Annotated in this window: 397 protein-coding genes, 7 tRNA genes, 3 rRNA genes, 1 other RNA gene, 1 pseudogene and 2 riboswitches (2 of these 411 only partly in view); of the genes and pseudogenes, 181 read left to right on the top strand and 228 right to left on the bottom strand. The window is 70.8% G+C overall.

Going from position 1 to position 457620, the window contains the following annotated elements:
- Positions 1–919, top strand: partial view of a LacI family DNA-binding transcriptional regulator gene (locus O1G22_RS26900; protein ID WP_270083662.1) — the 3' portion only. Its footprint begins 119 nt before the window's first position; the window shows 919 of its 1038 coding nt (coding positions 120–1038); its start codon lies off the left edge, out of view; the stop codon is at positions 917–919.
- A 121-nt stretch (positions 920–1040) separates the two neighbouring features.
- Here the strand turns inward: O1G22_RS26900 and O1G22_RS26895 are convergent, their stop codons facing one another.
- From O1G22_RS26895 to O1G22_RS26880, 4 genes are read right to left on the bottom strand one after another with little or no spacing between them, the layout of a single operon-like run.
- Positions 1041–1898 carry a phosphotransferase enzyme family protein gene (locus tag O1G22_RS26895; protein WP_270086556.1) on the bottom strand — a complete coding sequence of 286 codons (858 nt, stop codon included), beginning with the start codon at positions 1896–1898 and terminating at the stop codon, positions 1041–1043.
- A gap of 43 nt (positions 1899–1941) precedes the next feature.
- Positions 1942–3627 (bottom strand): thiamine pyrophosphate-binding protein, encoded by a 1686-nt coding sequence (locus O1G22_RS26890; protein ID WP_270083661.1) that lies wholly within the window; start codon positions 3625–3627, stop codon positions 1942–1944.
- Complete coding sequence (gene speB / locus O1G22_RS26885; RefSeq protein WP_270083660.1) at positions 3624–4604, bottom strand: agmatinase; 981 nt, start codon at positions 4602–4604, stop codon at positions 3624–3626. The genes O1G22_RS26890 and speB overlap by 4 nt, the downstream gene beginning before the upstream one ends.
- 56 nt (positions 4605–4660) lie before the next feature.
- Complete coding sequence (locus O1G22_RS26880; RefSeq protein WP_270083659.1) at positions 4661–6124, bottom strand: sodium:solute symporter family protein; 1464 nt, start codon at positions 6122–6124, stop codon at positions 4661–4663.
- A 138-nt stretch (positions 6125–6262) separates the two neighbouring features.
- Here O1G22_RS26880 and O1G22_RS26875 point away from each other — a divergent pair, with 138 nt between their 5' ends.
- The gene (locus O1G22_RS26875; RefSeq protein WP_270083658.1) at positions 6263–7741 is read left to right on the top strand and encodes a PucR family transcriptional regulator; all 1479 of its coding nucleotides are present in this window, start codon (positions 6263–6265) and stop codon (positions 7739–7741) included.
- A 68-nt stretch (positions 7742–7809) separates the two neighbouring features.
- On the opposite strand, the gene O1G22_RS26870 is transcribed toward O1G22_RS26875, so the two are convergent.
- Positions 7810–8574, bottom strand: a complete 765-nt coding sequence (locus tag O1G22_RS26870; protein ID WP_270083657.1) for an alpha/beta fold hydrolase — start codon at positions 8572–8574, stop codon at positions 7810–7812.
- A gap of 85 nt (positions 8575–8659) precedes the next feature.
- Between O1G22_RS26870 and O1G22_RS26865 the strand changes: the two genes are divergently transcribed.
- Positions 8660–9454, top strand: coding sequence for a phosphatase (locus O1G22_RS26865; RefSeq protein ID WP_270083656.1), 795 nt, complete (start codon positions 8660–8662; stop codon positions 9452–9454).
- A 61-nt stretch (positions 9455–9515) separates the two neighbouring features.
- Here the strand turns inward: O1G22_RS26865 and O1G22_RS26860 are convergent, their stop codons facing one another.
- The 4 genes from O1G22_RS26860 to O1G22_RS26845 form a co-directional block, all read right to left on the bottom strand.
- The gene (locus tag O1G22_RS26860) at positions 9516–9821 is read right to left on the bottom strand and encodes a hypothetical protein (protein ID WP_270083655.1); all 306 of its coding nucleotides are present in this window, start codon (positions 9819–9821) and stop codon (positions 9516–9518) included.
- A gap of 217 nt (positions 9822–10038) precedes the next feature.
- Positions 10039–10908, bottom strand: a complete 870-nt coding sequence (gene tesB, locus O1G22_RS26855; RefSeq protein ID WP_270083654.1) for an acyl-CoA thioesterase II — start codon at positions 10906–10908, stop codon at positions 10039–10041.
- A 45-nt stretch (positions 10909–10953) separates the two neighbouring features.
- Entirely contained in the window at positions 10954–12111 is a 1158-nt protein-coding gene (locus tag O1G22_RS26850) for an acyl-CoA dehydrogenase family protein (RefSeq protein ID WP_270086555.1), read from the bottom strand.
- A 125-nt stretch (positions 12112–12236) separates the two neighbouring features.
- Positions 12237–12833: an SACE_7040 family transcriptional regulator gene (locus tag O1G22_RS26845; RefSeq protein ID WP_270083653.1), complete on the bottom strand. Its 597-nt coding sequence runs from the start codon at positions 12831–12833 to the stop codon at positions 12237–12239.
- A gap of 120 nt (positions 12834–12953) precedes the next feature.
- Here O1G22_RS26845 and O1G22_RS26840 point away from each other — a divergent pair, with 120 nt between their 5' ends.
- From O1G22_RS26840 to O1G22_RS26795, 10 genes are all read left to right on the top strand, one after another.
- On the top strand, positions 12954–14570 hold the full coding sequence (locus O1G22_RS26840) for a carboxyl transferase domain-containing protein (RefSeq protein WP_270083652.1): 1617 nt from the start codon (positions 12954–12956) through the stop codon (positions 14568–14570).
- Positions 14571–14581: 11 nt separating this feature from the next.
- Complete coding sequence (locus O1G22_RS26835) at positions 14582–16507, top strand: acetyl/propionyl/methylcrotonyl-CoA carboxylase subunit alpha (RefSeq protein WP_270083651.1); 1926 nt, start codon at positions 14582–14584, stop codon at positions 16505–16507.
- Positions 16504–17445, top strand: coding sequence for a hydroxymethylglutaryl-CoA lyase (locus O1G22_RS26830; RefSeq protein WP_270083650.1), 942 nt, complete (start codon positions 16504–16506; stop codon positions 17443–17445). Before O1G22_RS26835 ends, O1G22_RS26830 begins: the two co-directional genes overlap by 4 nt.
- A 5-nt stretch (positions 17446–17450) precedes the next feature.
- The gene (locus O1G22_RS26825) at positions 17451–18611 is read left to right on the top strand and encodes an acyl-CoA dehydrogenase family protein (protein WP_270083649.1); all 1161 of its coding nucleotides are present in this window, start codon (positions 17451–17453) and stop codon (positions 18609–18611) included.
- Between the two features lie 140 nt (positions 18612–18751).
- Positions 18752–19795, top strand: a complete 1044-nt coding sequence (locus tag O1G22_RS26820; RefSeq protein ID WP_270083648.1) for an ABC transporter substrate-binding protein — start codon at positions 18752–18754, stop codon at positions 19793–19795.
- Between the two features lie 10 nt (positions 19796–19805).
- Positions 19806–20660 carry a siderophore-interacting protein gene (locus O1G22_RS26815; RefSeq protein ID WP_270083647.1) on the top strand — a complete coding sequence of 285 codons (855 nt, stop codon included), beginning with the start codon at positions 19806–19808 and terminating at the stop codon, positions 20658–20660.
- 119 nt (positions 20661–20779) lie between these two features.
- Positions 20780–22246, top strand: a complete 1467-nt coding sequence (gene desA, locus O1G22_RS26810) for a lysine decarboxylase DesA (protein ID WP_270083646.1) — start codon at positions 20780–20782, stop codon at positions 22244–22246.
- Positions 22230–23510 carry a lysine N(6)-hydroxylase/L-ornithine N(5)-oxygenase family protein gene (locus tag O1G22_RS26805; RefSeq protein ID WP_270083645.1) on the top strand — a complete coding sequence of 427 codons (1281 nt, stop codon included), beginning with the start codon at positions 22230–22232 and terminating at the stop codon, positions 23508–23510. Before desA ends, O1G22_RS26805 begins: the two co-directional genes overlap by 17 nt.
- A complete protein-coding gene (locus O1G22_RS26800; protein WP_270083644.1) occupies positions 23507–24031 on the top strand; it encodes a GNAT family N-acetyltransferase in 525 nt (174 codons plus the stop codon). The genes O1G22_RS26805 and O1G22_RS26800 overlap by 4 nt, the downstream gene beginning before the upstream one ends.
- Complete coding sequence (locus O1G22_RS26795; protein ID WP_270083643.1) at positions 24028–25824, top strand: IucA/IucC family protein; 1797 nt, start codon at positions 24028–24030, stop codon at positions 25822–25824. Before O1G22_RS26800 ends, O1G22_RS26795 begins: the two co-directional genes overlap by 4 nt.
- On the opposite strand, the gene O1G22_RS26790 is transcribed toward O1G22_RS26795, so the two are convergent.
- Positions 25788–27395, bottom strand: a complete 1608-nt coding sequence (locus tag O1G22_RS26790) for a beta-N-acetylhexosaminidase (protein WP_270083642.1) — start codon at positions 27393–27395, stop codon at positions 25788–25790. The genes O1G22_RS26795 and O1G22_RS26790 overlap by 37 nt on opposite strands.
- Before the next feature lie 79 nt (positions 27396–27474).
- Here O1G22_RS26790 and O1G22_RS26785 point away from each other — a divergent pair, with 79 nt between their 5' ends.
- Positions 27475–28347 (top strand): DUF4429 domain-containing protein, encoded by an 873-nt coding sequence (locus O1G22_RS26785; protein ID WP_270083641.1) that lies wholly within the window; start codon positions 27475–27477, stop codon positions 28345–28347.
- A 25-nt stretch (positions 28348–28372) separates the two neighbouring features.
- Here the strand turns inward: O1G22_RS26785 and O1G22_RS26780 are convergent, their stop codons facing one another.
- The gene (locus O1G22_RS26780; protein ID WP_270083640.1) at positions 28373–29938 is read right to left on the bottom strand and encodes a purple acid phosphatase family protein; all 1566 of its coding nucleotides are present in this window, start codon (positions 29936–29938) and stop codon (positions 28373–28375) included.
- Between the two features lie 165 nt (positions 29939–30103).
- On the opposite strand from O1G22_RS26780, the gene O1G22_RS26775 reads away from it, so the two are divergent.
- Both O1G22_RS26775 and glmS read left to right on the top strand, forming a co-directional pair.
- Entirely contained in the window at positions 30104–30361 is a 258-nt protein-coding gene (locus O1G22_RS26775; RefSeq protein WP_225096336.1) for a hypothetical protein, read from the top strand.
- A 26-nt stretch (positions 30362–30387) separates the two neighbouring features.
- Positions 30388–32205, top strand: coding sequence for a glutamine--fructose-6-phosphate transaminase (isomerizing) (glmS, locus tag O1G22_RS26770; RefSeq protein WP_225096335.1), 1818 nt, complete (start codon positions 30388–30390; stop codon positions 32203–32205).
- A 146-nt stretch (positions 32206–32351) separates the two neighbouring features.
- Here glmS and O1G22_RS26765 read toward each other — a convergent pair whose 3' ends face one another.
- Both O1G22_RS26765 and O1G22_RS26760 read right to left on the bottom strand, forming a co-directional pair.
- On the bottom strand, positions 32352–32894 hold the full coding sequence (locus tag O1G22_RS26765; protein WP_270083639.1) for a GPR1/FUN34/YaaH family transporter: 543 nt from the start codon (positions 32892–32894) through the stop codon (positions 32352–32354).
- A gap of 130 nt (positions 32895–33024) precedes the next feature.
- Positions 33025–33552: a universal stress protein gene (locus O1G22_RS26760; protein ID WP_270083638.1), complete on the bottom strand. Its 528-nt coding sequence runs from the start codon at positions 33550–33552 to the stop codon at positions 33025–33027.
- Between the two features lie 818 nt (positions 33553–34370).
- Between O1G22_RS26760 and O1G22_RS26755 the strand changes: the two genes are divergently transcribed.
- The 3 genes from O1G22_RS26755 to O1G22_RS26745 all read left to right on the top strand — a co-directional run bounded on the left by O1G22_RS26755 (position 34371) and on the right by O1G22_RS26745 (position 36470).
- Positions 34371–35576 (top strand): helix-turn-helix domain-containing protein, encoded by a 1206-nt coding sequence (locus tag O1G22_RS26755; protein WP_270083637.1) that lies wholly within the window; start codon positions 34371–34373, stop codon positions 35574–35576.
- Positions 35577–35688: 112 nt separating this feature from the next.
- Positions 35689–36291, top strand: coding sequence for an oligoribonuclease (orn, locus tag O1G22_RS26750; protein ID WP_270083636.1), 603 nt, complete (start codon positions 35689–35691; stop codon positions 36289–36291).
- Between the two features lie 106 nt (positions 36292–36397).
- Positions 36398–36470: transfer RNA gene (locus tag O1G22_RS26745), tRNA-His, on the top strand.
- Here the strand turns inward: O1G22_RS26745 and O1G22_RS26740 are convergent.
- Positions 36462–36818 carry an SAM-dependent methyltransferase gene (locus O1G22_RS26740; protein ID WP_428986408.1) on the bottom strand — a complete coding sequence of 119 codons (357 nt, stop codon included), beginning with the start codon at positions 36816–36818 and terminating at the stop codon, positions 36462–36464. The two genes, O1G22_RS26745 and O1G22_RS26740, sit on opposite strands and share 9 nt — an antisense overlap.
- A gap of 52 nt (positions 36819–36870) precedes the next feature.
- The gene (gene sigJ, locus O1G22_RS26735; RefSeq protein WP_270083635.1) at positions 36871–37830 is read right to left on the bottom strand and encodes an RNA polymerase sigma factor SigJ; all 960 of its coding nucleotides are present in this window, start codon (positions 37828–37830) and stop codon (positions 36871–36873) included.
- 87 nt (positions 37831–37917) lie between these two features.
- Between sigJ and O1G22_RS26730 the strand changes: the two genes are divergently transcribed.
- Positions 37918–38283 carry a DoxX family protein gene (locus O1G22_RS26730; RefSeq protein WP_270083634.1) on the top strand — a complete coding sequence of 122 codons (366 nt, stop codon included), beginning with the start codon at positions 37918–37920 and terminating at the stop codon, positions 38281–38283.
- A gap of 107 nt (positions 38284–38390) precedes the next feature.
- Here O1G22_RS26730 and O1G22_RS26725 read toward each other — a convergent pair whose 3' ends face one another.
- A complete protein-coding gene (locus O1G22_RS26725) occupies positions 38391–39446 on the bottom strand; it encodes a LacI family DNA-binding transcriptional regulator (protein ID WP_270083633.1) in 1056 nt (351 codons plus the stop codon).
- Between the two features lie 318 nt (positions 39447–39764).
- On the opposite strand from O1G22_RS26725, the gene O1G22_RS26720 reads away from it, so the two are divergent.
- The 4 genes from O1G22_RS26720 to O1G22_RS26705 all read left to right on the top strand — a co-directional run bounded on the left by O1G22_RS26720 (position 39765) and on the right by O1G22_RS26705 (position 44552).
- Positions 39765–41090, top strand: coding sequence for an ABC transporter substrate-binding protein (locus O1G22_RS26720; protein WP_270083632.1), 1326 nt, complete (start codon positions 39765–39767; stop codon positions 41088–41090).
- Positions 41091–41095: 5 nt separating this feature from the next.
- On the top strand, positions 41096–42103 hold the full coding sequence (locus tag O1G22_RS26715; protein WP_270086554.1) for a carbohydrate ABC transporter permease: 1008 nt from the start codon (positions 41096–41098) through the stop codon (positions 42101–42103).
- Positions 42104–42113: 10 nt separating this feature from the next.
- Positions 42114–43019: a carbohydrate ABC transporter permease gene (locus tag O1G22_RS26710; RefSeq protein WP_270083631.1), complete on the top strand. Its 906-nt coding sequence runs from the start codon at positions 42114–42116 to the stop codon at positions 43017–43019.
- A gap of 102 nt (positions 43020–43121) precedes the next feature.
- Entirely contained in the window at positions 43122–44552 is a 1431-nt protein-coding gene (locus O1G22_RS26705) for a GH1 family beta-glucosidase (protein WP_270083630.1), read from the top strand.
- A gap of 94 nt (positions 44553–44646) precedes the next feature.
- Here O1G22_RS26705 and O1G22_RS26700 read toward each other — a convergent pair whose 3' ends face one another.
- The 3 genes from O1G22_RS26700 to O1G22_RS26690 form a co-directional block, all read right to left on the bottom strand.
- The gene (locus O1G22_RS26700) at positions 44647–46101 is read right to left on the bottom strand and encodes a glycoside hydrolase family 18 protein (protein ID WP_270083629.1); all 1455 of its coding nucleotides are present in this window, start codon (positions 46099–46101) and stop codon (positions 44647–44649) included.
- 132 nt (positions 46102–46233) lie between these two features.
- Positions 46234–47625, bottom strand: a complete 1392-nt coding sequence (locus O1G22_RS26695) for a sensor histidine kinase (protein WP_270083628.1) — start codon at positions 47623–47625, stop codon at positions 46234–46236.
- Positions 47622–48341: a response regulator transcription factor gene (locus O1G22_RS26690; RefSeq protein WP_270083627.1), complete on the bottom strand. Its 720-nt coding sequence runs from the start codon at positions 48339–48341 to the stop codon at positions 47622–47624. Before O1G22_RS26690 ends, O1G22_RS26695 begins: the two co-directional genes overlap by 4 nt.
- A 100-nt stretch (positions 48342–48441) precedes the next feature.
- Between O1G22_RS26690 and O1G22_RS26685 the strand changes: the two genes are divergently transcribed.
- Positions 48442–48957: a hypothetical protein gene (locus O1G22_RS26685; protein ID WP_270083626.1), complete on the top strand. Its 516-nt coding sequence runs from the start codon at positions 48442–48444 to the stop codon at positions 48955–48957.
- A 9-nt stretch (positions 48958–48966) separates the two neighbouring features.
- Here the strand turns inward: O1G22_RS26685 and O1G22_RS26680 are convergent, their stop codons facing one another.
- Positions 48967–49863, bottom strand: a complete 897-nt coding sequence (locus O1G22_RS26680; protein ID WP_270083625.1) for a spermidine synthase — start codon at positions 49861–49863, stop codon at positions 48967–48969.
- 34 nt (positions 49864–49897) lie between these two features.
- Positions 49898–50311 carry a hypothetical protein gene (locus O1G22_RS26675; RefSeq protein ID WP_270083624.1) on the bottom strand — a complete coding sequence of 138 codons (414 nt, stop codon included), beginning with the start codon at positions 50309–50311 and terminating at the stop codon, positions 49898–49900.
- Positions 50312–50520: 209 nt separating this feature from the next.
- Between O1G22_RS26675 and O1G22_RS26670 the strand changes: the two genes are divergently transcribed.
- Positions 50521–52023, top strand: a complete 1503-nt coding sequence (locus tag O1G22_RS26670) for an NsdA family TPR-like regulatory protein (RefSeq protein ID WP_270083623.1) — start codon at positions 50521–50523, stop codon at positions 52021–52023.
- A gap of 25 nt (positions 52024–52048) precedes the next feature.
- On the opposite strand, the gene O1G22_RS26665 is transcribed toward O1G22_RS26670, so the two are convergent.
- Complete coding sequence (locus O1G22_RS26665; RefSeq protein ID WP_270083622.1) at positions 52049–52645, bottom strand: histidine phosphatase family protein; 597 nt, start codon at positions 52643–52645, stop codon at positions 52049–52051.
- Between the two features lie 249 nt (positions 52646–52894).
- On the opposite strand from O1G22_RS26665, the gene O1G22_RS26660 reads away from it, so the two are divergent.
- From O1G22_RS26660 to O1G22_RS26625, 8 genes are all read left to right on the top strand, one after another.
- On the top strand, positions 52895–53839 hold the full coding sequence (locus tag O1G22_RS26660) for a phosphatase PAP2 family protein (RefSeq protein WP_270086553.1): 945 nt from the start codon (positions 52895–52897) through the stop codon (positions 53837–53839).
- Positions 53736–55010, top strand: a complete 1275-nt coding sequence (locus O1G22_RS26655; protein ID WP_428986407.1) for a hypothetical protein — start codon at positions 53736–53738, stop codon at positions 55008–55010. The genes O1G22_RS26660 and O1G22_RS26655 overlap by 104 nt, the downstream gene beginning before the upstream one ends.
- Positions 55001–56590, top strand: a complete 1590-nt coding sequence (locus O1G22_RS26650) for a hypothetical protein (protein ID WP_270083621.1) — start codon at positions 55001–55003, stop codon at positions 56588–56590. The genes O1G22_RS26655 and O1G22_RS26650 overlap by 10 nt, the downstream gene beginning before the upstream one ends.
- Before the next feature lie 5 nt (positions 56591–56595).
- Positions 56596–57942 carry an AAA domain-containing protein gene (locus tag O1G22_RS26645; protein ID WP_270083620.1) on the top strand — a complete coding sequence of 449 codons (1347 nt, stop codon included), beginning with the start codon at positions 56596–56598 and terminating at the stop codon, positions 57940–57942.
- The gene (locus tag O1G22_RS26640) at positions 57939–58136 is read left to right on the top strand and encodes a hypothetical protein (protein WP_270083619.1); all 198 of its coding nucleotides are present in this window, start codon (positions 57939–57941) and stop codon (positions 58134–58136) included. Before O1G22_RS26645 ends, O1G22_RS26640 begins: the two co-directional genes overlap by 4 nt.
- A gap of 95 nt (positions 58137–58231) precedes the next feature.
- Positions 58232–58600: a hypothetical protein gene (locus tag O1G22_RS26635; RefSeq protein WP_270083618.1), complete on the top strand. Its 369-nt coding sequence runs from the start codon at positions 58232–58234 to the stop codon at positions 58598–58600.
- Positions 58601–58721: 121 nt separating this feature from the next.
- Positions 58722–59294, top strand: a complete 573-nt coding sequence (locus tag O1G22_RS26630) for a bifunctional DNA primase/polymerase (RefSeq protein ID WP_270083617.1) — start codon at positions 58722–58724, stop codon at positions 59292–59294.
- A tRNA-Lys gene (locus tag O1G22_RS26625) sits at positions 59285–59358 on the top strand. The genes O1G22_RS26630 and O1G22_RS26625 overlap by 10 nt, the downstream gene beginning before the upstream one ends.
- 74 nt (positions 59359–59432) lie before the next feature.
- Here O1G22_RS26625 and O1G22_RS26620 read toward each other — a convergent pair.
- Complete coding sequence (locus O1G22_RS26620; protein ID WP_270083616.1) at positions 59433–60686, bottom strand: M6 family metalloprotease domain-containing protein; 1254 nt, start codon at positions 60684–60686, stop codon at positions 59433–59435.
- A 338-nt stretch (positions 60687–61024) separates the two neighbouring features.
- Here O1G22_RS26620 and O1G22_RS26615 point away from each other — a divergent pair, with 338 nt between their 5' ends.
- Positions 61025–62827: a putative bifunctional diguanylate cyclase/phosphodiesterase gene (locus tag O1G22_RS26615; protein ID WP_270083615.1), complete on the top strand. Its 1803-nt coding sequence runs from the start codon at positions 61025–61027 to the stop codon at positions 62825–62827.
- Here O1G22_RS26615 and O1G22_RS26610 read toward each other — a convergent pair.
- From O1G22_RS26610 to O1G22_RS26600, 3 genes are all read right to left on the bottom strand, one after another.
- A complete protein-coding gene (locus O1G22_RS26610; RefSeq protein WP_270083614.1) occupies positions 62806–63903 on the bottom strand; it encodes an LLM class flavin-dependent oxidoreductase in 1098 nt (365 codons plus the stop codon). The genes O1G22_RS26615 and O1G22_RS26610 overlap by 22 nt on opposite strands.
- 95 nt (positions 63904–63998) lie before the next feature.
- On the bottom strand, positions 63999–64730 hold the full coding sequence (locus O1G22_RS26605; protein WP_270083613.1) for a maleate cis-trans isomerase family protein: 732 nt from the start codon (positions 64728–64730) through the stop codon (positions 63999–64001).
- Positions 64727–65524 carry a maleate cis-trans isomerase family protein gene (locus tag O1G22_RS26600; RefSeq protein WP_270083612.1) on the bottom strand — a complete coding sequence of 266 codons (798 nt, stop codon included), beginning with the start codon at positions 65522–65524 and terminating at the stop codon, positions 64727–64729. Before O1G22_RS26600 ends, O1G22_RS26605 begins: the two co-directional genes overlap by 4 nt.
- A gap of 235 nt (positions 65525–65759) precedes the next feature.
- Here O1G22_RS26600 and O1G22_RS26595 point away from each other — a divergent pair, with 235 nt between their 5' ends.
- The 4 genes from O1G22_RS26595 (at position 65760) to O1G22_RS26580 (ending at position 70000) form a co-directional block, all read left to right on the top strand.
- Entirely contained in the window at positions 65760–66710 is a 951-nt protein-coding gene (locus tag O1G22_RS26595; protein ID WP_270083611.1) for a D-2-hydroxyacid dehydrogenase, read from the top strand.
- Between the two features lie 17 nt (positions 66711–66727).
- Positions 66728–68137 carry an amidase gene (locus tag O1G22_RS26590; protein ID WP_270083610.1) on the top strand — a complete coding sequence of 470 codons (1410 nt, stop codon included), beginning with the start codon at positions 66728–66730 and terminating at the stop codon, positions 68135–68137.
- 197 nt (positions 68138–68334) lie between these two features.
- Complete coding sequence (locus tag O1G22_RS26585) at positions 68335–69267, top strand: alpha/beta hydrolase (RefSeq protein WP_270083609.1); 933 nt, start codon at positions 68335–68337, stop codon at positions 69265–69267.
- Between the two features lie 16 nt (positions 69268–69283).
- Positions 69284–70000: a helix-turn-helix transcriptional regulator gene (locus tag O1G22_RS26580; protein WP_270083608.1), complete on the top strand. Its 717-nt coding sequence runs from the start codon at positions 69284–69286 to the stop codon at positions 69998–70000.
- Between the two features lie 132 nt (positions 70001–70132).
- Here O1G22_RS26580 and O1G22_RS26575 read toward each other — a convergent pair whose 3' ends face one another.
- Positions 70133–70627, bottom strand: a complete 495-nt coding sequence (locus O1G22_RS26575) for a DUF3830 family protein (RefSeq protein WP_270083607.1) — start codon at positions 70625–70627, stop codon at positions 70133–70135.
- A 47-nt stretch (positions 70628–70674) separates the two neighbouring features.
- Here O1G22_RS26575 and ehuB point away from each other — a divergent pair, with 47 nt between their 5' ends.
- From ehuB to O1G22_RS26545, 6 genes are all read left to right on the top strand, one after another.
- Complete coding sequence (gene ehuB, locus O1G22_RS26570) at positions 70675–71592, top strand: ectoine/hydroxyectoine ABC transporter substrate-binding protein EhuB (protein WP_270083606.1); 918 nt, start codon at positions 70675–70677, stop codon at positions 71590–71592.
- Positions 71589–72308 carry an ectoine/hydroxyectoine ABC transporter permease subunit EhuC gene (ehuC, locus tag O1G22_RS26565; protein WP_270083605.1) on the top strand — a complete coding sequence of 240 codons (720 nt, stop codon included), beginning with the start codon at positions 71589–71591 and terminating at the stop codon, positions 72306–72308. The genes ehuB and ehuC overlap by 4 nt, the downstream gene beginning before the upstream one ends.
- Positions 72305–72955 carry an ectoine/hydroxyectoine ABC transporter permease subunit EhuD gene (gene ehuD, locus O1G22_RS26560; protein ID WP_270083604.1) on the top strand — a complete coding sequence of 217 codons (651 nt, stop codon included), beginning with the start codon at positions 72305–72307 and terminating at the stop codon, positions 72953–72955. The genes ehuC and ehuD overlap by 4 nt, the downstream gene beginning before the upstream one ends.
- Complete coding sequence (gene ehuA, locus O1G22_RS26555) at positions 72945–73727, top strand: ectoine/hydroxyectoine ABC transporter ATP-binding protein EhuA (RefSeq protein WP_270083603.1); 783 nt, start codon at positions 72945–72947, stop codon at positions 73725–73727. Before ehuD ends, ehuA begins: the two co-directional genes overlap by 11 nt.
- Before the next feature lie 153 nt (positions 73728–73880).
- Positions 73881–74639 (top strand): IclR family transcriptional regulator, encoded by a 759-nt coding sequence (locus O1G22_RS26550; protein WP_225096296.1) that lies wholly within the window; start codon positions 73881–73883, stop codon positions 74637–74639.
- An 87-nt stretch (positions 74640–74726) separates the two neighbouring features.
- Positions 74727–74800 (top strand) — tRNA-Lys (locus tag O1G22_RS26545).
- Between the two features lie 210 nt (positions 74801–75010).
- Here the strand turns inward: O1G22_RS26545 and O1G22_RS26540 are convergent.
- Both O1G22_RS26540 and O1G22_RS26535 read right to left on the bottom strand, forming a co-directional pair.
- Positions 75011–76213 carry an SPFH domain-containing protein gene (locus tag O1G22_RS26540; RefSeq protein ID WP_270083602.1) on the bottom strand — a complete coding sequence of 401 codons (1203 nt, stop codon included), beginning with the start codon at positions 76211–76213 and terminating at the stop codon, positions 75011–75013.
- 47 nt (positions 76214–76260) lie between these two features.
- The gene (locus O1G22_RS26535) at positions 76261–77040 is read right to left on the bottom strand and encodes a hypothetical protein (RefSeq protein WP_333492360.1); all 780 of its coding nucleotides are present in this window, start codon (positions 77038–77040) and stop codon (positions 76261–76263) included.
- Positions 77041–77225: 185 nt separating this feature from the next.
- On the opposite strand from O1G22_RS26535, the gene O1G22_RS26530 reads away from it, so the two are divergent.
- From O1G22_RS26530 to glxA, 3 genes are all read left to right on the top strand, one after another.
- Positions 77226–77299, top strand: a tRNA-Lys gene (locus O1G22_RS26530).
- 396 nt (positions 77300–77695) lie between these two features.
- Positions 77696–79633, top strand: a complete 1938-nt coding sequence (locus O1G22_RS26525) for a glycosyltransferase family 2 protein (protein WP_270083601.1) — start codon at positions 77696–77698, stop codon at positions 79631–79633.
- Positions 79630–81564, top strand: a complete 1935-nt coding sequence (glxA, locus tag O1G22_RS26520) for a radical copper oxidase GlxA (protein WP_270083600.1) — start codon at positions 79630–79632, stop codon at positions 81562–81564. The genes O1G22_RS26525 and glxA overlap by 4 nt, the downstream gene beginning before the upstream one ends.
- Before the next feature lies 1 nt (position 81565).
- On the opposite strand, the gene O1G22_RS26515 is transcribed toward glxA, so the two are convergent.
- From O1G22_RS26515 to O1G22_RS26445, 15 genes are all read right to left on the bottom strand, one after another.
- A complete protein-coding gene (locus O1G22_RS26515; protein WP_270083599.1) occupies positions 81566–82606 on the bottom strand; it encodes a glycoside hydrolase family 6 protein in 1041 nt (346 codons plus the stop codon).
- A gap of 146 nt (positions 82607–82752) precedes the next feature.
- Positions 82753–83427, bottom strand: coding sequence for a class F sortase (locus tag O1G22_RS26510; protein ID WP_270083598.1), 675 nt, complete (start codon positions 83425–83427; stop codon positions 82753–82755).
- An 8-nt stretch (positions 83428–83435) separates the two neighbouring features.
- On the bottom strand, positions 83436–84227 hold the full coding sequence (locus O1G22_RS44565; protein WP_333492359.1) for a hypothetical protein: 792 nt from the start codon (positions 84225–84227) through the stop codon (positions 83436–83438).
- Between the two features lie 106 nt (positions 84228–84333).
- On the bottom strand, positions 84334–85113 hold the full coding sequence (locus O1G22_RS26500; RefSeq protein WP_225096290.1) for an HAD-IIA family hydrolase: 780 nt from the start codon (positions 85111–85113) through the stop codon (positions 84334–84336).
- 145 nt (positions 85114–85258) lie between these two features.
- Positions 85259–86311, bottom strand: coding sequence for a 2-aminoethylphosphonate ABC transporter substrate-binding protein (locus tag O1G22_RS26495; RefSeq protein ID WP_270083597.1), 1053 nt, complete (start codon positions 86309–86311; stop codon positions 85259–85261).
- A 44-nt stretch (positions 86312–86355) separates the two neighbouring features.
- The gene (locus O1G22_RS26490) at positions 86356–87153 is read right to left on the bottom strand and encodes an ABC transporter permease (RefSeq protein WP_270083596.1); all 798 of its coding nucleotides are present in this window, start codon (positions 87151–87153) and stop codon (positions 86356–86358) included.
- Positions 87140–87922 (bottom strand): 2-aminoethylphosphonate ABC transporter permease subunit, encoded by a 783-nt coding sequence (locus tag O1G22_RS26485; RefSeq protein WP_270083595.1) that lies wholly within the window; start codon positions 87920–87922, stop codon positions 87140–87142. The genes O1G22_RS26490 and O1G22_RS26485 overlap by 14 nt, the downstream gene beginning before the upstream one ends.
- On the bottom strand, positions 87915–88988 hold the full coding sequence (locus O1G22_RS26480) for an ABC transporter ATP-binding protein (protein WP_270083594.1): 1074 nt from the start codon (positions 88986–88988) through the stop codon (positions 87915–87917). The genes O1G22_RS26485 and O1G22_RS26480 overlap by 8 nt, the downstream gene beginning before the upstream one ends.
- Before the next feature lies 1 nt (position 88989).
- A complete protein-coding gene (locus O1G22_RS26475) occupies positions 88990–89682 on the bottom strand; it encodes a phosphonatase-like hydrolase (protein ID WP_270083593.1) in 693 nt (230 codons plus the stop codon).
- A gap of 8 nt (positions 89683–89690) precedes the next feature.
- Positions 89691–90815, bottom strand: a complete 1125-nt coding sequence (locus O1G22_RS26470; protein ID WP_270083592.1) for a TIGR03364 family FAD-dependent oxidoreductase — start codon at positions 90813–90815, stop codon at positions 89691–89693.
- Positions 90816–90947: 132 nt separating this feature from the next.
- Entirely contained in the window at positions 90948–91703 is a 756-nt protein-coding gene (locus tag O1G22_RS26465; RefSeq protein ID WP_270083591.1) for a GntR family transcriptional regulator, read from the bottom strand.
- Positions 91704–91751: 48 nt separating this feature from the next.
- Positions 91752–92591 (bottom strand): hypothetical protein, encoded by an 840-nt coding sequence (locus O1G22_RS26460; RefSeq protein WP_270083590.1) that lies wholly within the window; start codon positions 92589–92591, stop codon positions 91752–91754.
- Positions 92592–92722: 131 nt separating this feature from the next.
- Complete coding sequence (locus O1G22_RS26455; protein ID WP_270083589.1) at positions 92723–94615, bottom strand: beta propeller repeat protein; 1893 nt, start codon at positions 94613–94615, stop codon at positions 92723–92725.
- Positions 94616–94725: 110 nt separating this feature from the next.
- Positions 94726–95103 carry a hypothetical protein gene (locus O1G22_RS26450; protein ID WP_270083588.1) on the bottom strand — a complete coding sequence of 126 codons (378 nt, stop codon included), beginning with the start codon at positions 95101–95103 and terminating at the stop codon, positions 94726–94728.
- Positions 95104–95526: 423 nt separating this feature from the next.
- The gene (locus O1G22_RS26445) at positions 95527–96693 is read right to left on the bottom strand and encodes an ROK family transcriptional regulator (RefSeq protein ID WP_270083587.1); all 1167 of its coding nucleotides are present in this window, start codon (positions 96691–96693) and stop codon (positions 95527–95529) included.
- Between the two features lie 60 nt (positions 96694–96753).
- Between O1G22_RS26445 and O1G22_RS26440 the strand changes: the two genes are divergently transcribed.
- From O1G22_RS26440 to O1G22_RS26430, 3 genes are all read left to right on the top strand, one after another.
- Positions 96754–97824: a Gfo/Idh/MocA family protein gene (locus tag O1G22_RS26440; RefSeq protein ID WP_270083586.1), complete on the top strand. Its 1071-nt coding sequence runs from the start codon at positions 96754–96756 to the stop codon at positions 97822–97824.
- Complete coding sequence (locus tag O1G22_RS26435; RefSeq protein WP_270083585.1) at positions 97824–98318, top strand: heme-degrading domain-containing protein; 495 nt, start codon at positions 97824–97826, stop codon at positions 98316–98318. The genes O1G22_RS26440 and O1G22_RS26435 overlap by 1 nt, the downstream gene beginning before the upstream one ends.
- Before the next feature lie 87 nt (positions 98319–98405).
- Positions 98406–99278: an LLM class F420-dependent oxidoreductase gene (locus tag O1G22_RS26430; RefSeq protein WP_270083584.1), complete on the top strand. Its 873-nt coding sequence runs from the start codon at positions 98406–98408 to the stop codon at positions 99276–99278.
- A gap of 3 nt (positions 99279–99281) precedes the next feature.
- Here the strand turns inward: O1G22_RS26430 and O1G22_RS26425 are convergent, their stop codons facing one another.
- The 4 genes from O1G22_RS26425 to O1G22_RS26410 form a co-directional block, all read right to left on the bottom strand.
- Entirely contained in the window at positions 99282–100139 is an 858-nt protein-coding gene (locus O1G22_RS26425; protein WP_270083583.1) for a fumarylacetoacetate hydrolase family protein, read from the bottom strand.
- A 128-nt stretch (positions 100140–100267) separates the two neighbouring features.
- Positions 100268–100993, bottom strand: a complete 726-nt coding sequence (locus O1G22_RS26420) for a YidC/Oxa1 family membrane protein insertase (protein WP_270083582.1) — start codon at positions 100991–100993, stop codon at positions 100268–100270.
- A 114-nt stretch (positions 100994–101107) separates the two neighbouring features.
- A complete protein-coding gene (locus tag O1G22_RS26415) occupies positions 101108–101404 on the bottom strand; it encodes a DUF6412 domain-containing protein (RefSeq protein ID WP_428986406.1) in 297 nt (98 codons plus the stop codon).
- A gap of 68 nt (positions 101405–101472) precedes the next feature.
- Positions 101473–102039, bottom strand: a complete 567-nt coding sequence (locus O1G22_RS26410) for a winged helix-turn-helix transcriptional regulator (protein ID WP_270086551.1) — start codon at positions 102037–102039, stop codon at positions 101473–101475.
- A gap of 117 nt (positions 102040–102156) precedes the next feature.
- Here O1G22_RS26410 and O1G22_RS26405 point away from each other — a divergent pair, with 117 nt between their 5' ends.
- Positions 102157–103560, top strand: a complete 1404-nt coding sequence (locus O1G22_RS26405; RefSeq protein WP_270083581.1) for an MFS transporter — start codon at positions 102157–102159, stop codon at positions 103558–103560.
- Positions 103561–103573: 13 nt separating this feature from the next.
- Here O1G22_RS26405 and O1G22_RS26400 read toward each other — a convergent pair whose 3' ends face one another.
- Positions 103574–104392, bottom strand: a complete 819-nt coding sequence (locus tag O1G22_RS26400) for a class E sortase (RefSeq protein ID WP_270083580.1) — start codon at positions 104390–104392, stop codon at positions 103574–103576.
- A 245-nt stretch (positions 104393–104637) separates the two neighbouring features.
- On the opposite strand from O1G22_RS26400, the gene O1G22_RS26395 reads away from it, so the two are divergent.
- A complete protein-coding gene (locus tag O1G22_RS26395) occupies positions 104638–106113 on the top strand; it encodes a glycoside hydrolase (RefSeq protein WP_270083579.1) in 1476 nt (491 codons plus the stop codon).
- On the opposite strand, the gene O1G22_RS26390 is transcribed toward O1G22_RS26395, so the two are convergent.
- Positions 106103–106861: a TIGR03943 family putative permease subunit gene (locus tag O1G22_RS26390; RefSeq protein ID WP_270083578.1), complete on the bottom strand. Its 759-nt coding sequence runs from the start codon at positions 106859–106861 to the stop codon at positions 106103–106105. The two genes, O1G22_RS26395 and O1G22_RS26390, sit on opposite strands and share 11 nt — an antisense overlap.
- Complete coding sequence (locus O1G22_RS26385; protein ID WP_270086550.1) at positions 106858–107796, bottom strand: permease; 939 nt, start codon at positions 107794–107796, stop codon at positions 106858–106860. Before O1G22_RS26385 ends, O1G22_RS26390 begins: the two co-directional genes overlap by 4 nt.
- Before the next feature lie 207 nt (positions 107797–108003).
- On the opposite strand from O1G22_RS26385, the gene O1G22_RS26380 reads away from it, so the two are divergent.
- From O1G22_RS26380 to O1G22_RS26365, 4 genes are all read left to right on the top strand, one after another.
- Entirely contained in the window at positions 108004–109014 is a 1011-nt protein-coding gene (locus O1G22_RS26380) for a tetratricopeptide repeat protein (protein ID WP_270083577.1), read from the top strand.
- 538 nt (positions 109015–109552) lie between these two features.
- Positions 109553–109954, top strand: coding sequence for a very short patch repair endonuclease (locus O1G22_RS26375; RefSeq protein WP_270083576.1), 402 nt, complete (start codon positions 109553–109555; stop codon positions 109952–109954).
- Positions 109951–110946 carry a DNA cytosine methyltransferase gene (locus O1G22_RS26370; protein WP_270083575.1) on the top strand — a complete coding sequence of 332 codons (996 nt, stop codon included), beginning with the start codon at positions 109951–109953 and terminating at the stop codon, positions 110944–110946. Before O1G22_RS26375 ends, O1G22_RS26370 begins: the two co-directional genes overlap by 4 nt.
- 11 nt (positions 110947–110957) lie before the next feature.
- On the top strand, positions 110958–112331 hold the full coding sequence (locus tag O1G22_RS26365) for a DNA cytosine methyltransferase (RefSeq protein WP_270083574.1): 1374 nt from the start codon (positions 110958–110960) through the stop codon (positions 112329–112331).
- A gap of 51 nt (positions 112332–112382) precedes the next feature.
- On the opposite strand, the gene O1G22_RS26360 is transcribed toward O1G22_RS26365, so the two are convergent.
- Genes O1G22_RS26360 through O1G22_RS26350 form a run of 3 tightly spaced genes read right to left on the bottom strand, consistent with a single transcriptional unit; the run spans position 112383 to position 116409 of the window.
- Positions 112383–113261: a DUF6339 family protein gene (locus O1G22_RS26360; RefSeq protein ID WP_270083573.1), complete on the bottom strand. Its 879-nt coding sequence runs from the start codon at positions 113259–113261 to the stop codon at positions 112383–112385.
- Positions 113262–113265: 4 nt separating this feature from the next.
- On the bottom strand, positions 113266–114261 hold the full coding sequence (locus O1G22_RS26355) for a hypothetical protein (protein WP_270083572.1): 996 nt from the start codon (positions 114259–114261) through the stop codon (positions 113266–113268).
- A gap of 3 nt (positions 114262–114264) precedes the next feature.
- Positions 114265–116409 (bottom strand): helix-turn-helix transcriptional regulator, encoded by a 2145-nt coding sequence (locus O1G22_RS26350; protein WP_270083571.1) that lies wholly within the window; start codon positions 116407–116409, stop codon positions 114265–114267.
- 538 nt (positions 116410–116947) lie between these two features.
- Between O1G22_RS26350 and O1G22_RS26345 the strand changes: the two genes are divergently transcribed.
- The 5 genes from O1G22_RS26345 (at position 116948) to drmB (ending at position 129133) form a co-directional block, all read left to right on the top strand.
- Complete coding sequence (locus tag O1G22_RS26345) at positions 116948–117151, top strand: hypothetical protein (protein WP_270083570.1); 204 nt, start codon at positions 116948–116950, stop codon at positions 117149–117151.
- Positions 117152–117313: 162 nt separating this feature from the next.
- Positions 117314–122125 (top strand): sacsin N-terminal ATP-binding-like domain-containing protein, encoded by a 4812-nt coding sequence (locus O1G22_RS26335; protein WP_428986508.1) that lies wholly within the window; start codon positions 117314–117316, stop codon positions 122123–122125.
- The gene (locus O1G22_RS26330; protein WP_270083568.1) at positions 122122–124023 is read left to right on the top strand and encodes a UvrD-helicase domain-containing protein; all 1902 of its coding nucleotides are present in this window, start codon (positions 122122–122124) and stop codon (positions 124021–124023) included. Before O1G22_RS26335 ends, O1G22_RS26330 begins: the two co-directional genes overlap by 4 nt.
- Positions 124020–127271, top strand: coding sequence for a helicase-related protein (locus O1G22_RS26325; RefSeq protein ID WP_270083567.1), 3252 nt, complete (start codon positions 124020–124022; stop codon positions 127269–127271). The genes O1G22_RS26330 and O1G22_RS26325 overlap by 4 nt, the downstream gene beginning before the upstream one ends.
- Positions 127268–129133: a DUF1998 domain-containing protein gene (drmB, locus tag O1G22_RS26320; RefSeq protein WP_270083566.1), complete on the top strand. Its 1866-nt coding sequence runs from the start codon at positions 127268–127270 to the stop codon at positions 129131–129133. Before O1G22_RS26325 ends, drmB begins: the two co-directional genes overlap by 4 nt.
- A gap of 86 nt (positions 129134–129219) precedes the next feature.
- Here drmB and O1G22_RS26315 read toward each other — a convergent pair whose 3' ends face one another.
- Positions 129220–130026 (bottom strand): ATP-binding protein, encoded by an 807-nt coding sequence (locus O1G22_RS26315; RefSeq protein WP_333492358.1) that lies wholly within the window; start codon positions 130024–130026, stop codon positions 129220–129222.
- A gap of 110 nt (positions 130027–130136) precedes the next feature.
- On the opposite strand from O1G22_RS26315, the gene O1G22_RS26310 reads away from it, so the two are divergent.
- From O1G22_RS26310 to O1G22_RS26285, 6 genes are all read left to right on the top strand, one after another.
- Entirely contained in the window at positions 130137–131000 is an 864-nt protein-coding gene (locus O1G22_RS26310) for a helix-turn-helix domain-containing protein (protein WP_270083565.1), read from the top strand.
- Positions 130997–131191: a hypothetical protein gene (locus O1G22_RS26305; protein WP_270083564.1), complete on the top strand. Its 195-nt coding sequence runs from the start codon at positions 130997–130999 to the stop codon at positions 131189–131191. The genes O1G22_RS26310 and O1G22_RS26305 overlap by 4 nt, the downstream gene beginning before the upstream one ends.
- A 299-nt stretch (positions 131192–131490) precedes the next feature.
- Positions 131491–131901, top strand: a complete 411-nt coding sequence (locus tag O1G22_RS26300) for a hypothetical protein (RefSeq protein ID WP_270083563.1) — start codon at positions 131491–131493, stop codon at positions 131899–131901.
- On the top strand, positions 131898–134030 hold the full coding sequence (locus O1G22_RS26295; protein WP_270083562.1) for a tetratricopeptide repeat protein: 2133 nt from the start codon (positions 131898–131900) through the stop codon (positions 134028–134030). The genes O1G22_RS26300 and O1G22_RS26295 overlap by 4 nt, the downstream gene beginning before the upstream one ends.
- A 196-nt stretch (positions 134031–134226) precedes the next feature.
- Complete coding sequence (locus O1G22_RS26290) at positions 134227–134739, top strand: DUF6879 family protein (protein ID WP_270083561.1); 513 nt, start codon at positions 134227–134229, stop codon at positions 134737–134739.
- Positions 134740–135027: 288 nt separating this feature from the next.
- Complete coding sequence (locus tag O1G22_RS26285) at positions 135028–135687, top strand: hypothetical protein (protein ID WP_270083560.1); 660 nt, start codon at positions 135028–135030, stop codon at positions 135685–135687.
- Positions 135688–135850: 163 nt separating this feature from the next.
- Here the strand turns inward: O1G22_RS26285 and O1G22_RS26280 are convergent, their stop codons facing one another.
- On the bottom strand, positions 135851–136552 hold the full coding sequence (locus tag O1G22_RS26280) for a metal-dependent hydrolase (RefSeq protein WP_270083559.1): 702 nt from the start codon (positions 136550–136552) through the stop codon (positions 135851–135853).
- 129 nt (positions 136553–136681) lie between these two features.
- The gene (locus tag O1G22_RS26275) at positions 136682–137185 is read right to left on the bottom strand and encodes an LURP-one-related/scramblase family protein (protein WP_270083558.1); all 504 of its coding nucleotides are present in this window, start codon (positions 137183–137185) and stop codon (positions 136682–136684) included.
- Positions 137186–137292: 107 nt separating this feature from the next.
- Here O1G22_RS26275 and O1G22_RS26270 point away from each other — a divergent pair, with 107 nt between their 5' ends.
- Positions 137293–137706 carry a hypothetical protein gene (locus O1G22_RS26270; protein WP_270083557.1) on the top strand — a complete coding sequence of 138 codons (414 nt, stop codon included), beginning with the start codon at positions 137293–137295 and terminating at the stop codon, positions 137704–137706.
- Between the two features lie 238 nt (positions 137707–137944).
- Here O1G22_RS26270 and O1G22_RS26265 read toward each other — a convergent pair whose 3' ends face one another.
- Together O1G22_RS26265 and O1G22_RS26260 are read right to left on the bottom strand one after the other, a co-directional pair.
- On the bottom strand, positions 137945–138295 hold the full coding sequence (locus tag O1G22_RS26265; protein WP_270083556.1) for an antibiotic biosynthesis monooxygenase family protein: 351 nt from the start codon (positions 138293–138295) through the stop codon (positions 137945–137947).
- Positions 138296–138505: 210 nt separating this feature from the next.
- The gene (locus O1G22_RS26260; RefSeq protein ID WP_270083555.1) at positions 138506–138952 is read right to left on the bottom strand and encodes a DUF1772 domain-containing protein; all 447 of its coding nucleotides are present in this window, start codon (positions 138950–138952) and stop codon (positions 138506–138508) included.
- A gap of 89 nt (positions 138953–139041) precedes the next feature.
- On the opposite strand from O1G22_RS26260, the gene O1G22_RS26255 reads away from it, so the two are divergent.
- Positions 139042–139620: a TetR/AcrR family transcriptional regulator gene (locus O1G22_RS26255; protein WP_270083554.1), complete on the top strand. Its 579-nt coding sequence runs from the start codon at positions 139042–139044 to the stop codon at positions 139618–139620.
- Positions 139621–139795: 175 nt separating this feature from the next.
- Here O1G22_RS26255 and O1G22_RS26250 read toward each other — a convergent pair whose 3' ends face one another.
- Entirely contained in the window at positions 139796–140599 is an 804-nt protein-coding gene (locus tag O1G22_RS26250) for an inositol monophosphatase family protein (RefSeq protein WP_270083553.1), read from the bottom strand.
- Positions 140600–140762: 163 nt separating this feature from the next.
- Here O1G22_RS26250 and O1G22_RS26245 point away from each other — a divergent pair, with 163 nt between their 5' ends.
- Together O1G22_RS26245 and O1G22_RS26240 are read left to right on the top strand one after the other, a co-directional pair.
- Positions 140763–141065, top strand: a complete 303-nt coding sequence (locus O1G22_RS26245; RefSeq protein WP_270083552.1) for a hypothetical protein — start codon at positions 140763–140765, stop codon at positions 141063–141065.
- Positions 141066–141173: 108 nt separating this feature from the next.
- Entirely contained in the window at positions 141174–141470 is a 297-nt protein-coding gene (locus tag O1G22_RS26240) for a ribosomal protein L7/L12 (RefSeq protein WP_270083551.1), read from the top strand.
- A 198-nt stretch (positions 141471–141668) separates the two neighbouring features.
- On the opposite strand, the gene O1G22_RS26235 is transcribed toward O1G22_RS26240, so the two are convergent.
- Entirely contained in the window at positions 141669–142931 is a 1263-nt protein-coding gene (locus tag O1G22_RS26235; RefSeq protein ID WP_428986507.1) for a DUF445 domain-containing protein, read from the bottom strand.
- 238 nt (positions 142932–143169) lie between these two features.
- Here O1G22_RS26235 and O1G22_RS26230 point away from each other — a divergent pair, with 238 nt between their 5' ends.
- Both O1G22_RS26230 and rdgB read left to right on the top strand, forming a co-directional pair.
- Complete coding sequence (locus O1G22_RS26230) at positions 143170–144543, top strand: SGNH/GDSL hydrolase family protein (protein ID WP_270083549.1); 1374 nt, start codon at positions 143170–143172, stop codon at positions 144541–144543.
- Between the two features lie 27 nt (positions 144544–144570).
- Positions 144571–145173 carry an RdgB/HAM1 family non-canonical purine NTP pyrophosphatase gene (gene rdgB / locus O1G22_RS26225; RefSeq protein WP_270083548.1) on the top strand — a complete coding sequence of 201 codons (603 nt, stop codon included), beginning with the start codon at positions 144571–144573 and terminating at the stop codon, positions 145171–145173.
- A 41-nt stretch (positions 145174–145214) separates the two neighbouring features.
- On the opposite strand, the gene O1G22_RS26220 is transcribed toward rdgB, so the two are convergent.
- Positions 145215–145299 (bottom strand) — tRNA-Leu (locus tag O1G22_RS26220).
- 184 nt (positions 145300–145483) lie between these two features.
- Positions 145484–145951, bottom strand: a complete 468-nt coding sequence (gene bcp / locus O1G22_RS26215) for a thioredoxin-dependent thiol peroxidase (protein WP_270083547.1) — start codon at positions 145949–145951, stop codon at positions 145484–145486.
- 92 nt (positions 145952–146043) lie between these two features.
- Between bcp and O1G22_RS26210 the strand changes: the two genes are divergently transcribed.
- The 3 genes from O1G22_RS26210 (at position 146044) to O1G22_RS26200 (ending at position 147264) form a co-directional block, all read left to right on the top strand.
- The gene (locus tag O1G22_RS26210) at positions 146044–146373 is read left to right on the top strand and encodes a DUF3618 domain-containing protein (protein WP_225096243.1); all 330 of its coding nucleotides are present in this window, start codon (positions 146044–146046) and stop codon (positions 146371–146373) included.
- A 100-nt stretch (positions 146374–146473) separates the two neighbouring features.
- Entirely contained in the window at positions 146474–146776 is a 303-nt protein-coding gene (locus tag O1G22_RS26205; protein ID WP_428986506.1) for a GroES family chaperonin, read from the top strand.
- 72 nt (positions 146777–146848) lie between these two features.
- Positions 146849–146911: riboswitch (guanidine-III (ykkC-III) riboswitch) on the top strand.
- Positions 146912–146943: 32 nt separating this feature from the next.
- A complete protein-coding gene (locus O1G22_RS26200) occupies positions 146944–147264 on the top strand; it encodes a DMT family transporter (protein WP_270083545.1) in 321 nt (106 codons plus the stop codon).
- Between the two features lie 44 nt (positions 147265–147308).
- On the opposite strand, the gene O1G22_RS26195 is transcribed toward O1G22_RS26200, so the two are convergent.
- Positions 147309–149729, bottom strand: a complete 2421-nt coding sequence (locus O1G22_RS26195; protein WP_428986505.1) for a transglycosylase domain-containing protein — start codon at positions 149727–149729, stop codon at positions 147309–147311.
- Between the two features lie 1566 nt (positions 149730–151295).
- Here O1G22_RS26195 and O1G22_RS26190 point away from each other — a divergent pair.
- Genes O1G22_RS26190 through O1G22_RS26175 form a run of 4 tightly spaced genes read left to right on the top strand, consistent with a single transcriptional unit; the run spans position 151296 to position 154632 of the window.
- A complete protein-coding gene (locus O1G22_RS26190) occupies positions 151296–152096 on the top strand; it encodes an ABC transporter permease (protein WP_270083544.1) in 801 nt (266 codons plus the stop codon).
- Positions 152097–152142: 46 nt separating this feature from the next.
- The gene (locus tag O1G22_RS26185; protein WP_270086546.1) at positions 152143–152919 is read left to right on the top strand and encodes an ABC transporter permease; all 777 of its coding nucleotides are present in this window, start codon (positions 152143–152145) and stop codon (positions 152917–152919) included.
- Between the two features lie 9 nt (positions 152920–152928).
- Positions 152929–153891: an ABC transporter ATP-binding protein gene (locus tag O1G22_RS26180; RefSeq protein WP_270083543.1), complete on the top strand. Its 963-nt coding sequence runs from the start codon at positions 152929–152931 to the stop codon at positions 153889–153891.
- 9 nt (positions 153892–153900) lie between these two features.
- Positions 153901–154632 carry a DUF1707 SHOCT-like domain-containing protein gene (locus tag O1G22_RS26175; RefSeq protein ID WP_270083542.1) on the top strand — a complete coding sequence of 244 codons (732 nt, stop codon included), beginning with the start codon at positions 153901–153903 and terminating at the stop codon, positions 154630–154632.
- Positions 154633–154653: 21 nt separating this feature from the next.
- On the opposite strand, the gene O1G22_RS26170 is transcribed toward O1G22_RS26175, so the two are convergent.
- The 3 genes from O1G22_RS26170 to O1G22_RS26160 form a co-directional block, all read right to left on the bottom strand.
- The gene (locus O1G22_RS26170) at positions 154654–155040 is read right to left on the bottom strand and encodes a hypothetical protein (protein WP_270083541.1); all 387 of its coding nucleotides are present in this window, start codon (positions 155038–155040) and stop codon (positions 154654–154656) included.
- Positions 155041–155158: 118 nt separating this feature from the next.
- Positions 155159–155896: a ribonuclease PH gene (rph, locus tag O1G22_RS26165; RefSeq protein ID WP_270083540.1), complete on the bottom strand. Its 738-nt coding sequence runs from the start codon at positions 155894–155896 to the stop codon at positions 155159–155161.
- Positions 155897–155998: 102 nt separating this feature from the next.
- Positions 155999–156232 (bottom strand): PTS sugar transporter subunit IIB, encoded by a 234-nt coding sequence (locus O1G22_RS26160; protein WP_046730543.1) that lies wholly within the window; start codon positions 156230–156232, stop codon positions 155999–156001.
- Between the two features lie 127 nt (positions 156233–156359).
- On the opposite strand from O1G22_RS26160, the gene O1G22_RS26155 reads away from it, so the two are divergent.
- Together O1G22_RS26155 and O1G22_RS26150 are read left to right on the top strand one after the other, a co-directional pair.
- Positions 156360–157661 carry a PTS transporter subunit EIIC gene (locus tag O1G22_RS26155; protein ID WP_270083539.1) on the top strand — a complete coding sequence of 434 codons (1302 nt, stop codon included), beginning with the start codon at positions 156360–156362 and terminating at the stop codon, positions 157659–157661.
- A 141-nt stretch (positions 157662–157802) separates the two neighbouring features.
- Positions 157803–159050 carry a PTS transporter subunit EIIC gene (locus tag O1G22_RS26150; RefSeq protein WP_270083538.1) on the top strand — a complete coding sequence of 416 codons (1248 nt, stop codon included), beginning with the start codon at positions 157803–157805 and terminating at the stop codon, positions 159048–159050.
- A gap of 69 nt (positions 159051–159119) precedes the next feature.
- Here the strand turns inward: O1G22_RS26150 and O1G22_RS26145 are convergent, their stop codons facing one another.
- Positions 159120–159872, bottom strand: a complete 753-nt coding sequence (locus O1G22_RS26145; RefSeq protein WP_270083537.1) for an MBL fold metallo-hydrolase — start codon at positions 159870–159872, stop codon at positions 159120–159122.
- A 229-nt stretch (positions 159873–160101) separates the two neighbouring features.
- Between O1G22_RS26145 and O1G22_RS26140 the strand changes: the two genes are divergently transcribed.
- A complete protein-coding gene (locus O1G22_RS26140) occupies positions 160102–160557 on the top strand; it encodes a type II toxin-antitoxin system PemK/MazF family toxin (RefSeq protein ID WP_270083536.1) in 456 nt (151 codons plus the stop codon).
- Between the two features lie 35 nt (positions 160558–160592).
- Here O1G22_RS26140 and O1G22_RS26135 read toward each other — a convergent pair whose 3' ends face one another.
- From O1G22_RS26135 to clpS, 8 genes are all read right to left on the bottom strand, one after another.
- Positions 160593–161069, bottom strand: a complete 477-nt coding sequence (locus tag O1G22_RS26135; protein WP_270083535.1) for a hypothetical protein — start codon at positions 161067–161069, stop codon at positions 160593–160595.
- 134 nt (positions 161070–161203) lie between these two features.
- Positions 161204–163282 carry a putative Ig domain-containing protein gene (locus O1G22_RS26130; RefSeq protein ID WP_270083534.1) on the bottom strand — a complete coding sequence of 693 codons (2079 nt, stop codon included), beginning with the start codon at positions 163280–163282 and terminating at the stop codon, positions 161204–161206.
- A gap of 296 nt (positions 163283–163578) precedes the next feature.
- Positions 163579–164529 (bottom strand): PLP-dependent cysteine synthase family protein, encoded by a 951-nt coding sequence (locus tag O1G22_RS26125; RefSeq protein WP_270083533.1) that lies wholly within the window; start codon positions 164527–164529, stop codon positions 163579–163581.
- A 17-nt stretch (positions 164530–164546) separates the two neighbouring features.
- Positions 164547–164825, bottom strand: coding sequence for a MoaD/ThiS family protein (locus O1G22_RS26120; RefSeq protein ID WP_225096226.1), 279 nt, complete (start codon positions 164823–164825; stop codon positions 164547–164549).
- 162 nt (positions 164826–164987) lie between these two features.
- Entirely contained in the window at positions 164988–165410 is a 423-nt protein-coding gene (locus O1G22_RS26115; protein ID WP_270083532.1) for a M67 family metallopeptidase, read from the bottom strand.
- Between the two features lie 133 nt (positions 165411–165543).
- Entirely contained in the window at positions 165544–166974 is a 1431-nt protein-coding gene (locus O1G22_RS26110) for an amino acid permease (protein ID WP_270083531.1), read from the bottom strand.
- 320 nt (positions 166975–167294) lie between these two features.
- Entirely contained in the window at positions 167295–167900 is a 606-nt protein-coding gene (locus O1G22_RS26105) for a DUF2017 domain-containing protein (RefSeq protein ID WP_270083530.1), read from the bottom strand.
- Between the two features lie 29 nt (positions 167901–167929).
- Entirely contained in the window at positions 167930–168238 is a 309-nt protein-coding gene (gene clpS, locus O1G22_RS26100; protein WP_225096222.1) for an ATP-dependent Clp protease adapter ClpS, read from the bottom strand.
- Positions 168239–168304: 66 nt separating this feature from the next.
- Here clpS and O1G22_RS26095 point away from each other — a divergent pair, with 66 nt between their 5' ends.
- Positions 168305–169651 carry a nicotinate phosphoribosyltransferase gene (locus O1G22_RS26095; protein ID WP_270083529.1) on the top strand — a complete coding sequence of 449 codons (1347 nt, stop codon included), beginning with the start codon at positions 168305–168307 and terminating at the stop codon, positions 169649–169651.
- 80 nt (positions 169652–169731) lie between these two features.
- On the top strand, positions 169732–170325 hold the full coding sequence (locus tag O1G22_RS26090; protein ID WP_270083528.1) for a nicotinamidase: 594 nt from the start codon (positions 169732–169734) through the stop codon (positions 170323–170325).
- 4 nt (positions 170326–170329) lie between these two features.
- Here the strand turns inward: O1G22_RS26090 and O1G22_RS26085 are convergent, their stop codons facing one another.
- Positions 170330–170656 carry a hypothetical protein gene (locus tag O1G22_RS26085; RefSeq protein ID WP_270083527.1) on the bottom strand — a complete coding sequence of 109 codons (327 nt, stop codon included), beginning with the start codon at positions 170654–170656 and terminating at the stop codon, positions 170330–170332.
- 121 nt (positions 170657–170777) lie between these two features.
- Positions 170778–173141: an immune inhibitor A domain-containing protein gene (locus O1G22_RS26080; RefSeq protein ID WP_270083526.1), complete on the bottom strand. Its 2364-nt coding sequence runs from the start codon at positions 173139–173141 to the stop codon at positions 170778–170780.
- A 301-nt stretch (positions 173142–173442) separates the two neighbouring features.
- On the opposite strand from O1G22_RS26080, the gene O1G22_RS26075 reads away from it, so the two are divergent.
- Positions 173443–173691, top strand: coding sequence for a hypothetical protein (locus O1G22_RS26075; protein WP_270083525.1), 249 nt, complete (start codon positions 173443–173445; stop codon positions 173689–173691).
- An 83-nt stretch (positions 173692–173774) separates the two neighbouring features.
- On the opposite strand, the gene O1G22_RS26070 is transcribed toward O1G22_RS26075, so the two are convergent.
- Complete coding sequence (locus O1G22_RS26070) at positions 173775–174548, bottom strand: RDD family protein (RefSeq protein WP_270083524.1); 774 nt, start codon at positions 174546–174548, stop codon at positions 173775–173777.
- A gap of 71 nt (positions 174549–174619) precedes the next feature.
- Positions 174620–176716, bottom strand: a complete 2097-nt coding sequence (locus tag O1G22_RS26065; RefSeq protein ID WP_428986405.1) for an RDD family protein — start codon at positions 176714–176716, stop codon at positions 174620–174622.
- Positions 176717–176949: 233 nt separating this feature from the next.
- Here O1G22_RS26065 and O1G22_RS26055 point away from each other — a divergent pair, with 233 nt between their 5' ends.
- Positions 176950–177363, top strand: coding sequence for an SsgA family sporulation/cell division regulator (locus O1G22_RS26055; RefSeq protein ID WP_270083523.1), 414 nt, complete (start codon positions 176950–176952; stop codon positions 177361–177363).
- A gap of 26 nt (positions 177364–177389) precedes the next feature.
- Here the strand turns inward: O1G22_RS26055 and O1G22_RS26050 are convergent, their stop codons facing one another.
- Positions 177390–178805 (bottom strand): FAD-binding oxidoreductase, encoded by a 1416-nt coding sequence (locus O1G22_RS26050; RefSeq protein ID WP_428986404.1) that lies wholly within the window; start codon positions 178803–178805, stop codon positions 177390–177392.
- A 103-nt stretch (positions 178806–178908) separates the two neighbouring features.
- Positions 178909–180054, bottom strand: a complete 1146-nt coding sequence (gene hppD / locus O1G22_RS26045; protein ID WP_270083521.1) for a 4-hydroxyphenylpyruvate dioxygenase — start codon at positions 180052–180054, stop codon at positions 178909–178911.
- A 101-nt stretch (positions 180055–180155) separates the two neighbouring features.
- On the opposite strand from hppD, the gene O1G22_RS26040 reads away from it, so the two are divergent.
- From O1G22_RS26040 to O1G22_RS26030, 3 genes are all read left to right on the top strand, one after another.
- Positions 180156–180656, top strand: coding sequence for an Lrp/AsnC family transcriptional regulator (locus O1G22_RS26040; protein WP_270083520.1), 501 nt, complete (start codon positions 180156–180158; stop codon positions 180654–180656).
- Positions 180657–180771: 115 nt separating this feature from the next.
- Complete coding sequence (locus O1G22_RS26035; protein WP_270083519.1) at positions 180772–181356, top strand: ArsR/SmtB family transcription factor; 585 nt, start codon at positions 180772–180774, stop codon at positions 181354–181356.
- 10 nt (positions 181357–181366) lie between these two features.
- Positions 181367–181549, top strand: a complete 183-nt coding sequence (locus tag O1G22_RS26030; RefSeq protein WP_270083518.1) for a hypothetical protein — start codon at positions 181367–181369, stop codon at positions 181547–181549.
- 122 nt (positions 181550–181671) lie between these two features.
- On the opposite strand, the gene O1G22_RS26025 is transcribed toward O1G22_RS26030, so the two are convergent.
- Genes O1G22_RS26025 through O1G22_RS26015 form a run of 3 tightly spaced genes read right to left on the bottom strand, consistent with a single transcriptional unit; the run spans position 181672 to position 184351 of the window.
- Positions 181672–182463: a S16 family serine protease gene (locus O1G22_RS26025; RefSeq protein ID WP_270083517.1), complete on the bottom strand. Its 792-nt coding sequence runs from the start codon at positions 182461–182463 to the stop codon at positions 181672–181674.
- Between the two features lie 32 nt (positions 182464–182495).
- Complete coding sequence (gene menC, locus O1G22_RS26020; RefSeq protein ID WP_270083516.1) at positions 182496–183605, bottom strand: o-succinylbenzoate synthase; 1110 nt, start codon at positions 183603–183605, stop codon at positions 182496–182498.
- Positions 183602–184351, bottom strand: a complete 750-nt coding sequence (locus O1G22_RS26015) for a chorismate synthase (RefSeq protein WP_270083515.1) — start codon at positions 184349–184351, stop codon at positions 183602–183604. The genes menC and O1G22_RS26015 overlap by 4 nt, the downstream gene beginning before the upstream one ends.
- Positions 184352–184452: 101 nt before the next feature.
- Here O1G22_RS26015 and O1G22_RS26010 point away from each other — a divergent pair, with 101 nt between their 5' ends.
- Complete coding sequence (locus O1G22_RS26010; RefSeq protein WP_270083514.1) at positions 184453–186006, top strand: PucR family transcriptional regulator; 1554 nt, start codon at positions 184453–184455, stop codon at positions 186004–186006.
- Here the strand turns inward: O1G22_RS26010 and dapE are convergent.
- From dapE to O1G22_RS25985, 5 genes are all read right to left on the bottom strand, one after another.
- The gene (gene dapE / locus O1G22_RS26005) at positions 185987–187042 is read right to left on the bottom strand and encodes a succinyl-diaminopimelate desuccinylase (protein WP_270083513.1); all 1056 of its coding nucleotides are present in this window, start codon (positions 187040–187042) and stop codon (positions 185987–185989) included. The genes O1G22_RS26010 and dapE overlap by 20 nt on opposite strands.
- Positions 187039–188496, bottom strand: coding sequence for an amino acid permease (locus O1G22_RS26000; protein ID WP_270083512.1), 1458 nt, complete (start codon positions 188494–188496; stop codon positions 187039–187041). Before O1G22_RS26000 ends, dapE begins: the two co-directional genes overlap by 4 nt.
- Before the next feature lie 212 nt (positions 188497–188708).
- Positions 188709–189350 (bottom strand): IclR family transcriptional regulator, encoded by a 642-nt coding sequence (locus tag O1G22_RS25995; RefSeq protein WP_225096202.1) that lies wholly within the window; start codon positions 189348–189350, stop codon positions 188709–188711.
- A 351-nt stretch (positions 189351–189701) separates the two neighbouring features.
- A complete protein-coding gene (locus tag O1G22_RS25990; RefSeq protein ID WP_270083511.1) occupies positions 189702–191501 on the bottom strand; it encodes a DEAD/DEAH box helicase in 1800 nt (599 codons plus the stop codon).
- 148 nt (positions 191502–191649) lie between these two features.
- Positions 191650–193092, bottom strand: coding sequence for an MFS transporter (locus O1G22_RS25985; RefSeq protein ID WP_270083510.1), 1443 nt, complete (start codon positions 193090–193092; stop codon positions 191650–191652).
- 292 nt (positions 193093–193384) lie between these two features.
- Here O1G22_RS25985 and O1G22_RS25980 point away from each other — a divergent pair.
- Positions 193385–193456 (top strand) — tRNA-Cys (locus O1G22_RS25980).
- A 956-nt stretch (positions 193457–194412) separates the two neighbouring features.
- On the opposite strand, the gene O1G22_RS25975 is transcribed toward O1G22_RS25980, so the two are convergent.
- The 15 genes from O1G22_RS25975 to O1G22_RS25905 form a co-directional block, all read right to left on the bottom strand.
- Positions 194413–195690 carry a tyrosine-type recombinase/integrase gene (locus O1G22_RS25975; RefSeq protein ID WP_270083509.1) on the bottom strand — a complete coding sequence of 426 codons (1278 nt, stop codon included), beginning with the start codon at positions 195688–195690 and terminating at the stop codon, positions 194413–194415.
- Positions 195691–195775: 85 nt separating this feature from the next.
- Positions 195776–196003 (bottom strand): excisionase family DNA-binding protein, encoded by a 228-nt coding sequence (locus tag O1G22_RS25970; protein WP_270083508.1) that lies wholly within the window; start codon positions 196001–196003, stop codon positions 195776–195778.
- Between the two features lie 339 nt (positions 196004–196342).
- Positions 196343–197899 (bottom strand): YfjI family protein, encoded by a 1557-nt coding sequence (locus O1G22_RS25965; protein ID WP_428986403.1) that lies wholly within the window; start codon positions 197897–197899, stop codon positions 196343–196345.
- 322 nt (positions 197900–198221) lie between these two features.
- The gene (locus tag O1G22_RS25960; protein WP_270083507.1) at positions 198222–199100 is read right to left on the bottom strand and encodes a bifunctional DNA primase/polymerase; all 879 of its coding nucleotides are present in this window, start codon (positions 199098–199100) and stop codon (positions 198222–198224) included.
- On the bottom strand, positions 199097–199858 hold the full coding sequence (locus O1G22_RS25955; protein ID WP_270083506.1) for a DNA cytosine methyltransferase: 762 nt from the start codon (positions 199856–199858) through the stop codon (positions 199097–199099). Before O1G22_RS25955 ends, O1G22_RS25960 begins: the two co-directional genes overlap by 4 nt.
- A 90-nt stretch (positions 199859–199948) precedes the next feature.
- A complete protein-coding gene (locus O1G22_RS25950; protein WP_270083505.1) occupies positions 199949–200440 on the bottom strand; it encodes a hypothetical protein in 492 nt (163 codons plus the stop codon).
- Positions 200441–200455: 15 nt separating this feature from the next.
- Positions 200456–200650: a hypothetical protein gene (locus O1G22_RS25945; RefSeq protein WP_270083504.1), complete on the bottom strand. Its 195-nt coding sequence runs from the start codon at positions 200648–200650 to the stop codon at positions 200456–200458.
- Positions 200651–200666: 16 nt separating this feature from the next.
- Complete coding sequence (locus O1G22_RS25940; protein WP_270083503.1) at positions 200667–200918, bottom strand: hypothetical protein; 252 nt, start codon at positions 200916–200918, stop codon at positions 200667–200669.
- Positions 200919–201059: 141 nt separating this feature from the next.
- Positions 201060–203288: a cell division protein FtsK gene (locus O1G22_RS25935; protein WP_270083502.1), complete on the bottom strand. Its 2229-nt coding sequence runs from the start codon at positions 203286–203288 to the stop codon at positions 201060–201062.
- 84 nt (positions 203289–203372) lie between these two features.
- Positions 203373–203714 (bottom strand): RRQRL motif-containing zinc-binding protein, encoded by a 342-nt coding sequence (locus tag O1G22_RS25930; RefSeq protein ID WP_270083501.1) that lies wholly within the window; start codon positions 203712–203714, stop codon positions 203373–203375.
- Positions 203711–204325, bottom strand: coding sequence for a GGDEF domain-containing protein (locus O1G22_RS25925; RefSeq protein ID WP_270083500.1), 615 nt, complete (start codon positions 204323–204325; stop codon positions 203711–203713). The genes O1G22_RS25930 and O1G22_RS25925 overlap by 4 nt, the downstream gene beginning before the upstream one ends.
- Positions 204322–205440, bottom strand: a complete 1119-nt coding sequence (locus tag O1G22_RS25920) for a conjugal transfer protein (protein ID WP_270083499.1) — start codon at positions 205438–205440, stop codon at positions 204322–204324. Before O1G22_RS25920 ends, O1G22_RS25925 begins: the two co-directional genes overlap by 4 nt.
- Positions 205437–205727 carry a hypothetical protein gene (locus O1G22_RS25915; protein WP_270086543.1) on the bottom strand — a complete coding sequence of 97 codons (291 nt, stop codon included), beginning with the start codon at positions 205725–205727 and terminating at the stop codon, positions 205437–205439. The genes O1G22_RS25920 and O1G22_RS25915 overlap by 4 nt, the downstream gene beginning before the upstream one ends.
- Before the next feature lie 94 nt (positions 205728–205821).
- A complete protein-coding gene (locus O1G22_RS25910) occupies positions 205822–206271 on the bottom strand; it encodes a DUF3307 domain-containing protein (protein ID WP_270083498.1) in 450 nt (149 codons plus the stop codon).
- A gap of 174 nt (positions 206272–206445) precedes the next feature.
- Complete coding sequence (locus O1G22_RS25905; RefSeq protein ID WP_270083497.1) at positions 206446–206592, bottom strand: hypothetical protein; 147 nt, start codon at positions 206590–206592, stop codon at positions 206446–206448.
- A 435-nt stretch (positions 206593–207027) separates the two neighbouring features.
- On the opposite strand from O1G22_RS25905, the gene O1G22_RS25900 reads away from it, so the two are divergent.
- From O1G22_RS25900 to O1G22_RS25885, 4 genes are all read left to right on the top strand, one after another.
- The gene (locus tag O1G22_RS25900) at positions 207028–207378 is read left to right on the top strand and encodes a winged helix-turn-helix domain-containing protein (protein WP_270083496.1); all 351 of its coding nucleotides are present in this window, start codon (positions 207028–207030) and stop codon (positions 207376–207378) included.
- 267 nt (positions 207379–207645) lie between these two features.
- Entirely contained in the window at positions 207646–208617 is a 972-nt protein-coding gene (locus O1G22_RS25895) for a P-loop nucleotide/nucleoside kinase family protein (RefSeq protein WP_270083495.1), read from the top strand.
- Positions 208618–208628: 11 nt separating this feature from the next.
- Positions 208629–209201 (top strand): guanylate kinase, encoded by a 573-nt coding sequence (locus O1G22_RS25890; RefSeq protein ID WP_270083494.1) that lies wholly within the window; start codon positions 208629–208631, stop codon positions 209199–209201.
- Positions 209198–210049, top strand: coding sequence for an NAD(P)-dependent oxidoreductase (locus tag O1G22_RS25885; RefSeq protein ID WP_270083493.1), 852 nt, complete (start codon positions 209198–209200; stop codon positions 210047–210049). The genes O1G22_RS25890 and O1G22_RS25885 overlap by 4 nt, the downstream gene beginning before the upstream one ends.
- Here the strand turns inward: O1G22_RS25885 and O1G22_RS25880 are convergent.
- Positions 210046–210690 (bottom strand): HAD family hydrolase, encoded by a 645-nt coding sequence (locus tag O1G22_RS25880; protein ID WP_270083492.1) that lies wholly within the window; start codon positions 210688–210690, stop codon positions 210046–210048. The two genes, O1G22_RS25885 and O1G22_RS25880, sit on opposite strands and share 4 nt — an antisense overlap.
- A gap of 2902 nt (positions 210691–213592) precedes the next feature.
- On the opposite strand from O1G22_RS25880, the gene O1G22_RS25875 reads away from it, so the two are divergent.
- Positions 213593–214444: a hypothetical protein gene (locus O1G22_RS25875; RefSeq protein WP_270083491.1), complete on the top strand. Its 852-nt coding sequence runs from the start codon at positions 213593–213595 to the stop codon at positions 214442–214444.
- 15 nt (positions 214445–214459) lie between these two features.
- Here the strand turns inward: O1G22_RS25875 and O1G22_RS25870 are convergent, their stop codons facing one another.
- The 8 genes from O1G22_RS25870 to O1G22_RS25835 form a co-directional block, all read right to left on the bottom strand.
- Positions 214460–215620 (bottom strand): SUKH-4 family immunity protein, encoded by a 1161-nt coding sequence (locus O1G22_RS25870; RefSeq protein WP_270083490.1) that lies wholly within the window; start codon positions 215618–215620, stop codon positions 214460–214462.
- A 70-nt stretch (positions 215621–215690) separates the two neighbouring features.
- Positions 215691–216290: an AAA family ATPase gene (locus O1G22_RS25865; RefSeq protein ID WP_428986504.1), complete on the bottom strand. Its 600-nt coding sequence runs from the start codon at positions 216288–216290 to the stop codon at positions 215691–215693.
- Between the two features lie 46 nt (positions 216291–216336).
- The gene (locus O1G22_RS25860) at positions 216337–218646 is read right to left on the bottom strand and encodes a xanthine dehydrogenase family protein molybdopterin-binding subunit (protein ID WP_270083488.1); all 2310 of its coding nucleotides are present in this window, start codon (positions 218644–218646) and stop codon (positions 216337–216339) included.
- Positions 218643–220646 carry a 2Fe-2S iron-sulfur cluster-binding protein gene (locus O1G22_RS25855; RefSeq protein WP_270083487.1) on the bottom strand — a complete coding sequence of 668 codons (2004 nt, stop codon included), beginning with the start codon at positions 220644–220646 and terminating at the stop codon, positions 218643–218645. The genes O1G22_RS25860 and O1G22_RS25855 overlap by 4 nt, the downstream gene beginning before the upstream one ends.
- Positions 220643–221536, bottom strand: a complete 894-nt coding sequence (locus O1G22_RS25850) for an FAD binding domain-containing protein (protein ID WP_270083486.1) — start codon at positions 221534–221536, stop codon at positions 220643–220645. The genes O1G22_RS25855 and O1G22_RS25850 overlap by 4 nt, the downstream gene beginning before the upstream one ends.
- A 313-nt stretch (positions 221537–221849) precedes the next feature.
- Positions 221850–223466 carry a beta-N-acetylhexosaminidase gene (locus tag O1G22_RS25845; protein WP_270083485.1) on the bottom strand — a complete coding sequence of 539 codons (1617 nt, stop codon included), beginning with the start codon at positions 223464–223466 and terminating at the stop codon, positions 221850–221852.
- 186 nt (positions 223467–223652) lie between these two features.
- Positions 223653–223934: a DUF3039 domain-containing protein gene (locus O1G22_RS25840; protein ID WP_031159440.1), complete on the bottom strand. Its 282-nt coding sequence runs from the start codon at positions 223932–223934 to the stop codon at positions 223653–223655.
- A 29-nt stretch (positions 223935–223963) separates the two neighbouring features.
- The gene (locus O1G22_RS25835; protein WP_186581645.1) at positions 223964–224536 is read right to left on the bottom strand and encodes a YqgE/AlgH family protein; all 573 of its coding nucleotides are present in this window, start codon (positions 224534–224536) and stop codon (positions 223964–223966) included.
- Between the two features lie 282 nt (positions 224537–224818).
- Between O1G22_RS25835 and murA the strand changes: the two genes are divergently transcribed.
- Positions 224819–226159, top strand: coding sequence for a UDP-N-acetylglucosamine 1-carboxyvinyltransferase (murA, locus tag O1G22_RS25830; RefSeq protein ID WP_270083484.1), 1341 nt, complete (start codon positions 224819–224821; stop codon positions 226157–226159).
- A gap of 289 nt (positions 226160–226448) precedes the next feature.
- Here murA and O1G22_RS25825 read toward each other — a convergent pair whose 3' ends face one another.
- The 7 genes from O1G22_RS25825 to O1G22_RS25795 all read right to left on the bottom strand — a co-directional run bounded on the left by O1G22_RS25825 (position 226449) and on the right by O1G22_RS25795 (position 234507).
- Positions 226449–226730, bottom strand: a complete 282-nt coding sequence (locus O1G22_RS25825; protein ID WP_225096192.1) for an HU family DNA-binding protein — start codon at positions 226728–226730, stop codon at positions 226449–226451.
- 289 nt (positions 226731–227019) lie between these two features.
- The gene (locus tag O1G22_RS25820) at positions 227020–228435 is read right to left on the bottom strand and encodes an NAD-dependent malic enzyme (RefSeq protein ID WP_270083483.1); all 1416 of its coding nucleotides are present in this window, start codon (positions 228433–228435) and stop codon (positions 227020–227022) included.
- Positions 228436–228817: 382 nt separating this feature from the next.
- On the bottom strand, positions 228818–231166 hold the full coding sequence (locus O1G22_RS25815) for a HelD family protein (RefSeq protein WP_270083482.1): 2349 nt from the start codon (positions 231164–231166) through the stop codon (positions 228818–228820).
- A gap of 299 nt (positions 231167–231465) precedes the next feature.
- Positions 231466–232248 (bottom strand): anti-sigma factor family protein, encoded by a 783-nt coding sequence (locus tag O1G22_RS25810; RefSeq protein WP_428986402.1) that lies wholly within the window; start codon positions 232246–232248, stop codon positions 231466–231468.
- A 50-nt stretch (positions 232249–232298) separates the two neighbouring features.
- Positions 232299–232886, bottom strand: coding sequence for a sigma-70 family RNA polymerase sigma factor (locus O1G22_RS25805; RefSeq protein WP_079173430.1), 588 nt, complete (start codon positions 232884–232886; stop codon positions 232299–232301).
- A 228-nt stretch (positions 232887–233114) separates the two neighbouring features.
- The gene (locus O1G22_RS25800; RefSeq protein ID WP_270083480.1) at positions 233115–233678 is read right to left on the bottom strand and encodes a CGNR zinc finger domain-containing protein; all 564 of its coding nucleotides are present in this window, start codon (positions 233676–233678) and stop codon (positions 233115–233117) included.
- 85 nt (positions 233679–233763) lie between these two features.
- Complete coding sequence (locus O1G22_RS25795) at positions 233764–234507, bottom strand: SAM-dependent methyltransferase (protein WP_270083479.1); 744 nt, start codon at positions 234505–234507, stop codon at positions 233764–233766.
- Positions 234508–234596: 89 nt separating this feature from the next.
- Between O1G22_RS25795 and O1G22_RS25790 the strand changes: the two genes are divergently transcribed.
- The 3 genes from O1G22_RS25790 (at position 234597) to O1G22_RS25780 (ending at position 237419) form a co-directional block, all read left to right on the top strand.
- The gene (locus O1G22_RS25790; RefSeq protein WP_270083478.1) at positions 234597–236003 is read left to right on the top strand and encodes a S1 family peptidase; all 1407 of its coding nucleotides are present in this window, start codon (positions 234597–234599) and stop codon (positions 236001–236003) included.
- Between the two features lie 71 nt (positions 236004–236074).
- On the top strand, positions 236075–236815 hold the full coding sequence (locus tag O1G22_RS25785; protein ID WP_270083477.1) for a hypothetical protein: 741 nt from the start codon (positions 236075–236077) through the stop codon (positions 236813–236815).
- A gap of 94 nt (positions 236816–236909) precedes the next feature.
- Positions 236910–237419: a hypothetical protein gene (locus O1G22_RS25780; RefSeq protein ID WP_270083476.1), complete on the top strand. Its 510-nt coding sequence runs from the start codon at positions 236910–236912 to the stop codon at positions 237417–237419.
- A gap of 214 nt (positions 237420–237633) precedes the next feature.
- On the opposite strand, the gene O1G22_RS25775 is transcribed toward O1G22_RS25780, so the two are convergent.
- On the bottom strand, positions 237634–238071 hold the full coding sequence (locus O1G22_RS25775) for a hypothetical protein (protein ID WP_270083475.1): 438 nt from the start codon (positions 238069–238071) through the stop codon (positions 237634–237636).
- Positions 238072–238127: 56 nt separating this feature from the next.
- Positions 238128–238586: a hypothetical protein gene (locus tag O1G22_RS25770; protein WP_270083474.1), complete on the bottom strand. Its 459-nt coding sequence runs from the start codon at positions 238584–238586 to the stop codon at positions 238128–238130.
- Between the two features lie 179 nt (positions 238587–238765).
- Between O1G22_RS25770 and O1G22_RS25765 the strand changes: the two genes are divergently transcribed.
- Genes O1G22_RS25765 through O1G22_RS25750 form a run of 4 tightly spaced genes read left to right on the top strand, consistent with a single transcriptional unit; the run spans position 238766 to position 241052 of the window.
- Positions 238766–239200 carry an SRPBCC domain-containing protein gene (locus O1G22_RS25765; protein WP_270083473.1) on the top strand — a complete coding sequence of 145 codons (435 nt, stop codon included), beginning with the start codon at positions 238766–238768 and terminating at the stop codon, positions 239198–239200.
- Positions 239187–239537, top strand: coding sequence for an ArsR/SmtB family transcription factor (locus tag O1G22_RS25760; protein ID WP_067048114.1), 351 nt, complete (start codon positions 239187–239189; stop codon positions 239535–239537). The genes O1G22_RS25765 and O1G22_RS25760 overlap by 14 nt, the downstream gene beginning before the upstream one ends.
- A 44-nt stretch (positions 239538–239581) precedes the next feature.
- Positions 239582–240247 (top strand): DUF2182 domain-containing protein, encoded by a 666-nt coding sequence (locus O1G22_RS25755; protein WP_270083472.1) that lies wholly within the window; start codon positions 239582–239584, stop codon positions 240245–240247.
- Between the two features lie 37 nt (positions 240248–240284).
- A complete protein-coding gene (locus O1G22_RS25750; RefSeq protein WP_270083471.1) occupies positions 240285–241052 on the top strand; it encodes a DUF899 domain-containing protein in 768 nt (255 codons plus the stop codon).
- A gap of 51 nt (positions 241053–241103) precedes the next feature.
- Here O1G22_RS25750 and O1G22_RS25745 read toward each other — a convergent pair whose 3' ends face one another.
- Entirely contained in the window at positions 241104–241295 is a 192-nt protein-coding gene (locus O1G22_RS25745; protein WP_270083470.1) for a DUF397 domain-containing protein, read from the bottom strand.
- Between the two features lie 7 nt (positions 241296–241302).
- The gene (locus tag O1G22_RS25740; protein WP_270083469.1) at positions 241303–242154 is read right to left on the bottom strand and encodes a helix-turn-helix domain-containing protein; all 852 of its coding nucleotides are present in this window, start codon (positions 242152–242154) and stop codon (positions 241303–241305) included.
- A gap of 228 nt (positions 242155–242382) precedes the next feature.
- On the opposite strand from O1G22_RS25740, the gene O1G22_RS25735 reads away from it, so the two are divergent.
- Positions 242383–242859 carry an ATP-binding protein gene (locus tag O1G22_RS25735; RefSeq protein ID WP_270083468.1) on the top strand — a complete coding sequence of 159 codons (477 nt, stop codon included), beginning with the start codon at positions 242383–242385 and terminating at the stop codon, positions 242857–242859.
- A 188-nt stretch (positions 242860–243047) separates the two neighbouring features.
- Here the strand turns inward: O1G22_RS25735 and O1G22_RS25730 are convergent, their stop codons facing one another.
- The 4 genes from O1G22_RS25730 to O1G22_RS25715 all read right to left on the bottom strand — a co-directional run bounded on the left by O1G22_RS25730 (position 243048) and on the right by O1G22_RS25715 (position 248197).
- A complete protein-coding gene (locus O1G22_RS25730) occupies positions 243048–244199 on the bottom strand; it encodes a uroporphyrinogen-III synthase (protein WP_270083467.1) in 1152 nt (383 codons plus the stop codon).
- 104 nt (positions 244200–244303) lie between these two features.
- A complete protein-coding gene (locus O1G22_RS25725) occupies positions 244304–245674 on the bottom strand; it encodes a nitrate/nitrite transporter (RefSeq protein ID WP_270083466.1) in 1371 nt (456 codons plus the stop codon).
- 178 nt (positions 245675–245852) lie between these two features.
- Positions 245853–246542 carry a response regulator gene (locus tag O1G22_RS25720; RefSeq protein ID WP_225096174.1) on the bottom strand — a complete coding sequence of 230 codons (690 nt, stop codon included), beginning with the start codon at positions 246540–246542 and terminating at the stop codon, positions 245853–245855.
- Positions 246542–248197, bottom strand: a complete 1656-nt coding sequence (locus tag O1G22_RS25715) for an ATP-binding protein (RefSeq protein WP_270083465.1) — start codon at positions 248195–248197, stop codon at positions 246542–246544. Before O1G22_RS25715 ends, O1G22_RS25720 begins: the two co-directional genes overlap by 1 nt.
- A 394-nt stretch (positions 248198–248591) precedes the next feature.
- Between O1G22_RS25715 and O1G22_RS25710 the strand changes: the two genes are divergently transcribed.
- From O1G22_RS25710 to O1G22_RS25700, 3 genes are all read left to right on the top strand, one after another.
- Positions 248592–249356 (top strand): ABC transporter ATP-binding protein, encoded by a 765-nt coding sequence (locus tag O1G22_RS25710; RefSeq protein WP_225096442.1) that lies wholly within the window; start codon positions 248592–248594, stop codon positions 249354–249356.
- Positions 249353–250228 (top strand): ABC transporter permease, encoded by an 876-nt coding sequence (locus tag O1G22_RS25705; protein ID WP_270083464.1) that lies wholly within the window; start codon positions 249353–249355, stop codon positions 250226–250228. The genes O1G22_RS25710 and O1G22_RS25705 overlap by 4 nt, the downstream gene beginning before the upstream one ends.
- Before the next feature lie 87 nt (positions 250229–250315).
- Positions 250316–251401: an ABC transporter substrate-binding protein gene (locus O1G22_RS25700; protein ID WP_270083463.1), complete on the top strand. Its 1086-nt coding sequence runs from the start codon at positions 250316–250318 to the stop codon at positions 251399–251401.
- A gap of 116 nt (positions 251402–251517) precedes the next feature.
- On the opposite strand, the gene O1G22_RS25695 is transcribed toward O1G22_RS25700, so the two are convergent.
- Together O1G22_RS25695 and O1G22_RS25690 are read right to left on the bottom strand one after the other, a co-directional pair.
- Positions 251518–251949 (bottom strand): hypothetical protein, encoded by a 432-nt coding sequence (locus tag O1G22_RS25695; protein ID WP_270083462.1) that lies wholly within the window; start codon positions 251947–251949, stop codon positions 251518–251520.
- Between the two features lie 149 nt (positions 251950–252098).
- On the bottom strand, positions 252099–253079 hold the full coding sequence (locus O1G22_RS25690; RefSeq protein WP_270083461.1) for a LysR family transcriptional regulator: 981 nt from the start codon (positions 253077–253079) through the stop codon (positions 252099–252101).
- A gap of 84 nt (positions 253080–253163) precedes the next feature.
- Between O1G22_RS25690 and O1G22_RS25685 the strand changes: the two genes are divergently transcribed.
- The 4 genes from O1G22_RS25685 (at position 253164) to O1G22_RS25670 (ending at position 257476) form a co-directional block, all read left to right on the top strand.
- Positions 253164–254381 carry an MFS transporter gene (locus O1G22_RS25685; protein WP_270083460.1) on the top strand — a complete coding sequence of 406 codons (1218 nt, stop codon included), beginning with the start codon at positions 253164–253166 and terminating at the stop codon, positions 254379–254381.
- Between the two features lie 97 nt (positions 254382–254478).
- Entirely contained in the window at positions 254479–255774 is a 1296-nt protein-coding gene (locus O1G22_RS25680) for an ABC transporter substrate-binding protein (RefSeq protein WP_270083459.1), read from the top strand.
- Positions 255771–256658 (top strand): carbohydrate ABC transporter permease, encoded by an 888-nt coding sequence (locus tag O1G22_RS25675; protein WP_270083458.1) that lies wholly within the window; start codon positions 255771–255773, stop codon positions 256656–256658. The genes O1G22_RS25680 and O1G22_RS25675 overlap by 4 nt, the downstream gene beginning before the upstream one ends.
- Positions 256655–257476, top strand: a complete 822-nt coding sequence (locus O1G22_RS25670) for a carbohydrate ABC transporter permease (protein ID WP_270083457.1) — start codon at positions 256655–256657, stop codon at positions 257474–257476. Before O1G22_RS25675 ends, O1G22_RS25670 begins: the two co-directional genes overlap by 4 nt.
- Positions 257477–257544: 68 nt before the next feature.
- Here the strand turns inward: O1G22_RS25670 and ssrA are convergent.
- The 5 genes from ssrA to ftsE all read right to left on the bottom strand — a co-directional run bounded on the left by ssrA (position 257545) and on the right by ftsE (position 261483).
- Positions 257545–257913: a transfer-messenger RNA gene (gene ssrA / locus O1G22_RS25665) on the bottom strand.
- Positions 257914–258024: 111 nt separating this feature from the next.
- Positions 258025–258504, bottom strand: coding sequence for an SsrA-binding protein SmpB (smpB, locus tag O1G22_RS25660; protein ID WP_270083456.1), 480 nt, complete (start codon positions 258502–258504; stop codon positions 258025–258027).
- 69 nt (positions 258505–258573) lie between these two features.
- Positions 258574–259773 (bottom strand): S41 family peptidase, encoded by a 1200-nt coding sequence (locus O1G22_RS25655; protein ID WP_270083455.1) that lies wholly within the window; start codon positions 259771–259773, stop codon positions 258574–258576.
- Between the two features lie 68 nt (positions 259774–259841).
- Positions 259842–260759, bottom strand: coding sequence for a permease-like cell division protein FtsX (gene ftsX / locus O1G22_RS25650; RefSeq protein WP_225096164.1), 918 nt, complete (start codon positions 260757–260759; stop codon positions 259842–259844).
- A gap of 34 nt (positions 260760–260793) precedes the next feature.
- Positions 260794–261483 carry a cell division ATP-binding protein FtsE gene (gene ftsE, locus O1G22_RS25645; protein WP_225096163.1) on the bottom strand — a complete coding sequence of 230 codons (690 nt, stop codon included), beginning with the start codon at positions 261481–261483 and terminating at the stop codon, positions 260794–260796.
- A 273-nt stretch (positions 261484–261756) separates the two neighbouring features.
- On the opposite strand from ftsE, the gene O1G22_RS25640 reads away from it, so the two are divergent.
- Positions 261757–261948, top strand: coding sequence for a hypothetical protein (locus tag O1G22_RS25640; protein WP_053665259.1), 192 nt, complete (start codon positions 261757–261759; stop codon positions 261946–261948).
- Between the two features lie 121 nt (positions 261949–262069).
- Here the strand turns inward: O1G22_RS25640 and O1G22_RS25635 are convergent, their stop codons facing one another.
- The 4 genes from O1G22_RS25635 to O1G22_RS25620 all read right to left on the bottom strand — a co-directional run bounded on the left by O1G22_RS25635 (position 262070) and on the right by O1G22_RS25620 (position 267673).
- Positions 262070–263026, bottom strand: coding sequence for a hypothetical protein (locus O1G22_RS25635; protein WP_270083454.1), 957 nt, complete (start codon positions 263024–263026; stop codon positions 262070–262072).
- A 299-nt stretch (positions 263027–263325) separates the two neighbouring features.
- Positions 263326–264432 (bottom strand): peptide chain release factor 2, encoded by a 1107-nt coding sequence (gene prfB / locus O1G22_RS25630; protein ID WP_225096161.1) that lies wholly within the window; start codon positions 264430–264432, stop codon positions 263326–263328.
- Positions 264433–264638: 206 nt separating this feature from the next.
- Complete coding sequence (locus O1G22_RS25625) at positions 264639–265856, bottom strand: serine/threonine-protein kinase (protein WP_270083453.1); 1218 nt, start codon at positions 265854–265856, stop codon at positions 264639–264641.
- 143 nt (positions 265857–265999) lie between these two features.
- Positions 266000–267673 (bottom strand): serine/threonine-protein kinase, encoded by a 1674-nt coding sequence (locus O1G22_RS25620; protein WP_270083452.1) that lies wholly within the window; start codon positions 267671–267673, stop codon positions 266000–266002.
- Between the two features lie 311 nt (positions 267674–267984).
- Between O1G22_RS25620 and O1G22_RS25615 the strand changes: the two genes are divergently transcribed.
- The 5 genes from O1G22_RS25615 (at position 267985) to O1G22_RS25595 (ending at position 278461) form a co-directional block, all read left to right on the top strand.
- Positions 267985–272238, top strand: coding sequence for an FHA domain-containing protein (locus O1G22_RS25615; protein ID WP_270086542.1), 4254 nt, complete (start codon positions 267985–267987; stop codon positions 272236–272238).
- Positions 272239–272414: 176 nt separating this feature from the next.
- A complete protein-coding gene (locus O1G22_RS25610) occupies positions 272415–273809 on the top strand; it encodes an ABC transporter substrate-binding protein (RefSeq protein ID WP_270083451.1) in 1395 nt (464 codons plus the stop codon).
- 7 nt (positions 273810–273816) lie between these two features.
- A complete protein-coding gene (locus O1G22_RS25605) occupies positions 273817–275175 on the top strand; it encodes a carbohydrate ABC transporter permease (RefSeq protein WP_428986401.1) in 1359 nt (452 codons plus the stop codon).
- Positions 275172–276080 carry a carbohydrate ABC transporter permease gene (locus O1G22_RS25600; protein WP_270083450.1) on the top strand — a complete coding sequence of 303 codons (909 nt, stop codon included), beginning with the start codon at positions 275172–275174 and terminating at the stop codon, positions 276078–276080. The genes O1G22_RS25605 and O1G22_RS25600 overlap by 4 nt, the downstream gene beginning before the upstream one ends.
- 149 nt (positions 276081–276229) lie before the next feature.
- Complete coding sequence (locus O1G22_RS25595) at positions 276230–278461, top strand: bifunctional glycosyltransferase/CDP-glycerol:glycerophosphate glycerophosphotransferase (RefSeq protein ID WP_270083449.1); 2232 nt, start codon at positions 276230–276232, stop codon at positions 278459–278461.
- Between the two features lie 18 nt (positions 278462–278479).
- Here the strand turns inward: O1G22_RS25595 and O1G22_RS25590 are convergent, their stop codons facing one another.
- On the bottom strand, positions 278480–278893 hold the full coding sequence (locus O1G22_RS25590; protein WP_071383914.1) for an organic hydroperoxide resistance protein: 414 nt from the start codon (positions 278891–278893) through the stop codon (positions 278480–278482).
- A 123-nt stretch (positions 278894–279016) separates the two neighbouring features.
- Here O1G22_RS25590 and O1G22_RS25585 point away from each other — a divergent pair, with 123 nt between their 5' ends.
- The 5 genes from O1G22_RS25585 (at position 279017) to O1G22_RS25565 (ending at position 284947) form a co-directional block, all read left to right on the top strand.
- A complete protein-coding gene (locus O1G22_RS25585) occupies positions 279017–279505 on the top strand; it encodes a MarR family winged helix-turn-helix transcriptional regulator (RefSeq protein WP_270083448.1) in 489 nt (162 codons plus the stop codon).
- A 285-nt stretch (positions 279506–279790) separates the two neighbouring features.
- Entirely contained in the window at positions 279791–281068 is a 1278-nt protein-coding gene (locus O1G22_RS25580; protein WP_270083447.1) for a glycosyltransferase 87 family protein, read from the top strand.
- A 46-nt stretch (positions 281069–281114) separates the two neighbouring features.
- Positions 281115–282827, top strand: a complete 1713-nt coding sequence (locus O1G22_RS25575; RefSeq protein ID WP_270083446.1) for a glycosyltransferase family 2 protein — start codon at positions 281115–281117, stop codon at positions 282825–282827.
- Between the two features lie 157 nt (positions 282828–282984).
- Positions 282985–283965 carry a UDP-glucose 4-epimerase GalE gene (gene galE / locus O1G22_RS25570; RefSeq protein ID WP_270083445.1) on the top strand — a complete coding sequence of 327 codons (981 nt, stop codon included), beginning with the start codon at positions 282985–282987 and terminating at the stop codon, positions 283963–283965.
- 10 nt (positions 283966–283975) lie between these two features.
- Positions 283976–284947 carry an ADP-ribosylglycohydrolase family protein gene (locus tag O1G22_RS25565; RefSeq protein WP_270083444.1) on the top strand — a complete coding sequence of 324 codons (972 nt, stop codon included), beginning with the start codon at positions 283976–283978 and terminating at the stop codon, positions 284945–284947.
- Here O1G22_RS25565 and O1G22_RS25560 read toward each other — a convergent pair.
- Positions 284919–285545: a TetR/AcrR family transcriptional regulator gene (locus O1G22_RS25560; protein WP_270083443.1), complete on the bottom strand. Its 627-nt coding sequence runs from the start codon at positions 285543–285545 to the stop codon at positions 284919–284921. The two genes, O1G22_RS25565 and O1G22_RS25560, sit on opposite strands and share 29 nt — an antisense overlap.
- 206 nt (positions 285546–285751) lie before the next feature.
- On the opposite strand from O1G22_RS25560, the gene O1G22_RS25555 reads away from it, so the two are divergent.
- The 4 genes from O1G22_RS25555 to O1G22_RS25540 all read left to right on the top strand — a co-directional run bounded on the left by O1G22_RS25555 (position 285752) and on the right by O1G22_RS25540 (position 291638).
- Positions 285752–286663 (top strand): ABC transporter permease, encoded by a 912-nt coding sequence (locus tag O1G22_RS25555; RefSeq protein WP_270083442.1) that lies wholly within the window; start codon positions 285752–285754, stop codon positions 286661–286663.
- 61 nt (positions 286664–286724) lie between these two features.
- On the top strand, positions 286725–287540 hold the full coding sequence (locus O1G22_RS25550; protein WP_270086540.1) for an ABC transporter ATP-binding protein: 816 nt from the start codon (positions 286725–286727) through the stop codon (positions 287538–287540).
- 217 nt (positions 287541–287757) lie between these two features.
- On the top strand, positions 287758–289962 hold the full coding sequence (locus O1G22_RS25545; protein WP_270083441.1) for a CDP-glycerol glycerophosphotransferase family protein: 2205 nt from the start codon (positions 287758–287760) through the stop codon (positions 289960–289962).
- Complete coding sequence (locus O1G22_RS25540) at positions 289959–291638, top strand: glycosyltransferase family 2 protein (RefSeq protein WP_270083440.1); 1680 nt, start codon at positions 289959–289961, stop codon at positions 291636–291638. The genes O1G22_RS25545 and O1G22_RS25540 overlap by 4 nt, the downstream gene beginning before the upstream one ends.
- A gap of 76 nt (positions 291639–291714) precedes the next feature.
- On the opposite strand, the gene O1G22_RS25535 is transcribed toward O1G22_RS25540, so the two are convergent.
- Positions 291715–293208, bottom strand: coding sequence for a hypothetical protein (locus O1G22_RS25535; protein ID WP_270083439.1), 1494 nt, complete (start codon positions 293206–293208; stop codon positions 291715–291717).
- A gap of 132 nt (positions 293209–293340) precedes the next feature.
- Positions 293341–298278 carry an NAD-glutamate dehydrogenase gene (locus O1G22_RS25530; protein WP_270083438.1) on the bottom strand — a complete coding sequence of 1646 codons (4938 nt, stop codon included), beginning with the start codon at positions 298276–298278 and terminating at the stop codon, positions 293341–293343.
- A gap of 523 nt (positions 298279–298801) precedes the next feature.
- On the opposite strand from O1G22_RS25530, the gene O1G22_RS25525 reads away from it, so the two are divergent.
- A complete protein-coding gene (locus O1G22_RS25525; RefSeq protein WP_270083437.1) occupies positions 298802–299368 on the top strand; it encodes a DJ-1/PfpI family protein in 567 nt (188 codons plus the stop codon).
- A 188-nt stretch (positions 299369–299556) separates the two neighbouring features.
- Here the strand turns inward: O1G22_RS25525 and O1G22_RS25520 are convergent, their stop codons facing one another.
- Together O1G22_RS25520 and O1G22_RS25515 are read right to left on the bottom strand one after the other, a co-directional pair.
- The gene (locus tag O1G22_RS25520) at positions 299557–300225 is read right to left on the bottom strand and encodes an HAD family hydrolase (RefSeq protein ID WP_270083436.1); all 669 of its coding nucleotides are present in this window, start codon (positions 300223–300225) and stop codon (positions 299557–299559) included.
- Positions 300226–300282: 57 nt separating this feature from the next.
- On the bottom strand, positions 300283–300798 hold the full coding sequence (locus tag O1G22_RS25515; RefSeq protein WP_270083435.1) for a DUF6912 family protein: 516 nt from the start codon (positions 300796–300798) through the stop codon (positions 300283–300285).
- Between the two features lie 297 nt (positions 300799–301095).
- Here O1G22_RS25515 and O1G22_RS25510 point away from each other — a divergent pair, with 297 nt between their 5' ends.
- Positions 301096–301614, top strand: a complete 519-nt coding sequence (locus O1G22_RS25510) for an Rv3235 family protein (protein WP_270083434.1) — start codon at positions 301096–301098, stop codon at positions 301612–301614.
- Positions 301615–301680: 66 nt separating this feature from the next.
- Here O1G22_RS25510 and secA read toward each other — a convergent pair whose 3' ends face one another.
- On the bottom strand, positions 301681–304488 hold the full coding sequence (gene secA / locus O1G22_RS25505; RefSeq protein ID WP_270083433.1) for a preprotein translocase subunit SecA: 2808 nt from the start codon (positions 304486–304488) through the stop codon (positions 301681–301683).
- A gap of 252 nt (positions 304489–304740) precedes the next feature.
- Here secA and O1G22_RS25500 point away from each other — a divergent pair, with 252 nt between their 5' ends.
- Both O1G22_RS25500 and O1G22_RS25495 read left to right on the top strand, forming a co-directional pair.
- Positions 304741–305310, top strand: a complete 570-nt coding sequence (locus O1G22_RS25500; protein ID WP_270083432.1) for a GNAT family N-acetyltransferase — start codon at positions 304741–304743, stop codon at positions 305308–305310.
- 63 nt (positions 305311–305373) lie between these two features.
- Entirely contained in the window at positions 305374–306549 is a 1176-nt protein-coding gene (locus tag O1G22_RS25495; protein WP_270083431.1) for a winged helix-turn-helix domain-containing protein, read from the top strand.
- A gap of 9 nt (positions 306550–306558) precedes the next feature.
- Here O1G22_RS25495 and O1G22_RS25490 read toward each other — a convergent pair whose 3' ends face one another.
- The 6 genes from O1G22_RS25490 to mtrA all read right to left on the bottom strand — a co-directional run bounded on the left by O1G22_RS25490 (position 306559) and on the right by mtrA (position 314210).
- Positions 306559–307305, bottom strand: a complete 747-nt coding sequence (locus O1G22_RS25490; protein ID WP_225096135.1) for a response regulator — start codon at positions 307303–307305, stop codon at positions 306559–306561.
- Positions 307306–307509: 204 nt separating this feature from the next.
- Complete coding sequence (gene hpf / locus O1G22_RS25485) at positions 307510–308199, bottom strand: ribosome hibernation-promoting factor, HPF/YfiA family (protein ID WP_225096134.1); 690 nt, start codon at positions 308197–308199, stop codon at positions 307510–307512.
- A gap of 312 nt (positions 308200–308511) precedes the next feature.
- Positions 308512–309429 carry a ComF family protein gene (locus tag O1G22_RS25480; protein ID WP_270083430.1) on the bottom strand — a complete coding sequence of 306 codons (918 nt, stop codon included), beginning with the start codon at positions 309427–309429 and terminating at the stop codon, positions 308512–308514.
- Positions 309430–309576: 147 nt separating this feature from the next.
- Complete coding sequence (locus tag O1G22_RS25475) at positions 309577–311415, bottom strand: LpqB family beta-propeller domain-containing protein (protein ID WP_270083429.1); 1839 nt, start codon at positions 311413–311415, stop codon at positions 309577–309579.
- The gene (gene mtrB / locus O1G22_RS25470; RefSeq protein ID WP_270083428.1) at positions 311405–313519 is read right to left on the bottom strand and encodes an MtrAB system histidine kinase MtrB; all 2115 of its coding nucleotides are present in this window, start codon (positions 313517–313519) and stop codon (positions 311405–311407) included. Before mtrB ends, O1G22_RS25475 begins: the two co-directional genes overlap by 11 nt.
- Before the next feature lies 1 nt (position 313520).
- Positions 313521–314210, bottom strand: a complete 690-nt coding sequence (gene mtrA / locus O1G22_RS25465; RefSeq protein WP_220784158.1) for a two-component system response regulator MtrA — start codon at positions 314208–314210, stop codon at positions 313521–313523.
- A 678-nt stretch (positions 314211–314888) separates the two neighbouring features.
- Here mtrA and O1G22_RS25460 point away from each other — a divergent pair.
- Positions 314889–315458 carry a nuclease-related domain-containing protein gene (locus O1G22_RS25460; RefSeq protein WP_270083427.1) on the top strand — a complete coding sequence of 190 codons (570 nt, stop codon included), beginning with the start codon at positions 314889–314891 and terminating at the stop codon, positions 315456–315458.
- Here O1G22_RS25460 and O1G22_RS25455 read toward each other — a convergent pair.
- Both O1G22_RS25455 and O1G22_RS25450 read right to left on the bottom strand, forming a co-directional pair.
- Complete coding sequence (locus tag O1G22_RS25455) at positions 315455–315754, bottom strand: putative quinol monooxygenase (protein WP_270083426.1); 300 nt, start codon at positions 315752–315754, stop codon at positions 315455–315457. The genes O1G22_RS25460 and O1G22_RS25455 overlap by 4 nt on opposite strands.
- A 72-nt stretch (positions 315755–315826) precedes the next feature.
- On the bottom strand, positions 315827–316462 hold the full coding sequence (locus tag O1G22_RS25450; RefSeq protein WP_270083425.1) for a YdcF family protein: 636 nt from the start codon (positions 316460–316462) through the stop codon (positions 315827–315829).
- Between O1G22_RS25450 and O1G22_RS25445 the strand changes: the two genes are divergently transcribed.
- Positions 316461–316886 (top strand): tyrosine-type recombinase/integrase, encoded by a 426-nt coding sequence (locus tag O1G22_RS25445; RefSeq protein WP_270083424.1) that lies wholly within the window; start codon positions 316461–316463, stop codon positions 316884–316886. The two genes, O1G22_RS25450 and O1G22_RS25445, sit on opposite strands and share 2 nt — an antisense overlap.
- 87 nt (positions 316887–316973) lie before the next feature.
- On the opposite strand, the gene mtnA is transcribed toward O1G22_RS25445, so the two are convergent.
- Positions 316974–318116: an S-methyl-5-thioribose-1-phosphate isomerase gene (mtnA, locus tag O1G22_RS25440; RefSeq protein ID WP_270086539.1), complete on the bottom strand. Its 1143-nt coding sequence runs from the start codon at positions 318114–318116 to the stop codon at positions 316974–316976.
- A 140-nt stretch (positions 318117–318256) separates the two neighbouring features.
- On the opposite strand from mtnA, the gene O1G22_RS25435 reads away from it, so the two are divergent.
- From O1G22_RS25435 to O1G22_RS25415, 5 genes are read left to right on the top strand one after another with little or no spacing between them, the layout of a single operon-like run.
- Entirely contained in the window at positions 318257–319666 is a 1410-nt protein-coding gene (locus tag O1G22_RS25435) for a DUF7847 domain-containing protein (protein ID WP_270083423.1), read from the top strand.
- Between the two features lie 4 nt (positions 319667–319670).
- Positions 319671–320444 (top strand): DUF4129 domain-containing protein, encoded by a 774-nt coding sequence (locus O1G22_RS25430; RefSeq protein ID WP_428986400.1) that lies wholly within the window; start codon positions 319671–319673, stop codon positions 320442–320444.
- Positions 320441–321634 carry a DUF4350 domain-containing protein gene (locus tag O1G22_RS25425; RefSeq protein WP_270083422.1) on the top strand — a complete coding sequence of 398 codons (1194 nt, stop codon included), beginning with the start codon at positions 320441–320443 and terminating at the stop codon, positions 321632–321634. The genes O1G22_RS25430 and O1G22_RS25425 overlap by 4 nt, the downstream gene beginning before the upstream one ends.
- Positions 321634–322623: an AAA family ATPase gene (locus O1G22_RS25420; RefSeq protein WP_270086537.1), complete on the top strand. Its 990-nt coding sequence runs from the start codon at positions 321634–321636 to the stop codon at positions 322621–322623. The genes O1G22_RS25425 and O1G22_RS25420 overlap by 1 nt, the downstream gene beginning before the upstream one ends.
- Positions 322623–323933, top strand: a complete 1311-nt coding sequence (locus O1G22_RS25415; protein ID WP_270083421.1) for a DUF58 domain-containing protein — start codon at positions 322623–322625, stop codon at positions 323931–323933. The genes O1G22_RS25420 and O1G22_RS25415 overlap by 1 nt, the downstream gene beginning before the upstream one ends.
- Positions 323934–324031: 98 nt before the next feature.
- On the opposite strand, the gene rrf is transcribed toward O1G22_RS25415, so the two are convergent.
- From rrf to O1G22_RS25395, 4 genes are all read right to left on the bottom strand, one after another.
- Positions 324032–324148 (bottom strand): 5S ribosomal RNA (rrf, locus tag O1G22_RS25410).
- A gap of 84 nt (positions 324149–324232) precedes the next feature.
- Positions 324233–327355 (bottom strand): 23S ribosomal RNA (locus tag O1G22_RS25405).
- A 306-nt stretch (positions 327356–327661) separates the two neighbouring features.
- Positions 327662–329187, bottom strand: a 16S ribosomal RNA gene (locus O1G22_RS25400).
- The 16S, 23S and 5S rRNA genes sit together here, the layout of an rRNA operon.
- Before the next feature lie 560 nt (positions 329188–329747).
- Entirely contained in the window at positions 329748–330755 is a 1008-nt protein-coding gene (locus tag O1G22_RS25395) for a stage II sporulation protein M (RefSeq protein ID WP_270083420.1), read from the bottom strand.
- A gap of 150 nt (positions 330756–330905) precedes the next feature.
- Here O1G22_RS25395 and O1G22_RS25390 point away from each other — a divergent pair, with 150 nt between their 5' ends.
- Positions 330906–331895 (top strand): RDD family protein, encoded by a 990-nt coding sequence (locus tag O1G22_RS25390; RefSeq protein WP_270083419.1) that lies wholly within the window; start codon positions 330906–330908, stop codon positions 331893–331895.
- 50 nt (positions 331896–331945) lie between these two features.
- Here the strand turns inward: O1G22_RS25390 and O1G22_RS25385 are convergent, their stop codons facing one another.
- The 8 genes from O1G22_RS25385 to O1G22_RS25350 all read right to left on the bottom strand — a co-directional run bounded on the left by O1G22_RS25385 (position 331946) and on the right by O1G22_RS25350 (position 340648).
- Positions 331946–332560 carry a hypothetical protein gene (locus O1G22_RS25385; protein ID WP_270083418.1) on the bottom strand — a complete coding sequence of 205 codons (615 nt, stop codon included), beginning with the start codon at positions 332558–332560 and terminating at the stop codon, positions 331946–331948.
- Positions 332561–332768: 208 nt separating this feature from the next.
- Positions 332769–334226, bottom strand: a complete 1458-nt coding sequence (gene ahcY, locus O1G22_RS25380; RefSeq protein WP_225099035.1) for an adenosylhomocysteinase — start codon at positions 334224–334226, stop codon at positions 332769–332771.
- Between the two features lie 515 nt (positions 334227–334741).
- Complete coding sequence (locus O1G22_RS25375) at positions 334742–335722, bottom strand: cation diffusion facilitator family transporter (RefSeq protein ID WP_270083417.1); 981 nt, start codon at positions 335720–335722, stop codon at positions 334742–334744.
- Between the two features lie 131 nt (positions 335723–335853).
- Positions 335854–337005 carry a mannose-6-phosphate isomerase, class I gene (gene manA / locus O1G22_RS25370; RefSeq protein ID WP_270083416.1) on the bottom strand — a complete coding sequence of 384 codons (1152 nt, stop codon included), beginning with the start codon at positions 337003–337005 and terminating at the stop codon, positions 335854–335856.
- A gap of 88 nt (positions 337006–337093) precedes the next feature.
- Positions 337094–338221, bottom strand: coding sequence for an SIS domain-containing protein (locus O1G22_RS25365; RefSeq protein WP_270083415.1), 1128 nt, complete (start codon positions 338219–338221; stop codon positions 337094–337096).
- A gap of 151 nt (positions 338222–338372) precedes the next feature.
- Complete coding sequence (locus tag O1G22_RS25360; RefSeq protein ID WP_073901335.1) at positions 338373–338543, bottom strand: Trm112 family protein; 171 nt, start codon at positions 338541–338543, stop codon at positions 338373–338375.
- Positions 338544–338737: 194 nt separating this feature from the next.
- Positions 338738–340102, bottom strand: coding sequence for a phosphomannomutase/phosphoglucomutase (locus O1G22_RS25355; RefSeq protein WP_225099039.1), 1365 nt, complete (start codon positions 340100–340102; stop codon positions 338738–338740).
- Between the two features lie 123 nt (positions 340103–340225).
- Positions 340226–340648, bottom strand: coding sequence for a DUF3499 domain-containing protein (locus O1G22_RS25350; RefSeq protein ID WP_079661865.1), 423 nt, complete (start codon positions 340646–340648; stop codon positions 340226–340228).
- Between the two features lie 326 nt (positions 340649–340974).
- Here O1G22_RS25350 and O1G22_RS25345 point away from each other — a divergent pair, with 326 nt between their 5' ends.
- On the top strand, positions 340975–341427 hold the full coding sequence (locus O1G22_RS25345; RefSeq protein ID WP_270086536.1) for a metallopeptidase family protein: 453 nt from the start codon (positions 340975–340977) through the stop codon (positions 341425–341427).
- A gap of 117 nt (positions 341428–341544) precedes the next feature.
- On the opposite strand, the gene O1G22_RS25340 is transcribed toward O1G22_RS25345, so the two are convergent.
- From O1G22_RS25340 to O1G22_RS25330, 3 genes are all read right to left on the bottom strand, one after another.
- Entirely contained in the window at positions 341545–343122 is a 1578-nt protein-coding gene (locus tag O1G22_RS25340) for a DUF5719 family protein (RefSeq protein WP_270083414.1), read from the bottom strand.
- Positions 343119–346778: a glycosyltransferase family 2 protein gene (locus O1G22_RS25335; protein ID WP_270083413.1), complete on the bottom strand. Its 3660-nt coding sequence runs from the start codon at positions 346776–346778 to the stop codon at positions 343119–343121. Before O1G22_RS25335 ends, O1G22_RS25340 begins: the two co-directional genes overlap by 4 nt.
- 257 nt (positions 346779–347035) lie before the next feature.
- Positions 347036–347299: a WhiB family transcriptional regulator gene (locus O1G22_RS25330; RefSeq protein WP_003975777.1), complete on the bottom strand. Its 264-nt coding sequence runs from the start codon at positions 347297–347299 to the stop codon at positions 347036–347038.
- A 622-nt stretch (positions 347300–347921) separates the two neighbouring features.
- On the opposite strand from O1G22_RS25330, the gene O1G22_RS25325 reads away from it, so the two are divergent.
- From O1G22_RS25325 to O1G22_RS25310, 4 genes are all read left to right on the top strand, one after another.
- Complete coding sequence (locus O1G22_RS25325) at positions 347922–348416, top strand: cysteine dioxygenase (protein ID WP_225099042.1); 495 nt, start codon at positions 347922–347924, stop codon at positions 348414–348416.
- 34 nt (positions 348417–348450) lie between these two features.
- The gene (gene cofD / locus O1G22_RS25320; protein WP_270083412.1) at positions 348451–349410 is read left to right on the top strand and encodes a 2-phospho-L-lactate transferase; all 960 of its coding nucleotides are present in this window, start codon (positions 348451–348453) and stop codon (positions 349408–349410) included.
- Positions 349407–350732, top strand: a complete 1326-nt coding sequence (locus O1G22_RS25315; RefSeq protein WP_270083411.1) for a coenzyme F420-0:L-glutamate ligase — start codon at positions 349407–349409, stop codon at positions 350730–350732. Before cofD ends, O1G22_RS25315 begins: the two co-directional genes overlap by 4 nt.
- A gap of 92 nt (positions 350733–350824) precedes the next feature.
- Positions 350825–351847, top strand: a complete 1023-nt coding sequence (locus O1G22_RS25310; protein WP_270083410.1) for a DNA-3-methyladenine glycosylase family protein — start codon at positions 350825–350827, stop codon at positions 351845–351847.
- A 464-nt stretch (positions 351848–352311) separates the two neighbouring features.
- Here the strand turns inward: O1G22_RS25310 and manB are convergent, their stop codons facing one another.
- Both manB and O1G22_RS25300 read right to left on the bottom strand, forming a co-directional pair.
- Positions 352312–353394 (bottom strand): mannose-1-phosphate guanylyltransferase, encoded by a 1083-nt coding sequence (manB, locus tag O1G22_RS25305; protein WP_270083409.1) that lies wholly within the window; start codon positions 353392–353394, stop codon positions 352312–352314.
- A gap of 187 nt (positions 353395–353581) precedes the next feature.
- Positions 353582–353984: pseudogene (locus O1G22_RS25300) on the bottom strand (N-acetylmuramoyl-L-alanine amidase); the annotation flags it as partial.
- On the opposite strand from O1G22_RS25300, the gene O1G22_RS25295 reads away from it, so the two are divergent.
- The 4 genes from O1G22_RS25295 (at position 353947) to O1G22_RS25280 (ending at position 359723) form a co-directional block, all read left to right on the top strand.
- On the top strand, positions 353947–354702 hold the full coding sequence (locus O1G22_RS25295; RefSeq protein ID WP_270083408.1) for a TIGR03089 family protein: 756 nt from the start codon (positions 353947–353949) through the stop codon (positions 354700–354702). The pseudogene O1G22_RS25300 and the gene O1G22_RS25295 sit on opposite strands and share 38 nt — an antisense overlap.
- A 111-nt stretch (positions 354703–354813) precedes the next feature.
- A complete protein-coding gene (locus tag O1G22_RS25290) occupies positions 354814–355956 on the top strand; it encodes an LCP family protein (protein ID WP_270083407.1) in 1143 nt (380 codons plus the stop codon).
- 231 nt (positions 355957–356187) lie between these two features.
- Positions 356188–357951, top strand: coding sequence for an LCP family protein (locus O1G22_RS25285; protein WP_270083406.1), 1764 nt, complete (start codon positions 356188–356190; stop codon positions 357949–357951).
- A 167-nt stretch (positions 357952–358118) separates the two neighbouring features.
- The gene (locus tag O1G22_RS25280; RefSeq protein WP_270083405.1) at positions 358119–359723 is read left to right on the top strand and encodes an LCP family protein; all 1605 of its coding nucleotides are present in this window, start codon (positions 358119–358121) and stop codon (positions 359721–359723) included.
- 65 nt (positions 359724–359788) lie between these two features.
- On the opposite strand, the gene O1G22_RS25275 is transcribed toward O1G22_RS25280, so the two are convergent.
- Complete coding sequence (locus O1G22_RS25275; protein WP_270083404.1) at positions 359789–360832, bottom strand: glycosyltransferase family 2 protein; 1044 nt, start codon at positions 360830–360832, stop codon at positions 359789–359791.
- 128 nt (positions 360833–360960) lie between these two features.
- On the opposite strand from O1G22_RS25275, the gene O1G22_RS25270 reads away from it, so the two are divergent.
- Positions 360961–362475, top strand: coding sequence for an LCP family protein (locus tag O1G22_RS25270; protein WP_487416681.1), 1515 nt, complete (start codon positions 360961–360963; stop codon positions 362473–362475).
- Positions 362476–362527: 52 nt separating this feature from the next.
- Here the strand turns inward: O1G22_RS25270 and O1G22_RS25265 are convergent, their stop codons facing one another.
- Positions 362528–363088, bottom strand: coding sequence for an acyl-CoA thioesterase (locus O1G22_RS25265; RefSeq protein WP_225099053.1), 561 nt, complete (start codon positions 363086–363088; stop codon positions 362528–362530).
- Between the two features lie 119 nt (positions 363089–363207).
- Between O1G22_RS25265 and O1G22_RS25260 the strand changes: the two genes are divergently transcribed.
- Positions 363208–364536: an LCP family protein gene (locus O1G22_RS25260; RefSeq protein WP_270083403.1), complete on the top strand. Its 1329-nt coding sequence runs from the start codon at positions 363208–363210 to the stop codon at positions 364534–364536.
- Positions 364537–364613: 77 nt separating this feature from the next.
- On the opposite strand, the gene O1G22_RS25255 is transcribed toward O1G22_RS25260, so the two are convergent.
- Positions 364614–364973 (bottom strand): four-helix bundle copper-binding protein, encoded by a 360-nt coding sequence (locus O1G22_RS25255; protein WP_225099055.1) that lies wholly within the window; start codon positions 364971–364973, stop codon positions 364614–364616.
- 165 nt (positions 364974–365138) lie between these two features.
- Here O1G22_RS25255 and O1G22_RS25250 point away from each other — a divergent pair, with 165 nt between their 5' ends.
- Positions 365139–365951 (top strand): class I SAM-dependent methyltransferase, encoded by an 813-nt coding sequence (locus tag O1G22_RS25250; RefSeq protein ID WP_270083402.1) that lies wholly within the window; start codon positions 365139–365141, stop codon positions 365949–365951.
- Positions 365952–366030: 79 nt separating this feature from the next.
- Here O1G22_RS25250 and O1G22_RS25245 read toward each other — a convergent pair whose 3' ends face one another.
- Positions 366031–367188: an acyl-CoA dehydrogenase family protein gene (locus O1G22_RS25245; RefSeq protein ID WP_270083401.1), complete on the bottom strand. Its 1158-nt coding sequence runs from the start codon at positions 367186–367188 to the stop codon at positions 366031–366033.
- Positions 367189–367376: 188 nt separating this feature from the next.
- Between O1G22_RS25245 and O1G22_RS25240 the strand changes: the two genes are divergently transcribed.
- A complete protein-coding gene (locus tag O1G22_RS25240; RefSeq protein ID WP_270083400.1) occupies positions 367377–368720 on the top strand; it encodes a UDP-glucose dehydrogenase family protein in 1344 nt (447 codons plus the stop codon).
- Between the two features lie 123 nt (positions 368721–368843).
- Here the strand turns inward: O1G22_RS25240 and O1G22_RS25235 are convergent, their stop codons facing one another.
- Entirely contained in the window at positions 368844–369953 is a 1110-nt protein-coding gene (locus tag O1G22_RS25235; protein WP_270083399.1) for a dipeptidase, read from the bottom strand.
- A 151-nt stretch (positions 369954–370104) separates the two neighbouring features.
- On the bottom strand, positions 370105–370464 hold the full coding sequence (locus O1G22_RS25230) for a MerR family transcriptional regulator (protein WP_270083398.1): 360 nt from the start codon (positions 370462–370464) through the stop codon (positions 370105–370107).
- Between the two features lie 61 nt (positions 370465–370525).
- Between O1G22_RS25230 and O1G22_RS25225 the strand changes: the two genes are divergently transcribed.
- Positions 370526–371671 carry an alkene reductase gene (locus O1G22_RS25225; protein WP_270083397.1) on the top strand — a complete coding sequence of 382 codons (1146 nt, stop codon included), beginning with the start codon at positions 370526–370528 and terminating at the stop codon, positions 371669–371671.
- Here O1G22_RS25225 and O1G22_RS25220 read toward each other — a convergent pair.
- Genes O1G22_RS25220 through O1G22_RS25210 form a run of 3 tightly spaced genes read right to left on the bottom strand, consistent with a single transcriptional unit; the run spans position 371614 to position 374474 of the window.
- A complete protein-coding gene (locus O1G22_RS25220; protein ID WP_270083396.1) occupies positions 371614–372798 on the bottom strand; it encodes a dipeptidase in 1185 nt (394 codons plus the stop codon). The genes O1G22_RS25225 and O1G22_RS25220 overlap by 58 nt on opposite strands.
- 6 nt (positions 372799–372804) lie before the next feature.
- Positions 372805–373338 carry a 5-(carboxyamino)imidazole ribonucleotide mutase gene (purE, locus tag O1G22_RS25215; protein ID WP_270083395.1) on the bottom strand — a complete coding sequence of 178 codons (534 nt, stop codon included), beginning with the start codon at positions 373336–373338 and terminating at the stop codon, positions 372805–372807.
- Positions 373335–374474 (bottom strand): 5-(carboxyamino)imidazole ribonucleotide synthase, encoded by a 1140-nt coding sequence (locus O1G22_RS25210; RefSeq protein WP_270083394.1) that lies wholly within the window; start codon positions 374472–374474, stop codon positions 373335–373337. The genes purE and O1G22_RS25210 overlap by 4 nt, the downstream gene beginning before the upstream one ends.
- 182 nt (positions 374475–374656) lie before the next feature.
- On the opposite strand from O1G22_RS25210, the gene O1G22_RS25205 reads away from it, so the two are divergent.
- The gene (locus tag O1G22_RS25205) at positions 374657–375166 is read left to right on the top strand and encodes a GtrA family protein (RefSeq protein WP_270083393.1); all 510 of its coding nucleotides are present in this window, start codon (positions 374657–374659) and stop codon (positions 375164–375166) included.
- A gap of 32 nt (positions 375167–375198) precedes the next feature.
- Here O1G22_RS25205 and O1G22_RS25200 read toward each other — a convergent pair whose 3' ends face one another.
- Positions 375199–376470 carry an ATP-binding protein gene (locus tag O1G22_RS25200; RefSeq protein WP_270083392.1) on the bottom strand — a complete coding sequence of 424 codons (1272 nt, stop codon included), beginning with the start codon at positions 376468–376470 and terminating at the stop codon, positions 375199–375201.
- Between the two features lie 40 nt (positions 376471–376510).
- Complete coding sequence (locus O1G22_RS25195) at positions 376511–377188, bottom strand: response regulator transcription factor (protein ID WP_020940464.1); 678 nt, start codon at positions 377186–377188, stop codon at positions 376511–376513.
- Between the two features lie 490 nt (positions 377189–377678).
- On the opposite strand from O1G22_RS25195, the gene O1G22_RS25190 reads away from it, so the two are divergent.
- Complete coding sequence (locus tag O1G22_RS25190; protein WP_270083391.1) at positions 377679–379184, top strand: oligopeptide:H+ symporter; 1506 nt, start codon at positions 377679–377681, stop codon at positions 379182–379184.
- 72 nt (positions 379185–379256) lie between these two features.
- On the opposite strand, the gene O1G22_RS25185 is transcribed toward O1G22_RS25190, so the two are convergent.
- From O1G22_RS25185 to O1G22_RS25160, 6 genes are all read right to left on the bottom strand, one after another.
- Positions 379257–380525, bottom strand: a complete 1269-nt coding sequence (locus O1G22_RS25185) for a hypothetical protein (protein WP_270083390.1) — start codon at positions 380523–380525, stop codon at positions 379257–379259.
- Positions 380522–381604: a hypothetical protein gene (locus O1G22_RS25180; protein WP_270083389.1), complete on the bottom strand. Its 1083-nt coding sequence runs from the start codon at positions 381602–381604 to the stop codon at positions 380522–380524. The genes O1G22_RS25185 and O1G22_RS25180 overlap by 4 nt, the downstream gene beginning before the upstream one ends.
- Positions 381601–382473 carry a hypothetical protein gene (locus O1G22_RS25175; RefSeq protein ID WP_270083388.1) on the bottom strand — a complete coding sequence of 291 codons (873 nt, stop codon included), beginning with the start codon at positions 382471–382473 and terminating at the stop codon, positions 381601–381603. Before O1G22_RS25175 ends, O1G22_RS25180 begins: the two co-directional genes overlap by 4 nt.
- A gap of 65 nt (positions 382474–382538) precedes the next feature.
- Complete coding sequence (locus O1G22_RS25170) at positions 382539–383240, bottom strand: LPXTG cell wall anchor domain-containing protein (protein WP_270086534.1); 702 nt, start codon at positions 383238–383240, stop codon at positions 382539–382541.
- A 258-nt stretch (positions 383241–383498) separates the two neighbouring features.
- A complete protein-coding gene (locus O1G22_RS25165; RefSeq protein WP_270083387.1) occupies positions 383499–383957 on the bottom strand; it encodes an ATP-binding protein in 459 nt (152 codons plus the stop codon).
- Between the two features lie 706 nt (positions 383958–384663).
- Positions 384664–385041 carry an STAS domain-containing protein gene (locus tag O1G22_RS25160; RefSeq protein ID WP_225099234.1) on the bottom strand — a complete coding sequence of 126 codons (378 nt, stop codon included), beginning with the start codon at positions 385039–385041 and terminating at the stop codon, positions 384664–384666.
- A 263-nt stretch (positions 385042–385304) separates the two neighbouring features.
- Between O1G22_RS25160 and O1G22_RS25155 the strand changes: the two genes are divergently transcribed.
- The 3 genes from O1G22_RS25155 to O1G22_RS25145 all read left to right on the top strand — a co-directional run bounded on the left by O1G22_RS25155 (position 385305) and on the right by O1G22_RS25145 (position 388447).
- Positions 385305–386201 (top strand): RNA polymerase sigma factor SigF, encoded by an 897-nt coding sequence (locus O1G22_RS25155; RefSeq protein WP_428986503.1) that lies wholly within the window; start codon positions 385305–385307, stop codon positions 386199–386201.
- A 192-nt stretch (positions 386202–386393) separates the two neighbouring features.
- The gene (locus O1G22_RS25150; protein WP_270083385.1) at positions 386394–387929 is read left to right on the top strand and encodes an RICIN domain-containing protein; all 1536 of its coding nucleotides are present in this window, start codon (positions 386394–386396) and stop codon (positions 387927–387929) included.
- A gap of 110 nt (positions 387930–388039) precedes the next feature.
- Complete coding sequence (locus O1G22_RS25145; RefSeq protein ID WP_270083384.1) at positions 388040–388447, top strand: hypothetical protein; 408 nt, start codon at positions 388040–388042, stop codon at positions 388445–388447.
- Positions 388448–388465: 18 nt separating this feature from the next.
- Here the strand turns inward: O1G22_RS25145 and hutI are convergent, their stop codons facing one another.
- The 4 genes from hutI to hutU all read right to left on the bottom strand — a co-directional run bounded on the left by hutI (position 388466) and on the right by hutU (position 393967).
- Positions 388466–389641: an imidazolonepropionase gene (gene hutI, locus O1G22_RS25140; RefSeq protein ID WP_270083383.1), complete on the bottom strand. Its 1176-nt coding sequence runs from the start codon at positions 389639–389641 to the stop codon at positions 388466–388468.
- A gap of 20 nt (positions 389642–389661) precedes the next feature.
- Positions 389662–391005, bottom strand: coding sequence for a formimidoylglutamate deiminase (locus O1G22_RS25135; protein ID WP_270086533.1), 1344 nt, complete (start codon positions 391003–391005; stop codon positions 389662–389664).
- On the bottom strand, positions 390996–392210 hold the full coding sequence (locus O1G22_RS25130) for an allantoate amidohydrolase (protein WP_270086532.1): 1215 nt from the start codon (positions 392208–392210) through the stop codon (positions 390996–390998). The genes O1G22_RS25135 and O1G22_RS25130 overlap by 10 nt, the downstream gene beginning before the upstream one ends.
- Positions 392211–392302: 92 nt before the next feature.
- The gene (gene hutU, locus O1G22_RS25125) at positions 392303–393967 is read right to left on the bottom strand and encodes a urocanate hydratase (RefSeq protein WP_270083382.1); all 1665 of its coding nucleotides are present in this window, start codon (positions 393965–393967) and stop codon (positions 392303–392305) included.
- Between the two features lie 140 nt (positions 393968–394107).
- On the opposite strand from hutU, the gene O1G22_RS25120 reads away from it, so the two are divergent.
- The 5 genes from O1G22_RS25120 to O1G22_RS25100 all read left to right on the top strand — a co-directional run bounded on the left by O1G22_RS25120 (position 394108) and on the right by O1G22_RS25100 (position 397765).
- Positions 394108–395481, top strand: a complete 1374-nt coding sequence (locus tag O1G22_RS25120) for a type III PLP-dependent enzyme domain-containing protein (RefSeq protein ID WP_270083381.1) — start codon at positions 394108–394110, stop codon at positions 395479–395481.
- Between the two features lie 179 nt (positions 395482–395660).
- Positions 395661–396047, top strand: coding sequence for a hypothetical protein (locus tag O1G22_RS25115; protein ID WP_270083380.1), 387 nt, complete (start codon positions 395661–395663; stop codon positions 396045–396047).
- On the top strand, positions 396044–396835 hold the full coding sequence (locus O1G22_RS25110; protein ID WP_270083379.1) for a transcriptional regulator: 792 nt from the start codon (positions 396044–396046) through the stop codon (positions 396833–396835). The genes O1G22_RS25115 and O1G22_RS25110 overlap by 4 nt, the downstream gene beginning before the upstream one ends.
- 31 nt (positions 396836–396866) lie before the next feature.
- Positions 396867–397370, top strand: coding sequence for a roadblock/LC7 domain-containing protein (locus O1G22_RS25105; RefSeq protein ID WP_270086531.1), 504 nt, complete (start codon positions 396867–396869; stop codon positions 397368–397370).
- Positions 397371–397390: 20 nt separating this feature from the next.
- Positions 397391–397765 (top strand): roadblock/LC7 domain-containing protein, encoded by a 375-nt coding sequence (locus O1G22_RS25100; RefSeq protein ID WP_225099079.1) that lies wholly within the window; start codon positions 397391–397393, stop codon positions 397763–397765.
- Positions 397766–397800: 35 nt separating this feature from the next.
- Here O1G22_RS25100 and O1G22_RS25095 read toward each other — a convergent pair whose 3' ends face one another.
- From O1G22_RS25095 to O1G22_RS25085, 3 genes are all read right to left on the bottom strand, one after another.
- Positions 397801–398385, bottom strand: a complete 585-nt coding sequence (locus O1G22_RS25095) for a hypothetical protein (protein ID WP_225099080.1) — start codon at positions 398383–398385, stop codon at positions 397801–397803.
- A 114-nt stretch (positions 398386–398499) separates the two neighbouring features.
- Positions 398500–399393: a MurR/RpiR family transcriptional regulator gene (locus O1G22_RS25090; RefSeq protein ID WP_270083378.1), complete on the bottom strand. Its 894-nt coding sequence runs from the start codon at positions 399391–399393 to the stop codon at positions 398500–398502.
- The gene (locus O1G22_RS25085; protein WP_270083377.1) at positions 399390–400988 is read right to left on the bottom strand and encodes an aromatic amino acid ammonia-lyase; all 1599 of its coding nucleotides are present in this window, start codon (positions 400986–400988) and stop codon (positions 399390–399392) included. Before O1G22_RS25085 ends, O1G22_RS25090 begins: the two co-directional genes overlap by 4 nt.
- Positions 400989–401195: 207 nt before the next feature.
- Between O1G22_RS25085 and O1G22_RS25080 the strand changes: the two genes are divergently transcribed.
- Together O1G22_RS25080 and O1G22_RS25075 are read left to right on the top strand one after the other, a co-directional pair.
- Positions 401196–401774, top strand: a complete 579-nt coding sequence (locus O1G22_RS25080; protein WP_270083376.1) for a carbonic anhydrase — start codon at positions 401196–401198, stop codon at positions 401772–401774.
- Positions 401775–401834: 60 nt separating this feature from the next.
- On the top strand, positions 401835–402260 hold the full coding sequence (locus tag O1G22_RS25075) for a hypothetical protein (RefSeq protein WP_270083375.1): 426 nt from the start codon (positions 401835–401837) through the stop codon (positions 402258–402260).
- A gap of 39 nt (positions 402261–402299) precedes the next feature.
- Here the strand turns inward: O1G22_RS25075 and O1G22_RS25070 are convergent, their stop codons facing one another.
- Complete coding sequence (locus O1G22_RS25070) at positions 402300–403061, bottom strand: SDR family oxidoreductase (protein WP_270083374.1); 762 nt, start codon at positions 403059–403061, stop codon at positions 402300–402302.
- Between the two features lie 148 nt (positions 403062–403209).
- On the opposite strand from O1G22_RS25070, the gene O1G22_RS25065 reads away from it, so the two are divergent.
- A complete protein-coding gene (locus tag O1G22_RS25065) occupies positions 403210–404058 on the top strand; it encodes a helix-turn-helix transcriptional regulator (RefSeq protein WP_270083373.1) in 849 nt (282 codons plus the stop codon).
- 385 nt (positions 404059–404443) lie between these two features.
- Here O1G22_RS25065 and O1G22_RS25060 read toward each other — a convergent pair whose 3' ends face one another.
- Positions 404444–405835 carry a cystathionine beta-synthase gene (locus O1G22_RS25060; RefSeq protein WP_225099090.1) on the bottom strand — a complete coding sequence of 464 codons (1392 nt, stop codon included), beginning with the start codon at positions 405833–405835 and terminating at the stop codon, positions 404444–404446.
- A 164-nt stretch (positions 405836–405999) separates the two neighbouring features.
- Between O1G22_RS25060 and O1G22_RS25055 the strand changes: the two genes are divergently transcribed.
- The 3 genes from O1G22_RS25055 (at position 406000) to O1G22_RS25045 (ending at position 409447) form a co-directional block, all read left to right on the top strand.
- Positions 406000–407019 carry an SGNH/GDSL hydrolase family protein gene (locus O1G22_RS25055; protein WP_270083372.1) on the top strand — a complete coding sequence of 340 codons (1020 nt, stop codon included), beginning with the start codon at positions 406000–406002 and terminating at the stop codon, positions 407017–407019.
- Between the two features lie 144 nt (positions 407020–407163).
- Positions 407164–408381 (top strand): acetyl-CoA C-acetyltransferase, encoded by a 1218-nt coding sequence (locus tag O1G22_RS25050; protein WP_270083371.1) that lies wholly within the window; start codon positions 407164–407166, stop codon positions 408379–408381.
- Positions 408382–408664: 283 nt separating this feature from the next.
- Entirely contained in the window at positions 408665–409447 is a 783-nt protein-coding gene (locus tag O1G22_RS25045) for a hypothetical protein (protein ID WP_270083370.1), read from the top strand.
- An 8-nt stretch (positions 409448–409455) separates the two neighbouring features.
- Here O1G22_RS25045 and O1G22_RS25040 read toward each other — a convergent pair whose 3' ends face one another.
- Positions 409456–409767: a hypothetical protein gene (locus tag O1G22_RS25040; protein WP_270083369.1), complete on the bottom strand. Its 312-nt coding sequence runs from the start codon at positions 409765–409767 to the stop codon at positions 409456–409458.
- Positions 409768–409866: 99 nt separating this feature from the next.
- Here O1G22_RS25040 and O1G22_RS25035 point away from each other — a divergent pair, with 99 nt between their 5' ends.
- Positions 409867–410097, top strand: a complete 231-nt coding sequence (locus tag O1G22_RS25035; protein WP_020940491.1) for a DUF4287 domain-containing protein — start codon at positions 409867–409869, stop codon at positions 410095–410097.
- 85 nt (positions 410098–410182) lie between these two features.
- On the opposite strand, the gene O1G22_RS25030 is transcribed toward O1G22_RS25035, so the two are convergent.
- The 3 genes from O1G22_RS25030 to O1G22_RS25020 form a co-directional block, all read right to left on the bottom strand.
- Positions 410183–411043, bottom strand: a complete 861-nt coding sequence (locus O1G22_RS25030) for a Bax inhibitor-1/YccA family protein (protein ID WP_270083368.1) — start codon at positions 411041–411043, stop codon at positions 410183–410185.
- Between the two features lie 202 nt (positions 411044–411245).
- Positions 411246–412421, bottom strand: a complete 1176-nt coding sequence (locus O1G22_RS25025; RefSeq protein WP_270083367.1) for a 4-hydroxybenzoate 3-monooxygenase — start codon at positions 412419–412421, stop codon at positions 411246–411248.
- A gap of 122 nt (positions 412422–412543) precedes the next feature.
- Positions 412544–412630 (bottom strand) — tRNA-Leu (locus tag O1G22_RS25020).
- Positions 412631–413055: 425 nt separating this feature from the next.
- Here O1G22_RS25020 and O1G22_RS25015 point away from each other — a divergent pair.
- Positions 413056–413826, top strand: a complete 771-nt coding sequence (locus tag O1G22_RS25015; RefSeq protein WP_270083366.1) for an ABC transporter ATP-binding protein — start codon at positions 413056–413058, stop codon at positions 413824–413826.
- On the top strand, positions 413826–416354 hold the full coding sequence (locus O1G22_RS25010) for an ABC transporter permease (RefSeq protein WP_270083365.1): 2529 nt from the start codon (positions 413826–413828) through the stop codon (positions 416352–416354). Before O1G22_RS25015 ends, O1G22_RS25010 begins: the two co-directional genes overlap by 1 nt.
- 56 nt (positions 416355–416410) lie before the next feature.
- Here O1G22_RS25010 and O1G22_RS25005 read toward each other — a convergent pair whose 3' ends face one another.
- From O1G22_RS25005 to O1G22_RS24970, 8 genes are all read right to left on the bottom strand, one after another.
- The gene (locus tag O1G22_RS25005) at positions 416411–417703 is read right to left on the bottom strand and encodes an SAM-dependent methyltransferase (protein ID WP_270083364.1); all 1293 of its coding nucleotides are present in this window, start codon (positions 417701–417703) and stop codon (positions 416411–416413) included.
- 176 nt (positions 417704–417879) lie between these two features.
- Positions 417880–419259, bottom strand: coding sequence for an NAD(P)/FAD-dependent oxidoreductase (locus O1G22_RS25000; protein ID WP_270083363.1), 1380 nt, complete (start codon positions 419257–419259; stop codon positions 417880–417882).
- A gap of 463 nt (positions 419260–419722) precedes the next feature.
- Entirely contained in the window at positions 419723–420664 is a 942-nt protein-coding gene (locus O1G22_RS24995; RefSeq protein ID WP_270083362.1) for a Ppx/GppA phosphatase family protein, read from the bottom strand.
- Complete coding sequence (locus O1G22_RS24990) at positions 420661–421215, bottom strand: DUF501 domain-containing protein (RefSeq protein ID WP_225099102.1); 555 nt, start codon at positions 421213–421215, stop codon at positions 420661–420663. Before O1G22_RS24990 ends, O1G22_RS24995 begins: the two co-directional genes overlap by 4 nt.
- Before the next feature lie 29 nt (positions 421216–421244).
- On the bottom strand, positions 421245–421721 hold the full coding sequence (locus O1G22_RS24985) for an FtsB family cell division protein (RefSeq protein ID WP_225099103.1): 477 nt from the start codon (positions 421719–421721) through the stop codon (positions 421245–421247).
- A 119-nt stretch (positions 421722–421840) separates the two neighbouring features.
- A complete protein-coding gene (gene eno, locus O1G22_RS24980; protein ID WP_225099104.1) occupies positions 421841–423127 on the bottom strand; it encodes a phosphopyruvate hydratase in 1287 nt (428 codons plus the stop codon).
- Positions 423128–423475: 348 nt separating this feature from the next.
- A complete protein-coding gene (locus O1G22_RS24975) occupies positions 423476–424177 on the bottom strand; it encodes a transglycosylase family protein (protein ID WP_270083361.1) in 702 nt (233 codons plus the stop codon).
- A 4-nt stretch (positions 424178–424181) separates the two neighbouring features.
- A riboswitch (cyclic di-AMP (ydaO/yuaA leader) is annotated at positions 424182–424359 on the bottom strand.
- Positions 424360–424545: 186 nt separating this feature from the next.
- Positions 424546–425664: a LysM peptidoglycan-binding domain-containing protein gene (locus tag O1G22_RS24970; RefSeq protein WP_270083360.1), complete on the bottom strand. Its 1119-nt coding sequence runs from the start codon at positions 425662–425664 to the stop codon at positions 424546–424548.
- Between the two features lie 314 nt (positions 425665–425978).
- Between O1G22_RS24970 and O1G22_RS24965 the strand changes: the two genes are divergently transcribed.
- Positions 425979–426662 carry a DUF899 family protein gene (locus O1G22_RS24965; protein WP_225099107.1) on the top strand — a complete coding sequence of 228 codons (684 nt, stop codon included), beginning with the start codon at positions 425979–425981 and terminating at the stop codon, positions 426660–426662.
- Between the two features lie 27 nt (positions 426663–426689).
- On the opposite strand, the gene O1G22_RS24960 is transcribed toward O1G22_RS24965, so the two are convergent.
- The 7 genes from O1G22_RS24960 to O1G22_RS24930 all read right to left on the bottom strand — a co-directional run bounded on the left by O1G22_RS24960 (position 426690) and on the right by O1G22_RS24930 (position 435929).
- Positions 426690–427925 carry a cytochrome P450 family protein gene (locus O1G22_RS24960; RefSeq protein ID WP_270086530.1) on the bottom strand — a complete coding sequence of 412 codons (1236 nt, stop codon included), beginning with the start codon at positions 427923–427925 and terminating at the stop codon, positions 426690–426692.
- Between the two features lie 290 nt (positions 427926–428215).
- Positions 428216–429277, bottom strand: a complete 1062-nt coding sequence (locus tag O1G22_RS24955) for a nucleoside triphosphate pyrophosphohydrolase (RefSeq protein ID WP_270083359.1) — start codon at positions 429275–429277, stop codon at positions 428216–428218.
- Between the two features lie 186 nt (positions 429278–429463).
- Positions 429464–430120, bottom strand: coding sequence for a SurA N-terminal domain-containing protein (locus O1G22_RS24950; protein ID WP_270086529.1), 657 nt, complete (start codon positions 430118–430120; stop codon positions 429464–429466).
- A gap of 150 nt (positions 430121–430270) precedes the next feature.
- Positions 430271–431098 carry a glycoside hydrolase domain-containing protein gene (locus O1G22_RS24945; protein ID WP_270083358.1) on the bottom strand — a complete coding sequence of 276 codons (828 nt, stop codon included), beginning with the start codon at positions 431096–431098 and terminating at the stop codon, positions 430271–430273.
- Positions 431099–431169: 71 nt separating this feature from the next.
- Positions 431170–432663: a serine/threonine-protein kinase gene (locus O1G22_RS24940; protein ID WP_270086528.1), complete on the bottom strand. Its 1494-nt coding sequence runs from the start codon at positions 432661–432663 to the stop codon at positions 431170–431172.
- Between the two features lie 38 nt (positions 432664–432701).
- Positions 432702–433340: a hypothetical protein gene (locus O1G22_RS24935; protein WP_270083357.1), complete on the bottom strand. Its 639-nt coding sequence runs from the start codon at positions 433338–433340 to the stop codon at positions 432702–432704.
- A 111-nt stretch (positions 433341–433451) separates the two neighbouring features.
- Positions 433452–435929, bottom strand: coding sequence for an N-6 DNA methylase (locus O1G22_RS24930; RefSeq protein WP_270083356.1), 2478 nt, complete (start codon positions 435927–435929; stop codon positions 433452–433454).
- A gap of 188 nt (positions 435930–436117) precedes the next feature.
- On the opposite strand from O1G22_RS24930, the gene O1G22_RS24925 reads away from it, so the two are divergent.
- Together O1G22_RS24925 and O1G22_RS24920 are read left to right on the top strand one after the other, a co-directional pair.
- Positions 436118–436819, top strand: a complete 702-nt coding sequence (locus O1G22_RS24925; protein WP_270083355.1) for an Rv1352/Rv1906c domain-containing protein — start codon at positions 436118–436120, stop codon at positions 436817–436819.
- 84 nt (positions 436820–436903) lie between these two features.
- The gene (locus tag O1G22_RS24920) at positions 436904–437629 is read left to right on the top strand and encodes a hypothetical protein (protein WP_270083354.1); all 726 of its coding nucleotides are present in this window, start codon (positions 436904–436906) and stop codon (positions 437627–437629) included.
- Between the two features lie 78 nt (positions 437630–437707).
- Here O1G22_RS24920 and O1G22_RS24915 read toward each other — a convergent pair whose 3' ends face one another.
- A complete protein-coding gene (locus O1G22_RS24915; protein WP_270083353.1) occupies positions 437708–438451 on the bottom strand; it encodes a GNAT family N-acetyltransferase in 744 nt (247 codons plus the stop codon).
- A gap of 76 nt (positions 438452–438527) precedes the next feature.
- A complete protein-coding gene (locus tag O1G22_RS24910) occupies positions 438528–439244 on the bottom strand; it encodes an HNH endonuclease family protein (protein WP_270083352.1) in 717 nt (238 codons plus the stop codon).
- 245 nt (positions 439245–439489) lie between these two features.
- Here O1G22_RS24910 and O1G22_RS24905 point away from each other — a divergent pair, with 245 nt between their 5' ends.
- On the top strand, positions 439490–440248 hold the full coding sequence (locus O1G22_RS24905) for an SDR family NAD(P)-dependent oxidoreductase (RefSeq protein ID WP_270083351.1): 759 nt from the start codon (positions 439490–439492) through the stop codon (positions 440246–440248).
- 69 nt (positions 440249–440317) lie between these two features.
- Here the strand turns inward: O1G22_RS24905 and O1G22_RS24900 are convergent, their stop codons facing one another.
- The 4 genes from O1G22_RS24900 to O1G22_RS24885 all read right to left on the bottom strand — a co-directional run bounded on the left by O1G22_RS24900 (position 440318) and on the right by O1G22_RS24885 (position 447975).
- Entirely contained in the window at positions 440318–440677 is a 360-nt protein-coding gene (locus O1G22_RS24900) for a MerR family transcriptional regulator (protein WP_270083350.1), read from the bottom strand.
- Positions 440678–440692: 15 nt separating this feature from the next.
- Positions 440693–444226, bottom strand: coding sequence for a transcription-repair coupling factor (mfd, locus tag O1G22_RS24895; RefSeq protein ID WP_270083349.1), 3534 nt, complete (start codon positions 444224–444226; stop codon positions 440693–440695).
- Between the two features lie 381 nt (positions 444227–444607).
- Complete coding sequence (locus O1G22_RS24890; protein ID WP_270083348.1) at positions 444608–447190, bottom strand: ABC transporter permease; 2583 nt, start codon at positions 447188–447190, stop codon at positions 444608–444610.
- Positions 447187–447975 carry an ABC transporter ATP-binding protein gene (locus tag O1G22_RS24885; RefSeq protein ID WP_225099119.1) on the bottom strand — a complete coding sequence of 263 codons (789 nt, stop codon included), beginning with the start codon at positions 447973–447975 and terminating at the stop codon, positions 447187–447189. The genes O1G22_RS24890 and O1G22_RS24885 overlap by 4 nt, the downstream gene beginning before the upstream one ends.
- A gap of 540 nt (positions 447976–448515) precedes the next feature.
- Between O1G22_RS24885 and O1G22_RS24880 the strand changes: the two genes are divergently transcribed.
- The 3 genes from O1G22_RS24880 to O1G22_RS24870 all read left to right on the top strand — a co-directional run bounded on the left by O1G22_RS24880 (position 448516) and on the right by O1G22_RS24870 (position 452311).
- Entirely contained in the window at positions 448516–450033 is a 1518-nt protein-coding gene (locus tag O1G22_RS24880) for an MFS transporter (protein WP_270083347.1), read from the top strand.
- 233 nt (positions 450034–450266) lie between these two features.
- Positions 450267–450671 (top strand): DUF485 domain-containing protein, encoded by a 405-nt coding sequence (locus O1G22_RS24875; RefSeq protein ID WP_270083346.1) that lies wholly within the window; start codon positions 450267–450269, stop codon positions 450669–450671.
- Positions 450668–452311, top strand: a complete 1644-nt coding sequence (locus O1G22_RS24870) for a sodium/solute symporter (RefSeq protein ID WP_270083345.1) — start codon at positions 450668–450670, stop codon at positions 452309–452311. Before O1G22_RS24875 ends, O1G22_RS24870 begins: the two co-directional genes overlap by 4 nt.
- Before the next feature lie 24 nt (positions 452312–452335).
- Here O1G22_RS24870 and O1G22_RS24865 read toward each other — a convergent pair whose 3' ends face one another.
- The 4 genes from O1G22_RS24865 to O1G22_RS24850 all read right to left on the bottom strand — a co-directional run.
- Entirely contained in the window at positions 452336–453208 is an 873-nt protein-coding gene (locus O1G22_RS24865; RefSeq protein WP_270086527.1) for a cellulose-binding protein, read from the bottom strand.
- A 173-nt stretch (positions 453209–453381) separates the two neighbouring features.
- Positions 453382–453699, bottom strand: a complete 318-nt coding sequence (locus O1G22_RS24860; RefSeq protein WP_270083344.1) for an EthD family reductase — start codon at positions 453697–453699, stop codon at positions 453382–453384.
- A 220-nt stretch (positions 453700–453919) separates the two neighbouring features.
- On the bottom strand, positions 453920–454843 hold the full coding sequence (locus O1G22_RS24855) for an RNA polymerase subunit sigma-70 (RefSeq protein ID WP_270083343.1): 924 nt from the start codon (positions 454841–454843) through the stop codon (positions 453920–453922).
- A 66-nt stretch (positions 454844–454909) separates the two neighbouring features.
- Positions 454910–457620, bottom strand: the 3' portion of a protein-coding gene (locus O1G22_RS24850) for an SUKH-4 family immunity protein (RefSeq protein ID WP_270083342.1). Its footprint extends 580 nt past the window's final position; the window shows 2711 of its 3291 coding nt (coding positions 581–3291); its start codon lies beyond the right edge, outside the window; the stop codon is at positions 454910–454912.

Genomic DNA, 457620 nt, shown 5'->3' with positions numbered 1-457620 from the left:
GAAGGCGGTCGACGAACTCGGCTACCAGCCGAACGTCCTGGCCCGCAACCTCGCCTCGGGCCGGTCCGGCCAGATCGCGGTGGTGGTTCCGTACCTGGACACGCCGTACTTCGCCGAGCTGCTGCAGGGCATCATCCGCGCGGCCCGTGTGCGGGGGTACAACGTCCTGATCGACCAGACCGACGGCGACGCGGAACACGAGAAGCTGTTCCTCAGCCGCGGCTCGCAGCAACTGCTCTTCGACGGCGTCATCTTCAGCCCGCTGGGCATGGCCCAGTCCGAACTGTCCGAGCGCGACCCGAAGCTCCCGCTGGTCGTGCTCGGCGAGCGGGTCAGCGACGGCGGCTTCGACCACATCGGCATCGACGACGTCGCGGCCTCTCGTGAGGCCACCGAGCACCTGCTCGGCCTCGGCCGGCGCCGCGTCGCCGCGATCGGCGACCAGCCGTACCGCACCGGCGAGGCGGCCCAGCTGCGCACCCGCGGCTACCGCCTGGCCCATGAGCGGGCCGGCGTGCCCGTTCGCGGGGAGTACGTCATCTCCACCCCCCGCTTCAACCGCTCCGACGGCGCCACCGCCATGGCCCACCTGCTCGACCTTGAGGAACCGCCCGACGCGGTCTTCTGCTACAGCGACCTGGTCGCCCTGGGCGCGCTGCACACACTGGCCTCACGTGGCCTGCGCGTCCCGGAGGACGTCGCGATCGTCGGCTACGACGACATCGAGGACGCCCGCTACTCCAACCCGCCCGTCACGACGATCTCGCCGGACAAACAGATGATCGCCGAGACGGCGGTGGAGCGACTGCTCAAACGGATCGGCAGCCCCACCCCCGTCCCCGGTATGGAGATCCGCGCGCCGCACCGGCTCATCCCGCGAGCGAGCACGGTGGGGCGGGGCGCGACGGACGCGTCCTGAACACCCGGGCGCCGCGGGGTGGGCCGCCGGGACAGGTCGCGACGCGTTCTGTACGCGGCGGCGGCCCGGTGTTCATCGAGCCGAAGCCCAGCTCAGTGCCTCCGCGTACCGGGACGACGCGTTACCCGCTCCCCTCGTCCTGGACGAATCCACGATCGAGTGCTGCTCGGATCCGGCCGAGCCACTCCGTGCGCAGCCGGCGCCCGTTCGGGAGTTGGTCGCCTCGATCCCAGCGCCACGTCGTGATCATCGCCAGCACGAGGATCCGGCACGCACGCAGCACGTCCTGATCGACACCCGGACAGTGCTCGCTGACTTCTTCGGGCGCATGGGCGAGGTCGAATGCGACGGGCCCACGGCAACACGTCTCAAGGTCGATGAACAGCAGCCCGTTCTTCGTGGTGAGCACGTTGCCCGGGTGCGGCTCACCGTGCAGCAGCTGCTCGGCGCCGCCGCGCTCGCCGATCACTCGCCTCAGGCTTCGTAACGTGTCGCCGAGCAGTTCCCGGTCCGCGTCGGCGAGGGCGGGAGTGCGGTCGCGGTTCGCCAGCAGTTGCTGAGCCTGCTCGACTCGATCCGTGAAACGCGGTGCCGGGACATCGAGCGTGCGCATGCCGGCATGCAGCCGCGCGAGCGCGTCGGCGTAGTCGGCCGGTGAGACCTCTCGGGGGGTCACGGGTTCGTAGTAGGTCCATAGCGTGACCACGAAGCCATCGCGCTCATGGACGCGTGGCTCCACTCGCGGATCGAGAGCAGCCACAGGGCACCCGGATTCGGCGAGCCGCTGAGCGAGCTCGACCTCGAACTGTGCGACCTGCTGCGCCACAGGTGCCACCCGGGCCAGGACGTCACAGGGCAGCAGACGCAGCGTGAGCTTGTTCGAGTCATGGAGAACGAGCGCGTCGTCGGTTGTCAGGCCACATGATGAGGCGATCGACATGGCTGCGGCCACCGCACGCGGGACCTCTGACGCCTCCATCGTCGCCTCGTTCCCCACCGAGTTGTCGATACCGGTCGCGACACTAGCCCACGTGCGTCGGCGCGAACATCCGCAGGACCGCCGGGAGCACCACCACCGACGGCCCCGGAGCCGACAGCGCCTTCCTCAGGTCCTCCTCCAGGGTCTCCGGAGTCGTCCGTACCCCCGGCACGCCGAAGGACTCCGCCAGGGCCACGTAGTCCGGCCGCGTCAGTTCCGTGGCCGTGGCCTGGCCGAAGGCGTCCGTCATGTACTCGCGGAGGATGCCGTAGCCGCCGTCGTCGACGATCAGCCAGGTGACCGGGAGGTCGTACTGGCGTGCCGTGGCCAGTTCCGCGATCGAGTAGAGGGCGCCGCCGTCGCCCGACACCGCCAGGACCGGGCGGGTGGGGTCCGCCGCCGCCGCGCCCAGCGCCGCCGGGAAGCCGTAGCCGAGGCCGCCGGCACCCTGGGCCGAGTGCATCAGGTTCGTGCCCCGGGGGTCGAACGCCGACCAGGCCCAGTACGCCAGGATCGTCATGTCCCAGAAGGAGGGTGCCGCTGCGGGCAGCGCGCGCCGGACGGCGGCCAACACCTCCTGTTCCAGGGTGAGTTCCTGCGAGGCGATACGGGCACCGACCTTCGCCAGCAGCTCTCGCACCCGCTCCGGCGCCGTCGCGTCCGTCCGCTCCTCCACCGTCTCCAGCAGGGCCTGCAACGCCAGGCGGGCGTCCGCGTGGATGCCCAGTGCCGGGTGGTTGGACTCCAGTTTGCCGAGGTCCGCCTCGATCTGGATCACTCGGCCCCGGGGCTTGAACGTGTGGTAGTTGGAGGACAGTTCACCCAGGCCCGAGCCGACGACCAGCAGGACGTCCGCGTCCTCCAGGAAGTCCGTCGTGTGCCGGTCCTCCAGCCAGGACTGGAGGGACAGGGGGTGGTTCCACGGGAACGCACCCTTGCCGCCGAACGTCGTCACGACCGGAGCGTCCAGCTTCTCGGCCAGCCGGCACAGCTTGCCCGACGCGTCCGATCGCACGACCCCGCCGCCCGCGATGATCGCCGGGCGGGACGCGTGCGACAGCAAGTCGGCGGCCACCGCCGTCAGTTCGACACGCGGGACCAACTCCTCCGGCGTCGCGTCCACCGCCGTCACCACCGGCAGCGCGGTCGGCGCCAGCAGTACGTCCTGCGGGATCTCCACCCACACCGGGCCGTGCGGGGCCGTCAGGGCCGACTTCCAGGCCGCCGCGATCGCGGACGGGATCTGGGACTGCGTACGGACCGTGTGGACGGACTTGACCACACCCCGGAACGAGGCCGACTGGTCCGGGAGTTCGTGGAGGTAGCCGTGGCGGCCGCCGCCCAGGCCCGCCGTCGGGATCTGGCTGCTGATCGCCAGCACGGGAGCCGAGGCCGCCGCCGCCTCCTGCAAGGCCGCGAGCGAGGTCAGCGCTCCCGGACCCGTCGAGAGCAGCAAGGGTGCCGCCTCGCCCGTGATCCGGCCGTACGCGTCCGCCGCGAAGCCCGCGTTGTTCTCCACCCGCAGGCCCACATAGCGCAGCGACGAGCGGCGCAGGGCGTCGAACATGCCGAGGGCGTGCTGGCCGGGCAGGCCGAAGACCGTCGTCGCGCCGAGCCCGGCCAGCGTTTCCACGACCAGGTCTCCGCCGCTGCGGCCGGGAGGGGGATTCAGCGCGGCCGCCGTCTGCCGAGCGGTCGGGCGGAGCACCAGGTCGTGGTCGTGAGTCACTTCGCTGCCGAGTCCTTCCGGGCCGCCGCGATCTGGCGGCTCATGATGGTGGTCAGTTCGTAGGCCGTGTGGGAGGCCGCGACCGAGGTGATCTCCGCGTGGTCGTACGCCGGGGCGACCTCGACCACGTCCGCCGACACCAGGTTGCAGGATGCCAGGCCGCGCAGGATCTCCAGCAGCTCCCGCGAGGTCATGCCGCCCGCCTCCGGCGTGCCCGTGCCGGGCGCGTGGGCCGGGTCGAGGCAGTCGATGTCGATGGAGATGTACAGCGGGCGGTCGCCGATGCGCTGGCGCAGCTGGTCGGCCACCTCGTCGGCGCCCCGGCGGTAGATGTCGGCCGAGGTGACGATGCCGAAGCCCATCTTCTCGTCGTCGGTGAGGTCCTGCTTGCCGTACAGGGGTCCGCGCGTACCCACGTGGGAGAGGGCCGAGGTGTCGAGGATGCCCTCCTCCACCGCGCGGCGGAACGGGGTGCCGTGGGTGTACTCGGCGCCGAAGTACGTGTCCCACGTGTCCAGGTGGGCGTCGAAGTGCAGCAGCGCCACCGGGCCGTGCTTCTTGGCCACGCTCCGCAGCAGGGGCAGCGCGATGGTGTGGTCGCCACCGAGGGTCATCAGCCGGGCGCCCGTGCCGAGCAGCTCGTCCGCCGCCGCCTCGACGGTCTCGACGGCCTCGTTGATGTTGAACGGGTTCACGGCGATGTCGCCGCCGTCCGCGACCTGGGCGAGGGCGAACGGCGACGCGTCCTGCGCCGGGTTGTACGGGCGCAGCAGCCGGGACGCCTCGCGGATGGCGTTGCCGCCGAAGCGGGCGCCCGGCCGGTACGAGACGCCGGAGTCGAACGGCACGCCCACGACGGCGACGTCGGCGGTGCCGACCTCGTCCAGGCGGGGCAGCCGGGCGAAGGTCGCGGGGCCGGCGTACCGCGGGATGCGGGAGGAGTCGACGGGGCCGCGGGGCGTCTCGTTGCTGCTCATGATGAAATGCCTTCTTTCTTGCGCTTCGTCGCGCATGTACTGCTTCTGGTACGACTCTACTGGTGAGCCGGTACCGGTTCGGACGAGAGTTCGGAGGGGGACCGTCCGGCGAGGCGCTCGCGCCAGGCGGTGAGGACGGTCTCGTCGGTGGGCCTGGTGGCCAGGGACACGGTGACGTAGGCGGCCAGGGAGGCGAGCAGGCCGTAGTAGACCGGCTCGTTGGCGAGGATGCCGTAGCCCGCCATCAGGCCGATCACCGCCAGGCCGCCGACGATCACCGACGCCAGCGCGCCCTGCACCGTGCCGCGCTTCCACAGCAGGCCGCCGAGGATGGGCACGAGCAGGCCGCCGACGAGCAGGTTGTACGCCACCGTGAGCGCCTCGACCACGTTGTTCAGCGCGATCGCCGTACCGATCACCGCCACGCCCATGATCAGGATGAAGGCGCGGTTGCCGCCGACCTCGTCATGGTCCGCACCGTCGCGCCGTACGGCACCGCGCAGCCGCGACCAGATGTCGTTGTTGGCGACCGTCGCGCAGGCGATCAGGGCGCCGGAGGACGTCGACATCACGGCGGCGAGGGCGGCGGCCAGCACCAACCCGCGTACGCCGACGGGGAGTTCGTCCTTGACGATGGTGGCGAAGGCGTCGTCGGGGCTGCCCAGCTTCGGGTAGAGCACCTTGGCGGCCGTACCGATCACCGCGCCGGCGAGGGCGTAGGCCAGACAGTAGGTTCCGGCCACCGTGCCGCCCCACTTGGCGGTCCTGTCACCGCGGGCGGTGAACACGCGCTGCCAGATGTCCTGGCCGATCAGCATGCCGAACGTGTAGATCAGGACGTACGTGAAGATCGTCTGGCCGCCGATGCCCAGCGGGTCGAAGTACGAGGTGGGCAGCTTGGCCTTCATCTCGCTGAAGCCGCCCGCCTTGACCACGGCGATCGGCAGGAGCAGGAGCAGCACGCCGATCGTCTTCACGACGAACTGGACCATGTCCGTCAGGGTGATCGACCACATGCCGCCGAGGGTGGAGTAGGCGACGACGATCGAGCCGCCGAGGACGATCGCGAGGGTCCGGTTCATGTCGAACAGGACGTCGAAGATCGTGGCGTAGGCGATCGTCGAGGTGACCGCCAGCATCAGGGTGTACGCCCACATGACCACGCCGGAGATCAGGCCGGCCCGGCCGCCGTAGCGCAGGTCCAGCATCTCGGAGACCGTGTAGACCTTCAGCCGGGCGATGCGGGCGGAGAAGAAGACCGACAGGGCGAGGAGCCCGAGCCCGATGGTGAAGACCATCCACGCGCCGGACAGGCCGTACTGGTAGCCCAGTCCCACCCCGCCGATGGTGGACGCGCCGCCGAGGACGATCGCCGCCATGGTGCCGGAGTACATGGCCGGTCCCAGGCGGCGGCCGGCCACCAGGAACTCGCTCTTCGACCTGGCGCGGCGCATGCCCCACCAGCCCATGGCCAGCATGCCGGCGAGATAGACGACGATCACTGTGTAGTCGACGGCCATGAAGCCCTCCTCCACTCGAAGTCGTACGGGGATCGGATCGCCGGCGGGTGACGTCCCTCGACAGTAGGTGGCCGGAAAGCGACTGCGAAGTGTACGTTTCATCCATATGAACGGGGTGGAGTGGAGGGAATGCACACCATGCCGGAGTCGATCACCCCAGCGGTCCCACCGACCCCACCCGTCCCGCTCTCGGCCCTGCTGGCCCGCGAGGACCTGGCCCTGCGGCAGATCGCGGGCCCGACGGACCAGGGGACCGTGATCCACTGGGCGCACACCTCGGAGATGGCGGACCCGTACCCGTACCTCCTGGGCGGGGAGCTGCTGCTGACGGCCGGGGTGCACATCCCGGAGGCGGCGGGTTCGGGCACCTACTTCGACGACTACGTCTCCCGGATCGTCGCGGCGGGCGGCGCGGCCCTCGGCTTCGGATTGGCACCGGTGCACGACACGGTCCCGCGCGCGCTGGTCGCCGCGTGCGAGCGGTACGGCCTGCCCCTCCTGGAGGTCCCGCCCCAGACCACCTTCTCCGGCGTGGCCCGTGCGGTGTGGCAGCTGATGGCGCAGGCCCGGCTGGCCGAGCTGCGCCGCGTCACCGAGGCCCAGCAGAGGCTCGCGGCGGCGGCCTCCCGCCCGGATCCGGTGCCGTCGGTGCTGCGCCAGCTCGCCCAGCGTCTGTCCGGGCACGCGGTGCTGTACGGCGCCGACGGCACCGAGATCGCGGCGGCGGGCCGGGAGCCGGGGGCGGGCGTACGGGAGGCGCTGGCGGACCTGGCGGGGGTGGTACGACCGGGAGGGACCGGTGTCCCCGGCCCCACGTCGGCCACGGACACCCTGGGCGACGCGCACCTGGCCGCCTACGCGCTGGGGGCGGGCGAGGGTTTCGTCCTCGCGGTGGCGAGCGCACGGCGCGAACCCGGCGACCACACCATCACCTCCGTGGCCTCCGTGCTGCTGTCGCTGCTGACCGGCGAGCATCACAGCGGGGCCGGAGCCGCCCGCTCCTCGGCGCTGGTACGGCTCCTGCTCGGCTCGGCGCCGGAGGCGGTCGCGCCGCTGCTGGGGAAGGAGAGCTGGCTGGTGGTCCACGCCCGCCCCGAGACGCAGCTCCCGGACGCCGTCGCCGCCTCGGCCCTCGGCGCGGCCCTGGGTTCACCGCTGGTCGACCTCGCGCGGGACGTCGTACGGGTGCTGGTGCCGGGCGGGCGGGAGCCGGAGCCGCAACCGGGCTGGACGCTCGGGGTGAGTGCCGCCGTGGAGCCGCGCGAGTGGCCGGCCGCCGACACCCAGGCGGCCCGCGCCCTGGCCCGCGCCCGCGCCACCCGCACCCCGCTGGTCCGGCACGGCGCCCGGCCCGGACTGGCGGACCTGGTGCCGCCCACGGACGCCGAGGCCCACGCCCGCACTCTGCTCGCCCCCCTCACCGGCCGCCCAGAGCTCACCGAGACCCTGCGCAACTGGCTCTCGCTGCACGGCAGTTGGGACCGTACGGCGGTGGCCCTGGACGTGCACCGCAACACCGTGCGGCAACGCATCGCCCGCTGCGCGGCCCTGCTGGACACCGACCTGGACGACCCGGACGTCCGCATGGAGCTGTGGTTCGCGCTGCGGCACGGCTGACGAGCCGGCTGCCGGGGGCGGGCAACGGACAGTGGGCGACCGGCAGTTGGCCGGTCGGCCCGGGGCGGTCAGGCCAGACCGGCCGCCGCGGCCCGCGCGAACCCCTCCGGGTTGTCCAGCATGATGTTGTGGCCGCAGTCCGGGACCCGCGTCACGGTGACGCCGGCCGCCTCCAGGGACTCGATGCCGGTCAGCGAGTCGTCGGCGGCGGGGAGGAGGAAGGTGCGCGGGACGCTCAGGTCGACCAGCAGTTCGCGCATGGTGGGGCGAGTGCCCCGGACGAGATGCGCGGCGCTGCGGTACAGCCCCTCCCGGCCGGCCAGGCGCATGGTGGACCACCAGTGCGGGCCGACCCGGTCGCGGACCTCCGCCCAGCCCCCCGACAGGAACTCCTCCTCCGAGTAGTGGGCGATGCCGCTGCTGCCGCCCAGGTCGGCCCGGGGCTGGAGCGGGTCGAGGTTGGCGTCGATCAGCACCAGCCGCGACACCAGCTTCGGATGCCGGGCGGCCAGCACGATCGCCACGGAGCCGCCCATGCTGTGCGCGACGAACTCGGCCCCCGCCACACCGGCCGACTCCAGGGCGGCCGCCAGCGTGTCCGCGTGCGACTCCAGCGTGTAGTCGAAGTCCGTCGGGCGGTCGCTGATGCCGTGCCCGAGCAGGTCGATCAGCAGCGAACGGCGGCCGGCCAGCAGCGGATGGACGGCGGCCTCGGCGAAGTAGGCCGGCGAGGTGGCCCCGAGCCCGTGCACGTACACGCGGGCCGGTTCGGCTCCGGGCAGTTCCACCCAGCGCATCAGATCACCGGCGGACGTCACGGCGGCGGCACGCATATCTGCTGCTCCCATACTCAACGGCTCAACGGAAGGAAGGGGTGAGGCAATTCGGCCCGCAATGCTATCCCTCACAATGGAAGGCATGCCGATATCCGGGACACCCAGCCGTGCGCAGCTCGTCGACCATCTGGTGAGGACCCGTATCGCGGGGGACGTCGCCACGCCCCGCGAGAACAACCTCTCCCACTACCGCAAGCTGGCCAACGGCGACCGTCACTACTGGCTCGGTCTGGAGCTGGGCGACCGCTGGGCGGACGAGCAGGACGTGCTCGCCGTGATGGCGGAGAAGGCCGGCGTCAACGACGATCCCGAGTACCGGTACGGCCAGGACACCATCGACCCCGAGCTGACCGTGGACGCCCTGGAGCGGATGGCGGCGCGGCTGCGCAAGGCGGCGGAGGGGCGGCAGCGGGTGCTGTTCGCCACCGGCCACCCGGGCGGTCTGCTGGACGTGCACCGGGCCACGGCCGCCGCGCTGCGCGGCGCGGGCTGCGAGATCGTGGTCATCCCGGACGGGCTGCAGACGGACGAGGGGTACGTCATGCAGTTCGCGGACGTGGCCGTCCTGGAGCACGGGGCCACGCTGTGGCACACCCACTCCGGGGAGCCGATGCGGGCCGTTCTCACGGGACTTGAGCGGGCGGGGCGGCCGCTGCCGGACCTCGTCGTCGCCGATCACGGGTGGGCCGGGTACGCGGGGCAGCACGGCGTCGACTCCGTCGGGTACGCCGACTGCAACGACCCCGCACTGTTCCTCGCCGAGGCCGAGGGCACCCTCCAGGCCGTCGTACCGCTGGACGACCATGTGCCCAGCCCGCGTTACTACGACCCCATGACGGCCTATCTGCTCGCGGAGTCGGGCCTCCTGACGGTATGACAGCACTGTGCGGCTCCTCGCGCGCGGAGCCGCACAGTGGGGGCGCGATCAGCGCCGGAGATCAGTAGCCGCCGTTGCCGCCGCGACCGTTGCGACCGTTCTCGCCGCCACCGTTACGGCCGTTCTCGCCGCGGCCGTTCTCGCCGCGGCCATGTTCGCCTCGGCCGTTCTCGCCGCGGCCGTGGTGCCGGCCGCCGTGATGGTGACGACCATGGTGACGACCGCCGCGGTCGTCGTGGCGGCCGTGGTTGCCGCGGTGCTCGGGCGCCGCCGAAGCGGTGCCGGCCGCGCCGATCGAGGCTCCGCCGGCCAGCATCAGACCGGCGGTGGACAGCACGACATAACGCTTGATGCGCTGTGCTCGCATGGGATGTGCCCTTTCGTTTCCATCATCTGCCGCGTCTCCCAGGGGAGGGGAGGGGCGGATCGGATGGTCGGGCGCCGTGCTCACGGAAAGGGAACGCACGGCGCGCTTTTGAGGTGTCACCGCGGTGTACGAAACGTGATCAGTCAATCACGCTGCGTATTGCGGCTTCACTGAAAGAGCGTAGTAGCGCATCCGCCATCTGGCATCTCGGGACGAATCAGGCGCGCGGAACGCGGACCACGCCCTCCTGGATGACGGTGATCGCGAGCTGCCCGTCCTGCGTGTAGATACGGGCCTGACCGAGGCCCCGGCCGCCGTGCGCGGACGGTGACTCCTGGTCGTACAGCAGCCATTCGTCGGCGCGGAAGGGGCGGTGGAACCACATCGCGTGGTCCAGGGAGGCGCCCACGACATCACCGACCGCCCAGCCGCCGCGGCCGTGCGCGAGCAGCACGGAGTCGAGGAGGGTCATGTCGGAGACGTACGTGGCGAGGACGACGTGGAGCAGCGGGTCGTCGTCGAGCTTGCCGTTGGTGCGGAACCACACCTGGCTGTGCGGCTCGCGCGGTGCGCCGAACTGCCCGTACGGCGGCTCCTCGACGTAGCGCAGATCGACCGCTTCCCGTGCCTCCAGGAACTTCTCGACCACGGCCGGGTCGAGATGGCCGTAACCGCGCAGCCGCTCCTGGGAGGTGGGCAGGGTCGCCGGATCCGGGGCGGCCGGCATGGGGGTCTGGTGGTCCAGGCCCTCCTCGTCCACCTGGAAGGAGGCGGAGAGGTGGAAGATCGGCTTGCCGTGCTGGACGGCGACCACGCGGCGGGTGGTGAAGGAGCGGCCGTCGCGGATGCGGTCCACGGTGTAGACGATCGGCGCGCCGGGGTCGCCCGGGCGCAGGAAGTACGCGTGGAGCGAGTGGGCGGGGCGGTCGGCGGGGACCGTCCGGCCGGCGGCGACCAGCGCCTGCGCCGCGACCTGCCCGCCGAAGACACGGGGTACGACGGCGGAGCGGGACTGGCCGCGGAAGATGTCCTCCTCGATCTGCTCAAGGTCGAGCAGATCGAGGAGATCCTGGAGTGCCTGGCTCATGGGATCAGTTGTACCGGCCAGTTATTGCGTCGGGTTTCGTGGCCCTTACAGGCCCATGTCCTTGGCGATGATCGTCTTCATGATCTCGCTGGTGCCGCCGTAGATGCGGTTGACGCGGTTGTCCGCGTACAGGCGGGCGATCGGGTACTCGTTCATGAAGCCGTAGCCGCCGTGCAGCTGGAGGCAGCGGTCGATCACGCGGTGGGCGACCTCGGTGCAGAACAGCTTGGCGCTGGCGGCCTCGGCGGGGGTCAGCTCACCGGCGTCGAGGGCCTCCGTCGCGCGGTCGGCGACGGCCTCGGCCGCGTCCACCTCGGCCTGGCAGGCGGCCAGCTCGAACTTGGTGTTCTGGAAGGCCGCGACGGGCTGGCCGAAGACGGTGCGCTGCTGCACGTACTCCTTGGCGAACCGGACGGCTGCCTTGGCCTGCGCGTACGCGCCGAAGGCGATGCCCCAGCGCTCGGAGGCCAGGTTGTGGCCGAGGTAGTAGAAGCCCTTGTTCTCCTCGCCGAGGAGGTCCTCGACCGGGACCTTGACGTCGACGAAGGCCAGCTCGGCGGTGTCGGAGGTCTTCAGGCCGAGCTTGTCGAGCTTGCGGCCGACCGAGTAGCCCTCGGCCTTGGTGTCCACGACGAACAGGGAGATGCCGTGCCGGCGGTCCTCGGCGGTGGGCGCGGAGGTGCGGGCGCAGACGATCATGCGATCGGCGTGCACGCCACCGGTGATGAAGGTCTTGGCACCGTTGAGGACGTAGTGCGTGCCGTCCTCGGAGAGCTTGGCGGTGGTCTTCATGCCCGCGAGGTCGGAGCCGGTGCCCGGCTCGGTCATCGCGATCGCCCACATCTCCTCACCGGAGACGAACTTCGGCAGGTAGCGCTTCTTCTGCTCGTCGTTGGCGAGCAGCTTGATGTACGGCAGGCCGAGCAGGACGTGCACGCCGGAACCGCCGAAGGACACGCCCGCGCGGGCGGTCTCCTCGTACAGGACGGCCTCGAACTTGTAGGAGTCGATGCCCGCGCCGCCGTACTCCTCGTCGACACGGATACCGAAGACGCCCAGCTCGGCGAGCTTGTAGTAGAACTCGCGCGGCGCCTGGCCGGCGGCGAACCACTCGTCGTAGACCGGGACGACCTCGGCCTCGATGAAGGCGCGGAGGGTCTCCCGGAACGCCTCGTGATCCTCGTTGAACACCGTACGGCGCACGGCTACCTCCACGTACTTCGGCATGGCATCGGGCATGTCTAAGCGCTTGCTCAGACTCGAAGATACCGGCGAGTACGGAATGCGTCCAGAGACGCAGGTCACTCCCCCCGGGGTGCCCGGGGCCCTCACTCCTCCCCGGCCGCCTCGAACGCCCCGCAGGCCATCCGGTGCAGCAGGGCCGCCGTGGCGCCCCGGCCGGGCAGCGTGCCCGCGCGGCCGAGGTGGGGGGTGGAGTTCAGCAGGCCGAAGACGGAGTGGACGGCGGAGCGGGCGGCGGGCTCGGTCAGTGCCGGGTACACCTCGCGGACCACCTCCACCCACAGCTCGACGTACTGCCGCTGGAGCTGGCGCACCAGCTTGCGGTCGCTGTCGCGCAGCCGGTCCAGCTCGCGGTCGTGCAGGGTGATCAGCGGGCGGTCGTCCAGGGCGAAGTCGATGTGGCCCTCGATCAGGGAGTCCAGGATGCGGCGCGCGGGCACTCCGTCGGCCTCCGCCAGGCGCCGCTTGGCCCCCGTCAGCAGCTGGCCGCTGATGCCGACCAGCAGCTCGGCGAGCATCGCGTCCTTGCCCGGGAAGTGGCGGTACAGACCGGGGCCGCTGATGCCGACCGCGGCGCCTATCTCGTCCACGCCGACACCGTGGAAGCCGCGCTCCGCGAAGAGCCGGGCGGCTTCCTTCAGGATCTGCTCGCGCCGGGTGGGGGCGTCGGTTCTGGTGACCATGCGAGTAATTCTAGACAGCGAGGTTAGCGGTCGTTAACCTGAAGGAAATGGTTAACGCTCATTAACAGGCGATCTACAGGTTCGATCAACAGGTTCGATCACCGCTGAGGGGACCGCAGGATGCACGAGGCACCGGAGCTGACGAGCGCGGCAGATCCCGCGTCGGAGGCCTGGCGGGCCAATGAACAGGCCCACCTCGCACTCGTCGGGGAGCTGCGCGCCAAGCTGGCCACAGCCGCCCTGGGCGGCGGCGAGAAGGCGCGGGCCCGCCACACCGCGCGCGGCAAGCTGCTGCCCAGGGACCGGGTGGACACGCTGCTCGACGCGGGCTCGCCGTTCCTGGAGCTGGCCCCCCTCGCGGCCGACGGGATGTACGACGGACAGGCCCCCGCCGCCGGGGTGATCGCCGGGATCGGGCGGGTCAGCGGGCGCGAGTGCGTGATCGTCGCCAATGACGCCACGGTCAAGGGCGGTACGTACTACCCGATGACCGTGAAGAAGCACCTGCGCGCCCAGGAGGTAGCCCTCGACAACCGGCTGCCGTGCGTCTACCTGGTCGACTCGGGCGGCGCCTTCCTGCCGATGCAGGACGAGGTGTTCCCGGACCGCGAGCATTTCGGGCGGATCTTCTACAACCAGGCGCGGATGTCCGGCGCGGGCATCCCGCAGATCGCGGCCGTGCTCGGGTCCTGCACGGCGGGTGGCGCCTACGTCCCCGCCATGAGCGACGAGGCGGTGATCGTCCGCAATCAGGGCACGATCTTCCTCGGCGGGCCGCCGCTGGTGAAGGCGGCCACCGGTGAGGTCGTCACGGCCGAGGAGCTGGGCGGCGGCGAGGTCCACTCCCGCGTCTCCGGCGTCACCGACCACCTCGCCGAGGACGACGCGCACGCGCTCAGGATCGTCCGGAACATCGTCGCCACGCTGCCCGCCCGGCGCTCCCTCCCCTGGGAGGTCACACCGGTCACGGAACCCAAGGTCGACCCCTACGGGATCTACGGCGCCGTCCCGGTCGACTCCCGTACCCCCTACGACGTGCGCGAGATCATCGCCCGGATCACGGACGGATCCCGGTTCGCCGAGTTCAAGAGCGAGTTCGGGCAGACCCTCGTCACCGGCTTCGCCCGGATCCACGGCCACCCGGTCGGGATCGTCGCCAACAACGGCATCCTCTTCTCCGAGTCCGCCCAGAAGGGCGCCCACTTCATCGAGCTGTGCGACCAGCGCGGGATCCCGCTGGTGTTCCTGCAGAACATCTCGGGGTTCATGGTCGGCAGGGACTACGAGGCGGGCGGCATCGCCAAGCACGGCGCCAAGATGGTGACGGCGGTGGCCTGCACGCGCGTGCCGAAGCTGACGGTGGTGGTCGGCGGGTCGTACGGCGCGGGCAACTACTCGATGTGCGGCCGGGCCTACTCCCCCCGCTTCCTGTGGATGTGGCCGAACGCCAAGATCTCCGTCATGGGCGGCGAGCAGGCCGCGTCCGTCCTCGCGACCGTCAAGCGGGACCAGATGGAAGCGCGCGGCGAGGAGTGGCCCGCCGAGGACGAGGAGTCCTTCAAGACGCCGATCCGCGCGCAGTACGAGCGCCAGGGCAACGCCTACTACGCCACCGCCCGGCTCTGGGACGACGGCGTGATCGACCCGCTGGAGACCCGTCAGGTGCTGGGTCTGGCCCTGACCGCTTGTGCCAACGCGCCACTGGGCGAGCCCCAGTTCGGCGTCTTCCGGATGTGAGGAGGGGAACCGTGTTCGACACAGTGCTGGTCGCCAACCGGGGCGAGATCGCCGTACGCGTCATCCGTACGCTCCGCTCGCTGGGCGTGCGCTCGGTGGCGGTCTTCTCCGACGCCGACGCCGACGCGCGGCATGTCCGGGAGGCCGACACGGCGGTACGGATCGGCCCGGCGCCGGCCGCCGAGAGCTATCTGTCGGTGGAGCGGCTGCTTGAGGCCGCCGCCCGCACCGGCGCCCAGGCCGTCCACCCCGGGTACGGCTTCCTCGCCGAGAACGCGGCCTTCGCGCGCGCGTGCGAGGAGGCGGGGCTGGTCTTCATCGGCCCGTCGGCGGACGCGATCGCGCTCATGGGCGACAAGATCCGCGCCAAGGAGACGGTGAAGGCAGCCGGGGTGCCGGTCGTGCCCGGCGGACGCGACCCCGAACTGGCCGAGGCAGCCCGCGAGTTGGGGGCTCCGGTGCTGCTGAAGCCGTCGGCCGGCGGTGGCGGCAAGGGCATGCGGCTGGTGCGGGACATGACGGTCCTGGAGGAGGAGATCGCCGCCGCCCGCCGTGAGGCCCGCGCCTCCTTCGGCGACGACACCCTGCTGGTGGAGCGGTGGATCGACCGGCCCCGGCACATCGAGATCCAGGTGCTGGCCGACGGGCACGGCAACGTCGTGCACCTCGGCGAGCGCGAGTGCTCGCTCCAGCGGCGGCACCAGAAGATCATCGAGGAGGCGCCCAGCGTGCTCCTCGACGCGGCCACGCGCGCGTCGATGGGCGAGGCGGCCGTGCAGGCGGCCCGCTCCTGCGGGTACCGGGGCGCGGGCACGGTGGAGTTCATCGTGCCGGGCGGCGACCCCACCCAGTACTACTTCATGGAGATGAACACCCGCCTCCAGGTGGAACACCCGGTCACCGAACTCGTCACCGGCCTGGACCTGGTGGAGTGGCAGCTGCGCGTCGCGGCCGGCGAGAAGCTGGGCTTCACACAGGAAGACGTACGGCTGACCGGGCACGCGGTCGAGGCCCGGATCTGCGCCGAAGACCCGTCACGCGGCTTCCTCCCCTCCGGCGGCACGGTCTTGCTGCTCGACGAACCCCAGGGCGACGGCGTCCGCACGGACTCCGGGCTCAGCGAGGGCACCGAGGTGGGCAGCCTGTACGACCCGATGCTGTCCAAGGTCATCGCGTACGGACCCGACCGCGCGACGGCGCTGCGCAAGCTCCGGGCGGCCCTCGCGGAGACGGTCACGCTGGGCGTGCAGACCAACGCGGGCTTCCTGCGGCGGCTGCTCGCGCACCCGGCGGTCGTGGCGGGCGAGCTGGACACGGGCCTGGTCGAGCGGGTCGTGGACGAGCTGGTCCCGACGGACGTACCGGAGGCGGTCTACGAGGCCGCGGCCGCCGTACGGGCGAAGGCTCTGGAGCCACGGTCGGAGGGCTGGGTGGACCCCTTCTCGGTGCCGAACGGCTGGCGGCTCGGCGGCACCCCGAAGCCGCCGGCCTTCCACCTCCGGGTCCAGGACCCGGTGACCTACACCCCCCGGGGTACGGCCACCGTCACCGACACCACGGTCAGCGTCACCCTCGACGGCGTCCGCCACACCTTCCACCGGGCCGGTGACTGGCTGGGCCGGGACGCCGACGTCTGGCACGTGCGCGATCACGACCCGGTCGCCGCGTCCCTGACCGGGGCCGCGCACGCGGGCGCCGACTCGCTGACCGCGCCGATGCCGGGCACGGTGACCGTGGTGAAGGTCGCGGTCGGCGACGAGGTCACGGCGGGGCAGAGCCTGCTGGTGGTGGAGGCGATGAAGATGGAGCACGTCATCTCCGCCCCGCACGCCGGCACGGTCGCCGAGCTGGACGTCACGCCGGGCACGACGGTCGCCATGGACCAGGTGCTGGCCGTGATCGCGCCGCACGATGTCGAAGGGGAGGTGGCCCGGTGAGCGTCGAGGGACTGCCCATGGTCGTACCGGCCGGCGGCCTGCCCGCGCGGGTGCGGATCCACGAGGTCGGCGCGCGCGACGGGCTGCAGAACGAGAAGTCGTCCGTGCCGACCGAGGTGAAGGCGGAGTTCATCCGCCGGCTGGCCGACGCGGGGCTGACGACGATCGAGGCGACCAGCTTCGTGCACCCCAAGTGGGTGCCCCAACTGGCCGACGCCGAGCAGCTGTTCCCGATGCTCTCCGATGTGCGGGCCGACCTCCCGGTGCTGGTGCCGAACCAGCGCGGCCTGGACCGGGCGCTCGCGCTCGGCGCCGAGCGGGTCGCGGTCTTCGCCAGCGCCAGCGAGTCCTTCGCGCGGGCCAACCTCAACCGCTCGCTGGAGGAGGCGCTGGGCGTGTACGAGCCGGTGGTGCGCCGCGCGAAGGAGGCGGGCGCGCACGTGCGCGGTTACGTCTCGATGTGCTTCGGCGACCCGTGGGAGGGCGCGGTGCCGATCCACCAGGTGGCCGCCGTCTGCACGGCCCTGCGGGACATGGGCTGCGACGAACTGAGCCTCGGCGACACGATCGGCGTGGCCACCCCGGGCCACGTCCAGGAACTGCTGAACGTGCTCAACGAGGAGGGCGTGCCGACCGACGAGATCGGCGTGCACTTCCACGACACCTACGGCCAGGCGCTCGCAAACACCTACGCGGCCCTGGAGCACGGGGTCACGACGGTCGACGCCTCCGCCGGCGGGCTCGGCGGCTGTCCGTACGCCAAGTCGGCCACCGGCAATCTCGCGACCGAGGACCTCGTCTGGATGCTGCACGGACTCGGCATCGAGACCGGGGTCGACCTCGGCCGTCTGACCGCCACGAGCGTGTGGATGGCCGAGCAGCTGGGGCGGCCCAGCCCGTCCCGTACCGTCCGCGCTCTCTCCCACAAGGACCAGTGATCAGCATGGACCACCGTCTCAGCCCCGAGCTGGAAGAACTCCGCCGTACGGTGGAGGAGTTCGCGCACGATGTCGTGGCGCCGAAGATCGGCGAATTCTACGAGCATCACGAGTTCCCGTACGAGATCGTCCGCGAGATGGGCCGTATGGGCCTGTTCGGGCTGCCGTTCCCGGAGGAGTACGGCGGCATGGGCGGCGACTATCTCGCGCTCGGCCTCGCCCTGGAGGAGCTGGCGCGGGTGGACTCGTCCGTGGCCATCACCCTGGAGGCGGGCGTCTCGCTGGGCGCGATGCCGATCCACCTGTTCGGCACCGAGGAGCAGAAGCGCGCGTGGCTGCCCCGGCTGTGCTCGGGCGAGATCCTGGGCGCGTTCGGTCTGACGGAACCGGACGGCGGGAGCGACGCGGGCGCGACCCGTACGACGGCCCGGCTGGACCCGGACACGAACGAGTGGGTGATCAACGGCACGAAGTGCTTCATCACCAACTCGGGTACGGACATCACGGGCTTGGTGACGGTCACGGCGGTGACGGGCCGCAAGCCGGACGGCAAGCCGCTGATCTCCTCGATCATCGTCCCGTCGGGCACGCCGGGCTTCACGGTGGCGGCGCCGTACTCGAAGGTCGGCTGGAACGCCTCGGACACCCGCGAGCTCTCCTTCTCGGACGTCCGGGTCCCGGCGGCCAACCTGCTGGGCGAGGAGGGCCGGGGCTACGCCCAGTTCCTGCGCATCCTGGACGAGGGCCGCATCGCCATCGCGGCGCTCGCGACGGGCCTGGCCCAGGGCTGTGTGGACGAGTCGGTGAAGTACGCCAAGGAGCGCGAGGCGTTCGGCCGCCCCATCGGTGCCAACCAGGCCATCCAGTTCAAGATCGCCGACATGGAGATGAAGGCTCACACGGCCCGCCTGGCCTGGCGCGACGCGGCCTCCCGTCTGGTCGCCGGCGAGCCCTTCAAGAAGGAGGCGGCCCTGGCCAAGCTGTACTCCTCCACCATCGCGGTGGACAACGCCCGCGACGCCACCCAGATCCACGGCGGCTACGGCTTCATGAACGAGTATCCGGTGGCCCGGATGTGGCGCGACTCCAAGATCCTGGAGATCGGCGAGGGCACGAGCGAGGTCCAGCGCATGCTGATCGCACGGGAGTTGGGGCTGGCCGGCTGAGGTAGCCGCGGCGGCCCGAAGGCCGTACTCGGGTCCGGGTGCGAGGCGCCACCACCCGCTGGACATCTAGTGAGGTTAGGCTAACCTACCTTCGAAGTTGTCCGGCGGGCGCCTCGCCCCGTTCGAAAGCAGTCACACCCATGCCCTTTGCCCGTGCCACCCACCCCACCCGCCGCGGCATCCTCGCCGCGGGCGGCGCCCTCGGTCTCGGCGCCGCGCTCGCCGCCTGCGGGGACAAGGGCAAAGACGGCGGCACCGGCAGCGGGAAGGAGTCCGGCGCGTCCGGCCCCTGGTCCTTCAAGGACGACCGCGGCACGACCGTGAAGCTGGACAAGGCCCCCGCGAACATCGTCGCGTTCACCGGCGTCGGCGCCGCGCTCCACGACTACGGCGTCCAGGTCAAGGGCGTCTTCGGCCCGACAACCACCAAGGACGGCAAGGCCGATGTGCAGGCCGGTGACATGGACGTCAGCAAGGTGACGGTCCTCGGCAACACCTGGGGACAGTTCAACATCGAGAAGTACGCCTCGCTCGCCCCGGACCTGCTGATCACGACGATGTTCGACGACGCGGGCACCCTCTGGTACGTCCCGGAGGAGTCCAAGAAGAAGATCGCCCAGCTGGCCCCGAGCATCGGCATCTCCGTCTACGACCGTCAGCTCACCGAGCCGCTGCAGCGCATGTGGGACCTCGCCGAGTCGCTCGGCGCGGACATGAAGGCCGCCGAGGTGACCGACGCCAAGAAGCGGTTCGAGGCCGCCGCCGCCCGGCTGCGCGCCGCCGCCAAGGCCAAGCCCGGCATCAAGGTGATGGCCGGCAGCGCGAGCGACCCGCTCTTCTACGTCTCCGGCACCAACCTCTCCATCGACCTGGAGTACTTCAAGGCCCTCGGCGTGCACTTCGTCGAGCCGCCGGAGAGCGCGAAGAAGCAGGGCGGCGGCTGGTACGAGTCGCTGAGCTGGGAGAACGTCGACAAGTACCCGGCCGACATCATCATGATGGACGACCGGTCGTCCGCGCTGCAGCCCGCCGCCATCACCAAGCCGACCTGGAAGCAGCTGCCGGCGGTGAAGGCGGGCCAGGTCATCGCCCGGTCTCCGGAGCCGATTCTCTCGTACGACAAGTGCGTACCGCTGCTGACGAGTCTTGCCGAGGCCCTGGAGAAAGCCAAGAAGGTTAGCTGAGGAGCTCCCCATGACGACGGCCGTAGCCGCCCCGTTCCGATTCTTCTCCCTGCGGGTCGTACGGACGAGGCGGCTGGGGCCGTCTCTCGTCCGCGTCACCTTCGACGGGGCCGGTCTGCACGCGTTCCACTCCGACGGACGAGACCAGTCCCTCTCCCTGTTCCTGCCGCACCCCGGCCAGCCGGAGCCCGTCATTCCGCTGGATCTCGGGGACGGCTGGTGGCAGGCCTGGCGTGAACTGCCGGACGACGTACGGGCCGTGATGCGCTCGTACACGCTGCGGTCGCTGCGCCGAAACGCCGAAGGCAGCACGGTCGAGATCGACATCGACTTCGCGCTGCACGGCATCGAGCCCGGCGCCCCCACCCCCGCCGGCCCGGCCTCCCGCTGGGCCGCACACGCCGCCGCCGGTGACCGGGTCCTGGTGCTCGGGCCCGTCCTCGCCGACAACCGCGCGATCCGCTTCCGCCCGCCCGAGGACACCGATCTCGTCCTGCTGTGGGGCGACGAGACCGCCGTACCCGCGGCGACGGCCATCCTGGAGTCGCTGCCGGCCGGCACCCGCGTCCGCGCCTGGCTGGAGGTGCCGCACGCCGAAGACGTCCAGGACGTGCGCACCGAGGCGGACGCGGAGATCACGTGGCTCGTACGGCACGACGGGGCCCCCATGGCCGTCGATGCCGTACGAGCCGCCCGACTCCCCTCCGCCGAGCGGCCGTACGTGTGGATCGCGGGCGAGTCGGGGCAGGTGAAGGCGTTGCGGCGGCACTTCGTGGGCGAGCGCGGGGTGGACCGGCGGCGGGTGACGTTCGTCGGGTACTGGCGGCAGGGGATGACCGAGGAACAGCTGCGGGCGGCGGAGTAACCCGCCGTCCCGTGACGGCTGTCACGGGTGAGGCACGCCTTGATCCAAATAACTTAGGTTAGGCTAACCTAAGTTAGACCCAAGCCCCCCGCACGGACTGTCCCTCGGAGGACCCCCACATGCGCTCGCACCTGCTCAATGGCCTCACCGCGGAGCACTACCGCAGCTCCGTGACCGAAGGAGTCGAGCGGGTGGCGGCCAAACTCGCCACCACCGACCGTCCGTTCACCGGCGTCACCGTCGACGCCCTCGCCCCCCGCGTCGACGCCATCGACCTGGACCGGCCGCTCGGCGACACCGCCGCCGTCCTGGACGAGCTGGAGGACGTCTATCTGAAGGACGCGGTCTACTTCCACCACCCGCGCTACCTCGCCCACCTCAACTGCCCGGTCGTCATCCCGGCCGTGCTCGGCGAGGCCGTGCTCTCCGCCGTCAACTCCTCCCTCGACACCTGGGACCAGTCGGCCGGCGGCACCCTCATCGAGCGCAAGCTCATCGACTGGACGGCCCGGCGGATCGGCCTCGGCCCCGCCGCCGACGGCGTGTTCACCTCCGGCGGCACCCAGTCCAACCTCCAGGCACTGCTGCTCGCGAGAGAAGAGGCCAAGCCAGGGCGGGCAGGGTGGGAAAAGGGGGACAGCCTGGCGAAGCTGCGCATCTTCGCCTCCGAGGTCAGCCACTTCAGTGTGCAGAAGGCCGCGAAACTGCTGGGCCTGAGCGCCGACTCGGTGGTCTCCATCCCCGTCGACCACGACAAGCGCCTGCGGACCGTCGCCCTCGCCCGCGAGCTGGAGCGCTGCCGGTACGACGGCCTCGTCCCGATGGCCGTCGTCGCCACCGCCGGCACCACCGACTTCGGCTCCATCGACCCGCTCCCCGAGATCGCCGGACTGTGCGCGCAGTACGACACCTGGCTGCACGTCGACGCCGCCTACGGCTGCGGACTGCTCGCCTCCCTGAAGTACCGGGACCGCATCGCCGGCATCGACCGCGCCGACTCGGTCACCGTCGACTACCACAAGTCCTTCTTCCAGCCGGTGAGTTCGTCCGCCCTGCTGGTCCGGGACGCGGCCACGCTGCGCCACGCCACCTACCACGCGGAGTACCTCAACCCCCGCCGCATGGTGCGCGAACGGATCCCCAACCAGGTCGACAAGTCCCTCCAGACCACCCGCCGCTTCGACGCCCTCAAGCTGTGGCTGACCCTGCGCGTGATGGGCGCGGACGGCATCGGGCAGCTCTTCGACGAGGTCTGCGACCTGGCGCAGGAGGGCTTCAGGCTGCTGGCCGCCGACCCCCGTTACGACGTCGTCGTGGAGCCCTCGCTCTCCACCCTCGTCTTCCGCTACATCCCGGCGGCCGTCACCGACCCGGCCGAGATCGACCGCGCCAACCTCTACGCCCGCAAGGCCCTGTTCGCCTCCGGCGAGGCGGTGGTCGCGGGCACCAAGGCCGACGGCCGCCACTACCTGAAGTTCACCCTGCTCAACCCCGAGACGACCGCGGCCGACATCGCCGCCGTCCTCGACCTGATCGCCGGCCACGCCGAGCAGTACCTGGGAGAGTCCCTTGACCGCGCTTCCTGAAGCCAGCCGCACCTATGACTTCGTGGGGATCGGGCTCGGCCCCTTCAATCTCGGCCTCGCCTGTCTGACCGAGCCGATCACCGAACTGAACGGGGTCTTCCTGGAGTCCAAGCCGGACTTCGAGTGGCACGCCGGGATGTTCCTGGACGGCGCCCACCTCCAGACCCCGTTCATGTCGGACCTGGTCACCCTGGCCGACCCGACCTCGCCGTACTCCTTCCTCAACTATCTGAAGGAGAAGGGCCGGCTGTACTCGTTCTACATCCGCGAGAACTTCTATCCCCTGCGGGTCGAGTACGACGACTACTGCCGCTGGGCGGCGAACAAGCTGACCAGCGTCCGCTTCGGCACGACGGTCACCGAGGTGACGTACGGGGACGCGGACGAGGTCTACGTCGTCCGCACCGAGGCCGGCGAGACATTCCGCGCCCGGCATCTCGTCCTCGGCACGGGCACCTCCCCGCACTACCCGGAGGCGGTGCGCGGCCTGGACGGCGACTTCTTCCACAACTCCCGCTATGTACAGCACAAAGCGGAGCTGCAGCGGAAGGAGTCGATCACGATCGTCGGCTCGGGCCAGTCCGCCGCCGAGATCTACCACGACCTGCTCAGCGAGATCGACGTCCACGGCTACCGGCTGAACTGGGTGACCCGCTCCCCGCGCTTCTTCCCACTCGAATACACCAAGCTCACCCTGGAGATGACCTCCCCGGAGTACATCGACTACTACCGCGAGCTCCCGGAGGCCACCCGCTACCGGCTCACCGAGCAGCAGAAGGGCCTGTTCAAGGGCATCGACGGTGACCTGATCGACGAGATCTTCGACCTGCTCTACCAGAAGAACCTCGGCGGTCCCGTGCCCACGCGGCTGCTGACCAACTCCGCCCTGACCGGCGCGCGGCACGAGAACGGCACGTACACGCTGTCCTTCCGCCAGGAGGAGCAGGAGAAGGACTACGAGCTCCAGTCCCAGGGCCTGGTCCTGGCGACCGGCTACCGGTACACCGAGCCGGAGTTCCTGACCCCGGTCAGAGGCCGCCTGCGCTACGACGCGCACGGCAACTTCGACGTGGCCCGCAACTACACGATCGACGAGACCGGCCGGGGAGTCTTCCTCCAGAACGCCGGCGTGCACACCCACAGCATCACCAGCCCCGACCTCGGCATGGGCGCGTACCGGAACTCGTACATCATCCGTGAGCTGCTCGGCACCGAGTACTACCCGGTCGAGAAGACCATCGCATTCCAGGAGTTCGCCGTATGACCTTCACCTTCCGGCCGCTGGACCCGCTGAAGGACGCCGAGCTCCTCCACGCCTGGGTCACGCATCCCAAGGCGGCCTTCTGGATGATGCAGGACGCCACGCTGGTGGACGTCGAGCGGGCCTACATGGAGATCGCGGCCGACGAGCACCATCACGCGCTGCTCGGGCTCCAGGGCGGTGAACCGGCCTTCCTCATGGAGTACTACGACCCCGCCCACCGCGAACTGGTCGGCCTGTACGACCCGTTGCCGGGTGACGTCGGCATGCACTTCCTGACGCCGGCGACGGACACCCCTGTGCACGGATTCACCAGGGCCGTCATCACCGCCGTGCTGGCCCGGCTCTTCGCGGACCCGGCGAACGAGCGTGTCGTCGTCGAGCCGGACATCGCCAACACCGCCGTCCACGCCCTGAACGCGGCCGTCGGGTTCGTGACCGAGCGGGAGATCCAGAAGCCGGAGAAGAAGGCGCGCTTGAGCTTCTGCACACGCGAGCAGTTCGAGAAGGCGGTGACCGCATGACCCTCGCCGACGCCGTGGCCCACCTCTCCCCCGAGCGCTGGGGGACGGCCAACCGCCTGCTCATACGCAAGGCGCTCGCCGAGTTCGCGCATGAGCGCCTGATCCATCCCGAAAGCGAGGACGGGGGTTACGTCGTCCGCAGTGACGACGGGAACACCGCGTACCGGTTCTCGGCCGTCCGCCGCGCCCTCGACCACTGGCAGGTCGACGCCGCGTCCATCACCCGGCACCGGGACGGCACCGAACTCCCGCTCGCCGCACTCGACTTCTTCATCGAGCTGAAGGAGTCGCTCGGGCTGAGCGACGAGATCCTGCCGGTCTACCTGGAGGAGATCTCCTCCACCCTCTCCGGCACCTGCTACAAGCTGACCAAGCCCCGCATCAGCTCCGCGGAGCTGGCCGGCAGCGGCTTCCAGGCGATCGAGACCGGGATGACCGAGGGCCACCCGTGCTTCGTCGCGAACAACGGGCGGCTCGGGTTCGGCATCCACGAGTATCTGTCGTACGCCCCGGAGACCGCGAGCCCGGTCCGGCTGGTGTGGCTGGCCGCGCACCGCTCGCGGGCCGCGTTCACGGCGGGCGCCGGGATCGCGTACGAGGACTTCTTCCGGGAGGAACTGGGCGAGCCGACGCTGAACCGTTTCCGCTCGACCCTCACCGAGCAGGGCCTCGACCCCGCCGACTACCTCCTCATCCCGGTCCACCCCTGGCAGTGGTGGAACAAGCTCTCCGTCACCTTCGCCGCCGAGGTGGCCCGGCGGCACCTGGTCTGTCTCGGCGAGGGCGACGACGAGTATCTGGCCCAGCAGTCCATCCGGACCTTCTTCAACAGCTCCCATCCGGAGAAGCACTATGTGAAGACGGCCCTGTCCGTGCTCAACATGGGCTTCATGCGCGGTCTTTCGGCCGCCTACATGGAGGCGACCCCGGCGATCAACGACTGGCTGGCCCAGCTGATCGAGAACGACCCCGTGCTGAAAGCGACCGGCCTGAGCATCATCCGGGAGCGGGCCGCCGTCGGGTACCGGCATCTGGAGTACGAGCAGGCCACCGACCGCTACTCGCCGTACCGCAAGATGCTGGCCGCGCTGTGGCGGGAGAGCCCGGTCCCCTCGCTCCAGGACGGCGAGTCCCTCGCGACCATGGCCTCCCTGCTGCACGTGGACCACGCCGGCGCCTCCTTCGCGGGCGCGCTGATCGAGCGGTCGGGACTGCCCCCGACGGAGTGGCTGCGCCGCTACCTGCGGGCGTACTACACCCCGCTGCTGCACAGCTTCTACGCCTACGACCTGGTCTTCATGCCGCACGGCGAGAACGTCGTCCTGGTCCTGGAGAACGGGGTCGTACGGCGGGCGGTCTACAAGGACATCGCCGAGGAGATCGCGGTGATGGACCCGGACGCCGTACTGCCGCCCGAGGTACGGCGGATCCGCGTCGAGGTCCCGGACGACAAGAAGCTGCTGTCGGTCTTCACCGATGTCTTCGACTGCTTCTTCCGGTTCCTCGCCGCGCATCTCGCCACCGAGGGGGTCCTGTCAGAGGACGAGTTCTGGCGCACGGTCGCCGAGGTCACCCGCGCATATCAGGCTTCGGCGCCCGAACTGGCCGGGAAATTCCGGCGGTACGACATCTTCGCCCCGGAGTTCGCGCTGTCCTGCCTCAACCGGCTGCAACTGCGGGACAACCGGCAGATGGTGGACCTGGCCGATCCGTCCGGCGCACTCCAGCTCGTCGGCACCCTGCGGAACCCCCTCGCTCAGTTCGCCGGCCAGGGCACCTGGGGCGAGCGGTAGTACCCGATGCCGAGGGCGTCCCAGCGCGGGGCCTGTGCGGCGAGGCGCACCTTGTAGGTGTCCCAGTCGTGCGTGGCCGCCGGCGACCAGCCCAGCTCGGCCGCGCCGGGCAGGCGCGGGAACGCCATGTACTCGATGTCGGCGCTCGTCTTCAGGGTCTCGGACCACAGGGGCGCCTCCACACCCCGGATCGCCGAGGCCGGAACACCCGGCAGATAACCGCCCGGGTCCCAGTCGTACGACCGCCGCACCTCCACCAGGCCCGCCCAGGTGAGGCCCAGCTTGGTGTCCTTGGTGTACTTCATGTCGAGGTAGACCCGGTCGGCCGGGGACAGGATCAGCCCGGTGCCGTTCTGTGCGGCCTTGACGACCTGCTCCTTGTCGGCGGCGCTGGTGCTGTCCAGGCCCCAGTACTGGGCGAGGGCGCCCTGGGCCGGGTGGGCGCCGGTGAGCTGGTGCCAGCCGATGACCGTCTTGCCGTACGTGGCCACGATGGGCTGCACCCGGTCCATGAAGGTCACGTAGTCGGTGTGGCTGGTGGAGCGGGCCTCGTCGCCGCCGATGTGGAGGTAGCGGCCGGGGGTGAGGGCGGCCAGCTCGCGGATGACGTCGTCCGCGAAGTCGTACGTCACCTTCTTGGGCACGCACAGCGAGCTGAAGCCGACCTTGGTGCCGGTGTAGAGCGGGGGTGCCACGCCGTCGCAGTTGAGCTGGGCGTAGGAGGCGAGGGCCGCGTTGCTGTGGCCGGGCATGTCGATCTCGGGGACGACCTCCAGATAGCGGGAGGCCGCGTACCGGACGATCTCGCGGTACTGCTCCTGGGTGTAGGAGCCGCCCTGGCCGCCGCCGACCTCGGTGGAGCCGCCGTAGGCGGCGAGGCGCGGCCAGGAGTCCATGGCGATGCGCCAGCCCTGGTCGTCGCTGAGGTGCAGATGCAGCTCGTCGATCTTGTACAGGGCCAGTTGGTCGATGTACCGCTCGACCTGGGCGACGGTGAAGAAGTGCCGGGCGACGTCCAGCATCGCGCCGCGGTAGGCGTAGCGGGGGCGGTCCTCGATGGTGCCGCCGGCGATCCGCCAGGGGCCGGGCTGGACGGTCTGCTTCTCGACGCCGGCCGGGAGGAGCTGGCGCAGCGTCTGCACGCCGTGGAAGAGGCCGGCGGGGGTGCTGGCGGTGAGGGTGAGGCCGGCCGCGTCGCTGTGCAGCCGGTAGCCCTCGGCGCCGTAGTCGCCCTTGGCCAGGTGGAGCCGGATGCCGCCACCGGGGCCGTGGTCGGTGAGGGGCAGCGGGTAGCCGGTGGAGGGCCGCAGGATGCCGGTGAGGTAGGCGCCGATGCGGCGGACCTCGGGGGTGGCGTCGACACGGACGCCGGTGGCGCGGGTGATGCGGTACGGCGTGCCGCCCGGCTGCACGGAGGCGGGGGCCGGAATGACCCGGTCCAGCGGGGTGGGGGTGGCGGCCGCCCGCGCCGTGGGGGCGGCGCCGAGGGTGACGATCCCGGCCGCCGCCACCAGCAGCAGCGAGCCGAGCAGTCGGGGTGTTCGGGGAGTTGTGCTGTGGTTCCGTCTCACAAGCGCTCCCTTCGGATGTGATCGACCGTCAGATCTGGTCGAGACCACTGTCCCGCAGATCCGGTGAAACAATCCCCCCATGGCGGAAATCATCCAGAAGGACGGCACCTGGGCCTTCGACGGCGAGGCCCTGCGGCTCACCCCGGGCCGGGACAAGAACGTGAGCCTGTTCCGCCGGGAGCTGGGCGAACTCCTCGTCCCGTTGGGGGCGTTGGCCGGTGTCTCCTTCGAGCAGGGGCGCAGGTCCGGGCGGCTGAGGCTGCGGCTGCGCGACGGCGCCGACCCGCTGACCCAGGCCACCGCGGGGCGGCTCGCGGAGGGGGACGACCCGTATCAGCTTCCGGTGCAGTCCGACCGGTACGGCGTCGCCGAGTACGTCGCGGACGAGGTGCGCCAGGCGCTGCTGCTGGACGGGATCCCGCCAGACCCGGTCGACGCCTTCCTGCTGCCCGGTCCGGCGCTTCCGGTGGCCGCCTCCGCCGGGGACGGCACGGCGAGCTTCGACGGGGAGCGGGTCCGGCTGGAGTGGAACTGGAAGACGGAGGACGCCAAGGCCGCCGCCGGGCCCCGCGCCATACCGGTCACGGAGATCACCGGCGTGGAGTGGCAGCCGGCGGCCGGGCTGGAGAACGGGCACCTGCGCTTCCTGGTGCGCGGCGCCCCGGTCACGGCACCGCCCAAGTACGACCCGAACGCCGTCGAGTTGTGGGGCTTCAAGAAGGACCCGCTGATGGCCCTGGTCGCGGCGGCCGTCCAGGCCCGGCTGCCGCACCCCGCCGCGCCGGAGGCGGACGTGCCGCAGGACCCGCCGGTGCTCGACAAGGCGCCCGCCGGGGACGACCACGACACGCTGCTGCGCCGGCTGCGCGAGCTGGGCGAACTGCACCGGGACGGGGTGCTGACGGACGAGGAGTTCACGCTGGCCAAGCAGGCGGTCCTCAAGCGCCTGTGAGGACCGCCCACGTGGGCCGGGGGAGCTACTTCGCGGTGCGGGACACCGTGAAGTGGTCGATGCGGTCGCCGGTCTCGGCGATGCCCGACACCTTCAGCGTGGTCTGGCGGCCCTTCGGCGCGGGGCAGACGTCCACGCGCAGGAAGGAGTAGTTGAGGTAGCGCACCCGGGACCAGGTGACCGTCTCGTTGACCTTGCCGTCCTTGGTGTTGATGAAGGACGCGACCGAGTCGACCTCGTGCTCGTGGCCCTCGTAGGAGTCCGGGGCGCTGAACGCGTACAGGCTGCGGCCCGCGGCGCCGGCGGTGACGTAGACCACGCCCTCGGTCTCGGGGTAGGCGGTGCCGCCGATCGGGAGCTTCTTGGTGACCTTGTCGCCCTTGATGACGTCGGTGCGCTCGTACTGGTGGTTGTGGCCGTTGATGACCAGGTCCACCTGGTACTTCTCGAACAGCGGCACCCACTCCTGGCGCACGCCCCCCTCCGAGGCGTGCGCCGTGGACGTGCAGTACGCGCAGTGGTGGAAGAACACGACGACGAAGTCGATGTCGTCCCGGGCCCGGAACCGCTTCAGCTGGCTCTCGAACCACTTCGTCTGGGTTCCGCCGGAGATGCCCAGGTTCGCCGGGATCTCGAAGGAGACGTCGTTGGGGTCCAGCGAGATGATCGCCGTGTTGCCGTGGACGAAGGAGTAGACGCCGGGCAGGTTCTTCGCGTCCGGGCCGTTGTCCGGCAGGGTCCAGCGGGCCTCTTCGCCGCCGTAGCCGTTGGGCGAGTACCAGGCCTCCATGTCGTGGTTGCCGTACGAGACCATCCACGGGACCTGCTTGGCGACCGACTCGGTCTGGTACAGGAACTGGTCCCAGGTGCGCGAGTCGAAGCCGGTGTCGGTGGACTTGCCCTGGCCGGCCGGGTCGCCGTAGGCGATGTCGCCCGCGTGCAGGTGGAAGGCCGGGTTCTGGCCGAGGATCAGGGCGTTGTTGGCCAGGCCGTGGTAGCCCACGCCCTCGTCGCCGAAGGCCGTGAAGGTGAAGGGCTTCTTGTGGGCGGGGGCGGTGGTGAAGGTGCCCAGGGTGCCCAGCAGGTGCGGCTCGGCCGGGTCGAAGCCCTCGTGGCCGACGCCGTAGTAGTAGGTCTTGCCGGGGCGCAGGTGGGTGAGCTTGGCGTGCAGGTAGTACTGCGTGTGGTCGCCGCTCGCGCCGACACCGGCCGGGGTGTAGAGGGCGCGGACCTCGGCCTCGATCTTGCGGGAGAGGTCCCAGGGGTGGGCGCCGATGCGGATGAACGGCTTCTGCACGGCGACCGGCACCTGCCAGGAGACGGTCATCTCGGTGCGCGGGTCGTTGCCGTAGGCGAGGTGGCGGCCGAAGGGGGCGACGAGGGCGCCGTCGACCCGCTCGGTGGCCGGGGCGGTGCGCTGGGTGGGTACGGCGGCCTGGGCGGTGGCGCCCGTCACGAACGCGCCGCCCGTGACGGCGCCCAGCGTGACGGCGCCGCCTCTGATCAGATTGCGCCGCGAGAATCTCGCGCGCAGGTACTCGTGCTGTTCGGCCATGCTCATGCGCTCGGCGAGCTGGTCCGGTACTCCCATACGAGGAATGTCCATGGCGTCCGAAACTCGTGGGTCCGGGCAACGAGACGCAGGACACAGCATGGACGGCTTGCGAACAGAGATCCAACAGCGCCATTGACAGGGGCCTGCCCGAAATCGGGCACGTTTCTTGCGAAACCGGCGCCGGTGGCTCAGGATCTACGGGTGCACGACGAACTTGTTGATCATCTGACGCGATCCACGCCCCTGAACCGGGGCGAGGCGCTGCGGGTGATCCAGGACGTGCTCGCCTACTTCGACGAGACGACCCAGGACTTCGTCCGTCGCCGCCACCGCGAACTCCAGGTCCAGGGCCTGGTCAACGCGGAGATCTTCGAACGGATCGAGGCGGACCTGAGATACCGGGCGGTGGCGCCGCCGGAGCTGACGCTCAGGCAGCTGCGCCGCATGGTCTACGGCTGAGATGCCAGGCTGAGGGATACCTGTATATGTGCGGAATTGTCGGATACATCGGGAAGCGTGACGTAGCCCCGCTGCTGCTCGAAGGCCTGCAGCGGCTGGAGTACCGCGGCTACGACTCCGCGGGCATCGTCGTCAGCTCCCCGAAGACGCCCGGTCTGAAGATGGTCAAGGCCAAGGGCCGGGTGCGCGACCTGGAGGCCAAGGTCCCGGCGCGCTTCAAGGGCACCACCGGCATCGCCCACACCCGCTGGGCCACCCACGGCGCCCCCTCCGACGTCAACGCCCACCCGCACATGTCGGCCGACAACAAGGTCGCCGTCGTGCACAACGGCATCATCGACAACGCCGCCGACCTGCGCCGCAAGCTGGAGGCGGACGGCGTCGAGTTCCTCTCCGAGACCGACACCGAGGTCCTCACCCACCTGATCGCCCGCTCCACGGCCGAGAAGCTGGAGGACAAGGTCCGCCAGGCGGTCCGCGTGATCGAGGGCACCTACGGCATCGCCGTCGTGCACGCCGACTTCCCCGACCGCATCGTGGTGGCCCGCAACGGCTCCCCCGTCGTCCTCGGCATCGGCGAGAAGGAGATGTTCGTCGCCTCCGACATCGCCGCCCTGGTCATGCACACCCGCCAGATAGTGACCCTGGACGACGGCGAGATGGCCACGCTCAAGGCCGACGACTTCCGCACCTACACCACCGAGGGCACGCGCACCACCGCCGAGCCCACGACGGTGGAGTGGGAGGCCGAGTCGTACGACATGGGCGGCCACGACACCTACATGCACAAGGAGATCTTCGAGCAGGCCGACGCCGTGGACCGCGTGCTGCGCGGCCGCATCGACGACCGCTTCTCCACCGTGCACCTCGGCGGCCTCAACCTGGACGCCCGCGAGGCCCGGCAGATCCGCCGCGTGAAGATCCTCGGCTGCGGCACCTCGTACCACGCGGGCATGATCGGCGCCCAGATGATCGAGGAGCTGGCCCGCATCCCCGCGGACGCCGAGCCGGCCTCCGAGTTCCGCTACCGCAACGCGGTCGTCGACCCCGACACCCTGTACGTCGCCGTCTCCCAGTCCGGTGAGACGTACGACGTCCTCGCCGCCGTCCAGGAGCTGAAGCGCAAGGGCGCCCGGGTCTTCGGCGTCGTCAACGTGGTCGGCTCGGCGATCGCCCGCGAGGCGGACGCCGGGATCTACGTCCACGCGGGCCCGGAGGTCTGCGTGGTCTCCACCAAGTGCTTCACGAACATGACGGTGGCCTTCGCCCTCCTCGCCCTGCACCTGGGCCGCACCCGCGACCTCTCGGTCCGCGACGGCAAGCGGATCATCGAGGGCCTGCGCAAGCTGCCGGACCAGATCACCGAGATCCTCAAGCAGGAGGAGCAGATCAAGGAGCTGGCCGAGCTGTACGCCGACGCCCGCTCGATGCTCTTCATCGGCCGTGTCCGGGGCTACCCCGTGGCCCGCGAGGCCTCCCTGAAGCTCAAGGAGGTCTCCTACATCCACGCCGAGGCCTACCCCGCCTCCGAGCTGAAGCACGGCCCGCTGGCCCTCATCGAGCCGGCCCTGCCGACGGTCGCGATCGTCCCCGACGACGACCTGCTGGAGAAGAACCGCGCCGCCCTGGAGGAGATCAAGGCCCGCAGCGGCAAGATCCTCGCGGTGGCCCACCAGCACCAGGAGAAGGCGGACCAGACGATCGTCGTCCCGAAGAACGAGGACGAACTGGACCCGATCCTCATGGGCATCCCGCTCCAGCTCCTGGCGTACCACACGGCGAAGGCCCTGGGCCGGGACATCGACAAGCCGCGGAACCTCGCCAAGTCGGTGACGGTGGAGTAGGAAATCCACCGACCGCCGAAGCGATAATTGAGCAACCCCCACGGCGAGCGACCACGTCCGCGAGAGCGGCGCCGGTTTAGGCGCAAAAAGGGGACCCCCACGTGTGCCACCAAAGCACGTGGGGGTCCTTTCAGTGCCGCTGCATGTCAGCCGGTGGCCGTCACCCCCCGGCGGGCGGCACGGCCCGGAAGCGCCGTCGGCCAGTGCGCCAGCGCCGCCGTCGCCGCGTACCAGGCCACCGCACCGGACACAGCGGCGACCCAGCCGCCCACCTTGGCCAGAGACGAACTGTCGGCGAAGGCCGCGACGGCCAGCACCAGCATCGCCAGGAACAGCAGCCCGTGCATGACCTGACCGAGGCTGTCCCCGCCCGCGAGGGTCAGGGTGAGCGCCACCAGGGCGAAGAGGAGCAGGAAGAGTCCGGCCGCGTTGGCGGAGGAATGACCGCCGACCGCCCAGGTGAACCACAGCGCGCCGAGGGCCGCGAAGCCCGTGCCGGAAACGCCGTCACCGCCACGGAAGGCCAGCAGGCCGACCAGGAACAGAGCAACTCCGCCCACATAGTGGGCCACTGACACGGCGTCGGACGCGGCCACACCGTGGATCACGCCTGTCGTACCGAGGCCGAACGCCAACAGGGTGATTCCCAGGGCGAGTCGGCCGACCACCGTAGTACTCCCGTTGTCCACGGCGGGCTCCCTTCATGCTGTGCTGTTGTGCGGGTGACCGATATATGCCCTTCACAAGGGCACAAACCACCTCTACGCGCGAGTAGTTTCGCGCTGCACAAAGGGAGTTGAGGAGCTCAGGGGACGACCGTCACGGAATGACGATCACGGGCCGCTGCGCCCGCTTGGCGAGGCGGCCGGCGACGGAGCCGAAGATCCGGCCGACGAGGCCGTGCGTGGAGCCCACGACGATCGCGTCCGCCTCGTACTCCCGCCCCACCTCTTCGAGTTCGTGGCAGATGTCCCCGCCCCGCTCGACCAGGATCCAGGGCACCTCGGCCAGATAGTCCGCACAGGCCAGCTCCAGCCCGAGGACCTCCGTGCGGTGGTCCGGCACGTCGACGAAGACGGGCGGCTCGCAGCCGGCCCACACGGTGGACGGCAGCCGGTTGGCGACATGGACGATGATCAGGCCGGAGTGGGAGCGATGGGCCATCCCGATGGCGTAGGCGAGGGCGCGCTCACTGGAGGTGGAGCCGTCGAAGCCGACGACGACTCCGTGCCGGAACGCGGGGTCGCAGGATGGACGTGGCTCTGCCGCCGCCTGGGGATCGGCCGCCGTGGGGTCGGCGACCGGCCGCTTGCGGTCCGCTGGTTCGAAGAATTCGTGACCGGCCATGGCTGTCTCGGCGTTGTGATCCTTTATGGGTGGGGACGACAGTGTGCGACGGAAGTGTGTGGTGGAGCCGTTCCCAGAGCCGTGTCCGGGAAACATCTTCCCAACCCCATACCCCCAAGGGTACGGCGGCACGCCTCCTGAGCCCAGATCCCGCGCACGCTCCGTAAGCGGCCCCCCGACGTCCGTAGGGGTTCACCGGAGCATGCACGAGCCGCGCCCGTAACGCAATGGTTGCTGGCCCGTACAGGCGGTTTGCACAGGCTCCACATCCGTACGGACAGGATCCGCATCCATACGGATGGTGAGCGAACGGTGACCGTCCGGTCGAACGGGCGTTGAACCGGGCGAGCCATGGCCGGCACCTCGCCGGCCGGCAGGCAGAACGCTTCGGTGCGCAAAGCGGCAGACCTCACAACCGGGGACAGACACCGGTCGACTGACCTGTTTCCGCACCCCCGAACGTCTCTTTTCGGCCAACTTCTCAATGTCGCCCCAGGGGGGTCCAGGGCACCCCCCAACCCCCGTTTGACCTGCACGGAAAGGGTCCACGAGCGGCTGCGCACCCTACGCGGTTCGGCCACTGCCACAAGGCGCACTTCCCTACACCCCTCGCGAGTGCAACGCTTCGTGATCGAATGCTTCACGCCAAGTTGTCATGTCGACAATGTCCGGCGTGTCGAACCGGCCACCGTGAGACCGCGGTAGCCAGTAGATTCGATCTTGACTGTCTTACGGCGGGGGACTCGTGCAGGACCGAGGGGAAACGTGCAGGAGCGACACAACCGAGGAGCCGCGACCACCGAGGGGGGCTTAGCAGTATGAGCCACGACTCCACTGCCGCGCCGGAAGCCGCGGCCCGGAAACTCTCCGGGCGCCGCCGCAAGGAGATCGTCGCGGTGCTGCTGTTCAGCGGCGGCCCCATCTTCGAGAGTTCCATTCCGCTGTCGGTGTTCGGAATCGACCGCCAGGACGCCGGCGTACCGCGCTACCGACTGCTGGTGTGCGCCGGCGAGGAAGGCCCACTGCGGACCACAGGGGGCCTGGAACTCACCGCACCGCATGGGCTGGAGGCGATCTCCCGCGCCGGGACGGTCGTCGTACCGGCCTGGCGGTCGATCACCTCACCGCCACCGGAGGAGGCGCTCGACGCACTCCGCCGGGCGCACGAGGAGGGGGCCCGCATCGTAGGGCTGTGCACCGGCGCCTTCGTCCTCGCGGCGGCGGGCCTGCTGGACGGCCGCCCGGCGACCACCCACTGGATGTACGCACCGACACTGGCCAAGCGCTATCCGTCGGTGCACGTCGATCCACGGGAACTGTTCGTGGACGACGGTGACGTGCTCACCTCAGCGGGTACGGCGGCCGGAATCGATCTCTGTCTCCACATCGTGCGGACGGACCACGGCAACGAGGCGGCCGGCGCGCTCGCCCGGCGCCTGGTGGTCCCGCCGCGCCGGTCGGGCGGCCAGGAGCGCTACCTCGATCGGTCTTTACCGGAGGAGATCGGCGCCGACCCGCTCGCCGAGGTCGTCGCCTGGGCACTGGAACACCTCCACGAGCAGTTCGACGTGGAGACGCTGGCGGCACGCGCCTACATGAGCCGCCGTACGTTCGACCGCCGGTTCCGCTCGCTCACGGGCAGCGCACCCCTGCAGTGGCTGATCACCCAGCGCGTCCTGCAGGCACAGCGCCTCCTGGAGACGTCGGACTACAGCGTGGACGAGGTGGCGGGCCGCTGCGGCTTCCGCTCGCCGGTGGCCCTGCGCGGCCACTTCCGCCGCCAGCTCGGCTCGTCCCCCGCCGCCTACCGGGCCGCCTATCGCGCCCGCCGGCCGCAGGGCGACAAACCGGGTGAGCCGGAACCCTCGGTCCCCGTATCCGGCGCACCCACGGGCCTGCCCGCCCCGGGCCCGGTCGGCCACGTACCGGCCCTCCTGCACCCGGACAGCGGCGTACCGATCCAGAGCCGCCGCACTCCGGCGGGCGCGGTGAGCCTGCTGCCGGGGCCGAGGCACGGGAGCTGAGAGTGACCGAGGGGGCGGGCCCGTCCCGCCCCCTCGGTCAGCTCTCGCGCTTCCCCGCAGAGCACTCCGCACAGGGGGACCGAAAAACACCGGCCCGCTTTAGGGTGGTCGCATGAACGATCGCATGGTGTGGATCGACTGCGAGATGACCGGCCTCTCGCTGTCCGACGACGCTCTCATCGAGGTTGCCGCCCTCGTCACCGACTCCGAGCTGAACGTACTCGGCGAGGGGGTGGACATCGTCATCCGCCCGCCGGACCAGGCACTGGAGACGATGCCGGAGGTGGTGCGTCAGATGCACACCGCGTCCGGGCTGCTCGCCGAGCTCCCGAACGGCACGACCCTCAAGGACGCCGAGGAGCAGGTGCTGGCGTATGTGAAGGAGTACGTGAAGGAGCCCGGCAAGGCCCCCCTGTGCGGCAACTCCGTCGGCACCGACCGCGGCTTCCTGCTGCGCGACATGCCGACCCTGGAGGACTACCTCCACTACCGGATCGTGGACGTCTCCTCCATCAAGGAGCTGGCCCGCCGCTGGTACCCGAGGGCGTACTTCAACAGCCCGGAGAAGAACGGCAACCACCGGGCCCTCGCCGACATCCGCGAGTCGATCGCCGAGCTGCGCTACTACCGCGAGGCCGTCTTCGTGCCCCAGCCCGGCCCCGACTCCGACACGGCGAAGGCGATCGCCGCCAAGCACGTCCTGCCCGCGCAGTAGGGCCCGGGAAAGGTGCTCGCGAAAACGTGTGCGCGAGCACCCCTTCGGACCCTGTAGACTTCTTCTCGGCCGGTCGGGGAAACGACAAGTTCCACCACCGGTCGTGGTGGGTGTAGCTCAGCTGGTAGAGCACCTGGTTGTGGTCCAGGATGTCGCGGGTTCGAGTCCCGTCACTCACCCTGATCAGTCGGCCGGTGGCCCGCGCAAGCGGCCCACCGGCCGAACTGCTTCTCAGGGCTTACGGCCCACCCCGCGATGTCGTCGTTGACACAGAGGAAGCGGCCGGAGGGCAGACCGTCCGGCAGCCGGCGGACGAGCGAGCGAGCCTCGTCGTGGTCGGCGACATGGCCGAGGATGCCGCTGAGGATCAGCGCCGTGGGACGGGTCAGGTCGAGTGTCTGCGCGGCGGCCGCGTCGAGTGTCTCCGCGGCGGCCGCGAGGATGCGCTCCGGGTCGTACAGATCGACGTCCACGTACGCCGCCGCGCCCTCGGCCGATGGTCCGGTCAGGGGCGCGTGGTCGCTCACGCCTGGGGCTCTCCTCAGCGAAACCGGTCGCGTCTTGATCCAAACCCACGGCTCAACAGCCGCCGCCCCTACGCCGGTTCGCCTCCTCGCCCGCCAGCAGCCCGATGTCGGACACCGGACCGAGGTGTGCGAGCTTGTCGGGGTTGGTCAGGGCGTGGATCGCCCGGATCACGCCGTCGGCGATGTCGAGTTCGACCACGCTCGCCACGCGCCCCTCGGCGTCGTAGGCCACGGCACCCGGCCGGCCGTTGACCCAGGCCGGCCGGAAGGCGGCCCCGAGCGTCCGGACCCGGCGGAAGCCGCCCACGAGCATCCGGACGACGCGCCGCGGCTCCGCCGCCGACGTCCCGAACGCCTGTGCCTTGCCGCCGCCGTCGCCCTGGAACACCACGTCGGGGGCGAGCAGGCCGAGCAGCGCGTCCATGTCACCGCTGTCGGCGGCCTCGAAGAACCTGCGGGCGAGCTCCGCACCCTCGGCCCGCCGCACCGGCAGCGACACCGGCTCGGCCGGCCGCCCGTCGGGGGCAACCCGCTTCCTCGCACGGGCGAAGATCTGCCGGCAGTTCGCCTCGGACTTGCCGACGATCCCGGCCACGTCCGGGTAGCCGTACCCGAAGACCTCGCGCAGCACGAACACCGCGCGCTCCACGGGGGTCAGGATCTCCAGCAGCACCAGGAACGCCATCGACAGTGAGTCGGCCAGTTCGGCGTGCTCGGCCGGTCCGGGCCGGTCGGTGGTCGTGACGACCGGCTCCGGCAGCCAGTCGCCCACATAGGTCTCGCGCCGTACCCGCGCCGAGCCCAGGTGGTTGATGCCGAGCCGGGTGACCGCCGTGGTCAGGTACGCCTTCACGTTCCCGACCGTGGTCCCGGCCCGGTGCGCCCGGGTCAGGCCGAGGAAAGCGTCCTGCACGATGTCCTCGGCGTCGCCGACGGATCCGGTCATCCCGTAGGCGATGGAGAACAGCAGCGGCCGGTATCCGTAGGCGTCCGCTTCCGCGGTGACGCGCATCACATCTCTTCCTTTCACAGGACGCCGGGGTCTCTTGTCCTAGAGGGGCGACAGCGCACAGGCAACCACCCGGCAGGGAGAAACCTCATGAACGTCGCTCTGTGGATCGTCGCCGGACTGCTGGCCGCCGCCTACATCTTCGGCGGCAGCTACAAGCTGGCCACACCGAAGGAGAAGATCGCCGCCGCCGGAGCCGCCGGGGAATGGGTCAACGACTTCAGCTCCGGCGGTGTCAGGGCCATCGGCGCCCTGGAGATCCTGGGCGGGGCGGGCCTGATCCTGCCCGCCGTGTTCGGCATCGCTCCGGTCCTGGTCCCACTGGCCGCCGCCGGTCTGGTCCTGCTCATGATCGGCGCGGCACTCACCCGCCTCCACCGCCACGAACTCCACCTCGTCCTGGTGGACCTGATCTACATCGCCCTGGCCGCCTTCGTGGCCTGGGGTCGCCTGTGACCGTAGTCCAGCGCGAGCCTTGAGTCGGTACGTGATGCGATACCACTCCGAGGAGGCTCCTGCGTCGATGTCCGCCACCCCTGCGAGGACCAGCGGCAGCCCGAATGCTACGACGACGCCCGCACCACCAGCTCCGCCGGCAGCACCGCATGCCGACGCTCCAGCCCGCGCGAGGCGGCCGGGCGGCGGTCGGCGATCTCCGCGAGGAGGAGGTCGATCATCGCGCGGCCCATCTCCTCGATGGGCTGGCGGACGCTGGTCAGCGGCGGGTCCATGTGGTGGGCGATGGCGGAGTCGTCGTAGCCGATCAGGGCCACGTCCTCGGGGATACGGCGGCCCGCCTCGCGCAGCACCTGACGGGCGCCCGCCGCCATCACGTCCGAGCCGGCGAAGACCGCGTCCAGGTCGGGGTGGCGTGCCAGCAGTGCCGTCATCGCGCGCCGGCCGCCCTCCTCCGTGAAGTCGCCGGGTTCGATGAGGAGTTCGTCCACCCCGTGGCCCGCGTCGCGCAGGGCGTCGCGGTAGCCGTCGACGCGGCGCTGGGCGCCGTAGACGTCCAGGCGGCCGGTGATGTGGGCGACCCGGCGGCGGCCCCGGGCCAGGAGGTGCTCCACGGCCAGGCGGGCGCCGCCGTAGTTGTCCGAGTCCACCGAGGTGAGCGTCTCGCCGGCCGAGCGCGGGCCGCTGATCACGGCCGGGATCTCCAGCTGGGCCAGCAGGTCGGGCAGCGGGTCGTCGGCGTGGACGGAGACGAGCAGGACGCCGTCGACCCGGTGCGCGGCCAGGTACTGGGCCAGGCGCTGCCGTCCCCGGTCGTTGCCCGCGAAGGTCAACAGCAACTGCATCTCGGTGTCGGCGAGTTGGGCGCCGACACCGCGCAGCATGTCGGAGAAGTACGGCTCGGCGAAGAAGCGGGTCTCCGGTTCGGGGACGACCAGGGCGATCGCGTCCGTGCGGTTGGCGGCCAGTGCACGGGCCGCGGTGTTGGGGACGTAGCCGAGTTCGGCGACGGCCGCCTCGACCGCGGCGCGGGTGGCGTCGCTGACCCGGGGCGAGCCGTTGATCACCCGTGAGACCGTGCCCCGGCCGACCCCGGCCCGTGCGGCGACCTCTTCGAGCGTGGGCCGCCCACCGCTCCGGCCCCGCGCTCCGTGGCTTGCCATGGGCTCCGCCTTTCCGCCGCTCTCTGTGCTGGCCGAATGTAACAGCACCGCTCGTCCGGTTGCCGTCCATGGGGCTACCGCCCCCGGACCTCCGCCCCCGACTAACAGCCCGATAACTGAACGCACTCCTCCGCGCCCACTCCCTTGACACCCCGCCTCGAACCGACGACCCTTCAACACATCACTTGTGGGAGCGCTCCCACACTACCTGACACATACACGTCCCGCACGTTCCCCGCCCGAGCCGCAGCGAGTGACAGACGGGCCCAACAGTGCAGTTGGCCGGGGGGTCGGCACGTCAGGCAACAGGAGGACGCAATGCGCACGAGCATCCGCCGGTCTCGCAGGCTGGGGGCCCTCGCGGCCGTGGCCGCGATGACCACGGGTCTGCTGACCGGCTGCGCCAACGACAGCGGCAGCAAGTCCGACACCTCGGGCGACGGCGGCGGCAAGGGCAAGACCACGATCACCCTGGGTCTGTTCGGCACCATGGGCTTCAAGGAGGCCGGCCTCTACACCGAGTACGAGAAGCTGCACCCGAACATCTCGATCCAGGAGAACGTGATCGAGAAGAACGAGAACTACTACCCGGCCCTGGTCAACCACCTCACCACCAACAGCGGTCTGCAGGACGTCCAGGCCGTCGAAGTCGGCAACATCGCCGAGGTCGTGCAGACCCAGGCGAGCAAGCTGGAGGACCTGTCCAAGGTCGCGGGTGTCGACAAGAGCAACTGGCTGGACTGGAAGTGGCAGCAGGCCACCACCAAGGACGGCCAGACCATCGGCCTCGGCACCGACATCGGGCCGATGGCGATCTGCTACCGCAAGGACCTGTTCAAGGCGGCCGGCCTGCCCTCCGACCGCGACCAGGTGTCCAAGCTGTGGGCCGGTGACTGGAGCAAGCTCGTCTCCACCGGAGAGCAGTACAAGAAGAAGGCGCCCAGCGGCACCACCTTCATGGACTCCCCCGGCGGTCTGCTCAACGCGATCCTCAGCAGTGCCAGCCAGAAGTTCTACGACGCCTCCGGCAAGGTCATCTACAAGTCGAACCCGGCCGTGCGGAGCGCCTTCAACCTGACCGCGCAGGCCGCCAAGGACGGGCTGGTCCAGTCGCAGCCGCAGTTCCAGCCGGGCTGGGACCAGCTGATCTCCAACAGCAAGTTCGCCTCGGTGGCCTGCCCGCCGTGGATGCTCGGCTACATCAAGGGCAAGTCGAAGGCGGACGCCGCCGGTCAGTGGGACGTGGCCCAGGCGCCGCAGGCCGGCAACTGGGGCGGCACGTTCCTGACCGTGCCCAAGTCCGGCAAGAACGTCACCGAGGCCGAGAAGTTCGTGACCTGGCTGACCGCGCCCGCCCAGCAGGCCAAGCTCTTCGCCGTCCAGGGCAGCTTCCCGAGCGCACCGTCCGCGTACGCGATGTCCCAGGTCACCGGCGCGAAGAACCAGATGACCGGGGACGCCCCGATCGGCACGATCTTCGCCCAGGCCGCCAAGTCCATCCCGACCCAGCCGATCGGCCCGAAGGACCAGATCATCCAGCAGGGCCTGACGGACAACGGCGTCATCCTGGTGACCAAGGGCAAGTCGGCCGACGACGCCTGGAACACGGCCACCAAGACCATCGACAACAACCTGGAGCAGTGACCGGCATGGCCACCCGGCACGACACCGCCGCGCCCCTCGCGAAGGAGGGGGGCGCGGCCCCGGCCCGCCCCGAGGTGGTACGGACGACGGACGAGCGCCGGCGGGCGCGCATGTCCCGCCGCTGGCAGCGGGACATGCGCTGGAGTCCGTACGCCTTCGTCTCCCCGTTCTTCCTCCTCTTCGTCGCCTTCGGCCTGTTCCCGCTGATCTACACGGGCTGGGCCTCGCTGCACACGGTGGAGCTGACGGCGCCCACCGACATGAAGTGGGCGGGGCTGCACAACTACACCCGGATCTTCGACGACGACTTCTTCTGGAACGCGGCGAAGAACACCCTGACCATGGGCATCATCTCGACCGTCCCGCAGCTGGCGATGGCGATGGGGCTCGCCCACATCCTCAACTACAAGCTGCGTGCCTCGACCTTCTTCCGGGTCGTGATGCTGGCGCCGTACGCGACGTCGATCGCCGCGGCCTCGCTGGTCTTCGTGCTGCTCTTCGGCCGTGACTACGGCATGATCAACTGGGCGCTGCACTTCGTCGGCGGCGGCCACATCGACTGGCAGAACGACAAGTGGCCCTCGCAGATCGCGGTCTCCTCGATCGTGGTCTGGCGCTGGACCGGCTACAACGCGCTGATCTACCTGGCGGCGATGCAGGCCGTCCCGCAGGACCTGTACGAGTCGGCGGCGCTGGACGGGGCCAACCGCTGGCAGCAGTTCTTCCATGTGACACTGCCGCAGCTGCGCCCGACGATCCTGTTCACCTGTGTCGTGTCGACGATCGGCGCCTCGCAGCTGTTCGGCGAGCCATTGATGTTCGACGCCAACAAGGGTGCCTCCGGCGGCGCCGAGCACCAGTTCCAGACGCTCGGCCTGTACCTGTACGAGCAGGGCTGGGTCAACCAGCACCTGGGCCGCGCCTCCGCGATCGCCTGGACGATGTTCCTGATCCTCATCGTGATCGGGATCGTCAACTACGTCATCTCGCGCCGCCTGCGCGAGAGTAGTTAGGAGTACGGCCGTGACGACGACCCTGACCCCGACCACCGGGGCGACGGACAAGGAGCCCGGGCGGCTTCGGCGGCCGAAGGCGGCGCGGGCCGGCGGGACGCTGCACGCGGGTCCCCTCGCCTACGCGGTCCTGGTCCTGTTCTCGATCGGCTCGCTGTTCCCGCTGGTGTGGACGGCGATCGCCGCGTCCCGCGACAACAACCGGCTGGCCGAGACCCCGCCGCCGTTCTGGTTCGGGTCCAATCTCGCGCACAATCTGAACGTCGCCTGGAACGACGCCAATCTGGGCAAGGCGTTCGTCAACACCACGTTCGTGGCGGGCGTTTCGGCGGGGACCATCGTCTTCCTGTCCACGATCGCCGGGTTCGCCTTCGCCAAGCTGCGGTTCAAGGGCCGTAACGCCATGATGCTGATCGTGATCGGCACGATGATGGTGCCGCCGCAGCTCAGCATCATCCCGCTGTACATGATGGTGGCCAAGCTGGACTGGACCGACCAGTTGCAGGCGGTGATCCTGCCGTCGCTGGTGAGCGCGTTCGGGGTGTTCTTCATGCGGCAGTACCTGATGCAGGCGCTGCCGGACGAGATCATCGAGGCGGCCCGGGTGGACGGCGCGAGCAGCTGGCGCGTGGTGTGGCACGTGGTGTTCCCGGCGGCGCGGCCGGCGATGGCGGTCCTCGGGATGCTGATGTTCGTGCAGACCTGGAACGACTTCCTGTGGCCGTTCCTGGTGCTCACCCAGAACGGCAATCCGACCGTGCAGGTCGCGGTCTCCGCGCTGGGCCGCGGCTACACGCCCGACCAGTCGCTGATCATGGCGGGCGCGCTGCTCGGCACGCTGCCGCTGCTGCTGGTGTTCGCGATCTTCGGCAAGCAGATCGTAGGCGGGATCATGCAGGGCGCGGTCAAGGGCTGAGCACCCGATCGCGCTGACGGGGGCCGGGCCACCGCCGTCCCGGCTCCCTCATTCTTCTCCTCACTCGGCCGGTCTTCCACGACCTCTTTTGGGAGCGCTTCCATGCCTGACTCTGTCTCCTCCGTCACCTTCCCGCCCGCCTTCCTGTGGGGTGCGGCGACCTCGGCGTACCAGATCGAGGGGGCGGTGCGGGAGGACGGCCGTACCCCCTCCATCTGGGACACCTTCAGCCATACGCCGGGCAGGACGGCCGGCGGCGAGACCGGTGACATCGCCGTCGACCACTACCACCGCTTCCGCGACGACGTGGCGCTGATGGCGGAGCTGGGCCTGACCGCGTACCGCTTCTCGGTGTCCTGGCCCCGGGTGCAGCCGACGGGCCGGGGCCCGGCGGTGCAGCGGGGCCTGGACTTCTACCGCCGGCTGGTGGACGAGCTGCTGGCCCACGGCATCAAGCCGGCGCTCACCCTCTACCACTGGGATCTGCCGCAGGAGCTGGAGGACGCGGGCGGCTGGCCGGAGCGGGACACCGCGCTGCGGTTCGCCGAGTACGCGCAGATCGTCGGCGAGGCACTGGGCGACCGGGTGGAGCAGTGGATCACCCTCAACGAGCCCTGGTGCAGCGCCTTCCTGGGCTACGGCTCGGGCGTCCACGCCCCCGGCCGCACCGACCAGGTGGCCTCGCTGCGCGCCGCCCACCACCTCAACCTGGCGCACGGGCTGGGGGCGTCGGCGCTGCGCTCGGTGATGCCGGCCCGCAACCAGATCGCCGTCAGCCTCAACTCCTCGGTGGTACGGCCGCGTTCGCAGGACCCGGCCGATCTGGCCGCGGCCCGCCGGATCGACGACCTGGCCAACGGGGTCTTCCACGGCCCGATGCTGCACGGCGCCTACCCGGAGTCGCTGCTCACGGCGACGGCCTCGGTCACCGACTGGTCGTACGTCCTGGACGGCGACCTGCGCACGGCGAACGCGGAGCTGGACGCGATGGGCCTGAACTACTACACCCCGACGCTGGTCTCGGCCGCGTCCGGCGACGTCACCGGCCCGCGGGCGGACGGCCACGGCGCCAGCGACCACTCCCCCTGGCCGGGCGCCGACGACGTGCTGTTCCACCAGACGCCGGGCGAGCGCACGGAGATGGGCTGGACGATCGACCCGAGCGGCCTGTACGACCTGATCATGCGCTACACGCGCGAGGCCCCGGGCCTGCCGCTGTACGTCACCGAGAACGGCGCGGCCTACGACGACAAGCCCGACCCCGACGGCCGCGTCCACGACCCCGAGCGCATCGCCTATCTGCACAGCCACCTCGCGGCGGTCCGCCGGGCCATCACCGACGGCGCCGATGTGCGCGGCTACTACCTGTGGTCCCTGATGGACAACTTCGAGTGGGCGTGGGGCTACGGCAAGCGGTTCGGCGCGGTGTACGTGGACTACGCGACGCTGGAGCGCACCCCGAAGTCGAGTGCCCGGTGGTACGGGGAGGTGGCCCGGACGGGGACGCTGTCGCCTGCGGACTCGGCCACCTGACAGACGGGGGCGCGGCCCGTCGTGGGGGCGGGCCACGCCTCGCCGTTCCAAGGGAGCAGGGAAAGGGCCCGCCGTCGATCACTCACGCGTCGGGTCAGTTGAAGGCGCCGAAGGCCTTCGAGAAGGCGAACGGGGCCTGGACGATCGAGCTGCAGGTGGGGTCGGCGGAGTTCTTCGCGCCGCCGGCGCACTGCTTGTCGCGGGCCGCGGACCACATGGAGAGCCCGCCGAGGCCCTTGGACCTGGCGAAGTTCACCAGCTGGGTGGCGTCGTCGACCTTGAAGATCTCGGCGGAGACGTCGTTGACCCCGATCATCGGAGTGATCGCGACGGCCTTCCACGCGGCCGAGTCGGACAGCCCGAGCACGCCCTTGATCTGGGCCTGGGTGGCGGTGGCGGCCTGCTGGGCGTAGTCGCCCATGTCGCCGTTGTACGAGGCGCCGTAGTCCATCGCCATGATGTTGACGGTGGAGATCTTCACGCCGTTGGACGTGGCGTTCGACACCAGGTTCACGCCGTCCTGGGTGAGGCCCTCGGGCATCACCGGCAGGGTGAAGGAGACGTCCAGGCCCGGGTGCTGCGCCTGGAGCTTCGCTATCGCCTTCGCCCGCAGGGTGTTGGCCGCCGTGTTCGGCAGCGCGCCGCCCTCGACGTCGAAGTCGACCTTGGTCAGCTTGAACGCGTCGATCGCCTTGCCGTACGCCGCCGCCAGCGCGTCCGCCGAGGAGCAGGTGGTGGCCAGCTCGGAGCCGGAGGCGCCGCCGAAGGAGACCCGGACGTCACCGCCCTTGGCCCGCAGGGCGCCGATCTGCGCCGCCACGGCATCGCTGGTCAGGTCGGTCACGCCGCCCCACTTGGGGGTGCAGCCGCCGCCGTCGGTGATGAAGGCGAGGTTGTAGTTCTTCACCCCGGTCGCGTCCGCCGCGCCGACCAGATCGAAGGCCGGGTAGAGCGAGGTGTCGACGTAGGGGGCGAAGCCGGCGGAGGCGGTGGTGCCGGTGCCGGTGCCGGTCGTGGGGCCGGCGGTGGGGGTGGGAGTGGTGGTCTTCGTGGCCGTCGGGGTGGGGGCCGGGGACGGTGACCGGGTCTCGGTGGGGCGGCCGCTCGGCTCGGGGGTGGGGCCGCCGTCCGCCGAGCACGGGGAGTTGTCGATACGACAGCCGGTCGGGGCGCCGCTGCCGTCGACCACGAAGCCGACGGTCACGGACTGGCCCGGGGCAAGGCCCTCGGTGTCCCACTTCGCGGGCTGCACGGTGACGTGCGAACCGCTCACGCTCGACTCGCCGTTCCACAGCGAGCTGAGCCTGGCGCCCGCCGGGAGGTCGAACTCCAGCGTCCAGCTCTTCTCCTGCGAGCCGCTGTTGTTGGTGACGACGTACTGGGCGGTGTAGCCGGTCGACCAGTCGCTGGTCCTCGTGTACGCGGCGTTCACCCCGGCCGCGTTCGCGGTGCCGGTGAGCAGGACCGCGCCGCCGCCGACGACGGCCGCGGCCACGAGGCCGCCGATCGCCTTGTTCCTGCCACTGATCCTGCGCCGGTGCGTGCTCATGCGCCTGCCTGCCTTCGATGCTCACGGGGGTGGGGTGCGGCAGCACGCTAGCGAGCCGGAATCGGACAAACGGCCTGATCGGGACGGTCGTTGCAGACCTTAGGGTGCGCTTAAGGAAGGGATCGGGGACGGTTAATGGTCGAGACCAGTCGGGACCGGTCTGCCCGGTCGGCGCCGGCGCACACCGCCGCGGTGTCCCCGCCCGACCGGCCGGCGTCCGTCCAGCTGGAACCAGATCCGCACCTCGGTACCGCCCAGCACCGAGGAGCCGATGCGCACGTCCCCGCCGGTGGACTCGGCGAGCCGGCGCACGATGTCGAGGCCCAGTCCGGTCGAGCCGGCGCTGCCCGAGCCGCGGCCCCGGGCCATCGCGGCGTCCGGGTCGGATATGCCGGGGCCCGCGTCGGAGACCAGCACGATCACCGCGTCCTCGCCGTTGTGCACGTCGACCGCGAAGGCGGTGCCCTCGGCGGTGTGCCGGAAGACGTTGCCGAGCAGGGCGTCGAGCGCGGCGGCCAGATCGGCGCGGGCCACGGGTGTCCGCACCGGTCTCTCGACGCCGGCCACCCGCCATTTCCGGCCCTCGTCCTCGGCGAGCGCGGACCAGAACTCCATGCGTTCGCGCACCACTTCGGCCGCGTCGCACCCGGCGCCGGGCCCGGCCGCGGCCGTCTGCGGCTTGGCCTCCCGGGCCGTACGGATGATGGTGTCGACCTCGCGCTCCAGCTGGGCGACGGCGGCCCGGGTCTGCTCGGCGGCCGGACCGGCGCCGAGGGAGGCCGCGTTCAGCCGGAGGACGGTGAGGGGAGTACGCAGACGGTGGGAGAGGTCTGCCGCCAACTCCCTTTCGTTGGCGAGCAGTTGCACGACCTGGTCGGCCATGGAGTTGAACGCGGCGGCGGCGAGCCGGAGTTCGGTGGGGCCGTCCTCCGGCACCCGGGAGCCCAGCTTGCCCTCGCCCAGTTCGTGCGCGCCCCGCACCAGCCGCTGCGCGGGCCGCACCATGCGCACCCCGAGCCGGTCGGCGACCGCGACCGAGCCGACGATCAGCGCGAGACCGACGGCCGCGAGCACCGCCCAGGCCGTGCCGACGCCATGGGTGACCTCGGACTCGGGGACGTAGACCTCGACGACCGCGATGGTGCCGGAGCCGAGCGCGACCGGCTGGAGCAGGGCGGAGCCGCCCGGGACGGAGGTCGTCGAGGCCCGGCCCATGCTCCGTACGGCCGCGATGTCACGACCGGCGGCGCGCTGTCTGCCGAGGTCGAGCGCGGGGCGGCCATCGGCGGCGGGCAGGTGCACGGCCATCCCGGAGTCGGCGCCGGCCGAGGCCACCACGCGCTCCAGCTTGTCCCGGTCGGTGGTGATGGACAGCGCGGGCGCGACGGCGGCGGCCTCCCGCTCGGCGCCTGCGAACGCCCGGTCGCGGGCCATCTCCTTGACGACCAGTCCGAGCGGCACGGCGAAGGCGACCACGACCATCGTGGTGACCGCCAGGCACACCTTGACCAGGGCCCACCTCATCGCACCGGCACCCCGTCCGCAGGAGGAGCCGCCGGGGGTTCGAGCTTCACGCCGACACCCCGGAGGGTGTGCAGATAACGCGGCTGAGCGGCCGTCTCCCCCAATTTGCGGCGCAACCAGGACAGATGCACATCGATGGTCTGGTCGTCGCCGTAGGACTGCTGCCAGACCTCGGCGAGGAGTTCCTTGCGCGGGACGACGACCCCGGGCCGGCCGGCCAGGAAGGCGAGCAGGTCGAACTCCCGGCGGGTGAGGTCGAGGCGGACCCCGTCCAGCTCGGCCTGGCGGCGCAGCGGATCGACGCTCAGGCCGCCGACCCGGAGCACCGGGGAGGCCGGGGGCTCGGCACCGGCGGACCGGGCGCGGCGCAGCACGGCGGCGATCCGGGCGGACAGGTGCTCGACCGAGAACGGCTTGGTCAGATAGTCGTCCGCCCCCGCGTTCAGCAGCCGGACGATCTCCGTCTCGTCGTCCCGGGCGGTGGCGATGATGACCGGCACGTCGGTGATGCCGCGCAGCATCTTCAGGGCCTCGGAGCCGTCCAGGTCCGGCAGTCCGAGGTCCAGGACGACCACGTCGAAGCGGAGATGGGCGACCTCGCGCAGCGCCTCCAGCGCCGTACCGACACTGCGCACGGTGTGTGCGGCGTCGGTCAGATGCCGGATGAGCGCCGAGCGTACGAACTGGTCGTCCTCGACCACGAGCACACTTGCCATGCGCCGCACCGTACGCCATGCCGGCGGACCCCGTTCGGGCCTGTGGACAACTCGGGGCTTGTGGACAACCCGTGTGGGTGGTGAGGCAGTATGGCCCGCGATGCGCAGAGGACTCGTACCGGTGATGGCGTGGCTGCTCGCGACGGGAGCGGCGGTCACCCTGTCGTGGTGGGGTGTGCACACGGTCATGGCCGGGACGGCGTACGACCCGCCGCGCGCCCTGCCCGTCACGGCGGCCGACGCGAAGGACCAGGCGTCGACGCCCGCGCCCCCACCGCCTTCGTCCGCCTCCCCCACCCCCTCGCGCCCGCGCTCACCGCGCCCGGCCCCCACGCCGTCGCACACCCCGGCCCGCACCCCGAGCCCGTCCGCCACGGCCTCCTCCGCCGCCTCCGGCCAGGTCAAGGCGTACGACACCGACGGCGGCCGGGCGGTGTTCGACCTGGGCGCGGCCGGCGCCACGTTCGTCTCGGCGACACCGGGGGCCGGCTGGTCCATGCAGGTGTGGAAGACGGACACCTGGATCCGGGTGGAGTTCAGCCGGGGCACGGACCGGGTGTCGGTGTTCTGCACCTGGCACGACGGGCCGCCGCATGTGGAGGTCGGTAACTACTGAGGGACCGGCCTACCGGAACACCGACGGCGGCGGCGCCGGCGACGCCACGGCCGCCGCGTCCGTCACGGGTACGGCCCCGCCGGTGAAGTCCAGGAGCGGCTTGCCGTGTTCGAGGCGGGCCGGGTGGGGGTCGGAGGCGGCGCGGCGGGTGAGTTCGGCGAGCGGGAGCGGGGCGTCCGAGGCCACGAGGATCGCGTTGCCGAAGCGCTTGCCGCGCAGCACGGCCGCGTCGGCGATCAGCGCGAGCTCCGCGAACCGGGCGGCGGCGGTGGCGATCTGGCCGCGCAGATGCGCGAGCGGCGGGCCGTCGGCGAGGTTCGCGGCGTAGACCCCGGAGGGCTGCAGCGCGCGGCGGACCTCGTCCAGGAACTCGGTGGACGTGAGGTGGGCCGGGGTGCGGGCGCCGCTGAAGACGTCGGCGATGATCAGGTCCGCCCAGCCGTCGGGGACTTTGCCGAGCCCCGCGCGCGCGTCCACCGACCGCACCCTGATCCGGGCGTTCGGATCCAACGGCAGCTCCCGGCGCACCAGTTGGACCAGGCTCGCGTCCCGCTCGACGACCTGCTGGGTGGAGCGGGGCCGGGTGGCGGCGACGTACCGGGCGAGGGTGAGCGCGCCGCCGCCGAGGTGCACGGCGTGCACGGGCTTGCCGGGCGGGGCGACGAGGTCGATGACATGGCCGAGGCGGCGCTGGTACTCGAAGGAGAGATACGCCGGGTCGTCCAGGTCGACGTGCGACTGCGGGGCGCCGTCGATCAGCAGGGTCCAGGCCCGGCTGCGGTCGGGATCGGGGACGAGCTGGGCGAGACCGCCGTCGACGGCCTCCACGACGGGTTCCACGGCGGCCGGTCCGCGCCGGGTGCGCCCGGTGTCCTTCGTGCTCCGCGTACTCCTCGACCTGCCCATCGGCCCATTTTCGCAGGTGCCGGGGCCGGGTGCCTCACCGGCGGCTGTCGGCCGCCTCGATCAGCCGGGCCGCCTCGCCGAGCGCCCTGCGCAGCACCACGGGGTCGGTGGCGAGGTCGGCCTCGCCGGGGGGCAGCAGCCAGTCCGAGCCCTCCACCGGCGGCTCGGGGGTCAGTCGCATGCCGCGCCCGTCGGTCTCCGTGCAGGTGCTGCCCGGGACGTCCCAGCAGGCCGCGGTGCCGGCCGGGACCAGGAAGCCGAGGGTGCCGCAGCCGTCGTCGTGCAGCACGGGTCCCATCGTGTCGCCGGAGCCGCGCCGCAGGATGTCGACCGCCTCCAGTCCCTGCCGGGCGGGCACCGTCACGAGGTCGCACGCCGCCGCGTCCGCGCCGCCCCCCGCGTCCGACGACGGCGACGTACAGCGTTCGTTGCTCTGGCTGGTCTCCATCCCGGCCTCCACCACACAGCACTGTTGCGGTCCAACCTCTCCAACGCGCGAGCGCGTCAACGGCTACGGCACAAGTGCGCCGCAAAGGATGGCACTTCATGGCAGATCGTGGATGAGATATCCGGTTTGTAGCCAAACACCGCGTGGCGGGTCCGTCACAGCAGGTACGTTCATGCCCGGTTCGACGGTTCGCACGAGAGGACCCGGCCATGGCGTCGTCAACCGTGACCTCGTCACAGCCCGACCGGCCACTGCGGCCCAACCTCGCCTTCCGGCAGTTGCGCGGCAGGCGCTCACCGGCCGAGTTCGCGGCGCTCGTACGGCGCGCCGCGCGCGAGATCGGTGAGCGGGTGAGCTGTGACGCGCGTTACGTCGGCAGGGTCGAGGCGGGCGAGATCCGCTGCCCGAACTACGCGTACGAGCGGGTGTTCCTGCACATGTTCCCCGGCCGCACGCTCACCGACCTCGGCTTCGCGCCCCGCTCGTCCGTCCGCGGCCGGGCGGCACGCCCGGCCGCGGACCCGTCCGGTGAGTCACGGGGGGCGTGCGATCCGTATGACCCGCGGGACGACACGGACCACGCGTACGACCCGCACCACCCGCACGACCAGCACCACCTGTACGTCCCGCACGAGCCGTATGACCCGCACGAGCCGTACGAGAACCACCACCTGAACCACGAGGAGAGCGACGTGCTGCGTCGCGCATTCATGACCGGCGGAGGCGCCACGGTGGCCGCCGTCACGCTGGCCCCGCTGGGGCCCACCATGGACGCCGCGGCCGCGGTCGGGCGGCCCGGGCGGCCCGGCACGGCCGAGGCGAGCGCCCTGGAGGAGGCCGTCCGCCGCATCCGGCTGCTCGACGACCGGCACGGCGCGGACGGGCTCTACCGGCGCGCGGCGGCTCCGCTGCGCGCGGCCTACGCGCTCCTGGACGCCGGCGCGACCCGGCAGACCACCGCGGACCGTTTGCACTCCGGCGCCGGTGAACTCGCCATCTCCGTGGGCTGGCTGGCCCATGACTCCGGCCGCTTCGACGATGCCCGCTCGCACTACGCGGAGGCGCTGGCAACGGCCCGGATGACCGGGGATCCGGGCCTGGAGGCGCACGCCTTCTGCAACACCGCGTTCCTGGCGCGGGACGCCGGCCGGCCCCGGGAGGCGGTCCGCGCCGCGCAGGCCGCCCAGCGCGCGGCCGCGCCCCTGGGTTCCGCACGCCTGATGTCGCTGCTCGCGCTGCGCGAGGCGGGCGGCTGGGCGGGGCTCGCCGACCGCACCGGCTGCGAGCAGGCCCTCGCCCGGGCCCAGGCCTTCTTCGCACGCGGCCACTCGGACGCCGACCCCGAGTGGATGAGCTTCTACGGCGAGGCCGAGCTGGAGGGGCTGGAGGCGCAGTGCTGGTCCACGCTGGGCGACTGGCGGCGGGCGTCACGGCACGCGTATCGCGCGACCGAGCTGCAGGATCCTCACTTCACGCGCAACATCGCGCTCTATGCGGCCGAGTTGGCCGACGACCTCGCGCGCGAAGGCCGTCCCGACGAGGCGGCGCAGGCGGGGTTGCGCGTACTCACCTTGCTGGACCAGGTCCAGTCCTCGCGCATCCAGGGCATGTTGGCCGGTACGGCGCGTGTTCTGCTGCCGCACCGGCGGGCGTCCGGGGTTTCCGAGTTTCTGGACCGGCATGCTTCCGTGCCGAGAACGGGCCGGGTCTGACGGCCCCTCGGCAGTCGCGCCGCGGCTAGGCGACCAGGTGACCCAAGTCGTTCCAGCTCTCGATCGCCGGTTCCCCGTAGGCCCAGCCCAGCACGGACAGCGAGGTCGGGTTCAGGCGGATCCGGGCCGCGAAGTCCAGCGGCAGGCCCAGCCAGCGGGCGCCGATGGAGCGCAGGATGTGGCCGTGGGCGAAGATCAGGACGTCCCGGTCGGCCGAGCGCGCCCAGGAGACCACCTCGTCCGCGCGCGCGGTGACCTCAGCGATGGTCTCGCCCTCGGGCACCCCGTCGCGCCAGATCAGCCAGCCCGGCCGCCGGGCGTGGATCTCGGCCGGGGTGAGGCCCTCGTAGGCGCCGTAGTCCCACTCCATGAGCGTGTCCCAGGTGGTGGCACGGTCGCCGAAGCCGGCCAGTTCGCACGTCTCACGCGCGCGTACCAGCGGGCTGGTGCGTATCTCCACGTCCGGCAGGCCGTCCAGCGGGGCCCGGTGCAGGCGCTCGCCAAGCAGCTTGGCCCCGCGCCGGCCCTCCTCCAGCAGCGGTATGTCCGTCCGGCCGGTGTGCTTGCCGGACAGTGACCATTCGGTCTGTCCGTGCCGGGCCAGCAGGATGCGCGGTGCCATGGGAGACCTTTCCGGATGCGAAGGGGACCCCTCCATCATCGCTCACCGCGTACCCGGGCAACCCGGTGGGCGATCTCGGCGTCTTCGAGGGCTGAGCGCCCGCGCGGGCGCGTGCCTGGGCGAACGCTCGGGTCGCCCTCAAGCGACGAGGGAGCGCCCGCGTGGGCGATGTACGGACACCGTAAAGTGGCACGGTCGCCCGTCGGGGCGTACCGCACCGCACAGTACGACAAGGGGGAGGGCGATCGGATGCCGCAGACCGAGACACCGGGCACCGAGGCGGTCCCGCGTACCCGGCTGCGCTGGTGGACCGAGCTGCCCCTGATCCTCCTGGTCTACGGCTGCTACTCGGCCGGCCGCCTGCTCGCGCGCGGTGACGTCGCCTCAGCCGTCGACCACGGTCTGGCGATCCTGCGCATCGAGAAGGCGCTGCACCTGAACGCCGAGCACCCGCTCAACCGCCTGTTCACGCGCGAGGCCTGGCTCGGTGTGCCGGCGGACTTCTGGTACGCCTCGCTGCACTACCTGATCACGCCCGCCATCCTGATCTGGCTGTTCCGGGCCCGCGCCGAGCACTACCGGCGGGCCCGCACCTGGCTGATGACGTCCACGTTCATCGGCCTGATCGGCTTCACGCTGCTGCCGACCTGCCCGCCCCGGCTGCTGTCCGCCGGGCACGGCTTCGTGGACACCATGGCGTACTACAGCTCCTACGGCTGGTGGGGCGGCGAGGCCAGCGCGCCGCGCGGCCTGGGCGGGATGACCAACCAGTACGCGGCGATGCCGAGCCTGCACGTCGGCTGGGCGCTGTGGTGCGGGGTGATGCTGTGGCGGCACGGGGGCACGCGCGTCGCGAAGATCCTCGGGGTCGCCTATCCGCTGGGCACCGCGCTGGTGGTCATGGGAACCGCCAACCACTACCTGCTGGACGCGGTCGCGGGCGTCGCCGTGATGGGCGTCGGTCACCTGCTGGCGCCGCGTGTGATGCGGGGCCTGGACCGGCTGCGGGCCCGCCTGTTCCCGCGCTCCACGGCCGTCGCGGGCGCCACGGTTCCCCCGATTGTCAGTGGCGGATGCCAGACTTCCGCGGGTGAGCGAATTCCACGCCAGCGCGCCTCCCAGCCCGACGCCGGGTCCGCAGCGGACGCCTCCCCCAGCGACGAGGGCGAAGACGCTGCGGCACCGGCTCGCTGAGCTGCGCGGTCCCGACGTACCGGCCAAGGCCCTGGACGCGCGCGCCCTCGCGGCGCTCGCCGCGAACCCCGGGTGCCGCCGGCGGGCGATCCTGGACGGCGCCGGGGTGGACAAGGTGCGGCTGGCGGGCGCGCTGGGCGCGCCGTCCGGTTTCGGGCAGTCGCAGTTCGCGCTGACCCGGGGCAACGCGTTCGAGGCACGGGTGAAGGCGGACGGCGGCGCGGAGCTGCTGCGCCTGGCGCACGCCCGCCTCGACCCGGGCGCCGAGCCGCCCGAGGCGGCCGCCGTACCCGACCTGACCGCGCACGGCCCCGAGGGGCGTACGGCCCGTACGGCGCTGGCATTGCGCGAGGCCACGCGCGCGGGCGGCTGGACGCTGCTCGACCATCCGATGCTGGCGCTGGACGTGGCGGGTTCGCTCGCGTTCCTGGAGCCGGACGCGGTCGTGGTGCACCCCGACGGCAGCTGGTCGGTGGTGGAGATCAAGTCGTTCCCGATGCTGGACGGCGCGGCGGACCCGGCGAAGGTCGGCGCGGCGGCCCGCCAGGCGGCGGTGTACGTGCTGGCCCTGGAGGAGGTGGCCGAGCGCATCGGTGCGGAGCCGGAGGGGCACGCCGGTGCCGAGGGGGACGGGGGTCCCCGGAGGCAAAGCGCCCATGGCGGCACCCGCGCTGCGGTCGTACGGCACCGGGTGCTGCTGGTGTGCCCGAAGGACTTCTCCAACCTGGCCGCCGCCTCCGCCGTGGACGTGCGCAAGCAGCGCGCGGTCACCGCCCGCCAGCTGGCCCGGCTCACCCGGATCGAGGAGATCGCCGAGGCCCTGCCCGAGGGCACGTGCTTCGCGCCCGACCGCAGTGCCGAGGAGCTGACGGCGGCGGTGGCGGCGGTGCCGGCGACGTACGCGCCGGAGTGTCTGTCGGCGTGCGAACTGGCCTTCCACTGCCGGGAACTCGCGCGTGAGGCGGGCGCCGTCACCCGCCTCGGCCGGCCGCTGCGCGCCGAACTGGGCGGTCTGGCCACGGTCGAGGAGGTCCTCGCGGCGGCCCGGGGCTTCAGCGGCGACCCGGACGACCCGGCGGTGGCGGCCCTGCGCCGGGCGGCGGCCCTGCGCGCCGAGGCGCTGGAGAGCGCGAAGGCACGGGCGGGGGCGGAGGTGGCCGCGTGTCGCTGATCACCACCCTGGCCCGGCTGGAGGCCGTCGACAGCGGCCGGGCCCAGCCCCTCGCGACCGTCCGGCACCGTCATCTGTCCGAGCGCCCGCTGGTGTTCGTGCCGCTCACCACGGCCGGCGAGACCGGCGCCCCGCTCGGCGCGCTGGTCGGCACCGACCGGGACGAGCCGCGCCTGCTGGTCGTACCGCAGCCCCGCGACCGCGAACTGCGGTTCGGCTTCCTCGCCGACCTGGCCGAGGTGATCCTGCCGTACATCGACGCGCACGCGCAGGCGGTGGAGGCGGCCGAGCGCACCGAGACCGACCCGGAGACCGGCAAGCGGGTCAAGGTCGAGGTGGAGCTGTGCGCGGACGCGCCCCAGCTGATCGTGCCGAGCCGCACGGGCCTGGACTTCGTACGGCTGCTGGGCCGCTCGATGCGGTTTCGCCGTACGGCCGAGCAGGACCCTCAGGCGCCGCATCCGGCGCCGCCGCACATCCCGTTGCTGGGCCGCTGGCTGACCCACTACGGCGAGCGGGCCCGGGTGCCCGGCTCCTCGCTCCTGCTGGCCCTCACCGACGTGCTGTCCCGGCACTGGGCGACCGGCCAGTCCAGCCTGGAGGACCAGCACCTGGGCGCGCTGCTCGCCTGGATCGACCCTCCCCAAGGGATGACCGGCGCCGAGGCCGCGCGCGTGGCGGAGCTGGCGCGGGACGCCGACGGCCAGTTGCTGTGCCCGCCGGCCGGCCCCGCCACCGACCCGGCGTTCGACAACGGGCTGCTGGCCCCGGCGATCGAGCGCTACGACCGCGCGCGTGCCGCCCTCGCCGCCGCCGAGGACCCCGTGGCCGCCGACGACCGGCTGGCCGCGCTCACCGCGGCCGAGCGGGAGATCCGCGACCTGGTGGAGAGCCGTACCCGGCCCACCTGGGACGCGGTGTGGCGGGGCCTGGACCTGCTGCGGGCGCTGCCGGAGGGCGCGCATGCCGAGGAGCGCTGGATCCGGGACCGCTGGTCGTTCACCGCTCACCGGGACCGGGTGCTGGCCGGCGAGCCTCCGCAGCCGCGCCGGGACGACGCGGTGACGGCGGCGAACAAGCTGGCCACGCGCGAGCGCGAGCAGGCCCGGCTGGAGGCGCAGGAGGCGCTGGACGACCCGCTGGTGATGGCGGGGCGTCGGCTGGCCGGGGAGGCGTTCGCGGGCGAGGTGCTGGACGTCGTCATGGCGTACAGCGAGGGCAAGCGGCCGAGCCCGCGCCCGCTGGTGACGGTCCGCACGGACGATCTGCCGCAGCTGGCGGAGCGGGTGAAGGTGTACCGCTCGCTGGCCGGCAAGCCGCAGTCGGCGGAGTTCGTCGGGCAGGAGGCCGAGGGCGTCCTGGTCCTGCGCGTGCTGGACAAGATGGGCCGCGGCAAGGAGCCGGAGCCCGGGTCGGTGCCGGAGAAGGGCGACCGGATCTGCTTCACGCTCTTCGAGCACGAACAGCGCGGCGGCCCGAAGCTGCCCGACCCCGAGCAGACCCCGTGGACGCACGGCGGCCCGCCGGGCGAGTCCGCACCGGAGGCGCCCGACGCCGTGACCGAGGAGGACGTCCTGTGAGCCCCGTGAGCGCTGTGCCGGCCTCCGGCTTCGACCCCGGTGCCGCGGCCGCCCGTGCCACCGACGCGATCCTCCACGACACCCTGCACGGCACCGAGCGGGGCGTGGTCGTGGACTCCCCGCCGGGTGCCGGCAAGTCGACGCTGGTGGTCCGCGCGGCACTCGAACTGGCCGACGCGGAGCGCCCGTTGATGGTGGTGGCGCAGACGAACGCCCAGGTGGACGACCTGGTCCTGCGGCTCGCCGAGAAGAACTCGGAGCTGCCGGTCGGCCGGCTGCACAGCAGCGACGCGGACGCGTACGACTCGGCGCTGGACGCGCTGCCGCAGGTCCGTACGTCGGCGAAGGCGGCCGACCTGAAGGGCCTCCCGGTGGTCCTCTCCACGGCCGCGAAGTGGGCGCACGTCACGGTGGACGAGCCGTGGCGGCACGCGATCGTGGACGAGGCGTACCAGATGCGCTCGGACGCGCTGCTGGCCGTGGCCGGGCTGTTCGAGCGGGCGCTGTTCGTGGGTGACCCGGGGCAGCTGGACCCGTTCGCGATCGTCGGCAGCGAGCAGTGGGCGGGCCTGTCGTACGACCCTTCGGCCTCAGCCGTCACCACGCTCCTGGCGCACAACCCGGCTCTCCCCCAGCACCGCCTCCCGGTCTCCTGGCGGCTCCCGGCCTCGGCGGCTCCGCTGGTCTCGGACGCGTTCTATCCCTACACTCCCTTCCGTAGCGGCACGGACCACGCCGACCGCGCACTGTCCTTCGCCGTCCCGTCGGACGGCTCCGGCCCGGACCGGGTGATCGACGAGGCGGCGCGCTCCGGCTGGGGCCTGCTGGAGCTGCCCGCCCGGCACACCCCGCGCACGGACCCGGAGGCGGTCCGCGCGGTGGCCACGGTGGTCCGCCGCCTGCTGGACCGAGGCGGCGCGGCCACCTCGGAGCGCTCACCGGCCCCCTCCCCCCTCACTCCCGACCGCATCGCCGTCGGCACGGCCCACCGCGACCAGGCGGCGGCGGTCCGCGCGGCCCTCGCCGGCCTGGGCGTGGCGGACGTCACGGTCGACACGGCGAACCGCCTCCAGGGCCGCGAGTACGACGTGACGGTCGTCCTGCACCCGCTCTCCGGCCGCCCCGACGCCACCGCCTTCCACCTGGAGACCGGCCGCCTGTGCGTCCTGGCCTCCCGCCACCGCCACGCGTGCATCGTGGTCTGCCGCGCCGGCGTGAGCGACCTCCTGGACGACTACCCCTCCACGGAACCGGTCCAGCTGGGCACGCTGGTGAAGTTTCCCGACGGCTGGGAAGCGAACCACGCGGTCCTCGCCCACCTGGCGGAACACCGGGTGAGCTGGCGCCCATGACCAAACCCACCCCGCCCCCGACACCCCCCGGCCGGACGGAGGCCGGCACGCCGCCGGAGGCGGCCCATGAACACAGCCCCGACGGCTGGGAAGCCAACCACGCGGTCCTCGCCCACCTCGCGGAACACCGAGTCGCCCATGACCAAACCCACCCCGCCCACCTGGCGGAACACCGGGTGAGCTGGACGCCGTAGGTCGTCCGGGAGGGGCCCTTGCGGGGGCGCGGGACAATGGACGGTGGCCCACCTGAAGGCGGTGCCCTGCGAACCGTACGAGGAGGAGACAAGACATGGCGGAGCCCACGCCGCGTCGTACCGAACCGCGGCTACGCCCCGCGCCCCTGATCTTCGAGCCCGCGGAGGCGGCCGGCGATCCCGAGCACTTCTTCGACCTGGAGTCGATCGAGGATCCGCGGGCGCTGCTGAGCCGGGCGACGGAGCTGGCCCAGGCTTTCCGCGCGGCCGCCGACCGGGCCGTGGAGTTCCAGGCCGTCGCGGCGGCCCAGCTCGCCGACCCGCGCCGCTTCGACCGGCTGACCCCGGCGGACATCGCCGAGCGCGCGGAGTGGACCGAGGACTACGCGAAGAGGATGGTCGAGTTCGGGCGGGACCTGATGCGGGGCAACGGCGAGGGGCGCACGTCCCCCGACCCCGTGTGAGCGATGAGGCAACCCGTCTGGCATATGCCGGGCGGGCAAGATACTCCTCTCCCACCGCTGTTGTCCGGGTTTTCGGCAACTCAGAAGAATGGTGCGCTCACACCCGGTACATCTAGGTGGCATGAGCAGCGCACCGAACGTCACCCGAGTCACCCCCGAGGGCGTCGCCTGGCTCGCCTCGGCAGGAACGTACCCCTGGCGCACGCTCGCCCGCTGGGAGCGGCACCCGGACGCCCCGCTCGTCCTGCCCTGCGGCACCGCCTTCGACGTGGTGAGCGCCCCCGCGATCTTCGGCCGCCGGATGCTGGACCAGCTGTGGGACGAGGGGCCGGGCTCGGGCCCGGTCGCGGTGTTCCGGGGCCGCATGCTGCTGTTCGCCGCCCCGGGCACGGCCCACCGGCTGCCCTCGCTGCTGGCCTGGGAGGAGTGGGGCTCGCACCGTACGGACGCGGTGCCGCCGCTGCTGTGCCACGGCACCGGCGACGAGGTGACCGTCCCGGCCCCGGGCGGCGAGGGCATCGGCGCGGGCGACTGCCGCTGGCTGGTGGCCCCGGACCAGCGTCGCCCCTGGCTGCCGGGCCCGGAGGTGGTCCTCTGGGCGGCGGTGCGGGCGGCCAGGGCGGCGGTGCGGATATCGATTTTTCCTCCCGCCGACCAGGATGCTAATGTCTACGACGTCAGCAGGCGCCGCTAGCTCAGTTGGTTAGAGCAGCTGACTCTTAATCAGCGGGTCCGGGGTTCGAGTCCCTGGCGGCGCACGCGAAAGAGGACGGCGGGTCCGATTCGAAAGAATCGGACCCGCCGTTTTCGTGCACACGCCACCCCTCGACCGTCAGTCTCTGACCCCCGGCGTGATCTTCACCGTCCACTCCCCCGCGACCGTCCGGCCCTCCACCTCCACCTTCACGCCCTCCCCGGGCACGGTGAAGCTCTCCCCCAGGGCGACCGGGGCGTCGGCGAGCGGCGGGTAGACCGAGTTCTCCCAGCAGGCCGCGGTGTGCGGGTGGGCGTCCACGACCTCCACCGGGCCAGCACCGGACTCCGCGCCGCTTCCGATCCGGTACACCAGCACCCCCTCCCGGCAGCCGGCCCGGTCGTTGCCGGCCGCGACACGCACCTCGAAGGCCAGGGCGCTGTCCGGGCCGGTGCGCACGACCGCCAGTTTCACCCCGTGCCCGAGGCCGAAGGCCGGGGCGCCCGCCGTGCCCCGCACCGGCACGCCCGGGCCGGCCTCCAGCGGCTCCAGGGACAGCCGGGTCGGCCCCGCGCCGCGCACGCACACCACCTGGCGCGGGTCCAGCCAGCCGAGTTTCCACTTGTGCCAGGCGAAGAAGTCGGGCGAGAGGCCGAACTGGCTGCCCATCAGGTCCCAGTCGCCGACGTAGGTGTCCCAGTCGCCCTTGCCGTCGACCGGGCGGTGGTAGAGGTCCGGCAGGTCGAAGACATGGCCGGTCTCGTGGGCGAGGACCAGGCGGTCCGGCGGGTGTTTCTCGAAGACCGTGACGACACGGCGGACGTCCGTGCCGTCCACGTGCACCGGCGTGTCGAGGTTCACGACCTTCGTGGCGTCCGAGTCGACGCCGGGCGCGTCGGGGTCGGCGACGAAGTACACGACCTGGTAGCGGGAGAAGTCCACCTGGGGGTCGGCGGTGGCGAAGGCGTCCTGCAGATAGGTGGCGCGGCTCTCGGCGCTCCAGTCGCGCTTCATGGCGTACGCCGTGGAGGGCTTCGGCATGCGCAGCCAGTGGTTCAGCGCGTGCGGGCGCAGGGTGAAGCGACCGTAGGAGGCCTGCGCGTAGTAGCGGCTGGTGGCCGGGAAGTGGTCGGCGGTCAGCTGGGCGGGGGTGGTGCGCGGGGTGGCGTCCGGGAAGGACAGGTAGATCAGGACGGCGTCGAAGGTGCCGGTCGGGCGGGCGTAGTCCGGGTTCCAGGTGTCGGCGCCCTCCGAGTGGTGGGCGTCGGTGCGGTGCAGGGCGCAGGGGGCGGTGGAGAAGGACTCGGCGACCGAGGGGCCGGAGAGGATCGAGGTGGCGGCGAGCGCCGACAACGTGGTGCACACGGCGGCGGCGCTGCGCAGCTTGGGCACGGACTTGACCTCCGGACGCGGTTCACGGGACCCGCATTCCACCTTGAGGGGGTTAAGTACGCTTTGCCCTGTTTTCCGGCACCAGAAGGGTGAGCGCGCTCCGCGGCGCTCACGGCGCGCTCCGGCGCTCGACACCCCGAAGCACTCACGGAACGTCACAACTGGTCGGGGGCCTGAAGAACCCGTCCAGGTGCGGGCAGAAACGATCTGTCAGAACCCTTGCTCGATCCGGGACACTGGAGAGTGGCTGGAAGGGCTCGGGGCCAGCCTCTATGATCGGCACACTTTCCGGCACGGACAGGCACGGACACAGATCGAGTGCACTGCGGGAGCGAGCGGTGAGCGGAACGTCCGAAGGGCCGACGCCCGCGGCAGACCTCGACCGGTCAGCCGTCACAGACAGTGACCACACCACCTATCACCGTGTCTTCGCGGCCGCCCCCCTCGCCATGGCCGTCGTGGACCGCGCGGGACTCGTCGTCCGTGCCAACGCGGCCTTCGGGGAGCTGCTCGGCACCGCCACGGACACCCTCACCGGCCGGGTCGCCGCCGATCTGGTGGACCTGGCCTCCGACACCCGCAGCTGGCACGCCTACCGCGAGGTCCTGCGCGGCCGGCAGGCCCGGCTGCGCTGCACCCGCCGGCTGAAGCACCCCGAGGGGCACTCGGTGTGGGTGCAGGTCACCGTGGCCCCGCTGAGCGGCGAACCCGGGGTCCTGCTGTCGGTCGCCGATGTCAGCGCCCGCCGGGAACTCCAGGCGCGGCTACGGCACTTGCAGATGCACGACCCGGTGACCCGGCTGCCCAACCGCACCCTGTTCTTCGAGCGCCTGTCGGCCGCGCTGGAGGCGGAGTCGTACGAGGAGAGCGGCACCGGCCGGATCGGCCTGTGCTATCTGGACCTCGACGGGTTCAAGGCCGTCAACGACACCCTCGGCCACCGGGTCGGCGACCGGCTGCTCGCGGCCGTCGCCGAGCGGCTGACCCGGGTCGCCGACGAGGCCGGGTACGCCCGCGCCGCGACTCCCCTGGTGGCCCGGCTCGGCGGTGACGAGTTCGCGCTGCTCGTGGAGGACTCCACCGGCACCGAACAGCTCGCGGATCTCGCCGAGTCGGCGCTCAAGGCCCTGGAGGACCCCTTCGACCTGTCGGGCCAGCGGCTGTCCCTGACCGCCTCCATCGGCGTCGTGGAGCGCCACGCGGCCGGTACGACGGCCACCGGTCTGATGCAGGCCGCGGACACGACCCTGTACTGGGCGAAGGCCGACGGCAAGGGCCGCTGGACCCTGTTCGACCCCGAGCGCAACGCGCACCGGATGACCCGTCAGGCCCTGTCCTCCACCTTGCGCCCCGCCATCGAGCGTGGCGAATTCGCCCTCGAATACCAGCCGTTGGTCGGCATGGAGGACGGCCGACTGTCCGGGGTCGAGGCGCTGGTGCGCTGGCATCACCCGCAGTTCGGCACGCTGACGCCGAATCGGTTCATCGGGCTGGCCGAGGAGGACGGCTCGATCGTGCAGCTCGGCCGCTGGGCGCTGCGCACCGCCTGCCGGCAGGCCCGCCGCTGGCAGCTGGCCCACCCCGGCGAGCCGCCCATCTTCGTCAGCGTCAACGTGGCCGTACGGCAGGTGTGGGACTCGGACCTGGTGGCCGACGTGGCCGAGGTGCTCGCCGAGACCGGCCTGGCCCCGCACCTGCTCCAGCTGGAGCTGACCGAGTCGGCGGTGATGGGCTCGGCCGGCCGCCCGCTCCAGGCCCTGCAGGCCCTCAGCGACATGGGTGTGCGCATCGCCATCGACGACTTCGGCACCGGCTACTCCAACCTCGCCTACCTCAGCCGCCTGCCCGTCTCCACACTGAAGCTGGACGGTTCCTTCGTGCGCGGCTTCCAGTACGAGGGCGAGCAGAAGGCGATCGCGCCGAACCCGGCGGACGAGGTCATCGTCGAGGCGATGATCCAGCTGGCCCACCGCCTGGGCATCACCGTCACCGCCGAGTGCGTGGAGACCTCCGCCCAGGCCACCCGGCTGCGCCGCATCGGCTGCGACACCGGCCAGGGCTGGCTGTACTCCCGCCCGGTGCCGCCGGATCGTATCTCCGAGCTGCTCGGCGAGCAGACCTACGCGGTCGGCAAGCCGTAGGCGTCCGCGATCAACTCGTAGGAACGCAGCCGCAGTTCACCGCGGTGGGCGTGGCTGACCAGCATCAGCTCGTCGGCGCCGGTGCGCTTTTGCAGATCATCCAGGCCGGAGCGGACCTCGTCGGCGGTGCCGTGCACGATGTTGGCCGTCCAGGAGGTGATGAACTCCTCCTCCATCGGGCTGAACTCGTGCTGCTCGGCCTCGGCCGGGTCGGGGAAGAGGCCGGGGCGGCCGGTGCGCAGCCGGAGCATGTTCAGGGCCATCGCCCGGGTCTGGCGGCCGGCCTCGCGCGGGTCGTCCGTGGCGAGGGCGGAGACGCCGATGAGAGCGTACGGCTCGTCGAGGACCGCGGAGGGGCGGAACGTCTGCCGGTACAGGTCGAGGGCCGGGATGGTGTTCTGCGCGGAGAAGTGGTGCGCGAAAGCGAACGGCAGGCCCAGCATCCCGGCGAGGCGGGCGCTGAAGCCGGAAGAGCCGAGCAGCCAGACCGGCGGGCGGTGCGGGGACTGGACGCCACCCGGGCTGGTCGCCTGCACCGGCCCGGGGATGGCATGAATACGGCGGTACGGATGCCCGTCGGGGAAGTCGTCGTCCAGGAAGCGGATGAGCTCGGCGAGCTGCTGCGGGAAGTCGTCGGCGCCCTCGTTGAGCGTCTCGCTACGGCGCAGGGCCGCGGCCGTGGCCCCGTCCGTGCCCGGCGCCCGCCCGAGCCCCAGGTCCACCCGGCCCGGCGCCATCGCCTCCAGCGTCCCGAACTGCTCGGCGATCACCAGCGGGGCGTGATTGGGCAGCATCACACCACCCGAGCCGAGCCGGATGCGGTCGGTGTGGGCGGCGAGGTGGGCGAGGATCACGGCGGGCGAGGAGGAGGCGACCCCCGGCATGGAGTGGTGCTCGGCCACCCAGTACCGGTGGAACCCGCGGGCCTCCGTGAACTTGGCCAGCGCCACACTGGTGCGCAGGGCGTCACCGGCGGTACTGCCCGCGCCGACGGTCACCAGGTCCAGTACGGAGAGGGGGACGGGGGCGGTGCCGAGCGTCGCACCCCGGATCTCGTCTGCCTCGTCTGCCGACACGGTGTGGCCTCCTGATTGTGGCGTGGGCTGTCCTCGCCTTCGGCTAACAGGAGGCTGTCTCCGCTTATTCCTCGCCGAGCCGTCGGAGCCGAGCGTCAGACCTGCACGATCGGCTCCCGCGTGAACAGTGCCCCCAGCCTCGGCGCGTTCACCCGCCGGTCGGCCAGCCGCAGGCCCTCCCACACCGTCACCTGGTTGGCCGTGAGCACCCGCTTGCCCAGCTCCTTCTCCAGCAGCGGAAGGTGTGCGGCCGTGTGCAGGGCCGTGTCCGGGAGCAGTACCGCCTCCGCGTCCGGAGTGTCGGCGGCCCGCGCCAGCGCCAGCACCTCCGCCTCCCCCCACGTGCCGACCTCCGCCGCCGTGACGATCCCCGACGAGCGCACCCCGGTCACCTCCAGGCCGCCAGCCCGCAGGAAGTCGGCGAACAGTGCGGCCACGTCGTCCGGGTAGGTCGCGCCGACGGCGACCCGGCGTACCCCGATCTCCTGGGCCGCGTGCACGAAGGCGAACGACGTCGAGGAGGCGGGCATGCCGGCCAGCCGGGCCAGGGTGCGCACCTGGTCCCGGGCGCCCTCCCAGCCGTGCACGAAGCTGCCGCTGGTGCACGCCCACACCACCGTCTCCGCGCCCGTGAGCCGCAGCTCGGCCACCCCGGCCGCGAGCCGCCGCTCGGAGCCCATCTCGCGCAGCGCGTCCACCCGGTGCGCGTCCTCGCCGATGTCGGTGTGGACCAGGTCCAGCCGGATGTCGCTGCCGAGGAGCTGCTCGATGCGCGGGTAGTCGTCCTCGCCGGAGTGGCCCGGGTAGAGGAATCCGAGTGCGGTCATGACGCCCCTTCTTGGTGCTCCTGCTGTTCTTCCGGCAGTACGGGGGGCCAGACGCGCGCCGACTCGTCGAGCAGCGCCTGATAGGGCCCCACGGCTCGGGTACCCAGCCTGCGCAGCGCCGCCCACATCGTGACCTGGTTGGCGGACAGCACCGGGATGCGCAGCTCGGCCTCCAGCTGGGGGATCACGTCGTACGTCGGCAGATTGGTGCAGGAGATGAACAGCGCGTCGGCGGCGCCGGGCCGGACCGCCTGCCGGGCCATGGCGACGACGTCCCGGTACGGCACCCGCCAGATCTCCCGGGTCAGCCCCATGAAGGCGCACCCGGTCACCTGCACGCCGGCCTCGGCGACGTACTCCTCCAGCACCCGGGTCACGGACACGGTGTACGGCGTGACCAGCGCGACCCGGCGTACGCCCAGCTCGGTCAGCGCCTCCAGCAGCGCGCCGGAGGTCGTCACCGCGGCCGGTGCGCCCGCGAGGCTCATCGCCGCGCACATCGCCCGCTCCCCGGCGATCCCGCCGACGAAGCTGCCGGAGGTGCAGGCGTAGCCGATGACCTCGGGGGCGACGGCGGTCAGGGCGCGGACCGCGTCGCCGAGGGTCTCGTGCTCGCTGACCAGCCGGGCCAGGTCCAGGCTCACCTCGACCGGCACGAACGGGGTGCGGGTCAGATGCAGCGACACCTCGTCCGGGACCCAGCGCCACAGCTCTCGGTCGAGGGCGAAGTCAAAAGGGGCTACGACCCCCACACCGCGCTGCGGGCGGGGTCCGCCGAGAAAGGAGACGTCCATGACAGGCACCGCCTCACGCGGAGAAGGAGAGGAGAACGAGGGGCAAGGGATGGCGTGTACGCCCGTGTTGACGAAGGTAGGTTCGGGTGCGAGCGTGGTCAATCCACGGATAATCCACGCATGTCAGACGCTTGAGCCACGCATGCCAGACGCTTGATCACGCATGTCGGACGCTTGAGCCGCGCATGCCGGTCGCTTGATCACGCATGTCGGACGACGCCCGGAGCCGCCCCGTATGACGACCCTTCCCACGCTCCTCGTCCTGGATGCCGAACCGCCGCCCCGGCTCGGCCGCCTCACCGGCCGGGCCCGGATCGTCCGCACGGACGCGGCGCGCCTGGCCGAGCGGCTGCCCGCGGCGGACGTCCTGCTGGTCTGGGACTTCACCTCGCACGCGGTGCGCGAGGCCTGGCCGGGCGACGGGCCCAGGCCGCGCTGGGTGCACACGGCGAGCGCGGGCGTGGACCATCTGATGTGCCCGGAGCTGGCCGCGTCCGACACGGTGGTGACCAACGCGCGCGGGATCTTCGACGCGGCGATCGCCGAGTACGTGGCGGCCCTGGTGCTGGCGGTCGCCAAGGATCTGCCGCGCACGCTGGAGCACCAGCGGCAGCGGGCCTGGCGGCACCGCGAGAGCCGGCGGGTGGCGGGCACGCGCGCGTGCGTGGTCGGCTCGGGTCCGATCGGCCGGGCGATCGTACGGACCCTGCGGGCGCTCGGCGTGACGACGGCCCTGGTGGGACGGGAAGCGCGGACCGGCGTCCACGGCCCGGCCGACCTGGACCGGCTGCTCTCCCGCGCGGACTGGGTGATCGCGGCGGCACCGCTCACCGAGCAGACGTACCGCATGTTCGACAGCCACCGGTTCGACGTGATGCAGCCGTCCGCGTTCTTCGTGAACGTCGGCCGCGGTCAGCTCGTCGACGAGGACGCCCTCGCCCACGCCCTGACCCGGCGCTGGATAGCGGGCGCCGCGCTGGACGTCTTCACCACCGAGCCCCTCCCCGAGGACAGCCCCCTGTGGAATCTGCCCGGTCTGATCGTCTCCCCGCACATGAGCGGCGACACGGTCGGCTGGCGGGACGAACTGGGTGAGCAGTTCGTGGAGTTGTACGAGCGGTGGGCGGCGGGCAGACCTCTGGTGAACGTGGTCGACAAGAAACGCGGCTACGTCCCCGGTCACTGACACCTCTGGGAGGGTGCATGCAGCTCACCGACCTGACCGCCGTTCAGCTCATCGAGGGGTACCGCAAGGGCGAGTTCAGTCCGGTGGAGGCGACCGAACAGACGCTGGAACGGGCCCGGCGGATCCAGCCGGAGGTGAACGCGTTCGTGCGGCTCACCGAGGAGGACGCGCGGGCGCGGGCGCGGGAGTCGGCGGAACGCTGGCGGCGCGGTGAGCCGGCGGGCCTGCTGGACGGGGTGCCGGTGACGGTGAAGGACATCCTTCTGCTGGCCGGCCACCCGACCTTGCGCGGCTCCTGGACCGTGTCCGAATCCGGGAGTTGGGCGGAGGACGCCCCGTCGGTGGCGCGGCTGCGCGAGCACGGCGCGGTGTTCCTGGGCAAGACCACGACCCCCGAGTTCGGCTGGAAGGGCGTCACGGACTCCCCGCTGTCCGGGATCACCCGCAACCCGCACGACCCCTCCCGCACCGCCGGCGGCTCCAGCGGGGGCAGCGCGGCGGCCGTCGCGCTCGGCGCGGGCCCGCTGTCGCTGGGCACGGACGGCGGCGGCAGCATCCGGATCCCGGCCGCGTTCTGCGGGATCTTCGGACTGAAACCGACGTACGGCAGGGTGCCGCTGTACCCGGCGAGCGCGTTCGGCACCCTCTCCCACGCGGGCCCGATGACCCGGGACGCGGCCGACGCGGCCCTGCTGCTCGACGTGATCGGCGCCCCGGACGCCCGCGACTGGTCAGCCCTGCCACCCGCGCCGGGCTCCTTCACGGAGGCTCTGCGGGGAGGCGTGCGGGGCCTGCGGGTGGCGTACTCCCCGTCCCTGGGCGGCCAGGTGGCGGTCCAGCCCGCGGTCGCGGCGGCGGTACGGCGGACCGTGGCGTCCCTCGCCGACCTCGGCGCGTACGTCGAGGAGGCCGACCCCGACTTCAGTGAACCGGTGGAGGCGTTCCACACCCTGTGGTTCAGCGGCGCGGCCCGGCTCACCCAGCGCTTCTCCCCACGCAAACGGCAGCTGCTGGACCCGGGTTTGCGGGAGATCTGCGTGCAGGGCGCCCGGTACAGCGCGCTGGACTATCTGGCCGCGGTGGACGTCCGCATGGACCTCGGGCGCCGGATGGGCCGCTTCCACGAGACGTACGACGTGCTGGTGACGCCGACCCTGCCGGTGACGGCGTTCGAGGCGGGCCTGGAGGTGCCCAGGGGCTCGGCCCACCACCGCTGGACCGGCTGGACCCCGTTCACCTACCCCTTCAACCTGACCCAGCAGCCCGCAGCCACCGTCCCGGTGGGGACGGACGAGGACGGGCTGCCGGTGGGGATGCAGCTCGTCGCGGCCCGGCACCGGGACGACCTGGTGCTGCGAGCGGCGCATGCGCTGTACGAGGCGGGGGTGGTGGCTGCGCCGGCGGTCACCACGGTCGCAAGGTCGTAGCGTCTCACCTCTCGCCGGAGCGGACATCCCTGTGACTGCGGAAATCTGCGCATCTTCGAGTGCGCCATCGGGGACGGATCCGAACTGTGCCCCGTCCTCCCTCATGGCGTTGGGCAGTCAGGACGTCGGGCACCGTGACGCAGTTCACAGGGAAAGGGTGACAGGGTGTTGTCGCGGGTAGCTGCGACGGTCGACGCATGACGATCACAGATGAGGACTGCCTCGCCGAGACCCTGACATTCAACGCCCAGTTCGAGGCTGCTGCCGCGAGCCGTCCACCTCGTGGGCAAGCGCCGAATGCGGACGTGCTGGCGCTTCTGCGGCGCAACCGGCTCGGTGGCGACACGCCACCCGTGCGACTGCCGCAGGGCCAGGACCGCGTCGTCGCGGGCGGGGTGAAGGTCCGGGCGTTCGTGCCGGATCACGTCGACGGCGTGTACCTGCACATACACGGCGGCGGCTGGGCGTTCGGCTCTGCGGACGGACAGGACGAGAAGCTGTGGCGGCTTGCCGTGGAAGCCCGGCTGGCCGTGATGAGCGTGGACTACCGCCTGGCGCCGGAGCACCCGTTCCCCGCCGGACCCGACGACTGCGAAGCGGCTGCACGGTGGCTGGTGGACCACACAGAGGCCGAGTTCGGTACTGGGCGGCTGCTGATCGGTGGCGAGTCGGCCGGTGCCCACCTGAGCGTCCTGACCCTGCTGCGGCTTCGCGACCGGCACGGCATCACCGGCACGTTCCGCGCGGCCCACCTGGCCTTCGGCCCGTACGACCTGTCGATGACACCGAGCCAGCGGCTGTTCGGCTCTCGGCGGTTGCTGAGCAACTCCGACTCGCTGCAAGGAAGTTACGAGCTCTTCACGCCGGGAATGGGTCCGGAGGAGCGCCGCGACCCGGAGGTCTCGCCCCTGTACGCCGATCTGACCGGCCTGCCGTCCGCCCGGATCGTCGTCGGCACTCAAGATCCGCTGCTGGACGACTCGCTCTTCCTGGCCCAGCGATGGCAGGCGGCCGGGGCGCCCGTGCACCTTGGCGTCGTCGCAGGCGCGATGCACGGCTTCACCCTGTTCCCGTCGACCATCACCGCACGCGAACAGCAGCGGGAGCGGGACTTCCTGGCCGGCGCGTGACGGTAGCGTCGGCCCCATGAACCGCACTCCTCGGCTCTACGCACTGGTGGAAGAGTTGCGCGCGGTGGCGCCGCGATCGTTGACGGTCGCTGTGCTCGCCGCGCGGTTCGAGGTGAGCACGCGCACGGTGCAGCGCGATCTCCAGGCGCTGATGGAGGCGGGTGTCCCGGTGCGCACCACAACCGGGCGGGGCGGCTGGTCGATCGACCCTGCGATGACCCTCCCGCCGATCCGCTTCACCGCCGAAGAGGCCGCGGCGCTGGTCGCCGCGCTCGCCGTGGCCGACGCCTCCGCCCCCTACGCCGGCGCGGTCCGTACGGCGTCCCAGAAGATCGCGGCTTCGATGACCGGCCCCGCCTCGACGGCGGCCCAGCAACTCGCCGCCCGGATCGTCGCGCTGCCGACGCGGACCGTGGAATCGGTCCGGACCGCGGTGGAGCAGGCTCTCACGGACAGCACGGTGCTGCGGCTGTCCTACGTCGACGCGGCCGGGCAGGAGAGCGACCGCGCCGTTGAACCGGCTGGGCTGCTCACCGCCGGCGGCAAGTGGTACCTCATCGCCTGGTGCCGCACGCGGCAGGCCGGTCGAGGCTTCCGGCTGGACCGAATCACCGCGGCGGCTCCGACCGGTGAGCAGGCGCGACCTCATGACCTGGCCGACCTGCTGCTCGGCTCGGCCGCCGCCGGCGCGGTGCAGCCGATCGCGCTGGCTTCACTGATACCCCCGCCATGACCATCGGAACTACTCGTCCAGAGCGTCCAGAGGTGGAGGTGTCCGTCCGGGGCCGTGTGCCTGACGAGCTGCTCGGTGGGGGTGGCCTCGATGGTGAACCATGCGCGGCGGGGGCTGCGCAGGGTAAGACCCTCACCCCCGCCGAAACCCCAGCCTCTCCCCCTCCGCCCCCCTCCGCCACAGGTCGTTGCACGCCTCCGCCATCCCCTCCAGCCCCTCCACCACCTGGCCCCAGACGATGCCGGGCACCCACCCCACATCCCCGTTCAGCAGCAGGTTGTTGCGTTCGTAGAACAGGGCCAGGTCGACCACCGTCGTACCCGGGCGGACCTCGCGGTCGTAGCCGTAGGCCCTGGTGCCCAGTTCGGCGCCCGTGAAGGAGAAGTAACAGAGGTCGCCGGGAATCGGGGTGACCGTCGGGTTCTCCAGTGGGGGTTCCGTGGAGGCGAACGGCGGGAAGAGGGCGTAGATCTCGTTGCGGGCGTATTTGGCGTGGTAGACGTCGCCCGACAGCGGCAGGGCTTCCCATACCGCTTCGCAGGTCAGGGGCGCTCGGTCGGTCAGGAGGCGGGCTGTGCAGTGCACGTTCCGCTGGTCGAGTGAGACGGTGACGAAGCGATCGGCCATGCAATCCAGGGTGCATAGGCCGGGTGCGCTTGGGTAGCCGCGCCGCCATGGCTCCACCACTTGGGAACGACGTACACACAATCCGGTCGGGACACAGACGCAGCCGACGGTCCGTGCTCGGCGGTCTCGCGGCGCTCGGGGCGCTGGGGGCGGCCGGGTGCACGCGGGTGGCCGCCGCGTCCGGCACAAAGGGCGGTGACCTGCTCGAACGGCTCCGGGCGCAGGGGGTCGTACGGCTCGGGATAGCCGGGGAGATCCCCTTCGGGTACATCGACAAGGACGGGCATCTCACCGGGGAGGCGCCCGAGCTGGCGAAGGTCGTCTTCAAGCGGCTCGGCGTCGACAAAGTGCAACCTGTGCCTACCGAGTTCGGGTCGCTGATTCCTGGGCTGAACTCGCAGCAGTTCGATGTCGTGGCCGCCGGGATGTACGTCAATCCCGAGCGCTGCCAGCAGGTGATCTTCGCGGATCCGGACTACCAGATGCTCGATTCGTTCATCGTGCGCAAGGGCAATCCGCTCGGCCTGCACAGTTACAAGGACGTCGTCGCGAAGAAGGCCAAGTTCGCCACCGGCACCGGATACGCCGAGATCGAGTACGCCGTCGAGGCCGGGTACAAGCAGGGCGACATCCTCATCGTCCCGGACCAGGTGGCCGGGCTGAACGCCGTGGAGGCCGGGCGCGTCGACGTCTTCGCCGGTACGGCGCTCACCACCCGCGAGGTCGTGAAGAAGTCCGGCAAGGCGGAGGCCACGCCGGCGTTCGCGCCGCTGGTCAAGGGCAAGCCGCATGTCGACGGCGGGGCGTTCGCGTTCCGGCCGGCCGAGACCCGGCTGCGGGACGCGTTCAACGTCGAGCTGCACAAGCTGAAGAAGAGCGGGGAGCTGTTCCGGATCCTTCGGCCCTTCGGTTTCACCCAGGCCGAGATGACCGACCTCACCGCGAAGGAGCTGTGCGGCGGATGACCACGGGACTGTGGGAACTCGTACTGAAGGGTGTCTGGACCACCGTCCAGCTGCTCGTGTTCAGCGCACTGCTCGCGACGGCCGTCTCGTTCGTCGTCGGCATCGCTCGGACGCACCGGCTCTGGATCGTGCGTTTCGTGGCCGGTTTCTACACCGAGGTGTTCCGCGGCACCTCGGCGCTGGTGATGATCTTCTGGGTGTTCTTCGTGCTGCCGATCGCCTTCGGCTGGCAGCTGGTGCCGCTGTGGGCGGGCACGCTGGCGCTCGGGCTGACGTACGGCGCGTACGGCTCGGAGATCGTGCGCGGGGCCTTGCAGGCCGTCGACCCGGCGCAGAAGGAGGGCGGGATCGCGCTCAGTTTCACGCCGGCGCAGCGGCTCCGGCTGATCGTGCTGCCGCAGGCCGTGCCGGAGATGATCCCCTCCTTCTGCAATCTGCTGATCGAGCTGCTCAAGGGCACCGCGCTGGTGTCGGTCATGGGCATGGGCGATCTGACGTTCAGCGCCAATCTGGTGCGGCTCGCGTTGCAGCGGAGCGCCGAGATCTACACGTACGTGCTGCTGATCTACTTCGCGATCGCCTTCGTGCTCACCCGGCTGATGCGCGCCCTGGAGAAGCGGCTGAAGGCCGGGGTCGGCAAGGGCCCCGCCACCGAGTCGGCGGCGCGTGAGCTCAAGCGCGCGCAGACGACCGGAGTGGGGGGTGGTGTCGCGTGAAGTGGGACTGGAACGCCGTGAGCGACTTCATGCCGCAGTTCTGGCAGGGGTTGCTCGTCACCCTGGAGGCGGTGGCCCTGGGCTCGCTGCTCTCCTTCACCCTCGGTCTGGTCTGGACCCTGCTGATGCGGACGCCGAGCCGGTGGGTGCGCTGGCCGGTCGGGGTGGTCACGGAGTTCGTGCGCAACACCCCGCTGCTGGTCCAGCTGTTCTTCCTGTTCTACGTGCTGCCCGAGTGGGGGCTGACCTTCTCGGCCCTCGCCACCGGCGTCTTCGCGATCGGCCTGCACTACTCGACGTACACGATGCAGGTCTACCGCGCCGGCATCGAGGCGGTGCCCGTCGGTCAGTGGGAGGCGGCGACGGCGCTGAATCTGCCCCTGCGGCGGACCTGGACCGCGGTGATCCTGCCGCAGGCGATCCGCCGGGTGATTCCCGCGCTCGGCAACTACGTGATCTCCATGCTCAAGGACACCCCGATGCTGATGGTGATCACCGTGCTGGACATGCTCGGCCGCGCCCGGCTCTTCTCCCAGCAGCACTTCCAGTTCACCGAGCCCCTGACCGTGATCGGAGTGGCCTTCATCGTCATCTCCTACCTGGCCTCCCTTCTGCTGCGAGCCCTGGAGCGTCGCCTTGTCCGTTGAGCCCCGTACGAAGTCCCCCGCCACCGGCACCGCGCCGGGTGAGCTGATCCGCCTGGACCAGGTCACCAAGCGCTTCGGCGCGAACACCGTCCTGGACCACCTCGACTTCTCCGTCCAGTCCGGCAAGCACGTGACCCTGATCGGGCCCTCCGGCTCCGGCAAGACCACGATCCTCCGGCTGCTGATGACCCTCACCGAGCCGGACGAGGGCACGATCACCGTCGACGGGGAGCCGCTGTTCCCGGCGCCGGAGAAGCAGGTCCGGGAGGTCCGCAAGAAGATCGGGATGGTGTTCCAGCAGTTCAACCTGTTCCCGAACATGAGCGTGCTGCGCAACATCACCGAAGCGCCGGTGCAGGTCCTCGGCATGTCCAAGGACGAGGCCGAGGCGCGCGCCCGGGAGCTGCTGGAGCTGGTGGGGCTCACCGACAAGTGCGACGCGAAGCCGACCCGGCTGTCCGGCGGGCAGCAGCAGCGGGTCGCGATCGCCCGCGCGCTGGCGATGCGCCCGAAGGTGCTGCTGCTGGACGAGGTGACCTCCGCGCTCGACCCGGAGCTGGTCGCGGGCGTGCTCGATCTGCTCAGGGACATCGCCCGCAGCACCGACATCACGATGCTCTGTGTGACCCACGAGATGGGTTTCGCCCGGGACATCTCCGACCAGGTACTGATGTTCGACGGCGGCCGGATCATCGAGTCGGGCCCGCCGGAGCAGATCTTCGGCGACCCTGAGCAGGACCGCACCCGGGAATTCCTCGGCGCAGTCCTCTGATGGTGCCCCTGGCATATGCCAGGGGGTTAGCACCCAGTTGGGAGAGGGATACGCGGACCACAATCTTGCCAACACCCTCTCCCCAACGGCTCCCTGCTCGATATCGTGGTAGGGATTCCGCGGCCACCGACAGGCGAGCGCAGGGGGAACACCGTGGCGCTGATGCACGAGCCGACCGCCCCGTACCACTCCGCCCAGGACGCGTTGCGCGTGCTGGAGACCGTGGCCCGCCACTCCGCCGGTGTCACCGACACCGAGCTGGCCCGCCTCACCGGTCTCGGCACCGAGCGGCTGACGGCACTGCTGCGCATGCTGCGCCGCGAGGGCTACGTCGAGCAGATCACCGACGGGGCGTACGTCACCGGAGACACCCTGCGCCGGCTCACCTCGGCGCACGACCGCGAGCGGGCCCTGCGCGAAAAGCTCCAGCACACCCTGGACCGGCTGCGCGACTCGGTCGGCGCGGCGGTCTACATCAGCCGGTACGTCGACGGCGAGGTCAGGGTCACCCAGTACGCCGCCGGACCGGGCACCCCGGCGGTGAACGAGTGGGTGGACTTCCGCTACTCCGCGCACGCCACGGCCGTGGGCAAGAGTCTGCTGACCCAGCTCGACCACAACGCCCGCCGGGACCACCTCTCCCGGCACAAGATGGCCCGCCTCACCTCGCGCACCATCACCAGCGACAAGCTGCTGCTCTCCCGCCTGGAGTCCCAGCCGCCGACGGTGCCGGTGCTCGACCTCCAGGAGTACGCGATCGGCACGGTCTGCGCGGCCGTCCCGATCACCGCGGGCTCCTCGGTCGGCTGCCTGGCGCTGTCGCTCCCGGTGGAGCACGCGCACCGGCTGAAGCAGGCCGCGGACGCGCTCAACCGCAGCGCGGCACCCGTCCTTCTCTCACTCACCCTCTAGGTGGTCACGAGCACCCCTCAGGACCAGGTAGTATTTTCTTCGTCGCCAGCCGCGGGAAACAAAAAACCGGCGGAGGGCGAGAGTCATGCGCCGCTAGCTCAGTTGGTTAGAGCAGCTGACTCTTAATCAGCGGGTCCGGGGTTCGAGTCCCTGGCGGCGCACGATGACGATGGCGACTCATGACCGCAAAAGGCGCGGTCCTGAGTCGTCATCGTCGTTTTTGCGCGGCTTCGCCGCGCGTTGTGGGGGCTCCGCCACCCACACCCCCTCTGCGGCACCCGAGGTCAGTCTCCGGTAGCCGGACTCCCCCGACGGCCGCCACCACACCGGATCGGCGCACACGTACCGTTCCCAGAGGCTGAGCGGGAGCTCTACGACGGCTCCCCCCGCCCCGAGCAGAAGGCGACCGTCAGGTCCCGCACCAGCGCCTTCCGCTCGTGGTCGTCGAGTTCGACCAGGCCCCGCACGGTCAGCCGGGTCACCGTGTCCTCCACCGAGTCGACGACCGAGTTCAGCACGTCGGCCCGCTGCCGGGCCTCCAGCTGGGCGATGCGGCGCCGGTGCATCGTGGCGGCGACCTCGGGGGCGTACTCCACCTGGACCGGCCGCACCGAGAACACCTCCAGGCCGACCGGGGCGGTCTCCGCCGCCACCAGCCGGGTCAGCGCGTCCCCGTCCCGCGTCCCGCCCGCGGGGTCCACCGGCACCCGGGCCAGTGCAGCCTCCACGCACTCGCGCAGGTACGTCTCGTGGTCGTCGATGCCGAGCAGCGCCCGTGCGGTGTCCCGCACCCGCCACACCACCAGTACGACCACCCGGAGCCCCAGCCCTTCCGGATCCACCGCCGGCATCGCCTCGCTGCGCCAGTGGCGCAGCCGGACGTCCACCCGGCTGCGCGGCACCAGCGGGTTCACCCAGAGCAGCCCGGTGCGCCGGACGGTCCCCCGGTAGCGGCCGAACAGGCCGAGCACCCAGGCTCGCCCCGTGCGCCCCCGGGTCAGCCCGCCGAAGCCGAGCGCCCCGAGCGCCCCGGCGCCGCCGTACGCTGCCCACTGCGCCGGGCCGAGGCCCTCGCCGGCCGACGCGGGCAGCCGCAGCGCCGCCAGCGCGAGCGGGGGCAGCAGCCCCGCCCACCACGAGGTGGCCGCACACCCGGCGACCGCGCACATCCCGGCGAGCACCCCGGCCGCCCCCGGCAGCACCCGCGCCGGGCGCTCGGCCAGCTCCGGGTCGACCTCCGGCAGCACCCGGCCGCACACGGGCGCCGAGCGCCGGCCGCGCGACTGCTCGCCGAGGCCGCCCTTCCGGAGGCCCACCACGGCGGGCTTGATCGGCACCTTCAAGGGGCTCACCGGGCCCATCGGGTCAACCGGGCTCACCGGGCCCATCGGGTCGACCGGGCTCAGCGGGTTCACCTGGTTCGCCGGGTCCGGGTCGCTGCGGAACAGCAGGTGGACGGGGATCTCGGTGGTCACCTCGTTCTGGATCAGCCGGGCCGACGGGCCGGCCGCGTCCACGGCGCCCTCCGGGGGCTCCTGGGATTCCTGTGGTGTGTGTGACGTGGTCGTACTCATGTGTGCCTCCAGCCTCCGCGCCGGTTGCGTCGTGAACGTGGGGGGACCTACAAGCCGGGCACGCCGTAGGCGGCCTTGGTCTTGCCGCCGGCCGCCGTGGCCGGGGTGACGCCCTTGTAGCGATAGGGGACGTACTTGTCGGTGTGGCTCCAGTAGGGGTAGGGCGTGGCCTGGCGGCGGGTGTGCGGGGGTGTCTGCTCGTAGACCGTGTAGTACGTGCGCGTGTAGTCGGTCCAGCCTCCGAAGATCACCACGTGGGAGCCCCGCTCGGGGTCGTCGGGGTTGTGGTAGAGCAGGATGTCGCCGGGTTCCAGCTCCTTCTTGGTGATCTTCACGCCGAACTGGCCGAGGCTGCCGGTCCACTCGTTGGTCCCGAGACCCCAGGCCATGGAGACATAGCCGGAGCAGTCCTGCCGGTAACCGTCGCTCCAGTAGGCGCTCATGCTGTACGGCACCTGCGCGGCCGCCCAGACCTTGGCCCGCTTGATGATCGCGGTGCGGGTGGTGGCGGGGAGCCGGACCGGACCGGACCCGGTCGGCCTGCCGCCCGGACCGTGCAGCGGGGTCTTGGTGCCCTGGGGGGTCGCGGGCTCGCCGTCCCCGGGGACGTGGGGACGCTGGACGGCGGGCCGGCCGGTGGTGAGGGCGGCGGCCGGGGTGGCCGCGCCGAGGACCGCGGACGCGGCGGCGACGACCACGAGACCGCGGACGGCCGGGCGGCGGGACAGCGCGCGGGTGCCCGGCTCGCCCAGCCGGCGCGCCTGGACGCAGCCCGGGCAGTCGCAGTCGCCCGCGGGGTCGAATTCCTCGAACACCGGAGCCGTCATGCGATCTGCCTCACATTCGGGGGAGATTTGTCCGCGAGTGTGCACGTTGATCATTTTTCCAACTGTCCAGCGGACCGCCACTTTGACGGTCCGAATGATGTACGCGGCCCCGATCGACCCTCCCGGCCACCCGGGGGTGGTCGGAAGCACCCCTCCAGGTCAGGTAGAGTTCTCTCTGTCAGCAGGCGCCGCTAGCTCAGTTGGTTAGAGCAGCTGACTCTTAATCAGCGGGTCCGGGGTTCGAGTCCCTGGCGGCGCACGATGACGATGGCGAGCCACGTCCGCAAAAAGCGCGGACCTGGCTCGCCATCTCTGTTATTGCGCGGCTCCGCCGCGCCTTGTGGGGGCTCCGCTACCCACACCCCCTACCGAAAGGCCCCTCGCGAAAGCGGGGGGCCTTTCGCATGCCCCGAATGGCCGACGCCCGCCTCTCCACCACCGGCGCACCCCGGCTCCCCGAGAGCACCGGCGCACCCCATTCTCCCGAGCCCCACACGCGCCCCAATGAAGGGGTTTGACCGGTAAACACCAGGTTTCCATGCTTGCGATCATGCGGAGCGGCGTAGAACCCTGGATGTCCAAGCTGCCGCCGATTGGCGGCAGTTGGGGGGAATTAGACAGACACGCGAGGACTCGCGTGTGGGGGGAATGACTCATGACGTCGACGCCGACGGGCGCCGGGCACAGCCACGACCAGTCACCGTACGCACACGACCGATCACAGACGTTGCACCTGAGGGTGCTGGGGCATCGGACCGCCAGGAAGAACCTGCCCAGATACGACTACGAGCACTACAGCCGGCTCGCGGGCCCGCTCACCCAGCCCGATCCGACGAAGCCGTACCGGGTGCGGTACCGGTCGCTGCTGTCGCAGGAACCGCATCGCCTGCGCGCCGCGCTCATGCTGGGCGCGGCCCCGGTCCTCTCCCTCGTGCTGCTGTTCTGGCTGCTGCGTCCGGAGCACTGGACCGCACGCGACCATCCGGCCTACGCCTTCCTGCCGGCCCTCGACACGGTCATGCTCGTCTCGATCGGTCTGATCGAGTTCTTCCGCTGCATGAACGTGCTGTCCAACGCGCACGCCACCCTGGTCGCCCGCGACCCGGTCCCGGTGGTCCCGCAGACCGGTACCCGCGTCGCCTTCATCACCACCTTCGTGCCCGGCAAGGAGCCGCTGGAGATGGTGACGAAGACCCTTCAGGCGGCGGTGAAGCTGCGGCACCGGGGGCTGCTGCACGTGTGGCTGCTGGACGAGGGCGACGACCCGGCCGTCAGGGCGGTCTGCGCCCGGCTCGGGGTCCACCACTTCTCCCGCAAGGGCGTCGAGAGGTGGAACCGGCCCACGGGACCGCACCGCGCCAAAACCAAGCACGGCAACTACAACGCCTGGCTGGAGGCGCACGGCGACGGCTACGACTACTTCGCCTCCGTCGACACCGACCACGTCCCGCTGCCCAACTACCTGGAACGGATGCTCGGTTACTTCCGCGACCCGGACGTCGGCTTCGTCATCGGCCCGCAGGTCTACGGCAACTACGACACGTTCGTCACCAAGGCCGCCGAGTCCCAGCAGTTCCTCTTCCACGCCCTGATCCAGCGCGCCGGCAACCGCTACGGCGCCCCGATGTTCGTCGGCACCTCCAACGCCGTACGGATCAGCGCCATCAAGCAGATCGGCGGGCTCTACGACTCGATCACCGAGGACATGGCGACCGGGTTCGAGATGCACCGCGCCAGAAACCCCGCCACGGGCCGGAAGTGGAGGTCCGTCTACACCCCGGACGTGCTCGCCGTCGGCGAGGGCCCGGCTGCCTGGACGGACTTCTTCACCCAGCAGCTGCGCTGGTCCCGGGGCACGTACGAGACGATCCTCAAGCAGTACTGGAAGGGCCTGTTCACCCTGGGACCGGGCAAGCTCTTCAACTACACCATGATGATCATCTTCTACCCGATGTCCGCCCTCAACTGGATCCTCGCCGCGCTGAGCTGCGCGCTGTTCCTGGGCCTGGGCGCGTCGGGGGTGAACATCGACCCGACGGTGTGGCTGATGCTGTACGGCAACGCCTCCGCGCTCCAGATCGGGCTGTACATCTGGAACCGGCGGCACAATGTCTCCCCGCACGAGCCGGAGGGGTCGGGCGGTGTGGCGGGCATGGTGATGTCCGCGCTGTCCGCGCCGGTCTACGCCCGCTCGCTCATGGACGCCGTACTGCGCCGCAAGAGCAGGTTCGTGGTGACGCCGAAGGGTGAATCGGCCAGCCCCGACACGCTGTTCGGGACCTTCCGCATCCACTGGTTCTTCATCCTGGTCTTCGGCGGCTCGCTCGGCGCCGGCTTCGCGCTCGGGCACTCCCACCCCGCGATGATCGTCTGGGGGAGCCTCGCGCTGCTGATCACCGCCTCGCCGATCCTCGCCTGGCGGTACACGCTGCGGCAGGAGAAACGGAAGGCGAAGCCGGGGGCGGTCGCCGAACCGCGCGACGCCGTGCCCGTGCCCATGCCCGTGCCCCAGCAGCGGCCCGCCTGGGCGGCCGGGGACAGCGAGCAGACCATGCGGATCGCCCTCGGCGGACTGGGGGGACGTGAGGAATGAAGGACCAGTCCGGCCGCCGTCGCGCCCGCCGGTTCGCGATCGGTACGGCGGTGGTACTCGCGCTGGCCGGGATGAACGGGCCGTGGGTCTACCGCTTCGGGACCGCCCAGTACCACCAGTACAAGATCAACAGACCCGAGTACAAGGCCGAGAACGGCCACTGGGACATCATCGAGTTCCCCAAGGAGTTCCGGCAGGACACCATCCACGCGAGCCTGCTGCGCACCGGGAAGATCCTGATGATCGCCGGCTCGGGCAACAACCAGGACAACTTCGACGCCAAGAAGTTCGACACCCGGATCTGGGACCCGGTCAAGGGCACGATCAAGAAAGTGCCCACCCCGGCCGACCTGTTCTGCACCGGGCACACCCAGCTCGGCAACGGCGACATCCTGATCGCCGGCGGCACCAAGCGGTACGAGAAGCTCAAGGGTGACGTCAAGAAGGCCGGCGGCGTCATGATCCTCTACAACGAGAACCCGGACAAGCCGATGACCCTGCCGGCGGGCACCCGGTTCACCGGCAGGCAGAACGGCAGGACGTTCGTCTCCCAGGACCCGGTGCTGATCCCCCGCGCGACGAAGGTCTTCGACAAGACCGGCAAGTGGCTGCGGAACAACCCCGGTTACGGCCGGGTCTACGTCGAGGCGCCGCGCGAGGGCAGCCAGTACGAGACCGGCACCCAGGACAACTACCGGATCCAGGGCCTGACCGGCGCCGACGAGCGCAACACCTACGGCATCGCGCAGAAACTCGCCCTCGACAAGAAGGACTTCGAGGGGATCAAGGACGCCTACGAGTTCGATCCGGTCGCCGAGCGGTACATCAAGGTCGACCCGATGAACGAGGCCCGCTGGTACCCGACGCTCACCACGCTGTCGGACGGGAAGATCCTCAGCGTCTCCGGGCTGGACGACATCGGTCAGCTGGTGCCGGGCAAGAACGAGATCTTCGACCCGGCGACGAAGAAGTGGACGTACACGAAGACGGTCCGGCAGTTCCCGACGTACCCGGCGCTGTTCCTGATGCAGAACGGGAAGATCTTCTACTCGGGGTCCAACGCGGGGTACGGGCCGGACGACGTGGGCCGGGATCCCGGTGTGTGGGACGTCGACACCAATGCCTTTGTGAAGCTGCCCGGGCTCAGTGATCCGAACATGATGGAGACCTCCGGGACGGTGTTGCTGCCTCCGGCGCAGGACGAGAAGTTCCTGGTGATCGGGGGTGGGGGTGTCGGTGAGTCGAAACTGTCGAGCAAGAAGACCCGGCTCATCGATCTGAAGGCCAAGAGCCCCCGGTTCGTGGACGGGCCCGAGCTGGCGAAGGGGACCCGGTATCCGCAGTCCTCGATCCTGCCCGACGACACCGTGCTGGTCTCGGGCGGCTCGCAGGACTACCGGGGGCGCGGCGACTCCAACATCCTCCAGGCGCGGCTCTACCACCCTGACAGCAACAGCTTCACCCGGGTCGCCGATCCGCTGGTGGGACGGAACTACCACTCCGGGTCGATCCTGCTGCCGGACGGGCGGGTGATGTTCTTCGGGTCCGACTCGCTGTACGGCGACAAGGCGAACACCAAGCCGGGGAAGTTCGAGCAGCGGATCGAGATCTACACCCCGCCGTATCTGTACCGGGGCTCACGGCCGTCGCTCGGCGGCGGTCCGCAGACCATCGCCCGGGGCGCGTCGGGGACCTTCACGTCGGAGCAGGCGGCCGGTATCAGGAAGGCGCGGCTGATCCGGCCGAGCGCTTCGACGCATGTGACGGATGTGGATCAGCGGTCGGTCGCGCTGGACTTCAAGGTGACCGGGGACAAGGTCACGGTGACGGTGCCGGGGAACCGGAATCTGGTGCCGTCCGGGTGGTACATGCTGTTCGTGGACGACGACCAGGGGACGCCGTCCATCGCTCAGTGGGTCAAGGTGCCGTGATTCACTTGCTGTTCCGGGCCAGGGCGAGTGCGTAACTCGCCCACCACGCCCCCGCCTTCGGCCCTCCCTTGCACGTCCCGTCGGACTCCCCCGGGCGCTTGACCCACAGGTAGGCGTCCACCAGGGGGTCCGACGTCCGCGTCGTCGGGGTTTCGCCCAGGGCGCGGCCCGGGGGGTTGCACCAGCGCTGGGAGGGGTCGCCGGAGGTGTCGGGGCCGTTGCCGTTTCTGCTGGTGTCGATGACGAAGTGCTTGCCGCCGACCTTCGCCGAGAGCTGTTTGCCGTAGGCGAGGGAGTCCTGGGTGGAGTAGAAGTTGGAGACGTTGACGGCGAAGCCGTCGGCCCGGTCGATGCCGGCCTGCTGGAGGGACTGGTAGATCTGGTCCGGCCGGCCCCAGCCGGCGTTGCCCGCGTCCAGGTAGACCTTGGTGTTCTGCAGGGACTTGAGCGTGGTGATCGCGCCCTTGAGGAGGTCGTAGCGCTCCTCGTGGAACGGGGCGGGCGTGCAGCCGTCCACGAGGTGCAGTACGGCGTCCGGTTCGAGGATCACGACGGCGCGGCGGTCCTGGATGCCCCGGGCCACGCCGTCGATCCAGGCGCGGTAGGTGTCGCCGTCGGCCGCGCCGCCCTGGGAGTACTGGCCGCAGTCGCGGTGCGGGATGTCGTAGAGGACGAGCAGGGCCGTGCGGTCGGCGTGCTGGGCGGCCTCGGTGAAGCCGCGGGCCTCCTGCTCCGGGTTCTCCGGGCCGATCCACTCCCCCACCGGCTGCTCGGCGATCTTCCGGATCTGTTCCGCGTCGGATGTCTTTCCGGCCTTGGTGTAGGCGGCGAGCTGACGGGCGGCGGTGCCGTCCGGGTTCACCCAGAACGGGTCGGCGGACTTGGGCTGTTGGGTGATCGGCGCACCCGGGTCGGCGTTCTTGCCGCCGCCCCCGCCCCCGCCGCCGCCTGCCGAGGAGCAGCCGGCGAGCAGCAGTGCCGCCCCCAGCACCGCCGCCGCGGACGCCCGCGCGGTCGGCCGGGCCCCCCTGTTGTCGTACATGCGATTCCCCCCTGGTCCCCCATGGGCGCACTGGTCATGGGCGCACTGGCCCGAATGCCGTCCCATGCTGGCATATCGGGACGGTTCGCCACGAGGTCGCGTGACGGGGCGCGCGGGGTCAGTACGCAGTGCGTGGTGCTCGTGGCTCAGGGCGTGGTTCGTGTGAGGTAGGCGGAGACGACCACGTTGGCGGTGTAGCTGTTGGTGGCGCGGTCGAAGCTGCCGCCGCAGGTGATCAGGCGGAGTTCGGCGCGGCCGGCCCGGTGGGGGCCGTAGGCCTGGCGGGCGTCGAAGTCGGTGCGGGGCAGCACGCGGACGTCGTCGACGGTGAACTCGGCGACCGTGCCGTCCGAGCGGACCACCCGGACCGTGGCGCCCGGGGTGAGCGTGCTGAGCTTGTAGAAGACGGCGGGCCGGGTCTCGGTGTCGACGTGCCCGACGAGGAGGGCGGCGCCCTGGGCGCCGGGTTTGGGGCCGGCGCCGTACCAGCCGACCACGCCCGGCTGGTCGAAGGGCGGCGGGTCGACGGCGCCCTGGGCGTCCAGGCCGCGGGTGACCACGGGTGCCTGGACGCCCAGCCGGGGGATGTCGAGGCGCTGGGGCACAGCGTCGGCGAGCGGCGCGGCCGGGCGGGGCAGCGGGGTGGGAGCGGTGCCGACGGCGAACACGTCACCGGTGCCCGGGCCGCCCGTGCGGTCCGGCAGGCCGGTGATCTCCCGCCCCCACAGCCACAGCCCGAACAGCAGCACCGCCCAGGCCAGGACGGTGAGCAGGCGCCCTGTGCCGGTGGTGGTGTGCGGGTGCTCGCGGTCGCCGGTCATACGGCCGGTCAGCGGGGGGTGCCGCTGTCGCGGCCGTTACGGCTCCGGTGGGCGCGGAGTCCGACGGCGAGCGCGGCGATCCCGGCCAGTCCGAGGCCGGTGAGCGTCTGGGCGGTGCCGGGTCCGGACTCGCTGGTGGCCACGGTGGCGAAATGCGTGGCCGTGCCACCGCCGCCCGCGTGGACGGGGGCAAAGGGCGAGGCCGCCGCGTCGGGCCGCGGGTCGGGCTGGTCCGCCGGACCGGTCCGCTGGTCCGTTCCCCGACCGCTTGCCGGGTCCGTGCCGTGGTCCGCGCCCCGGCCGGCTCCCTGGTCCGTTCCCCGACCGCTCGTCGAGTCCATCCCCCGGCCGGCTCCCTGGTCCGATCCGCGGCCGGTTGCCTGGTCCGTGCCCCGGCCACTCGCCGGGTCCATGCCGTGGTCCGCGCCCCGGCCGACTCCCTGGTCCATGCCCCGGCCGGCCCCGATGCCTCGGTCGGGGATCGTGAGCCTGCTGTTGAAGACGAAGTCGGCGCACGTGACCCGCACGTCGTAGGTGCCGGGTGCGAGGGAGGAGCGGACGCGGGTCTCGCCGGACAGGGTGCCCTGTCGGCCGGTGAGCCGGGCGTCGGCGACGAACGCGGTCGAGACGGCCGTGCCCTCGGGCCCGGAGCAGCCGTGGACCCGCAGGGACACATCGGTGCCGGGCGCCGGGGAGCCGGGGGTCACGTCGACCGAGCCGCCCTCGACGGCGTGGGCCGACGGTGTGAGCGCGGCGGCGGCCAGGATTCCGGTACAGAGAGTGAGGCGTAGTGAGCCCATCGTGAACCTCCAGTTATCTGGAGGCTCCCCCGCACCAGGCGCCCCCGCATCCTCGGAGGGCGCCCGATTGCTCCATTCGGGTGGGGAAAGGTTTGAAATTGCCTGGTCAGACGAGGTCGACCAGGTCCGCGATGGAGTCGACGACCTTCGACGGCCGGAAGGGGTGCTGGTCGACCTCGTCGGGCTGGGTGACCCCGCTGAGCACCAGGAACGTCCGCATGCCGGCCTCCAGGCCCGCGAGGACGTCGGTGTCCATGCGGTCGCCGATCATCGCGGAGGTCTCGGAGTGGGCGCCGATGGCGTTCAGGCCCGCCCGCATCATCAGCGGGTTGGGCTTGCCGACGAAGTACGGCTTCTTGCCGGTCGCGGCGGTGATCAGGGCGGCGACCGAGCCGGTGGCGGGCAGGTCGCCCTCGGTGGAGGGGCCGACGTTGTCCGGGTTGGTGGCGATGAACCGGGCGCCGTTGTTGATCAGCCGGACGGCCTTGGTCAGGGCCTCGAAGGAGTAGGTGCGGGTCTCGCCGAGGATCACGAAGTCGGGCTCGTGGTCGGTGAGGATGTAGCCGATGTCGTGCAGCGCGGTGGTCAGACCGGCCTCTCCGATGACGTAGGCGCTGCCGCCGGGCCGCTGGTCGTTCAGGAACTGGGCGGTGGCGAGAGCCGAGGTCCAGATGTTGTCCACCGGCACGTCCAGGCCCATCCGCCGCAGCCGGGCGTGCAGGTCGCGGGCGGTGTAGATGGAGTTGTTGGTGAGCACCAGGAAGGGCCGCCCGGACTCGCGCAGCTTCTTCAGAAAGGCGTCGGCGCCGGGGATCGGAACGCCCTCGTGGATCAGTACACCGTCCATGTCGGTGAGCCACGACTCGATCGGCTTGCGGTCTGCCATGTTGTGCGTCTCCTGGCGTACGTACGGTCACGGAAGCAGGGCGAGAAAGCTGGGGGGCGCCGGAACCACGGCGTACCGACGCCCCCAGCCTAATGTTCGATGGCCTGATCCTGACCCCGGTCTGCTCCAGGATTGTCCAGGTCAGTCAGCTGCCGGTGGCCGACTTCCAGTCCTCGACGTACGACGTCAGGTTCTTGTCGATGTCCGTCCAGTCGGGCTCGAAGAAGTCCACGCCGTCCATGAGCTTGGTGAGCGCGACGGCGTTGGCGTCGGTGGGCTTGACGTCCTGACGGGCGCTGAAGCCACCGCCGATCGCGCTGACCTCCTGCTGCTGCGTGCGCGCGAGCATGAAGTCGAGGAGTTTCCTGCCGTTCGCGCTGTGCGGGGCCTTGGTGACCAGGCCGGCCGCATAGGGCAGGGCGAAGGTGCTGGGCTTGCCGTCCTGGCCGGCCGGGAACCAGATGCCGAGGTCGGGCATTGTCTTGGACTGGGCGTAGTTCATCTGCACATCGCCGTTGGCGACGAGCAGCTCACCCTTGTCGACCTTGGGCGCGAGTTTGCCGGTGGAGGCGGACGGGCCGACGTTGTTGGCCTGGAGCTTCTTCAGATAGGCGAGGGCCTGCTCCTTGCCGCCGAAGTCGTGGACGGCCTTGATCAGTACGGCGGTGCCGTCGCCGGCGACGCCCGGTGTGGAGTACTGCAGCTTGTTCTTGTACGCCGGGTCGAGCAGCTCGGCCCAGGTCTTCGGGGCCTGCTTCAGCTTCTTCTTGTCGTAGACGAAGCAGAAGTAGTTGTCGACGACCGAGATCCAGGTGCCGTCAGCGGCCTTGTCGGCGCCGCTGACCTGGCCTGCGTCCTTCACCTCGTACTTCTGGAGCAGGCCTTTGGCGTCGGCCTGCTGGATGAACGGCGGCAGGGTGACCAGCACGTCGGCCTGCGGGTTGCTCTTCTCGCGGACGGCGCGCTGGACCATCTCGCCGGAGCCGCCCTCGACGTACTTGACCTTGATGCCGGTCTGCCGGGTGAAGTCGGCGAAGACCTTGTCGTACCAGCCGTCGCCGTTCTCCCCCTTCAGGCCGTCGGCGCTGTAGACGGTGACCTCCTTGGCGTCGGAGGCCGCGGAGGAGCCGCAGGCGGAGAGCGCGGGGGCGGCGAGCAGAGCGAGGGCTGTGGCGAGCGCGAGGCGGTTTCTGGGCATGGCGAGGCCAACTCCTGGCGTGATAAGGGGTGTTGGAGGAGGTGTCAGCGGTACGACGCCCGGGTGCGGACCCGGGAGACGGCGAACAGGACGAGCAGGGTCGCGGCCATCAGCACCACGGCCACGGCCGAGCCGGTGAACAGGGCGCCGCGGTCGGTGGCCGCGTAGATGAGGACGGGCAGCGGGGTCCAGTCGGGCGGGTACAGCATCATCGTGGCGCTCAGCTCGCCCATGGACAGGGCGAAGCAGAGGCCGGCGGCGGCGGTGAGGGAGGGCAGGAGCAGGGGGAGGCGCACCCGCCACAGGGCGTAGGCGGGGCGGGCGCCGAGGGAGGCGGCGGCCTGTTCGTAGGCCGGGTCGAGGCGGGTGATCGCGGCCGACACGGACTGATGGGCGAAGGCGGTGACCAGCACGGTGTGGGCGAGGATCACGATCCACCGGGTGCCGTTGAGCAGCATGGGCGGCTGGGAGAACGCCACCAGGACCGACAGGCCCACGACGACGGAGGGCACGGCGAGCGGCAGCACGAACAGGGCGTCCATGAGCCTGCGGTACCGCTTCGTCAGGGCCGCCCCGGCCAGCGCGGCCCAGGTGCCGAGGGTGAGAGCGAGCAGGCTGGCGGCGGTGGCGGTGAGCAGGCTGGTGGTGAGCGCCTGGAGGGCCTCGCCCCGGGTCGCCGCGCGGTAGTTGGCGGTGGTCAGCCCCGAGGGCAGGACGCCGGACCAGTGGGTGGCGAGGGAGGCGCCGAGGACGACGAGCAGGGGCAGGGCGAACAGCGGCAGGAAGAGGACGAGGAACACCGCCCATACGGCCCACCTGGCCCCGCGGCTATGCACCAGCACGACGGCTCACCACCCGGTAGAGGCCGTACAGGCCCACGGAGATCAGGACGTTGACGACGGCGACCACACACGCGCCCGGATAGTCGGACTCCAGGATCGCCTTGCTGTAGACGAGCATCGGCAGGGTGGTGACCCCCTTCGCGCCGGTGAACAGCACGATCCCGAACTCGTTGAGACAGAGCACCAGCACGAGGCTTCCGCCGGCCGCGAGCGCGGGCAGCGCCTCCGGCAGGATGATCCGGCGCACGATCCGGGGTGCCCGCGCGCCCAGCGAACTCGCCGCCTCCAGCTGGGCGGTGTCCAGCTGCGAGAACGCGGCGAGCAGGGGCCGCATCACGAACGGCGTGAAGTAGGTGACCTCCGCCAGCAGCACACCCCAGGAGGTGGTCAGGAACGGGAAGGAACCGATGATCCCCGTCGTGCCGTAGATGAACAGCAGCGCCAGCGTGATGAGGAAGGACGGGAAGGACAGGTACACGTCGATGAACCGCGCCACCGTCTTCGCGCCCGGGAACGGTACGAACGCGATGACCAGCGCCAGCAGAAAGCCGAGCACCAGACAGCCGGCGGTGGCGGCGAGGGCCAGCCATACGGTGGTCCACAGCGCGTTCCGGAACGCCTCGGAGGCGAAGACGTCGGCGTACGGCTGGAGCGAGGTGCCGCCTCTGTCGGGCCGGACGGACTGCTGGACGACGAGGGCGAGGGGATAGAGGAAGAAGAGGGCGAGGAGGGCCACCGGGGGCAGGGCCCACAGCAGACGCCTACGCATGGGTGACCCCGGCCGGCAGCAGCACCGCGTCGTCAGGGGCGAAGTACAGGCTCACGGACTCCCCGTGCGCGGGCGGGTCCTTCAGCTCGCGCACGTCCGCCATGACCGTGTGCCCGCCGACCTCGACGTACAGCCGGTGCGTGGCCCCGCGCCACTGGATCTCCCGTACGACACCGGTGAGCTGATTGGACCCGGGCCCCGGCCCCGGTCCCTGCCCGAGCCCGACGACATGCGGCCGTACGCACAGCGTGGCCCGCGCCCCCGCGACCGCGTGTGCCGTGTCGGTCGTCAGCTCGGTGCCCGCGAAGACGACTCCCCCGGACGCCACGGTCACCGGCAGCAGATTCGCACCGCCCACGAAAGACGCCGTGAACTCATCGGTGGGCGCCCGGTACAGCTCCCTCGGTGTGCCGCACGCGCGCAACCGCGCCTTGTCCATGACGGCGATCCGGTCGGCCAGGGTCAGCGCCTCGACCTGGTCGTGGGTGACGTACAGCATCGAGACGTCGGGCAACTCCCGGTGGATCCGGGTGAGTTCGGCCAGCATGTCCGACCGCAGCCGGGCGTCCAGTGCGGACAGGGGCTCGTCCAGGAGCAGGACGTCCGGCCGGATGGCGAGGGCGCGGGCGATGGCGACCCGCTGCTGCTGTCCGCCGGACAGCTCGCGCGGGTGGCGGCGGGCGTAGGCGGCCATGCCGGTCATCTCCAGCGCCTCGGCGACCCGTTGCCGTATCTCGCCCTTGGGCGTCTTGCGGGCCCGGAGCCCGAAGGCCACGTTCTCGTCCACCCGCATGTGCGGGAACAGCGCGTAGCTCTGCACCACCATGCCGATGCCGCGCCGGTACGGCGGCAGGTCCGTCACGTCCCGGCCGCCGAGGAGCACCCGCCCGGACACGGGCCGTACGAACCCGGCGACCGCCCGCAGCGCGGTGGTCTTGCCGGAGCCGGACGGCCCGAGCAGCGCCATGACCTCACCCGGCTCGACGGTCAGGTCGAGCGATTCGAGAGCGAGGGTGCCGGCGTTTCCGCCGTAGGCGACGGTGACGGAGTCGAAGCGGATGCCCATCTCACCGGTCTCCCGCCAGCAGTGCGGGCAGGTCGGCAACGGAGTCGAGGACGTGGGTGGCGCCGGCGGCGCGGAACTCCGTGTCCCCGTGCGCCCCGGTGCGTACGCCGGCGATCAGCCCGGCTCCGGCGCGCACCCCGCTGAGCACGTCGTACGAGGTGTCCCCGGCGACGGCGATCTGCCGGACGTCCTCGGCCGCCTTGGTGCGGACGAAAGCCTCCAGGACCATGTCGGGGTACGGCCGCCCGCGCCCGCCGGCGTCGGCCGGGCACAGGGTGAGCGGGACGAGGTCGCGCCAGCCGAGGGCGTCGAGGATCGCGTCCTGGGTGACGCGGGCGAAGCCGGTGGTCAGGACGACGGTACGGCCGCTGCCGGCGAGTTCCTCGATGGCCTCGCGGGCGCCGGGGACGGGGGCGATGAGGCCCGCGTCAACGAGGTCGCCGTACGCCTTCTCGAAGGCGGTGTTGGCCCGCTGGGCGCGTTCCTCGGTGCCGAACAGGTGCCGGAAGACGGAGATCTTGGACTCGCCCATGGTGGCCCGGACGTACGCGAGGTGCTCGGCGTGCTCGGCCGAGCCGGGCTCGACGCCGAGTTCGGCAGCGGCGGCGGCGAAGGCACGCTCGACGAGGCCGCCGTCGGCGACGGTCGTACCGGCCATGTCGAGCACGACGAGACGGATGTCCGCAGTGTTCATCGGGGTTCTCACCAGCCCAGTTCGTTCGCGGTCGTTTCGGCTATCGCGGGGGCGCAGGTCATGCCGCGCCCACCGGGCCCGGTGACCAACCACACCCCGTCGCCCACCCGCTGCCGGTGCACGACCCGGCCCGGGTCGGTGCACTGCGCGTACACACCGGCCCAGCGGCGGCGGATGCGCGGCAGCTGCCGGCCGAGCAGGGACTCCACGACTGCGACGAGGTGCTCGTAGGGCTCCTCGACGGTGTCGAAAGCGAAGGGGTGCTCGTACTCGTGGGTGTCGCCGATGGTCAGTCCGCCGTCGGCGCGCTGCACCATGAGCAGCTGCATCCGGTGTGCGGCGGCGGTCTCCGGCTGCGGCTGCTCGGCGTTGAGCGCATCCAGTGCCGGGGAGGCGTAGGCCGGGTAGTAGCGGAAGCTGTCGGCGTCGGCGACCGAGGTGGTGAGCGGCTCGCCCAGCGGGTCGGTCTGCATCATCTGCAGGCGGACCCGGCGCACGGGCAGCTCGGGCCCGGCCAGCTCGCGGACGAGTCCGCCGAGCCAGGCGCCGGTGCACAGGACGACGGCGTCGGCGTGGTGGACGTCGCCGTGGTCGTCCCGTACGGCTCCGGCGCCGACCACGTCACGTACCTCCCGCCCCGGCAGGAAGGTGTAGTTGGGGGACTTCAACAGCTCCTCGCGCAGGGCGAGTTGGGCGATGCGCGGCTCGACGGCCGCGTCCCGCTCGCAGTACAGGGCGGCGGTGAAGTCGCCGCGCAGGGCGGGGTTGAGGGCCCGCGCCTCGCCAGGCAGCAGCAGCTTGTAGCCGCGGGCGGCGGCGTCCGGGCGGGCGAGGGCGGCCTCGGCGACGGCGAGTTCGAGGGCGCCGCGCACCGGGGTCAGCGACCCGTTGGCCCGGAAGCCGAGCTTGGGCACGCGGGCGCCGATGCCCTCCCACAGCTCCCGCGCCCGCAGCGCGGCTTCCAGCTCTTCTCCGCCGGCGCGGCCACTGACCCAGATCTGCCCGAAGTTGCGCAGCGAGGCGCCGCGCGCCTCCGCCTCACGCTCGATCTGGACGACCTGGTGGCCGCGCTCCACTGCCTGCCAGGCGTGCATGGTGCCCACCACGCCTGCTCCGACGACTGTCACTCTCACGGCGGCAACGCTCCTCGGGATCGGGTAACCGGAGACATCCGGCTGACAACGAGAGCGTGAACGACCCATCACGTTTGGGCTAGACCCGTTATCTTTTCGTGATATTGGAGGAGGGGTCGATATCGGCGTTTTTCAGCCCTTGAGGTGGGCGGTGAAGGAGAACCGGTCTCCCCGGTACAGCGAGCGCACGCGCTCCAGGGGCCGGCCCTCCGTGTCCCGGGAGACGCGGTGGATCAGCAGCATGGGCAGGGCGGGCGGGGTGCCGATGAGCAGGGCCTCGCGGGGGGTGGCGAGCACGGTCTCGATGCGCTCGTCGGCGTCACCGAAGGCGATGCCCTGGGCGGTGAGGTAGCCGTAGAAGGAGGAGTCGGGGTCGAAGTCGTCGGCCAGCCGTGGCACCCGGGCGACGGCGACGTACGTGCTCTCCAGCCCGACCCGCTCCTCGTCGGCGAGCAGCACCCGCTCCAGGTGCCACACCGGCTCGCCCCGGGTGAGCCCGGTCTCGGCGGCGAGGGCGTCCGGGCACGGGAACCGGTCGAGGGTGACGAGGGTACGGCCGGGGGTACGGCCCTGGCGGCGCACGCCCTCGGTGTAGCTGGCGAGGGACAGCGGCTGTTCGAGCTTGGGCCCGGCGACGACGGTCCCGCGGCCCTGGCGCCGCAGCCGCCCCTCCAGCACCAGTTCCCGTACCGCCTGCCGCACGGTCTCGCGCGCGACGTCGTACCGCTCGGCCAGATCCCGCTCGGTGGGGATGGACCTGCCCTCCCCCAGCTCGTCGAGGAGCGCGGCGATCCGCGCCTTCACCGCGTAGTACTTGGGGATGCGCCCGTGCTCGGGGATGCCGGAGCGGACGGGGGCGCCGGGGGCCTGGTCGTTCGGGTAGTCCACGCAGGGATCGTCGCAGACAGGGTGGGATGGCCGGCACGGGACCCGACGTCAGCGCCGGCGGCGGACGAGGAGGTACGCGCTGCCGCCGACGGCCAGCAGGGCGAGGACGGCCGCGAACAGCCCGTGGGCGAGGCCGAGCCCGGTACGCGCCAGCTCGCGAGCCCGCTCACCAGCTTCCGCCGCCGCTTCGGCGAAGGGGAGGCTGGGGGCGGTGGTGTGGGGGGAAGCGGTGGAGGCGGCAGAGGCGGGGCGGGGCGGAAGACCTCCGCCGTCCTGGGCACGGCCGGGGTCGGACGTCGTGCGTTCCCCGCGCTTCTCCCCGTCCTGCGCGATGGCGAACCGGTACGCGTTGGACTGCCCGACCCAGTCCCCGTCCTCGCCCCGGCGCTGGACGACGGCGGCGCTGGCGGTGACCTGGTCGGCCGGGGCGTCGGAGGTGAGGGCGAGCCTGACCTTGACACTCACGGTCCCGCCGGCCGGCACGGCGAACCCGCCGAACCCCTGGCCGTCCAGCACCCCGACCAGCTCCTGCTCATCGGTGGTCTCGAACGACACCGGACGGGCCTTGGCGCCGTCGTAGAAGTCCAGCTGCGGCTGGCCCGGCTTCAGCGTGCGTTTGCTGTCGACGAGGACGACGACCGGATGGATGCCGGTGCAGGTGTGGCGGGTGGTGTTGCTGAGGTCGATGTACCAGGTGCCGTAACCACCGCCCGGTTCGTACGAGCCCGGTCCACCGCGGATCCGGGCGGTGAGCGGGAAGGCGTGCGCGTTCGCGCCGACGCAGGCGGGGGGTGGGGCGGCCGCGGCCGCCCGGGCGGTTTGCGGCGACACGAGAACGAGGGCGGTGGCGGCAACGGCGGCCACGGTGAGGCGTCGGGACAGGGACACGGACGGAGAGGCGAACCATCGCATGAACACATAACCATGCCGGTGTGGCGGCTGAGGCGGGGTGCCACTCCGGTACGGGCCGCCAAGTCCCCTCGATCAGCGCACGGCGCGCGTCGATCAGCGCTCGTCGATCAGCGCACGGCGCGCGTCCAGGAGATGCCGTCCCGGGAGGCGATGATCACGCCGTGGTCGCCCACGGCGATCCAGCGGCCGGGCCCGTGGGTGATCCCGCGGACCGAGCTGCGGGTCGGGACCGGCCGGGACGTCCAGGTCATGGCGTCCGGCGAGGTGGCGAGGAACGCCAGTCCCGCGGTGACCCACAGGCCGTCGCCGTACGCAACCGTGTCGAGGTTCCCGACGGTGTCGATCGGGGCGGGCGTCCAGGTCGAGCCGTCGGGGGAGGTGAGGACGGTACCGGCGTGGCCGACGATCACGAAGAGGCCCTGGCCTGCGGCGACGCCGGTCTGGAAGTGGTACGCACCGGCCGTGTTGAGCGTCCACCGGCCGCCGGGCGGGCGGGAGGCGATGACCCCCGCCCCGGCGGCGATCTGGATGCCGTTCGCCTGCGCGAGCCGACGGATCGAGAACGGAACCAGCGAGGTGTCCGGCCGCCAGACCCGGGTGTCGGTGGACGTGAGCAGGGCGCCGTCGTCGCCGGCCGCGTACCACGTGCCGTTGAGACAGGCGGCCGTTCTCAGGTTCTCGGATGTGGGAACGCGGCGCCGGTGCCAGTGCCGCCCGTCCGCCGAGGCGAGCAGAACACCCTTGGCGCCGACCGCGACGAACCCGCCCGGCCCGCTCGCCACGCCGTACAGGTGCCGGCGCGTCCCCGAGACCGCGGTGCTCCACCGCTCGCCGTCCGGCGAGCGCAGGATGCGCCCTTCCGCGCCCACGGCGACGAACTGGCGGTGGCCGTGGATCACGGCGCCGAGACTGCGGACGGCCCCGTCCAGCACCCGGGTCCAGTGGACGCCGTCGCCGGACCGGAGCACGGTGCCGAAGTCCCCGACCGCGATGAAGGAGTCACCGGTGAAGGTGACGCCGCGCAGATCCTCGTCGGTGGGTACGTCCGCCTCGACACTCCAGTGCCGGCTGTCCCGGGCGATCCCGATCTGGCCGTCCTCGCCGACCGTGACGTAGCGGCCGTGGCCGAACGCCACGCCCCGGAGGATCTGGCTCAGTGCGGAAGCCGGCGCCGACCAGCGCGCGCCGTCCCGCGAGAACGCGATCGCGCCCTGTCCGCCGACGGCCACGAAGCCGGCGTCGCCGTGGACGACCTGCCAGAGGAACTCGCGTCGGCCGGTGGTCGGCACCACCCGGACCGGGGCCTGTGTGAGCTGCCACGTCGTGCCGTCGGTCGTGGTCGCGATCTCGCCGTTGTCGCCGGTGAGCAGGGTCAGCCCACGGTACGACGTCCCGCCCCAGAGGGGGACCTGTGTGCCGACGGAGACCGGCGCCCAGGTGCGTGTGCCGTCGCTCGACACCAGTACGGTGCCGGACGATCCCCCGGCGACCCAGCTTCCGTCGGTGGAGGCGACCGCGCGGAACGCCTCGGTGGAGCCGAGGTCGACCGCGGACCAGTGCACCGCGTCCGTCGAGGTGGCGGCGGCGCCCTTGTCACCCACGGCGACCCAGCGCCCGCCCCCGTACGCGACCCCGCGCAGATTCACCCCCACGGGCGAGTGCACCGCTCCCCAGCTCTGTCCGTCGTCACGCGAGACGATCAGCCGCCCGTCAGACCCGGTCGCCACGACGGTACGCCCGTGCGCCCGGACGTTGGTGAGCGTCAGCCCCGACCCGAACGAGCCGGGTGTCACCGGCGCCGGCCCGTTGTCGCGACCGACACCGACACCGACAGCGACACCGACAGCGGCCGCCGAGCCGCACAGGCTGCCTGCCAGGGTGAGTACGACGGCGCCGAGCAATCCGGCGAGCCGGGAGGGCCGGAGGGGTCGTAGGGGCCAAACGGGTCGTAGGGGCCGTACGGGCCGTAGGGGCGTGAACGGTGACGTGCGCAGTCGCATGGACACATGACCATGCCGGGCCCCTGCGGGTACGCGGGATGCCACCCCGCAGGGGCTGCGAAGTCCGCTCGATCAGCGCAGGATCCAGGGTGCCGTGCCGGGTCGCCGGGTCAGCTGGTGATCGTGACGTCCACCGTGGCCACGTCGTCCGGGTCCGAGACGCAGGCCAGGTGGATCTGTGTCTCGCCCGTATGCGCGTCCGGGTCGATCCGGGCGGTCCCGACCAGGGTGCCGGTCACCTTGAGCGTGAGGTCGACCGTCTCGATGAGCGCTCCCTCGGCGCGACCACCCTCGCGGGGTTTGCTGCATCCGGCGAGCGTGAGATGGACGTCCTGACCGGCCTTCACCTTGGCGGGACTGACCGTGCCGACCGGCGAGGCGGCGAAGGCGGGCGAAGCGGCGAGGGCGGGCGACACGGCGACCGGCCCGGCGAGGGCCAGGAGGGCGGCGCCGATGAAGATCCTGGAGCGGGTACGGGAGCAGCGCATGCTCACTCCTCACTGCGGCGACTGGTGCGTCCTGAGGGACGGGGGTCGCCCGTCGAGTCGATTGATGCGGTTGATTCCATGGTGGGGCGAGGAGCCGACGCACGCAGCCGCGGGCAGCCGCAGCCGCGGGTGATCGCGCGCCGCCCCAGCTCCGGGCAATCGTGCCTCCCCCAAGCTCTTCGAGCAGGGGGTACCCCCAGGGCGGCACGGGTGGGCGATGGGGGTCCCCCCGCGATGGGGGCACCTCCCGCGCGAGCGAAGCCGAGCGTGGGGGAGAAGCCGAGCGTGGGGGAGGCACCCTGCACGCGCCGGCAAGCGACCCCACCCCCGCCCAGCCCCAGCCAACCCGCGCCCTCCACCCGACCCAGCCCCAGCCAACCCGCGCCCTCCGCCCGACCGAGCCCCAGCCCTCGCACAGGGCCCTCACCCATCCCCCCGCCCGAACAACGGCCCCAACAGCAACTGCGCAGCCCCCTCGGCGACGACCCGCTCTCCGCCCGCCGCCACGCGAACCGGTACCGATTCCCCACCGCTACCCTCCCGCCGGACCCGGTCCTCCAGCACCTCACCGACCCCCCGCACAAACACCTCCGGCGCCCCGGCCACCGTTCGCCCCCCGAGCAGCACCGCGTCGATGTCCAGCAGCCCCACCAGATTCGCCGCCCCCACCCCCAGCACCCGCGCCGCCTCCCCGGGCTCCCCGCGCTCCACGGCCCCGAGGCACAGCACCTCCACGCACCCCCGGTTCCCGCACGGGCACAACGGCCCGTCCAGCTGGATCACCTGGTGCCCGAACTCCCCCGCCCCGGTCCGCACCCCCCGGTGCACGCTTCCGCCGATCACCAACCCGGCCCCGAGCCCCGTACCGAGATGCAGATACGCGAAGGAGCCCGATCCGCCCTCACCGCCCACCGAGAGCCCCAGCGCGGCGGCGTTGGTGTCCTTGTCCACCACCACCGGCACCCCCAGCCGGGCCTCCAGCGCGTCCCGCAGCGGAAAGCCGTCCCACTCGGGGAAGCCGGTCATCCGGTGCAGCACGCCCCGCACATGGTCGAGCGGTCCGGGCAGCGCCACCCCCACCCCGAGCAGCGTCCCGGCAGCGTAAAGGCTCCCGGCACCGGAAAGACCCCCGTCACCCACACCCAGGCCATCCGCCACCAGCCCCTCCACCGCCCTGACGACCACCCCGAGCACCGCCTCCGCCCCGGCCCCCAGGTCCAGCCCCGCCCGCTGCTCCGCCACCACGGCCCCGTCCAGATCGACGAGCAGCGCCCGCAGCCCGTCCCGGTCCAGATGCACGCCCACCGCGTGCCCGGCCTCCGGCACCAGTCGCAGTACGGTCCGCGGCTTGCCCCCGGTCGAGGCCCGCCGTCCGGCCTCCGCGGCGAAGCCCTCCTCCCGCAGCCGCGCGGTGATCTTGCTGACGGCCTGCGGGGTCAGCCCGGTGCGCTCGGCGAGTTCGAGCCGGCTGATGCCCTGCGCGCCGGCGTCCCGCAGCAGCCCCAGCACCAGCGCGGCGTTGTGCGACCGCACCGCCCGCAGATTCGCCCCGGCCCCCGCCCTCGCCCTCGTCCTGTTCACGCCACCCATTGTCCCCGCCACTTGCACTTTGGCAACAGCGTTGCGAAAGTGGGACGCATGGCCCAACCCATGACTGCTGCCACCCCCCTCCGCGTCGGCCTGATCGGCTACGGCCTCGCCGGCTCCGTCTTCCACGCCCCGCTGATCGCCGCCGCCGAGGGCCTCGCCCTGGACACCGTGGTCACCTCGAACCCCGAGCGGCAGGAGCAGGCCCGGTCGGAGTTCGGGGACGTCCGCACGGCCGGCACCCCCGAGGAGCTGTTCGACCGCGCCGGTGAGCTGGACCTCGTCGTCATCGCGTCCCCGAACAAGACGCACGTGCCGCTGGCCGCCACCGTCCTCAAGGCGGGCCTGCCGGTGGTCGTGGACAAGCCGCTCGCCGGCACCGCCGCCGAGGCCCGCGACCTCGCGGCCCTCGCCGAGGAGCGCGGTCTGCTCCTGTCCGTCTTCCAGAACCGCCGCTGGGACAACGACTTCCTGACCCTGCGCAAGCTGATCTCCGAAGGAGAGCTGGGTGACGTACGGCGCTTCGAGTCCCGCTTCGAGCGCTGGCGGCCCCAGCCCAAGGGCGGCTGGCGCGAGTCCGGCGACCCGGCAGAGATCGGAGGTCTCCTCTACGACCTCGGCAGCCACGTCGTCGACCAGGCCCTGGTCCTGTTCGGCCCGGCCGCCGAGGTGTACGCCGAGGCGGACGTCCGCCGCCCCGGCGCCGAGACCGACGACGACACCTTCATCGCCCTCACGCACACGAACGGCGTCCGCTCCCACCTCTACGTCTCCGCGACCGCCCCTCAGCTCGGCCCGCGCTTCCGGGTGCTGGGCTCGGCGGCGGGCTATGTGAAGTACGGCCTGGATCCGCAGGAGGCGGCGCTGCGGGAAGGCCTGCGGCCCGGCCCGCGGTGGGGTGCCGAGCCCGAGTCCCTGTGGGGCCGTATCGGCGCCGGTGAGTCCCCGCTGACCGGCGGCGGCACCCCCGTACCGACCCTGCCGGGCGACTACCCCGCCTACTACGCGGCCGTGGCCGACGCCCTGCGCGGTACCGGCCCCAACCCGGTGACCGCCCTGGAGGCGGCCGCCGCCCTCGACGTGCTCGAAGCGGCCCGCCGCTCGGCCCAGGACAAGGTGACGGTGACCCTCTGATGCCCCAGATCACTCCCCGCTCGACCCCCGAACTGACCCCGTCCGTCGAGGAACTGGCGGCACAGGAACGCCGCCTGGTCTTCCGTCAGTTCACGTACGACGACGCCTGGGCCCTCGGCTCGCTCCTGGTCGAGCTGGCCCGTGAGCGCCAGGCGCCGGTCGCGATCGACATCCACCGCGCGGGCCAGCAGCTCTTCCACGCGGCCCTGCCCGGCTCCACCCCGGACAACGACGCCTGGATCGCCCGCAAGCGCCGCGTGGTGGAGCGCTACGGCGCCTCCTCCTACCTCGTCGGTGCCCGCTTCCGCGCCAAGGGCACCACCTTCGAGGACTCCTCCCGCCTGGACCCCGACGTCTACGCGGCCCACGGCGGCTCGTTCCCGATCAACGTCGAGAACGTGGGCGTCATCGGCGCCGTGACGGTCTCCGGCCTGACCCAGCTGGACGACCACAGGTTCGTCGTGGCGGCACTGGAAGAGTTCCTGAAGGTGTGACACCTGCCGGGAATTCGTGGCGGGATCCCTCCGGTTGGGAATGGCTGCAGACGTGACGATCAAGACCTCATCCGGAGGGACTACCCCATGAGCACCGCGAGCACCTTGAAGGACAGCATCGGCCGGTACGGCATCTGGAGTGGCGGCCTGCGCGACGAGGATCCCGCCCGACGTAGCGAACTGGGCGAAGCCGCGGTCGAGTTGGAGGAACTAGGCTACGGAGCCGTCTGGCTGGGCGGCAGCAGCGCCGCCCGGCACGCCGTACCGCTGCTGGAGGCCACCGGCACGCTCACCGTCGGCACCAGCATCCAGAGCATCTGGCAGTACGACGCGGAGACCAGCGCGGCGGCCTTCGCCGAGGTGGAGGCGGCCCACCCCGGCCGCTTCGTGCTCGGCCTCGGCGTGAGCCACGCCAAGCTCGCCGAGCAGTACCGCCGCCCGTACGCGGCGCTGGTCGACTACCTCGACGCGCTGGACGCGGCCGGGGTGCCCGCGGGGCGCCGGGTGCTGGCCGCCCTCGGCCCGAAGATCCTGGAGCTGTCCGGCGAGCGGGCGGCGGGCGCGGTGCCGTACCTGACCACCGCCGAGCACACCGCCCAGGCCCGCGAGATCCTGGGCGAGGGCCCGCTGCTGGCACCCGAGCTGAAGGTCGTCCTGGAGCCCGACCCGGACCGGGCCCGCACTCTGGCCCGCGAGACCCTCGCGATGTACCTCGCGCTGCCGAACTACACCAACAGCTTCCTGCGCCTCGGCTTCACCGAGGACGACCTGGCCGACGGCGGCAGCGACCGCCTGGTCGACGCGGTCTTCGCCTGGGGCGACGAGAACCGCGTCCGCGACCGCATCGACACCTTCCACCAGGCCGGCGCGGACCATGTGGCCCTCCAACTCGTCACCGACGCCCAGAGGTACAACCTGCCGAGGGAGGGCTGGCGCAGGCTGGCCGATCTGCTGAAGTGACGGCTACGCGTCCTTGAGTTCCTGGCGCTGACGGCCGAGCCCGGCGATCTCCAGCTCCACCACATCCCCGGCGCGGAGATACGGTTTGGGCTCGGGCCGTCCCATCGCCACCCCCGCCGGTGTCCCCGTGTTGATGACGTCGCCGGGGTAGAGGGTCATGAACTGGCTGACGTACCGCACGACTTCGCCCACCGGGAAGATCTGCTCGGCCGTCGTGCCGTCCTGCTTCAGCTCGCCGTTGACCCACAGCCTCAGCGACAGGTCCTGCGGGTCGGCGACCTCGTCGGCCGTCACCAGCCAGGGCCCGAGCGGATTGAACGTCTCGCAGTTCTTGCCCTTGTCCCAGGTCCCGCCCCGCTCGATCTGGAACTCCCTCTCGGAGACGTCGTGCGCGACGGCGTACCCCGCGACATGCCCCAAGGCCTCCTCGGCCGACTCGACGTAGCGGGCCGTACGCCCGATGACGACGGCCAGCTCCACCTCCCAGTCGGTCTTGCGCGAGCCGCGGGGGACGAGCACGGTGTCGTTCGGCCCGACGACCGTGTCCGGCGCCTTGAAGAAGACGACCGGCTCGGCGGGCGGCTCGGCGCCGGTCTCGCGGGCGTGGTCGTGGTAGTTGAGCCCGATGCACACGATCTTGCCGATGCGGCCGAGCGGCGGTCCGATCCGCAGCCCGGTCGCGTCGAGGACCGGCAGCTCGCCGGCCTCGGCGGCGGCCCGTACCCGGCCGAGCGCGGCCGCGTCGGCGAGGAGCCCGCCGTCGATGTCGGCCACGATTCCCGAGAGGTCTCTGAGGGTTCCCTCGGCGTCGAGCAGCGCGGGCCGCTCCGCTCCCGCCGTACCGACTCGCAGCAGCTTCATGGTCACCTTCTCCTTCGATCGCGGGCGCCCGGCCGACGTGTGCAGCCATCGGAGGACTTGGCTGATCCTCCAATCACCTGGTCCACTCCGCAAGACCTTGTTCACGTACTGGACCGTAACCAGGCCTCTTACGGGTAGAGGACGGCCCGTTCCACCGCGCTCCACGTCGTGCTGGTGACCACGTACAGCGCGGCGGCGAGCGGGACGACCGCCACGGTGACGAGCGTGAAGAACGACATGAACGGCATGACCTTGTTGACCGCGCCGAGGCCCGGCACCTGTGCGCCGTCCCCCGTGCTCGCGGCGACCGGGCCGGTGGCCATCATCCGCTTGGTGCGGCGGTAGTTGAAGGCGGCGACGGCCGCGACAAGCACGAAGAGGCCGAGGTAGACCAGCCCGGCGGGGCCGAACGGACCGCCGTCGGCGAGCGCGTCGGCCCAGCGCCCGCCGAGCGGCGCCGCGAACAGCCGGTGCGCGAGCAGGCCGTTGGCCCGGCCGCCGATCGTGGAGGTGGAGAAGAGGTGGTAGAGGAGGAAGAAGGCGGGCATCTGGAGCAGGCTCGGCAGGCAGCCGGACAGCGGTGAGACCTTCTCCTCGGCGTGCAGTTCCAGCACCGCCCGCTGCAGCCGCTGCGGATCCTTGGCGTGCTTCTGGCGTAGCTCGGCGATGCGCGGCTGGAGCGCGGCCCGCGCCCGTTGGCCACGGGCGGCGGCGCGGGACAGGGGGTGGACGAGGAGTCGTACGAGTGCGGTGAACAGGACGATCGCGGCGGCGGCCGCGGAGGCGTGGAACAGCGGGGTCAGCAGGTCGGCGAGATGCTCGACCAGGCGGGCGAAGACAGCGAAGACGGACATGGGTGAGCCCTCCGGGGGTCTCGTCGTGCCGAAGTCCGGACATGGCCGGAAAGGAGATGATCAGAACGGCATGACGACCCGCGCGGGGTCACGGATACAGGAGGGGTGCGTGCCCTACGCGGCGGTCGCCGGAAGGGCACGCCCTGGCGCCCTGGGCCGGCGGCGGCCGGGCGCGTCGGGATCACGCTGGGGCAGGAAGGCCGTACGTCTGGCCCGGTCCCGGATCGCCGTGCGCACGCGCGTGGGCGGAACGGCGGGCGCGCTGCGGGCGGCGAGGAGGGCGCAGGCGGAGAGCGCGGAACCGGCGGCGGCGGTCGCGGCCAGCGCCACGGTCGCGGAGAGGTTGCCGGTGTCGAGCAGCAGGACCGGCAGCAGTACGAGCAGCAGCGAGGCGACCGCACGCGACGACACGAACCCGCGCCTCATCCGGTCCCCCCTCCCTGTGCGCACCTACCGGTATCCGTCCGGCCTTCAGCCCTTTATACCCGAGCCTCCTGCCCCGGCACGTCCAGGGGCTCCAAGGGTTCCAAGGGCTCCAGCAGCCGCTTCGGCTTCAGCAGGGCCCGGCTGACCGGGTCGGCCGGCTCCCGGTCGAGGCCCGGACCGGGATGCATGACCACGTCCCCGACCGGTACGGCGGCCCGGCACACGGGGCATTCGCCGTACGGCCCGAGTTCGGTGCCGCAGTCCACGTGCCGGAAGACGCGCAGCTGGGCGTCCGTGAAGTGCTCGCGGCCCCATAGCCCGAGGGCGCGCAGGGTGGGCCACAGGGCGATGCCGCGCTCGGTGAGGACGTACTCGTCGCGGGGCGGCGACTGCTGGTACCGGCGCTTTTCGAGGATGCCCTCGGCGGTCAGCGTCTGCAGCCGGGCGGCCAGGACGGCGCGCGGGATGCCGAGGTGGGCCAGGAAGTCGTTGTAGCGCCGCACGCCGTACAGCGCGTCCCGGACGACGAGCAGCGTCCAGCGCTCGCCGACGATCTCCAGTGCGCGCGCGATCGAGCACTCCTGTGTCGCGTAGTCCTTGCCCAGTGCCATGCCCTCCACTGTAGCCACTTTCCGACTCCTTGGTTCGGTGACCGAACCCACCGTGTTACGGTGGCCGGGACAGCTAGGTTCAATGACCGAACTGAGACTTCACGCCCCGGAGGGACAGGACCTGCCATGACCGGGCTCGACTCCGCCACCACCCCCGCAGCCACCGGTACCGATACCGGCACCGGGACCACCCGGGACACCCCGGCACGCCCCCGGGCCACCCTTGCCCTGACCAGCGCGGCCACCGCCGTGGCGCTGATGACGTACACGGCCCCGATGGTCACGCTCCCGGACACCGCGAGGGCCCTGCACACCCCCCTGTCCGGCCAGGCCTGGCTGCTGAACGGCACCCCGCTCGGCCTCGCCGCCCTCCTGCTGGTGGCCGGCAGCCTCGCCGACGACTACGGCCGCCGCCGGCTCTTCCTCAGCGGCACCCTGGCCCTCGGCCTCACCACCGCCCTCGGCGCCTTCACGACGTCGACCTGGCAGTTCACCCTCGCCCGCATCGCCCAGGGCGCGGCCTGCGCGGCGCTCCTCGCGAGCAGCCTGGGCCTGCTGGTGGCGGCCTTCCCGTCCCCGCGCGGCCGCCTGCACGCGACCGGCGTCTGGGGCGCCTTCGTCAGCGGCGGCATCGCGGCCGGCCCGCTGGTCTCGGGCGCGATGCCGAGCTGGCGCATGGCGTACGGCGTCCTCGGCGCCGCCGCCCTCGTCGTGGCCGCCCTCGGCACCCGTACGCTCAGCGAGTCCCGCGCCCCGCGCGGCGGCCGCCCGGACGTGCTGGGCGCGCTCACCTTCGGCCTGGCGCTGGTGTCCCTGGTCGCGGCCCTGACCCTGGGCCGGGACGGCTGGCTGCGCACCCCGGTCGGCCTCCTCTTCGCCGCCGCCGTCCTCCTGATCGCACTCTTCGTGGCGGTGGAACGCCGGACCCGCACTCCGATGATCGACCTGGGCCTGCTGCGCCACACCCCCTTCCTGGCCTCGTCGGCCGGCGGCCTGTTCACCGGACTCGCGGTGATCAGCATCTTCAGCTTCCTGCCGGCCCTGCTCCAGCAGACGCTGCGCCTGTCCGCCATGGACACCGCCTGGCTGTTCCTGCTCTGGTCCGGGCTGAGCTTCGCGGTCGCCCTCCAGGTCAAACACCTGGCGGGCCGTATCGCCCCGCGCACCCAGCTGGCCGTCGGCTTCACGCTCCACGCCATCGCCGTACTGACCATGCTCGGCGCCCTCGGCTCCGGCTCCTGGACGCGGCTGCTGCCCGGCCTGATCATCGGCGGAGTGGGCAGCGGCCTGCTCAACGGCGCGCTGCCGCTGCTCGCCGTGGACTCGGTCCCGCGCGCACGCGCCGCGATGGGCTCCGGCGCCCAGCAGACCTTCCGCTACATCGGCTCCTGCGCCGGCGTCGCCCTGACCATCGCCCTCGCCACCTCCTCCGGCGATCTGGCCCACGGCGCGAATCTCGCCCTGGCGGTGTCGGCGGGGCTGGCGGCGGTGGGGGCGGTGAGTGTGGCGGTGCTGCGGGAGCACCGCTGAATCCGCGGATGGCTCACCTGGGCCGCATGGACACGAGCTTGCCCCAGACCACCATCCGGTAGCGCGAGGTGAACTCGGGGGTGCAGGTGGTCAGGGTGATGTAGTAGCCGGGGGTGTCGTACCCGTAGGACGGCCGCACGAGGGAGCGCGGGACGGGCCGGAGGACCCCCGAGTCCGACGCCGAGGTCTGCGGCAGGATCTGGTCGACGTCGTACGTGTACGTCGCCGTCCGCGTCTCCACCTCGATGTCGTCGCCGCGCCGCAGCCGGGGCAGATACCGGAAGGGCTCGCCGTGCGTGTTCCGGTGCCCGGCGAGCGCGAAGTTCCCGGCCTGGCCCGGCTGTCCGGTCCCCCGGTAATGGCCGACGTACCCCTTGTCGAGGACACCGGCCTTGCTCACCCCCTCGGCGACGGGGACCCGCAGCCCGAGCCGGGGGATGTCGAGGACGGCGTACGCCTGGGAGCTCTGGGGGACGGCGGCGACGGGGACGACGTACGACGACCGCGGTGCACGGGACGGGGCGGCCGTGGGAGCCGTGGGCGAGACGGAGGGGGTGGCCGAGGGTCCCCCTCCGGCGGTGCCGGCCCCCGGGGTGCCCGGGATGCCCGGGATGCCCGGGGCGCCCCACTCCCGCTCCAGATCCTCCACCTGCCGTTCGGCGCCGCGTCGCGCCTCCAGATTGGTCCACCACAGCTGGTGCACCACCAGCAGCATGAGCAGCACCCCGACGGTGACGAGCGCCTCGCCCCCACCCCACAGCACCCTCCGCCGCCGGGCACGCCGACGGCGGTCGCTGTGCCGTACGACGCGCACGCCGGACAAAGCCGCCATCCGTACCCACCTCCACGAAAGCCGCCGGAGCCTCCCGGAACTGCCCGGAACCGCCCGGAGGATAGGTGCAAGGCGCACAACTGGCCATAGCGACAAGGGGTTCGGGATGCCGAACAGACCCTCCCCGGCTTCCTCCACTGGTTTTAGAAAGGGCTGTCACAACCCTCGACAACCCCACCCGTCACCCCCGATGCTTCCTGCTGCCGGAGCCGCAACGGAACCGCGACGGAAGAGGCGGAGTAGCCATGATCCGACGGAGAACACTGCTGGCCGCTGCGGGAGGCGGCCTGCTGGGCAGCGCCCTGGCCACGGGCACCGCGCGAGCGGACGCGACGATCTCGCTCAACCCATCGGCCGCCTACGGCTCCTGGGAGGGCTGGGGCACGTCCCTGGCCTGGTGGGCGAACGTCTTCGGCACGCGGGACGACTTCGCCGACATCTTCTTCACGACCAAGTCGACGACGTACAACGGCACGTCACTGCCCGGCCTGGGCCTGAACATCGCCCGCTACAACCTGGGCGCGTGCAGCTGGAACAGCGTCAGCGGCACGACGATGGTCGCCTCCCCCAACATCCCGAAGTTCAAGCAGATCGAGGGGTACTGGCAGGACTGGACGAGCGAGGACCCCACCTCCTCGTCCTTCAAGTGGACGGCGGACGCGACCCAGCGCGCGATGCTGGTGAAGGCGACCCAGCGCGGCGCGATCAGCGAGCTGTTCGCCAACTCGCCCATGTGGTGGATGTGCTACAACCACAACCCCTCCGGCGCCTCGGACGGCGGCAACAACCTCCAGTCCTGGAACTACCGCCAGCACGCCTCCCACCTGGCCGCGGTGGCGCTGTACGCGAAGCAGAACTGGGGCGTGACCTTCTCCACGGTCGAGGCCTTCAACGAGCCGTCCTCGTCCTGGTGGACGGCGACGGGCACGCAGGAGGGCTGCCACATCGACTCAACCGTCCAGGCGGCCGTACTGCCGTACCTGCGCAGCGAGTTGAACACGCGCGGCCTGACCGGGACGAAGATCTCGGCGTCGGACGAGAACACCTACGACCTCGCCCGCACCACCTGGGACTCCTTCTCCTCGACGACGAAGGGCTACGTCGACCGGGTCAACGTCCACGGCTACCAGGGCTCCGGCGGCCGCCGTGACCTGCTCTACTCGGACGTGGTGACGACGTCCGGCAAGGGCCTGTGGAACTCGGAGTACGGAGACGGCGACTCCACGGGCCTGACCCTGGCGAGCAACCTCCTCTACGACTTCCGCTGGCTGCACCCCACGGCCTGGGTGTACTGGCAGGTCATGGACCCCAGCTCGGGCTGGGCGACGATCGTCTACGACGCCTCCACCCTCCAGCCGGGCGCGGTGCAGACGAAGTACTACACGCTGGCCCAGTTCACCCGCCACATCCGGCCGGGCATGACGATCCTGGACACGGGCGTGAGCTACGCGGTGGCGGCACTGGACAAGGCGGCGAAGCGCCTGGTGATCGTAGCCGCGAACACATCCTCCTCTGCCACGACCCTGACGTTCGACCTGTCGTCCTTCTCCTCGGTGACGGGCGGCTCGGGCGGCCTGGTCCCCCGCTGGAACACGGTCACGACCGGCGGCTCGGACCTCTATACGGCCCACTCGGACACGTACCTGTCCGGCAAGACGGTCTCGGTCCCCTTCGCGGCGAAGTCGGTGCAGACCCTCCAGGTGGACGGGGTCACCGTGTGATGGTCGAGGGCGGCGGCAGGGCGTCCTGGTAGCCGTTGAGGGGCCGGGGGATCTTCTCGACCGTGCGGGCGTCCAGCGCGACGGCCGCCGACCCGGTGCCGAGCGTGCCGCCCGGGTGCCAGGTCCCGGTGACCGACACCCAGGTGTTCGCGGACGGCACCGGACCGCCGCCGTAGATCCGCACCTTCACGGACTGGGCGTCCGCCGCGCAGCAGCTGATGATGATCCGCGTCAGATCCCAACTGCCGTCCCCACGGGGCGTGACGATCCCGGTCATCAGGATCGCGCGCCCCTTGATGGCCTGCCCGCGGTCCTGCTGCACCCGGCTGGTGAAGTCGGAGAGGGTCATGGGCAGCGGGGAGGTACTCGGCAGCGGATCGAAGGAGCTGCGCTGGCTGATGACCTTGGCCGGCTGCCGGGCGGCGGTGTAGGCGCCGAGGGCGGGCGGGGCGTAGAGGAGCAGGCTGAGGGCGGGGAGGAGGAGCAGCCAGGAGACGCGGGGGAGGGAGGAGTGATCGTGGTCGTGGTCGTGGCTTTCGTGCTCTTTGCGCTCCCTCTGACGGTCGAGGAGGGCACTGGCGATGCCCAGCACGACGAGGACGACCCCGGAGGCGATGAGCAGGGGCCGCATGCTCTCCTTGACGTACCGCAGGCAGATGTCGGTGACGAGGGAGACGTGGAGCAGCCCGAGCCCGCAGAGCAGGAGCAGCCCCGCCTGAAGCCACCTTTTTACAGCGGACCGTTTCACAGCAGGAACCCCCCGATCAGCGCGCTGCACGCGACGGCGACGACAACGGTGGCGGCGGAGAACCGCACGGCGAAGGCCCGCCCGAAGGTCCCCGCCTGAAGCGCGATGAGCTTCAGGTCGACCATCGGCCCGACGACCATGAACGCCAGCCGCGCCACCGCCGGGAACCCGGTGAGGGAGGCGGCGAGAAACGCATCGGCCTCGGAACACACGGCCAGCACCACGGCGAGCCCGGCCAGGAAGAGCACGGACAGCCAGGGCGACCCGGCGAAGGTGTCGAGCACGGACCGCGGAACCGCCACATTGAAAGTGGCCGCCGCCATGGCCCCGAGCACGAGAAACCCGCCGGCGTGCAGAAAGTCGTGCTGGAAGCCGCGCCGGAACTCGTCCCACCGGCTACGGCCGTCCTGATGCCCGGTGTGCTGCCGCACCGCGGGCCTGAGCCACTCCGCCCGCCCGAACCGCAGCCACAGCCAGCCCATGACGACGGCGGTGGCGAGCGAGGCGACCAGCCGGGCCAGCACCATGGCGGGCTGCCCGGGAAACGCGATCGCGGTGGCGGTCAGGACGACGGGATTGATGGCAGGCGCGGACAACAGGAAGGCGAACGCGGCGGCCGGGGTGACTCCTCGCCCGATGAGACTGCTGGCGACGGGCACGGACGCACACTCACACCCCGGCAGCACGACCCCGGCGACCCCGGCCACGGGAACAGCGAGCAGAGGCCTGCGCGGCAGGAACCGCTGGAACACCCGCTCGGGCACGAACGCGTTGATCGCCCCGGACAGAGCGGTCCCCAGCAGCAGAAAGGGAAGGGCCTGCACGGTCACGGCGAGACAGACGGTCCGCCAGGCCTGCACGGCAGGCGCATCCCCCCACCGCCCGGCGAGATACAGCAGAGCACCAGGCACGACGGCAGCACAGACGAGCAGCAAGGGCCAGTACGGAGGCGCCGCGGCACTCTGCTCCCCCCGCCCCCCGGCACCCTGCTGATCACTGTCGTCATGGACCAGCACATCAGCGTTCTGCACGCCACCCCCACCGGATGCACACATCTGAGTTCCCGCACGACGATAGCGGGCCTTCCTGTACGCCCCCTCCGCGCCTCACTTTTGTCAGCGCGCGGCAGTACGGTGTCCCCCATGCGCCCCGACACGCCTGCCGAGAACGTCGACCACACCGCCGAAGCGGCACGCCTGGAGCGAACCGCCGGCCTGTACCCGGAGGACGCCGAGGCCCTGCTCCTGCGCGCAGCGGCCCACCTGGAACTGTCCGGCGACCGCCCCGCCGCGACAGCCCTCTACGACCGCCTGCTGACCTCTGCGCAAGAGCTGGACAACCCCGCCCTGGTCCGCGCCCTGAAGGCCTCGAACCTCTGGGAGTACGGCCACGAGGCGGAGGCAAGGGCGATCATCGAGGGCCTCCGCACCGCATCCCCCCGCGACCCGGCCCCCTGGCTGATCATCGCGGAGTCCCTGGAGTCGCACGACGAGCTGGAGACGGCGGAGGAGACGTTCACGCAGGCAGCAAGCCTGCTCCTGCCGACCGATTCAGAACCCCCTTCTGCCGTCCACCCCCTCCTCTACGGCCGCCACCGCGTCCGCCGCATGCGCGGGCTCCCCCACGACACCTGGGACGACCTGGCGGACACCCTCCACTCCTCCCCGGTCTCCCTGGACGAACTCCACGACCCCAAACGCGTCTGGTCCCTCGGCTCCGACAACCCCGCCGAACTGGCCGCCGAAATCTCCCGCCTCCAAGCCGAACTGGGCGCCTACAGGGAGGCCCTCTCCCGCCCCTTCCCGGTAGCGGTCCTGCACTGGCCGGCCGCGGAACTGACAGAACTGACGTCGGCGTACCCGACCCTGTCCGCGGAGTACCCCTCCCACGAGGACCACCTGTCGACCATAGAGTCGTCCTTGCGCGAGCTGTCCGCCTCGGGCACGGGAAACCTGGGCATCGTCACGGGCACGGTCCCGTCGTACGAGGCGTTCGCGGCGTCGGAGGGGTCGTCGCCGGGGGACGTCACGCTGCTGCCGCAGTACGCGACGACGTTGGCGGCGCGGGGACGGGCGGTGGCTTGGCCTCCGGAGAGGGGGGCGGGGTGTTGGTGTGGGTCGGCTGAGGGGTATGAGGGGTGCCACGGGGCATAGCAATGCACCCCGAGCCCGCTATCTCACCCGGCGTGCCCGCACGGCAGTCGCGCCCTAACTCCGCCCGCCCTTCCACCGTCCCGTAGGGCTCCCCACCTCTCTGGGCCGCCCGCTCACTTCTTCCTCGTACTGGAGCGGCCCGGGGTCAAGGGTGGCCCGGAGGGCCATCGGCGCCAGCCGACGCGAGAGCGCAGCGCAGCGGAGCGGAAGCGCCCTTGAGGCCGGGCCGCGGAAGCACAACAATGCCGAGAAGCGGGCGACCACAGAGGGGTACGAGACCTGCCACCGCCAGCCCAGCGTTCTGAAAGGCGGGGCGACAGACCGATACGCGATGTCCCAGACTGCGCATATCGACTACACCGCCCGGCAGGCGAAGACCTGTGCGGCAGCGCTCGACCCTGTGATGGAATCGACACGGCAGCCAGGGTCCGACCGTTCGGCGGTCACAGACTCGGTTGTCGTCGGGACCGAGCCATGATCGTGAGGCACAGCCGCCTTGAGCACAATGAAGCCGTCGTCGCCCTCTGTCTCCGCGCGCATGAGCAAGCAAGCGAGCAAGGACACGGCCGCCGAGCTGATGATCCGACGCCTTCTCCACGCGGCAGGCCTGCGCTACCGCGTGGAGTACCCGGTGCCAGGCATGGCGCGGCGCCGAATCGACGTGGCATTCACCTCGGTCAAGGTAGCCGTCCTGATCGACGGATGTTTCTGGCACGGCTGCCCCCAACACGCGACGCAGCCGAAGTCGAACGCAGAGTGGTGGCGGCACAAGCTGGACCGCAACATGGCCCGGGACCTGGAGACCACGGAACACCTCGTAACGGCTGGCTGGGAAGTCCTGCGCTTTTGGGAACATGAGGCACCGGAGGACGTGGCGCTCCGTATCGCCGCGGCGGTAGAGCGACGGAGGGCCCTCCAGGGGCGGGGGAGGAATCGTTGAACGAGCTGACCTTTGTCGATGTATGCGCGGGAGCAGGTGGTCTCGCCCTGGGACTGGAGCGGGCCGGCTTCGAGCCGCGGCTGCTGCTCGACGAGGACGACGACGCCTGCCGGACCTTGCGGGCCAACCGTCCGCACTGGAACGTGTTGCAGGCGGACCTCCTCGACTTCGATCCGACGGACCACCCAGCGGTGTACGACGTCGATCTGTTGGCGGCCGGTCTTCCCCGGGTGAAGTCGAGCGCGACGGTGACGCGCCAGTCGTCCGACACGGAGATCCGTCTCATCCAGGCGACGGCCTATCTGGTGCACGCCGTACAGCCACGCGCGCTGATCATCGAGAACGTGCCCACCTTGATCGACGAAGACTCCTTCGCGCCGATTCGGGACTTCCTCCGTAAAGAGCTGGAGCACCTCGGCTACGAGTTGTCGTGGTTCGCCCTGAATGCTTCTCACTTCGGTGTCCCCCAGGATCGCGCGCTGGGCATCCTTGTGGCCGTCAAAGGGCAGTGGGCAAGCGCCTTCCGGCTGCCTCGCCCCACCGTCCACGAGTACGTGTCGGTCGGAGAGGCACTGGCGCCGTCGATGCGTTCCCGCGGCTGGCCGGACGCCGACCATTGGGCGGCCCAGGCTACGAGTGTGGCACCGACTTTGGTGGGCGGATCCAAGACGCACGGGGGCCCGGACTTCGGGCCGAGTGGCACGAAGGCCAAGTGGCGACGCATGGGGGTCTACACGAAGTCGTTCGGGAACGAGCCACCCGGCCGCGACTTCAAGTGGGATCCGTCACTCGGGGACGACGGACTGGTGCGGATCACAGTGGACCAGACGGCCCTCCTCCAGGGCTTCCCCGAATCATGGGAGATCACAGGGCTCAAGACCGCCCGGTACCGCCAGATCGGGCACGCCACGCCGCCACCCGTAGCAGAGGCGCTGGGACGGGCCGTCACCGAAGCGCTGAACGGGGATCCGTCAGCCCCCGCTGCCGGCTAGACTTCCGCCACATGACCAGCACGGCGCACCACCAGTCCATCCTCGACACGCCCTTTGTTCTGGACCTCTTCGCAGGGCCCGGAGGGCTGGACGTTGCCGGACACGTGCTCGACATCCCGAGTCTCGGCATCGAGTGGGACAAAAGTGCGTGTCTGACCCGGTACGCGGCCGGGCTGGACACCCTGCACGCCGATGTGAGCGCGGTGCGCAGAGACGCCTTCGAGTCGCTGCCGCCGGAGATCAACGTGCTCGCAGGAGGCCCACCGTGCCAGACGTACTCGGTGGCCGGGCACGGCGCCGGACGTCAAGCCCTGGACAGGGTGAAGAAGTACATCGAACGGCTGATGGCGGGCGACAGTGACGAGGAGATCGACGCGGAGCTGGCGACCCTCAGTGATCCACGTACCGCGCTGGTCCTCGAACCACTCCGTTACGCCATTCAGGCGACACGAAGCCCGAACCGAGAGCATCGCCCTTACGACGTCATCGTCCTGGAGCAGGTCCCGGCGGTGGCGCCGCTCTGGGTGCACTACGCCAAGGTGCTGACGGAGACCGGGCTCCCCGACGGAACCAAGTACAACGTGGTCGTCGATGTTCTCGACACCGAGACCTACGGAGTGCCGCAGACGCGATCCCGTGCGGTGCTGATCGCTCGGCGTGAAGGGCTCGGCGAGCCCTCGCTCCCTTCGCCGACCCACCGTTCCTACGAACCGAAGGAATGGAACCGAAGGAACGGAGAGAGCGGAACGAGCGACCCCGAGCAGGCCGCGGACCAGGTCCACCAGCCGCCCCTCTACGAGGACACTGCGCCGGAAAGCGACGAGGAGCCGTTGTCCTGGAGGTCGATGGGTGCTGCCCTCGCGGGCCCCGTGGGCTCGCATCGAGGACGTCCTAAACCCTTCCTGGTCCGCTCGAACTACGGCAGTTCCGGAAACCCGGGAAGGCGTGGAGTGCGGAGCGACCAGCAGCCCGCCGCCACTGTCACCGGCCGCATCTCCCGCTTCGTGGTCTTCGAACACCTCGGCAAGGACGTCTTCTACGAAGGCTCGCGGTTCAGCATGAACGAGGCGGGGATGCTGCAAAGTTTCCCGCCGGACTATCCGTGGTCCGGCACGGCACAGGCCCAGCAGGTGGGCAACGCCGTACCGCCCCTGTTCGGTGCGCACCTGCTGAGCGCCGCGCTCGGGTTCCCCAGGCCGGCTCCCACCGCGCTGAAGAAACTGAGGGAGCCGTGGCCGCCAGCCACGGAGGAACAGCGGGCCAAGCTGCGAAGCAACGGCTGCGGAGCCGCCGACGCCTGTACGGACAAGTGCCCGCGGCCCGAGGACCAAGTGCCGCCCCCCTCTTCGGTACGCCCGCGCAAGAACAAGGCGTCGGCGAAGTAGTTCGCGAGCAGGGCGTGGGAGAGCGCTGCGGCAGTCCACCGCAGCGCCAGGTCAATCCGCGGTTTTCCTGCCCCTGACCGGCGCGGTCTCGAACAGCTCCGCGAAGTAGCTGGTGAGCGCGGCCACAGACTCCTCTGGTACGGGATCCTCGTCCGGACCCTTCGGAAGCTCATGCCGCTCGACCGGTGGCGCCGATTCCGCTTCCGCGATCCAGTCCCGGAGATGGACGGGATCCCGGGGTGTGTCCGGTGCGAGGACGTCGTAGATCAGGGTCGCTCCGGCCGCATTGATCGCGGCGCTGAGGCCGTTGAAGCCTCGCCCGACAACGACCTGACCGTTCTTCAGTAGGCGGACCAGCGCCTGAGCAGTGGGACGGTGGTCGATCAGCTCCAGCTTGATGACGTTGTGGATGAGGTCCTGGTTTCCGCACGCGATCTCGACCGGCTCATAGTCCGGCCCGTTCCGGAAGAGCTCAGCCGCCCACCAGAGACGGGAGAAGCACTGCCGGTCCGCGGGGCCACGGAAGCGCTCTGGATTGATGCGCCTCTCCGGCCTTTTCGCTGTCGGCTCCGACAAGTGACGCCAGGCGACGTAGTCGGGGGCCACCGCCAGGGCGATGTGATTCCACAGGCGCTTGTCCGCCGCTTCTCGCCGGGTCAGGCGGAGAGAAGCGTGGAGCCGGGGCGCAAGCCACGCGTCGGCTCGGGTGCGGTCCTCCCCGAACTCGAACATGACGTCTTCCACCAGGCTTCGGATCGGCTCGACCCACCACCTGGCATCGTCCTCGGGAAGCGGCTCGACGACCTTGGCGAGGTCGATGCCGCCATGGACCTGTTCAGCTTTGAGCAGCTCCTCAGTCAGGAACGGATCGAGGGCCGAGGTAGGGAGCAGCGCCAGACGCTCCGGTACGTAGTTCGGTTGAGTGATCACGTGATCACATCTCACTCTCTCGGTTCATCTGCTCCAGACTGCGGATGGCATAGGCGAGCGCCCTAGTGGCATCGGCACGGCGGACCGCCGCGTAGTGGATGCGGGTCTGGAGCTCCACCCAGCCCGAGTCGCCGGTGCGCCGGCGGTGCACCTGTCGTAGGGCCTCCTCCACGTGCACGCCGGGAACCACGTCCGGGAGCATCTCCCGCAGCACCTCGCCCTGCCAGTCCGTCGGAAAGACCGGACCGCCGCCAGCTTCCACCTCCAGATCGCCGATGGCACCGTGGAACACGGCGGTCCAGACGTCGGTGGCCATCTGTGCCACCAGGAGGTCACGCACCTTACTGTCCACACCGGAGCCACTGCTGTCCAGCAGGCCGATGACCCCCTCGACATCCGTGTTCACGAACACGGTGGGGACCCGGGCCGAGGTGTCCACGATCCAGGGCGCATCGGCGTAGGCCTGCAGCCACTCCCGGGAACTCTTTCTGAACGAGGCTTTCTGGACCTCCAGTTGAAGCCCGCGGATCGGTTCGTCGGAGACTGTGTCGATGACCCAGCTCCGGTCGGTCTCGGCGATCGACCGTCCTCGCACCCCGTCCACCGTCCCGACGGCGTACACGGCGAGGGAGGCGCGCCCCAGGTGGTCGTCACGAAGGACCTCCACAGAGCCGGACCAGTCCCGTCCGCCCTCCGCGTCACGCGTGAGGTCCGTGGACGTGCGGACGTTGGTCTCACCGTCCGTCAGTACGGCGAGGACACGCAGATCGGACCATGCGGCGTCCGACGCGTTTGCCCCAGGCGGCAGCGTCGCGGAGAGGCCGATCGTGGCGCTCACCCAGTCGGTGTGGCCCGCGATGCCGAGTGCGACGGCCTGCTGCTGGGTCGAGTACGCGGTGGTCTCCAGCTGGTCACGGGTACCGTCGGAGAGCTTGAGGGATATCGAGGTCACTCTGAGCGTGACCGGCCGGTTGAGCCGCTTGTATGGATAGATCTTCATGCGTCACTCCCCCTTGCCGGCACGGAGTTCGAGGACGAGGCGGGTAAGCGCGGTCCTGACCGGGTGACTGGTGACGTCGGTGGCTCCTCGGAACGCCGCCCTGCGCGCGCCGGGCGTGAAGCGCAGGGTCCCGTCCTCCACCTCACAGCCCTCGACGGCCACGAGTTCCGCCCAGTCCAGCTTCGGTCGGCCCCCGGAGCGCACGTCCAGCTGGGCGACCGGCACCATCGGGACGATCTCGTCGCCACGCGGGATGCTCACCTCGGCAGTGATCTGCCACTCCCCACCGTCGCCGATCGTCGCGTCGAGCCTGTCCAGCACGGGAACCACTGGTCCGGCGGGTGTCTTGGCCTTGGGCCTCGTTCGCACGGTCAACGCCTTGCGCAAGGCCTCACCGCCTTCGCCGCTGCTGCGCTTCGGCCGTGCGACCAGTTCTCTGACCGCGTTGTTGACCTCGCTGGTCATGGCGCCGATCTTCCGGTATGCGGAGGGCGACCAACGCAGAGTCAGTTCCTCCGTCTGCCCCCAGCGGTCGTGCTCGGGCGGTTCCGCCGCACGCAGGAATTCCTCAGCCTCCTGCGCGAAGGGGGCCGTTTCACCCGCTGCCTCGCCCACCAGGAGAACGGCTTGGAAGGGATTGGTCCCGAGCGGCAGGTTCGGCACCCCGGCCGTCTTCACGGTCATGAGGTTGCCGCGCAGCGAATGAACCTGGTTGGGCTTCCCCTTGTTGTCCCCTTCCTCGGCGGTCACCAGCAGTACAGCTTGGTGTGTACCGAGCGTCCCCCGAGCTCCCCCGGAGAGCGGCAGCTTCAGCGGTACGCTCCGGGCCGCCACCTGTCCCGCCTCGGTGAGGCGATCCACCGTGGTGCCCTCGTAGTGCGCGCGCAGGGCGCGGGTCCGTGCGGGCTGCTCGACAGACGGGTCCACCTGTTGCTCCGGCACGACCACTTCGCCGTTTCGCAAGGCACGGACAGAGACCTCCAGGAGGGGACGCCTGCCGCCTCCACCGGTCATCGCGGCCCAGAAGTCACGCCCCAGTGCCTCGACCAGACGGCCGTGCATCTTGCTGATGTCACGCGTGTCTTCGTCGCCTTCACCTCCGCTGGTCTCGCCGTCGGCATCGGACGACATCTCCTCCAGGCTGGCTACGTCGTGCGCGCCGACGATAAGGAAGGACGTACCGGGTTCGTCGCTCTCCCGAGTCAGATGCAGGCGCTCCACCGTCTCCTCGTCCGCCCACCACGAGCGGGCGACCATGGCGCCGGGCGAATCGGGATCGGGTCGCCCGAACCAGGCAGGACCCGCGTATGGCTCGCCCTCGACCTCGCGCCAAGGCAGTTCGAGACGGCCGATGACCCGGCGCTCGGTACGGCCCTCGTGGGGCACGGACAGAGTGGAGTTGATCAGCACGAGTCCGAGGGCGCTGGTGGCCCACAGTGTCGCCTTGCCCAGGCCGTACGAACCCCCTGCGGCATGCCCGGACTTGAGGCTTTCCAGCTGACGCCTGACGACCGCGGCGAACTTGCCGTCCGCGTAGTCGTCGCCGATGAGCCCGGAGGCGTTGTAGTCGTCGACGCGCAGGAGGACCAAGCGGCCCTTCTCGTACATGTCCCGCACTCCGGCGTCCACGACCCGGCCGACCTTCTGGTTACCGGCGATCTCCGAGACGGCGGAGTAGTGCGGGAAGAGGTCGTTCCAGAGGATCGCCTCGCGGAAGGCCTCCAAAGCCTCCCCGGTCAGCTCGTGCAGGGTGTAGCGGACGCGCACCGGGCGGCCACTGTCCGTCAATCGCTCGTCGAGGCTGTTCTGGCAGGTCTCCCGTGCGAGGACCTGCACGTCGGCGTCGAAGGCGAACGCGGCGGCATTGCCCAGGTCACGGCCGCCGTCGGGGTAGCCAGGGCGGTGGTACCAGGTAACAGGGAGGCCGGCCTGGGTGTCGGTGGTACGGGTGTGCACCGTGCCGAGGTCCGTGCCGAGCGCCTTGGCGATGTCCGCCATGACAGTCGGGCGGGGAGTCGACCTTCCGGTGATCCACGCGGAGACAGCGGCGCGCGTCAAGCCGAGCTCGTCGGCCAGTTCAGCCTGCGTCTTCCTCGCGAGTTTAAGCTGACGGGCCAGCCAGGGCCCGAACTCCTCACCTGTCTCCACGCGCCACTCTTCCCCTCGTCCCCTCGGAGCCGCGTCCGGCTCGCATGTCGCAGACCCGGAGGCTAATTTGACGTTCCGGGCGCTGTCAACCAACAGTTGATCGGACCTCGGCACCCCGACCACTCGGACCGATAGGTCAAGTTGCCCCATTTTAGACCCATTTACAGAGAATTCCACAAGTGGAGCGGTCAACTCCCCATTATCCAAGGGGAGTTGGGATTGAATTGTGGGGCACGTTCGGGTAGTGTCTGAACTGGCGACATTGTCGCCTCGCTTGCGAACCCGAATACAAGTCGGGGGGGACCAGGCGACCGGGGTGGAAGTGTATCCACATTTAGCATCAAGAGCCAAAAGCCCGCAGCGCAACCCGGCCAAGGCACTCGTTCTTTCTTCAAAATCAAGGCACTAGTCACACCGGTCCCGCACCTGCTAGATTGCGGGGAAATGTTTCACCCAAGAGATCGGACATCCATTTTCCCGCAGGGGGACAATTGTGCCCTAATAAACCCCTTGCGACACGTCAACAACAGGGGGTTATATGGACGAGTACTACGGCTACGACTTGGATTCGAAGCGTGGTCTAAGCCAGCTCGAACTTGACATTGCAATAGGAAAGTTGGAAATGAAGGCGGCGGCGGATATTCTGAGAGGTCATCCATGTGCAGATGAATTTATCGACAGGTTTCCCGATCTCGCACAAGAGATCCAGGAGCCACCCGATGACACCTCCCCCTCGACCTGACCTCTTCCACGTTGCCCTCAAGAGGTTGGGAGACCCCTCAGAGTACGCTTGCCGCCCTCGCCAGCAGAAACGTTCAAACGTTCGAAGGCGGCCATAGTTTTGCGGCACGCCTCCGGCACCACTCCGCTCATGGGCCGGCTGCACGAAGGCGGCAGCCGGCCCATGACTCACGCTTTCGCCCAGACCTTTACACATAGGAGTGCAGGAGCAGTGCCGTCTTCATTCTCGCCGGTAATTCAAACCGTTATCGAGCAGTCTTCCCGCGTCCTGCAAACGTACGCCGTAGATCCCGGCCTTGTAGCCGAGCACGCCAATGGCGAGCGTCGAATCACTCAGGGCGGATATGGCGATCGCCAGCTTTTCGAGCTCGTCCAGAACGCGGCCGACGAAATCGCCGAGGAGCCGGGCGGACAGATACAGGTCGTTCTCACAGAAAAGCATTTGTACTGCGCCAACGAGGGAAACGAAGTGACCCCGGAAGGCGCGGAAACAATTCTTCGCATGAGTATGTCGAAGAAGCGTGGAGGTCAGATCGGTCGATTCGGAGTAGGTATCAAATCCGTCCTCGCAGTAACCGACACACCGCAATTCTTCAGTAGTAGCGGAAGTTTCGGATTCGACCGCGCCTGGTCATACGAGCAGATCAAGGCCGTGCCGGGTGTAACGGCGCGCTATGGCCCGGAGTTCGACGCCCCCGTCCTGCGGATGGCCCGAGCACTCGACGTGGAGGCCGAACGTGCTTCCGACCCCGTCCTGAACGAGCTACTGACCTGGGCGACCACCGTCGTTCGTCTGCCCCTGCTCCGGAAGGCCGACGACCGGCTCGGCCGGGACATGCACGGCGGCCGGGCCAAGGACCACGGAGAGCCCCGCGAGGAATTCCCGGTGGGCTTCCAGCTCTTCTCGCCGCACGTCGCGAAGGTCGTACTGGAGGACCGCCGGCCCCGGCCCGTGGCCCGTCGGACACTCACCGCCCAGCAGGCCGGCGACCTGCACACCGTGGTCGAGGAGCGAACCGGAAAGGCTGTCGCCACCGACCGGTGGCGCGTGTTCACCACCGCCCACGAGCCCGGTTCAGCGGCCCGCGCGGACGCCGGGGAGCTGCACGACCGACTCTCGCTCGACCTCGCATGGGGCGTTCCCGCCCTGGAGAAGGACCCGGAGACCGGCCTCTGGATCAGCCCGCGGTCGCGCGGTCGTGGCAAGTTCTGGTCCTTCTTCCCCACCAAGTACGAGATGTCGCTGAGCGGCATCCTCAACGGGGCCTGGAAGACCAACGAGGACCGGCAGAACCTGCTCGACTCCTCACCCTTCAACCAAGAGATGATCAGGGTGTCGGCGAAGCTGGTCGTCGACTCCCTCCCCGCCCTGGCGCCGCCCCAGGACCCGGCCGCCTACCTGCCGCTGCTGCCCGGCCGCGTCAAAGAGGCGATCAGTTGGGCCGACGAGTTCCTGACCCGGGAGATCTGGGCACGCGCCGCGGAACAACCGTCGCTTCCAGACCAGGACGGTGTCCTGCGGGTCCCGTCCGACCTGCGGATCCATCCGCGGCTCGACAAGGACCTGAAGAAACTGTCCCGTTGGCTGCGGATGTGGCATGACTGCCCCAGCCGTCCCTCGAACTGGCTGCACCACAGCGTCGAGGCGGACTCTTTGCGCTCGGGAAAGGTCGAGCACATCCTCGCCGCGGCCGGGCACGGGCGGACCGATGTTCGTGAATGGCTGGAGGCGCTGGTCGAGAGCGGCACCGTCGAGGCGTCGAAGGCGGCCATCGGAATCCTCTCGGACATGATCGAGGTCCGTTCTCCCTACTCCGAGGAGGCCCGCAAGGCCCGCATCGTACTCACCGAGGAGCACGGTCTCGTCGCGCCCGTACACGGCAAGGTGTTCCGCCGCGCCGACCAGGGTGGACTGCGCGAGTCCCTGGTGTACGTAGTCGACGAGATCGCCCAGGACCACTCGCTGGCGCACGCGCTCAACGTCCTCGGCATCCGGGAAGCCGACGTCGAGGGCCGGTTCGTCAGCATTCTCGACCAGGGCTTCGACCACTACAGCGAGTCGGACTGGCAGCGGTTCTGGGAGCTGTTCCGCCAGGCCGGGGTCGGTCGACTGGCCCACAAGGTCCTGGAGCGGGTGCCCGCGCCGCGCTCGACGCTGCGGGTGCGGACCGCCGACGGGCGGTTCCGACCGGTGGAGGACTGCATGCTGCCCGGCGTCGTGGTCGACGCGAAGCGTGACCCGCACGTCGCCGTCGACATGGCTTTCCACTCCGACGACACTCCCTTCTTCCCCCAGGTCGGCCTGAGGGAACGACCGTCCGGCGGGGTGCAGCCCCAGGCGGACGAGGCCTGGTTCGAGGAGTACCGCGAAGCCGTCCACGCCGCATACCTGCGCAGCCTGGACACCCGCGCTCCCCGCCCCGCGCTGAACCGGATGAAGGTCGAGGGCGCCGCGATCGGTGGGCCGCTACATCTCTTCCCAGTCCTCTCCGAGGAGTCCCGAGCCGCCTTCCTGAAGGTGCTGCCCGACGACGCCGTGGTGGACAACTGGACTCGTCAGATCGGTGCGCAGACCAGCACCCGGCAGGCGGTGGCCTCGCCGATCCGGTGGATGCTGCGGAAGTACGGCACGGTCGCCACCTCCCAGGGGATCAAGCCGCTGAAGGAGGCCGTCGGCCCCCAGCTCGCTGCCTACCGCGACGTGCTGCCGGTAGCCGACATCTCCCCCGAGAAGGCCCGCAAGCTGCGGCTCCCGACCACCGTCGACGAGGTGCCCACCGACCGCTGGGACGCGCTCCTCGACGAGGTGTCCCGCAGCGAAGACGACTCCTTCGTCGGCGCCACCTACGTGATGTTGACCCGGTTCGGCGCGGACTTCCCCGAGGACTCCCTGACTCGTTGCCGGATCGGCGACGCCTGGGGCACCCGCCCCGACGACGAGATCACCGTCGCCGTGGGGACCGCCGAGTATCGGGCGCTGCGCGCCGAGCAACTCCCGGCGCTGCTCGTGCCGACCCCCGAGGACGCCGAACTGATGGTCGAGAAGTGGGGCATGCTCCGCTACGCCGACGTGATCAGCCGGGAGACCCGGGAAGAGCCGGAAGGCGACCCCGTGCCACTGGTCGAGCTGTTCCCCGCCCTGCGACAGCGCCTGAACAGCGGGAACCGGAACAGCATGGTGCAACGCTGCACCGAGCTAGAGGCGGTCACCCGCACACCCAACGGCACGCGCACCTCCCCATTGGACGCCGTCCGCCAGGACGGCACTGTCAAGGTCCGCGTGCCCCTGGAGCCCGAGCCCATGTTGCGACTGATCGATCGCGAGCTCGGTCTCGGCCTCGGGGCTGCCGGTTGTCGCGCTGTGCTGGAACACCAGAACCGCATGGCGCGGGACAGCGAGCTGCAGGCGGCGCTGAAGGCGGTGCGCGAGGCCGAGGACGTCGTGGCCAAGATCGAATTGTTGATCGGTGCGGACGCGCTCCGAACCGGCCTCCCCGAGGGGCTGATGGAGGCCGAGCTGCTGGCGACCGACGGCGTGGAACCTTCCGGGCGCCGCATCGCGCAGATGGCGTTCAACGCGCACGGCGACGGGGTGCTCCAGCAGCACGCCCGGGACATCCAGGCACGCTTCCCCAACGCGCCTGTCGCCTACGGAGGTACGCCGGCAGCCATCGCATTCGTCTCGGATCTGAAACTGCCCGTCGCGTTCGCCGGTTCGAGGACTCCGTCCCCGCCGCCGTTCGAGACTGTCGAAGGCCCTCGGGACTTCCCGAGCCTGCACGACTACCAGGAAGACCTGGTCCGCAACATCTCGGCCATGCTCGACCGACTGGCTCCCCAGCGCGGCATGCTGTCCCTGCCCACCGGCGCCGGCAAGACCCGAGTCACCGCCGAGGCCGTGATCCGCTGGGTCAAGCGGGTTGGCGATCTCAAGGGGCCACTGCTGTGGATCGCGCAGACCGAGGAGTTGTGCGAACAGGCCGTACAGAGCTGGAAGTTCGTCTGGAACAAGGTCGGCGCGGAGCGTCCGCTAACTATCAGCAGGCTGTGGAGCACCAATGAGGTCGGGAACGTCGTCGATCACCCCCACCTGGTGGTCGCGACCGACGCGAAGCTGGAGCGGTGTCTGAACACCGACCAATACGCGTGGCTGCGGCAGGCGGCGCTGGTGATCGTGGACGAGGCGCACACCGCCATCTCCAAGCGGTACACCGAGATCCTGGCGCTGTTGGGGCTCACCCAGTACGAGACCGGCCGGCATCTGCTCGGTCTGACCGCCACCCCGTTCCGTAACACCAACGAGGAGGAGACCCGCCGCCTGATCAACCGCTTTGGCAACAGGCGACTCGACCAAGGAGTCTTCCCGTCGGGCGATCCGTACCGCGACCTCCAGGACTGGGGCATGCTCGCCCAGGTCGAACACCGCACCCTGGAAGGCGGCCGGATCGAACTGACCCGGGACGAGAAGACACACGCCGATCGCATGGCGATGCTCTCCCGCTCGGCCGAACAGCGGCTCGCCGACGACCACGCGCGCAGCCGGCGCATCGTCGACTCTGTGATCGAACTGCCAGACGACTGGCCGACGTTGCTGTTCGCGACCTCCGTCGACCATGCCAAGTACCTGGCGGCCATGCTCAACGACCAGGGCATCCCGTCCGCTGCCGTGGACTCCACGACCAGCGCGCAGGACCGTCGTACTCGCATCGAGAACTTCCGAAACGGACGCATCCGAGTGCTCACCAACTACGGTGTCCTCACTCAGGGGTTCGACGCCCCCGCCACCCGTGTCGTGGTCGTCGCCCGCCCCGTCTACAGCGCCAACGTCTACCAGCAGATGATCGGCCGTGGCCTGCGCGGCCCCAGGAACGGCGGCAAGGACACCTGCCTCATCCTCAACGTCAGCGACAACATCGCCAACTTCGACACCCAGCTCGCCTTCACCCAGTTCGAGCACCTCTGGAGCCGCACGTGACCGACGTCTACCTGGACAGTCCCCCGCTCACCGACGAGCAGCGGGCCGTCGTCGAGCAGCCCTGGGACGCACGTGTCCTGGTCACCGCCGGGGCCGGGGCCGGGAAGACGCACACACTGGTGCGTCGGCTCGACGCGCTGTGCGGTCACGAGGATCCGGAGGAGGCGCTGGAGGCCGCGGAGATCCTGGTGCTCACCTTCTCGCGGGCAGCCGCCCGCGAGCTGCGCGAACGGATCGCCCGGCACGGGGAGCGAGCCCACCGGGTACGCGCCAGGACCTTCGACGCGTGGGCCTACGAGGTGCTCCTCCAGGCGCATCCAGGCGGCGAGTGGGGGACGGTCGGCTTCGACGAGCGGATCGCCGCCGCGTCCCGCGCGATCGAGAAGGGCGCGTTGGAGATCGGCGACGCCGTCCCGCCCGCGCACGTCGTGATCGACGAGGTGCAGGATCTGCTGGGCGGTCGCCGCGAGATGGTGGAGACGCTTCTCGACCGGTATCAGGAAAGTTGTGGCTTCACCCTCGTCGGAGACGCTGCCCAGTCCGTCTACGGCTTCCAGATCGAGGACTTGGGCGAACGGGCCGACGAGACCGGCCGGTTCTTCGACTGGCTACGCTGCTCCTACCCCGAGGACCTGGTGGAGCTGCGTCTCACTCAGAACTTCCGCGCGACCACCGCCGAGGCTCGGGTCGCGCTGGCGCACGGTCCGCGCCTTCAGCAGCTCAGCGACCCGGACGAGGCGGGAACGCTGTACCACGAGCTGCGCGACCTCCTCCTGGACCCGGCGAACGGCTTGGACGGCCTCGACGACGAGTTCACCTTGGACGGCCTGCGGAACCTCTCCGACACGTGCGCCGTCCTCACCCGTGACAACCAGGAGGCCCTCGTGGTCTCCAGCCTGCTGCACGCGCACGGCGTGGACCATCGGCTGCGGCGTCCACTCGAAGACCGTCCGGTGCCGTACTGGGTGGCCGAGTTGCTGCGCCGCACAGAGGCGACCGGACTCACCGAGGACCGGTTCCGCAGTCTCCTCTCGGAGATCCCCCTGCTGTACGAGCCCAACGCCGACGCCCTGTGGACGGTGCTGCGTCGGGTCGCGCGTGGAGCCGGGCGCGGTCTGCTCGATCTGGACCGGCTGCGCGGCACGGTCGCCGACGGCAGGTTCCCCGACGAGGCGGCCGATCCGGAGACCGCCCGAGTCGTCGTCTCCACCGTGCACCGGGCCAAGGGCCTGGAGTTCGACCGGGTGATCGTCCTCACACCGCCGACCGTCGCCGAGCTGCGCACCCGGTTCGAGGACGAGCTGGATCTTCCCGCGGAGGCCCGCGCCCTGTACGTGGCGATGACGCGCGCCCGCCAGGACCTGTACCACGTACCCCCTCCCGAACTGCCGCACTTCAAGAGGGCGGGGCGACAGCGCCACGGCCGTCGTTACCTCGGATCGTGGCGGTCGTACGACAGGTACGGGATCGTCGCCGAGGCGGGCGATGTGTGCCGGGACAACCCGCCCGGCCACGAGACGGACGCCGTCGCCACCCAGGCCTATCTCCTCCGACAGGTCCGACCCGGCCAGGAAGTGCTGCTGCGCAGGCGTCACGACCTCCCCATGGGCGAGGCACAGAGCCCGCCGTACGCGCTGGTGCACAACGGGCTGGAGATCGGTGAGGCGTCGGAGCGATTCCGCGAGGAGCTGTTCCAGGTGCAGAAGGTCAACCGTACCTGGGAACCCTGGTGGCCCGACGAGATCCACGACCTGCGGATCGACACTTTGGAAACCGTCACTGGCAGCATCGCCGCCGGTGCCAACGCCGGACTCGGTGAGCGAGGCGTGTGGATCGCCCCGCGGATCACCGGCATCGGCCGGTACCGGAGGGCGGACAACGAGGAGCAGCGCGCATGACATACGTGGCAGGCCGACACTCCGAGCACTACCGGGTGCGGGACGAGGAGCTCTTGGCGGGGCTCCGACGCGAACTCCTCGGCCCCGCGGAGGACGCCGAGCCGGACGACCGGGACGAGGTCCTCACCCAGGACGCACCCATCGACCGCTATCTGACCGGCGTGTTGTACCCGCGTGCCGCGGACAAGGCGGCCAAGGAGAGGAAGAACGAGGACGCCGCCGAACAGGAAGGACTGGACGCCACCCCGCTGCTCACTCGTGACGACGTCGAGGAGTCCGGCACCGCACAGGAGGTCGGCCCGGCCGGGGACAGGCGTCCCTCGTCGATGGGCCTGACCTTCGCGGTCCGCCCGGAAACAAGCAAGATCGTGGTTTCGGCGCGAGCGGCCGTGTACGAGCCCACCAACGCCGACGGCAACCCGATCCCGGCCCGCCGTGCCGAGGCCCGTACCACTGCCGACCAGCGGGAACGATGGCGGCGCAAGGAGCTGGTCCTTCCGGACCAGCTCATCGACTTGACCCAGCTGGCCCCGAAAGAACCGATCGCGCTCTCTCCAGAAGCCGCGTTGCACGTCAACGTCCGCCGTCCCGACCCGGCCACCGGCACGGTCACGGTCACGGTCACGCTGATCAACACCCAGAAGGTCAGCGAACGGGATCTTCAGGACGCCCTCTCACTGTTCCAGTGCGGTCTGAAGGTCCGTGCCGCCGACGGCTCCACGGCGTTCGTCGAGCGTCCCGCTCCGGCCACCGCCCACGACCCGGAGATCGCCACCAGCCGGCTACTGCATCGTCACGCCCCGACCTTCGCGGTCGGTCACGGCTGCGCCGCCGAATGGGACTGGACTCCGCCGCCGATCGGCGTGACCGATGCCATCCCGGCTGCCGTCCCCGAAGTGCGCAGCCAGTTCGTGCCCACCGTGGATGTGCTGCTCACCGACTCCAACCCGGAGATCGACAGCTCAGCACTGTCCATGTTGGGTCTGGCAGAGAAGTCGGACGCCGAGGTCCTGACCGCCCTGGAGGAACTCGCCACGGGCTACGAGGGCTGGATCGCGCGCAAGGCGGCCGAGGCGGCGGCTCTGGCGGGCGAACCCCACGAGCAGCCCGCGCGGGACCAGGTGAGCGCCTGCCACGAGGCGCTCGACCGGATCCGCGAGGGGATCAGACTGCTTCGCACCAAGCCCGACCTGATGCGAGCCTTCCGACTCGCGAACCGCGCCATGGCCGACCAGCGCGCACGCAGCGCGTGGGTGAAGGGTGGCCGGACCGGCGTCCCGGACCCGGCCGCCGGCCGTTGGCGCCCCTTCCAGATCGCGTTCGTGCTGCTCTGCCTGGCGAGCATCGACGATCCGGACCACCCCGACCGGCGGGTCTCGGATCTGCTGTGGTTCCCCACCGGTGGCGGCAAGACGGAGGCCTACCTCGGTTTGATCGCCCTCACGTCGTTCCTGCGTCGCATCCGCAAGGGTGCGGACGGGGGCGGTGTCACTGTCCTCATGCGCTATACGTTGCGGCTGCTCACCCTTCAGCAGTTCGAGCGTGCCGCCATCCTGCTCTGCGCCATGGAGCACATGCGGCGCCACACGCCCGAGCTGGGACGTGAGGAGTTCTCCATCGGCATGTGGGTGGGGCGCTCGGCCACCCCCAACACGCTGGCCGAGGCTGGCCGGAAGCTTGATGAGCTGCGCGCGAACCTCGACAAACGCCTCGCCACCGAGAACCCCGTCCAGTTGCACGCCTGTCCGTGGTGCGGAACCCGCCTCGACGCACGGGACTACGAGGTCGACGAGGACGCCAAGCGGATGTACGTCCGTTGCCCCGGCGCGGGCTGCGACTTCACCGACGGTCTGCCCGTGCACCTGATCGACGAGGCAGTGTACGACGCCCGGCCGACACTGGTGATCGCCACCGTCGACAAGTTCGCCTCCATGCCGTGGCGCCCAGCGACCGCCGCGCTGTTCAATCTCGACGATCCGGACGGCGACACTCCTCCCCCGGAGCTGGTCGTGCAGGATGAACTCCACTTGATCTCCGGTCCGTTGGGGACCCTCACCGGGCTCTACGAGACCGCCGTGGACGCGCTCGCCCGACGTCCGAAGGTGATCGCCTCCACCGCGACCATCCGTCGCGCGGCCGATCAGGGCCGCCACCTCTTCGCTCGTAAGGTGCGGCAGTTCCCACCCGCCGGTCTGGACGCCCGCGACTCGTGGTTCGCCGTGGAGACGCCGCGCGAGGAGAAGGCGAGCCGCCGCTACGTCGGCCTACTGGCCCCCGGCACCAGCCAGTCCACCCTGCTGATCCGCACGTACGCGACGTTGCTGCATCGGGCCAAGCACGCGAAGACCGAGGACGAGGTGCGTGACGCGTACTGGAGTCTTGTCGGCTACTTCAACAGCCTTCGACTGCTCTCCGCGGCCGAACTCCAGGTCCACGACGACGTGGTGGCCTACCTGGAGCTGCTTGCCGAGCGCGAAGGGGTGGCGGTCCGCTCGGTCGCCAACTACTCGGAGCTGACGAGCCGCGTCGACGCGAGCGAGATCCCCACCCGCCTCAAGCGCATCGAGAAGAGGTTCCCCGACGAGGACACCGTGGACGTCCTCCTGGCCACCAACATGATCGCGGTGGGTGTGGACGTCGACCGCCTCGGTCTCATGGCCGTGATGGGTCAACCGCAGACCACCGCGGAGTACATCCAGGCCACCAGCCGCGTCGGGCGCGCCCACCCGGGCCTGGTCGCCGTCATGCTCAATGCGGCGCGATCCCGGGACCGTTCCCACTACGAGAGCTTCCAACATTTCCATTCGGCTCTCTACCGCGAGGTCGAGTCCACCTCCGTCACGCCGTTCTCGGCCCGCGCTCGCGAACGGGGCCTGCACGCGGTGATCGTCGCCCTCGCCCGCATCCTGATCCCGGCTGCCCGCCCCAACGAGGGCGCCGGCGAGGTCGAGTCCTACGAACACATCCTCCGGGGACGCATCAAGTCCGTGTTCCTCGAACGGGTCAGCGCGGTCACCCCGGCGGAGACCGACGCCGTGTCCCGGGCCTTCGACGAATTCGTCGAGTGGTGGTGCAAGGAAGCGAGCAACCACAGCGGCCTGCTCTTCGAACCTCGCCGGGGCAATCGTCACCCGTCGCTCCTGAAGTCGTACGACGACGAGTCCGAGGACGCCGAGGCGTGGTCCACGCTGTGGAGCCTGCGCGACGTCGACGCCGAGTCCGCCCTGTTCCTGGAGGGAACCCGATGACCCCGCCCCCCGCCCGTCGCCGCCGAGCGGGCACGAACGGCGCCGTTCCCGCGCACACCCTTCCGCGGCGCGGCGCGGTCCGCCGTGCCCAGGCGATCACCACTTATGGCGTCGGATCGCTCATCGCCGTCGACCATGAGTCCTTCGTGGTCTCGGGTCTGGACGAGGCCGACAAGAACTGGAGCACCGACGAGTCCCGGCGGATACACGAACGGCGCCTGGCCCGGCTGCTCGACGTCGACTACTTCCGGTTGCCGCCCGCGTCCGACGACACCAGCAGGGACGGCCTGCGTGTCCGACGCTTTCCCCTGATGCACTCCTGCCCCGAGTGCAACGAACTGCAGCGACACCGCGACTTCAACCCGCCCCCAGGTCAGAGCGTCTGCCGCACGTGTGGGGTCGATCTCGTCCCCTCCCGTTTCGTCGTCGCCTGTGAGGCCGGTCACCTCGGCGAGTTCCCGTACTGGCAGTGGGTGCACCGCTCCACCGACCGCGGCGCCTCGACGGCCGGTCGGTGCGGTGGGAAGCTCAGGCTGCGCTCTTCCGGGCGTACGTCCTCGCTCCGCTCGATCCTCGTCTCGTGCACCTGTGGTCAGGCCCCCGAGGTCTCGATGGAGGGTTCCTTCCGCAGGAACGCGCTCAAGGACCTCGGCCTCACATGCCGCGGCACCCGCCCGTGGCTCGGCACGTCCGCCCCCGCCCAGGAGTGCGGGCTCCCCCTGCGGACGCTCCAGCGCGGTTCTTCGGCGGTGTGGCAACCGGTGCTGAAATCGGCGCTCTCCATTCCGCCGTGGAGTGACGGCCGCGCGGATCCGCTGGCCGAGCACTGGGACAGACTTCGCAACCTCAACGGCCGCGCGGAGATCGAAGGCGTCCTGAAGTTCCTCTTCCCGGACGGAAGTCCGATCCCTGTCCACGAGGTGATGGCACTCCTCGACGCGGAACACGAGGAGGACCCTCATGACGAGGACGCCCCCACCTTCGACCACCGCTACCGCGCCCTGCGCAACAAGGAGTACGAGCGTCTCCGCTCGGGCAACGACGAGAGCGAGCACTCCCACGACGAGCAGTTCGTCTGCGAGACCCCGCCGGGCGACCAGAGCATGCTCGGTCCGCTCGGAGTGACCGGCCCCATGCTGGTCAAGAAGCTCCGCGAGGTGCGTGCCCTGAAGGCGTTCACCCGGCTCGCCGACCCGGAGTCGACGACCGAATCGAAGGAGATGCCGCTCTCCGAGTCCCCTCTGCGCTGGCTCCCGGCCATGGAGGTGCGCGGTGAGGGTGTCTTCCTCCGCCTGGACGAGGACCGACTCGGCACCTGGGAGAAGGCGACGGCGGTGGCGGCCCGGATCAAGCGGATGCGCGCCGCTCACCAGCGGGTGCTTGAGCAGCGAGCCAGTGACCCGAGCCGGCTCGTCCCCTCCCCGGCCACCCCTCGCATGGTCTTGCTGCACACCCTGGCCCACGTCCTCATCAACGAGTGGAGCCTGGAGGCGGGCTATCCCGCCGCGTCCCTGCGCGAGCGCCTGTACGCCGCTGACGATATGGCCGGGGTACTCATCTACACGGCGACGAGCGACTCGGCGGGCAGTCTCGGCGGTCTCGTCGCTCAGGGCGAGCCGGAGCTTCTCGATCGCACGGTCCGTTCGGCGGTTCGCCGTGCGGAATGGTGTTCCTCCGACCCGCTCTGCATGGAGACCGAGGTATCGGGCACCGGCGGGACGAACCTCGCCGCCTGCCACGCCTGCGTGATGCTCCCGGAGACGAGCTGCGAGCACAACAACATCCTGCTCGACCGTGCGCTGCTCGTCGGCACGCCGGACGATCCTCATCTGGGCTTCTTCGCGAGCGTGCTGAGCCGGTAACGCCGGGCCGCTCCCGACTCCGGAGCCGGAGCCTCTGTGGCAACGGCTCCGGAGCAGGGAGTACACAGTCCACATCATGCCGCTGTTCAACGTGCCGTGCGCTCCGCGTCTGCCTCGAACTGCGCCTGGGCCCGGTCCAGGGCCTCATCCGCGTCACGACCGTGTGCCCGGAGCCAGTGAAGGAGGTCGGCGATGGCCTCGATCGCCGTCTCCTCGGCAGCAGTGGCGCTCAGCCTGCTCGACCTTTCTGGGCCAACCGCCTGCTGCTTGTCGTAGCCGCGAAGCACACTCTCGGCCCTTGAGACATGCACGTTCCTGCTGTGGCCGTCCGGTGCGTTCAGGGCCGTGGCGAGTTCCACCCAGGTGACCTTGCGATCGGGCAGGAGCTGGACGCCCCAGTGGTCGGAGTGGGCGGCGACGAGCGCCATGCCGCGTCCCGTCTCGGCGTCCTCGGCAGCCTTGTCCAGCGCCGGTAAGGCCTTGGTGTCCGGGTCGTGGATCTCCATACGAAGGCGCGTGCCGCTCATGGAGACGGCGAGCGTTGTCGGAGTACCCCGGCCGACGTGAGTGATCACGTTGGACACGAGTTCGCTGAGGCAGAGTTGGGCCGCTTCGGTCAGCTCCGACAGTCCCCACAGGCCCAAGTGGATCCGCAACACGCGTCGTAGCGCGGCCACTTCCTCCGGCTCGGCGAGAAACGGCAGATCCCAGGGCTTTCTCGGCGTACAGGCACTGCAATCCATGTCCCGGCTCCTTCCTCTGCTGACTGACTGCGCTGCCCGGCGTGCAGTGGCCTGTCGCCCTGGCGCAGCCCACCCCTCCAGGGCAGGAGAGATCGGGCAGGCGTGCGCGATGCACTTCTGCTCGCCGCGCGTAAGCAGCGCGATGTTCAAGCTAGAAGACCGTCAGGTAAATTTGCCAGCCACTTCGACAAATTAGCTCGATCGTGGCCTCAGGTGCGTGAACACGGCAGACTGCGCCTGAGCGCACAGGAAGGAACGGCATGCCCCCGAAGCCAGTCCCCACTCAGCGACAGAGGCGTCTCGGTCACGAGCTGCGCAGAATGCGAGTAGCGGCCGGCATGTCCGCGGAGGAGGCTGCGAAGCTCCTGGGCGTCGATCGCGGCAAGATCTCGTACATGGAGTCCGGGATCCGGACCATCAGCGAGGAACGACTGCGCACCCTGGCCCACCACTGCGGGTGCAGCGACGAGAAATATGTGGCCGCCTTGATCGAGATGGCTTCGGCGGGCACCCAGGCCTGGTGGGAGCAGTATCGAGGCGCCCTGCCCCAGGGCCTTCTGGACATCGCGGAGTTGGAGGCTCGGGCCACGCGCATGCGTGCGGCCTGCACGGTGCACATCCCCGGCCTGTTGCAGACGACCGACTATGCCCTGGCCGTCTTCCGCGCCGTACTTCCGCCCCTCCCGGAGCACGAGGTGGCGATGCGTGTCGCCCATCGCAGCCATCGCCAGGAAGTACTCGCCGGCAACGCCGCGCCCCCGTTCATCGGCATCGTGCACGAGGCGGCCCTCCGAATGCAGTTCGGGGGCCCTCGGGTGACCCGCGAACAGCTTGAGTACCTGCTCGTTCAGTCGGAGACGGAGGGGGTGACCGTCTTGGTCGTCCCCTTCGCCAACGGAGGCTTCCCCGGCGCGGGTCAGACGGTTCTGTACGCAGAAGGACCGTCGGAGCAACTGGACACCGTGCAGATCGACAACTCCCACGGTCCGGACTTCCTCTACGGCGAGAAAGAGTTGAGCAAGTACCGTGCCCACTTGGACCGGATGGAGGACCTGGCACTGTCCCCCGACGACTCAAGGGACTTCATCCACACCATCGCACAGGGACTCCAGGAGGCGTCATGACCGAGATCCAGTGGGAAGAGCCCTTCTGCGGGGAAGGGAATTCGTGCTTCCGGATGGGCGTGGACGGCTCCGGCAACGCGTACATAGCCGTGAACGGCCAGGAGGACCGTTTCATCACGGACAGCCGGGAGGCCCTCCGGACCATGATCCGTGACATCAAGGCCGGCAAGGCAGACCACCTACTGAGGTGAGGTTCCCCGGGGACCGACGTCAGACCTCGTCGGATCGGAGTCAGGAACTGAGTTTCAACGAAGGTCGATCGACGGACGCGGTTTGGACAGGAAGGAATGTCTGACACGCATGCTGTTCAGCATGCAGGATGCTCGCCGTGATCCGCTCATCACACACATCGCAGACGACACCGTCCTCACACGCGTCACCGGGCAGGGGCCGCTCGCAGAGCGTGCAGCGAACGTATGGACCGTGCGATCGCCAGGCCCGCCGACTACTCTGTGACAACAGGCAGTGACGGGCTGGAGGGGGCAGGTTCGTGGATCCGGAGACGGCTGTGCTGGCGGGTACAGCAGGGACAACCTTGGTGACCTTGTTGACGACCGAAGTGTGGCAACGCGCCAGGGACGGTATCGCCTCGTTGTGGCGCCGTGCTGAGCCATGGCGGGCCGAGGCGATTTCCGTCGAGCTCGACGTGACCCGAGGAGACCTGCTGGCTGCACAGGCCGGCGGCGACCTCGAATCCCGCAGCGAACTAGGTACGGAGTGGCAGGGCCGCATACGGCGACTGCTCGCCGCACATCCTGAGGAAACCGAGGCGCTGCGGGCGCTGCTAGATGAACTGGCCCCGTACACGCCCGCAGACTCGTCAGTGACGCAGCACGCCACCGCCTCCGGTCACGCTCGGGTCTACCAGGCCGGCCGTGACCAGAACTTCGGCCACCGGTGAGCGGCCACAACGATGCCCGGGCCGATGGCCAGGGCCGCATCTACCAAGCCACCGGTGACCAGTACATCACTGAGCACCATCACCACGCCCCCGACTGGTCCGGACCGGACTCCGTGCGCCGCCCAGCGGTCGGCCACACCCCCTTGGTGCTCCGCGACCGAGTCGGAGAGATGGACCGTCTGCGCGCCGCCGTCGAACCCGGCGTCGGCAACCGTGCCTACGTTCTTCACGGTCTGGGCGGCTGTGGCAAAACAGCCGTCGCCTACACGCTCTTCCAGTACGCCACCAACCAGGCCGGCCGGCTTGGGTTATGGGTCAACGCTTCCGACCCGGCCTCTCTACGTGCCGGCATGCTCGCTGTTGCAGCCGATCGCGGAGCCACAGACGGTGAACTGGTGGGGGCACGCAGCGGTCTGCGTCCCGCCGCCGATCTCGTTTGGCACTACCTCGACCGCTCCGACCGCCCCTGGCTCCTGGTTTTCGACAACGCCGACAATCCCGCCATCCTCCGCGACGGCGGCTGGCTGCGTACCAGCCCCACTGGCACTGTGGTCGTCACGACCCGGCAAGCAGCGACCTACTGGTGGCCCGGTGCAGAACTGCTCCAATTCGGTGTGCTCCCACGTGAGGATGCCGCCCTCGTCCTGCGCGACCTCGCACCGCATGCCGGGTCGATCGAAGATGCCGCGGAGGTCGCTGACCGCCTCGGGCGTCTGCCTCTGGCACTGACCCTCGCCGGCGGATTCCTCGCCCACCAGGTGATCGAGCCATGGAGCCTTGCCGACTACGGCCGCCGACTCGACGGCAGCACAGGGCTCGACCCCATCGGCCTCATCGAGCAAGGCGCCACAGCCATCGGCGGCGATTCTCGACACCTGCCCAGCCGCACCTGGCAACTCTCCCTCGATGCCCTCGCCGCACAAGGCCTACCCGAAGCAGGCCACCTTCTGCGCCTACTCGCCTGCTGGTCCAGTGATCCATTGCCGCTGTCCGTCCTGCTCGGGGCCGAACTCGGCCCGACGCTCCCGGCATCTCACGTCGAATCGGCTCTGCGCGGGCTCATCGATCACTCCCTCACCGAGCTGGCGCCTGGGCAGATACGCTGCCTACGCACCCACGGCGTACTCCTCGACAGCGTGGCCCGAGCCACACCGGCTGACCAGCACGAACAGCTCTCCTCTGCTGCTGCCCGCCTATGTCTCGCTCTATTGCCAGAGGTGCCTGACCGAGGGACGCAGGACCCCCGGGTGAACCTGCTCGCACCGCATGTGATCGCGCTGTTGCGGAGAACGGCGAGTTGGGCGACCAGCCAATCGACAGTAGAAGCTGCCGCGGAGTGCGCTCTTCGGCTTGTTGTCGCGGTTCATAGGGCCGGCGACTACGCCTCAGCGCTCAGCTTCGGCAGCGACGCTGTGGAGCTACTGAAGCCCCGGCTCGGCGAAGACGGCATTTTGCTCATCAGGCTGCGTCAACGCGTTGGGCGGACCCTGTTTCGGCTTGGACGGTTCGAGGAGTCCGAGGCCCTGTTCCGGAAAGTCCTGGAAGACTGCGAACGGACACTTGGCCCAGAAGCACTGGACACGCTATCAGCTTGCAGAAGGCTGGCCAGTCCACTCGTCATCCTTGACCGAAGGCCGGAAGGCATCTCACTGTTTCGGCGAGCAGCAGAGGGATACGCTCAAGCACTCGGCCGCGCGGACCCCGTTGCACTTCTCGCGCGATCGGACATCCTAGAGGTATCCACGGAGCCGACAGACGTAGACGCAGGGCCGGGCTTGGTCATGGAATGCCGCCGCGAGGTCGGAGAAGACCACACCGTTACGCTCGGCGCAGAACTCAACTGCGCTTTTACACTTAATCGCGCTGGTCGACCGACAGAGGCCTTGCCGTACATTCGCTCCGCCTTCGCAAAGTTTGCGCGACGTTTTGGCTCCGATCACCCCATCGCATTGAACGCTCGACAAACTCTTGGTGCGACCCTTCGCGCACTTGGTCAAAATGCTGAAGCAATCGCGCATCTAGAAGAAGTTGCAGAAGGCCGAGCGATGGTACTCGGACCGAACCATCCATGGACACTCCACGCCGAGGAACTCCTGAACCAATACCGAGGCTCACAGAGGGCATCCTGAAACATCGAACTGTCCCGACACGCCCTCGAAGACGAGGGCAAGACGCCCTTCGGCGCCCTCATCGTCATCGACAGAGAAGTCTCTCCATCGGGGGCACCGACTGATTCAGACGCCCGAGTACTGGGCAGAGTCCTCCTCGGCGTCCGGGTAGTCACGTGATCGTGCAAGTTCTGGCAATTCTTCTTGGAGGTACAGCGTGACCACGGTTCCGACGTTTGAGGAACTGTTCCGCGGCTGCCGCGAATCGGCAGTCCATCTGGAGATGCGGGACTCCTACATGAAGTCGGACCCGGCGTACATCGACTGGAATGCTGGCGCCGCGATCGACCCCGCCGAGAGGTGGGCCGACTGGCTCGCTCTGGTGTCCGAGGCCACGAGCCGCGGAGTGAAGGTCCGCCGCGCCCGGATCGTGTCCGAGCCGGTGAGCACGTACATCCGGTTCGAGCACGAGGTGACCGAAGGCCTGAACATAGCCGCAGGCGAGGAAGTGCGCTGGCTGCCGCGCAGGAAAGCCACCGGTATTGCCCTGCCCGGCAACGACTTCTGGCTGTTCGACTCGTCCCTGTTGCTCGTGAACCACTTCGATGGCGAGGGTGAGTGGTTGGAGCCGTCTGTCAGCACCGACGCCCAGGAACTCAAACTGTGTGCCGAGGCCTTTGAGTCGGTGTGGGCACTGGGCATTCCGCATGCTGACTACCAACTCGCCTGACCGGGTAGGGAAGAGTCCAACGCAGCGCCATGTCGTCCCCTTCCTCCGGCGTTCACGAAGCGCGTAGGGCTCTCGGTCAACGTCTGCACGAGGTCCGGCTCGCCTGTACAGCCACATTCGGTGTGGAGTATGAACCCCGCCCTTTTCTGGCGCCGCGAGCCCGGCTGGAGTTCTTCGTAGGCCTGTTTCAGAGGAAGCAGCGTGAGATGATCCTGCCCGCGCGCTGGAAACCGGCGCCACGAGACCGGCGTCCGGCACGCCGATGGTGTCGAAGGGGGAGCAGATCCCATGCGCGTCGTGGGCGTGGACATCGGGTCGGTGAAGCAGTCCAACTTCGCCTGGGCAGCCGTCGACTCGCCGGAGCGCCCCGTGGTCTCCTGCGGGAGCGATCCCGAGGGTGCTGTTCAGGCTCTGGTCCGGTCTCTGAATGAGGATGGGCGGGCGGTCCTGGCCGTGGAAGCGCCCATGGCCATCCCCGTCCCGGCTCCGCATAGTGATGAGTGGCAGTGGCTGGGGCGCGCCCGCACGGGGGAAGGCAACCGGGCTTGGTCGGCCGGTGCCGGCGCCGGAGCGCTGGCCACCGGCATCGCGCAGACCGCATGGATGCTCTCCCGCCTGCATGCGCTCGCTCCGCAAACGGCCGTGACCACCCAGCCAGAGCGCTTCACCGCCGGGCAGGCCCGTCTCCTGCTGACCGAGGCCTTCGTCTCCGCCACCGGTAAGCCTGTGCCGGTGGCGGCCGGACAGCACGCTGCCGACGCCGAAGCCGCCGCCCGCGCGACACTCGCCTATCTCACCCGCGGACCAGAGGGCTTCCCCCAGGTCACCTGTGCACCCCGCCGCTCGTTCAACCTCCTTGCCGCGATCGCCACCTGGGCCGGATTGCCCGGGGCAGACGAGGAACTCCATCAGGACGTGCTCGTGATTCGCACCCAGCCGACCACCTAACCGGTACCGGTACTGCGCGGCATCGGCTCTGAGAAGCAACAGCCTTATCGGAGCAACGGACCCACCGGACCCACCAACCAGTAGTCAACGGCGACCTGGGGCCGACAGCCGGGCCGTCGGCCGGCCCGGCGGCGGTGACGTGGCTTGTGTTCGGCCGCCCGTCTCAGTTCAGGGTGTGCGGTGACAGTACGGTCAGCCAGAGCAGGGCGATGGTGCCGGCGCCCATCAGGGGCGTCAGTATCTCGGTCTCCAGCTTGTTGCCGCTGCTCTTGATCAGCACGAGCTCGTAGCGCGTCTTCAGCGGCCACAGCCAGGGCGCGCCCTGCTTGGTGAGGGAGTCGCCGAGAAGATGGGCCAGGCAGCCGAGGCCGACCAGGTAGGGCAGCCAGCCCGGCGTGGACGGGATGAACTTGTCGATGGCGGCGGTGCCGAGGGCGGCCAGCGCCACGATGGTGCCCCAGGCATGGAAGCCGTGCCCGGGCGGGCAGAGATTGAGTGCTCGCACGGCCAGCGCCAGCAGGAAGAAGCACATGCCGAGGGTGAACGGCCTGCCGAGATAGGCGATTCCGGCCCAGGTACCGGCCGTCATGAAGGCGACGAAGAACAGGGAGTGGGTGGCATGGCGATGGCCACCGGAGACGAACGCGACGAACCGGCACAGCCACCGGGAGACCGGACCGAGGAAGTTCGCGATCGTGCCGTCGTGGTGGTCCAGGTCCGGCAGCAGTGCGGCGCCCGCGCACAGCACCGTGCCCATGAGGATCTCCTGGGGCGACAGATGCGTGTGCAGCAGCACGGGTGGCAGATAGGGAGCGGTGCCGGCGAACAGCAGGGCGCCGCTCACGGCGTGCGAATGGCCCATCATGGCGAGGTGGTTCTCCCCCGGTCCGGCGCCGTGTCAACGGCGCGTCGTCGTACGAGCGTCAGAGATGTGCGTGGGTCACAGGATGTGCATGGATCACAGGATGTCCGTGCGGTCAGCGAGGTGCGCACGTCAGAGGTTGGTGAGCTGCTCCCCCTCGCGGTCCTCGATGATGTGGTCCACGCACACCGCGAGGATGATCAGGAGCAGCCAGTCCGGTTCGCTCATCACGTCGACCGCGTAGGCGTCGCGGATGGTGAACCAGCGGCGCGAGACGTGTGCCAGGGTGCCGCTGTCGTCCGCGATGTCGAACTCGCGGTCCCAGAGGTTGCCCGCGATCCGCAGTCGGCGCCCGCCGCGCAGGGTCACCTTGAAGCGGTCGCCGAAGATCCGGAACGTCCGCTTGCTGATGCGGCCCACGGTCTCGCCGTTCTGCTTGACGAGGATGGTGTGGTGGAAGGTGAGCGCCTTCTTGACGATGCTCGCCACCTGATTGCCGTCGGTGCCGACGAAGTCGAACGTGGTGCGCAGCCGCAGGAGTTTGCGGTTGACCTTGAACAACTTCTCCCGGTGTTCCGTCTCGACCCAGGCCTCCTCGTGGAAGGCCAGCATGCGGTCGCGCACCAGGTATCGCATCAGTACACCGTCCGGTTCCAGAGAGGGGAAGCACTGTCTCGCAGACAATAGTTGCGGCATTACGCAAGGCGGCAACCGCATCCGCACCTGACACGGGGAGGACATGAATGACCATCACACGCCGACCGGGCCGTAACGGTCGCTCGGCAACCGTATTTCTCACGCTGCTGCTGGGCCTCGGCCTGGCGGTGACACCGGCCGCCGCCGCATCGTCCGCCGCAGGGGCCGCCGCTCGGCAGGCCCCGGTGACCAGGACGGCAGCGGCGACCACCGGTACCGTACGCTCCGTCACCGCGGTTCCGGGCGCTGTCGCCGGCACCCGCTTCAGGCAGGCCGCTTCCGCACATCGCGCGTCGGCGGTCCATCTCCGCAAGACGAGGACCAAGAAGAAGAGCTTCCTCAAGAAGCTCGGCATCTTCCTTCTGGTCGTCGTGATCCTCGTGATCCTCTTCGTTGCCCTGGTCGTCTGGCTGATCATCCACCTCGTCCGCCGGGCCTTCCGGGGCAGGCGCCAGTACTGAGGACGATCAGAGCCGAAGAGCGCCCCTTTTGGACACGCCAGATGCCTCAACCTGCCTGCTGTGAGGGATGGTTGAGGCATCCAGGGGACAGCGTCGGCGCGCTCTTGGTCTGAATCGGCAGCGGCCTCCACTCCCTTTCGCGCTGCCTAGGGCGCGTATCGGGTCGTGATCGATGAGTCGCTCTGGTGAGGTCTTTGATCCAGGTCATCGAGGCGCGCACCCGGCTGCAACTGCCGTGTCATACGTCGATCTGCTCGAAGATGTGCGGGTACGACACGATGTCGTCGGGGGACTCGGCAGCCATGCGCTGGAACTCCGGGCTGCCGAACGCCGTGGCGAGCGCCTCGGTCGACTCCCAGACCGCGACGTTCATCAGAAGGTGGCTGTCCGCCGTTCCCTTGTGCATCTGCAGGGAGACGAATCCCGGCTGAGCCTTCATGAACTCCGCCTGCCTGTGAAAGAGGGCCAGGAACGCTTCGGCCCTCTCCTTCGGAACGACGAAGGTGTTGGCCAGGACGATGGGGCCTGTCTTCTCCTTGAACTGCGCGAACAACGGCGTATTCGGGTCCAGGGTCTGCAGCTTGGCCATCTTCGGTACTTCCTCTCGCTGTCGGTCAGCGGGTGTCGCCGGCGCCCGCGTCCTGGGAATACCGGCGCAGTTCGAGGGTGTTGGTGTCGGGTCCTGGAGGTAGAGGGAGGCGGCGGTGCCGCACTTCGGGCGCTCGGCCGAGCGGTTGCGGATGACGACCGGGCAGATGAGCCCGCGGGCTCAGGCGAGTGCGGCGATGAGCCCGCGGGCTCAGGTGAGGGCGGCGACGAGCAGGGTGAAGGCGGCGATGATGACGGCGACGCGGACGTAGTGGAAGCGGACCCAGCGGTTCAGCTGCTCCTTCCAGTCCTCGGGCCGGTTCTCGGGGGTCCACGTCTTGCCCCGGTTGTTGATCGGGACGAGCACCAGGAGCGACATGATCACGCTGAGGATCAGCAGCGCGGCGGCGGTGACGACGAGGCCGGTGCCGTGGTGGTGCCAGCCGGCGATGGCCCAGACCACGATGAGGACGAGCGAGCCGATGTACCAGACCGGCATCACGGCGCCGAGCATCCGGCCTCCGTGGGCGTGGCCGAGTTGGCCGCTGTCCTCGGGGAGGGCGTTGAGGATCGGGTTGAGGACGAAGAGGACGGAGAACTCCACCCCCACCATCAGACCGAGGACCACGGTGGTGACCACCTGGAGTGCGCTGAGCATGATGCCCCCCTGACATCTAGTGTTGCTAGCTGATGAAGCAACGCTAGTACTGCTGCCGCTCTCTTGTCTAGCGGTGCTAGGATCGAATCATGTCGGTACAGGAACGCAAGCAGCGCGAACGAGCGGAGCGCGAACGCCTCATCGTGGCGACAGCCCGCGAACTCGCCGAGCAGCAGGGCTGGGACGCGGTCACCACCCGCCGGCTCGCCGAGCGCATCGAATACAGCCAGCCCGTCCTCTACAGCCACTTCCGCGGCAAACGCGAGATCATCGGCGCCGTCGCCCTCCAGGGTGCGGCCGAGCTGGCCGTGGCGGTGCGGGCCGCGACCTGCGCCGCGGACGGCCCGCGCGCCCGGGTCGCCGCCCTGGCCCGCGCCTACCTCGACTTCGCCGAGCGCAACCCGGCGGTCTACGACGCCATCTTCCAGCTCGACGGCGGCCTGGCGTACGCGCAGGAGGACACCCCCGAGCCGCTGAAGGACGCCTTCGCCGCCCTGCTGGAGAGCCTGGGCGAGGTCGCCGGGAACGGCATCGATCCGGGGCTGTTCACCGAGGTGTTCTGGGCGTCCCTGCACGGGCTCGCGACCCTGACCCGGGCGGGACGGCTGCCGCCGGAGTACACCGATCAGAGGGTGGAACTGCTGGTGGACCGCCTCGCCGTGCTCTGACACACCATCCCGGCGGGCACGCAGCCGGGGCGCTCGGGCCCCGTTGCCTGCCAGCGGCAACGCTTCCGGTCACTCTCGTCCACTCGGCGCAGCCGCAGACCGCCGGGTCCCGTACCCCACACGGGCACTCGCCCCGGCAGCTGCGATGCCCATTGATCACGACCCGATAGGCGCCCTAATACGTCTCGCTCCCCCGGCTCGCCTCCCACAGCTCCCGCATCTCCGCCGCCACCCCCGGCGCCGCCAGCAGCAGCGGCTCGTTGTACACGGGGAGCCGTGGAAGTGCCACCGCTCCCGCCTCCATCGCGATCAGGTACGCCGGCAAGCCGTCCACCGCGTGGAACTCGCCGATCGCTGCCGCCGTGGCCCGGCCGGCCGCCACCTGGGACAGGGAGAGGGCCGTGGAGCCCATCACCCTGGTCGTGCAGTGGCGGTGGGAGAGGGCCGACAGGAGGGGGTCCAGGCCCGGCCAGTGGGAGTGGGCTGCCCATTCCGTCAGGAAGAGGTGGCCGGTGAGGGTGGTGTGGGGGGCTGCTTGGATGCACGTACCGTTCAGCTTCGCCCCTCTTCCCCGGATCGCCGTGAAGGTCTCGTCCCGCCAGGGGTCGGCCACCACGCCGAGTACGGGGGTGCCGTCGGGGGACACCAGGCCCAGGGAGAAGGAGCACCAGCCGATGCCGTGGGCGTAGTTCGTGGTGCCGTCCAGCGGGTCCACCACCCAGTACGGGGCGTTCGGGGAGGCCGGCTCGGTCACGCCGTACTCCTCGCCCTCGATGCCGTGCGTCGGGAATGCAGACCGCAGGACCGAGCGGACGTGTGCCTCGATCGTCTCGTCCGTCCGCGTGACGATGTCCGCCGGGCCCGCCTTCTCCCGGACACCGCCCACCCTCGGGCGGCGGATCGTCTCCGATGCCCACGCGGCCAGCTCCGTCGCGATCGTCAGCGCCCGGTCGAGGATCGGGTCCAAGTCGTTCGCCATCAGGTGCACCGCCCGGCGAGTCAGGAACAGAGACGGGACAGGGACAGACGGGAGGCAGGATGCCACAGCCCCGGCCTGCGCTTTCGGTGGGGCTGGTGCGCCCCGGCCCGCGGGCCCTCGTTAGCCTCGATGTCACATACAAAGACATACAGAGGAGGCAGTCATGGCCAAGGTTCCCAGCGCGGTGGTCGCCGGTGCCGGGCTTGTCGGAGGGTACGGCGTGGCCCGGTGGACCAAGAAGCGGCAGCTCGGGGGTGCCGTGCTGGCTGTTGCGGGGGTTGCCGCCGCTCAGCAGTGGCGCAAGCAGGCCGGGGTGAAGGCCGCGGGGGCGCTGAGCGCCGCGTATGTCGCTGCCTTCGCGGGCTCGCATCCGCTGGCCAAGAAGGTCGGCGCCTGGCCGTCCGTCTTCGGTGTCGCCGGCGCCGTCGCCCTCGCCTCCTGGGCCGTCGCCGACCGTAAGGCCTAGTCAGTCAGGCCCGTGTCCGCCTCTTGCGGGCGCCGGCCGGGCGCACACCCCGGAAGTCGTGCGTGTCCACGTCAAGTGGCACGCATGGGCGCTTCTAGGATTGCGGTCATGGACGTGGTGGGTGTTGTCGCACTGGCCTTGGCCGTTCTCGGGTGCATCGCCGGCATGCAGAGCCGGTTCATACGAGCCGACCAGCGTCTCGCGCGCGTCGAGCGCAAGCTCGATCTGATCATGGAGCACCTGGACCTGCACGAGGAGAACCCCCGGATGGACGAGGTGGCCGCGCTCGTGCGCGAGGGGAAGAAGATCCAAGCGATCAAGGTGTACCGGGAGAGCACCGGCGCCGGCCTGAAAGAGGCCAAGGAGGCCGTCGACCGCCTCGGCCAGCCCGTGACTGGCCCATGACGGGGACCAGGGCAGGCGGTCCAGCCGGGCGGGGATGTCCGTGGTGATCGTCCGGCCCGCGGTCCAGGGCGGCGGAGCCGGGCTCTCGGCTGCGGCCATGGGGACCCTCCTCGGGAAGGGGACGGCAGGACGCGTGCCCGTGTTCCGCGCGGTCAGGCGCCGAGCGTCCCCGCCGTCACGGGCCAAGCGTCCCCGCCGTCACGCGCCGAGCGTCCGCGTCACCGCATAGATCAGCAGTCCCGCCAGTGACCCCACCACCGTGCCGTTGATCCGGATGAACTGCAGGTCGCGGCCGATGTGCGCCTCGATCTTCCGGGTGGTGTGCTCCGCGTCCCAGCCGGCCACGGTGTCGGTGATCAGCGAGGTGATCTCCGCACGGTACGTCGTCACGACGTGCACCGCCGCGCCCTCCACCCAGCTGTCGACCTTCCCCTGCACCTTCGCCTCGGTCGCCATCCGCGCGCCCAGCGACAGCAGCGCGGCCCGCACCCGCAGCCGCAGCTCACTGCGCTCGTCCTCGGCCGCCGCGACGATCATGGACCGTACGGCCGTCCAAGCGGACGCAATCAGGTCCTGCACCTCGCCACGGCCCAGCACCTCACCCTTGAGCCGCTCCACCCGCGCCCGGGTCTCCGTGTCGGACTGCAGGTCGGAGGCGAAGTCGGTGAGAAAGCGGTCGAGGGCGCCGCGCGCCGGATGGCTGGGCATGTCCCGCATCTCGGTGACGAAGCGGAGCAGCTCCTTGTAGACACGCTCGCCGACCTTGCGGTCCACGAACCTCGGGGTCCAGCCGGGCGCGCCGCCCTCCACGGCCACCATCACGTCGTCCCGGTGCAGCACCAGCCAGTCGTGCGCACGGGCCACCACCAGGTCCACCACCCGCCGGTGCCCACCGTCGGCGACGACCTTCTCCAGCATCTTGCCGATGCCGGGCGCGATCTCCTGCGCCCCTGCCCGCCGGGTGATCGCCTCCCCGACGACCGCCTGCACATCGGAGTCCCGCAGCACGGTCAGCGCACCGCGCAGCGCCGTCGCCAACTCCGCCGTCACCCGGTCCGCATGCTCCGGCTCCGCCAGCCAAGCCCCGAGCCGACTGCCGATGCCGACCGTGCGCAGCCGCTGCCGTACGACGTCCTGGGAGAGGAAGTTCTCCCCGACGAACTCGCCCAGGGAGATACCCAGCTGATCCTTCTTGGTCGGGATGATCGCGGTGTGCGGGATGGGCAGGCCGAGAGGATGCCGGAACAGCGCCGTGACCGCGAACCAGTCGGCCAGGGCACCCACCATGCCCGCCTCCGCCGCCGCGGCGACATACGCCGCCCACGCTCCAGCGCCCTCGTGCGTGGCGAGCTTGGCGAGGACGTAGACCAGCGCCACGAACAGCAGCATGCCGGTCGCCGTCAGCTTCATCCGGCGCACCCCGCGCCGGCGCTCCTCGTCGGCCGGGGTGAAGGCCGTCATCGTCTTGTACGACACACCCCGCGCCGACGCCTGCCCTGTCTCCGTCTCGGTCTCGGTCGCTTCCATCAGCTCCACCCGTTCCGGTCCACCCGTGCGGTGAGCCCGCACACAATTGTCCCTTCCTGACCGACTCCCGGAACGGAACAAGAGTTCCCGGCGTCTGCCCACAGCGAATGCCGCATCATGGGCACACCAAGACCGGAGCCCACGCTCCCCTCCCGAGGAGACCAGCGCACACGTGACCAAGCGTCGTGGTTACGGGATCCTGACCGCGCTGATCGCGCTGGTCGTGGCCCTGTCCGCCGTCATCTACGTCACCGTCGCCGCCGACCCCGGCACCCCCCGCGACACCCTCACCGACAACCGCCCCGGCCGCCACGACTCCTCCGCCGCCCCCGCCTCCACCGGCACCTGGGCGGGCGCCTGGGCCACCGCCCCCGTCGGCGGCGAACCCGGCACCGAGACCGAAGGCCTCGCCGGCCACTCCCTGCGCAACGTCGTCCACGCGAACACCGGCGGCACGAGCGCCCGGATCACCCTGTCCAACCTCTACGGCCAGGCACCACTCACCCTCACCCACGCCTCCATCGCCCTGTCCACGGGCGACGGCACCGCCGCGGCCGACCCGGGCTCCATGCGACGCCTCACCTTCGGCGGCTCCACCGGCGTGGTCATCCCGGCCGGCCAGGAGATCGTCAGCGACGCCGTACGCCTCACCGTCCCGCACGACAGCGACGTCCTGGTCACCACCTACTCCCCCACCCCTTCGGGCCCGGTCACCTACCACCCGCACGCCCGGCAGCTCTCCTACGTCGCCAACGGCGACCGCACCGAGGACGCGACCGGCACGCCGTACACCCGACAGACGCCGTACTGGCGGTACGTGACAGCCCTGGACGTGCTCGGCGACGAGGCCGACGGCACCGTCGTCGCCTTCGGCGACTCCATCACCGACGGCATCACCTCCACCACCGGCGCCAACCACCGCTGGCCGGACCTCCTCGCCGACCGGCTGCGCACCGCACTGGAGAGCGGAAGCCGGCTGCCGCGCTACAGCGTCGTGAACGAGGGCATCAGCGGCAACCAGGTCCTCACGGACGGCCTCGGTCTCCCCCACGCTCGAATGCGCTCGCGCGGGGCGACCCCCATCGCCGAGAACCAGAGCGGCCTCGACCGCTTCGCCCGCGACGCCCTCTCCCGCACGAACGCCAAGGTCGTCGTCATCGACCTCGGCATCAACGACATCCTGCGCAACCCAGGCCTCGCCGACCCGGACCGCATCGTCGCCGGCCTGCGCACCCTGGTCGACGAGGCCCACGCCCGCGGCCTGAAGACCATCGGCGCCACCCTGCTGCCCTTCCAGGGCCGCCGCGGCTACACCCCGGCGCGGGAGGCCGTACGGCGGCGGGTGAACGCGCAGATCCGCTCCGGCACCGTGTACGACGCGGTCGTCGACTTCGACAAGGCCCTCCGCGACCCGTACGACCCCCGCCACCTGCGCCCCGACTACGACTCCGGCGACCACCTCCACCCCAGCGACCGGGGCTACGCGAGGATGGCCGAGGTCTTCGACCTCAACGCGCTCAAGGACGCGGGGCAGGCGGAACTGTAGGCCCGGCGGGAAGGAATACTGGCGGGCATGACCCGCTTGATCCTCGCCACCCGCAACACCGGAAAGATCACCGAGCTGAGGGCGATCCTCGCCGACGCAGGCCTGTCTCATGAACTGGTCGGCGCGGACGCCTACCCCGACGTCCCCGACGTCAAGGAGACGGGCATCACCTTCGCCGAGAACGCCCTCCTCAAGGCCCACGCCCTCGCCCAGGCCACCGGCCTGCCCGCCGTCGCCGACGACTCCGGCCTCTGCGTCGACGTCCTGAACGGCGCCCCCGGCATCTTCTCCGCCCGCTGGGCCGGCAAGCACGGCGACGACCGGGCCAACCTGGAACTGCTGCTGGCCCAGCTCGCCGACATCGCGGAGGAACACCGGGGCGCCCACTTCGCCTGCGCGGCGGCTCTGGCGTTGCCGGACGGCAGGGAGCGCGTGGTCGAGGGGCAACTGCGAGGCGTCCTGCGGCACGCGCCCGCCGGCACGAACGGCTTCGGCTACGACCCGATCCTCCAGCCGGAGGGCGAGACCCGGACGTGCGCCGAGCTGAGCCCCGAGGAGAAGAACGCGATCAGCCATCGGGGGAAGGCGTTTCGGGCGCTGGTGCCGGTGGTTCGGGAGTTGTTGGGCTGAGAGCGGAAGAGGGGCCGCCCAGACGGACGGCCCCTCACCTGTGCGGCCGGTGGGACTCGAACCCACACGGGATTTCTCCCACGGGCACCTAAAACCCGCGCGTATCGCCTATTTCGCCACGACCGCCCCAAAACGGACAATTAACCTGTAGGCCGTTTTGCCTCGCCCAGTGTACGGGGCTGAGTCTTTCGCCGTCCGCCCCCTCGGCTCCAGGTGCTCATAGTCGCGCGGCAGTTGGGGCACAGGAAATGCGAAAGCGGCTCGCACCAGGTCTCCCCGGTGCGAGCCGCCAGCAGCGGATACGGACCCCTCAGATGCCGAGATCCTTGATGATCTTGGCCACGTGGCCGGTGGCCTTCACGTTGTACAGGGCTCGTTCGACCTTGCCCTGTTCGTCCACGATCACCGTGGAGCGGATCACGCCGACGACCGTCTTGCCGTAGAGCTTCTTCTCGCCGAAGGCGCCGTAGGCCTCCAGGGCCTTCTTGTCCGGGTCGGCCAGCAGCGTGACCTTCAGGGATTCCTTCTCGCGGAACTTGGCCAGCTTCTCCGGCTTGTCGGGGCTGATGCCGATGACGTCGTAGCCGGCGTCGGCCAGGAGCGACAGGTTGTCGGTGAAGTCGCAGGCCTGCTTGGTGCAGCCGGGGGTCAGGGCGGCGGGGTAGAAGTAGACGATGACCTTGCGGCCGTTGTAGGAGGACAGGGAGACCTCGGTGCCGTCGGCGTCCGGGAGGGTGAAGGCGGGGGCCACGTCCCCCGGCTGGAGTCGCTCGCTCATCGGGCCAGCGTAACCGGGGGGCCTTGCGGTGCGGTGAGAGCAAGAGCTGACAGACTGTCCGGGACAGCATCAGAGACTTCGGAGGCCGTACGGTGGCGGACACGTCGGACACCAGAACCCCGGCGCAGATCGAGGCGGACATCAAGCGCCGCCGTGAAGTGCTGGCCGAGACGCTTGACGAGATCGGGGTGCGGGTGCATCCGCAGACGATCATCGGGGACGCGAAGGCCAAGGTCGTCGCCAATCTCGACCACACGGTCGGGCGGGCGTATGTGCAGGTCAACCGGGTGGTCAGTGAGGTGCGGGCGAAGTTCGTCGATGACGAGGGGGCGCCTCGGCTGGAGCGGGTCGTGCCCGTCGCGCTGCTCGCCGTCGGGGTGGTCGGGCTGCTCGCCGTGGGCCGTAAGCGGCGCAAGCGCTGACCCGGGCGCGGACGTACGGGGCGAAGACAGGTAGGTTCGAGGCGTGAGCGCCAACAGAAACGAGCAGGGCACCCCGCATCACGACAAGCTGCCCATCCGGATGCTGCACGACCGGGTTCTGGTCAAGCAGGACGCCGGTGAGGGTGAGCGGCGGTCGGGAGGCGGCATTCTGATTCCCGCCACGGCGGCGGTGGGCCGACGCCTGGCCTGGGCCGAGGTCGTCGCGGTCGGGCAGAACGTGCGGACCGTGGAGGCCGGTGACCGGGTGCTGTACGACCCGGAGGACCGGGCCGAGGTCGAGGTGCGAGGCGTGGCGTACGTGCTCATGCGTGAGCGTGATCTGCATGCCGTGGCCGCGGACCGGTTCGAGGGGTCGGAGGACTCCACCGGCTTGTATCTCTGAGTCCGTTATCGCTGAGTCCGTCTCGGCAAAGGGGCTGGTGACCGTGGCCACCAGCCCCTTTGCCGTTCCTTTGCTATGTTCGAGGGGAGCCCGACGAGACGCGCCGTACCGGGTCGAAGGCAAAGACGACGCACCCCCGTTCGTACGAAGTCTCGGAGGTGCTCGTCATGGCCTGGGTTCTGCTTGTCGTCGCCGGTCTGCTGGAAGTCGGCTGGTCGATCGGGATGAAGTACAGCGAGGGCTTCACGCGGCTGGTCCCGAGCGTGCTGACGGGCGCCGGGATCGTCGCGAGCATGGTCCTGCTGTCGTACGCCGCGAAGTCGCTGCCCATCGGTACCGCCTACGGCGTGTGGGTGGGCATCGGGGCGGCCGGGGCGGCGGTGCTCGGCATGGTGGTGCTGGGTGAGCCGGTCACCGCCGCCCGGGTCTTCTTCGTCTGTCTGCTGCTGGTCGCCGTCGTCGGACTGAAGGCGACCAGCGGTCACTGAGACCGGTCCATGAGGTCTCCCCACTGAGACCGGTCCATGAGGTCTCAGGCGCCGGGGCCTCCGCCGCCCGCGCCCGCCGGTGTGCCGGTCGTACCGCCGCCGGTCGTGTCGCCGCCTCCGGTGGTGGTGCCGGTGGTCGTGCCGCCGGTCGTGCCGCCGCCGGTGGTGGTCCCGCCTCCGGTCGTCGTGCCCCCGCCGGTCGTCGTGCCTCCGCCGGTGGTGGTCGGACCGCCGTTGGTGGTCGTGCCGCCGGTGGTGGTGCCGCCGTTGGTCGTCGTACCGCCGGTGGTCGGGGTGCCGTTGGTGCCGCCGGTGGTCGGGGTGGTGGTCGTGCCGCCGGTGGTGGGGGTCGCGGTGGTGGCGCCGGTGGTCTGGTCACCGGTCGTGCCCGGCTGGGCCGAGGAGCTGGCACTGGGGGGCTGCGGCTGGTCGGCGCCCTGCTGGAGCTGGAGGTCGAAGTCGGAGGCCGGGGTGCCGGTCAGCGCGTCGTGCGTGTACTGGGCCCAGATCTGGGTGGGCGCGCCGCCGCCGTTGATGCGGGGCAGGCCGAGGGCGCCGTAGAGCGGCATGTGCTTGGCCGTGACCGGGTCCTGGCCCATGACCGAGACCACGGTGGCCAGGTCGGGGGTGTAGCCGGCGAACCAGGCGGCGGTGTCGTTCTCGGCGGTACCGGTCTTGCCGGCCGCCGGGCGGCCCGCGGCCTGGGCGGCGGTGGCGGTGCCGTTGTCGACCACGCTCTGCAGCATGGAGGTGGTGGTGTCGGCGGCCTCGCGGCTGACGGCCTGCTTGACCTGCTGGTCGGGCAGCTTGACGTCCTCGGTGCCGTCCTTGGTGATCTTCTCGATCAGGGTGTACGTGCCGTGCTTGCCGTGGTTGGCGAGCGTGGCGTAGGCCTCCGCCATGTTCAGAACGCTGGCGTTGGCGGTGCCGAGGGCGATGGACGGGTACGGCTGCATGTCCGGGGTGTCGGGCTTGAGGCCGAGGTCGACCGCGGTCTGCTTGACCTTGGACGGGCCGACGTCGACGGCCATCTGCGCGTAGACGGCGTTCACGGACAGGTCCGTCGCCTTGGTGACGGTGATCTGGCCGTACGACTTCTGGTCCTCGTTCTGCGGGGCGTAGGCGCCGCCGCTCCAGCCCTGTACGGGGCGCTCGTTGGTGCCGTCGTACATGGTGTTCGGGGTGATGGTGCGGCCGTCCTGGGTGGTCGAGCCGTTCTGCACCGCCGAGGTGAAGACGAAGGGCTTGAAGGTGGAGCCGACCTGGAAGTCACCGCGGGTCGCGCCGTTGGTGTACTGCTTCACGTAGTCGATGCCGCCGTAGATGGCGACGACCTTGCCGGTCTTCGGGTCGACGGAGGCACCGCCGGCGCGGACGTAGCTGTCGACCTTGTTGTTCTTCTTGTCCAGCTTGGAGATCAGCTGGTCGTCGACGGCCTTGACGAAGGCGTCCTGCCTGTTCTTCTGGATGGTGGTGGTGATGCGGTAGCCGCCGGCCGCGAGCTGGTCGTCGGTGAGGATGTTGTTGGTGGTCAGGTAGTGCTTGACCGCCTCGACGAGGTAGCCGCGCTGGCCGGACATGCCCGTGGAGACCGTCTGCTCCTTCGGCATCGGGAACTTCATCCCGGCGCGCGTGGACTCGCTGAGCCAGCCCTTCTTGACCATGCCGTCCAGGACATAGTTCCAGCGGGCGACGGCCGCGGTCTTGTTCTCGGGGTGGGCCACGACGTCGTACTCGCTGGGCGCGTTGACGAGCGCGGCGAGGTAGGCGGCGCGGGCCGGGTCGAGGTTCTGGGCGTCCATGCCGTAGTAGGCCTGGGCGGCGGACTGGATGCCGTAGGCGTTGCGGCCGAAGTAGCTGGTGTTGAGGTAGCCCTCCAGGATCTCGTCCTTGGACTTCTGCTGGTCCAGCTTGATCGCGATGAAGAACTCCTTGGCCTTGCGGGTGACCGTCTGTTCCTGGGCCAGGTAGTAGTTCTTCACGTACTGCTGGGTGATCGTCGAGCCGGACTGGGTGCCCTTGCCGGTCGCGGTGTTCCAGGCGGCGCGGAGCATGGCCTTGGGGTCGACGGCGGACTCGGTGTAGAAGTCGCGGTCCTCGGCGGCCAGTACGGCGTGCTGGGCGTCCTTGGAGACCTGGGCGAGGGTGACGTTCTCGCGGTTGATCTGTCCGTCGCGGGCGATCTGGGAGCCGTCGGCGTAGAGGTAGACGTTGGCCTGCTTGGTGGCGAGGGCGTTGGCGGGCGGGATGTTGACCATCGAGTAGCCGAGGAAGAACAGGCCGATGATCAGCAGCACGCCGAAGAGGAAGGTGCCGAGCACCATGCGCCAGGTGGGGAAGATCCGCCGCCATCCGGTCCGCTTGGGCCGCTTCGGCTTCTTGCCCTTGCCACCGCCGGTGCCGTCGCCTCCGGCGAGGAGGGGTGTGGCTTCTTCGGAGGAGGGGGCGGGTGCCTGGCCGGGGATCTGGCGGGAGGCGGTGGGGGCGGTGCGGGGGCCGGTGCCGGTGGCGTTACGGGTGCCGGTGCCGGTGCCGTTTCCGTCGCCGGGGCGGGGGCCGGGGGTGTTTGCGGTGCCGTTTCCGGAGCGGGGGCCGTTTGCGGCGCCGTTTCCGGGGCGGGGGCCGTTTGCGGTGCCGGGGAGTCGGGGGCGTGCGGCTGCCGCGCCTGCCGCGCCCGCTGCCGCCGCGCCCGCTGCGCCCGCCTGGGATGCCTGGCCGGCGGCGTTCGCGGCACCGGCGCCGGCGGCTGCGGCCGTGCCGGCGGCGCCGAGCGCTGCGGCCGTGCGGGCAGCCCGGTTCGCACCGCCGGGCCGTCCGGCTCGGGGTGCGGTGTCCGGGGTGTTCGTACGAGGGGTACGGCCGTCGGCGTCCGGCTCGGTGGCCGCGTTCCTGGCGGGGTCGTCGGGCTCGGCCGCGCGGGGTGCGCCGATCCGCCGAAGGACCTGGGTGGTCTCGGGCGCCCGCGTCTCATCGGGGGCCTGACCTGCCCGGGCCGACGTACCCGACGTACCCGGCTCCTCCTGGCCGCGTCGGGGCGCGTTGACCCGCCGCAGCACCTGCGTGCTCTCGGGCGACTGGGGCTTCTCGGCACCGGACGCGGCGGGCCCGGAAGCACCACGAGCCGCGTCAGCACCGGAGCCCTCGCGGGCCCCGGCCTGCCCGGAGGCCGAAGCACTGCCAGAGCCGGAGTCGCCGGAGGCCGACGCCCTGCCGGGCTCCGAAACAGCGCGGGAACCGCTGTCGCCGCGCGCCGGGGCCGGGCCGGAAGCGGAGGTCGAGGCGTCATCAGCGCCGGAAGCCTCGCGGACCGCCGTAGCGTCGGTGCCACCAGCCGCCGCAGCCCCACCACCCCCGGAAGCCCCACCGGACGCGAAAGCCCCACGGGACCCAGAAGCCGTACCGGCCCCAGCAACCCCATCGGACCCCGAAGCTCCGCCAGACCCCACAGCCCCGCCGGACCCGAGAGCCGTACCGGCCCCAACCCCACCGGACCCGGAAGCCCCGCCAGACCCGGAAGCCGTACCAGCCCCCGCAACCCCGCCGGACCCGGACCTGTTCGTCCCCTCCTGTTCCGCGCGGCCTCCGCGGGCCGCCTGGCGGGCTCGGGCGATCGAGGTGGTTCGGTCCTGGGGGGCCGTCGGGTCAGCCGTTCGGCCTACTCCTGGCTGCCCAGGCCGGCCGGCCTCGGCAGGGCTTCCCGCCTGTGCGGGACCCTCGGCCTTCGCTCCCTCGCCCGGTCGGGGTCCCGGGGTGCCAGGCCCTTCAGCCGGCAGCGGCTTTTCCGGCGCCACGCCGTCGTTCGGCTGCTGCGGCTGCGGCTCGTCGCTCATGTCGTGCACGGACTCCTGTTTCGCGTCGTACGTTGCCGTACGCCTCGTACGCCTTCTGCCCCCAGTCTGAAGACTCTCGCACCTGGCGTTCCGTTCCCGGATTCCGGCACGGTTCGGGCACGAAAATGCGTGGCCGGTCGCCGGGCCTCCGGACTAGGCTCCTGCGCTTCGGTGTCGAGCGGTCCCTGGAGGTGGACTGACGTGGGCGCGGGACGGTTGTACGTGGCCGTCGCGGCGGGGGGATTCAGACGGTACGCGACGTATCGGGCCGCCACTGCGGCAGGGGTGTTCACGAACACGGTCTTCGGACTCATCCTCGTCTATACCTACCGGGCGCTGTGGGACGCGAAGCCGCACCTCGGAGGCTATGACGAGGCGCAGGTCGTGACCTATGTCTGGCTGGGCCAGGCGTTCCTGTCGACGCTCGCGATCGGGGGCGGCGGCGTCGAGGACGAGCTGATGGATCGCATCCGTACGGGGGACGTGGCGATCGATCTGTACCGGCCCGCCGATCTCCAGCTGTGGTGGCTCGCCGCCGATCTCGGGCGGGCCTGTTTCCAGCTGCTCGGGCGGGGGGTCGTGCCGTTCGTCTTCGGTGCGCTGTGTTTTCCGGTCTGTCTGCCCACCGACGCCGGCACCTGGCTGGCCTTCCTGGTCGCGGTGCTGCTGGCGATGGTGGTCGGCTTCGGGATCCGGTACCTGGTGGCGCTGAGCGCGTTCTGGCTGCTGGACGGCACCGGTGTGGGGCAGATGATGTGGCTGGCCGGGTACTTCTGCAGCGGGATGCTGCTGCCGCTGAACGTCTTTCCGGGCGCGCTCGGCGAGGTCGTACGGGCCCTGCCGTGGTCCTCGCTGCTCCAGCGGCCGGCCGATGTGCTGCTGGGGCACGCGGATCCGGTGCGGACGTATCTCTTCCAGGGGGCGTGGGCGGTGGTGCTGCTGGGTCTGGGCCGGGTGATGCAGTCGGCGGCGACGCGGCGGGTGGTGGTCCAGGGTGGGTGACAGTCCCACGGAGGCTCGCCTGGTGACCGGGGTGCGGGCCTACGGGATGATCGCCGGGATGTGGATGCGGTCCACGATGGCCTACCGGGCGTCGTTCGTCATGACCACGTTCGGGAACTTCGCGGCGACCTCCTTCGACTTCGTCGCGATCATGCTGATGTTCTCGCGGGTGCGCGCGCTGGGCGGCTACTCGCTGCCGGAGGTGGCGTTCCTGTACGGGCTGTCGGCGATGGCCTTCGGGCTGGCCGATCTGGCGATCGGCTCGATGGACCGGCTGGGGCGGCGGGTGCGGGACGGCACGCTGGACACGCTGCTGGTGCGGCCGGTGCCGGTGCTGGCGCAGGTGGCCGCCGACCGGTTCGCGCTGCGGCGGCTCGGCCGGGTGGTGCAGGGCTCGCTGGTGCTGGGCTGGTCGCTGACCGGGGTCGACATCGCCTGGACACCGCTGAAGCTGCTGCTGATGCCGGTGATGGTGCTGAGCGGCTTCGCGATCTTCAGCGCGGTGTTCGTGGCGGGGGCGGCGTTCCAGTTCGTGGCGCAGGACGCCTCCGAGGTGCAGAACGCCTTCACCTACGGCGGGACGACGCTGCTGCAGTATCCGCCGACGGTGTTCGCGAAGGAGTTGGTGCGCGGGGTGACGTTCGTGCTGCCGCTGGCTTTCGTGAACTGGCTGCCCGCGACCTATGTGCTCGGGCGGCCGTATCCGCTGGACCTGCCGGAGTGGGTGGCGTTCACGCCTCCGCTGGTCGCGGCGGGCTGCTGTGCGCTGGCCGGGCTGGCCTGGCGGGCGGGACTTCGTTCGTATCGGAGCACAGGGAGTTAGGGAGCCAGGGTGAGTGACTTCATCGTGCTCGAAAACGTCGAGAAGGTCTTCGAGGTGCGTAAGAAGACCGGGTTCCTCAAGCGGGAGCGGCGTGCGGTGCGGGCGGTGGACTCGCTGTCGTTCACCGTGGCGCGTGGCGAGATGGTGGGCTACATCGGGCCGAACGGCGCGGGGAAGTCGACCACGATCAAGATGCTGACCGGCATCCTGACGCCGAGCGCCGGGCGGCTGCGGGTGGCGGGGATCGATCCGTCGCGGGAGCGGACGCGGCTCGCGCACCGGATCGGGGTGGTGTTCGGGCAGCGTACGACGCTGTGGTGGGACCTGCCGCTGATCGACTCGTACCGGCTGGCGCACCGCATGTACCGCATCCCCGACGCCCGGTACCGGGAGAATCTGGACCGCTGCGTGGAACTCCTGGAGCTGGGCGCCCTGTTGGACGTGCCGGTGCGGCAGCTGTCGCTGGGTCAGCGGATGCGCGGGGACATCGCGGCGGCGCTGCTGCACGATCCGGAGGTGCTGTACCTGGACGAGCCGACGATCGGCCTGGATGTCGTGTCGAAGGCCAAGGTACGGGGGTTCCTGCGGGAGTTGAACACCGAGCGCGGCACGACGGTGCTGCTGACCACGCACGATCTGCAGGACATCGAGCAGTTGTGCTCGCGGGTGATGGTGATCGACCATGGCCGGCTGATGTACGACGGTCCGCTCGCGGGGCTGCACGAGGCCGGGGAGAGCGAGCGGACGCTGGTGGTGGACCTGGAGCGGGAGCTGCCGCCGGTCGAGGTGCCGTCGGCGCGGGTGGTGAGGGTCGAGGGGCCGCGGCAGTGGCTGGCGTTCCCGGCGGGGCAGTCGGCGGCGCCGGTCGTGGCACATCTCGCGGCGGAGTATCCGCTGGTCGACCTGTCGGTGCGGGAACCGGACATCGAGGCTGTCATCGCCAAGATGTACGCGGAGAAGGCCGTCTCGTAGGCTTCTGTCATGACTGACGACGCAGTCCCGGCAGTTCCGGACCACCACCGGGCCGCCGCTCCTGCCCCGGACCTTCGCGCCTCCGACGCCGACCGTGAGCGGGTGGCCGAGGTGCTGCGGGACGCGCTGGCCGAGGGCCGGCTCGACATGGCGGAGTTCGAGGAGCGGCTGGAAGCGGCCTACAAGGCGCGCACGTACGGCGAGTTGACCCCGATCACCCGCGATCTGCCCACGGCCACCGCCCCTACGCCGGTTTCGTTCACCAAGGAGCCGGTGGAGAAGGGGAGTTGGGCGGCCCGGATCGTCGGCGGTGAGGGGTCCTCGACGGGCGGGGTCGCGATCATGTCGGGGTTTCAGCGCAAGGGCCGCTGGACGGTGCCGAAGCGGTTCACCTGCTTCGCGTTCATGGGCGGCGGCGAGATCGACCTGCGCGAGGCGAACTTCGCGGACCGCGAGGTCGAGATCGACTGCGTGGCGATCATGGGCGGGGTGCAGGTGATCGTGCCGCCGGGGGTCGAGGTCGTCGTCCGCGGGATCGGTGTCATGGGCGGCTTCGACCATCCCCACGACGACGAGCCGCCAGAGCCCGGCGCTCCGCGGGTGGTCATCGGGGGGTTCGCCTTCTGGGGCGGGGTCGCGGTGGAACGCAAGGTCACTCGGGCCGAGCAGAAACGGCTCAAGGAGGAGCGCAAGATGCTGCGCGAGCAGCGGCGGGAGGAGCGCCGGAACCGGGAGGACTGAGCAGCGGTTACGTCACAGCGGTTACTTCGTGCAGACCTTGGTGAGTTCGCCGGCGGCGTCCGTCACCGGGCTCACGTCCGGCGTGCGGTCCCCGTTCTTGATGGCCGTACGGACGTTCCCCACGGCCTTCTTCAGGTCGTCCACCGCCTTGTTCACGTCCGCGTGGCCGGTCTTGTCGCCGATCTTGTCCAGGTTCTTCTCGATGGAGTCGAGGGACTCGTCGGCCTGCGTCGGATCGTTCGCGGCGCTCTCCACGGCCTGTTGGAGGCCGGTGACGCTGTCGGCGATGGAGTCGGCGGTGTGCACGCAGTCCAGGGCCTTGCTGACGCTGTCGCACCCGGCGGTGAGCGCGGCGGTGGCCACGACGGCGGCGACGGCGATGAGATGGCGGCGTCGGCTGACGGCCATGATGGTGGTCCCTCCCCTGATAAGGCCTGGTTAGGCTGCCGTACCCCTAGGACGCGGGTGCGGGCGCACGGGTTGCCCGCGTGCGCCCGCCCTGTTGGTCTGCCCTTTACGTTCCGCGCTACGTGCCCAGGGTGGCGTCCAGAGCCGCCCGCTGGATCGCGGCCAGCTCGGTGCAGCCGGTGACGGCGAGGTCGAGCAGGGCGTTCAGTTCGTCGCGGGCGAAGGGCTCGGCCTCGGCGGTGCCCTGGACCTCGACGAAGCGGCCGTCGCCGGTGCAGACGACGTTCATGTCGGTCTCGGCGCGCACGTCCTCCTCGTAGCAGAGGTCGAGCAGCGGGACGCCGCCGACGATGCCGACCGAGACGGCGCTGACGGTGCCGGTGAGCGGCTGGCGGCCGTGCTTGATCAGCTTCTTGCCCTGGGCCCAGGAGACGGCGTCGGCGAGCGCCACGTACGCGCCGGTGATGGCGGCCGTACGCGTGCCGCCGTCGGCCTGGAGGACGTCGCAGTCGAGGACGATGGTGTTCTCGCCGAGCGCCTTGTAGTCGATGACGGCGCGCAGGGAGCGGCCGATGAGGCGGGAGATCTCATGGGTACGGCCGCCGATCTTGCCCTTGACGGACTCGCGGTCGCCGCGGGTGTTGGTGGCGCGGGGCAGCATGGCGTACTCCGCGGTGACCCAGCCCTCGCCGCTGCCCTTGCGCCAGCGCGGGACTCCTTCGGTCACGGAGGCGGTGCAGAACACCTTGGTGTCGCCGAAGGAGACGAGGACGGAGCCCTCGGCGTGCTTGCTCCAGCCGCGCTGGATGGTGACCGGGCGGAGCTGTTCGGGGGTACGGCCGTCGATGCGAGACATGGCGACGAGCCTAGCCGCACATGGGGAAGGGGCTCCTCCCGCCTCGGGAAGAGCCCCTTACAGGTGAACCGGCACGCCGTATAGGTGAACCGGCACGGCGGCTCACATCATGTCTTCGATCTCCGCGGCGATCGGGTCGGCGTCGGTGCCGATGACGACCTGGATCGCGGTGCCCATCTTGACGACACCGTGGGCGCCGGCGGCCTTCAGGGCGGCGTCGTCGACCAGGGAGGCGTCGTGCACCTCGGTGCGCAGCCGGGTGATGCAGCCCTCGATCTCGTCGATGTTGTCGATACCGCCGAGGCCGGCGACGATCTTCTCAGCCTTGCTGGCCATTTCGGTCTCCTCACGCACAGTTGGCCCAGTTTCGCGAGCGATGGCGCCGTACGTACCGAAAGATGACGTCACAGCATCCCAATCGTCCGTAACTGGTCTACACCACCTGACAGGCGGTCGCCAACTCATGAGTGCCGACACCGAGACCTCTGCCGCACGTCGACGGTGGCAGACGGCCTTCCAGGGCCTGCAGAAGATGGGCCGCAGCCTCCAGCTGCCGATCGCGGTGCTGCCGGCGGCGGGCATCCTGAACCGGCTGGGCCAGCCGGACGTGTTCGGCAAGGACGGGCTGGGCTGGACCGACGTCTCCAAGGTGATGACGGGCGCGGGCGGCGCCCTGCTCGACGGCTCCCTCGGCCTGCCGCTGCTGTTCTGCGTGGGCGTGGCGATCGGCATGGCGAAGAAGGCGGACGGCTCGACGGCGCTCGCGGCGGTGGCCGGTTTCCTCGTCTACTACGGCGTACTCCACCAGTTCCCCGAGACGTGCCCCGGCGGCTCCAAGGCGATCCCGCAGGTCGGCTGCCAGGTCAGCACCGGCGCGGGGGTGGGCTCGGTGACGCCGTACACCTTCCAGAACCCGGGTGTCTTCGGCGGCATCGTCATGGGTCTGCTGGCCGCGTTCTTCTGGGCGCGGTTCCATCGCACCAGGCTGGTGGACTGGCTGGGCTTCTTCAACGGGCGGCGGCTGGTGCCGATCATCATGGCGTTCGTCGCCATCGTCTTCGCCGCTCTGTGCCTGTGGATCTGGCCGCCGGTCGGGCACGCGCTGGAGAGCTTCAGCCACTGGCTGCGGTCCATCGGGTCCTGGGGTGCGGGTGTCTTCGGGGTGGCGAACCGCGCGCTGCTGGTGGTCGGCCTGCACCAGTTCCTGAACGTGCCCATGTGGTTCCAGTTCGGCAGCTATACCAAGCCGGACGGCACGGTGGTGCACGGCGACATCAACATGTTCCTGGCGGGCGATCCGCACGCGGGCCAGTTCACCTCGGGCTTCTTCCCGATCATGATGTTCGCGCTGCCGGCCGCCGCGCTGGCCATCACGCACTGCGCGAAGCCGGGCCGCCGCAAGGAGGTCGGCGGTCTGATGCTCTCGGTGGCGCTGACGTCGTTCGTGACGGGCATCACCGAGCCGATCGAGTACTCCTTCCTCTTCATCGCACCGGTCCTGTACGCCGTGCACGCCGTGCTCACCGGTGTCTCGATGGCGGTGACCTGGGCGCTCGGGGTGCACGACGGGTTCAGCTTCTCGGCCGGCCTGATCGACTACGTGATCAACTGGGACCTGGCGACCCGACCGTGGGCGATCATCCCGATCGGCCTGTGCTTCGCACTGGTCTATTACGCCGTCTTCCGGTTCGCGATCACGAGGTTCGACCTGAAGACGCCGGGCCGGGAGCCGGAGGACGAGGTCGAGGACATCACCAAGGCGTGAGCCCTGTGGCCCCCGTAGCACACCGGCACGGCGCGTAGCGTTTCGGTAGCGGATTTCGTGGTTCCTTATCCCGCCTTCATCGTGCTACAACAGGTCTACACCACTGAGTGGTGTAGACCACCACCGATGGAGGAACCAACCATGAGCACCGCCACCGCCACGGCGGCTCCCGCAAAGAAGCGGGGATCCGGCCTGTTCCAGGGCCTGCAGAAGGTCGGCCGCAGCCTGCAGCTCCCCATCGCCGTACTGCCGGCGGCGGGCATCCTCCTGCGCCTGGGCCAGCAGGACGTCCACGACAAGCTGCACCTGCCCGACAAGGTCACGGCAGTGTTCGCCACGGCCGGTGGCGCCATCTTCGACAACCTGCCGATGCTGTTCTGCATCGGCGTCGCGATCGGCTTCGCCAAGAAGGCCGACGGCTCGACGGCGCTCGCCGCCCTGGTCGGCTTCCTGGTCTACAGCAACGTGCTGAAGGCGTTCCCGGTCACCGAGGCCCAGATAACCAAGGGCGCGGACATAGCCGCGACCTACAACAACCCCGGTGTCCTCGGCGGCATTCTCATGGGTCTGCTGGCCGCGGTGCTGTGGCAGCGCTACCACCGCAAGAAGCTGGTGGACTGGCTCGGCTTCTTCAACGGCCGCCGGCTGGTGCCGATCATCATGGCCTTCGTCGGCACCCTCATGGGCGTCTTCTTCGGTCTGGTCTGGAAGCCCATCGGTGAGGGCATCTCCCACGCCGGTGAGTGGATCACCGGCCTCGGCGCGGTGGGCGCGGGTCTGTTCGGTCTGGTCAACCGTGCGCTGATCCCGGTCGGCATGCACCAGTTCGTGAACACCGTCTCCTGGTTCCAGATCGGCGACTACAAGAACTCCGCCGGCCAGATCGTCCACGGTGACCTCAACCGCTTCTTCGCCGGTGACCCGCACGCCGGTATGTTCATGTCCGGCTTCTTCCCGATCATGATGTTCGGTCTGCCGGCCGCCGCGCTCGCCATCGCGCACTCCGCCCGCCCCGAGCGCCGCAAGGCCGTCCTCGGCATGATGATCTCCCTCGCGCTGACCTCGTTCGTCACCGGTGTCACCGAGCCCATCGAGTTCTCCTTCATGTTCATCGCGCCGGTGCTGTACGCCATCCACGCGGTGCTGACGGCCCTGTCCATGGCGGTCACCTGGGCGCTCGGTGTGCACGCGGGCTTCACCTTCTCCGCGGGCTTCATCGACTACGCGCTCAACTGGAACCTCGCGACCAAGCCCTGGCTGATCATTCCGATCGGCCTGGTGTTCGCGGCGATCTACTACGCGGTCTTCCGCTTCGCGATCACCAGGTTCAACCTCCCCACCCCGGGCCGCGAGCCCGAGGAGGAGATCGAGGACCTCACGAAGGCGTGACGGCCGCGACGGCATGACGAAGGCCCCGGAGCCATTCAGGCTCCGGGGCCTTTCCCGTACGTGGCGGCCTCAGATCTCGTACGTCACCCGCGGTGCGGCCAGGTCCACCGGGCCCGTGAACACCTCGCGCGCGTCACGGAGGTTGGCCTCGGGGTCTGTCCACGGGGGGATGTGGGTGAGGACCAGGCGCCGGGCCCTGGCCCGGGCCGCCGTCTCGCCCGCCTCACGGCCGTTGAGGTGCAGGTCCGGGATGTTCTCCTTGCCGTGCGTGAACGCGGCCTCGCACAGGAACAGGTCGGTGTCCCGGGCCAGCCCGTCCAGGGTCTCGGTGACGCCCGTGTCCCCGGAGTACGTCAGGGACTTCCCGGCGTGCTCGATCCGGATGCCGTACGCCTCCACGGGGTGGCGGACCCGCTCGGTGTGCACCGTGAACGGGCCGATCTCGAACGTGGAGGGCTTGACCGTGTGGAAGTCGAAGACCTCGCTCATCGAGGAGGCGGACGGGACGTCGTCGTAGGCCGTGGTCAGGCGCTGCTCGGTGCCCTCGGGGCCGTAGACGGGGATGGGGTCGCAGCGGCCGCCGTCGTGGCGGTAGTACCGCGCGACGAAGTACGCGAGCATGTCGATGCAGTGATCGGCGTGCAGATGGCTGAGGAAGATCGCGTCAAGGTCGTAGAGACCGCAGTGGCGCTGCAACTCGCCCAGGGCGCCGTTGCCCATGTCAAGGAGCAGCCGGAAGCCGTCGGCCTCGACGAGGTAGCTCGAACAGGCCGATTCCGCGGACGGGAACGACCCCGAGCAGCCGACGACGGTGAGCTTCATGAAGCAGAAACCTCCGTTGGCGGTGAAGATCAAAGCGGAAAGATCAAAAGGGCAGGAAACGGGGGTCGTGCGGTTTGTCGAGCGTAAGGCGCGAAAGGGCGGGTCGCTCCTCTGCAAAGGGCCGTTGTGGGCGAACTCACCTGTGCTGTCACCGGTTCGGCTGGACCGGGGGCGTACGAGTCTTCGCAGAGGGCGCGCGTTGAGCGGCGCGCGCCGGTAACGTCGTCGTATGGACACGTCATGGTGGCTGGCGCTCGCGGCCGTGGTCCTGCTCGCGCTCGTCGCCACGCTCATCGACGGCTGGGGGCGCGGTCGCCGGCCCGGTGGGCGACGTCTGCGGCCGCCGGGCCGGGCGGGTACGCGCGCGCGTGCCGAACGGCCGGCCCCCGGGGACATCTGGTGGGCCGACGTGCCCTACGAGGACCGCGCCGATGTGAAAGACCGGCCGTGTCTGGTGCTGGCCGTGCGCGGGAACCGGGCCACGGTCGCGAAGATCACCAGCAAGTACCACGACGAGCGGGCCGGGGTGATCCCCCTGCCCCCGGGCGCGGTCGGCGACGCCCGGGGGAGGCCCAGCTTCCTGGAGACGGACGAGCTGCGCGAGGTGCCGTTCGGCGACTTCCGGCGCCGGGTGGGTGTGGTGGACCCGGTTCTGTGGGACCAGGTACGGCACCTGGCGGGCTGAAAAACCTACTTCGCGGTCACCTACTTGGCGGTCACCTACTTCACGGTCACCGTCACCGTCCACTCCTGGATGCCCATGCACGACACCCCGCCCGGTTTCGTCGGCTTCGCGCACAGGGGGCGTGAGGACGTCAGCTTCTCGGTGCCGGTGGCCACCGCCTGGTAGGCGGCCGTCGCGTTGCCGGGCTGGACGACGAAGCCCGCGTTGATGCCCTTCAGAGCGGTGCCGCTGGCCATGACCGGCTTCCAGGGGCGGGACTTGGTGCCGTCCAGGGTCAGCCGGACCTCGCCGCCCTTGGCCACACAGACCGTGCGGCCGGTGTCGGCGGCCTTCAGCTCCACCGTGGCGGGACAGCCTCCCGGGGCCGAAGCCGAAGCCGAGGCCGAGGGTGCCGGCGGTGAGACCTGGCCGGCGCTTCCGGGGTGTGTGCCCGAGCCGCTCTTGGAGCCGCAACCGGCGAGCAGCAGCACCGCGCCCGCGAGGGCCGCGAGGGACGTCGTGCTACGACGCATGGGGGTTCGCCTTTCTGCCGTGGCCGTGGGGAGTCGGCCGCCTGGTGCAGATGAGACGTACCAGCACGACGAACGGATCCCGCACGCGGAGTGTTTCCTTCCGCGTGCGGGATCACAGGGTTCACTGCAAGGGATCAGCTGGTCGTCACGGCCGTGTCGTCCACGACGAAGCTGGTCTGCTGGGAGGAGTCCTCCACCCCGCTGAACTTCAGGGTGACCGTCTGCCCCGCGAACGAGGACAGGTCGAAGGTCTTCTGCACGTAGCCCGAGGCCGCGTTGACGTTCGAGTACGTCGCCAGGGTCGTGGAGCCCGCGCTGACCGTCAGCTTGTCGTAGGCGGTGCTGCCGGTCTCGGCGGTGTCGATGTGCAGGTAGAAGGTGAAGCTCGCCTTGCAGCCGGCCGGGATGGTCACCGACTGGGACAGCGTGTCGGTGTGGCTGGAGCCGTAGCCGTCGAGCCAGGCGTAGTACGAGCCGCTGTGGGCCGCCTCACCGGTGTCGTTGGTGATGACCCCGCTGGACGCGGTCCAGGCCGTGTTGCCGGACTCGAAGCCCGGGTTCGACAGCAGCTGGGCGGAGGTGCAGGTGCCGCCGCCGGAGGAGGAGACGGTCCAGGTGAAGGAGGTCGAGCCGGTCGCGCCGGTGGAGTCGGTCGCGGTGACGGTGACCTGGTAGGTGCCCGCGGTGGACGCGGTGCCGGAGATCAGGCCTGTGGAGCTGTTGATCGACAGGCCGGTGGGCAGGCCGGAGGCGCTGTAGGTGAGCGAGGCGCTGCCGCTGTCGGAGGCCTTGATCTGGAGGCTGGCCGAGCCGCCCGTGGTGGTGGACTGGCTGCCGGGGTTGGTGACGGTCACCGTGTTGCCACCGGTGCTGCCACCGGAGGTGAAGGCGGCGGTGCCGTTCGGGGTGCCCCAGCCGGTCGGGCCGTCGTAGCCGGTGCGGGCGGTGCAGAAGTACGAGGGGGAGCAGGAGCCGTTGGAGCCGCTGGTCACGTCGTACAGGTTGCTCGTGTGGGCGTACGGGTACTTCGCCGGGTAGTCGCTGGAGCCCGGGGTGCCCGCGAGGGCGTAGACGCTCGCGATGATCGGCGAGGAGGCGCTGGTGCCGCCGACGACGCCCCAGCCGGAGCCGCCGTAGGTGTCGTAGACCGCCACGCCGGTGGCCGGGTCGGCGACCGCGGAGACGTCGGCCTCCATACGGTTCGAGCAGCCGGTGTCGGTCTGCCAGCTCGGCTTCGGGTCGTACGCCGAGCAGCCGGAGCCGGTGCCCTCGGTGGAGCTGGTGTTCCACACCGACTCGCTCCAGCCGCGGGAGTTGGAGGCGGTGGTGAGCGCGGTGCCGCCGACGGCGGTCACGTACTGGGAGGTCGCCGGGTACTCGGCGCCGTAGGCGGAGTCACCCGCGGAGACGGTGATCGCGACGCCCGGGTGCTTGAAGTACTGGGTGTCCTCGCTGGTCTGGGTGGAGGACTCCGAGCCGCCCCAGCTGTTGGAGATGAACTTGGCGCCGAGCGCGACGGCCTCGTTCTCGGCGATGCCGAGGTCGGTGTCGTTCGCGGAGTTGGCCTCGACCAGGTCGATGTTGCAGTTCGGGCAGACCGCGCTGACCATGTCGATGTCGAGCATCTCTTCACCGGCCCAGCCGGTGTCGTTGGTCGGCAGCGAGGTGGTGGAGCCGGTCTGGCTGACCTGCTTGAAGCAGCCGTTGGCCTTGGTGCAGGCGGACAGGCCGTAGGTGGAGCGGTAAGTGGCCAGGTCCGACTCGGCGTTGGGGTCGTTGTAGGCGTCGACGATGGCGACGGTCAGGCCGCTGCCGCCCGTGGTGGGCAGGTTGTAGGCGCTGTGCAGGTTGGCCGGGGAGAGGCCGGAGGGGGTGGCGGCGGCGAGGGCCGCGGCCAGCCGCTGCTTGATGTCGGTGCGGCGCTGGGCGAAGCAGGACGCCTGGCCGGGCTTGGCGGTGGCGCACAGGTGCTGGGTCGGCACCTTCTGGCCGGCCTTGCCGGTGGTGTGGAACGTCTGCCGCTTCGGGTCGGTCAGGGCCTTGCTGTTCTGCGTCACCTTGGAGGTGTGGGGCGCGGGAGCGGTGGCCGCCTGGGCCGCCCCGGCCGTCGGTGCGGCGGTGAAGCCGGCGACGGTGAGGGCGAGGGCGGGGAAGGCGACGGCGACGAGTCTTCGCAGACTGCGTCTCCGGCTGCTCGGGCGTGACTCACGCATGGGGTACTGCCTCCGGTTAGAAGTGGGGATTCGCACTGGATTGGCAGGCCCGTGACGCGCGTAGCGGCGGCAGAACCGCGCAGTCATGAGCATGACACTCTCAGGCACCTGTCATGACGCCTGGTGAGCGTGACATGACAGGGTGCGGGAGGACGGTAGCTCTGGCCTCGACACCACGGGCAGTGGTGAAAGAATTTCTTTGCCTTGCCATAGGAATGGCTTAGCCCCCTCATAGGAGGGGGCTGGTGACCGCTTGATGCGTGTTAATGCGGTGTTACGCGTGACGTGCTATTGAGTCACGCCCAGAGCTGGCCCTGCAGTGTCTCGATGGCCTCCTCGGTGGTGGCCGCCGTGTAGACACCGGTGGACAGGTACTTCCAGCCGCCGTCGGCCACGATGAAGACGATGTCGGCGGACTCCCCCGCCTTGACCGCCTTCTTTCCGACCCCGATCGCCGCGTGCAGGGCGGCGCCGGTGGAGACGCCCGCGAAGATGCCCTCCTGCTGCAGGAGCTCCCGGGTGCGGGTGACCGCGTCGGCCGAGCCGACCGAGAAGCGGGTGGTGAGGACCGAGGCGTCGTACAGCTCCGGTACGAAGCCCTCGTCGAGGTTGCGCAGGCCGTAGACCAGGTCGTCGTACCGCGGTTCGGCGGCGACGATCTTCACGTCCGGCTTGTGCTCGCGCAGGTAGCGGCCGACGCCCATCAGGGTGCCGGTGGTGCCGAGGCCCGCGACGAAGTGGGTGATCGAGGGGAGGTCGGCGAGGATCTCCGGGCCGGTCGTGGCGTAGTGGGCACCGGCGTTGTCCGGGTTGCCGTACTGGTAGAGCATCACCCAGTCGGGGTGCTCGGCGGCCAGTTCCTTGGCCACGCGTACGGCGGTGTTGGAGCCACCCGCGGCCGGCGAGGAGATGATCTCGGCACCCCACATGCCGAGCAGGTCCCGGCGCTCCTGCGAGGTGTTCTCGGGCATCACGCAGACCATGCGGTAGCCCTTGAGCTTGGCCGCCATGGCGAGGGAGATGCCGGTGTTGCCGGAGGTCGGCTCCAGGATCGTGCAGCCCGGGGTGAGCCGGCCGTCCTTCTCCGCCTGCTCGATCATGTGCAGGGCCGGGCGATCCTTGACCGAGCCGGTGGGGTTGCGGTCCTCCAGCTTGGCCCAGATCCGGACGTCGGCGGACGGCGACAGCCGCGGCAGGCGCACCAGAGGGGTGTTGCCCACCGCGGCCAGCGGGGAGTCGTAGCGCATGACTGCTCAGCGGCCTGTCAGGCCATACCGCCGGCGACCGCCGGCAGGATCGTCACGGTGTCGCCGTCGGACAGCTCGGTGTCGATGCCCTTGACGAAGCGGACGTCCTCGTCGTTCAGGTACACGTTGACGAAGCGGCGCAGCTGGCCGTTGTCCACAATGCGGGCCTGGATGCCCGCATGCCGGGTCTCCAGGTCGGCGAACAGCTCGGCGAGGGTGTTCCCCTTGCCCTCCACCGCCTTCTCACCGTCGGTGTACGTGCGGAGGATGGTCGGGATGCGGACCTCGATGGCCATGGTTGCGGGCTCCTGTCGGAAGGTGTCGTCGGGGCAGCGGGCGCGGTACGTCAGCTGTCAGCGCGCACCACAGTCAGAACCATGGGCTCATCGTATCGATTCCCGGTCCGGGGACCGGAATGTGATCCCACATGCCGGATGGATTTCGACCACGAAGTGAGATCAGTACGTCTCCACGACCTTGACCTCCTCTTCCGTGACCGCTCCGTCCAGGATCCGGAACGAACGGAACTGGAACTCGCCGAGGCCGTCGGTGTCGGCGGTGGAGACAAGGACGTAGTGAGCGCCGGGCTCGTTGGCGTAGGAGATGTCGGTGCGCGAGGGATAGGCCTCGGTCGCGGTGTGGGAGTGGTAGATGATCACCGGCTCCTCGTCGCGGTCGTCCAGCTCACGGTAGAGCTTGAGCAGGTCCTGCGAGTCGAACTCGTAGAAGGTGGGCGAGCGGGCCGCGTTGAGCATCGGGATGAACCGCTCGGGGCGGCCGGCACCCACCGGGCCGGCGACCATGCCGCACGCCTCGTCGGGGTGGTCCTTGCGCGCGTGGGCGACGATCTGGTCGTAGAGGGCCTGGGTGATGGTCAGCATGCCCGCCAGGATAAGCAGAGGGGCCGTCCCGTACCGAGGGTTGGTACGGGACGGCCCACATGCTGGACGTCCTGAGCGGCTGCCGGCGGGGGCGCCACGAGAGCTCCCGCCGGCCGGACGTCCCTTCCGGTGGTCAGCGCCTGGCGAAGGCCGCGGCGTCCGGGTTGCGGCGCTTGAGCGCCCAGTAGGAGACACCGAGGATCGCGGCCCACAGCGGAGCACAGTAAAGCGACACCCGGGCGTCCTTGTCGATGCCCATGAGCACGATCACCATGAAGATGAACGCCAGTGCGACGATGCTCGTGTACGGGGCGCCCGGCGCGCGGAACTCGCTCTGCGGCAGCTCGCCCCGGTCGGCCTTCATCCGGTAGCGGATCTGGCAGACCAGGATGACGATCCAGGCCCACATGCCGGAGATGGTCGCGAAGGAGACGACGTAGTCGAACGCCTTGCCCGGCCACTGGTAGTTGATCCAGACGCCGACGAGCATCAGCGCGGCGGAGAACGTCGTGCCGACGAGCGGGGTGCCGCTCGGCGTCAGCTTGGTGAAGACCTTCGGGCCCTGGCTGTTGAGGGCCAGGTCGCGCAGCATGCGGCCGGTGGAGTACATGCCGGAGTTGCAGGAGGACAGCGCGGCCGTGAGGACGACGAAGTTCACGATGCCGGCGCCGACGGACAGGCCCATCTTCTGGAAGGCGGCCACGAAGGGGCTCACGCCCGGGTGGAACTCGGTCCACGGGACGACCGACAGGATCATGATCAGCGCGCCGACGTAGAAGACGGCGATGCGCCACGGCACGGTGTTGATCGCCTTCGGCAGGACCTTCTTCGGGTCCTTGGACTCGCCGGCGGTCACGCCGACCAGCTCGACGGCGAGGAAGGCGAACATGACCATCTGCAGGGTCATCAGGGTGTTGCCGACGCCGTGCGGGAAGAAGCCGCCGTCGCTCCACAGGTGGCTCACGGAGGCGGTCTTGCCCGCGTCGGAGAAGCCGACGGTGAGGATGCCGGCGCAGATCAGGATCATGCCGATGATCGCGGTGACCTTGACCATGGAGAACCAGAACTCCAGCTCGCCGAAGAGCTTCACGGAGATCAGGTTGGCGCCGTACAGCACGATGGTGAAGATCAGAGCCGAGACCCACTGCGGGATGTCGAACCAGTACGTCATGTAGGCGGCCGCGGCCGTGACCTCGGTGATGCCGGTGACCACCCAGAACAGCCAGTACGTCCAGCCGGTGACGAAGCCCGCGAAGGGGCCGATGAACTCGCGCGCGTACTCCGAGAACGAACCCGACACCGGGCGGTACATCAGCAGCTCGCCGAGCGCCCGCATGATCAGGAAGATGACGAGACCCGCGACGGCGTAGGCCAGGATCAGGCTGGGGCCGGCCTTGGAAATGCCCTTGCCCGCGCCGAGGAAGAGGCCGGTGCCGATGGCACCGCCGATGGCGATCATCTGGATCTGCCGGGCGCCGAGCCCGCGCTGATACCCCTCGCCGCTCTCGCCGTCGCCCACGGCCTCGTTGCCGTCGCGATGCTGGTCGACCTGCGCTGAGGTCATGTGATTGGTGCGCCTTTCTCCATGCCGACCCGGGCCTTATCTCGGCCTCGGATCGGGTTTCGATCCCCCCGGATTGATGGAGCTGTTGCCTGGCCGACGGTCGTCGGCTCGGTGGCGCACCCGGCCGGACATGGGTGGTCTCAGCCGGGCGGTCGTGAAGATTTATCACGGCCGCAATATTGATCACAGGGGCGCGTTGTGGCGCATCGCACAGGAAAAAGGGGACAAAGAACGCTCGAATGCGGCAAAACCGGCCGTAATGGTGACGGGATCGTTATCCGGATTTGAGCGTCCGCTGAGCGAACACTCGTCTACCCGAATCAGGGCATAAGGGTGGTCACCAGGGTCTCCTGGAGCCCGCCCAGCCACAGATAGGCCATCACCATCGGCTTGCGCGGATCCTCGTCCGGGAGCCGGTAGAGCAGATCGGTGTCGTCCTCGTCGGTGATCTCCAGCCGGGCGCCGATCGCGAGCCGCAGGTCGTTCAGGGCGCCGAGCCACCGCCTGGACTCCTCCGGCACCAGCTTCAGCACCGCCCCGCCCTCGTCCACCGGGGCGAGCGCGTCGAGGGTGCGGATCACGGCGAGCGCGTTCTCCCGCTTGCCGGCCCTGAGGTCGTTCTCGGTGTAGCGGCGGAACTCGGCGGAGTGGGCCCGGCGCTCCTCGGCGTCGGCGGGCGAGTCGGGGGCCTGCTCCGGGTCGCTGTAGGCGTCCGGGAAGAGCCTTCTGAGCACCGGGTCGGCGGGCGGCTCGCTCGGGCCCTCGGCGAACAGCTCGGCGAGCGGGTCCCCGGGGGCGTCCGCGCCGGGTCCGGGCCCGATGAGCTCCAGGAGCTGGACGGCCAGCGACCGGATGATGGAGATCTCGACGTCGTCGAGCGCGACGGCCGCGCCGCCGCCGGGAAGCGGTTCGAAGGTTCCGGGCATGGTCTTTTCGCTGCGTGGCGGTCGGCTGGCTACTTGCGGTCCTGCTGGAGGGTCGCCCACAGGCCGTAGCCGTGCATCGCCTGCACGTCACGCTCCATCTCCTCGCGGGTGCCGCTGGAGACGACCGCCCGGCCCTTGTGGTGGACGTCGAGCATGAGCTTGGTGGCCTTGTCCTTGGTGTAGCCGAAGTACGACTGGAAGACGTACGTCACATAGCTCATGAGGTTGACCGGGTCGTTGTGCACGATGGTGACCCAGGGGACGTCGGGTTCGGGTACGGCGAAGACCTCCTCCGCCGACTCGGTGCGTTCGATCTCTACGGGCGCGGGTGACGTCACATGGCCATGCTGCCACGCACCCCACAAATCGTCACACTGACGCGAAGGGGTGTAGCATCTCCTGCCATGAACACAGCGGACCTTGGGCTGCCGGTGGATGTTCCCTCGACGGCGCTCTTCACGGACCAGTACGAGCTGACCATGCTCCAGGCGGCACTGAAGGCCGGTACGGCCGAACGGCGGAGCGTGTTCGAGGTCTTCACCCGGCGGCTGCCGGAAGGGCGCCGCTACGGCGTGGTGGCGGGGACCGGACGCGTCCTGGACGCGGTGGAGAACTTCCGCTTCGACGCGGACGTCCTCGCCTTCCTGCGCGAGCGGAACATCGTCGACGAGGAGACCCTGGCCTGGCTCGCCGACTACCGCTTCGGCGGGGACGTCTGGGGCTACCCCGAGGGCGAGGTCTACTTCCCCGGCTCGCCGGTCATGCGCGTCGAGGGCACCTTCGCCGAGTGCGTGCTGCTGGAGACGGTGATCCTCTCCATCCTCAACCACGACTCCGCGATCGCCGCGGCCGCCTCCCGGATGGCCTCGGCGGCCGGTGAGCGCCCGCTGATCGAGATGGGCGCCCGCCGCACCCACGAGCTGGCGGCGGTGGCCGCGTCCCGCGCGGCGTACGTCGGCGGCTTCGCGACCACCTCCGACCTGGCGGCCGGCTTCCGCTACGGCATCCCGACGGTCGGCACCTCGGCCCACGCCTTCACGCTGCTGCACGACCACGAGCGGGACGCCTTCCGCGCCCAGGTCGAGACCCTCGGCCGGGGCACCACGCTGCTCGTGGACACCTACGACGTCGCCGAGGCCGTGCGTACGGCGGTGGAGGTGGCCGGCCCGGAGCTGGGCGCGGTCCGCATCGACTCCGGCGACCTGCTGCTCGTCGCGCACCGGGTGCGCCAGCAGCTGGACGAGCTGGGCGCGACGAACACCAGGATCGTGGTCACCTCCGACCTCGACGAGTACGCGATCGCCTCCCTGGCCGCCGCCCCCGTGGACGCCTACGGTGTCGGCACCCAGCTGGTCACCGGCTCCGGGCACCCGACCTGCTCCATGGTCTACAAGCTGGTCGCCCGCGCCGAGTCCGGCGACCCGAAGGCGCCGCTGGTGCCGGTCGCGAAGAAGTCCAGCGGGGGCAAGGCCTCCGTCGGGGGCCGCAAGTGGGCGGCGCGCCGGCTGGACGAGGACGGGGTCGCCGAGGCCGAGGTCGTCGGCACCGGGCCGGTACCGACGGAGCTCGCGGACCGGCAGCTGCTGGTCGAGCTGATCAAGGGCGGGGACGTGGTCGCCCGCGAGCCGCTGGACGTGCCCCGGGACCGGCACATCGCCGCCCGCGCGAACCTCCCCCTGTCCGCCACCCAGCTGTCCCGCGGGGAACCCGTTCTTCCGACGGAGTACGTCACCGGGCCCTCGGGTAGCTAGGGGGTGTCGTCCGCCTCTCCCGCACGGGCCCGGAAGTCACTAGGCTCAGTTGATTAGCCGATAGTCGAAGGACACCCATCATGCGTCGCGCCTTGATCGTCGTGGATGTGCAGAACGACTTCTGCGAAGGGGGCAGCCTCGCGGTGTCCGGCGGCGCCGACGTCGCCGCCGCCATCACGGAACTGATCGGCCAGGCGGCCGGCACCGGATACCGGCACGTGGTCGCCACCCGCGACCGCCACATCGCCCCCGGCGGCCACTTCGCCGACAATCCCGACTACGTCCACTCCTGGCCCGCACACTGTGTCGCGGGCACGGAGGGCGTCGGCTTCCACCCCAACTTCGCCCCGGCCGTCGCCTCCGGCGCGATCGACGCGGTCTTCGACAAGGGCGCCTACTCGGCGGCCTACAGCGGCTTCGAGGGCAAGGACGAGAACGACGTCTCCCTGGCCGACTGGCTCCACGACCGCCGCATCGACGAGGTCGACGTGGTCGGCATAGCCACCGACCACTGCGTACGCGCCACCGCCCTGGACGCCGTCCGCGAGGGCTTCCGCACCCAGGTCCTGCTGGACCTCACGGCGGGGGTGGCGGCGGAGACGACGGAACGGGCACTGGAAGAGCTGCGGGAGGCGGGAGTGGAGCTGACCGGTAAGCCGGTGGTGAGCGGCTAGGGCGTCATCCCTGGTGCACCACCGGAGGTCTTCGCAGCAGCGCCCGGATCGGATGCCACAGCTCGTTCACCATGACACCGTTGTCGGCCGGTGCCGTGCGCCATATCAGGCCGTCCGGGTGGTGCAGTACTGCCGTGATCTCGTCCGGGGTCGGCGGGGCCGCGTTGCCCCGGAGGTAGATCGCGCGGAGCCCCAGGTTGCGCAGCCTGGTCAGGGCGCGGGCGCGGTTCTGGGCGTGCACGAGCACCCGCACCCCGGCGGAGTCGTAGGGCAGGTTCAGCGCCACCACGACCGTGCCGTTCGGCAGCTTGCAGAAGCCTCCAGCGGCCATGCGGTCACATCCCCGTTCCGGTCGGTGTCAATAAGCGGTCCACAGGACGCACCTAAACACGATCGGCGGCAACCCGCCAAGGGTTTGCCGCCGATACGCGTCTGACCTGCACAAATGCTGGCTACTTCACCGCGGGGCCGACTTCCAGCTCGATCGTCGAGCCGTCCGTGGCCTGCCTGACGATCTTGATCTTGGTGTTGGTGTCAGTGACCTTCACCCCGCCGGTCGGGTTCGCCGGGTCGTAGTAGGCGCTGGTGTGGTCGTTGAAGACCGGCACCCCCTGCTGCGACGTGATCTTGGTTGCGACGCCCGCCTTGTGCAGCGTGATCGCGTCCGTCGGCTCCAGCGTGAACGGGGAGTCGTAGGCCTGCATCCGGTTGCGCATCAGCGTGCCGTCGGACCAGCGCAGCGCCTTCGGGTGGGCGTCGACCGGCAGGATCAGCCCGGTGCCCGGGTGGGCGTTCGCGTTGGTGTTGTTGTCCGCCTGGGAGGTGTCCCACTTCCAGATCAGCAGACCGTTCTGGTACGGGTAGTGCTCCACCCAGTCGGGCCGCTCGGTGTTCAGGTAACCGAAGTTGTACGGGCCGACCTTGAGGGTCTTGTCGTACGACACGTACTGCCGGTTCTCGGCGAGGTAGTACTGCTTGTAGTCCTTGGTGAAGGACGCGCCGATGCGGGAGAAGCCGGCGGCCGTCCAACCGGCGTCCGCCGACTCGGCGTTGTCGGAGAACAGCGCCGTACCGTCCCCCGTCACCGTGATCTCGTCCGCCGCGAAGCCCTTCTGGGCGACCCCGCCGTCGGTCTGGTAGCGGAAGCGGAGGTCGATCTTCTTGCCCGCGTAGGCGTCGAGCGAGTACGACAGCTTCTTGTAGCCGTCGGCCGTGCCGGTCAGGGCGGGCTTGTCGGAGCCGTCGCGCGGGATGGCCTTGCCGTCCACCGTGCCGTCCAGGGCCGTCCAGTTGGCGCCGCCGTCGGTCGACACCTCGGTGTAGAGGTAGTCGTAGCCGTTCTCGATGTCGTACCAGCCGTCGAGGGTGAGCGCGGCCGAAGTCCTGCCGGTCAGGTCGACGGAACGGGTCAGCGTGTTCTTGAGGTTGTCACCGCTGCCGCTCCACCACTGGGCGGTCCCCTGCGCCGGGGTGACGATCTCGGTGGTGACCGCCTTGTCGGGCAGCGAGACGACCAGTGCCTGGCGGTACTTGGTGTTGTACTCGGCGAGGCCCAGCTTGTGCCAGGAGGAGACGCCCGCCTTGGCGGTGTCGTAGTTCAGCCAGCCCAGCTGGAGCTTGTCCCAGGCGTTGAGGTCGCCGGGCAGGTCGCCGATGGCCTCCTTGCCGGTGCCGAGCCAGGAGCCGGAGGACATGAGGGTCCAGAAGCCGGTGGAGTTGTCGCCGCCGTCGGTGTCGTACTCGTCCGGCAGGCCGAGGTCGTGGCCGTACTCGTGGGCGAAGACGCCGAGGCCGCCGTTCTCCGGCTGGATGGTGTAGTCGCCGACCCAGATGCCGGTGTCGCCGACCGGGGCGCCGCCGAGCTTGTTGCCCGCCGGGCCGGTCGCGCCCGCGTCGGTGCCGAAGGCGTACCAGCGGTGGGCCCAGATCGCGTCCTCGCCCTGGGCGCCGCCGCCCGCGGACTCGTCCTCACCGGCGTGCACGATCTGGAAGTGGTCGACGTAGCCGTCGGGCTCGTTGAAGTTGCCGTCGCCGTCGTAGTCGTAGCGGTCCCACTGGTCGTACTGGGCGAGGTCCTTCTTGATGTCGGCGTCGCTCTTGCCGGCCGCCTTCGCTTGCGCGACCCAGGCGTTCAGGCCGTCGCGGACGATGTTCCACACGCTGGGGCAGGTGTGGGAGCCGCAGGCGTTGTTGCCGTAACGGGCCTCGTTGTACGGGACCTTGACCCAGTCGGAGACCTCGCCGTCGACCGAGTAGCGGCCCGAGGACTGCTTCTCGTAGTACTTCTTCAGCGACTCGGTGGTCTTGCCGGTGCCGAAGTAGAGGTTCTGGAAGTGCTTCTGGTCGTAGTCCTGCTGCCAGGCCGTGGAGTTGTCCTTGGTGCGGTCCGGCGCGGCGATCTGGTTGTGCAGCGGGCCGGGTGTGCCGCCGGACGTGGGGTCGGTCTGGTCCCCGAACTCCACCAGGATGGTGAAGATCTTGTCGGTCTTCTCACGGCTGAGCTCGACGTACTTGGCGTCGCCCTTCTTGCTCTTGAGCTGGACGACCTTGGAGCCGTTACGGTCCTGCGCCTTGGCCTTGCCCGCTATGAGCTGGTTCAGGGCCTCCTGGCGCTGGGCCCGCAGGGTCTTGCTGAGCGGGCCGTCGAGGTCGTGCGCCTCCTGCTTCACCGGGGCCGGGTCGTGCCGGTGGGCGGCGGCGGAGCGGGCCGGCTGGGTGGCGGCCTCCGCGACGGCGAAGGTGGCGAACGTGGCGGACGCCGCCGCGAGGGTCACGCCGATCGCGGCCGCTCTGAACGTCCAGGATCTGCTGGTCACTTGAGTTCCTCCCCTGCGTCTGTTCGACGCATGTCAAGTGACGTCATTTGACTAGAGGTTTAGAAGAAAAGACAGATCTTGACTTGCTCAAGTCAAGTGCACTATGTCGACCTGACGTTCGCTTTACGAATCTGCGAGCGGTCTATGCCACCACCCCATGACCCTGTGCGCCCCCCGTGCACCGATAGCGTGGGTTAGGTCACGCTTACCAACCGTCCGGCTCGGGCATGCACGCGAAGAGAGTCGAACGGCACCCCCGACCCACCGACGACCCCCGAAGCCTTCCGAGGACACGATTGCCATGCCTCGTCCGACTGCCGCACAGCTCGCCTACGGTTCCTGCACCGTGATCTTCTCGACGCTCGCCATGCTGCTGCTGTCCCAGACGAGTTCGGGCCTCGGGATCACCGTCATCGCCCTCGCCGCCCTGGCCCTGGGGCTGCTCGTCGCGATGACGGTGCCGCTGCCGAAGGCCCGCGCGGCCGTGGCACCGGCCGAGCCCGTCACGCCCGTCGAGCCCGCACCGCAGGAGGAGCCGGTCTCCCTCTGAGCGGTGCACACGCAAGCGGCGGACCCGTGCCCCTCCGGCACGGACCCGCCGCTTACGTGTGTACGGCGCCCGCTGTACGGCGCTCAGCCCGTGCTGACCACCACCGTCTTGGCCGCCTTGTCGTGCAGGCCCTGCTTGTACGGCTTGTCGAAGTAGCTCCAGCCGCCGCAGATCGCCGTCCAGATGCAGGCGCAGCAGAAGGCGAACGGCACCCACAGCACCAGGGAGCGGATCAGCAGGGTCTGTACGGAGGGGGTGGCGCCGTTGTCCAGGTTCGCCACCCGCATGTTGAACCACTTCTTGCCGAGCGTCTGGCCGTACTTGCTCATCATGAAGGTGTCGTACGCGATGTAGAGCACGGCCGCGATGAAGGACTGGCCCGCGGACTTGCCGACCTCGACGTGGTCGCCGTTGACGTTGTACTCGCGCACCCCGAACGCCCAGGTGAGCAGCCAGACGACGATGCCGACGAGGATCATGTCGATGATCCGCGCGAGGGTGCGCCTGGCACTGTCGGCCAGCGGGGGCATGCCGGCCAGCGGGTCGGCGGGGTAGCCGCCGGCGCCGGAGCCGTAGGGGCCACCGCCGTACGGGCCGCCGCCGTAGCCGCCGGTACGGCCACCGCCGTAGGGGCCGGAGGGGCCGCCGCCGTAGGAGGGGGGCTGCTGGCCGCCGCCCCCCGGAGGTGGTTGCTGGGGCGGCTGCTCACCGCCGGGCGGCGGGGGTTGGGCGCCGCCCTGCGGGGTGCCGTACGGCGCGCCCGAGCTGCCCTGCCCCTGGTCGGACGGGGGCCGCTTCCTGAACGGGTCGTCCTCGGGGGGCTGCTCTCCGGAGCCGGGGGGCGGTTCGCTGCTCATGGCCCGAGTGGATCGCGAACGCCCCGGCTCCGCACCCGGCGCGCGGCCGTACGGAGTAGCCCCGTACTTCGTCAGCCGGCGACGAAGGTGTGGGCCGCCTTGTCGTGCCAGCACTGGTGCCAGGGCCGGTCGAACAGGCACCACAGCACGCCCACGATCCCGATGCCGAGCAGGCCGGGGATGCTGTAGACGAGCCAGCGGCGCAGCGCCGGGCCGAAGGTCGGGGGCTCGTGCGCCTCGATGTCCCGCACCTCCAGGCCGAGCAGCCGCTTGCCCAGGGTGCGGCCCCACTTGGCGGTCGGCAGCACCTCGTAGCCGACGCCGACGAGGAGGAGGACGGCGAGGACGATGCCGAGGCTGGTGGCGGTCGTGCCGTCGAGCAGCCAGACGGTGACCTCGCGGCCGGACAGCTTGGCCGCGTCGATCTTCTCCCGGATGTGGTCGGCGGCCCGCAGACCGAGCGGCGCGGCGATGCCGGCCGTCACGAGGCCCACGATCAGGGTGTCGATCAGCCGGGCCGCGAGCCGCTTGCCGAGTCCGGCCGGCCGGGCTGCGGCCTGGCGGCGGGCGGCGGCCTGGAAGACGTCCTCCACCGGTGGCTTCCACGGCGCCACGGGCTGCTCGTCACCACCGGCCAACTGGTGCACCTGCTGCGCCCAGGATGCCTGGCCACCGCCGGGGCCACTGGTCATCGGGGTGACCGGGGCACCGCCCTGCGCGGGCACGGAGGGCGCCACGGCTGAGGGCGCGGACGGGGCGGACTGGGCGGGCTGGGCACCGAAGGGCGCTGAGGGCGCCGGTCCCGCCTGCCCGGCCGCGGCACGCTCGGCCGCGGCCTTACCGGCACCGAAACCGGGGCCCGCGGCGGGCGAGGGAACGGAAGGAGCACCGCCGGCCTGCGGATGCGGTGCCCCGACGGGCCCCTGCGGCCCAAAGCCACCGGCGGCACCCTGGCCGGCCCCACCGGCACCGGCACCGGAAACCTGCGAGGGGAAGCCCCCGGACGCGCCGCCGGAACCCGCCGCCTCGGCACCCTGACCGGCCCCACCGGCACCGGCGCCAGAGGCCTGCGGCCCGAAGCCACCGCCGCCACCGGCCGCCCCGGCACCCTGACCGGCCGCGCCCGCCCCGGCACCGGCGCCCGAGCGCCCGGCCACTCCCGGGCCGGCGGCCTGCGGGCCGAACCCGCCGGGAGCACCCTGACCGGCCGCACCCGCCCCGGCACCGGCCCCCTGCGGCCCAAAGCCACCCGCGGCCCCTTGACCGGCCCCACCGGCACCGGCGCCGGAAGCCTGCGAGGGGAAGCCCCCGGACGCGTCGCCGGAACCCGCCGCGCCCGCACCCTGACCGGCCGCGCCGGGACCGAAGCCCGTACCTGGCCGGCCGGTCGCATCCGCCCCCGCGTCAGAGGCCTGCGGGCCGGAGCCGGAACCCGGACCCGCCCCCGCGCCGGAGGCGGACGGGCGGGCCTGGCCCGGTACCGGGCGGAATGTCATCGTGCCGTCGTCCGTGACGGCCGCGGGGCCCGGAACCGGGCGGCGGAAGATGAACGTGCCGCCGTTGTCCGGGGCGTCGCCCTCCGCCGACGGAGTCTCGGTACGGCCGCTCTGCTGAGCCGGTCCCCCCGCCGGGACCCTCGGGTCGCCGGGCCAGGGGGCCCGCCCGTCACCACCGGCGCCCGCCTGCCCGGCGTGCCGGCCACCCGATCCGCCCTGCCCCTGCGGTCCACCCGCACCGGCACCCGACTGCCCTGCCTGGCCGTCGGCGGACCAGCCACCCGGCTGACCGGTGCCCTGGCCGTCGGCGGACCAGCCACCCGGCTGACCCGCACCCTGTCCGTCGGCAACCCAGGCGCCCGGCTGGCCGGTGCCCTGTCCGTCGGCAGGCCAGGCGCCCCCCGCGTCCTGCCCGGAGGGCGACGGCTGGGGGTCCTCGTCGAAGAAGTGGGGGCCCGTCTCCTCCACCACCGAGGGCGCCGGAGTCGCCGGGGCCGCCGGGCGGATGCCGGGGGGCGGGACGAGCGGTTCGCCGTCCTTCGGCGCCGGGCGGCTGGTGCCGGGCACCCAGGAGGCGCCGTTCCAGTACCGGACGTAGCCGGGGATGGACGGGTCCGGGTAGTAGCCCTCGCGGGGCCTGTCGTCACCTGGGGCCGGGGTTGGGGCGCTCATGTCCGTCGTCCCGTATCTGCTCGGGGGTGGGATGGGGGCCTCCACATCTATCAGACCCGGGCAGCACTCAGCGCCAGTCCTGCCGGACCGACCCCTTTCCGGGCATCGCCGTGCCCGGCTCTCACAGGTCCCCGAAAAAAATTTCCCAGAACCCGCGTAATGGCCCGGCACCTGTCCTCTCTCCCCCGGTACGGGCCCGTTCCGAGCGGCCCCGGAGAGAGAAAGGCAACGTCATGGATCACACCGTGGTGGAGCGGGAGCTGGAGCTGAGGCTCATCCTGTCGCCCGAGCGCAGCATCCCGGTCCCGGCCCGGCTCGGCTACCGCTGCGACGACCCCTACGCCGTCCACATCGCCTTCCACATCAACTCGGACTCCCCCGTCAACTGGACGTTCGCCCGCGACCTGCTGGTGGAGGGCGTGTTCCGGCCGTGCGGGCAGGGGGACGTGCGGGTGTGGCCGACGAAGGCCGACGGGCGCAGCGTCGTACTGATCGCGCTCAGCTCGCCGGACGGCGACGCACTGCTGGAGGCGCCCGTCCCGCAGGTGTCGGCCTGGCTGGAGCGGACGCTGATGGCGGTGCCGCCGGGCACGGAGGGCGCGCAGCTGGGCATCGACGACGCCCTCGACCAGCTGCTCGCCCAGTGAGCCGTCACGCAAAGGGGACAAAGGGGTCAGAAAAGCTTGCCCGGGTTGAGGATGCCAAGCGGGTCGAAGGCCTGCTTCACCGCGCGCTGCATCTCCACCCCGACCGGGCCGATCTCCCGGGCCAGCCACTCCTTCTTCAGTACGCCGACGCCGTGTTCGCCGGTGATGGTGCCGCCCAGCTCAAGGCCGAGCGCCATGATCTCGTCGAAGGACTCACGGGCCCGCCGGGACTCGTCCGCGTCCTGCGCGTCGAAGCAGACCGTGGGGTGCGTGTTGCCGTCGCCGGCATGGGCGCAGACGCCGATGGTCAGGTCGTACGTGGCGGCGATGCGCTCGACGCCCTCCAGCATCGCGCCGAGCCTGGAGCGGGGCACGCACACGTCGTCGATCATCGTCGTGCCCTTGACCGCCTCCAGCGCGGTCAGCGAGAGCCGCCGGGCCTTCAGCAGCATCTCGGACTCGGCCGCGTCCTCCGCCGGGACGACCTGGGTGGCGCCGGCGGCCTCGCACAGCGCGCCGACGGCGGCGAGGTCGGCGGCGGGGTCCGGGGTGTCGAAGGCGGCCAGCAGCAGCGCCTCGGTGGTCTCCGGCAGGCCCATGTGGGCGAGGTCGTTGACGGCCTTGACGGTCGTACGGTCCATCAGTTCGAGGAGGGACGGGACGTGCCCGCCCTCCATGATCCGGCAGACGGCGTCGCAGGCGGCCGCCGCGGAGGGGAACTCGGCGGCCAGCACCAGCTGCTGCGGCGGCTTGGGCTTCAGCGCGAGGACGGCCCGTACGACGATGCCGAGGGAGCCCTCGGAGCCGACGAAGAGCCGGGTGAGGTCGTAGCCCGCGACCCCCTTCGCCGTACGGCGGCCGGTGGACATCAGGCGGCCGTCGGCCAGCACCACGTCCAGGCCGAGCACGTACTCGGCCGTGACCCCGTACTTCACGCAGCACAGGCCGCCGGACCCGGTGCCGATGTTGCCGCCGATGGTGCACATCTCCCAGCTGGACGGGTCCGGCGGGTAGTACAGGCCGTGTTCCTCGACCGCGCGGGACAGGGTCGCGTTGATCACGCCCGGCTCGACCACGGCGATCCGGTCGACGGGGCTGATCTCCAGGATGCGGTCCATCTTGGTCAGGGACAGCACGACGCAGCCGTCGGTGGCGTTGGCGGCGCCGGACAGGCCGGAGCGGGCGCCCTGCGGGACCACGGGCACGCGCAGTTCGGTCGCGGTGCGCATGACGTGCTGGACCTGCTCGACCGTGCGCGGCAGCACGACGACGGCGGGGGCGCCGGCCGGGCAGAAGCTCGCCATGTCGTTGGCGTAGGACGCGGTGACGTCGGGGTCGGTCAGGACGGCCTCGGCGGGCAGGCCGGCCAGGAGCCGGTCGGTGAGACTGCTCGTCTCTTCGGTGCTTTCGGAGCGGGGCGCTTCGATACGGCTCATGATCACAGCGTGACACTCACGGCCACCCGTGTGAACCCCGAGCGCCCCACCCTGCGGGCGCTGGGCGGCGTACCCGACGAGCCGCCGCCCAGGTGAGCCCCAGGGGCGCTTACAGGTTGCCCCGCTTGGCCTGCTCGCGCTCGATGGCCTCGAACAGGGCCTTGAAGTTGCCCTTGCCGAAGCCCATCGAGCCGTGCCGCTCGATGATCTCGAAGAACACCGTCGGACGGTCCTGGACCGGCTTGGTGAAGATCTGCAGCAGGTAGCCGTCCTCGTCGCGGTCGGCGAGGATCTTCAGCTCGCGCAGGGTCTCGATCGGCACGCGGGTGTCGCCGACCCACTCGCCGAGGGTGTCGTAGTAGGAGTCGGGGGTGTCGAGGAACTCGACGCCGGCCGCGCGCATGGTGCGGACCGTCTGCACGATGTCGCCCGTGTTCAGCGCGATGTGCTGGACGCCGGCGCCGCCGTAGAACTCCAGGTACTCGTCGATCTGGGACTTCTTCTTGGCGATCGCGGGCTCGTTGATCGGGAACTTCACCTTCAGGGTGCCGTCCGCGACGACCTTCGACATCAGCGCGCTGTACTCGGTGGCGATGTCGTCGCCCACGAACTCCTTCATGTTCGTGAAGCCCATGACCTTGTTGTAGAAGGCCACCCACTCGTTCATCCGGCCGAGTTCGACGTTGCCGACGCAGTGGTCGATGGCCTGGAAGGTGCGCTGGGCCGGGGGCTCGACCATCGGCTCGGCCGCCAGGTAACCGGGCAGGTAGGGGCCGTCGTAGCCGGAGCGGTCGACCAGGGTGTGGCGGGTCTCGCCGTAGGTGGCGATCGCGGCGAGGACGACGGTGCCGTGCTCGTCCTTCACCTCGTACGGCTCGGCGACGCTCCGCGCGCCGTGCTCGATCGCGTAGGCGTACGCGGCGCGGGCGTCCGGGACCTCGATGGCCAGGTCGATGACGCCGTCGCCGTGCTCGGCCACGTGCCGGGCGAGGAAGCGGCCCCAGTCGGTGCTCGCCTTGATCACCGAGGTGAACACGAAGCGGGCTGATCCGTTCTCCAGCACGTAACTGGCGGTCTCGCGGCTGCCGTTCTCCGGTCCGGAGTAGGCGACCAGCTTCATGCCGAAGGCGGTGGAGTAGTAGTGCGCCGCCTGCTTGGCGTTGCCCACGGCGAAGACGACCGCGTCCATTCCCTTGACCGGGAAGGGGTCGGCCTGCCGGGCGGTGTCGGGAGTGTGATGTGTGGTCTGCGTCATAGCCGAAGGGTGGCCCGGCCCTGCAAGGTGCGCAATAGTTTCCGTATTCGCTGGGCAATCTGTTCAGCGGTACGGCGGTTTCGGCGGACTTTCTGTACAGGATGACCACCCCTGGAGGGGCCGTGGCGATCGATCATCTGGACGGGCGGATCATCGCGCTCCTCGCCCGGGAACCGCGCATCGGGGTGCTGGAGATGTCCCGGCGGCTCGGGGTGGCGCGCGGCACGGTACAGGCGCGGCTGGACCGGCTTCAGTCGAACGGAGTCATCCGCGGATTCGGCCCGCAGGTGGATCCGGCGGCCCTCGGATATCCGGTGACGGCCTTCGCCACGCTGCAGATCCGGCAGGGCCAAGGCCCCGATGTCCGGGCCCACTTGGCAGGCGTGCCGGAGGTGCTGGAGCTGCTGACCACGACCGGCAGCGGGGACATGCTGTGCCGGCTGGTGGCCCGCTCGAACGCCGATCTCCAGCGGGTGATCGACCGGGTCGTCGGTTTTGACGGCATCGTCCGGGCCTCCACGGCGATCGTCATGGAGAACCCCGTACCGCTGCGGATCATCCCGCTGGTGGAGCAGGCCGCCCGGGACAGCGAAGGGGCGTGATCGGTCTGCTCACAGGAGGCTGACCACAGGAGACTGCCCACAGGAGGCTGACCGCAGGAGAGTCGATGCAAAGAGAGTGTTGCAAAGGACTCTTTGCATAGCTATCTTTGTACGCATGACGGAGCACGAGCCACTTCAACCGCGCGTCCTGGACGCCCGCTCACTGCGCGGGCTCGCGCACCCGCTGCGGATGGAACTGCTGAACGCGCTGCGCCGCGGCGGTCCGGCCACCGCGTCCCAACTGGCCGCGAAACTGGGCGAGTCCAGCGGGGCCACCAGCTACCACCTGCGCCAGCTCGCCGCGCACGGCTTCGTCGAGGACGCGCCGGAACGCGGCAAGGGCAGGGAGCGCTGGTGGAAGGCGGCCGATGAGGGACTGGTCTTCGACAGCGACCAGTTCCAGGACGCCGACCCGGAGGTACGCGGCGCGATGGACACGTTCCTGCACGAGGTCGCGAACGCCCACACACGCGAGCTGTCGACCTGGCTGGCCACCCGGAACGAATGGCCACACGCCTGGGCCCGCTCGACCGACATGAGCGACATGACGCTGCGGCTGACGCCCGACCTGGCGCGTGAGCTGAAAGGCAGGGTGCACGACCTGATCGACGAGTACCGGGACCGGGCCCCCGGCACGGACACTCCCGACTCCGAGCAGGTACGCATCCACACGCACCTCTTCCCCATCAAGACGGATTGAGAGGCACGACATGCACACGGAAACCCGCCTTGCCCAGCTCCACGCGGCCGACCTGCACGCCCAGGCCGAGCGCCACCGGCTCGCCGCCGCGGTGAAGCCCCCGGTCGAACTGCGCACCCGGCTCGGCTGGACCCTCGTGGAGGTGGGCCTGCGCCTGGCCTCCACGCCCAGGCCCACCCCGGCGCTGGTCTAAGCGGACCTGGCGAAGTCCACTGCGGTTCGGCAGCTCCCTCAAGGGTCGCGGGGAACTGCGCGACCAGCCACGACGGCGCCGCAGCCGGACGACGGCCCGTCGCCGCACATCCAGCGGAGCGCTTAGCAGCTCGGGACCGAGCCCTTCCCCTTCTCCAGGATCGTCAGGGAGTTCACGGCGCCCTTGAGCGTGGTGACCGGAACCAGTCGCAGCCCCTTGGGAAGGTCCGCCTTGGCGTCGGCGCACTCGGCCTTCGGCACCAGGAAGACGGTCGCCCCGTCCCGGCGGGCGGCCTGTGTCTTCAGGGCCACCCCGCCGACCGCGCCGACCGTGCCGTCGGCGTCGATCGTGCCCGTACCGGCGATCGTACGGCCGCCCGTGAGGTCGCCGCCGCTGCCGTCGCCGTCCAGCTTGTCGATGATCCCCAGCGTGAACAGCAGACCCGCGCTCGGCCCGCCCACGTCGGCGAGCTTCAGCGAGACCTTGACCTTGCCGGCGCTCAGTCCGAGGTACTTCAGCGCCGCCTGTGTCGCCGCGTCCTGCGACTGCTGCATCTGCGCCGCGTTGTGCTGCTCGATCTCCTTGACCGTGTCGCCGCTCGGGTAGACGGCGTCGCGCGGCATCACGGCCCGGTCGGTGCGGAACCAGTTGTCGACCACGTCGGTGAGCGAGACCCGGGCGTCCGGACCGGTCGCCTCGATGGTGACCATCCGCAGCTGCCCGCTGGTGCTGCGCACCGGCGCACCGGAGACGGAGATCACCTGGGTGCCCCTGTTCGCACCGAGCACGTTCGCCGTCATCCCGGGTTGGGCCACCGAGAACGGCAGCGGCGCGAACGCCGCCGTGGCGAGCAGGGCCACGACGGGCAGCGCGCAGACGGCTACGGCCTGCGGACGTGTGAGACGTGAGAGCACGGAATCAATCTAACGTGACCAGCAGCGGTGGCTCAGGCCGCGTACAGGTCCCGTCGCCCCAGGGTGAAGCGGCGCAGAGCCTCCGGAAGGGGCTCGATGCCGATACCGGGGGCGGTCGGGACCGGCAGATGGCCGTCCTGGAGGACGAACGGCTCGGTGATGTCCTCGGCGAAGTAGCGGGCGGACGCGGAGGTGTCCCCGGGCAGCGTGAAGCCGGGGAGGGCGGCCAGGGCGAGGTTGGGGGCGCGGCCGATGCCCGTCTCCAGCATGCCGCCGCACCACACCGGGACCCCGTGCGCGTGCGCCACGTCGTGGACCCGGCGGGCCTCCAGATAGCCGCCGACCCGGGCGGGTTTGACGTTCACCACCCGGCAGGCGCCCATCGCGATGGCGGCGGCGGTGTCGGAGGCGTGGTGCAGGGACTCGTCCAGGCAGACGGGGGTGCGCAGGCGCTGCTGCAGCTGGGCGTGGGCGTGCAGGTTGTTCTCCTCCAGCGGCTCCTCGATCAGCAGCAGCCCGAAGTCGTCGAGGCGCCGCAGATGCTCGGCGTCCGCCAGGGTGTACGCGGTGTTGGCGTCGACCTGGAGGGGCAGGGCGTCGCCGAAGCGGTCGCGGACCGCCCGCACCGGCTCCACGTCCCAGCCGGGTTCGATCTTCAGCTTGATACGGACGTACCCCTCGGCGAGGTAGCGCTCGACGTCGTCCAGCAGTTCCGGCACGGAGTTCTTGATGCCGACCGAAACCCCGGCGGGCACCCGGTCCCGTACCGCGCCCAGATAGACCGCCAGCGGCATGCCGTACGTGCGCAGCTCGGCGTCCAGCAGGGCCGTCTCCAGGGCCGCCTTCGCCAGTTCGTGGCCCTTGATCTTCGCCACGGCCGGGGCGACGGCGGCGGCCGTGACCTCCCCGAGCGCGGCGACGCGCGGGACCAGGAAGTCGCGCAGCACGATCTCGGCACCGGCGACGAACTCCGAGCAGTACAGCGGCTCGGGGTCGGCGGCGAACTCCGACCAGCCCTCGGCGGAGTCGGTGACGACGTGCAGGAGGAAGGTGTCCTTCGTCGTCATCGTCCCGAAGGACGTACGGAAGGGGGTGACCAGCGGGATCGCGACGTGCACGATCTCGACGCGCTCCAGCTTCACGCGGCTCCCTCCGCCCGGGCCAGCGTGTACCAGCCGTCGCGGGACATCCCGGTGGCCCGGAAGCCCTCCGCGAAGGCCGTCAGCAGCACCTCGCGCACCGCGTGCCGCCAGCGCAGCGCCAGCGCCGGGTCGGCGGCGCGCAGCTTGACGACGTCCTCCGGCACCCGGCACCAGATGTGCCGCTCGTCGCGGCGGGCGAGGGGATCGCCGTCGGGGGCGGTGGCGACGACCGGTCCCTGGGGTGCGCCGTCGTACGGCGCCGGTGGCGCGCCCAGTTCCCAGGTCACCGTCAGCCGGTCGCTCTCGTCGCCGTCGTTCACGCCGTCGGTCATCGGGCCGTAGAAGTCGACCAGGTACTCCGTGCCGGTGGCGCCCAGCTTGACCAGGTTGAAGCGGGCGTTGCGGCCGACCAGCGGGTCGAAGGTCCAGCGCATGGTGCGGGCGCCCAGGCCGAGGGCCCAGTCGCGCTGGGCCAGCTTCACGGCGTGCCCGAGCCCCTGGTCGGCGGCTGCCACCAGCGAGTACGTGCCGCGGTCGGCACCGAGGACGGCGACGGACGCGCCGGCCAGCCGCTGCCCGTCGTACGCGGCGTGCACCGCGCCGCCGGCGTGCACCAGGCTGTGCAGGACCTCGGCCGGGTAGGGCGGTGCGGTGCGGGGCGTCTGCCAGACGTCGCTGAAGTAGTCGGCCACGGCCGCGAGGGAGGCGACGTCATGGACGGTACGGATGGTGACTCCTGCTGTCATGGCACGAGTCTCGGAAAAGCCGGCCCGGTGTGTGTTGTGCGAGCGGCCAACGCGCGCGTACGTTCGTTTCATCATCCGCCAACAGCCCGCTGGGAACCCTCATGGACGCCTGCACCCTCGGTGATCTCCTGGACGTCGTCGGCGGTCCGGTCCTGCGTCTGCACTCGGCCCCCGCCGGGCAGGCCGTCCCGGTGACCGAGGCAGTGCTCTACGAGGGCCGCACCCCGCTCCCCCGGCAGCCCGGCGCGCTGCTGCTCGCGGTGGGCGTGCCGGCGGCGGAGTCCGGGCCGCTGCTGCGGGCGGCGGCCGAGGCCGGGCTGACCGGGGTGGTGGTGCGCGGCGCGGTCGGCCCGGTCGCGGAGGCGGACGAGCACGGCGTGGCCCTGCTGTCCGTCGCCGAGGACGCGGCCTGGCACCAGGTCCATCTGCTGCTGGCCTCGGCCATCGCCGCCCAGCCCGCCGCCGTGCCCTCCGACACCGGGCTCGGTGACCTGTTCGCGCTGGCCGACGCGATCGCCACGGCGACCGGCGGGGCGACGGCCGTCGAGGACCCCCGGCAGCGGATCCTGGCCTACTCCACCGTCCCCGGTCAGCCGGTGGACGAGGACCGCCGGCAGGGCATCCTCGGCCGGCAGGTGCCGGCCAGCGCGGAGAACACCGAGCAGTACCGCCGGCTGTTCGCCGCCGACCGCCCGCTGAGGCTGCCCGCGCTCGCGGACGGGGACCTGCCCCGGCTCGCGATGCCGGTGCGGGCCGGCGGGGAGACGCTCGGCTCGGTGTGGGTGATCGACGGTGGCTCGCTCGCCCCGGACGCCGAGGACACCCTCGCCCAGGGCGCCTCCACCGCGGCCCTGCTCCTGCTGCGGGCGCGCGCCGCCCGGGAACTGGCCCGGCACCGGGGCAGCGAGCTGCTGCGCCGTCTGCTGGACGGCACGGCGGCGGACGCGTCGACGGCCGCCGAACGCCTGGGCCTGGCCGGGCCCGCTCGGGTGGCGGCCTTCGTGCTGGACTCGGCCGCGAGCGTCCCGGACGCCGAGCGCACCGCCCTGCGTCTGCTGGACGTCGTACGGCTGCAGTGCGAGGCCCGCTACGGGCGGCACGCGGGGGTGCTGGTGGACGGGGTGGTGTACGCGGTGCTGCCCGGCCCGGGAGAGCGGCACAAGAAGCTCGCCGAGGACATCGTGGCGCGGGCCGGACAGGCGCTGCGGGTGCCGGTGCGGGCGGCGCTCGGCGAGGTCGTGCCGGACGCGGCGGGGCTCGCGGACTCCCGGGCGGACGCCGACCTGGTGCTGCGGGTGCTGGACGCGGAGCTGCCGGTGGCCGGCGTGGACGAGGTGCGGCCCCGCGTCACGCTGCTGCGGCTGGCCGAAGTGATGGGCGAGCGGCGGGAGTTGACCGCGGGCGCCTGGCGGCGGGTGCTGGCGTACGACGCCGCGCACGGCACGGAGTACGCCCGCACGCTGGTCTGCTGGTTCGACGCGGGCTGTGACATGGCGGGCGCGGCGAGGCTGCTCGCCGTGCACCCCAACACCTGCCGCTACCGGCTCCGGCAGCTCCAGCAGCACGCCGGGGTCGATCTGGACGACCCCGACGAACGGCTGGTGCTCTGGCTTCAGTTGCGGGTGCTGGCGGGGCTCACCGGAGCCACTGCCTGAGCCGGTCCTCGCACCGACGCAGGTGCTCCACGGGGACGTACTCCCCCGCCGTGTGGGCGAGGGAGGGGTCCCCGGGGCCGTAGTTGAGGGCGGGCACGCCCAGCGCGGCGAACCGGGCGACGTCCGTCCAGCCGAGCTTGGGCCGCGGCTCGGCACCGAGCGCGGCGACGAGCCCGCCGACCCGGTCCAGGTGCGGCAGGGCACCGCCGACGACCTCGGTGACGCGCACCTCGTACCCGGGGAAGAGCGAGCGCACGTACGCCTCCGCCTCCTCCGGTGAACGACTGGGTACGAAGCGGCAGTTGACGGTGACGACACACTCGTCCGGTACGACGTTCCCGGCGACCCCGGCCCGTACGGCGACGGCGCTGAGCCCCTCCCGGTACTCCAGCCCGTCGACGACGACCCGCTCGGGCCGGTGCGCGTCGAGCCGCTGGAGGACCTGGCCGGCCTTGTGCGCCGCGTTGACGCCCTGCCAGGCGCGGGCGGTGTGGGCGCGGGCGCCCTTGACCACGATGTCGGCGGTGAGGGTGCCCTGGCAACCGGCCTCCACGCCCGCGTCGGAGGGCTCCATGAGGATGGCGAGGGAGGCGTCGGCGAGCAGGTCCGGCCGCTCGGTGCCGATACGGGCGAGCCCGTTGCGGTCCCCTTCCACCTCCTCGCACTCGTAGAAGACGTAGGTGAGGTCGCGCACGGGCGCCTGAACGGTGGCGGCCAGCCGGAGTGCCACGGCCACGCCGCCCTTCATGTCGCAGGCGCCCAGCCCGTGCACGCGGTCGCCGGCGAGATGGGAGGGCAGGTTCCCGGCGGCCGGGACGGTGTCCAGGTGGCCTGCGATCAGGGCGCGTTCGGACCGGCCGAGGCGGGTGCGGGCGACGACGGAGTTGCCGACCCGGTCGACCGTGAGATGGGGCAGGGCGCGCAGGGCGGTGTGGACGGCATCCGCGATCTCCGCCTCCCGCCCGCTCTCGGAGGGCAGGTCGACCAGGGCGCGGGTGAGGGTGACGACGTCGGCGGTGAGGTCGAGGGCGGTCATGCGAGGTCTTCCGGGGAGGTCTGGGCGAGCTTGGAGTGCCGGATGCCGTAGAGGCCGTAGATGACGAGCCCGGCCGCCATCCACGCCCCGAAGGCGATCCAGGTGTCGGCGCCCAGGCTGCCCAGCATGTAGACGCAGAAGCCGACGCCGAGCAGCGGCGTGACGGGCGAGAACGGCACCCGGAAGGAGCGCGGGGTGTCGGGGCTGCGCCGGCGCAGCAGTACGACCGCCAGGTTGACCAGCATGAACGCGAAGAGGGTGCCGATACTGGTGGCGTCGGCAAGGCTGCCGAGCGGGACGAGGGCGGCGAGGACCGCGATGAAGCCGGACACGATCACGGTGTTGGCGCGGGGTACGCCGGTGCGCGGGTGGACCTTGGCGAACAGGGGCGGCACGAGCCCGTCCCGGGCCATCGCGAAGAGGATGCGGATCTGACCGTACTGCACGGTGAGCACCACGCTGGTGGTGGCGACGACCGCGCCGACGGACAGCAGGATCGGCCACAGGCTGCCGCCGCCGACCGACCGGACCAGGACCTCGCTGAGCGTGGCCTCGGTGCCCGCGAACTGCTTCCACGGCATGGCGCCGAGCGCGGCGACGGCGACGAGCACGTACAGGGCGGTGACGAGGACGAGGGACAGGATGATGGCCCGCGGCAGGTCCTTTTGCGGATTGCGTGCCTCTTCACCCGCGGTGGAGGCGGCGTCGAACCCGATGTAGGAGAAGAAGAGTGAGGCGGCTCCGGCGCTCATGCCGGCGGCGCCGAGCGGGAAGAGGGGGTGGAAGTTCCCGGCGCGGAAGGCGGTGAAGGCGACGGCGCAGAAGATGACGAGGGCCGCGATCTTGACGGCGACCATGATGGTGTTGGCGACAGCGCTCTCCTTGGCCCCACGCAGCAGGACGACCATGGCGAGGACGACGATGAGGGCGGCGGGGATGTTGAGTGTGCCGCCGGCCCCGGGCGGGGCGCTGAGCGAGTCGGGGAGGGTGACCCCGAAGGTGAGGTCGAGCAGCTCGTTGACGTACTGCCCCCAGCCGACGGCGACGGCGGCGACCGACACCCCGTACTCCAGGATCAGACACCAGCCGCACACCCAGGCGACCAGCTCGCCGAGGGTGGCGTAGGCGTAGCTGTACGAGGATCCGGAGCCGGGGATCATGCCGGCCAGCTCGGCGTACGACAGCGCCGAGAACAGGGCGGTGACGCCGGCGACGAGGAAGGAGACGACGATCGCGGGTCCGGCCTCCGGCACGGCCTGCCCGAGCACCACGAAGATGCCGGTGCCGAGGGTGGCGCCCACGCTGAGCAGCGTCAGCTGGGCCACGCCCATGGTCCGCTTGAGCGGACTGCCGGCGGCCTCCCCGACAAGTCGTTGCACCGGCTGGCGCCGGGTGAGTCGACGTGTGCTCGCTTCTCGTGCTCTGGCCTCCGGCCGGGTGTCCACTGTGTCCACCGCGTTGTTCCCTCCGCCTCGGGGGTTGTATGGCCCTTGATGATGCGGAGGTGGTGGCGTGGTGGGGTGAGCGGATCGGCCAAAGGTGCGAGTTGAGGGTTGGCCGGATGGTCAAAGAGCGGCCACGTGGTTTGCCTGGTGCGGGTGTGTCGGGGCTGGTCGCGCAGTTGCCTGCGCCCCTTTCGGGGCACTGCACCGCAGCCGACGGCTGATCAGCGCAGCGCCTCCGCGACCTCCCTCGCCGCCTCCACCACCCTCGGCCCGACCCGCTCCGGTACGGAGTCCGCCAGCATGACGACACCCACGCTGCCCTCGACCCCGGTGACCCCGACCAGCGGCGCCGCCGCCCCGCTCGCACCGGCCTCCAGTTCGCCGTGGGTGAGCGTGTACCCGGGACCGGTGCCGGACGAGTGGCGTGCGGCGAGGATCGCCCGGCCGGCCGCCCCGCGGTCCAGCGGGTGCCGGAAACCGGCCCGGTACGCCACGTGGTAGTCGGTCCAGGTCGGCTCGACCACGGCGACGGCCAGCGCCTCCGTCCCGTCGACCAGGGTCAGATGCGCCGTCGCCCCGATGTCCTCCGCGAGCGAGCGCAGCGCGGGCAGCGCGGCCTCCCGTACCAGCGGATGCACCTGCCGGCCGAGCCGCAGCACCCCGAGGCCGACCCGGGCTCGCCCGCCCAGGTCACGCCGTACCAGCGCGTGCTGTTCCAGGGTGGCGAGCAACCGGTACACGACGGTACGGTTCACGCCCAGTTTCGTGGACAACTCGGTGACGGTCAGCCCGTGGTCGGTGTCGGCCAGCAGCTTCAGGACACGCAGTCCCCGGTCGAGCGTCTGAGAGGTCTCCGCGGTCACGACGCCCACTCCTTTGGTGGTGAGGCCGGCGGGCCCCTGAGCGACGGATGCGTGGCCGAGTCCCGTCGGCGACGCGTTCAGAGGCCGCCGATCGGCAGGACGGCTCCGGCGGCTCCGGGCCCAGGTCGCTTCACGGCTGCGCTCCGCGGCGACGCTGCCACGGGGCGTGTGCGTAGCGGGACAGTAGCGAAGCAAGTTCGCTGAGCGGAAGCCTCCGTCCAGAATCCGGGCAAGGGCTTATCCGGCCTGCCTGCATTCGTCCGGATACGGACGCGGGGGCGGGCACCCGGCCCGCGGGGGAAACCGCTCTTCGGCCGAGCGGGTCGGCGGGGCGGGGCGGCCGAGCGGGGGTCAGCGCATCCGCGTGGCCCACTCCTGCACCTTGGCGATGCGCTGCCGCAGCTGCCCCGCCGTGGCCTCCGCGCTGGGCGGGCCTCCGCATACCCGGCGCAGCTCGGTGTGGATCACCCCGTGCGGCTTGCCGCTCTGATGGACGTACGCGCTGACCAGCGTGTTGAGCCGCTTGCGCAGCTCCATCATCTCCTTGTGGGAGACCACCGGCCGCCGCTCGGCGGGCAGTTCGAGAAGGTCCGCCTCGGCGTCCGGCTTCTTGCGGCTGTGCGCGATCTGCCGGGCCTGCCGCTTCTGGAGCAGGAGCTGGACCTGGTCGGGTTCGAGGAGGCCCGGAATGCCGAGGTAGTCCTGCTCCTCCTCACTCCCCGGGTGCGCCTGCATACCGAACTCGGCGCCGTCGTAGAGAACCCGGTCGAAGACGGCCTCGGACTCCAGCGCCTCGAAGGAGAACTGCTCCTGCTCGCCGGTGTCCTCGTCCTGCTGCTTGTTCGCCTCCTCCATCTCCTTCTCGGATTCGGCGTACGGGTCCTCCTCGCCCTCCTTCTTCGGCTTGTCGAGGGCGTGGTCGCGCTCCTTCTCCATCTCGTTGGCGAAGGTCAGCAGGTCCGGCACGGTCGGCAGAAACACGGAGGCCGTCTCACCGCGCCGCCGGGACCGTACGAAACGGCCGACGGCCTGGGCGAAGAAGAGGGGGGTGGAGATGGTCGTGGCGTACACCCCGACCGCGAGCCGAGGCACGTCCACGCCCTCGGACACCATGCGGACGGCGACCATCCACCGGTCGTTGCTCTCGCTGAAGTCGTCGATCCGCTTGGACGCGCCGGTGTCGTCGGACAGCACGAGGGTCGCCTTGCTGCCCGTGATCTCACGGATCAGCTTGGCGTACGCGCGCGCCGAGTCCTGGTCGGAGGCGATGACCAGCGCACCGGCGTCCGGGATGGCCTTCCTGACCTCGGTCAGCCGCTGGTCGGCGGCGCGCAGCACGCTGGGCATCCACTCGCCGCGCGGATCGAGCGCGGTACGCCAGGCCTGGCTGATCGCGTCCTTGGTCATCGGCTCGCCGAGCCGGGCGGCGATCTCGTCACCGGCCTTCGTACGCCAGCGCATGTTGCCGCTGTAGGAGAGGAAGATGACGGGCCGGACGACATGGTCGGCGAGGGCGTTGCCGTAGCCGTAGGTGTAGTCGGCGGCGGACCGCCGGATCCCGTCCGCCCCCTCCTCGTACGTCACGAAGGGGATCGGGTTGGTGTCGGAACGGAACGGCGTACCGGTCAGCGCGAGCCGCCGGGTCGCCGGCTCGAACGCCTCCAGACACGCCTCGCCCCACGACTTGGAGTCACCGGCGTGGTGGATCTCGTCCAGGATCACCAGGGTCTTGCGCTGCTCCACCCGGTTGCGGTGCAGCATGGGCCGTACGCCGACACCGGCGTAGGTGACGGCGACCCCGTCGTACTCCCTGCCGAGCGGCCCGGCGCTGTACTCGGGGTCGAGCTTGATCCCTATCCGGGCCGCGGCCTCGGCCCACTGCTTCTTCAGGTGCTCGGTCGGCGCGACCACGGTCACCTGCTGCACGACGTGGTGGTGCAGCAGCCAGGAGGCGAGCGTCAGCGCGAAGGTCGTCTTGCCGGCGCCGGGCGTGGCGACGGCGAGGAAGTCGCGCGGCTGCTCCTGGACGTACTTCTCCATCGCCCCCTGCTGCCAGGCCCGCAGCCTGCTGGCGGTACCCCAGGGGGCCCGGCCGGGAAAGGCGGGCGAGAGGTGATGGGAATGCGTGGAGGAAGCGGCGGTGGTAGTCACGGTCTCCGTAGTTGGGGGTCGGGCGGCTCGGCTACGTATGACAACCGGGCCACCCTACCGGCGCGGCACCGCCGTCAACGCCCGGACGAGGCCGGGTCGCCCGTGGGTGGGATCCACGTCACAGCACGCACCGCTCAGGCGTTGTGGCTCACCGCTCCCGCAGCCGCCGGGTCACCCAGGCCCCCACCAGCGCCACCCCCGCCATCGGCAGGAAGACGGCCGCGAAGGCGGTGGGGTGGGTTCCGTCGGTGGTCGTGGCCGTGGTGGTGACCGTGCTGCCGCCGCCCAGGGCCGCGAAGGCGGCGCCGGTGGTGGCGAGGAGGACGACGTTGGAGAGGGCGTCGGAGATCTGGAGCGCGGCGGAGTTGGTGCCGGCCTCCTCCGGGGCGGACAGCCGGAGCAGGAGCACGCTGGTGGAGGAGATCACCAGGCCCATGCCGAGACAGCCGAAGGCCCAGGCGACGGCGACGGTCCAGACCGGCACGGAATGCACGAGCACACTGGGCGCGGTGGCGATCGCGGCGGCGACCAGCACCATCCCGACGGTCATCAGCCGCTCCCGGTACGGCGCCATGCGCGGCCGGGACTGCACGAACGAGCCCAGCGCCCAAGTCAGCCCGCCGGCCGCCAGCGAGAACCCGGCGAGCATCGGCGACAACCCGCGCTGGGTGACGAGCATCAGCGGGACGAAGGACTCGGCGGCGACGAAGGAACCGGCGGACAGTCCGCGCAGCAGGACGACGGAGGGCAGACCGCGGGCGGCGCGGTAGGTGCCGCGCGGGAGGAGGCCGAGGGCGGCGGGCACGAGCAGCGCGGCACCGGCGAGTGCGGGGAGCGCGGCGAGGGGGCGCAGATCCTGGGCGGCGTACTGGAGCAGCCCGGCGCCGAGCGAGATCCACAGGGCGAGCCGGATGCGCCGCCGGTCGAATGAACCGGTACCCGTGTCGGTCTGGACCGGTCCGGACGCCCGGCGGCGTATCTGCGGCAGGGCGAGGGCGAGCGGGAGGACGACGAGGGCGGGTATGCCGAGGAAGACCCAGCGCCAGCCGAGGTGTTCGGTGACGGCGCCGGAGGCGAGGGGGCCGACGATCGAGGGGACCACCCAGCCCGCCGCGAAGGCCGCCATGATCGCCGGCCGCAACCGCTCGGGGTAGGCGCGGCCGACGACGACGTACAGCGCCACGATGACGAGACCCCCGCCGAGCCCCTGCACCGCCCGGCCCAGGATGAACACCCACATCACCTGGGCGGTGCCGGCGATGACGAGGCCGGCGGCGAAGCCCGCGATGCCCGCGCTCAACGGGCCGAGCGGACCGCGCCGGTCCGACCACTGCCCCGACAGCACCATGCCGAACAGGCTGGTCGTGAAATACCCGGAGAACGCGAACGCGTACAGCGCCACCCCGTCCAGCTCCCGCGCGGCAACCGGCATCGCGGTCCCCACGGCCGTCGCCTCGAACGCGATGAGCAGCACGACGGAGACGATCCCGACACTGAGCGCCCGGTACGACCGGCTCAGCACACCTTCTCTGTCATCGGTCTCGGCGGCTTCGGTCACGACATCGGCGTCGCGGGGCTCCAGGGCGGTCATGCCCGCCAGAGTAAGGCCCACAACACCGTTTGACCCCTGTCGGGAGACCGGTCCGACCTGCGACCTTGGTCGTACGCCCCCCGTTTCATGAACGCGGTGTGGCAGTCCCGTTGCAGCCCGCCCGATCCCCTTGAGCCCATCTTCGCCGGCCCATAAGTTCATTCACATCAACACGGCCGTGTGCCCGAGTGGTTTAGGGGCTCGCCCGCGCTGCATCCATCAGCGAGCTCCGCTCGCGGGGAGTCACGTGGGTCCGATCCCCACCACGGCCGAGAAACGAACACATCAACACGGCCGTGTGCCCGAGTGGTTTAGGGGCTCGCCTGCAAAGCGAGTTACGTGGGTTCGATTCCCGCCACGGCCTCTTACTGCCTGACCAGGCAAAACAAAAGGGCGGCATCCCTGGAGGGGTGCCGCCCTTTCGGCTGTCCGTCTCAGTTCGCGTCTCAGTTGTGCGACACAGGCGGGTTGCCCCAGGCTGAGCGTCTGCGATCGGCCTAGTTCACTGCTCGTGACGCCTGAGCACCGGCTACCGGTGGTGGTGCCACCAGTAGAGCGCGAGCGTTCCGATACCGCTCAAGCTCGCCTTGACTGCCACCCGGATCAGCTCATCGCCAGCAGAGCGCAGAAGACGACCGAAGTGGCGACGTGCTGAGCGCTCCGTGAGGTGGGCGCGCCAACGGCTGCTGATTCGGCAAATGGTCTTCGAGACCGGACGACTTCCAGACCGCCACTTAGACTCCCCGTTGTTGGAAATGTTGGCCCCCTTGTGTCGACGTTACTGACGGTGATGGCGGCCTCCTGCTTAGGACCAGGGGGCCGCCGCCGTATCCGACGAAGGCCCTGTAGGCCGCGGCACTGACACTAACCGGCAGCGACCTGGACAACGAATGCCGTTGACCTGCGACTATGCCGAACCGTGCGGAGTATGAACTCCGCTCGTGTCAACATGTGTTGATGGCGCCCCCTCAGCAGAGAGCCCTCGACCCGCAGGACGACTTCCCCGAAAAGCTCATGCACGTCGCTGTACGAAGAATCAGCGAGGAGAGGAAAGCCACCTCGCACATCGAGCGACTGTCAGTGGCAGGTGAGTTGCGAGCTGCTGCTGAACTCCGGGTCTTGAAGGAGATCGCCCGATGCAGAGCTTCGGGTGTGTCATGGGCAGATATCGGTGCAGCGCTGGGAGTCTCAGGTCAAGCCGCTCACCGGAGGTACAGGGACAGGCACGTTCGTCTTGACTGGGACTACCTCTTGGATCAAGTGATCGCCAGGCAGTCTGAGAATGACCAGGTTCAAGAGCGCGGCCTTTGACGCCTGCTATCAATCGGCTGGCAGGAGTACTCCAGCCGCACCGTCATCGTCCGGCCGGTCCGTCTCGGGCTTCCAGATCAGGCCGTCCACCTGCCTCGCGATGTCCGTCCGCACCGCGTCCACCATGTGTTGATAGCGGGCGGCCATGGCTGTGCTCGACCAACCCATGAGGCCCATGACGGCCCGCTCGGGAACACCGAGGATGAGCAGCACCGTGGCGGCCGTGTGGCGCGCGTCGTGCAGGCGCCCGTCCCGTACCTTCGCCTCTGCCAGAAGATCCTTCCACTCGGTCCAGTCTCGGCGGTGGGATGGGCTACGGCCGTACTCATCCGGGAAGACCAAGCCGTTCTCCTCCCAGCGCTTCCCGGCCGCCGTGCGCTCCGCTTCCTGCGCCTTGAGGTGCGCACGGAGTAGGTCAACGAGCTGTTCGGGGAGACCGACCGCGCGACGGCCGGCACGCGACTTGGTGGTGGACAATTCCGGGTTGGTTCGTCGCCTCTGCGGGCAGTACCCGGCGGCCTTGCGTCCGCAGGGCTCCGCACACCCGTGGGCGAACTGCGGCCGATGGCGACTACGCCGGACAACCAGGAACCCACCCTCAAGGTCCATGTCCTCCCACTTCAGCCCCAGTACCTCCCCTTGACGCAGTCCGAGGGCGAGGGCCACTGCCCACCGTGCGGAGTTGCGATGCTGTTCAGCGGCCTTCAGCAATCGCTGTACCTCTTGGACGGTGTAGGGCTCCGCCTCGTACTCCCCCGTCTTTGGCGCCTTGGCCAACTGAACGGGGTTCTTGCCGAGATGTCCGCGCCGGACGGCCTCGTTGAGGGCAGTGCGGAATGTGCGGTGCACCTGGTGAGCAGTCGCGGGCTTGCTGCCGTTGGCCTGCATCTTGGCGTAGAACGCCTCGATGTGCTCGGGCTTGAGCCTGTCGAGACGGTGGGCACCCAAGCCGGGGATGAGGTGCTTCCGGACCGCAACGCCGTACCCGACCATCGTGTTGTCGTTGACGGCGAGGGGTGCGACGTTCTCAACCCAATGCGTCAGCCATGTCTTGACCGTCCACGCTTTGCCGGGCTTCTTCACTGTCTTGGCGTCGCGCTGTTTCTCCAGCTCTCGGACAGCGTCCGCCACTTCGGCCTTGGTCTTGCGTTCGACGTGGCGGCGGTCCGGTGTGCCGTCGTCGCGGACGCCGACGGTGACGCGGCCGTGCCATTTGCCGTCCTTGCCGAAGTAGATCGAACTACGGCCGTTGGGCTGTCGGGTCCGCTTCTTCTTTTCCTCTGCCACAGGCAGGCTCCTGTTTCTTGCGTGTCGGGATGGGGACCGGGGCGGCGGGCTGTCCTGTCCGGGAGTGCCGCCGCCCCGGGCGTCGTCAAGCGGCGCGTTGGGTGGTACGGAGATGGGTGACGTACTCGGATATGGCGTCGACCGGGACTCGGCGAAGGCTCCCGACCATCACGGACTCCAGTTCGCCAGAGCGGATGAGCCCGTAGCAGGTGGTCCGGCCGATGCGGAGTCGGCGGGCGGCCTCTTTGACTTCGAGGAGGACAAGAGTCGGGTCTTCGGCGGGGGCGGCGAGGAGGGTGGTGTGTTCGTCCACGGCTCACTCCTATGAGCTGAGTTCATGGGCAGGTGCCGCCGCACAAACCGCAATATCCGCAGAAACTCCGGGCAGGGCCGTTGACCTGCGGCGTTGCGGTGTGCGGGTGGTGCTGGGCAGCGCTCCGCAGAAACCCGCGATATTCCGCAAAAATCAGGGGCGGCCGTCGACCGGCCCCGGTGGCGGGCTGGTGCTCGGTTTTTTGCGGAATATCGCGGGATTGTGCGACGGGCCCCCTCGCCTGTGCGGAGCGGGGTCCCGCCGCAGGTCAGCGGGGTGTCCGGGCTTTTCTGCGGATTTTGCGGTTTGTGCGGGAGGGGTTGTGTGCGCGGGCGGGGGTCACCGGCCGCCGTGGCGCAGGGACGGGTGGGCGATAAGGCGGGGCGCCGGCGGGCGTCCGCGCTTGCCGGTGGGCGCGGGTTGGTAGGACCGCAGGTATCCGTGGTCTTCCAGTAGCGCGAGGGCCGGTTCCAGGTCGGCGACGTTGGGGAACTCGCTGCGGGAGAGGGCGCTGAAGACGTCCCGTCGTTTGACGTCCTCCCATCCCTTGTCCCTCAGCACGTCCAGGACGCTGCGGGCGCGGGACACGACAGGGTCCGCGCCCATGACGTCGAACACGGCCAGGGCGTGGGCGGTGTAGTACTCCCCCAGCTCGATCGCCGCGCGCATGGTGGCGGTGGTGACGGGGTGGGCGTAGCCGTTGCCGCCGTGTTCGGCGAGGTGCAGCAGCGCGGCCATGCGGGCGGTCGCCCCGGCCAGCTTTCCGGCCCAGTTGGAGATGTGGCCCAGCTTGCCGCCGCGTGCCCTGAGCTGCGGTTCGATGCGCTTCTGATACGCGATCAATGCCGCGTCCGCTTCCGGGGCGAGCTGGATGATGGCCGGGTCCGTCCACTCCGCCAGGGACAAGGTGAGGTCGATGACCCGGGCGGTATAGGTGGCGGCCGTCTGTTCGGGGACCGGGTCGGTGATGACCTCGCGGTCACCGACCGTGGACACCGGCAGGGAGTACAGGAAGCGGGCCAGCAGTCCGCGCCCCTCGAACCCCTTCACCTTCCCGATGTCCCGCAGCACGTCCGGCTGCACGGCGAGGCCGATGGTCAGCGCGGGCGCGTCGATGTACTCGCGGCGGGTCTGCCGGTTCACCCTCAGCCGATCCCCGGCATGCCCCTTGAGGAAGACTTCCATGTTGGGGGCACCGGAGTAGCGGCCGGCGATGATGTCGAAGATGCCGCCCTCGGCGCTCATCACGGACAGCCGTCCGCCCTGTTCCGCCATGAGCGAGGTGACCGTCTCGGGCGTCGAGTCGTCCGCCAACAGGACCGGTTCGGCGGGGACGGTGAGTGTGTCGGCGGTCTGCGCGAGGCCCACGGCGGTGGCCACCATCTCATCGCGCTTGTCGCCGTCGGCGGACGCGGCCTTGGCGGCGGCCTTGTCCGCCGCTTCCTTGGCCAACCGTGCCGTCAGCTCCGCTTCCACGATCACGGGCTGCATGGCCGTCTTGAGCTGTTTCTCCGCCTCATAGAGGGGGTTGGTCAGCAGCGTGAAGACGGCGGACTTGCGGTTGGCGGGCGGGAGCGCGACCACCGTGTAGACGTTGGTCGGCTCACGCCAGTTGCCGCGTACGTGGACCACCGACCGGCCGCCGGCCGCCGTGGCGAGCACGGCGAGGGCGATCGATCCGGCGAGGTCCACCGGGGTCTGCGTCTCTTCCGATACGGCCGTCACGAACTCCCCCAACCAGGCGGGGAGGACGTGGGCGGGGAACGGCGGACGCTCACGGCCGCCGGTGAGGGGAATGGGGGCCTCCCACACGTCCGGTGCCGCGTCCTCGCCGGGCGGTTCTTCCAGGGCGGGCAGTCCCGCCCACAGGTCGCCATCCACAGACTGTGGAGTCATGCGGCCGCCCTCCCTTCGGCGATATTGGTGTGTGGGCAGACGCCGACGCTCACGCGGGCGGTCAGCCTGATGACGGCGGCACGACCCCGGGCGCGTTCGTGATGCCCACAGGCACAGAGCCAGTCCGCGACGGGGACGCCCTCGCACCGGATCTGAAGCCCCGGGGTGATGCCGGTGACGCTGACGGTGACCGTCTGCGGGTCAGAACCAACGGCAGAAAGGACGCCCTTGCGGGCGGCGCCCTTCGGTTCGCCCACGGTCGGCCGTGGCGGGCCCTGTACGGCGCCCTGAGGGCCGTTCATGAGGGTTCGTGATGCTTTGTTCATGCCGCGCGCTCCACAGCCGTCTCAAGGCCATTGGCGACCGCGCGGCGGGCGTAGGGCTCCGGGACGCCCACAGAAACGGCGGCCGTCACGATCTCCTCGCCGATCGCCGTGAGTCCGCACGGTCCGGGGCACGCGGTGTGTTGTGCGGCGAGGAACCGGGCGACGCCGAACGCCTGTGATCCGGCGCCGGATTCGGTACGCGCCCGTACAAGAGCGAGGCCGCGTTCCAGGCCGGTGCGGACGTAGCGCTCGGTGTGGCGGCACCCGGTGGCCACCGACCGGCCCCACGCGGCGCGCGTCGGGAGAGAAGATGCCACCTCCCCGCGGGCGGGGGTGGTGTCTTCCTTCACCACCAGGGCGCGCACGGCCGCCGGGAGAACGGCCATACGGCCGGTCCCGGGTCCGAGCCAACGGGCATACTGCGTCATCGACTTGATGTCGACACCCGGCCGGACAGCGTTGGAGGACGGCATGGCGCCCCGGTAGAGCCAGTGCTCGCCCCGCGTCGTCGCCACGGTCCGGGTGGCGGGCAGGGTCTCGCGGGCCCATGCGACGGCCGCCGAGTCGTCCAGGTCGACCACCGTCAGCCCCGCCCCGCCGGGGTGGTAGGCGACCGCCACCGCCTCACGCCACACCGGCGCCCACACGGGCGAGGTGAGAGCGTGCGGGTCGGTGGTCGCGGCGGCCCACGCGTGGCACGGCGCGGGGCACCGGCAGGGGCCCGCCGCCTTCATGTTGGGCCGGCCACCGCAGGCGCCGTCCTTGCAGGAAGGGCAGTTGCCGAACGGGACCTTGCCGCGTCGCAGGGGGAGGACCGGGACACCGGCCGCCGCGAGGGCGAGGGCGACCCGCAGGGGTTCGGTCGTCGCGCTCATGCCGCTGCCCCCAATGTCGTGGTGGCGGCGAGGTAGGCACGGCCGATGTGCTCGGTGTAGGCGGGCGGGATCGCTTCCGTCAGTTCCTCGCGCACATCGGTCCACGTGATGCCCATGGCCGTCTGGAGTTCCGGGACGGACGGCTTGCCGCCGCCGTTGCCGTACGGGGCGACGTAGGGACCGTCGTGGTACTCGCCGTGTCGCCACCCTCGCACCCGGCCCCGGTGCGGGACGTGCGCGGGCTGCTCGGTCGTCCATCCGCCCAACTCGAAGTTGCGGTGACGGATGACGCCGAGTCCGAACATCTCGCCGCACAGCGTCAGGTCTTTGCGGATCTCCGCCCGCCCGTTGGGTTGCTCGATGACGTACGGCAGGCCGGTCTGTTCGAGCAGATCACGGGTGGGGGCCACGAGGTCCTCGTGGGCGCCGCCCCACCCTTGGGAGCGGTTGGTGCCCACGGTCAGGCAGCACTTGGCCTGACACGGCGGGGACGCATGCACGAGGGTGTACCGGCGGATCTCACCGGAGGCGATCAGGGCGGCGAGGTAGGCGAGGGCATCGCCCCGGTGGTAGGGGAAGGGGTAGTTCGGGCGGTGGGCGATGTCGCATCCGTCCACCTCGAACCCGGCGTCCTCGAACCCCTTGCCCGCACCCCCGCTGCACGAGTACAGGTCCAGCAGACGCGGCCGGGGCCGTACTCGCCCCGTTCGGGTGGCCAGGACCAAGGGGCCCTCGCCGAAAACGCGCGGTTCGGTCATGCTGTAGGTCTCCTGTTCTGCAACGTCGGGATTGGAGACCGTGGGCGGCGGGCTGTCCTTGTCCGGGAGTGCCGCCGCCCACGGGCGTAGCTACTGGTGGTTGTTGGTCTTGGCCCACACGCCGCGCGTGGTGGTGTGGACGTTGCGCTGGTCCTGGTAGACGGGGCCCTCGTAGTGCTGGTGGATGTCCGGGGCGGGCTGGGCCCGCTTGGCGAACCGAGCGAGCGTGAGGACGAAGAGGCTGGGGGCGCCGAAGACGATCGCGCACACGACGGGGTTGGCGGTCTGGGAGACGTACATGAGCACGGCGGCGGTGAGGCCGGTCATGGAGGTGGCCGCCGCGCCGGAGAGCATGAGGACGCTGGCGTCGGTGGCGCCCTGGCTGATCGGCGGCCGGCCGGGCTGGGCGACGGGCGGGGTGCTGCCGTACGCCGGGACCGGGGTGTCGTCGCGGTAGGCCGTCAGCGTCTCCGGAGCGGGCCGGTAAGCGTCATCGATGATCCGGCGAGCCTCGACGGCGGCCTCGCCCTCGCTCATTCCGGCGTCCGACCGGACGGTGTTGGGGACGTGTTCGGGGTGCATGCGGAATCCCTTCGGTCAGTGGCCGACGCCGGGCAGGGCGTCGGTGAGGGCGGTGACGAGTCGGTTGACGGTGCCGGCCGCGCCGGTGTGGGCGAGGTAGAAGCCGAAGAGCGCGACGGCGACGGCCGCCCCGGCGCCGACGGCCTTGAACCGCAGCAGCAGCACGACGAGGACGGCGAGCAGCAGAACGAGCGGGATGGTGAGCGTCACGGTGTCTCCCGGCGGGTCAGCGGGTGCCGGCGCGGTAGGTGCGCGCGGCGCGGTTGTAGATCCAGCGGCCGACGCGTATGCGCTTGCCGGTGGCGTCGCAGCGGCGGCAGTCCCGGCCGCGCTTGACGTGTCCCTTGCGGTCGGTCTTGAGCGCGTGGCCCATGCCGGCGCACTTGCGGCAGTCGCCGAACGGGCTCAGCCAGCACTTGACGACGTAACCGAACGTGACGAGCATCAGGCAGGCGATAGCGAGCAGAGGAAGGCTCATCAGGGGCCTCTCGGAGGGGGTTCGGGAGGTTTCCGCAGGTCGGCCGCTACGTACTAGCGGCCTGATCAGGGGCGGTTTTGGTCGCTAGCAGGGTTGCTACCGGTAGCGACGCCTGCCGCTACCGGTAGCACGCTGTGAGACCTATCCGGCGTCCCGCTTGTTGTTGCGCTCCGTAATCGCGGTGGCGATGTCGTCGCGCTTGATGCCGCGCTTGTTGACCTGTTCGCCGTCGATGCGCCGGCTGATCTGCACGGTGCCGATGCCGAACGGCTTGAGCGCGGCGGTGAGCGCTTCGGCCTTGGGCTTGGGCTCCAGTTCGATCCACGGGGCGTAGATCTCGGGGCGCAGGTCGGCAAGCCGGTCAACGACCGTTTCGGACCACACCTTGGCCTCGCCCTTGCCGAGCACGGCCGCGACGTCGTCCAGGATCGTCGCGGACGTCTCCGGGGCCGGGGCCTCGCCGGCCGCGTCGCCGGACAGCGTGCCCTCGGCCTCGCGCAGGGCGGCGGCGCGGGTCAGGATGCGTTCGGCGTCGCGGCCGTCGGCGAGGTAGGTGCGCACGATCCCGGCGTCGTCGGACATGCCCTTGAGCAGCCCCACGCCCTTGTGGGACTTCAGCAGCTTGGACGCGTCCAGCCCCTCCGAGTACGAGCCCGCGCCGAGGATGACGTCGGAGACCTGGTAGGCGCCGACCCGCAGGGCGAACCGGGCCTGGTGCTGGTCACGCAGCTCGGAGGGGCACGCCTTGTCGTCCGGCTTCTGTGTCGACGTCATCACGGAGACGCCGACGGCCGGGGCGACCCGGGCGAGGTAGACCAGGAGGGACAGGATTTCCTTGCCGTGCTCGGGGTGGGTCAGGTACTCCTGCACCTCGTCCACCACGAACAGGGTCAGGGGCATGTTCAGCTTCTTGTCCCGGCTGATCTCCGGGGTGAGCTTGCCCTCCGGGCAGATGTGAAGCGGCAGTTCGGAGAGTCGGTGGTACCGGTCCTCGACGTCCGCCTTCAGCTCACGCAGCGAGGTCAGCAGGTGCTGAACCGGGTCGAACCCGTTCTTCGGCACGATGCCGAACGCGATGCGGTGGGCGACCTTGGCGAACGTGCGCCAGTCCGGCGACGCCTTGCCGTCGAACACGTACAGCCTCACGTACGGGTCCAACGCCGCGGCCAGCGCGATCGTGCGGGCGGAGAACGTCTTGCCCTGACGCGGCACGGCGCCGACCAGCAGCGACAGCCACAACATGGTGGCCATGACCGGGTTGCCGCGCTCGTCCACGCCCCACGGGAACGGCTTCCAGAAGTCCACCCGCGTCGCCCCCAGCAGCGGGGACTTGCCCGACGGCACGGCGAGCGGGTCACGGTCGGCGATCCAGTACGACACCCGCCGCCCGCTCGTCTCGTCCTTGTCGAGGAAGAGCTGAGTCGGGGCGATGTCCATGCCGGAGCACAGACGCGCATGTGCCTTCATCGCGTCCTCGAACGTCTTGCCGTACGGCAGATCCACGACCACCCGCCATCCGTCGCCGTCCCGGCCGATCGGGCGCGGGAAGGCGATCGTCTGGTCCTTGCTGGTCAGCCCGGCCACCTCGTGCGCGCGGATGACGATGTCCGAGGACAGCTTGCGCTTGCGGAACGTCACCTTGGCGATGTCGATGAGCGGCCGGTCCGCCGGCGCCCCCGCCACACCGAGGGTGGTGGTCAGTGCCGCCATGACCAGCATGAGCAGCCACGACGGCGCCATGACGTACAAGGTCAGTGCGGCGGCGAGGCCGACGAACCCGGCCACGGTGGCGACGATCCCGCGCAACCGGACGCGGTCGTTGCGCTGCCGCGACAGCTTCAGGTACTCCGCCGCGTCCTCGTTCGCCACCGAAGCGAGCCGGAGCGACTTGCCCTCCGCGTCGAACACCCACCGGCCGATCGCGGACGACCACCGCCACGCGCCGCGCGGCGAGTACAGGCAGATCTTCGGCGTGTAGACCAGCGGCAGCCGGACCGCGTGATAGCCGACCACGGCCGAGTAGTGCCGGATCGCCCACTTGCGGACGGCCGCGCGCTGGTCGGGGAGCTTCACCCAGTCCGGCAGTACCGGCAGGCGGGCCTTGTCCTTGGCCTCCATCCACTCCGCGACCGAGGGCGGGTAGACCTCGCGCGGCGGGTCGACCGGCGCCCCCTCGCTCAGGCCGTCGGCCTCCGGGTCGTCGGTGTCGGGGAGTTCGGCCTCCCACTCCCCCGGCTTGGCCTCGCCCCCGCTCGGGGCGGTCGGGGCGGGGGCGGTCGTCTTCGTCAGCGGGAACGGCACGATGTCGGCCGTCGGCTGTTCGGTGCCCTCCGGACCGTCCAGGGGCGGGAAGGCGATGGTTTCCGTCACGATGTACGTACTCCTTCGGGAGTCGAAGGGTCCGGCCGGCTTGCTGTGGAAGGTCGGGCGGCCGGACCCGGGATTCGGGGTGATTCAGGCGACGCACTGTTCCTCGGGATACGCGCAGCTCACGCAGGCTCCGAGCGTGGGCGGGATGACGTATCCGGCATCCCGGCCGCACTCGGGGCAGGTGCGGCGGGCGCGCATCATCGCGGCGTGGGCCTGCCACCGGCCCGGGGTCATCGGCCGCACCGGTTTCGCGAGGTCGACGCGGTACAGGTAGGCGACCAGCGGCGGACGGCCCCGCCGCCGGGGGCGTTCGAGCTGGGCAGCGACGTCCTGTCCTCCGGGCCGCAGGTCGCGGGCCCTGAGTTGGCGGCGGGTGGCGTAGCCGTCCGGGGCGAGGTGCCAGCGGAAGACGGGGAGCGTGCTCATGCTGCGCCGCGCCGTCCGGGACGGCGTCCGGCGACCGATCCGAGCAGGCGCCCGAGGCGGGCACGGCGAGGACCGGACAGGCCGGACCGCTTGGCGGCGTACATGGCTTCGTCAGCGCGGCGCAGCAGCGCTGACAGGTCCTCGCCCGGGTGGTCGGCGGCCCGCACCCACCCGAGGGACACCGTGGTGTGCACTTCGGGTGCGGTGCCGGCCGGTCGGGCGAGGACGCGAGCGAGGGTGTACAGCCGGTCGGCGGCCGTGCCGTCGCGGTCGATGACGACGGCGGCGAATTCGTCGCCACCGAGTCGTCCGACGACACCGCCGGGGGTGGTCCCGTGAGTGAGGCGGGCGGCGACCGTGGCGAGCAGGGTGTCACCGGCCGCATGGCCGTGGGTGTCGTTGATCTGCTTGAAGTGGTCGACGTCGGCCAGCACGACCACCGCACGGGGGTCGCGCAGCAGGCGGCGGGCCCGCCGGGTGAACGCGTCCCGCGTCCACAGACCGGTGAGCGGGTCACGGCGGGCGGTGGTCAGCCGGCTGTGCAGCCACCGGGCGTGTACCGCCCACCCGAGAGAAGGCACGGCCGGTAAGAGCGCGCTGAGGGTGCTCAAGACGTCACCGCCCCGGTGGCGCGTTCGGCGAGCAGGGCGTCACGCAGCATGCGGGCGTTGGCGGGCGAGGTGCGCAGGGCCCGGCGGATGCCCTCCCCGGTCACCTCAGCGTCCGTCAGGCCGGCCGTTGCCTTGCGTGCTTCCGTCATGAGCTGTTCGGGGGTGCGGCGGGTTCGAGTCGACTTGGCAGCGACCGGGACACGGCCCGTCGCCCGACGCGGCGCGGTCGACGCGGCCGGGACCGAGCGGGCGGGCGCCGGGGCGATCGGGACCGGCCTCACCGGCGGGATGGCGGCGGGCATCGGCTTCATGCCAACGCCCGCCTTGCCGAGATCGACCGGCGCAGGATCGGGCACCGCAAGACGCGTCACCACGACCGTGGGCGTGCTCGATCCGCGCAGGTCAGAGGTAGACCGTTCTCGACTATTTCCGGTCGATTCCTCCATATTTGTAACTGCGGCAGGGATCGGGGCGGCGGTGCCGAACATCGAGGCGAGCGCCGCGTCCGCGCCGTCGGTGATCCGGTCACGCTGTACGTCCAGCAGCCTCGATCCGAGAGCCGCGTCCCCGACACCGACCCTGCGGGCCAACCGCCACGACGCCCGATCAGACCGCTTCCGCACCCGGCTCACCGGGTGGTGTGCGGCACGCGCCCGGTGGTAGGCCAGAGCCTGAACGATTTCAGCGGTGCGCCGCTCGTTCTCCGCGTCGCGGCCGTCGGTGTGGACGACGATCCGGCGGGCGAGGAACGCCATGCCTTCCGCCGAGACGGACATGCCCATCGGGGTCAGGGCGTAGATCACGGTGCGCCCCGGATCCGGCGCGGCCATGGCACCCATGACTGCGGCGGCGGCCGGCAGCGCCCACAGCCCGATCCGTACGACGCGCGGCGAGGACTGACCCAGCAGGGTCAGCCCCAGCAGGACCAGGGCGAGAACGGCCGTGGCGCCCTCCCCGGCACCAAGGGCACCGAGCGCGGTCCCCGTGCCGTAGGCGTGCCCGATGTTGCTGTAGGTGCCGATACCGCCGATCACGCCCGTGGCGAGCATCGGCACGAACGCGGCCGTCAGGACACCGATCTGAACCTTCGTCAGAGGCTTGCGCGTCTCGCTCATGCCGCTTCCCCCGTCCCAGGCCGGTAGCCGCGGGCGGCGCGCAGGAACGGCACCGTCTGGGTCAGCGCGTCGGCGTACAGGGCGTCCCAACCGGCGATCTCGTCACCGGCCTCCGCCTCCGCCTCCAGGTCGGCGAGGATGTCACGCGCCGCGTCCTCACGGGCGGCACGCTCGCCGTCCGTCTCGAACTCCAGCGGGCCACGGAACAGCTCGACGTCGATACCGAGCGCCAGTTCCGCGAACTCCATGTCGTCGTGGGCTTCCTGGCCAGCGACGAAAGTGCGCATACGCATGGTCGTTCTCTCCTTGGATACGTCGGGAAGGGCGCGGGGCGGTCGGCTGTCCTGTCCGGGAGTGCGACCGCCCCGCGAAGAACGGGGGTCAGACGGCGGCGATGACGAGCGCGGCGACCAGCAGCCACAAGTGGTGGAAGGACTGGTCCAGCGCGTAGGCGCCGGTGCCGATGTGCGGGTTGTCGTCGTGGCCGGCGCGCGGGGCACCGAGCCGGTAGAACTCGCCCTTGCCGGTCACCTTGGCCAGCCACGCGAGGGTGGTGCGCCGGTCCGCCCACCAGTGCGAGGCCGCGTCAACCGCGAGGCCGGCGACGACGCCGGGCACCGACAGGTGCAGCCCCAGCAGCGCGGCGGCCGGGATGAGAACGGCGAGCTTGGTGAGCGTCAGGGTGGCGACGTGCCGGGCGTCCGCGAGGCGGCCGACCCACCCGGGACGGCCCTTGTGCGCGGACTGGTGCGAGGTCTGCACCCAGTGGTCACCCACGCTGTGGGCCACGTACAGGGCGATGAACACGGCGGCGAAGGTGGCAGCGTGCACGGTGGCGGACTCCTGACTGCGTCGGGATACGGAGACCGGGCGCGGCGGGCTGTCCTTGTCCGGGAGTGCCGCCGCCCCGGGAGGCCAACGCCGCAGGAAGCGGCAGGCCAAGTGCCCCGGCCGGGAGTCGAACCCAGCCCGAAGACCGTCGGGGCTATCACGCTGGGAGGCCGGTCAGGCGTCGCGGCCGTAGGCCTCGTCCAGCTCCTTCTCGACGTCCTTGCACTCACCAGCGACGATGCGGTCGTAGACCTCCTGACCGCGCTGAACAGCCTCGGGGGAGGTCAGGTCCAACGACTGCTGCGACTTCACACCGAACATGTGGAACTCCTGACGTGTCGTAGTGATGGGCCCGCGCCGAACGAACCGGCGGGCCACGTGCCCCTGCCTGCTTTGCTGCGTACGCCCGTGGTGGCCGGGCAGGGGCTGAGGTGTCGTTGACGGTCGTCACCCGGCCGTCACGGGGACGGGGTCAAGCCCCATCGATCTCAAAGCGCTCTGTTGAGTTCTCAAGGAACCGGCGCTTCCTTCGTACTGACCCTTGCGGGCTTTCCTCCGGGCGCTATTTGTGCAGGTCAAGCGAGTCGCCGAGCTTCAACCCCTTCCGGAGTCGGCCGCTCGTCAGCTCTGCCTCAGAGTGCACTGTGAGGCAGAGTGCGTCAAGTCCCTTCGCGGAACAAGCCGCGTGGGCCGCTGGTTCTAGCTCTGCGGCTTGGGCACTATGAGGCAGGGACTGTGACGAAACTTGGGGTGCAGATGATCGAGTGGACCGGCAAATTTGCCTACAAGCAGGTGGCTGATGACCTGCGACGACGTATCGCGGATGACGAGTTCACCGAGACCGGCCAACTCCCCTCGCTTGCCCAGCTCCAAGAGAGGTACGGCGTCACGGTGACCGTGGCCCGTGCCGCCATCAACCAACTGAAGGCAGATGGCCTTGCGGTAAGCCACCAAGGCAAGGGCGCCTTCCTGACGCCCAACGCCGGCCGTGCTGCGCAGGTTGCCGACCCTGCCGCGGCGGTGACCGAACTGCGTGAGGAAGTCGAGAAGCTGCGGACCGAGGTCAGCGACCTGCGCCAACGCGTCGCCGCCCTGGAAGGGGACTGAGCTTCCGGCAAGCCGCAGGGGGAGTCCTGTCGCCGACATCTGAACCTCCTCGTTCGGTGTGGACACAAGTTCACCGCCGAGGCGTGAAAATCGGTATCACGTCCCGCTACCTGAGAAAATCCAAGCGGTTTTATACATCCGCTTACACATGCGCTATCACGAATTTCCACAGCGCTAGTCGGGCCGCTACACTCGCGGCTCCGACCAGCTATCTAGGAGGGGCAGATGGCTCGGAAGCACCCAGACTGGAAGCCCGATCTTCTACGAATGCATCGCGAAGAAATAGGGCTCACCCTGGAAGACACGGGGGAAAAGCTTCGTGAAATTGCGGAGCGTCACGGCTTCAAGATTGCCGCAAACTTCCAGACGATCTGGGGCCACGAAAAGGGTTCAGTGTATCCCGGTCCGCATTATCGCCGGGCGTACTGCCGCCTCTATCGTCGCAACGAGGCTCAACTCGGCTTCCGCAAGGCCCTGCCCGGAGAGGATGCCCCCGTGGAATCCGTGCCGGTGCCCGCTTCCGCTGAGCGAAAGCTCCCCGACCAATCGGACGCAGTACGTAAAGCGCTGAGCAGTATCCGCGAAGGCACAGACGACGTGGACAGCGAGGCTCTACTCAATCGCGTGGTCAACGCGTGGAGCTCTACGGCAGGGGCAAGCACTGACGGCCCACCCATGATCCTGGTCGGAGGGTACGCCGGGTCAGGTAAGTCGGAGTTCGCGAAGTTTCTTGGCCGGCTTACCGGCTGGCCGATCCTCGACAAGGACTCACTTACGCGTCCGCTGGTCGACCAGCTTCTAGTCTCGTTGGGCGGTGAGGCACACGACCGCAGTTCGAAGCTTTACCTTGAGAAGGTCCGCCCCCTGGAATACCGCTGCCTCATGGAAGCCGCATGGGACAACTTGGATTGCGGAATCCCCGTAATCCTCGACGCCCCGTTCGTCAAAGAGTTTTCCCAAGCTGACTGGATGCAGCGTCTCCAGAACCGTTGCCGGTCCAAGCGGGTCTCAGTCGCAACCATATGGGTTAAGTGCGACATTGAATCGATGCGTGAGTACATCGAATTCCGCGGCGCGGCCCGCGATGCTTGGAAGATGGAGGCGTGGGAGGAATACGCGGCAGGGCTTAACGTGGAGTTCCGTCCGCAGGGCCCGCACTTCGTTGTCGACAACCGGCTTGGAGCCGCCGTGGCCCTGGTCGATGAGGCTCGGGACGTGCTGAGTGGAGGTGGGTTGTGAGCCCGTCAGGCGTGATCCTGTACGGCCCTCCCGGCTCAGGCAAGGACACCATCACCTCTGAGCTCACGCGGCTACGGCCGGAGTTCGCGCTCTTCGAGCGGCTCAAGGCAGGGCCCGGCCGCACAACCGGGTACCGGCTCACAACGCCGGACCGCATTGAGGAGCTGTCCCGAGCCGGGGAGCTCCTCTACAGAAACGCCCGATACGACGCTGAGTACGCCATCGATCGCCAGGGCGTCGCGGCGTTGGCCGAGGCTGGTCGCATTCCTGTTCTCCACATGGGCCAGGTCGTCGGCGCAGCGGCGGTAGCGGCCTTTCCTCTGCACTGGGTTCGGGTGCTCCTGTGGTGCCCCCTGGCTACCACGGAGTCGCGTTCCATCGGCCGCGGAGACAAGGACGTCGATGCCCGCGTGAAGGTCTGGCACGAGACCCGGGAAGACCTGTTGGCGCACGAATCCGAGCCGTGGACCCTCACTCTCCGGACCGACGTGCTCAGCCCAAGCGAGTCGGCCCGCGCCATCATCGAAGCGCTCTCGCAGGGTGCGCCGGCCGAACCGCGAAACATTCGGGAGCTTGTCGGGTGACGGTCCTTGGCATCCTGCATCCGGGCAGCATGGGCGCCGCCGTCGCCGCTCAGGCACGACGGTCCGGCGCAGAGGTTCTCTGGTGCTCCGACGGACGCAGCCCGGAAACGACGCACCGAGCCGAGCAGTACGGGCTATCGGCCGTTGGTGGGCTCTCGGAGATGGCTGACCGAGCGGACGTCATCCTGAGCCTGTGCCCGCCCGCTGCCGCGGAGGACGTTGCGCGTTCCGTCGCCGCATGCTCCTACTCCGGGACGTACGTCGACGGGAACGCTGTCTCCCCCGCGACGATGACGAGGATCACCAACATCATGCGGCCGTCCGGGGCGACGGTCGTTGACGGCTCTGTGATCGGTTCGCCGCCGTCGGCGTCGAAAAGCCCGCGCCTGTACCTCTCGGGCCCGAGCGAGGCTCTGCCGAGGGTGGCCAAGCTCTTCGCCGGGAGCACAGTCCGGGCGCGGCCTCTAGATGGCGGTGTCGGGCAGGCATCCGCCCTGAAGCTGTCCTACAGCAGCTACCAAAAGGCGAGCCGCGTCCTCGCCGCCGTCGCATACGCGCTCGCCAGCGACTACGGGGTGGAGGCGGAGCTACTCGACATCGCTCAGGGGCGTACGACCAGCTACCTGACGGAGACGAACTACTTCCCCAAGGTCGCGGCTCGATCCTGGCGTTGGGGCCCCGAAATGAGGGAGGCGGCACTCACGCTCGCAGAGGTCGGTTTGCCCTCCGAGCTGGCCGACGCTGCCGCCGCGGTCATGGAGCGCTGGGAGGGGCTCAAGGACGCCTCGCCCGCACTCGCTGAGGTACTCGCGGAGCTACACACCACGCCGCCCGGCGGGCCGGTCTAACGGGTCAACCTCCGCAGCATCGCAATGGCCTCCGCGGCACTCGACACGATGAGGTCGGGCTCGCGGGGGCCATCAGCCCATTCACGGCCGCCAGCCACCCAGGCGGTCCGCAGTCCGGCCGCCTGCGCCCCCACTATGTCCGTCGCGGGGTTGTCGCCCACCAGCCACCCTCCGGCGCTCAGCGGGACGCCACAGGCCGCGGCTGCGGCATCAAAGAGGGCGCGCTCTGGCTTCCGCGCTCCGACACCTTCCGAGATGGTGACTCCGTCGAAGAGCCCGGTGAGCCCGGTCACGTCGAGCTTGGCGCGCTGGATATCGACCGCCCCGTTTGTCGCAATCCCCAGTGTCCATCCCTCGCGGCGGAGCCCTTGGAGACCTTCCAAGACCCCGGGAAAACAGCACACCGACCGAGTCAGTCCGTCGATGTACTCACGCCACAGGTCCTCAGCGCCGTCCGCGAGCCGTAGAACGTCTCGCAGGTAATCGAAGTCTTCGGGGTACGCCCGGTCTCGCAGCCGGGCAGTCACGAGCGCCGCGGCCTGATCCGGCAGTCCACGGGAGCGAGCGAAGGCACCCGCCCATGCGTCCAAGCCGCCCTGTCGGTCAATCAGGGTGTTATCGAGGTCGAAGAGTGCCAGCACACGACGGACGCTACCCGCCCCGCCCGTTGTCCTGATCGTTGTCCAGTTCGCTAACGGACGCCACTGTCCACTGTCGTACACACACCCTCTCTGACCTGCCGCGCGAACGTCCATGAACGGCCCCGTACAGCCATACGCACAGTTGGAAGATTCCCCCTCAGCGAGAGGTAGCGCCAGCAGGACCTCGGCCCGGCCAGGCCAGATCTTCCATTGTGTAAGCCACGTACATGCATCCACGAACAAAGTCACGTGCTGCCTGGGGGGTGACTGCGGTTCCATGCACTGTGGTGTTACGCAAGACACGGAGGTCGTTCATTACGTTCACCGCTTCCGGGTCCAACCCTGCCACTTGCAGCATGCGCACCAACTCGCTCGGCGTCACCCGCCCTGATCCTGGACGTCGTGGCTGGGCACTTGGGTACAACGTGAGGATCTCCTCAGCGAACGTCTGCAAAGCGTTCCACGCAGACACGATCGCTCCTGTTGGAGACCCCTCGATGACGTTGTCTGGCTGATCAATTGCCGTAAAGAGAGCGTGCAAGCGCCTGCGTACCGCCTCGGCTGAAGGCTCCCCAGACGAGGCAGGCTCAGGGCGCGGCTCCGGCTCAGGGCGCGGCTCAGGCACAGACCCAGGGCGCGGCTCCGGCTCAGGCACGGGGCCAGTCGACGCCGATTCTTCTTCCGCTACCGCTGCGGCGCGATCACGTACGCGCCGCGCTTCATTTTGGAACTCCAAGGCGCCGGCCGGTGTCTCTACACGGCTCAACCGTCCGATGACCTCACCGACTCGATCACGCCATGTCCATAGCAACGCCAGTGTGACCGTAGGCCAGATGAGCGCCTGTATGTACTTGAGAACCAGCTCAGCGACTTCCACGTACGCAGTGTGACGCCCCCTCATGGCCGCTCGCCACATGATCAGGTAATCCAGATCAGGTAACACCCGCGGGACGTTCTTGTCCTGGTCTTTGTCCAGTGCACCGACGGTCGCCGCCGTTCACCGCCGTACGCGGACCCCCTCTGACCTGCCCCGTGAACCCCCACGGACGCCCCCTACGGTCACGCGGACAGTTGGAAAGCGTGCTGGGAGCGGCCCCTCGCGAGGCCAGAGGGCCGGGTCAGGAAGGCAGCCCGGCCCTCTGGCGTTCCTTAGCCGGCCAGGCCGACGCGATCCCCTGGTGGCTAAGCAGGCGCACGTACACGTCGCCGATCGCCTCAGTAAACAGCACCATGCGGCGAGCCTGAGACTCCGGCGAGTAGAGCAGGAAGGCATAGGTGGCGAGCTGGGGACTGGCGCTTGCAGCGTGTGCCTGCGGCGGTGGTCCCACGCCGGGGCTAGCTTTGCAAGTGGCCTGGCGGACCCTATCAGTTAAGAGTGGCGAACCTTGGCGATCGACGGCTCTTGGCCTCGCTGCAGCGAGCGTGCAGGTAGGTTGCCAAGGTCCGACGCCGTCTCTCCTCGAACGCCTGCCTATACCGGCAGGTCCCAACCCCGTTGGGAACGCAGAGAGATGGGAGGTCGGGCGACATGGAGCGATCGACTCGGCGGAGGAGGCACCGTAGACAACGCCAACGACTGGACTGGGTGGAGTTAGCGGCTCTCTTCCTCACGGCGATCACTGCCATTGCGGGATGCGTTGAACATTTCTTGTGACGCATGAGGGGTGTACCGGACGGCTGGTCAGGGTGAGTGAACCCGACCGATGCCTACTCGGCCGGGCCCACCCTGCCCCGCGCACCGGCCTGGCTTTGGGCGGCATCCCAAAGTCAGGCCGTTCGTGTGCACAGGGACGTGTCAAGTGTTAACTAAATAGCACCCAGCCTCCTGACTTGCACTGGAGGAGATGACCCGCACGCTACCGCAAGCCCCCGTGGACATGAGCACGCCAACCAGCCATGAGGAGTCTTTGTCGACTTTCCTGGTGGCGAATAAGCCCTTGCGGAAGGCTGGCGTGGGGGTGGCGAAACTCGAACAACCAGCCACCGAGCTTCCGAGGGGGTGGCGAAACCTGGCGTATCTGCCTATCAGGCAGCACATCACAGAAGAGGTCCCCAACTCCCGAGCGTGGGATGCCTGCCGGTCATCGAGTGAAGGCACTCGATGAACTGAGACTCGACCGGGCGGCACCCCGGCCCTACCGGAGCCGGCGGTGTCCGTCTCAGTTTCCGTCTCATTCAACGAGGTACGAGGTCGTCCGGGGCCGTTCAGCTGCCACCGCCTCGCACACCGCTTGCACAGGAATGAACGCTGCCGAACGCGCACGGCTCACGCTCTGGCCACCTCGGACAAACCTGCAAAGCGAGTTACGTGGGTTCGATTCCCGCCACGGCCTCCAAGCTGTAGTGCGCTGACCAGCTCCTTCGATGCTCCGATCGGGCGGAGCTGGTCTCTCCTGCTCGTCGGGTTCTCCGTCGGTCGACAAAGGGGCCTTAGTGTCCGTGCTGACCGCGCCGGTACGACACGGAGAACCCGCATGAGGCACCGCCCCGGGTGGATCGCTCGCATCGCCCTCTGCACGGCCGCCTGCCTCGGCATGGTCGCCGGCTGCGGGTCGAAAGGGGGGCATGGCGGGGGCGGGACGTCGTCCCCCGCGCCGTCACCGACCTGCGCGACGACGTCGTCCCTCTCGCCATCGTGCACGACACCGTCGTCCCCCGCTGTCTCCCCACCCGGCGCGTCATCTTCCGGCACATCGTCCTCGGTGCAGCCCAGCGGCTCGTCCGGCTCCGACGGTGAGCCGACCATTACGCCCCCTCCCGTGCCGTCGAACACCGGGCCGTCGAAGCAGGACGGCGGCCCCAGCATTGTCCCTTCGGCTCCGCCCACCACCTGCCTCGGTCCTGGTTGCCCGTCGCCTCCCGGGATCGGCGAGACCCCGCAGACACCCGCTCCGGACGGTACGTGAACGAACCGCAGCCAAGCCCCGCGAAGGAGGCCCAGCCAGCAGGCCCGGCAGGCGCGCCGTCATGGACCAAGCTGATCAACATCATGATCGCCCAGGCCTCGTTCATCGCCGCGTTGATGTTCTACCTGGGCGTGACCTACACGGACGCGTACTACGGCTACTACCACCTCTCCCCCTTCGACCTGGGCTTCGGCTTCGCCGAATTCGCCCTGCAGAGCCTGAACCTGCTCACCTTCCCCGTGCTCGTGGCTGTCGTCGTCCTGCTCATCGCCGTCGCCCTGAACGCACGCGGGTCGCGTCGGGTTCTGCCCGATGTGGTGGCCCGCTGTCACTTGGTCGTGGTGGCGGCCGGCCTGTTGCTGCTCATCCTGTGGTGGCAATGGCAACTGCTGCCGCAGTACCGCTGGGCGGGCCCCCTTCTCATCGGCGTCGGCTTACTGCTCGGTGTAGTGCCACGCGATGACGTGGCCCCTTCGAGGGGACTGTGGGACACCGCCGTATCGATCTTCGCCGCGGGAGTGTTCCTGTTCTGGGCGGTCACCCTGGTCGCTGGCCAGCTCGGCGATCAGCACGCCAGGAACGACGGCCGGCATACGAACCGGCGCACCGCCCTGGTGGTCTACAGCGCCAGGCGGCTCGCCCTCTTCAACCCCGCACTGGGTGTCGGCAGCGAGGACCTCGGTAATGCCGTTCATCTGCGCTACCGCTACACGGGCCTGCGGCTCATCACGGCGCGCGGCGGTCGCTATTACGCCCTGCCGATCAAGTGGCAGGCGCGGACGGACCCCGTCTACATCCTGCGGGAGAGCGACAACGTGCGCTTCGAGTTCATGCCCGGCGTGAAGTAGGCACCCGGACCACGCTCAGAGCACTCCGCCCGCCTCGTCCTGAAAAGCCTCCGTCCAGTAGTGCCAGTCGGTGTCGGGCAGGGTGCCCGTGGGGTCGACGGTCGACAGGGTGCGGATCATGGCGGCGGCCAGGTCCTCGTAGGACGAGGTCGTCAGCTCGTGGTGCAGGTGGCCGGTGATGGTCCGCTCGTGGTGGAGGAGCCAGAGGGTGAAGGCGAGGGTGGAGACGTCGGTGTTCAGGGGGTGGAGCGTCGCGTCCGGTTCGCCGAAGGTCAGCACCGCGCCCGTTCTGCCGTCGATCAGCAGGCTCGTGTCCTCCAGCAGGTAGCCCAGGCGGATCAAGTGGTCGGCGTGGGCCGGGAGTTCGTCCAGCGGGAGGGCGTCCGGGCGCTCCTCCGTGAAGAATTCTCTCAGCGTCGGCAACGGGACGTCCGTGTCGGTGTGGAACAGGACCGCCTGCTCCGGCAGCCCCGTCTCGCGTAGGAAGCGCCGCGTCGGCTCGTGCGTGAGGGTCGGCGGGAAGTCGACCTCCTCGAAGCGGGTCACCCGGCCGTGCCCGAACTCCTGGTCCAGGACGCGCGCGGGGACGTCCAGGGTGAGGCCGCAGGCCGTGCCGGGGCCTGCGGCGAGGGCGAGCGGGCGGATCAGGGCCGCCACCTTCCAGTACGGCGGGACCTCGCCGTTCGCGCCCTCCTCGAAGAGGGAGAGCAGCCGGCGGGTCGCTTCGGCGGCCGTCTGGGGGCCGTACCGGCCCGCGAGGGAGGCGAAACGGCCGCGCAGGCCCGTCAGTTCCTCGGTGACCGCCGCGAAGCGCAGCAGCGTGGTGAGGGACGGCGCGAAGGGGCGGGGGTCGGAGGGGTCGAAGAGATAGGCCGTGGTGATCTCGCCCGTGACGCCGTCGAGCAGGATCGACTCGCGCTCCATGCCGGCCGGGGTCAGCAGTTCGCCTATCACCAGGCGGGTCCTCAGCTCCTCCGCCAGCCGGAACGGGGCTTCCGCAGCGTCGGCGAGCGTGCGCAGGCCGTGGGTGCGCAGCGGGGAGAAGGTCAGCAGGTCGGTCTCGGCGGGCAGTCCGGAGCCGCTGAGCAGGCCGCGCGTCGGCGCGTGTGTGACGTAGCGGTCCAGCTCCGCCTCGGTCAGCGTGATCGCCGCTGCCCCGGTGTCGGTCGTGCTCATCGCTCCCCCGCGGTCTTCCCCGTGCCCCATGTGCCTCCGGTGGGTGCGCCTGCCCCCACTGCTTCGCAGACTACGCCGCCCCACTGACAACGGCCCTCGCCAGGAAGGACGTCAGGCGACCCGGGCACGTTGCGCGTCGGCGAGGATCGCCGCTCTCCTCCGGCGTCCACCGGGTCGTGTCCAGCCACAGGCCGATGCGCGGGGTGCGCCGGCGCAGTTCCCCGTCCAGCTCCGCGACCGTCCATCCCGGTCCGTTCCCCGTCGTCCCGTACCCGGTCTTCGCCCGTTCCGCCTCCCGGGCCGCGACCGTCTCCGCGTCCGGTGCCAGGACGACGACGTACAGCGGGCGGGTGCGGATCAGGCCGGTGTACGTGCGCAGGTCCTCGCCCAGCAGCACGTCCTGCACCACCGCCGTGAAGCCCGCATCCGCGTACGTGTCCGCCGCGGCCGCCGACAGGCGGTACCGCAGCCGCAGTTGAGCGGCGGCCTCCGCGCCGGCCTCAGGGGCGTACTCCGCGCCGGCCTCGGGGGCGTACTCCGCGCGGGCCGCGGGGGCGTACTCCACCCGGCCCGTCACGATCATCCGGCGGAACACATCGCCCCGGACGTGTGCCGCGCGCGGCAGCCGCTCCGCCAGGAGCTGGGCCACCGTCGACTTGCCGGCGGCCATCACCCCGGTGATGACCACCACTCCGTCGATCACGGCAGACAGCGGCTCAGCGGTCCGTCACCACCGCCGCCTGCGGGCGGATCGGGAGACGGTTGACCGGGCGGCCCGTCGCCGCGCGCACGGCCGAGGCGATCGCCGCCGGGGCCGTCACCACCGGGACCGCGCTGACGGACTTGGCGCCGAAGGGGGCCACCACGTCCCGTTCCTCCACCAGCTTCACGATCTGGAGGTCCGGCGCGTCCAGGGCGGTCGGGAGGGCGTAACCGGTCAGGTCGGGGTGGCGGACCAGGCCGCGCGGGGTGCGGAGGTTCTCGGTCAGGGCGATGCCGATGCCCTGGGTCACGCCCGCCTCGATCCGGGCCTCCAGCTGGGCCGGGTTCAGGATCCGGCCGACGTCCTGGGCGAGCGCCAGCTCCACCACCCGCACCGAGCCCAGCTCGATGTCGACGTCCACCACCGCGCGGATCGCGCAGAAGGCCAGCCCGACGAACGCGTCGCCCTGGCCGGAGGCGCTCAGCGGCTCGGTGGGATGCGGGCGGCACTGCGCCGTGGCCCACAGCTCCTTGCCCTCCATCGCCTCCGTGACGGTGGTCGACAGGACGCCGTCGTACGACGTGATCTTGCCGTCGGTGATCTGCAGCAGCTCCGTGGACATGCCGAACTTGTGGGCGAGGGGCTGGAGAAGCTGGGTGCGGACCATCTTGGCCGCCCGCTCGACCGCGCCGCCCGACACCCAGGTGTGCCGGCCCCGGCAGCCCGCGCCGGCCGGTGGCTGGTCGGTGTCGACCGGGGCCACGTGGACTTCCTCGATGCCGAGGGTCTCCTGGACGATCTGGCGGGCGAGGGTCGTGAAGCCCTGGCCCGTCTCCACGGCCGCGCACAGCACCGTCGCCACGCCGTCGTGGACCTTCACCGTGGCCGTGGACACCTCGTCGGCGCCCTCCGCGCCGAGCATGTGGACCATGCCGAGGCCGTAGCCGACGCCCCGGCGCACCGCTCCCGGCTCGCCCGCGCCCTCGGGGCCGCCGGGCAGCAGCCAGTCCTCCTCGGGCGTGTCCTTGGGCAGCGCCGGGAGCGGGAAGTCCCGTACGGCCTGGAGGAGTTCGGCCACCGGGGCCGGGCAGGTCACCGTCTGGCCGATCGGCAGGACGTCACCGGTCGCGAGCGCGTTGCGCAGGCGCAGCTCGGCCGGGTCCAGGCCGAGCTTCTTCGCCAGCTTGTCCATCTGCGCCTCGTAGGCCGCGCACACCTGCATCGCGCCCTCGCCGCGCACATGGCCGGAAGGCGGGTTGTTGGTGCGCACCGCCCAGCCCTCGATGAAGGCGTTCGGGACGACGTACGGGCCGCACGCGAAGGAGACGGCCGCGGCGAGCGCGTCGGCGGAGGTGTCGGCGTACGCGCCCCCGTCCAGCAGGATCTGCGCCTCCACCTTCACCAGCTTGCCCTCGGCGTCGGCGTGGTGGCGGTAGCGCAGCAGGGTGGGGTGGCGGTGGGTGTGGCCGAGGAAGGACTCCTCGCGCGTGGCCGTGAGTTTCACCGGACAGCCGGTCTTGAGCGCGAGCAGGCCGAGCGGGAGCTGGAAGCCCTGGTCCTCGCGGTCGGCGGTGGCGCCGGGCACCCCGGTGACGACGATCTTCACCCGATCGGGGGACAGCCCGTAGCAGGCCGCGGCGGTGTTGCGGTCGGTGTGCGGGTCGGTGGAGCCCAGGTACAGCTCCACTCCGCCGTCGGGGCGGGGCACGGCGAGGCCGGCCTCGGCGCCGATGGGGGCGGGGTCCTGGCGGCCGATGCGGTACTGGCCCTCGACGACGACCTCGCCGACCGCCGACGGGTCGCCGTGGTGCAGCGGGATGTGCCGGATCAAGTTGCCGTCGGGGTGCAGGGGTTCGGCCTCGAAGGCGCGCTCCGGGTCGGTGACCGGATCGAGTACTTCGTACTCGACGATGACGGCGGCGGCGGCCATCCGCGCGGTGTCCGGGTGGTCGGCGGCGACGGCGGCGATGGGCTCGCCGTGGTGGCGTACGACCTCGGAGGCGAACACCGGGCGGTCCGGGGTGCCCCGGCCGTGGCGCGGGGTGCCGGGGACGTCCTCGTGCGTGATGACGGCCCGTACGCCGGGCATCTCACGCGCGTGCGTGGTGTCGATGTTCACGATGCGCGCGTGCGCGTGCGGGGAGCGCAGGACGGCCGCCCACAGCAGGCCCTCGGCCCACAGGTCGGCGGCGTACGGGAAGGTGCCCTCGGTCTTGGCACGGGCGTCGGCGTGCGGCAGGGACACGCCGAGGCCGTGCGGCAGCGCCTCGGCCTCGGGGGTGACCTCCGCGGCGGTGGTCGCCGTGGCGGCTTCGTTGCTCACACCTGGCCTCCGTCCTGGCCGTAGTGCTGGTCGTGCGTGCCGTGCGGGTCGTACGGGTCGTGCGGTCCCGGCGTGCCGTACGGGTCCGACGAGCTGTAAGGCTCCGGCGTGTCGAACACGCCGGGTGCGTCGAACGCCGACGGGTTGACGCCGCCGGAGCCGGGGCCCGCCTGATGCGGGATACGTGCCTCGTCCGCGTTCGTCTCAGCGCCGGCGGTGTGCGAGTCCGCGCGCTCGGCGACGACCTCCTGGACGGCCCGCAGGACGCCCCGGTAGCCCGAGCAGCGGCACAGGTTGCCGCACAGCGCCTGCCGGGTCTCCAGCTCGGTCGGCGCGGGGTTGCCCTCCAGCAGGTCGTGCACGGTCATCGCCATGCCCGGCACGCAGAAGCCGCACTGCACGGCGCCGCACCGGGCGAGCGCGCGCTGCACGTCGGAGGGCTGCCCGTCGACGGCGAGGCCCTCGACGGTGCGCACCTCGCTGCCGGCCGCGGTGACCGCCGGGACCAGGCAGGAGGCGACCAGCCGGCCGTCCACCTGGACGTTGCAGGCCCCGCACTCGCCCTGCGAGCAGCCGTCCTTGGCGCCCGCGAGACCGAGCCGTTCGCGCAGCACGTACAGCAGCGACTCGCCGATCCAGGCGTCGGTGACAGGCCGGTCGGCGCCGTTGACGCGCAGCACGTAGGAGGCGAGGGGGTGGTCGTCGTGCGGCGGGAGGGGTACGGCGCCTTCCTCGGCGTCCTCGCCGTCGGCGGCCTGCGCGGGGGCGGGGTCCGGGCCGGTGTCCGATGCCGGGTCCGCCATGGGCGGCTGGGGCGCCGGGGAGTGTCCGGGGTCCCCAGGGGCGCTGTCGGCGGATGCCTCGGCGGCTTCGCCGGTGGGTTCCTCGGCGGATGCCTCGGCGGATTCCCCGGTGGCTTCAGCCGTGGGTTCCGGTGTGTCGTGCGGCGCGCCCGCGTCGGTTCCGGCGGGGTGTGCTGTGGCCGCCGGGTCCGGGTGTACGGCGGTGTCCGCCGGGTCGGCGGGGGCCGCCGCGCCGGCCGTGTCCGCCGCTGTGGCGGCCTGCGGTGCGGCGACCTGGGGTGCGGGGCCCTCGTGACTCGCCGGGGCGTCAGCGGGGTCCTCAGGGGCCTGGGTGGGGGCGTTCGGGTCGGCGGAGGCGTGCGCGTCCGCAAGCTCACCCCGACGGTCGGCCTCCGCGTGACCGGCTCCGTCGTGCTCGAACTCCGCGTGCTCGAACTCCGTGTGGCCGAACTCCCCGTGCCCCGCCGCCTCGTGAACCGTCTCCGCGTGACCCGGCTCCGGGTACCCCCCGGGCGCGTGCCCGTACCGCTCCTCGCGCGCGTGCCCGTACCGCTCCTCGACCGTGTAGGCGTCCGGCGCCGGTGCGTCGCCCGCGGGGTGCGCGCCGGTGTGGTCCGGGAGCGGAGCGGAGTCCATGTCGGCCGGGGTCCGGCCCCAGGCGGTGCCCGCGCCGTCCGTCGCCCAGGGAGCGGGCGCGCCGCCGGGCAGGGTGGCCGGCGGGGTGCCGCCCCACTGCTCGACGAGGGACGATGTGGTGAACTCGCCCGATTCGTCCGGCAGATCACCGCCGGCGACGGGAATGGACCACTGTCCGGTGACGTCGTGTCCGGGGGCGGCCGGGGCGGCGGGCTCCTCGAAGGTCCACTGCTGCGTCGCGCCGGGCTGGTAGGTGAACCGGTCGTCCGCGCTCTGCGGCTGCGGCACGGCGTTCGGGTCGGGCCACTCGGTGCCGCCCGCGGGCGCGCCCCAGGTGCCGGCCGCGGCGGGCTCGTCGGTGCCGGGGTGGGCCGTTATCCGCGGCGGTACGTAGCCGTGCCCCGGCGCGGCCAGCGGGCTGTCGCCGGACAGCAGGGCGTCGATACCGCCCTCGGGGAGCTGGACGAAGGCGGTGGCGCCGTCGTCGTAGTCGCCCTGGGGCAGCGGGTCCCAGCGGCCGCCGCTTCGGGGCGTGCCCTCTCCGTGCTGGTCGTCGGTCACGACAGCGCCCTCCCCAGTGCTCGTCGGGCCAGCGCGGCGACGGTGCGCCGCAGGTGCAGTACGGCGGGCGGAAGCGCGGGCACCGAGCCGTCGGGCTCCGGTGCCGGGTCCGGGATGCAGGCCGCGGCGACGTACTCGCCGAAGGCGGTCAGGGCCTCGGGCACGATCGCGCGGTCGTTGTCCCAGTCGATGAGCTGCGCGACCCACTGCTCGGCCTCCAGCGGGCGCAGCGGCATCGGCGCTATGGCACCGACGGCGCACCGCACTCCGCGCCGGGCGGGGTCGAGGACGAGGGCCACGGAGGCCAGCGCGCGGCCCGGACCGGTGCGGCCGGTGGCCTTGAGGAAGACCTGCGGGGCGTGCAGCAGCGGCACGCGCACGTAGCCGATGAGTTCACCGCCGCGCAGCATCTCCATGCCGGCCAGCAGGTGCGACACCGGGATCTCCCGGCGGGCGCCGGCCGGCCCCGCGATGATCAGCGTCGCCTCCAGGGCGGCCAGCACCGGCAGCGCGTCGCCCGTCGGAGCGGCCGAGGCGATGTTGCCGCCCAGGGTGCCCGCGTTGCGGATGTGCGGCGGGCCCGCGGCGCGCGCGGCGGCGGCGAGCGCCGGGATGAGGGCCGCGAAGTCGGGGCGGCCCATACGCGCGTGCGTGAGGCCCGCGCCGAGCAGCGCGTGGCCGTCCTGGTACTGCCAGCCGCGGATCTCGCTGATCCGCCCGAGGCCCACCAGGGCGGCGGGCCTGAGCTGGCCGGAGTTGACGGCGGCCATCAGGTCGGTGCCGCCCGCGACGGGCACGGCGGTGGGCTGGGCGCCGAGGGCCGCCACCGCCTCGTCCAGCGTCGTGGGCAGCGTGACGGCCTGCGCCGCCTGTGGTGCGTGCGTGGTCAAACCGGCTGCCCCTTCCCGCTGCCCCACCTGGTCCCACCTGTGTGGCCGTACGGTACGTGCTCACAGGGCGGACGTGGCAACTCTGGCACATCTTCGCAAGGGCCGAACGCGGGGGTCCGCTAGCAGGCAGTAAGAGGCAGTAGGAAGTATTCGCCCACCCCATCATGGAGATGGACCGTTTTCGCACGGCATCACCGGTGCGCGGTGATTGACACTCTTCGGTGACTCTTGGCGCGTTTATCACCACGTGTTCGGGGCGATCACGCGTCCGGGGCGGTCACTTGTGCGACGGCGGTCATCTGTGCGGGGGCCGTCACCTGTGCGGGGGCGGCCCCTCGATCGGGCGACCGAGGACACCGGGGCGCTTCTGCCACGGCCTGGGCCCGGCGGGTGGCCGGTAAGCGACTCCGAGGGCGTCAAGTCGCCCGTAGTGGGCGGCCATACGGGCCTCGAAGCCGGCGAAGTCCCGTTCCCCGGGCGCGGGCAGCGGGCTCCAGGCCACCTCGGCGAAGGCCGCGAGCCGGGGGAAGGTCTGGTAGTCCACGCGCGCGCTGTCCTCCAGCACCTCGGTCCACACGTTGGCCTGGGTGCCCAGCACATGCCGGGCCTCGGCCTCGGTGAGCCCGTCCGGTACGGGTTCGAACCGGTAGACGTCCTCCAGGGTGCGCACGAAGCCGATCGGCACCGGCTCGTCCTCGCCCGGGGCCTGACGGTGGTCCAGGTACACGTACTGCTCCGGGCACATGACGACGTCGTGCCCGGCCCGCGCTGCGGCGATCCCGCCGCCGTAACCGCGCCACGAGGACACCGCGGCACCCTTGGCGAGCCCGCCCTCCAGGATCTCGTCCCAGCCGATCAGGCGCCGCCCGCGCGCGGAGAGCCACGCGTCGAAGTGCCCGATGAACCACGACTGCAAGCCGTCCTCGCCGTCGAGCCCGAGGTCCGCGATCCGGGTCTTGGCGGCCACCGACTCGGTCCACTGCTCCTTGCGGCACTCGTCGCCGCCGACATGGACGAACCGCGACGGGAACAGCTCCAGGACCTCCTCGAACACCCCCTCGTAGAAGCGCAGGACGGTGTCGGTGGGGGCGAGTACGTTGGCGGAGATTCCCCAGTTGTCCCAGACGGTGAGGGCGGTGGTGTCGATGACGTCGGTGTTGCCGAGTTCCGGGTACGCGGCGATGGCGGCCTGCGAGTGGCCGGGTACGTCGATCTCCGGGACGACGGTGATATGCCGCTCGGCGGCGTAGGCGACGATCTCCCGGATGTCGTCCTGGGTGTAGTAACCCCCGTGCGGCCTCTCGTCCCACAGCGGCGATGCCCGGTGGCCGAATTTCGACCGCGTCCGCCAGGAGGCGGTCTCGGTCAGTTTCGGGTACCGCCTGATCTCGATCCGCCAGCCCTGGTCATCGGTCAGATGGAAGTGGAAGACGTTGAGTTTGTGCGCGGCCATCAGGTCGAGGTAGCGCAGCACGCCTTCCTTGGGCATGAAGTGCCGGGCGACGTCGAGAAGCAGACCGCGCCAGCGGAATCGGGGGGCGTCCTCGACGGCGAGGGCCGGAAGCTCCCACGGCCCGTCCGGCCGCAGCGGTGCCCGGCGGAAGGCGTCGGCGCCGAGCAGTTGACGGAGGGTCTGGGCGCCCCAGAAGACACCGGCCGGGCCGCCGCCCTCGATGCGGAGGGGCTGCTCGTCGGTGACCAGGCGGTAGCCCTCCGGGGGCAGGCCGGGATCGATGCCCAGCACGATCCGGTTCGGGCGGTCGGCGGCCTCGGGGAACGGCAGGCCGGTCGCGGCGCCCACGGTGGCCCGCAGCCAGCGCGCGGTGCCCTCCGTGCCGGGCCGCGTCTCCAGTGCCGTACCGCCGTCCACGCGCGCGATGCCGGACGAGTTCCGCAGGACGCTCGCCGGCGCGGGAATCACATCAGCCATGTCAGTCCTTCACGCGCCTTCGTTGCAACATACGCAATGACCGTTTTGCTCCGGACAACACCACGGAGGCTATGGACTACACGAGCATGCCCACAAGAGGTCTGCACCACTTCCCGACACGCGAAAGCCCTCGGGATGCGCCGGAGCGCGCCCCGAGGGCTTCAGGAACGTCGGACGGCAGGGGGACTACTTCTTGTCGCCGCCCTTGTCGTCGCCGCCGCTGCCCATGGACTCGTAGATCTCCTTGCACATGGGGCACACGGGGTACTTCTTCGGGTCGCGGCCGGGCACCCACACCTTGCCGCACAGCGCCACGACGGGGGTCCCGTCGAGGGCGCTCGCCATGATCTTGTCCTTCTGGACGTAGTGGGCGAAGCGCTCGTGGTCGCCGTCGCCGTGGGACACCTGTGGCGTCGGCTCTACGAGGGTCCCCGTACCAGTCCCGCGCTCGGGCTCAAGAGTGCTCATACCGCCCAGGGTACTGAAGCGCACAGGCATCAGTTGAGCGAAGGGTCGTCCGGGTATGTGGCCACCATCGCCAGCTCGTTGCGCTGACGGCGCAGCACCTCGCGCCACAGCCGTTCCGGAGCCGGCGAGGAGACGTCGCCGGGCTCGGACTCGACCACGTACCAGGCCCCCTCGACCAGCTCGTCCTCCAGCTGTCCGGGGCCCCAGCCGGCGTACCCGGCGAAGATGCGCAGGGAGCCGAGGGCCGAGGCGAGCAGCTCCGGCGGGGCCTCCAGGTCGACCAGGCCGATCGCGCCGTGCACCCGGCGCCAGCCGAGCGGGGCGCGGTCGCCGTTCGCGCCGCCCGGTATGACCGCGACGCCGAGTGCCGAGTCCAGCGAGACGGGGCCGCCCTGGAAGACCACCCCGGGCTCACCGGCGAGGTCGGCCCAGCCTTCCAGGATGTCCCCCACGTCCACCGGGGTGGGGCGGTTGAGGACGACACCGAGGGAGCCCTCCTCGTCGTGGTCGAGAAGGAGCACCACCGCACGGTCGAAGTTCGGGTCCGCCAGAGCGGGTGTGGCCACGAGCAGCCGCCCTGTGAGCGAGGACACCTCGGTCATGCCAGACATGATCCCGCATATTCGCCGGGTGTGGGGAGCCAATGCGGGGGCAAACAGGGGTGCGCAGCTCAGCGCCCAGGTAGGCGAGGCCCGGCACACGCCCGCCTCCGGTGACCCCATGTGCCCGATAGCGCACGGTTCGTGTTGTCACACAGTTATGACGATCCTTGGCAGTCCTTGGGCTTACGAACGGGGGGTGATCGGCGACTACGCTGTCTCTCCCGGCCCGCGCGCAAACAGTGATCGGCCGCCCCCTGCCCAACTCATCGGAACGCGAGATTCATGACCGTCAACGACGATGTCCTGCTTGTCCACGGCGGAACCCCGCTTGAGGGCGAGATCCGTGTCCGCGGTGCGAAGAACCTCGTACCGAAGGCCATGGTCGCAGCCCTGCTCGGCAGCGGCCCGAGCCGACTGCGCAATGTTCCGGACATCCGTGACGTGCGCGTCGTGCGCGGCCTGCTTCAGCTGCACGGGGTGACGGTCCGTCCCGGCGACGAGCCCGGCGAGCTGATCATGGACCCGACGTACGTCGAGAGCGCCAACGTGGCTGACATCGATGCCCACGCCGGTTCCAGCCGTATCCCGATCCTCTTCTGCGGCCCCCTGCTGCACCGTCTCGGCCACGCGTTCATCCCGGGCCTCGGCGGCTGCGACATCGGCGGCCGGCCGATCGACTTCCACTTCGACGTGCTGCGGCAGTTCGGCGCGACGATCGAGAAGCGGGCCGACGGGCAGTACCTGGAGGCGCCGAAGGGCCTGCGCGGCACGAAGATCCGCCTGCCCTACCCCTCCGTGGGCGCGACCGAGCAGGTGCTGCTGACGGCCGTACTGGCCGAGGGCGTCACCGAGTTGTCCAACGCGGCCGTCGAGCCGGAGATCGAGGACCTCATCTGCGTGCTGCAGAAGATGGGCGCGATCATCGCGATGGACACCGACCGCACGATCCGCATCACCGGTGTGGAGAGCCTCGGCGGCTACACCCACCGCGCCCTCTCCGACCGCCTGGAGGCCGCGTCCTGGGCCTCGGCGGCGCTCGCGACCAACGGCAACATCTACGTCCGCGGCGCCCAGCAGCGCTCGATGATGACGTTCCTGAACACCTACCGGAAGGTGGGCGGCGCCTTCGAGATCGACGACGAGGGCATCCGCTTCTGGCACCCGGGCGGCCAGCTGAAGTCCATCGCGCTGGAGACGGACGTGCACCCCGGTTTCCAGACCGACTGGCAGCAGCCGCTGGTGGTGGCCCTGACGCAGGCCACGGGGCTGTCCATCATCCACGAGACGGTCTACGAGTCCCGGCTGGGCTTCACCTCGGCCCTGAACCAGATGGGCGCCCACATCCAGCTGTACCGCGAGTGCCTGGGCGGCTCCGACTGCCGCTTCGGCCAGCGCAACTTCCTGCACTCCGCGGTGGTGTCGGGCCCGACCAAGCTCCAGGGCGCCGACCTGGTCATCCCCGACCTGCGCGGCGGCTTCTCGTACCTCATCGCCGCCCTGGCGGCCGAGGGCACGTCCCGCGTCCACGGCATCGACCTCATCAACCGCGGCTACGAGAACTTCATGGAGAAGCTCGTGGAACTGGGAGCCAAGGTGGAGCTTCCCGGCAAGGCGCTCGGCTGACCGTCGGCATCTTCGCACCACTCCGGCCCGGGGCAGCACCGCCCCGGCCGGGGGTCCGGGGGTTGCCCCCCGGACAGGCACAGCGTCGCTACGACAATGGGGCGGCCCCTTGGCGAAAGGGGCCGCCCCATTGTCGTTGTCCACGCCCGCTGTGGACGCGCCCCGAAGGGGCGCGGGACTGTGTCGATCTGCGGCTCCGCCGCGTGGGAGCGACCAGCCACAGACAACACTGCCCACGGCGCTCACATCGAACGGCGCTCCCAGTGGACCGGCGCCCGAAGCGGAGCGCTTACTTGCCCTTGGCCGCTTCCTTGAGCTTGCTGCCCGCGGTGACCTTCACGCTGTAGCCGGCGGGGATGTTGATGGGCTCGCCGGTCTGCGGGTTGCGCGCGGTGCGAGCGGCACGGTGGGTGCGCTCGAAGGTCAGGAAGCCGGGGATGGTGACCTTCTCGTCGCCCTTGGAGACGATCTCGCCGACGGTCTCGGCGAACGCGGCCAGCACGGCGTCGGCGTCCTTGCGGGTCACCTCGGCGCGGTCGGCCAGCGCGGCCACCAGCTCACTGCGGTTCATGTTGTTACTCCCGTGTTTTTCTTGCCGTTGGGGTGTGCCACGCGGCGGAGCCGCCCAGGCACTGCGATGCCGATGCGCTCGCGCCCAGGGACGCATCCTGCCCCTACCTGCGGCGGGAAAGCCAATCCGGCACCCGTAGGAGTCGTGAGAACACCCTGGGGAGTCACACGAAAAGCGCCCGCTCGGCGTCACCCTAGAGGGCGCCCGGCATCGGCTGGTTCCACGACGCGCCGGTGCAGGGGCCGTCGTGGTGATCCTCACAGCCCCTGCACAGTACGTCACGAGGTGGCTAGGCCGTCGCGCCCGCCGCCTTCGCGGCCTCGCGCACCGCGCCCGCCACGGCGCCCGCGACCTTGTCGTTGAAGACGCTCGGGATGATGTAGTTCGGGTTCAGCTCGTCCTCGGTCACCACGTCGGCGAGGGCCTGCGCGGCGGCGAGCATCATCTCGGTGTTGACGGTGCGGGACTGGGCGTCCAGCAGGCCGCGGAAGACACCCGGGAAGACCAGCACGTTGTTGATCTGGTTCGGGAAGTCGGAGCGGCCGGTGGCCACGACGGCCGCCGTCTGGCGGGCGATCGCCGGGTCCACCTCGGGGTCGGGGTTCGCGAGCGCGAACACGATGGCGCCGTCGGCCATGGCGGCCACGTCGTCGCCGTCGAGGACGTTCGGGGCCGAGACGCCGATGAAGACGTCGGCGCCGCGCACAGCCTCCTTCAGGGTGCCGGTCAGGCCCTCGGGGTTGGTGTTGTCGGCGATCCAGCGCAGCGCCGAGTCGGCCGGGGCGTCCACCAGGTCGGCGCGGCCGGCGTGCACGACACCGTGGATGTCGGCGACGACGGCGTTCTTCACGCCGGCGGCGAGCAGCAGCTTGAGGATGGCCGTACCGGCCGCGCCGGCGCCGGACATGACGACCCGGATGTTCTCGATGGCCTTGGCCGTGACGCGCAGGGCGTTGGTGAGGGCGGCGAGGACGACGATGGCGGTGCCGTGCTGGTCGTCGTGGAAGACCGGGATGTCGAGGGCCTCGCGCAGGCGGGCCTCGATCTCGAAGCAGCGCGGCGCGGAGATGTCCTCCAGGTTGATGCCGGCGAAGCCCGGGGCGATCGCCTTGACGATCTCCACGATCGCATCGGTGTCCTGGGTGTCCAGGCAGATCGGCCAGGCGTCGATGCCGGCGAAGCGCTTGAAGAGGGCCGCCTTGCCCTCCATGACGGGCAGGGCCGCCTTGGGGCCGATGTTGCCGAGGCCCAGCACGGCGGAGCCGTCCGTCACGACCGCAACGGAGTTGCGCTTGATGGTGAGGCGGCGGGCGTCCTCGGGGTTCTGGGCGATCGCCATGCAGACGCGGGCCACACCCGGCGTGTAGACCATGGACAGGTCGTCACGGTTGCGGATGGGGTGCTTGGACTGCATCTCGATCTTGCCGCCGAGGTGCATCAGGAACGTACGGTCGGAGACCTTGCCGAGAGTGACGCCCTCGATACCGCGCAGCTTCTCGACGATCTCCTCGGCGTGGGCCGTGGAGGTCGCCGCGATGGTGACGTCGATACGGAGCTTCTCGTGCCCGGACGCGGTGACGTCGAGGCCCGTCACCGAGCCTCCGGAGGACTCCACGGCGGTGGTGAGCTGCGAGACGGCCGTTCCGCTCGCGGGCACCTCCAGCCGGATGGTCATCGAGTAGGAGACGCTGGGCGCCGTTGCCATGGCCGACTTCCTCTGCTTTCACCGTGTCGCGAGTTGTGCTGTCCGATCGTCGCACCTACCGCGGAGTACGCGGTAGTCGCCTGGGGTTGCGGACGTTTTGTTCATGAGCGGTGGCCGGTTTCGGAAAACCACTTCCACCATACGAGAAACGATCAGACAAGGAAAGAGGCCCACGTCACATCGGACGTGGGCCTCTCTCATGCTTTATGACACCGACCCGCCATGCTCGCCTCGCGGCAAGTGGTCCCTCGCAGGGACAAAGGTTGGGCCCGGGGGCTTGGATCGGGCCGGTGCCGTACCCAGGCTAACAAACGGATGCCCAGGGCCATTCCTCCTGCGGACAGTTCACAGAAAACTCAGTCCGCCGGTCCCGTCGGTCCCGTCAGTCCCGCAGAAGGTCCGGTACTCCGGCCGCGTCCGGCTCGTCCCGCTCCCCGGAGACCACCGTCAGCTGCTGGGTGGCCCGGGTCAGCGCCACGTACAGCACGCGCAGCCCCGCCGGTGACTCGTCGGCGATCTCCGCGGGAGAGACGACCACGGTCGCGTCGTACTCCAGGCCCTTGGCCTCCAGGCTGCCGAGCGCCACCACCCGGTCGCCGAGCCCGGCCAGCCAGCGCCGGGCCTCCTCGCGCCGGTTCATCGCGACGACCACGCCGACGGTGCCGTCGACGAGGTCCAGCAGCCGCTCGGCCTCGGCCCGCACGGCCGCCCCCAGCGACTCTCCTACGACGGTGAAGCGCGGCTCGACCCCGGTGGACCGCACCGCGCTGGGCGCCTCGGCGCCGGGCATGGCCAGGGCGAGCACCTTGGCGGCCAGCTCGGCGATCTCGGCCGGGTTGCGGTAGTTCACGGTGAGCTGGAAGCGGCGCCGGGGCCGGGTGCCGAGGGCCTCGTCGCGGGCCTCGGCCGCCTCGTCCGGGTCGGACCAGGAGGACTGGGCGGGGTCCCCGACGACCGTCCAGGTGGCGTGCCGGCCACGGCGGCCGACCATCCGCCACTGCATCGGCGTGAGGTCCTGCGCCTCGTCCACGATGACGTGCGCGTACTCGGTGCGCTCCTGCGCGAGCCGCTCGGCCCGCTCGCGCTGCGACTCCTCGCGCACCGGCATCAGCTCCTCCAGCCCGGTGAGGTGGTCCAGCGGGTCGAGCTCGCGCTTCTTCTTCGGGCGGGCCGGGAGGCCGAGGATCGCCTGGAGCTCGTCCAGCAGGGCGATGTCGTGCACGGTGTGCCCGTCCCGCTTCAGCGAGCGGGCGACCCTGCGGACCTCACCGGGGTTGAGGATCCGCCGGGCCCAGCGGCCGAGCCGCTTCTCGTCGGCCATGGCGGCGAGGACTCGCTGCGGGGTCAGCTCGGGCCACCAGGCGTCGAGGAAGGCGAGGAAGGAGTCCTCGGACGCGACGTCCTCGTCGAAGGAGGAGCGCAGTTCGGCGGCCAGCTCCGGGTCGGTGTGCCGGCCGGCCGCGCCGGACCGCGCCCACAGCGCGTCCAGCAGCAGCTTGCGGGCGCGCGGGCGGAGCAGATTCACGGGCGCGGTGCCGCCGAGGGCGGTGCGGCGGACGTGTTCCAGCTCGGCCGCCTCCAGCTCCAGGCGGCGCCCGAAGGCGACGACGCGGAGGCGGGTGGGCGGACCGGTGACCGTCCGCTGCGGCTCGGCGTCCTCGTCACGGCTGGTGGGACCCAGCTCCAGGGCGCCCCGGGCCGCCTTCCGCAGCACCTTCAGCATCCGGTACGAGCCCTTGGCGCGGGCCACGGACGGGGAGTCGTACAGGGTCGCCTCCACGCCGTCGACCAGCGAGCCGATGGCGCGGATGGCGACCTGGCCCTCCTCACCGAGCGAGGGCAGTACGCCCTCGGTGTACGCCACGAGGAGCGGGGTCGGCGAGACGATGAGGATGCCACCGGCGTACCGCCGGCGGTCCTGGTACAGGAGATAGGCGGCCCGGTGCAGCGCGACGGCGGTCTTCCCCGTCCCGGGTCCACCCTCGACGTAGGTGATCGAGGCGGCGGGAGCCCGGATCACCAGGTCCTGCTCGGCCTGGATGGAGGAGACGATGTCCCGCATGGTGTGGGTGCGGGCCTGGCCGAGGGCGGCCATGAGGGCGCCGTCGCCGATGACGGGCAGCTCACGGCCGTCGAGGCGGGCGGTCAGCTCGGGCCGCATCAGATCGTCCTCGACGCCGAGCACGCGCCGCCCCTTGGACCGGATGACCCGGCGCCGTACGACCCGCCCGGGGTCGACCGGGGTGGACCGGTAGAACGGCGCGGCGGCGGGCGCGCGCCAGTCGATGACCAGCGGCGCGTAGTCCTCGTCGAGAACACCGATGCGGCCGATGTGCAGGGTCTCGGCGATGTCGGCGGTGTTGTCGTCCCGCACGGCACCCTCGGCCGGCTCCACCGCCGTGTAGGCCCCGTCGGGCCCCTTCTTCCCGTCCTTGCCGAGAAGAAGATCGATGCGCCCGAAGAGGAAGTCCTCGAACTCGTTGTTGAGCCGGTTGAGATGGATCCCCGCCCGGAAGACCTGCGCGTCACGCTCGGCCAGCGCACCCGGGGTGCCGACCTGGCCGCGCTTGGCCGCGTCGTTCATCAGGAACTCGGCCTCGTGGATCTTCTCCTCCAGCCGCCGGTACACCCGGTCCAGGTGTTCCTGTTCGACGCTGATCTCCCGGTCACGGACGGAATCGTGTGCGCCGTGTACCGAGCCGACCGCGGACTGCTGAACCTGAGCGGCCACCGGGCCCCCTTCTGACGTGCTGGGCAGCCGTCAACCGTACGCGAAGGGGCGCCATGAAAGCTACGGCAGGACAACTCCCCAGGGGCGCGGGGCCGTGTCGATATGCGGCTCCGCCGCGATGGGGGTCCCCGCTGTTCGAGCGAAGCCGAGAACTTGGGGGAGCGAACAACCACGACGGACCCGCCGGCGAGGCACGGCAGGACGCACCCGGATCCGGCACGGGGGGCCTGGGGGCGCAGCCCCCATAAGGCGGCACCCCCTGCCAACAGCACCAATTCCGGCCAAGCCCGCCGCAGGCGCTACGCGTTCACTTGCACCAGCTTCTTGCCCTCGAAGGTGACGACCTCGAAGTGGTCGATCTCGTTCGGCTTGAAGGCCGTGGCGCCGCCGATGTAGAGCGGTTTCTTGGACTCCTCGGTCTGCGCGTCCGGGATGCCGTAGCCCCAGTTCGGGACGGACCACGACGACATGGTCACGCGCTGTCCGTTCTTGGCGACGGCCACCAGGGAGCACTTGAGCGGCCCCTTGACGTTCTTCAGCTCCAGGACGGCCTGGGTGCCCCACTCCTTCTGCTCCATGGCGACGGTCGCGCTGGCCTGGGACGCCGGGTCGGTGGCCGACTTCTTGTCGGGCATGGCGGAGAACGTCGTCTGGGCGGACGAGGCGGTGACCTGCCCGCCGCCGGAGCTGTTGCCGCTGTTGGCGGCGATGGCGGCCAGCGGCCCGGCGATGATCAGCGCGGCGGCCGCGGCGATCATGTAGAAGGAGCGGCGCCGCTTCTGGGCGCGCTTCTCCGCCACCTCGTCGACCAGCTTCTCCACGATCCGCGGGCTGGGCCTGGCGGACAGCGAGTCGCCGATCGCGGGCGTACTGCCGGAGCCCGGCAGATCCGCGAGCGCGGCGAGCATCGGCTCCATCCCGGCCAGCTCGTCCAGCTGCTGGGCGCACCACTCGCAGCCGGCGAGATGCGCCTCGAAAGCGGTTGCCTCGGCGTCATCGAGAATCCCGAGGGCATAGGCGCCGACGGTCTCGTGTTCGCTGGGCACCGAAGAACCTGAACCGGGACTCATGGGCCCAGACATACCCGGACCACCAGGGCCATATCCCTGCATTCCCCCGTAACCGTTGCTCATCACGCCGTCACCCCCCGCTCCTCCAGTGCCAGCTTCATCGATCGCAGGGCGTAGAACACCCGAGAGCGCACCGTGCCGCTGGGAATGCCCAGCGTCTCGGCCGCCTCATTGACCGTACGCCCCTTGAAGTACGTCTCGACGAGGACCTCCCGGTGGGCCGGGGTCAGGTCGTCGAGCGCGTCCGACAGCGTCATCAGCCACAGCGCCTTGTCGATCTCGTCCTCCGCGGGGATGACCTCCAGCGGCGACGGATCGACCTCCTGCGGCCGGGCCTGCCGGCTGCGGTGGCCGTCGATGACGATGCGGCGCGCGACCGTCACCAGCCAGGGGCGTACCGAACCGGTCGCCCGATTGAGCTGACCGGCGTTCTTCCAGGCACGGATGAGCGTTTCCTGTACGACGTCCTCGGCGCGCTGCCGGTCACCGGCGACCAGCCGCAGGACATACGCGAGCAGAGGTCCGGCGTGCTCTCGATACAGCGCACGCATCAGCTCCTCATCTGGTTCCGAGGGCTGTGATGAGGACATGCGATGTCGGGCCCTCGATCCACGTTCATTGGCCACGGCCGCATCCTTGCGCACGCCCACCTCCGGTGTCCGGGGGTTCCCCCAGTCGGTCGCTCGCCCACCCGTACGGAAGTGGGGGCCGACGTGTTCAAACGGAGTTGGCGTTTTTCTTGAGGACGACGGGCCGAGCGGGACATGAGCACACATTCCCACCGCATGATCTTTGCATTTCCGACACATCGGAGGGGGCGGCTTCGGGACGCCCGGGCTGCCCGCGCAGGGCGGCCGGGAAACCCGGTGTTACGCACATCACGCCCGCGTCAGGGCGGCCCGCCGCCGGTGCCGGGCCACCCGCTCCCGGTTCCCGCAGACCTCACTGGAGCACCAGCGCCTGCGCCGCCCCCGGGACGTATCCAGGTACACCAGCGGACAGTTGTCCCCTTCACACTCCCGTACGGCGGCCCGCGCGACGGGATCGGTGAGCAGCTCGACGGCGTCCCGGGCGACGAGGGCGAGGAGCGCGGAGCAGGAGGGCGGGTCGGCCAGCTCCCTGGCGAGCCGGCCGTCCGCACCGCGTACGGCACGGGGAGCCGGGGGCGCGGAACGGGCGAGGCCGTTGACGCGGGCGAGTGCCCGGTCGTACGAGCCGGTGTCCGGGGTTGTGCCGCTGGGCAGCACCAACAGCCGGACGAGCCCCCGGAGTTCCTGGAACCGGACCACCCAGGACCCCTCGGCGTGAGCGAGCGACGTACCGCTCGGCACCAGGCCCACGCCCCCGATCCACGCACCCAACGCCCCGACGCCGTCCAGCCGTTCGCCCGGATGCGAGGTGGCGAGGAGATCGAGACAGATCCGTCCGGCGTCGAATGCCATGTGCCTGTCACCGCCTAGGCAGGAACCGCAGGAACCGTGGGCTCTCCTCCTCACAGTGCCCGCCCGGACGCCGCGCCGGAAGCCCTCAGTCGGCACCAGGTGTCCGGCGCAGGACCAGGGAGACGAACCCCCAGCTGTCCCGGTAGCCGCGCAGCCATTCGGTACGGCGGGCGTGGGCCGTCTCCAGCACCTCCGCGCTGTCCGGATCGTCGGGGTGGTCCAGGGCCCAGGCGGCGAGCGAGCCCCAGCAGGCCCATTCGTAGTCGTCCAGCTCCCGGCGCGTGCTGACGTGCCCGTCGACCGGGATCCATCCGTCGGCGACGACCCGGTCCACGGTGTCCGCCAGGTCGGTGAAGTCCCCGAGCATCTCGACGGCCTCCGGTGACGGCGGACGCTCCCAGAAGCCGTCCCCGACGAGGACACGGCCACCCGGAGCAAGGTGCTCGCGGGCCGCGGCGAGGGTGGGCAGCAGGCCGCCGAAGGCATGCGCGGCCCCGAAGCTGAGGACCACGTCGAACGGCTCCGCGGACACGAACTCCTCGGCCTTCTGGTGGTGCAGGACGAGACGGTCCCGCACCCCGAGCTCGCGCGCCGCCGCGTCCGCCTGGGCCAGGGCGTCCTCGGAGAGGTCCACCCCCTCGGCGTGCACGTCCGGCCGCGTGGCCAGCGCACGCAGGAGCCATTCCCCTTGGCCGCAGCCGAGGTCGAGCACCCGCTCGGTCCCCTTCGGCAGGCCTCGTTCCAGCAGCCGGCGCACGGAGTCGTCGTCGAGCGGGGACTTGACGGGGTGTTCGGCATGAGCGATGCGGGAGATCTGTTCGCGATTCACCGGGGCAGCGTGCCAACGGCAGTGCCCGTGCGCACGTCATTTACGACGGACCCCCGCTTCGGGGGAGACAACTGAGGAAATGAGGCCCTGTGAAGAAATCCGGCAGAGGCCGCAGACGGGCGGTCATAGCCCTCCCCGTCGCGGCGCTGGCCCTGTCCCTTCCCTTCATCGCGTCGCCTTCCGCGGGTGCGTCGACGCGATCGGCGCTCACCGCCCCGGCAACGGCAACGGCCGCGGGCTCGGGCTCGGGCTCGGGCGGTCAGACGATCGAGAAGAACCAGGAAACCCTCGACAAGATCGCCGGCCGCATCACCGAGGGGCTCTCCGAATCGGACCGCGCCAGGATCCCCGGCTTCACCGACATCGAAGTCGACTCCCTCCACAACAGCCTGCGTCTGCACTGGAAGGGCGACCCGCCGCAGCGGGTACGGCGCATCCTCGCCCACCTGCCCGAGGGCGTGCACGCCTCGGTGCTTCCGGCCCGCTACTCCAAGGCCGATCTGCACGCGGCCCGGAACAGGCTTCTTCACGGCGGAAAGCCCGCGGATCTGCGCGTCTCCGGCACGTCGACCCCCCTCCGCATCACCAGCATCGCCCCCGCGGTCGACGGAAGCGGACTGCGGATCGGCTACGACGAAGACCGGGGCGTGGGCAAGAGCGACCGGATGGACCCGCTGGCGTCGGCCGCTCGCCAGGACAGGTCGAGCGAGGTCAAGGCCGCCACCGACCGCCTGACCGGAGTCCGTACCACCGTGGCCTACCAGCCGCTGAGCGTGGACCTCTCCTCCCGGCAGGAGGACGACACCCCGTGGCACGGCGGGGCGGCCCTGCGCAACCCCGGCGGGGGCGTCTGCTCCAGTGCGTTCAGCGTCAAGACCTCCACCGGGCGGTACGAGCTCAGCGCGGCCTACCACTGCGACGGCAGCGGCGGTGTGTGGCACACCTACTGGGGCAACAGACTCATCGGCACCACCGACACCGCCCAGCGGCTCGCGTCGGACGACGCCCTGGGCATCAGCCTGCCGTCCGGACAGTCCGCCGGGCGTCTGTACGACGGTCCGGCGAACGAGACCGACGGGTACTCCAAGCCCGTCTCCGGCTGGGGCCACAACAACGTGGGCGACTACGTCTGCACCGACGGCGCCAACTCGGGTGTGCACTGCGGCGTGCAGATCTCCGCGACGGACATCGGGGTCACCGGAGCGAACGGCGTCTACCGGCCGGACACCGACCTCGCCTATTCCACGTCCCGTACGAAGGACCACATCGCGGCGGCGAACGGCGACAGCGGCGGACCGGTCTTCGCCGGCGTGAACAACTACACCTCCGACGAGGCACGCGGCATGATCACAGCCCTCGACCGCACGGTCACCTGCCCGTCGTCCGAGTACGTCCTCGACAGCGGCGTGCGCACGCCGTGGTGCGTCCAGGGTGTGTACTTCGTACCGATCTTCCAGACCCTGCAGGACATGCACTGGACCCTGGTGACCCAGTGACCGCCGGCTGAACGACCGGTGGGCCGCCGGGCCGGACCGGCGGCCCACCACACATACAGAGGAGCGTGACCATGTCCCACAACGGCCGACGGCGCCTGCGCCCCCGCACGGCATGGGCCGCGGTGGCATCGGCCTGCCTGATCACGGTCGTGGCCGGTTGGGCACTGCGGGATCGCTCGCACACCTACGACACGTCCGTACCGGGCGATGTGCTGATCAGCGCCGACGGACGCACTCTGACCACCCCGGTGATCTGGACCGGCTGCGAGGACGAGCCTCGTCTGGTGGCACACGAATCCGCCCGGACGGTCTCACTGGAGCTGGCGCACCAGCGGCACGCCGGGCTGCCCGAGAACGCCGTATGCGTCGGCAGCGGAGGAGAAGGCGGCCAGCGGCTGCTCACCACGACCCTGGACCGACCGCTCGGCGCCAGGACGCTCTCCGACGCCGTCTCCCACGACACCATCAGCCCCTTCGAGGCCACCCACCTCGCCCACCCCCGCTACCTCCCCAAGGGCTACACACCGTCCGACAGACCTCTCGGACCGGGCGACATCACGACACCCCCGTACCGGCGCACCCGAACGCCCTCATGGACGGTCACCTACCTCCGGAACCCGGGGCAGGGAGGGGGCACAGGCTCCTTGAGCATCACCCAGACCACCGGACGGCTCACCCACAGACCGGGAACCCCGCCGGGTGGATGGTCTCTGACCTGGTACGCCGCCGGATACACCATCAGTGTCCAGGCAGCGGACCGGCAGCTGACCGAGGACGAGTTCCGCGAAGTCGCCGATCACGTCAGCCCGTGATCATCACGAATCCATCACCTCTCCTCCGCACTCCCCACAGATCTGGCGCCGCAGGACTACCGTCGTCGCTCCTGAAACTTCCCAGGGGGGACGAATGACCAGCCCATACATGCCGCCGCCACCCACCCCACCGGTCCGCCCGGCTCCCAAGTGGGCCCGGAAGCGCTACGTACTGCCCGTGATCGGCTTCGCCTTCTTCCTGGGAATCGGCGCGGGCGCCGGCGGTCAGCACAGCGACGGCAACAGCGTGAAAACAGCGGCCAGCCAACCCCGGCCGACCGCGACCGTCACCGCCACCGCCACGGCGACGGCCACCGCGAAGCCCGTACCTGGACCGACCGTGACGAAGACGGTCAAGGCGACGGTGACGGTCACCGCCCAGGCGTCGACCGACAACAGCTCCGGTTCCGGTGACGGCAGCTCAGGCGACACTGGCAGCCAGAGCGCATCCGGCACCTGCTCCATCGTCTCCAACGCGGGGAACTGCTACTCCGCCGGCGAGTTCTGCCGCAACAGCGACCACGGAGCGACGACGACGGACGCCTCCGGCACGAGCATCACGTGCGCCCTCAGCGGGAGCAGGTGGCGCTGGACCTACTCCTGAGCGGTGAGGCAGGCGAACTTCGTCCAGAACGGCTTGGCGGGAAGACGGTGTGACCCAGTGGCCGTTCCTTGAACGCGTCGAGTTCGGCGTCAAGCTCGCCCGGAAGGCGGCGCTCACCCGGTACATGAAGGGCGATTTCAGGTCGCGGCGAAGGCGATATCGATCAGCGGGGACGGCCCGTGCGTCCCGGCGGCGAGGTGTCGATTGCCGGCACTCACCCCTTCCTGCTCGGTACGAGGGGACGGAATGCGGCGAGGGCAGCTTCCCAGTCGGATGCGACCGGGTCTTCCGGGGGGAGGGCGGGACCCAGGTCTTCTGCCGCGCGTAGCACGGCTGAGGCGAGCTCCGGCGCCGTCGTCCGTGCGACGACGCCGCTCCTGCCAGCGACCGACAGGCCGTCTTTGGTCCGTCGCACGACAAGACCGAAGGAGGTGTCGGCACCGGTGAAGCTCAGCACACGGGCGTTGCCCTGGAGAAAGGCACCCAGGCTGTCCAGCAACTGGACGACCGAAAGGTAGATCATCATGCCCTGATCGGGAACGTGGCCGGCCGAGTCGGCCGTGCCGAGGCCCCCGGTGACGGCCATGTCCCCCAGATCGAAACCGCTGGCATCGCCCTGGCCGGGCCGCACGGTGAACTGCACAGTGATCACGGGGTGTGGCCCTTTCCTATCGGTTCACGTCATCCTCTTTTCAAGGTTTGGAAGCTTCACGGCCGCCACCGGATGAGGGCAGGCATGGCAGCGTGATCGGTGCCTTCCATCGTCACGATGACTTCCCTGCCCGTCACGGTTCCGAGCCAGGTCACGAAGGCGCGAACCGGAGCGAAGGTCGCCTTGTCAGCCACGCCAGACGGATCGAACGTGAACTCGATCTCTTCGACATCGAAGAAATAGCAGGTGAACCACACCCCGTCGACGTCGATGGCCAGGCTCGCCGATTCCTCCGGGTCCTGCTCAAGTCGGGACCATACGACAGAGGCGTCCAAGACGCCGCTCTCCGTGGTGCTGGAGAGCGTCCAGGTAAGGACATGGTTCCCCGGGACCACACGCAGCCCGTCGAACATGCGCCGCCAGTCCTCGATCGTGGTGTCGAGGACGCAGGCCGAGGCCGAGGTGTTGGCCTTCTGGAGTTGAGTCATCGCGACGACAGCGTCCGCCAGGGACACGTCTCCGCAATCGTAGGCGCGTGCCGGAGAGCGGACGCGGTCGGCACTCAAGGGACTGCGACCTGCCTCGATCACGCCGACGCAGCCTTGGCCGGCACCGAGCCGAGCAGACTTGACGCAACCGATCGGTTGCCATAATGTCGCAATCAGATGGTTGCTATAACTCTATGGAGGCAGTCATGGCATTCCCTGATCGCATCGAGCGGACCGTCGAGATCGCGCACCCCCCGGCCACGGTGTGGGCGGCGCTCACCACGGCCGAGGGACTGAGCGCCTGGTTCGGCCAGCAGGCCGAGATCGATCTGCGCCCGGGCGGTTCGGCCTGGATGAAGTGGGACGGCGGGCACTTCGCCGACATGCGGGTGGAGCGGGTGGAGGAGCCGACGGTGTTCGGCTACACGTGGCGCGTGCCCGGACTGCCCGAGGACGACCCGCGCCGCACCTACGTGGAGTTCACCCTCGAACCGGTCGCCTCCGGCACCCGGCTGACGGTGGTCGAGACCGGCTTCGCCCAGCTGCCGGACGACACCCGCCGCAAGGAGTACGACGACCACACCGAGGGCTGGGCGCGCGAACTGGGCGAGCTGGTCGACCACCTCGATGTCGCAGCCTGACATCGAGGCGATCGCCGAGCAGGTCTTCGCCGCCCTGGCCGACCCGAGCCGGCGCGCCATCCTGGCCGCGCTCGCTTCGGGCGGCCCGGCCACGGCCACGGACCTGGCCGGCCGGCTGCCGATCACCCGGCAGGCGATCGCCAAACACCTGGCCCTGCTGGCCGAGGCCGGCCTGGTCACGGCCGAACCGGGTGAACGACGCCGGGTGCGGTACCGGCTGAGGTCCGCGCCGATGCGAATAGCCCAGCAGTTCCTGGCCGCGCTGGCGCGTGACTGGGACAGCCCGCTCGACGCGCTGAAAGACCACCTCGACGGGCAGGCACGCGGATCCACGTGACGGGATCCGGCGCGGCCGCGCCCACCGCGTAGGGAGAACCGACAGTGAACGCGGAACTCCGCCGGCCGGCCGGGCCGGCGATCGCGCTGGGGGTGACGCTCGGGCTCGCCGCGGCATGCTGGGCAGCCGCGGCCGGGCTGATGCACGGCGTGGACATGGGGACGGCGACCAGCCCCGGCCCATCGAGGTTCTTCGCCGCGACGTGGACGACGATGATGGCGGCGATGATGCTGCCGGGCGCGGCTCCGGCCGTCGCCCGGCACGTCCGCGCGACCGGCGGATTGCGCGCCGCGCTGCCCTTCGCCGGAGGCTACCTGGCCGTCTGGGCGCTGGCGGGTGTCGTGGCGTACGCGCTGGACCGGCCGCACGGATCGCCGGTCGCCGGCGCGGTGGTGATCGCTGCGGGCGTCTACGAACTCACGCCGGTCAAGCGGTACTTCCGCTCGCGCTGCCGCGAGGACACCGGTTCCGGGATCGTCTTCGGGCTGTACTGCACCGGCTCGACCATCGGACTGATGGCGATGCTGCTGGCGCTGGGCGTGATGAGCCTGGTGTGGATGTCGGTGGTCGCCGTCCTCGTCTCCGCCCAGAAGCTGCTGCCCGCGAGGAGCGTGGTCGACGTTCCGCTGGCACTGGCGATCGTCGGGCTCGGACTCGTGATCGTCGTCGAGCCCTCGCTGGTTCCGGGGCTCATGTCACCAGGGATGTAACGACGCGAAGCAAGAGACCAAGAGACGGAGACAGGCCATGACCAGTCACAAGACAGGAACACGCGAGGAGTGGCTCGCCGCGCGGCTGGAACTGCTCGACGCGGAGAAGGAGCTGACCCGGCGCAGCGACGAGCTGGCCCGGCGTCGGCAGGAACTGCCCTGGGTCCGGGTCGACAAGGACTACCGCTTCGAGACCGAGGAGGGTACGGCGTCGCTCGCCGACCTGTTCCAGGGCCGCTCTCAGCTCCTCGTCTACCACTTCATGTTCGGCCCCGACTACACCGCCGGATGCCCGTCCTGCTCGGCGATCGCCGACGGCTTCAACGACACCGTGACCCATCTCGCCCACCACGACGTCATGTTCTGGGCGGTGTCACGTGCCCCGCTCGCCAAGCTCCACGCGTACCGGGAGCGGATGGGCTGGACCTTCCCCTGGGCGTCGTCCCACGGCAGCGACTTCAACTTCGACTTCGGGGTGGCACACACCAAGGAGGAGTGGGAAGCGGGAGTCGTCGCGTACAACTTCGGCGAGCAGGACCTGCGTCCGGCAACGCCCGAGGAGAAGACCTCCCACGACACCTTCAGCGAGTCGATGGTCGGCACGGACTGGGAGACCTACCGCCGAGAGGGCCCCGGCATGAGCGCGTTCGTGCTGGAGGACGGCACGGTCTACCACACCTACTCGTCCTACGCCCGCGGACTGGACGCCCTCTGGGGCATGTACCAATGGCTCGACCGCGCTCCCCTTGGCCGCAACGAGAAGGGCGTGTGGTGGAGGCGGCACGATGAGTACGACGAGGAGTGAGCCAGGCTCCTGACCATCACGACCGACGGCCGCCCACTTCGGGAAAGAGGGTCACCCCTCTTCCCTGAAGTGGGTTTCCGCGTACCGGAGGAAGTCCGCCCAGGTGGAGGGGGTGACGGTGAGGTGGGGGGTGGTGGGGGTTTTGGAGTCGCGGATGTGGATGGTGGTGGCGGTGGGGGCCACTTCCACGCAGTTGGAGGCGTCGGGGCTGCAGCTGGACTTTTTCCAGTGGAGTTCGGGCACGGGTACCTCAGATGCTTTGCGCGATGCGGCGGATCAGGTCACGGGACTCTGCGGGCTTCAGGGCGTTGTCCTCCATGCGGTCGAGAACGAGCCGGTACTTTTCCAACTGGGCTTCGGCATCGAGGAACTCGCAGCCATGGTGGGCATCCAACTGGACGGTGTCGAGCTGCGGCACCGACCCGGCCAGATAGTCGATGGACTGTCCCGTGCCGGGAAAGGAGCCCTTGCCGAACGGGATGACCCGCACGGTCACGTGGTCCAACTCGCTCATCTCCACGAGGTGGTGAAGTTGGGCACGCACAATTTCGGGGCCGCCGTAACCCATGTGCAGCGCGCACTCGTGGATCACCGCCGTGTACGGAGGTGGGTTATCGCGGTGGAGGATTTCTTGCCGCTTGATCCGGTGACTCACCCGGTGCTCGATCTCGTACTGCCGTAGCGCGGGTACCGCCTCCTTGAAGAGGGCACGCGCGTGATCGGTTGTCTGAAGCAGGGCCGGGATGTGGATGACCAGGGCAACACGCAGCGCTGTCGCGTGGTACTCCAGCTCGGCCAAGTCAATCAGGCCGACGGGCAGATAGTCGCGGTAACTGTCCCACCAGCCATGCGCTGGGCGCTGGGTCATCGCGGCAAGGGCATCGACCAGGCCGACATCGCTGCAATCGTAGGCGCGTGCAAGTGAGCGGACACGGTCGGCGCTCAGGGGACTGCGCCCGGTCTCGATCATGCTGACGCGTCCCTGGTTGACGCCGAGCCGGGCGGCGGCGCCAGTGGCTGTGAGGCCTGCTCGCTCACGAAGCTTTCGCAGCTCAGCGCCCAACCGCCGGGAACGCAGGGTGGGATTGCCGCTGGGTGGCACTGGGCCTCCTTCCAGTCACCGACTCGACCCTGGGTGTACCTCACATGAGGTAATCACTGATGAAATTCTCTCGATCCACTGAGAAGTATCTCAGCGCTGCGCTAGCGTACACAGCACACCGCCCAACTCCCCCCACCCCCAAGCCGGAAGCGCACCTCCCCAGGCAAAGCCACCGCCGGTGGAGATGGTTGAGCGAGCCCGAAGTCCCTTCTCTCGTCGGAGGTTTTCATGGGCACCGTATCCCTGCCCGACACCTGGGTGTACGCCCTTCGCCTGCCCCATGATCCCCGCGCGGCACGTGTCGCACGTATGACCGTACGGGCAGTACTCAGCGGACACGGCAGACCCAAAGTCGTCGACGCCGTCGAGCTGTTGGCATCGGAGCTGGTCACGAACGCCTACCGGCACACCAGCGGCCCCGCCTCGCTACGGCTCACCGCTCTCGCCTGCGGGCGGATTCGGGTCGGGGTGTGGGACAGTCACCCGCGCATCCCCGCCCCTTTCGGTGAGCCGCCGTCGGACTTTGTCTCACCCGTCCCGGCGGAAGCCGAACAAGGACGTGGGCTGGGGCTCGTACAGGAATACGCGGACTGCTGGGGTGGCCTCCGCATCGGCGACAGTCGGCTGGACCGGGGCGCGGGGAAGTTGCTGTGGTTCGAGGTGGGCGCGCGGCGGGCCGAAGGGGCACGGCAGGCCTTTGCATGACGACCATGGCACAGCCCTGCTCACTCCGGCGGCCGTTCGCATCGCGCTGGCGCGCATCGCCCCATACCGACTGGGCGAAATGGAACGGCACAAGGAGCAAGCTCTGGGGGCCGCTCTCCAGGACGGAAAGATCGGCCATCTCCAGTACTGGCTCACCTACTGGCAGGCCCAAGTGGAAATCGAGCGGCTCAGGCGTCCGCGTACTTCGCATCCGCCGCCGGATCCAACGCCAGCCGATACCCCCGCTTCACCACCGTCTGGATCAGCTTCGGCGCCCCCAGAGCCGTACGGAGACGAGCCATCGCCGTCTCCACCGCATGCTCATCTCGCCCCGCGCCCGGCAGCGCCCGCAGCAGGTCCGACCTCGGCACCACCCACCCCGGGCGGCGGGCCAGAGCGCGCAGCAGAGACATCCCCGCCGGGGGGACCGGCTTGAGGTCGCCGTCGACCAGGACGGCGTGGCCCCGGATCTCCACCCGGTGTCCGGCGATCGGCAGTGCCCTCGCCCTGCCCGGGAGTTCCTGGCAGAGCAGTTGCACCAGCGGGCCCAGGCGGAAGCGTTCCGGTTGGACCGTGTCCAGGCCGTGCGCCTGCAAGGGCAGTGCCGTCACCGGGCCCACGCAGGCCGGCAGGACGTCGTGGGAGAGGGCCGAGAGCAGCTCCGGCAGCAGGCGCCTGTCCTCCGCCCGCGACAGAAGCGACGCTGCCGCCGGGGCGCTCGTGAAGGTCAGGGCGTCCACCGAGCGTGCCACCGTCGCGTCCAGCAGGCGGTCCAGCGGGGTCGTGTCCTCCGGTGGCATCCAGCGGTACACCGGCACCGGGAGGACCTCCGCTCCACCGGCCCGGAGTGACTCGACGAAGCCCGGCAGGGGCTCGCCGTGCAGTTGCACCGCGATACGGCGGCCCTCCACGCCCTCCTCCAGCAGGCGGTCCAGGACCTCCGCCATGGACTCCGAGGACGGGGACCACTCCTCCGTCAGGCCCGCGGCGCGAATCGCGCCCTTGACCTTCGGGCCCCGCGCCAGCAGTTCCGCCTCGCGGAGCCGGTCGAGCAGCGGGTCGCCCAGGCCCCAGCCCTCCGCCGCCTCCACCCAGCCCCTGAAGCCGATGGCCGTCGTGGCCACGACCACGTCCGGGACCTGGTCGATGATCTCCTTCGTCGAGGCGAGGAGCTCCCCGTCGTCGGCGAGCGGCACGATCCGCAGGGCGGGCGCGTGCAGCACGGCGGCCCCGCGCCGCTGGAGCAGGGCGCCCAGCTCCTCGGCCCGGCGCGCGGCGGTGACGCCCACGGTGAAGCCCGCGAGCGGACCGTGCTCCGGGTGCTGCTCTTCGTCGTACATGGCTCGGCTCTCCTTGCTGACCGGCACGCCCCGTCTGACCGGTATACCGAGCCTGTCAACAGCGCGTGACAGGCTCGGTTCGACTTCATTGCACCGGTGTTACGTCACACTTCCGCGTAGCTGAGCTGCGGCTTTGTCTCCGCAGTCGCCTCCGTTACAGCCTGCCCCGCCGGACGGCGAAGGTATACGGCCCACGTCAGCGCGAAGCAGACGCCGTAGAAGGCGAGGAAGGCGACGAACGCGCCCGTCCCCGAGCCGTAGGAGAGGAAGGACTGGCGGAAGGCCATGTTGATGCCGACGCCGCCCAGCGCGCCCACCGCGCCGATCAGGCCCATCGAGGCACCGGACAGGCGGCGGCCGTAGGACACCGCCTCCTCCCCTTCCAGCCCCTTGGCCAGCGCCTTCGTCTGGAAGATGCCGGGGATCATCTTGTACGTCGAGCCGTTGCCCAGACCGCTCAGGACGAACAGCACCACGAAGACGCTCACGAACAGCGGCAGGGACTTCTGCATGCTCGCGACGACCAGGATCGCCGTCGCCGCCGCCATGCCCACGTAGTTCCACAGCGTGATGCGGGCACCGCCGTAGCGGTCGGCCAGCCAGCCGCCGACCGGGCGGATGAGCGAACCGAGCAGCGGGCCGATGAAGGTGAGGTACGCCGCCTGGAGCGGGGTGCGGCCGAACTGGTTCGTCAGCACCTGGCCGAAGGCGAAGCTGTAGCCGATGAACGAGCCGAACGTGCCGATGTAGAGGAAGGACATGATCCAGGTGTGGGCGTCCTTCGCCGCGTCCTTCGCCGCGCCGGTGTCGTTCTTCACCGACGACAGGTTGTCCATGAACACCGAGGCCAGTACGGCGGCCACCACGATCAGCGGGATGTAGATCCCCAGCAGCAGCCTCGGGCCGCCGTTCGCGCCGATGATCGCCAGCGCCACCAGCTGGATGACCGGCACGCCGATGTTGCCGCCGCCCGCGTTCAGGCCCAGCGCCCAGCCCTTCTTCTTCAGCGGGAAGAAGGCGTTGATGTTGGTCATGGAGGAGGCGAAGTTGCCGCCGCCGATGCCCGCGAGGAGACCGATCAGCAGGAACGTGTTGAAGGACGTGCCCGGCTTCATCACCGCGTACGCGGCCACCGTCGGCACCAGCAGCAGGCTCGCCGAGATGATCGTCCAGTTACGGCCGCCGAACACCGCCACCGCGAAGGTGTACGGGACCCGGACCACGGCGCCGACCAGCGTGACCATCGAGGTCAGCAGGAACTTGTCGGCGGGGGTCAGGCCGTACTTCGGGCCCATGAAGAGGACCAGGACGGACCACAGGGTCCAGACCGAGAAGCCGATGTGCTCCGACAGCACCGAGAACCACAGGTTGCGGCGGGCGATCTTCTCACCGGTCGCCTTCCAGAATCCCTCGTCCTCCGGATCCCACTGCTCGATCCAGCGGCCACTGCGACGGGGTACGGCTGGGGCTGTCATCACGCCTCCACGGGGCTCCGGCTGCTCGGTCTGCCTAGGTCATACGGCGGTCCGCTATACGACTGACTGAGGCCGAAGGTAGGGAGGGCGCGTTTCCGCGCTGTGGCTGTGGGTGACCGGGAAGGAACTTTGCTCTCACTCACGGGGAGGCGGACCCGTGAGGGGAGCCGGGACCGCCTCAGGACGCGATGCGGTACCGGTGCTCCGGCCGGCCCGTCGCCCCGTAGCGCAGGATCAGGCGGACCGTTCCTTCCTTGACGAGGTAGGAGAGGTAGCGCTGGGCCGTGGCCCGGGAGACCCCGGTCAGTTCGGCGGCCTCGGCGGCGGACAGATCGCGGTGGGCGGTGCGCAGCGTCTGCTGGACCAGGGCGAGCGTGGGCGCCGAGTGCCCCTTGGCCGGGACCCGGGGCACGGCGGGCGGCCGTACCGCGCTGAACAGGGCGTCCACATCGGCCTGTTCGGTCTCCGTGGTCTCCCCGAGGGTGTCGACGCGGTGCTGGAGCTCGCGGTACGCGGTGAGCCGTTCCGCCAGGTCGGCGGCGCCGAAGGGCTTGACCAGATAGCCGACCGCGCCGAGCTTCATGGCGGTGCGGACCGAGGCGATGTCCCGGTCCGCCGTGATCACGAAGGCGTCGGGGCGGGCGCCACCCGCGTCCCCGGTGAGCCGGCGCAGCACGTCCAGTCCGCTGCCGTCGGGCAGGAAGATGTCGAGCAGCAGCAGGTCGGGGCGCAGGTCGTGCACCGCCTGGAGAGCGTCGGCCACGCTCGCCGCCTCGCCCACCACCTCGTACCCCCGGACCCGGGACACGTAGTCGCAGTGGATGTGGCTGACCCGGAAGTCGTCGTCCACGACCAGGGTGCGGATCATCAGCGGTCACCTCCTCCCACAGACAGCGTCTTCCTTCCCCCGGTCGTCACAGGATCCGGCAGGGGCAGTCGTACGGTGAAGACCGCGCCCGGCCCCTCGCTGACGGTGATCGTGCCGCCGTGCCGCGACACCAGGCGGTGGACCAGGGCCAGGCCCAGGCCGCGCCGGGCGGTGCCCCGGTCGGGGCGGGTCGACCAGCCGTCCTCGAAGATCGAGTCCCGGGCGCCGGGCGGGACACCGGGGCCGGTGTCGGCCACCCGTACGGTCGTCGCCTGCTCGTCCTCGGTGAGCGTGAGCCGTACCGCGCGTCCGCCCGCCGGGGGCGGTCCGTCGCCCGCCGCGTCGATCGCGTTGTCCAGCAGATTGCCGACGATCGTCAGCAGCCGGGGCAGATGCGGCGGGTCCTCGCCCAGCGCCGAGCCGGTGTCCAGCTCGACCCACACCCCGCGCTCGGCGGCCACCGTCGTCTTGGCCACGACCAGACCGACCATCAGCGGGTTGCCGATCCGCTTGCGCACGGACTCGGTGAGCGCCTGCCCGGCGCCAGCTGACTCCACGGCCACCTCGTACGCGTCGTCGTACGCCCCGATGTCCAGCAGCCCGGCGAGCGTGTGCATCCGGTTGGTGAACTCGTGCTGCTGTGCTCGAAGGGCGTCCGTCAGACCGCGTACGGAGTCCAGCTCCCGCAGGAGCCCGACCAGTTCGGTGCGGTCCCGGACGGTCACCACCGCGCCCAGCTCCCGCCCGTGCAGGGTCACCGGCATCCGGTTGACGACCAGGCAGTGCTCGTCGGTCAGCACGCTGATGTCGGTGCCGGTCAGGGTGCCGTCCAGGGCCCGGCGCAGCCGTCCGTCGGGCAGGACCTGGTCGAGGGTGCTGCCGAGCGCGGTGCCGAGGCCGAGCAGTCGGCGCGCCTCGTCGTTCACCACGCTGATCCTGCCGTCCGGGTTGAAGGCGATGACGCCCTCGCGGATGCCGTGCAGCATCGCCTCACGGTCCTGCAGCAGCCCGGCGATCTCCTCCAGCTCAAGCCCGAACGTGGTCCGCTTCAGCCGCCCGGCCAGCAGGAACGCGGCCACCGAACCGATTGCGGTGGCGATCGCCGTATACAGGGCGAAGGTGGGCAGCTCGCGCCAGAGCTCGCCGAGGACGTCGTTCTCCGGCATGCCCACCGACACCTCGCCGACCAGTTCGCCCGTCGGCCCGTACAGCGGGACCCTGCCGTTGGCGGACCGCCCGGTGGCGCCCTGGTCGGTGCCGACGTGCGGCCGGCCGTCCCGCGCCACGACCGGCTCGGTCACCGGCGAACCGATCAGCCGCGGGATGGGGTGCGAGTGGCGGATTCCGTTCAGGTCGATGACCACGACGTACGACGCCCCCGACGACTGCCGGATGCGCTCGGCGACGGCCTGCACCACGGCGCCTCCCCCGTCGTCCTGCATGGCCCGCCGGATCTGCGGGTCGGCGGCCGTCGTCTTGGCGATGGCGACGGCCCGCTCCTCGTAGGTGCGGTCGAGCGCCGAGCGCTGTGCGAAGGCGAACAGGACGAAGCCGATGAGGCCCGTGAGCGCCAGGATGGCGAGCTGGCTGACGAGGATCCGCGCGGACAGTCTCCCCTTTCCGCCGCGCCCGATCCGTATGCGGATGGGAGTCACAGGTGCCTCTTCGCCCCTGTTCCGATCGGTGCCGGGCCGGCCCTGACGCCGGACCCGTGTTGGCGCGATTGTGCCCGATGGCCGGAATTCTGCCCACCCCCGTTTCACTGAGCAGAACGAGCAGAACCCCGGTTTACGCGGCTTTCGCGGGATACCTCGGAAACAGCGACGTAACACCGGGTGGCCTCTAGCGTCTGCCTTCACCCGCTCCCGACGAGGTGCGGAACTCGACCCGACGAGGTGTGGAACCCGCCCCTCAAGGCGTGGAAGGAGACGGCCCCCCATGGCTTCGCGAAACGATGTCGCGAAGAGCCCGATCACCGGCACGGCAACCGCAGGCGCAGCAGCGCGTGAGGATGCGCGCGTCGAGATCTCCGGGCTCACCAAGCGATTCATGACCCCTGCCGGTGAGGTGTTCACGGCGCTGCAAGACGTGTCGTTCACTGTGGAGCCCGGCCAGTTCTGCGCGGTGGTCGGACCCACCGGCTGCGGCAAGTCGACCACCCTGAGCATGGTCTCCGGGCTCGACCGGCCCAGCGAGGGCTCGGTGAAGGTCGGCGGCCGCGAGGTGGACGGCATCACCGACGGCGTCAGCTTCATGTTCCAGGCCGACGCGCTGCTGCCCTGGAAGACCGTCCTCGGCAATGTGCTGATGGGCCCGATCTTCCGTGGCGTGCCCAAGCAGCAGGCGCAGGCCTCGGCCCGGGACTGGCTGCGCCGGGTCGGCCTCTCCGGGTTCGAGGACCGCTATCCGCACCAGCTCTCCGGCGGTATGCGCAAGCGCGTGGCGATGGCCGCGGCGCTGATCAACGAACCCAAGATCCTGATCATGGACGAGCCGTTCGGCGCCCTGGACGTGCAGACCAAGGCGATCATGTCGACCGAGCTGCTGGGCCTGTGGGAGCAGATCCGGCCGTCCGTCATCTTCATCACCCACGACCTCGACGAGGCCGTGGCGCTCGCCGACCGGGTCGTCGTGATGACCTCCAGCCCCGGTTCGGTCAAGGCGGTCTTCGACATCGACCTGCCCCGCCCCCGCGGCTCCGTGCAGGAGATCCGCTTCCAGCCCCGCTTCATCGAACTCCAGCACCAGATCTGGGACACGCTGCGCGAAGAGGTCGAGCGCGCGTACGCACGCACGGCAGGAGAGAAGGCATGAGCACGACCACCGCTTCCGCCGCGCAGGTCAAAGACGGCGGGCAGAGCTCGGCGGCCGCCGCCGCCAAGCGGGCCGTCCGGCGACGCGTCGCCTCGGTGTGGGCGGGCCGCGTGGGCCTCGCGGTCATCATCATCGGCGGCTGGCAGGCCTTCACCACGTGGGGCATCGTCGACAAGTTCTTCTTCGGACAGCCGTCGGGCATCTGGAAGCGGCTGATCGAGCTCTTCCAGAACGGCACCGAGACCGGCTCCTTCTACTCGAACATCTGGACCACCATCCAGGAGGCGCTCGTCGGCTTCGCCATCGGCACCGTCGCAGGCGTCGTTCTCGGCGTCGCCCTCGGACAGAGCCGCTTCCTCTCCGATGTGCTCGGCCCCTACATCAAGATCGTCAACGCGATCCCGCGCATCGTCCTCGGCTCGATCTTCATCGTCGCCTTCGGTATCGGTCTGACGCCGAAGATCCTGCTCGCCGCCGTGCTGGTGTTCTTCATCGTCTTCTTCAACGCCTTCCAGGGCGTCCGCGAGGTCGACCGGAACGTCCTCGCCAACGCCAAGGTGCTCGGCGCCTCCAGGCTGCAGATCACCCAGCACGTCATCGTGCCCTCCGCGCTGACCTGGATCATCGCCAGCCTGCACAGCGCGTTCGGCTTCGCCATCGTCGGCGCGCTCGTCGGCGAGGTGCTCGGCGCGCAGAAGGGCCTCGGTCTGGTCATCAAGACCGCGCAGGACCAGTTCGACCCCAACGGCGTGTTCGCCACGATGCTCGTCATCGCGGTCATCGTGCTCGGCGCGGAGTGGCTGATCAGCAAGCTCGAACACCGGCTGCTGTCCTGGCGCCCGCCGACCCCGTCCGAGGCCAACAGCCTCTGATCCCCGCCCCTTTCACCACCCCCTCCCCCCTCCCCTCCCCGCGTCCCCCTCGCGTCCCCCTCGCATGTCCGAAAGGAAAGAGCCGCCATGCTGAAGAGAGCCCTCACCGCATCGCTCGTCACCGTCCTGTCCCTCGGCGCGGCCACCGCGTGTTCCAGCAGCTCCGGCAGCTCCGGTTCGAGCGGCTCCGGCGGCACCCCGACCGTCAAGCTGATGGTCGGCGGCATCGACAAGCAGATCTACCTGCCCTTCCAGCTCGCGCAGCAGCTCGGCTTCTACAAGAAGTACGGCGTCAACGTCGAGCTCAGCACCGAGCAGAACGGCGGTATCGGCGCCGAGGATGCCATGATCTCGGGGCAGGTCGACATGGCGGGCGCCTGGTACAACCACACGATCGAGTTCCAGACGAAGGGCAAGGCGGTCGACGACGTCGTCCAGCTCTCCGGCGCCCCGGGCGAGCGCGAGATGTGCAGCTCGAAATCGGGCGTCCACTCGGCCGCCGACTTCAAGGGCAAGACCCTCGGCGTGACCGACCTGGGCTCGGGCACCGACGTCCTCACCCAGCTCATGGCCGCCAAGAAGGGCGTCACGGTGGGCCAGTTCCACCGCATCGGGGTCGGCGCGGGTTCCACCGCCCTCGCCTCCCTGCAGAACGGCAAGATCGACTGCGTCATGACGACGCAGCCGACGGTCGCCGCGATCGAGAAGAAGGGCATCGGCACCTCCGCGATCGACCTGGCCACCACGGAGGGTGCCACGGCGGCGCTGGGCGGCGCCTTCCCGGGGGCCAGCGTGCTCGCCCGCAGCGAGTGGGTGAACTCGCACAAGGACGCGACGCAGAAGGTCGTCGACGCGCTCGTCGCCACCATGCACTGGATCAACACGCACACCGCGGCCGACATCGCCGACAAGCTGCCGCAGTCGTTCGTGCAGAACCAGCTGGTGACCAAGGACGACTACATCAAGGCCCTGACCCAGGACAAGGGTCAGTTCCTCCCGGACGGCATCATGCCGGCCGGCGGCCCGAAGACCGCGCTGGCGATGGAGCAGCTGGTCGGCAACGTGAAGGGTTCGGTGGACCTCAGCAAGACGTTCACCAACGACTTCGCGATCCAGGCCAACAAGCTGGAGGGCTTCAAGACCACCACGACCCCGGCCGGGGCCAACGGCTGACGGATCGGCACATAGGAAAGCAGGGGCTTCTGGTGGACAGGTACCGTCCACCAGAAGCCCCTTTTCACGCCGGAACATTCTCGGCGCCGGTCAGAAATACCGGCCGGAAATGCCGGTCAGAAGTACAGGTAAACCCCGCCCGAGCTGTTGCCGCTCCAGTCACGGCTGGAACCGATGACCTCCAGCACCTTCTTGTACTGGCTCGGGTAGAGGAAGATGTGCGTGTTCGGGCCGTCGGTGAGGCTTCCCTTGGCCGAGGCGCGCTTCACCTGCTCGTTGCCGCTCTTGTCGACGTAGACGACTTCCACGTACGAGTATTCACAACCGGGAGCCGAACCGAAGGAGTCGGCGACGAAGACGTAACCGCCGTAGGTGGAGCTGTAGCGGCTGCCCCCGCTCGTGGTGTCGATGCACTTCTTGTAGGTGGACTGGTGCGTCTGGGTCGGGTAGTGGACGCCGCCCGACGCGAAGGCGGAGGTCGCCGCCAGCGTGACCGCGGCACCGGCCGTGCCGACGACCGTGAGCGCACGCTTGATGTTCTTGAGCATGGAAGTCTTCCCCTCGTTTCGGTGCAGGGAGCCGGGAGCGGGATTCGGCCATGTACAGGCGCTTCTCGGCCCTGCTGGCGAGATCATGACAGTCCGGCAGAGTGCCAGGAAGCCCTTTCCTTGAAGGCTTGAGCAACATCTGAGGTGGCTCAGGCGCCCGCTCTCATCGCCTCGCTGTCGACCCCTGGAAGCCACCCCTGCGCAGGCCGCCGCAGCCACCCCTGCGCCCGGGAGATCTCCGTCGCCGCCCGCCGCAGCGCGGCAAGGCCGGGGTGGGCCAGCCCCTTGCGCCAGACCAAGGAGACGGGCGAGAGGGGGACCGGGTCCACCAGCGGGCGCAGCACCGTGCGGGGCAGGGGCGGGAAGTCGACCACGGCCAGGATCGGATGGCCGTTCTTGCCCATGATCCGCTCGAACTCCTCGTCCCCGACGGCCAGCGGCAGGGGCGGGGCGAGCCGGATGCCGTGCTCCGCGAAGAGGCGGGACGCCAGGTCGGTCCACTCCGGGGTGCGCGGGTTGCCGGCACCGGCGTACACCGTCTCCCCGGCCAGCGCGGACACCGGCAACGGCGCCTCGGGCAGCGCGGCCAGGAGGTGGTCCTCGGGGAGGATCACGGCCATCGGCTCATAGCGCAGCGGCTGCTGGGAGAGCCCCGACCGCAGTGCCGGGTCCAGGCCGGCGAACCGGCCGAAGGAGACGTCCAGCCGGCCGGCGAGAATGAGCTCGGCCGCCCCGGTCAGACCGCTCTCGTAGCGGGCCATCAGCTCGCAGTCGGGGGCGAGTTCCCGGGCCCGGTGCAGCACCCGGCGGCCGGTGACCAGGCCCGGCGAGTTGAGGTCCACCAGCAGCGGGCGGGCCTGCCTGAAGACGGCCAACAGCTCGTCCTGCGCCGCGAGGACCCGGCGGGCGTACGGCAGCAGGCGCTCGCCGTCGGCCGTCAGCGTCACCTGCCGGGTGGACCGCAGGAACAGCTCGGCGCCCAACTCCCGCTCCAGCCGCCGTACATCACGGCTGAGCGCCTGCTGGGCGACGTACAGCCGGGCGGCGGCCCGGGTGAAGTGCAGTTCCTCGGCGACGGCGACGAAGGCGCGCAGGAGTCTCGGCTCTATGTCGGCGGGCAGGGCGGGCATGACGGGGAATTTACAACACGGGTGCGTGAATCGGCGCCGAGCAGGTGTTGGACCCCTTGATCCCCTCCGGGCGAGGGTGGATCCATGCCCCCTCTCATATCCGCACCGGCGCGGCAGAACGCCTACCGCCGGCTCTTCTCCTTCCCCGGTACCCGTGCCTTCACCAGCGGCAATCTGCTCGCCCGGCTGCCCATGGGCATGTTCAGCGTGAGCGCCGTCGTGATGATCGCCGGGTCCCGGGGCTCGTACGCCCTCGCCGGCGCCGTCACCGCGACCGGGCTCGCGGCGACCGGACTCGCCGGGCCGTGGATCGCCCGCCTGATCGACCGGTACGGGCAGGCCCGGATCGCCGTGCCGGCCACGCTCGTCTCCGTGCTCGGCAGCCTCGCGCTGCTGCTGTGCGTGCGCTACGACGCCCCCGACTGGACCCTGTTCGCCGCCTACGCCGCGACCGCGACCACCCCCAACATCGGCGGGCTGTCCCGCGCCCGCTGGGCCCATCTGCTGCGCGACGACCCGGGCGCGCTGCACACCGCCAACTCCTTCGAGCAGGCCGCCGACGAGCTGTGCTTCATGCTCGGCCCGGTGCTCGCGTCCTTCCTGACCGGCACGTTCTTCCCGGAGGCGGGCACCCTCACCGGGGCGGCGCTGCTGCTCGCCGGGATGCTGCTGTTCACCGCGCAGCGCGCCACCGAGCCGCCGGTGCGGGCCGTCCGCTCCACCAGGGCGCCGCTGCGCAGCCCGGGGATCCCGCCCCTGCTGGCCTGCTTCGTCGCGACCGGCGCGGTGTTCGGCTCGATGGAGGTCGGCACGATCGCCTACGCCGACGCGCACGGTCATCGCGCGGCAGCCGGCGCCGTGCTCGCACTCCAGGCTGCGGGCTCCTGCGGGGCGGGCCTGGTGTTCGGCGCGCGGAAGCCGGCCGGGGTGCGGCTGGGCCACTGTCTGGCCGGGATGGCCGTCCTGATGACGCTGCCGTGGGCGGCCGCCGGAGTGGCCGGTTCGCTGCCGGCGCTCGCCGGCGCGCTGCTGGTCGCGGGCATGGCGACCGCGCCGACGATGGTGACGGCGATGACCCTGGTACAGCGGCGCACCCCCGCCGACCGGCTCAACGAGGGCATGAGCCTGGTGGTGACCGGGCTGCTCACCGGCATCGCCTGCGGCTCGGCGGCGGGCGGCTGGGCCGCCCAGCACCTCTCCCCCGCCACCGCCCTCGCCGTCCCGGCCGCCGCGGCCACGCTCGCGCTGCTCATCCACGCCTCGTCGACGCGGCTCAGTCGAACCGCTTGCATCGATTCCTGACAGATCTGTTGACCCCCGCCCAGCGCCCGCCTACGGTCCTGCGTCGAAGCGCTTCGACATCACGAATCAACGGATTCGACTCCCCCGGAGGCACTGGATGTTGACGGCACGAAGGCGACGGGCGGCGGCTGCCGCGGTGGTGGTGGCCGGATCCCTGCTGCTGGCCTCCTGCGGCGGCTCGGGCAGCGGCTCCGGCGACGGCAAGACCCTCCGGCTCTGGCACTACGAGGGCCCCGACAGCGCGATGGGCGTGGCCTGGAACGAGGCCATCAGGGTGTTCGAGGCCCAGCACCCGGGCGTGAAGGTGAAGTTCGAGGAGAAGGGCTTCGAGCAGATCCAGAAGACCGCGCCGATGGTCCTCAACTCCTCCGACGCCCCCGACGTCATGGAGTACAACAAGGGCAACGCGACCGCCGGCCTGCTCTCCAAGCAGGGCCTGCTGACCGACCTGACGGCGGAGGCCGCCAAGCGCGGCTGGGACAAGAAGATCCCGGCGGGCGTCCGGACGACCAGCATGTACGACACGAACGGCGTGATGGGCTCCGGCACGTGGTACGGCGTGCCCGACTACGGCGAGTACACGATGGTCTTCTACAACAAGGACCTCTTCAAGAAGTACGGCATCGCCGAGCCGAAGACCTTCGACCAACTCACCGCCGCCATGGATCAGTTCGTGGCCAAGGGCGTGACCCCGCTCGCCGACTCGGGCGCCGAGTACATGGCCCAGCAGTACCTCTACCAGCTCGCCCTGTCCAAGGCCGACCGCGCATGGGTCGACTCCTACGAGCTCTACAAGGGCAGGACCGACTTCCACGACGCCGCCTGGACCTACGCCGCGACCACCTTCGCCGACTGGGTGAAGAAGGGCTACCTCGCCAAGACCGCCACCAGCGCCAAGGCCGAGGACGCGGGCGTGTCCTGGATCCAGGGCAAGGCGCCGATCCTGTTCTCCGGCAGCTGGTGGTACGGCCGCTTCCAGACCGAGGCGAAGTTCGACTGGGACACCACCCTGTGGCCCGGCTCCGACCTCACCCTCGGCTCCGGCGGCAATCTGTGGGTCGTTCCCAAGGGCGCCAGGAACAAGCAACTCGCCTACGACTTCATCGACATCACCCTGTCGAAGGAGATCCAGACCCTGCTCGGCAACAAGGGCGGCATCCCCGTGGCCGCCGCCGCGGACACCATCGCCGACCCCAAGTCCAAGGCCCTGATCGCGAACTTCAACACCCTCACCGCCCGCGACGGCCTCGCCTTCTACCCCGACTGGCCGGTGCCCGGCTTCTACGACACCCTCGTCTCCGAGACCCAGAGGCTGCTGACCGGCAGCGAGAAACCGGACGCCTACCTGGACCATCTCCAGAAGGCGTACGACCAGGGCGTACCCAAGCGATGAAGGCCCCCCGCGACTCCTACACCCTGTTCCTCCTCCCCGGCGCCCTCGCCTTCCTGGCCGTCGTCGTAGTGCCGTTCCTGATGAACACCGGGCTCGGCTTCACCGACTGGCAGGGCGTGGGCAGCCCGCACTGGTCCGGGCTCGCCAACTACCGTCAGCTCGCGCACGATTCCGAGTTCTGGGCGTCGTTCCGGCACAGCCTGTTCATGGTCGTCGCCATGGCCGTCGTACCGACCGCTCTCGGACTCGTGCTGGCCGCCGCCCTGACCGACTATGTCGGCAAGCACTTCGGCACCCGCCTGGCGTCGATCCTGCGCGCCTGCTTCTACCTTCCGCAGGTGCTGCCGGTCGCGGTCGCCGGCATCGTCTGGAGCTGGATCCTGGCCCCCGACGACGGCACCCTGAACGCACTGCTGAAGGCCGTCGGGCTGGGTTCCTGGCAGCAGGACTGGCTGGGCGACCCGGACCTCGCGCTGTACACCGTCATGGGCGTGCTGGTCTGGGTGCAGCTCGGTTTTCCGCTGGTGGTGTTCATGGCGGGCCTCGGCCGGATCGACCCGCAGCTGTACGAGGCGGCCGAGCTGGACGGCGCCGGCTGGTGGCGGCGCTTCGCGCACATCACGCTGCCGGGGATCCGGCCGGAGATCTACGTCGTGCTGACCTGGTGCACGATCGCCGCGCTGAAGGTGTTCGGCGCGGTGTATGTGCTCACCAAGGGCGGTCCGGGCGGCGCGACGGACGTTCCGTCGTACTTCTCCTTCACCACGTTCTTCGAGAAGACCCAGGTCGGCTACGGCGCCGCGATCTCCACCGTGCTGACCGTGATCATCCTGGCCCTGGCCCTCATCGGCCTGAAGCTGCAGAGCCGTGCGGAGGAGGCATGACCGCCCTGCGCCGCTACCCGGTGCTGATCGCCCTCTGCCTCGCCGCCCTGTTCATGATCGTGCCGTTCGCCATCGTCGTGGTCAACGCGGTCAAGTCCCCGGCCGAATACTCCCAGCACGGCCCGCTCAGCCTGCCCCACGGCCTGTACACCAAAGGGCTGACGGACTTCTGGCAGCGCGTCGACTACGGGCAGAAGCTGCTCAACTCCGTGCTGATCAGCGGCTCGGTGGCGCTCCTGGCCACTGTCCTGTCGGTGCTGAACGCCTACGCGATCGGCATCGGCCGGGTCCGGGGCCGCACCTGGGTGCTGGCCTTCTTCGTCCTCGCGAACATGCTGCCGCAGGAGGCGCTGGTCTACCCGCTGTACTACCTCAGCAAGCAGGCCGGCCTGTACGACACCCGGCTCAGCGTGATCATCGTGTTCACGGTGCTCCACTCCGCGTTCGGCACGTACCTGCTCTCCTCCGTCCTCGGCCAGTTCCCCCGGGAGATCATCGAGGCGGCCCGGATCGACGGGGCCGGCACATGGCAGGTGCTGTGGCGGATCGTCGTGCCGGTCAGCCGCCCGACCCTCGGGGTGCTGCTGGTCTTCTTCTTCATCTGGACCTGGAACGAGTTCCTGCTGCCGCTGGTCATGCTCGTCTCCAACGACAACCAGACCGTCTCCGTCGCCCTCGGCGTCCTCCAGGGCCAGCGGCTGATGGACGCCACCATGACCAACGCGGCCGCCCTGCTGGGCGTGCTCCCCGCGGTCGTGTTCTTCCTGGTCTTCCAGCGGACGCTCACCCGGGGGATCGCGGCGGGGGCGGTGAAGTAGCGCATGACAAAGGCCCCGCCGCGCGGAGCGACGGGGCCTGTGCCCACATGGGGTATCCCCGGAGGGATTGGTGGAGATGGCGGGAATCGAACCCGCGTCCAACGGTGCGGAATCAGGGCTTCTCCGTGTGCAGTTCGCTGCGCTTTTCTCAGCCCCGGCGATCACGCGAACAAGTCGCCGACAGGCTCAGTCACTGTTTGGTTTCCCTTTTCACCCCGTGACCGGGATCAAGGTTTAGTTCCCTAGCTGATGCCAGGATCCGGGTCGGGAACAGCCCCGGGCTGACACTTCGCAAGTCGCTACTTAGGCAGCGAGGGCGAAGGAATCGCGCTTGGTGTTGGCGATTATTTTTTTCGGCCTGTGGTTTACGAGATCATGGCCGCTTCCTCGACACGCTTCCCCTGCTTCGACAGCCGCTGTCGAAACCGATCATCCCCATGTTGATTTTTCAAACCCTCCGGAGAGGGTGCGTGTGCACTCTCTGTGGAGTGCGATGCCATCGTACGGTAACAACGCAGGTCGGTGCCAGCGTATTCCCACCGCCGCCGCTAGGCCCGCTGCCTGCGCCGGGCCGCCGACATCGCCCGGTCCGCCTCGCGCCGGTCCTGCTTCTCCCGCAGGGTCTGCCGCTTGTCGTACTCCTTCTTGCCCTTCGCCAGCGCGATCTCGATCTTGGCGCGGCCGTCCTTGAAGTACAGGGCGAGGGGCACGATCGTGTGACCCGTCTCCTGGGACTTGGACTCCAGCTTCTCGATCTCCGCGCGGTGCAGCAGCAGCTTGCGCTTGCGGCGGGCGCTGTGGTTGGTCCAGGTGCCCTGGCTGTACTCGGGGACGTGCACGTTGTGCAGCCACGCCTCGTGGCCGTCGAGCTGCACGAACCCGTCGACCAGCGAGGCCCGCCCCTGGCGCAGCGACTTCACCTCGGTGCCCATGAGGACCAGACCGGCCTCGTAGGTGTCGAGGATGTGGTAGTCGTGCCGCGCCTTCTTGTTCTGCGCGATCAGCTTGCGCCCTTTTTCCTTAGCCATAGTGCCGACCATTTTCGCACCACGGAGGGGGTGTGCGTACAGCCGATTAACGTGAGGCCACCAGTGGGGCTAAGAGGAAGCACCGAGGCCGGTGAGGACCGTCTCGGCCCGCCGGAGGGCGTCGTCCCCCGGGCCCGCCTCCAGGTCCGGGGTGATGCCCTGGCCGTCGACCGCGTGGCCGGAGGGGGTGCGGTAGTGGCCGACGGTCAGCTCGGCCACCGAGCCGTCGGGCAGCCTGGTCGGCATCTGGATGGAGCCCTTGCCGAAGGTGCGGGAGCCGATCACCACCGCGCGGCCCCGGTCCTGGAGGGCGCCGGTGAGCATCTCGGCCGCGCTCATCGTGCCGCCGTCGACCAGGGCGACCAGGGGCCGGGCGGTGTCGCCGCCGGGGTCGGCGTGCAGGGAGCGCGGGGCGCCGTCGACGTCGTACGTGGCGACCAGGCCGCCGTCGAGGAAGGCGGAGGAGGTCTCCACGGCCTCGGTGACCAGGCCGCCGGAGTTGCCCCGCAGGTCGAGGATGATCCCGCCGTCGGCCGGGACCTCACGCACCGCCGCGCGGACGGCGTCGCCGGAGCCCTTGGTGAACGCGGCGATCTTGATGACGGTGACCCCGCCGGGCAGCTTGCGCACGGTCACCGAGTCGGTGGACAGGCTGGCCCGGCGCAGTTTCCGCGTCCACGCGCGCGTGCCGCGCTGAAGGCCCAGCGTGACGGTCGTACCGGCGGCCGCGTCGTCGGCGTCGCCGCGCAGTAAGGAGACGACGTCGGTGACCGGGCGGCCGTCGACCTTGCTGCCGTCGACACTGGTCAGCCGGTCGCCCTCGCGGATGCCGGCCTGGGCGGCGGGCGAGTCGGGCTGGACCCTGGTCACCTCGATCCGGCCGTCCTGCTCGCGGCTCGCCCACAGGCCGACACCGGTGTACCTGCCGTCGAGGGCGTCCTGGAACTCCTGGTACGCGCCCTCGGAGTACACCGCGGCCCAGCGGTCGCCGCTGCGGCTGACGGCCCGCTCGGCGGCCTCCATCGGGGACTTGCCGTCGGCCATCGCGTCGGCGGCGGCCTTCTGGACGTCCTCGTGCGGGGTGGTGGCCTCGCCCGCCGGGCGGAACGCGGCCTTCCGGGTGGGCTGGCCGGTCTGGCCGGTCTCCGGGAAGGAGCCGGTGGCGGCGCCGGCGACCAGGACGCCGGCGAAGACCAATGTCAGGGCGGCCCCGCGGCGGATGCGGCGGGGCGGACAGAGCAGGTCTCGGCACAGTTCTCGGCCTGACATGGCGGTGAGTCTAGGACAACGCGAAGGGCCGCACGGGCGGTTGCCCGTACGGCCCCTCTTGGCATGCGTCACACCTTCAGATACTTGCGCAGGGCGAAGAAAGCCGCCAGCGCCGGCATCAGCACGCTCGTCGCGAGGATCAGCGGCAGCTTGGTGAGCACCGCGTCCCAGCCGACGAAGTTGATGAGCTGCAGCTTGTGGGCGAGGTCCATGCCGTGGTCGATGGTGAAGTACCGGCCGACCACCAGGGCCACACAGGCGAGACCGCCGCCGATGAGTCCGGCGACCGCGGCCTCCGCGATGAACGGCGCCTGGATGTAGAAGCCCGATGCACCGACCAGGCGCATGATGCCGGTCTCACGCCGGCGGCTGAACGCCGAGACGCGCACCGTGTTGACGATCAGCAGCAGCGCGACGATCAGCATCATCGCCATCACACCGAGCGCGCCGCGGTTCATCAGGTTCAGCAGCTGGAACAGGTTGTCCAGGATGCCCTTCTGGTCCTGCACCGACTGCACGCCGTCACGCCCGTTGAAGGCGCTCGCGATGACCTGGTACTTCTGCGGGTCCTTCAGCTTGATCCGGTACGACTCCTGCATCTGGTCCGGCGTCAGCGAGCTGGCCAGCGGGGAGTTGCCGAACTGCTCCTTGTAGTGCTTGTAGGCCTCGTCCTGCGATTCGTACGACACCTTCTCGACGACCGGCATCTTCTGCAGGTCGGCGAGGATCTGCTTCTTCTGGTCATCGGTGACCGCGCCCTTGGCGCAGTTGGCGTCCGACTCGGCATCGTGCTTGTTGCACAGGAAGATCGAGACGTTGACCTTGTCGTACCAGTAGCCCTTCATGGTGGACACCTGATCGCTCATCAGCAGCGAGCCGCCGAAGAGGGCCAGGGAGAGGGCGACGGAGACGATGACGGCGAAGGTCATCGTCAGATTGCGGCGGAGACCGACACCGATCTCCGACAGGACGAACTGGGCGCGCATGGCGTCTGGTCAAGCCTTTCGGTCGTGGACGTGGTCAGTGCTGGTAGCCGTAGACGCCACGGGCCTGGTCGCGGACGAGGCGGCCCTTCTCCAGCTCGATGACGCGCTTGCGCATCTGGTCCACGATGTTCTGGTCGTGCGTCGCCATGATGACCGTGGTGCCCGTCCGGTTGATGCGGTCGAGCAGCTTCATGATGCCGACGGAGGTCTGCGGGTCGAGGTTGCCGGTGGGCTCGTCGGCGATGAGCAGCTTGGGCCGGTTGACGAAGGCCCGCGCGATGGCCACGCGCTGCTGCTCACCACCGGACAGCTCGCCGGGCATACGGTCTTCCTTGCCGCCGAGCCCGACGAGGTCGAGCACCTGCGGCACGGACTTGCGGGTCTCGCCGCGGGACTTGCCGATGACCTCCTGGGCGAAGGCCACGTTCTCCGCGACGGTCTTGTTCGGCAGCAGCCGGAAGTCCTGGAAGACGGTCCCCAGCTGGCGGCGCATCTGCGGCACCTTCCAGTTGGAGAGGCGCGCGAGGTCCTTGCCCAGCACGTGCACCTGTCCGTGGCTGCACCGCTCCTCGCGGAGGATGAGCCGCAGGAAGGTGGACTTTCCGGAGCCGGAGGATCCCACGAGGAAGACGAACTCGCCCTTCTCCACCTCCAGGGAGACATCCCTGAGTGCGGGGCGGGTCTGCTTGGGGTAGACCTTGGAGACGTTGTCGAATCGGATCACGGATGCACCACGGGTCGCCGGGGGTAGATGAGCGTGACCATACGCGAACCGGGTGCGCAAGTGCAGGCGCAGGTAGAGCTTGGGCAAGACTTGTACGTTTTTGTACCGGGCGCTGTTTCCGTCTCCGCCTCCCTCACCGCCTCCGCCCCGCCTCCGTCCCGCTCTCCCGGGGCCCCGCGCACGGCTTGCGTGAACCTGGCACAGTGGTGGGGGGAACGTTCTCGTTCCCGTGAGCGTTCTAGTAGTGATGGCCGGTGCAAGGAGGGCGAGCGCATGACGTACGACCGGTTGGTGTGCGCGAACTGTGCGGCGCCCGTGAGCGAGGGCCGGTGCCCGGTGTGCCGTGCCAACCGCGAGCGACTGCAGCACGAGGGTTTCCTCGGCGGGGTGAACCCGATGGCGCTGATCGCGCTGCTGGCGGTGCTGATCGCCGCGGTGGCGCTGCTGGCGCACCAGACCGCATAGCGCGCGGCGCGGCGGCGGACAGGCCGCGAGAACGCCGTAGAGACGGCTGAGGGCCCGGAGCGCCAAGCTCCGGGCCCTCGGTGTCACAGCGTACGTGCGCTGCGTGACCGTGGGGTCACGGTCAGGCGGCGGCGCCGCCCCGGCCGTTCACCAGGCGCGGCAGCACGCGGAAGCCGATGCCGCCGGCGATCATCGTCGCGGCGCCGATGACCAGGAACGCGGTCTGGCCGGCACCGGTCTCGGCGAGCTGCTTGTCGCCGCCCTGGGCCTTGTTGTTGTTGTCGGAGGAGCCCGTGTCGGTCAGGGTCGAGGAACCGGCGTCCTGGGTGGTCTTGCCGCTGCCGCCCTGCGGGTTGTCGTTGTTGCCGCCGGTGGTGGAGCCGCCGGTGCTGCCCGAGCCGCCCGAGGTGCTGGAGCCGCCGGTGCCGTTACCGCCGGAGTTGCCGTTACCGCCGGAGTTGCCGTTACCGCCGGAGTTGCCGTTGCCACCGGTGGTGCTGGAGCCACCGTCCGTGGAGGAGCCACCAGTCGTGGTCGAGCCACCAGTCGTGGTGGAGCCACCGGTCGTGGTCGAACCACCGGTCGTGGTCGAACCACCGGTCGTGGTCGAACCACCGGTCGTGGTCGAGCCACCGGTCGTGGTCGAACCGCCGTCGGTGGTGCCACCGGTCGTGGTCGTGGAGCCGCCGTCAGAGGTGCCACCGATGGTGACGGTGCCGCCGATGCCACCATCGGTGGTGCTGGAGCCGCCGGTCGTGGTGGAGCCACCGTCGGTCGTGGTCGAGCCGCCGGTCGTGGTGGAGCCACCGTCGGTCGTGGTCGAACCGCCGTCCGTGGTGGAGCCACCGTCGGTCGTGGAGCCGCCGTCGGTCGTGCCGCCGTCGGTGCAGACGGCGACCGGGCAGCCGCCGTCGGTGCCGCCGTCGTCGGTGTTCGTGTGCGCGCCCAGGCTGATCGGACCCGCCTGGACGTTGAGGTCCAGGGCGGAGGCCGCGCCGGCGGCCGTCAGGGACGCACCGGCCGCGATCACGGCGCCCGCGGCTATCCGCGCGACCCGGATCCGCGTCTTCTTCGTCATATGGTTGCTACCCCCAGTAGCTGTTCGTCAATGAGGCGGCGCGTGGGGCGTTGCCGTGATCGACGGGAGGCAGCCGGTGACGAAGTCCGCGTCAACTCATTCCCCCGGTTCACATGCGCCCCGCAAGTACGCATGCCGCGTGCAACCCTTCCCATTTTTCAAAGCAACGTCAAGGTCATTGCGGGCGCATTGTCCATTGGGGGTGTTTTTGCGGGCGCTTGGCAGCTGTAATTGTGATGTAAAACCCAGACATAACGACAACTGCCGCCTCATGGGCGGCAGTTGTCATGTCGACAAAGTTACTTCTCCTGCTGCTTGCGCCAGCGAATACCGGCCTCCAGGAACCCTTCGATCTCACCGTTGAACACGGCCTCCGGGTTGCCGACCTCGTACTCGGTGCGCAGGTCCTTGACCATCTGGTAGGGGTGCAGGACGTACGAACGCATCTGGTTGCCCCAGGAGTTGCCGCCGTCGCCCTTGAGGGCGTCCATCTTGGCCTGCTCCTCCTGGCGGCGCCGCTCCAGCAGCTTCGCCTGGAGGACGTTCATCGCCGTGGCCTTGTTCTGGATCTGCGAGCGCTCGTTCTGGCAGGAGACCACGATGCCGGTCGGGAGGTGCGTGATGCGGACCGCGGAGTCGGTCGTGTTGACGCCCTGACCGCCGGGCCCGGAGGACCGGTAGACGTCGATCCGCAGCTCGCTCTCGTCGATCTCGACGTGGTCGGACTGCTCGACGACCGGCAGCACCTCGACACCCGCGAAGGAGGTCTGGCGGCGGCCCTGGTTGTCGTAGGGGGAAATGCGGACGAGCCGGTGCGTGCCCTGCTCGACGGAGAGGGTGCCGTAGGCGTACGGCGCCTGGACGGCGAAGGTGGTCGACTTGATGCCGGCCTCTTCGGCGTACGACGTCTCGATCAGCTCGGTCTTGTAGCCGTGCTGCTCGGCCCAGCGCAGGTACATGCGCTGGAGCTTCTCGGCGAAGTCGGCGGCGTCGACACCGCCGGCCTCCGCGCGGATGTTGACGAGCGCCTCACGGGAGTCGTACTCGCCGGACAGGAGGGTACGCACCTCCATCTCGTCCAGCGCCTTCTTGACGGAGGCCAGCTCGGACTCGGCCTCGGCACGGGTGTCCGGGTCGTCCTCCTCCTCGGCCATCTCGAAGAGGACGGCGAGATCATCGATCCGACCGCGCAGTGCCTCCGCCTTCCTGACCTCGGCCTGGAGGTGGGAGAGCCTGCTGGTGATCTTCTGCGCCTCGTCCGGGTTGTCCCACAGGGACGGCGCGGCCGCCTGCTCCTCAAGCACGGCGATATCTGCCCTCAGCTTGTCGAGGTCCAGGACGGCCTCGATCGACTCCATGGTCGAGGAGAGGGACTTCAGCTCTTCGGATACATCGACGACTGCCACGGTTCCAGCGTAACGGCTGTTGCAAGCGACCTGGCCCGTGCAGCACCCGGCACTGCGGTCACCGCCCTGGGGGCTCCGCCCCCAGACCCTCGGCTTGCCCACCGTCCCACCCGGCTCGGCCAGGCTGGGAGGGTGCCCTCTCGGCTGACAGATACGGGTGGGCGGATGGGAAATGGGGGTACAGGGGGCGGAGCCCCCTGGGTGGGTCAGGGTGCCGATGTGCTGTGGGTGTCCTGGGCCGGCTTGTCGTCGCCGCCGGAAGACGCCACGTACGCGCCGACGCCCACGACGGCCGCCAGCACCGCCCCGGCCACTCCCAGAGTCACCCTGCGCCGCCGGACCACCGCCCGGTGCCTCGCCGAGCCCGGCCGGGGCGCACCGGTGGCCCGGGGAGCGCGCGCGGTGCCGTGCGCGCCGCCCGCCAGCTCGTCCGGCCCCGGCACCCGCATCGAGGTGTGGGTGTCCCGGTTGGAGTCCGGCTTGGCGCCCGGAACCAGCGACACCGCGCCCCGGCGCCGTACCGGCTCGGCGGGCTCGGCCGCCGGCTCCTGCGCGGGCTCCTCGGTCTGGTCCGGCTCGTCCACGTCCAGCGGCGGCATCCCGGTGAGCGACGGCAGCTGCTCGCGCAGCCGCGCCGCCAGCTCCGAGGCGCGCAGCCGGGAGGCGGGCGCCTTGGCCAGGCACTGCACCAGCAGCTGCCACAGCTCCTCGGGGATGCCGGGGAGGGGAACGACCGTCTCCGTGACGTGGCGGCGGAGGACCGCGCCGGGGTGGCCTCCGCCGAACGGGGTGAAGCCCGCCAGCAGCTCGTACAGGACCGTCGCGAGGGCGTAGATGTCGACGGATGCGCGCGGGGGCAGGCCCTCGACGATCTCCGGGGCCAGATAGTCCGGGGTGCCGATGATCTTCGTGGCCTTCGTCCGTCTCGGCGAATCGATCAGCTTGGCGACGCCGAAGTCGGTGAGCAGCGCCGGGTGGGAGCCGCCGGGGCCGAGCGGGCCCTGCATGTCGAGGAGCACGTTCTCGGGCTTGACGTCCCGGTGGACGACACCGGCCGCGTGGGCCGCCGCGAGCGCGTCGGCGACGTCGGCGACGATCGCCACGGCCGCCTCCGGGGCGAGCCGGCGCTCGCGGTCCAGCCGGGTGCGCAGATCGGTGCCGCGCACCAGGTCCATGACCAGGGCCAGGTCGTTGCCGTCGACCACGAGGTCGCGCACGGTGACGATGTGCGGATGCTCCAGGCCGAGCAGCGCGGTGCGCTCCTGGACGAAGCGTCCGACGAGCTCCTGGTCGGAGGCGAGGTCCTCGCGCAGCATCTTGATGGCGACGGGCCCGTCCGGCCCCTCGCCCAGCCACACCGTGCCGGCGCTGCCCCGACCCAGGATCTGGTTCGCGGTGTACCGGCTGCCGATCTTCCGTGCCAAGACTGCTCCTACAGGCGCGCGTTGTCGCGTGGTGCCGACAAAACTACGCGCCTGACGAGCCAACCTTCACCGCGGAGACGGAAATCACCCGTCAGATGTCGACAAATCCGCAAACTCGCGGTCCGGTTACGGGCGTTCCGGGATCAGTTGCCCGAGGAGCCGCCCAGATCCTTGACCCAGCTGCTGACCTGGCCGACCCAGTGGCTCACCTCGTGCCAGTAGCTGCGGCCCTGGCCGATCCAGGTGTGCAGCGGGGTCAGCTCGTAGATCAGCCAGCTCGCCACGACCAGGATGACGAGCGTGAACAGACAGCCCTTCAGGCAGCCGAGCCCCGGAATCTTCATCGGGTTGGCGCTGCGCTGCCGGGGCGCACGCGGCTCGCGCGGCTCACGCGCGGGACGCTGCGGCTGCTGGGGCTGTTGCGGTTGCTGCGGCGGGGCGTACTGCTGGGGCTGCTGCTGCGGCGCGTAGCCGTACCCCTGCTGGTAGCCCTGCTGCCGGCCGCGCGGCTGCGGCTGCTGGGTGCGGGGCTGCGGGGCCGGGCGCGGCTGCTGCTGGGGGCGGGCGACCTGGCGCTGCGGGCGGTGGCGCAGCGGGTCGTCCTCCGGGGCCAGGTACTGGACCTGCGTCTGCTCGTTGCGGTCGCGGGCCGCGCGCAGCTGGGTCTGCCAGGGGTGCGGCTGCTCGGGCTGCTGCCCCTGCGGGCCGGTGTTGGGCAGGAGCGCCGTCGGGTCGGCGGCGCCCGTGTTCGGCAGTACGGCGGTGGGGTCGGCGGCGCCGGCCGGGCCGCCGGTGTGCGGCAGCACGCTCGTCGCCGCGCTCGGGTCGTACGACGGCTGCGGCGCGTTCGTCGGCAGCACCTGGGTGGGGTCGGCGGCGCCGGGCACGCCCGGTACGGCCGTCGGGGCCGGGTCGGGGGCGAGCAGCGCGCCCACGCCCTCGGCGGCGGCGATCTGCGCGGCGTTCGCGTGCACGCCGATGCCCTCGGCGACGACGCGCAGCCCGCGCGCGAGGCTCTCGGCGCTCGGCCGCTCGTCGGGGTTCTTGCGCAGGCAGCGCTCTATGACCGTCCACAGCGGGTCCGGCACGGTGGAGGGGCGGCGCGGCTCGGCGCTCAGGTGCTGGTGCAGGACTTCCAGGGCTGTGCTGCCGGAGAACGGCGGGCGGCCGGTGACCAGCTCGTACAGCAGGATGCCGGCGCCGTAGATGTCGACCGCGGAGGTCTGCGGGCGGCCCTCGGCGGACTCCGGCGCCACGTACGCCGGCGTGCCGACGAACTCGCTGGTGCGGGTCAGGCCCGGGGAGTCGGCGAGGCGGGCGATGCCGAAGTCGGTCAGCATCGGGTGCATCTGGCCGTTGTACTGCGCGAGCAGCACGTTGGCGGGCTTCAGGTCGCGGTGGACGACCCCGTCGGCGTGGCTCGCGGCGAGGGCGTCGGCGATCTGGGCCGTCATCAGGGCGGCGGCGACCGGGGTGAGCGGGCCGTACTCGCGCAGATAGCGGTGCAGGTCGGGGCCGTCGACGAGATCCATGACCAGCGCCAGCAGATCGCCCTCGACGACCAGGTCGCGGACCCGGACGATGTTGGGGTGGGTGAGCCGGAGCAGTACGGAGCGCTCGCGCAGGAAGCGCATCACGATGTCCGGGTCGCTCGCCAGCTCCTCCTTGAGGACCTTGATCGCGAGCGTCTCTCCGGGCTGGCCGGCCACGGCCGCCTCGGCGCCCGCGGTCTCACGCTGGCGGGCACGCCAGACGGTGCCTGTGGCGCCGCGTCCGAGCGGCTCCTCAAGCAGGTACTTGCTGCCGACTGGCCGCACGTCACGCGCTCCCTGCTGCTTGCTGATGCTTGCTTGCCTGCATTCCGGTTGTCGTTCCGGTTGTCCGACCCACTGTAGTGCCGCCCTCCTGGGCACCACATGTTCGACAGAAAGACGCTGCCGTCGGTTCGTCGGTTGCCGCAGAGCGGACGTGACCGATCTCAAGTGATCGTCGGGGGACCGGTGGTCAGGCACTTTTGGGGGCAGAGCCGACCAATCAAGATCACTTGTTACCGGGTGCCGGGCGCTGTGTCAGTGGCAGGTGCGAGGATGCCTCCAGTACTGGCCGACGTGCTCGTGTTGGGGTGGGGATGCAGATCCGGCTGACCGTCGTAGACCCGCTGGGCCCGTCCCCGCAGCGGGGTCGCGCCGCGAGCCGCGACGTGCTGGTCACGGCGCCCACGGGCACGGACCTGGCCGCGGTCGCGTCCGCGCTGGCCGGGGCGGTCACCGGGGAGGGCCGGGACACCGGTGGCGCGGCCGTCGTCCTCTACGCCGGCGCCGACCGTCTGGACCCGCGCCGCTGCACCCTCGGCGAGCCCCCGCTGATCGACGGCGCCGTGCTCTCCCTGGGCGCCCCCGCGGCCCCCGAGCCGCATCCCGAGCTGGACGACGCGCCGACCCAGCTGCACGTCGTCGCGGGGCCGGACGCGGGCGGGGTCCATCTGCTGCACGGCGGCCGGATCAGCGTGGGCCGCTCCGCCGACGCGGACGTGCCGCTGGACGACCCCGACGTCTCCCGGCTGCACTGCGCGGTCACGGTCGGCACCGACGGCCGCGTCTCGGTCGCCGACCTGGGCTCCACGAACGGTACGACGCTCGACGGCGTGCGGGTCGGGGAGCGGCCGGTGCGGGTCCCTGCCGGGGGGCTGCTGCGGATCGGTGAGTCCGCGCTGCGGGTGACGCCGGCCGGGGGGCCGGGGGCGCGGGTGCGGGGGGTGCCGGACGGGGAGGGGTGCGTTCGGGTCGGCCTGGCCGGGGGGTCCGGGGACCGGCCTTCGACCGGCTCCGGTTTCCCACCCGCACCACCCGTGCGGGTTTCGTCGCCGGGTGGTGCGGGCGGCCCCGGTGGGGGGCAAGCGCCGGCGGCGGGTGTGGGTGTGGGCGCTGGTACGGGTCTGGGTGCAGGTGTGGGCGCTGGTACGGGTCTGGGTGCGGGTGGTTTGCCGGGTGCCGGTGGGGCGTCGGGTGCGGGGCGGCCTGGTGGGGGTCGAGCGGCTTCGGCGGGGGGCGATACGGCGTCGGGTGCTGGTGGGCCTGGTTCGGCGGGTGCGGGCGGTCTTTCGGGTGCCGGTGGGGCGTCGGCCGGGGGTGGCCCTGGTTCGGCGGGTGCGGGTGCCTTGTCGGGTGCCGGTGGGTCTGGTCGGGGTGGAGGGACTTCGGCGGATGCGGGTGCGCGGTCGGGGGGCGGGGGCGCTGGTCGGGGGCAAGCGTCGGCGGCTGCCGGTGGGGTGTCCGGTGGTGGCCCTCGTGGGAGTGGAACGACGGCTGGTGCCGGTGGCTTCGGTGCGGGGCAAGGGTCGTCCGCGGGTGGCTTCGACGGGGGTCAGGAGCATCAGCGGGCGGAGTCGGCTCTCGTGCCCGGGCAAGGTGGGGCGCCGCGGATCGAGAGCGCGTCCGGTGCGGGATCTCGTACCGGTGCCGGTACCAGTGGGGACACGCACGCGGGGCGGTTCGGAGTCGGCGGCGATCTGCCGCAGGGTGCCCGGCGGCGCGGCCTCGGAAGGTGGGCGCGACGGCTGGCCGGCGGGCGGTCGGAGCAGACCGGCGGCGAGGAGTCGTACGGCGCCCAGGTGACCCGCTCCCCCGGTGCCGTTCCGGCGGCCGGTGCCCCGCCGCAGCCCGAGGCCTGGCCGGATCCCGCCGCCCTGCTGCTGACGGCACTGGGCCCCGGACCCCGGCTGTGGGAGCGCGGGCCGGGACACCCGGAGGCGCTGACCGTGCGACTCGGCACGGCCGACCGGAGCGCGCCGGACGGCTCGGGTCTGGTTCCCGCCGTGCCGGTGACGGCGGCGCTGCGCGAGGCGGGCTCGCTGGGCCTGGCCGGCCCGCGCCCCCGGCTGTCCGGGCTGGCCCGCGCGGTGCTGGCCCAGCTCGCCGCGCTGCACTCCCCCGACCTGCTGGAGATCGTGCTGATCAGCGCCGACCGCTCCCGCCCGGTGGCGGAGCGCACCGCCGAGTGGTCCTGGCTGGGCTGGCTCCCCCATGTCCGGCCCGGCCACGGCCAGGACTGCCGCCTGCTGCTGGCCTACGACCGCGAACAGGCGGCGGCCCGCACGGAGGAACTGCTCCGCCGGCTGGACGACCACGCGGCGACGGCCAGAACCACGGCCCACCCCACCGGCACCCCGGCGCCCGGCACCGGCGTACCGTCCAGCGCGGCCACGCCCGGCACCCTCCCGAACGCCCTCGCCCAAGGCTCGCTCCCGGGCACCCGCGCCGCAGCCGGCACCGCAGCCGTGCCGGGCGGCTCCGCCACGCCCGGCACCACGAGCCGCCCCACCGCGGCCGGCACGCCTGCCGCCCCTGCCTGGGACACCGCGCCGGAGACGCAAGGCTTCACCGCCTCCGGGTCGTCCTCGGACGCGCCGGGCCGGTCCGCCCACGGCTCACCCGCCGGATCCCGTGACCTGTCGGACCACGCCCCGGCCGACCGCCGTATGCCGGGCAACTCCACACCCGGCCTGCTGCCCGCACAGCCCACAGCCTCCGGCCACCCGGGCACACCCGCCCAGGGAGCGGTATCCGGCCACTCCGGCGCTCCCGCACACGGACACGCCCCGGATGCCTCGGCCGGCGCACCCACCCAGGGAACCGCCGCCGGACACCCCACTACCCCGACCGCCTCCACCCACGGCACGTACTCCACTGCCACCCCCCACCACCCCCCGGCCGACCCCACCGGCCCCACCGGACGCATCCCCCAGCCCGCGGCCGACTCGGCCCGCACCCGTCGCCCCTCCTGGGCCAAGGACACCGCCGAAGCCCCGGGCACCGGTGGCTTCACCGGGCCCTACACGATCGTCGTCGTGGACGGTGATCCCGGCGGAGCCGCCCTGCAGGAGGCTCTCGCGCGGCTCGCCGTGGCCGGGCCGCGGGTCGGGGTGCATGTCGTGTCTCTCGCCGAGACCGAGACCGCGTCGGCCGGCTCCGCCGTGGCGGTGGCGTACGAGGCCGCCTGCGCGGTGACGCCGACGTTCCGGCACTGCGGTGCCGTGGCGCTGCTCGGCGGGGATGTCGCCACCGGGCTGCATGTGATGCGGGTGGCGCCCAGCGGGCCCGTCGGACCCGGTGTACTCGCGGGCGTGGACGCGGTGTCCGGCGCCTGGGCGGAGCGGTTCGCGCGGGCGCTGGCGCCGCTGCGGCCGGACGGCCCGGTCGCCGGGTCGCACGCGCGCGTGGCCACGCCGTTGCCCCAGTCGGCCCGGCTGCTGGACGAGTTGGGGCTGGCCCGGGCCACCCCGGCGTCGCTGATGGCGCGCTGGGCGGACGCGGCGGACGACACCCAGGCGCTCGGCGGCCGGGCGCGTGCGGTGCTCGGTGCCGGACCGCGCGGGCCACTCACCGCCGACCTGGTGGCCGACGGGCCCCATCTGCTGATCGAGGGACCGGCCGGCAGCGGCCGTACGGAGCTGCTGCGGGCGGTGGTGGCCTCGCTGGCCGCCGCCGAGCGGCCGGACCGGCTCGGCATCGTGCTGATCGACGGGCGGGACGGGGTCGGGACGGGCGCCGGACGCGGTGAGGGGCTGCGGGTGTGTACCGACATACCGCACGTGACCACCCACCTCATCGCCAACGACCCCGTACGGATGCGGGAGTTCGCCCAGTCGCTGGCCGCCGAGCTGAAGCGGCGCGCGGAGCTGCTGGGCCGGTCGGACTTCGCCGAGTGGCATGCGGGACGCGCGCTGTCGGGCCGTATCGTCGCGCAGCGCACGTCCTCCTCCGCCGCCACCTCTGCCTCCGCCTCCTCGGGGGACATAGAGGCGCCGCCCAGTTCCACCCTTCGGCTGCGGCCGGGCGCCGCAGCGCGTCAACGGGCCGAGGCCATACCGCCGTTGCCCCGGCTCGTGGTGGTCGTCGACGATCTGGACGCGCTGGTCACGCCCGCGCTCGGCTCGCCCGGCCGGCCCGCCGCGGGCTCGGTGATGCGGGCGCTGGAGGCGGTGGCCCGGGAGGGTGCGCGGCTCGGCGTGCATCTGGTGGCGGCGGCCGGGACGGGGGGTCGTACGGCGGAGACGGAGCCCGCGCGCCGGGCCACGCTGCGGGTCGCGCTGGTCGCCCCGGCGTCCGGGCCGGACGAACCGGCTCCGGGGCGCGGACAGTTGGCGTACGCGGACGGCCGGGTCACCGGTTTCCAGGCGGGCCGGGTGACGGGCCGTATCCCGCGGACCGCGACCCAGCGGCCGACGGTCGTGCCGCTGGACTGGGCACGGATGGGCGACCCGCCGGCCCGCCGGCCGGTGCGGGAGCTGGGCAACGGTCCGACCGACCTGGCCCTGCTGGCGAGCGCGGTGGAGCGGGCGGCCCGGGAGGTGTCGGCGGCACGGGTGCCGTCCCTCCTCTGAACGGCCCCTCTGCTCCGCCCCGCCCCGCCGATCCGAGGTCGATCCGCACCCGTACGCATACACTCACGGTCACGAGCCGGTCACGATGGGCACGTAGAGGCCGCAGGGGCTCTTGCCCGTCCTGAGCGGCCCGGCGTAGACCGGAGCGCACGGGACAGCCGACGAACGGGGAAGTGATGCGCATTCACAGCAGCAGCACCATCCGGCCACACAGGACCGTCACCACACTCGCCGCCCTGCTCACGGGGGCCCTCGCGCTCTCCGCGTGCTCCAGCAGCGACAACAAGAGCGGCAAGGACACAACGGACAGCGGTACCCCCGCCAGTACCCCCACCAGTTCCACCGTCAGTCTGCCGAAACTGAACGGCACCACCCTGGAGATCGCCGCCGTCTGGACCGGCCAGGAGCAGGCGAACTTCAAGCAGGTGCTGGCCGAGTTCGAGAAGCGGACCGGCGCGAAGGTCACCTTCGTACCCGCCCAGGACCCGATCATCAACTTCCTCGGTTCGAAGATCGCGGGCGGCCAGCCGCCGGACGTGGCGATGCTGCCGCAGCCCGGTGCCATCAAGCAGGCGGTGCGGCAGAAGTGGGCCAAGCCGCTCGGCCCCGAGGCGCTGGCGGAGTTGCAGAAGAACTACTCGCAGGGCTGGCAGGACATCGGGAAGGTCGACGGCAAGCAGTACGGCGTCTACTACAAGGCCGCCAACAAGTCGCTGATCTGGTACAACGCCAAGGTCTTCGAGAACGCGGGCGCCAAGGAGCCGAAGACCTGGAAGGACCTGCTGACCAGCGCGCAGGCGGTGTACGACTCCGGTGTCACCCCGTTCTCGGTGCCGGGCGCGGACGGCTGGCCGCTGACGGACTGGTTCGAGAACGTGTATCTGTCCCAGGCCGGCCCGGAGAAGTACGACCAGCTCACGCAGCACAAGATCAAGTGGACGGATCCGTCGGTCAGGCAGGCCCTGGAGACGCTCGCGCAGATCTGGGGCAAGAAGGACTATCTCGCGGGCGGGCAGAGCGGCGCGCTGCAGACGGAGTTCCCGGCCTCGGTCACCCAGACCTTCACCGGCGGCGACCAGCCGAAGGCCGCGATGGTCTACGAGGGCGACTTCGTGCAGGTCAACATCGGTGAGACCAAGGCGAAGGTGGGCACGGACGCGAAGGTGTTCCCGTTCCCGGCCGTCGGCGCGAACGCGCCCGTGGTCTCCGGCGGCGACGCGGCCGTGATCCTCAAGGACTCCAAGGCGGCCCAGGCCCTGGTCACCTTCCTCGCCTCCCCGGACGCGGCGACGATCCAGGCGAAGCTCGGCGGCTATCTCTCGCCGAACAAGAGCGTGCCGATCTCGGCGTATCCGAACGAGGTGCAGCAGAAGATCGCCAAGGCGCTGATCGCGTCCGGTGACGACTTCCGCTTCGACATGTCCGACCAGGCCCCGCAGGCCTTCGGCGGCACCCCGGGCAAGGGCGAGTGGAAGGATCTCCAGGACTTCCTGCGCAACCCGTCGGACGTCGCGGGCACCCAGGCGAAGCTGGAGAGGGACGCGGCGGCGGCGTACGGAAGCGGGAGCTGACCCGGCGATGGCGTCGGCAGCGACGGCGGGCGCCCCACCGGGCCCCGCCGCACCCCGCGGTCGCAAGAGCCGTCAGAGCGTGACCGGCACCCGCAGGGCGGTGGCAGCGCTGTTCCTGCTGCCGGCCCTGGTGCTGCTCGGCGCGCTCGTGGTCTACCCGATCGGGTACTCGCTCGTCCGCAGCTTCGTGGGCAACTCCGGCCACGGTTTCGCCGGAGTCGACAACTACCGGACCCTCTTCACGGACGACGGCATCCGCACCGCCTTCAAGAACAACGTCATCTGGGTGGTGTTCGCGCCCACGGTCTCCACCGCGCTCGGACTGATCTTCGCGGTGCTGACCGAGAAGGTGCGCTGGGGAACGGCGTTCAAGCTGGTCGTCTTCATGCCGATGGCGATCTCGATGCTGGCGGCCGGGATCATCTTCCGGCTGGTGTACGACCAGGATCCGCACAAGGGCGTCGCGAACGCGGTGTGGGTGGGCGTGCACGACACCTTCGCCCAGTCCTCGGCGTTCCCGAAGGCCCACCCCGGCCGTGAGTCGCCGCTCGTCGCGCAGAACGGAGGCTTCGTCACCAAGGCCACCGTCCACGCCGGACAGCCGGTCGCCCTCCCCCTGGTCGGCGTCGCGCCCGACCAGATGCCGGACGGCGCCAAGCAGGCCGTGGCGGCCAAGCCGGAGCCGGGGAAGGTCACCGGCACCACCTGGCAGGACTTCACCCGCGGCAAGGGCGTCGGACGGCTCGGCGTGCCCGATCCGTCCGAGCAGGGGTACGCCGGGATGCGGATCGAGGCGGTGAAGGACGGCACGGTGGTCGCCTCCACCAAGGCGGCCGGTGACGGCACCTTCACCCTGCCCGCGTCCGCCGACGGGGCCCGGCTGCGACTGCCGGCGAGCAACTTCAGGGAGCCGTACAACGGGGTGTCGTGGCTCGGGCCGACGCTGGTCACCCCGGCGATCATCGGGGCGTACGTGTGGATGTGGGCCGGCTTCGCGATGGTGCTGATCGCGGCCGGGCTCGCGGGTGTGCCCCGGGAGCTGCTGGAGGCCGCGCGGGTGGACGGCGCGAGCGAGTGGCAGGTGTTCCGCAAGATCACCGTGCCGCTGCTGGCACCGGTCCTCGCGGTCGTCACCGTCACCCTGATGATCAATGTGCTGAAGGTGTTCGACCTCGTCTACATCATCGCCCCGGGCTCCTCCCAGGCCGACGCGAACGTGCTCGCCCTGGAGCTGTACCGCAAGGGCTTCGCGGAGGACCAGCCGGGCGTCGCGAGCGCGATCGCGGTGCTGCTGCTGGTGCTGGTGATCCCAGTGATGGCGTTCAACATTCGTCGGCTGCGGCGGGAGCGGGAGGTGCGGCGATGACGGCGACCGCCGGGAGTATCTCGAATGCCGGTCCCGCCCGGACGGTGCAGGCGAAGCAGTCCCTCGGCGCACGCGTCACGGACAAGCTGAGCGGCGGCCTGGTCCGTGTCTTCCTCGTCCTCGTCGGTCTGTTCTGGCTGGTGCCGACCATCGGTCTGCTGCTGGCCTCGCTGCGCTCCCCGCAGGACATGAGCGCGAGCGGCTGGTGGACGGTGTTCACCAAGCCGTCCCAGCTGACCTTCGACAGCTATCAGAAGCTACTGGAGAACAGCGACATCACCAACTCCCTCTGGAACACCGTCCTGATCACGGTCCCGGCGACAATCCTGGTCGTCGTGGTCGGCTCGCTCGCGGGCTACGCGTTCGCGTGGATGGAGTTCCCGGGCCGGGACTGGTGGTTCCTGGGCGTGGTGAGTCTGCTGGTGGTGCCGGTGCAGGTGGCGCTGATCCCGATCGCCGAACTCTTCGGGAAGATCGGTCTGTTCGGGACCATCTTCGGGGTGATCCTCTTCCACACCGGCTTCGGGCTGCCGTTCGCGGTGTTCCTGCTGCGGAACTTCTTCGCGGAGATCCCCCGCGAGCTGCTGGAGGCGGCCCGGCTCGACGGCGCCGGTGAACTGCGGCTGTTCGCGCGGGTGGTGCTGCCGCTCGGCGGTCCGGCGATCGCGAGCCTCGGCATCTTCCAGTTCCTGTGGGTGTGGAACGACATGCTGGTGGCGCTGGTGTTCACCAAGTCGGGCACCCAGCCGATCACGGTCGCGCTGCAGACGCAGGTACGGCAGTTCGGCAACAACGTCGACGTGCTGGCGCCCGGCGCGTTCATCTCGATGGTGATCCCGCTGGCCGTGTTCTTCGCGTTCCAGCGGCAGTTCGTGTCCGGCGTGATGGCGGGCGCGGTCAAGTAGCCGCCGTCGTGCGGGGGGTGGGCCGCAGCAGGCCTGCCCCTCGCCGTGTCTCCCGGGTCCCCCACATGCCGTACGCGCCGTAACCGATTCACTCCATCGGCCGTTGCCGGTCAGACCCCCGCGCCGACCGACGACCCATGGATGTCCCCTTGCCCCGGTTCAGTGTCATCGTCCCCGCGTACCAGGTCCAGGCGTACCTCTCGGAGTGCCTGGACTCGGTGCTCACGCAGTCGTGTCCCGATCTTGAAGTGATCGCCGTGGACGACTGCTCACCGGACTCCTGCGGCGCGATCGTCGACGAGTACGCGGCCCTGGACGCGCGCGTGAAGGCCGTGCACCTGGCGGAGAACCGGGGGCTCGGCGGTGCCCGCAACGCGGGGCTGGCCGAGGCGAGCGGTGACTACCTGGTCTTCCTGGACGGCGACGACACGCTCACCTCTGACGCGCTGCGGGCGATCGCGGACCGGATCAAGGAGGCCGGGGAGCCGGACGTCCTGGTGTACGACTCCGCGCGCACGTGCTGGGACGGCCGGGCCGTGCGCGACCAGCCGGCCGGCCTGCTCACCGAGCAGGGCCCGGTGCCGTTGCGGCTGGAGGACCGGCCGGGGCTGCTGCGGATGCCGGTGGCCGCCTGGAACACGGCCTGCCGGCGGGAGTTCGTCACACGGCAGGGCTTCACCTTCCCGCCGGGCTCCTGCGCGGACGCCCCCTGGACCCTCCCGGTGCTGATGGCGGCGGACTCGATCGGGACACTGGACCGGGTGTGCGTGCACCACCGGCAGCGCCCGCAGAGCGGCACCGTCCCCGGCACCGGCAGCCGCCGGCACGTCGATCTCTTCGAGCAGTACGACCGGGTCTTCGCGTACGTCGCCGGGCGGCCCGAACTGGCGCGGTGGCGCACGGAGTTGTTCCGCCGCATGGTCGACCACTACGCGGCGGTGTACACGCTGGGCGGCCGGCTGCCGCGCGGCAGCCGGGCCGAGTTCCTGCGCCGGGCCCGCGCCCACTACCGGCGGCACCGGGTCCCCGGCACCCGGATGCGGCCGGGCCACGCCCTGGTCCGCTTCGGTCTGCGCCGCACGTTCCGCGCGCTCCAGCTCGCCTCGGCCGTGCGCCGGCGCACGCTGAAGGCGGCGGTGAAGCTGGCCCGCGCCGTGCGCTCCGGCGCGTTGCGCCTGCACTACCAGGTCCAGCTGCGGCTGCCGGTGCGTGCCGACCGTGCGGTGTTCACCGCCGCCGAGGGGCACGGCGGCGACCCGGGCGCACTGGAGGAGGCGTTCCGCACCCACGCCCCGCACATCCGCACCGCCTGGATCACCCGCCCCGGCCACGAGCATGCGGTGCCGCCCGGCCCGCGCCGCGTCCGGCCCGGTGGCGCCGCCTACTGGACGGCGCTGGCCCGCGCGAAGTACCTGGTCACCGACGACGTACTGGAGCCGCGGCTGCGCAAGCGGCGCGGGCAGGTGGTGATCAGGACCGGGCAGGGCACCCCGCTCGGGCACATGGGCCTGGACCTGCTGGAGCGTCCGGCGGCGGCCCGGGACACCGACTTCGCCGCGCTGCTGCGGGGCGCCGCCCAGTGGGACCACGTCCTGTCCGGCAACCGGCACTCGACGCTCGTCTGGGAGCGGGTCCTGCCGGGCCGGTACCGCACGCTGGAGTACGGCGCCCCGCGCAACGACGTCTTCCAGCGGGCGACTTCGGCGGACGTGACCCGGCTGCGCGAGTCGCTGGGCGTCCCGCGCGGCGCGGTCGCGATCCTGTACGCGCCGGCCCACCGCGACCACCGGCGCACCCAGCACCCGCTGCTGGACCTGGAGCGGATCGTGCGCCGCCTCGGCCCGCGCTTCGTGATCCTGGCCCACACGCCCTACGACCCGGCTGCCGGGAGCGGCCGGATCATCGACGTCCGCGACCATCCGAGCGTGCAGTCCCTGTGTCTGGCCTCGGACGTGCTGCTCACCGACTATGCGTCGCTGATGTTCGACTACGCGGGCCTGGACCGGCCGATCGTGGTGCACACCGAGGACTGGGCGGCGTACGAGGCGGTCCGCGGCGCCTACGTCGACCTGCGCGCCGCCCCGCCGGGCGCGGTCGCGCGCAGCGAGGACGAGCTGATCGACATCTTCGCCACCGGCCACTGGCGCGGCTCACGCTCGGCCCAGCTGCGGGCGGCGTTCCGGGAGCGGTTCTGCCCGTACGACGACGGGCGTGCCGCCGAGCGGGTCGTACGGCATGTGGTGCTGGGCGAGCCGGCGGAGGCGCCGGCGCCGGTGGTGCCGCTGGCGGAGCGTCATCCGGTGCCGGCGGCGGGGGCGCGCTCCCCGCTGACCACCGTGCCGCAGCCCTCCGGCCGGCTTCCTGTCACCGAGCGCCGGTGAGCACTTTTTCGCGGCGGACTACTCGATGACGAGGTCGACCTCGATGTTGCCGCGGGTGGCGTTGGAGTAGGGGCAGACCTGGTGGGCGGTCTCGACCAGCTTGCGGCCGGTCTCCTGGTCCACGGTGTCGGGCAGCTCGACGCGCAGCGTCACCTTCAGCCCGAAGCCCTCGCCCTGCTTGCCGATGCCGACCTCGGCGGTGACCGCGGCGTCGCTGACGTCGACCTTCGCCTGCCGGCCGACGAGGCCGAGGGCGCTGCCGAAGCAGGCGGCGTAACCGGCGGCGAAGAGCTGCTCGGGGTTGGTGCCCTCACCGTTGCCGCCCAGCTCCACCGGCGGCGCCAGCTTGAGGTCGATCTTGCCGTCGGAGGAGACGGCACGACCGTCACGGCCGTGGGTGGCGGTGGCTACGGCGGTGTAGAGCGCGTCCATGAAGACCATCCCTTTAAGAAATCGAGTGTTCCGGCGGCCTGTCCTGTCCGCCGCACGACCACAAGTAGAGCACGCAATTAAGTTGTGCGCAACCGAATGGCCCGCAAGAGCTACCCTTGAGCCATGACCGCCACGACCAGCACCGCCGTCGACACGGACTGGCTCCGCCTGGACCGCCAGATCTGCTTCTCCCTGCACGCCGCGTCCCGCGCCTTCAACGGCGTCTACCGCGTGGTCCTCAAGGACCTCGGGCTCACGTATCCGCAGTACCTGGTGATGCTGGTGCTGTGGGAACAGGGCGATCTGCCCGTCAAGAAGCTCGGCGAACACCTGCGGCTCGACTCCGGCACGCTGTCCCCGCTGGTCAAGCGACTGGAGGCGGCCGGCCTGGTGCGCCGGGAGCGCAGCGCCCAGGACGAGCGCTCGGTCCAGGTCCGCCTCACCGAGGAGGGCACGGCACTGCGCGAGCGGGCCCTGGAGGTACCGCGCCGCATCGTCGAGGCGACCAGCTTCGACCCGGCGGAGATCGCGGCCCTGCGCGACCGCCTGGACCAGCTCACCACCGCGCTGGACGCGGCGGCGGTGACGGCGGCCGCACGGGACGCGAGCTAAGCGCTCCGCGGGAAGTGCCGCAATGGGCCGTCGGTCGTCTGCGGGCCCGTCGTGGCCGGGCGCGCCCACGCGGCGGAGCCGCATATTGATACAGCCCCGCGCCCCTTCGGGGCACTGCCGAACCGCAGCCGACTTCGCCGGAACCGGCTGAGCGGTCCCGGCGCGGGCCGGAGACACGGACGTACGGCCGCGATGTCTGCATCTTTTGTGATGAGACAACCCTTTTGCAGTCATAACGGTGTATCAGCGCGGATACACGTTCTGTGCCGCTTACGCTCCCATGCGATGAACCGTCTCCGTGTCCACACCGGCCCGGTCCTCTGGGTCACCGCCTCGTGGCTGACCACCCGCGCTCTGATGCTGTGGCTCCTCACCCATGACAGCCACCCGCTGCTGGGCGGGGGCGCGGTGGCCCGCGAGGTCTGGTACCTGTACGGCCACTGGTACGGCGTCCTCGCGCACGGCGCCTTCCCGGCGCACGACACGCTGTGGCAGTACCCGCCGGGCGCCGGCGCCGTACTGCTGGCCCCGGCCCTGCTGCCGTGGCTGACGTACTTCCAGGCGTTCGGGCTGCTGACCCTGGCCGTGGACGCGCTGGTCGCGGCGGCGCTGATCCGCGCGGGCACGCGGCCGGGGCGCAGCCTGCTCGGCGCGGCCCTGTGGACGGGCGGTCTGCCGCTGCTGCTCCAGCTCCCGCTCGTCCGGTACGACGTACAGGTGACCGCCCTGGCCGTACTCTCCCTGCTCGCGACGGCACGCTCCCCGCGCGCGGGCGGGGCGCTCGCCGCGCTCGGCGCGCTGGTGAAGGTGTGGCCTGCGCTGGTGCTGCTGGGCACGCCCCGGGGGCCGGTGACGCGCGGGGCGTGGAGGTGGGCGGCGGGCGCGGGGGCCGTCGCGCTGGGCCTGCTCGCCGTGCTGTTCCGCAACCCGCTGTCCTTCCTGCGGCAGCAGGGCGGGCGCGGGGTGCAGATCGAGTCGCTGGCCGGTACCGCGCTGAACCTCGCGCGGCACGCCGGCTGGTCCGGCCGGCCACGCATGCAGTACGGCTCCGTCGAGCTGGTCGGCCCGCATGTGCACGCCGTCGCCCTGGCCTGCCTGATGCTGACGGCGGCCTGCTTCGGACTGCTGGTGGTGTGGCGGGTGCGGGCGCGGCGCTGGACCGAGGCGACGCCGTTCGACGCGGCGCTGAGCGCGGTGCTGCTGTTCACGGTGACCAGCCGGGTCATCAGCCCGCAGTACATGATCTGGCTGATCGGTCTGGCCGCCGTGTGCCTGACGTCACGGCACACCAGCCAGCGCCCGGTCGCGGTGCTGATCCTGGCGGCGGCCGGCTTGAGCACCCTGGTGTTCCCGATGAACTACGGCGAGGTCGTCGACGGCACCTGGACCGGTTGTCTGCTGATGGTGGCCCGCAACGGAGTCCTGGCCGCCGCTGCGGTACTGTCGTTCGTCCGGTTGTGGCAGGCGGCGCGGGCGGAGGAACCGGTGGTGCAGAGCGTGCAGAAGCCGGAACCCCGTCCCGGTTCCGATCGACATCGGGACCGAGCCGTAAGCCTTTCTTGACCAGGTACTATTCAAAAATTTCTACGCTCCCGGCCCCGTGGATCCCATGCGACCTGACCCGCACAGCACACCCGCCGCAGCCGACGCCCCCGATGCGCCGGCCGCGGGCGACATAGCCGACACGGCCGACGCCGCCGGTGACGCCGAGCAGGCGCGCCCGGCGCAGGTGGCCGTCGTCGTCATCGGCTACAACGACGCCGCCCATGTGGGTGATGCCGTGCGGTCGGCCCTCGGGCAGGGGGCCGCGGTCGCCGAGGTCGTCGCCGTGGACGACCGCTCCTCCGACGGCAGCGCCGAGCTGCTGGAGCGGCTGGCCGCCGAGGAGCCCCGGCTGCGGGTCCTGCGCCGGACGGAGAACAGCGGCGGCTGCGGCAGTCCGCGCAACGACGGCATCGACGCGGTGACGGCGCCGTATGTGATGTTCCTGGACAGCGACGACGTGCTGCCGCCCGGTGCGGTGGACGCGCTGCTGACGGCGGCCACGGGCGCGCGCGCCGAGGTCGCGGCCGGGCTGTGCGTGCGCCGGGAGCTGCCCTCGGGGCGCGAGACGCCCTGGCAGGCGCCTCTCTACACGGCCCACACGGTCCTCGCGCGCCCCGCCGAGCGCCTCCGGCTGGTCCACGACACGCTGTGCGTCAACAAGCTGTACCGCACCGACTTCCTGCGTGAGCACGGCATCCGCTTCCCCGAGGGCCGTTTCCACTACGAGGACATCGTCTTCACCTCGCGCGTGCTGGCCGCCGGCCCGCGCATGGCGCTCGTCCCGGACCGCGTGTACGTGTGGCACGTGCGCCGGTCCGCGGAACGGCTGTCGATCTCGCTGGACCGGGAGCGCATCGGGAACTGGCAGGCGCGCACGGAGGCGTGCGCGCTGGCGTACGAGACCCTGCTGGGCGCCGGGCAGAAGGAGCTGGCGCGGGCGGCGCGGGCGAAGTTCCTCGACCACGACGTGCGGATGTATGTGCGCGAGCTGGGCTTGCGCACCGCGGACTACCGGCGCGCGTGGTGGACGCACACCCAGGAGTACCTCGCGCGCTATGACGCGGCCGACTGGGAGCTGAACCCGGGCGCCCCGGGCCGGGTGGTCGCGCGGGTCGTGCTGGAGTCGCCCGAGCCGCGCGACCTGCCCCGGCTGCGGGAGCTGGCCGCGCGCCCGGCGCGGCTGCTGCCGCCGTACGCGCGGGACGCCGACGGCGCCCCCGTCTGGTCGGCCGACCTCCCCCAGGTCGGCCTGGCACCGTTCCTGACCCGCCCCACCGAGGCCCTCCCGATCGCGGTGGACGCGCAACTGCGGCCACGCGCGCGTGGCTCGCGTCTGCACCTGCGGCTGCACGAGCTGTACGGCCGGGTGGCCGAGGCGGGGCCGCGCGAGGTGGACGTGGTGTGGACGGCGCGCGAGGACGAGAAGCACGCGCGAGCGCGCACGACGGTCCCCCTCACGCCCTCCGGTGCGAGCGGGAACGCGCAGCCGGAGAGCTGGACGGCCGCAGTGCCCGTCGACCTGGCCGCGCTCGGCGCGGGCACCTGGGATCTGCGGCTGACCGTGCGCTTCGCGGACGGCACGCAGCGGGAGGTCACGGCGCACGCCCTGACGGGCGCCGGCCGGCTGAGCCGGCGCGCCGTCCCGAGCCCCCGGCACGGTGTGCTGCTGGTCCAGCCGTACGCGACCCACTCCGGCGCGCTGGCCGTGCGGGTCGCGAGCGGCGTGGGCGGTGCGGTACGGGTGGCGCGCCGACGCCTGAAGCGCCTGCTGCGCTAGTCCGCCGGCACGCGCGCGCGTACCCCTGTGCACACCCGTCGTACACGTGCCGCGCGCCTGCCGCTTCGCGGGTGCCACGCACCTGCTGCTTCACTGAGACACGCCCGCTGCTCCACCGAGCGGTTCCACGGGCCGATTGAGCAAGGAGACGGCCGTAATGACCTGGCTGATCACCGGCGGTGCCGGATACATCGGGGCACACGTCGTACGAGCGATGACCGAGGCGGGCGAACGCGCGGTCGTCTACGACGACCTGTCCACGGGCATCGTCGCGCGCGTGCCGGCGGAGGTCCCGCTGGTGGAGGGGTCCACGCTGGACGCGGACCTGCTGGCCCGCACCCTCGCCGAGCACGAGATCAGCGGGGTCGTGCACCTCGCGGCGAAGAAGCAGGTGGGCGAGTCGGTGGACCTCCCGCTGCACTACTACCGGGAGAACGTGGAGGGCCTGCGCACGCTCCTGGAGGCGGTCACGGCGGCCGAGGTCCCGTCCTTCCTGTTCTCCTCCTCGGCGGCCGTCTACGGCATGCCGGACGTCGACCTGGTGACGGAGGAGACCCCCTGCGTCCCGATGTCCCCGTACGGCGAGACGAAGCTGGCCGGCGAGTGGCTGGTCCGCGCGACGGGCAAGGCGACCGGCCTGTCCACCGCGTCCCTGCGCTACTTCAACGTGGCGGGCGCGGCCACCCCGGAGCTCGCCGACACCGGCGTGTTCAACCTCATCCCCATGGTCTTCGAGAAGCTCACCGAGGGCGCGGCGCCGCGCATCTTCGGCGACGACTACGCCACGCCCGACGGCACCTGTGTGCGCGACTACATCCACGTGGTCGACCTGGCCGAGGCCCACGTGGCCGTCGCCCGCGCGCTGCGCTCGGCCCCCGGCCGGGACCTGACCGTGAACATCGGCCGCGGCGAGGGCGTGTCGGTGCGCGAGATGATCGACCGCATCAACGCCGTCACCGGCTACGACCGCCCGCCGACGGTCACCCCGCGCCGCCCCGGCGACCCCGCGCGCGTGGTCGCGTCGGCGGACCGCATCGCCACGGAGCTGGGCTGGCAGGCCAAGTACGACGTCCACGACATGATCACGTCGGCCTGGGAGGGCTGGGTCCACCACCACCCCGAGGCGGCCCGCGCCTAGCCTGCCGGGTATGACCCGTCTCACCGAGCGCGCCCTGGGCGCCGTACTCGGCTCCGCCGTGGGCGACGCCCTCGGAGCCCCCTTCGAGTTCGGCCCCGAGGGCGCCTTCTCGGCCCGCTTCCCCTGTCCTGGGTACGGCGCCGAGATGTGCGGGGGCGGCGGCTGGGACCCGGGCGAGGCTACGGACGACACCCAGATGGCGATCCTGACCGCCGAGTCCCTGGTGGAGTGCGGCGGCCTGAACCTCCCGGACGTCTTCCACCGCTTCCAGCGCTGGGCGGCGGCCGGCCCGAAGGACATCGGCCTCCAGACGGAAGCCGTCCTGACCAGCGGCGACCCCTGGGACACGGCCGCGGCGCTGCACTTCCGGTTCAACCAGCGGGCAGCGGGAAACGGCGCCCTGATGCGAGCGGCCCCTTCCGCGGTCCACTTCGCCCGCCACGGCCGCGAGACGACGATGACCGCCGCCCGCCGCCTCTCCGCCCTCACACACGGTGACCCGGCCGCCTGGGAGGGCACGGCAGCCCTGCACGAACTGATCCGGGTGGCCTTGACGGGTGCGGACCCGCTCACCGCCGTACCGGACACCCTGTCCGCTCTGGACCCCACCCACCGGCAGCGCTACGCCGTCGTCCTCTCTCCCGGCTGGCACCCGGATCAGGCGACGGAGTTCAACGGTGCGGTCTGGCCCTGCCTGGGCTCGGCCGTGTGGGCGCTGCGGACGACGGGCTCGTACGAGGAGGCGGTGCGCGCCGCGATCGATCTCGGCGGTGACACGGACACGGTGGCGGCGGTCACCGGGGCGCTGGCGGGCGCGGTGTACGGCCTGGGCGCGATACCGGCCCGCTGGACCGAGCCCCTTCACGTGCCGCTGCCGGGGTTCGCGGGGCGGGTGCTGCGGGCGCGGGACCTGGCCCGGCTGACCGAGCGGCTTCTCGGCCCGGACGAGCCCGCTACAGCGCCTTCAGCGCCCCGGCCGTAGCCCGGGCCAGTTGCTCCAGGTACCCCTTCGGCAGCTTGGGGGAGCGAATGACCACCGCTCGCCAGTACAGGGGGCCCGAGATCAGGTCCAGGGCGAGGTCGCCGTCGATGCCCGCCCGCACCTCGCCCCGTGCCTCCGCCGCTGCCACGATCTTGCTGGCCACGCCCTCCTGGCCGTCCCGCAGGGCCTTCTGGAAGGCCTCGGCGATCTCGGGATTGCGGGCCGCCTCGGCCTGGAGGTCGGGAATGATCTGGGAGGCGACCGGGTGGCGCAGGGCGCGGGACGTGACCTCGTACAGCAGGCGGAGGTCGCCCTCCAGCGAACCCGTGTCCGGTACCGGGAGGCCCAGCACCGCCATCGCCGAGACGACGTCCAGGACCAGGTGCAGCTTGGAACGCCACCGGCGGTACACCGCGGTCTTGCCGACGCCCGCGCGGCGCGCGATGCCCTCGATGGACATGCGGGCGTAGCCCACCGCCGCGAGCTCCTCGAAGACCGCAGCCCGGATGGCCTCGGTCACATCCTCCCGGAGCACGGCGGCCCCCGCGGGCGCCCTGCGGCGTTCACGCTTCGGGATCTCGTCGGCGTTCGTCGTCATGTCTCACAGCATAGGTGCGTGACGACGAAACGGTTGCGTTCCGACGTCGATTGGTTCTACTCTCACCGTTGCGACGATACGGTTCCGTCTCGACGTAAGAGAACGTGAAGAGAAGCGTAAGGAAAACGTCGGACGGCTGAACTCGACGCGGCCCCGGCGGCCAGCCGGACGCGGCATCCCCCCTCCCCCGAGCGAAAGCAGCGGATGTGAGCCAGGTCCTCCACACACCGCCCCCCACCCAGGTCCCGGACGACGATCTCTCGGCGCTGGCCGCCCGACACGGCCTGTCGGTCAGCGGTGCCCGCCCGACCCTGCCCCAGTACGTCCGCCAGCTGTGGGCCCGGCGTCACTTCATCACCGCCTTCGCCACCGCCAAGCTGACCGCGCAGTACAGCGAGGCGAAGCTCGGCCAGATCTGGCAGGTCATGACCCCGCTGCTGAACGCGGCGGTCTACTACTTCATCTTCGGTGTCCTGCTCGGCACCAAGAAGGGCGTCCCGGACTACATCCCGTTCCTGGTCACGGGCGTGTTCGTCTGGACGTTCACGCAGAGCTCGATCCAGGTCGGCACCCGGGCGATCTCCGGCAACCTCGGTCTGGTCCGCGCCCTGCACTTCCCGCGCGCCGCCCTGCCGATCTCCTTCTGCATCCAGCAGCTCCAGCAGCTGCTGTTCTCGATGGCCGCACTGGTCGTCATCCTGCTCAGCCTGGGCGTGCCGATCTCCTTCTCCTGGCTGCTGGTGATCCCCGCGCTGGTCCTGCAGTTCGTGTTCAACGCGGGAATGTCGCTGATCATGGCGCGGATGGGCGCCAAGACCCCGGACATCGCCCAGCTGATGCCGTTCGTGCTGCGCACCTGGATGTACGTGTCCGGTGTGATGTGGAGCATCCACAGCCTCACCAAGAAGGACCACCTGCCGCACATCGTCACGGTCCTGCTGGAGACCAACCCGGCCGCCGTCTACATCGACCTCATGCGGTTCGCTCTGATCAAGAGCTTCCACGCCAAGCAGCTGCCCCCGCACGTGTGGCCCACGGCGATCGGCTGGGCCCTGGTCGTCGGCATCGGCGGCTTCATCTACTTCTGGAAGGCAGAGGAGAAGTACGGCCGTGGCTGAGCAGACTCCCGAGAACCCCGAGATCTCCGAGACCGTCGAAGAGACCGCCGACGAACGCCTGATGCGTGAGCGGCGCGAGCGCCTCGCGAGCGGCGAGAAGATCCCCACCATCGTCGTCGACAACGTCGACATCGTGTACCGCGTCCACGGCACCGGCTCCGGCCGCGGCTCCGCCACCGCCGCCCTCAACCGCATCCTGCGCCGCAAGCAGGCCGAGAAGGCGGCGGGCGTGCGCCGGGTGCACGCAGTGAAGAAGGTCTCGTTCGTCGCCTACAAGGGCGAGGCGGTCGGCCTGATCGGCACCAACGGCTCCGGCAAGTCGACCCTGCTCAAGGCGATCGCCGGCGTGCTCCCGGTGGAGAACGGTCACATCTACACCAACGGCCAGCCCTCCCTGCTCGGCGTCAACGCGGCCCTGATGAACGACCTCACCGGCGAGCGCAACGTCTGGCTCGGCGGCCTCGCCATGGGCATGTCCCGCGAGGAGGTGAGGGAGCGTTATCAGGACATCGTCGACTTCTCCGGAATCAACGAGAAGGGTGACTTCATCACCCTTCCGATGCGGACGTACTCCTCCGGCATGGCCGCCCGGCTGCGCTTCTCCATCGCCGCCGCGAAGGACCACGACGTCCTGCTGATCGACGAGGCCCTGGCCACCGGCGACCGCAGGTTCCAGATGCGCTCCGAGGAGCGGATCCGCGAGCTGCGCGAGAAGGCGGGCACCGTCTTCCTGGTCAGCCACAACAACAAGTCGATCCGCGACACCTGCGAGCGGACCATCTGGCTGGAGCGCGGCGAGCTGCGCATGGACGGGCCGACCGAGGACGTCATGAAGGAGTACGAGGCCTTCACCGGCGACAAGAAGAAGGCGGCCTGAAGGGCCCCCTTCGCCGGGTCGATACAGTAAGCGCAACGCAAGAAACGCCGGTAAGAAGGCGGCCGGAAAGTTACGCGGGAAGAAACCCCAGGCCACGGAAGTTCGTCTTCCTGCCTAGGGCCATCTCTTGCTCCACGTGGCATGATCGCTTTCGTCCACTGAGTGAACATATGTTATGAAGAGTGGCCACACCAATAACTTTAAGGAGTCCTCTGCGATGCCCCAACTCAGCGTCATCGTCTACGGACCGAACGCACAGGGGCACCTGACAGAGCTGCTGGACTCCGTGGAAGCCCACCCCCTCCTCGACGCCGAGATCGTCGTCGCCGCCGTCGGCGACTGGGCGCGGGAGACGGCCGAGGGCCACGCCCCCGAGACGATCGTCGTCCCCCTGCCGGAGGGCACCGGCGACGCCGAGGCCCGCGCGGCCGGCGCTGCCCGCGCCTCCGGCCGCTGGCTGCACTTCGTGCACGCCAAGGACGGCCTGCCGACCGGCGCCCCGCGTCAGATCGCCGAGCGCACCGCCGAGCTCGACGCCTCGGACACCCCTGTCGACGTACTCCTCTTCGACCACGTCGTCACCACCTGGCAGACCGCCGCCCGCGCCTCCCGCGACGGCCGCCTGCTCGCCGCCGTCGGCCGCGAGGCCCTCCCCCTGAACGAGGCCGCCGACCTGGTGCGCCTCACCCCGATCCTCGGCAACCGCGCGCTGCGCGCCGACTTCTGGCGGGCGCACGAGGAGCAGCTCACCACCGGCGACGAGCCGTACGCCGCGCACGCGACCCTGCTGCACGCCGGCCGCGTCGCCTGCCTGAACCAGGCGGCGTACGAGAACCGCGAGCTGCGCCCCGAGAGCCTGCCGCCGCTCGCCCCCGAGGACCGCTTCGCGCTCATCGAGCGCTACGAGTCGCTGCTCGCGCTCACCAAGGACCGCCGCGCCACCCGCGTGGTGCTGTACGACCTGATGATGCGCGACCTGGTGCGCACCTTCGCCGGCGAGAACCTGCCTGACGCGGTCGCGCGCGAGTTCTTCCGCCGCGCCTCCCTCGCCGCGGTCCGCTGGCGCCCCGAGAACCACGAGCGCCCCGCGGGCGTGGAGGGCGTACGGCACGCCCTGCTGGAGGAGGGCGCGTACACCAAGTACCGCGCGTTCCAGGCCGCCAACCGCACCCGCCGCGCCGCCAAGAAGGCCGTGAAGGAGCGGAAGAAGGAGCTCGGCGCCAAGCTGCGCGACCAGCAGTACCAGCGCGCCCTGAGCCGCCCGGTCAACCCGAACCTGGCCGTGTTCGCCGCCTACTGGGAGCGCGGCGTGGCCTGCAACCCGGCCGCGATCGCCGCCAAGATGGCGGAGCTGGCCCCGCACATCCACCCGGTGTGGGTGGTGGCGAAGAACAACACGGCGCTGCTGCCGCCCGGCACCGACTACGTCGTCCCGGGCACCCGCCGCTACTGGGAGACCCTGGCGACCGCCAAGTACCTGGTGAACAACGTCAACTTCCCCAACGCGGTGGTCAAGCGCCCCGACGCGATCCACCTGTCGACCCACCACGGCACCCCGCTCAAGCGCATGGGCCTGGACCAGATGGAGCACCCGGCCGCCGCCAAGGGCCTGGACTTCAACGCCCTGCTGGCCCGCATCGACAAGTGGGACTACAGCGTCAGCGCCAACAGCCACTCGACCCGCATGTGGGAGCGCGCCTACCCGGCCCGCTACACCTCGCTGGACTACGGCTACCCGCGCAACGACATCTTCTACACGGCCACCGCCGAGGACGTGCGCGCCGCCCGCCGCCGCCTCGGTATCGCCCCCGGCAAGACGGCCGTGCTGTACGCCCCGACCCACCGCGACTACGAGGCCGGCTTCACCCCGCGCCTGGACCTCGCCGAACTCGCCGACCGGCTCGGCGAGGACACGGTCCTGCTGGTACGCGCCCACTACTTCTACGGCGGCGCCGCCTCCCCCCTGTCCGGCCTGCGCCGCTCCGGCCGGATCATCGACGTCTCCTCCTACGACCCCGTCGAGGAGCTGTGCCTGGCCGCCGACGCGCTGGTCACGGACTACTCGTCGATCATGTTCGACTACGCCAACCTGGACCGCCCGATCGTCGTCTACGCCGACGACTGGGAGACGTACCGGACCACGCGTGGCGTCTACTTCGACCTGATGGAAGAGCACCCCGGCCAGGTCGCGCGCACCCAGGAGGAGCTGACGGAGATCTTCGTCTCCGGCGCCTGGCGCGACGAGAGCGCGGCGAAGGCACGGGCCGCGTTCCGCCGCCGGTTCTGCGAGTACGACGACGGACGCGCCGCCGAACGGGTCGTACGCCGAGTGTTCCTGGGCGAGCCGGAGGAGTCCCTGCCCCCGGTGCTCCCGCTTGAGGAACGCACCCCCGCCCCGACCCCCGAGGAGGCCTCGGCATGACCACGACCTCGACCTCGACCCCTGACGTCACGGTCACGGTCATCGTCTTCAACGACGCGGAGCGCCTGCCCCGGGCCGTGGAGTCGCTGCGCGCGCAGACGCACGCGAACATCGAGATCATCATCAGCGACGACCACTCCACCGACGACACGCCCACCGTGGCGCGCCGGCTGGAGGCGCAGGACGCGCGCATCCGCTACCTCCGCCTGCCGGAGAACAGCGGCGGCTGCAGCGCTCCGCGCAACCGGGCCATCGAGATCGCCCGGGCGCCGTATCTGATGTTCCTCGACAGCGACGACGAACTCCCGGCCAACGCGGTGGAGGTGCTGCTCGCCGCGCACCGCGAGCGCGAGGTGGACTTCACCATGGGCACCTGCCAGCGCCTCCGGGTGGACACCGGCCGCCGCACCACCTGGATGCCGCATCTGTTCGCCGAGCGGCGCACGGTGGAGAACATCGAGTCGGAGCCGGACCTGCTGTTCTGGCCGCTGTCGACGAACAGGATGTACACCGCCGACTTCCTGAACCGCCACAACCTCCGCTTCCCGGAGGGGGTCCACTACGAGGACCAGCTGTTCTCGATCCAGTCGTACTGTCTGGCGAAGGCGTTCACGATCATCCCGGACCCGGTGTACCTCTGGTACATCGAGCCGTTCGCGGACGCGGACACGGCCACGATCTCCAACCAGCGGCACAAGATCTCCAATGTCGAGGACCGCATCCGTGTGCACCGGATGATCGACGACTTCCTGGCGGGGAGCGAGCACGCCGGGCTGCGCGAGGACAAGGACTTCAAGTTCCTCAAGCACGACTTCAGCCTGTACGCCGGCGACCTGCCCTACCGCGACGAGGAGTGGATCCGCTCCTTCGCCGAGATCATGAACCCGTACCTGGAGACGCTGGCCGACGGCGCGTACACCCGGCTGCCGCGCCCGGAGCGGATCGTGCTGGAGCTGCTGCGGGACGGCCGCCTGGCCGACGCCCAGCTCGCGGCGCGCGATCTCGGCAACGGCGTGGCACCGCGCCAGGTGACGGCCGACGCGTCGGGCGTTCCCTACTGGGGCGCCGAGGTCCCCTCCTCCGACCGCGCCCGCCGTGAACTGGACCTGTCCGACCTGGAGCTGGACACGCGGCCGTTCCCGAGCGCACAGTTCCGGCACGAGATCACGGGGCTGGAGCGGGGCAAGGGCGCGACTCTGACCCTGTCGATCCGCACGTACGACCCGGGCCTGCGCCTGCCGGTGGGCCCGCAGCGCGCGAGCCTCCTGCTGTCCCCCGGCAACAAGAGGATGACGGTGCCGTTCCGTCTGGACCCGGTCAGCCCGGGTCTCTTCGAGGGCACGGTCCGCCTGGATCTGTCGGCCGCCCCGCTCCCCCTCCAGGGCTTCGAGGGCCTGCGGCACCCCCAGATCCGCCTCCAGCAGCAGGGCCTGGCCCACTCGGGCATCCTGCTGGCCCCGTTGGACTTCCCGACGATGACGGCCCGCGTGGACTACCGCTCCGGCGCGACCCCGCACGACGTGACGATAGAGCCGGAGGGCCGCAACCCCGGCCGCCTGCAGATCCGCTGGCGCCCGGTGGGGGTCACGGCCAAGGTGATCCGCCCGGTCGTCCAGAAGGTCGACCGCCCGAAGATCCGCAAGGCGGCGAAGCTGCTGTCGAGCGTGCTGCGGTGACGTCTTAGCGCCGGATGTGCCGGAAGGGGCGCGGGGAACTTCCCCGCGCCCCTTCCGGCATTCAGACGTACGTGGCTCAGCGCACCACGCGGAACAGGACCTGGTGGGCCGGGCCCGTGGTCACCTTCTGCAGACCCGGGCCGGCCAGCCGCTTCGGTCCCACGACCCACCGCACCCCGTACTCCCGCGCAATCCCCTGCCGCTCGGCAGCGGACGTCCCGGCGGCGAAGTACCGGTCCACCGCCGCGTTCCGGCTCTTCTCGTCCTTCAGGAAGAAGTCCGGATACCCGGGGGCCACGGTGTACGGCCCGTAGGCCGGGATCTGCCGCGCCGGGGTCGTCCTGGCCATCACCACGTCGCCGTACTTCACCCAGGGCGTGATCCAGTGGTAGCCCACCCACGGCGTGTGGTACTTGTCCGCGACGACCGACGGCAGCGCGCTCTTCGGGATCACATACCCGAGCGTCCCGACCTGCGTCCACGCCCCCGCGGCCAGCACGACGCCGAGCACGCACGCCCAGCCGGCCCGCACTGCCCGCCGCCCCGCCGCCACGGCCTCCAGCGCGGCAGCGAGCTGGGCCGGGATCAGCGCGGCGGGCATGGCGCGGCCCCAGGAGTAGTGGCCGCTCAGACCGCCCGCGGCGAACATCAGCGCGCCCAGGACGAAGAACAGCACCAGCGGGTCCCAGCGGTCCCGGCGCAGGCGCAAGCCCAGCGCGGCGACGCCCAGCAGGACGAACCCGAAGCGCTCGGCCAGGTTCTCGTACAGCGGCTTGTGTATGGCCTCCAGGTTCCCGCCCGCGGAGAACAGCGAGAAGAAGTCGTAGTACGGCCACAGGCCCAGCAGCAGCATGCCCAGCGCCAGCGCGGCACCCAGCCGCAGCAGCACCGCACGGCCCGGCCGCGCCGCGATCACCATCGCCAGCGCCCCCAGGGACGCCACGACGCCGGTGAACTGGTGGCAGAGCAGGATCAGCCCCCACAGCAGGCCCAGCGCCGCCCAGCGCCCCCACGAAGCCGGCTCGGGCTCACGCATCGCGCGCGTGAGCCACGCCCAGAAGTGGAAGGTGAGACCGAGCGCGAACACGCTGGGGTACGCCACCGTCAGCGCGAGGGAGTTCAGGCCCACGAAGCCGGACCAGTTGAACAGCACCGGGCCCCAGAGGAAGACCAGGCTGAGCAGCGCGAGGGCGGGCGCCGCGCGATGGGCGCTGAGGGTACGGACGTACCGCCACACCCCCGTGATCAGCAGCCCCAGTCCGACGACCGCGGCAAAGCGCAGCACGACCCACACCGACAGGCCGGTCAGCTTGGCGACCACGCCCAGCACCAGCATCCACGGCGAGTAGTACGGGCTCGGCGTGTCCGCGTCGACCAGCGGATTGCCGGGATGCAGAAGGTTGTGGCGCAGCCGCTCGACGGTGGCCGCGTGCATGCCGAGGTCGCCCGCCCACGGCAGCCGGACGATCACGAGGAGGAGCAACACCACGACGAGCACGGCGGCGGCCTGCGGCAGCGCCCGGCCGGCCCGCCGGGTGGTGTTGTTCTGCGGTGACACCGGCCGGCTCATGGGCTGGGTGTCAGACGGTGCAGCTTGCATCCTGCGACCCTAGCCCAGGTTCCCCGAGGGTCGGCAAGCAGGGAGACGCCCCGGGCCGCTGGGTGCCCGGGGCGTCATCGGTGCGGTCACTGCCGCACGGGCTTACGAATGCGTGCGCAGCAGCGTCCGCATCGTGCGCATCGCCACCGACAGGTTGGCGAGGTCGAAGGTCTCCGAACCGCGGATCTCCTCCAGGGTGGTGCGCGCCCGGCTCAGGATGGGCGCGTTCTTCTGCTCCCACGCCTTGAAGCGCTGCTCGGGCGTCGACGTGCCGTTGCCGGCCGCGAGGACGTCCGCGGTGAGCGCCGAGTGCGCCGCGTACAGGTCCTCGCGGATGGAGGCGCGGGCCATGGACTGCCAGCGGTCGGCGCGGGGCAGCTCGATGATGCGGTCCATCAGCTGGGTGATGTTCAGCCGGTCGGCGAGGTCGTAGTAGACCTCGGCGACGTCGAGCGGCTCCTTGCCGGTGCGGTCGGCCACCGAGACGATGTCGAGCGCCGGGAAGGCGGAGGAGAACCCGGCCACGCGCGTGGCGAGCTCGTCCGGGACACCGGCCGCGGACAGCTCGTCGTACACGTGCTGGTACCACTCCAGGTCCGCGCCGCGCAGCAGCTTCGGCAGCTCCTGCCAGACCCGCTCGACGCGCTCGGCGAAGAACTCGACGGTCTCGGCGAGCTGGAGCGGCTGCGGCCGGTTGTTGAGCAGCCAGCGGGTGCCGCGCTCGACCAGTCGGCGCGAGTGCAGCCGGATCCGGGTCTGGACGTCGGCGTCGACCTTGTTGTCCAGGTCCTCCACCGCGTCCCACACCGGTGCCGAGCAGAAGATCGCGCGGGCCGCGGTCTGCGCCCGGACGATCTCCTCCAGGGAGGCGCCGGTCTCCTCGCGCAGACGGTGCAGATACGTCGTACCGCCCGTGTTGACCGTGTCGTTGACCAGCACGGTCGTGGTGATCTCGCGGCGCAGCGGGTGGTTGTCGATCGCCTCGGTGAAGCGCTCGCGCAGCGCCGTCGGGAAGTACGCGTGCAGCAGGCTGCGCAGGTACGGGTCCTCCGGCAGCGAGGTCGCCAGCAGCTCCTCGGCGACCGTGATCTTCGTGTACGCCAGCACGACGGCCGTCTCCGGGCCGGTCAGGCCCAGGCCCTGGGTCAGGCGCTCACGGATCTGGCGGTCGGCGGGCAGGAACTCCAGCGCCCGGTCCAGATGCCCCTCGCGCACCAGGTGGCGCAGGAACCGCTGCTGGGCGTGGAGCATGTCCTTGGCCTGGAACAGCGCGTTGGCCAGGGCGGTGTTCTGCGCGTAGTTGTTGCGCAGCACCAGCGCGCCGACCTCGTCGGTCATCTCCGCGAGGATCTTGTTGCGCTGCTTGACGGTCATGTCGCCGTCCGCGACCAGGCCGTTCAGCAGGATCTTGATGTTCACCTCGTGGTCGGAGGTGTCCACACCGGCGCTGTTGTCGATCGCGTCGGTGTTGATCTTGCCGCCGTGCATGGCGAACTCGATCCGGCCGAGCTGGGTCAGACCCAGGTTGCCGCCCTCGCCGACGACCTTGACGCGCAGGGCGCTGCCGTCGACGCGGATGGCGTCGTTGGCCTTGTCGCCGACGTCGGCGTTGGACTCCGCCGACGACTTCACGTACGTGCCGATACCGCCGTTCCACAGCAGGTCGACCGGCGCGTGCAGGATCGCCTTCATCAGGTCGGCCGGGGTCATCTTGGTGACCTTGTCCTCGATGCCGAGGGCCTCGCGGATGTGGGCGTTGACCGGGATCGACTTGGCACTGCGCGGGAAGATCCCGCCGCCCGCCGACAGCAGCTCGGTGTTGTAGTCCGCCCAGGAGGAACGGGGCAGCTCGAACAGCCGGCGGCGCTCGGCGTACGACGTCGCCGCGTCCGGGGTGGGGTCGAGGAAGATGTGCCGGTGGTCGAAGGCGGCGACCAGACGGATGTGCTCGGAGAGCAGCATGCCGTTGCCGAACACGTCACCGGACATGTCACCGATGCCGACGACTGTGAAGTCCTCGCTCTGCGTGTCCACGCCCAGCTCACGGAAGTGCCGCTTGACGGACTCCCAGGCGCCGCGTGCGGTGATGCCCATGCCCTTGTGGTCGTAACCGGCCGAGCCTCCGGAGGCGAAGGCGTCCCCGAGCCAGAAGTTGTACTTCTCGGCGACCCCGTTGGCGATGTCCGAGAAGGTCGCGGTGCCCTTGTCGGCGGCGACCACCAGGTAGGTGTCGTCGCCGTCGTGCCGGACCACGTCCTGCGGCGGCACGACCTGGCCGGCGACCATGTTGTCGGTGATGTCGAGCAGCGCCGAGATGAACGTCTTGTAGCTGGCGACGCCCTCGGCCAGCCACGCGTCACGGTCCACGCTCGGGTCGGGCAGCTGCTTGGCGACGAAGCCGCCCTTGGCGCCGACCGGCACGATGACGGTGTTCTTCACCATCTGCGCCTTGACCAGGCCGAGGATCTCGGTACGGAAGTCCTCACGCCGGTCGGACCAGCGCAGGCCGCCGCGCGCGACCTTGCCGAAGCGCAGGTGCACGCCCTCGACCCGCGGCGAGTACACCCAGATCTCGAACGCCGGGCGCGGCGCGGGCAGGTCCGGGATGGCCTGCGGGTCGAACTTCATGGACACGTAGTCGTGCGGCGAGCCGTCGATCGTCTCCTGGAAGAAGTTCGTGCGCAGCGTCGCCTTGATGACGGTCAGGAAGGACCTGAGGATGCGGTCCTCGTCCAGGCTGGCCACCTGGTCCAGGGCCGCGTCCAGCTCCTCCAGCAGCGCGTCGGTGATCTCCAGCCCGGCCTTCTGCCGGTCCGGGGACATCCGCGCCTCGAAGAGGGAGATGAGCAGGCGGGTGGTGTGGACGTTGTTGCGGAGGGTGTCCTCCATGTAGTCCTGGGAGAAGGTCGAACCGGCCTGCCGCAGGTACTTGGCGTAGGCGCGCAGCACCATCGCCTCCCGCCAGGACAGCCCGGCGCTCAGCACCAGCGCGTTGAAGCCGTCGTTCTCCGCCTTGCCGGTCCAGGTGGCGGCGAAGGCCTCCTGGAAGCGGTCACGGGCGTCGTCGCCGAGGTACTCCCCGCCGCCCGCCGCCTGGGGCACGCGCAGACCGAAGTCGTAGATCCACGCCGTCGTACGGTCCGCGCAGCGCAGCTCGTACGGCCGCTCGTCGGTGACCTCGACGCCGAGCCGGCTGAGCACCGGCAGCACCTGGGCGAGGGAGACCGAGCCGCCCTTCTGGTAGATCTTGAACCGGCGCTCCTCGGGGCCCGCGCCCACCGGCTCGTACAGGCTCAGGCTGAAGGTCTTGTCCTCGCTGAGCTGCTCCAGGTGGACCAGGTCGGCGACCGCGGCGCGCGGGGTGTGGTCGGCCTTGTAGCCCTCGGGGAAGGCGTGGTTGTAGCGGCGCAGCACCTCGGCCGCGCGCTCCTCACCGCACTCGGCGGTCAGCGCCTCGGCGAACGCGTCGGCCCAGGAGCGGGCGGCCTCGACCAGGCGGGCCTCGATGCGGTCCTTGTCGGCGTCCGACAGCTCGGGCAGCTCGGTGCCCGGCGGGACACGGACGACGAAGTGCAGCCGGGACAGGATCGACTCGGTGTTCCAGGCGGTGAAGTCGACGCTGATGCCGCCGAGCTCCTCCTTCAGGATGTCGATGATCCGCAGCCGGACGCCGGTGGTGTAGCGGTCTCGCGGCAGGTAGACGAGCGCCGAGTAGTAGCGCCCGTACTCGTCCTGGCGCAGGTACAGCCGCAGCCGGCGGCGCTCCTGGAGGTAGAGAACGCTCGTGGCGATGGACTGCAGTTCGGCGACGGGCGTCTGGAACAGCTCGTCGCGCGGGTAGGTCTCCAGGATCTGCAGCAGGTCACGGCCGTCGTGGCTGTTGGGCGAGAACCCGGCGCGCTGCAGCACCTCGTCGACCTTGCGGCGGATGACGGGGACACGCCGCACGGACTCGGTGTACGCGGCGGAGGAGAACAGTCCGAGGAACCGCCGCTCCCCGACGACGTTGCCCTGCCCGTCGAACTTCTTGACGCCGATGTAGTCCAGGTACGACGGCCGGTGCACGGTGGCCCGGCTGTTCGCCTTGGTCAGCACGAGCAGCTTGTGCTCGCGGGCCTTGGCGCGGGCGTCGGCGGGCAGCCGCTCGAAGGAGGGGCTGACGGGGTGCTGGTCGTCCTCGGCGTGGTGCGGGTCGGAGCGCAGGATGCCGAGACCGGTGCCGGGCACGGCGGCGAGGGTGTCGTCGTCGCGCAGCTGGTACTCGCGGTAGCCGAGGAAGGTGAAGTGGTCGTCGGACAGCCAGCGCAGCAGCTCACGCGCCTCCTCGACCTCGCCGGTGACCAGGTCGCCCGGGGCGGCCTCGTCCGGCAGCTCGTCGGCGATCCGGGTCGCCGTGCTGCGCATCTTCTCCCAGTCCTCGACGGCCTCGCGGACGTCGGACAGCACGCGCAGCAGATCGGCGGTGATCTGCTTCAGATCGGCGCGGTCGGTCTCGCGGTCGATCTCGACGTGGATCCAGGACTCGATGTGCGCGTCGTGCGGGAGGTCGCCGGTGGGCGGGGTGGCCAGGACCTCGATCAGCTTGCCGGTCAGGTCCCGCCGGACGACGAACTGCGGATGGATGACGACATGGATACCCCGCCCCTGCCGGGTCAGCTCATTGGTGACGGAGTCGACGAGGAAGGGCATGTCGTCGGTGACGACCTCGACCACGGTGTGGCTGCAGGTCCACCCGTTCTCCTCCACGGTCGGGGTGTGCACCCGCACGTTCGCCGTGCCCTGGGGGCGGTTCTCGGCGAGCCGGTAGTGCGAGACCGCGGCACCGAAGACGTCGACCGGGTCGCGGTCGGCGAGGTCTTCCGGGGCGGTGTGCAGGTAGTAGCGCTGGAGGAACGCGAGCACGGACTCGCTGTCCGGGGTGTCCGGGGAGCCCTCGCCCGCGGTCCCGGTCGGTAGGTGCCCCCCGACCGGGCTGTTCTCAGCTACCCGGGCAGCCCTTCCGAGCAGCTCGGCCTTGGCTTCGTCCAGCTTGGTCTGCATTGTCCTCTGGCTCCTGTCGCGCGCCGTTGCGTGACGTAGAAGGAAGTACGGTCTCTTTCCCTCCGGCTCGACGCCACAGCCCGGGGTGTCCGGACCGTTCAGACGCTATGCCGCGAGGTGAGATGAGCGGGGGGAATTCGGCCATTGTCGGCACGTCCGTCGGACGTGACGCTGCTCTCGGCACAGCCGTGTCCAGGGTTGCCCTCGGCGTCCTGGGAGCTCCTGCGGCCCCGCCCCGCCCGCGAAGACCAGCGACCGCCGCCCGGTCACGGAGGTGTTCCGTGCAACCCGGGCGCAGGGCAGGGACACGATCGTCCCCGCGAGATATCGCGCTGATCACGCCACAAGGCTATCGCTCCTCACCCCGGGGCCGTCATGAGCCGTATGTGTACAAAACAGGGGGCCGAAGTTTGACGTTCTGCACAGCGGCGGGGTGAGGGTGGGTGACGTATCCGGTCCGGGTAGGCGGGGGGCTCGTCCGGGTAGGTGTCAGTGTCAGGTCTGTCTGCCCGAAGGAACCGACATGCCCGCGAAGATCCTGATCGTGACCGGCGACGCAGCGGAGTCCCTGGAAGTCCTCTACCCGTATCAGCGCCTGCGCGAGGAGGGCTACGAGGTCCATATCGCCGCCCCCTCCCGCAAGACCCTGCGCTTCGTCGTCCACGACTTCGAGCCCGGTTACGACACCTACACCGAGAAGCCCGGCTACACCTGGCCCGCCGACCTGGCCTTCGCCGACGTCGACCCCGGCGAGTACGTGGCCCTCGTCATCCCCGGCGGCCGGGCACCGGAGTATCTGCGCAACGATCCCGAACTCCGCAAGATCCTCAAGGCCTTCTTCGACGCCGACAAGCCGGTCGCCCAGATCTGCCACGGCCCCCTGCTCACTGCGGCGATCGACACCCTGCGCGGCCGCCGCGTCACGGCGTACCCCGCCCTCGAACCGGACATGCAGACAGCCGGTGCGGACTTCCAGGACGCCGAAGCGGTCGTCGACGGCACCCTGATCTCCTCCCGAGCCTGGCCGGACCACCCGGCGTGGATGCGCGAATTCCTGAAGGTACTGCGGGTGACGGCGCCGGTGGGGTGAGGACGGGGCGGGGGCGGTGACCGGCAGACGGTCGTGGCTGACGGTGGCGCCCACCCCCGTAGCTGCGGCAGTCGTGCCTCCCCCAAGCTCTTCGAGCAGGGGGTACCCCCAGGGCGGCACAGGTGGGCGCTGGGGTTACCCCCTGCTCGAAGAGCGACACCCGGCACCCGAACAAGGCACCCACTCGGCTACGCGGCTATTCGCTGTGCCTCCCGCACCGCCTCCACCAGCGTGTCCACCACCGGCACCCCCACTGCCTCAAGGCTGGCCCGACTGTGCGACCCCCCGGTGTACAGCACAGCCCGCGCCCCGACCTCCCGCGCGGCGACCGCGTCATCCGCCGCGTCCCCGATCACCACGGTCCGCGCGGCCGCGACGCCCTCCCCCAGCGCCTCCAGATGCCGCACCATGTGCTCGGCCTTGCTCCCCCCGGACGGCCCCGTACGCCCGTCGACCCGCAGGAAGTGCGCCTCGATGCCGAACCCCCGCACGAGCGGCACCAGCTCCTCATGCCCGTACATGCTCAGCAGCGACTGACTGTGCCCCGCGGTGCGCCACCCGGCGAGCAGCTCCGCAGCTCCCTCGGTCAGCCCGCACCGCTCCCGCTGCTCGGCATAGTGCCGATGGAACACCCCGTCCATCAGCTCCCACTCGGCCTCGGTCGGCAACCGCCCGAGCAGCCGCTCATAGAACTTCGGCACCGGCACGCAGTACAGCGCCCGGTACTCCTCCAGCGTGATCGGCGCGAGCCCCAGCTCGGCGAAGGCCGCGTTCGTCGCCCCGATGATCGCGTCATTGTCGTGGAACAGCGTCCCGTTCCAGTCCCAGACGATGTGCGCGCTTCCGTGCATCCCCATGCCGAAGACCGTACTCGCCCCCACTGACAATCACCCGGCCGGACGCCGGCGCAGGCGTCAGGCGCCCGAACCGACCAGGTTGGGAATCTCCTGCGTGGCGTACCACAGCAGCTCGTGGTCGTCCGCCCCGTCCACGACGAACTGCGCGTCGTCGTCCCCGCCGTCGGCCGCCTCCAGCGCCTCCGCCGCCGCGGCCACGTCCTGCTCCGCGTCATCGGCGTCGACATGCACCGCGGCCGCCTTCGCGAGCGGCACGCTCGACGTCACGGTCACCTCGCCCAGCGCGGACGGGTCCAGCCCACGGTCCGGATCGACGCTCGCCGCACCGTCGGGCACGTCCACGGCGACCACGACCCGGCGCCGTACCGCACCCGGATCGGCCGCCAGCCGTCGCAGCGAAGCCAGCGCGGCCCGGCTGAGCGCGGCGTACTCCAGCTCCTCGATGTCCTCGGAGAGGTACCACTCGCGCAACGCGGGCGTGACGGCGTACGCGACGAAGGGGCCGCTCCCCAGCTCACCCGTCTTGTGCGCCTCGGCGAGCGCGGGGAGGGTCAGGGGGACGTAGACGCGCATGCTGGCCGCTCTTTCCTGATCAAGGGCAAGGCTCGAAGGCCTTCAGGATACGTGCGCGGGTCCCCTTTCGAGTCCCTGCCCGCACCCCGGAAGCCGTCAGCACCAGGCCGCGAATTCACCCGAGGCACCCCCGGCATACCGGGCTGCCGGGTGCCCCGGGTCCCTCGGATAAGCGAACTTTTCCGCCCCTCCTCGGCCGGTACCGCCACCCTTGCCACCCGGCTCCCCACCCCCGTACAAGATCCCCACCAGCGAGTTACCGCCCGGTATCAACCGGGCCCGCCGAACGGGGACTCCATGAACAAGGTCATGAGCCGTACCGCCCAGTCCCGCCCGCGCCACCGCCCGCCGACCCGCCACGACACCCGCCGCCCGGCCGGCGCCCCGCCCCGCAAGCCGCCGACGAGGAGCAGCCGGGCCATGACCCCGGCCGCCCTCAGGACGCCCGAGAGGCCCCGCACAGCCGCTGCGGCCGCTCAGCCCCAGCTACGGCCCACGGATCTCTTCACGGACCGTCTGGTGGCCGTCCTGAGCGGTCAGCGCCCCGTGCACTGGATGCTCCGCCACACCGCCGGCCGCGCCTACGACGACCTGACCCGCCTCGCCGAACGCAGCCCCCTGCGCACCCGCGGCTCCCGTCCGGTCATCCACGACATCGGCTACTACGTCCCCTGCGACGGCGCCCTTGAGGTCTTCGCCCGCATCGCCGCCGGCGACCAGCTCCGCGCGCTGGCCTTCCGCCTGGAACTGGGCCAGGACCTCCGCTGGCGCTGCACAGCGGTAGAGGCCGCGGCCCGCTCCCGACCGACGGCATGACGCAAGGGGGCCGGGCTCCCGAAGGAACCCGGCCCCACTCGGCTCAGCTCGGCAGCCGAACGCCCGTCACTTCTTCCGGCGCCGCCCGCCCTTGGCCTGCCGCCGCCGCTCGGCCCGCGTCAGCCCGTCCGCCTCCGAACGCACCGGCTCCTCGTCCTCCAGGTCACGCTCGACGATGCCGCCCTCGCCGTCCACCGTCGGCGCGGAGAAGTGCAGATCCCGCCGCTGCGGAACGTCCAGCCCCTTCGCCCGGATCTCGGGACGGGCCCCGGCCTGTGCCGGCACCGTCTCCTGGACACCCTCGGCGGCCGGCTCAGCCTCGACCGGGACCTCCTCGACCTGCTGCTCGACCTGGACCTCCAGGTTGAACAGATAGCCGACGGACTCCTCCTTGATGCCCTCCATCATCGCGGTGAACATGTCGAAGCCCTCGCGCTGGTACTCGACCAGCGGGTCCTTCTGCGCCATCGCGCGCAGGCCGATGCCCTCCTGGAGGTAGTCCATCTCGTAGAGGTGCTCACGCCACTTGCGGTCGAGGACCGACAGCACGACCCGGCGCTCCAGCTCACGCATGATCTCGGAGCCGAGCTGCGTCTCCCGGGCCGCGTACTGCTCGTGGATGTCTTCCTTGATGGACTCGGAGATGAACTCGGCGGTCAGACCGGCCCGGTCACCGGCGGCCTCCTCCAGCTCATCGATGTCGACCTTCACCGGGTAGAGCTGCTTGAAGGCACCCCACAGCCGGTCCAGGTCCCAGTCCTCCGGGAAGCCCTCGGCGGTCTCCGCGCTCACGTACGCGTCGATCGTGTCGTCCATGAAGTGCTGGACCTGCTCGTGCAGATCCTCGCCCTCCAGCACCCGGCGGCGCTCGCCGTAGATGACCTCGCGCTGCCGGTTGAGCACCTCGTCGTACTTCAGAACGTTCTTACGGGTCTCGAAGTTCTGCTGCTCGACCTGCGACTGCGCGGACGCGATCGCGCGCGTGACCATTTTGTTCTCGATCGGCACGTCGTCCGGCACGTTGGCCATGGCCATCACGCGCTCGACCATCTGGGCCTTGAACAGACGCATCAGGTCGTCGCCCAGGGAGAGGTAGAAGCGGGACTCGCCGGGGTCGCCCTGGCGGCCGGAACGACCGCGCAGCTGGTTGTCGATACGGCGCGACTCGTGCCGTTCGGTGCCCAGCACGTACAGCCCGCCGAGCTCCTCGACCTCGTCCTTCTCGGCCTTGACCGCCTGCTCGGCCTTCTCCAGGGCGGCGGGCAGTGCCTGCGCCCACTCCTCGATGTGCTCCTCGGGGTCGAGGCCGCGCTGACGCAGCTCCGCCTCGGCGAGGTCCTCGGGGTTGCCGCCGAGCTTGATGTCCGTACCACGGCCGGCCATGTTGGTGGCCACGGTCACCGCGCCCTTGCGGCCGGCCTGCGCGACGATCGACGCCTCGCGCTCGTGGTGCTTGGCGTTGAGCACCTCGTGCTGGATGCCGCGCTTGGAGAGCTGCTGCGAGAGGTACTCCGACTTCTCGACGGAGGTCGTGCCGACGAGGATCGGCTGGCCCTTCTCGTGCTTCTCCGCGATGTCGTCGACGACCGCCTCGAACTTGGCGACCTCGGTGCGGTAGATCAGGTCCGACTGGTCCTTGCGGATCATCGGCTTGTTGGTCGGGATCGGGACCACGCCGAGCTTGTAGATCTGGTGGAACTCGGCGGCCTCGGTCATCGCCGTACCGGTCATGCCGGAGAGCTTGGCGTAGAGGCGGAAGAAGTTCTGCAGGGTGATCGTGGCGAGCGTCTGGTTCTCGTCCTTGATGTCCACCCCTTCCTTCGCCTCGATCGCCTGGTGCATGCCCTCGTTGTAGCGGCGGCCGGCGAGGATACGGCCCGTGTGCTCGTCGACGATCATGACCTCGCCGTCGATGACGACGTAGTCCTTGTCGCGCTTGAACAGCTCCTTGGCCTTGATGGCGTTGTTCAGGTAGCCGACCAGCGGGGTGTTCACCGACTCGTAGAGGTTGTCGATGCCCAGCCAGTCCTCGACCTTGCTGACGCCGGCCTCGTGGATGGCGACCGTGCGCTTCTTCTCGTCGACGTCGTAGTCGCCGGTCTCCTCCATGCCCTTGAGCGGGTTGCCGGCCTCGCCCTTCTTCAGGCGCAGGACCAGCTTGGCGAAGTCGCCGTACCACTTCGTGGCCTGGTCGGCCGGGCCGGAGATGATCAGCGGCGTACGGGCCTCGTCGACGAGGATGGAGTCGACCTCGTCGACGATGGCGAAGTTGTGGCCACGCTGCACCAGCTCGTCCTTCGACCACGCCATGTTGTCGCGCAGGTAGTCGAAGCCGAACTCGTTGTTCGTGCCGTAGGTGATGTCGCACGCGTACTGCTCGCGGCGCTGGGCCGGCGTCATGTTGGCGAGGATGCAGCCGACGCTCAGGCCCAGGAACTTGTGGACGCGGCCCATCATCTCGGAGTCGCGCTCGGCCAGGTAGTCGTTCACCGTGATGAGGTGGACGCCGTCGCCGGACAGAGCGTTCAGATACGCGGGTAGCGTGCCGACGAGGGTCTTGCCCTCACCGGTCTTCATCTCGGCCACGTAGCCCAGGTGGAGGGCGGCGCCGCCCATCAGCTGCACGTCGTAGTGCCGCTGGCCGAGGACGCGCTTGGCGGCCTCGCGGACGGTGGCGAACGCCTCGGGGAGCAGGTCATCCAGGCTCTCACCGTCGGCGTACCGCTGCTTGTACTCCTCGGTGAGGGCCCGCAGCTCGGCGTCGGAGAGGTCGACGAAGTCCTCTTCGATGGAGTTGACCTGGTCCGCGATGCGGTGCAGCTTGCGCAGGATCTTGCCTTCGCCTGCACGCATGATCTTCGAGAGGACGGACACGGGGGTTTGTCTCCTTGCCGGTCGGGCCTGGGACGGTCGGTTTCCATTTGACGTACTGAGCAACGGCCATCGTATGCGAGGACCCGGCTGGGCCGGGAGGCCTGGCGGCCCGACGGCTGCTTCATCCAGGACAACGGACGGGGCACGCGGATAGTGCCGCACCGGCACGAGGAATTGCGCGAAATGTGATCGCCCGCTCACGCATAGCGAAAAACGATAGCCCGCGCGCGGGACGCCCAGCACAATCGGGCGATGGAACCCGTCACACTCACCACGGACCGTCTGATCCTGCGCACGGTCGGCCCGCACGACACGCAGGCCGTCTACAAGGCCGCCCAGGACCCGGGCATCCAGCGCTGGACCACCGTCCCGTCCCCTTACCTGCCCGAACACGCGAGTGGCTTCACGGAGCAGCTGGTCCCCGACGGCTGGGCACAGGGCTCGATGTTCACCTTCGGCGTCTTCCTGCCGGACGGGGAACTCGCCGGCATGCTCAGTCTCACCTTGCGCTCGCTCGGCGTGGCGGAGGTCGGCTTCTGGGCGACGGCGGAACACCGCGGGCGCGGCTACGTCACCGAGGCCACCCTCACCGCCTGCCGGTGGATCTTCACCGAGGTGGGCGTCGACCGGGTCGAATGGCGTGCCGAGGTCGGCAACCACCCCTCCCGCGCGGTCGCCGAACGCGCGGGCTTCACCATCGAAGGCACCCTGCGCTCCGCGGTCAACAACAAGGGGGTGCGCCGGGACTGCTGGGTCGGCTCTCTGCTCCCCTCGGACCTGGGCCTGCCCTCCACGGCGCCGTACCTGCCCGCCCGAAACTGACCTGGGCCGGGCGAACGCCCAGCTCAGGACGGACTGTCAGTGGCGGCCTCTAGGGTCCGGGGCATGACGACCCTTCCGCGCCCGACCACCATCCTCACCGCGGACGACGCCCGCCGTATCGCCCTGCGGGCCCAGGGCTTCCTCGGCGCGCCCGACCGGCGGGCCGGTGTCCGCGGGGTGCTGCGCCACCTCGGCGCGGTCCAGCTCGACACGATCTCGGTCCTCGCCCGCTCGCACGAACTCGTGCCGTACGCCCGCCTCGGCGCGGTCGGCCGCAAGACGGTCGAGGCCGCTTATTGGAGCGGCACGCGTGCCTTCGAGTACTGGTCGCACGCGGCCTGCCTCCTGCCGATCGAGGAGTGGCCGCACTTCGCGTTCCGCCGCCGCGCCTACCGGCACCGCCCGCACTGGAACCACGAGCTGCCCGAGGGCACCTACGAGCAGGTCATCAAGCAGCTGCGCGCGGAGGGCCCGCTGACCTCCACGGAGCTGGGCGGCGCGAAGAGGACGAGCGACTGGTGGGACTGGTCGGGCACCAAGGTCGCCGTGGAGCGCGCGCTGATGTACGGCGAGGTGGTGTGCGTGGCGCGCCGCGGCTGGAAGCGGGTGTACGACCTCGCCGAGCGCGCGATCCCGGACGCGCTGCTGCACGACGAGCTGGACGACACCGAGTGCCTGCGCCGGCTGGTCCGGCTGGCCGGTGAGTCCCTGGGCGTGGGCACGCGCGCGGACATCGCCGACTACCACCGTCTCAAGGGCGAGCAGGTCGACGCGGTGATCGCCGACTCGGGGCTGGTCCCGGTCGAGGTCGAGGGCTGGGGCCGCCCCGCCTGGGCCGACCCGGCAGCCCTCGCGGCACCCCCGCGAGGCCGCCACCGTACGACGCTGCTGTCGCCGTTCGACTCGCTGATCTGGGAGCGGGCGCGCACAGAGCGGATCTTCGGCTTCACCCACCGCCTGGAGGCATACGTCCCCAAGCCGAAGCGTGTGTACGGCTATTTCGCCATGCCGGTGCTGGCGGGCGGCCTGCTGGTCGGACGGGTCGACCCGGCCCGTGAGGGCCGCACGCTGGTGGCCAAGCAGGTCACCCTGGACGGTGCGAAGGCGGTCCCGGCGGTCGCCCAGGCCCTGATCGAGGCGGCCGGCTGGGTGGACTGCACGGACGTCCGCGTCGAGCGCGTGGACGCACCCGAACTGCGCGAACCCCTGGTGAGGGAACTCGCCCGCGCCCTCGGCTGACCCCCTGCCCTACCGGATTTCGAGGATCTTCTCCCGCATCGCATAGACCACGGCTTCCATCCTGGAGTGCAGCTGGAGTTTCTCCAGGATGTTGCGGACGTGGTTCTTCACGGTGTTCTCGGAGATGAACAGTTCCTTGGCGATGTCCCGGTTGTTCATCCCCGTGGCGACGAGCTTGAGGACCTCCAGCTCCCGGTCGGTCAGCCTCGGCGCGGGCACCAGCCGGCGTTCGTCGGTGCGCTGGATCATCGACTTGAACTCGGTGAGGAGCTTGGACGCCATGGACGGGCTGATCTGCGACTGCCCGTCGGCCACCGCGCGAATGGCGGTCGCCACCTCGTCCGTGGAGATCTCCTTGAGGAGGTATCCGGTCGCGCCCGCCTTGATCGCGTCGTAGAGGTCGGCCTCCTCGTCGCTGATCGTCAGCATGATGATCTTCGCGCTGGGGGCGACCTCCTTGATGGAGGTGCAGGCCTCGATCCCGCCCCGCTTGGGCATGCGGACATCCATCAGCACGATGTCGGGCAGCAGGTCGGCGGCCTTCTCCACGGCCTCGGCGCCGTCGCCGGCCTCGCCGATGACCTGGATGTCCTCCTCGGCCGCGAGCACGATCTCCAGGCCGCGCCGGAAGAGGGCGTGGTCGTCCACGACCAGGACCCTGATCGGCTCCGCGCGTGAAGAGCCCGCGTCGGGACCCTCGCCGATGACACCGTCGTCGGCGTCTTCGTCCCGCATCGGTCCGAAGGTGTCCGCCATCGTTCCTCCCCCTGAAGGCTGTGGCCTGTCGTCCTGCGCCATCGCCAACCCAAGGCAACGGCCCACCGGTTGGGCCGGTCCGGCCATGATTTCATGCCCGGGCGACACCGAGGTGACGTGCGGGGCGTGAAGTGGTCGCACACCGGTGCCCCTGGGGGCGCACACGCGCCGCCAGGGGCACCGGTTCCGCTTCTTCCGGGTGGCTCAGCCGCCCAGCGTGCCCCCCGCCGCGGGGGGTGCCTCAGCGACCATCTGGTCCTGGTCGAGATGGATCACGCCGTAGTCGTAGGCGTGGCGCCGGTAGACGACACTCGGCTGCTTCGTCTCGGCGTCGACGAAAAGGTAGAAGTCGTGCCCGACCAGCTCCATCTCGTAGAGGGCCTGGTCGAGGGTCATCGGTGCGGCCACGTGGGTCTTCTCGCGGACGACGAGGGGGCCCTCCCCCTTGACCTCCAGCGAGCCGATCTTCTTCGTCGGTACTCCGTCCGCCTCTTCTTCGTGGACGGGCAGACCGTTGCCGTTCAGCGTCGCCACGCCCGGGACGTGGTCGGGGACCTCGGCCGCCGAGATCCGGCGCGGGCCGCGCCGTGAGAAACGCTTGTCGTGCTGCTTGCGCAGCCGGGCGTCCAGCTTCTCCGCCGCCAGGTCGAGTGCCGCGTACGGGTCGCTGGCCGCCGCTTCCGCCCGGATCACCGGACCGCGGGAGCGGAGGGTGATCTCCACTCGGTCACAGCGGTCGGCCTGTCGGGGGTTGGGCTCCTTGGACACCTCGACGTCGAGGCTGATCACCTTGCCATCGAGCTTCTGGATCTTCTCCAGGTTCAGCTTCTCGGCCACGTGCTTGCGGAACCGCTCGGGCACCTCGGTCTTGCGGCCCTTGACGACGATGTCCACGCAGAACTCCGTTCCCGGATCGCTCCGCTCGGTCGGCGGAGCATCTCCCTTTTTGCACCAGGTCCGGTGAGCCCCGGACCTCGGACTCGGTGACTTCACCTCCTTCTCCCCCATGGGCAAGATCTCCACCCCATGGGCGCGGGCGATTGCGGAAAACCCGCACCACGGCATTCGGATATGAGAGGTGTGGCCTGCGCCTTTCCTCACAACCGAACATATCTCGCCCGGACGGATGTCGTCACCCTCTACCGCGGCGTACCTCCGTTCAGGTGAATTTCCCCTCTCACTACCTGCAACGATGCAGGTCGGTGGTCAGTTCCTGTTTATTTCGAAAGAATCCCGAGGCGCGGCGACCACCGCCGCACGGAACGCGTACCCGAGGGCCTTCGACACCGTCTTTTCCGGTGCACCATGCACCCACTTCCCGTCGCCCAACCGCGTTCCGCTCCGTCGTTCTTCCCTTCCTTCCCGAGTTACGTCCGCGTACACGGACGTTCTCACTCCGCGTCCCTCCTCCGGACGCGACAGGGCCGTCGCCCGCAGGGCCCGCGCCGCCTCGGCGAGGCTGGCGCCCGTGGTGATCAGGTCGTCGACGAGCACGATCCGTCCGGCGTCGATCAGCAGCCGGCCACCGCCCGCCGTCACCTCCAGCGCGCCCGAGAGGTTCTCCAGGCGGCGTCGAGCGTCGAGCCCGGCCTGGTCGGCCACCGGCCGCCGCTGGCGCAGCACGGCCGCCACCCGGGCCGGCGTCCCGGTGCGCCGCAGCTCACCGGCCGCCGCGAGCGCCATCCGCCGCACCGGGTCGTGCCCTCGCGCCCGCACGGCCCACCGGGCGGAGGGCACGGGGACGAGCACCACGGTCCCGCTGTCCCAGGCGTCACCCGGCCCGCCCTCAGCACCTCCCGCGCCTGGACCGACACCAACCCCGGCGCCGCTCCCGCCGAGTCCGGCCCGCACGGCCCCCGCCAAGGCCGCGCCCAGCGCTCCCGCGAGGGGCAGCGCGCCCCGCTCCTTGTGGGCGAGCAGCAACTCCCGTACTTCCGTCGCGTACGGAGCCGCCGCGTACACCACCGGCAGCCCGGCCGGCTCCGGCACCGGCCGCACCCGCCGCGGCCCGCGCCCGTCCAGCGCGGCCCGGCACCGCAGGCAGAGCACCGTACGAGGCGCTCCGCAGCCCGCGCAGTCGGCCGGCAGCACCAGGTCGGTGAGGTCTCGCCACCACCCCCGCATGCCCACCACTGTGCCAACCCCCGAGCCGCCCTGCCACCCCTGTGGACAACGCCCTGTGGATAAGTCGGGAAACCACAGAACGCCAGTAACCCACACGAGTGAATGCGGCCTCAGGTAGTAGGGGGAAGCCGACCGGCGGCGCGCCGCTCAGCCCGGATAGACCGGCGCCGTTCCGTCCTTGTCCACCTTCTGCCACTGCGCCCCGGACGGCAGCCGTACGACCCCGTCGTCCTCCGAGTAGGCCACCAGCGGCACCCGCTCGTCCTCGGACGCGGCGATCGCCTTGACGCCGGTGAGCGCGCCGGGCGCCGGACCGTCGAGCGTGGAGCCGTCGACCTGGACGTACCGCATCTGCAGCACGCCGCCCTGCTCCCTGCCGACCGCGAGCAACCTGCTGTCACCAGCCCACGACAGAGCGCTGACCTGCTCCAGATCCGGTGCGGCGGAGCGCAGTTCGACCACCGAGGTGCCCTGCCCGGTGCCGTCGTCGCGCTGGATCCGGCCGATGAGCAGGGACTGCTTGCCGTCCTTCTCCACGACCAGCGCGATCCGTACCCCGTCGGCCGCCACCCGGGCGTCCTTGATCTGCCCGGCCAGATCCGGGACCGCGACCTGCTGCGCCTTGGCGCTGCCCTGCGCCACGACGTACAGCCGGGAACCGTGCTGGTCGCGGTCGGCCACCCACAGGTCACCGCGGGCGTCCCAGCTCGGCGTCGTCAGCCGGTCGGCCGGGGTGGCGCCCGCGCTGGTCACCAGCGCGTTCCCGAGCGAACTGCCCGATGCCAGCGACGTCACGTACAGCGACTTGCCGGAATCGCCGACCCCGGCCGCGCTGTGCTCGTCCCGCGACACCGCCACCGATTCAAGGCCCTTGTCGCCCTCACCGAACGCACCCGGCACCGGCAGCGCGCCGGTGCCCGTGCTCCCCGTCGGCATCCGCACCAACCGGTGCTTGCCGTCGAGGAAGTACAGGTACTCGGGGTTCTTGGCCGACCCGTGCCAGGCGGCGGACTCGGCGCGTTCCTCGCTCAGATCGCACAGCCGGTGGCCGCCGACGCCCTCCAGCTCGACCGACTGCAGCGTCGGCGCCAGGTTCCGCAGCGTGAACAGCACCTGCGTCGCCATCTCGGTGCACCTGCTCGGCGCGACCTGGGACTCCTTGAGGTTCAACGGCACCGTCAACTTGTTCTGGTCGTCCGGCGCCAGCCCCGACACGTCCTTCTGCAAGGCCGCACCGGTCGGAAAACTGGACCTGACGACCGGGCCGAGCCAGCTGGTGGGACCGTCCAGCAGCGAGCGGACCATCTGCGTCATCGGGTCGACCTTGCTGCGCACGAACACCGGGTCGGCGACCGCCACCGGCTGTCCCGTCGCCCCGACCGTCGTGTCGGAGGCGAAGTAGTACTTGTCGACCGACGTGTAGTTGCGCTGGAAGTCCGACTTGCCCATGACGACGCCGTCCGGCAGCCCGTCGATGCGCCACTGCCCGGTCTTGGCGCTCCGCGCGAGGTGCACCTTCTTGCTGTAGGAGCCGCCCAGGGGCTGGTAGGCCTGATGCGAGTCCACGGTCGCGACCTGGGTGCCCGCCAGCACACAGGTGACGCCGTTGGTCGGATCCGGCTTCCCGATCGGGCGGCAGTCGGGCTCGATGCTCGGCCCGTTCGCGAGGACCGTGGTCGACCGCTCGGGCCGCCACGCGCGCGCGGCCTCGTCCGTCAGGTACTTGCGGGCCGTGTCGTAGTCCGGGTCGTCGCTGGTCAGTGCCTCCAGGAAGCCCTGCATGATCTCGGCCGGCCCGGCGCCCTCGGCCGGCGGCATGGCGAACACCCGTACCCCGGTGTCCTGCCGCGGGGTGGACTCCACGTTCCGCAGATCGCCGTTGTCGGGCATCGAGGCGCACCCCGCCAGCAGGACGACCCCCAAAGCGGCGTACGCCCCCGCGCGCCCGGGTCGCCCCCGGGCGCCCCCCTTGCGGTCAGCGCCCACGAAATGCCTCCCCTGGCTCGGTCGAGTCCTGTGGTGCCGCCGCGTCCGGCCGGGCCGCGTCCGCGCCGGCCGTCGGGCCTGCCGCGGCCCTGTCGTCCGGTTGCCGTGGGCCGCCGGCGGGCCGGGGCACCACGCGCGCGCCGTTGCCGTTGCCGGGCAGGGCGGCCGGGTCGGCGGCCGGGGTGACACCGGCCAGCCGCGGCGCGATCGGCGCGCGTGGCGGCAGCGCGGGCACCTGGGCGCCGCCCGGCTGCACCGGAACGGTGGCCCGCTTCTCCTCGCCCCCGCGGGGCAGGCCGGCCTCGTCGACGCCGCGGTTGCGACGCGAGTCCTTGGGCTCCAGCGGTATCGGCGAACCCCGCAGCGGCTCGTCGGCGGTCCTCGGCAGCGTCAGCCGGAACTGCGAGCCACCGCCCGGCTCACCCCAGGCCTGCAGCCAGCCGCCGTGCAGCCGCGCGTCCTCCAGGGCGATGGACAGCCCCAGGCCCGTACCACCGGTGGTACGGGCGCGTGCCGGGTCCGCCCGCCAGAATCGGCTGAAGACGCGCGTCGCCTCGCCCGGCTTGAGCCCCACGCCGAAGTCACGCACCGCGACGGCGACCGCGCCGCCCGCCGCGGCGAGCTTGACGATGACATCCTTGCCCTCGCCATGCTCCACGGCGTTGACCACGAGGTTGCGCAGCACACGCTCCACCCGGCGGGCATCCGCCTCGGCGACGACGGGCTGCTGGTCGCCGAGCACGCGTATGTGCGTGCCCTTGCGCTCGGCGAGCGGCTCGGCACCGCTGACCACACGCCGGACGACCTCCCTGAGGTCTATCGGCTCGGCCTCCAGCGCCGCCGCGCCCGCGTCGAAACGGCTGATCTCCAGCAGGTCCGCGAGCAGCGACTCGAACCGGTCCAGCTGGTCCGCGAGCAGCTCCGCCGACCGCGCTGTCACCGGGTCGAAGTCCTCGCGCGCCTCATGGATGACGTCCGCCGCCATCCGGACCGTGGTCAGCGGGGTGCGCAGCTCGTGCGAGACATCCGACACGAACCGGCGCTGCATCCGCGACAGGTCCTCCAGCTGCTGGATCTTCACCTGGAGGTTCTGCGCCATCTTGTTGAAGGCTTCGCCCAGGCGCGCGATGTCGTCCTCGCCGGTGACCTTCATCCGCTCCTGCAGCCGCCCGGCGGACAACCGCTCGGCGATCCCGGCCGCCATCCGCACCGGCGTGACGACCTGGCGCACCACCAGCCAGGCGATGGCGCCGAGCAACACGACGACGAACAGCCCAGCGGTCGCGAGCGTGCCCTTGACCAGGCTCAGGGACTTCTCCTCCTGCGTGAGCGGGAAGAGGTAGTACAGCTCGTACGGTCGCCCGTTGGGGTCGTTGACCTGCTTGCCGATGACCAGCGCCGGCTGCGACTCCTTGCCGTTGGAGTAGACGATCCGGGTGTAGCTCTGCGCGGCTGTCGTACCGCTGTTGACCCGCTCGCGCAGGTCCGCGGGCACGCTGGAGGTCGGGTTGACGTTCCCGGAGCCGCGCGGGCTGCGTCCGCCGCCACTGTCGTCGCCGACAGGCAGCGTGACCACGTCGAAGGCGCCCGCGCCGCCGCTGGACAGCGACTCCACGAGATCGCTCATCCACGGGATGACGTTCTGCGCCTGCCGCCCGTCCGCGGTCGAGGTGCCGTCAGCCGCGCCGGCCGCCGCGTTCGTCCCCGTGGCGGTCCCGCTCGCCGCCTCGTCCGCCTTCTGCTTGGCCACCGCGAACCCGCCGGTGGCCTGGCTCTGCGAGGCCCTCACCTTCGCGTCCAGCAGACCGTTGCGCACCTGCCCGATCACGACGAAGCCCAGCAGCAGGACGACACCCAGCGACATCAGCAGCGTCGTGGCGACGACCCGGAGCTGGATGTTGCGCCGCCACAGCCGCATCACCGGCAGCAGCGGACGGCGCACCCAGCGCAGGAACAACCTGAGGACCGGGCTGCCCTGGACCCCGCCCTGGAGCAGCCCGCCCTCGAAGAGACGCCTCAACCGCGCACCGCCACTCCCGCCGACAGCCCGCCCCGGACGGGCCCCGGACCGGCCGGGGGCCGAAGCGGCGCTGTCCCCGGACACGTCAGCTCGGTCCGGCCTTGTAACCGACACCACGGACGGTCACCACGATCTCCGGCCGCTCCGGGTCCTTCTCGACCTTGGAACGCAGCCGCTGGACGTGCACATTGACGAGCCGCGTGTCGGCCGCGTGCCGGTACCCCCACACCTGCTCCAGCAGCACCTCACGCGTGAACACCTGCCACGGCTTGCGCGCGAGCGCGACCAGCAGGTCGAACTCCAGCGGAGTCAGCGCGATCGACTGCCCTTCTCGCTTCACCGAGTGTCCGGCCACATCGATGACCAGGTCACCGATGGTGAGCTGCTCCGGCGCGGGCTCCTCCGACCGCCGCAGCCGCGCCCGGATCCGGGCGACCAGCTCCTTCGGCTTGAACGGCTTGACGATGTAGTCGTCGGCGCCCGACTCCAGGCCCACGACGACATCGACGGTGTCGCTCTTGGCCGTGAGCATCACGATCGGCACCCCGGACTCGGCCCGGATCAGCCTGCACACCTCGATGCCGTCCCGCCCGGGCAGCATCAGGTCGAGCAGCACCAGATCAGGCTTGGTCTCCCGGAAAGCGGCCAGCGCCTTGTCGCCGTCGGCTACGAAAGACGGCTCAAAACCTTCACCACGCAGCACGATGCCGAGCATCTCGGCCAGTGCGGTGTCGTCGTCGACGACAAGGACTCGTCCCTTCATAAACGACATCATCCCATTCTCATAACAGTGACAGGTGCCCTGGTGAGGGAGGTCACTGGCCGGTGACCTTAGTCGTACCGGGCCGTCACTGTCTGCCCCTGTCCGCCGACGTTGATGTCAGTGACGGATGTCAGCTCGTCGACACCGGCCCCCACACCGCTACCCACCACTCACCCCAGCTCCCATCCCGTCCGCCGTCGACCCACGCACCGTGGAGCAGGCGTGGTTCATGGCGTCCAGGTGGAGCGCGCCACTGTACGAACGACCTGGACGCCATGGGCCGCGTCTGCTCGGCTCTGCCTGGGTCGACGGTGTACGGGATGGGAGCACCCCGCGCACGCCCCTACGGACCCGCAGCCGGGAACGGCGCCCCCTCCATCCCGGTGCCGGCCGATCCCCCCCGGAGGCACTGTTCTGACCGGAGCCGCACTCTGCGGTGCTCGACTCATGGGCCGTAGTTCGCTGCGGCCCCAGGGCACGGCCCCGGCGCCGAAGGCGCAGAGGGGCCAGGGCCCAAGGGGCCAGCCCGCGCTTGCGCGGGCACTTGATGAGGTAACAGCTCATGGCCAATACGAGCCTTGGCACTGATCATGCCTCCGTGGTGATCTGGCAGCGAAGCACAGGCAGGGGGCAGGGTGCAGGGTGCAGCCAGTACCAGACGACTTAGCGCGGAACCGGCCGGGCGACGCGGTGCGCCGCAAGATCCGTGAGTTGCAGCCGAACCCGCTGCTGAGGCTGATCGGCCGTTGGATGCCGGGCTCGGAGATCCATAGTTGGGCGGGCGGACTCATCGGGGAGCGAGCCACAGGCAGGAGGATCGACAGGCTCAAGGGGCACGGCTGGTTCACCCTGCATGCCGTTCAGTGGGCGAGCGGCGCAGACATCGACCACCTCGCCATTGGCCCCGTCGGCGTCTTCTCCATCAACTCGAAACGACACCCAGGGAAGGCCGTTTGGTACGGCGACACCGCCATCACGGTCAACGGAGCCCCGACCCGCCACATCGCAATCAGCGAGTCCGAAGCGCGCCGCGTATCGCGGGTCCTCTCTCGCCACTGCGGCGGTGACGTGCCTGTCCGTCCCGTGATCTCGGTAGTGGACGCGGCAAAGCTAACGATCAAGAACGCGAACCCGCGGGTCCTCGTGTTGGAGGTTGAACAGATAGACCGGGTCCTCTCGGGCCTCTCCCCGACGCTCTCTGCTGAGCAGGTGGCACGCATCTACCAGGTGGCGCGGGATGTCGGGACCTGGGCCAGTTAGGCGCCGAGTCCGCCGACGACGACCAGTTCGCGACTGGTGAACTCACCAGTGAGCATGGGCATGGCGGTCGCTATCGCTTCCTTGGCCTCGGGCGACCGCAGGGAAGCGTCGTGGTGTTCCTTCGAATCCCAGACCTCCGTGACCACGATCGTGTCCGGGTCGTCACAGGCCAGGCTCACCACGTAGTTGCGGCAGCCGAGATCCCGGAGGCTCTCGGCTCCGGAGAGCAGGATCGCAACCACGTCATCACGCTTGCCGGGCTGGGTCTTCATCGAGCCGATGTAGCCGTAGGCCATGTCGTGCCGCCTTCCTCGGAGATGCGTTGCCCTGCATCATCATGGCGCCCCTTCGGACAGGGCGACCGGCACTCACCCGATCGTGACTGACCTGACGATCTCAGGCGGAAGGCTGGTGGCGAGGAGTCGGCTGGTGAATCCCGCACGGCACAACCGCTCGTACGCCTCAAGCACGTCATCCGGTACAGGCTGGCTGATCATGAAGCCCTGCTCCGGGTAGATCAGAAGTCGCTGTAGCGCGCCCACAAGCATGTCGATCACCAAACGGGCGTCGCCGATGGAGTCGACGTATTCGTCCAGCGTCATCGGGCTGGACGCGCTGACGATCTCAACGTCAGGCCACAGCTTGCGCGCGGTGGCGTAGGCCCGCCTCTCCTCGTACGGCTTGCTGATCAGCAGAACGGAGGACACGTCGACGCCGGCCTTTTCCAACAGCTCTCGGGAGAAGCGGATGTTCTCACCCGTGTTCCGGGCACGCGGCTCCACGAACACGGCTGAGCTGGGGACGCCAAGTTCAAGCGCCCGCTCTCGGTAGTGGACGGCTTCACCTCGCGGCATGCGTTCCCGCGTCGTGGGGCTCGTGGCTCCGGTGAACACGAGCAGTGGAGCCATGCCGCGCTTGTACAGGTCGACGGCTGCATCGGCCACGCCCAGGTCGTGGCTGCCGAGTCCGACGGCAACCGAGCACGGCCGGGGCGCGTGGCCCATGCTCGCTCCTCTGCGCTGGACCCGGATGCGTACGGCCATGCTGCGTGAGCGGGCGATCAGCAACGGCCGGCCGTGGTTCGAGGAACCCGACGGACACGTCTTCATCTCGCGGACCGGTTACCCGCTCCTGGCCTCGAATCTGTACCTGACCATGCAGCGCGTGATCACGGCCGAGGGCCTCGACAAGATGAACCCGAAGGGACTGCGGAAGTCCTGCGGCACTCTCCTGGTTCACCTCAAGGTGCATCCGAGGATCGTGAAGGCGATCCTGCGGCATAGCCGGATCGCGACCACCATGGACATCTACGCTGAGGCGCTGGACCCCGACGTGATCGAGGCCGTGGGACAGCTCGATCGCCTGCTTCGGCAACCGGCTCGAATCCGGGAGCTGGAGGCGGCCCAGTCGGACCCTGCGCCTCGTTGATGTCGCCGTTGGATGTCACGGCCCCTTCGTCTGCGGATCGTCGCAGGTGGAGGGGCCGTTCTCGTCGGTCGAGCCGACATCATCCCATTAGCCAATCGTTACCTGGCGTGACCTCGCACACAGCTCCGCCAGAGCCGCGGCCGTCACGGGTGAAACGGCTCCCTCCTCAGTGACGATCGCCGTCACCAGCTCGGGCGGCGTCACATCGAACGCCGGGTTGTACGCCTGGGTCCCCAGGGGTGCCACCGGAATCCCGCCTCCTGCTCCCGTCACCGGCACCTGGGGTGCTGTGACCTCGGTCACCTCAAAGCCGGGGCGCTGCTCGACCTCGATGGACGCCCCGTCGGGGGTGTCCGGATCGATCGTCGTCATCGGCGCCACCACGATGAACGGCACATGGTGGTACCGCGCCAGCACAGCAAGCGGATAGCTCCCCACCTTGTTCGCCACCGAACCGTCGGCCGCGATCCGATCCGCCCCGATCAGCACCGCGTCCACCTCGCCCGCCGCGAACAGGGAACCTGCCGCGTTGTCGGTGAGCAAGGTGTACGCCATGCCGCTGCGGGCCGCTTCGTACGCCGTCAGGCGAGCACCTTGCAGCAACGGACGCGTTTCGTCCACCCACAGCCGCCGCAGCCGCCCCTCCCGATGCGCCCGGAGGGCCACTGCGAAGGCCGTGCCCTCCCCTCCCGACACCAGCGAACCGGAGTTGCAGTGCGTGAGGATCCGATGTCCTCCACCAGGCAGCAACTCGTCCAGCAGCGCCAGACCATGCGCCGCCATCCGCGCGCTGGCCTCGGCGTCCTCCCGGTGCAGCGCCCGTGCGGCGGCCAGCGCCGCCGCGGCCGCCGCGGCGGGATCGCCGGTCTTCACCAGCGCCGCCTCGTGCGCGGCCTGGGCCCGGCGCACACCGACGGCCAGATTCACCGCCGTGGGCCGGGCACCGGCGAGCGCCCCCGCCGCCTCGGCCACGTCGAAGCCCCGTACGGCGGCGAGCGCGACGCCGTACGCCCCGGCGATCCCCAGCAACGGGGCCCCGCGCACGGCCAGCGAACGGATCGCCTCCACCAGCGCCGGCGCGTCCGTACACACCAGCTCGGCCTCCTCGGCCGGGAGCCGTGTCTGATCGAGAAGGACCAGTACCGGCCCTTCGGGTGGCTCCTCCCATCGGATCACAGGTATTCCGGTCGGCCGCTTGTCCCTGTCGGTTCGCGCCTGCTGATCAGCCATGCGGTCAGTCTGCCCCGGATCCGGCGGACAATTGAAGGCGCCCGGCGCCCACCGCGGCAGCTCCCTGGACGACCACCCCATGGCACGATGGCTGCCAACCTGCCGCCGCGACAGCGGATCGGCACCGAGAAGGAGCTTCGATGACAGACACTCCGGGCTGGGCCTCGCCCGGATCCGCCCCGTCGTCCGACGGGCGGGAACCCGGCGCGTCCGGCCCCGCCGAGCCCGCCGACCGCCCTGGCGGCACCGAACCGGCACCGCAACCGGGCACCGACCCGCAGGGCGCAGGCACGAAGTGGTCCACGGAGCAGCCGCCACCCGGCCAGTGGTCCGCGCCCGCCGGTACCCCCGGCCCGCACCAGACCCCGCCACCCCCACCGCCCGGCCCCGGCTGGGGCGGCCAGCAGCCCGGCACGCCGGGCCCCGGCGCCTACGGAGGCGGCTACACGGGCCCTCCCGGAGGCTATGCGGGCCCGCCCCCGGGCTACGGCGGCTACGGCACCCCTGGCGGCTACGGAGCCTGGGGCGGCGGCTGGGGCGGCCCCCCGCCCGCGGCCAAGCCCGGTGTCATCCCCCTCCGCCCGCTCGGCGTCGGCGAGATCCTCGACGGCGCCGTCTCCACCATGCGCACCTACTGGCGCACGGTGCTCGGCATCTCGCTGACCGTCGCCCTGGTCATGAACGTCAGCATGGTCCTCCTGCAAGGCTTCGTGCTGAACGACATCACCGTCCAGACCGCGCTCAACGACCCCAACGCCGCCAGCCCCTCCGAAGCACTCCACGCCCTGCGCGACACCATGATCGGTACCGGCATCCTCTCGGTGATCCGCACGGCCGCCATGCTCATCGCGACCGCCCTGCTCACCACCATCACCAGCCGGGCCGTCCTCGGCCGACCGGTCACCACCCGGGAGAGCTGGCGCGACGCCCGGCCGCAGATCCTGAAGCTGCTCGGTCTGCTCATCCTGCTGGCCCTGATCTTCATAGGCGTGATCGTCGCCGGCGCACTGCCCGGCCTGCTCATCCTGATCGCCGGCGGCAGCGACAACGCCGGACTGGCCCTCCTCTCCCTGGGCTTCCTCGGCGGCACCGTCGTCGGCCTGTGGCTGCTGGTCCGGTACTACCTGGCCGCCCCCGCCCTGATGCTGGAGCGGCAGGGCATCCTCACCTCCCTGAAGCGCTCGGCCAAGCTCGTGCGCGGCTCCTGGTGGCGCATCTTCGGCATCATGCTGCTCACCGTCCTCATCACCCTCATCGTCTCGGCGGTCGTCACCATCCCCTTCACCCTCATCGGCGCCGCCGCGAGCAGTGACGGCATGAACGGCCTGCTCGGCGCCAACGGCGGGCACATCGGCTGGACGACCCTGATCATCCGCGGAATCGGGGCGCTGGTCGGCTCCACGCTCACCCTCCCCATCAGCGCCGGCGTCACCGTGCTCCTCTACATCGACCAGCGCATCCGCCGCGAGGCCCTCGACCTCGAACTGGCCCGCGCCGCCGGTGTCCAGGGCTACAGCACCGGCGCCCCCGGTCCCGTCCCGGGGAGCTGATGCGGTGAGCCTCACGGGGGGAGTTCTCACGACGGCCCCGTCCGGCATCGGCGGCACAGTCGTACACGGCCTGCTGCGCGCCTCGGACGCGGCCGTCCGCGCAGCAGGAGGCTCGGGGAACGAGCCGCCGGTCCGCCTCCCGCGCGATCCCGCCCGGGAGGCGGCTCGGCGCGAGCTGTCCAAGCGCATGTACCACGAGAACGACCCCGGCCTGTTCCAGCGCGCCCTGAACGCGTTCTGGCGCTGGCTCGACCGGCTGCTCAACTCGGCGGCCTCAGCGACACCCGGCGGCACGCTCGGCCTGGTCGTGGTGGTCCTGGTCGTCGTCGCCGTCCTGGCCGCCCTGTGGTGGCGGCTGGGCACCCCGCGTCGCCAACCCGCCTCCGCCGCGGTCCTGTTCGACGACCGCCCCCGCAGCGCCGCCGAACACCGCGCGGCCAGCGAGGCACACGCGGCCCAAGGCCACTGGAACCAGGCCGTCCAGGAACGCATGCGCGCCATCGTCCGCTCTCTGGAGGAACGAGCCCTGCTCGACATCCGCCCCGGCCGCACCGCCGACGAGGCGGCCACCGAAGCCGGCCGCACCCTCCCCGCACACACGGACCGCCTCGCAGCCGCGGCACGGGAGTTCGACGACGTCACGTACGGTGGGCGCAGTGCGAGCCAGGATTCGTACCAGCGCATCGCCGAACTCGACCGCGACCTGGAACGCACCAGGCCTGTCCTCGCCGACAGCAGCAGCACAGCCCACAACACCCGCCAAGAGGCCGTCCAGTGACCGCCCAGGCCACCCTGCCCGCCACCTCCACAGCGCCCACCGCCCGGCAGATATGGACCCGCACGCGAGGCATCACACTCGCCGTCGTCCTGCTTCTCGCGGCAGCCGTCGCCATGGCCGCCGTACGCTCCACGGACCGGCACGGCGCACTCGACCCACGCTCCGCCGACCCCTACGGCAGCCGCGCCATCGCCCAACTCCTCGCCGACCGGGGCGTTTCCACGCGCGTGGTCACCACACTCGACGAGGCACGCGCCGCCGCCGGCCCGGACACCACCCTCCTGGTCGCCGTCCCCGACCTGCTGACGACCCGACAGCAGGACCGCCTGCACACGGCCACCGCGGCCTCCGGAGGACGCACCGTCCTGGTCGCGGCCGACAGCTGGTCCGTCGAACGGCTCGCCCCCGGGGTCACCGCGGACCCCGCCACCAGCAGCCGCAGCACCCTCTCCCCCCACTGCGCCCTGCCCGAGGCCCGGCGCGCGGGCAGCGCCGACACCGGCGGCATCCGCTACACCACCACCCACCTCGACGCCGACGCCTGCTACCCCAGCGCCCGCCTGGCCACCCTCCTGCGCGTCCCCGCGGCATCCGGGGGCGGCGACACCATCATCCTCGGCGCGCCCGACATCCTCTTCAACAACCGGCTCGACAAGCAGGGCAACGCCTCGCTCGCCCTCCAACTCCTCGGCTCCCGCCCCCATTTGATCTGGTACCTCCCCTCACTTGCCGACACCTCGGCCACCACCGGCGACCAGAAGAACTTCCTCGACCTGCTTCCCTCGGGCTGGCTCTGGGGCACACTCCAGCTGTTCATCGCAGCCGCCCTCGCCGCCTTCTGGCGGGCCCGCCGCTTCGGCCCCCTCGTGCCCGAACGACTCCCCGTCGCGATCCGCGCCTCCGAAACCGCCGAAGGCCGCGCCCGCCTCTATCGCAAAGCCAACGCCCGCGACCGCGCCGCCGCCGCTCTTCGCTCCGCCACCCGCACCCGGCTCGCCCCCCTCGTCGGCGTCCCCGTCACCCAGGCGCACACGCCCGAGGCCCTGCTCCCCGCCCTGTCCGCTCACCTGGCCGGCAACGGACAGACCCTGCACTCCCTCCTCTTCGGACCGCCGCCCGGCGACGACGCGGCCCTCATCGCACTGACCGACCAACTCGACGCCCTCGAAAGAGAGGTACGCCGTCCATGATGGACCCGACCACTGACAACGCCGGGACCCCCGGGGACGCGGGCACCGCCCGAGCCTCCCTGGAAGCCCTGCGCGCCGAGATCGCCAAAGCCGTGGTCGGCCAGGACCCCGCCGTGACCGGCCTCGTCGTCGCCCTCCTCTGCCGCGGACACGTCCTCCTCGAAGGAGTCCCCGGAGTCGCCAAAACGCTGCTTGTCCGCACCCTCGCCTCCGCACTCGAACTCGACACCAAACGCGTCCAGTTCACCCCCGACCTGATGCCGAGCGACGTCACCGGCTCCCTCGTCTACGACGCCCGCACCGCCGAGTTCTCCTTCCAGGAAGGCCCGGTCTTCACCAACCTCCTCCTCGCCGACGAGATCAACCGCACCCCGCCCAAGACCCAGTCCTCGCTCCTCGAAGCCATGGAGGAGCGCCAGGTCACGGTCGACGGCACCCCCCGCCCGCTCCCCGAACCGTTCCTGGTCGCCGCGACACAGAACCCCGTCGAGTACGAGGGCACCTATCCCCTCCCGGAAGCCCAACTGGACCGCTTCCTGCTCAAACTGACGATCCCTCTGCCCTCGCGCCAGGACGAGATCGACGTCCTCACCCGCCACGCCTCCGGCTTCAATCCGCGCGACCTGCGCGCTGCCGGCGTGCGCCCCGTCGCCCGCTCCGCCGACCTCGAAGCTGCCCGCGCCGCCGTCGCCAAGACGACCGTGTCCCCCGAGATCACCGCGTACGTCGTCGACCTCTGCCGCGCCACCCGCGAGTCGCCCTCCCTCACCCTCGGCGTCTCCCCGCGCGGTGCCACTGCTCTCCTCGCCACCTCACGCGCGTGGGCATGGCTCACGGGCCGCGACTACGTCATCCCCGACGACGTGAAGGCACTCGCGCTGCCCACCCTGCGCCACCGCGTCCAACTGCGCCCCGAGGCCGAGATGGAAGGCGTGACGGCCGACTCCGTCATCAACGCCATCCTCGCCCACGTCCCGGTCCCCCGCTGATGGCACTCACCGGACGCGCCGCCCTCCTCGCGGCCCTCGGCTCCATCCCCGTCGGCATCCTGGAACCCGGCTGGACGGGCATCCTCGCGGTCAACGCCCCCCTGGCCCTGGCCTGCGCCTGCGACTTCGCACTCGCCGTCCCCGTACGACGCCTCGCCCTGACGCGCTCAGGCGACACCTCCACACGCCTCGGCGAGACCGCCGACGTCACGCTCACGATCACCAACCCGACCCGCCGCCCCCTGCGCGCACAACTGCGGGACGCATGGCCGCCGAGCAGCTGGCAGCCCGGCACGGAGATCGAGGCCTCCCGCCACCGTCTGATCATCCCTCCGGGTGAACGCAGGCGCGCGACGACCAGACTGCGCCCGACCCGCCGTGGCGACCGTCAGGCGGATCGCGTCACGATCCGCTCCTACGGACCCCTCGGCCTGTTCTCCCGCCAAGGCGCCCACAAAGTGCCCTGGACTGTACGAGTTCTGCCCCCGTTCACCAGCCGAAAGCATCTCCCGTCGAAACTCGCCCGATTGCGTGAACTCGACGGCCGCACCAGCGTGCTGACACGTGGCGAGGGAACCGAGTTCGACAGCCTGCGCGAGTACGTTCCCGGCGACGACACGCGCTCGATCGACTGGCGAGCCACCGCCCGGCAGTCCATCGTCGCCGTCCGCACCTGGCGCCCCGAACGCGACCGGCACATCCTGCTGGTTCTCGACACCGGCCGGACCTCAGCCGGCCGCGTGGGCGACGCCCCACGCCTCGACGCCTCCATGGACGCCGCCCTGCTCCTCGCGGCCCTCGCCTCCCGGGCCGGCGACCGCGTGGCCCTCCTGGCCTACGACCGCCGCGTACGTGCCCTCGTCCAGGGCGCCTCGGCAGGAGACGTACTGCCGTCCCTGGTGAACGCGATGGCTCCGCTCGAACCGGAGCTCGTCGAAACCGACGCACGCGGTCTCACCGCCACAGCACTCCGTACGGCACCTCGCCGTTCCCTGATCGTCCTGCTCACCACACTCGACGCAGCCCCGGTGGAACAGGGTCTGCTCCCGGTGCTTCCGCAGCTCACCCAACGGCACACCGTTCTGGTTGCCTCGGTGGCGGACCCCCACATCGCGCGCATGGCCGAGGCCCGGGGGAACACGGAGGCGGTGTACGAGGCCGCGGCCGCGGCCCAGGCGCAGAGCGAGCGCCGACACACCGCGGAACAGCTTCGCCGTCATGGGGTGACGGTGGTGGATGCGACTCCGGAAGATCTGGCGCCTGCCTTGGCGGACGCCTACCTGGCTCTGAAGGCGGCGGGCCGGCTCTGACACGGGCCTGCTCCGCCGTCGGCACAGAGCATGAGAAAGAAAGCCCCCTGAAATGCAGAAAGGCCCACGCCATCCGGCGTGGGCCTTTCCCAAGAATTGTTCGGCGGCGTCCTACTCTCCCACAGGGTCCCCCCTGCAGTACCATCGGCGCTGTGAGGCTTAGCTTCCGGGTTCGGAATGTAACCGGGCGTTTCCCTCACGCTATGACCACCGAAACACTATGAAACTGACAACCGAACCATGTGTGGCACATGGGGCTGTTCGTGGTTTCAGAACCAACACAGTGGACGCGAGCAACTGAGGACAAGCCCTCGGCCTATTAGTACCGGTCACCTCCACCAGTTACCTGGCTTCCAGATCCGGCCTATCAACCCAGTCGTCTACTGGGAGCCTTACCCCATCAAGTGGGTGGGAGTCCTCATCTCGAAGCAGGCTTCCCGCTTAGATGCTTTCAGCGGTTATCCCTCCCGAACGTAGCCAACCAGCCATGCCCTTGGCAGAACAACTGGCACACCAGAGGTTCGTCCGTCCCGGTCCTCTCGTACTAGGGACAGCCCTTCTCAAGACTCCTACGCGCACAGCGGATAGGGACCGAACTGTCTCACGACGTTCTAAACCCAGCTCGCGTACCGCTTTAATGGGCGAACAGCCCAACCCTTGGGACCGACTCCAGCCCCAGGATGCGACGAGCCGACATCGAGGTGCCAAACCATCCCGTCGATATGGACTCTTGGGGAAGATCAGCCTGTTATCCCCGGGGTACCTTTTATCCGTTGAGCGACGGCGCTTCCACAAGCCACCGCCGGATCACTAGTCCCGACTTTCGTCCCTGCTCGACCCGTCGGTCTCACAGTCAAGCTCCCTTGTGCACTTACACTCAACACCTGATTGCCAACCAGGCTGAGGGAACCTTTGGGCGCCTCCGTTACCCTTTAGGAGGCAACCGCCCCAGTTAAACTACCCATCAGACACTGTCCCTGATCCGGATCACGGACCCAGGTTAGACATCCAGCACGACCAGACTGGTATTTCAACGACGACTCCACAAACACTGGCGTGCCTGCTTCAAAGTCTCCCAGCTATCCTACACAAGCCGAACCGAACACCAATATCAAACTGTAGTAAAGGTCCCGGGGTCTTTCCGTCCTGCTGCGCGAAACGAGCATCTTTACTCGTAGTGCAATTTCACCGGGCCTATGGTTGAGACAGTCGAGAAGTCGTTACGCCATTCGTGCAGGTCGGAACTTACCCGACAAGGAATTTCGCTACCTTAGGATGGTTATAGTTACCACCGCCGTTTACTGGCGCTTAAGTTCTCAGCTTCGCCCACCCGAAAGTGAGCTAACCGGTCCCCTTAACGTTCCAGCACCGGGCAGGCGTCAGTCCGTATACATCGCCTTACGGCTTCGCACGGACCTGTGTTTTTAGTAAACAGTCGCTTCTCGCTGGTCTCTGCGGCCACCCCCAGCTCACCGAGTAAATCGGATCACCAGGCGTGGCCCCCCTTCTCCCGAAGTTACGGGGGCATTTTGCCGAGTTCCTTAACCATAGTTCACCCGAACGCCTCGGTATTCTCTACCTGACCACCTGAGTCGGTTTAGGGTACGGGCCGCCATGAAACTCGCTAGAGGCTTTTCTCGACAGCATAGGATCATCCACTTCACCACAATCGGCTCGGCATCAGGTCTCAGCCGTATGCAAGGCGGATTTGCCTACCTTGCGGCCTACACCCTTACCCCGGGACAACCACCGCCCGGGATGGACTACCTTCCTGCGTCACCCCATCACTCACCTACTACCAGCTCGGGTCACCGGCTCCACCACTCCCACCCACAGCAAAGCTGGGGGCAGGCGGCTTCACGGGCTTAGCATCACTGGATTCGATGTTTGACGCTTCACAGCGGGTACCGGAATATCAACCGGTTATCCATCGACTACGCCTGTCGGCCTCGCCTTAGGTCCCGACTTACCCTGGGCAGATCAGCTTGACCCAGGAACCCTTAGTCAATCGGCGCACACGTTTCTCACGTGTGAATCGCTACTCATGCCTGCATTCTCACTCGTCAACCGTCCACAACTACCTTCCGGTGCTGCTTCACCCGGCAGACGACGCTCCCCTACCCATCACAGCACCCGTTGGGGCTATATGCTGCAATGACACGACTTCGGCGGTACGCTTGAGCCCCGCTACATTGTCGGCGCGGAATCACTAGACCAGTGAGCTATTACGCACTCTTTCAAGGGTGGCTGCTTCTAAGCCAACCTCCTGGTTGTCTGTGCGACTCCACATCCTTTCCCACTTAGCGTACGCTTAGGGGCCTTAGTCGATGCTCTGGGCTGTTTCCCTCTCGACCATGGAGCTTATCCCCCACAGTCTCACTGCCGCGCTCTCACTTACCGGCATTCGGAGTTTGGCTAAGGTCAGTAACCCGGTAGGGCCCATCGCCTATCCAGTGCTCTACCTCCGGCAAGAAACACACGACGCTGCACCTAAATGCATTTCGGGGAGAACCAGCTATCACGGAGTTTGATTGGCCTTTCACCCCTAACCACAGGTCATCCCCCAGGTTTTCAACCCTGGTGGGTTCGGTCCTCCACGAAGTCTTACCTCCGCTTCAACCTGCCCATGGCTAGATCACTCCGCTTCGGGTCTTGAGCGTGCTACTAAAATCGCCCTGTTCGGACTCGCTTTCGCTACGGCTTCCCCACCCGGGTTAACCTCGCAACACACCGCAAACTCGCAGGCTCATTCTTCAAAAGGCACGCAGTCACGAGAATGTGCAAGCACATTCCGACGCTCCCACGGCTTGTAGGCACACGGTTTCAGGTACTATTTCACTCCCCTCCCGGGGTACTTTTCACCATTCCCTCACGGTACTATCCGCTATCGGTCACCAGGGAATATTTAGGCTTAGCGGGTGGTCCCGCCAGATTCACACGGGATTTCTCGGGCCCCGTGCTACTTGGGTGTCTCTCAAACGAGCCGCTGACGTTTCGACTACGGGGGTCTTACCCTCTACGCCGGACCTTTCGCATGTCCTTCGCCTACATCAACGGTTTCTGACTCGTCCCACGGCCGGCAGACCGTGGAAGAGAGATCCCACAACCCCGCATGCGCAACCCCTGCCGGGTCTCACACGCATACGGTTTGGCCTCATCCGGTTTCGCTCGCCACTACTCCCGGAATCACGGTTGTTTTCTCTTCCTGAGGGTACTGAGATGTTTCACTTCCCCTCGTTCCCTCCACTTGCCCTATGTGTTCAGGCAAGGGTGACAGCCCATGACGACTGCCGGGTTTCCCCATTCGGAAACCCCCGGATCAAAGCCTGGTTGACGACTCCCCGGGGACTATCGCGGCCTCCCACGTCCTTCATCGGTTCCTGGTGCCAAGGCATCCACCGTGCGCCCTTAAAAACTTGGCCACAGATGCTCGCGTCCACTGTGCAGTTCTCAAACAACGACCAGCCACCCATCACCCCACTAGCAAGCCAGTGAGTTTACTGGGGCCGGCGACTGAGGAAAGTTCGTTCCCTCAGACACCCAACAGCGTGCCCGGCCGGACCCCGTCCGGAGATCATGCGTTCCACGCTCTTGCGAGCAGTACTAGCAGCCTCCGACCCGTGACATCCGGCCGAATAATCAACGTTCCACCCATGAGCAACCAGCACCGGACGTTCGCCGATGTACTGGCCTCTGACCGAGCGAACCCGGTAAGAAGTGCTCCTTAGAAAGGAGGTGATCCAGCCGCACCTTCCGGTACGGCTACCTTGTTACGACTTCGTCCCAATCGCTAGTCCCACCTTCGACAGCTCCCTCCCACAAGGGGTTGGGCCACCGGCTTCGGGTGTTACCAACTTTCGTGACGTGACGGGCGGTGTGTACAAGGCCCGGGAACGTATTCACCGCAGCAATGCTGATCTGCGATTACTAGCGACTCCGACTTCATGGGGTCGAGTTGCAGACCCCAATCCGAACTGAGACCGGCTTTTTGAGATTCGCTCCACCTCACGGTATCGCAGCTCTTTGTACCGGCCATTGTAGCACGTGTGCAGCCCAAGACATAAGGGGCATGATGACTTGACGTCGTCCCCACCTTCCTCCGAGTTGACCCCGGCGGTCTCCTGTGAGTCCCCATCACCCCGAAGGGCATGCTGGCAACACAGAACAAGGGTTGCGCTCGTTGCGGGACTTAACCCAACATCTCACGACACGAGCTGACGACAGCCATGCACCACCTGTACACCGACCACAAGGGGGGCACTATCTCTAATGCTTTCCGGTGTATGTCAAGCCTTGGTAAGGTTCTTCGCGTTGCGTCGAATTAAGCCACATGCTCCGCCGCTTGTGCGGGCCCCCGTCAATTCCTTTGAGTTTTAGCCTTGCGGCCGTACTCCCCAGGCGGGGAACTTAATGCGTTAGCTGCGGCACCGACGACGTGGAATGTCGCCAACACCTAGTTCCCACCGTTTACGGCGTGGACTACCAGGGTATCTAATCCTGTTCGCTCCCCACGCTTTCGCTCCTCAGCGTCAGTAATGGCCCAGAGATCCGCCTTCGCCACCGGTGTTCCTCCTGATATCTGCGCATTTCACCGCTACACCAGGAATTCCGATCTCCCCTACCACACTCTAGCTAGCCCGTATCGACTGCAGACCCGAGGTTAAGCCTCGGGCTTTCACAATCGACGTGACAAGCCGCCTACGAGCTCTTTACGCCCAATAATTCCGGACAACGCTTGCGCCCTACGTATTACCGCGGCTGCTGGCACGTAGTTAGCCGGCGCTTCTTCTGCAGGTACCGTCACTTGCGCTTCTTCCCTGCTGAAAGAGGTTTACAACCCGAAGGCCGTCATCCCTCACGCGGCGTCGCTGCATCAGGCTTTCGCCCATTGTGCAATATTCCCCACTGCTGCCTCCCGTAGGAGTCTGGGCCGTGTCTCAGTCCCAGTGTGGCCGGTCGCCCTCTCAGGCCGGCTACCCGTCGTCGCCTTGGTGAGCCATTACCTCACCAACAAGCTGATAGGCCGCGGGCTCATCCTTCACCGCCGGAGCTTTCCAGGATCGGAGATGCCTCCGAACCTCGTATCCGGTATTAGACCCCGTTTCCAGGGCTTGTCCCAGAGTGAAGGGCAGATTGCCCACGTGTTACTCACCCGTTCGCCACTAATCCACCCCGAAGGGCTTCATCGTTCGACTTGCATGTGTTAAGCACGCCGCCAGCGTTCGTCCTGAGCCAGGATCAAACTCTCCGTGAATGTTTTCCCGTGATCGGGATGAACACCACGAGAGCGGTGCAAGAGGAGGAATGATCCTCTCGCACACAGCGTCCTCGCTGTGTTATTTCAAAGGAACCTCGCCCCAGCAGATGCTGGAGACGGGGTATCAACATATCTGGCGTTGATTTTTGGCACGCTGTTGAGTTCTCAAGGAACGGTCGCTTCCTTTGTACTCACCCTCTCGGGCTTTCCTCCGGGCTTCCCTTCGGTGTTTCCGACTCTATCAGATCTTTTCTCGATCCGATTTCCTCGGCGCTTTCCAGGTTCTCCGCGTTTTCTCGCGGTTTCCCTTTCCAGCGGTTCCGACTTTATCAGAAGTTCTTGGCCGGTCTGACCGGCCGCTCATTCTGAGTAATCGGGAGGTGCTTCTTCGGAGGCGTCGTTTCCGACGTTCCCTGTGGAAGCTCGTAGATTCTAACCTTCGCCGCCGAACTTGTCCAGCTCCAGGCAACTGTTTGAATCTACCTCCCCACACCACCCGTGTCAACGGGTCTGCGGGGCGAAGAGAAGATTAGCAGCTCAGAGGGGTCGAACGCACATCAGGCGGCAGTGGGGACGGTGGCGCTGCGGTCCGTCGCTTCGAGATCGCCTGTCTCGCCGGCGCGTACCGCGCGGCCGCCGAGGACATAGACGTACGCCAGAAATGCCAGCTCGGCCAGCACGCCGATGCCGATGCGGGCCCAGGTGGGCAGGCCCGAGGGGGTGACGAAGCCTTCGATGGCGCCGGAGACGAACAGGACCAGGGCCAGGCCGATCGCCATGCCGACCGCTGCCCTGCCCTCCTCGGCGAGGGCGGTGCGCCGGGTGCGGGGGCCGGGGTCTATGAGAGTCCAGCCCAGGCGCAGGCCGGTTCCCGCGGCGACGAAGACGGCGGTCAATTCCAGCAAGCCGTGTGGGAGGACCAGACCGAGGAATGTGTCGAGTCGGCCGGCGGAGGACATCAGGCCGAACCCGACGCCCAGGTTGAGCATGTTCTCGAAGAGGACCCAGAGGACGGGCAGGCCCAGGAAGACTCCCAGGACCAGGCACATCGCGGCTGCCTGGGCGTTGTTCGTCCACACCTGGGCGGCGAAGGCGGCCGCGGGGTGACTGGAGTAGTACGTCTCGTACTCGCCGCCGGGGCGGGTCAGCTCGCGCAGTTGGCTGGGGGCGGCGATGGACGACTGCACGTCGGGATGAGCGCCGATCCACCAGCCCAGGAGGATCGCGATGGCGGTGGAGACCAGCGCCGTGGGGACCCACCAGTGGCGTGCGCGGTAGACCGCGGCCGGGAAGCCCTGGCCTAGGAAGCGTGTGACGTCACTCCATGAGGCGCGGCGGGTGCCGATGACGGCGCTACGCGCGCGTGCCACCAGTTGGCTGAGCCGCCCCGTCAGCTGCGGGTCCGGGGCACTGGACTGGATGAGGGAGAGGTGAGTGGCGGTGCGCTGGTAGAGCGAGACGAGTTCGTCGGTCTCGGCCCCGTTGAGGCGGCGCCGACGGCGGAGCAGGGCGTCGAGACGGTCCCATTCGGCACGGTGGGCGGCGACGAAGACGTCCAGGTCCATCGGGTGTGCCTGCTCCTCGGCTGGTCGTCGACAGCTCGTCCGCTCGTCGTGGATGCTCGCGTTTGCTGTCAGCTTGTCGTACTGCGGCGCGATGCGCTCACAGCTTGGCAGACTTGCGGTTCCGGGGGCAGATCAGGGAAGGCGGCGGGCGTGAGTGAGCTGGTGACGGGCGAGGCGGTGGCGCTCGAACTGCGGCCGGCGAAGCTGCCGAGCAGGGCGCTGGCCGTGTTGTTCGACCTGGTGGTGGCCGTGACCACGTACACCGTCGTCACCGTGGCGCTGGTGATGTCGACGGCTTCCCTGGACGAGGCCGCGCAGGTGGCGCTGTCGATCGCGACGTTTCTGCTGGTGCTGGTAGGCGGGCCGATCGCGGTGGAGACGCTCAGTCACGGGCGTTCGCTGGGGAAGCTGGCCTTCGGGCTTCGGGTGGTGCGGGACGACGGCGGGCCGATCCGGTTCCGGCATGCGCTGGTGCGGGGTGCGATCGGCGTGGTCGAGATCCTGCTGACGTTCGGCGTGGTCGCCTGCATCGCCTCGCTGGTGTCCGCGCGGGGCCGGCGGCTCGGCGACGTGTTCGCGGGCACGCTGGTCGTGCGTGAGCGGATACCCACCGGCCAGGCCGGGTTCGTGCCGCCTCCGCCGCCGTGGCTCGCCGGGCGTTTCGCCGCGCTGGACCTGTCGGCCGTGCCGGACGGGCTGTGGCTGGCCGTACGGCAGTACCTGACGCGGATGCAGCAGCTCGATCCGCAGGTTTCCGTGGGTATGGCGCAGCGGCTAGCGGCCGACCTCGCGGCGCGGACGGGCGCTTCGGTGCCACAGGACGTGCCGGCCGCCGCCTTCCTGGCGGCCGTGGTGCACGAGCGGCAGTCCCGTGAGGCCCGGCAGGCGTTCGGCGTCGCTGGATTCGCCCCGGCGGAGGCCGGTCCCGGTGCACCGTCCGCGCCGGCCGGATATCAGCCGCCCCCGCCCGTTCCCTCTGCTGCAGAGGCCTGGTCGCAGGCTTCCCCTCAACCGAATCAGGCGGCTCAGGTGGCCCAAGCGGCTCCGCAGTCGCAGGCTCCCGTCATGCCGTCGGCCGCTCCGGGGCGGGACGAGGCGCCGGCCGACCGTCCGTCCACGGGGTTCGCGCCGCCCGCGTAGCACTGGTCCGTGCCTCTCTCCCGGTTTCCCGGTGGTCGGGTTCTCCGGCTTCAGACGAATGTCGACGGCGGTGAGTCGAGATCCTCCAGCTCGATCCCCGGTGCGGAGAGGACGACGTCGCCGGCGATGTGGACGCTGTGCCGTTCGCCCGTGTCCAGGGCTGTGACCTGGTATTCGTCCACGGTCAGGGGGCCGTTGTCAGTGGCGTGTGCTTCGCTGTTCACCAAGGCCCAGGACTGGTCCACGGTGCGGGGGGCGAGGACCGGATCCGTGAAGGCGACCAGCCGTACGCGGGTCGCGGCGGACAAGGGGGTGAGGCGCAGGAGACGGGCGGTGGCGATGAGGAACGCGGGGGACGTGCCGGTGAAGGCGTGGGCGCGCACATTGCCTTCGGTGGCATGGGTTCCGGTGGGGTCGGTGCGGACCCAGGTGACGCCGTCGAGGGCTGCGCCGCGCACCTGCCAGCCTCCCGCGTGCAGTTCGAGGCGGATGGGGCGGCCGAGGTCGTCGAGGGCGAGGTCGACCGAGCCCCGGTGGGCGCCGGCGGGGTCGGTCAGCCGGGAGACGTAGCGCCAGCCGGACGGGCCGGGGGCGCATTGGAAGTGTTCTTCTGCGAAGGGGATGTGATCGTGCGGATCGTGGAGCGAATAGCGGCCGCGGGGCATGGGGGTCCTGGGGCTTGACGGGGTGACGGTCCGGGTGGCGCCGGCCGACCGTTCGGCCGGGCCGGCCGAATGGTCGAATGCGGCCGGAAAGACGGGCAGGCCCCCGGCACGGGGGTGCGGGGGCCTGCCTCGGGGGACCTGCTGTCGGGGAGCGCGGCAGTGCACTGGCGCGCTCCCCGGCGGACGGGACTCCTACGGAGCCGTCGGCTCAGTAGCGGTAGTGGTCCGACTTGAACGGGCCGTCGACCTCGACGCCGATGTACGCGGCCTGCTCCGGGCGCAGCTTGGTGAGCTTCACGCCCAGCGCGTCCAGGTGGAGGCGGGCCACCTTCTCGTCCAGGTGCTTGGGCAGCGTGTACACGCCCACCGGGTACTCGTCCGGCTTGGTGAACAGCTCGATCTGGGCCAGCGTCTGGTCCGCGAAGGAGTTGGACATCACGAACGACGGGTGACCGGTGGCGTTGCCCAGGTTCAGCAGACGGCCCTCGGACAGCACGATGATCTTCTTGCCGTCCGGGAAGGTCCAGGTGTGGACCTGCGGCTTGACCTCGTCCTTGACGATGCCCGGGACCTTCGCAAGGCCGGCCATGTCGATCTCGTTGTCGAAGTGGCCGATGTTCCCGACGATCGCCTGGTGCTTCATCTTGGCCATGTCGGAGGCCATGATGATGTCCTTGTTGCCGGTCGTCGTGACGAAGATGTCGGCCTTGTCGATGACCTCGTCGAGCGTGGTGACCTGGTAGCCGTCCATCGCCGCCTGCAGGGCGCAGATCGGGTCGATCTCGGTGACGATCACGCGGGCGCCCTGGCCGCGCAGGGACTCCGCGCAGCCCTTGCCGACGTCGCCGTAGCCGCACACGACCGCGGTCTTGCCGCCGATCAGGACGTCCGTGGCCCGGTTGATGCCGTCGATCAGCGAGTGCCGGCAGCCGTACTTGTTGTCGAACTTCGACTTCGTCACCGCGTCGTTCACGTTGATCGCGGGGAAGAGGAGGGAGCCCTCACGCTGCATCTCGTACAGGCGGTGGACACCCGTCGTGGTCTCCTCCGTCACGCCACGGATCTCGGAGGCCAGCTGGGTCCACTTCTGGGCGTTCTCGCCCAGGGTGCGGTGCAGCAGCTGGAGGATGACGCGGTGCTCGTCGGACTCGGCGGTCTCCAGGGCGGGGACCTTGCCGGCCTTCTCGTACTCGACGCCCTTGTGGACGAGGAGGGTGGCGTCGCCGCCGTCGTCGAGGATCATGTTCGGGCCGCCGGTGGGGCTGTTCGGCCAGGTCAGCGCCTGCTCGGTGCACCACCAGTACTCCTCCAGGGTCTCGCCCTTCCAGGCGAAGACCGGAACGCCCTGCGGGTCGTCGGGCGTGCCGTTCGGGCCGACGGCGATGGCGGCGGCCGCGTGGTCCTGGGTGGAGAAGATGTTGCAGGAGGCCCAGCGGACCTCGGCGCCCAGGGCGACCAGGGTCTCGATGAGCACGGCGGTCTGGACGGTCATGTGCAGGGAGCCGGTGACACGGGCGCCCGCGAGGGGCTGGGCGTCGGCGTACTCCTTGCGGATCGCCATCAGACCGGGCATCTCGTGCTCGGCGAGGGTGATCTCCTTGCGGCCGAACTCGGCCAGCGAGAGGTCGGCGACCTTGAAGTCCTGTCGGTTCTCGACAGTCGTCATTGAGAGCTGCTCCTCGGTATCGGGTCGAGGGTGGGTACGGCTGGTCTGCGCGGCGGCGGACACAGGAGTGCCCGAGAAAGGGACACAGGCATGCCCACGTACGCGCAGCGCAGTCCGTCGGAGGCCCTCTCTCCCTCGGCCGGTCCGTGCGGGACCGCCCGACCGCCATCAGCAGCGACGTCTGGCTTCGTCCCAAGCTACACCGGAGGACCCGGTCGCCCCCAGTCCGCCTCCGCATGGTTCTAGCCAGTCGGGAGCCGATTTCGAGGTGGCCGGGTGGGGGCGGAAGGGCTTTCGGCAGGGCTGTGAAGGCCGTGGAGCGGGAGCTTGCGGACCGGTGTGAGCAGGGAGTTCCGCAGCTTCGGGTCGTCTGGTCGCGGGCGGTGTACGGGGCTCCACCGGGGCGGCAGTGGCATGCGGCCGACGTACGACCAGGGGGACCGGATCTTCTGGGAGTGCGTCGGCGGGGTGGCCGACGCGCTCGATGGGGAGGTGACGAAGGCGCGGCCGGAGCCTCAGTGGCCGACGGCGTGGGGGTTCGGGCCGCCCGGGGTCGCCTCCGGGTCCGGGCCCTTGGCGGCCTCGGCCTCGCTGTAGATGTCCGGTTCGAGGTAGATGACGCGGGCGATGGGGACGGCGGCGCGGACACGGGCCTCGGCGGCGTTGATGGCGTTCGCGACCTCGGTGGCCGTGTCGTCGTGCTGGACGGCGATCTTGGCAGCGATCAGCAGTTCCTCGGGGCCGAGGTGCAGCGTGCGCATGTGGATGACGCCGGTGACGGTGTCGCCGTCGACGATCGCCGTCTCGATCTTCTTGACCTCCTCGACACCCGCGGCCTCGCCCAGCAGCAGGGACTTGGTCTCCGCGGCCAGGACCAGGGCGATGCAGACGAGCAGGACACCGATGCAGACCGTGCCGACGCCGTCCCAGACGCCGTCGCCGGTGGCCACCGCGAGGCCGACGCCGAGCAGGGCGAGGACCAGGCCGATGAGCGCGCCGAAGTCCTCCAGCAGGACGACGGGCAGCTCGGGCGCCTTGGCGTGGCGGATGAACTGCCCCCAGGACAGCTTGCCGCGCAGGTCGTTGGACTCCTTGATGGCCGTGCGGAACGAGAAGCCCTCGGCGATGACCGCGAAGACGAGGACGCCCACCGGCCAGTACCAGTTCTCCACTGCGTGCGGGTGGCTGATCTTCTCGTAGCCCTCGTAGATGGCGAACATGCCGCCGATGGAGAACAGGACGATCGAGACCAGGAAGGCGTAGATGAAGCGCTCGCGGCCGTAGCCGAAGGGGTGCTGCGGGGTCGCCTCGCGCTGGGCCTTCTTGCCGCCGATCAGCAGCAGGAACTGGTTGCCGGAGTCGGCGAGCGAGTGGACGCCCTCGGCGAGCATCGAGGAGGAGCCGCTGAAGGCGAACGCCACGAACTTGGATGCCGCGATCGCGAGATTGGCGCCGAGTGCCGCCACGATCGCCTTCGTACCGCCTGACGCGCTCATGTGTCCGCGTGTCCCTTCGCCTTCGTACGTGTACGCCGTCCAGGCCTCTGCCCGGCTTTGCCCGGCCTTTGCCGATGGGCCATTCTTGCAGCCCGGCCGGGCCTCGCCACGTCAGCTGTCCACAGCCCCGGTCATACGATCACAGTGGCACGGAAGACGGTTCCCTCGCCGGAGACCTCCGCCTGCTCGCCCGCCGGGACGAAGACCGACTGGCCGGGGCGCAGCTCGTGCTCGCCCGCGCGGACGGCACCGGCCGTGCACAGCAGGATCTGCGGGGTGTCGAGGGTGAGGTCGTGGGCGGCGGTGCCCTCGGGGAGGACGTACCGGGACAGGCGGAACTCGTCGATCGGTGTCTCGTAGACCTCCTCGCCGTCCGCGGAGGCCTCGGGGCGCAGCACACCCGGGTCGCCGGCCTCGAAGCGGACGACGCGCAGCAGTTCGGGCACATCGACGTGCTTGGGGGTCAGGCCGCAGCGCAGGACGTTGTCGGAGTTGGCCATGATCTCGACGCCGAGCCCGTTCAGGTAGGCGTGCGGGATGCCGGCGCCGAGGAAGAGGGCCTCGCCGGGCTGCAGGCGGACGTGGTTGAGCAGCATGGCCGCGATGACGCCGGGGTCGCCCGGGTAGTGCTGGGCAAGGTCGGCGTAGGGGGCGTAGTCGCCACCGAGGCGGGCGCAGGCGGCGGTGGCCTCGGCGACCGTGCGGGCCATCTCCTCCGGGTCGGCGCTGAGGATCGCGGTGAGGACCTCGCGCAGGGCCGCGTCCTCGGGGTGGGCGTGCAGCAGGTCGACGTACGGCTTGAGGGAGTCGACGTCGAGTCCGGCGAGCAGATCGGCGGCCCGGACCGGGTCGCGGAAGCCGCACAGGCCGTCGAACTCGGTGAGCGCGCAGATCAGTTCGGGCTTGTGGTTGGCGTCCTTGTAGTTGCGGTGCGGGGCGTCGACCGGGATGCCACGGCGCTCCTCGTCGGCGTACCCCTCCTTGGCCTGCTCCAGGTTCGGGTGGACCTGGAGGGAGAGAGGTGCACCGGCGGCGAGGATCTTGAGCAGGAACGGCAGATGGGGGCCGAACTTCGTCACGGCCGCCTTGCCCAGCTCGGCTTCCGGGTTCGCGTCGATGACCTCGGCGAGGCTGCCGCGCGCGGTGCGCGAGGGGGCGCCCGGGTGCGCGCCCATCCACATCTCCGCCTGCGGCTCACCGGTCGGCTCGACGCCGAGGAGGTGCGGGATGGCGGTGGGGGAACCCCAGGCGTAGGGGCGGATGGTGTTGTCGAGGCGGTCCATGTGTCCGTGTCTTCTCTGTCTGTCGTACGTACGCTGCTGGGCCGCCGTCGGCGGCCGGGGGGCCTGGCCGTTCCGGCCCGTAGCCAGATCAGGCCCCGGAAGCGAGCGCCAGGTAAACGGCGGCGAAATCCGTGACGGCGATCAGTTCCGCGAGGGTCTCCAGTTCGCCGCCCTCCTCCGGTTCGAGTTCGCTGATCGGCGTGTCGTGGCTGAGGGCCAGGTCGCGGGCGGCGGGGGCGGCAGTGAGGCCTTGACTCGGGCGGTCGCGGAGCAGCACTACGCGCGCGTGCAGCGCGGGCGCCTCCTCCACGCGGTCGCGGAAGAAGTCGTCGGGGTCGGCGCTGGCAGCCAGCGGGCCGGCCAGCAGGGCGCTGTGCGCGGCGAGCGCCTCGGGGAGTTCGGCGACGAGCGCGGGGCGGCCGGCGAGCTCGGCGAGGGCGGCGGCGAAGCGGTGCCCGGCGGGGCCGGCCGAGGTGCCTTCCGTCCACACCACGGGGAGCGCGTCGGCGAGTTCGGCGGCGAGGGTCTTGGCCGGGTTGCTGTAGGTCACGATGGCGGGGCCGCAGCGCTCGGCGATGTGGTCCAGCCGGTCGGCGACCTTCTCCAGCGCCTCCGGCGGGGCGCTGAGCAGGCCGACGCGGTCCAGCAGGGCGAGCAGCGGGGTGAGCAGCGCCCAGAAGACGCCCGGGGAGGACGCGGCGAGCGGTTCGCTCTGGTCGTACGGTGCCGTCGCCATCGGTACGAACAGGCCGTGCGCGCCGGTGACCGCCTCGGCGAGCGGGGTGCGGGCCGGGGCCACGGCGACGACGGAGACGCCACGGCGGTAGGCCTGGTCGGTGAGGAGGGAGAGGCTCGGTTCGGTGCCGTCCGGGGTGACGATCAGGAGCAGGTCCACGGAACCGGCCCAGCCCGGCAGTTCCCAGCGCAGGGCGCCCGCGGCCGGGGCGACGCCGGTGGGGGCCAGGCGGACGACGGGGCTGCCGACGCCGACCAGCGCGCCGATGAGGTCGGCGGTGTGGGTGGCGGCGGCGCCGGGGCCTGCGATCAGGACGGCGCGGGGGCGGCCGTCGGGTTTGAGGTCGGCGATGCCGGCCTCGGCGGCGTGCCGGGCGGCGGTGCGGACGCGGGCGCCGGCCTCGGCGGCGCCGCGCAGCAGGCCTCGGCGATCGGCCTCGGAGAGGCCCTCCGGGGTGTCGAGCAGCGATTCGTCCAGCATGGGCGGCAGCCTCCGATCGCCGGGGTCCTGTGCGGAGCCTTCGAGGGGGTGGCGCCGGTTCGTGATGCGGTGGGCGCCTGGTCTGCGAGGGCCTGCGAGGGCGGTGCGGGCCTCCGCGGGTCCACAAGGGTCTACGAGGTGGAGCGCCTCGTCACTCGGGGCGGCGGGCCTCGTCCACGAGGAGGACCGGGATGCCGTCGCGGACGGGGTAGGCGAGGCCGCAGTCCTGGCTCGTGCAGATCAGCTCGGTGTCCTGCTCCTTGAGGGGGGCGTGGCAGGCCGGGCAGGCGAGGATCTCCAGGAGGCCGGCTTCGAGCGGCATGTGGTGTCCCTTCGAGGGCGAGGTTTCTTTGGCCGCTGGTCAGCGTACCGCTGCCGAGCGGATTGAGCCGGGCCACAGGCACGTCAGCTCGATGACCCGGCCGTCACCCGACAGGGCCCGAGGGCGAGCGCCGGACCCGGGAGCTCAGGAGCTGAGCCCCTGTCCCCGGATCCGGCTGCTCGGAAGTCCGGCCGTCAGGCCCTGATGATCGCCAGGGCCTCGTCCCTGATCTTGGTCATCGTCGCCTCGTCCTTCGCCTCGGCGTTCAGGCGGAGGAGGGGCTCCGTGTTGGAGGGGCGGACGTTGAACCACCAGTCGGCCGCGGCGACCGTGAGGCCGTCGAGGTCGTCCAGGGTGACGTCGGCGCGGTTCTCGTACGCGGCGCGGATCGCGGCGAGGCGGTCGGCCTGGTCGGCGACCGTCGAGTTGATCTCGCCGGAGCCGACGTAGCGGTCGTACTGGGCGACGAGGGAGGACAGCGGGCCGTCCTGGCCGCCGAGAGCCGCGAGGACGTGCAGGGCGGCCAGCATGCCCGTGTCGGCGTTCCAGAAGTCCTTGAAGTAGTAGTGGGCGGAGTGCTCGCCGCCGAAGATCGCGCCCGACGTCGCCATCTCGGCCTTGATGAAGGAGTGGCCGACCCGGGTGCGGACCGGGGTGCCGCCGTTCTCCTTCACGACCTCCGGGACCGTACGGGACGTGATCAGGTTGTGGATGATCGTGCCCGTGCCGCCGTTGCGGGCCAGCTCGCGCGCGGCGACCAGCGCGGTGATCGCGGACGGGGAGACCGGGTCGCCGTGCTCGTCCACGACGAAGCAGCGGTCGGCGTCGCCGTCGAAGGCGATGCCCAGGTCGGCGCCCTCCTCGGGAACCCGCTTCTGCAGGTCCACGAGGTTGGCCGGGTCGAGCGGGTTGGCCTCGTGGTTCGGGAAGGTGCCGTCCAGCTCGAAGTACATCGGGACGAGGGTCAGGGGCAGGCCCTCGAAGACGGACGGGACCGTGTGCCCGCCCATGCCGTTGCCCGCGTCGACCACGACCTTCAGGGGGCGGATGGAGGTCAGGTCGACGAGCGAGCGCAGGTGCTCCGCGTAGTCGTTCAACGTCTCGCGCGAGGACAGGGTTCCCGGCTCGGCGACCGGCTCCGGGGCACCCGACTCCAGCCAGCCCTCGACCAGTTCGCGGATCTGCGCGAGGCCGGTGTCCTGGCCGACCGGGGCGGCGCCCGCGCGGCACAGCTTGATGCCGTTGTACTGGGCCGGGTTGTGGGAGGCCGTGAACATGGCGCCGGGCAGGTTCAGCGCGCCCGAGGCGTAGTACAGCTGGTCCGTGGAGCACAGGCCGATCTCGGTGACGTCCACACCGCGGTCCGCCGCGCCGCGCGCGAAGGCGCGGGACAGGCCCGGGGACGAGGGCCGCATGTCGTGGCCGACGACGATCGCCGAGGCTCCCGTCACCTCCGCGAAGGCGGCACCGAAGAGTCCGGCCAGTGACTCGTCCCACTGGTCCGGGACCACTCCGCGCACGTCGTACGCCTTCACGATCTGCGACAGATCAGCAGCCACGGCCAACCCTCCTGAAAGTTCAAAGTCCTATGGGTGCCCACAAACTACCCGTTGGGGGTAAGGGGGAGGTGTACGGACACCGGATGGACACCCAGCCACGACCGTAGCGGGAGGTGAGCCGGCTCAGTTGTCCGGGGAGCGCAGAACCCGGAGATGACCGCGGCGGGCCACCTCCATGGGGTCCGCCGTGCGGGCCCCGCCGCCTGCCCCGGCCGCGCGCTCCTGGGGGCGGGCCGCCTCGCGTACGGCGTTGGCAAGCGCTTCCAGGTCGTCCCCGCTGGGCCGCGCGGGAGCGGAGCCGTCGAGGAGGCGTACGACCTCCCAGCCGCGGGGTGCGGTGAGGCGCTCGGAGTGCTCGGCACACAGGTCGTAGCAGTGGGGTTCGGCGTAGGTGGCGAGCGGGCCGAGGACCGCGGTCGAGTCGGCGTAGACGTACGTCAGCGTCGCCACGGCGGGTCGGCCGCAGGCGGTGCGCGAACAGCGACGTACAGGGCTCACGACGTTGGACGGTACCGCACTCTTGAGCGGGCCGCGACGACTCTCCACCAGGTCACTCCACCGTGTCGTGCTGTGAAACGCCCCACATACCCTTTCAGGGAGCCCCTGTTGACCTGCATGGACGGGTTCTCGGTGAGCGCCGGGCGGGGTGGGATCCGGTCATGACTCGGTACAAACACCGTCAATTGCCTTGAGTTCGGCGGTCTTGGAGGGTTACGGAAACGCGCCAGACGTTGGCTGGAACGGTCAGCCTGCGTCATGGGCCGGCGGCGGCAGGGAGCGGTTTCCCGTGGGGCGGGTGGTGGCCGTCGTCCCGGGCCGTTGTCGTGTGGAGCCGGGCGGGGGGCGGGGGCGAGGACTACGCTTCACCAGTGATGGACAACCGTGTACCGCCCCGTGCCACCGGCCCCGGGCCTCGTCGCCGTGATCGCCACGGGCGGGGCATGCGGGGGCCGATCGCACCGCCGCAGGTGCCGCTCGCGGCCAGCCGTGCCGACGCGTTCGCGGACCTGGTGCAGGACTCCGTGGAGCGTCTCGAACGGCGGTGGCCGCAGCTGGCCGACATCGATTTCCTCGTGCTGGAGGTGCCCCGGCTGGACGCGCGTGCCGAGCAGGTGTGGAGCGACGAGGCCGTGCCGCTGGGCGGGGTCGTGTCCGCGCGGGACGGGCAACGGGCGCGCGTGGTCGTGTACCGGCGGCCGGTGGAGATCCGCACCAAGGGGCGCGACGAGCGGGCCGCGCTGGTGCACGAGGTGGTCGTGGAGCAGGTGGCCGAGCTGCTGGGGCTGACTCCGGAGACCGTCGATCCCCGGTACGGGGAGGACTGACGGGGAACGCCGGCAGGGGGTCGGCGGGGCGGGCGGAAAGCGCCGTCGCCCCCGCTCCCCCGCCAGCCCGCTTGCCTACTTCTGCAACACCGCCAGGTCCTCCGTCGCCCCGCTTGCCTACTTCTGCAACACCGCCAGGTCCTCCGTCGTCTCCGGCACCGCCACCATTCCCCGGTCGTTCGCCAGGGTCTGGATGGTGAAGCCGGGGACTCCGGCCTCGGTGGCGGCCAGGGTGCGGGATGCGTAGACCGGGCCGCCCGAGGTGGTTTCCACGGTGAGGGCGTAGGTGCCCTGGAGGCCGGACGGGACGGGGACGTCGACGTTCTGGGTCGTGCCGGACTTGATCGTGTACGTCTTCGTCGCCGCCGTGCCGCCGTCGCTGCCCGCCGAGGCGGTGACCTTGACCGTGGCCGTGGCGGTCGGCGCGGTCAGGGCCAGGGTGGTGCCCGTGCCGCTGTTGTAGGCCACCGTCGCGCGCGTGCCGACGGGGGCCGTGGCCGGGATGAAGGCCGTCTCCTGCTTGTCGCCCTTGCCGCGGACGACCTGGAGCGCCGCCACGACCGGGACCGACCGGTCGGTGGGGGTCAGCACCAGGGAACCCGCCTCGCCACGGGTCACGGCGCCGAGGTCGGCCGCTGTCGTCATGCCGGACTTCACGTGCAGGGTCTCGTTGCCGGCCGGGGTGATCAGGCCGTCGGGCGAGGCCAGGCGGACCTTGAGGTCGGCGTCGTCGCCGCCGGGGGTGAAGGCGATCAGCCGGACGTCGGTGGCGTCCTTCGGGATGCCGGGCAGGACCAGGCTGGGAGCCGGGTCGGCGGCCGCGGCCAGCCAGTCGCCGCCCGTCTTGCCGTCCAGGGCCTGTACGGCCGCGCCGACCCGGCCGCTGCGGACGCTGACGTGCACGGTCAGGTCGGGCTGCTGTGTGTCGGTGAGGGTGGAGAGCAGGATCGGCTTGCTCGCGCGCGGCGGGACCGTGAGGTTCTCGCCGAGCGGGGACTTGATCGCGCCGTCCTTGCCGTACAGCTCGATGTCGACGACGGCGGCGGAGTCGTCGGGGTTGGTCAGATGGACGTAGTCGGTGCGGCTCGCGGCGGTGCTGGCGCCCGGGAACCAGAACTCGGTGTCCGCGGGGCCGCAGGTGACGCCCTGGAGGCCGCGGCCGGTGCCGGCGGCCACCTCGGTGGTCTCCTGGACGGTCCAGCCGGGCGCGAACTGCCCGTCGGCGGTGCCGATGAGCGCGGGTGCGTCGGCACCGGAGCTGTCGCCGGTGGCGGGGGTGCCGGGCGCCTTGGGGGTGAGCACCGGCTGGCCCGACGCCCCCGACGCCTTCTGTCCACCCTTGGAGTCTTTCGTCCCCTTCGTTCCCTTCGAGCCCTTGGCGCCCTTGCCCGTCTGGGAGCCGCTCGACTGGGAGTTGTCCGTGCCGTCCGCCGACTGCTCTGCCGCCGACTGGAGTTGGGCCTTGCCACTGCTCGCGGCGCCCTGGGTGACGGGTGTGAACGAGGTGTACGACGTGTCGGCGATGTCCGAGATGCTCGGCGCCGGGCACAGCAGGCTCGTACGCTGCACCGGGAGGTCGGCGGCCACCTTGGGGGCGGAGGCCCCGGCCGCGGACGGGCCGTCGAACGCGGCGAACGCGGTGACGGCGGCCAGCGCGGCGGTGCCGGCGATCAGGGACAGGGTCGTGCGGTTCACTGCTGGCTCCCGTCGGGGCGCTCACTGCCGGTGCCGTGGTCGTAGCCCTGGTGGGCGGGGTCGTACGCCGGGTCGTAGCCCTGCTGCTGGTACGCCGTCGGGTCGTACGGCATCTGGTCGGCCGTACCGCTGTAGGCGTACGGGTCGTACTGGCCGTTCTGGTACGGGTCCCGCGCGTAGCCCTGCTGGTCGTAGGCGGGCGTCTGGTACGGGGCGCCGGACTGGAACTGGTCGGCCGCGTAGCCGCCGTATCCGGTGTTCGTGTAGGAGGACTGGTCCCAGTCGCCATAGGGCTGCTGGTGGGGTACGGCCGCCGCCGGGGGCTCCTCGGGCAGGGGTGGGGCGGCCATGGACTCCTCCCCCGTCTGCTCCTCGCTCTGCTCCTCGGCCTGGGCGCGCAGGCGGCGGGCGCGGCGGCCCTCACCCGTCGTGGCCTGAGCGGGGAGGGGCTCCGCCTCGGGCAGGTCGTCGTCGACGTCGCGGCGGCGGCCGGGCAGGGCGAGGACGACCAGGACGACGGCGAGTGCGCCCTGGGCCCACAGCCAGGCGGTGTGGGTGATCGGGTCGTCGTAGGTGACGTCGAGCCGGCCGCCGCTCGCGGGCAGCTGGAAGCCCTGGGCCCAGCCGTCGACCGTGGTGCGGGTGAGCGGCTTGCCGTCCAGGGTGGCCGTCCAGCCGTCGGAGGCGGTGTCGGCGAGGCGCAGGACGCGGCCGTCCGCGCCGGACGGGACGGTCGTGTGGATCTCCACCGGTCCCGCACTGACCGGCTGGGCCGTGCCCGAGCCGCCGGCGGGGACGATGGTGGCGCGGGAGACCTCCTGGTCGACGCGCCACAGGGCGCTGCCGCCCTGCTGGCTGAGCCGGCTCAGGCCGGGCGTGGCGTCGAGGACGCGCGTGAAGTCGCGGGGCGCGCCCTTGTGGACGAGGACGTAGCGCACGGCGAAGCCGCCGAGTTCGTTCGCCTGGTCGGCGCCGGAGCCGGCGAGGAGGTTGGCGACGACCTTGTCCAGCCGGGTGTTCGCGCCGTCGGCGGCGCTGAGTTCGGCGTCGCCCATGCGGGCGCCCGAGCCGCGGACCAGGGTGTAGCGCACGCGCGCGGTGGAGTCGCTGTCGAGGATCAGGGTGCGCGCGCGGTCGCCGGTGGTGGAGTCCTCGGCGACGAACGCGGGCACCTGGGTGGGGTCGCGGCGCTCCAGGGGGCCGTCGGCGCCGCCGAGCATCCAGCCGGCGGCGACGAGCAGCGGGCCCGCGGCCGAGGCGAAGGCGACCAGGGCGGCGACGGGCTGGCGCCAGCCGAAGCTCTGCTCGGCCACGCGCGCGCGTGCGCCGTCGGCGCCGAGGGTGGCGGCGGCCAGCAGGGCGATGCCGTAGACGAGGGTGGCCGGTCCGGCCCAGGTGGACTTGTTGGACAGGACGGCGAAGACGAGGGCGACGAGGGCGACGGCCCAGGCGGTGCGGATGCCCAGTTGGCGCTCGGAGCGCAGGAGGGCGGCGAGCGCGGCGAGGACGATGCCGAGGAGCATCAGACCGTGCACGGTGCCCGCGCCGCCGGGGCTGGCGCCGAGCAGGTCGAGCGCGGAGGCGGTCGAGGGGCCGTAGTCCAGGCCGGCTTCCGTGAAGAAGCCGGTCGGGAGCAGGGTCAGCGACCAGGGGGCGAGGATCAGCAGCGGGGTGCCGAGCTGGGCGAGGAAGCGCAGGGCGTGGGCGACGAGGTCGCCGCGGCGCAGGGCGAGCACGCCGAGGCCGAGGAGCAGCGCGATGGGCCAGACGATCGGCGTGAAGGCGGTGGTGATGGTCAGCAGCAGCGCGTACGCCCAGGTGGCGCGCCAACTGCCGCGCGCGCCGGAGCGGTTCGCGAGGCCGCTCGCGGCGATGCCCGCGCGCGCGATGAGCGGCAGCAGCACGGCGAGGACGGCGGTGCCGATGCGGCCGCCGGCCAGGGCGCCGGTGGTGGCGGGCAGGAAGGCGTAGGCGATGGCGGCCCACGCGCGCAGCAGCCGGGAGGTGACGAGCGGCCGGGACGCGAAGTAGGCGGTGAACCCGGCGAGCGGCACCGAGGCGACCAGCAGGACGGTGACCGCGAGTCCGGTCGAGCCGAACAGGAGTGTGGCGAAGGTCGCGACGATCGCGAGGTAGGGCGGCGCGGACGGGGTGCCGCCCGCGCCCACCGGGTGCCACGCGTCGGTGAAGCGGGACCACAGCTCGCCGGCGCCGTCCGGGGCGGGCAGCAGGGCGCCGCCCGCGAGCGCGCCGCCGCCGAGCAGGGCGCGGCAGGCGACGAGGGAGATCAGCAGCAGGGCCAGGAAGAGCACCGGGCCGGGGTTGCGGGCGATGCGCTTGAGCCGGGCGAACTGCTCGATCTGCAGGAAGTCGGCGTCGTCGCCGCCGGGGCCGGACTCCATGGCGCCGCCGTGCCGGCCGGCCGAGGAGGTGTCGCTGTCCCTGCCGCCGGTGAAGTTGCCCGCGACCTGCTCGACGGTGGCCCGGACGGTGGCGCCGGGCGGCGGCAGGAGCTGGCGCAGCTCGCCCTTGTCGATCCGCGAGGGGCCGCGGCGGCGCCGGGCGGCGATGATCCGCTCGGGGCGCAGCAGGGTGCCGAGCAGGCCGCGGATCTCGTCGACGGCCTGGCCCGGGACCTTGCCGACGAGGTAGGCGACGGTCCTGAGGACGGTGCCGAGGACGAGCCGGAGCAGGACCCAGGGCAGCGCGGCGCCGCGGATGTTGACGAGCAGGGTGTAGACGGCGCCGGCCTTGTCGACCTTGTGCGGGGAGGCGGCGGTGCGGCCGGCGCAGTCGACGGTGCGGCGCTCGCGGGAGGCGGCCTCGGCGTGCCGTACGACCGCGTCGGGGGCGACGAGGACGCGGTGGCCGGCGCTGTGGGCGCGCCAGCACAAATCGACGTCGTCGCGCATCAGGGGCAGTCTGCGGTCGAAGCCGCCGAGCTGTTCGAAGACGTCGCGCCGGATGAGCATGCCGGCGCTGGACACGGACAGCACGGTGCGGACGTGGTCGTGCTGGCCCTGGTCCTGTTCGCGGCGGTCCAGGCCGGTCCAGCGGCGGCCGGAGTTGGCGATGGAGACACCGACCTCCAGCAGCTGCCGGCGGTCGTACCAGCCGCGCAGCTTGGGGCCGACGACCGCGACGTCGTCGCGGCCCAGTTCCAGTTCGTTCTCGACGACCCGCAGCAGCTGGGCGAGGGCGTCGGGTTCGGGGGCGCAGTCGTCGTGCAGCAGCCAGAGCCACTGGACGGGCTCGCCGTGCGGCAGTTCGGGCAGGTCGTAGGCGTCGTCGCGCCAGGTGCGCGTGACCGGGTCCCAGCCGCTGGGGCGCTTGAGGTACGGCAGCTCTTCCGGGGTGAGGACCGGGGCGGTGCGGCTCGCCTCCTCGACGGCCTGGCCGAAGCCGGTGCGGCGGGCCAGGTGCAGGACGTGTCCGTCGCCGAGGGCTTCGGTGAGCAGCCGGGCGGAGTCGTCCGCACTGCCGGTGTCGGCCGCGACCGCGTGCTGGACGGGGCGCTCCTGGCCGAGCAGCCCGGCGAGGGCGTCGGGCAGCCAGCGGGCACCGTCGTGGGAGACGAGGACCGCGGTCACCACGTGGCGCGGGAACTCAGGTGTGGCAGCAGGGTCTTGGGCTGCCGTGTGGCTGTGCACGGACATCGAGGTACGGGCCCCGGTTCGATGGACTGCGGTGGACACCCGTGCCGTGCGGGGACAGCGGGGCGTCTCGGACGAGCGACCACACTATCGGCAGTCCAATGGGGGCGGCGCGCAGCGCCTCGATGAGGGGCGGTGGTCGGGAGACGGGTGGGCGACGACGGCCCGCCGCCTGTGGATAACCCACCGGCGACGGGCCGTTCGTGACGATTCGGTGTGGATGTGCGGTCGGACGGCGCCCTTCTTCTGACGGCAGCCTTTCAGACGGCTGCCTTCTTCAGGCGGCGGCGCTCCCGCTCGGACAGGCCGCCCCAGATGCCGAAGCGCTCGTCGTTGGCGAGGGCGTACTCAAGGCACTCGGAGCGCACCTCGCAGGCGAGGCAGACCTTCTTCGCCTCTCTGGTGGAGCCGCCCTTCTCGGGGAAGAAGGACTCGGGGTCGGTCTGGGCGCACAGCGCGCGCTCCTGCCAGCCGAGTTCCTCGTCCGCGTCGTCGACCAGCAGTTGCTGCACCAGCTCGGTCATGTGCGCCCCTCGTCTGTCTTTCGCGTCCCCGTGCGTCAGCCGTTACCGATTTCGGCTGAACGACACGAGTGAAATTACAAGTGTGCTGCTCCGGGCGAGTCAAGCCGAGATCTGCTATTGGGCCCGTTATTCACTCTGCGGAACCAAGGCCGAGCGGAAAGTGTTCAAATCGCCATAAACCTTGACACGCAGGCGAGGGCCCGGGGTCGGCCGAGCCCGTACAGACCTCCGTCAGATCTCTGTACGGAGAAAGACGGCTCCGCGTTCGATCGAGTTGCACGAGGCTTGAATGCCCGGTTGTGCCGCATGTGTCCGATGATCTCGGTGAGCAAACCTTTCACCTGACAGAAGAACCGGATGGGGTGAAACGTGTCCCACATACCGGGCTCCGAGTTGACAGCCCAGGTGTGAACCGCTGTCCTAGTGGGCATGCTCGCGAACTTGGCATTCACCTCGACCCGCACCGCCGGGTCCCTCGGTGCTGCCCGGTCCCGCTGTAGCTGTTGTCGCTGTTGCAGCTGTTGAGCCACACCTCGCTCCAGCTGTGAGCCGTGTCCCTCGTGACGCGGTTCGCGTTCTCCGTTCCCTCTGGCCTTCTTTCACTGAGGAACCACCGCACCCCATGAACAGCGACAACGACCTCCAGATCGCCGGCGACATCCTCGAAGTCCCGCACCTGCTCCAGCCGCCGCGCGAGCACCCGGTCACGGTGGCCGAGTTCGTGGGCCTCGCGCGCGCGATCGCCGCCGACCGCTCCCAGTGGGCCCATCTCGTCCGCTACGACGCCACGACCCGCTGGTACCACCGGCTGCGCACGGGCCCCGGCTACGAGGTGTGGCTGCTGAGCTGGGTGCCGGGTCAGGGCAGCGGGCTGCACGACCACGGCCGCTCCTCCGGTGTCCTCACCGTCCTGGAGGGCACCCTGACCGAGCGCACGGAACGCGGCACGCGCGCGTTGGCGGCGGGCGCACAGAGGGTGTTCGCACCGGGGTACGTCCACGAGGTCGTCAACGACGCACTGGAGCCGGCCGTCAGCCTGCACGTGTACCACCCGGGCCTGACCCAGATGCCGATGCACACCTCACCGCACTGCGAAGCTCGTCCGGTGACTGCCTGACGCATTGTCGTACCCGCCTGCAACACTTGCCCTCATGCGCATTGTGGTTCTGGCAGGCGGCATCGGCGGTGCCCGTTTCCTGCGCGGTCTGAAGCGGGCCGTGCCGGACGCGGAGATCACGGTGATCGGCAACACCGGCGACGACATCCACCTCTTCGGGCTGAAGGTCTGCCCGGACCTCGACACGGTGATGTACACGCTGGGCGACGGCATCAACGAGGAGCAGGGCTGGGGACGGGCCGACGAGACCTTCCGGCTCAAGGAGGAGCTGGCGGCCTACGGCGTCGGACCCGAGTGGTTCGGCCTCGGCGACCGGGACTTCGCCACGCACATCGTGCGGACGCAGATGCTCGGCGCGGGCTATCCGCTCAGCGCGGTCACCGAGGCGCTGTGCGACCGCTGGCAGCCGGGCGTGAAGCTGATCCCGATGACCGACGACCGCGTGGAGACCCACGTGGCCGTAGACGTGGACGGCGAGCGCAAGGCGGTTCATTTCCAGGAGTACTGGGTACGGCTGCGCGCCGAGGTCCCGGCTGAGGCGATCGTGCCCGTCGGCGCCGAGCAGGCCAAGCCGGCACCCGGCGTGCTGGAGGCCATCGCGGCGGCGGACGTCATCCTCTTCCCGCCGTCCAACCCGGTCGTGTCCATCGGCACCATCCTCGCCGTGCCCGGCATCCGGGAGGCGATCGCGGAGGCGGGCGTGCCGGTGGTGGGCCTGTCCCCCATCGTCGGGGACGCGCCCGTGCGCGGGATGGCGGACAAGGTGCTCGCCGCGGTCGGCGTGGAGTCCACGGCCGCCGCGGTCGCCGAGCACTACGGCTCCGGCCTGCTGGACGGCTGGCTGGTCGACACCGTGGACGCGGGCGCGGTCGAGCGGGTCGAGGCGGACGGCATCCGCTGCCGGGCCGTACCGCTGATGATGACCGACGTCGACGCGGCCGCGCAGATGGCGCGCGAGGCGCTGGCGCTGGCCGAGGAGGTGCGGGGAGCGTGAGCGAGGACCGCCCGGAACCCACGGCGCACCCGCAGTACACGGTCCGGGCTCTGTCCGGCATCCCCGAGGTGCAGCCGGGCGACGACCTCGCCAAGCTGATCGCCGCCACCGAGCCGGGCCTGGCCGACGGGGACGTGGTGATCGTCACCTCCAAGATCGTCTCCAAGGCCGAGGGCCGGATCATGGAGGCCGCCGACCGGGAGGCCGCCATCGACGCCGAGACGGTCCGGGTGGTGGCCCGGCGCGGCACGCTGCGCATCGTGGAGAACCGGCAGGGCCTGGTCATGGCCGCCGCCGGGGTCGACGCCTCCAACACCCCGGCGGGCACGGTGCTGTTGCTGCCCGAGGACCCGGACGCGTCCGCGCGCGCGATCCGCGACGGCCTGCGCGCCGCTCTCGGTGTCGACGTGGGCGTGCTCGTCACCGACACCTTCGGGCGGCCCTGGCGCTCGGGGCTCACGGACGTGGCGATCGGCGCCGCCGGCGTGCGCGTGCTGGACGATCTGCGCGGGGGCACGGACGCGTACGGCAATCCGCTCAGCGCGACGATCGTGGCCACGGCGGACGAACTGGCCGCGGCGGGAGACCTGGTCAAGGGCAAGGCGACGGGCCTGCCGGTGGCCGTGGTGCGCGGGCTGCCCCATGTCGTCGGCGGGGAGCAGGAGGAGGGCGCGCGGGCGCTGGTGCGCGACCCGCACAGCGACATGTTCCGGCTCGGCACCTCCGAGGCGGTCCGCGAGGCGGTGACCCAGCGGCGTACGGTCCGGGCCTTCACCGACCAGCCGGTGGACCCCGGGGCGGTACGGCGCGCGGTGGCGGCGGCGGTGACCGCACCGGCGCCGCACCACACCACGCCGTGGCGGTTCGTGCTGCTGGAGTCGGCGGAGTCCCGCACCCGGCTGCTGGACGCGATGCGGGACGCCTGGATCGCCGATCTGCGCCGGGACGGCAAGAGCGAGGAGTCCATCGCGAAGCGGGTGCGCCGTGGCGACGTGCTGCGGGGCGCGCCGTATCTGGTCGTGCCGTGCCTGATCATGGACGGCTCGCACCACTACGGGGACGCGCGGCGGGACGGCGCCGAGCGGGAGATGTTCGTCGTCGCGACGGGCGCGGGCGTGCAGAACCTCCTTGTCGCGCTGGCCGGGGAGCGGCTGGGGTCGGCGTGGGTGTCGTCCACGATGTTCTGCCGGGACGTGGTGCGCGAGGTGCTGGACCTGCCGGCGGAGTGGGAGCCGATGGGTGCGGTGGCCGTCGGGCATCCGGCGGAGGAACCGCGTCCTCGGCCGGAGCGGGACGCGGGGGCGTTCATCGAGGTGCGGTGAGTTCGCCGTATGCGTTCCGCCGCGAGCGCCTAGTCTCGTAGGGACGCATCCCTCAGCTCCCTGTCTCTCTCTTCTCTCCCTGGACCTCACTCGTGGCAGGACGTTTCCCTCAGCGGCCCACCCGCACGACCGTGCGCGGGGGCCATGTCGGCGTGCCGACGGGGGCAGCCGCCGGGATACCCCGGCAGGCGGCGGCGCCCGCGCGGGTACGGCGGTGGGTGCCGGACGGGCCGCTCGATCTCGGGCTGGTGCTCGGACCGCTGCGGCGCGGGCCGGCCGACCCCACGTTCCGGGCCACACCGGACGGCTCCGTGTGGCGGGCCTGCCGTACGCCCGCCGGGCCGGGGACGCTGCGGGTGCGCGCGTACGGCGGTGAGGTGCGCGGTGAGGCCTGGGGGCCGGGGGCCGAGTGGCTGCTGGACCAGTTGCCCGAGCTGCTGGGCACGGCCGACGATCCGGAGGCGTTCGTGCCCCGGCACCGGGTGGTGGCGCTGGCGCGGCACCGGCGGCCGGGGCTGCGGCTGACGCGGACCGGGCTGGTGCTGGAGTCGTTGATCCCGTCGGTGCTGGAGCAGAAGGTCACGACCGACGAGGCGTACCGGGCCTGGCGGTTGCTCGTGCGGAGGTTCGGGGAGCCGGCGCCGGGGCCCGCCGGGGCGTTCGAGCGGCCGATGTGGGTCATGCCGGCGGCGCGGACGTGGGCACTGATTCCCTCCTGGGAGTGGCACCGGGCGGGGGTCGACGACAAGCGGGCTTCCACGATTCTGCGGGCCGTACGGGTCGCTGCGCGGCTGGAGCAGGCGGTGGGGATGCCGGCGGTCGAGGCGCGGGCGCGGTTGGAGGTCGTGCCGGGGGTGGGGCCGTGGACGTCGGCGGAGGTGGTGCAGCGCAGTCATGGGGCGGCGGACGAGGTGACCGTCGGGGATCTGCATCTGCCGGGGATCGTGGGGTGGGCGCTGGCCGGGGACCGGCATGCCGACGACACGGAGATGCTGCGCTTGCTTGAGCCGTATGCCGGGCAGCGGCATCGTGCGGCTCGGTTGATCCTGCTGAGCGGTCATGTGCCAGCTCGGCGTGCCCCGAAGATGCCTCGGGTGGACATCGGGTTGCTCTGAGCGTGCCCTGTGCTGCGGCACGCCCGGCCGGCCGGTGCTCACCGGGCAACCTGTGCTGCGGCTGGGCGGGGCTTGCGTCGCTTACTGGCGCTGGCGCTGGCAAGGCGCCTCCCCCAAGCTCTTCGAGCAGGGGGTACCCCCAGCGCCCACCCTCCCCCAGTCTCGGCTTCGCTCGACCGGGGGCACCCCCATCGCCCCAGCGGCACGACTGCCCGCAGCTACGCAAGCGCCCCCAAGGGGGCGCGGGGAACTGCGCGAGCACGGACCGCCGGGCCGCAGACGACAGCGCGCCCGCGGGACCCGACGGAATCGGGGGGTTTGGGGGGCGAAGCCCCCGAAGGGGCGCGGGGAACTGCGCGAGCAGCCCCCGCGCGGCCGCAGACGACAACGCACGCGGCGGACCCCGCGGAAAATCGGGGGGCTGGGGGCGCGGCCCCCAAGGGCGGCCCCCAGGTTCCCCTGAGCTACTGGTCGGACGAGAAGCGGAGCGCCTTCGCCGGGATGTGGGCGTCGCACCACACCCGTACGCCCTCGCGGAGCTCGTTGTCGGGGCCGACGACCGCGCCGTCGCCGACGACCGTGCCGGTGAGGACGGAGCGTTCGCCGACGCGGGCCTTGCTGCCGATCAGGGAGTCGGTGACGACCGCGCCCGCTTCGATGACGGCGCCCGGGAGGATCGTGGAGCCGGAGACGCGGGCGCCCTCGGCCACGAACGCGCCCTCGCCCACCACCGTGCCGCCCGTCAGCTTGGCGTCGGGGGCCACCGTGGCCGTGGGGAGGACGAGGCTGTCGCCGCAGCGGCCGGGGACGGCGGGGGACGGGGCGCGGCCCAGGACCAGGTCCGCCGAGCCGCGGACGAAGGCCCCGGGGGTGCCCAGGTCCAGCCAGTACGTGGAGTCGACCATGCCCTGGAGGTGGGCGCCGGCGGCGAGGAGGTCCGGGAACGTCTCGCGTTCCACCGAGACCGGGCGGCCCAGCGGGATCGTGTCGATGACCGAGCGGCGGAAGACGTACGCCCCCGCGTTGATCTGGTCGGTGACGATCTCCTCGGGCGTCTGCGGCTTCTCCAGGAAGGCCAGGACACGACCCGTCTCGTCGGTCGGGACCAGACCGAAGGCGCGCGGGTCCGCCACCTTCGTCAGGTGCAGGGACACGTCCGCGCCCGTGGACTGGTGGGTGTCGACCAGGGCCTTGATGTCGAGGCCGGTCAGGATGTCGCCGTTGAAGATCAGGACCGGCTCGTCCGGACCGGAGTGCAGCCGCGAGGCGACGTTGCGGATCGCGCCGCCGGTGCCGAGGGGCTCCTCCTCCGTCACGTACTCGATGCTCAGGCCGAGGGAGGAGCCGTCGCCGAAGTACGGCTCGAAGACCTCGGCCAGATAGCTGGTGGCGAGGACGATGTGGTCCACGCCCGCCGCCTTGGCCCGCGCCAGCTGGTGCGTGAGGAACGGCACGCCGGCGGCCGGAACCATGGGCTTGGGTGTGTGCACCGTCAGCGGACGCAGCCGGGTGCCTTTGCCACCGACCAGGAGGATCGCTTCTGTCACCTGTCGTCTCTGCTTTCTTCCTGCCGGGACCGGTCGAACTACTCGTACCACTCGTTTCGGTTTCGGCCGGTCAGTGTATGCAGACCGTAGCGACGGCGCCCTTGACGACCGCGCGGTTTTCCACGAGATCGGTAAAAGGACGGTGTGAGACCGGCGCGCCCGGCCGACAGGGGTGAACTTTATCCTCCGCGGCGGAACGGGCCGAACCGAGCCGCGTATAAAGGGACTTGCCGGGGCACTCGGTGGCAAATCCGCCCCGATGGCCGGAGATCACATTCAGTCGTACGCTCTTGCCTTCGGGGAGAGGTTGCCACCGCCCGACGTGAGATATGTCCTTCCCCGCGGACCGGCTCCGCCACACCACCCGCCCGGCCCTCGTAGAGAGTTCCGCACGTGTCGACGACGACGTTGTAGCCGATGCCCCGCCGGCCCATGCTCGTGACGCGGTAGCGGTGGATACCGCGAATGACGGAGGGGGCCCGGGAGCAGCTGTACTTGTTGCCCGAGGCCGGTTCAGGCGCACAACGGAGGGCAGCACGTACCCTTTTCCGGGTGAACGCCACCGATCGCACCCCTGCCGACCTGCTGGCTTCCGCGCTCGCCGCGGACCCCGGCCGCCCGCTGGTGACCTTCTACGACGACGCCACGGGCGAACGCGTCGAACTGTCCGTGGCCACCTTCGCCAACTGGGTGGCCAAGACGGCGAACCTCCTTCAGGGCGACCTCGCCGTCGAGCCCGGCGACCGGGTCGCGCTGCTGCTGCCGGCGCACTGGCAGACGGCGGTGTGGCTGCTGGCGTGTTCGTCGGTGGGGGCCGTCGCCGATGTGGGCGGGGAGCCCTCCGTGGCCGACGTCGTGGTCAGCGGGCCGGACGCGCTGGACGCGGCGCGGGCGTGCCGGGGAGAGCGGGTCGCTCTCGCGCTACGGCCGCTGGGCGGGCGGTTTCCGCAGACGCCGGACGGGTTCGTCGACTACGCCGTGGAAGTGCCGGCGCAGGGGGACCGGTTCGCGCCGTTCGCTCCGGTGGACCCGGAGGAGCCCGCGCTCATCGTCGCCGGGGCGGAGTTCAGCGGGGCCGAGGTCACGCAGAAGGCTGTCGCCGACGCGGCGGGGCTGGAGCTGACGGGGCCCGGGTCGCGGATGCTGTCGGGGCTGCCGTACGACACGTGGGAGGGGCTCAGCGCGGGGCTGTTCTCGCCGCTCGCCTCCGGCGGATCCGTGGTGCTGTGCCGGAATCTGGACCGGCTGGACGAGGAGGCTCTCGCCCAGCGGATCGAGAGCGAGCGGGTGACGTCGGTACGGCGGTGATCGCCGTCGTAACCCACTTGGAGTAGCTGAGGGCGCCCCCCGCCCCTCCTCCCGCCATCGTCGTAGGAGCAGCACGTTCCGCTCGTACGCCGATGAGGGGGTGCCCCGCCCGTGACCGACACCGTAGACAGGGCCCCCGGTCCCGGTCTCGGGGCCTCGGCCACCGGGGACGGGCTGGTGCGGCGGCGTCGGCGGCGGTGGGCGCAGGGAGTGGCGCTCGGGCTGGCCGGGGTCGTCGTGGTGGCCGGCGGGACCGGCTGGGCGCTGTACGCCAAGCTCAGTGCCAACATCACCGCGGACGACCCGGCCGCCCGGGAACTCGCCCGGTACGAGGCCGAGCGGCCCACCGCGCTGGTGCGGGGCGCGCAGAACATCCTGCTGATCGGGTCCGACACCCGGGCCGGCGACGGGAACGCGGAGTACGGGCGGGATCTGGGCAGCGAGCGGTCGGACACGACGATCCTGCTGCATCTGGCCGCGAACCGGCGCAGCGCCACCGCCGTGTCGTTGCCCAGGGATCTGATGGTGGACATCCCCGCGTGTATGCGGGCGGACGGGAGCCGGAGCGAGCCGGTGTTCGCGATGTTCAACAGCGCCTTCTCGGTGGGCGGTTCGGCGTGCTCGATCCGAACCGTCGAGAAGCTGACCGGCATCCGCGTCGACCATCACGTGGTCGTGGACTTCCGCGGGTTCAAGAAGATGGTGGACGCCGTCGACGGGGTGCAGGTCTGTCTGAAGGAGCCCATCGACGACAAGGCCGCCCGGCTGAAGCTGCCCGCGGGGAAGGTCATGCTGAACGGGGAGCAGGCGCTCGGGTATGTGCGGGCCCGCAAGTCGCTCGGCGACGGCAGCGACACCGAGCGGATGGAGCGCCAGCAGCGGTTCCTCGGCGCGCTCGTCAACAAGATGCAGAGCGGTGACGTCCTGCTGAACCCGGGGAAGCTGTACCCGGTGCTGGACGCGGCGACCTCCTCGCTGACCGCCGATCCGGAACTGGCCAGTTTGCGCGGCTTGTACCAGTTGGTGCGCGGGCTGCGCACGATCCCCATCGAACGGGTGCAGTTCCTGACGGTGCCGAGGGAGTCGTACGTCTACGACACCAATCGTGACCAACTCGTGGAGCCGGAGGCCGAGAAGCTGTTCGCGCGGCTGCGGGCCGATCAGCCCGTGGTGGTGACAAATGGGACGGGGGGTGCCCCTTCCCCCGCACCGACCTTCCGCGGCACTACCGCCGCCGAGCACGACTGCGCGTGAGGCGCACCTCGGCGCGCCGGACTTCCGTTCAGAAAATGAGGGGGATTGCCCAGTTGTAGGGGGGCGGAATTTGTCACCGGCGTCGCTCGACGCTGAACTGGGCGGATAGTGTGAGCGACCCGGTGCACCTCGCCGCGAGGTCCCTGTGGGGGTCGTGCACCGATTCACCGAGACCCGAGCGCCTTTGAGGGGGAAGGCGCCGCGTGGCCCCGACGGAGGATTCGGACAACCGTGGACGCGCAAGGCCGTGGGCGGGCGGACAACATCGACCCCGCCGACCAGTGGGTACTCAATCCGAACACCGGCGAATACGAACTGCGACTGAGCACTTCCGCACCGCAGTCGTCGGTCCCGGGCCCCCGCAGACCCGCCTCCCGGGGCGGCACCGGTGCGCCGCGCCGGCTGGATGACTCCAAACCCGGCGAGACCCGGGAGATGAGCACGGTGCGCGCCGGGAACGTACCGCCGCCGCGCTCGGCCCGGCGCCGCGGCGGCGAGCCGGAGGCCCCGCAGGGGCGGCGGGCGGCGCGGCGGCCGGCGAAGAAGAAGTCGAAAGCGAAGAAAATACTGGCGTGGACGGCAGGCGGCACGGCGTTCGTGCTGGTCGCCGTCGGCACCGCCGGCTATCTGTACCTCAAGCACCTTGAGGGCAACATCAGCTCGACCGACGTCGGTGACGCGGGCTCCAAGGGCTTCAGCAAGGACGAGGCCTTCAACCTGCTGGTCATCGGCACCGACAAGCGCACCGGCAAGGGCAACGAGGGCTACGGCGACAAGGGCAGCGTCGGGCACGCGGACACCGACATCCTGCTGCACGTGTCGAAGGACCGGACGAACGCCACCGCGATGAGCATCCCGCGCGACCTCATCGTCAACGTCCCGGACTGTCCGACGAAGCAGCCCGACGGCAGCACCAAGGTGATCCCCGGCACGGAGAACGTGCGCTTCAACACCAGCCTCGGCCAGGACGGTCGCGACCCGGGCTGCACCATGCGCACCGTGGAGGAGGTCACCGGCATCCACGTGGACCACTTCATGATGGCCGACTTCAACGCGGTGAAGACCCTGTCGAGCGCGGTCGGCGGCGTCGAGGTGTGCGTCACGCACCCGGTGAACGACAAGGAGTCCCATCTGAAGCTGCCCGCGGGCAAGTCACGGGTGTCGGGCGAGCAGGCCCTGGCCTTCGTGCGCACCCGGCACAGCTTCGGCAACCACGGCGACCTGGACCGCATCAAGGTCCAGCAGCAGTTCCTGGGCTCGCTGATGCGCGAGATGTCCTCCAGTGACACCCTCACCAACCCCTCGAAGCTGCTGGACCTGGCGGAGGCGGCGACCAAGGCGCTGACCGTCGACACCGGCATCGACAGCATCAGCACCCTCAAGGACATGGCGCTGGAGATCAAGAAGGTCCCGCCGAAGAACATCTCCTTCGTGACCGTGCCCGTGGTCGACAACCCGGCCGACGGCGTCGTCCACAAGACGGTCATCGTCAACCAGACCGCCGCCCCTCAGGTCTTCGACGCCATCAAGAGCGACGTCTCCTTCACCGAGGTGAAGAAGAAGCAGAAGCAGGCGAAGGACGCCCAGGCCGCGCTGCTCAACGGCACCAGGTCCGCGCCGTCCGAGGTGCGGGTGCGGATCCTCAACGGCGGTGCCGAAGGGGGCAGCGCGCAGCAGACCCTGTCCTGGCTGCAGACCTCCAAGGGCGTGCTGAAGTCGGAGAACGCGGGCAACGCACCGGCGGAACTGAAGAACACCACGCTGGAGTACGCCCCCGACCAGGCCGCCCAGGCGCGGGAACTGGCCGCGCTGATGGGGCTGCCCGGCTCGGCACTCAAGCCCGGCAAGAGCGTGATCAACTCCCAGGGCCTGCCGGCGATGACACTGACCCTGGGCAAGGACTTCAAGGGCGCGGGCGTCTCGCTCACCGCTCCGGCGAAGGCACCGAAGGTCGACGGGGCGTCCACGGCCAACGAGGCCAAGTGCGCCTCATAGGTAACCCTTCGGGCCCGTCGTGCGTCTAACCCGACGCGGGACGGGCCCGTTTCATGGCGCGAGGGTGGGGAGGGCAGGAAGCTTTGGCGCAGAGCGATGTGCGGGGAGACGCGCGGGGAGACGTGCGGGGAGACATGCGGGGCGAGGCTCCCGCGGGGGACGACACGATGTCGCTCACGCCGCGGTCCTCGGAAGCGGCGGAGGGCTCCGGCCGGCATGGCGGAGGACGACGCGGAGGCGGCGTGCAGACCGACCGGCCGCGGCGCAGACGGCGCGCTCTGCGCTGGTCGGCGACAGTGCTCGCGGTGGTCATACTCGGTACGGCCGGCGCCGGTTATCTGTACTACGAGCACCTCAACGGCAACATCCGCAAGGGCGCGCGCAGCAGCGGCGACGGCAAGGCGCAGAAGACCGCGCCGAACGCCGCCGGGCAGACGCCGCTGAACATCCTGCTGATCGGCTCGGACAGCCGTAACTCGGCCGAGAACCTGAAGCTCGGCGGCAGCAAGTCCAGCGTCGGCGGCCCCCCGAACGCGGACGTGCAGATGCTCATCCACCTCTCCGCGGACCGCAAGAGCGCCGCCATGGTGAGCATCCCCCGGGACACCCGTGTCGACATCCCCCCGTGCAAGGACCCCGACACCGGCAAGTCGTACCCGGCGACGAACGACATCATCAACACCACCCTGGGCCGGGGCGGGGCCGGCTGCACGCTGTCCACCTGGGAGAACCTCACCGGGGTCTACATCGACCACTGGATGACGATCGACTTCTCGGGTGTGGTGCGGATGGCGGACGCCATCGGCGGGGTCGACGTCTGTGTGAAGCAGAACGTGTGGGACCACCCCACCCCGGCCCAGCCCGGCGGCTCCTGGCTGAAGATGACGGCCGGCACGCACAAGGTCAAGGGCGAGCAGGCACTGCAGTGGCTGCGCACCCGGCACGCCTGGGGCAGCGACCCCCTGCGGGCCCGCGCCCAGCACATGTACCTGAACTCGATGATGCGCACGCTGCGGCAGCAGAACATCTTCACCGACACCGGGCGCCTGATGAACCTGGCCGAGGCGGCCACCAAGTCCCTGAAGGTGTCCGAGGAGATCGGCACCGTCAAGAAGCTGTACGACCTGGGCATGGAGATGAAGTCGGTGCCGTCCGACCGCATCACGTCGGTGACGATGCCCAACCTGCCGGATCCGCAGGACCCCCGCAACCACGTGGTGCCGGACGCCGCGAACTCCGCCAAGCTGTGGCAGATGCTCCGCGACGACGTGCCGCTGGACAAGAACGGCGGCACGAGCGACTCCGGTACGAAGCAGGTCTCGGCCAAGCCCGCCCCGGCCAAGACGCCCTCGACGGAGCCGGGCCGGCTCGGGGTGCTGGTGCAGAACGGCACGCAGACCTCGACCGAGGCCGCCGTGCAGCACCGGGCGTCGGCGATCAGCGACGTCCTCGTACAGGCGGGTTACGCCAGGGCGGCGGCCGACACCTCGGGCGCGCAGTCGGTGGACAAGACGGTCGTGCAGTACCCGAGCGCGGACCTGCAGGGCGACGCCGAGGCCGTCGCCAAGGCCCTCGGGATCCCGACGAGTTCGGTGAAGCAGTCGACCGACGTGTCCGGTGTCACGGTCGTCGTCGGCGCGGACTGGCGCACCGGCACGTCGTATCCCAAGGAGTCGAAGCCGAAGGCCGGGGACATCCCGGACGGCACCGACGCCGTCAACGGCGCGGACACGTCGAAGTGCATGGACGTCTACGGGCCCTACCGGTGGTGAAGCCCTGCGGGCAGTAGCCGAGAAGGCCCCTCCCAGCGGTCTGGGAGGGGCCTTCTCGGATGGGTTCAGTGCGAGCTGAGCACCGCGGGCCGCCGGGAGGCGATGACCTTCTTCGCCAGCGCCTTCGGGCTGGTCAGAAAGCCCCAGCCCCACGACATGTGCATGGTGGCGAGGGCCACCGGGATCTGCAGCCGGGCCGTCAGCGGCAGGCCCTTGCCCGCCGGGACGGAGCCGGCGGCGATCGCCGCGAGGTAGCCGACGGGGATCACGAAGCCCACGGGGCTCACCAGAGCGCCGACGACGATCCCGGCCGCTATCGCGCACACCGCGGCCGGCGGGGCGAGGTAGCGCAGGTTGATGGAGCCGGAGTGGTAGCGGGCGACGACGTGCCGCCAGCGGCCGTAGTCCTTGTACTGCTTGGCCAGCGCCTTCACACTCGGCCGGGGCCGGTACGACACCTTCAGCTCGGGCGAGAACCAGATCAGCCCGCCCGCCTCGCGGATGCGGAAGTTCAGCTCCCAGTCCTGGGCGCGGATGAACTCCTCGTTGTAGCCGCCCTGCTGCTCCAGCGCCTCGCGCCGGAAGACACCGAGATAGACGGTCTCGGCGGGTCCGGCTTCCCCTCCCGTGTGGAAGGCGGCGTTGCCGACCCCGATCTTCGAGGTCATGGCGGCCGCGACCGCGTGCTCCCAGGCGTTCTCGCCCTCGGCGTGCATGATGCCGCCGACGTTCTGCGCGCCGGTCTCCTCCAGGAGGCGGACGGCGGTGGCGATGTAGTTCGGCGAGAGCATGCCGTGGCCGTCGACGCGGACCACGATCGGGTGCCGGGAGGCCTTGATCGCCGCGTTCAGCGCCGCGGGCGTGCGGCCGGTGGGGTTCGGGACGGTGTGGACGCGCTTGCTTTCGTTGGACGCAGTTTCGTTCACCAGCTCGGCGGCGATCTCGTCCGTGCGGTCCGTGGACGGACCGAGGGCGATCACGACCTCCATCTCGCCGGCGTACTCCTGCGCGAGGATCGCTTGGACGGCTCCGCGCAGATGCCGCTCCTCGTTGAGGACGGGCATGATCACGGAAACAGCGGGGAGTCGCACGTCGGGCTTGGCGTTCATAGGGGCCTCACGTTACCGCGAACGGGGGACACCGGTGCGCGCCACCGGGGTGTGGGACCGGGCTGGAGATCGTATCGGCCTACCGTGCTCACGGATCCCACGTACGGCCTCGTCCGGAGGTGTCCCCCTTGGCCAGCCCGCCCCGGTCCCCCGCGCGTCCGCAGCGCCGACCACAGCCGCCCCGCCGTGTGCCGCGCCCGCCCGAGCGGCCCGTGCGCTCCGTTCGCGGACCGCGTCGGCCGCGCTGGGCCATGCGGGCGGTGTCCACCCTGTCCGTGGTGGTGCTCGCCTCGGCCGGGATCGGGCACGCGGTGATCAGCAGCCTGGACGCGGGCATCGCCCGGGTCGACGCGTTCAAGGACATGAAGAACCGGCCCCGGGCGGGTCACGGCATGAACGTGCTGCTGGTCGGCACCGACGGCCGCGACCGGATCACCGAGCAGGAGCGGCGCGCGTTCCGGCTGGGCGGGGCGGCCTGTCACTGCACGGACACGATGATGATCGTGCACATCTCGGAGAACCGGGAGCGGGCCACCGTGGTGAGCCTGCCGCGTGACTCCTACGCCGAGGTACCCGCGCGGACCGACCCGGCCACCGGGCAGCAGCACCCGGCACACGCCATCAGGCTGAACGCCGCGTACGCCGAGGGCGGCCCCCAACTGACCATCCGCACGGTCGAGAACATGACCCATGTGAAGATCGACCACTATCTGGAGGTCGACTTCAGGAGCTTCATGAAGACCGTGGACGTCCTCGGCGGAGTGAAGATCTGCACGCCGAACCCGCTGAAGGACGCGTACAGCGGCCTCGACCTCACACCCGGCACGCACACCCTCACGGGCGGGCAGGCGCTGCAGTACGTACGCGCCCGGCACGTCGACGGCACGAGCGACCTGGGGCGGATGAAGCGGCAGCAGAGGTTCCTGGCCGCGCTGATCGAGAAGACCGCCTCCTCCGGGGTGCTGCTGAACCCGATGCGGTTCCGGGACGTGACCCGGGCGGTGCTCGGTTCGGTCCGCGCCGACGAGGGCTTCGGCACCGACGAGCTGCTCGACCTCGGCCGGGCCATGCGGGACTTCTCACCCTCCTCGTCCGAGTTCACCACGGTGCCCATCGGGCAGCTGAACTACGAGGTCAAGGGCCTCGGCTCGACCCTGAAGTGGGACCCGGCGAAGGCGGACCAGCTGTTCACGTCCCTGCGCGACGACAAACCGCTCACCAAGGACCAGCCCTCGCCCCAGCATCACACCGGCCCCGCGCCGGCCCCGCCGGCCCCGGCGACCCCGGTGGAGGTGGATCCGGGGCAGGTCCGCGTCCAGGTGGAGAACGGCACGGGGACCTCCGGGCTGGCCAAGCGGGTGGACGCCGCGCTGGCGGGGACGGGGTTCGCGACGACGCACCGGCCGACGACGGCCGCATCTCATGTGCCGCACACCGTGATCTCCTACGACCCCCGGTTCGACAAGTCCGCGCGTGCGCTGGCCGCCGCGCTGCCCGGGTCCGAGCTGCGGCCCGTTCCCGGCCAGGGGCAGCTGCTGAGGGTGACGGCCGGGGCGGACTTCAAGGACGTGCACAGGGTTCGGTTCGAGGATCCGGGCCAGCCCCAGCCGACGCCGGTGCGCGGCAACGAGGTGGTGTGTTAGCACCCCGAGAGGACCGGCCGCCCGGTGACCGGGGTGCCAGTCGGCTGGAGTGCTAGTCCTCGAACCCTTCGGCCGCCCTCTGCTCCCGCAGCTCCCTGATCGCCCGCCGCCGCGCCAGCCGGTGAGTACGGCGGATCTGCGCCTCCTGATACCGCCGCCGGTCCCGGTCGGTCTCCGGGAGCACCGGCGGGACGCGGCGTGGCTTGCCGTCGGCGTCGACGGCCGCGAAGACCAGGTAGGCCGAGCCGACCTGGGTGGGCGGGGCGGACTCGTTCCAGCGTTCGGCGAGGACGCGCACACCGACCTCCATGGAGGTGCGGCCGGTCCAGTTCACCTGGGCCTTCACATGGACCAGATCGCCGACGCGGACCGGCTCCAGGAAGGCCATCTCGTCCATGGACGCGGTGACGGCGGGACCGCCGGAGTGGCGGCCGGCCACCGCGCCCGCCGCGTCGTCGACCAGCTTCATGATCACCCCGCCGTGCACCGTGCCGAGGAGGTTGGTGTCGTTGTGGGTCATGATGTGGCTGAGGGTGGTGCGCGAGGCGGACGTCGGCTTACCCGGAATGTCCACTTCCATGTCCGGTTCCGCGCCCGTGGCCTGGTCTGTCATGCCCTCCACCTTATGCCGATGTGACTTTCGCGGAATTTGTGTCAGCTTCGCAACAGCGCCGCCCTGATTTTCCGACATCCCTTGTAAGCCACATGGCGGCGCCCTGCACACTGGGGCGCATGAATGACTGGCCCGAGGGATGGTCCGACGACAACCGCGGACCCCGCTACGGACGCGGGAGTGCCGGCGCGCAGCCGGACGGCGCCCAGGTGATGCGTCAGGTGCGACGCGGCCCGGCGGTACCGCCCGGGCAGCGCTCGGCGTACGGCGACCCCGGCCCGGCGGCGCCGCCGTACGGGGCCGGTGTCCCGCAGCAGCCGTCGTACGTGGACGGGCAGGGACACGACGAGGGAGCCGGCTACGACAGCGGCTACAACACCGGGCAGGTCTACGGCGGCGGCCGGCGGGGCGGCGGCTTCGTACCCAACGACAACGACCCGGACCCGGAGCTCGACCGGTACCGGCCGCGTCCGAACTGGCGGCGGCGGATCAAGTGGACCGCGATCACGCTGGCGAGCGTGATCGTCATCACCTCGGTCGCGACCTACTTCTGGGCCGACTCCAAGCTGCGCCGCGAGGTCGACCTGTCCCAGGTGATCGACCGCCCGGCGTCGGGCTCGGGCACGAACTACCTGATCGTCGGCTCGGACAGCCGCGAGGGCATGTCCAAGGCAGACGAGAAGAAGCTGCACACCGGCTCCGCCGAGGGCAAGCGCACGGACTCGATGATGATCCTGCACGTCGGCGACAACGGCGACACGCTGGTCTCGCTGCCCCGCGACTCGAACGTGACCGTGCCGTCATACAAGGGCTCGACGTCCGGGAAGGTCTACCCCGCCACGGGCCGGCAGGAGAAGCTCAACGCGACCTACGCCGAGGACGGACCGACGCTGCTGGTGCGCACGATCGAGGCCAACACCGGTCTGCACATCGACCACTACGTGGAGATCGGCTTCCAGGGCTTCGCGAACATCGTGGACGCGGTCGGCGGCGTCGAGATCAACATCGACAAGGGCTTCTCGGACAAGTGGTCCGGCGCGAACTTCAAGGCGGGCAAGCAGACACTGAACGGCGCGCAGGCCCTCGCCTTCGTCCGCACCCGGCACGCCTTCGCCGCGTCCGACCTGCAGCGCACCAAGAACCAGCAGAAGTTCCTGTCGGCGCTGGCCCACCAGGTGGCCACCCCGTCGACGATCCTGAACCCCTTCACGTTCTACCCGGTGATGGGCGCGGGTCTGGACTCCCTGATCGTCGACAAGGACATGTCCCTGTGGGACCTGGCCTCGATGTTCTGGGCGATGAAGGGCGTCCAGGGCGGCGGCGGCACGTCGCTGAACATGCCGATCTCCGGTTCCGTCGGCGGCAACCTCGTCTGGGACAAGGCGAAGGTCAAGACCCTGGTGGACGAGCTGAACAACGACCAGAAGGTCACCGTCTCCGGCAACTGAGCCGATCGTCGCACGAAGGCCGAGGGCACCCGTTTCCGTGCGGGTGCCCTCGGCCGCCTTTCAGGCCGCTCCGTGTCTCACATGCCGGCGCCCGCCATGGCGCGGCACATCTCGGACGCGCGGCGACACGCGTCCGCGCACCGCTTCATCTGCGGGTCGTCCGGCATCCGCATACACGCCTCGACGCACATGTCGCACGCCGTGGCGCACATCGCGCACATCTCGCCCGACATCGGCGAGCGGCGCATCATCATGTCGGCGCACATCCGAGTGGTCTCGGAGCAGTCCATGAGCGCGCGCATGATCTGCATCTGGGCCTGACCGCCCATCTGCATGCAGGAACTCATGGTCTCCTCGCACATGCTGTGCGCGGTCATGCAGGCGTCGACGCAGTCCTGCATCTGCTGGGTCATGGGTGTCATCGTGGGCTGGGCCATGGCTCCTCCTGGGGGGAAGGGGGACGCTCGACGGGTCCCCGTGTGCTTCCGTCCTATGTCCCCGGGGCCCGGCCCGCATGTGACCGACCGGTCGGCAGGTGCGGCCCGGCCAGGCCATGATTGATCAAGCTTGCGTCAGCATGGTTGTCGCGGGAGGGGTCCAGAATGGCGCAGACGGTGTTCGATCGGTCCGAGCGGCGGGCGTGGGCAGGGCAGGCCGACGCCTATGCCGCGAGTTTCGCCAAGCTCTGTGCGTATGCCGTGCCCGGCCTTCTCCGAGCTGCCGGAGTTCGAGAGGGAGCCCGGGTCCTCGATGTGGGAACGGGCACCGGCACTGTCGCGGCAGCCGCGTGTGAGCGAGGAGCGAACGTCACAGCGGTGGACGCCGATCCGGGCATGGTCGCCCGAGCCGCGCAGGCGGTCCCGGATGCCCACGTGCGGCTTGCCGCGCTCCCCCGGCTTCCGTTCGCCGACGACGAGTTCGACGCCGTGATCGGCAACTTCGTCCTCAACCACGTCGGACAGCCCCGGGAAGCCCTGAAAGAGCTGCGCCGGGTGACGCGCCCCGGTGGTCTCATAGCGGTGACGATCTGGGCGGTGCCCCCGGCCGCCGGGCAGGCCCTCCTCGGCAGGGCCGTCCAGGCGGCAGGCGTCACCCGCCCCGCTCATCTGCCGGCTCTCGCTCCCGAAGACGACTTCCCACGCACCGAGCAGGGCCTTGCCGCGCTGCTGGGCGAGGCCGGACTGCGGAATGCCGCCTGCGACACCCTGGCCTGGGACCACCGGACGACGCGCGAGGAATGGTGGAGCGGACCGGCCGCCGGAGTGGCGACCATCGGGCAGATCGTGACGAGTCAGGCTTCTGCCGTCATCGCGGAAATCAAGGGACACTTCGACCTGCTGTGCGCGGAGTTCACCGGCCCCGACGGCGCGCTGGTGCTGCCTCACGCGGCTCTGATGGCGCACGGCCAGGCATGAGACGGCTCCGACCGGTGTCCCTCAGAGCCGAAAGGCGCCCCGGAGGGCGCCTTTCTGAGAGCCGTGAACTCCCGTGCCGTTACGGCAGGTTGCGGGCCATCACGATCCGCTGGACCTGGTTCGTGCCCTCGTATATCTGGGTGATCTTGGCGTCGCGCATCATCCGCTCCACCGGATAGTCCCGCGTGTACCCGTACCCGCCGAGCAGCTGGACGGCGTCCGTCGTGACCTCCATGGCCACGTCCGAGGCGAAGCACTTGGCGGCGGCGCCCAGGTAGGTGAGGTCGGCGTCGCCGCGCTCGGAGGCGGCGGCGGCCTGGTAGGTGAGGGCGCGGGCCGCCGAGATCTTCATGGACATGTCGGCGAGCATGAACTGGATGCCCTGGAAGTCGGCGATCGCCTTGCCGAACTGCTTGCGCTCCTGGACGTAGCCCTTGGCGTAGTCGAAGGCGCCCTGCGCGACACCGAGCGCCTGGGCGGCGATGGTGATGCGGGTGTGGTCCAGGGTCTTCATGGCGGTGGCGAAGCCGGTGCCCTCGGCGCCGATCATGCGGTCGGCGGGGATGCGGACGTTGTCGAAGTAGACCTCGCGGGTCGGGGAGCCCTTGATGCCGAGCTTCTTCTCCGGGGCGCCGAAGGAGACGCCCTCGTCCGACTTCTCGACGACGAACGCCGAGATGCCCTTGGTGCGCTTCTCCGGGTCCGTCACCGCCATGACCGTGTAGTACTCCGACACGCCCGCGTTGGTGATCCAGCGCTTGACGCCGTTGAGGACCCAGTGGTCGCCGTCGCGCACGGCCTTGGTCTTCATGCCGCCCGCGTCCGAGCCCGCCTCCGGCTCGGAGAGGCAGTACGAGAACATCGCGTCGCCCTTGGCGAGCGGGGTCAGGTACTTCTTCTTCAGCTCCTCGCCGCCGGAGAGGATCACCGGGAGGGAGCCGAGCTTGTTCACGGCCGGGATGAGGGAGGAGGACACGCAGGCGCGGGCCACCTCCTCGATCACGATGACCGTGGCGAGCGCGTCGGCGCCGGCGCCGCCGTACTCCTCGGGGACGTGCACGGCGTGCAGGTCGTTGGCGACGAGGGCGTCGAGGGCCTCCTGCGGGAAGCGGGCCTCCTCGTCCACCGCCGCGGCGTACGGCGCGATCTTCGCCTCGACCAGGGAGCGGACGGCGTCGCGGAGCATGTCGTGCTCCTCGGACGGGCGGTACAGGTCGAAGTCAGCCGATCCGGCCACGGTCTCTCACGCTCCAAAGACGCAGTGATACTGACGCTAATTACCGTTAAGTAACTCAAATTTTAGAGGTCCGTCCGCATGACGCCTACGTGAGCTACACGACAGCGGTGAAGCTGCCCGGCGAGGCGCCCGACTATGCTCAGGGGCCGCATCACCGACGTACCCGAGTCCGAGCTGGAGCGCATCCCATGAGCCTGAAGATCACCGTGATCGGCACCGGCTACCTCGGCGCCACGCACGCCGCGGCCATGGCCGAACTCGGCTTCGAGGTGCTCGGGCTCGACGTCGTCCCCGAGAAGATCGCCATGCTGGAGCGCGGCGAGACCCCGATGTACGAGCCGGGGCTGGAAGAGCTGCTGCGCAAGCATGTCGCGGGGTTCGAGGGGGCGACCGGGCGGCTGCGGTTCACCACGGACTGGGCCGAGATCGGGGACTTCGGTGACGTCCACTTCGTGTGCGTCAACACGCCGCAGAAGCACGGCGAGTACGCCTGCGACATGTCGTACGTCGACTCCGCCATCGCCTCTCTCGCCCCGCATCTGCACCGTCCGGCCCTGGTCGTCGGCAAGTCGACCGTGCCCGTCGGCTCGGCCGAGCGGCTGGCCGCTTACCTGGCCGAGAACGCCCCGGCGGGCGCGGAGGCGGAGCTGGCCTGGAATCCGGAGTTCCTGCGCGAGGGCTTCGCCGTCGAGGACACCCTGCACCCGGACCGGATCGTGGTGGGCGTGCGCGGCGAGCGCGCCGAGAAGCTGCTGCGCGAGGTGTACGCGACCCCGGTCGGCGAGGGCACGCCGTTCGTCGTGACCGACTTCCCGACCGCGGAGCTGGTGAAGACGGCGGCGAACTCCTTCCTCGCGACCAAGATCTCCTTCATCAACGCGATGGCCGAGGTGTGCGAGGCCGCCGGCGGTGACGTGGTGCAGCTCGCCGAGGCCATCGGGTACGACGACCGGATCGGGCGGAAGTTCCTGCGCGCCGGGATCGGCTTCGGCGGCGGGTGTCTGCCCAAGGACATCCGGGCGTTCATGGCCCGCGCCGGTGAGCTGGGCGCCGACCAGGCGCTGACCTTCCTGCGCGAGATCGACTCCATCAACATGCGCCGGCGCGGTCAGATGGTCGAGATGGCCCGGGAGGCGCTGGGCGGCGGTTCCTTCCTCGGCAAGCGGGTCGCGGTGCTCGGCGCCACCTTCAAGCCCGACTCGGACGACGTCCGTGACTCGCCCGCGCTGAACGTGGCCGGCCAGATCCACCTCCAGGGCGGCCAGGTGACCGTGTACGACCCGAAGGGCATGGACAACGCCCGCAAGGTCTTCCCGACCCTCGGCTACGCCCGCTCGGCGCTGGAGGCCGTGCGAGGCGCCGACGCCGTGCTGCATCTGACCGAGTGGCGCGAGTTCCGCGAGCTGGACCCGGTGGCGCTCGGCAAGGTCGCGTCGACCCGGCTGGTCCTGGACGGCCGCAACGCCCTCGACCCGGAGCTGTGGCGCCGCGCGGGCTGGACGTACCGCGCGATGGGCCGGCCGACCGCGTAGACCACCGGGTGACGCCGGTTCGGCCGAGGCTCAGTCGGCCGAACCGGCGTCTTTCCGCATTCTGCCCCACCGGACACATACCTGGCCGGTGAACTCCCGGTGTCGCACGCGCCCTGGGACCGGTCAGGAGTTGTCCAGCTCCGTGATCCTCGCGTGCGGCGCCTCCCTGCGGTGCTGGGCCGCGCGGGCCGTGAAGTCCGCGCTGCGCAGCACCCGTTGGACGTTGCCCCAGGTCAGCAGGGACAGCTCGGCCTCGGACCAGCCGCGGCGGAGGAGTTCGGCGATCAGGTGGGGGTAGCGGGAGGCGTCGGCGAGGTCGCGGGGGTGGACGGCGCCGGAGTCGTAGGTGCCGGACAGGCCGACGCACTCCGGGCCGGCCACCTCGCGGACGTGGTCGAGGTGGTCGGCGACGTCCCGGACCGTCGGCCCGGTCTGCTCGGCGGTCAGCGGCACCATGCACAGCCCCTTCGCCTCGCCCAGCGCCGCGAGCAGCTCGTCGGGCAGGTTGGCCGGGTGCGGGCGCAGCGCGCGGGCGGCGGAGCGGGTGCACAGCACGGGTGTCTTGGACAGGGCGAGAGCGCGTTCGGCGGTGGCGGCGGAGGCACCGGAGACGTCGGCCAGCACACCGAGCCGGTTGAGCTCGCGGACCACCTCCTCGCCGAAGCGCGACAGCCCGTCCGCGCCCGCCCACGCCGTCCCCGACAGGGTGAGGACGCGCAGGCCGAGGGCGTGCAGGATGCGCAGGATGCCGAGGGAGTCGTCGAGCGCGGCGGCGTGCGCGGGGCCCGGCACCACGGCGACCCGGCCGCAGTTGCGGGCGTCGATGATCTGCCCGGCGGTACGCACCAGACGCAGCCCCTCCGGATGCGTCTCGATCACCGCGCGGACCTGGTCCAGCTGCTCCAGGGTCGCCGCCGTCGCCCGCCGTCCGTCGGCGTCCTCGGGCAGGTGCAGCGACCAGAACAGCACCCCCACATGTCCCTCGCGCATCCGGGGCACATCGGTGTCGACGGCGGCCTCGCCCAGCTCCAGGTCGTACCAGGGCAGATGGCGCAGCGCCCAGGGCAGGCCGCTGTAGCCGTCGGCGACCGGGTGATCGGCGAGCAGGGCGTGGGCCTGGGCCAGGAGTCCGCCGTCGGAAGTGTGCGGCTCCTTGCCGAAGGGGTCGTCCGGCAGGCCGCCGTCCACGCCGACCTCGCTGGTCGTGGAGATGTCGTGCTGGAGGTCGGCCATGGCGGGCTCCGTACGTCGTCGTGAGCTACGTCGTGGTGGGGCGTAGTGGCCACGGTCGCACGGAGGGCGGGGAGGCTTCCTGGTGAGTGGGGCGTTCGGGGGTACGGCAGGTCAGGTGTCGCGGGCCGCCCGGACCACCCCGCCCGGCCCGTCAGGAATCCCGTGCCGCCCGGATCACCTCGTCGAGCGTCTCCCGGGAGCGCACCAGGTCGGCGATCATGCGGTCGATGCGGTCCCGCTCGGCGCTCAGGTCGGCGACCAGCTTCGGCGTGGCGATCGCGGAGGGCCCGCCGTCCTGGTCGCGCATGCAGGGCAGCAGCTGCCGGATCTTCTCGCTGTGCAGCCCGGCCGCGTACAGTTCCTGGATCCTGATGACCCGGTCGACGGCCGGCTCGGGGTAGTCGCGATGGCCGCCGGGGGTGCGCCCGGCGCGGAGCAGCCCCTGGGTCTCGTAGTAGCGCAGCGATCGCTCGCTCACCCCGGTGCGCCGGGCCAGTTCGCCGATCCGCATGTCCGCCTCCGCCGGAAGAGGGCTTGAATCTCACATCGGTGTCAAGTTCTACCGTGCCGGCATGACGCAGACAACGGACTCCACGGACTTCCTCGCCCCCGCCCGGCTCGGCCGGCTGGCCCTCCCCCACCACCTCGTGATGGCGCCGCTCACCCGCAACCGCGCGGCGGCCGACGGCACCCCCACCGACCTGATGGTCACGCACTACGCCCAGCGGGCCTCCGCCGGGCTGATCATCGCCGAGGGCTCGACGCCGAACCCGGTCGGGCAGACGTACCCGGACATCACCGCGATCCACACCGACCGGCATCAAGAGGGCTGGCGGCGGGTCACCGACGCGGTCCGGGCGGGCGGCGGGCGGATGTTCCTCCAGCTCCAGCACGGCGGCCGGGTGAGCCACCCGGCGACCACCGGACTGACCCCGCTCGCCCCCTCCGCCGTACCGCTGCCGGAGACGATCTTCACGCGCGGCGGCCACCGGCCGGCTGCCGTACCCCGGGAGATGACGGCGGACGACATCCGCGCCACGGTCGCCGACTTCGCCGCCGCCGCGCGCCGGGCCGTCGACGCGGGCTTCGAGGGCGTGGAGGTGCACTCGGCCAACGGGATGCTGCTGCACCAGTTCCTCGCGGACAACACCAACCTCCGCACCGACGCCTACGGCGGCTCGGTGGAGCGGCGGGTGCGGTTCGCGGCCGAGGTGACCGAGGCGGTGGCCGACGCGATCGGCGCGGACCGGGTGGGCATCCGGATCTCCCCCGCCTCCACCGTCAACGGCGTCCGCGAGGACGACACCGGCGACCTCTACGCGGCCCTCCTGGACCGGCTGAAGGGGCTGGACCTCGCCTATCTGCACCTGGTGCGCTCCGACCCGGAGGCCGGCTGGTACCGGCGGATCCGCGCCGACTGGCCCGGTGTCCTGATCGGCAACCCGGACCTGACCGACCTCACCACCGAGGCCGTCACCCGGGCCGCCCGCGCGATGCTGGCCGCCGGCGCCGACCTGGTCGCCCTCGGCCGGCCCTTCCTCGCCAACCCGGACCTGGTCGAGCGGCTGCGCACCGGCGCACCCCTCAACCCGGTCCGGGACCGGTACTTCATGTACGTGGGCGGGGCCGCCGGGTACAACGACTACCCCGCCCTGGACGGTCAGGCGTCGCCGTCGAGCGACTCGATCGTGGCGTTGGAGGGCGCGCGCGTCGCCTGAATCTGGCGGGCCACGTCCTCCGCCGCGCCCAGCACCCGCACCGCGTTCTTCCAGGTCAGCTTGGCCAGATCGGCCTTGGACCAGCCGCGCTCCAGCAGCTCGGCGAGCAGGTTCGGGTAGCCGGAGACGTCGTTCAGGCCGTCCGGGGTGAACGCGGTGCCGTCGTAGTCGCCGCCGATGCCCAGGTGGTCGATGCCGGCCACCTCGCGCATGTGGTCCAGGTGGTCCGCGACCGTGGCCACCGTGGCGATGGGGCGCGGGTGGCGCTCCTCGAAGGCGCGGTGGATCTCCATCGCCCTCGGGCTGGTGTCGAGGTGGTGCAGCCCGTGGGCGCGCATGTTCTCGTCGGCCGCCAGCGTCCAGTCCACGGCCGCCTGGAGCACGAACTTCGGCACGAACGTCACCATCGCCATGCCGCCGTTGGCGGGCAGCCGCTCCAGGACGTCGTCGGGGATGTTGCGCGGGTGGTCGCACACGGCCCGCGCGGAGGAGTGCGAGAAGATCACCGGCGCGGACGAGGTGTCCAGCGCGGCCCGCATCGTCGTGGTCGCCACATGGGACAGGTCGACGAGCATGCCGAGGCGGTTCATCTCCCGGACGACCTCGCGGCCGAACGCCGACAGACCGCCGACCTTGGGCTCGTCGGTCGCGGAGTCCGCCCAGTCGTTGTTGTCGTTGTGGGTGAGCGTCATGTAGCGCACGCCCAGCTCGTACAGACCGCGCAGGGTGCCGAGGGAGTTCTCGATCGAGTGCCCGCCCTCCGCGCCCATGAGGGAGGCGATACGGCCGTCCGCGCGCGCCGCCTCCATGTCGGCGGCGGTCCGCGCGGCCTGCAGATCGGTGGGGTGCCGGGCGATCAACTGCCGTACGCAGTCGATCTGTTCGAGCGTCGCCACCGCCGCCCCGGGCAGGTCCGAGCGCACGTACACCGACCAGTACTGCGCACCGACACCGCCCTCGCGCAGCCGCGGGATGTCAGTGTGCAGGTGCTCGTTCTGGTGTACGGCGATGTCGCGGGCGGCGAGGTCGTAGCGGACCTGTTCGCGCAGCGCCCACGGCAGGTCGTTGTGGCCGTCGACGACCGGGAACTCGCGCAGCAGGGACCGTGCTTCGTCAGTTGAGGTCATTGCCTGTTACTTCCCGAAGCCGAACCCGCTCGACCCCTCGACCTTGGCACGCAGCCGCTTGCCCTTCTCCGTGGCCTGATCGTTGAGGTCCTGCTGGAAGTCGCGCATCTTGTGCAGCAGGTCCTCGTCGTGCGTGGCCAGGATCCGGGCCGCGAGAAGACCCGCGTTACGGGCACCGGCGACGGAGACGGTGGCGACCGGGACACCGGCCGGCATCTGCACGATGGACAGCAGCGAGTCCATGCCGTCCAGGTACTTCAGCGGCACGGGCACGCCGATGACCGGCAGGGGCGTGACCGAGGCGAGCATGCCGGGCAGGTGGGCGGCGCCGCCCGCACCGGCGATGATGACCTTCAGACCGCGGTCGGCGGCCTGCTCGCCGTACGTGATCATCTCGCGGGGCATGCGGTGCGCGGAGACGACGTCGACCTCGTAGGCGATCTCGAACTCGTCCAGCGCCTTGGCGGCGGCCTCCATGACGGGCCAGTCGGAGTCCGACCCCATGACGATGCCCACGGCGGGGCCGGCAGCGGTACTCATTCGGTGATGGTGCCTCTCAGGTATCCGGCTGCGTGACGGGCGCGCTCCAGCACGTCGTCCAGGTCATCGCCGTAGGTGTTGACGTGTCCGACCTTGCGGCCGGGCTTCACGTCCTTGCCATACATGTGGATCTTGAGCTTGGGGTCGCGGGCCATGCAGTGCAAGTACGCGGAGTACATGTCCGGGTAGTCGCCGCCCAGGACGTTGACCATGACCGTCCACTTCACGCGCGGGCGGGGGTCGCCGAGCGGGAGGTCGAGGATCGCGCGGACGTGGTTGGCGAACTGGCTGGTGATCGCGCCGTCCTGGGACCAGTGGCCGGAGTTGTGCGGGCGCATCGCGAGCTCGTTGACGAGGACACGGCCGTCGCGGGTCTGGAACAGCTCGACGGCGAGATGCCCGACGACGCCGAGTTCCTTCGCGATCCGCAGCGCCATCTCCTCCGCCTGCAGGGCGAGGGCCTCGGGCAGGTCGGGGGCGGGCGCGATCACGGTGTCGCAGACGCCGTTCACCTGCCGGGACTCGACCACCGGGTAGGCGACGGCCTGGCCGTGCGGGGACCGTACGACATTGGCGGCCAGCTCGCGGACGTAGTCGACCTTCTCCTCGGCGAGGACCGGGACGCCGGCCCGGAACGGGTCCATGGCCTCCTCCGCGGACTCCACGACCCAGACGCCCTTGCCGTCGTAGCCGCCGCGGACGGTCTTCAGGACGACCGGGAAGCCGTCGCCCTCCGCCGCGAACCGGACGACGTCCTCCGGGTCGGCGACGATGCGGTGCCGCGGGCACGGGACGCCGATCGCGTCGAGCTTCGCGCGCATCACCCCCTTGTCCTGGGCGTGCACCAGCGCGTCGGGCCCCGGGCGCACGGGGATGCCGTCCGCCTCCAGGGCCCTGAGGTGCTCGGTGGGCACGTGTTCGTGATCGAAAGTGATCACATCGCACCCGCGCGCGAAGTCACGCAGCGTGTCCAGATCGCGGTAGTCGCCGATGACGACATCGCTCACGACCTGCGCCGCGGAATCCTGAGGGGTGTCACTGAGAAGCTTGAACCTGATGCCCAACGGGATGCCCGCCTCGTGCGTCATACGCGCGAGCTGCCCCCCGCCGACCATGCCGACTACCGGGAACGTCACGCCTATAGCGTATCGGCCACGCCGAGGCAGCCGGATCGCGTCCCTCGTACGGCCTCTTACCGCCGGCTTCCCGGCCTCTTTCCGGACTGTTGCCGAGCTGTGGCCCCCTCCACAGGCATAGGGCGATTCGGGTGGTTAGCATGGGCGGGCTGACGAAACCTACCGACGGGAGCTGCCCAGTCATGGAACCTCGTTCCTCGGGGCTGCAACGACTCGTGCGCGAGGTGGCCAAGTTCGGCACCGTCGGCGTCGCGGGCATCTTTGTCAATCTCGGCGTCTTCAACCTGGTGCGCAACGCCTCCCACCTGCAAGTGGTACGCGCGAGCATCATCGCCACCGTGGTCGCCATCGCCTTCAATTACGTCGGTTTCCGGTACTGGACGTACCGGGACCGCGAGAAGAGCGGCCGCACCAAGGAACTGACCCTGTTCCTGTTCTTCAGCGCCATCGGCCTCGTGATCGAGAACGGCGTGCTCTACCTGGCGACCTACGGCTTCGGCTGGGACAGTCCGCTGCAGAGCAACGTCTCCAAGTTCGTGGGTATCGGTGTCGCGACCCTGTTCCGGTTCTGGTCGTACCGCACCTGGGTGTTCCGTGTGCAGCCGGCGCAGGAGGCGGAGTCGATCCTGGTGGCCGAGTCCAGCAGGCCTCGCACGACCGAGCCCGAGCCCAAGACGCAGCGCGTTCCGTAGTCGCACCACCGGCAGGACCGGCCGCACGGATCTCAACGGACCGTCGGCCGGTCCTCCGCCGTTTTCCGGGCCGGTGGGGTGCGGGACAGGAACAGTCCGAAGACCGGGGGCTGGGCCTGGAGGAGCTCCAGGCGGCCGCCGTCGGCCTCCGCGAGGTCGCGGGCGACGGCCAGGCCGATGCCCGTGGAGTTGCGGCCGCTGATCGTGCGCTCGAAGATGCGCGCGCCGAGGTCGGCCGGGACGCCGGGACCCTCGTCGGTGACCTCGACCACGGCCTGGTTGCCGGTGACCCGGGTACGCAGCGCGACCGTGCCGCCACCGTGCATGAGCGAGTTCTCGATCAGCGCGGCCAGCACCTGCGCGACCGCGCCCGGCGTACCGACGGCCTGCAGATGCCGCTTGCCCGAGCTGACGATGGCCCGGCCGGCGCTGCGGTAGGCGGGCCGCCACTCGGCGAGCTGCTGCTGGATGACCTCGTCCAGGTCGAAGGTGACGGCGGAGCCGGTGCGCGGGTCGCGGGAGTTCGTCAGCAGCCGCTCGACCACGTCCGTGAGCCGCTCGACCTGGGTCAGCGCGACGTTCGCCTCTTCCTTCACGATGTCCGGGTCATCCGTGAGGGTGATTTCCTCAAGGCGCATCGACAGGGCCGTGAGGGGGGTGCGCAGCTGGTGGGAGGCGTCGGCGGCCAGGCGCCGCTCGGCCGTCAGCATCCGCCCGATCCGCTCGGCGGAGGCGTCCAGCACATCGGCGACCCGGTCCAGCTCGGGGACGCCGTACCGCTTGTGCCGCGGGCGCGGGTCGCCGGAGCCGAGGCGCTCGGCGGTCTCGGCGAGGTCGGTCAGCGGGCTGGAGAGCTTGTTGGCCTGCCGGATGGCGAGCAGGACGGCGGCGACCACCGCGAGCAGCGCCACCAGCCCGATGATCAGCAGGGTCCGGCCGACCTCCCGGGTGACCGCGGAGCGCGGCTCCTGCACGGTGACCGTCTCGCCCTCCTCGCCCTGCTGGGTGGCGTGGATCACATCACCCTGCGGCTTGGTGCCGATCTCGATCGGCGCCTGTCCGGGCAGGCGGATGACCGCGTACTGGTCCTTGCTGACCGGGTTGCGCAACGCGCTCGCGTTGACGTTCTCCGCGGCCAGGATCCGGCTGTCCACGATGCTGGCGAGCCGGAGCGCCTCGGAGTCCACCCGCTCCTGCGCGCTGTTGCTGATCGTCCGGGTCTCGACGATCACCAGGGAGACCCCGAAGACGGCGATCACCACGAGGACGACGGCGAGGGTGGACTGGATGAGACGTCGGCGCATGTTCTGTTACCTGCGGTGATCGCTGGCCCCCGGGAGGGGCTCAGCTCTTTTCGAAGCGGAAGCCCACGCCTCGTACGGTGGCGATGTAGCGGGGGTTCGCCGCGTCGTCGCCGAGCTTCTTGCGCAGCCAGGAGATGTGCATGTCGAGGGTCTTGGTGGACGACCACCAGGTGGTGTCCCAGACCTCGCGCATCAGCTGGTCGCGCGTCACGACCCGGCCGGCGTCCCGCACCAGGACCCGCAGCAGGTCGAACTCCTTGGCGGTGAGCTGGAGTTCCTCGTCACCCATCCACGCGCGGTGCGACTCGACGTCGATCCGCACGCCGTGGGTGGCCGGCGGCTGCTGGGGCTCGGCGGCACCGCGACGCAGCAGGGCCCGCACCCGGGCGAGCAGTTCGGCGAGCCGGAAGGGCTTGGTGACGTAGTCGTCGGCGCCCGCGTCCAGACCGACGACGGTGTCCACCTCGTCGGCCCGCGCGGTCAGGATGAGGATCGGCACGGTGTGGCCGTCGGCCCGCAGCCGGCGGGCGACCTCCAGGCCGTCCATGCCGGGCAGTCCCAGGTCCAGTACGACCAGATCGACGCCGCCCTGCATACCGGCGTCGAGCGCGGTGGGTCCGTCCTCGCGCACCTCGACCTCGTAACCTTCGCGGCGCAGGGCGCGGGCCAGTGGCTCCGAGATGGACGCATCGTCCTCGGCGAGCAGTACACGGGTCATGGAGTGATGGTAGACCGCCCGCACACACTGCTGGGGTGTGATCGCCTCCAGGAACTCTTACCTTGCTGTACTGCTGGTATGAACCATCGGTCTGGAGATGCGATCGTAGGGGAGACCTTCGAAACCGGTCCTGCGGTTCCCCCGACACCTGTGATCCGCGTCTCAAGTCCTTCCATATCCGGCAGTGTCCTGCCGTACAGTGACGTGAACGCCTGTAGTACACCAGGGGACCTTTGGCGGGCATCTGACGCTGAAGGTCTCTTTTGTGTGCGGGCTGATCAAGATCAGCCTTGAAAGGAATGACCTCTGGCCGGGCTCCGGACGCATCGTCGCGTCGGGGCGTGGATCCCGGTGGTCGCCGTCCCCCGCTCCGTGATCCGGATGCGGACTCCCCTCGGGCGTGGGGGTGGACGGCCGACCCCGCCGGTGCCGGCCGCACCCCACCGGGCGCGCAGCGCTCTACGCGCGTCCCGACCAGCAAGGAACGACCATGGCGTCCAGCCTGACGAAGGACTCGGTCCGTCCGGGCACCCCCGGCTCCGAGAAGACCTTCTTCGGCCACCCCCGCGGCCTGGCCACTCTCTTCATGACCGAGATGTGGGAGCGGTTCTCCTACTACGGCATGAGGGCCCTGCTCCCGCTGTACCTGGTGGCCCCGGGCGGCCTGCACCTGAGCGCGGGCACGGCGACCGCGATCTACTCGGTGTACGTGTCGCTCGTGTACCTGCTCGCCCTGCCGGGCGGCTGGGTCGCGGACCGATTCCTCGGCCCCCGCAAGACGGTCGCCGTCGCGGGCATCATCATCATGCTCGGCCACCTGTGCCTGGCCCTGCCCGTCGCCGCGAGCTTCTTCGTCGGCCTGGGTCTCGTCGCCATCGGCTCGGGTCTGCTGAAGGCCAACATCTCCACGATGGTCGGCCACCTCTACAAGGGCCCGGACGACCCGCGCCGGGACGGTGGCTTCACCCTCTTCTACATCGGCATCAACCTCGGCGCCTTCGCCGCGCCGCTGGTCATCGGTACCGTCGGTGAGAACGTCAACTGGCACCTGGGCTTCGCGCTGGCCGCGCTCGGCATGGCGCTGGGTCTGGCCCAGTACCTGCTCGGCGGCCGCCACCTGAGCGCGAAGAGCAGCGAGGTCCCGACCCCGCTGACCCCCGCGGAGAAGTCCGCCACCCTGCGCAAGGGCCTGATCTGGCTCGCCATCGCCGCCGTGTTCTACGGCGTCGTCGGCGGCACCGGCCACTTCACCCTGAACTGGGCGCTGATCCCGCTCACCCTCATCGGCCTGATCGTGCCGATCCTGGTCATCGCCCGCATCCGCCGGGACAAGGACCTGGCCGCGGACGAGAAGTCGAAGGTGTCGGCGTACATCTGGTTCTTCGTCGCCGCCGCCGTCTTCTGGATGATCTACGACCAGGGCGGTTCGACCCTGTCGCTGTTCGCCGACAGCAGCGCCAAGAACTCGATCCTCGGCTGGAACTTCCCGGTCTCCTGGTACCAGTCGGTCAACCCGGTCATGATCATGGCGCTGGCGCCCGTCTTCGCCTGGCTGTGGCTGTGGCTGAACCGGCGCGGCAAGGAGCCGAGCACGATCGTGAAGTTCGCCTCCGGCCTGGTGCTGATCGGCGCGTCCTTCTTCCTCTTCCTCGCCCCGCTCTCGATCGCCGACGGCGGTCACAAGGCAGCGGCGATGTGGCTGGTCGCGATCTACTTCGTCCAGACCGTCGGTGAGCTGACGCTGTCTCCGGTGGGTCTGTCCGTGACGACGAAGATGGCGCCGAAGAAGTACGCCTCCCAGATGATGGGCGTCTGGTTCCTCGCGGTCACCGCGGGCGACTCGATCACCGCGCTGGTGTCGAACCCGGCCATCGGCGGCGTCAACCTCGACAAGCAGGGCTTCGTCGCCCTGGAGGCCGTCCTCGCCGTGGTCGCCGGTGTCGCGGTGTGGATGTACCGCAAGAAGGTCAACAAGCTGATGGGCGACGTTCACTAGTCGTTCGGACTTGGCCGACAGAGGGCCGCTGCATCCCTGGGGTGCGGCGGCCCTCTTCGCGTCACGGGCGCGTCAGCGTGTCTTGCGGCCTGGCATGAACGTGAACACCGCGCCGCCCAGCAGGATCGCCGTGCCGGCCACCAGGCCCAGGGCCTTCAGGGCGCCGTGGTCGCTCGCGCCGGTGTCGGCGAGGCCGCCGGAGCCGCTGGTGCCGCTGGTGCCGGTCGAGCCGCCGGAGGTGGACGTGCCGCCCGAGGCACCGCCCGGCTGCCCGCTGGTGTCCAGGGTGAGGGAGACCTCCGTCTTCGTCGGTGTGCACGTCGTGGTCGTACCGAGCGCCTTGACCGTCAGCACGCCGGGAGACAGCGTCGAGGAGCCGCTCGCGCCGGGCTTGTAGGTGCCGGTGAGGTCCGGGATGGTGATCGGGTCGCCGGACTTGATGGGCTGGGCGTTGGTGGGCCCCTCCACATGCACCGTGCCCTTGTCGGCGCCGCCCAGCACCACCTCCATGGACGGCTTCACGGAGTTCGCCGGGATGTCGGCGGGGCTGTTCATCACGGACTTCTTGAACTGCACGGTGAGGCCGAAGTCCCCGCCGCTCTTCTTCGCGTTGATCTGCACCGGCGAGGTCGCGTTCTTGTCGCCGATCGGGGTCTTGCAGGCGTACGGGATCTGCACCTCCTTGCCCGTGAAGTCGCTCTGACCGCCGCTGCCGCCGGTGGCCGTGGCCGAGGCGGTGGGGGTGGCCGACCGGGTCGGGGTCGCCGACGGGGTGGGGGTCGGTGTCGTACCGGACGTTCCGCCGCCGCCCGTCACCTGGATCGTCGCCGCCTTCTGGACGGTCTCCTTGGGTGTGCACTTGGTGTCGGTGGACATCGCGTTGACCGTGTACGCGTCCGGCGTCAGCGTCACCTCGCCGGCCGTCGTCAGCTTCAGGTTGCCCTTCATGTCGGACAGCACCATGTCGCCGCCCTTGGGGATCGCGGGGTTCGTGCGTGTCCCCTGCATCGCGATGTCGGCGATCTGCGCGCCGGCCGCCTTCAGCACCCCGGACGGCTGGACCGAGTTCGCGGGCAGGTCGATGATGTCCGGATTCTTGGACGCGGCCTGCACGAACTTCCAGACGACGTCGACCGTGTCGCCGACCTTCGCGGTGGCGGGCGCGTCGATCTCGACCTTCGTGGTGCCGTCGACGGGACTGATCCCCGCGGGCGGCACACAGTGGGTGGCGTACGCCACCTCGGCCGCCTGAGCCGGGGTCGCGCCGAGGCCCAGCAGGACGCCCGCACCGCTCAGCGCCAGCGCGGCGCCCGCGGCCGTACCTCTCCTTCGGATGCTCACGTCGGTCCTTTCGTGGTGGGAGTCGTGGGACTCGTCGGGCTGTCGGTGTGCGGTGCGGAGAGCCGGCCGGCCGGGCCGCCCGGGACGGAGTCCGGGGTGAACCACGGCAGGGTCGGGGTCGAGGGGGGCGGTTCGGGGGTACGGCCGCGGGGGCGGGGCAGCCGGGGCAGGCGCAGGGGGCCGGTGAGGCGGGCGGCACCCGGACGGCGCGGCCGGACCCGGTCCACGACGGCCATGCCGATACGGAACAGCGCGGCCGGCACGACCAGGCAGAGCAGGATCCAGAAGAGGGTCACGCCCCAGGGCCGGGCCACGCCCCACGGCTGCTCGGCGAGCACCTTGCCGTCGTACTTCAGGGACACGGTGTAGTCCCCGTGGGCCCCGGCCGACAGCTCGACCGGCAGGTCGACCTGCGCCTTCCTGCCGGGCGCCAGGGTGCCGTGCCACTGCCGGTCGTCCCACTGCGGGGCGAACACGCCGTGCGCGGAGCCGACCTGGAACACCGGGTCCTTGATCGTGCTCGTGCCGGTGTTGCCGATGGTGAGGACCAGGCTGCGGCTCGGCGGCGCCCCGAACCAGGTCAGCAGCCCGCTCGAACCGGTCAGCCGGGTGTCGGACAGGATCGCGAGGCGCCCGCCGGACTGTTCGGCGGGCAGCGGGGCGACCGGATGCCCGGCGACCTCCAGCACGGCGTCCGCCTCCGCCTGCGCCCCGGTGACGGTGGCCACGTGGACCACGCAGGGGCAGGGCACGGGCGGTTCGGCGACCGGGACCTTCTTGCTGAAGGCACCCTGGGCGTCGGTGGTCACGGCCCTGCCGTCGCCGTTGGCACAGGAGTTGGTGCCGCCGATCACACCCCGGGCGGGTGTGGCCCGGCCGCACACCAGCAGCATCAGCAGCGTGCGCGGCCGCCAGCCGGTCCCGCTGACGGTGACCGAGCCACCGGTGCCGGCCTGGGTCGCGGACAGGTTCACCGCGGGGCCGTCCGCCGCGTTCGCCGGGGCGGCCAGGGGGAGGGCGAGGGGAAGCAGGAGCAGCGCGAGCACGGTCGCGCACACGGACAGCCGCGGAAGCCTCACCTCGACACGCCCCCCGTCAATTCCGCGCCGGAACACGGGGTTTCGGCCGGCCCCGGCGAGACGTCGTGCGGTGTACGACCCCGCCGCCGGCGTAGGGCGAGCACCGCGCCCGCCGCCGCCAGCGCCGCGCCGCCCGCCTCCGCCGCCGACGCCCACGGCACGAACCGGGCCGACGCGGTCGCCGTGTCGTGCGCTCCGCCCGGTGCGGTGACCGTCAGCGTCACGTCGACGGCGTCCAGCGCGGGCCGGTCCGGCCAGGGCTCGCTGAGCCGCACGCGCGCACCGGGGCGCAGCCGGACCGGGAGGGTGCGCGGGGCGCGGTCCAGCACCCGGCCGAGCACGCCGTCCGCGCGCACCGCGAGCCTCGGTACGAGGACGGTCGTACCCCGGTTGACCAGGTCGTACGTGATGCTGTCGGCGTGTACGGCGAGGTGCTCGACGGTCAGCGCGGCGAGCGCCGGGCCGCCGACGCGGAGCCGGACCGGCACGGTCGCCGTACGCCCGTGCGCGTCCCGTACGACGACGGCGCCGGAGCGGACGCCGGGTGCGGCCCCGACGGGCACGGTGAGCGTGAAGGGCACCTCGGCGCGGGTGCGGGCGGGGATGCTCAGCGACTGCCGGGCGAACACGGTGCGCAGGCTGGTGCCGGAGAGCCGTACGACGAGCGGTGCGCGCCCGGAGTTGGTGACGGACACCGCGTCCTGGAGGACCGTGCCGGGCGGGCCCTCGGCGTAGAACGACGGCCGGCCACCGCCCACGGGCGCGACAGACCAGCCGGTGTCCGCCGCGGCAGCGGCATGGGGTGCCGTACCCAGCACGACGGACAGCAGGCACAGGGCGACGGGCAGGACGCGGGCGGCGGACGGCATGGGCGGCTCCAGCGGTGGCCAGGGGTTCGGCGGCGTACGGCGTGACCGCACGTCGTGGGCCGGGGTCAGCGGCGTACGGACTGCCCGCGCCGGGTCAGCCACAGCGTGCCGGCCGCGCCGGCGAGGAACACCGTGGCGCCGAGCGTGCCGAGGGCGACCGCCGAGTCCTCGGGGCCGGTCTGCGGGAGCTGTCCGGCGGCGGAGGACGACGAGGAGTTGCTGGACGAGGAGCCGCCGGAGGACGAGGCCGAGCCGCCGGCCGCTGTCACGTCGAGCGTCAGGCCGGGCCCGGGGTTGTTGGTCGGCGTGCACGTCGTCGTCGTATCGAGCGCCTTGATGATGAGCGTGCCCGGCGTGAAGGTGACCTTGCCGGTGTGCTTCGGCGTGTAGGTGCCGGTCAAGTCACTGATCTTGATGGGAGTGTTGGCGGGGATCGCGGCCGCGTTGGGGGGACCGCTGACCGGAAGCGCGCCGCTGTCCGCGCCGCCCAGCTTGACGGTGGCGCTCGGGCTCATCGCCCCCTTGCCCAGTTCGACCGGGCTGGAGGAGACACCCTTCTGCCAGGACAGGGTGATCGTGTAGCCGCTGCCGCTCTTGACGCCCGTCACGTTGATGGGCGAGACGGCGCTCTTGATCCCGATCGGTGTCTTGCATTGGTAGTTGACGTCGACGACATCGGCGTGGGCCACCGGCGCCGCCAGCAGCACCACCGAGCCGGCCAGGGCCGCGGCGGACGCGAGCGCGGCGGTTCGTTTCGGGTACGACACGGTCGGTCCACCCCATTCCTGACGGTTCATCAGATGAGCCGTCAAGGTACGCCGGGGCGCGTGAGGAAGGAAGAGACGGTGCGGGGGAGGATTGGTGACGATGCAAACGCCCCGAAGGGGGCGCGGGGCTGTATCGATATGCGGCTCCGCCGCGACGGGGTCCCCCCTGTTCGAGCGAAGCCGAGAACTTGGGGGAGCGAGCAACCGCAACGCGCCCGCGGCCAAGGACCTACAGGACCCCGACCGCGCCAACCGGCCTCACAGCGGAGTGCCGAGTTCGGCCCACACCGTCTTCCCCGGCCGCCCCGCCACCCGGACGACACCCCAGTCCAGGCACAGCCGCTGCACGATGAACATGCCGTGACCGCCGGGGCGGCCGGCGCGGTGCGGGGTGCGCGGGGCCGGCTGGCCGGTGCCGCGGTCGGAGACCTCCAGCCGGATCACCTTGTCGTCGCAGGCGAGGACGAGTTCGTCGGGGCCCTCGGCGTGCAGGCAGGCGTTGGTGACCAGTTCGGACACGACGAGCAGCACGTCCTCGGCGGCAGCCCGCTGGTCGGCGGTGGCGGCGGGCATCCAGCCCCACGCGTACAGCGCCTGGCGCGTGAAGTCACGGGCGAGCGGAACGACCCCGCTCTCGCCCTCCAGCCGGATCCTGCGGATCCGCCGCCCGCCGGCGGTGTCCTGCACACCGTCCGCTCCGCCGGCAGTGTCCTGCACACCGTCCGCTCCGCCGGCAGTGTCCTGCACACCGTCCGCTCCGCCGGCAGACCCGGACGGCGCGACGCCCTCCGCCGGCGCGCGCCGGGAGGCTCCCCCCGCAGCCGCAGACGTCGCTGCTGCCTCCGTGGACTCGGCGGGCGCGGTCGTCCCCGCGGACTTGGCCGGCGCGGTCGCCCCCTTCGACCCGCTCGGCGCGGTCGTCCCCGCGGACTCAGCGGGCGCGGTCGCTCCCTCTGACCCGGCCGGCATGGCCGCCTCCGTGGACTCGGCCGGCGTGGCCGCCTCCGTGGACTCGGCCGGCGTGGCCGCCTCCGTGGGCGCGCCCTCTGGCGCGCCCTCCGGCGTACCCTCCTCGGACGCCCCGGAAGCGCCGCTGGACTCCGGGCCGCGGTCGCCCGGCGAGCAAGGCCGGGTGGTGCTCATCAGCGCTTCACCTCACCGATCCGCCAGTTCACGTCTCAAGGGCCGGCTCCGGTCGGCATCGACCGGTCTCCACCTGCCCGCTTCTGCTTGTTTCTGCCCGTTCTCGCCTCCCGCCGCCTCCCCTGCCCTCTCCTGCCCGGCCGATTCGGCGGGACACCCCCGATTTCGGCCCCGGGCCGGGCCCGGCGCACCGGAAGCGGTTGCCGCGCCAGGACGGCATGCGAGGAGGCCGAGGGACCAGGGGAAACCGGGAGGAACAGGAAGGACGAGGTCGGCGGGCTCAGCCGGCGCCGGGCGCCAGGGCGGCCGCCACGGAGTCGTGCACGGTGAAGACCGCCTCGGCCCCCGTGATCTCGAACACGCGGGCCACCACCGGCTGCATCCCCGCCAGATGGACCCCGCCACCGGCGGCCTCGGCCTTCAACCGGGCGCCGAGCAGGACGTTCAGACCCGTGGAGTCGCAGAACTCCAGGCGTGTGCAGTCCACGACAAGACGCGAGAAGCCCTTGGCCAGAAGGTCGTCGAGGGGCTCGCGCAGCAGATCGGCGGTGTGGTGATCGAGCTCACCCGCCGGTTGCACGACGGCGCTGGAGCCCTCTTCCCGGACCTCCACCAGAAGCCGGCCCGACTGTGCGCTGCCGACCATCCCGTGGTCCATGCCGTTCTCTCTCCCGAGGTCGTGGCCGCTGATGCCCTCGAACATTACGCCTTCCTCACGCACTCCGACACCCGAACAACCTCACATAATCGGACATACCTGAACAGAACGCACTTGCGATCGATCGAGGGAAGCCGGTAGGGCTAGTAGGACACACATGACCCCACCGGGCCGGGACAGGCCCACGTCGGCTTTGGAGGCGCCGCACACCGCAGTGCACGCACGGCTTCGGCAGCCATATGCCGAGAACGATGGAGGACACCATGTCACCCCGGCTCGACGCATCGCCTACCCCGAACGCGACGTCGACACCCCCACCGGACCAGCTGGATCATCCCATCGAACCCCTCGACGCCTTCGAGGGACTCCCGGAGATCCCCCCGTACGACGAGATCGGCCCGGTCGACGCGCGGGCCCTGTCCAAGACCCTCTTCGAGCGCCTCACGACGCTGGAGGAAGGGACGCACGAGTACGCGTACGTCCGCAACACCCTCGTCGAGCTGAACCTCGCGCTCGTCAAGTTCTCCGCCGCACGCTTCCGCTCCCGCAGCGAGCCGATGGAGGACATCATCCAGGTCGGCACGATCGGCCTGATCAAGGCGATCGACCGCTTCGAGCTCTCGCGCGGGGTGGAGTTCCCCACCTTCGCGATGCCGACGATCATCGGCGAGATCAAGCGTTTCTTCCGCGACACGTCCTGGTCCGTGCGCGTCCCGCGCAGGCTTCAGGAACTGCGCCTGGACCTGGCCAAGGCCGGGGACGAACTGGCCCAGAAGCTGGACCGCTCCCCCACGGTCGCGGAACTGGCCGAGCGGCTCGGCCTGAGCGAGGACGAGGTCGTCGAGGGCATGGCCGCCTCGAACGCCTACACCGCCTCCTCGCTGGACGCCCAGCCCGAGGAGGACGAGACCGAGGGCGCGCTGGCGGACCGCATCGGGTACGAGGACCACGGCCTGGAGGGCATCGAGTACGTCGAGTCCCTCAAGCCGCTGATCGCCGAACTCCCGCCCCGGGACCGGAAGATCCTCTCCCTGCGGTTCGTGGCGAACATGACCCAGTCCGAGATCGGCGAGGAACTCGGCATCTCCCAGATGCACGTGTCCCGGCTGCTGTCCCGGACCCTGGTGCGCCTGCGCAGGGGGCTGACACTGGAGGAGTGACCTCGGGTTCCAACCGTTATGCAGTTACCCGCGGAAACCTCTTTTCGCACTCGTCCCCCTCCACCACCATGAGCCCACCAAACTGGCCGGTATGTCAGAGGAGGGCGGGCGATGGCTCAGGGGGACGGGGCAGACGGGGCAGACGGGGCGGACGGGGCCGGAGCGGATGGTGCCGGGACCCGCGGTGCCGGGATGGACGGAGCGGATGCAGCGGACGGGGTGCACGAGAGCACCCCGGACACCCGCCTCACCGAACTCCTCCGCGCCCCCGCCCCCACGGCGTACCCGGCCCTCCAGGAGCTGCGCCGGCGCCACCATCCGGCGGTCCTGGCCTATGCCCGGCTGTGTGCCGCGGGCGAGTCCGCCGCCCGCCGGCTGGCCGCCGAGACCTTCACCACGGTGGCCCGTGAGACGACCCGCGGTGTCGACCCCGCGGTCCCGCTGCGCCACCGCCTCCTCCTGCTGACTGCCGCCCTGGCCACGTCCTGGGCCCACGACGAGCGCTCCGCGGGCGTCGACCCCGGCCTGTTGCTCGTCCTGAACGCGTCGGGCCGGCCCGAGGGTCCCACCCCGCCCCTCCTCCCGGCGTTCCGCTCGCTGCCCTCCCGTACTCAGGGCCTGATCTGGTACGGCGTACTGGAGCAGGAACCGCAGGAACGCACCGCCGCCTTCCTCGGTCTGAGCCGCACCGACGTGGCGTACGGCACCCCGCAGGCGCTCACGGCCCTGTCCCAGGCGTGCCTGCGCCATCGCCTCGCCGCCTCCGACGACCCGCGCTGCGCCGACTTCCGCCGGCTGATCGAGGAGGCGGTACGACCGGACAGCCCGCGCCGCAGCACCGACCTCGACACCCATATGGCGCACTGCCCGCACTGCACGACCGCGTTCGAGGACCTGCGGGCCCTGTGGGACTCGCCCCGGCAGACCCTGGCGGAGGGCCTGCTGCCGTGGAACGGCCCGGCGTACCTGCGTACGGCTGAGCCCACTCCCAACCCGCCTGCCGCACAAGCGGCGTGGCGACCGACCCGCCGCGTCCTGCTGACCTCGGCCGCTCTGGCCGTGTTCCTGAGCCCGCTGCTGGTCCTGCTCCTCGTACCGGGCAGCCGTAAGAGGGGCGAAGAACCAGTGGCGGCGGCCCCGACGCCACCCCCGGTGACGGTGACGGCAACGATCTCGGTGACCCCGCCCCCGTCCCCTTCCCCGTCGCCCTCCCCCGACTCCCCATCCCCCACCCGGACTTCACCGCACCCGCACACACCGCACCCCGTGACGCCCACCCCCACGCCCACTCCCACCCCCTCGCCCTCGCCCTCGCCCTCGCCCCCGGGACCCTCCTTCGCCCAGGTGGTGAACCTCGCCACGGGCCGCTGCCTGGACATCCGCGACGGCAATCTGGAGCAGGGCAACGACGTCATCACGGCCCCCTGCTCCGACTCCCCGACCCAGCGCTGGCGCCTGGACACCTACCTCGGCGTCCTCCGCTCGGCAGCCGACGACTCGTTCTGCCTGGACAGCCGGGGTGCGACCGACCGGGGCGTGGGCATCTGGGGCTGCGACTCGGTCTACGGCAGCAACGGCGAGAACCTCCGCTTCACGGTCGCCCCCGACGGCACGATCCGCCCGGACATCGCCGTCGACACGGCGGTGACCCCGGACGGGCGGTACGGGGTGTCCCTGGAACCGCTGGACGGGGGGCGGGAGCAGCGGTGGCGGGCGGGGGCAAGCTGACGGCCGCGGCGCGCATGCCGCCGAAAAAAATGACCAATTGCGGGGCAACGGCGCTCCCGCCTTCCCCTTCTGACAGGTTGCGATCGGTTCCGAGAAGGGGGAGACAAACGATGGGTTTTCTCAACCGGCGTGCTGCACGAGCAGCCGTCGTTGCAGCAGCCGGTATAGCGGCACTCGGGCTGAGTGCGGTGACGGCCTCCGCGAAGGTCAGCTATGACTTCAAGGTGAGCCCGCACACCGTGAAGGTGGGCGGGCGCGTCCACGTGAAGGGGGACGCCGCGAACGACAGCGATGTCCTTCAGAAGTTCTGTGTGCAGCAGCGGCAGGGCAAAGGGGCCTGGCGTACGGTGAAGTGCGCGCACGGAGGCATTGGCCTCGGTGGCGCGGTCGACACCTGGGTGCAGGCAAAGCACCGTGGCACGCTGCAGTTCCGCGGCGCGCTCTACGAGGCGGACTTCGGCTCGAAGAAGCTCCGTCTGCAGATGGTCGGGCCGGCCGAGACCGTCAGGGTGCGCTGAACGGACGCTGACCGCCCGTCACACCACCCGCACCCCCCTCCGCCACACCCCGCTCACCAGCGGCACCCCCGGCCGGTAGGCCAGGTGGACGTGGCTCGGGGCGTCCAGGAGGGTCAGGTCGGCGTAGGCGCCCGGGGTCAGGTGGCCGATGTCGGTGCGGCGGAGGGCTGCGGCGCCGCCGGCCGTGGCGGACCAGACCGCCTCGTCGGGGGTCATGTGCATGTCGCGGACGGCCAGGGCGATGCAGAAGGGGACGGAGGAGGTGAAGGAGGAGCCCGGGTTGCAGTCCGTGGAGAGGGCCACCGTCACGCCCGCGTCCAGCAGCCGGCGGGCGTCCGGCCACTCCGCTCGGGTGGAGAACTCCGCGCCCGGCAGGAGGGTGGCGACCGTGCCGCTGTTCGCCAGGGCGTCGACGTCCGCGTCCGTGAGGTGGGTGCAGTGGTCGGCGCTGGCCGCGTCGAGTTCGACGGCGAGCTGGACGCCGGGGCCGTAGGAGAGCTGGTTGGCGTGGATGCGGGGGTGCAGGCCCTTCGCCTGGCCGGCGGTGAGGATCGCGCGGGCCTGGTCGCCGTCGAAGGCGCCCTTCTCGCAGAACACGTCGATCCAGCGGGCGTGCGGCGCGCAGGCGTCCAGCATCTCGCCGGTCACCAGGGCGACATAGGCCGCCGGGTCGTCGGCGTAGTCGGGGGAGACGATGTGCGCGCCGAGGTACGTCACTTCGTCGGTGTGCCGTGCGGCGATGCGCAGGGCGCGGGACTCGTCCTCGACCGTGAGGCCGTAGCCCGACTTCGTCTCGAAGGTGGTGGTGCCCTGGCGCAGGGCCTCCGCCAGGTAGTGGGTGAGGTTCCGCTCCAGCTCCGCGTCGGTCGCGGCCCGGGTGGCCGCGACCGTGGTGCGGATGCCGCCCGCCGTGTAGGAGCGGCCGGACATCCGGGCGTTGAACTCCTGCGTGCGGTCACCGGCGAAGACCAGGTGCGAGTGCGAGTCCACGAAGCCCGGCAGCACCGCCCGGCCGCCCGCGTCGACCCGGTTGTCAGTGGCGGGTGCTTTGCTGGATTCACCGGTCCACGCGATGCGGTCGCCGTCGATGACGACGGCCGCGTCCTGGATCAGACCGAGAGGGGAGTTGTCACCGAGGGAGGGGTCGTTGGTGACCAGCGTGGCGATGTTGGTGATGACGGTGCTGCTGCTCATGGTGTCCTCATGGGTGGTCGTCAGGCGCGGAGGGCTTCGACCGCCCGCGCGAGAGCGTGCGGCACGTCCGGTACGAGGGTGTGCGCCCCGTCGCGTACGACGTGCCGGCCGCCCACGACCGTGTGCCGTACGTCCGCCGCGCTCGCCGCGAATACGGCCGTCTCGGCGCCCAGCCGGGGCAGCGGGCCCGCTGTCCTGACCGAGTCGAGGGCGATCGTCGTGAAGTCGGCGAGCGCGCCCGCCTCCAGGGTGCCGGCCTCGTCCCAGCCGAGGGCCGCGTGGCCGTCGGCGGTGGCCGCCCTGAGCAGGGCGTTCGCCGTCCAGTGGCCCCGGGTGCGGGTGCGCAGCCGCTCGTTCAGCTCCATCGCGCGCGCCTCTTCGAGCAGGTCGATGACGGCGTGGCTGTCGGAGCCGAGGGAGAGCGGGGAGCCGGCCCGCTGGAGGGCGACGGCCGGTCCGATGCCGTCGGCCAGGTCCCGCTCGGTCGTCGGGCACATGCAGGTGCCGGTGCCCGAGCCGCCGAGCAGGGCGATGTCCTCGTCCGTGAGGTGGGTGTTGTGCACCCCGGTGGTGCGCGGCCCGAGGACGCCGTGGTCGGCGAGCAGCCGGGTGGGCGTGCAGCCGTGGGCGGCCTGGCAGGCGTCGTTCTCGGCGGTCTGCTCCGACAGGTGGACATGCAGCGGGGCCCGCCGCTCCTCGGCCCACCGGGCCACGGTCGCCAACTGGTCGGCGGGCACGGCCCGTACGGAGTGGATCGCCGCCCCGATCCGTGCGTGATCCCGCTCCTTGAGAACTGCACAGCGTGCGGCCCAGGCCTCCGCACTGCCGTCGGAGAAGCGCAGCTGGTGGGTGTTGGGCGGCTCGCCGAAGCCGGAGGACAGGTAACAGGTGTCGAGGAGGGTGATGCGGATACCGGCTTCGGCGGCCGCGTCGATCAGCGCCTCGCCCATGGCGTTGGGGTCGGCGTAGGGGGTGCCGCCGGGTGCGTGGTGCACGTAGTGGAACTCGCCGACGGCCGTGATGCCGGCGAGGGCCATCTCGGCGTACACCGCGCGGGCGAGGGCGTGGTACGTCTCCGGGGTCAGGTGGTCGGCGACGGAGTACATCACCTCGCGCCAGGTCCAGAAGGTGCCGGAGCCGACCTGGACCGTGCCGCGCAGCGCCCGGTGGAAGGCGTGGCTGTGGGCGTTCGCCAGGCCGGGCAGTGTGAGGCCGCACAGGATCTCGGCGCCGGGCGGCGGAGTCGGGACGCCGGTGCGGACGGCGCTGATCCGGCCGTCGTTCACGTCGAGGGCCACGCCCGGCTCGACGGTGGTGCCGAGCCAGGCGTGTTCCAACCAGTAGGTCGCCTTGGTCACCTGCAGGCCAGCCCTTCCAGTACGTCGGCGAGTGCGCGCACCCCGGCCAGGCAGTCGTCCTCGGCGGCGAACTCGGCCGGGGAGTGCGAGACACCGGTGGGGTTGCGCACGAACAGCATGGCGGTCGGGATGCTCCCGGCGAGGATCCCGGCGTCGTGTCCGGCGCCGGTCCCGAGGACGGGCACGGTCAGGCCGGTGTCCGTACCGGTTTCCTTGCCCAGGATGCGGCCGAGTTCGTCGCGCAGGGCGTGGTCGAACTCGACGACGGGCGTGAAGGACTCCCGTACGACGTCGAGATCGATGCCGTGGGCGTCGGCGTACTCCCGCGCGGCCTTCTCGATGCCGCCGACGACGGTGTCCAGGGTGTCCTGGTCGGCGGCGCGGGAGTCGAGCCAGCCGCGCACGAGGGAGGGGATCGCGTTGACCCCGTTGGGCTCCACCGCGATCTTGCCGAAGGTGGCGACGGCCCCGGCGAGCCGGGCCTCGCGGCGGGCGGCGAGCACGGTCTCGGCGTACGACAGCATCGGGTCGCGCCGGTCCACCAGCCGGGTGGTGCCGGCGTGGTTCGCCTCGCCCCGGAAGTCGAACCGCCAGCGCCCGTGCGGCCAGATGGCGCTGGCGATGCCGACCCGGTCGCCGGACAGGTCCAGCGCGCGGCCCTGTTCGACGTGCAGCTCGACGAAGGCGCCGATCCGGGCCAGCCGCTCGGGGTCGGCCCCGAGGGCGTCGGGGTCGTATCCGGCGGCCTCCATGGCCCGCGGCAGCGTGACCCCGTCCCCGTCGGTCAGCCGGTGTGCCTGCTCGACGGTCAGCTGCCCGGAGGTGAGCCGGGAGCCGACGCAGGCGAGCCCGAAGCGGGCCCCTTCCTCGTCCCCGAAGTTGACGATGGCCAGGGGCTTGGTGAACCGCGCTCCCCTCCCGCGCAGTTCGTCCAGGGCGGCGAAGGAGGACACGACCCCGAGGGGCCCGTCGAAGGCGCCGCCGTCCGGCACCGAGTCCAGATGTGACCCGGTGACGACGGCGTCCCCGGCGGCCGGGTCCCCGGCCCAGGCCCACTGATTCCCGTTCCGGTCGACCTCGTAGGCCAGCCCACGCGCCTCGGCCTGCTCCTTGAACCAGGCCCGGCACTCGGTGTCGGCCCCGGTCCAGGCGTAGCGCCGGTATCCCTTGGAGTCGGGGTGCCGCCCGATGGGGAGCAGCTCGCGCCACATCTCCTGGAAGGAAGGGGTGGCCGAAGCGGCAGACGGCGACGGGGACTCAGCCCCCACCGGACCGTTGCCGCTCAGCTCGGCGGAGCGCTGGGTCACGCCTGGTCACCCTCACGCATCGGCACCCGGACCCCGCGCTCCTGAGCAACGGACTCCGCGATGTCGTACCCGGCGTCCACGTGCCGGATGACGCCCATGCCCGGGTCGTTGGTGAGCACGCGGCGGATCTTCTCGCCGCCCAGCTTGGTGCCGTCGGCCACCGTCACCTGCCCGGCGTGGATGGAGCGGCCCATGCCCACACCGCCACCGTGGTGGATGGACACCCACGACGCACCGGAGGCCACGTTCACCATGGCGTTCAGCAGCGGCCAGTCGGCGATCGCGTCGGAGCCGTCGAGCATGGCCTCGGTCTCGCGGTACGGGGAGGCGACGGAACCGCAGTCCAGGTGGTCGCGGCCGATCGCCAGCGGAGCGGCCAGCTCACCGGAGGCGACCATGTCGTTGAAGCGCTCGCCGGCCTTGTCGCGCTCGCCGTAGCCGAGCCAGCAGATGCGCGCGGGCAGGCCCTGGAAGTGGACGCGCTCGCCGGCCATCTTGATCCAGCGGGCCAGGGACTCGTTCTCGGGGAACAGCTCCAGGATCGCCTTGTCGGTCTTGGCGATGTCGGCGGGGTCGCCGGACAGCGCGGCCCAGCGGAAGGGGCCCTTGCCCTCGCAGAAGAGCGGGCGGATGTACGCGGGGACGAAGCCGGGGAAGGCGAACGCCCTGTCGTAGCCGGCCAGCTGGGCCTCGCCGCGGATGGAGTTGCCGTAGTCGAAGACCTCGGCGCCGGCGTCCATGAAGCCGACCATGGCCTCGACGTGCTTCGCCATGGACTCACGCGCACGCGTGGTGAAGCCGGCCGGGTCCTTGGCGGCGGCGTCGGCCATGTCCTCGAAGGCCATGCCCACCGGCAGGTAGGACAGCGGGTCGTGGGCGGAGGTCTGGTCGGTGACGATGTCGATGGGGGCGTTCATCGCGAGCAGCTGCGGGACCAGGTCGGCCGCGTTGCCGAGGACGCCGATCGACAGCGGACGGCGGGCGTCACGGGCCTCGACCGCCAGCTGGAGCGCGTGGTCCAGCGAGTCCGCCTTCACGTCCAGGTAGCGGTGCTCGATGCGGCGCTCGATGGCGCGCGGGTCGCAGTCGATGCAGAGGGCGACGCCGTCGTTCATCGTCACGGCGAGCGGCTGGGCGCCGCCCATGCCGCCGAGGCCGGCGGTGAGGGTGATCGTCCCGGCGAGGGTGCCGTTGAACTTCTTCGCGGCGACGGCGGCGAAGGTCTCGTAGGTGCCCTGGAGGATGCCCTGGGTGCCGATGTAGATCCAGGAACCGGCGGTCATCTGGCCGTACATGGTCAGGCCGAGGGCCTCCAGGCGGCGGAACTCCTCCCAGTTGGCCCAGTCGCCGACCAGGTTGGAGTTGGCGATGAGGACGCGCGGGGCCCACTCGTGGGTCTGCATGACGCCGACCGGGCGGCCGGACTGGACCAGCATGGTCTCGTCCTGCTTGAGGGTCTTCAGCGTGCGGACCATGGCGTCGAAGGAGCGCCAGTCACGGGCGGCCTTGCCGGTGCCGCCGTAGACCACGAGCTTGTCCGGGTGCTCGGCCACCTCGGGGTCGAGGTTGTTCTGCAGCATCCGCAGGGCGGCTTCCTGCTGCCATCCCAGGGCGCTCAGTTCCGTGCCGCGCGGCGCTCGTACGGGGCGGGGTCCCGACATCGTCTGCCTCCTCCTGTTACTACGTCTATTCACATCCTGTAGGTCTGAATAGAACTAGTCAATACATCGGAGGCCCCCCGTTCGCGCGCCGCCGGTGTTTGGCTGGACAGGTACCTGAGGCGGAGACGAGGGGAGACGCTGTGGAGCGGGACATCCAGGCCGAGGCCCAGGACCGCGCCGCCCGGCGGGACGAGGCGGTGCGCGCCGCCGTGGAGCAGGGGCTGCTCGGGCCGGACGCGGCCGTGGTGGGGCTGCTGGACGTGACCGGGATCCGGCGGTCGGCGGCGGCCCTGCGGGCGGCGTTCGACGCGGTGGTGGCGCCCGGCACCCCGGTGCTGCACGCCTTCGCGGTGAAGGCGACCCCGCTGGTGCCGGTGCTGCGGCTGCTGGGCGAGGCGGGTCTCGGCGCGGAGGTCGCGAGCCCGGGCGAGCTGGCGCTGGCGCGGGCGGCCGGGGTGCCGGCGGAGCGGACGGTGCTGGACGCGCCCGCGAAGACCCCGGCCGAGCTGCGCGAGGCGCTGGCGCTGGGCATCGCCGTGAACGCCGACAACCCGCAGGAGCTGGACCGGCTGGACGCCCTCGTCCGGCAGACGTCCACCCGCTCCCCGCTGGGTCTCAGGGTCAACCCGCAGATCGGCGGCGGGACCATCGGGGCCACGTCCACGGCGACGGCGACCTCGAAGTTCGGGGTGGCGCTGCGGGACGAGGGGGCGCGCGAGTGGGTCGTCCGGGTGTTCCTGGAGCGGCCGTGGCTGACCCGGCTGCACGCGCACACCGGCTCACAGGGCATCCCGCTGCCGCTGCTGGCGCGGGGCGTGGCGGAGACGTACGCGCTCGCGGAGGAGGTCAACGCGCGGGCCGGGCGGCGGCAGATCGACACGCTCGACATCGGCGGGGGGCTCTCGGTGGACTTCGCCTCCGAGGTGGCGGCGCCGACGTACGCGCAGTACGCGCGCGTGCTGGCCGAGCAGGTGCCGGGGCTGTTCGACGGGCGGTACGGGCTGGTGACCGAGTTCGGGCGCTCGCTCATGGCCCGGCACGGGACGGTGGTGGCGCGGGTGGAGTACGCCAAGTACGCGGGCGGGCGGCGGATCGCGGTGACGCACGCGGGCGTGCAGGTGGCGACGCGCACGGTGTACGTGCCCGAGGCGTGGCCGCTCAGGATCGCCGGGTACGACGCCAAGGGGCGCCCCAAGCAGGGGCCGGACGTGGTGCAGGACGTGGCCGGGCCGGCCTGTTTCTCGGGCGACCTGCTCGCCGAGGGGCGCGCGCTGCCCGCGCTGGAGCAGGGCGACTACGCGGCGGCGCTGGACACGGGCGCGTACTACTTCGCCCACCACTACGCCTACAACTCCCTGGCCCGGCCCGGCATCTACGGCTTCGCGCCGGACGGTGCGGGAGGTGTCGCCTTCGCGGTCGTACGGGAGCCGCAGACCATGGCCGAGGTGGTGGCGGAGTCCGGAGGGGCGCACGTGGACGCACTCACCACCCTGCGGGCGCCCGGGAGCCGTTGACGCACGCCCCCTCCCCGCGCACAACATGATCAACTCCCCCGGCACAGACGCCAGTTGACCCACACTAGTACGCCGGACGCATGTTCCACTGGAAAATGCCAAAGGCCTCCCCCGGCGGCGCGCACGGTGCGTAGTGTCGGCGTCACTCAGCCGGAGTCCCAGGCGGGAGGGGAGCCACGGTGCCCGGAATCGACGAGTGCCTGCTGGAAGCGATGCGGTTGCCCGGTGCGCGGGGCGCCGCGCTCGTGGACTGGACGAGCGGACTGGCGCTCGGCACGGTAGGGGAGGCGCCCGGCGGCGATCACGAGACGACCGCCGCCGAGGCCGCCGAACTGGCCCGGATGGCCGCCGAGCACGGCGCGTTCGCGGCCGGCACGGACGACGGGCGGCCACCCGTCGAGGACGTGATCGTCAGCAACCGCGACAGCTACCACCTGCTGCGGTTCGTGGACACGTCCTTCGACAGCAGTGTGTTCCTGCATCTGTGGCTCGGCCGCGAGGACGGCAACCTCGCGCTCGCCCGGATCCGGCTCGGCGAGATGGCCGCCCGGCTGGTGCTGGGATGACCGTGACGCACATACCTCCGCTGCCGGTGCGGGACAAGACGGCCGGCCGGGCCCTGTCGCCGATGCTGACCCGGCTGGCCGAGGAGCGGGCCACCGGCGTCCTGGTGCGCGAGCACGGCACCCTGTACCTGGCCGAGGGCCGGGTGGTGCACGCCGAGAGCCCCTGCTCCCCGGGCCTCGGCGTGCTCCTCACGGCCCACGGCACCCTCGCGGCCGCTGCCTGGCAGCGGGCCGCCGCGCGCACCGCTGACCCGCCGCAGGCCGCCGAACTCCTGCTGGAGTCGGGGCTGTTGACCACAGGCGCGCTGGAGCTGTGCCATCTGGACGCGCTGTACGACGCCGGGTACTTCGCGCTGGCGCCGAGCAGCACCCCGGGCCGCTTCCGCTACGACAACACCCCCCGGCTCGGCCCGCTGCCTTCGGTTCCGGTCGTCGCGCTGGAACGCGAGACGCTGCGCCGCCGGCTGCTGCTGCACCGGCTGTGGCCCGACCCGGCCACCGACAGCGCCCCGCTGATCCGGGCCGACCCGGCGGCGCCCGCGCCGGTCACGTCCCGGCAGCGGGTGGTCCTGGACCGCGTGGACGGCGTCCGCACGGCCACCGGGATCGCCCGGAACCTGGGCCGGCAGGCCTTCCACACGCTGGTCGACGTGCGCCGGCTCGCGGCGGCCGGCCACCTCGCACCGGTGCCGCCCGCGGCCCCGGCCTCCCTGCCGTACCCACCCCCGGTCACCGACCCCGACATCGCGCTGCTGAAGAGGCTCAGGGATGCGCTGGAGGCGCTTTGAACGGCACCGCCCCGCCGAGAGGAGAGAGCTGATCGTGTCCGAGGAGGACCTCCAGGCCGTCCTGGAGGAGCTGCGCCGGCTGCGGACCCGGGTGCCGCAGCTCACCGGCGCCCTGGCGGCCGGCGTCGACGGGCTCGTCGTCGCCCACGACACCCCGGGGGTGGACCCGGAGGGCCTGGCCGCGCTGACCGCCGCCGCGCTCGGCGTGGCCGTACGGGTCAGCGACGCCACCGGGCACGGCGGCTTCCGCGAGCTGCTGGTGCGCGGCGAGGGCGGCTACGTCGCCACCTACGCCGCGGGCCGCACCGCCGTACTGACCCTGCTCGCCGAGGGCCGGGTCAACGTCGGGCGGCTGCACCTGGAGGGCCGCCGGGCCGGCGCCCGGATCGGGGAGCTGCTCGACGCCGCCGAGGCCGCCGCCCGGGCCGCCGTCCCGCCCCGAAGGACGCTGGGCGCCGTCAGCCCCGCGCCACCGGCCCGTACCCGTACGACCCGCACCGCGGGCGCCGACATGCGCACCGCGACCGACAGTTGAACGATTCGAGAGGACTCACCGTGGCGAACACCGAAACCGCACTGAAAGAAGCGCTCACCTCCATCGAGGGCGCCACCGGCGTCGCGCTCGTCGACTACACCAGCGGGATGGCGCTGGGCACGATGGGCGGCAGCAAGACCTTCGACCTGAACGTGGCCGCCGCCGGCAACACCGACGTGATCCGCGCCAAGATGCGCACGATGGAGATGCTGGGGCTCAAGAGCGAGATCGAGGACATCCTGATCACGCTGACGGACCAGTACCACCTGGTCCGCCTGCTCAAGAGCCGCGGCGGCAACGGCCTGTTCCTCTACCTGGTCCTGGACACCTCCCGGGCCAACCTGGCGATGGCACGGCACCAGCTGAAGAAGATCGAGCAGGAGCTGGAGATCTAGGGGGTGTCGTTTGGATCATCCCGGCGTCGCGGGCCCTAGACCAGCGCGGCGGTACGGCGGCGGGCCCCGCCCGGGGCCGCGTCGCCGGCCGCGACACCCGTACCGCGCCACCCCTTCACGGCCTTGCCCACCGGGCTCCCGCCGCGTCGGCCGAGCCAGTCGACGCGCACCCACAGCAGGGTCTGCTCCGCCCGCTCGCGCCGCCCGATCCGGGCCGCCTTCAGCCGCAGCCCGGTGCCGAGCCCGGCGAGCAGCATGCCGCCGGCGGCGGGGACGGCGAAGGCGGAGCCGAGGGCCGCGGCGAAGGCCGCCAGCAGCCACCACCGGTGGCCCCGGCGCCAGGCGCGCACGGTCACCGCCCGGTCCTGCAGCACGTCGAACTTGCCCGCGCGGGCGGCCCCGCGGGCGAGGGCGTCGTACCGCTTCCGCCGTGCCAGTGGTACGCCGGCCGCCGCGACGAGAAACAGTGCGGCCCCGGCCAGCACCCCGATCCGGCGGCCGGTCACCCCGGGCGGCAGCACGCCGACCCCGGCCGCGGCCACCCCGAACCACCACAGCGGTGCGGCCCCGGCCCGTACGACGACGGCCACCCGGGCCAGTCCCTGCCCTCCGCGCGCCACGTCTGCCTCCCGTGTCACGTGTCCATCCAGCGCCTGTTGTCTCCCGCAGAAGCTAGGGGCAGAACGTGAGACGAGTCTGAGAGCGCGCCCGGAAGGAGGGCGCCCGGAAGGAGGTCATTCCACGAACAGCCCGCGCGCCGCCGCCTTCGTGTCGAACTCCTCCAGGCGGGCCTGGGCGTCGGGCAGGTCGTCACAGAGCGCCTCCAGCAGCACCCGGCCGAGCAGCATCGGGGCGCACGCGGTGTCGAAGGCGAGGCCGGTGCCGACGGCGGCGGGCAGCAGCAGGTCGGAGTGCTTGGCGACCGGCGCGAACGCGGAGTCGGCGACCGTGACCGTGGTCAGCCCGACGTCCTGGGCGTAGGCGAGGGTGTCCACGACCTCGCGGGGGTGCCGGGGCAGCGCGAAGCACAGCAGGGCGGAGGCGCCCGCGCGGACGGCGGCGTCGATGCGGTCCTGGATCATCGTGCCGCCCTCGTCGAGCAGCCGGACGTCCGGGTGGACCTTGGCGGCGAAGTACGAGAAGCCGTACGCCTGGGAGGCGGCGGCCCGCAGGCCGAGCACCGGCAGCGGGCGGGAGGCGGCGAGGATCCGGCCGGCCCGCTGCACCGGACGCGGGTCGGCGAGGAGTTCGGCGAGGTGCCTGAGGTTCTCGATCTCGGCCTCGACGGCCTGCTGGTACTCGTTGAACACGCCCGCCTCGGCGGCCGGTTCGACGGGGACGACCTCGCGCAGGTGCCTGCGCAGCGCCGGGTAGCCGTCGAAGCCGAGGGCGACCGCGAAGCGGGTGACGGAGGGCTGGCTGACGCCCGCCAGCTCGGCCAGCTCCACGCTGGACAGGAAGGGCACGTCGGCGGCCCGCCGGACCATGCTGTGCGCGATCCGGCGCTGGGTCGGGGTGAGCCGGTGACCCTCGAAGAGCGCCTGCAGCCGGCCCGCGGGGCTGTCGGTCGCACCGCCGGACGCGGCGCCTTCCGCGGAATCCGCACCGGTAACCCTGTCCACACTCATGACGCGCTCCCCCTCCAGATGTCCGTGAACCGGTCGAGCAGTGCGGCCGCCTCCGTCACGTCCTTGGTGAGCGGCCGGTCGGCCGGGTCGGGGTCGAGGACCGACTCGGCGAGCGCGAAGGCCCGGCCGGCCGGCAGCCCCGGGTCGGGCCGCAGGTCGCGCTGGCGCAGCGCACGGACGGCGGCGACGAGTTCGCAGCCGGCCACCAGGCGGTACGCACCGCACGCGCGCAGGGTCTGCCGCGCGGCGAGCGAGGCGAAGCTCGCCTGTTCCTCGACGCCCCGGGAGAGTACAGCGTGGCCGAGCGAGGCGGGCGCGGAGAAGGCCCGCAGCTCGCCGAGGGCGGCGCCGGCCGCGTACTCCAGGATCATCACGCCGGAGGAGGCCGGCTCGTGGTCGGCGAGGAAGGGCCGCAGCCGGGTGTAGGCGGGCTCGTTGAGCGTGGACAGGCGGGACGTCGACAGCCGGGCCACCTGCATGAGGGCGAGCCTGAAGTGGTCCAGGGCCAGGGCGAGTTGGGCGGCGTAGAAGCCGCCGTGGTGGTAGGCGGCGAGGTCCTCGGGGGCGATGAGCGGGTTCTCGGCGGCCGCGTTCATCTCCACCGTCAGGATCTGCTCCAGGGCGTCGGCCGCGTCGAGCGCGGGGCCGTGGATCTGAGGCAGGCACCGGAAGCCGTACGGGTCCTGGATCCGGCCCGGGGCCTCTCTTTCGGATCTTGCCGGGGTCACGCGAGAGGCACCGTCGCCCGAAGCCGGCCTGACCCGACAGAGAGGCCCCGGCGGCGGGGTGGGCCGGTCGGCGGCGCCGATCAGCTCCCGCATCCGCCGGGCCACCTCGACGCTGCCTCGGTGCGGGCGGGCGGCGTGCACGGGGGCGGCGTAGGCCTCGTGGGAGCCGTCGACGGCGAGCAGGGACAGGGCCGCGACGACCTGGGTGGCGCCGATCAGCCCGCGCAGTTCGTCCAGGGCGAGCGCGGACTGGCCGAGGGTGAGGGCGTTGCTGCTGATCAGGGCGAGGGCGTCGTTGTTGTCGAGGGGCAGCGGCGCGGGGGCGCCCGGGCCGTGCCAGGGGTGTTCCCCGGCGAGCGCGAGGCCGACCTGGGCGAGGGCCGCGATGTCGCCGGTGCCGACGGAGCCGAACTCGTTGACGGCCGGATGGGCGCCGGTCTCCAGCGCCTCGCACAGGGCGGTGACCACGCCGGGTCTGAGCCCGGCGCCGCCGGCCAGCAGCTGGTTGGCGCGCACGGCGAGGGTGGCGCGCACCTGCCGGGCGGGCAGTTCCTCCCCGATCGCCCCGGCGTGGCTGCGCAGCAGGCGCAGGCCGTGTCCGGCGACCGCCTCGGCGGGCACGTCCACGTTCCGATTGGCGCCCACGCCGGTGGAGCGGCCGTAGACGCGCCCGGTGGCGGCGATCCGCCGGGCCGCGTTCCAGGACTCCTCCACCCGTCGCAGCGCCCCGGCCGCGGGGACCGGTCGCGCGGTCCCGTCGGCGAGGCGTACGACGTCCTCGACGCCGAGCCCGGAGCCGTCGAGGACGACCGTCGCGGCGCGCGGGGACGGCACGGACTGCGGCGCGGCCACGACGCGAGACGACATCACGCCCGAACTCCCCTCACCCCTGCTATTCACCCACCAAGAACTCTGCATGAGCCTATACAGCCGGGCAAGAGACGTCTCACGATCCGGTGCCGCCACCACCGGCCAAGGGGCGGTATCAGCGGGGCGATGATCTGCCGAAGAATCGGCCAAATGTCATTAAACGGCGACCGAGCGTGACGCCTCCCCTGCGTACCGTGAGCAGTTATGGCCGCGCCCACGCTCCACCCCGCCACGCCGTCCACTCCGGCCGCCGTGCTCGGCGAGCTCCTCGCCGGCAACGCGCGCTACGCCGCCGGCCGCCCCCGGCGCCCGCACGGCGGCCCCGCCCGACCGCGGCCGTGCGCGGTGATCGTCGGCTGTGTCGACTCCCGGGTGCCGCCGGAGCTGGTCTTCGACCAGGGCCTCGGGGACCTGCTGTGCCTCAGCACGGTCGGCCAGGTGCTGGACGAGGCCGTGCTCGGCTCCGTCCAGTACGGCGTCCAGGAACTCGGCATCCCGCTGGTGCTGGTGCTCGGGCACGAGCGGTGCGGGGCGGTCGCCGCCACGCTGGAGCATCTGCGCACCGGGGCGGCCGTACCGGGGCATCTGGAGCTGCTGGTGGCGGAGATCGCGCCCGCCGCCCGGCGCACCCGGGGCCTGGACGGGGACTGGGCCGAGCACACGATGCGGGCGCACACCGCGTGGGTGCGGGACGTGATCCGCGCCGACCCGGCGTTCGGCTCCGCCGGGGTGGAGGCGGGCCGGTTCGACCTCGGCACGGGGGTCGTCAGCCTTCTGCCCTGAGCCGGGACAGGGGGGCTATCCCCAGTGCGCCCCAGGCGGCCGCTTCCTAACCTGAACGGCATGAACACTCTGGACCCGCGGGACGTGGACCTGCGCAAGGACCTCGACGCCACGGTGCGGGCACGCCGTGACCTGGGCGAGGACTACGACGCCGCGCTGCTGGACTCCTTCCTGGAGAAGGTCGAGCAGCGCATCGACGACGCGGTGGACCGCCGGGTACGGCGGCACCTGGCCGAGCAGCAGATGGCGAGCGCGCGCGGCGCCCGGCGCCCGAAGAGCGCCGACACCTGGCCGGAGCGCTTCGGGCTCGCGATCGTCTCGCTGGTCCTGGCGATCCCGCTGACCGCCGTCGCCGGCGGCGTCGCGGGGACGGCCGGGACGGTGGCCGCCTGGCTCGGCATCGTCGGCGTCAACTTCGCCCAGGCGGTCCGGTACAACCCCGAGCTGTTCTCCGGCCGCCGCGCCCGCTCCCGCGACGACGACTGACCCGCGCGGCCCCACGCCCCCGGCCCCACGCCCCCGGCCTCACGCCTGCCGGGTCGGCAGCACCATGATCTGGCGGAGGTTGACGTGCCGGGGCCGGCTGGTGGCGTAGGCGACGACGTCCGCGACCTCCGCCGCCGACAGGCTGCCGATCGCCTCGAACAAGCCGTCCAGCTGCCCGGACAGCTCCGCGCTGTCGACATGCGCGGCCAGCTCGGTCTGCGTCAGCCCCGGCTCGATGTTCGTCACCCGCACGTCCCGCGGCCCGAACTCGGTGCGCAGGGACTGCGAGAGATAGGTGACGGCGGCCTTCGTGGCGCCGTACACCGCGTAGTTGGGGAAGGGGATGTGGGCGCCGATGGAGGAGATGTTCACCAGGTCGGCGGTGCGCCCCTCGCCGGCCGCGCCCACCAGGTCGGCGCCGAAGGCACGGATGACCCGCAGCACTCCGGTGACGTTGGTGTCGAGCATCCGCTGCCACTCGTCGATGCGGCCGTCGGCGACCGGGTTCGGGAGCATGACGCCGGCGTTGTTCACGACCAGGTCAACGGCGCCGAACGTCTGGTGCACCAGGTCGCGGGCGGCCGCCACGGACGCGTCGTCGGTGACGTCGGCGGCCACGACGAGCGCCTCGCCCCCGTCGGCCCGGATCTTCTCCACCAGCGCCTGAAGCCGGTCGGCGCGCCGGGCCAGCAGCGCCACCCGGGCGCCCTCGGCGGCGAGCTGCACCGCGAGCGCCTCGCCGATGCCGCTGGCGGCGCCGGTGACGACAGCGGTGCGGCCGGACAGGTTCGGGTACGACATGGGTGTTCCCCCTGGATGCGGGCGCCGGGGCTGCTCCCCGGCGGCTGACACCACCCTCGCCGGATCCGGCGGCCGTACCCAGGGATGCGCTTTTCCTGGGTCTGCCAGTACCAGGTTCGGCCGCGGCCTCTCCCCTACGATCGATCCCATGGACGGGGACTGGCTGGAAGGGGAAGTCGGCGACTTCCTGCGCTCACGACGTGCACGGATCCAGCCCGAGGAGGTGGGGCTGCCCGGCCACGGGCGGCGCCGCGTACCGGGCCTGCGCCGCGAGGAGGTGGCCCAGCTCGCGGGCGTGAGCGTCGACTACTACATCCGGCTGGAGCAGGGGCGCGGGCCGAGCGTCAGTGACGCGGTGCTGGACGCGATCGCCCGGGTGCTGCGGCTGGACGAGACCGAGCACGCCCATCTGCGGACGGTGGCCCGCCCGCAGCACCGGCGCCAGGGCGGACAGCCCCGGCGGCAGCCCGCGCCCCGCGTGCGCCCCGGCGTGCAGACGCTGCTCGACGGCATGGAGCACAGCCCGGCGTTCGTGCTGGGCCGCCGGATGGACGTGCTCGCGTGGAACGCGCTCGGCGACGCGGTGAACGGCTTCAGCCGTATGTCCCCGGCCGAGCGGAACATGCCCCGGCAGGTCTTCCTGAACCCGGCCGCCCGTGACCTGTACCCCGAGTGGTCCGCGGTGGCCGCGACGACGGTGGCCAACCTGCGGCTGGCCGCCGGGAAGTACGCCGACGACCCCGAGCTGTGCGCGCTGGTCGGCGAACTCTCCCTGAAGAGCGAGGACTTCCGCCGGCTGTGGGCGGACCACGAGGTCAGGGAGTGCGCGTACGGCGTGAAGAAGGTCCGGCACCCGGTGGCGGGCCTGCTGACCCTGCCGTACGAGACGCTGACGGTCGGACACGACCCGGAACAGACGATCGTGGTGTACACCCCGGAGAAGGGGTCGGAGACGGCGGAGCGGCTGGCGCTGCTGGGGAGTTGGACGACCGTCTAGAAGGCTGACGAGGGTTCAGAAGGCTGACGGCCGTCCAGAAAGCTCACGACCGTGCAGAAAGCTTTCGCGGGGACCGCCGCACCCCCGTTGCCGGGGGGCGGGACGACGGCGGTCCCCGCGAGGGACGCGGGCCGGGTCAGGGCCGGGCTGCGCGTCCGTGGCGTCCATGGAGGTCCGGGAGCCGCTCCGGAGGTCCTTGGCGCCGTTCGGCGTCGGCCGGGGCGGGGAGCCGCTCCCGCCCTGCCGACACCCACTAATGTGCCGGACCCGTGTTAAGCGTGTGCTGCGTGGACGTGACACGCTCGTACCACTTCCGCGAAGACCGCCCGACCGGCGGACCACCCGCAAGTGCGGCACCGAAACCGGCAGTTCACCCCCCGTTCGGCTACTGCTTGCCGCCCTTGGCGAGGAACGCCAGCAGGTCCTGCCGGCTGACCACGCCGGTCGGCTTGCCCTCGACGAGGACGATCGCCGCGTCGGCCGAGCCGAGCACGGACATCAGGTCGCCGACGGGCTCGCCGGAGCCGACCTGGGGCAGCGGGGCGGACATGTGCTTCTCCAGCGGGTCCTCCAGGGAGGCGCGCTTGGAGAACAGGGCGTCCAGCAGCTCCCGTTCCACGACCGAGCCGACGACCTCGGCGGCCATCACGTCGGGGTGACCGGCACCCGGCTTGACGACCGGCATCTGCGAGACGCCGTACTCGCGCAGCACCTCGATGGCCTGGCCGACGGTCTCCTCGGGGTGCATGTGCACCAGGGAGGGGATGGTGCCGCCCGCCTTGTGGTTCAGGACGTCGGCGACGCGGGCGCTCGGGCCCTCGTCCTCCAGGAAGCCGTAGTCGGCCATCCACTCGTCGTTGAAGATCTTCGAGAGGTATCCGCGCCCGCTGTCCGGCAGCAGCACGACCACCACGTCGTCCGGGCCGAGCCGCTCGGCGACCCGCAGCGCGGCCACGACGGCCATCCCGCAGGAGCCGCCCACCAGCAGGCCCTCCTCCTTGGCCAGGCGGCGGGTCATCTGGAAGGAGTCCTTGTCGGAGACGGCGACGATCTCGTCGGCGACGGTGCGGTCGTAGGCGGTCGGCCAGAAGTCCTCACCCACGCCCTCGACGAGATACGGCCGCCCGGAGCCGCCGGAGTAGACGGAGCCCTCCGGGTCGGCGCCGATGACCTTGACCTTGCCGTCGCTGGCGTCCTTCAGATACCGGCCGGTGCCGGAGATCGTCCCGCCCGTGCCCACGCCCGCCACGAAGTGGGTGATCTTCCCCTCCGTCTGCTCCCACAGCTCGGGGCCGGTCGAGTGATAGTGGGAGAGCGGGTTGTTGGGGTTGGAGTACTGGTCCGGCTTCCAGGCGCCCGGGGTCTCGCGGACGAGCCGGTCGGAGACGTTGTAGTACGAGTCGGGGTGCTCGGGATCCACGGCGGTCGGGCAGACCACGACCTCCGCGCCGTACGCGCGCAGCACGTTGATCTTGTCGGTGCTCACCTTGTCGGGGCACACGAAGATGCACTTGTACCCCTTCTGCTGAGCGACGATCGCGAGCCCCACGCCGGTGTTCCCGCTGGTCGGCTCCACAATGGTGCCGCCCGGCTTCAGCTCCCCGCTCTGCTCGGCGGCCTCGATCATGCGCAGGGCGATGCGGTCCTTCACGGAGCCGCCGGGGTTGAAGTACTCGACCTTGGCAAGGACGGTCGCCTGGATGCCCTTGGTCACGTTGTTGAGCCGCACCAGCGGGGTGTTGCCGACGAGGCTGATCATCGAGTCGTGGAATTGCACCGTTGTCTCCGGTTGCTGTGCACAAAAGCAGTGGTCGTAGTGGTCAAGTCAGCCTACGGCCCACGAGTGGGACGTGGTGGCCGTTCACTCCCCGTCGAGATTGGCGCACGGGCTGTACGGGGCAAGGAGTGGATGTACGGCTACGAGGGAGGTGGCGGCGACGCATGACGAACATGTCGAGGGCGCGGGTGGCCCGGCGCATCGCGGCCGGAGCGGCGTACGGCGGTGGCGGGGTCGGCCTGGCCGGAGCGGCCGCCGTCGGTCTGCTGCTGGCGGAGGTACGGCTGGCCCGGCGCCATGTGGGCAACGGCAGCGGCGGCCGGGTCCCGGTCGCCGACGGCATGTACGGCCTCACCTACGCCGTGCCCGGCGAACCGCCCCTGCGTCTGGTCATGCTCGGCGACTCGACGGCGGCCGGGCAGGGCGTGCACCGGGCGGGCCAGACCCCGGGGGCGCTGCTGGCGTCGGGGCTGGCGGCGGTGGCGGAACGCCCGGTGGAGCTCCGTAACGTCGCACTGCCCGGAGCCCAGTCGGACGACCTGGACCGCCAGGTGGCGCTGGTGCTGTCGGCCGCCGCTCCCGTCCCGGACATCTGCGTGATCATGATCGGCGCGAACGACGTGACGCACCGGATGCCGCCGACCCGTTCGGTACGGCACCTGTCGTCGGCGGTACGACGGCTGCGCACGGCCGGCGCGGAGGTGGTGGTCGGCACCTGCCCCGACCTCGGCACGATCGAGCCGGTGCAGCAGCCGTTGCGCTGGCTGGCCCGGCGGGCGTCCCGCCAGCTGGCGGCGGCCCAGACGATCGGGGCGGTGGAGCAGGGCGGCCGCACGGTGTCCCTGGGCGACCTGCTGGGCCCGGAGTTCGAGGCGAACCCCCGGGAACTCTTCGGCCCCGACAACTACCACCCCTCGGCGGAGGGCTACGCGACAGCGGCGATGGCGGTGCTGCCGACGGTCTGCGCGGCCCTGGGCCTGTGGCCGGCGGAGGAGGAACGGCCGGACGTGATGCGGCGCGAGGGCTTCCTGCCCGTGGCCCGGGCCGCGGCGGAGGCCGCCTCGGAGGCAGGCACGGAGGTCACCGCGGCGATGCCGACGGGGCCGCGGGGACCGTGGGCACTGCTCAAGCGCCGGCGCCGGCGCCGGGTGCCGGAAGCCGAGCCGGCGACTCCGTCGGTCTGAACCTCTGCCGCGCGGGAGGCCCAAGCAAGCGCTTAGTAAATTGCGGCCAGTGTCACACCACCGCACCCGTGACCTGGACCATACGGAGCGGTAACTTCCCAAGCGGCCCTGCCCGAAAAGCACACACAGTCCACTGGAGCCGTGATGCCCGAAGCCGTCATCGTCTCGACCGCCCGCTCCCCCATCGGCCGCGCCGTCAAGGGCTCCCTGAAGGACCTGCGCCCCGACGACCTGACCGCCACGATCATCCAGGCCGCGCTCGCCAAGGTCCCCGAGCTGGACCCCCGGGACATCGACGACCTGATGCTCGGCTGCGGCCTCCCCGGCGGCGAGCAGGGCCACAACCTCGGCCGTATCGTCGCCGTGCAGATGGGCATGGACCACCTGCCCGGCTGCACGATCACCCGCTACTGCTCCTCCTCCCTCCAGACCTCCCGCATGGCCCTGCACGCCATCAAGGCCGGTGAGGGCGACGTCTTCATCTCGGCCGGTGTGGAGATGGTTTCCCGCTACGCCCACGGCAGCTCCGACATGCCGGGCACCTACAACCCGCTCTTCGCCGAGGCGCAGGCCCGCACCGAGGCCGTCGCCCAGCAGGAGGGCACGACCTGGCACGACCCGCGCGAGGACGGCCTGCTGCCCGACCCGTACATCGCGATGGGCCAGACCGCCGAGAACCTGGCCCGCGCCAAGGGCATCACCCGCCAGGAGATGGACGAGTTCGGCGTCCGCTCGCAGAACCTCGCCGAGGAAGCCATCAAGAACGGCTTCTGGGAGCGCGAGATCACCCCGGTCACCCTTCCCGACGGCACCGTCGTCAGCAAGGACGACGGCCCGCGCGCCGGCGTCACCCTGGAGGGCGTGGCGGGCCTGAAGCCGGTGTTCCGCCCGGACGGCCTCGTCACCGCCGGCAACTGCTGCCCGCTCAACGACGGCGCCGCCGCCGTCGTCATCATGTCCGACACCAAGGCCCGCGAGCTGGGCCTGACCCCGCTCGCCCGCATCGTGTCCACCGGCGTCTCGGGCCTGTCCCCCGAGATCATGGGCCTCGGCCCGGTCGAGGCCAGCAACCAGGCGCTGCGGCGCGCGGGCCTCACCATCGACGACATCGACCTGGTCGAGATCAACGAGGCCTTCGCCGCCCAGGTGATCCCCTCCTACCGCGACCTCGGCATCGACCTCGACAAGCTGAACGTCAACGGCGGCGCCATCGCCGTGGGCCACCCCTTCGGCATGACCGGCGCCCGCATCACCGGCACGCTCATCAACTCCCTGCAGTTCCACGACAAGCAGTTCGGCCTGGAGACGATGTGCGTCGGCGGCGGCCAGGGCATGGCGATGGTCATCGAGCGCCTCAGCTGACACACCGTCCGTAGCGGGACAGGCACGTCACGTCGCGAATCGGCCCAGAACCCAGGAATCTCCACGGTTCTGGGCCTTTTCGTGATCCAATCTCCCCCAGGATGTGACCTATCTCGCTCGCGCACCACAACAGTGCAGGTCAACGCAGGTCAGCGCGCCGCTCGAAGAATCCACGAGACCAAAGACCTGTCCGTTTCGTGACGTTACGCACTGACAGCTGGATAGTCCACCCTTCAAGCTGATGTAGGAAGTCGGGGGTCGACTTTGAACCGGGAGTACGTCAGTGAGCGCCATGCCCATCGCCCTGCTGCTCACCACGGCCGCCACCGGCGCCGTGGGCGTCGCCGTCCTGCGCACCGTCGTGAAGCTGCGCCGTCAGCTCACCGAGCTGCAGCGCCAGCTCGCCGAGGACCAGGCGGCCACCACCCGCGCCCTGCTGCCCAGCGCCCGCACCCACGCCGACGCCGACCAGATACGCGCGGCCGTGGCCGAGGCGCTCGCCGAGGAGCGGGAGCGTGAGCTGGCCGAAGCGCGTGCCTTCTGGGCCGCGCAGGAGGCCCGTGACGCCTCCGACGCGCCCTCTCTGCTCGGCCTGTCCGACACCGAGATCTTCCTGCCCCGGCAGAGCGACTTCGCCGGCCTGGAGCCGGTGTCCGAGCCGACCACCGAGGCCGACGAGTTCGCCGGGGAGTCCCCGGAACTGGCCGCGGCCCGCCGTCGGCACCCCTCGCACCCCGACTTCGTCCCGGTGCAGTCGCCGGCCGTGAACGACCACGAGCGTACGGTGACCACGCTGGAGCAGCTCGCCGCCGACCGTGTCGAACTGGCCGACGTCCGTCCGGGCCCGCTCGGCACCCTCGACGTCTACGTCTTCGCCGACGGCACCACCCTGTGCATGACCCCGGGCCACCGCGAGACCGCCGAACGCCTGGCCGCGGCGGTGGCGTCGGGCGAGACCCCGTACCTCCTCGGCGGCTCGGGCATCTCCGGCGCCTACACCCTCACCTTCGCGTTCGGCGAGGAGATGGTCTACATACTGGCGGACCGGGTCATAGCGTCCCTGTAGGGGGTTCCTCAGACGCCGGCCCGCTGCCGCGCCTCCTCCACCAGCCGCACCGCTTCGGCGACCTGCTCCTCGCTCCGCAGCACCACCTCCAAATCGTGTGCGGCCACGAGGATCTGATCAGCGGCGGCGAACATCCCCGCGTCCGGCATCTCCCGGGGCTCGGCCCCGGGCTCCTCGACGCGCTGAGCCCACCGGGTCAACTCCCGGGCCAGCGCCAGCGCCTCGGCCGCGGCCCCCCGCTGAAGTCTGCTCTGCGGCGCCGCGCGCAGCCGGTCGGCGAAGTGATCCACTGCTTGCGTCAAGGGCGTCGTATCAACCACGCGCCGAGCGTAACGTGCCGGACTGTTGCCAATACGCGAACGCTCAGGCACGGTGACGTGAAGGACCGGCTTACATCCCCTTTGCGTTCGGAGGCGCCGATGTCCCAGCTCTTCTCCGAGGAGACCCATCGCAATCTGCTCGCCCGCATCCCCCACTGCACCGGTCGTGAAGTCTCCGACTGGCTGCGCACCGTAGAAGAAGGCCCCGCACTGTTCCGCTTCGAGGAGAAGGTCAGCTGGCTCAGGCACGAGTACGACCTCGCGTACGGCCACGCGAAGGCGATCGTGCACGAGTACGACTTGAGGAGGGCGGCCCGCAAGCTGCTCTGAGACGCGAAAAGGGCCCCGGGTCGGAACCCGGGGCCCTTCGCTCAGCGGACTCTTTCGGCCGGCTGCCGGCCGGCGAGCGTGCCCGCTAGTCGTTGTTGGTGAAGATGGCCACCAGCCGCAGCATCTCGACGTAGATCCACACCAGGGTCATGGTGAGACCGAACGCGGCGAGCCAGGACTCGTTCCGCGGGGCGCCGTAGGCGATGCCGTCCTCGATCTGCTTGAAGTCCAGCGTGAGGAAGAACGCGCCGATGAGAATGGCGACGATGCCGACCAGGGCGCCGAGCGGGCCGAAGCTGCGCAGGCCGCCGTTCTCGGCGACGCCGAAGACGACCAGCAGCAGGTTGACCGCCATGACGACCATGAAGGCCATCGCGATGGCGAGGCCCATCCGGGCGTAGCGGGCGGTGACGCGGATCCAGCCCGCCTTGTAGACGAGCAGGGTCGCGCCGGCGACCGCCATGGTGCCGAGCACCGCCTGGAACGGGGCGCCGCTCCAGCGGCTGTTGTACATCTCGCTGATGACGCCGAGGAAGACGCCCTCGAACGCGGCGTAGCCCAGGATCAGGGCGGGCGACGGGGTGCGCTTGAAGCTCTGGACCATCGCCAGGACGAACGCGACCAGCGCGGAGCCGACGGCCAGGCCGTAGCTCGTCGCCGAGACCGGCAGCAGCGCCCAGGCGAGGACGGCGCCGAGGGCGACCGTGCCGAGCGTCATGGCCGAGCGGACGACGACGTCGTCCATCGTCATCCGGTCGGTGGTGACCGGTGCCTGGGGCGGCGCGCCGTACTGGAGGTCCGCTTGCGCGTACGGGTTCTGCGCATACGGGTTCTGCGCGTACGGGTTGCCCTGTGCGTACCCGGCCTGCGGTGCGGTGTTGAAGCCGGCGTAGCCGTTGTCGCGGCTGAACCCCCGTCGCGAGAAGACCGGGTTGCTGCTCCTCATTTCACTCCTCCATGGCTGCCGTGCGCAGCCTTGGCTCAAAGAGTAATGGATTGGCAAAGGGTCGACCATGATACTTGAGGAGGATCTTTCCCCTGCCGTGCTGCCCAACACGCTACGCGTGCGGGCGATTCCCGGCCATGGGTGATCGCGTTCCATGACGAAGCTGCTACCGAACCGAGAGAAAATCGCTCGAACGGCCGACCTACCCGAACGGGAACCCCGTGTACGCCTCGGCCAGATCGGTCTCGGCCGCGCGCGAGGAGGCGATCCGCTCCAGCCGGGCCACCTGGAGGCGGGCGTCGAAGGGGGTGGCGTCGGGGGCGGGGTGCAGCAGGGTCGTCATGTCGTAGGAGAACCGCTCGGCCTGCCACACCCGGCGCAGACAGGTCGCCGAGTAGGCGTCGAGGAGGTCCGGGGAGCCGGTCTCCCGCTCGTGGACGAGCGCACGGGCGAAGGTGACGACGTCGCCGACGGCGAGGTTCAGGCCCTTGGCGCCGGTCGGCGGGACGATGTGGGCCGCGTCGCCGGCGAGGAAGAGCCGGCCGTGGCGCATCGGTTCGTGGACGAAGGAGCGCATGGGCGTGACCGACTTCTGGGTGATCGGCCCGCGCTCCAGCCGCCAGCCGTCGTCCGTCTCGAAGCGCCGGTCGAGTTCCGACCAGATCTCCTCGTCGGTCCACTCCCCCGCCTCCGCGCCGGCCGGCACCTGGAGGTAGAGACGGGAGACGGACGGCGAACGCATCGACAGCAGGGCGAAGCCGCGGTCGTGGCGGGCGTAGACGAGTTCGTCGTGCGAGGGCGCGACGTCGGCGAGGATGCCGAGCCAGGCATAGGGGTACGTCCGCTCGTGCACCCGGGAGAGGGACTCGGGCACCGCCTTGCGCGAGACACCCCAGAAGCCGTCACACCCGACGACGTACTGACACTCCAGCACCTCCTCGCGCCCCTCGCGGCGGAACCGCACCCGCGGGCTGTCGCTCTCGGCGCCCTCGACGGCGAGCGCCTCCGCCTCGAACAGCAGCGGTCCGCCCTCCTTCAGCTGGAGGGCGATGAGGTCCTTGCACACCTCGGTCTGGGCGTACACCATCACGGACCGTCCGCCGGTGAGGCCGGGGAAGTCCACACGGTGGCGGGTGCGGTCGAAGCGCAGCTCGATGCCGTCGTGGCGCAGCCCCTCCCGGTCCATCCGCTCCCCGGCGCCCGCCGCGCGCAGCACGTCCACGGTCCCCTGCTCCAGGATCCCGGCGCGCTGGCGGTGTTCGACGTAGGCGCGGTCGTGGGCCTCCAGGACGACCGAGTCGATGCCGGCGCGGTGCAGCAGCCGCGCGAGCAGCAGCCCGGCCGGACCCGCTCCGATGATCCCGACGGTGGTGCGCATCGGTCTCCGCCCCTTCCGTAATATTGCCTGCTGTTCGTCTGGTGAAATTTTCTTCACCAACTTTCGAGCGATGAGTCTCCGCCGGGCCGTAGCCGATGTCAATGGGTGAACGAGGGGCGCGGTGGTGCCCGGAGCCGGACTTGAACCGGCACGCCCGCGAAGGGGCAGCGAGGTTTAAGCTCGCCGTGTCTGCATTCCACCATCCGGGCAGGCCATGGGCTCCGCGTCGAGGAACCGAGCCTATCGGGACCCATCCCCCGAACAGCGGAAGGGTGGACCGATGTTGTCTTATTTTATTGACGTCTGAGGGTGCATCAGCCCGCGGAACGCGCCATCCGCACTTGCCAGACAGCGTGACGCGAGGTGGGCACGCGTGTACGTGAAATGACGGAATTTCACCGTCTGAACGAGGGCGTTCCACCTGTTCTCGACATCGTTCGACAACGTTCGACATGGTCTTCACCGCCCGGCCCTCAGGGTCGGCGGTCCTCCCCAGGTATGACACGGCGGTCTCCCGTCCGACCCGAGTCGCCCTCCGGAACCGGAACAGCGACTGACTTCACGCGCCCTTCCCGCCGAGACGATGGAGCGGTCCCCAGGAACACACGTCACCCCCCGACAGGAGCACCCTCCCGTGACCACCACACCCACCGCCGGCCGGACCACCGCCGTGGCCGCACGCGCCACGGAGCTGTCGAAGATCTACGGACAGGGTGAGACCCGGGTGGTCGCCCTGGACCGGGTCTCGGTCGACTTCCGGCAGGCCGAGTTCACCGCGATCATGGGCCCGTCCGGTTCCGGCAAGTCCACGCTGATGCACTGCGTGGCCGGCCTGGACACCTTCTCCTCGGGGTCCGTCAGGATCGGTGACACCGAGCTGGGCTCCCTGAAGGACAAGCAGCTCACCAAGCTCCGCCGGGACAAGATCGGCTTCATCTTCCAGGCCTTCAACCTGCTGCCGACACTGACCGCCCTGGAGAACATCACCCTTCCGATGGACATCGCGGGCCGGAAGGCCGACAAGCAGTGGCTGGATCAGGTCATCCAGATGGTCGGGCTGTCCAGGCGGCTCAGCCACCGGCCCTCCCAGCTCTCCGGCGGCCAGCAGCAGCGCGTGGCGGTCGCCCGCGCCCTCGCCTCCAAGCCGGACATCATCTTCGGCGACGAGCCGACCGGAAACCTCGACTCGCGCTCCGGCGCCGAGGTGCTGGGCTTCCTGCGCAACTCCGTGCGCGAACTGGGCCAGACCGTCGTCATGGTGACCCACGACCCGGTCGCCGCCGCCTACGCGGACCGCGTGGTCTTCCTGGCCGACGGCCGGATCGTGGACGAGATCCACGGCCCCACCGCCGACGCCGTCCTCGACACAATGAAGCAGTTCGACGCGAAGGGCCGGACCTCCTGATGTTCCGCACCGCCCTGCGCAACGTCCTCGCGCACAAGGCCCGGCTCCTGATGACCGTGCTCGCCGTCATGCTCGGCGTGGCGTTCGTGTCCGGGACGCTCGTCTTCACCAACACCGTCTCCGACGCCTACCAGAAGAGCTCCGCCAAGGGCTTCGACCAGGTCGACGTCGCCGTACAGCCCAAGTACCAGGACTCCAAGGGCGACCAGGTCGGCAAGCTGTCCGATCTGACCCAGGGGGTCCTGGACAAGGCCGCGAAGGTCCCCGGCGCCGCCTCCGCGACCGGTGTCGTCAGCGGCTTCACCGCCGTCGCCGACAAGGACGGCAAGCTGGTCGGCGGCGACTGGCAGTCCAACGGCGGCAATTACTGGAGCACCAAGGACGCCCGCTACCCGCTGGTGAGCGGTCACGCCCCGCGCGGTGCGGGTGAGGTCCTGCTCGACTCCAGGACCGCCGAGCGCGCCGGCTACCGGGTCGGCGACACCGTGCGCCTGTCCGTGAACGGCCCTGTCCTCACCCCGACCCTGGCCGGCATCTTCACCACCGACGACGGCAACGTCTCCGCCGGCGGCAGCCTCGCCCTGTTCGACACGCCGACCGCGCAGAAGCTGTTCGACAAGGCGGGCACGTACGACGAGATCGACGTCAAGGCCGCGGCCGGCACCAGCCAGTCCGCGCTGAAGGCCGAGCTGGACAAGGCCCTGCCCGCGCATCTGGTGGAGACCACCACCGGCAAGCAGCTCGCCGACGACCAGGCGAAGCAGATCGCCGCCTCCATGAGCGGCCTGAAGCAGGCCCTGCTGGTGTTCGCCGGTATCGCGCTGTTCGTCGGCACGTTCATCATCGCCAACACCTTCACCATGCTGGTCGCCCAGCGCACCCGCGAACTGGCCCTGCTGCGCGCGGTCGGCGCCTCCCGCCGCCAGGTCACCCGCTCGGTGCTGATCGAGGCGTTCGCGGTCGGCGCGGTCGCCGGTGTGGCCGGGCTCGCCGCGGGTGTCGGCATCGGCGCCGGACTGCGTTCGCTGCTCGGCTCCTTCGGCGCGAGCGTGCCCGACGGGCCGCTGGTGATCACCCCCGGGACCGTCATGTCCGCCCTCGCGGTCGGCATCCTCATCACCATGCTGGCCGCCTGGCTGCCCGCCCGCCGGGCTGCGAAGATCCCGCCGGTGGCGGCGATGAGCAGCGTGCACGCCAAGGCCACCACCAAGTCGCTGGTGCTGCGCAACACGTTCGGCGCGCTGTTCGCGGGGGCCGGCATCGCGGTGGTCCTCGCGGCCACGACGATGAGCGCCGACTCCGCCCAGGCTCCGATGGGCATCGGCGCCGTGCTGCTCATCATCGGCGTGTTCATCCTGACCCCGCTGCTGTCCCGGCCGCTGATCGCGGCCGCCGCCCCGGTGCTGCGTGTCTTCGGTGTCTCGGGCAAGCTGGCCCGGCAGAACTCGGTGCGCAACCCGCGCCGTACGGCGGCCACCGCCTCCGCGCTGATGATCGGCCTGACCCTGATCACCGGCATGACGGTGATGGCGGGCAGCCTGCAGACAGCGATCGACAAGATGGCCAGTTCGTCGCTGCGTGCGGACTACGTCGTCTCGATGACCAACGGCGACCCGCTCTCCCCTGACGTGGCGAAGAAGATCGCCGCGACCGACGGCGTGACCGACAGCAGCCCCCTGCGCCGTGCCGTCTCCCGGATCGACGGCTCCAACGAGGTGCTGACCGGCGTCAACGGCTCCGCGATCGGCGCACTGACCCATCTGGAGATGGAGCAGGGCACCTTCGAGGTGAGCGGCTCCCGGGTCACCGTGGACGAGGACACCGCCAAGTCGCACGGCTGGAAGGCCGGGTCGGTCTTCACCGTGCGCTACGAGGACGGCAAGCGGCAGAAGCTGACGGTCGCCGGTGTCTACAAGGGCAACGAGATGTTCAAGGAGATCCTGGTCGACAACAAGGCCCTCACTCCGCACCTGCCCCACCCGACCGACAGCGACGTCATGGTCAAGACCGCGGGCGGCGCCTCCAGCGCCACCAAGGACAGGCTCGTCAAGGCTCTCGACTCCAACCCTGCCATCAGGGTCCAGGACAAGCAGGACATCTCCAACGCCATCGCGAAGATCTTCACGACGATGCTGAACATGCTCTACGGCCTGCTCGGCATGGCGGTGATCGTCGCGGTCCTCGGAGTCATCAACACCCTGGCCATGTCGGTCTTCGAGCGCTCCCAGGAGATCGGCATGCTCCGCGCGATCGGCCTGGACCGCAAGGCGGTCAAGCGGATGGTCCGGCTGGAATCCCTGGTGATCTCCCTGTTCGGCGGCGTGCTCGGCGTCGGCCTGGGCGTGTTCTTCGGCTGGGCGGCCGGGCAGCTGCTGGGCACGAAGATGCCGACGTACGAACTGGTCCTGCCCTGGGGCCGGATGGCGGTCTTCCTGCTGCTGGCGGGCGCGGTCGGCGTCCTGGCCGCCCTGTGGCCGGCCCGGCGCGCGGCCAGGCTCAACATGCTGACGGCGATCAAGGCCGAGTAGCCGTACGGCAGTGCGAGGGGCCCCGTTCCGTCACCGGAGCGGGGCCCCTCGCCGTGTCAGGCGTGCCAGGTGCGGGTGCGCAGCCGCAGCCCGGAAGAACCCGACTCCGGAGTGCGGACGGCCAGGACCTGGTTGACGCCGATGCGGTTGCGTTCGAAGGCCAGCGCGCAGGCGGCCATGTACAGCCGCCAGACACGGGCCCGGCCGGGGCTGGTGAGCCGGACCGCGCGGGCCCAGTCCGCCTCCAGGTTGGCGACCCACTGCCGCAGGGTGCGGGCGTAGTGCTCGCGGATCGACTCCACGTCCCGCACCTCGAACCCGGCGCGCTCCAGCTGGGTGACCGTGGTGCCTACGGGTGCGAGCTCACCGTCGGGGAAGACGTAGGCGTCGATGAACGCGTCCACCTCGTACGCCGATTCGTCGCGCTGCGGACGGCGGGCGATCTGGTGGTTGAGCAGCCGTCCGCCCGGCTTGAGCAGCGTGTACAGCTGGTTGGCGTACTCCAGATAGCGTTCGGCGCCGACGTGTTCGGCCATGCCGATGGAGGAGATGGCGTCGAAGGGCCCGTCCGTCACGTCCCGGTAGTCCTGGACGCGGATCTCCACCCGGTCGGCCAGTCCCTCGTCGGCGACCCGCTTACGGGCGTAGGCGGCCTGTTCCTGGGAAAGGGTGATCCCGACGACGCTCACGCCGTGCTCGCGGGCCGCGTGGATGGCCATCGAGCCCCAGCCGCAGCCGACGTCCAGCAGCCGCTGACCCTCCTTCAGGCCGAGCTTGGCGCAGATGAGTTCGAGCTTGTCGCGCTGGGCGGACTCAAGCGAGCCGCCGTCCTCCCAGTATGCGCAGGAGTACACCATGGACGGGCCCAGGACGAGCTCGTAGAAGTCGTTGCCGACGTCGTAGTGGTGGCTGATGGCCCGCTTGTCGGTGTGCCGGCTGTGCAGATGCCTGCGGGGCCTGCGCACCTCCTCGCGCGGCGGGGCGGGCGGGAACGGGAGGCCGACGAGCTTGAGCAGGTCGCGGGCGGCGGCGCGTACGTCCGGGTCGCGCAGGGCCTGGAGGAGGGTCCTGGAGTCCTCCCCGCGCTCCCACACCAGGGCCGCCATCGCGTCGAGGGCGGTGTACAGGTCGCCCTCGATGTCCAGGTCACCGGCGACCCAGGCGCGGGCGAGGCCGAGTTCACCCGGTTTGAACAGCATCCGGCGCAGGGCGCGGCGGTTGCGCACGACCAGCGCCGGCGCGTCCGGCGGCCCGGCCTGCGATCCGTCCCAGGCCCGCAGCCGGAGCGGCAGCGGTGTTCCCAGTACCTGCTCGGCAAGACTCCTCAGCCGCGACGCGGCGTCCGCCATGGCACACCTCCAAGACGAGATCCCGGATGCCGGTTACCACGTAAACGACGTCGGCCACTCCCCGTAATCCCGCAATCGGCCTACCAAGTACCCCCGATCACCCCCGAAAACGCCGGAAGACCTCCCGCACCACGGATGGCGGGAGGTCTTCCGGTCGGTTCAGCGACCGTCGGAGGTCAGGAGGCCTTGGCCTTCTCCTCGGTCTTCGCGGCGGCGACCGGCGCCGGCTTGGCGGCCTCGTAGAACTCCTCGCGGGGGTTCTCCATGGCGCCGAGGGAGACGACCTCGCGCTTGAGGAACATGCTCAGGGTCCAGTCGGCGAAGACGCGGATCTTGCGGTTCCAGGTCGGCATCGCCAGACCGTGGTAGCCACGGTGCATGTACCAGGCGAGGCGGCCCTTGAGCTTGATCTTCATCTTGCCCATGACGATCATCGCCACGCCCTTGTGCAGGCCGAGACCGGCGACCGCACCCTTGTTGGCGTGCTCGTACTCCTTCTGCGGGAAGCCCCGCATACCGGAGACCACGTTGTCGCCGAGGACCCGGGCCTGGCGCAGCGCGTGCTGGGCGTTGGGCGGGCACCAGGCGTTCTCGTTGCCCGCCTTGCGGCCGACGAGGTCCGGGACCTGTGCGTTGTCACCGGCGGCCCAGATGTAGTCCGTGCCCTTGACCTGGAGGGTCGGCTCGCAGTCGACGTGGCCGCGCGGGCCGAGGGGCAGACCGAAGCGGGCGAGGGCCGGGTTCGGCTTGACGCCGGCGGTCCACACGATGGTGTTGGAGTCGACCTCCAGGCCGTTCTTCAGCACCACGTGGCCGTCGACGCAGGAGTCCATCGAGGTGGAGAGGTAGATCTCCACGCCCCGGCTCTCCAGGTGCTCCTTGCCGTACTGGCCGAGCTTGGGACCCACCTCGGGGAGGATCTTGTCGGCGGCGTCGACCAGGATGAAGCGCATGTCCTCGCGGGACACGTTCTTGTAGTACTTGGCCGCGTCCCGGGCCATGTCCTCGACCTCGCCGATGGTCTCCGCGCCCGCGAAGCCACCGCCGATGAAGACGAAGGTGAGCGCCTTGCGGCGGATCTCCTCGTCGGTCGTGGAGTCGGCCTTGTCCAGCTGCTCCAGGACGTGGTTGCGCAGGCCGATGGACTCCTCGATGCCCTTCATGCCGATGCCCTGCTCGGCGAGGCCGGGGATCGGGAAGGTGCGGGAGACCGCGCCCATGGCGATGACGAGGTAGTCGAAGGGCAGCTCGTACGCCTCGCCCACCAGCGGGGCGATCGTGGCGACCTTGCGGTCCTGGTCGATGGTGGTGACCCGGCCGGTGAGGACCTCCGCCTTCGGCAGCACGCGTCGCAGCGGGACGACGACGTGGCGAGGGGAGATGCTGCCGGCGGCGGCTTCGGGGAGGAAGGGCTGGTAGGTCATGTACGACCGGGGGTCGACGACCGTGACGGTCGCCTCTCCGAAGCGCATCTTCTTGAGGATGCGCCGAGCTGCGTACAGGCCTACGTACCCACCGCCTACTACGAGGATCCTGGGACGCTCCGTGGTGCTCATGGCATCGAGTATCCACCCGCCCCTTGAGCGGTGCTCGTGCGCCCCTTCACAAGGTCCTACAGGGCCTGTGCTAAACTCCGCGACCCGCGTGACGCAGGTCATGCCGGAGAAGGGGAACCCACGGGCGGTCTGACCCGTTGTCAAGGCCGCGTGAGCTGCCTCTCTGCCCCGGCGGCCGTCGCGTGAGGCGCCCGGGAGAGCCCCCGCGAACACCCTCCCGGAACACCCTCGCACCACTCGGCTGAGCACGCTCAAGGGCCCGCTGAGCCCCCGAAAGGGCCAAGCGGAGGCTTCTGATCCCCCGCCGGGACCGATTTCCTTGTGAAGAACTTCACGAACTTTTCCGACGGCGTGTCACCGGAACCCTCGAACAGCCCGCTCACACGTTATCCAACCTGCTCAACGGAGGCTACTGGTGAGTAGCAAAGGGGCGGGAAAGAGACCCTCACGCCCCCTGCGAGGCTCATGCGAGGGACCAGGCGATCCCGTCCAGGATGTCGTGCTCGCTCACCACGACCTCCTCGGCACCGATGCGTTCCATGATCGCGAGCAGGACGAGGGCGCCCGCGGCGATGACGTCGACCCGGCCCGGATGCAGGGACGGCACCGCGGCGCGCTCGGCGTGCGTGGAGCGCAGCAGCCACTCGGTGATCTCGCGGACGCGGTCGTGCGAGACCCGGGAGTGGTGGATGCGCGCGGAGTCGTACTCGGGCAGCTCCTGGGCGATGGCCGAGACGGTGGTGACGGACCCGGCGAGGCCCACCAGCGTGTGCGCCTCGCGCAGCGGCACCGTCTGCTCCGCGAGGTCCAGGGCGGCCTCGACGTCGGCCCTTATGGCCGCGATCTGCTCCTCGGTGGGCGGGTCGGAGACCTCGCCGCCGTGCACCAGATGCCGCTCGGTCATCCGCACACAGCCGACGTCCACGGACCGCGCGGCCCGGACGTGTTCGTTCCCCACGACGAACTCCGTGGAGCCGCCGCCGATGTCCACGACGAGATACGGCTGGGTGAGGTCGGCCCGGCCGGTCAGCTCCTTCGTGGCGCCGGTGAAGGAGAACTCGGCCTCCTGGTCGCCCGTGATCACCTCCGGCTCGACCCCGAGGATGTCCAGCACGCCCCGCACGAACTCGTCGCGGTTCTCGGCGTCCCGGGAGGCGGAGGTGGCGACGAAGCGGAGCTTCTCTGCGCCGTGCTCCTTGATGATCGCGGCGTACTCGCGGCACGCGGCGAAGGTCCGCTCCAGCGCCTCCGGCGCGAGCCGCCCGGTGCGGTCGACGCCCTGGCCGAGCCGCACGATCGTCATCCGGCGGTCCAGATCGACCAGTTCACCAGTCGTGGGGTCGGCGTCGGCGACGAGCAGCCGGATGGAGTTGGTGCCGCAGTCGATGGCGGCGACGCGGGTCACTTCTCGTCCTCCTCGGTGGGGAGCGGCTCGGTGCCTTCGCCGAGCGTCACGCACGCGCCCTTGCGCCACCACTCCGGCAGCATCGCCAGGGCCTCGTCGCCGAGCGGGTTCACGCCCGGCCCCGCGGCCAGCGAGTGGGCCACCAGGACGTGCAGGCACTTGACCCGGTCCGGCATGCCGCCCGCGCTCGGGAAGCCCGTCAGCTCCTCGATCTCGTCCCGGCGCCGGATGTAGTCCTCGTGCGCGGCCCGGTAGGCGGCGGCCAGCTCCGGGTCGGTCCCCAGCCGCTCCGTCATCTCCTTCATCACGCCGTTCGCCTCCAGCGTGCCGATGGCGGAGGACGCCTTCGGGCACGTCAGGTAGTACAGCGTCGGGAAGGGCGTGCCGTCGGGCAGCCGCGGCGCCGTCTCCACGACGTCCGGCTGACCGCAGGGGCAGCGGTGCGCGATGGCCCGCAGACCCCGCGGCGGACGGCCGAGCTGCTGCTTGAAGGCCGCTACGTCCGCGGCGGTGGGCTCGGTGCGCGGGGTGGGCGGCGGAGGCGTTTCCATGACTGCTTTCAGATCGGCTTTCTGTCGGTTCACTGGTCCGAGGCGTCGGACTTGTCGATTCCGTCCCAGACGTTGGCGTACCAGGGACGCTGGGCGGCCCTCAGATCGGCGCGGGACTGCCGGGCGGCGCCCGGCTCGACGATCACGTACCCGGTCTCCCCCGGCATCACATAGTGCAGCCGGCGCCGGATCTGCTGCTCGGCGTAGGCGTCGTCCTGCCAGCGTGCCTTGAGGTCGCGCAGCTGCTCCACGCGCTCACGGGCCTGCTCCTGCTGCCGCTGGAGGTCGGAGATCTGCGCGCGCTGGGAGACGTACTGGCGCATCGGATAGGCGAGCGCGACGATGATCGAGCACAGCACCAGCGCGAGAAGGGCCGCGCGGCCGGTGAGCCGGGAGCGGCGGGCCTGTCGCTTGGTCTGGGAGCGGTAGACCCGGGCCGCCGTCTGCTCGCCGAGCAGCCGCAGCCGGGTCGCGGTGGAGAACCGGTCCCGGTCCTTCACGGCCATGATCCCCGCCTCCCGTCCATCCCGTTGGTCCCGTACACACGCGCGTACGTCCCCGGACACGGTACGGGACCGGGTACGGGGACGTACGTACGACTGGCTAAGCCTTACGCCAGGTTGGCTCAGCCCTTGAAGCGGGGGAAGGCGCTACGGCCGGCGTACACCGCGGCGTCGTCGAGGATCTCCTCGATGCGCAGCAGCTGGTTGTACTTGGCGACGCGCTCGGAGCGGGCCGGGGCGCCGGTCTTGATCTGGCCGCAGTTGGTGGCGACGGCGAGGTCGGCGATGGTGACGTCCTCGGTCTCGCCGGAGCGGTGCGACATCATGCACTTGAAGCCGTTGCGCTGGGCCAGCTCGACGGCGTCCAGGGTCTCGGTCAGCGAACCGATCTGGTTGACCTTGACCAGCAGGGCGTTGGCGGTGCCCTCCTCGATGCCGCGGGCGAGGCGCTCGGGGTTGGTGACGAACAGGTCGTCGCCGACGAGCTGGACCTTGTCGCCGAGCTTGTCGGTGATGACCTTCCAGCCGGCCCAGTCGTCCTCGAACAGCGGGTCCTCGATGGAGACGAGCGGGTAGGCCTCGACGAGCTCCTCGTAGTACTCCGTCATCTCGGCGGCGGAGCGCTCCTTGCCCTCGAAGAGGTACTTGCCGTCCTTGTAGAACTCGGAGGCGGCGACGTCGAGCGCGAGGGCGATCTGCTGGCCGGGGATGTAACCGGCCTCCTTGATGGCCTCAAGGATGAGGTCGAGCGCGGCGCGGTTGGACTCCAGGTTCGGGGCGAAGCCGCCCTCGTCGCCGAGGCCGGTGGCCAGGCCCTTGCTCTTCAGGACCTTCTTCAGCGTGTGGTAGACCTCGGCACCCCAGCGCAGGGCCTCGGAGAAGGACTCCGCGCCGATCGGGGCGATCATGAACTCCTGGATGTCCACGTTGGAGTCGGCGTGCGAGCCGCCGTTCAGGATGTTCATCATCGGCACCGGCAGCAGGTGCGCGTTCGGGCCGCCCAGGTAGCGGAACAGCGGCAGGTCGCTGGCCTCGGAGGCGGCGTGGGCGACGGCGAGGGAGACGCCGAGGATGGCGTTGGCGCCGAGGGAGCCCTTGTTGTCGGTGGCGTCCAGGTCGAACATGGCCTGGTCGATCAGGCGCTGCTCGGTGGCGTCGTAGCCGACCAGCTCCGGGCCGATCTGCTCGATGACGGCGAGGACGGCCTTCTCGACACCCTTGCCCTGGTAGCGGTTCGGGTCACCGTCGCGCAGCTCGATGGCCTCGAAGGCACCGGTCGAGGCGCCGGACGGGACGGCGGCACGACCCGTGCTGCCGTCGTCGAGGCCGACCTCGACCTCGACCGTGGGGTTGCCTCGGGAGTCCAGGATTTCCCGGGCTACGACGACGTCGATGGACGGCACGAGCATCTCCTTCTTGGATGTGACGCTGGAAGTGCGGGGCTGTCTGCCTTACGGCTGTGCCTTGCGACTAGAGCCTAACCGTCCCGGGGCTGTCGGCCACCGACCGACCGCCCCGTGGACGGGGAGGGACATGCAGACGGTACTCATTGTTCATGAGCGGAACAAAGGGGGGTGGGGGTGAAGAACGGGGAAACGGGAGGGGAAACAGGAGCGGACATGAAAACCCCGCCCCGGCGCGTACGGGGGAACACGCGCCGGGGCGGGGAGCCCGTGGGGACGGGGGTGGCCCTCACGGGGGCTTCAGTGTGGGGGGAGGGGTTGTGAGAGCACTGTGCGTCCGGCCGGAGCCGGATGTCACTTCAGGTGCAGCTGCTGACCCGGGTAGATGAGGTCCGCGTCCTGGACGATGTCCTTGTTCAGCTTGAACAGCTTCTGCCAGCCGCCGGCGACGTGGTGCTTCTCGGCGATGGCGCTGAGGGTGTCACCCTTGACGACCTTGTACTCGCCGTCGCCCTTCTTGACCGTCTTGCCGGTCGGGGTGGTGACGGTCTTGCTCGCCGAGGGCGCGGTGCGCGTGGTGGAGCGGGTGGCGGCCTGCTGGTCGGTGGAGCGGGTGGCGGTGCCGCTGCTCGTGCTCGGCGCGGTCGTCTTCGACGAGGTGGTGGGGGCGGAGCCGTTGTACGCGGCGGAGGACAGGCCCGTGCCGCAGACCGGCCAGGCGCCCTTGCCCTGGCCCGCGAGGACCTTCTCGGCGACGGCTATCTGCTGCGCCTTGGTGGCGAGGTCGGCGCGCGCGGCGTAGGCGGTGCCGCCGTACGCGGCCCAGGTGGAGTTGGTGAACTGCAGGCCGCCGTAGAAGCCGTTGCCGGTGTTGATGGACCAGTTGCCGCCCGACTCGCACTGGGCGACCGCGTCCCACTCGGAGGCGGTGGCGGCGGAGGCGTTGCCGGCCGCCATCAGCGGGGCGGCGACAGCGGCACCGGTGACACCGGCGAGCGCGACGACACGGACGGCCTTGGACGGGCGACGGTGCTTGCCCTTGCCGGAAAACAGCATGGATCGATCCCCTCACCGACGCCTGCGAGGTGAGCTGTCGGGTTCGGGCCGGTTGAGTTGCCCGGTCGCACGCCCGCTGTCGCGGGCCTGCGGCTTCACCCCAAGCCGGTGCCGGCAGCCTCAACTGCCGGTTCCGGCGCCTACCTTGGGTCCCCCGCTCCTGCCTACGGCGCATGACGCGACGACTGTTCCCGGACGACCGCTGGCAGGATTCGGCGTTGCGGCTGCCGGGGCTCGTGGTGACGAGCGGTCCTGACCGTAGACACGGGATCGACGGAATTTCAAAGACGATCAGGGCTTCTGAGACTCATCCCACACTTTCGCCAAACCGGACATTTAGCTATCAATCAGGGCGTCAAATCCCCCTGCTACGCGTCCGTTTCGTGACGCACTTCCAGGGTCTGACCGGCGGTGATGTGGTTCGGGTCGGCGCCGACGACGCTCTTGTTGTCGTCGTAGAGCGCATGCCATCCGCCGTGGACGCCAAGGGAGTCGGCGATGGAGGCGAGGGTGTCACCCTCGTGGACGGTGTAGGTGTCCGGCTGGGGGTTCGCGTGACGGCCGGAGGGCTGGCCATTCTGACCGTTTGTGAGGCTTTCGTCCGCACTGTCGCCACGGTGACGTCCGCCACTGCTGAGGGCTCCGGTGTCGACGAGACTCCAAGAACCGACACTCTGCTGGGAATTGTCCGACTCGTCGGTCCCGGGGGTGGTCGCGGGCGAGCTGTCACTCCCCGGCGAGTTCCCGCCAGCAGGGGAGCCGCTGGAACCGGCGGAACCGGTCGAACCCGAGGAACCGGATGTACCCGCCTTGTCGGTCTTGTCCGACTTGGGGCTGCCACTCTCGGTGGAGCCACCGCCCGCACCCTGCGCCTTGCCGGCCCCGCCGCCCTGCACCGGGGCCGTCGAGGTGCTGGAACCCGGCGAAGAGTCCGTACCGGAGCCGGACTTCGAACCGGACTGGGACCCCGAGCCGGAGCCGGAACCGGCACCAGAAGAGGATGAATCCGACAGACCGGACGAGTCGGAGCTGTCGGCCGATCCGGAGCCGCCGCCCGACCCCGCGCTGCTGCCGGAGCCCCCGACGCCCGTGTCGACGTCGACCGAACCCGAGTTGGAGGTCAGCCCGGCGGTCAGCGCGCACATGGTCCACGGCTTGGTGCCCTGGTCGGCGAGGATCTTCTCGGCGACGGCGATCTGCTGGGAGCGGCTGGCCTGGTCGGCGCTCGTGGCGTACTGCGTGCCGCCGTACTTGTCCCAGTCGTCCTGCGATATCTGCAGGCCGCCGTAGTACCCGTTGCCGGTGTCCGCGCTCCAGGAACCTCCACTCTCGCACTCGGCGACCTTGTCCCACGTGGTGCCGTCGGCGGCGCTGGCGCTCGCGGCGCCGAGCAGCGGGATGGCGATGGCGGAGCCGGTCACTCCGGCTGCGACGAGGAGGGCCGGAGCCTGACGGGGGCGACGGTGACGACCGTTCCCGGTGAGCATGCGGAAACCTTTCGTGCGACAGCAGGGCCGGCGCGGCGGGTGATGCCTGTCGCCACGCTGATGGGTGAACGTATCGGCAGACGATCACTAGTCACAAGTTAATGCCGCGCAGATCACGTGAAGATCACAGAGTTGAAGGTTCGTCATCTCTTCCTCACGCGTCCTCACGCCACGCCCGACGCTCCGGTTCCGTCCGCTTTGTCACCCGTCTTCGTCACCCGTCGGGAACGGCGGCGCCTCACGCCCGGCGCGCGAGGCGGCCGCGACCATGGACTCGACATGGCCCCGGGGGGCTTCCCACCCAGGAGGAGACGATGGTGCTGCACACCCGGCTGCCCGGTGAGTCCGCGGACTACCTCGCCGCCCGCGAGGAACTCCGCCACGCCGAGATCGAGCTCATGCGTCACCGCGAGAAGGTCGCGGCCCTGCGCAGGGCGCTTCCGCAGGGCGCCGGCGTCGACGACTACGTCTTTCTCGAAGGCCCCGCCGACCTCCATGCCGGCGACACCCCCGTCCGCGAGGTCAGGCTGAGCGAACTGTTCACCGGCCCCGGCCGGCCGTTGATCGTCTACCACCTCATGTACGGCAAACGGCAGACCGACCCGTGCCCGATGTGCACCCTGTGGATCGACGGCTTCAACGGCGTCGCCCACCACGTCGCCCGGAACGCCGACCTCGTCGTCGTCGCTGCCGCCGACCCGCCCGTCCTGCGGCAGCACGCCCGCAGCCGCGACTGGTCCCGGCTGCGTCTGCTGAGCGCCGGGGACAGCACCTTCAAGTACGACCTGGGCAGCGAGGACGAGGACGGGGTGCAGGACTCCACCGTCTCCGTCTTCACCCGGGACCCGGACGGCACGGTCCGCCACTTCTACTCCGCCCACCCCCGTATGGCCGAGGACATCGACCAGCGCGGCCTCGACCTCCTCAACCCCGTCTGGCACCTCCTCGACCTGACGCCGGGCGGCCGTGGCGACTGGTTCGCGGGACTGGACTACTGACGGCCGCCGGCTCCCGCGCAGCCCGCGCTACCGGCCGGCCGGCGTGAACTCCACGGGCAGTGTGCGCAGGCCCCGCATGATGAGCCCGCCGCGCCGGCGCAGGTCGGCCGGATCGGCGGCGAGGCGCAGATCGGGCAGCCGGGTGAGCAGCGTGGCGAGCGCGCTCTGCCCCTCCAGGCGGGCGAGCGGCGCGCCGAGGCAGTAGTGGATGCCGTGGCCGTAGCCGAGGTGCTGGTTGTCCCGGCGGGAGAGGTCCAGCGCATCCGGGTCGGCGAACCGCTCCGGGTCCCGGTCGGCCGCGGCGAGCACCACGAGCACCGGGTCGCCGGGCGCGATGTCCTGCCCCCCGACGGTGAGCGGCTCGGTGGCGAACCGCCAGGTGGCCAGCTCCACCGGGCCGTCGTAGCGCAGGAGTTCCTCGACCCCGGTCTCCAGCAGGTCCCGCTCCCCGCGTGCCAGGGAGTCCTGCAGCCGCCGGCGCTGCTCGGGGTGGGTGAGCAGCGCGTAGGTGCCGTTGCCGATCAGGTTCACGGTCGTCTCGAAACCGGCGAACAGCAGGATGAACGCCATCGCGGCGGCCTCGTTCTCCGTGAGGTGCTCACCGTGGTCGGAGGCACGGATGAGACCGGAGATCAGGTCCTCGCCGGGCGCGGGCTCGGCGGGCAGCGCCTCGCGCTTCTTGTGGATCAGCTCGGCGAGGTAGCCGCGCATCTTCTTGACGGACCGCGCGACACCTCCCCTGGGCCCTCCGCCGTGCCGGATCATCATCCCCGCCCAGTCCCGGAAGTCGTCCTGGTCCTCGCGCGGGACGCCGAGCATGTCGCAGATGGCGTAGATGGGCAGCGGGAAGGCGAACTCGTGGATGAGGTCGGCCGAGCCCCTTTCCGCGAACTGGTCGATGAGCCGGTCGGTCAGCTCCTGCACCTGGGGCGCGAACTCGGCCACGCGCCGGGGCGTGAACGCCTTGCTGACCAGCCGACGCAGCCGGGTGTGGTCCGGCGGGTCGATGTTCAGCAGATGCGTCATCAACTCGGCCTTGCGCTCGCCGGGGATACCGGTCTTCCCCTTGGCGTGCGCAGGCTCGTCGTGATGCGCCGGGTTCTTGCTCAGCCGCTGGTCGGCGAGGGCCTGCTTGGCATCGCCGTACCGGGTGACCAGCCAGGCCTCGACCCCACTGGGCAACCGCGTCCGGTGCACCGGCGCGTGCTCCCGCAGCCAGGCGTAGGCCGGGTACGGATCGGCCGCGAACTCCCAGGTGAACAGCTCGGGGGCGGAGGCAGCGCCTTCGGCGTGGGCTGCGGCTGAGCCCTCGGCCGCAGCCCCCTCGGCCGCAGCCCCCTCGGCCGCGGGGCCCTCGGCGGAGGCGGCGGCCGGGTCGGCGGTGGAGGCTGCATCGGCGGTGGAGCCCTCGACTGAGCCGTCGGCGGAAGCTGCCGCCGAGGGGGCGTTGCGGCCCTCGGCGGAGTCGGCGGCTGAGCCCTCGGCGGACGCTGCTGCAGGGTCGGCGGCCGAGGCCAGGGAGGCGGGGGCGGTCGAGGGATCGTGCTGGTCGGTCACCCCTCGACGGTATCCGGATCCGGGTGGGCCTCCGCGTCCTGGTGGTCCACGTCGGCCGCGCGTATCGCCTCGGGTGCCACTCCCTCCGCCTGCCGTATCGCGTCCCGGTACGCCCGCGCCGCCGCCCGCAGGGCCGCCTCCGGGTCCACGCCCTCCGCGTCGGCGCGGGCGGCCAGCGCGAGGAGTTCGTAGCCGATGCCCTGTCCCTGGGGCAGCGGGACCTCCAGGCCGGCCGTGCGGGCGCGGGAGGTGAGTTTGGCGGCGAGGGCCAGGCCGGGCTGGCCGAGCGGGACGCCCTCCGTGACCGAGGTGCGGCGCTTCTCCTCGGCCTTGGTGCGCAGCCAGTGCTCCTTGACGTCCTCCGGGGTCTCGGCCTTCTCGTCGCCGAAGACGTGCGGATGGCGGTGGATGAGCTTGGCGACGATGCCGCCCGCCACGTCGTCGACCGAGAACGGTGTGTCCGGGTGCTCCTCGGCGATCCGGGAGTGGAAGACGACCTGGAGGAGGACGTCGCCCAGCTCCTCGCGCAGCTCCTCCCGGTCACCGGCCTCGATCGCCTCGACCAGCTCGTAGGCCTCCTCGATGCCGTACTTGGCGAGGCCCTCGTGCGTCTGCCGGGAGGACCAGGGGCACTCGGCCCGGATCCGGTCCATGACCTGCACCAGGTCCAGCAGGCGGGCGCCGGGCAGGTCGTAGGAGGCGGGCAGCAGCTCCAGCTCCGGCATGGTGATCCGGCCGGAGCCGGCCAGCCGGGCCAGGCCGTCGGTGAGCGCGGGCTCGCCCTCGGCCGTGGCCACGACCACCACCGTCCGCCCGTCGGCGCAGGCGTCCACCAGCTCCTGTGCGGTGGGGGCCGCCTCGGCCACCGTTATGCCGGCCTCGCGCAGATACGGCAGCTGCGGATGCGCGCCGTCCGCGCACAGCACGGCGTCGGCGGCGTGCAGGGCCTGCCAGGCGGGCCAGGACAGCAGGCCGGGGGCGACGCGGTGGCTGGTGGTGAGCAGGACGATACGGCCGGGGTCGGCCGCGGGGGCGAGGTCGGAGCTGGATGCGTTCACGATCCGAACGTAACCCACGGCGGGAGAGAGCGGATTTGGTTATCCACAGGCCAGGGAGATTCTGTGATCGTATGACCGAGGCCTGCGCCCGAGGCGGTCTGCCGTACCGTTCCGGCACCCGCCCCGGCGCCGCGTTCCGGCACCCGCCCCGGCGCCGCATTCCGGCCCTCGCTACGCGATCGCCTGCTACGCGATCGCCGGCGCTCCGCCCGCCGCGCTGGTCGTGACCTCCCGCACCCACGGTGTCTTCGCGTCCACCCGGCTGCTCTTCTGCACGTCCCAGGTGCCGTAGCGCGGGTTGAGGTCGATGTGGAGTTCCTGGGAGGCCGTGGACAGCGCCTTCCAGAACGCGGGCTGGCTGGTGTCGGTGCCGAGCTTCGCCGCCAGCTTCTGCGCCTCCAGCTGGAGCCGGAGGTTGTCGTCGAGGCGGGCCGGGGCGATGCCGTACTTCTGGAGCCAGGCCGTCTCCAGGGCCTTGGCGCCCCCCGCCTGCTGTTCCAGGCCGGCCCGCATCTGCTCGACCTCGTTGCGGGTCACCGAGATGCTCTCGTCCTGCGCCGCCCGCTGCAGCACCTGGTCGAGGACCATGTTGTGCAGGGTGTCGCGGGTGAGGCTGCTGGTGGAGGCGAGGACCTGCTGGTACTGGGCCTCGTCCGGCACCGCGGCCCGCTGTGCCCTGCGAACCTCGTTGACCCGGCTCTCCAGCTGGCCGACGGTGATCCGCTGCCCGCCGACGACGGCCGCGGCGCCCGGATGTGCATCGTTTCCGCAGGCGGTCAGGAGGGGTGCCGCGGCGGCGATCGCGGCGGTGAGGACGAGCGCGGTGCGACGGCGGCGGTGCAAGGAAACCTCCAAGGGGAGATTGTGCGACGGTGCACAAAGTTCTTGCGGTGATCGATGGTAGGCAGTAGGAGAGCCGGGGCCAACCCATTCGACCAACGATTCACGCGCGCTTCGGGCACCGTCACGCCCGCCGCTCCCGCCACTGCGGACTCAGCCGGTGATGGCCACCGGCGCGTCCCAGGCGTCCCGGTCGACGGTGAGCGTGACGCCGCCGAACGTCTCCTTGCTGTTGACCAGGTACTGATGGCCGCGGCTGTGGTTGGTGAACTGGGTCGCGCCCCACGGCCAGTCCGTGGTCGTGGTGTTCTGCTTGTCCCACAGCGCGTACCAGAGGTTGCCCGGCAGATCCGTCTTGTCCGTGGCGGTCGCGATGGCCTTGGCGCTGGAGCTGCTGAAGCCGTAGTAGCCGGTGCGGTACGTCTTCGCCCGCAGCCCCTTGTCGAAGGCGCGCACATACGTCAGCACGGCGTCGTTGCACGCCTTGTTCGTGATGTCGTACGGCTCCATGTCGAGGTAGACCGGGCTGCCCGCCTTCATGCCGAGCGCGGAGGCCTTGGCGACGGCGTCGGCGGCGTCCTGGGTGCCGAGGGAGGCGGCCGTGGACGCGGTCAGCTTCTCCGGGTTGGAGCCGGACTGGCAGGGCGGCTGTGCGCCGACGTAGATCGGGATGAGCTTCCAGCCGATCGAGCTGACCGACTTCACCCAGGAGGCGGTGAGGTTGGGCTGGGCGCAGCCGCGGTTCTTACCGCCCACGTAGACGGCGGCGGCTCCGTAGAAGCCGGTGTGCCAGGCCTTCATCGCGGACAGCGAGGGCGCGGTGCAGGTGTCGAACGCGCGCCCCGTGAACGTCTTCTGCGCCGGCCACGTGGTGGCGGCCATGGAGGTCTGCGCGGCGATTCCGGCTCCGGTGACCACGGCGGCACCCGCCACCGCCCAGGTGATGTATCTGCGCTTCTTCGACTGCCGATGCCCGGCCATGAGCCCACCCCTTGCGTATGTCGCCTCTGCCTCACCTGGCAGAGCGAAGCGCAAGGTATCAACTGCTCCCGTCAGCCGCGCACCTGGCCCAGCCACTGGAGCGTGCGCCGGATCTCCAGGGCCATCGGATGGCCGGGGCCGTGCAGCCGCTCGACGTCCATCAGCAGCCGCGCGAGCGTGTCGTGGGCGGCCGGCCGGTCGCCGAGGGCGAGCAGGAGATGGCCGATGCGCCGGCGGACCTCGTGGGCGAGCTGCGGGTCGCCGGAGACGTACTGGTTCTCGTAGTACGGCAGCAGCGCGCGGTACTCGGCGAGCGCCGCCGCCGGATCGCCCAACTGCTCCAGGCACTGCGCGGCCTCGTAGCGGTAGCGCAGGGACTGCGGGTCGGCCTGGCCGGCCTCGGCGGCGCGTTCGGCGGCGAGCCGGCGCAGTTCGGGCAGCGCGCGCCGGTACTGGCCGTCGTCCATGAGCGTGGCCGCGTACTGCTTGCGCAGGGTGCGTACGACCGGGGAGTGCTCGCCGTGCTGTTCGGCGGCGGCGGGCAGGATCGCGCCCAGGATGTCCACGGCCTGGGTGATGCGCCCCTCCCCCAGCAGCCGCTTGACCTCGTCCACGGCCGCGGCGACGTCGGGCTTCCCGGCCGCAGGCGGCGCGGGTGCGACGGGGGCGGGCCGGGGCGCGGGGGTCCGCGCGCGGTCCGGCCAAGGGGCGTGCGGGCGCAGGAAGGGGCGTGTGGGGTCCAGGGGCGCCCCGGTGGGCGTCCCGCGCGCGGGCAGGAGCTGCGCCAGGTCCTCGTACACCTCCTGCGCGGAGGCCGGCCGGTGCTGCGGGTCCTTGGCGAGCAGCCGCAGGACGAGCGTCTCCAGCGCCTCGGGGACCTCGGGGCGGATACGGCGCACGGGCTGCGGGGGCTCGTACAGGTGCCGGTGCAGCACGCCGAGCGCCGTGGAGCCGGCGAACGGGACGTCGCCGCTGAGCAGTTCGTGCAGCAGCACACCGAGCGCGTACAGGTCGGTGTACGGGCCGACCGCGCCGCCCATCGCCTGCTCCGGCGCCATGTAGGCGGGCGAGCCGATGGGGGAGCCGGTGTGGGTCAGGCGGGTGGTGTCGGTGTCCATGACCGAGGCCACGCCCAGGTCGAGCACGGTGACCGTGCCGTCCTGCTTCACCATCACGTTGCGCGGCTTGAGGTCGCGGTGGACGATCGGCACGGCGTGCACGGCGCTCAGCACGGCGCACAGTTGCGCGGCCACCGCGACCGCCCACTGCCACGGGTACGGGTCGTGCTCGGCGAGATGGTCGGACAGGTCGGCGCCGTCGACGTACTGCATGACGAGGAACAGCTCCTCGCCCTCGCTGCCCGCGTCGTGCACGGTGACCAGACCGGGGTGATCGACCTGTGCGGTCACCCGGCACTCGCGCAGGAACCGGCGGCGCAGCTCGTCCGCTTCGTGGCCCGCCACCTTGTCGGGGCGCAGCAGCTTCACCGCCACGCGCCGGTCCAGCCGCCGGTCGTACGCCGTCCACACCTGGCCCATGCCGCCCTGCCCGATGAGCGTGGACAGTTCGTACCGGCCGGCGACGACACGTCCTGTCGCCACGCTCACCTTCCGCCCTCGTGGCTGCCGTGCCCGCCGTCGTGCCGGCCGTCGTGCTGGCGCAGGTAGTCGCTCAGCTCGTCCAGTTCGGCACGCACCTGTTCGATGTGGGAGGGCGCCGGGCGCTGGGGGGGTGCGGGGACGTGCGGCTGGGGCGCGGGGGTGTGCGGCATCGGGGGCAGGGCGTAGGGGAGTTGCGGCGTGCTCGGCCTGCTCGGAGCGGTGGTCACGGTGAACGGCGACGCGGGCCGCGGGTATCCGTAGCCCGGCACCGACGGCACCTGCCCGGCGTAGGCCTGACGGAGTCGGTGGAAGTGGCGTATGTCCGCGTAGAGGTAGTAGCCGGTGCAGGCGACGGCGTTCAGCAGCAGCATGCTCATGCCCAGGTTGCCGTTCGGCGAGCTGAAGTCGTCGGTGTGGTCGGTGCTGAAGAGTGCGAAGCAGATGCCGAGGACCACCACGGATCCACCGAAGAACCACCACTCGGCGGGCCTGCGGGACACGATCGCCGCGCGCAGCGGCGCCACCCACGCCAGGAATCCGATGCTGAGAAGCGCCACTGCCACGAAGATCACGCGCCACAGGACCAGCACCCAGGTCGAGGGTGGCTGCGGCGGAGGCGGCGCGTAGCCGTGGCCTTGCATGGCTGCTCCTGGAGGCCTGATGCGTGCGGACGTGTGTGCTGAGTCCGAGCGTATAGGCCGCCACGGACAGCCGGTTCCGGGTGTACCGAACCGTTGCCGTGCGCCGGGCCCTCAGTCCGGTGCCACCGTCCCGTCCGTCAGCCCGTCGTACATCCCGCGCACGAGGTGCTCCCCGAGCCGGCTCGCATGGCGCAGCGCCCGCTCGAACTCGTCGAGTGCGCGGAAGCGGGCGCCGTAGCGCCGTTGTTCGTCCAACGGGAGCCGGGGCAGTTGCAGACGGCGCACGTCCAGCCGGGTCGCGGTGGAGGCGTAGCTGCTGGCCTGCCGATTGTTGGCGGTACCGCGCAGGAAGCCGGCGAGGAACCATGGGTCGAGCGCCGTGCGATCGGGGCGCAGAAGCACGAGGTTGCGCCCCAGGGCGGCGCCCTCCGTCGTCTTGTCGATCACGCGCGCCACCGAGCCCCCGCCGAGCACCGGTACGACGACATCGCCCGGCTCGGTCAGCACGGCCTCCTCCTCGCTCTCCGGAAGCGCCCCGGAGGGTGCCGTTCCGGCGAGGACGTCGTGGTCGGTGAGCACGGGCACGCGCGCGTGGCCGCCGTTTCCGCCCGTGCGCATCACCAGCGCGCCCCCACGCGCGAGTTCACCGACGGTGGTGAGCGGCCAGCGCGCGCCCGACGCGGCGGCGGCCGGGGGCGGCGTGAGGTCGGCGGTCAGGCGCAGGGTCGCGCCGAGGCGCTCGCGGACCGCCGTGAGCTGCTCCGCGCCGTCGGCCACTGCGGCCGGCGGCAGATGGCGGGCGGGTGCGAGGTCGACGTCGTCGTCGAGGAGTTCGATGACCGGCACGGACCGCGCGAGCCCCGGCCGCTCCGCCAGCCGCCCGGCGCGCTCGAAGTCCCGCCAGGCGTCCAGGACGGCCTCGCGCACCGCCGCCCAGTCCGGACCGCCGCGCCCCTCGCTCGCGAACCTGCCCGTGTCCACGAGCAGCACCTCGGGCGCCGCGGGCGTCCGCTCGGGCCGGCGCAGCACCCACACGTGCAGCGGGATGTTGTACGGCGGCGCCGCTCCGACCGGCAGCGCGACCACGGCCCTGAGCGCCCCGCGGCGCAGCAGGTCGGCGCGGATCCGGCGCCCGGAGCGGCGGGACGCGGCGGCCGGCGGCATCAGCAGCACGGCCGCGCCACCGTCGGCCAGCCGGGCCAGCGCGTGCTGCACCCAGGCCAGTTCGGACTCGGTGCGGGCCGGGAAGCCGTACTCCCAGCGGGGGTCGTAGGCGAGCTCGTCGTGACCCCAGTTCCGCTCGTTGAACGGCGGGTGGCACAGCACCGCGTCGGCGCGCAGCTCCGGGTAGGCGTCGGCGCGCAGGGTGTCCCCGGCGGCACCGCGCACGCCGGCGCGGGAGTGCAGCGCGAGCCTCAGGGCGGTCAGCGCGGCCAGCTCGGGGACGCCGTCCTGGGCGTACAGCTCCTGGTCGGGGCGGGCGTCCACGGCGCGCAGCAGTGCACCGGTGCCGCAGGCCGGGTCCAGGACGGTACGGGCGGGACCGGCGAGGTCGGCCATGAGTCCGGCCAGGTCGGCCGGGGTGAGCGTGTACTGGCGGGGGTTGGCGTCCAGGTGCCGCCCCACCAGGAACTCGAAGGCCTGCCGCGCCCCCACCTCGGCGGCCAGCTCCGCGGCGCCCCGGAGGAGGGGGACGGAGGAGAGGAGCTGGGGGCCGGTGGGGGGGTGCAGGGCGGGGGTTGGGTGCGTGGGGGCGGGGGTTGGGTGCGCGGAGGCGGGGGTGGGGGTGGGGCTTGGGGTGGGGGTCGCGTGTGGGGCTTGCGGGGCCGGCGCGCTGTGAACCGTCGGCGGGGTGTTCACAGGCTGCCCCGCTCGTGAAGGGTTCACAGCGGGCTGGGTGAGTGCGGGGTTCACACCATCGGGTACGGCCGCCGCGTGCGCACCGGGGCCTGTGGTTGCCACGTTCGCACCGCGGCCTGTGGTTGCCGCGTCCGCAGCGGGCGCCGCGGAAGGCGCGTTCACGCCGGAGGCGGCCGGCGCAGTGTCCGCATCCCGCGCCTCCCACGAGGTGTTCACACCCGGCGCGTCACCCGAGGTGTTCACGCCCGAACCGGCGCCCACCGAGTTCACAGCCGTCGCGGCGCTCGCGCCCGTGCCCCCGCGCCCGCCCTCGTGCGCTCCCCACTCCGGCGCCCCACCGAAGCGCGAGGTCAGCACCTGCTCCAGTGCGCCGGTCAGCACTGCGGCCAGGCGGGCGTCGGAGCCCGCGCTCGCGTCGAGCCAGACCGTGGGGCGCTCGTGGATCAGCAACAGGGCGCAGCCGGTGTGCACCAGGGCGGTCAGCGGACCCTCGGGGTGGCCGACGAGTTGTTGCCAGACGCGTTCCCGCAGGGGCACCTCGGCGAGTTTGCCCTGCTTGCGCAGCCAGGCCTCGACCTCGGCGAGCGCGAAGGACGGGCTGGTCTCGGTGCCGCCGACCGGCTTGGGGAAATCGGCGTGCCGACGGCGCCAGTTGCTGACGGCGGCGCGGCCCACTCCGGCGAGCCGGGCGATACCGGCCGCGGTCACCTCTGTCGCGTTCTCCTGCACGGCCCCGCTCCCCTCGTCCCGTGTGTGCGCCGAGCATACCGGCGTACACGGAAGCGATGCATTCACGGCCGTGTACGCGACCAGCATTGTGAACCATGTTGACTCGGTTCACAGGCTCTGCTCTTATTGACCCAGCGAACGAGCGGCCGCCGGAGGGGGAGGCCGCCACGTTGGGGAGGGAATTCGCCATGGGCATGAGGGCCAAGATCGCGCTGGGTGCCGTCGTGGGCGTCGTCGTCATCGGTGCCGTGTCCGCGAACGCCGGAAGCAACGGCAAGAGCAGCGACGGTTCCGGCGCGAGCGGCAAGGACTCGTCCGCCTCCGCCGAGCACCAGCCCGGCGGCAAGAAGGGCGAGAAGGGCTCGGGGGACGGCACGGCGGCCCCGAAGAAGGCCGCGATCGCCGGCGACGGCGACTTCCAGGTCGGCTCCGACGTGAAGCCGGGCACGTACCGCACCACCGGCAACACCGACGACATGTGCTACTGGGAGCGCGCCAAGGACGCCACCGGCAACACGGACTCGCTGCTGGCCAACGACAACGTCTCCGGCACGAGTTACGTGACGATCAAGGCCACCGACAAGATCTTCAAGTCCACTGGCTGCGCGGACTGGGAGGCCGTCGACCCGAAGGCGAAGGGCACGCCCGCCTCCTCGATGAAGGGCAACGGGGGGATGTTCAAGGTCGGCACGGACATCGCGCCCGGCACCTACCGGTCGACCGGCAACAAGGACGACTCCTGCTACTGGGAGCGCACCAAGGACGCCGAGCACGGCACGGACTCGGTCATCGCCAACGACAACGTCACCGGCACCGCCGTCGTGACCATCGCCCCCGGCGACGCCTACTTCAAGACCACCGGCTGCGGCGACTGGAAGAAGGCCTCCTGACCGGGACCCGCCGGTAACACCGCACGCCGTTCACACGCTCCATTCTCTGTTCTCCCTGTTCCACCCATCCTCTGAAGGATCGTCATGCGCCACTCGTCCCGTGTAGCCACGCTGCTTGCCGTCGCGGCACTCCCGCTGGCCCTCACCGCCTGCTCCTCCGGTTCCTCCGACGCGTCCGCCGGCACCACGGCGAGCGCCGCGCCGGCCAAGGCGAAGGACGTGAACGCCGGTCTCGTCACCGGTACGCGGCTGAAGAAGGCGCTGGCGCCCGCGTCGGCCTTCCCGGCCGGGCTCACCCCCGAGGCGGACGGCACCGCGGACAGCGGCGGCCAGCTCCTCCCGCAGTCCGGCAAGAGCGCCGGCACGCCGGACTGCACCCGGCTGGAGGGCACGTCCTGGATCCAGGTGACCGGCCTCAAGGGCGGCGTGTCGTTCGCGCAGAACGACTACGCGAACAAGGACAAGACCGAGGAAGTGGCCCAGGAGATCGACGAGTTCCAGGGCACGTCGGCGGCCGCGGTGATGAAGGATCTGCGGTCCGTCGCCGCCGAGTGCGCCGTGTTCACGGACACCGATGCCCACGCCAAGGTGAAGCTCGCGGGCCGGTCCGTGTCCGGACTCGGCGACGAGGCCTACACGATGACCCTGACCAGCGGCGCCTGGCAGAACGGCACCACGCTCATCGCGGTCCGTTCCGGCACCTCGGTGGTCACCGTGCTGTCCACGGCGGGCAGCGACAACGGCGCCGCGTCCGCACGGACGGTGACGACGCGGATCCTGGGCTCCCTGAAGGACCTCAAGACGGCCTGATCCAAGGGGCGCGTCCCCGTCCGTGTACCAACCGCGCGTGAGCCGCGGCCTCCGGGTCGCGGCTCACGCGTGCGCGCCTCAGAGCGCGTGCCGCATCCACACGTTCGGCTCGACGTACACGCCGTACCCGCGCTCCGCCTCGCAGCGCACCGGTACCAGGGCGCCGGGCACCTCGACGTCCCCCGTGGTGTCGAACGGCAGCCCCGTCCAGCGGCGCCAGTCCGCCAGCGGGGCGCCCACCGTCATGGAGGCGGGGGCGATCGAGTCGATGCGCGCGCCCGCGCGCGCGTGGACGCGCAGCCACGGGTCCTCCGGCAGCCCGTCGGGCCGCACACGGTGGGCGTACTCGGTGATCGGAGTGCGCGGTTCGCGGTGCTTTGCGCTGGGGCGGACGGGGGCGACGACCTCGCGGAAGCCGTGGGCGCGCGCGTTGTCCCGCATCGCCGCGAGCATGACGGCGGACAGGCCGCGACCCTGGGCGTGCGGGGCGATGGTGACGGAGATGGCGCTGACCGTGTCCGGGCGGGTGCCGCGGCGCAGGTCGGCGAAGGCCCAGAGCAGGACCTCGTCCCAGCCGCGCGCAGGCAGCGCGCCCCGGCCGTCGGCGTCGAGAGCGAAGGGCACGCTGAAGGCGTGGGCGACGATCTCGCCGTGCTGGTCCTCGGCGAACAGCACGTACTCGGGCAGTTCGGCGGGGATACGGCCGTAGCACGCGCCGCCCACGGGGTCGTTGGTCACGAACTCGGGCCATGTGTCGGCCATCTCGAACACCGCGCGCAGCCGGTCGGGCCGCTCGGCGATGCTGCTCACCTGGACGTTCATGACACCCACGGTAGGTGCCGGCCGCCCGGGGCGCGTACCGGTTTGTTCGCGCCGGCTCGCTCTTGTTCGCGCCGATTCACCGCGCCTTGAAGCGCTGCGGTGCCTCGGTCGGGTTGCCGCCGGCGGGGAGCTTCTGGTTCGGGCAGCCGGCGAGGACCTTCTTCATCGCGGCCTTCTCGGCTGCGGTGACCCACAGGCCGTACTTCTTCTTCACGGCGACCTGGGTGGCGACATAGGTGCAGCGGTACGCCCCGTTCGGCGGGAGCCAGGTGGCCGCGTCGCCGTCGCCCTTGCCGCGGTTGGTGCTCGCGTCGACCGCGATGAGGTTGAGGGGGTCGTTGGCCAGCGCTATGCGCTTGCCGGCGTCCCAGTACTTGGCGCCCTTCTGCCAGGCGTCGGAGAGCGGGACGACGTGGTCGATGTCGACCTGGCTGGCGCCGCGCCGGTAGGTGATCTCCTTGCCGGAGTAGGGGTCGGGTTCGAGCAGGCCGTAGGTGACCCGGCAGGTGCCGCCGGTGAACTTCACGTCCTTCAGATCGCGCTTGAGTATGTCGTCGCGGGTGTCGCAGGAGTTGGAGTCGGTGTCCGCCCAGGCCGTGCCGAACCGGGCACGGGAGTAACCGGTCTGCGGGGCCCGCCCCTTGACGGTCAGCGAGTCGACGGCGGCCATGACCGCGCCCCCGCCGCCGGACTGCTCGGGCCCGGAGGCCCCTGTGGTCTTGTCCTTGCTGCAGCCGGTCACGGCCGCCAGCAGCACCATCGCGGTGATCGCCCCGCCCCTCAGACGCGTCACGGTACGTCCCCCTCGCTCGGCCTGGTCCCCCTCGGTCACAGGCGGAATCGTTCCTTCCCTTACGTTAACCGCCCTGCGGCCGACTGCAGATGGGACCCGAAGGGGCGTTTCGGGGCAATCCGTGGCCCAGTTGGGGCATGCGGAGCCCGTCGGGGGGAGCGTGACGGCGGAACCTGTGCGCCCGGTCACTCCGCGCCCCCGGCGGCTTGACCTTGACGCCGGTGTCAGGGTCCGACGATCCCCGCATGAACATCGACAGCGCCCAGCAGCCCCGTACCGTCCTCGTCACCGGCGCCGGCACCGGCATCGGCCGGGCCACCGCGCGCGCGTTCGCCGCCGAGGGCGCCCGGGTCGTCGCCGTCGGCCGCCGCGCCGAGCCTTTGGCCGAGACCGCGGACGGGCACCCCGGCATCACCCCGCTGCCCGCCGACCTGACCGCGGAGGACGGCCCGGAGACCGTCGTACGGGCCGCACTGGAGCGGTACGGCCGGATCGACGTGCTGGTCAACAACGCGGGGGTGGTCACCACCGACTCCCTGCGCACCTACACCCCTACCTCGGTACGACCGCTGCTGGAGACCAACCTCCTGGCTCCGGTCCTGCTCACCCAGGCCGCGCTGCCGGCGCTGGAGGCCGCCCGCGGTGTGGTGGTGAACGTGACGACCTCGGTGGGCCAGCGCGCCTGGCCCGGCAACGCGCTGTACGCGGCGGGGAAGGCGGCACTGGAGACGCTAACCCGCAGCTGGGCGGTCGAACTGGCCCCGCTCGGTATCCGGGTCGTCGCCGTGGCTCCCGGCGCGATCGACACTCCGATCGCCGAGCACACCGGCCACACCCCGGAGCGGCGCGAGGCGATCCGCGCGTGGCAGCTCGCCCACACCCCGCTCGGCCGGATCGGCCGCCCCGAGGAGGTCGCCTGGGCGGTCACCCGGCTGGCCGCACCTCAGGCCTCGTTCGTCACGGGGGTCGTCCTGCCGGTGGACGGCGGGGCGGTGGTCGCCTGAGCGGCCGACGGTGGGAAGACGGGCGGTGGAGAGTGGACCATCGGCGCCCCCGGCCACCGCTGCCGCCTGTCAGGGTGTCCCGTCGCCGGCGTCCCGCAAGGCGGTCGCGAGCCGGTCGCGTATCGCTGTCTGGGCCGCTATGCGGGCGTCGAGGACCGCCAGCCGGTCCCGGGCGACCCGTATCCCCCGGGCGGAGGCGGGAGCGGCGGTGACGTCACCGTCCAGGCAGGGCAGGAACACCTGTACGTCGTCCAGGGTGAGCCCGGCCGCCAGCAGCCGGCGGATGTTGCGGACGCGGACGGCCGTACCGGCGTCGTACGCGCGATAGCCGTTGGCGGCCCGCTCGGAGGCGATCAGGCCGGCCTGTTCGTAGTGGCGCAGGGCGCGCGGCGACGCCCCGGTCGCCGCCGCCAGCTCTCCGATCCTCATGCCCCCCTCCGGCTCCTACGACCCCAGGATCGAGGCGAGGAACTCGCCGACCCAGCCCAGCAGTTCGCGGCCGACCAGCGGCTTGCCGCCGACCTTCGCGGTCTTCGGGCGCGGGACCAGGATCTGGTGCACGGCCGGCTTGATGACCGTGCCCGGGTACAGGCGCTTGACCCGCAGCTCCTGCGACTCGCGCAACTCGACCGGCGCGAAGCGGATGTTGGTGCCCTGCAGGACGATCTCGCCGACGCCGCACGCGCGCGCGAGCATCCGCAGCCCGGCCACCAGCAGCAGGTTCTCCACCGGCTCGGGCAGCTTGCCGTAGCGGTCGGTGAGTTCCTCGCGGACGGCCTTGATGTCCTCCTCGGAGTTGGCGGAGGCGATGGCGCGGTAGGCCTGCAGACGCAGGCGCTCGCCGGGGGCGTAGTCGTGCGGGACGTGCGCGTCGACGGGCAGCTCGATCTTGACTTCGAGCGGCGTCTCCTCCTCGATCTCGCCGGTCTCCAGCTGTCGCCGGTAGTCGGCGACCGCCTCGCCGACCATGCGGACGTACAGGTCGAAGCCGACGCCCGCGATGTGGCCGGACTGCTCGCCGCCGAGCAGGTTGCCGGCGCCGCGGATCTCCAGGTCCTTCATCGCCACGTACATGCCGGCGCCCATCTCGGTGTGCTGGGCGATGGTGGCGAGCCGCTCGTGCGCGGTCTCGGTGAGCGGCTTCTCCGGCGGGTACAGGAAGTACGCGTATCCGCGCTCACGCCCTCGGCCGACGCGGCCGCGCAGCTGGTGCAGCTGGGACAGCCCGAAGGTGTCACCACGCTCCACGATGAGCGTGTTGGCGTTGGAGATGTCGATGCCGGACTCGACGATCGTGGTCGAGACGAGCACGTCGAACCTCTTCTCCCAGAAGTCGACGACGACCTGCTCCAGCGCCTGCTCCGACATCTGGCCGTGCGCGGTGGCGATGCGTGCCTCGGGGACGATCTCGCGGAGTCGGGCCGCGGCTCTGTCGATGGACTCGACCCGGTTGTGGATGTAGAAGACCTGGCCCTCGCGCAGCAGTTCACGCCGGATGGCGGCGCCGATCTGCCGCTCCTCGTACGGTCCGACGAAGGTGAGTACCGGGTGGCGCTCCTCCGGGGGCGTGGTGATCGTGGACATCTCGCGGATGCCGGTGACCGCCATCTCCAGGGTGCGCGGGATGGGCGTGGCCGACATGGTCAGCACGTCGACGTTGGCGCGGAGCTTCTTCAGCTGCTCCTTGTGCTCGACGCCGAAGCGCTGCTCCTCGTCCACGATGACCAGGCCGAGGTCCTTGAACCTGGTCTCGGAGGAGAACAGCCGGTGGGTACCAATGACGACGTCCACCGCGCCGTCCTTCAGGCCCTCCAGGACGGCCTTCGCCTCGGTGTCGGTCTGGAAGCGGGACAGGGCCCTGACGTTGACCGGGAACTGGCCGTACCGCTCGGAGAACGTCCCGAAGTGCTGCTGCACCAGCAGCGTCGTCGGCACGAGGACGGCGACCTGCTTGCCGTCCTGTACGGCCTTGAAGGCGGCCCGCACCGCGATCTCGGTCTTGCCGTAGCCGACGTCGCCGCAGATCAGGCGGTCCATGGGGACCGACTTCTCCATGTCCTCCTTGACCTCGGCGATGGTGGTGAGCTGGTCCGGGGTCTCCGCGTACGGGAAGGCGTCCTCCAGCTCGCGCTGCCAGGGGGTGTCCGGGCCGAAGGTGTGTCCGGGGGCCGCCATGCGCGCGCTGTAGAGCTTGATCAGGTCGGCGGCGATCTCCTTGACGGCCTTCTTCGCGCGTGCCTTGGTCTTCGTCCAGTCCGCGCCGCCCAGGCGGTGCAGGGTGGGTGCCTCGCCGCCGACGTACTTGGTGATCTGCTCCAGCTGGTCGGTCGGGATGTACAGCCGGTCGCCGGGCTGGCCGCGCTTGGCGGGCGCGTACTCCACGACCAGGTACTCACGGGTGGCGCCCTGGACGGTGCGCTGCACCATCTCGATGTAGCGGCCGACGCCGTGCTGTTCATGGACGATGTAGTCGCCGGACTCCAGGCTGAGCGGGTCGATGGTCTTGCGGCGGCGGGCCGGCATCCGCGCGCCCTCGCGGCCCGCGGTGCGCTGGCCGGACAGGTCGGTCTCGGTGAGCACGGCGAGCTTCAGACCCGGGTCCACGAAGCCGTACTCGATCGAGCCGCAGGAGACGTGCACCACCGAGGGGGTCGGTTCGACCAGGTCGGCGTCGAGGCGGGCGGCGATGCCCTCGCCGCCGAGCACCTCCACCGTGCGGGCGGCCGGGCCATGGCCCTCGGTGACGAACACCGCGCGCCAGCCGTCGGCGAGCCAGCCCTTGGTGTCGGCGAGCGCCCGCGCGGTGTCGCCGCGGTAGCTCTCGGGCGCGTGCATGCCGAGCTTGAGGGTGTCCGCGTCGCCCGTCGTGTCAGCGGCGAACGGCGAGACGGACCACCACATCATGTCCAGCTCGCGCGCGCGGTCGCGGATGTCGGCGATGGACCACAGGGAGGCCGCGCCGACGTCGATCGGGGCCTCGCCGCCGCCGGCGGTGGCCGCCCAGGAGGCCTGGAGGAACTCCTGGGAGGTGGCCACGAGGTCGGCCGCGCGCGTGCGGACCCGCTCCGGGTCGCAGACGACGGCCATGGCGCCCTTGGGCAGGACGTCGAGCAGCAGCTCCATGTCGTCGACCAGGACCGGGGCGAGGGACTCCATGCCCTCGACCGCGATGCCCTCGGCGATCTTGTTCAGGAGTTCGCCCAGCTCAGGGTGCTCCTCGGCGAGGGCACGCGCGCGTGCGCGGACGTCGTCGGTGAGCAGCAGCTCGCGGCACGGCGGGGCCCACAGGCCGTGCTCGGCGACTTCGAGGGAGCGCTGGTCGGCGACCTTGAAGTAGCGGATCTCCTCGACGTCGTCGCCCCAGAACTCCACACGCAGCGGGTGTTCCTCGGTGGGCGGGAACACGTCGAGGATGCCGCCGCGCACGGCGAACTCGCCGCGCTTCTCGACGAGCTCCACGCGCGCGTAGGCGGCGGCCGCGAGGGCCTCCACGACGTCGTTCAGGTCAGCCGTCTGCCCGGTCTTCAGGGACACCGGTTCCAGGTCGCCGAGGCCCTTGACCTGCGGTTGGAGCACGGAGCGCACGGGGGCGACGACGACGGAGACCGGGCCGGTCTCGGGGTCGTCGGGGCTCGGGTGAGCGAGGCGGCGCAGGACGGCGAGGCGCCGGCCGACGGTGTCGCTGCGCGGGCTGAGCCGCTCGTGCGGGAGGGTCTCCCAGGAGGGGTACTCCGCCACGCCCTCGGGGGGCAGCAGGGAGCGCAGGGCCGCGGCCAGGTCCTCGGCCTCGCGGCCGGTCGCGGTCACCGCGAGCACGGGGCGGCCGGTCTCGCGGGCGAGGGCGGCGACCGCGAAGGGGCGGGCCGCCGGGGGGCCGACCAGGTCGATGTGCATGCGGTTGCCGTCCCCGGCCGCCTTGGTCGCTTCCGCGAGGGCGGGGTCCTTGACGACGGCGTCGAGCAGACCGTGCAGGCTCATGTGGGCTTTCCGTCCGAGGGGTGGGCAACGCAAGGCGCCCGGCGCGGGTGAACGGCCGGGGGTGTCCAGCGTACGACTCCGTCGGGGCTCGCATCGGAGCCTGTGGACAACTCCGCTCTCCGGTGCCCGGTGCCGCAGCGGGCCTTCCAGGGGGCTCCGCCCCCTGAACCCCCGGCCCATGTCCACCCTCCCCACGCTCGGCTGCGCTCGCAGGGGGACCCGCATCCCGAAACTGTCGGCCAAGAAGTGCAGCAGCCGAGAAACCCGGTGCCGGGAAGTCCCCCAGGACTCCCCGGCACCGGGCCTTTCCCCCGCAACCCCCGTATGCGGTGGTCGTCGGCCGCACGCCCCGTACAGGAGCCGTCGGCCAGGCTTGCGCCGCTAATCCGTCGCGATCGCGTTCAGCACGTTCATCCGGCCTGCCCGGAACGCCGGGATCAGGGCGGCGAACAGGCCCACGAAGGCCGAGCCGACGAAGACCGTGATGATCGTCGGCCAGGGGATCTCCAGGATCTTCAGGCCCTGCAGCGCGAGGAGTTTCTGAGCGGTCGCGCCCCAGCCCATGCCCAGGCCGAGGCCGAGCAGGGCGCCGAAGAGGGCGATCACCACGGACTCCAGGCGGATCATGCGGCGCAGCTGGCGGCGGGAGAGTCCGATGGCCCGCATGAGGCCGATCTCCCGGGTCCGCTCGACCACCGACAGGGCCAGGGTGTTGACCACGCCCAGGACCGCCACGATGATCGCGAGCGCCAGCAGACCGTAGATCATGTTCAGCAGCTGGCCGATCTGGTCCTTCAGCGCCTTCTTGTAGTCGGTCTGGTCACGCACGGTGAGCTGCGGGTAGTCGTCGTGCAGGGCCGACTTCAGGGCCTTGTACGCGGCGGCCTGCTGTCCGTCCTCGGCGGTGGCGAAGACCAGCTCGTCGAGCGGCATCTTCGCGGCCGGGACGTACTTCGCGAGTGTGGTGATCGACGTGTACTTGGCGCCCTGGTCGATCACGTCGTCGCTGCTGGTGATCGCCCGGACCGTGAGGTGGGCGGTGGCGCCGTCCTTGAACGCCACGGTGATCTTCGAACCGAGGTGGATGCCGTGGGCCTTGGCGAACTTCTCGTGGACGGACATCGAGTCGGGCAGGTAGGCGTCCTTGAGGTTCCCGGCGACGGTCTTCTTGCGCAGGTCGGTCGCGTAGGTCGGGTCGGCCGCGGTGATGTCGGTGTCCTTGAGCGTCTGACCGTCCGGCGTGGTGAAGTCGGCCTGGGTCGGCTTGTACTCGGTGACCCGTGCGAGCGCCGGGTTGTCCTTGATGAGCCGGACCGCCTGCGGTACGACACGCTGGCCGTTGTCCGCCTGGATGATGAAGTCCGTGCCGACGGTCTTGTCGAGCTGGTCGGTGGCGGAGGCGACCATGGAGGAGCCGACCACCGACAGGCAGGCCACCAGGGCCAGGCCGATCATCAGGGCCGCGCCGGTGGCGCCGGTGCGGCGCGGGTTGCGCAGCGCGTTGCGCTCGGCCATCCGCCCGACCGGACCGAAGATCCGCAGCAGGACCGCGCCGAGGACGCGGACCAGGCCGCCCGCGAGCAGCGGGCCGATGACCACGAACCCGATCAGTGTGAGGACCACCCCCAGGCCCAGCCAGCCGGAGCCGGCCTTGGCCTTGTCGGCGGTGGCGGCGACGTACAGGCTCCAGCCGCCGGCGCCGGTGAGCAGCAGGCCGAGCACGGCCCGGACCGCGCCGGCCCTGGCGTCGGCCGGGGCGCCCGCGTCGCGCAGAGCGGCCATCGGGGAGATCTTGCCGGCGCGCCGGGCGGGCAGGTAGGCGGCGAGGACGGTGACGATCACGCCGAGCAGCAGGCCCACGACGGGGGTCGTCCAGGCGATCGTCAGGTCGTCGGTCGACAGGTGCATGCCCATGCTGCCCATGAGTTTCATCAGGCCGACCGCGATGCCGACGCCCGCGCCGACACCGAGGACGGAGCCGAGGACGCCGAGCAGCAGGGCCTCGACCAGCACGGACCGGTTGACCTGTTTGCGGGACGAGCCGATGGCACGCATCAGGCCGATCTCGCGGGTGCGCTGGGCGACCAGCATGGAGAAGGTGTTGATGATCAGGAAGATGCCGACGAGGAAGGCGATCCCGGCGAAGCCGAGCATCGCGTACTTCATGACGTTCAGGAAGCTCTCGACGCTCTTCTGGTTGGCGTCGGCGACCTCCTTGGCGGTCTGCACCTTGTAGCCGTGGCCGAGGGCGGCCGTGACGTCCTTCTTCAGCTGGTCGTCGGTCACCCCGTGCGCGGCGGTGACGTTGACGTTGGTGTACACGCCGGTCTGTCCGACCAGGGTCTGCTGGGCGGTCGTGGTGTCGAGGTAGAAGATGGCCGCGCCGGGGTTGGTGACCTTGAAGGCGGCGATGCCGGACACGCGCGCGTGGTGGGTGCCGACGACCGAGATGATGCCGATGTCGTCACCGATCTTCAGGTGGTGCTTGTCGGCGGTGTCCTCGTCGACCATGACCTGGTCCGGGCCCTTCGGCGTCGTACCGGAGGTGACCTTCATGGTGCGGGCGTCGTTGCCGTTCCAGCTGCCCACGATGGTCGGGGCGCCGCTGCTCGGCGAGAGTTTGTCCTTCTTGGCGTCGATCACGGTGACCGAGGTGGAGAACACCGTGCCCTCGGCGGACCGGACGCCCTTGGTGCCGCGGACCGTGCCGACCACGGAGGCGGGCATCACCGGCGGCTTGCCGGTGCGGGAGACCGTCTCGCCGGTGTCGGAGGAGCCCTTCGCGCTGACCGTCACGTCCGACGACGTGGCCTGGAACAGCTTGTCGAACGTGGTGTTCATGGTGTCGGTGAACACCAGCGTGCCGCACACGAACGCCACCGACAGCAGGACCGCGACCGCCGACAGCGCCATCCGGCCCTTGTGCGCGAAGAAGTTGCGCATCGAGGTCTTCAGGACGGTCATGACGTACGCCCCCGGGCGTCGAAGTCTTTCATGCGGTCCAGGACCTGATCGGCCGTCGGCTGGTACATCTCGTCGACGATCCGGCCGTCGGCGAGGTACAGCACGCGGTCCGCGTAGGAGGCGGCCACCGGGTCGTGCGTGACCATCACGATGGTCTGGCCGAGTTCGTCCACCGAGCGGCGCAGGAAGCCGAGAACCTCCGCCCCCGCGCGCGAGTCGAGGTTTCCGGTCGGCTCGTCCCCGAAGATGATCTCCGGGCGGGCGGCGAGCGCGCGGGCCACGGCGACACGCTGCTGCTGTCCGCCGGAGAGCTGGGTCGGCCGGTGCTTGAGCCGCCCGGCGAGACCGACGGTCTCCACCACGCGGTCCAGCCACGCCTTGTCGGGCTTGCGGCCCGCAATGTCCATGGGCAGCGTGATGTTCTCCAGCGCGTTCAGCGTCGGCAGCAGGTTGAACGCCTGGAAGATGAAGCCGATCCGGTCCCGGCGCAGCTGGGTGAGCTTCTTGTCCTTCAGGCCGGTGATCTCGGTCTCGTCCAGGTAGATCTGCCCGGAGGTGACGGTGTCGAGGCCGGCGAGGCAGTGCATCAGGGTGGACTTGCCGGACCCCGAGGGGCCCATGATCGCGGTGAACTGGCCGCGGGCGATGTCCACGTCGACCTGGTCGAGGGCGACGACACGGGTCTCCCCCGACCCGTAGGCCTTCACGACCTGCCGCGCCCGCGCGGCAACGGCCGTAGTCCCTCCAGTGCCCCCGTGCCTGGGAATGGTCACAGCCGATGTCACGGTATGTCTCCTATGTCGGTTGACAGGTCGATGGGTGGTGCCCGGTGCGCCGCGGTGGCGCCTGGTCCGGTGTCGATGAGTCTGGCGGTCGGCGGGGGTGTCGCGCGCTGGTGCGAAGCCCCGTCTTGCCCTGGGGAAAACCCCACCCCCTGCGGTGCGGTAGCCGCCCCCCAGCGGCGTAAAGCCAGGTTAAGGACCACCCCGGGGCGGTCTCCTCCTCCGCCGGAACGAACCCGCCCCGGGACCTGGTACGGAGACACCCCTAGGGGTCCTCCACCCCGGGGCGGAGCCCGCCTCGGGGTCGCCTCCACCCTTCGACGCCCCGAGCCTCCACCCTCCCGTCGCAATCCAGAAGGTGCCGCGCGAAGCGCGCCGTCGAGGGGTGGTGGTCGGGCGACGGGCGGGCCAAGTGCCGCTGCTCGTGGCAGGCTTTCGGGGCGCAGATAGCTGCAAGGGGCACGGGGTAGGTTCCGGCAGGGAGCCGGGGAGTCCGGAAGCCCGGAGCCCGGGAGTTCCGGGAAGCATGGGGAGGGATGTGCGGTGGGGAGTACGACACCCGCGATACGCGGCGGCGCCGACCGGCGGCAGGACACCCGGCGGCGCGGAGCGGTCGTCGCCGCGCTGATGCTGGCGATGGCACTGGCGGCGCTCGACTCCACCATCGTCTCCACGGCCGTACCGCAGATCGTCGGCGACCTCGGCGGATTCTCCGTCTTCTCCTGGCTGTTCTCCGGCTATCTGCTCGCCGTGACCGTCTCGCTGCCCGTCTACGGCAAGCTGTCCGACACCTTCGGCCGCAAGCCGGTGCTGGTGGTGGGCGCGGCCGTGTTCCTGCTGGGTTCGCTGCTGTGCGCGGCGGCCTGGAACATGGCGGCGCTGATCGCGTTCCGGGTCGTCCAGGGCCTGGGCGGCGGCGCGTTGCAGGGCACCGTGCAGACCTTGGCCGCCGATCTGTACACGCTGGAGGAACGCCCCAAGATCCAGTCGAAGCTGTCCACGGTGTGGGCGGTGTCGGCGGTCGCCGGGCCGGGGCTCGGCGGAGTGCTCGCCGCGTACGCCGACTGGCGCTGGATCTTCCTGGTCAACCTGCCGATCGGGGCCGCCGCGCTGTGGCTGGTCGTCCGTCATCTGCACGAGCCCGCACGGGAGCTGCCGGAGAACCCCGGGAACGACACGGCACGCGCGCGCGTGGACTGGGCCGGCGCGCTCGCGGTGTTCGCGGCCGGCGGGGTGCTGCTGACCGCGCTGGTGCAGGGCGGGGTCGCCTGGCCGTGGCTGTCGGCGCCGTCCCTGGCGCTGTTCGCCACGGGCCTGGCGTTGGCCGGGGTGGTGGTGTGGGTGGAGCGGCGGGCGGCGCAGCCGATCATCCCGGGGTGGGTGTGGCGGCGCCGGACGATCGCGGCCGTCAATCTGGCGCTCGGCGCGCTCGGGCTGCTGATGGTGGCGCCGAGCGTGTTCCTGCCGACGTACGCCCAGTCGGTGCTCGGACTCGCGCCCGTGGCCGCCGGTTTCGTGCTGTCGGTGTGGACGCTGAGCTGGCCGGTGTCGGCGGCGCTCAGCCAGCACGTCTACCGGCGCATCGGCTTCCGCGACACCGCGCTGCTCGGCATCGGTCTCGCGGCGCTGATCCTGTTCGCGTTCCCGTTCCTGCCGTATCCGGGGTCGTGGTGGCAGCCGACGCTGCTGATGCTGCTGCTGGGCGGCGCGCTGGGCCTGTTCCAGCTGCCGCTGATCGTCGGCGTGCAGTCGACGGTGGGCTGGTCGGAGCGGGGCACCACGACCGCGTCGGTGCTGTTCTGCCGGCAGACCGGACAGACCCTGGGCGCCTCGCTGTTCGGCGCGGTCGCCAACGGGGTGCTGGCGGCGCGCCTCGGCGGCGCGGGCGACCTGGACTCCGTCACGCGCGCGTTGGACGCCGGTACGGCCCCTGAGGCGACGCGGCGCGCGATCGCCGGCGCGGTGCACGCGGTGTACCTCGGCGCGGCCGGCGCGGCGGCCCTGGCCTTCCTGGTGCTGCTCCTGCTGGCTCCGCGCCGCTTCCCGGTGCGGAGCGAGTGAGCACGCGCGCGCGTGCCGCGAGTGGAGCGGGCCGGGGTGCACAAAAGGCCTGGTTAACGCGGGTAACACCCCGGGCGGGGCGGCGTTTTGACGTAGTAAGCGCATACCGACCGGCCAGTTCGGTGAAAACGCAGCGCGGCCCCGGTACCCGCGAGTAGCGTGCGTGGCTCCGCCCACCCCCCACCTCCCTGCGGTCCGCCGCCACGGACCCGAGCCACGCAAGGAGCCCCGGGATGACCTACGACCCGCCGCATCCCCCGCATCTCACCTACCCCTGGCAGCCCCCGCCGCCCGAACCGCCGCGCACCCACCGCCGCCCGCCCCGCGAACCCGTCGGCCACCACGGCGATCTGCGCGTCCTGCGCGGCGCCTACCGCCGGCAGCGGCGCATCGCCACACTCACCGCGCTCGGCTACTTCACCCTGTTCCTCGTCCTGTCCGCGTGCGCGCCCGGCGTCATGACGCGCACGGTCGCCGACGGTGTCCCGGCCGGCCTGCTGCTCGCCCTGCTCCAGCTCCCCGTCACCTGGCTCGCGATCGCCCTGTACGAGCACACCGCGCGCGTGCACGTCGATCCGCTCGCGGACCGCATCCGCGCGGAGGCCGAACTGGACGCCCGGCGCGGAGCGCTGCGATGACCGCCGCCGCCTCGCCGGCCGTCTGGGGCTCCACCGGATTCAGCGCCGGAGCCCAGTCCATGTCCCTGGTCGCCTTCTCCACCGTCGCCACGGTGACCCTGCTGCTGTGCGTGATGACCGGCCCCGACCGCGACGACCTCGACGCGTTCTACACCGGCTACGGCTCCCTGTCCCCGCTGCGCAACGGCCTCGCCATCGCCGGCGACTACATCTCCGCCGCCACCGTCCTCGGCACCGGCGGCGTGATCGCCCTGTGCGGCTACGACGGGATCGTCCTCGCCCTCAGTACGGCGCTGTCGCTGATGCTGCTGATGTTCCTGCTGGCCGAACCGCTGCGCAACGCGGGCCGGTTCACCATGGGCGACGTGCTCGCCCGCCGGCTGCCGGGCCGCGGTGTGCGCATCACGGCGTGCGCGGTGACGATCGCCGCGCTGCTGCCGCTGATGCTGGTCCAGCTCGCCGGGACCGGCCAGTTGATGGCGTTCATCCTGGGCTTCTCCGACGAGTCGCTGAAGACGGCGTGCGTCGTCGGACTGGGCGCCCTGATGATCGCCTACGCGGCGATCGGCGGCATGAAGGGCACCGCCCTCATCCAGATCCTGAAGATCGTGATGCTGGTCGGTTCGGGCACCGTGGTCGCCGTTCTGATCCTGCACCGCTTCGACTGGGACCCGGGCGCCCTGTTCTCCGCCGCCGCGCGGCAGAGCGGCGCCGGGCCCGCGTTCCTGCATTCCGGCCTGGAGTTCGGCACGTCGGCCCGGTCCCGTCTCGACATGATCGCCTCCGAGCTGACCGTCGTGCTCGGCGGCGGCTGTCTGCCGCACGTCACCATGCGCATGTACACCGCCTCCAGCGCCCGCCAGGTGCGCCGCTCGATGTCCTGGGCCGTGTCGATCGCCGCCGTGTTCGTCCTGGTCATCACGGTCGTCGGCGTCGGGGCCACCGCCCTGGTCGGTCGTACGGCGATCGCCGGCGCCGATCCCCAGGGCAACACCGCGTATCTGCTGGGCTCCCGGGCGGCGTTCGGCGCGGACGTGTCGACCGCGCAGACCCTCCTGTTCACCATGGTCACCACCGCGATCTTCCTGACCCTGCTCGCCTCGGTGGCCGGGATGATCCTCGCCTGCGCCAACTCCCTCGCCCACGACGTCTTCGCCGCGCACATGCGGGAGATGCCGCCCCGGCGCGAGATGGCCCTCGCGCGCGTGTCGGCGCTCGCCATAGGCGTGCCGACGATCCTGCTCGCCACGCTGGTGCAGCACCACAGCCTGCAGCCCCTGGTGACGCTCTCCTTCTGCCTGGGCGCCTCGGCCATCGCGCCCGCCCTGGTCTACGGCCTCTTCTGGCGCCGTTACACCCGCGGCGGGCTGCTGGCCACGCTGATCGGGGGCACGCTGACCGTGCTGCTGCTCATGCCGGGCACCAATCTGGTCTCCGGCTCACCCCTCGCGGCCTTCCCGCACGCCGACTTCAACTGGTTCCCGTTCACCACGACCGGCATCGTCTCCATCCCGGCCGGTTTCCTCTTCGGCTGGCTCGGCACGCTGGCCTCCGGCCGGGCGAAGGCGGAGCAACAGCGGCGCCAGTACGAGGCGGTGGAGGGGTGGATCCTGGCGGGGGTGGTGCGCATGGGGAGTTGAGGGGCGTACCGGGCGGCCCGGACGCTACTCCAGGGCCGCCCTGCCCGTCAGCGAGATCAGGCTGCTGCGGACGTGATCCATCTGCGCCCGTACGTCGTCCCAGGTCTCCCCGTGCTCGCGCAGCACCCGTTCCGTCTCGCGGGCGATGTGCTCCTCGCGCACGCGCGCGCCGGCGATGATCTCGACGGCACGCGCGCGTGCCTCCTCCTGGATGCGCCGCGCCGCCTCCTCGGCCTCCCCGAAAGCCCGCTTGGCCTCGGACAGCGCCGTCTCGGCCCTGCTCACCCGCTCGGCGTGCCGGGCGTCCAGCGCGGCGGCCCGCTCGGCCTCCTCACGCTCGAACTCGGCCCACCGCTCGGCATGCTCCCGGGAATGCTCGGAGAGCATGCCGGTGGTGCGCTGCCGTACTTCGCGCAACGCCGCGAGCGCCTCTGTGCGCCCTTCTTTCACTTCGCGCCGGGCGCCGATGCGGATGTCGTCGGCCTCGGCGCGCGCTGCGAGAAGGCACTGACGGGCGCGTTCGTCGGCTTCCGCGCCGAGCGCGTCCGCGGCTTCGCACGCCTCCCGACGCAAGCTCTCGGCGCGCGCCTCGGCCTGCGCGACCTGCTCGCGCGCTTCGCGCCGCGTGCGCTCACGGAGATCCGCCGCCTCTTCCTGCACGAGCTGGAACAAGCGCCGCGCAGGCTCCCCGAGCGTCTCGTACTCCTGTGGTGCGAGCTGGGCGACGACCTCGCGCATCCGCACGGCCTCCGCCTCCATGTCCCGGGCGAGCACGGTCAGCCGCGCGGCGCGCTCCCACGCGGCGTCCCGGTCATGCGACAGCGCCCGCATGAAGGCGTCCACCTGATCGGGGCGGTAGCCGCGCCCCCGAACGGTCACGAAGCCGTGCGGCGGCATCGATGCACTGCTCACCCTGGGGACCCCTCTCCACCGGACATTCACGACATACACGACGGGATGATTTCGCGCACATCTTGATGGATCGGGCGTAAGCGTTCATAACGCGACACTCCGCAGTCACGTCACGTATGAACTCCTGCACTTCGCGATCGGTGTGGCGGGTACGGCGGCTACAGCACCTCCTCCTCACCAGTGATGATCACGCTGCGAACGGGCGCGAGCTCCGCCAGACGCGCCGCGTCCTCAGCCGTCGCACGCCCCTCCGGGGAGGCGAACGCCGCGCGCAGATCGTCCAGGGAGTCCCACTCCAGCGCGGCGACCAGGTGGTACGGCCCGCCTCCGCGCACCGCCACCGTCTCCCGGCCCAGCGTGTAGCGGCTCAGTCCGGGCAGCCGACGGCCGAGCGGGATATGCACCTCCCGGTAGTGCCGGTCGAACGCCTCGGGGTCGGCCGGGGACTCGTACAGGGCGAGGAAACGCGCGGTCATCGTGCCGCCCTCCCGTACCGCGTGAGGACAGCAGCCCCCACCCGTTCGGCCGACAGACACTCCGACCCGGCCGGCGGACTCCCGTCCGGGCCGGACACGACACTTTCCAGGGTGATGAACTCGGTGACGACGACACGCACGGCAACGGTCCCTTCTCTCGGTTGCTCACCGGTACCTACCGGTGACACCGCCCGGACTCATCACTCCAGGGGAGACCAGTTCAGAGTGCGCCGGCCGCAGGGGCAGGGGACGCGAACGCGGACAGTACGCGCGGGTCTGCGAACACCACATTGCGCGCGACCCGGCCGCCGGCGACCGTCAGCACCTGGACGGTGTGCCGACGGTGGCCGCCGCCGGACTCCGGCACGTACGCCGCGAGCGCCGGTTGGCCGTTGGCCGCCGTACGCTCCACACGCCAGCCCGTCCCGCGCAGCGCGAACACCCGCTCCATGAACAGGCCGTAGTCCCGCCGGCCCCGGTACCACAGCGGCACCGGCGGCATCTCCAGGACCACGTCCTCGGTGAGCAGCCGTACCAGCGCCGGCACATCGGCCGCCTCGAAAGCGCGCACGTAACGAAGCACCACCGCCCGCACCCCGGGATCGTCCGGCTCGCCGACCTCCCCGATCACGCCCCCGCGCGCGAGGGCAGCGCGCGCCCGCTGCAACGCGCTGTTCACGGCCGCCACCGACATGCCCAGCTGCTCGGCGACCTCGGCGGCCGAGAACTCCAGCACCTCGCGCAGCACCAGCACGGCCCGCTGCCGCGCCGGCAGCCACTGCAGCGCCGCCACCAGCGCCAGCCGCAGATCCCCGCGCGCCTCCACGTCGAACCGCGCCTCCGGGAACGGCTCCAGCCAGGGCACGTCGAGCGCCGGCGTCAGCGGCGCCCCGGGATCGTCGGAGGGCGCCCCCAGCCCGGACGGCAAGGGGCGGCGCGCACGGCTCTCCAGGGCGTTCAGACAGGCGTTGGCCGCAATGCGGTACAGCCAGGTCCGCACGGACGCGCGAGCCGGGTCGTACCGGCCGCGGGCCTTCCAGGCCCGCAGCATCGTCTCCTGTGTCAGGTCCTCGGCCTCGTGGAACGAGCCCAGCATGCGGTAGCAGTAGGCGAGCAGTTCACCCCGGTACGACTCGAAGTCCACCCGACCATCATGCCCTTCACGCACGCGCGTGAAGGGCATGAAGCGCTCGCACCCGGGCGGCGCGCGCTACAGCAGCCCGTCCCACATCTGCTCCAGCAGCACCGACCACCAGCTCTCGGGCGAACCGAGCGCCGCCGGGTCCAGCGCGGCCAGCTGCGCCTGGAAGTCGACGGTCCAACGGCCCGCCTGCTCCTGGTTCAGCCCGAACCTCAGCCGCCACATCCGGCCGAGCAGCGCCAGGCAGCGCGCGAACTCCGGCAGCCCGGTGTTCACGAACTGCGGCGGCACCGGAGCACCGCCCGGCCCCGCCTCCACGGGGACGGCCACGATGTTCGCCGTGCCGTACTGCACACAGATCGCCTTGCCGAAGTCGGTGCCCATCACCAGGTACGAGCCCGCGTCCGCCGCCGGCTGCACCCCGCGCTCGGCCGCCAGCTCCGCCAGCGTCGGCACCGGACGGCCCGGCTGGGCCTGCGCCCAGAAGAACGGGCCCATGTCCACCGGCAGGCCGGCCACGACCAGCGTGTGCGCCACGACCGGCGGCACTCCCTGCCGCGACACCGCCTGCTGCTCGAACCGGAAGACCCCCGGCCCGAACGCCGCCGCCAGCTCCTGCGCGATGCCCTCCGGCGGCACGGGCGGCGCGGCCTGCACCGGCGGCAACGGCGCACGCACCGGCGCGGGCCGCGCTGGCCCGTCCGCCACCTGGTGCAACTCGCCCTGGTGCGCCAGCAACTGCTGCATCCCCTGCTGCCGGCTCGCATGGTCCGTGCCGTACGGCGCGATACTCGCGATCCGCGCCTGCGGCCACTGCTCCCGGATCATCCGCGCGCAGTAGGCACCCGGCAGCTCGCACGACTCCAGCTCCGTGTGCAGCTCCAGCACCTGGTCCGGCGGCACGTTCATCGCCCGCAGCTCATGGAAGATCTGCCACTCCGGGTGCGGCGTACCCGGCGCCGAACGCCGGATCAGCTGCTGCTCCGAGCCGTCCTGCGCGCGATAGCGCAGCACCGCCTGATAGCCAGGGCCCACCGTCGGCTGCCCCTGCTGCGGATACCCGTACGCCGGCTGCCCCGGCGCAGGCGCGCCCGGCGGCATCGGCTGCGGAGCACCCGGAGGCATACCGGGAGCGCCCGGAGCACCGAGTGCGCCCGGGGCGGGCGGCGGAGGAGGCGCGCCCGGGCCCGCCACCGGCGGCGCGGCCAGCATGGTCTCCGCATGGTGCACGGCACCCCGGCCACCACCCGGCGCCCCGGGAGCCCCAGGGGCACCCGGAGGCTGCGGCGCGCCAGGCGCGGGAGGCATGCCCGGAGCGCCCGGAACCGCGGGGGCCCCGGGTACGGGAGGCATGCCCGGGGCGCCCGGACCGGACTGCGCGCCCGGCGTACCCGGAAAGCCCGGGGCGCCCGGCGGCTGGGGGGCGCCCCCGCCCAACTGACTGGGATCGGCAAGCATCGTGGCCGCCTGGTGCACGTTCCCCGGAGGCGCGGCAGGCGGATTGGGGGCGCCCGGAGCACCCGGCGCCTGCGCCCCGCCCGCACTCCCCGGGCCGGCCGGCGCACCAGGTGCACCCGGAACGCCCGGCCCCGCAAGCCCCTCCGGCCCGAGCGCCGACGCGAGCTGCGTCGGCACGTACGCGCCCGCCGACGCACCCGGCGCGGGCGGCGGCGTCGCACCACCCGGCCGCGCGCCCGGCGTACCAGGGGCACCCGGCGGCGGAGGCGGCGCACCCGCCCCACCGCGCGCCCTCTTCGGTGGCGGTGCCGCCTTGCTCGTCGCGGCGTCCGCGATGTCCCCGGCGTTCGACGCGAGCGGCCGCCCGGACGTACCCGGGTCCGCCGGAGCCTGCGGCGCGTTCGGCGCACCGCCCGGCGCCTGCGGGTAGCCGTACCCCGGAGCCCCCTGCGGATAGCCGTACGAAGGGGCGCCCGGAGGCGCGGGCGGAGGCGCGCTGCCCGGCGGCACGCCCGGCGCGCCCGGCGTGGCGGGGGGCGGGAGAGGGGCGCCGGACGCCGACGGGTAGCCGGGTACGCCCGCCGGAGGCGTGCCAGGAGCGCCCGGCGCCTGCGGATAGCCGTACGGGGGTACACCCGGCGACGAAGGCGGAGGCGCGCTGCCCGGCGGCACACCCTGCACGCCCGGCGCGCCCGGCGTGGCGGGCGGCGGGAGCGGAGCGCCGGACGCCGACGGGTAGCCGGGTACGCCCGCCGGAGGCGTGCCAGGAGCGCCCGGCGCCTGCGGATAGCCGTACGGGGGTACACCCGCCGGCGCAGGCGGAGGCGTGCTGCCCGGCGGCACACCCGGCATGCCCGGCGCGGCAGGAGCCGCAGGCGCCCCGAGTGCCCCAGGCGCGCCCGGCGCGTACGCGACACCGGGTGCCCCCGGCGCGCCACCCGGGGCGGACTGACCGCCCTGCACACCCGGCAGCTGGGACGCGTCCAGCGCCGGTGCGACCGCCGTCGGCGGCAGCTGGCTGCCTCCCGACATCAGCGCCGTCTTCGCCTCCGGCGTGGACACCGGCGGCCGGGGAGCCTCGTCGGGATCGCTCAGCGGGGGCGCGAACACCGTCGCGGGCAACGGCACGGAACGGTCGTCGTCGCCGGAGTCCGCGTTCGTGTCCGTACCAGCCCACGGCGTGGCGCCCACCGGCACATCCGCCGCCGGAACACCCACCGGACGCGCGTCCCCGGAAGCGGGCGCCCCGGGCACGCCGGGCACACCTGGCCCCCCCGCCGGCACCCCGGCCTGCGTCTCCGCAAGCCCACCGCCACCGGCAC

This window comes from Streptomyces camelliae (assembly GCF_027625935.1).
GTDB classification, from domain to species: Bacteria; Actinomycetota; Actinomycetes; order Streptomycetales; family Streptomycetaceae; genus Streptomyces; species Streptomyces camelliae.
Note: the sequence above shows the minus strand (reverse complement) of the source record. Positions and strands in the feature narration are given on the sequence as shown.

Bases quoted from the DNA above. Each gene is read 5' to 3' on its own strand.
- O1G22_RS25415 (WP_270083421.1), top strand. From the start codon at position 322,623: ATGGCACTCACCGGACGCGCCGCCCTCCTCGCGGCCCTCGGCTCCATC.
- O1G22_RS25690 (WP_270083461.1), bottom strand. From the start codon at position 253,079: ATGCCCGCCCTGCCCGCCGACATAGAGCCGAGACTCCTGCGCGCCTTC.
- O1G22_RS25985 (WP_270083510.1), bottom strand. From the start codon at position 193,092: ATGACCGCCCTGGAGCCCCGCGACGCCGATGTCGTGACCGAAGCCGCC.
- O1G22_RS24875 (WP_270083346.1), top strand. From the start codon at position 450,267: ATGACCTACGACCCGCCGCATCCCCCGCATCTCACCTACCCCTGGCAG.
- O1G22_RS25000 (WP_270083363.1), bottom strand. From the start codon at position 419,259: ATGAGCACCACGGAGCGTCCCAGGATCCTCGTAGTAGGCGGTGGGTAC.
- O1G22_RS26660 (WP_270086553.1), top strand. From the start codon at position 52,895: ATGCCGCAGACCGAGACACCGGGCACCGAGGCGGTCCCGCGTACCCGG.
- O1G22_RS25540 (WP_270083440.1), top strand. From the start codon at position 289,959: ATGACCACGACCTCGACCTCGACCCCTGACGTCACGGTCACGGTCATC.
- O1G22_RS26135 (WP_270083535.1), bottom strand. From the start codon at position 161,069: ATGCGTCGTAGCACGACGTCCCTCGCGGCCCTCGCGGGCGCGGTGCTG.
- O1G22_RS26285 (WP_270083560.1), top strand. From the start codon at position 135,028: ATGCGCGTCGTGGGCGTGGACATCGGGTCGGTGAAGCAGTCCAACTTC.
- O1G22_RS24915 (WP_270083353.1), bottom strand. From the start codon at position 438,451: ATGAACGTCCAGGTGAGCAGCATCGCCGAGCGGCCCGACCGGCTGCGC.
- O1G22_RS26055 (WP_270083523.1), top strand. From the start codon at position 176,950: ATGGATCACACCGTGGTGGAGCGGGAGCTGGAGCTGAGGCTCATCCTG.
- O1G22_RS26395 (WP_270083579.1), top strand. From the start codon at position 104,638: ATGATCCGACGGAGAACACTGCTGGCCGCTGCGGGAGGCGGCCTGCTG.
- O1G22_RS26450 (WP_270083588.1), bottom strand. From the start codon at position 95,103: ATGCGCTGCTCCCGTACCCGCTCCAGGATCTTCATCGGCGCCGCCCTC.
- O1G22_RS26455 (WP_270083589.1), bottom strand. From the start codon at position 94,615: ATGCGACTGCGCACGTCACCGTTCACGCCCCTACGGCCCGTACGGCCC.
- O1G22_RS25900 (WP_270083496.1), top strand. From the start codon at position 207,028: ATGATCGAGTGGACCGGCAAATTTGCCTACAAGCAGGTGGCTGATGAC.
- O1G22_RS25950 (WP_270083505.1), bottom strand. From the start codon at position 200,440: ATGCACCCCGAACACGTCCCCAACACCGTCCGGTCGGACGCCGGAATG.
- O1G22_RS26700 (WP_270083629.1), bottom strand. From the start codon at position 46,101: ATGAGCACGCACCGGCGCAGGATCAGTGGCAGGAACAAGGCGATCGGC.
- rdgB (WP_270083548.1), top strand. From the start codon at position 144,571: ATGACCCGCTTGATCCTCGCCACCCGCAACACCGGAAAGATCACCGAG.
- O1G22_RS25275 (WP_270083404.1), bottom strand. From the start codon at position 360,832: ATGAACGCCAAGCCCGACGTGCGACTCCCCGCTGTTTCCGTGATCATG.
- O1G22_RS26580 (WP_270083608.1), top strand. From the start codon at position 69,284: ATGAACCGCACTCCTCGGCTCTACGCACTGGTGGAAGAGTTGCGCGCG.
- O1G22_RS25780 (WP_270083476.1), top strand. From the start codon at position 236,910: ATGACCAGCCCATACATGCCGCCGCCACCCACCCCACCGGTCCGCCCG.
- O1G22_RS25445 (WP_270083424.1), top strand. From the start codon at position 316,461: ATGCTCGCTCCTCTGCGCTGGACCCGGATGCGTACGGCCATGCTGCGT.
- O1G22_RS25005 (WP_270083364.1), bottom strand. From the start codon at position 417,703: ATGGCGGACGCCGCGTCGCGGCTGAGGAGTCTTGCCGAGCAGGTACTG.
- O1G22_RS26475 (WP_270083593.1), bottom strand. From the start codon at position 89,682: ATGAACACTGCGGACATCCGTCTCGTCGTGCTCGACATGGCCGGTACG.
- eno (WP_225099104.1), bottom strand. From the start codon at position 423,127: ATGCTCGTGCCGTCCATCGACGTCGTCGTAGCCCGGGAAATCCTGGAC.
- O1G22_RS26245 (WP_270083552.1), top strand. From the start codon at position 140,763: ATGGCCAAGGTTCCCAGCGCGGTGGTCGCCGGTGCCGGGCTTGTCGGA.
- O1G22_RS25030 (WP_270083368.1), bottom strand. From the start codon at position 411,043: ATGAGGAGCAGCAACCCGGTCTTCTCGCGACGGGGGTTCAGCCGCGAC.
- O1G22_RS26825 (WP_270083649.1), top strand. From the start codon at position 17,451: ATGGACCACCGTCTCAGCCCCGAGCTGGAAGAACTCCGCCGTACGGTG.
- O1G22_RS26880 (WP_270083659.1), bottom strand. From the start codon at position 6,124: ATGGCCGTCGACTACACAGTGATCGTCGTCTATCTCGCCGGCATGCTG.
- O1G22_RS26420 (WP_270083582.1), bottom strand. From the start codon at position 100,993: ATGTCCGTCTTCGCTGTCTTCGCCCGCCTGGTCGAGCATCTCGCCGAC.
- O1G22_RS25545 (WP_270083441.1), top strand. From the start codon at position 287,758: ATGCCCCAACTCAGCGTCATCGTCTACGGACCGAACGCACAGGGGCAC.
- O1G22_RS26595 (WP_270083611.1), top strand. From the start codon at position 65,760: ATGACGACCCTTCCCACGCTCCTCGTCCTGGATGCCGAACCGCCGCCC.
- O1G22_RS25075 (WP_270083375.1), top strand. From the start codon at position 401,835: ATGAACACTCTGGACCCGCGGGACGTGGACCTGCGCAAGGACCTCGAC.
- O1G22_RS25835 (WP_186581645.1), bottom strand. From the start codon at position 224,536: ATGACCGAGGTGTCCTCGCTCACAGGGCGGCTGCTCGTGGCCACACCC.
- O1G22_RS26720 (WP_270083632.1), top strand. From the start codon at position 39,765: ATGCGCACGAGCATCCGCCGGTCTCGCAGGCTGGGGGCCCTCGCGGCC.
- O1G22_RS25500 (WP_270083432.1), top strand. From the start codon at position 304,741: ATGGAACCCGTCACACTCACCACGGACCGTCTGATCCTGCGCACGGTC.
- O1G22_RS25365 (WP_270083415.1), bottom strand. From the start codon at position 338,221: ATGCTGGACGAATCGCTGCTCGACACCCCGGAGGGCCTCTCCGAGGCC.
- O1G22_RS26305 (WP_270083564.1), top strand. From the start codon at position 130,997: ATGACCGAGATCCAGTGGGAAGAGCCCTTCTGCGGGGAAGGGAATTCG.
- O1G22_RS26015 (WP_270083515.1), bottom strand. From the start codon at position 184,351: ATGACAGCAGGAGTCACCATCCGTACCGTCCATGACGTCGCCTCCCTC.
- O1G22_RS26400 (WP_270083580.1), bottom strand. From the start codon at position 104,392: ATGGCGGCTTTGTCCGGCGTGCGCGTCGTACGGCACAGCGACCGCCGT.
- O1G22_RS25130 (WP_270086532.1), bottom strand. From the start codon at position 392,210: ATGTGGCGCGAGCTGCTCCCCATCGGGCGGCACCCCGACTCCAAGGGA.
- O1G22_RS25535 (WP_270083439.1), bottom strand. From the start codon at position 293,208: ATGAGCCGGCCGGTGTCACCGCAGAACAACACCACCCGGCGGGCCGGC.
- O1G22_RS26500 (WP_225096290.1), bottom strand. From the start codon at position 85,113: ATGGCAGACCGCAAGCCGATCGAGTCGTGGCTCACCGACATGGACGGT.
- O1G22_RS25240 (WP_270083400.1), top strand. From the start codon at position 367,377: ATGAGCCTGAAGATCACCGTGATCGGCACCGGCTACCTCGGCGCCACG.
- O1G22_RS25360 (WP_073901335.1), bottom strand. From the start codon at position 338,543: ATGCCGCTCGAAGCCGGCCTCCTGGAGATCCTCGCCTGCCCGGCCTGC.
- O1G22_RS24945 (WP_270083358.1), bottom strand. From the start codon at position 431,098: ATGGCCGGGCATCGGCAGTCGAAGAAGCGCAGATACATCACCTGGGCG.
- O1G22_RS26845 (WP_270083653.1), bottom strand. From the start codon at position 12,833: ATGGTCACCAGAACCGACGCCCCCACCCGGCGCGAGCAGATCCTGAAG.
- glmS (WP_225096335.1), top strand. From the start codon at position 30,388: ATGTGCGGAATTGTCGGATACATCGGGAAGCGTGACGTAGCCCCGCTG.
- O1G22_RS26495 (WP_270083597.1), bottom strand. From the start codon at position 86,311: ATGCCCAGAAACCGCCTCGCGCTCGCCACAGCCCTCGCTCTGCTCGCC.
- O1G22_RS25495 (WP_270083431.1), top strand. From the start codon at position 305,374: ATGACGACCCTTCCGCGCCCGACCACCATCCTCACCGCGGACGACGCC.
- glxA (WP_270083600.1), top strand. From the start codon at position 79,630: ATGAAGGACCAGTCCGGCCGCCGTCGCGCCCGCCGGTTCGCGATCGGT.
- O1G22_RS25420 (WP_270086537.1), top strand. From the start codon at position 321,634: ATGGACCCGACCACTGACAACGCCGGGACCCCCGGGGACGCGGGCACC.
- desA (WP_270083646.1), top strand. From the start codon at position 20,780: ATGCGCTCGCACCTGCTCAATGGCCTCACCGCGGAGCACTACCGCAGC.
- O1G22_RS26760 (WP_270083638.1), bottom strand. From the start codon at position 33,552: ATGGCCGGTCACGAATTCTTCGAACCAGCGGACCGCAAGCGGCCGGTC.
- O1G22_RS25325 (WP_225099042.1), top strand. From the start codon at position 347,922: ATGAACAGCGACAACGACCTCCAGATCGCCGGCGACATCCTCGAAGTC.
- cofD (WP_270083412.1), top strand. From the start codon at position 348,451: ATGCGCATTGTGGTTCTGGCAGGCGGCATCGGCGGTGCCCGTTTCCTG.
- O1G22_RS26105 (WP_270083530.1), bottom strand. From the start codon at position 167,900: ATGCCCGGAACCTTCGAACCGCTTCCCGGCGGCGGCGCGGCCGTCGCG.
- O1G22_RS26425 (WP_270083583.1), bottom strand. From the start codon at position 100,139: ATGAAGCTGCTGCGAGTCGGTACGGCGGGAGCGGAGCGGCCCGCGCTG.
- O1G22_RS25090 (WP_270083378.1), bottom strand. From the start codon at position 399,393: ATGAGTGTGGACAGGGTTACCGGTGCGGATTCCGCGGAAGGCGCCGCG.
- O1G22_RS25450 (WP_270083425.1), bottom strand. From the start codon at position 316,462: ATGGGCCACGCGCCCCGGCCGTGCTCGGTTGCCGTCGGACTCGGCAGC.
- O1G22_RS25230 (WP_270083398.1), bottom strand. From the start codon at position 370,464: ATGCGGATCGGCGAACTGGCCCGGCGCACCGGGGTGAGCGAGCGATCG.
- O1G22_RS24920 (WP_270083354.1), top strand. From the start codon at position 436,904: ATGCGCCACTCGTCCCGTGTAGCCACGCTGCTTGCCGTCGCGGCACTC.
- O1G22_RS26310 (WP_270083565.1), top strand. From the start codon at position 130,137: ATGCCCCCGAAGCCAGTCCCCACTCAGCGACAGAGGCGTCTCGGTCAC.
- O1G22_RS26860 (WP_270083655.1), bottom strand. From the start codon at position 9,821: ATGCGAGCACAGCGCATCAAGCGTTATGTCGTGCTGTCCACCGCCGGT.
- O1G22_RS25345 (WP_270086536.1), top strand. From the start codon at position 340,975: ATGGACAACCGTGTACCGCCCCGTGCCACCGGCCCCGGGCCTCGTCGC.
- O1G22_RS25965 (WP_428986403.1), bottom strand. From the start codon at position 197,899: ATGACTCCACAGTCTGTGGATGGCGACCTGTGGGCGGGACTGCCCGCC.
- O1G22_RS26430 (WP_270083584.1), top strand. From the start codon at position 98,406: ATGAGCACCGCGAGCACCTTGAAGGACAGCATCGGCCGGTACGGCATC.
- O1G22_RS26140 (WP_270083536.1), top strand. From the start codon at position 160,102: ATGGACACGTCATGGTGGCTGGCGCTCGCGGCCGTGGTCCTGCTCGCG.
- O1G22_RS26680 (WP_270083625.1), bottom strand. From the start codon at position 49,863: ATGGGCAGGTCGAGGAGTACGCGGAGCACGAAGGACACCGGGCGCACC.
- O1G22_RS26685 (WP_270083626.1), top strand. From the start codon at position 48,442: ATGCGCAGAGGACTCGTACCGGTGATGGCGTGGCTGCTCGCGACGGGA.
- O1G22_RS25010 (WP_270083365.1), top strand. From the start codon at position 413,826: ATGTTCCGCACCGCCCTGCGCAACGTCCTCGCGCACAAGGCCCGGCTC.
- O1G22_RS26030 (WP_270083518.1), top strand. From the start codon at position 181,367: ATGCACACGGAAACCCGCCTTGCCCAGCTCCACGCGGCCGACCTGCAC.
- O1G22_RS26325 (WP_270083567.1), top strand. From the start codon at position 124,020: ATGACATACGTGGCAGGCCGACACTCCGAGCACTACCGGGTGCGGGAC.
- O1G22_RS26785 (WP_270083641.1), top strand. From the start codon at position 27,475: ATGGCGGAAATCATCCAGAAGGACGGCACCTGGGCCTTCGACGGCGAG.
- O1G22_RS24970 (WP_270083360.1), bottom strand. From the start codon at position 425,664: ATGCTCACCGGGAACGGTCGTCACCGTCGCCCCCGTCAGGCTCCGGCC.
- O1G22_RS26155 (WP_270083539.1), top strand. From the start codon at position 156,360: ATGAGTGCCGACACCGAGACCTCTGCCGCACGTCGACGGTGGCAGACG.
- O1G22_RS25915 (WP_270086543.1), bottom strand. From the start codon at position 205,727: ATGCGCACTTTCGTCGCTGGCCAGGAAGCCCACGACGACATGGAGTTC.
- O1G22_RS25705 (WP_270083464.1), top strand. From the start codon at position 249,353: ATGAGCACGACCACCGCTTCCGCCGCGCAGGTCAAAGACGGCGGGCAG.
- O1G22_RS25710 (WP_225096442.1), top strand. From the start codon at position 248,592: ATGACCCCTGCCGGTGAGGTGTTCACGGCGCTGCAAGACGTGTCGTTC.
- O1G22_RS25700 (WP_270083463.1), top strand. From the start codon at position 250,316: ATGCTGAAGAGAGCCCTCACCGCATCGCTCGTCACCGTCCTGTCCCTC.
- ftsX (WP_225096164.1), bottom strand. From the start codon at position 260,759: ATGCGCGCCCAGTTCGTCCTGTCGGAGATCGGTGTCGGTCTCCGCCGC.
- O1G22_RS25820 (WP_270083483.1), bottom strand. From the start codon at position 228,435: ATGGCAACGGCGCCCAGCGTCTCCTACTCGATGACCATCCGGCTGGAG.
- O1G22_RS25590 (WP_071383914.1), bottom strand. From the start codon at position 278,893: ATGGACGCGCTCTACACCGCCGTAGCCACCGCCACCCACGGCCGTGAC.
- O1G22_RS26640 (WP_270083619.1), top strand. From the start codon at position 57,939: ATGACCAAACCCACCCCGCCCCCGACACCCCCCGGCCGGACGGAGGCC.
- O1G22_RS25760 (WP_067048114.1), top strand. From the start codon at position 239,187: ATGTCGCAGCCTGACATCGAGGCGATCGCCGAGCAGGTCTTCGCCGCC.
- O1G22_RS24905 (WP_270083351.1), top strand. From the start codon at position 439,490: ATGAACATCGACAGCGCCCAGCAGCCCCGTACCGTCCTCGTCACCGGC.
- O1G22_RS26820 (WP_270083648.1), top strand. From the start codon at position 18,752: ATGCCCTTTGCCCGTGCCACCCACCCCACCCGCCGCGGCATCCTCGCC.
- O1G22_RS24900 (WP_270083350.1), bottom strand. From the start codon at position 440,677: ATGAGGATCGGAGAGCTGGCGGCGGCGACCGGGGCGTCGCCGCGCGCC.
- O1G22_RS26355 (WP_270083572.1), bottom strand. From the start codon at position 114,261: ATGAAGATCTATCCATACAAGCGGCTCAACCGGCCGGTCACGCTCAGA.
- O1G22_RS25190 (WP_270083391.1), top strand. From the start codon at position 377,679: ATGGCGTCCAGCCTGACGAAGGACTCGGTCCGTCCGGGCACCCCCGGC.
- O1G22_RS25280 (WP_270083405.1), top strand. From the start codon at position 358,119: ATGTCGCTCACGCCGCGGTCCTCGGAAGCGGCGGAGGGCTCCGGCCGG.
- O1G22_RS25560 (WP_270083443.1), bottom strand. From the start codon at position 285,545: ATGACGACGAACGCCGACGAGATCCCGAAGCGTGAACGCCGCAGGGCG.
- O1G22_RS25265 (WP_225099053.1), bottom strand. From the start codon at position 363,088: ATGACAGACCAGGCCACGGGCGCGGAACCGGACATGGAAGTGGACATT.
- O1G22_RS26800 (WP_270083644.1), top strand. From the start codon at position 23,507: ATGACCTTCACCTTCCGGCCGCTGGACCCGCTGAAGGACGCCGAGCTC.
- O1G22_RS25525 (WP_270083437.1), top strand. From the start codon at position 298,802: ATGCCCGCGAAGATCCTGATCGTGACCGGCGACGCAGCGGAGTCCCTG.
- O1G22_RS26605 (WP_270083613.1), bottom strand. From the start codon at position 64,730: ATGACCGCACTCGGATTCCTCTACCCGGGCCACTCCGGCGAGGACGAC.
- ahcY (WP_225099035.1), bottom strand. From the start codon at position 334,226: ATGACGACTGTCGAGAACCGACAGGACTTCAAGGTCGCCGACCTCTCG.
- O1G22_RS26065 (WP_428986405.1), bottom strand. From the start codon at position 176,716: ATGAGCGCCCCAACCCCGGCCCCAGGTGACGACAGGCCCCGCGAGGGC.
- O1G22_RS26690 (WP_270083627.1), bottom strand. From the start codon at position 48,341: ATGGCAAGTGTGCTCGTGGTCGAGGACGACCAGTTCGTACGCTCGGCG.
- O1G22_RS26715 (WP_270086554.1), top strand. From the start codon at position 41,096: ATGGCCACCCGGCACGACACCGCCGCGCCCCTCGCGAAGGAGGGGGGC.
- O1G22_RS26895 (WP_270086556.1), bottom strand. From the start codon at position 1,898: ATGGAGGCGTCAGAGGTCCCGCGTGCGGTGGCCGCAGCCATGTCGATC.
- O1G22_RS24865 (WP_270086527.1), bottom strand. From the start codon at position 453,208: ATGCCGCCGCACGGCTTCGTGACCGTTCGGGGGCGCGGCTACCGCCCC.
- O1G22_RS25750 (WP_270083471.1), top strand. From the start codon at position 240,285: ATGACCAGTCACAAGACAGGAACACGCGAGGAGTGGCTCGCCGCGCGG.
- smpB (WP_270083456.1), bottom strand. From the start codon at position 258,504: ATGGCTAAGGAAAAAGGGCGCAAGCTGATCGCGCAGAACAAGAAGGCG.
- O1G22_RS26480 (WP_270083594.1), bottom strand. From the start codon at position 88,988: ATGGGCATCCGCTTCGACTCCGTCACCGTCGCCTACGGCGGAAACGCC.
- O1G22_RS25395 (WP_270083420.1), bottom strand. From the start codon at position 330,755: ATGGACCTGGACGTCTTCGTCGCCGCCCACCGTGCCGAATGGGACCGT.
- O1G22_RS24990 (WP_225099102.1), bottom strand. From the start codon at position 421,215: ATGGAAACGCCTCCGCCGCCCACCCCGCGCACCGAGCCCACCGCCGCG.
- hutI (WP_270083383.1), bottom strand. From the start codon at position 389,641: ATGAGCAGCAGCACCGTCATCACCAACATCGCCACGCTGGTCACCAAC.
- O1G22_RS26525 (WP_270083601.1), top strand. From the start codon at position 77,696: ATGACGTCGACGCCGACGGGCGCCGGGCACAGCCACGACCAGTCACCG.
- O1G22_RS25255 (WP_225099055.1), bottom strand. From the start codon at position 364,973: ATGGCCCAGCCCACGATGACACCCATGACCCAGCAGATGCAGGACTGC.
- O1G22_RS24975 (WP_270083361.1), bottom strand. From the start codon at position 424,177: ATGCTGTTTTCCGGCAAGGGCAAGCACCGTCGCCCGTCCAAGGCCGTC.
- O1G22_RS25455 (WP_270083426.1), bottom strand. From the start codon at position 315,754: ATGGCCTACGGCTACATCGGCTCGATGAAGACCCAGCCCGGCAAGCGT.
- O1G22_RS25615 (WP_270086542.1), top strand. From the start codon at position 267,985: ATGCAGATCCGGCTGACCGTCGTAGACCCGCTGGGCCCGTCCCCGCAG.
- sigJ (WP_270083635.1), bottom strand. From the start codon at position 37,830: ATGCGCGTCACCGCGGAAGCGGACGCCTACGGATACCGGCCGCTGCTG.
- O1G22_RS26185 (WP_270086546.1), top strand. From the start codon at position 152,143: ATGATCGCCGGGATGTGGATGCGGTCCACGATGGCCTACCGGGCGTCG.
- O1G22_RS26010 (WP_270083514.1), top strand. From the start codon at position 184,453: ATGGACGCCTGCACCCTCGGTGATCTCCTGGACGTCGTCGGCGGTCCG.
- O1G22_RS26035 (WP_270083519.1), top strand. From the start codon at position 180,772: ATGACGGAGCACGAGCCACTTCAACCGCGCGTCCTGGACGCCCGCTCA.
- O1G22_RS25840 (WP_031159440.1), bottom strand. From the start codon at position 223,934: ATGAGCACTCTTGAGCCCGAGCGCGGGACTGGTACGGGGACCCTCGTA.
- O1G22_RS25865 (WP_428986504.1), bottom strand. From the start codon at position 216,290: ATGGCCGCCGGCAAGTCGACGGTGGCCCAGCTCCTGGCGGAGCGGCTG.
- O1G22_RS25220 (WP_270083396.1), bottom strand. From the start codon at position 372,798: ATGACCTCAACTGACGAAGCACGGTCCCTGCTGCGCGAGTTCCCGGTC.
- O1G22_RS25110 (WP_270083379.1), top strand. From the start codon at position 396,044: ATGACCGTGACGCACATACCTCCGCTGCCGGTGCGGGACAAGACGGCC.
- O1G22_RS26380 (WP_270083577.1), top strand. From the start codon at position 108,004: ATGCGCCCCGACACGCCTGCCGAGAACGTCGACCACACCGCCGAAGCG.
- O1G22_RS26085 (WP_270083527.1), bottom strand. From the start codon at position 170,656: ATGGCCGCTGGAGGCTTCTGCAAGCTGCCGAACGGCACGGTCGTGGTG.
- O1G22_RS25175 (WP_270083388.1), bottom strand. From the start codon at position 382,473: ATGCCGTCCGCCGCCCGCGTCCTGCCCGTCGCCCTGTGCCTGCTGTCC.
- O1G22_RS26255 (WP_270083554.1), top strand. From the start codon at position 139,042: ATGTCGGTACAGGAACGCAAGCAGCGCGAACGAGCGGAGCGCGAACGC.
- O1G22_RS25200 (WP_270083392.1), bottom strand. From the start codon at position 376,470: ATGCGCCGACGTCTCATCCAGTCCACCCTCGCCGTCGTCCTCGTGGTG.
- tesB (WP_270083654.1), bottom strand. From the start codon at position 10,908: ATGAGCCAGGCACTCCAGGATCTCCTCGATCTGCTCGACCTTGAGCAG.
- speB (WP_270083660.1), bottom strand. From the start codon at position 4,604: ATGAGCAGCAACGAGACGCCCCGCGGCCCCGTCGACTCCTCCCGCATC.
- O1G22_RS24985 (WP_225099103.1), bottom strand. From the start codon at position 421,721: ATGGCCGTGAAGGACCGGGACCGGTTCTCCACCGCGACCCGGCTGCGG.
- O1G22_RS25335 (WP_270083413.1), bottom strand. From the start codon at position 346,778: ATGTCCGTGCACAGCCACACGGCAGCCCAAGACCCTGCTGCCACACCT.
- O1G22_RS24965 (WP_225099107.1), top strand. From the start codon at position 425,979: ATGGTGCTGCACACCCGGCTGCCCGGTGAGTCCGCGGACTACCTCGCC.
- purE (WP_270083395.1), bottom strand. From the start codon at position 373,338: ATGAGTACCGCTGCCGGCCCCGCCGTGGGCATCGTCATGGGGTCGGAC.
- O1G22_RS24925 (WP_270083355.1), top strand. From the start codon at position 436,118: ATGGGCATGAGGGCCAAGATCGCGCTGGGTGCCGTCGTGGGCGTCGTC.
- O1G22_RS25565 (WP_270083444.1), top strand. From the start codon at position 283,976: ATGACCCGTCTCACCGAGCGCGCCCTGGGCGCCGTACTCGGCTCCGCC.
- galE (WP_270083445.1), top strand. From the start codon at position 282,985: ATGACCTGGCTGATCACCGGCGGTGCCGGATACATCGGGGCACACGTC.
- O1G22_RS25955 (WP_270083506.1), bottom strand. From the start codon at position 199,858: ATGACCGAACCGCGCGTTTTCGGCGAGGGCCCCTTGGTCCTGGCCACC.
- O1G22_RS44565 (WP_333492359.1), bottom strand. From the start codon at position 84,227: ATGGGCTCACTACGCCTCACTCTCTGTACCGGAATCCTGGCCGCCGCC.
- O1G22_RS25585 (WP_270083448.1), top strand. From the start codon at position 279,017: ATGACCGCCACGACCAGCACCGCCGTCGACACGGACTGGCTCCGCCTG.
- O1G22_RS25940 (WP_270083503.1), bottom strand. From the start codon at position 200,918: ATGAGCCTTCCTCTGCTCGCTATCGCCTGCCTGATGCTCGTCACGTTC.
- O1G22_RS26815 (WP_270083647.1), top strand. From the start codon at position 19,806: ATGACGACGGCCGTAGCCGCCCCGTTCCGATTCTTCTCCCTGCGGGTC.
- O1G22_RS25695 (WP_270083462.1), bottom strand. From the start codon at position 251,949: ATGCTCAAGAACATCAAGCGTGCGCTCACGGTCGTCGGCACGGCCGGT.
- O1G22_RS26265 (WP_270083556.1), bottom strand. From the start codon at position 138,295: ATGGCCAAGCTGCAGACCCTGGACCCGAATACGCCGTTGTTCGCGCAG.
- O1G22_RS26435 (WP_270083585.1), top strand. From the start codon at position 97,824: ATGCCCCAGATCACTCCCCGCTCGACCCCCGAACTGACCCCGTCCGTC.
- O1G22_RS26665 (WP_270083622.1), bottom strand. From the start codon at position 52,645: ATGGCACCGCGCATCCTGCTGGCCCGGCACGGACAGACCGAATGGTCA.
- O1G22_RS25155 (WP_428986503.1), top strand. From the start codon at position 385,305: ATGTCACCCCGGCTCGACGCATCGCCTACCCCGAACGCGACGTCGACA.
- O1G22_RS24935 (WP_270083357.1), bottom strand. From the start codon at position 433,340: ATGCAAGGCCACGGCTACGCGCCGCCTCCGCCGCAGCCACCCTCGACC.
- O1G22_RS26875 (WP_270083658.1), top strand. From the start codon at position 6,263: ATGCCGGAGTCGATCACCCCAGCGGTCCCACCGACCCCACCCGTCCCG.
- O1G22_RS25480 (WP_270083430.1), bottom strand. From the start codon at position 309,429: ATGCGGGGGTGGTGGCGAGACCTCACCGACCTGGTGCTGCCGGCCGAC.
- O1G22_RS26365 (WP_270083574.1), top strand. From the start codon at position 110,958: ATGACCAGCACGGCGCACCACCAGTCCATCCTCGACACGCCCTTTGTT.
- O1G22_RS25785 (WP_270083477.1), top strand. From the start codon at position 236,075: ATGTCCCACAACGGCCGACGGCGCCTGCGCCCCCGCACGGCATGGGCC.
- O1G22_RS26670 (WP_270083623.1), top strand. From the start codon at position 50,521: ATGGCGTCGTCAACCGTGACCTCGTCACAGCCCGACCGGCCACTGCGG.
- O1G22_RS26150 (WP_270083538.1), top strand. From the start codon at position 157,803: ATGAGCACCGCCACCGCCACGGCGGCTCCCGCAAAGAAGCGGGGATCC.
- O1G22_RS25960 (WP_270083507.1), bottom strand. From the start codon at position 199,100: ATGAGCGCGACGACCGAACCCCTGCGGGTCGCCCTCGCCCTCGCGGCG.
- O1G22_RS25575 (WP_270083446.1), top strand. From the start codon at position 281,115: ATGCGACCTGACCCGCACAGCACACCCGCCGCAGCCGACGCCCCCGAT.
- O1G22_RS25895 (WP_270083495.1), top strand. From the start codon at position 207,646: ATGCATCGCGAAGAAATAGGGCTCACCCTGGAAGACACGGGGGAAAAG.
- O1G22_RS25195 (WP_020940464.1), bottom strand. From the start codon at position 377,188: ATGACCCGTGTACTGCTCGCCGAGGACGATGCGTCCATCTCGGAGCCA.
- O1G22_RS26075 (WP_270083525.1), top strand. From the start codon at position 173,443: ATGCCTCGTCCGACTGCCGCACAGCTCGCCTACGGTTCCTGCACCGTG.
- O1G22_RS25080 (WP_270083376.1), top strand. From the start codon at position 401,196: ATGGCCGCGCCCACGCTCCACCCCGCCACGCCGTCCACTCCGGCCGCC.
- O1G22_RS26260 (WP_270083555.1), bottom strand. From the start codon at position 138,952: ATGCTCAGCGCACTCCAGGTGGTCACCACCGTGGTCCTCGGTCTGATG.
- bcp (WP_270083547.1), bottom strand. From the start codon at position 145,951: ATGAGCGAGCGACTCCAGCCGGGGGACGTGGCCCCCGCCTTCACCCTC.
- O1G22_RS25730 (WP_270083467.1), bottom strand. From the start codon at position 244,199: ATGTACGACGAAGAGCAGCACCCGGAGCACGGTCCGCTCGCGGGCTTC.
- O1G22_RS26675 (WP_270083624.1), bottom strand. From the start codon at position 50,311: ATGGAGACCAGCCAGAGCAACGAACGCTGTACGTCGCCGTCGTCGGAC.
- O1G22_RS25920 (WP_270083499.1), bottom strand. From the start codon at position 205,440: ATGAGCGAGACGCGCAAGCCTCTGACGAAGGTTCAGATCGGTGTCCTG.
- O1G22_RS26510 (WP_270083598.1), bottom strand. From the start codon at position 83,427: ATGACCGGCGACCGCGAGCACCCGCACACCACCACCGGCACAGGGCGC.
- O1G22_RS25655 (WP_270083455.1), bottom strand. From the start codon at position 259,773: ATGTCAGGCCGAGAACTGTGCCGAGACCTGCTCTGTCCGCCCCGCCGC.
- O1G22_RS26730 (WP_270083634.1), top strand. From the start codon at position 37,918: ATGAACGTCGCTCTGTGGATCGTCGCCGGACTGCTGGCCGCCGCCTAC.
- O1G22_RS25375 (WP_270083417.1), bottom strand. From the start codon at position 335,722: ATGAGCGCGTCAGGCGGTACGAAGGCGATCGTGGCGGCACTCGGCGCC.
- O1G22_RS26070 (WP_270083524.1), bottom strand. From the start codon at position 174,548: ATGAGCAGCGAACCGCCCCCCGGCTCCGGAGAGCAGCCCCCCGAGGAC.
- O1G22_RS26250 (WP_270083553.1), bottom strand. From the start codon at position 140,599: ATGGCGAACGACTTGGACCCGATCCTCGACCGGGCGCTGACGATCGCG.
- ehuC (WP_270083605.1), top strand. From the start codon at position 71,589: ATGACCACGGGACTGTGGGAACTCGTACTGAAGGGTGTCTGGACCACC.
- O1G22_RS26870 (WP_270083657.1), bottom strand. From the start codon at position 8,574: ATGCGTGCCGCCGCCGTGACGTCCGCCGGTGATCTGATGCGCTGGGTG.
- O1G22_RS24890 (WP_270083348.1), bottom strand. From the start codon at position 447,190: ATGACCGTCCTGAAGACCTCGATGCGCAACTTCTTCGCGCACAAGGGC.
- O1G22_RS25510 (WP_270083434.1), top strand. From the start codon at position 301,096: ATGAACAAGGTCATGAGCCGTACCGCCCAGTCCCGCCCGCGCCACCGC.
- O1G22_RS25055 (WP_270083372.1), top strand. From the start codon at position 406,000: ATGACGAACATGTCGAGGGCGCGGGTGGCCCGGCGCATCGCGGCCGGA.
- O1G22_RS25490 (WP_225096135.1), bottom strand. From the start codon at position 307,305: ATGGCGGACACCTTCGGACCGATGCGGGACGAAGACGCCGACGACGGT.
- O1G22_RS25870 (WP_270083490.1), bottom strand. From the start codon at position 215,620: ATGAGCACGACCGACACCGGGGCAGCGGCGATCACGCTGACCGAGGCG.
- O1G22_RS26095 (WP_270083529.1), top strand. From the start codon at position 168,305: ATGAACACAGCGGACCTTGGGCTGCCGGTGGATGTTCCCTCGACGGCG.
- O1G22_RS26440 (WP_270083586.1), top strand. From the start codon at position 96,754: ATGACTGCTGCCACCCCCCTCCGCGTCGGCCTGATCGGCTACGGCCTC.
- O1G22_RS26280 (WP_270083559.1), bottom strand. From the start codon at position 136,552: ATGATGGGCCATTCGCACGCCGTGAGCGGCGCCCTGCTGTTCGCCGGC.
- O1G22_RS26840 (WP_270083652.1), top strand. From the start codon at position 12,954: ATGCACGAGGCACCGGAGCTGACGAGCGCGGCAGATCCCGCGTCGGAG.
- O1G22_RS25050 (WP_270083371.1), top strand. From the start codon at position 407,164: ATGCCCGAAGCCGTCATCGTCTCGACCGCCCGCTCCCCCATCGGCCGC.
- O1G22_RS25065 (WP_270083373.1), top strand. From the start codon at position 403,210: ATGGACGGGGACTGGCTGGAAGGGGAAGTCGGCGACTTCCTGCGCTCA.
- O1G22_RS26040 (WP_270083520.1), top strand. From the start codon at position 180,156: ATGACCACCCCTGGAGGGGCCGTGGCGATCGATCATCTGGACGGGCGG.
- O1G22_RS26335 (WP_428986508.1), top strand. From the start codon at position 117,314: ATGACTCACGCTTTCGCCCAGACCTTTACACATAGGAGTGCAGGAGCA.
- O1G22_RS25025 (WP_270083367.1), bottom strand. From the start codon at position 412,421: ATGCGCACCACCGTCGGGATCATCGGAGCGGGTCCGGCCGGGCTGCTG.
- O1G22_RS25085 (WP_270083377.1), bottom strand. From the start codon at position 400,988: ATGTCGTCTCGCGTCGTGGCCGCGCCGCAGTCCGTGCCGTCCCCGCGC.
- O1G22_RS26695 (WP_270083628.1), bottom strand. From the start codon at position 47,625: ATGAGGTGGGCCCTGGTCAAGGTGTGCCTGGCGGTCACCACGATGGTC.
- dapE (WP_270083513.1), bottom strand. From the start codon at position 187,042: ATGACCGCCCTCGACCTCACCGCCGACGTCGTCACCCTCACCCGCGCC.
- O1G22_RS25720 (WP_225096174.1), bottom strand. From the start codon at position 246,542: ATGATCCGCACCCTGGTCGTGGACGACGACTTCCGGGTCAGCCACATC.
- O1G22_RS26200 (WP_270083545.1), top strand. From the start codon at position 146,944: ATGGCCTGGGTTCTGCTTGTCGTCGCCGGTCTGCTGGAAGTCGGCTGG.
- O1G22_RS26445 (WP_270083587.1), bottom strand. From the start codon at position 96,693: ATGGGTGGCGTGAACAGGACGAGGGCGAGGGCGGGGGCCGGGGCGAAT.
- O1G22_RS25810 (WP_428986402.1), bottom strand. From the start codon at position 232,248: ATGTCTGGGCCCATGAGTCCCGGTTCAGGTTCTTCGGTGCCCAGCGAA.
- manA (WP_270083416.1), bottom strand. From the start codon at position 337,005: ATGGACCGCCTCGACAACACCATCCGCCCCTACGCCTGGGGTTCCCCC.
- hppD (WP_270083521.1), bottom strand. From the start codon at position 180,054: ATGACGCAGACCACACATCACACTCCCGACACCGCCCGGCAGGCCGAC.
- O1G22_RS25070 (WP_270083374.1), bottom strand. From the start codon at position 403,061: ATGTCGTACCCGAACCTGTCCGGCCGCACCGCTGTCGTCACCGGCGCC.
- O1G22_RS26865 (WP_270083656.1), top strand. From the start codon at position 8,660: ATGCCGATATCCGGGACACCCAGCCGTGCGCAGCTCGTCGACCATCTG.
- mfd (WP_270083349.1), bottom strand. From the start codon at position 444,226: ATGAGCCTGCACGGTCTGCTCGACGCCGTCGTCAAGGACCCCGCCCTC.
- O1G22_RS25930 (WP_270083501.1), bottom strand. From the start codon at position 203,714: ATGAGCACGCTCCCCGTCTTCCGCTGGCACCTCGCCCCGGACGGCTAC.
- mtrA (WP_220784158.1), bottom strand. From the start codon at position 314,210: ATGATGTCGTTTATGAAGGGACGAGTCCTTGTCGTCGACGACGACACC.
- O1G22_RS25845 (WP_270083485.1), bottom strand. From the start codon at position 223,466: ATGGCTGATGTGATTCCCGCGCCGGCGAGCGTCCTGCGGAACTCGTCC.
- O1G22_RS26405 (WP_270083581.1), top strand. From the start codon at position 102,157: ATGACCGGGCTCGACTCCGCCACCACCCCCGCAGCCACCGGTACCGAT.
- O1G22_RS25825 (WP_225096192.1), bottom strand. From the start codon at position 226,730: ATGAACCGCAGTGAGCTGGTGGCCGCGCTGGCCGACCGCGCCGAGGTG.
- O1G22_RS26120 (WP_225096226.1), bottom strand. From the start codon at position 164,825: ATGGCCATCGAGGTCCGCATCCCGACCATCCTCCGCACGTACACCGAC.
- O1G22_RS25685 (WP_270083460.1), top strand. From the start codon at position 253,164: ATGCCCCCTCTCATATCCGCACCGGCGCGGCAGAACGCCTACCGCCGG.
- O1G22_RS26170 (WP_270083541.1), bottom strand. From the start codon at position 155,040: ATGGCCGTCAGCCGACGCCGCCATCTCATCGCCGTCGCCGCCGTCGTG.
- O1G22_RS25385 (WP_270083418.1), bottom strand. From the start codon at position 332,560: ATGCCCCGCGGCCGCTATTCGCTCCACGATCCGCACGATCACATCCCC.
- O1G22_RS26090 (WP_270083528.1), top strand. From the start codon at position 169,732: ATGCGTCGCGCCTTGATCGTCGTGGATGTGCAGAACGACTTCTGCGAA.
- O1G22_RS25635 (WP_270083454.1), bottom strand. From the start codon at position 263,026: ATGACGAAGAAGACGCGGATCCGGGTCGCGCGGATAGCCGCGGGCGCC.
- O1G22_RS25160 (WP_225099234.1), bottom strand. From the start codon at position 385,041: ATGGACCACGGGATGGTCGGCAGCGCACAGTCGGGCCGGCTTCTGGTG.
- drmB (WP_270083566.1), top strand. From the start codon at position 127,268: ATGACCCCGCCCCCCGCCCGTCGCCGCCGAGCGGGCACGAACGGCGCC.
- O1G22_RS26535 (WP_333492360.1), bottom strand. From the start codon at position 77,040: ATGACGGCTCCGGTGTTCGAGGAATTCGACCCCGCGGGCGACTGCGAC.
- O1G22_RS26240 (WP_270083551.1), top strand. From the start codon at position 141,174: ATGGACGTGGTGGGTGTTGTCGCACTGGCCTTGGCCGTTCTCGGGTGC.
- O1G22_RS26635 (WP_270083618.1), top strand. From the start codon at position 58,232: ATGGCGGAGCCCACGCCGCGTCGTACCGAACCGCGGCTACGCCCCGCG.
- O1G22_RS25035 (WP_020940491.1), top strand. From the start codon at position 409,867: ATGTCCCAGCTCTTCTCCGAGGAGACCCATCGCAATCTGCTCGCCCGC.
- mtnA (WP_270086539.1), bottom strand. From the start codon at position 318,116: ATGGCTGATCAGCAGGCGCGAACCGACAGGGACAAGCGGCCGACCGGA.
- O1G22_RS26175 (WP_270083542.1), top strand. From the start codon at position 153,901: ATGACTGACGACGCAGTCCCGGCAGTTCCGGACCACCACCGGGCCGCC.
- orn (WP_270083636.1), top strand. From the start codon at position 35,689: ATGAACGATCGCATGGTGTGGATCGACTGCGAGATGACCGGCCTCTCG.
- O1G22_RS24860 (WP_270083344.1), bottom strand. From the start codon at position 453,699: ATGACCGCGCGTTTCCTCGCCCTGTACGAGTCCCCGGCCGACCCCGAG.
- O1G22_RS26375 (WP_270083576.1), top strand. From the start codon at position 109,553: ATGAGCAAGCAAGCGAGCAAGGACACGGCCGCCGAGCTGATGATCCGA.
- hutU (WP_270083382.1), bottom strand. From the start codon at position 393,967: ATGTCGGGACCCCGCCCCGTACGAGCGCCGCGCGGCACGGAACTGAGC.
- O1G22_RS25260 (WP_270083403.1), top strand. From the start codon at position 363,208: ATGAATGACTGGCCCGAGGGATGGTCCGACGACAACCGCGGACCCCGC.
- O1G22_RS25550 (WP_270086540.1), top strand. From the start codon at position 286,725: ATGCGTGAGCGGCGCGAGCGCCTCGCGAGCGGCGAGAAGATCCCCACC.
- O1G22_RS25735 (WP_270083468.1), top strand. From the start codon at position 242,383: ATGGGCACCGTATCCCTGCCCGACACCTGGGTGTACGCCCTTCGCCTG.
- O1G22_RS26600 (WP_270083612.1), bottom strand. From the start codon at position 65,524: ATGGACGTCTCCTTTCTCGGCGGACCCCGCCCGCAGCGCGGTGTGGGG.
- O1G22_RS25725 (WP_270083466.1), bottom strand. From the start codon at position 245,674: ATGACAGCCCCAGCCGTACCCCGTCGCAGTGGCCGCTGGATCGAGCAG.
- O1G22_RS26235 (WP_428986507.1), bottom strand. From the start codon at position 142,931: ATGACGGCCTTCACCCCGGCCGACGAGGAGCGCCGGCGCGGGGTGCGC.
- O1G22_RS25765 (WP_270083473.1), top strand. From the start codon at position 238,766: ATGGCATTCCCTGATCGCATCGAGCGGACCGTCGAGATCGCGCACCCC.
- O1G22_RS25435 (WP_270083423.1), top strand. From the start codon at position 318,257: ATGACAGACACTCCGGGCTGGGCCTCGCCCGGATCCGCCCCGTCGTCC.
- O1G22_RS26160 (WP_046730543.1), bottom strand. From the start codon at position 156,232: ATGGCCAGCAAGGCTGAGAAGATCGTCGCCGGCCTCGGCGGTATCGAC.
- O1G22_RS25605 (WP_428986401.1), top strand. From the start codon at position 273,817: ATGGCGTCGGCAGCGACGGCGGGCGCCCCACCGGGCCCCGCCGCACCC.
- O1G22_RS26130 (WP_270083534.1), bottom strand. From the start codon at position 163,282: ATGCGTGAGTCACGCCCGAGCAGCCGGAGACGCAGTCTGCGAAGACTC.
- O1G22_RS26705 (WP_270083630.1), top strand. From the start codon at position 43,122: ATGCCTGACTCTGTCTCCTCCGTCACCTTCCCGCCCGCCTTCCTGTGG.
- O1G22_RS26575 (WP_270083607.1), bottom strand. From the start codon at position 70,627: ATGGCCGATCGCTTCGTCACCGTCTCACTCGACCAGCGGAACGTGCAC.
- O1G22_RS26145 (WP_270083537.1), bottom strand. From the start codon at position 159,872: ATGAAGCTCACCGTCGTCGGCTGCTCGGGGTCGTTCCCGTCCGCGGAA.
- O1G22_RS25150 (WP_270083385.1), top strand. From the start codon at position 386,394: ATGGACGGAGCGGATGCAGCGGACGGGGTGCACGAGAGCACCCCGGAC.
- O1G22_RS26115 (WP_270083532.1), bottom strand. From the start codon at position 165,410: ATGCTGACCATCACCCAGGCCCTCTACGACCAGATCGTCGCCCACGCG.
- O1G22_RS26125 (WP_270083533.1), bottom strand. From the start codon at position 164,529: ATGCGCTACGACTCCCCGCTGGCCGCGGTGGGCAACACCCCTCTGGTG.
- O1G22_RS25905 (WP_270083497.1), bottom strand. From the start codon at position 206,592: ATGTTCGGTGTGAAGTCGCAGCAGTCGTTGGACCTGACCTCCCCCGAG.
- O1G22_RS26630 (WP_270083617.1), top strand. From the start codon at position 58,722: ATGAGCAGCGCACCGAACGTCACCCGAGTCACCCCCGAGGGCGTCGCC.
- O1G22_RS25680 (WP_270083459.1), top strand. From the start codon at position 254,479: ATGTTGACGGCACGAAGGCGACGGGCGGCGGCTGCCGCGGTGGTGGTG.
- O1G22_RS26485 (WP_270083595.1), bottom strand. From the start codon at position 87,922: ATGCGTAGGCGTCTGCTGTGGGCCCTGCCCCCGGTGGCCCTCCTCGCC.
- O1G22_RS26515 (WP_270083599.1), bottom strand. From the start codon at position 82,606: ATGTACGACAACAGGGGGGCCCGGCCGACCGCGCGGGCGTCCGCGGCG.
- O1G22_RS26795 (WP_270083643.1), top strand. From the start codon at position 24,028: ATGACCCTCGCCGACGCCGTGGCCCACCTCTCCCCCGAGCGCTGGGGG.
- O1G22_RS26275 (WP_270083558.1), bottom strand. From the start codon at position 137,185: ATGCGATACCTGGTGCGCGACCGCATGCTGGCCTTCCACGAGGAGGCC.
- O1G22_RS25205 (WP_270083393.1), top strand. From the start codon at position 374,657: ATGGAACCTCGTTCCTCGGGGCTGCAACGACTCGTGCGCGAGGTGGCC.
- O1G22_RS24870 (WP_270083345.1), top strand. From the start codon at position 450,668: ATGACCGCCGCCGCCTCGCCGGCCGTCTGGGGCTCCACCGGATTCAGC.
- O1G22_RS26590 (WP_270083610.1), top strand. From the start codon at position 66,728: ATGCAGCTCACCGACCTGACCGCCGTTCAGCTCATCGAGGGGTACCGC.
- murA (WP_270083484.1), top strand. From the start codon at position 224,819: ATGACCGTCAACGACGATGTCCTGCTTGTCCACGGCGGAACCCCGCTT.
- O1G22_RS25235 (WP_270083399.1), bottom strand. From the start codon at position 369,953: ATGGCCGACCTCCAGCACGACATCTCCACGACCAGCGAGGTCGGCGTG.
- O1G22_RS26755 (WP_270083637.1), top strand. From the start codon at position 34,371: ATGAGCCACGACTCCACTGCCGCGCCGGAAGCCGCGGCCCGGAAACTC.
- O1G22_RS26345 (WP_270083570.1), top strand. From the start codon at position 116,948: ATGGACGAGTACTACGGCTACGACTTGGATTCGAAGCGTGGTCTAAGC.
- O1G22_RS26725 (WP_270083633.1), bottom strand. From the start codon at position 39,446: ATGGCAAGCCACGGAGCGCGGGGCCGGAGCGGTGGGCGGCCCACGCTC.
- O1G22_RS25330 (WP_003975777.1), bottom strand. From the start codon at position 347,299: ATGACCGAGCTGGTGCAGCAACTGCTGGTCGACGACGCGGACGAGGAA.
- O1G22_RS25250 (WP_270083402.1), top strand. From the start codon at position 365,139: ATGGCGCAGACGGTGTTCGATCGGTCCGAGCGGCGGGCGTGGGCAGGG.
- O1G22_RS26205 (WP_428986506.1), top strand. From the start codon at position 146,474: ATGCTGCACGACCGGGTTCTGGTCAAGCAGGACGCCGGTGAGGGTGAG.
- O1G22_RS25515 (WP_270083435.1), bottom strand. From the start codon at position 300,798: ATGCGCGTCTACGTCCCCCTGACCCTCCCCGCGCTCGCCGAGGCGCAC.
- O1G22_RS25145 (WP_270083384.1), top strand. From the start codon at position 388,040: ATGGGTTTTCTCAACCGGCGTGCTGCACGAGCAGCCGTCGTTGCAGCA.
- rph (WP_270083540.1), bottom strand. From the start codon at position 155,896: ATGTCTCGCATCGACGGCCGTACCCCCGAACAGCTCCGCCCGGTCACC.
- O1G22_RS25675 (WP_270083458.1), top strand. From the start codon at position 255,771: ATGAAGGCCCCCCGCGACTCCTACACCCTGTTCCTCCTCCCCGGCGCC.
- O1G22_RS25520 (WP_270083436.1), bottom strand. From the start codon at position 300,225: ATGGGGATGCACGGAAGCGCGCACATCGTCTGGGACTGGAACGGGACG.
- O1G22_RS26540 (WP_270083602.1), bottom strand. From the start codon at position 76,213: ATGAGTACGACCACGTCACACACACCACAGGAATCCCAGGAGCCCCCG.
- O1G22_RS25640 (WP_053665259.1), top strand. From the start codon at position 261,757: ATGACGTACGACCGGTTGGTGTGCGCGAACTGTGCGGCGCCCGTGAGC.
- O1G22_RS26270 (WP_270083557.1), top strand. From the start codon at position 137,293: ATGACCATCACACGCCGACCGGGCCGTAACGGTCGCTCGGCAACCGTA.
- O1G22_RS25800 (WP_270083480.1), bottom strand. From the start codon at position 233,678: ATGGCATTCGACGCCGGACGGATCTGTCTCGATCTCCTCGCCACCTCG.
- O1G22_RS26110 (WP_270083531.1), bottom strand. From the start codon at position 166,974: ATGACCTCAGCGCAGGTCGACCAGCATCGCGACGGCAACGAGGCCGTG.
- O1G22_RS25530 (WP_270083438.1), bottom strand. From the start codon at position 298,278: ATGCAGACCAAGCTGGACGAAGCCAAGGCCGAGCTGCTCGGAAGGGCT.
- O1G22_RS26585 (WP_270083609.1), top strand. From the start codon at position 68,335: ATGACGATCACAGATGAGGACTGCCTCGCCGAGACCCTGACATTCAAC.
- O1G22_RS26780 (WP_270083640.1), bottom strand. From the start codon at position 29,938: ATGGGAGTACCGGACCAGCTCGCCGAGCGCATGAGCATGGCCGAACAG.
- O1G22_RS25580 (WP_270083447.1), top strand. From the start codon at position 279,791: ATGAACCGTCTCCGTGTCCACACCGGCCCGGTCCTCTGGGTCACCGCC.
- O1G22_RS25225 (WP_270083397.1), top strand. From the start codon at position 370,526: ATGACGCAGACAACGGACTCCACGGACTTCCTCGCCCCCGCCCGGCTC.
- ehuB (WP_270083606.1), top strand. From the start codon at position 70,675: ATGGCTCCACCACTTGGGAACGACGTACACACAATCCGGTCGGGACAC.
- O1G22_RS25600 (WP_270083450.1), top strand. From the start codon at position 275,172: ATGACGGCGACCGCCGGGAGTATCTCGAATGCCGGTCCCGCCCGGACG.
- O1G22_RS25610 (WP_270083451.1), top strand. From the start codon at position 272,415: ATGCGCATTCACAGCAGCAGCACCATCCGGCCACACAGGACCGTCACC.
- O1G22_RS25670 (WP_270083457.1), top strand. From the start codon at position 256,655: ATGACCGCCCTGCGCCGCTACCCGGTGCTGATCGCCCTCTGCCTCGCC.